Below are 457,753 nucleotides of genomic sequence, written 5' to 3' on the forward strand. Positions count from 1 at the left end.
TGCCCGGCACCCTGCGAGACGGCCTGCGTCGTCGGCATCAACCGCGAACCGGTGACCATCAAGAACGTCGAGGTCGCCATCATCGACCGGGCGTGGAGCGATCGCCGGGGGGGGGCGGGCCCCCCCCCCCCCCCCCCCGGCCCCCCCCCCCCACACCCCCCCCCCCCCCCGTGGGGGGCCGCGCCGGGTTTGGGGGGCCCCGCGGTGGGAGGGGGTGGCGGGTCAGCCGGTGACGTTCGCGTTCGTCACGGCCACCGCCACGTTGGCGCCGCCGAAACCGAAGGAGTTGTTGATCGCGGCCAGGTCGCCCTCGGGCAGGTCGCGCGCCACATTCGCGGCGATGTCGATGCCCAGGTCGGGTTCCGGATCCTCCAGGTTGATGGTCGGCGGAACCCTGCGGTCGCGCAACGCCAGCACGGTGGCCAGCGTCTCCAGAGCGCCCGCGCCGCCCAACAGGTGACCGGTCATCGACTTGGTCGACGTGACCACGCAGCCGTCCACCGCCTCGCCCAGGCCGTGCCGGATCGAACCGGCCTCGGTCAGGTCGCCCTGCGGGGTCGAGGTGCCGTGCGCATTCACGTGCCTGATGTCGGACGCCGCGAGGCCGGCATCCACCAGGGCCTTGTTCATCGCGCCGTACTGACCCGCCCCGGTCGGATCGGGCTGCACGATGTCGTGGCTGTCGGCGGTGATGCCGGCGCCCGCCAGCGTGCCGTAGATGGTCGTGACGCCCCGGGCCTTCGCGTGCTCCAGGGTCTCGATCACCAGCACCGCCGAGCCCTCGCCCATCACGAAGCCGTCGCGTCCCCTGTCCCACGGCCGGGACGCCCCCTGCGGGTCGTCGTTGCGGCGGGACAGGGCCTGCATCTGCCCGAACGCGGCGATCGGCAGCGGGTGGATGGTCGCCTCGGTACCGCCGACCAAGGCGATGTCGGCACGGCCCAGCCGCAGCTGGTCGAGCGCCAACGCGATCGCCTCGTTGGACGATGCGCAGGCCGATACCGGCGTGTGCACCCCGGCCTTGGCCGAGATGGCCATGCCGACGTTCGCGGCGGGCGCGTTCGCCATCAGCATCGGGATGGTGAACGGACTCACCCGGCGGTAGCCCTTGTCGCGGTGGGCGTCCCAGTTGTTCAACAGCGAGTGCAGCCCGCCGATGCCGCTGGCCAGGGACACGATCAGCCGATACGGGTCGACCTCGTTCTCCTTGTCCCAGGTCAGCCCGGCGTCCTGCCAGGCCTCCTGGGCGGCGATCAGCGCCAACTGGGTCGACCGGTCGAGGCGCCGCGCCCTGACCCGGTCGATCACCTCGGAGGGGTCGACCTTGACGTAGGCGGCGATCTTGACCGGCAGTTCCTCCGCCCACTCCTCGGTGATCCGGCTCACGCCGGACTGGCCGGCCAGCAGGCCTGCCCAGGTGCTCGGGGCGTCGCCGCCGAGCGGGGTGGTGGCGCCGATGCCGGTGATGACGATGTCAGTCATGGTTCTCCGAGGGTGGTGAAGGTACGGGGTGGGCGGCCGGACCCGCATCGGGTCCGGCCCGCCGTGTCGAGCGTGAGCTCAGCTGTGCGCCTCGATGTAGGCGACGGCGTCGCCGACGGTCTTGAGGTTCTTGGAGTCCTCGTCGGGGATGGTGACGCCGAACTTCTCCTCGCAGCCGACGATGATCTCGACCATGGCCAGCGAGTCGACATCGAGGTCGTCCACGAAGGACTTGTCCAGCTGGACGTCCTCGACCGGCACACCGGCGACGTCGTTGACGAGCTCAGCCAGCTGAGCGCGGATCTCTTCGGTGGTGGCCATCAGGTTTTCTCCTTGTGGTAGGGGCCTCTCCGGGCGGTTCCCGGCAGAATTGTGGGGGGTGGTCAGGGCAGCGTGACGACCTGGCCGGCGTAGACCAGCCCTGCGCCGAAGCCGATCAGCAGCGCGGTCTGACCCTTCTTCGCCTCACCGGTGCTGAGCAGCTGGTCCATCGCCATCGGCACCGAGGCGGCGGAGTTGTTGCCGAACTGCCTGATGGTGCGGGCGACCACGATGTGCTCGGGCAACTTCAGCGAGCGCAGCATGGCGTCGGTGATCCGGTTGTTGGCCTGATGCGGAATGAACACGTCGAGCTGGTCGGGCGTCAGGCCGGCCGCGTCCAGCACGTGACGCGCGGCGTCGGCGATGAAACCGGACGCCCACTTGAACACGGCGCGTCCGTCCATCGCGATGTAGGGGGTGGTGCCACCCTCGAGTGCCTCGCTCCACTCGACCGTCTGGGTGATCGCCGACGCCTGGCCGCCGTCGGAACCCCAGACCACCGGACCGATGCCGTTGACGTCGCTGGGGCCGACCACCGCGGCCCCGGCGCCGTCGGCGAACAGGAACGCGGTGCCGCGGTCGTGGATGTCGGTGAACCGGCTCAGCTCCTCGACGCCGATCACCAGCACATACTTCGCAGCACCGGAGCGGACCAGCGACTCGGCCTGACCGATGCCGTAGCAGAAGCCGGCACAGGCCGCGGAGATGTCGAAGGCGGCCCCGGTGCTACCCAGCTGGAAGGCGAGCTTGGCGGCCAGGCTGGGGGTCTGGTGGTAGTAGGTGACTGTCGAGACGATCACGGCCCCCAGCTCTGAACCGTCGATCCCAGCCCGCTCGACGGCGGTGCGGGCGGCGTCCAGCGCCATCGTCTCGACGTTCTCGCCCTCGCCGACCCAGCGGCGCTCGGCGATGCCGGTGCGTTGCTGGATCCACTCGTCGGAGGAGTCGATGTAGGTGCACATCTCGGCGTTGTCGACGACTCGGGAGGGCACGAACGAAGCGACCGAGAGCAGCTTGGCGAAGGGTGAACCCGTCCGGGCGGTGAGTGCGGTCATGCCGTCACCCCCGCATGCTCGGCGACGAACGCACGGGCGTCGGCCAACTGGTCGGGGGTGTTGAGGTTGAACAACGCGACTCCCTTGAGGTTGCGTTTGGCGATGCCGGTGAGGGTGCCGGCCGGGGGTAGCTCGAGGACGCCGGTGACGCCGAGGTCGGCGAGGGTGGTGAGGCACAGGTCCCAGCGGACCGGGTTGCCGACCTGGGCGACCAGTCGGCGAAGGAACTCGGCACCGTCGGCGACCACCGTTCCGTCCGCGTTGCTCAGCAGCCTGGTCGTGGGCGCCGCGGTGGCGAGCGAACCGGCCAGGGCGTCCAGTTGGGCGACCGCGGGCTGCATGTGCACGGTGTGGAAGGCGCCAGCGACGCTGAGCGGGATGAGCCTCGCCCGAGCGGGTGGGTTCTCGCTCAGCACGGCGAGTTCCTCGACCGTGCCCGCGGCGACGATCTGGCCGGGACCGTTGTTGTTGGCCGGCGTGAGGCCGGCGGCCTCGATGGCTGCGAGCACCTCGTCGGGCTTGCCGCCGACGACCGCCATCATCGAGGTGGGCCGGGCCGCGGAAGCCTCGGCCATCCCGCGGCCGCGGACGGCGACGAAGGCCATCGCATCAGTGGGGGACAGCACGCCGACCAGTCCGGCCGCGGTGATCTCGCCGACGCTGTGGCCGGCCACGACGTCCGGCGCCGGGGCGTCCGCCAGCAGCGCCCGGCCGGCGACCAGGCCGGCGGCCACCAGCAGCGGCTGGGCGATGTCGGTGGATCGGATCGTCTCGGCGTCGGCCTCGGTGCCGTAGTGGGCGAGGTCGATGCCGGCCACCTCGGACAGTTCGCTCAACTGGTCACGTGCGGCGGGGTCGTCCAGCCACGGCCCGAGGAATCCCGGGGTCTGGGCACCCTGACCGGGTGCGAGGATTGCAAGCACGGTCATACTCTTGCGCGAAACCCGGCGTGAGTAACAGCAGGACATGACGAAAATGTCACAGACCTTCTTGTGGGAACCCCACAACACCGGTTCAGTGGGAGCGGCGTGCCGCACCGTCTGTGTTGGTGGATTACGTCATCAACCGACCGAGGGTCACCGCCAGCCGCAGCACGTAGGCACTGCGCGCGTCCGCCGGGTGGTAGCCCGACACCTCCGCGATCCTGCGCAGCCGATAGCGCACCGTGTTGGGGTGGACGAACAACGCCCGGGCGGTCGCCTCGACCGATCCGCTGTTGTCCAGGTAGGCGACCAGGCTCTCGAGCAGGTCGGAACCGGCGTCGCGCAGCGGTGTGTAGATCTCCCGGGCCAGCATCCGGCGGGCGTGGCCGTCGCCGGCCAGCGCCCGCTCGGGCAGCAGGTCCTCCGCGGCCACCGGACGCGGCGCGCTGGGCCACGCGTTGGCGGCGCGGACGCCGGACAGCGCTCCGCGCGCCGAGGCGGCGGCGTCCACCAGGTCACCCACCTCGGGGCCGACCACGATCTGGCCGGGACCGAAATGGTCGGCGATCTCGGTGATCACCGCGAGCGCCGTGCCGGCCGTGCCCGAGTGGCCGCCGAGCACCACCACCAGTCGGTCGCCCTGGGTCGAGGCGAGCAGGTCGAAGCCCTTGTCGGCGACCGCTCGCCGCATCGCCTCGACGGAGGAGTCGCGGGCCGGCGCCGGCCCGATCGTGACGGTGATCGCGGCGGGGGAGCGCCAGCCCAGCGCCGAGGCGCGGGAGAGCACGGTCTCGTCGGCCTCGCCGCGGATGACGGCGTCCACCACCAGCGCCTCGAGCCGGGCGTCCCAGCCGCCGCGTTCCTCGGCGGCCCGGGCGTACACCTCGGCGACGCCGAAGGCGATCTCGCGGGAGTACTGCACGATGGCCAGGTACACCCCGGAGCGGTCGCCGCGCGGAACCAGTCGCTCCAGGTGCCCTTCGACGGTGTCGATCGTGGTGCGGATCAGGTCGACGCTCTGGTTGAGGGTGATCTTGCGCATCAGGGCGCGCGGGGCGGCGTCGAACACATCCCGCGGATTGGCGTCGCGGCCTTCGTCGGCGAACCAGGAGACGAAACCGTCGATGCCGGCCCGTGCCACCAGCGTCACCCACGAGCGGTGCTCGGCGTCCAGTTCGCCGAACCAGAAGTGGCGGGCCTCGATCTCGGCCAGGGCACTGGTGGTCAGGTCGCCGGCAGACTGCGCCAGCTTGCGGACCAGAGTGGCGCGCTGCCGCGCGGACGGCTGCCACCCGCGGCCGATCTGCACTATGGCTGGCACCGCTCTCCCTCCGTCGGGGCCCCACCTTAGCGAGCCGTGCCACAGTGGTGGCGGGGAGGTGGACGATGGATCCGGTGGTGGCGTTGAGGGAGATCGCGTATCTGATGGAGCGCGAGCGGGCCGACACCTACCGGGTGCGCGCCTTCCGCCGGGCCGCCGACCTGCTGGATGCGATGAGCGCAGCGGAGCGGTCCGAGCACGCCCGGGCCGGGGACTGGAAGAAGCTGCCCGGGCTGGGGAGCACGTCGGTGGCCGTCGTCGAACAGGCGCTCGCGGGCCGGGTGCCCGATTACCTGCAGGCGAAGCGGGCGAAGGCGAAGCCGCTGGTCGAGCCGCCGCCGGCGCTGCTGGACAGGATCAGGGGCGACCTGCACACGCATTCGACCTGGTCCGACGGCGGCAGCCCGGTGGAGGAGATGATGGTGGCCGCGCGGGCGCTCGGCCACGAGTACGCGGCCGTGACCGACCATTCGCCGCGGCTGACGGTCGCCCGCGGGCTGAGCGCGGAACGACTGGCCGAGCAACTCGATCTCGTCGACGACCTGAACGAGGCGATGGCGCCGTTCCGGGTGCTGAAGGGGATCGAGGTGGACATCCTCGACGACGGCTCGCTCGACCAGTCGCCGTTCATGCTCAACAGGCTGGACGTCGTGGTCGCCTCGGTGCACTCGAAGCTGGCGATGGATTCGGAGTCGATGACGCACCGCATGGTGGCTGCGATCGCGAACCCGCGCACGAACGTCCTCGGCCACTGCACGGGGAGGTTGATCGAGGGCGGACGCGGTACTCGCGGTGAGAGCGCCTTCGACGCCGAGGTGGTCTTCGAGGCCTGCCGCAGCTTCGACGTGGCCGTCGAGATCAACAGTCGGCCCGAGCGTTGCGACCCGCCGGACCGCCTGCTGGCGCTGGCGCACGAGATGGGCTGCCTGTTCAGCATCGACACCGACGCCCACGCCCCGGGACAACTGGAGTTCCTGGCCTACGGCGCGGCCCGGGCCGAGTCGGCAGGCATCGAAGACGACCGGATCATCACCACCTGGCCGCTCGAGCGGCTGCTGGCGTGGGCGAAGCGCTGACACGCCACACGCACCCATGGCTGGACAACCCTTCGTCCTGGCTCGCCGGATGGGGCAGGATGGAGGGCGACCCACCCGGGCAACGCTGCCGTGCACGCCGCGGACCGGGTAGCCAAGAAGAAAGGACGCCCTGTGGCCAAGACCGAGAACGTCGGCCCGATCCTGAACGGACTCCCCAGCAGCCTGCCCGACATCGACTCGGAGGAGACCGCCGAATGGCTGGAGTCGCTGGACGGCGTCATCGACGAGGGCGGACGCAATCGTGCCCGTTACATCATGCTCAAGCTGCTGGAACGATCGCGTGAACGCCATCTGGGTGTTCCGTCGCTGACCGTCACCGACCACATCAACACGATTCCTCCCGAGCGCGAACCGTGGTATCCCGGCGACGTCGACCTGGAGCGCAAGTTCCGGCGGCTGGTCCGTTGGAACGCAGCGATCATGGTGCACCGGGCGCAGCGCCCGGGTATCGGCGTCGGTGGCCACATCTCGTCGTTCGCCTCGTCGGCGACCCTGTACGAGGTGGGCTTCAACCACTTCTTCCGCGGCAAGGACCATGCCGGCGGCGGAGACCAGATCTTCTACCAGGGCCATGCCAGCCCCGGCATGTACTCGCGCGCCTTCCTCGAGGGACGACTGGACGAGATCGACCTCGACGGTTTCCGGCAGGAGCACAGCCACGTGGTCGACGGCCGGATCAGGGCGCTGCCGTCCTACCCGCACCCGCGCCAGATGCCGTGGTTCTGGGAGTTCCCGACGGTGTCGATGGGCATCGGTCCGATCAGTGCCATCTACCAGGCCCAGTTCAACAAGTACCTGCACAACCGGGGCATCAAGGACACCTCGCAGCAGCGGGTATGGGCGTTCCTGGGCGACGGCGAGATGGACGAGGTCGAGAGCCGCGGCGCCCTGCAACTGGCGTCCTACGAGGAACTGGACAACCTGACCTTCGTGGTCAACTGCAACCTCCAGCGGCTCGACGGCCCGGTGCGCGGCAACGGCAAGATCATGCAGGAGCTGGAGGGCTTCTTCCGGGGTGCCGGCTGGAACGTGATCAAGGTGGTCTGGGGCAGCGGCTGGGATCCGCTGCTGGCCGCGGACCGCGACGGCGCCCTGGTCAACCTGATGAACGCCACTCCCGACGGCGACTACCAGACCTTCAAGGCCAACGACGGCGACTACGTCAAGGAGCACTTCTTCGGGCGCGACCCCCGGGTGGCGAAGATGGTCGAGGACTGGACGGCCGACAAGGTCTGGACGCTGACCCGCGGCGGTCACGACTACCACAAGGTGTACGCGGCCTACAAGGCGGCCACCGAGTTCACCGGTGCCCCGACGGTCATCCTGGCGCACACCATCAAGGGCTACTTCCTGGGCTCTCACTTCGCCGGCCGCAACGCCACCCACCAGATGAAGAAGCTGGCCCTGGACGACCTCAAGCAGTTCCGCGACCGGCTCGACATGCCGATCACCGACGCGGTGCTGGAGGAGAATCCGTACCAGCCGCCCTACATCAACCCCGGGCCCGGCGACGACCGGATCCAGTACGCGCTGGAGCGCCGTCGCGCCCTGGGCGGCTCGCTGCCCGAACGGCGCAACGATCCGGCGCCGATCAAGCTGCCCGACGACGCGGCCTACAAGTCGGTGAAGAAGGGCTCCGGCCAGCAGCAGATCGCCACCACGATGGCCTGGGTGCGGCTGCTCAAGGACCTTATGCGCGACAAGGAGTTCGCTCCGCACGTGGTGCCGATCATCCCCGACGAGGCACGCACCTTCGGCATGGACTCGTTCTTCCCGACGATCAAGATCTACAGCCCGCACGGCCAGACCTACACCCCGGTCGACCACGAGTTGATGCTCGCCTACCGCGAGGCGAAGAACGGCCAGATCCTGCACCTGGGCATCAACGAGGCCGGGTCGGTGGCCTCGTTCGCGGCGGTCGGCAGCGCCTACGCCACGCACGGCGTCCAGATGGTGCCGATCTACGTCTTCTACTCGATGTTCGGCTTCCAGCGCACGGCCGACAGCATCTGGGCCGCCACCGACCAGCTGTCCCGCGGCTTCCTCATCGGGGCGACCGCCGGACGCACCACGCTGGCCGGTGAGGGCACCCAGCACATGGACGGCCACAGCCACGTGCTGGCCGCCACCAACCCGGCGGTGCGCGCCTACGACCCGGCCTACGCCTACGAGATCGCGCACATCATGCAGCACGGCCTGGAGACCATGTACGGCGCCGACCCGCAGAACGTGATCTTCTACCTGACCGTCTACAACGAGCCGATCGTGATGCCGGCCGAGCCCGAGAACGTCGACGTCGAGGGCATCAAGAAGGGCATCTACCTGCTCAAGGAGGGTTCCTTCGACGGTGTCGGCGAGAACGCTCCGCGTGCGCAGTTGCTGGCGTCCGGGGTGGGCGTGCCGTGGGCGCTGGAGGCCCAGGAGCTGCTCAAGAAGGACTGGGGCGTGGTGGCCGACGTATGGAGCGTCACCTCGTGGAACGAGCTGCGCAGGGACGGGGTGGAGTGCGACGAGCACAACTTCCTGCACCCCGGCGAGGAGAAGCGGGTGCCGTTCGTCACCCGGCAGCTCCAGGGGCGTCCGGGCCCGTTCATCGCGACCTCCGACCACATGCGGCTGCAGCAGGACCAGATCGCCCAGTGGGTGCCCGGCGACTATCACTCGCTGGGCGCGGACGGCTTCGGCTTCTCCGACACCCGGGCCGCGGCGCGGCGCTTCTTCCACATCGACGGGCCGTCGATGGTGGTGCGTGCGCTGCAGGAGTTGGCCGCCGCGGGATCGGTGGACGCCGAGGCGCCGAACCAGGCCGCGGAGAAGTACCGGCTGCTCGATGTGACCGCCGGGGCGTCCGGAAACGCGGGCGGCGAGTCCTGAGGCTCGCACCCGATCGATCCCGATGATGGGCCGGGGTCCGCCGCGGCGGACCCCGGCCCTCTGCCGTTGGCCCGCTTTCGGTACCCGGCGATGTCTGGCAGGCTAAGCGAAACGCAGGATTTTTCACGGGACGGGAAGGACGGACGGTGCCCACCACGGACGGCTCTGGGAAGGCCACGGGTGCGGCAGCCCTTGGCCTCACTCCTGGCATGGCAGTGCAGGAACTCGGTTGGGACGACGACGTCGACCAGGCGTTGCGCGAGGCGATCATGGACGTCATCGACGCCGATCTGCTCTACGAGGCGACCGAGGCGGTCGACGTCGTGCTGCTGTGGTGGCGCAACAGCGACGGCGACGTCGTCGACGGTCTGGTCGATGCGCTGACCGACCTGTCGCCGACCGGCTATCTGTGGCTGCTCACCCCGAAGGTCGGCCGCGCCGACTACGTCGATCCCACCGACCTGGCCGAGGGCGCACTGACAGCCGGTCTCGCGTTGGCGAACCCGGCCACAGTCTCGCCCAACTGGCAGGCCCAGAAACTGGTGCGGCCCAAGGGCACCCGCCGCTGAACGCCTGCCGCACCAGTCATCCTTGCCGATGGCTCGCACGCACGCCGGGGCGCGGCCGACACGTCTCCGCAGCCGCCGTCGCGGCACCGGAGATCAAGGGACCGCACCGGGTGCTCGCGAAGGGACTCGAACCCCTGGCCTGCTGCTTGTAAGGCAGCTGCTCTAACCAACTGAGCTACGCGAGCGCACCATCCCGACCCGATCGAACGATCGAGCCCTGCCCGACAGTGGGCGTGTCATCTTACCGCGGACGTGCAGCGGCCATGTGCGTCCGGCCCTGCTGCGTGTTGACCGGCCTGACTCGGCAGGTGCGGCAGCCTGCAATGGCGGCCCATCCGGGTTTCGAGCGTGGCGACCCGGCCGGCCGGGGATCTCCGACCGAAGATCGAATCCCGGTCGCGGACTCCATCTGGGTTCGAGTGGACTGTCAGCGTCTATCTTCTACAATGAGCCTGAGTCCGCCATCGAGGCTGGCCAGGCGATGGTTCCGGCGTACCGCTAAACGTCCAGCTCATGAGCAATCCCCGGCCGCGCGGCGGCGACCTTCGCGTGCTCCAGGTCATCGTGCAACCCCGCGAGAACCCTGACTGGCCGCAGGCCCGCATCCTGGTCGACGGCCTGGACATCTTCGAGGCGGTCGCCCCCGGATGGGTGGGCTTCGACCCTGATCAGCTTCTCGGTGGGGACTCCTCGCCGTTGGTGCCAGGTCATCAGGGGCGACGCGTTGCCGTCTGTAGGTGCTCGTGCGGCGAGGCCGGGTGCGGCGTCATCGCGCCGATCATCGGCCTGTCCGCCAATGGGAAGCAGGTGTTGTGGCGGGACTTCCGTGACTTCACAGGCGTGTTCGTCGACCCGATCAGCCGCTACCCGCAGGTTGAGCAGATCCCCAGCCGGCGCTGGGACGTCCCCGACCTGCGGTTCGACCGCGACCAGTATCGCGACACTATCGCCGGAGCCGCCCAGGATCGATCGTGGGAGACGCCGCAGCGGCAGACCGCGCGGCTTCTGACTGAACGGCTGGCGCCGCTCGGACTCGTCCTGCCTCCCGACCTGCCCCTGGATCGGGCATATCCCGAGTGGGACGGCGACGGTGTCATGGTCAGGTTCGGCGTCGAGTTCGAGGATGGCACCGTGCATTACGAGGAGTTGCGGGTGGTCAGCACCGAGCACGACCCGGACCAGGCGGCGCGATCCATGGCGAGCGGCCTGCTCGACACCCCCAGCGGGGATTGGTCGAAGACCTTCGGCGTCTGAGGTCCACATGTCCGGTGCCAAGTGCGGCCGTTCCCGGATGACGTGATCGGACGGTCGTGGTCACGGGCGGGCGCGACCAGTTGTTCGTTCGCAGCAGCGGCAGCAGCTGTCGAGACGTAGCCGAGTGAGTGCGCGTCGCCGCTGCCGGCCCGCCACACTGACATAGGTCGTCGCGCAGTTCTTGGTCGTCTGGCCACAGGCTGTTCGCAACAATCTCGATCACTGACGTCAGCTTGAACTGGGCGTGCGGGCTGCGTTGGAGGTCTATGACCTGTTGGCGGCGGCGTTCAACGTGGGCGGTCGCGGCTGAGTGGTCGGTCGTTGATGTCGGCCTCCTGCGGACACGGAGTGTTCCATTACCGACTGCTCAGGCCAGTGCGGCCAGCCGCCGGCGCAAGTAGCGCTCCTCGGGTCCGGTCCGGACCAACGCCAGTGCTATCCGGTAGGCGTGCGCGGCGTCGTCGAGGCGTCCGGCCCGGCGCAACAGGTCGGCCCTGGCGGCCGGCAGCAGATGGTGGCCGGCCGGCGCGCCGCCGGCGGCCAACCGGTCCAGTTCGGCCAAGCCGGCGTCCGGCCCCGCGGCCATGCCCAGCGCGACCGCTCGATTCAGGTCTATCACCGGGGTGGACGGCAGCTGCTCGTACAGCAGCACGATCGCGTCCCAGTCGGACCCGCACGTTCCGGGACGCCGTCCCGCGGCCAGGTGACGGCCGCCACCTCCTCGGCGAGATCCCAGTCGCCGGTGACCCGGATGGTGGTGGCCACGATCCGGGCCCACTCGTCACGGTGGGCGCACGTCAGCGCCTCCGCGACCACCGCGGCGCGGGTCACGTGCTGGACGCCGCCGGCGCCGGTTCGCTCCGCACCAGCCATTCAGGCTCCTCACGAGCGGCCCGGGCCACGTGGTCCTCGTGCGGGTCGAAGCGCCACAGCGGGGTCAACACCACTAGGCCGCTGCTCGCCAGCGGGTGCGCCGCCGCGACCTCGACGGCCGAAGCCAATCCGTCGGTTTCGATCAGCTCCAACCCAACGTTCGTGACCGCCGTGTCGCTCGACGGGGCGCCTCCACCACGGTGGCGCCCTGGCGTGATCGGACCAGGGTCGTGAACTCGGCCGGTTGCAGCCGCTCGCCCCACAACCGCACCCCGGTGGCGTCCTGGGCGCCCATCCCTTCTCGACGGGTCGTCGTTCCTACGACGAACGGGGTGGCCACCGATCGACACCGGTCACGGTACGCGGGTCGTTCGACGAGCTGAATGAACTGCGCAAGCGCCACGGTCACGGCGATCTCCTGTCCTCACCTACCCGACGAACGGGAGAACGCGGATCGACAGGGGCCCGGTGACGGAGACGGCGACGCGGGAGAGGCAATCGGCCCGATTCGACTAAGCTTGCCCCTCGTGGCTGCCGCTGATCTGTTGACCGATCTGTCCGAACTCGACAAGACCCTCTCGTCGATCGAGACGGTTCTCGACCCCGCGAGCAAGAAGCAGCAGATCGAGGAGTTGCAGCAGCAGGCCTCGGCGCCCGACCTGTGGAACGACCAGGAGAACGCACAGCGCGTCACCTCGAAGCTGTCCGCACTGCAGGCCGAGGTGGATCGGCTGGCCGCGCTGAGGCAGCGGGTCGATGACGCCGCCGTGCTGATCGAGCTGGCCCAGGAGGAATCCGACGCCGACACCCTGGCAGAGGCCGAGCGTGAACTGGCCAAGCTGGCCACCGACATCCAGGGCCTCGAGGTGCGCACGCTGCTGAACGGCGAGTACGACGAGCGGGACGCCGTGGTCACCATCCGTTCCGAGGCCGGGGGAGTGGACGCCGCCGACTTCGCCGAGATGCTGCTGCGGATGTACCTGCGCTGGTCCGAGCGGCACGGCTACTCGGCCGAGGTCTATGACACCTCCTACGCCGAGGAGGCGGGCATCAAGTCGGCGACCTTCACCGTCAAGGCCCCGTTCGCCTACGGCACGTTGAGCGTCGAGCAGGGCACCCACCGGCTGGTCCGGATCAGCCCGTTCGACAACCAGGGCCGGCGCCAGACGTCCTTCGCCGGGGTCGAGGTGCTCCCGGTGACCGAAGAGGCCGACCACATCGACATTCCCGAGGCCGACATCCGGGTGGACGTGTTTCGCAGTTCGGGGCCCGGTGGGCAGAGCGTCAACACCACCGACTCGGCCGTCCGGCTCACCCACCTGCCGACCGGCATCGTGGTGAGCTGCCAGAACGAGAAGAGCCAGTTGCAGAACAAGGTGGCCGCGATGAAGGTGCTGCAGTCGCGGCTGCTCGAGAAGGCGCGCCGCGACCGCGAAGCCGAGCTGAACGCGCTGAAGAGCGACGGTGGCAATTCGTGGGGGTCGCAGATGCGCTCCTACGTGCTGCACCCCTACCAGATGGTCAAGGACCTGCGCACCGAGTACGAGGTGGGCAGCCCGGACGCCGTGTTCGACGGCGACCTTGACGGCTTCATCGACGCCGGCATCCGGTGGCGCCGCCAGCAGGGCGAGCGCTGATCGCGACCTGGGCCCGGCGGGCCGGGGGAGTCCCGACCCAGGCCAGGACGGGCGTGGCGCACCGGCAGCCAGGCGCCCCTCACCTAGACTCCACAGTGGTCGGCTGAGCTTTTCTCAGGAACCTCCCCCATCGCCGTCACCGGCCGGAGTGCACAACGTGATCACGTTCGAAGACGTCACCAAGATCTACGACGGGCAGCGCCGCGCCGCCCTGTCCGATGTGAATGTCACCATCGACAAGGGCGAGTTCGTCTTCCTGGTGGGAAGTTCGGGCTCGGGCAAGTCGACCTTCATCAGGCTCGTGCTGCGCGAGTACCGGGTCACCAAGGGCCGGATCTTCATCGCCGGCAAGGACCTCAGCCGCCTGCACAGCTGGAACGTGCCGAGCCTGCGCCGCAAGATCGGGGTGGTGTTCCAGGACTTCCGGCTGCTGCCCGGCAAGACGGTCGCCGAGAACGTCGCCTTCGCGCTTCAGGTGATCGGCAAGCCCCAGTCGCAGATCAAGCGGCTGGTGCCAGAGACGCTCGAGCTGGTGGGGCTGGCCGGCAAGGAGAACCGGCCGACCGAGGAGCTGTCAGGTGGCGAACAGCAGCGGGTGGCGATCGCCCGCGCATTCGTGAACCGTCCCGCCATCCTGCTGGCCGACGAGCCGACCGGCAATCTCGACCCGACGACGTCCATCGGCATCATGAAGCTGCTGGACCAGATCAACCGCACCGGCACCACCGTGGTGATGGCGACCCACGATTCGGCGATCGTGGACCAGATGCGCAAGCGGGTCATCGAACTGGTGGACGGCGAACTCGTCCGCGACCAGAGCAAGGGCGTGTACGGCTACCAGTGAGCGTGATGCGAATGCCCCACTCCCGTTTGTCGATAGCAGTCGAAGGAGCCCGCCATGCGGCACACCCTGCGTGAGGCCTGGTCAGGCCTGCGCCGAAACCTGTCCATGACCCTGGCGGTGATCGTCACCATGTGGGTCTCGCTCACCCTGTTCGGCGGCGGCCTGCTGGGGGCCCAGCAGGTCGAGCTGGCGAAGGGGCGCTGGTACGACAAGATCGAGATCAGCGTCTTCCTGTGCGTCAAGGACTCCAAGGGCAGCAACTGCGAACCCGGCCAGGACGCCACCCAGGCCCAGAAGGACACCATTCGCAACACCCTGGAGAGCAACCCCGAGGTGCAGACGGTGTTCTACGACAGCAAGGAGGACACCTGGGCCGACTTCCAGCGTGTCTACAAGGATTCCCCGGTGCTGGCCGACATGAACGCCGACCTGATGCAGGACTCCTTCCGGATCAAGTTGAAGGATCCCGAGCAGTACCAGGGTGTGGTCTCGGCGGTCGCGGGGCTGCCCGGCGTCCAGGCGGTCCAGGATCTGCGGCAATACCTCAATCCGCTGTTCGAATGGCTCAACGTGGCCAAGTGGACGACGATCGGGCTGAGCCTGTTACTGCTTCTCGCAGCCGCGTTGCAGATCGCGACGACAATCCGGATGGCGGCCTTCTCGAGACGTCGAGAGTTGGGAATCATGCGTTTGGTGGGCGCCTCGAATTGGTACATCATGCTGCCATTCTTGATTGAATCTCTCGTTGCCGCCTTGATCGGCGCGATTCTTGCCTGCGGATCCCTCGCTGCGGTGCAGAAGTTCCTGATTATCGATAGGGCTCAACCCTCACTTAAGAGTGTCGAGTGGATTGGCTGGCCGCACGTCGGTTTGGCAATGCTCGGCGTTGTCGCCGTTGGAGTCGTGCTTTCCATCGTCCCCACGGTGATCGCCACACGAAAGTACTTGAGGGTCTAGCTGTACCGTCACGAGAGGCCCTCATCCGACCTGATTGGGGCCTCATCGTGACCCAGGTGCCTTCCCCCACCTGCCACACCAACGAGCCATCGAGCCCGGCCGTGCAGCGGCTGCTGCGCCCGCTGATCGCCGCCCTGGCGCTCAGCCTGACCGTCAGCCTCGGCAGCCCCGCGACCGCCGACGACCTCAAGGACAGGCGCAAGGACGTCCGCAAGGCCATCGTGTCGTCCAAGTCGGACGTCTCGGAGTCCAAGGCCGAGGTGTCCACGGCCATCGCCAACCTGGCGAAGGCGCAGGCCGCCCTGGCCAAGGCGCAGCGCAATCTGGACGCCGCCGACGATGCGGTCGCCGAGGCGAAGGCGCTGGACGCCGAGATCGGACGCCGGCTCGACGAGGCCAGGCGCAAGCTGGCCGCAGCCAAGAAGGCGGTCGCCAAGGCCAAGGCCGAGGTGGAGGCCCAGTTGCGGCTGATGGGCCAGGCGGCCCGGGAGTCCTACCAGCAGCAGACCGACCTGGTCGGGCTGACCGTGGTCTTCGACTCCGCAGACACCGGCGATCTGTCCCAGCGCATCCAGTGGTCGACGACGATCTTCGACGCGACCAGCGCCCAGATGGCCCGGCTGCGCACCCTGCAGGCCAAGCTGGAGGCCGCCGAGAAGGCTCAGGCCGCCATCGAGAAGCAGATCGCGGCCGACAAGGCCGAGGCCGAGGCCAACCTCGCCCAGATGAAGGTGCTGCAGGTCAAGGCCGCCCAGGCCCGCAACGTGGTCGCCTCCAGTGTCGAGAAGCTCGCGAAGGCACGCAAGGCGGCCGAATCCGACCTGCGCGCCGAACGCGCCGAGTACAACCGGCTGCAGGCCCAGGAGGCCTCCATCAGCGCCCAGATCCGGCGCCGGGCCGAGATCGCCCGCAAGAAGGCGGCGGCGGCCGAGGCGAAGCGCCGGGCAGCGGCCAAGAAGGCGGGCAAGAAGTACACCCCGTCGCCCTCCAACTCAGGCGTGTCCGCCAAGGGCTTCATCCGTCCGATCAACGCCTCTCCGGGCTCTCCGTTCGGGCTGCGCTTCCACCCGATCCTGCACGTGTGGCGGATGCATCGGGGCCAGGACTTCGGCGCGGCCTGCGGCACGCCCATCCGGGCGGCGGCCAGCGGCCGGGTCGCGAGCGCCGGCTGGAACGGTGGCTTCGGCAACTACGTCGTGATCGATCACGGCTTCATCCGGGGCAAGTACGTCTCCACCGGGTACGCACACCAGCGCACGATGGTCGTCCATGCCGGCCAGCGAGTGAAGCAGGGCCAGCTGATCGGCTACGTCGGCACCACGGGTCTCTCGACCGGCTGCCATCTGCACCTGCAGGTCTACGTCAACGGCGGCGTGGTCAACCCGATGAACTGGGTGCCCTGATCGGCCGGGCTCCCTTGGTAGTCTGATCAGCCGACCGGTCGATCGACTACCGAGGGAGTGTGACGATGCCACGTGAGAAGGGGCGGGTCATGGTCGCCCAGAACCGTCGGGCCCGTCACGACTACGAACTGGGTGAGCACTTCGAGGCCGGCATCGTGCTGACCGGCACCGAGGTCAAGTCGCTGCGCTCGGGCCGGGCGTCACTGGCGGATGCCTTCGCCACCGTCGACGACGGCGAGGTGTGGCTTCGCAACGCCCACATCCCCGAGTACGCGTTCGGCACCTGGACCAACCATGCGACCCGCCGCAACCGCAAGCTGTTGCTGCACCGGCGGGAGATCGAGAAGCTCGACCGGGCCACGAACGCGTCCGGTCGTACGATCGTGCCGCTGGCCCTCTACTTCTCCGACGGCTACGCCAAGGTCGAGTTGGCCGTCGGCACCGGTAAGAAGGCGTGGGACAAGCGCCAGTCGATCGCCGCCCGTGAGGCCGACCGGGACGCCCAGCGCGAACTGGCTGCGAGGAATCGGGGCGTCTGATGGGTGGCGGCCGGCGCTGGTGGTCCCTGCCTGCCCTGGCCGTCCTCACGTTCATCCTGCTGGCGGTGCCGGCTGCGCCCGGTATCGCGGCGGCCGAGGACCGCGTGGAGAGCCTCGTGGTCGACTACGTCGTCGGCGAGGACGGCACGGTCACGGTCATGGAGACGATCGTGCTCCGCTTCAGCGCTTCCTCGACCCGGCACGGACTGGACCGCTGGCTGCTGACGCGGCGTCCCTACGACGAGGCGACCGACCAGCTGTATCAGATCAGCGACCCGGTGGTGACCAGCCCCAGCGGGGCGCCCACCCACGTGCAGATCGACCGCGACCAGGGCACCGGCCGCGAACGCTGGATGCGGGTCCGGATCGACCCTGGCAAGGTCATCGACGAGCCGTCGGTCGGTTACCGGCTCAGCTACACGATCAAGGGTGCGCTGGCCGAGGACGCCGCCGGCTACGGGTTCAGTTGGGATGTCACCGGCAGCCGCTTCAAGCAGGTGAGGGACGCCGAGGTCACCCTCGAGGTGCCCGGTCGGGCTCGTGACCCCGCCTGCTACAGCGGCCAGCAGACCTCGTCGAACCGCTGCTCGACGGCCGCCGCCAAGAACGACGGCCCGACCCGATTCCGCGCCTCCGACCTGGCGGCCGGGCAATCCCTCACCGTGTCGGTGCGGCTGCAGCCGGGTGCGGTCGACGGGGGCGGTCCGGTCCGGGTCGAGAGCGCCCAGCGGGCCGAGCGTAGGCAGGGCCTGATCACCCTGGCGGTGTCGGCCGCACTTGGAGCGCTGGTGCCGCTGGCCGGCTGGTGGTTCTACCGCCTGAACGGACGCGACCGCCGGTTCACCGCTCTGCCGCAGGGAGAGCTGCCGCCCGAGGGCAAGGACGCCGGCGAGGCACCGGCCGCCGCCGTGCCGGTCGGCGTCCGCACCACCCCGCCGGAACTCAGCCTCGCCGAGGCGGGCCTGTTGCTCACCGGTCAGCCCGATGTGCGGCAGACCGCGGCGACGCTGATCGGCCTGGCTGTCGATGGCGCCGTGAAGCTGCGCGGCGGTGCGCGGCCCGAGGTACGGCTGGTGGACGCCCGTCGCGCCCGCGACCGTCCGTCGGCGGTGCTGCTGGAGGACCTGTTCGACAGCGGCGAGACCATCGTCGACCCGAGCGCGAACGGCGTCCTGGCGGAGGGGCACGAACGGATCAGCGGGTGGGCCGCCGGCCGGGCCGCCGAGCAGGAGTGGTTCGTCCGCAGATGGACGGGCCGCGGCCCGGGCGCCGCGATCATCGCCGTCCTCGGGCTGGCTTACGTCGTGTACCTGCTCGTCGGCGCCTCCAGCCTGTACGCGCTGCCGCTGTTGGTGTCGCTGGTGGTCACCGGCTGGATCCTGCAGCGCAAACTGCGTCACGGGGCGCGGACCGGGCGTGGGCGGGCGCTGACCGACCGGGTCGAGAGTTTCCGGAACTGGCTGGCCGGCGTGGACGCCGACGAGCTGGTCGTCGAGGCGGGCGACGACGTGTTCTCGCGGCTGCTGCCGTGGGCGGTGTTGTTCGATCTGACCGAGCGTTGGACGCGGGTGTGCGCCGAGCTGGTGGCGTCGGGGCAGCTGAGCGGGGCGCCCCCGGCCTGGTACGGCGGCACTGCCTGGAGCCTGTCCAGCGTTCCCGCAGAGATCGCCGCCCTGACCGCCGACATCACCGCCGCGATGACCGCCCCGGACTTCTCCGGCGGTGCGGGCTCCGCCGGCCACGGTGCCCGACCGGAACGCTCGGGGACACGTTCGGCCTAGTCAGGCACCATTGGCGCCGCGTGCGACGGATACAGCGTCAGCACAGTTTCTAGTTACTGAGACCAATATTTTGCTTTTGGCCCCGGTCGTGCCTATTGTGGTGGACAACTCCTGGCGAGGAACGAATCCCGAACTCCCCGGAGCCGGCTTCACCGGCCGGTGAACCAAGCCCCCGCGGCTACCCGCGGACGAGGCTGCTATTCCACTCGAAGATGCGCTCCCAAGGGAGAGTTATGTCCACACCCATCATCACCAACGACTTCGCCCCGGTCGACGGTCTCGCACCAGAGGCCCGTCGAGCCCGGACGAAGAACCCGTACACGCCCGTCATGGTCGCCGTGTCCATCGCGGCCACGCTGGGCATCATCGCCTACGCCTGGTTCCTGCTGAACCCGGACAACCGCGGCGACATCCTGCCCTGGGCGATGGTCATCGTCGCCGAGGTCATCCTCATCTTCCACGCACTGATGGCGATGTGGGCCATCCTGGCGGGCCACAAGGACCCGCGGACGTTCGCCTTCCACGATGCGCAGCGCACCCTCTACGACCCCGCGGTCAACGAGGAACTGACGGTCACCTACGACCCCACCCAGTGGCCGCTGCACCTGGACGGCGAGCAGGCGACGGTCGACATCCTGATCACCGTCTACGGCGAGCCGATCGACGTGATCCGGCGCACCGCCGAGGCCGCCAAGGCCGTCCGCGGGGCGCACAACACCTGGATCCTCGACGACGGGAAGTCCGACGAGGTCCGCGACATGGCCGCCGGCCTGCAGATCGGCTACATCCGCCGGCTCACCAATCACGGCGCCAAGGCGGGCAACGTCAACAACGCTCTCACCGTGGCCAAGGGTGACTACTTCGTCATCCTGGACGCCGACTTCGTGCCGCGTCCGGAGTTCCTCGAGGAGACCCTGCCGTTCATGGTCGACTCCAACGTCGCGTTCGTGCAGACGCCGCAGACCTACGGCAACATGCACAACATCATCTCCCGGGGCGCCGGCTACATGCAGTCGATGTTCTACCGGTTCATCCAGCCCGGCCGGACCGAGTTCAACGCGGCGTTCTGCGTCGGCACCAACGTGATGTTCCGCCGGGCGGCCGTGCTCGACATCGGCGGCATGTACACCCAGTCGAAGTCCGAGGACGTGTGGACCTCGCTGATGCTGCACGAGCGGGGTTGGAAGTCGATCTACATCGCGAAGACGCTGGCGGTGGGTGACGCGCCCGACACGATCGAGGCCTACACCAAGCAGCAGCTGCGCTGGGCGACCGGCGGCTTCGAGATCCTGTTCACGCACAACCCGTTCAACCCCAAGCGCAAGCTCACGCTCGACCAGCGCTTCATGTACTTCGTCACCGCGACTTTCTACCTGACCGGCATCGCACCCGGCATCCTGCTGTTCGTGCCGGCCCTGGAGGTCTTCTTCGACCTGCACCCGGTGAACCTTCAGGTCGATGTGCTCACCTGGTTCATGTTCTATGCGGGCTTCTACATCCTGCAGATCCTGCTGGCGGCGCTCACTCTGGGCACCTTCCGCTGGGAGGTGCTGCTGCTGGCCGCCAACTCGTTCCCGATCTACATCCAGGCGTTCCGCAACGCGTTCGTCGGGGTGGACACCAAGTGGCACGTGACCGGCACGACCAAGAAGTCCTCCGCGTTCAACTTCATGATCCCGCAGGTGCTGACCTTCGTCTTCCTGCTGGGCACGTCGATCGTGTCGATCTGGCGAGACGTCAACCTCGGCCAGCTCAACGTCGCGACCTTCTGGAGCGTCGTCAACACGCTGGCGATCGGCGCCTTCATCGGCGTCGGCTTCCACGAGGCCCGCGAGGTGCAGGGCATCGCCGACCCGACCGATGTCGACCTGGAGGACGCCGTGCTCACCGACGGTACCCCGACGACGCTGGGCCGCGACGAGATCGCCAAGGCCCGGCACAAGGTGGAACTGCTGGCGACGGCCCCGGCCGAGGTGGCGTCCGACCTGCTGGAGTCTTCTCCGGCGGAACTCGCCGCAGCCCCCGTGGCCACGAGTCCGGCCGACCATTCCCCCGAGCGTGCGGTCCAGACCGCAGGCATCAACTGACCACCCACCCCAACCCGATCACCAGAAAGTTCTGAGGCAAGCAATCATGACCTGGATCAATCGACTCAAACTGTGGGGCGGCATCCTGGGCATCGCCGCACTCGTCTTCGCGCTCACCGTGCTGTTCAACCAGCGCCAGTCCCAGGTGGCCAGCACCAGCGCGTCCGTCGAAGCGCCGACCTCGATCATCGGCTCCTCCTACGGCGGCGTCGTGACAGACGTCTACGTCAAGCAGGGCGACACCGTCCGGGCGGGCCAAGAGCTGTTCACCCTGACCAGCGTCCAGCTGCAGCAGGACGTGGGCAACGGCCTGAAGCCGTCGTCGACCGAGGCCTACGACATCGACACCAAGAACGGCACCATCACCTACAAGGCGGTCGCCGACGGCTACGTCGCCTCCATCGAGGCGGTCAACGGCAGCTACCTGAACAGCGGCTCGGAGATGGCTGTGGTGGTCTCCGACGGCCAGCGCACCGTGTCCGCCCAGTTCGAACTGGAGCCGACCGACTACGGACGGGTGGAGATCGGCGCGCCCGCCCGGATCGTGCTGCCCAACAACCAGCTGCTGGTGGGCACCGTCGCCGGCGTGGACGTCAAGACCGACGACCAGGGCACGGCCATCACCTACGTCAGCGTCGAGAGCTCGTCGCTGACGGACGCCTCGCTCAGCACCCTGACCCGGCTCGACACGCCGGTGACGGTGATCATGGACCTGCGCGACGACGGCTGGCTCGCCGGGCCGTCGGAGGCCATGCTCGCCTTCTTCACCAAGATCGGACTGAGGTGATCGCCATCGATACCACCAGAAGGACCTTCCTCAGCGCCGTCGCGGGCGGCCTGATCACGACCCTGGTGGCCTGCTCGTCGCCGTCCCCGACGGCGACGAGCGGGGCCACCGCCCCGCAGACCGAGGCGGCCGGGACGTCCGCCACCGTGCTCGGCACCGACGAGGTGGCGCCCCTGGTGTCCGACATCGTCCAGGCCGCCGGCAAGGACCTCAAGCCCGAACGGCTGGGCGAGGGACTCATCCCGCCCACCAACAAGTGGTTCTCGGGGCTGGTCTTCGGCGACACCGCCCAGCCGGTGTTCCCGCTGCCGTTGAGCTTCGGGGTCGACGGCAAGGGGTTTTCGTTCGGGCTGCCCACCGTCACCACCACGGCCAAGACGATCATGGGCGGGTACGCCCCGATCATCAGCGTCGGCACCGGCTCGCAAACGACCTGGTCGGTGACCGGCTACGACGAACTGTCGGTCACGCTGACCGGTACGTCGGGCGGCACGACGGTCGGCACGGTGACGATCGCGGAGGGTTCGCCCTTCGTCACGTTCACCGCGGCGGCCGGCACGACGCTCACCACGAACCTGCCGTTCGCCGCCCACGGCGACGCCTGGTCGGTTCAGGGCGGTGCCGCCGAGTACGGCCTGGTCACCGGCGGTGAGGTGTCGGGCACCTCGGTGAAGCTGGCCGAGGGGCAGACCGCCACCTGGTTCCCCGTCCCCGACGGGGGCAGCCTGGACGCCGTGGCGGCCCTGGCCGCCGACCCGCTGAAGGCGACGTCGGCGTCCTACGAGGTGGCCGACAAGGTCACCACCACCCTGCGCTACGACACGGTCAAGGGTGGCTCGACGGCGTTCGCGGCGATGCCGCACCAGGCCGGCACCCTGCAGGGCGCGGGGGAGGCGCTGGGTACCTACGCCAGTTCGTACGGCACCCTGACCCTCTACGCCGGCAACGAGCTGACCTGGACCGACCCGACCTACACGGCCCGAACCGGCCTCGACCTGTCCGGGTTGAGCGCGGACGAGAAGTCCGAGCTGGCCGACTCGATCAAGACCGATGTCGCTGCGCTGGGCGCGTACCCGGCCGACACCTACTTCGGTGGCAAGGCGCTCTACCGTGACGCCCAGCTGTGGCAGATCGCACGGCAGGTGGGCGCGGACGCCGAGGCCGACAAGCTGAAGGAACGGGTCACCACCCAGTTGCTGCAGTGGGCCGAGCCAAAGGGTTGTGACACCCGCGCCGCGTTCTGCTTCTTCTACGACACCACCAACTCCGGCATCGTCGGCAACACGCCGTCGTTCGGCTCCGACGAGTACAACGACCACCACTTCCACTACGGCTACTTCCTGTACGCCGCGGGGGTGCTGGCCGCCGACGATCCCGAGCTGGCCACCAAGCTGGCGCCGGTGATGAACCTGCTGGCCGCCGACATCGCCACATCGCCGAGCAACGAATACTTCGGGTCCCGGCGCAACTTCGACAGCTACGCGTCGCATTCGTGGGCCTCGGGCACCTCGCCCTTCGCCGACGGAAACAACCAGGAGTCGGCCTCCGAGGCGGTCACCGCCTACGCCGGGCTGACCCTGTGGGCGCGGGCGTCCGGGAACAAGAACCTGGAGGTCGAGGCGCGGTGGATGCAGTCCCTGGAGTCGTCCGCGGCGCGGGCCTACTGGACCGACTTCGACCTGTCCGACCCGGTCTACTCCGGGTTCGGCCACAAGGTGTTGCCGCTGAACTTCGGCGGCAAGCGCGACTACGCCACCTGGTTCTCGGCCGAGCCGGCCGCGGCCCTGGCGATCCTGCTGATCCCGGTCAGCCCGTCCTCGGACCAGCTGAAGACCGACGCCGAACGGATCAACGCCAACGTCACCGAGGGCATCGGCAGCAAGGGCTTCGACCAGCAGTACGGGGACTACATCCTGATGTACTCCGCGCTGGCCGGTGAGGACGCCCGGGTGAAGGCCCTGGACGCCCTGCGCGGCTTCGACCGCAAGCTGATCGACGACGGCAACACCTACAGCTACACGCTGGCCTGGCTGCTCAGCCTGAAGTCCTGAGCACAGGCCGCTGGTCGAGTGTGGCCGGACCCCTGGGTCCAGCCGCGCTCGACCGGCGAGCCCTCACCACGTCACCGTGAGTTGTCCCAGCAGGGCATCGACCGGCTCGGCATCACCCTCGACGGTGAAGTGCCGGCCACGGTTCCACAAGCCGGTGTAGAGGGCGCGGGCGCTGCCCGTCACGACGGTGTCGGCGTCCGGATCGCTGCCGGTGGTGGCCGAGTACCCCTGCGGCCCGAGGCTGATCGTCCAGTTGCCCAGGCCGTCATCGGTGCGCACCGCGACCTGCCGCTCCTCGTGGTGGGTCGGGTTGTACGTGCGACGCGGCGCGAAGCCCAGCAGCAGTTCGTCGATCCCGTCCCTGGCCAGGGCGGGGGTGAACCACACCTCGTCCGGACGCGGTGGCCGGCCCAGCCGGGCGGCCATCGCGTCGACACCGTGGATGGTCGTCTCGTGGCACTGCCGGCGCGCCCAGCCCTGGCGGGGTGGGGGAGCGTCCAGCAGGAAGAACGGCACCTCGAGGTCCTCCGGCGCCCCAGCGAGGGCGTTGAGCAGCCCCACCATGCCGTCGTCCAACCACTCCAGCAGGTCGGGCGCCGCCTCTGCCTCGGCCTCAGCCTCCGGGCCGGGATGCTCCAGCATGCCGGTCATCAGCGCCGCCGTCGCCCAGCGGTGCACGATGCCCTGGTGGGTGACGAGGTCGCGGACCGTCCAGCCCGGGCAGGTCGGCACCATGGCGTCCAACCCGGCACTGGTGGCGTTCCCGCGGATGACCGCGGTCGCGTTGCCGATTCCCTCGCCCAGGTCGGCGAACTCGAGCGTGTTGGGCATGGCCCAACCGTAGTGAGTCCCGGCGCACCCTGAGGTGCCGTTCGGGGGACGGGCAGGGCGCCGCCCGATTGGCTGCCCGCGGGGCCGCGAGAAGGCTGTGCCCATGACCAACGATTTCTTCGCCCCCGTGGACCACGTGTCCGCCGCCGACCGGCTTCAGGCCGAACAAAAGCTCCGGGACGCGCACCAGCGGGGTCTGCTGGGCGCCGACGAGTTCGAGGCCCGGATGTCGGCGGTGATCATGGCCGAGCGGCTGCCCGAACTGACCGCAGCGGTCGAGGGCCAGGCGCCGATGCCACCGGCGGGGTCCTGGCAGGGGTACCGGACGCCGTCCGAGCCGGTCAACGCCGCTCTCGTCGCTCCGGCGTCCCGATCGGCACGGGGGAGCACCACGATGGCGGTGGCGGCCCACCTGTCGCCGCTGCTCACCTGGCTGTTGGGGCCGCTGGTGATCTGGGCGGTGAGCCCGGTCGGGTCGCCGGCCCGGCGCGAGGCCGCGAAGGCGTTCAACTGGCAGCTGGTGGCGTCCGCGATCGGTCTGGCGGCGTCCATGATCGGCTGGATCCTGCCCGGCGACGCCAACCCGGTGGCGCGGATCTGGATGGTCATCTGGCTGGTGCTGACCGTCATCGGGGCGGTGGCGGCCGCGAAGGGCCGTGACTGGAGCAACCCAGTGCGGCGCCTCGTCGGTTGGGAAGTTTTGTCCGAGCGTGGACGTTGATATACTGATGTGCTCGCCGATGTCCGGTTCGTCCGGGTCGGTGAGCGCGACACAACTCAACAGGGGGTGACTGGTTTCGACTCGGGACGGTAGTCCCAGGAGAAGCGGGCCGAGGATGCAGGACATCTCGTTAACGATTCTGCACAACCAATAACTGCCGACAACAATCGCGCAGACTTCGCTCTCGCTGCCTGAGCAGTGACCGAAGGGTCAGCCCGGACGTAGCCTTCCGTCCGGTTCCTGGCCTCGTTTAGAAGGCTTGCTGAGCCGCCTGGGTTCCAGGGGCGGCTCGGGACTTCACTGGAACTGGGCTCGGCTACCACGGGTTGACACGAGGGTAGGAGCCGAGAAAACCGACTGGTCAACTGCGCCCGGAGAAGTCCTGGTTCACCTTCTGAGGACGGGGGTTCGACTCCCCCCACCTCCACCCTGTGATGCCCACCCCGACCGGGGTGGGCATCGTTGCATCCGGACCCCGCCCGGTCTGGGGGCGTTCCTGCGGCCCGGTGGCGGGCCCCGGGTGGACGTCGCTCGGAACTCGCAGCCGCTTTCGTGCCGAGGGGCGTCGCGGGGTCCTGTCGTTCTCTGCAACACCGACTGCTTTCAGGAACCGTGACTGTTCTCGTGTTGTGACCCGAAAGTAGTGGGCGTTCCTGCGACTACTGGGCGTTGCTGAGAACGGCCGGCCTCCGGGCCAGCGGCGGGCCGGCCCAAGCGGGCAGCCCTTCCGGACGGAGTGGTTGGTGCAGGGGAGACGGTTCGGGTCCGAAAGCGGACCGGAAGAACCGTCCTGTCCATCCGGAGGGGGTCCCGCCGGCCACCCCCTTGGGCGCTGCGGGCCGTCCGGCCTCGGTGGCATGCTTGGGCTGGTGAGAGGGCGAGAACGATGAACGTCGATGCCACGCCCGGCGTGCTGCTGGTGGCGAGCACCGAACTCAGCGACGGCGTGTTCGACCAGAGCGTCGTGCTGGTCCTGGACGCCGACGACTCCGGCTCCCTCGGGGTGGTGCTCAACCGCGAGGCGACCATCGACCTGCGCGGCGCGTTGCCTACCTGGGCGCCGCTGGTGAGCGAGCCGCAGGTGCTGTTCGAAGGCGGCCCGGTGTCCCAGGAGGGTGCCATCTGCCTCGCGTCGCCGCAGCGTCCGGACGAGGAACCGCCGGGCTGGCGGTCCCTGTTCGACGCGGTCGGGCTGTTGCACCTGGACACCCCGGTCGAGATCGCCGAGGGCGCCTACCGGGACCTGCGGATCTTCGCCGGGTACGCGGGCTGGGCGCCGGGCCAGCTCGAGCACGAACTCGAGCAGGGCTGGTGGCACGTCGTCCGGGCCACCTACGCCGACGTCTACGATCGCGATCCGGACACGCTGTGGCGGCGCGTGCTGCGGCGTCAGGGGGGCGACCTGGCCCTGCTGGCGAGTTGGACGGCCACCCCCGAGCGCAACTGACCCCAACGGCAGCCCCGCCCGAGCGCCCTGAGCGCCGGGCGGGTGCATCGTTGCTGCAACCCTGCTGCCGGGGTGCGTGCCCGGACTAGCCTCAGGGCGTCCAACCAGCAGCCGCGAGGGAGGCGCCGCCATGACAGAGTCGTCAGACTTCAGCCGAGGCCAGGTGCGGGCCAACGGCCTCACCTTCGAGTACGTGGAGGCCGGGGAGGGGCCCCTGACCCTGTGCATGCACGGCTTCCCCGACACCCCGTTCACCTATCGACACCTGCTACGGGAGCTGGCGGACGCCGGCTTCCACGCGGTCGCCCCGTTCGGGCGCGGGTTCGCGGCGACCCAACTGCCGCCCCTGCGGCACCACGTGCACACCAGTGTGATGGTGGCCGATCAGATCGCGCTCGCCCAGGCCCTCGGAGGGGGTCCGGACGCCGTGCTGCTGGCCCAAGAGTGAGGTGCCGTGGGGGCCTGGGGAGCGCTGGGTCGCGCCCCCGAACTGTGGGGCAGGGCGGTCATCATGAGCATTCCGCCGTTCGACATCTTCGGAGAGAACCTCTGGCACCTATTCGCAGATCAAGAAGAGCTTCTACTTCTGGTACTTCCAGATGCAGCAGGTCATCCAGAGTTGGCCGAGTTGCTGATGGTGGTTACCGATGCCGACGGCATCGTCCTGTGGCGGGCGGGCAGCCGGGTTGTCCGCCGGCGCGCCGACGGGGTCGGCTTCTCCGATGGCGCGCTGTGGACCGAACAGGTCGTCGGCACCAACGCCATCGGCACCGCCCTCGTCGAGGAGGCTCCGGTTCAACTGTTCTCGGCCGAGCACTACGCGCGCACCCTGCACAGCTGGACGTGCACCGCCGATCCCGTGCACGACCCCCGCACCGGGGAGCTGCTCGGCGTTGTGAACCTGAGCGGCGATGCCCGCACCGCGCACCCCCAGACCGTTGCCCTGGTGCGTACGGCGGTCCGGCTCGCACAGGCCGACCTGTGGCGGCAGCGGGAGGTGTCGTTGGCCGGCCTGCGAGCGCAATCGGGCCTTGCTCTCGACGCTGCGGGGCGCGGCGGTGCTGATCGACGTCGACGGGTGGGTGGCCGCCACTCAGGGCATCGCGCTGCAGGGCAGGCTGGCGGTGCCCGGCGACGGCGTCCCGATGGTCGTGCCGGGGCTGGGCGCCTGCACCGCCGAGCCGGTGCAGGGCGGTTATCTGCTGCGCAGCCGTGGGCGAATGGGGTCAGCGCCGGCCAGCTGTCGCAGGCCCGGTTCGGCGACGACCAGCACCACGTGAGCGTGCGGGCGGAGATCTCGCGGCTGCGGCGCAGCCTGGGTGGCGTGCTGCTCGCCCGCCCCGATCGGATCGCACCCAACGTCACGATCGAACCAACCCCGCCGGCCGAGGTGTTGCGGCGCCGCGGGAACACCCGCTGACACTCGGACGCCGCCGCTGCACGCTCGACGTCCACGCCGACGCGGCGGCGGCGACTACACTCGCTGGCATTCCACAACCGAGCACCGCGGACGGGGGGATGCAGTGTCGGAGGGCACGCAGCGCTTGCAACGCGTCCTGGTGGTCGACGACGACGTCGCGCTGTCGGAGATGCTGCAGCTCGTGCTGCGCGCCGACGGGTTCGACGCCGCCTGGTGCAGTTCCGGCGACCGGGCCTTCCAGACCTTCGAGAAGTACCGTCCCGACCTGGTGCTGCTCGACCTGATGCTGCCGGGCCGCGACGGGGTGGACGTCTGCCGCGACATCCGTGCGGTCTCGGGCGTCCCGATCGTGATGCTCACCGCGAAGTCCGACACCCGCAACGTGGTCGAGGGGCTCGAGGCCGGCGCCGACGACTATGTGGCCAAGCCGTTCAAGGTCAAGGAACTGCTCGCCCGCATCCGCACCCGGCTGCGCCGGCACGTGCCGACCGAGAACTCCGGCCTGTTGAGCATCGGTGACCTGACCATCAACGTCCTGGAGCACACCGTACGCCGGGGCGCCGAGCTCATCGCGCTGACGCCGCTGGAGTTCGACCTGCTGCTGGCGCTGGCCAGGCGTCCGCGGCACGCGTTCAGCCGTGAACTGCTGCTCGAGGAGGTCTGGGGGTATCGGCACGCCTCGGACACCCGCCTGGTCAACGTCCATGTGCAGCGCCTGCGCAGCAAGATCGAACACGATCCCGAGCGCCCGGAGATTATCGTCACCGTGCGCGGCGTCGGCTATCGGGCCGGGGATCCCCGCGGGGAGTCATGAGTGACGAGGCGGCCGAGCGCACCGGCCGCACCCCCTGGTCGCGGTCGCTTCCGTTCCGGGTGGTCGTCACCACGCTCGTGGCCGCCCTCACGATTCTGGCGGCCACCGGCTGGTTCCTGATGGACCAGTCCTCCCGCGGCATCCTGGACGGCCGCAAGCAGGCGAGCCTGGCCGAGGCGTCCGTGGTGTTGGACGGGATGCAGCGCGAACTGCGCACCATCAACCAGCGCACCGCCTCGATCAACGAGCGACTGACCCAGCTCGCCCGGGACGCCGCCTACCGCGGGTCGGTCGGCAACCAGTACTACGTGGTGGTCGCCGGCCCGGTCTCCGACATCGGATCGGCGGGCCTGGACTACTCCAGCGTGCCCGAGTCGCTGCGGCTGGCCGTGCTCGGCCCGGACGGGGTGTACTCCACCCCCACCGAGATCCGCTTCGCCGACGCCAGGCAGGCGGTGCCCGGGTTGGCGATCGGGGCCGCGCTCACCGACACCGCCGGCATCCGCTACCCGGTGTACTTCCTGTTCACCCAGCAGCCTGAGGCGGAAACCCTGGCGGTGGTGCAGCGGGCAACCCTGGTCGCCGGGGCGATCGTGCTGGTCGGGCTGGTGGTGATGGTGTACCTGATCGCTCTGCAGGTGCTGCGGCCGATCCGTGCAGCGCGACTGGCCGCGGAGCGGTTGGCGGCGGGCCACCTGGACGACCGGATGGCCGTGGTCGGCACCGAGGACCTGGCCGGCCTGGCCCGGTCGATGAACCACATGGCCACCGAGCTGGACCGCAAGATCACCGAACTGGAGGATCTTTCGCTGGTGCAGCAGCAGTTCGTCTCCGACGTCTCCCACGAGCTGCGGACGCCGCTGACGACAGTCCGGATGGCCGCAGACGTCCTCTACCAGCACCGCGACACCTTCGAACCGTTGGCGGCCCGCAGCACCGAGCTGCTCTCGGAGGAGCTGGACCGGTTCGAGATGCTGCTCACCGACCTGCTCGAGATCAGCCGGTTCGACGCCGGCGCCGCCGAACTCAGCGTCGACGAGGTGGACCTCAGTCAGCTGGCGTCCGACGAGCTCGCCGCCCAACGCCGGCTTGCGCAGCGGTACGGCACCCCGCTCGTGTTGGACGCCCCCGAGCCCTGCCTGGCCGAGGTGGACGTCCGTCGCATCCAGCGCATCCTGCGCAATCTCATCACCAACGCCATCGAACACGGGGAGGGCCGCCCGGTCAGCGTGCACGTCCGCGCCGACGACGCCGCCGTCGCCGTCGCCGTTCGCGACCACGGGGTCGGGTTCAGCGCGGCCCAGGCCCACCAGGTGTTCAACCGCTTCTGGCGCGCCGACCCGGCCCGGCGTCGCACCGTCGGCGGCAGCGGGCTGGGGTTGTCGATCGCGCTGGGGGACGCCCGGCTGCACGGCGGCTGGCTGAATGCGTGGGGGCGTCCGGGCCAGGGGGCGCAATTCCGGCTCACCGTCCCCAAGCACTCCGGTGGCGGCTTCGTATCATCGCCATGGCCGGTGGTGCCCTCCGACGCCCGGGTGAACGCATGAGGCGGGTGCTCGTGCCGCTGCTGGCGCTGTTGGTGCTGGCCGGCTGCGTGACGGTCCCGACCAGCGGCCCGGTCGAGCGGCACAGCCCGGCTGTCCAGCCCGCCAACCCCGGCGTCGACATCGCGCCGGTCCCGCCGGCGCAGGGGGCGTCGCCCGGCCTGATCGTGGAGGGGTTCCTGCACGCGATGGCCACCTACCAGCCCGGCTACTCGGTCGCCCGGCAGTTCCTCACCCCGCAGGCCAGCGGCGAGTGGAATCCGGAGACCGGGGTGGAGGTGTATTCGGGGGGATACCCGCCGCAGGTCAGCGGGACGGGCGTGGTGCTGACCGCGCCGTTGATCGGCACGGTGGACACCCAGGGCAGTTTCACGCCGGCCAGCACCCAGTACCACCACGACTTCGGGCTCGTCAGGGACGCCGACGGGCAGTGGCGGATCTCCCGGCCGCCGGCCGGGCTGCTGATCTCGCAGTCGCTGTTCGCCAGCACCTGGGTGCGCTCCGACGTGTGCCTGTGGGACGACTCGGGTTCCTGGCTGGTGCCGGACCCCCGGTTCGTGCCCAGCGGCACGATCGGTCTGGTGCAGACCGTGCGCGCCATCCTGGCCGGTCCTTCGCGCGGGCTCGAGGAAGCCCTGCGCGCGGGGCCCGCAGCCGACGGCTCGATCGACGTGCCGAGCGTCGCCCTCGCGGCGGATGGCGCCGCCACCGTCGACCTGACCGGCGGCGTGGACCTCCTCGACGCCGAGGCGCGCCGGTCACTGGCCGCCGAGCTCGTCTGGTCGCTCACCTCTTTGGAGGGCGTCAGCGAGGTGCGCATCCGGGGCAACGGTGCGGTGTGGGAGCTGGGGACCGCGGGCGGTGTGCTGACCACCGCCGACTTCGGTGACGGCGCCCCTCAACCGGCAAGCACCGGCGAGGGGGTGTTCCTGATCCGGGACGGCTCGATGCAGCGGGCCAGCTGGGTCGACCCGTCCGCGGACCCTTTGTCGCTGGCCCAGTCGATCGGCGGGGCGAGCGCGATCGACGCCCGCTACGACGGCGGCAGTGTCGCTGTGATCACCGACCAGGGCACCCGGGTGCGCAGCGTCGGCGTCCGCGACGGGGTGGTGCGCTCCGAGATGTCCGGTTCGCGGCTGGCGGACGTCCGCTGGGACCGTCAGGGGGAGCTATGGGTGGTGCTCGATCGTGGGCGCGGCCAGCGGATGCGGATGGTCCGCGACGGCCAGGAGATCGCGGTGGACGCGGCCGGGCTCCCGGTGGGCACGATCCGCGCGTTCTCGCCCGCCCCGGACGGCGTCCGGGTGGCACTCGTGGTGGAGAACCAGGGTCGCAGCACGTTGGGCACCGCCGCCGTCGTGCGCAGCGCCGACGGCGTGCGGTTCGTCGGCTGGCGCGAGCTGACCGGGGCGACCTGGGCGCCGAGCGGCCAGCCCGCCCTGGACGTGGGGTGGGCCGGCCCGGCCGATCTGCTGGTGCTGCTCGGCGCCGGCGGGGGAGGCGGGGCGCCGCGCGTGGTGAGCGTGGACAGTGCCGGCGCGGTGGCCACCGACGTCGGTCCGAGCGATGCCGCCGGCGCGGCGCAACTGGCCGTGTCGGCGTCGGGCCGGGCGGTCCTGCGGGGGCCGGACGGCCAGACCTGGCGCTTCGTGGACGACTTCACCTGGGAGCCGTGGCTGCAGGACGTGGACGCCGTTTCACTGCCCTGAGTGCGGTCCGCCAGTGCTGGGCCTTGTGGACAACCTCCCACCGGGGGGCGCGGCGGGGCACAGTGGGACGATGGTCTGGAGCCGGCTGCTGGCGGCGACCGCCGATCTGGCCTGGGGCGGCAGTTGCTGCGGTTGCGGACGCCCCGGCCCGGTCACCTGCCCGTCGTGTGTGGAGACGATTCGCGCCGGTGTGCCGAGACGGGTGACGGGAGCCCCCGGTCAGCCGCCGACCTGGGCGCGGGGCGCCTACGCCGACGAGCTGAGGGCGACGATCCTGGCCTGCAAGGAACGCCAGGGTCTCGGCCTGGTGCCGCTGCTGGCCGAGCTGTGCCTGGGCAGCGCCGCCGCCGCACTGAACGACACCTGGCCGGGCGGTGCCGTGCTGCTGGTGCCGGTGCCCTCCAGCCGGCGGACGGTGGCCGAGCGGGGCTTCGACCTGACCGGGCAACTCGCCCGTCGGGTGGCCCGCGGGCTGCGTCCGCTGGGCCTGGAGGTCTCCGCCGGCCGGTTGCTTCGGCTGTCCGCCGGCCGTGACCAGGTGGGGCTGTCGGCGACCGACCGGACGGCCAACCGCGCACACAGCATGCGGGTGGTGCCGGGACCGCCCGGGGCGGTGCTGGTGCTGGACGACATCGTCACCTCGGGCGCAACCCTTGCCGAGGCGTCCCGGGTTCTGCGCGCGAACAGCCGGGAGGTGCTGGGCGCGGCTGTGGTGGCAGCGACGCCCCGCCGCCGTCCGCCGCACCCGCCCTGACGTCCCGGCCGGTCATCCCGGCGGGATTTCGAGTCGCGCGTTACTCGTGCGGCAGCCCTCGTCAGTCGTTGCGGCCCAGCCCCTCGTCATTCGTGCCGCCCAGCCCTCGTCATCCCGGCGGACGCCGGGATCTCAGCGGCCCTCCATGCGCCTCAGGCGCTCTGCTCGCCCGCGGCCTCCACGTCGAGGTGGATGACGCCGTAGTCGTAGGCCTTGCGCCGGTACACCACGCTCGGGGCGCCACTGTCGGCGTCCACGTAGAGGAAGAAGTCGTGGCCGACGAGCTCCATCTCGTCCAGGGCCTGGGCCAGGGTCAGCGGGGTCGCCTTGAACAGCTTCTCGCGGACCACCAGCGGGCCGTCACCGTGCACCTCGAGGCCGGCGATCTTGCGGATCTCGGGCCGGTCCTGCTCGGGTTGGGACGCGGGGGCCAGCGGGGGGGCGCCGAACTGCTGCCCGGCGCGCAGCCCGCGGTGCACCTTGCGCCGGTCGGCGGCACGTCGCAACTGCGACTTCAGCCGGTCCAGGGCGTGCTCGAAGGCGACCGTCTTCTCGTCGGCGTTGGCCTCGGCCCGAACCACCGGTCCGCGGCTGCGCAGGGTGATCTCGACGGTGGTGGCCTGGTCGGGTTGTCGCGCGTGCGGGTTGGCCGAGACCTGCACCTCGACGCGGATCACTCGGTCCTTGAGCTTCTCGATCCCGCTGAGCCGCTCGCTGACGCGGGCACGGAAGTCGTCGCTGATCTGGCAATGCCGGCCGGTGACGAGAACGTCCACTGCTACCTCCTGGAGATCGGGCCCTGCTCGCGCAGGGATTAGGGCAAAGGCGCCCGGCTCACCCGTGTCAGCGGGTGGAGCAGCCGAGGCGCCATGTGTCCAACCTACTGATGCAACCTGAGGTTTGCCAGAGAGACGCCTGTGAGCCCGGGGGCGAGTCGCAACACAGCTGTAACACCACGCAATCTGCGTGTAACCGGGCGTGAACGCCGGGGAAACACCGAACAGCGATTGTTCTGCCATGACACTACTTGAACTGAACTCGGGCGACACCGCCTGGATTCTCACGAGCGCCGCCCTGGTGCTCCTGATGACTCCCGGTCTCGCCTTCTTCTACGGGGGCATGGTCCGCGCCAAGGGCGTGTTGAACATGATGATGATGAGCTTCATCTCGATGGGCGTCATCGGTGTGCTGTGGGTGCTGTTCGGCTACTCCATGGCTTTCGGCAACTCTGTCGGCGGGCTCGGCATCATCGGCAACCCGTTCGAGTACGCGGGCCTGGAGTCTCTCCTGACCCTCGACCCTGAGGCGAGCTACCCGGCCCTGGCCTTCGTCGCCTTCCAGGCCTGTTTCGCCATCATCACCGTCGCCCTGGTCTCCGGCGCGATCGCCGACCGCGCCTCCTTCGGCGGCTGGACCTTGTTCGCCGTCCTGTGGGGCACCTTCGTCTACTTCCCGGCCGCCCACTGGGTGTTCGCCTTCAGCAATGACGACGGCTCGGTGGTCGGCGGCTGGATCGCCAACCAGGTGCAGGCGATCGACTTCGCCGGCGGCACCGCCATCCACATCAACGCCGGTACCGCCGCACTGGCCCTGGCGTTGGTCGTCGGCCCCCGCATCGGCTTCGGCACCAAGCCGATGCGTCCGCACAACATGACCCTCGTCATGCTGGGTGCGGCCCTGCTGTGGTTCGGCTGGTTCGGCTTCAACGCCGGCTCGGCCGTGGCCGCCAACGGCCTCGCCTCGCTCGCCTGGGTGAACACCCTGGCCGCCACGGCCGCCGCCATGCTCGGCTGGCTGGTCGTGGAGAAGCTGCGTGACGGGCATGCGACGTCGCTGGGCGCCGCGTCCGGCATCGTGGCGGGCCTGGTCGGCATCACACCCGCCGCGGGTGCGGTCAGCCCGCTGGGCGCCCTGCTGCTTGGCCTGCTGGCTGGTGTGGCCTGCGCCTACGCGGTCGGCCTGAAGTTCAAGTTCGGCTTCGACGACTCGCTCGATGTGGTGGGCGTGCACCTCGTCGGCGGCCTGGTCGGCACCCTGCTGATCGGCCTGCTTGCCGATCCCGCGACCTCCGGCGATCCGGCCGAGCCGGCTGTGGCCGGGCTCTTCTACGGCGGCGGGTTCGAACAGCTGTGGCGTCAGGCTGTCGGCGCCTTCTCGCTGATGATCTTCTCGTTCGTCATGAGCTACCTGATCGCTCTCATCGTGAAGCACACCGTCGGGTGGCGGATCTCCACCGCCGACGAACTGGGCGGCGTCGACCTCGCCGAGCACAGTGAGTCCGGTTACGACCTCAGCCCGGTCTACTACTCCAGCCGGGTGCACCGCACCCTGGTGCTCAGCAAGGACGACTTCCCCGAAACCGACAAGACGGGAGCTTCGAAGTGAAGCTGGTAACTGCCATCATCCAGCCCGAGATGCTGGACCAGACCATGAAGGCCCTGGTTCGGCACGGCGTCGGCGGAATGACCATCAGCGAGGTCTCCGGCTACGGCCGGCAGCAGGGCCACGTCGAGGTCTACCGCGGCGAGGAATACACGATCGACTTCATCGTCAAGGTGCGGCTCGAGATCCTGGTCGACGACCCCGAGGTCGAGGAGGTCGTGCAGGTCATCGCCGGCGCGGCCCGCACCGGCTCGGTCGGCGACGGCAAGGTCTGGGTCCTCCCGGTCGAGAACGTCGTCCGTGTCCGTACCGGCGAGAGCGGTCTCGCCGCCGTCTGACAGGCTCCGCGGAGGCATCCTGTGGGGGACGGGACGCGGCCACGGTCACCAGCGAAGGGGTTCCGAGACGACTCGGAACCCCTTCGTCATGCTCCGGTCCGTGGGAACAGTTCCGACGGTGCAGATCTGTCGGAGGCGGTGGCTAGCATGCCGCTCATGCTCACGCCGACCTTGTCCGTGCCGCAGGCCCGACGCGTCGCGCTGGCGGCACAGGGGTTCGGACGCCCCCGGCCGCCAGGGCCGGTGACGATGCGGCATGTCCAACAGGTGATCGACACCGTCGGCCAGTTCCAGATCGACTCGGTGAACGTGGCGGTGCGGGCGCATTACATGCCGTTGTTCAGCAGGCTGGGCAGCTACGACGTCGCACTGCTCGACCGGGCGTCCGGGCGGGCCCCGCGTCGGCTCTTCGAGTACTGGGCGCACGCCGCGTGCCTGATCGACGTCACCCTTCAGCCCGCGTTCCGGATGGCGATGCGTCGGCGGAATGCCCGCGAGCGTGGTGAGGTGCGGCGAATCCTCGCCGACAAACCCGATCTGCACGATCGGGTGCTCGCCGACGTCGGCCGAGCCGGTCCGCTCACCGCCAGGCAGATCGAGAACGAAGAGACGCGCACCAGGCAGGAGTGGGGCTGGAATTGGTCCGAGGCGAAGCACCTGCTCGAGTACCTGTTCGACAGCGGCATCGTCGGCGTCGCCGCTCGCAACTCGGCCTTCGAACGGCTCTACGATCTCAATGGCCGGGTGCTGCCCAAGCCGGTACTCACGGCACCCGATCCGAGCGATGAGGAGTCCTACGACACCCTGGTCGGCCGGGCCGCCAGGGCTCTGGGTGTCGCCGACCTGAAGTCGCTGGCCGACTACTTCTACCTGCGCGCAGAGGCGGTCAAGGCGGCGGTCGCACGGCTCGAAGCCGCAGGCATCCTCGAGCCCGTCCGCGTGGCGGGGCTGCGGCAGCCGTTCTGGTTGGCGTCCGGCGTCCGTCGCCCGCGACGCCTCGCTGGGCAGGCGCTGATCGCGCCGTTCGACACGCTGGTGCATCATCGCCCGCGGGTGCTGCAGCTGTTCGACGTGCATTACCGGATCGGCATCTACACCCCGGCCGCAGCCCGCGAGTACGGGTACTACGTCTACCTGTTCCTCGCCGACGACGAGATCGTCGCCCGGGTCGACCTGAAGGCCGACCGCGCCGCCGGCGTCCTGCAGGTGCAGTCGTCGTGGATCGAGCCGTTCGCCGAGCGGCGCGGACTTCAGGTGGCGTCCAGATTGCTGGCCGAGCTACGACTGATGGCGGACTGGCTCGGACTGGAATCGGTTCGGGTCTCGGAGGCCGGCACGCTGGCAGCGCAACTCACCGCCGCCGTACGCCACTGACACGGTCAGGAGAACCCACCCCCGGTTCGGATATCGACCGTTGAGAACCGTCCCGTGGACTCAGCCTCGAACAGACCGTCAACCATCTCACCGGACGTCCGGCCGCCCGGCTGAAGCTCGTCGACCGTGGACTGGTCCGCGAGGGATATGCCGCGGACATGGTGCTGTTCGATCCCGCAACGATCGCCGACACGGCGACCTTCGAGCAGCCGCGCCAAGCCGCGGCCGGCATCGCCTGGGTGTTCGTCAACGGCACCCCCGCGATCGCCGACGGCCGGCCCATCGGGGCCAGAGCCGGACGGGCCCTGCGCCGCACGACGCAGGGCGCCCGGCCCGTCGGTTGACCCGATCTCCGGTCCGACGACACGATGCCGCGGCCCGGTCCACCACCCCAACCCTTCGAAGGAGAACGATGGACGGCTTCCTCAACTGGCTGCGGCACGACACCGCCGGCCCGCTCACACTCGCCGCGGTCGGCATCGCACTGTTGCTGTTCCTGATCATCAAGGTCAAGGTCGAGCCGTTCATCGCACTGGTCGGCACCGGCGTCCTGGTCGCGCTGGCCGGCGGTGTGACGATCGAGGCCCTGTTCGGCACGCCGATCAAGTCCTCCGACGCGCTGATCGAGAAGGGCTTCGCCGGCATCCTCGGCCACATCACCCTGATCATCGGTCTGGGCACCGTGCTGGGAGCCATCCTGGAACGTTCGGGCGGCGCCGAGGTGCTGCTCGGCAAGCTCGTCCAACTGTTCGGTGAGAAGGGGACGCCCCTGGCCATGGGATCACCGGCTTCGTGCTGGGCATCCCGGTGTTCTTCGACATCGGCATCTTCGTCCTCGCCCCGCTGATCTACGTTCCCTGGTGCGGGGCGGTCGTTCCCTGGTGCTGTGCGCGCTGCCGCTGCTGGCCGGTCTGTCGATCACCCACGCCTTCCTGCCACCCCACCCGGGACCCGTCGCGGCGGCGGGCCTGTTCCACGTCGAACTCGGCTGGATCATCGTGATGGGTCTCGCCTGCGGCATTCCCGCCTGATTCGTGGGCGGCATCCTGTGGGGAACCTGGATCGGCACGCGCATCCACATCGAGGTGCCCGAGGACCGCATCGTCGCCGAATCCGACGAGGTCAAGACCCACGAGCAGAGCCTCGGCGTTCGTCGGGGCGGTTCTTGCGGCGACCGGAGTTGGCACGGCGGTGGCGAACACCCTGTCCGCGGCGGGGCTGCCGCTGATCGTGTCGGCCTACGTAATCTCGTGCGGCATGCGGATCGCACAGGGATCGGCGACGGTGGCGATCGTCCACCGTCGGCATCCTGGCCCCGAGCCTGACCTCGGGCGAGTACACCCAGCCGCAACTGGCGCTGCTGGTGATGGCGATCTCGGCGGGTTCGATCATCGCCAGCTACGTCAACGACGGCGGCTTCTGGATCATCTCGAAGTACTTCAACATGAGCGTCAAGGAGACCCTGCAGACCTGGACGGTGCTCGAGACCGTGCTGTCGGTCGTCGGCTTCGCGATGGCGCCGCCGTTGTTCACCGTCATTCACTAGTGCGCACGCCCCGTCATCGCGGCGGGGGAGATCCCGGCGGACGCCGGGATCTTCGAGCGCGACCTACTCGGCCCGCTCGACCTGCTCGCGGGTGAGGCTGTCCGGGTCGAAGTCACGGTGCTCGACCAGCACCATCCAGTTGCCGGAGTTGTCCCTGAGCAGGGCTTCGACGCCGTAGGGACGGTCGGCGGGTTCCTGCAGGAACACCACGCCCTTGGCCTTGAGTTGCTCGTAGGTGGCGCGACAGTCGTCGACGGTGAGACCGACACCGGGCATGGCCCCGGCGTCCAGGGCTCGACGGATCGAATCCTGCAGCTCGTCGGACAGCGGCGGCCCCGGCGTGGTGAGGTGCAGGTGCAACTCGGGCTGGTTCGGGTGGACGACGGTCAACCAGCGGAAGTCCTCGCCGAGCTGGATGTCGTCGCCGACCTCGAAGCCGAGGACGTCGGTGTAGAAGGCGAGTGAGGCGTCCTGGTCCTTGACCCACACACTGATGAGGGAAACGTTGGTGATCATGCGGGGAACGCTAGCCAGCCGACCCCGGCTGGGGCTTCTCCTGCCTTGCGGTCCACTCCGGTGCGGTCTCGACCAGCCCGCGCATGAACACCTGGCAGCCGGGGATGCGCGGCGCCCCGGTCGCGGCGTAGCGGGCCTGGAACGCGCTCGGCGTCTCGCCGACGATCTCGCGGAAGCGCGAGCTGAACGAGCCCAGGCTGGTGAACCCGACGGCGTGGCACACCTCGGTGACGGTCAGATTCGTGGCCCGCAGCAGGTCCTGGGCGCGTTCGACCCGTCGCTGCGAGAGGTAGGCGGCCGGGCTGAGCCCGTAGGTGGCCGTGAACAGCCGCTGGAAGTGGAACCGGCTCAGCCGAGCGACCGCGGCCAGCTGCGCAAGGTCGATCGGCTCGGCGAAGTACCGGTCGGCGTGCTCGCGTGCTGCCCTGAGATGGACCAGGACGTCGTCGTGCGCGCGGGCGGCCGGCATCGGCCCAGTCTAGGGATCCCGCGCCGGACCACGATGACGCGGGGCGAGGGGCCTTGCGCGAGCGCCGCCCGCGACCTTCCGTGGTGGCGACTGGTCGGCGGCGTCCCGTCGGCCCACTACGATAGGCGGGAATGTCATCGACCAGGAAGTGTTGATACCGCCGTGGGTGTACTGGACAAGCTGCTGAACATGGGCGATGGGCGCAAGCTCAAGGAACTGCGCCGGGTCGCCGATCAGGTGGCGATGATCGAACCCGACTACGAGGCGATGTCCGACGAGGAGCTGCGCGCGCAGACCGACGAGTTCCGCAAGCGGCTGGACGACGGCGAAAGCCTCGATGACATCCTGCCCGAGGCATTCGCCACGGTGCGCGAAGCCACCCGGCGGGTGCTGGGCAAGCGCCCCTACGACGTCCAGGTGATGGGTGGCGTGGCGCTGCACCGGGCCAACATCGCCGAGATGAAGACCGGTGAGGGCAAGACGATCGTCGCGCTGATGCCCTCGTACCTGAATGCGCTGAGCGGCGAGGGCGTCCACATCGTCACGGTCAACGACTACCTGGCCAAGTACCAGTCCGAGCAGATGGGCCGGGTGCACCACTTCCTCGGGCTCGAGACAGGCGTGATCCTGTCCCAGATGACCCCCGCCGAGCGGCGCAAGCAGTACGCCGCCGACATCACCTACGGCACCAACAACGAGTTCGGCTTCGACTACCTGCGCGACAACATGGCGCTGTCGATCGACGACTGCGTGCAGCGCGGCCACCACTTCGCCATCGTCGACGAGGTCGACTCCATCCTGGTCGACGAGGCCCGGACGCCGTTGATCATCTCCGGCCCGGCCGAGGACAACCACGACTGGTACCCCGAGTTCGCCAAGATCGCCGCCAAGCTGGTCAAGGACACCCACTACGAGGTGGACGAGAAGAAGCGGACCGTGTCGATCCTCGAGGGTGGCATCACCGAGGTCGAGAACCGACTCGGCATCGAGAACCTGTACGAGAGCGCCAACACCCCGCTGATCAGCTACCTGAACAACGCCATCAAGGCCAAGGAGCTGTTCAAGAAGGACAAGGACTACGTCATCCTCGACGGCGAGGTGCTGATCGTCGACGAGCACACCGGCCGCACCCTGATCGGACGCCGCTACAACGAGGGCCTGCACCAGGCGCTGGAGGCGAAGGAGGGCGTCGAGATCAAGGACGAGTACCAGACGCTCGCCACGATCACCCTGCAGAACTACTTCCGGATGTACGACAAGCTCGCGGGCATGACCGGCACGGCCAAGACCGAGGAGAGCGAGTTCCAGAAGATCTACGGCCTGGGCGTGCTGCCGATCGAAACCAACAAGCCGATGATCCGGGTCGACCAGAAGGATCTGATCTACCGCACCGAGGCGGCCAAGTTCGCCGCTGTGGTCGAGGACGTCGCCGAGCGGCACGAGAAGGGCCAGCCGATCCTGATCGGCACCGCCTCGGTGGCCAAGTCGGAGATCCTGTCCAAGCTGCTCAAGAAGGCCGGCGTCAAGCACGAGGTGCTGAACGCGAAGAACCACGCGCGTGAGGCCGCGATCATCGCGCTCGCCGGACGCAAGGGCGCGGTGACCGTGGCCACCAACATGGCCGGTCGTGGCACCGACATCATCCTCGGCGGCAACTCGGAGTTCATGGCCGACGCGCAGCTGCGCGCCAAGGGCATCGATCCGGTGGCCAACCCCGAGGAGTACGAGGCGGCCTGGCCGACGGTGATCGAGGAGATCGAGGAGCAGGTCGCGGCCGAGCACGACGAGGTCGTCGAGCTTGGCGGCCTGTACGTGGTCGGCTCCGAACGACACGAGTCGCGGCGCATCGACAACCAGTTGCGCGGTCGTTCCGGACGCCAGGGCGACCCCGGCGAGAGCCGCTTCTACCTCAGCCTCGAGGACGACCTGATGCGGCTGTTCAAGTCCGACATCATCAACTGGGTGATGGTGGCGCTCAAGGTGCCCGACGACGTGCCGATCGAGAACAAGCGGGTCAGCAGCTCGATCCAGCAGGCGCAGGAGCAGGTCGAGGCGCAGAACTTCGAAATGCGTAAGAACGTGCTCAAGTACGACGACGTGATGAACCGCCAGCGGCACGCCATCTACGGCGATCGCCGGGCCGTGCTCGAGGGCGCGGACGTCGAAACCCAGCTGCGCGGCACCGTCGACTCGGTCGTCGAGCAGTACGTGCGCGGCGCGACCGAGGGCTTCGTGGAGGAGTGGGACCTGGAGCGGCTGTGGACCCAGATGGGGACGCTGTACCCGGTCGGCCTGAAGATCGAGGACTACGAGGGCGTCGACATGACCGCCGACGAGCTCGTCGAGGACTTCAAGGCCGACGCCCAGGCCGCCTACGACAAGCGTGAGGAGCAGCTCGGCAAGGACACCATGCGCGAGCTGGAGCGACAGGTGTTGCTGACCGTGCTGGACCGCAAGTGGCGCGAGCACCTGTACGAGATGGACTACCTGCGCGAGGGCATCGGCCTGCGGGCGATGGCCCAGCGCGACCCGCTGGTGGAGTACCAGCGCGAGGGCGGCACCATGTTCAACGCCATGATGGAGGCGTTCATGGAGGAGGTCGTCGGCTTCCTGTTCAACCTCGAGGTGAACGTGCAGCAGCAGCCGCAGGTCGGCCTGCAGACCGACGCGGCCGGCGTCCCGATGTCGGCCGAGGTGCTCGACGAGTTGATCGGCTCGACCGAGACCGAGACCGAGGACGAGGTCACGGCCAAGGCGGTCGCCGCCCGGGCCGAGGAGGCCGCGAAGGCACGCCCAGTGGTCAAGGCCAAGGGCCTGGGTGAGCGCAAGCAGCGGCCGGTGGCGTACTCGGCGCCGTCCGAGACCGGCGAGCCGGAGAACGTGGGCGGCGTCGACGAGGATCCCTACGCCGGGGCGTCCCGCAACGCCCCCTGCCCGTGTGGCTCGGGCAAGAAGTACAAGTTCTGCCACGGCCGCAAGAACTGATCGCAGCGGCACCTGGGATCGGGGGGACGCGTCTCCCCGATCCAGGCCTGGTCAACGGAGCCCCGGGCTGCCACTGCCTGCACGGACGACCCGTTCCCCCCACGCGATCTCCAGGACCGTGACGCGCCAGCGTCCACGCCGGCGCTCCAGCCGCATCGCCAGGGCGCGGGATTGTTCCTGCAGCGTGAGCCGGACGGCGGCCTCGGCCACGTCGTCGGTGGGCAGCTGGACGTGGACGCTGGCCACCCGCAGGTCCGGTCGGGGCTGTTCGGCGAACTCACGCACCTTCTCGAGCACGGGCCGGGTCACGTGCGGCACCAGGTGGAAGGGTGGGCGGCGTCCGCGTAGCACCTCGATCATCGCCCCCGCGAGCCGGGTCGCCGTCATCCGGGCCGCCGCGTCGACGGTTGCGGTCGGCACGACCTCGGGTTCGGGAGCGGACCAGGGCAGCAGGGGCTGCTGCACCGGTTCGAGGTAGCGCGGCTGAAGCAGCTTCAGCGCGGGTGCGACGGCAACGGGAGCGAGGTGCAGCTGCACCTGATCGGTGTCGCGACGGGCGGCCATGGCCAACTGTCTCCCGCGCGGCGCGGTTCGAACGGAACGTTCCCGCCGGCCTGTGGACAACTCCGTCAGGGCGAGAACAGCAGCACCAGCCCGGCCACCGTGTAGCCCACCATCAGGACCAGCATCGGCATCTGGCCGCGCACCGTGCGGCGTCCACCCAGCGCCACGAGCGATCGGTCGTGGGCGATCAGGACGCCCAGCAGGTGCCCGATCACGATGGCGCCGAGTTGGATCAGCGCCACCGCCTCGGGATGGTCGAAGATGCCGGTGTCGACCCCCCACTCGGCGGTGCCGAACACGTTCCAGCCGAGCCCCAGCGGGTCGGACGCCAGGATCGCCGTCCGCTGCCCCTCGAGCACCAGCAGGCTGAGGTAGTGGGCGGTGCTGTAGCCGACCACGATCGGCACCAGGCTGGCCGCCAGCCGGTCGGACCACCCTCGTCTCGTCGCGGCCGCGGCGAGCGCGAACGGCGCTCCGACCAGCAGCACCATGCCGAGCAGGCCGAGGGTGCCCCACAACTCCCGCGGCAGGCTCGAGGTTTGCACCCAACCGACCCAGCCGGTGGTGTTGGTGAAGCTGTCGTAGGCGGTGATGCCGAGCAGCGTGCAGCACACCCAGGCCGCCCCGCGGGGAACGGACGCCGTGGCGGCGTGCCGCAGCGGGTTGACCAGGTGCACGGTGCCGTCGATGCGCTGCCACGGCGACAGGATCGCCACCCGTTCGGCGAACACCTCGAACGGGTCGGACGCGGCGATCCAGCGCTCGCCGAAGACAACCGCGCCGCCGAGCACCGTCACCACCCAGCCGATCGTCCACCAGCGCACGACGCCCAGGGTGTCGTTGTCCGGCTGGACGAGTTCCAGCCAGGCGAAGCCCAGCAGGGCCCCCACTCCGGGCAGGACGCCGATCCGGCGCCAGGCGTCCTGGCTGAGGGGCCGCAGCGGTGCTCCGGCGGCTCGCGCCAGCCTGGCCAGCGTCCGCAACGGATTGGTCAGCCGCCACACCGTCCCGAACAGCACCGAGACCGGCACCAGGCCCACCCACAGCCACACGAAGACGAAGCCGAAGATCGGGTTGGTGACCCGGTCCTGCCCGAACCAGAGCGCGAGTGCCATCCAGGCGTAGAGCCCGAGCGCCAGCAGCCGCAGCAGCGCGCGGGTCGGTCCGGCGTCCACCAGCCTGGTGAGCCTCGGCAGCGGCAGCCCGCCCGCCGTGCTCCAGCGCGGACGTCGCCAGGCCAGGACCAGGGCGGCGAACGACACCACCAGCGCCAGCGCGGCGCCCAGTACGACGAACTCGAACGGCAGTGGAAGATCCTGGCGGGAGCCGAGACCGTGCAGCGGCAGCCTCACCGGACGAGCAGCATCACGATCAGCAACTCCGGATGGTGCGACTCGACCTCGTAACGACCGCTGGTGTCGATCGACAACTCCACCCGCTGGTGCTCACCGGCGCCGATCTCGATCTCACGGTCGATGCCGTGGACGTGCACCTCGTCGTCGCGGTCTGAGGTGATGTCGAGCACGAACGGCTCGCCCCTGGCCAGCTCGACCCGGTCGCCGTTGGGGGATGCCTTGCCGTCGGCGAGCTCGATGGTGATCGTCGTCACCCCTCGGCTGGGCGCCTCGCTCGGCGTGGCGAGCGGGGTCCCGCCTGCGCTGGCGACCGGTGTGACCGGCGCGGTCGATCCGGGATCGGTCGGGCTGTCGGTGGACGGTGGCGTGGCCGGTGAGCCGGCGCAGCCCACGAGGGCCAGCAACGACGTCGCCACGACCAGGAAGCTGCGCACCGCCCGATTCTTGCACGCTCGGCAGCCCGTTCCGGGTGCGGTTCGGGCGGCCAGTAGGCTGGCCCCGTCCGAAATCGCTCGCCCAATCAGGTGCCGCTCGTCCAGCTGCGCGAGCGGAACCTGGTTCGGCGAGCGATTACGAGGGGAGAGGTCGTCGTGGCGGAACCGGTGAGCATGGCCGAGTCGCTCCTGCTGGCCCGCGACCAGGCCGCCCAGCCGTGGCACCAGGTCGGTGTGCTGATCGTCGAGGGTTCGGCGCCCACTCCCGCCACGCTGGCGCGCCTGGTCGGGCAGCGGATCGGGTACGCGCCGAGGTTCCGGCGCAAGATCGCCGGCACCGGGCTGCAGTCCTGGATCGACGACCGCGGCTTCAAGGTCTCCGGACACCTGCGGGCCGCGAACCGGCCGCCGGGGACGGGCATCTCCGATTGGCTCGACAACCAGTTCGACTCGCCGCTCGACCGGTTGCACCCGCTGTGGGACGCCCAGGTGCTGGCCGACGTGGCACCGGGTCGGTGGGGGCTGGTGGTGCGCGCCCATCCGGCCCTGGTCGACGGCTCGGACAACGTGCACCTGGTGCACGAACTGCTCGACGAGCAACCCACGCCGATCAGCGGCGACGTGCCCGCCTGGGAACCTGCGGTCGACCAGCCGCCCGGTTTCGGTGCCCTGTTCAAGAACCTGACCGACCCCCTGCAGGCGCTGCGGGACGCCGCGGCCGGCCTGGGCGGTATGGCCGAGAACGGCGTCCGCCAGGCGACGGCGACCCCGGTGCAGCGGCACCAGAACACCGTGGAGTGCGCACTGGCCGACCTCAAACGGGTGGCCCGGGGCGCCGGCTGCACGGTGCACGACGTGATCGTCGCGCTCGCCACCGCCGGCGTCCGGGGCTGGCAGATCGCCAATGTGGGCCGGCTCAGCGACCCGGTCGCCCTCGTCCCGCTCGCGGTGGACGACGCCGGAGCCAGCGCGATCGGCTGCGCGGTGGCACCCCAGTACATCCAGTTGCCGGTCACCACGACCACCGCCGCGGACCGGCTGACCGCCATCGCCACGCTGACCCAGGCCCGGATCGACTCCGACGCACTGGTGCCGGCCGCCGAGCTCGTCGACCAGGCCGGGTTCACCCCGGCCACCACCCACGCCGTGGCCGCCCGGACGGTCGCCGGAGGGCGTCCGCACCAGGTGTTCATCAGCAACGTGCCCGGCCCGGCCACCCCGCGCTGGCTGGGCGAGCAACGGGTCCGGATGCTGCACGCGTTCGCGTCCACCGTCGACGAGCAGGTGATCAGCGTCGGCGTGACCAGCCTGGACGGCCGGATCAGTTTCGCCGCCACCGGGCAGGGGCTGCTGCACTCGTTCGCCCGGGATATCGGCGACGAACTCGGCGTGCTGCTGCGGGCGGTGGCGTGATGCTGGTGTTCGTGCCGCTCAGCGCGGCCGAACTGGCCGCCTGGGCCGATTCGGGCGCTCGCGCAGCCGGCATCGGTCACGCGGTCACTCCCGCGCTGCGCGACGCCTTCGGCTTCGCCGCCACCGACGACGAGGACGCCGAACACACCGCCCTGCACGTGGCCGGCCTGGCCGGACTGCTGGCGCACGGCGTCCGTCTGGTGGCGGTCGCCGAGGCGTCCGGGAGGCCGGTGCCGGACTCGGACTTCGGCGAGGTTCTGCTGGGAGAGCTGCCCTGGGCGGCGGTGACCGCCCTGTTCAGCGATGACGCGCCCGAGCAGGCCGCCGCGCTGGCCGGGGCGGTCGGTGCAGCCGATCTCACCGGGGCCTGGGACGATACGCGGGTCGCCGACTTCCTCGCCGAGCACGAGCTGCTGTGGCACGGTCCGGGGGAGTGGGCCGCGCTGGTCTGACGTCCGCCCGATGAGCGGAGGTTGATCCACTTCGGGCACCGAACACGGTGCCCGAAGTGGATCAACACTCGAAGTCCGGTCGAGGGCCGGCAGGGCACCCACCCGCCCGGTGCTGGCACGACGAGGGGTGATGGGGCAGGCTGGGGGCACCCGCGGTAAAGGAGGCGGCAATGCCACGATCCATCTGGAAGGGTGCGATCTCGTTCGGGCTGATCACGATCCCGATCAAGGTGTACGGGGCGACCGAGACCAAGGACCTGTCGTTCCGCCAGGTCCATCCCGAGGACGGTGGCCGGATCAAGTACAAGCGGGTCTGCGAGGTGTGCGGCAAGGAGATTCCCTACACCGAGATCGCCAAGGGCTACGAGACCGGCGACGGCCGCATGGTGATCCTCGAGCCGGAGGACTTCGAGAACCTGCCGCTGGCCAGCTCCAAGGCGGTCGAGGTGGTGCAGTTCGTGACGACCGACGAGGTCGACCCCACCTACTTCGAACGCACCTACTTCCTCGAGGCGGACGGCCCCGGCGCCAAGCCGTACGTGCTGCTGCGCCGCGCTCTGGCGGACGCCGGCAAGGCCGCGGTGGTGAAGGTGGCCCTGCGCTCACGCGAATCCCTGGCGCTGATCCGGGCCAAGGACGATCTGCTGCTGATGCACACCATGCTCTGGCCAGACGAGCTCCGCGACGGCTCGTTCGCCGAGCCCGGTGACGACGTGAAGGTGTCGGACGCCGAGGTCGAGATGGCGCGCCTGTTCATCGACCAGCTGAGCGGCGAGTTCGACCCGACCCAGTTCACCGACGCCTACCGGGAGGCCCTGGAAGAGGTCGTGCAGGCGAAGCTGGCCGGCACGCCGGTACCGACCGAGACCGAGGAGGCGCCGAAGGAGGCCGAGGTCGTCGACCTGGTGGCCGCCCTGCGGGCCAGTGTGGAAGCGGCCAAGAAGCGACGGGAAGAAGCGGCGAAGGCAGGCTGACGCACGATAACTACTTCGGTTCACCCATCGATCGAGCGGAGAAATTGTGGTCGCAACTGGGGTGGTCTCAGGTAATCTGTAGCCGTGGATGCTATCACTCGTGTGCCCGTGCCGGTCAACGAACCGGTCAAGACCTACGCGCCAGGCAGCCCCGAGCGCGCCGAGCTCGAATCGGCCCTGAAGGAACTCGCCGACGCCGAGCCTCTGGAACTGACCGGCACCTTCGGTGCCGAGCGGCGTCCCGGCAGGGGCGAGGACCGCTACGAGGTGCGGATGCCGTCCGACACCGCACACGTGCTCGGCTACGTCCAGCAGGCCAATCACGCCGACGCCGAGCAGGCCGTCGCCGCTGCGGTCGCCGTGAGCCGCGAGTGGGGTGAGCTGCCCTACGACCAGCGGGCGGCGATCTTCCTGCGGGCGGCCGACCTGATCGCCGGGCCGTTCCGGGCCTGGATCAACGCCGCGACCATGCTGGGCCAGGGCAAGACCGTGCAGCAGGCCGAGATCGACTCCGCCTGCGAGCTGGCGGACTTCCTCCGCTTCAACGCACATTTCGCCCAGGAGATCTACGCCAACCAGCCGCAGAACAGCGCCGGGGTCTGGAACCGGATGGACTACCGCCCGCTCGAGGGCTTCGTCTACGCGATCACGCCGTTCAACTTCACCGCCATCGCCGGCAACCTGCCCACCTCGGCCGCGTTGATGGGCAACCCGGTGCTCTGGAAGCCGGCGCTGACTCAGATGTTCGCCGCCGAGGTGATCGTGGACGTGCTGCGCGCCGCCGGACTGCCCGACGGCGTGATCAACCTGGTGCCAGGGCACGGCAAGGAGGTCTCGGACGTCGCGCTGGCCCACTCCGACCTGGCCGGCATCCACTTCACCGGGTCGACCCGGGTGTTCCAGGGGCTGTGGTCGCAGGTGGGCGCGAACATCGCCAACTACCGCAGCTATCCGAGGATCGTCGGCGAGACCGGCGGCAAGGACTTCGTGCTGGCCCATCCCAGCGCCGATCCCGAGATGGTCACCACCGCCCTGATCCGGGGCGCGTTCGAGTACTCGGGCCAGAAGTGCTCGGCCGCCTCGCGCGCCTACCTGCCGCGCTCGCTGTGGAACGCGATCTCCGACGACCTGATCGCCCAGACCGAGGCGCTGAAGGTCGGCGACGTGCGCGACTTCAGCAACTTCACCTCGGCGGTGATCGACGAGCGTGCCTTCGACAAGCTCTCCGGCGCCATCGAGACGGCCCGCAGCAGCTCCGACGCCCAGATCGTCGCCGGCGGCAGCTACGACCGCAGCGAGGGCTGGTACGTCAGGCCCACCCTGATCACCTCGGACAATCCCAAGCAGGACATCTTCGTCACCGAGTACTTCGGCCCGATCCTGGGCATCCACGTGTACGAGGACGCCGACTTCGACTCGGTGCTCGATGCCGTCGACACCGCCTCGGCCTACGCGCTGACCGGATCGATCCTGGCGACCGACCGGAAGGCGGTCGAACTGGCCCAGCAGCGGCTGCGGTTCACCGCCGGCAACTTCTACATCAACGACAAGCCCACCGGCGCCGTCGTCGGCCAGCAGCCGTTCGGTGGCGCGCGGGCGTCCGGCACGAACGACAAGGCCGGGTCGATGTGGAACCTGATGCGCTGGGTCAGCCCCCGCGCCATCAAGGAGACGCTGGTGCCGCCCACCGCCACTGGTTACCCGCACATGGACTGAGGTCGTTCCTCCCGGTCTGCCGACCAGATCCCGGCGTGCGCCGGGATGACGGGGTTGCGCGCCGGGGGACGTTCTGCCCGATGGGTGGGACGAGGTTTCTCGTCCTCCCGGGCTTGCCACGGGATCACCGGTGCGCCCGGTCGGTGCGTGATAGACCGTTACTACAGCCTGTAGTTCAGCAGGTCGCACGCGGCACACAGGGGACAACGGTTATGGGCATGGCAGGTCATCCGCACGGAATCGGCTCGGTGCGTCCGGTCGGCTGGGCCTACGACCGGGCCCCGATGATCATCTACTGGGAACTCACCAACGCGTGCGGGTTGGCCTGCCGGCATTGCCGGGCCACCGCCATGCCGCTGCCGGCGCCCGGGGAACTCACCACCACCGAATCGGTGGACCTGCTCGACGACATCCTCGGCTTCGACGATCCGCTGCCGCACGTGGTCTTCACCGGAGGCGACCCACTGCGCCGGCCCGATCTCGACCTGCTGCTGCGCGAGGCGCGGGACCGCGGCATCGGCGTCTCGCTGGCCCCCGCCGTCACGCCCCTGCTGACCCGCGAGCGGCTCGCCGAGGTGGCGCAGGCCGGAGTCCAGGCCATCTCGCTGAGCCTGGACGGCTCGAACGCGGCCCTGCACGACGGCGTCCGGGGAGTCGAGGGCACGTTCGACTCGACGCTGGAGGCGCTGCAGTGGGCCAACGAACTCGACGTGCCGGTGCAGATCAATACGCTGGTCACCGACACGACCGCCGCCGACCTGCCCGCTATCTACGAACTGCTCTCCACCCGTACGCTGCTGCGCTGGAGCCTGTTCTTCCTGATCAGCATCGGGCGCGGCAGCCAGCTCACCGAACTGTCCGCCGGTGAGGCCGAGAGGCTGATCGTCTGGCTGAACGGCCTGGCGCGCACGGCGCCGTTCCAGGTGAAGACCACCGAGGCCATGCAGTACCGCCGGATCGCTGCCCGGGCGGCCCGCCGCCGCGGCCTGTCGGACGCCGAGATCGAGGCATCGCCGATGGCGCGGGGCTTCGGCATCCGCGACGGCAACGGCATCGTGTTCGTCTCCCACGACGGCAACGTGACGCCGTCGGGATTCCTGCCCCTGCCGGTCGGCAACGTGAAGCAGGAGTCGCTGGTCAGCCTGTATCGCGACGAACCGACCATGCGTTCGCTACGGCGTCCGGAACTGTTCAAGGGGCGCTGCGGCCGGTGCGAGTTCAACCTGTGGTGCGGCGGATCGCGGGCCCGCGCCTACGCCTGGACCGGGGATGTGCTGGAATCCGATCCGCTGTGTCCCTACGTCCCCGAGGCGGACCGGGCCATGGCGCACGCCTGAGGTCGCTCAGGAAGGCTCGCCGGCCCGGGCGGCCAGCCATCGATCGCCGACCCGTTGCTGCATCGAGAAGCCTTCGGTGAGCGCGGGAGCGGCCTTGGCCTCGAGCGACTTGCCGACGAGCGGCACCTTGATGGTGAACTCGCCGTCGAAGTCGATCAACGTGCCGCGACCACCCGGCCGCAGGTTCACCTCGACCTCGGCGCGGGCCGGCATCCCCTTGACCGTCAGCTCCAGCCGACCGGTGCGGGCGCCGTCGGCGTCCGGCGCGTTCCAGCGCAACGCCTGCAGCAGCGTCAACGACTCGCCCAACAGGCCACTGACCGCCGACGGCGTCCGCATGGTGCGCTCGACGGCCGACAGGTGAGGGGTCGCGTCCACCCGGTGCTCCAGGTCGCCGGAGGCGACGCAGACCTCGCCCAGGAAGACGGGATCGCTGAGCATGGCGTGGGTGGTGGCGGGGTCCGCGGCGAAATCGTTGCGGGCATGGATGTGCATGGGGGCCATTGTGCCGCAGCACTTCCCGCCGATGCTGGCTAGAGTGTCCAGGCAGGTGGTGTGGTCCGGGCGAGGAGGCATTGTGGCCGCAACAAATCCGTCGAGAGTTGACTGGATCAGTAAGTTGACCGCTGATCTGGGTGAGTTGGTGAAGGATTCCCAGGTCGGCGACGTGCCGACGGGGTTTGCCGAGCAGTACCTGCGGCACCTTCCCGACGGCGAGTTGGTGGTGCTGGATCCGCAGCACGTGGCCCGGCTGATCGAGGCGCACCTGGCGGTCGGGATGGTGCGCCGGCCGGGTGAGTCCGAGGTGGGTGTGCGTGTCGCGGACGCCAACCATCCCGGCGACTCCACACTGATCCTGATCGTCACCGACGACCGGCCGTTCCTGGTCGACACCGTCAGCATGAACATCACCCGGCGCGGCTGGAGCATCCGGGGACTGTTCCACCCGCAGGTCACGGTCCGCCGCGACGGCGACGGCACGGTGACCGCCCTGGTCGAACCCGGCCACGGCGTCGAGGAATCGTGGATCTGCGTCGAGGTCTTCCCGCCGCTGGGCACCGCCGCCGACGAGCTGGCGGGCGACCTGCAGGCCGGCATCGTCGAGGGCCTGGCCGCGGTCGAGGCGGCCGTGGACGACTGGCGGCCGATGCAGCGCCGGCTCGCCGAGACGATCGACTGGCTCAACGACCACCCGCAGCCGGTGAGCCCGCACGACGTCCGTTCGGTGACCGATCTGCTCGACTGGCTGTCATCGGGCAACTTCGTCCTGCTCGGCTACCGCGAGTCGCGGGTCACCCCCGCCGGCGCTTTCGAGCCGGTGCCGGGTGAGGGCCTGGGCATTCTGCGTGACGAGTCGGGCACCGACGACTTCTCGGCGGTGCCCGCCGACGGCGACCGTGCGCTGCTGGTGCTCACCAAGGATTCCCGGCGTTCCCCGGTGCACCGTCCGGCCTACCTCGACTACATCGGCATCCGGCTCTACGACTCCCGCGGCGAGCTGACCGGCGAGCGGCGCTTCCTCGGCCTGTTCTCGGCGACCGCATACGGCGAGACCGTCTGGAAGATCCCGACGCTCGCACAAAAGGCGCAGTGGCTGATCGACCGCTCCGGCTTCGACCCGCAGAGTCACGGCGGTTCGGCGATCCGGCAGGCGATCGACACCTACCCGCGCGACGAGCTGTTCCAGGCCAGCGCCGAGGAGTTGTTCCCGGTGATCTCCCAGGAGGCCCAGTTCAAGGACCGCCGCATCGTGCGGGTGTTCGTCCGGCGCGGCACCTACGGCCGGTTCATCTCGGTGCTGGTGTACCTGCCCCGCGACCGCTACACCACCGACGTGCGCGAGGCGATCCAGGACATGCTGCTGGAGGAGCTGGGCGGAGAGTCGCTCGAGCACCAGGCCCGGGTGTCGGAGTCTGTGCTGGCGCGGCTGTTCTTCGTGGTGAAGCGTCCCGACGGCGACCCGTTGCTCGGCGACATCGACGAGGCGTCCCTCCAAGAGCGCATCGAGGCGATCACCCGCAGCTGGGAGGACGAGTTCGAGCTCGCCGCTCAGCATCTGGCCAGCGAGGCCCGCGGCGTCGAGTTCAGCGACGCCTACAAGGAGGAGTACGCCGCCGCTGCCGCGGTCGAGGACCTTCGGCTGGCCAACGGTCTGGACGCCGACGACGACCTGGCCTACCAGGTGTATGCGCCGGTATGGGAGAACGACGAGGCCGACGTCCGGTTCAAGGTGCTCGGCTACCGGCACATGTCGCTGGCCGAGGCCATGCCGCACCTGTCGGTGCTGGGCGTCGAGGTGGTCGACGAGCGGCCCTTCGAACTCAAGCTGCGCGGCCGGGTCGTCTACCTGTACGACTTCGGGCTCAAACTGACCGGCGACATGGACGCCGGCGAGGACTGGGGCCCCGAGCTGCAGGACCGTTTCATCGACGCGTTCGACGCGAGCTACCGGGGCCGGGCCGAATCGGGCAAGTTCAACCGGCTGGTGATGACCGGGGGACTGACCTGGCGCGAGATCGCCTGGCTGCGCGCGATCTCGCGCTACCTGGTGCAGGCCGGGATTCCCTACAGTCAGCCGTACGTGGCGGCCGCCCTGAACGACAACCCGGAGATCGCGGCGGCTCTGGTCTCCGCGTTCCGGACGAAGTTCGACCCGGCCGCCGCCTTCAGCGACGACGAGCCGCGCGCCGCGGCCGTCGACGCCGCGTTCGCCGGCATCGAACAGCAGCTCGCAGACGTCGCCAGCCTCGATGCCGACCGCATCCTGCGGATGTTCCTTTCGGTGCTGCGGGCGATGGTGCGCACCAACGCCTTCCAGCCCGACGCCCCCGCGCACGCGTTCAAGCTGCGACCCCGCGAACTGTCGCTGCTGCCCGAGCCGCGACCGATGTTCGAGGTGTTCGTGTACTCGCCGCGGGTGCAGGGCGTCCACCTGCGCTTCGGCACCGTCGCCCGCGGCGGGTTGCGCTGGTCGGACCGCCGGGAGGACTTCCGCACCGAGGTGTTGGGCCTGGTCAAGGCCCAGATGGTCAAGAACACGGTGATCGTGCCCACCGGCGCCAAGGGCGGCTTCGTGCCGCAGCAGCTACCCGACCCGAGCGTCGACCGGCAGGCGTGGCTGGCCGAGGGGGTGGGCAGCTACCAGGTGTTCATCACCTCGCTGCTCACGCTTACCGACAACATCGTCGCCGGCGAGGTGGTGCCGCCGCCCGACGTGGTCCGCTGGGACCCCGACGACCCCTACCTGGTGGTGGCCGCTGACAAGGGCACCGCCACCTTCTCCGACATCGCCAACCGGATCTCGCTGGAGCGAGGTTTCTGGCTGGGTGACGCGTTCGCGTCCGGCGGTTCGGCCGGCTACGACCACAAGGGGATGGGGATCACCGCCCGCGGGGCGTGGGAGTCGGTCAAGCGTCACTTCGTCGAGTTGGGCCGCGATTGCCAAGGTGAGGACTTCACCTGCGTCGGTATCGGCGACATGGCCGGCGACGTGTTCGGCAACGGCATGCTGCTCAGCCGGCACACCCGGCTGGTGGCGGCGTTCAACCACCTGCACGTCTTCCTCGACCCGGACCCGGACGCCGCAACGAGCTACGCCGAACGGCAGCGGCTGTTCGACCTGCCCCGCTCGTCGTGGGCCGACTACGACTCGTCGCTGATCTCCGCCGGAGGCGGGGTGTACCCGCGGACGCTGAAGTCCATTCCGATCAGTGCCCAGGTGCGTGCCGCGCTGGGCCTGCCCCACGAGGTCGCCGCGATGACCCCGGCCGAACTGATCCACGCGATCCTGAAGGCGCCGGTCGACCTGCTCTGGAACGGCGGCATCGGAACCTACGTGAAGGCGTCCGGCGAGACCAACGCCGAGGTCGGCGACAAGGCCAACGACGCCGTGCGGGTGAACGGCGAGGAGGTGCGCGCCAGGTGCGCCGGCGAGGGCGGCAACCTGGGCTGGACGCAGCTGGGCCGGGTCGAGTACGCCCTGGCCGGGGGCCGGATCAACACCGACTTCATCGACAACTCGGCGGGGGTGGACACCTCCGACCACGAGGTCAATATCAAGATCCTGCTCGCCGATCGGGTCGCGGCCGGCGAGTTGAGCATCGAGCAGCGCAACGAGCTGCTGGCGTCCATGACCGACGAGGTGGCCCACCTGGTGCTCGCCCACAACTTCGACCAGAACATCGCCCTGGCCAACAGCGCCAGCCGCAGCGCAGAACTGGCCAGCGGGCACGAGGTGTGGATGCGTGCGCTCGAGGACGCCGGCTACCTCGACCGGGAGATCGAGTTCCTGCCGAACTCGCGGGCGATGAAGGCGCGACAGGAGGCCGGGCAGGGACTGACCCGGCCCGAACTGGCGACCCTGTTGGCCTACACGAAGATCTATCTGTCCGAGCAGGTGCTGGCCACGAACCTCCCCGACGACCCCTACCTGGCCGACCGGCTGATCCAGTACTTCCCGAAGGAACTGCAGCGCCGCTACACCGAGCAGATTCCGAAACACAGGCTGGCAAGGGAGATCATCACCACGGTCGCGGTCAACCGGTTCGTCAACAGCCAGGGCATCACCGCCTTCCACCGCCTGTCGAGCGAGACGAGTGCCCCCGTCACCGAGGTGATCCGGGCACAGCTGGCGGCCCGGTCGATCTTCGCGGTCGGCCGCTCCGAGGTGGCGCTGGCCAGGCGGACCGAACTGGACGCCGCCGTCGGCACCGAGCTGCGGATGGCGTTGCGCCGGATGGTCGAACGGGGCACCCGCTGGCTGCTGGCCAGCCGCCGTTCCGGCATCGACATCGTCGCCGCCACCGGCCAGTTCACCGACGGCGTCCAGCAGGTGCGGGAGTGGCTCGGTGACCTGTTGACGCCGCGGCAGCAGGCTCGCGTCGAGGCGAACCGGGAGCGGTTGACCGGGGTGGGCGTGCCGGAGGAGCTGGCCACCGAGATCGCTCACGACGCCTACGCCCACTTCGCGCTCACCATCGTCGACATCGCCGACCGGCTCGGCGTCGACCTGCGTCGGGTCGCCGAGGTGTACTTCGCGCTCGCCGCGCAGGTCGGTCTGGACGCACTGGAGGCCTCCATCGTCGGTCTGCCGCAGGAGGACAAGTGGGGCACCCTGGCCAGGGCCGCGTTGCGCGAGGACGTCCACAGCGTCCACGGCGAGTTGACCGCCGCGGTGCTCTCCGGTGGCGGCGACTCCGAGCCGGCGGCACTGGTGTCGGACTGGCTGGCGTCGGTGCCGGGGGCGCGCGAGAAGGTGACCACGCTGCGCCAGGTCTGCGACGAGCCCGACGTCGCGCGGATGAACGTCGGCGTCCGCACGGCGCGGTCGCTGCTGCCCGCCTGACCCTGTCCGTGGTCCCGGGCTCGTCCCGGGAGCTGGTTGACCGGCCTCGCCGAGAACCCGTCGTTCCGGTCGTGCACGGGAGAGGCCGTGAAAACGCTGCACCCGCTGATTCGTCGACAGCGGTGATCCAGATGCCCACCCGAGCGTCGGCGTCCGGGCCGTCGGGCCACCTGCGGCAGGATGGGGGCATGCGGATCGACCTGCACACCCACTCCAGCGTCTCCGACGGCACGGACACCCCCAGCCAGCTGATGCGCAAGGCCGCCCAGGTCGGCCTAGACGTGATCGGCCTGACCGACCATGACACGTTCGACGGGTTGCGCGAGGCGCGGCTGGCCGCGAGCGAGGCCGGGGTGACGCTGCTGCCGGGCCTGGAGATGTCGTGCAGGCTGGAGGGCGCGAGCGTCCACCTGCTCGGCTACGGCTGCGATCCGCACGCGGAGGTGTTGCTCGACGAACTGGCGAAGATCCGGGTCGGACGCTCGGGCCGGCTGCCCGACATGCTGGCGCGGCTGGCGTCCCTCGGAATGCCGCTGACCGAGACCGAGATCGCCGCGCAGGTGGGCGCCAGCCCGTCGCTGGGGCGTCCGCACGTCGCGGACGCGATGGTCGCCAAGGGCTATGTGGCCGACCGCCAGGAGGCCTTCGACCGCTACCTGGGAGAGGGCTGCCCGGCCTACGTGCACCGCTATTCGTGCGACCTGCGGCGCGGGATCGCGCTGGTCAGGCAGGCCAGGGGAGTGCCGGTGATCGCCCACCCGTGGGGCCGCGGCCGCGACCAGCAGCTCACGCCGGCGGTGTTGTCCGAGCTGACCATGGAGTACCGGCTCGAAGGGGTCGAGGTGAACCATCCCGACCACGACGCCGACACCCGGCAGCGCCTCGGCGCACTCGCCACCCGGCTGGGCCTGCTGCAACTCGGGTCGTCGGACCACCACGGGCTCGGTAAGGTCAACAACGACCTGGGCTGCGAGACGACCGCGCCCGAGGTGTACGAGGAGCTCGTGCGCCGCATCAGGTCCCGCGGCGGGCGCCTGTAGCCGGCGCAGCATTCTTTCGTTACGGCCACGACGAGCAGGAATCACGGCGGTCCGCGACAGGACACGCCGACCAGATCGGCCACGCCCCGGACGGACGGATCCGCGCTGCTTCCCGCGTTCGTCGGTGCCGCAGTGGTGGCAGGACCAGATCGCCCTGACCTGACGGAGACGAACCCCCGGGCGGACCTTTCGCAGGGGGCGGGTGACCCGGCGCGCCGGTGCCGTAATACTGGCCCCATGGCGACAACCACTAGCCACGAAGCGAACCCCGGTCCCGACGACGACCGATCGGCCGTCCCCGAGGGGGCCGCGACGGCCGGCGACGCCGCCGCCGACATCGAGTCGGGCCCCGCCCCCGGGTCGGCGGTGGACAGCCCGGACCAACCCGGGGCTCAGCCGGAACCGCAGGCCGACCCCGACGAGGAGCCCCTCGCGCTGCAGGCGGTGGCCCTGACCGCGGGCGACAGCGATCCGCTCGAGGTGTCGGCACGCTCGGGCGAGTTGACCCTGTGGCGCGGCGACGACGGGCTCGGCACCGCCGAACTCACCCTCGCCCTCAGTGGACGCTTCCGGCCGGTCACCGGGCAGGTGCGACTGCTGACCCGCGACGCCGATCCGGCTCTGCTGCGCCGCGAGGTGGTGGTCGCCCGGGTGCTGGACGCCGTCGAGGCCGAGCCCCGCCTCCGGGTGAAGGAGTACCTGCACTCGTGCCTGGTGCTGCACGGACGCCGGCACAACCGGCTCTCACCCCGGCAGGCGCTGGCCGAGGTCGGCTACGACGGTGACGACCACACTGCGATGGAAGACCTGCCGCCCGCCGACGCCGTCCGCGTCGCGGTGGCCGGGGCCCTGTTGGCTCGACCGGTCGCGGTCACCGTCGACCGGGTCGACCGGGGCATCGCCGACGACGACTGGGCGGCGCTGAGGGCCGACCTACGCCGTGCCGCAGAACTGAGCGGGGTGGCCATCGTCGCCTCCGCCGTCCGCGATTCACAGGAGCAGCGATGAGACAGTTGTGGAACCTCACCCTCACCGAACTGCGCCGCTTCCGGGGACCCCTGCCGATGCTGTCGGCGATCTTCCTGGTTCTCGTGCCGTTGCTGTACGGGGCGATCTACCTGTGGTCGAACTGGGACCCGTACGGTCGGCTCGACCGGCTGCAGGTCGCCGTCGTCGACCTCGACGAGCCTGTCACCGTCGAGGGCAAGAAGGTGTCCGGCGGTGCCGACCTGGTCGAGCAGCTCACCAAGGACACCTCGTCGTTCACCTGGGTGGTGACTGACGCCGCTACCGCGGCTGACGGCGTCGCCGACGGCAGCTTCGCGTTCAGCATCACGGTGCCGAAGGATTTCTCGGCCGATCTGACCTCGATCGCCACCTCGGACACGCCGACGCGCGCCCGCGTCGATGTGGCCTTCGACAACTCCCAGGGCTACATCCTCGGCATCATGGCCGAGACCGCCGAGAAGGAGCTGCAGACCCAGCTGAACGCGGCCGCGGTGAAGGCGTACGCGGACACCGCGCTGGGGTCGGTGGGCACGATCCGCAGAGGGCTCGCCGAGGCGACCGAGGCGTCCGGTGAGCTGGCGAAGGGCGGTCAGCAGGTCGCCGACGGGGTCAAGACCATGGAGAACAAGGTCGTTCCGGTGGTGAACAGAGTCTCGGACGTGCTGCGCAGGTCCGCCAAGGAGGCCGCCGGGGTGAGTCGCGACGTGGCGAGCACCACCAAGACCATCGCCGCGCTCGCCAAGGACGCCGACGGTAAGCAGGACGACGTCGCCGACGCACTGGACGCCCTGCTGGAGGCGCACCCGGACCTGGCCGACGACCAGGTCTTCAAGGACCTGAAGCGGGCGGTGGGACGGGTCAGCGAGGTCACCGGATCGGTGAAATCCACCACATCGCGGGTGGCCACCGACGCCGGCAAGGTGGCCGATGCCGCGGCAACGGTGAACCGCCGGGTCCCCGAGATCATCGGCGCAGCCGAGACCGCCGTCGAGCAGATCGACAAGCTGGCCAAGGGCGCGCAGCGGGTTGCCGACGGCCAGAAGAAGTTGACCGCCGGACTGAAGAAGGCCACCAACGCGCTGCCCAAACTGACCGCCGCCGAGCGGGCCAAGGACGCCGACGCGGTCTCCAACCCTGTCCACATCGCCTCGCACGTCGCAAATCCGGCCACCTACTACGGACGCGGCCTCGCCCCGTTCTTCTTCGGGGTGTCGCTGTGGGTATTCGGCCTGGTCGCGTTCGTGCTGATGCGTCCGATCTCGAAGCGGGCCATCGCAGCAGGTACCAGTCCGGCGCTGGTGGCACTGGGTGGCTGGTTGCCGCCCGCGCTGCTGGGCTCGGCCGGTGCCCTGGTGCTGCTCGCGGTCACCGACCTGGCGCTGGGCCTGGACCCGCTCGACCTGGCGGGTACGGCGGGGATCTCGGTGCTGGCCGTCTGCGCGTTCACCGCCCTGGCGCAGACCCTGCGCACCTGGCTCGGCCTGGTGGGCAGCGCGATCATGCTGGTGATCCTGATCGTCCAGTTGGGCGCGGCCGGCGGGCTGTATCCCGTCGAAGTGATGCCCGCGTTCTTCCAGGTGGTGCACCCGTGGATGCCGATGACCTACCTGGTGGAGGGGCTTCGGGTGACGATCAGCGGCGGGCCGGCCGGCCAGCTCGCCATGGCGTGGTGGGTGCTGGGCGGTCTGCTGGTCGCGTCCGTCATCTCGACGGCTGTTGCGGCCTGGACGCAACGGCGCTGGACGCCGACGCGCCTGCGCCCGCCCCTGGAATGACACGGGTCGAGACCCGGAACCGTCATCCCGGGCTTGCCCGGGGATCGTCATTGGTCGGCTGTGGAGACCCGTCGTCCGTCATCCCGGCTTGCCGTGGGATCTCACCCCGGGCCGGATCGGTCGGCTCGGCCCCAGCCGCGGCGGTGATAGGCTCGCGACATGCAGCGATCCACCGACTGGCGTAGCCGCTGACGGCTCGCTGCACCGCCCCCTGGGCCGTCGAGATCGACGGCCCTTTCGCATGTCCGGACGACGAACGAACGAGTGACACGATGACTGAAACGCCCCTGGACGACGCCGGCGACGAGCTTGCCGCGTCCACCTCAGACGCCTCGCTGCGGCGAACCGAGGCACGCAGCGCCGAGATCGAGCAGCAGATCGCGACCGACCCGTCCAGGTTCCGGATCATGACCGGCGACCGGCCCACCGGCGCCCTGCACATCGGCCACTACTTCGGCTCGCTGGCCAACCGCGTCCGGCTGCAGGACGCCGGGGTCGAGACCATCATCCTGATCGCCGACTACCAGGTGATCACCGACCGCGACGGCACCGGACCCATCCGCGAGCGGGCGATCAACATGGTCGCCGACTACCTGGCCATCGGCATCGACCCCGCCCGCAGCACCATCTACGCCCACTCGGCCGTGCCGGCGTTGAACCAACTCATGCTGCCCTTCCTGTCCCTGGTGACCGACGCAGAACTGCGCCGCAACCCGACGGTGAAGGCCGAGCTCGAGGCGACCGGCGACCGTCCCATGTCGGGGCTGCTGCTGACCTATCCGGTGCATCAGGCCGCCGACATCCTGTTCTGCAAGGCGAACCTGGTGCCGGTCGGCAAGGACCAGTTGCCGCACCTGGAGCAGACCCGCGTCGTCGCGCGCCGCTTCGACGAGCGCTACGGCCGGGCCAACCCGGCTCAGCCGGTGTTTCCGCAGGCCGAGGCGCTGTTGTCCAAGGCGCCGACGGTGCTGGGCCTGGACGGCACCAAGATGAGCAAGTCCAAGGGCAACGTGATCGAGCTCGGAATGGACGCCGACACCACCGCCCGGCTGATCAGGAAGGCCGTCACCGACTCCGACCGGCACATCACCTACGACCCGGCGAACCGGCCCGAGGTGTCGAACCTGCTGATGCTGGCCGCGCTGTGCACCGGCGGCGACCCGGTCACGATCGCCGAGGAGATCGGCGACGGCGGCGGCGGTGGGCTGAAGAAGGTCGTCACCGCCGCGGTCAACGACTTCTTCGCCCCGATCCGGGCCCGGCGCGCCGAACTGGTCGCCGACCAGGCCCACCTGCTCGGGGTGCTGCGTGAGGGCAACGCCCGCGCCAACGCGATCGCCGACGCCACCCTCGACGAGGTGCGTGCGGCGATGGGGATGGTCTACTGACGGACGCCGTCGGCCCCCGCGTCCCTTCGGTTCGCCCGGGCGCGCACCCGGGTATCGAACCCTTCCGGGTCGTCGGGGGAACGGGCGGGCCAGCACGTCACCCGTGCAGGGGACGCGGTACGGTCGATGCCGCGGCATTTGCTGTGAAAGCATGGCCCTGCCGCGGCCTCGCCGCGCGCCACACACTTCGGGGGAATCACTCATGTCACTGACGTCTGCGCGGGCACTGACCCGCAGCGCGGCGCTCCTTCTCAGCACAGTTCTGCTCGGCCTGGTCGGCCTTGGCGCTTCGACGCCGGCGCAGGCCGTGTCGGAGGTCGCGGTCGACGGGGTGGGCTCCGGACCGTCGCAGACCTTCACCCTGAACGGCGGCTACTACCGCTTCGACCTGGCCTACGCGGGCAACTCCGAGAACGGTGACGTGCCGCAGTTCTACGCCCAGCTCGAGGGCCGCGGCCGCGTCTCGTGGCTGCTCGCCTGGGACTACGAGACCGGCAGCACCATCACCCGCTTCATCGAGGTCCCCGAGCAGATGAAGATGTGGATCGTCGTGAAGGACGCCGCCGACGACGCCTCCTGGTCCGTCGACGTCAGCCCGGTCGCCGAACCCACGTCGACGGTGACGTCGCTCAAGGTGTCCGGCACCGGACCCGACGCCACCACGCTGAGCCGGGTCAAGACGGGCACCTACTACGTCACCTACACGTACTCGAACAACTACGACGCCTACGGCGCCACTGACTTCTACCTCGGTCTGAACGAATCCGGCAACGGCTGGCAGGACATCACCCATCGCGAGCTCTCCGCCTCGGGCTCGGGCTCCGCGACCGTGAAGATCGGAACCACGGGCACCTACTGGTTCGAGACCCTGTACGCCGGCAAGAACTCCTCCTGGTCCGTCACCCTGGCGCCGTTCAAGAAGCTGACCGCCGCGACGCCCAAGATCTCGGGCACCGCCAAGGTCGGCAAGACCCTCACCGCGAAGGCGGGCACCTGGACGTCCGGGGCGAAGCTCACCTATCAGTGGTACCGCGGCAGCTCCAAGATCTCGGGTGCCACGAAGTCGACCTACAAGCTGACGTCGGCGTCGAAGGGCAAGAACCTCAAGGTCAAGGTGACCGGCAAGAAGGCCGGCTACACCACCGTGACCAAGACGTCGGCAGCGACCGCCACGGTCAAGAAGTAACCGCCCGGGCGTCCCGGCTGCACTGGTTCACCGCTGCCCGCCGTGGCACAGTGGCCCGATGGCGAAGGGCGCACCGAAGGAGAGTCGGCACGGCGTCGAGCTGAGCAACCTCGACCAGCCCTTGTTCACCGGCGCCGGGGCGACCAAGCGTGACCTGATCGACTACCTCGAGGCCGTCGCGCCGTTCATGCTTCCCGGGCTGCGCGACCGGCCGCTGTCGGTGGTTCGTGTGCGACCCGGACAGCAGCCGTTCATGCAGAAGAATCTGCCCGACTACGCTCCTGACTACGTGCAATGGACCCCGGTGTGGTCGGACGCCGGGCATCGTGAGATCCACTACCCGCTGTGCAACGACCTGCGGACCCTGCTCTGGTTCGGTAACCAGCGCGCGGTGGAGTTCCACCCGACCCTGATGGTGCCGGAGTACGGCGACACCACCGACGTGCTCGGCGGCACGGTCACGCACCTGGTACTCGACCTCGATCCGCCCGAGGGCAGCGGTTTCAACGTGGTGGTAGCTGTCGCACACCAGGTGCGGGCGGCCCTCGACGCCGTCGGGTTGCAGGGGGCGGTGAAGACGTCCGGCTCGAAGGGGCTGCACGTCATGGTGCCCGTGCGCGACCTCGACCTTCCGGACGCCGCCGCCGCGACCCGGGCGCTCGCGGCACGCACCGAAGCCCTCGACCCGGGCGTCGCCACCACCGCGTTCCTCAAGGCCGATCGCGGCGGCCGGGTCTTCGTCGACTCGACGCGTGCCGGTGGCGGATCGCTGGCGTGCGCGTTCAGCCCACGCGTCCGGCCCGGGACGACGGTGTCCTATCCGGTGTCGTGGGGCGATCTGGACGCTGTGAAGCCCGCCGACTTCACTGTGCGATCGGTGTTGCCGCTGCCGACGGACGATCCCTGGGCGGCGCTGTTGCCTGAGCCGCAGCAGGTATCCGGTGAGGTTGTCGAGCAGGGGCACGGCATTCCCATCGCCCGGGTGGCGGCGATGCACGAGGGCAAGCGCCGCAAGCGGGCGAGCCAGGCCCGCGCAGAGTAGTAACTCCCCGCCATCCCACTGGTCGACCGGGAGAACCCGGCGTCCGCCGCGACGAGGGGCGGAGGACTGACGACGCTGCGACTACTCGGTACCGAGCGCTTCCTTCTCGGCGCCGATCGTGGTGTCGTCGCCGTGGCCGGTCTTCACCACCGTGTCGTCGGGCAGCTCGAACAGCTTGGCCCGGATCGACGCCACGAGGGTGTCCCGATCGCTGAAGCTGCGGCCGGTGGCGCCGGGGCCGCCGTTGAACAGCGTGTCCCCGCTGAAGAGCGTGTTCAGCGCGGGCAGGTGGAAGCACACAGCACCCGGGGCGTGGCCCGGGGTGTGCAGCACCCGCAACGTCTGGCCCGCGATGGTGATCTCCTGCCCGTCGCTGAGCTCGCCGTCGGGCGGGGTGTCGTGGGTGAGCGCCCACACCGGCGCGTCGTCGGGGTGCAGCAGCACCGGCGCCTTGGTGATGCGGCCCAGCGCTGGTGCCCAGCGGACGTGGTCGTCGTGGGCGTGGGTGCACAGCACAGCCTGCACCCGGCGTCCGTCGATCAGTGTCACGATGGCGGGCAGGTCATGGGGAGCGTCGATCACGACGCAGTCCCGGTCGTCGCCGATCACCCACACGTTGTTGTCGACGTCGAAGGTCTCGCCGTCGAGCGAAAAGGTGCCGGAGGTCACCGCGTGGTCGATGCGGACCGCCATCAGAAGACCACCACCGAACGCAGCACGTCGCCGCCGTGCATCTTGTCGAACGCCGCCTCGACCCCGTCGATGCCGATCTCCTCGGTGACGAACGCGTCCAGCGGCAGCCGGCCCTGCAGGTACAGGTCGATCAGCATCGGGAAGTCCCGGCTCGGCAGGCAGTCGCCGTACCACGACGACTTCAGCGAACCGCCCCGGCCGAACACGTCGAGCAGCGGCAGTTCGAGTTGCATCTCGGGGGTGGGGACGCCGACCAGCACGACCGTGCCCGCCAGGTCCCGGCCGTAGAACGCCTGCTTCCAGGTTTCGGGACGACCGACCGCGTCGATCACCACGTCGGCACCGAAGCCGTCAGTCAGCTGCTGGATCGCTTCGACGGGATCGGACTGCTTGGAGTTGACGGTGTGCGTGGCGCCGAGTTCCTTGGCCTTGTTCAGCTTGCGGTCGTCCAGGTCGACGGCGATGATCCGGTTCGCGCCTGCCAGCCGGGCTCCGGCGATCGCGGCGGAACCGACCCCGCCGCAGCCGATCACCGCGACGGAGTCGCCGCGCCCGACGTTTCCCGTGTTCAAGGCGGCCCCCAGGCCGGCCATCACACCGCAGCCGAGCAGCCCCGCGGCGGCTGGGCGGGCGGCCGGATCGACCTTGGTGCACTGCCCGGCGGCGACCAGCGTCTTGTCGATGAACGCGCCGATGCCGAGCGCCGGAGAGAGTTCGGTGCCGTCGGTCAGGGTCATCTTCTGTTTGGCGTTGTGCGTGGCGAAGCAGTACCACGGACGCCCGCGGCGGCAAGCCCGGCAGGCGCCGCACACCGCACGCCAGTTGAGGACGACGAAGTCACCGGGCGCCAGGTCGTGCACCTCAGGGCCCACCGATTCGACGATGCCGGCCGCCTCGTGCCCGAGCAGGTAGGGGTAGTCGTCGCCGATGCCGCCCTCGCGGTAGTGCAGGTCGGTGTGGCACACGCCGCAGGCCTGGATCGCGACCACCGCCTCGCCGGGGCCTGGGTCGGGCACGTTCACCGTGACCAGTTCGACCGGAGCCCCCTTGCCGCGGGCGATGACGCCCTTCACCTGCTGCATATGTGTCGTGCCTCCCGTTGGATGGTTGTGTTCCGATCCTGTAGGGCCGAGCCTGACAGGTCAACCACCGGCCCGCGCTGGCGAGGCTTTCACAGTGCACTCGCCGCTGGCGCACAGCCAGCCGTCCCGGACGGGCCCGACGGCCGGCCGGTGAGGGGTCGGCGGTTCTCAGCAACGCCCAATACTGACAACAACGGTGGCTGCTTTCGTGTCACAACACGAAAGCAGCCACCGTTGGTGAAACCAGTGGGCGTTGCAGAGAACGGACGCCCCCGGGTGACCCCGGACGACCTGGATGTCCCGGACGGCCCGCCGCGAGGCGTCCGATACCGGGCGGTCGTGCCGGCTGAGCCTGGGAGCCCTACTCGGCCGCGCCGGCCTGCTGCGAGAGGCCCGAGGAGGAGCGCCGGCGGCGCCGGCGACGGGGCTTGTCGGACGCCGGATCTCCGGCCTGATCCGCAGTGGCCTCGCTCGTGGTGGTGTCGGGCTGCACCGGCTTGTCGGCGCCGCCGGAACGACGCCGCTTGCGCCGCACCCGGCCGTCATTGGTCTCGACCCGCTCGGCCTTCGGGCCACGCTCACGCGGCTGGCGCGGTTCGCGCGGCTCGGGCGGCTTGGGTGGGGCGATCCGGCCCTTGGTGCCGGGCTCGATGCCCAACTCGGTGAACAGGTGCTTCGAGGTCGAGTAGGTCTCGGCCGGGTCGGGATGACCGAGATCGAGGGTCTTGTTGATCACCTTCCACCGGGTCAGGTCGGCCCAGTCGACGAGGGTGACCGCGACGCCCTTCGCGCCGGCGCGTCCGGTGCGGCCGATCCGGTGCACATAGGTCTTGTCGTCATCGGGGCACTCGTAGTTGACCACGTGCGACACCCCGGTCACGTCGATGCCGCGGGCGGCGACGTCGGTGGCGACCAGCACCTTGACCTTGTCCTCATGGAACCGCTTCAGCGACTTCTCGCGGAGCGCCTGGTTGAGGTCGCCGTGCAGCGAGGTGACGCTGAAACCGCGGTCGGTCAGTTCGTCGCTGAGCCGCTGCGCGGACCGCTTGGTGCGGGTGAAGATGATCGTCTTGGTGCAGCCCTCGGCCTGCAGGAGGCGTCCGATCACCTCGGGCTTGTCGAGGTCGTGCGCCTGGTAGACGAACTGGTCGACCTCGGGCACGGTGACCGAGGCGTCCTGGGTCTCGGCGCGCACGTTGACCGGCTGGTTGAGGTACATCCGGGCCAGGCCCACCACCGCCGAGGGCATGGTGGCGCTGAACAGCATCGTCTGCCGGGTCGGCGGGGTCTTGGAGATCAGCCGCTCCACGTCGGGCAGGAAGCCCATGTCGAGCATCTCGTCGGCCTCGTCGAGCACCAGCACCTTCACCGCGGACAGGTCCAGCGAGCGGCGGGTGACCAGGTCGAGCAACCGGCCGGGGGTGCCGACCACGACGTCCACGCCACTGGTCAGGCTGCCGATCTGGTTGTCGTAGCCGACGCCGCCGTAGACGGTCAGGACGCGGGCCTTACGTACCGACGAGGCGACCTCGATGTCCTCGGCGACCTGCAGTGCGAGTTCCCGGGTCGGGCACATGACCAGCGCCTGCGGCTTGCCCTTGGGGGTCAGGTCGGCGTAGCCCTCGTCCGACTTCAGCACGATGCGCTGCAGCAGACTAACGCCGAAGGCGAGCGTCTTGCCGGTGCCCGTGCGCGCCTGGCCGATCATGTCGGTGCCGTTGATGGCGATCGGGATGGCGAGGGACTGGATGGGGAACGGGTGCTCGATCCCGACGGCGGCGAGCGCCTCGGAGATGGCGGGGATGACGCCGAGATCGGCGAAGGTGGTTGCGGGAGGAGCCTGGTCGATGTCCAGTTCCTCGATGGCGATGTCGCTCAGTGTGGTGGCCTAACGTGCACCGGCCGTCAGGCCGGTAAATGTGACACCCACGTCGGCGGCGCAACGTCGGCCGCGCAGACCGTGGGGACGCACATCCTGTGCGTTCGCCCGCCAGTCTACCCCGAACGCCTCAGACTGCGCCGAAGCCCACCCGGCGCACCGCTTCCTGGCCGATTTCGAGGTAGGCGATCTTGGCTGCGGGCACCAGCACCTTGCGGCCGCGCTCGTCGGTCAGGGTCAGCACCGAGTCGTTCTTGATCGCTTCGGTGAACGCGGTCTCGACGTCGCTGGACGACTCCTCCGACTCCAGCACGATCTCGCGCGGGGCGTGAATGACTCCGACCTTGATCTCCATTGCATCTCCTCACAGCTGGTTCGTCGCCAATCTAGTTGGGCGGGACGCCGCGGCGCAGCGCCGTACGCTGGCAGCGCAATTCGTCATGCCACGATCCTTCGGCGGCGCGAGAGCGGTGGAGAGGGGACAGTCCCCGCAGTCGGTGTCACTCGGCACGGCGGGTGTCGAGGCGGGCGGCCACGTCGGCGATCGCGGACCCGGTCAGCGCGAGATCGTAACCCGGGGGTGTCGACGACCAACGCCGGGACGGATAATCGGACCCGGCTCAACCACAGAACCAGGACGGCTTCATGACTCAACCGCGGATCACCGTGACCCCCATCCTCGTCGGCGACCTGCTGGTGGGGGAGGACGAACGGCTGCCGATCTACGTGCACCTGATCGACCATCCCGACGGCCGGGTGCTGGTCGACACCGGGCTGACCGAGTTGCATCCGGCGGTGGCGGACATGGACCCGCGGCTACGTCCACTCGACCAGCAGGACTTCGACCTCGCCCAGGTCGACTTCGTGGTGAACACACACCTTCACTTCGACCATTGCGGGGGCAACCACCTCTTCGCCGGCCGGCCGATCCACGTGCAACGCCAGGAGCTCACCGACGCCCGCACCCTGGCGGACTACACCATCCCCGAGTGGGTGGACGCACGCGGGGTGACCTACGTGCCCGTCGACGGCGAGACCGAGTTGCTGCCCGGCGTCCGGCTGCTGCCGTCACCGGGTCACACCAACGGCAGTCAGGTGGTGGTGGTCGAGGGCGGGGACCGTCCGATTGTGATCGCCGGCGACACCGCGGTCTGGCACGGCGAGCTGGATGACCCCCGGACCGAGGGTCAGCGGCTGATCCGGGCACTCGAACCGGCGGAGGTCTGGTTGGCCCACGCAGCCGAGCCGTGGGTGCCGACGGCCGGCTGAGGAATCAGCGGTGGCGGCCCGCCCGCGTTCCACGGCGCCTCATTCGGCGGAACGGGTGTAGATGCGGGCGACCAGGTCCTCGATCGCGGGCTCGGTCAGGGTGAGGTCGTCGACCCGGGCCTGGCCGGCGACGCTGGCGAACAGGGCCGCGGCGCTCACCTCGCCGGGGCGGAACGAGAGACGGACGCGGTGGCCGGCCGCTTCGACGGCGTCCAGCCGGGCGCCGGGCGGCAGGTCGAGGGAGTCGACCGGCTCGGCCAGGTCGGCGACCAGCACGCGTTCGGCGCCGGTGACTCGGGCCAGGTCGGCGGCGGTGCCGTCGAAGGCGGCCCTGCCGTGGTCGATGATCACCATCCGCTCGCACAGCCGTTGCACGTCGCCCAGGTCGTGCGTGGTGAGGAACAGGGTCGTGCCCCGTTCGTTCCGTTCGCGCTGCAGGAACTCGCGGAGGGCGTTCTTGCTGAGCACGTCGAGGCCGATCGTCGGCTCGTCGAGGACGAGCAGCTCGGGCGCGTGGACGAGGGCCGCGGCGATCTCGCCGCGCATCCGCTGGCCGAGTGACAGCTCCCGTACCGGCTGGGCCAGGAACTCTCCCAGGGCCAACTCCTCGACCAGCATCGCCACCCGCGGCCGCCACACCCCCTCCGGCAGCCGGTGCATCGCGGCGAGGATGGCGAAGCTGTCCCACAGCGGCAGGTCCCACCACAGCACGCTGCGCTGACCGAACACCACTCCGATCCTGCGGGCCAGCCGGCGCCGGGCCGGCACGGGATCCAGACCGCAAGTCCGCACGGTGCCGGCGGTCGGGGTGAGAATGCCGGTCAGCAGCTTGATGGTGGTCGACTTGCCCGAGCCGTTCGCCCCGAGGTAGCCGATCGCCTCGCCCGCCCGGACGCTCAGGTCGAGGGCGTCCAGTGCGCGCAGCGTGCCCCGCCTGCGCCGGTAGTCGCGGGTCAGCGCGGAGGTCTCGATGATCGCCATCTCAGCCCCCCGCCCCGGTGTAGCGACGGACGCCCGCCCGCCACAGCAATCCCACCACGGCCCACAGCAGGACGGCGACCGGCAGGCCGAGCCAGGCCATCGCCGGCTGGAACGGCCAGACCAGCTCGGCCCCGGTCAGGACGGCCGCCGGCACGTAGGCGACCAGGGTGGCGGGCACCACGAAGGTGAAGAACACCCGCACCGGCAGCAGCAGCGCACCGGCCGGCATGCTGGCCACGTAGCGGCCACCGTAGGTGATGGTGTTGCCGGCCTGGGCGCCGTCGATCAGCCAGAACTGTAGGCTGCCGGCCGCCACGAACAGTGCCCCGAAGATCAGCATCCCGGCGAGCGGGGCGCTGACGATGAGCGCCAGGCCTGCCCCGTCGAGCGGCACCTGGGCGTAGCACAGCGACCAGACGTAGATCAGCAGGCCGGTCGAGACCCGCCCCAGCCGGCGCAGCTGGACGTCGGCGGTGATCAGTTGCAGCAGCAGCGGCACCGGCCGCACCAGCAAGGTCTCCAACTGTCCGGTGCGGATCGCGACGTTGACCGTGTCGAGCTGGCCGAACACCATGTCGGCCAGCCCGAACGCCATCGACGACAATCCGTAGACCACGCAGGCCTGCACCAGCGTCATGCCGCCGAAGACCGGTGCGTTGTGCAGCAGCACGTACACCTCCACGAACTCGGTGACACTCAGCAGGGCCTGGGCCAGCAGGTCGCCGGCGAAGCTGCCCCGGTAGACGACCTGGGAGCGCAGCCGCGCGGAGAGCATCACCCGGAGCATCCGCAGTGCACCGATGCGGGAGTGCCGCGGATCGGCAGGTGCGGTGATGTGGTCAGCCACCCTGCACCACCATCCGGGTCAGCCCCCGCCGCAGCACGACCTGCGTCGCCAGCCCCAGGCCGGCCACCCACGCCAGCTGGACGCCGAGCGCCAGCCAGGGCGACCCAGTGCCCAGCACGACGTTGATCGGGGCCTGGAACATGCTCGGGAACGGGGTGGCGAGGGTGATCGCATAGAGCCAGTCGGGAAACCAGGACACCGGTACGAACAGCCCGCAGAGCAGGTTCATCACGATCATGTACAGGTTCAGGTAGCCGCGCACCTCGAGCACCCACAGCGCGGCGAGGTTGACCAGTAGCCAGCCCTGGAAGGCCAGGGTCACCGCAAGGGCGACCGACAGTAGTCCGAGCAGCCAGTCGCCGGCATGACCCGGGATCGCGAGGCCGGTGGTGATCGCCCCCAGCGCCAGCATCGGCGCCACCCGGACGAGCAGGGCGCTGGCGGCGCGTCCGAGTTCGGCGGCCAGCCAGCCGCCCGCCGGGGGGACCGGACGGAGAAGGTCGACGGCGATGTCGCCGGCCTTGATCCGCTGGGCCAGCTCAGAGCTGGCCCACATCGGGATCACGCCGACCAGGCATTGGCCCAGCCACACGTAGGTGGACGCCTGCAGGGCGTCGTAGCCGGCGATCATGCCGCCCGCGCCCGCCACCGCGGCCAGCAGCAGCGACGCCCTGACCAGCCCGAACACCACGTTGGTGACCATCGTCGCGACGATCGCGACCCGGTAGCGCAACTGCCGCCGGAAGCTCGCGGCGGCAAGCTCCCACAGCGCACGCACCCGCGACAGCCTAGACGGCTCGGTGTTCGTCATCCCGGGTCTGCCTCGGGATCCTGGGATGACGGGGGCCAACGAAGGTCACGACCCGGCCGAGGAAGAGGCCGGACGCCGTCGCGGCAATCTCCCGGCCGAAACGGACGGGCCGTTCGCGGCAGTGGCCCGGGCGCCGAAGGTCAGGCCGGGTTGTAGGCCTGGCGCTCGTCCTCGGTGGCGCGACGGATGACGATCCGCGTCCAGGCGCCCAGGTAGATGCGCTGGTCGGGGGCGAACTCGACCCGGCCTCGTCCGATCGGGTCCTTGGGCAGCGGACCCGCCGACTCTCCGACGAAGGTGCCGTTGCTGGATTCCAGGTCCTCGATCCACCAACGGGTGCCGTCGGTGGTGACCTGGGCGTGCCGCCGGCTCACGCCCGAATCGATCTCGCAGTCGATGTCGGGATGGATGTTGCGGCTCAGCGACCTGCGGCCGATCAGCGCCGTCGACGAGCGCAGCGGCACCACCTCGGGCAGGCCGGGGGAGGGCAACGCCTCGGTCGAACCCTGGGTGGCGTACCAGTCGGGGTCGATCCACACTTCGGCGACCCAGTCGACGGTGGTGTTCCTGGGTTGCAGCGGACGCCGTGAAGGCGGGGTCGGCGCCGGCGCCTTGGCCGTCGGCTCGGCTGGGCGCTCCTCAGTGGCCTCGGCGGGGACGGGCGCCTCACCCGGCGCGCCGGTGGCGGCCGGCGGATCACCGGCCGCCGGATCGCCGGCGGTGTCGGCACCTGCGCCGTCGGCAGCCTGGACGTCGCCCGCCGGCGTCGCTCCCGGCCCGCGCTGCGCGTCCGGGACCTGCGGGTCCGACGGCTTCTCGTCCGACGGCTGTGAGTCCGAGGGCTGCGTTTCCGAGGGCTGTTGCTCGGCCGGCTCCGCGGATTCGTCCGACCCGGGAACCTCGGCGGGCCCGTCCGGCCCGGGCTCGGAACTGACGAACGCGCCTACCCCGTCCGGAACGGGCTCGGGTGCCGGGCTCACGGGCTGCGGCGAGGTCGGGACCGCGCTGCGCGGCAGGGTGCCGGTGGTGAAGTCGTAGCCGCACGCCTCACAGAACAGGGCGTCGGCGGCGTTGCGGGCGCCGCAGTTGGGGCACACAGCCGCCTGCGGTTGCTGGGTGGGCGCCGCCGGCGGCGGGGCAGCGTCCGGGGTGACCGGCAGCCCGCAGATGTCGCAGTAGTCCTCGGCGGCCGAGGTGTGCCCGGCCGGACAGATCGCCATGTCAGCCCCTGATTCGCGTCGTCTTGGTGGAGGCGGTGTCCAGGGCCATCTCGTCGGCCTTGGCGACGCCGCGCTTCAACCGCACCGTACCGGTCTCGGCGTCGTCGATGTCGACGACCTTGCGCAGCTTCGCGGTCGCCTCGGCGTTGCCCGTCTCGGCGGCGAGCTGTGCGGCCCGGCCCAGCTTGGTGGTCGCCGTCCGCTCGTCACCGGTCGCCTTCGCCTGGAGCCCCTCCTGGATGGCCCGGGCCAGCTCGGTCTGACCGGTGTAGTGCGCCACCTCCGGGTTGATCTGCGCGGTCAGGTTCGTGTCCGAGGACCACTTCGCCTTGACCAGGCCTTGGGTGAGCACCTCGTTGCCGACGGCGAGCTGCACCCGGGCGGCCAGCTGTTCCTGGCCGACCGACTTGGCGGGCAGCCGGATCTGCAGGTGATAGTCGCGCTCCTCGTCACCCCACGAACCGGTCGGGTACGCCGCCGTCAACGGATTGATCCCGACGCCGCGCCCGGTCAGGTCCTCCACCGTGGGCGACACCTGCCGGACGAACAGCACCTGCGCACCCTGCGGGATCCACACGCGCAGGTCGGCCGCAGCGACCCCGCGGGCCATCGAGGCCTGCATCAGCTCTGCGAAGGCCTGGCCCAGCTGTGACGGGTTGGGAATGATGTCGACGGTGCCCAGCAGCGCCTGGGCGATCTTGCGGATCTCGGCGACCTTCCAGTCCACCCCGACGCCACGGCAGTCCACCTGGAACTGCCCCACACAGTTGCGGATGGCCAGGTCGAGCTGCTGTTGGGTCTCGTTGTGGTTCTCGCCGTCGGTGAGCAGGATGGCGTGTTTCTGGGCGAGGTGCCCGATCGAGTCGAACAGGGCCCGGGCGAGGTTCAGCCAGTTGCCCATCGCCGTGCCGCCGTCGGCACGGAAGTAGCCGATCGCCCGGCGCGCCTCGGCCCGGGTACGGGCGTCCATCCGGACCATGCCGGCCCCCGACTGCACCATCGGATAGGCGAGGTAGGCCTTGTGGTTGCCGGCGACCACCGCGAAGTAGGTGCCGTCGAGAATGTGGTCGAGGGCCACCATCGCCGCCTGCTTGGCGGCCGCCATGTTCGCGTTGCCCATCGAGCCCGACGTGTCGACGATGATGATCTCGCCGGCGTCCCCGCTGCCGGTCTGACCCGCGGCGCCGGCACCGCTGCAGGCGATCGTGACGATCGCATTGACGTCGGTGCCACCGTCGGGCAGGAACTCGTTCTGGTACACCGCGGAGGTGAACAGGGCCATCTCAGATCTTCTCTTCCACACTCGTCCCGGGCGCGTCCGTCGATTCCGCGGCGATCGCCGTCGGTGCTTGTGACGCACCGTTCAGGTTAGCCTCCAGCCGAGCCAGGGCCACCGTGACGTTGTCCTTGCCGCCCTGGGCGTTGGCCCACTTGACGAGCCTGGACGCCACCGCGACCGGGTCTGCGCCGTCGCTGCCGGCGGCGAGCAGTTGTTCGGCCAGCGCACCGGGCGCCGAGGCGTAGTTCCACAAACCGTCGGTGCAGACCAGTAGCCAGCCGGTACCGGTGACGGGGTGGACGCCGGTGTCGGGCACCACGTCCTCGGCGTCGCGGCCGAGCCAGCGGGTGATCGCGTGGGCGTGCAGGCCCGTCTCGGCCTGCTCCCGCGGGACGCCGGCGCGGATCAGTTCCTCGGCGCCGGAATGATCGGTACTGAGCTGCACCTGGGCGGTATCGGTCAGCAGGTAGACCCGGGAGTCGCCCAGCCCCGCCCAGTGCACCCGGTCGCCGACGACCACGGCGGCGGCGAACGTGCACGAGGCCGCATTCTCACTGTCGGGCGCGGTGTGCGCGACGACGGCATCGTTGGCGCGTGCGGCGGCCTCGACCAGGGCCCGGTGCAGCGGGCCGGTCCCGGGGTCGGTGTCGCCCCCATCGGGCGAGCCGGCCAGGCCGCGCACGGCGTCCGCCAGCACGTCGCGGGCCGTCTCGGCGGCCGCCATGGCCGCGACGTCGGAATCCTGCGAGCTCGACACGCCGTCGCAGACCACCAGCACCGCGGAACGGTCCGGTTCGGCCGCCGTCCACAACGCCATCGCGTCCTCGTTGCGGGCGTGCACCACGCCGCGGTCGCACACCCCGCCCAGCCACGACGCCGGCGCGGCCTCGAAATGGTCGCGGGGCGAGGGTGCCTTGGCGCCGCAGGTCTGGCAGTAGCCGTCGGCGTCCACCTCGCCGCCACACTCCAGACAGGCACGGCGAGCGGGGCGGGGCCGGTTCAGCTTGACCGTGGCCTCCGACGCCGCCCCACCCGAAGCGCCGAATGCCAGGTCGGGATGCACGTCGGCCCCGCAGTTCTCGCAGTACCGCTGGTCGGGGCGGACGGGCATCCCGCACTCGGGGCAGGGCGCCGCCAGTCCCAGGGTCGACGCCTCCTGGGGCGCGGCCGGCCCGGCGGCGTCGTGATCGGTCGCCCACAGGGGCCAGGCGGGGGTGTCCTCAGTGCTCACAGCAAGCTCCAGGCTCGGATCTGATTGGCCTTGTCGACCAGGTCGGCTCGGTCGTGGGCGTCGGCGCTCAATTGGGCGAGTTGCCGATAGGTGGATTCCAGCCGGTCGCGCAGGTGGCCGATCGTGTAGGCGGTCGAGCCGAGCGTCACCGAGCCGTTGCCGGCCAGGGCCAGCGCCTTGCCGAAGATGGACGCCTCGTAGCTCAGCTGGCTGCGCGCATCGAGCCGGGCATGCTGCAGCACCTTCAACGCCTCACCCAGGTGGCTGGCGTCATTGCCCAGCGCGATCAACGCCTCGGTCTTCAGCTTCTGCGACTCCAGATAGCCGCGGGAGGTCTGCGGAATCAGTTCCAGTGCCGCGAGCGACCCGATCAGGTCACCCTGTGCGGCACGCAGCCGGGCCAGCCCGAACCCGGCCGGGGTGACGTAATTGGCGTCGGTGGAGGCGCAGATCCGGTACAGGCTCTCGGCCACCTCGGACTGACCGGCCAGCTCACAGGCCACCGCGAGCGCGAGTTTCGGCGCCAGCTCGCCGGGCAGCTGGCCGTAGACGGCGTTGAACGACGACAGCGCCGTGGTGTTGTCGCCGCGCAGCAGCGCACCGAGTCCGGCCATCCATACCGCCCGCCACTCCCACGGATCGTCGGTGAGCAGCGTGTGCACCGAGGCGTCCAGCACTCGCTGATTGCCGGTCTCGAGTGCTGCGACGCAGCGGGCCAGCAGCACCTCGGAGGTCACCGCCGGGGGGCGTAGCAGTTGCCCGAGCCGGTCGACCGGGTCGCTCAGGTCGAGGCTGCCCAGCCAGGCCGCCTGGGGGTCGCCCGGGTCACGGCGAAGCTGCGGCAGCTGCTGCCAGTCGAACCGGTTGCCCGACACCGTCGGTGCCTCGAACAACGGCGAGCTGACCGAGGTGGACGCCGTCCCGCCCGCGGTCGTGGCGACCACCTCGCGCAGCACGCCGAGCATCTGCAGCCGCAGTTCCTCGGCGGAGTTGAACCGGTCGCCCGGGTCGCGGGCGCAGCACTTCAGCAGCAACCGGTAGAGCGAGTCGTAGCGGGCGAAGGCGGGCAGCTGGTCGGCCGGCGGAATGGTGAACTCGTACTCGCCCTGATAGCCGGGCACCTCGGCGCACAGCACCATCAGGGTGCGGCCGATGGTGAAGATGTCGGACGCCACGCTCGCCCCGGCCTGCGCGACCTCGGGTGCCTGGTAGCCGACCGTGCCGTAGATCGCCGAGTCGTCGTCATTGGCGCGCCGGACGCCGCCGAGGTCGATCAGCTTGAGCGAGTCGCCGACCTGAATGACGTTGTCGGGCTTGAAGTCGCAGTACAGCAGGCCCAGGTCGTGCAAGTAGCTGAAGGCGGGCAGGATCTCGATCAGGAAGGCGAGCGCCTGGTCGACCGGCAGCGGGTCGTAGCGCCCCCCGTTGGCCTCCATCCGCTGCTTCAGCAACTGCTTCAGCGAACGGCCGCCGACGTACTCCATCACGATGTAGCCGTTGTCGGCGTGGCTGACGAAGTTGTAGATCTCCACGATCAGCGGGTGCTCGACCTGGGCCAGGAACTGCTGCTCGGACAGGGTCGCCTTGAGGGTGTCGGCGTCGCCGGTGTTCAGCAGGCCCTTGAGCACGACCCAGCGGTCGGACACGTTCTTGTCGCGGGCCAGGTAGATCCAGCCCATGCCGCCGTGGGCCAGCGGGCCCACCACCTCGTACTGGTTGGCCACCAGGTCGCCGTGGGCGAGCTTGGGGCTGAACGAGTAGGCGGCGCCGCAGTTGGGACAGAAGCCGTCGGAACGGCCGGCGGCGTCGTCGCGGGAGCGTCCGACCTTCGCCCCGCAGTTGGGGCAGACCCGTTTGTCCTCGGGCAGCTCGGCGTCGACCATGACGGCCTTGGCCGGGTCGACCGCCGGTGCGGGCGGGACGATCGTCAGGCCCTGGCCGATCCGGCCCATCCGCAGCCGTGACGTGCTGGGCGGACGCCGCACCGGCCGCGCGCCGAACGAGGTGGCGCGGGCCGAGCCCAACGCCGTCGAGCCCAGCTGCACCGAGGCCCGGGTGACCGACGACACCGTCGGCGCCAGCACCGAATCCGGCGGCATGCCGCAGGTGTCGCAATAGCCGTCGACGATCGAGCCGCTGCAGCCGGGCTGCCGGCACGGCCCGCTGGGTGCGGCGGACGGCCGGCTGCCGGGCACTCCGCGTCCGACCGGCATGGTGGCGGCGTTGCCCGGCATGCCGCACACGTCGCAGTAGCCGTCGACGATGGTGCCGGTGCAGCCCGGCTGCCGGCATCTCACCGGGGCACCTCCTCGGCGAGGGCGTCCAGCAGCGCCTGCGCGGCCGGCAGCAGTTGCCTGACCACCGCCAGCGGAGCCGGACGCCGCGCCAGCAGCCGCCCGGTGATGTCCATCAGCGCCGCGAAGTCGGGATCGCCGGCGTGTCCAAGAGCCTGCGCCTTCACCCGCAGGGCACCGACCAGCGCGGTCTGCGCGTCGCGTTCGGCGAGCACTCCCGAATAGGCCTCCTGAACCACCTGAAGCGCTTTGCCGACCTGACCCAGTCGGGCCAGATGTTTGTCGATCGCGGCCCGCGTGTTGGGCACCGGGCCGAGGGCGGCGACGTCCGGCACCGCGTACTTGGGGGCCGGGGTCACTTCGGCGACCGTCTTGGCGACCAGCTGGCGGGTGGCCTCCTCCTGCGCGGTCAGCTCGTCGGTGAGTTCGCGGGCGCGAGCCAGCGCGTCGCGGTTCTCGCGGCGTCGGGCGCCGCCCACGATCAGGTCGCGTTCGTAGCGGGCCGCATCGATCTCCAGCGGCCCGAGCAGCCCGCCGATGTCACCGCCGCGCTCGCGCTTACCCTCCAGCTCCGTCAGCCGGACGGCGAGTTGCTGCAGCTGCGCGGACGCCGCCGGGGCCGAGGCCGGCGGCTCGAGCGCGATCTGTTCGCGGATCCGTTCCAGCTGGGCCCGCAGGTCGCGCAGCCGGCGGGCCAGCTGCTCGGCGTTGGGATCCAGGTTCAGCTTCTGCCGCAGCTGGGCGACCAGGGCGTCCGACAGCCGGCAGGCCTCGGGCAGCGACACGGCCATGCCGGCGAGCTGGGCCGACGGGCTGGCGCCGGTGTCGAGGCGTCCCCAGATCAGCGACGACAGCCGGGCGCATTCCGCGGGCCCGACCCGTCCCGAATCCCAGGTGACCAGCAGCAGGTCGTACCGGTTCTTCACCGCCTGCCACAGGGCCAGCGACAGTTGCATGTCGGGGGTCAGTGCCGACAGCTTGCGGCCGAGGATCTCGGCGTCCAGCGCAGCCAGTTCGCTGCGCCGGGCGGCCGTCCAGGCGTCCAGCTCGGACAGGTAGCCGACCATCTGCTGGGGCTGAACCGGCTCGTTCAGCCGGCCGGGCGCGGCCGGCGCGCTGACCGCGCTCACCGGTACTCCTCGATCCGCCGCGCCACGCCCCAGACGGCCAGCGCGGCGCCGGCCAGGGTGAGCAGAACGACGCCGGCGATCGCCACCACGACACCCTCGCCCACCGACCCCACGGACTCCGCGGCGGGCTCGCCGGCGTCGGAGGCCAGCGCGGCGAGCGATGATGCGGCCTCGTCGAACGCCGTGGCCGCGGCACCGTCGCCGAGCAACAGGCTTCGTGCGCCGGCCCAGTCGGCGTGGTCGGCGGCCTCGACCACCTCGCCGTGCGCCTCGGCGTAGGCGGTGAGCTCGCTGAGTGCCTTGGCGCGGGTGCTGATGGTCTGCACCGCCTTGCGTGCCTCGGAGTAGGCGTCGTTCCACCGAGTGCGGTAGCTGGCGCCGCCGCCTTGCAGGGCGATCATCAGCAACTCGTCGGCGCGGGCCTGGTTGAGCTGGGTGCGTGCGGTCGCGGCGGCGTCCAGTTCGGCGCGGGTGGTGGAACTAAAGCTGGTGGCGGCAGTGGTCGCCGACCCCGCGGTGACCGCCAGCACGGTCACCGAGGCCAGCGCGGCGACCAGGCCGAGTGCGACCCCCGGGTTCAGGTAGCGGTGGGACGCGCGGGCCAGCGCCACCTGCACCGCGATCAGTCCGCCGCCGGCCAGCACGAAGCCGCCGATCACCCAGTACAGCCAGTTCGCGGTGAGGTCGCTCGAGACCCGGTCGCCGGCTGCGGCCGCGGCCTCGCCCAGCGGCTTCAGCAGGTCGGCGGACAGCGCGGTGTCGGCCTTGGCCAGCAGCGCGGCCGAGTCGGTGCCCTTGGCGTTCAGGGCGTCCTGCAGGGTCATCGAATAGTTGACCAGTGCGGCGGTCAGCGGCGCCATCGTGTCGCGGTCCTCGCTGACGGCGGACGCGTCGGCGAGGCTGGTGGCCAGCGTGGTCAGGTTGCTGGTCACCTCGGCCCTGACGGCCGCGGTCGGGGTGAGCGCCCACGTGTTGGCCGCCTGCTGGACCTGCAGTGCCTGTACCCGGGCCTCGGTCAACCGGTTGTACTGGGCGAGGCTCGCGCTGGCGTGGCCGGCGGCCGAGGACTGGACGGCGAGGCCGGCGACGACCAGCGCGCCGAACGCCACCACCAGGGCAACGGCCATCACCTGCAGCCTGCGCAGCCGGCGCACCGATCGCGGCGTGCCCCGACGGGGTGTCGGGGTGGCCTGCGCCGGGGCTGGGGGAGGCGTCTGCGCGCTGGGCTGGATGCCGGTCGGCGCACCACCGGAGCCGCCGGCCACGGTGCCGGTGCCGGGGCGGGTGAGGGCCGTCATGCCCCGGCTCCGGGTGCGGCGGAGGGGTCGGACGGTGCGGGAGCGTGCGGGGCGCTCGGGTCGGCGTCCGGCGGCTGCAGGCGCCCGGGTTCGGCGGGCTGCCAGTCCACCACCGGCGCGGCGTCCATCTCGAGATCGGCGGGCAGCAGGGTGCGAAGCTGCTCGAGGGTCGGGTCGGCGGCGTCCCGCAACCGCCAGGCGTGCTTGCCGATCGCGGCTTCGAGCACGTTGCGGGCGAAGCGGCCGTTGCCGAAGGTCTGGTCGCGGACCTCCCGGCCGAGCAGGCCGCGGAAGGTCTCGACGCAACCCTCGCCCAGGTCGTAGTCGGCGCCGGACACCATGCCGGTGAAGATCTTTTCCAGTTCGGCGTCGGTGTAGTCGTCGAAGCCGATCGTGGTGCGGAAGCGGCTCGCCAGCCCCGGGTTCTGCGCGATGAAGACACTCATCGGCAGCGGGTAGCCGGCGACGATGACCACCAGGTCGTTGCGCTTGTCCTCCATCTCCTTGACCAGGGTGTTGATCGCCTCCTCGCCGTACTGGTCGCCGTTGAGGCTGTACGCCTCGTCGATGAACAGAACGCCGCCCTCGGCCTTGGCGACCACCTCGGCGGTCTTCATCGCGGTCTGGCCGAGGTAGCCGGCGACCAGCTCGGAGCGGTCGACCTCGACCAGTTGGCCCTTGGACAGCAACCCCACCGCGCGGTAGATGCCGGCCACCAGCCGCGCCACGGTCGTCTTGCCGGTGCCCGGGTTGCCGACGAAGACGAGGTGCCGGGTGATGGTGGGGCTCTTCAGCCCGGCCTTCGCGCGCAGGGCGTCCACCTTGAGCACGGCGGTCTGCCGGTGGATCTCGGCCTTCACCCGCTCGAGCCCGACCAGGGCGTCCAGCTCGGCGAGCAGTTCGTCCAGCGACTTCTCGGGTTCGGCCGGCTCCTCGGGCTCGGGCGGTTCGGCCGGCTCGGGCGACGGGGCGGCCTGGACCGGCGGCTGCTCGGTGGCCGGGGCCCCGGTCGGGCCCTGGAAGGGTGCGCTGGGGGCGTCGACCGTCGGGTTGGCCGGGACGCCGGGGTTGCCGGAGTTGCCCAGCCCCGGGAAGGCGCCCGGCGCGAACGGGTCGAGTTGGCGCAGGTCGAGCAGCCTGGACTGCGACTCGTGCATGCGGCCCAGCACGCTGGACAGGATCTGCGGCGCCTGCCGGACGAAGGCGGCGTCGGTGGCCGGCGGCACTCCTGGCCCGGACTGCGCGGCGGGGGACGGCGCGGCCAGTCCCTGGGCGGCGTTGAGCTGGGCGCTGGCCGTTCCCTGCGCCGCCCCGATGCTGCCCGGGCCGGGCTTGCCGAGCAGCGCGGCGGCCGCCGCGACCTCGGCGAGTGCCTTGGCGTAGGGCACGGCCTGGGCCGAGTGTGAGTTGTGCAGCTGGGCGACCAGGGGGGTCGCCGAGGTGCGGAAACGGCGGCCCTTCAAGGCGGCGTCCATGAAGACCTGGGCATTGATCGCACGGCCCGTCGCGGTGCACCAGTCGACGAAGGACCCCACCGACGACTCGGCGACTGTTGCCGCGATCTGCTCGCCCTCGGTGCGGGCGGCGTCGACGTCGACCCCGGCGGTACGGGCGGCCGCCGCCACGGCGTCCAGGGTGCTGGGCAGGTCAGGGGTGCTCACGGGCGCTCCAGGTCGAAGGGGTCGGAGGGATCGGCTGCCGGCGGTGGCTGCAGGTTCAGGTCGGTGCCGGAGGCGTGACCGAACCGTTCCTGCAGGAACTTGCCGTGGGTGATCAGGGCGGCCGCATCGGTGGAGTTGGCGGCGTCGTAGATCTTCTCCATCGTGGCTCCCAGCAGGTCCAGTTGGTCGACCAGCAGCAGCAGGGGAGTCTTGCCGTTCTCGACCGGACGCGAATCGGCCCAGTCCCGCGGCAGCCGCAGATAGGCGCCGACCGCCTCGGGCAGGTAGTCGGTGGCGGTGGCCACCACCGAATAGCTGTCGTAACTGCCCAGGCCGAGCGAACCCAGCCGGGGCAACGTCTGCCGCACCAGCCGCGTGACCCGGGCCGCCCGGGACCGGACCACCGCCGGCAGGGCGCCGGAGCCGATCAGCTGTTCCACACCGTCCAGCGAGGCGAGGATGTCGGCCTCGGTCGGGGCGGGGTCGACCTCGGGGACCGGCGGCGCGGACGGCGTCGAGTCCCGGCCGGTCAGCCAGTCCCAGAACCCCATCTGTCGTCCATCCACCTTCTGCTTGCGTCGGCGCCGTGGCTCGGGCCTCTCGCGGTTCCGGACGCGTGCGGCGTCCGGAACGTCGTCAAATGCTGATCTGCGGCATGGTCTGCGAGCGGGAGTCCTGCTGGGCGACCCGATCCAGGTACTCCTTCGACTTCACCACCTCGCCCTCGAGCACGCCGATGGTCTGCGCCATGGTGTCCAGCGCGCGCAGCTTGAACTCGTCGATCGAGTCCATCGTCGAGTAGATGTTCGCGAACGCCGCCTGCAACTGCTCGAGCCCGATCGTCGAGGACGCCGCCTGCTCCTGGATCGCCGCGGAGTTCTCCTTCAGCATCTCGGAGGTGCGTTGGATCATCTGCGATGTCGTCGAGTTCAGGGCGGTGATCTGGTCGAGCACCAGCTTCTGGTTGCCCAGCGCCTGGGCGACGATGACCGCGGTGCGCAGCGCCGAGATGGTAGTGGTCGAGGCCCGATCGACGCCCTTGATCAGCTCGATGTTGTTCTTGATGATGATGTCGATCGCGAGGTAGCTCTGAATCGACACCGCCAGTTGGGTGAGCAGGTCCTGGTGCTTCTGCCGGACGTAGAACAGGACGTCCTGGCTGAGCGCCTTGGCCTTCTCAGGATCGGAGATCTGCAACTCCGCGACCTGGGCCGACAGTCGGGCGTCCAACCGTTCGGCGATGTAGACGTACTGGTTGAGCCGGCCCATCACCGTCCACAGGTTCTGCTTCTCCATGTTGAGCGCCACGTTGTCCTTGGTCAGCTCGTCCTGGCCCGAACGCAGGGCGTGCAGGATGCCGTTGAGCTGCTGCTGCGAACTCTGATAGCGGCGGAAGTAGTCGGTGACCTGGTCGCCGAACGGGATCATCCCGAGGAACTTCTTCGGACCCCGCGCCTTGCCGGGGTCGAGGTCCTCGACGGTGCGGCGCAGCTGGACCAGCGTCTGGCCGACCTTGGAGCCCTCGGACAGGCCGCCCTCCTTGAGTGCCCGCACGGGGGTGTTGAGGAGACGGTTGGACGTCTCTGCCGCCTTCCGGATGTCGGCGTCGCCCATGCTGCGGACGGCGTCGGCCTGGGCGGCGAAGGTGGGCGACTTCTCCTCGGCCGAGTTGAGTGCGGTCAGGAACTCGTCCACCTTCTGGTCGAGCACCGGGACCTGGGCCGCCTCGACCTGGGGCGCCATCGCCGGCGCCTGGGTCTCGGTGACGGCCGGCGGGGCCTCGGGAGCGGTCAGGGTCAGCGTGGCCGGCGGCTGCAGCGGCATCGCGGCGGCGGCGCCGGGAGGCGTGGTGGAACTCATGACTCCCTCTCGGGCTCTTGGCAGTGGTCGCCGTCCAATCTAGCGGGCGTCGGGCTGGGGGACAGTGGGGACGGCGTCCGGGACATCCCTGGAAGACCGGGCCGTCGAGTGGGTAACGAAACGGGCCCCGTCACCAGGACGGAGCCCGTTTCGTCGCTCGAAGCCGAGCCGTCGATCACAGTGGCCGGACGTGGTCCGCCTGAGGGCCCTTGGGGCCGGAGGTGATCTCGAACTCGACCTTCTGCCCCTCGTTGAGGGTCCGGAAGCCCTGGGTGTCGATGGCCGTGTGGTGGACGAAGACGTCCTGGGTGCCACCCTCGACCTCGATGAAGCCGTAGCCCTTCTCGGCACTGAACCACTTGACGGTTCCCTGCGCCATGTACCTACTCCTTACACAGATTGCGCCCGCCCTGGTTGGGGCGGACACTGCCGAACGAGCTGTCCCAGACGACCTTCGGTCGCCCTCGCGGCAGCGCCAGCAACCCTGTCACATCGGGTGTCGGCTGTCACTCGTGGGGGTGACATCGGCGACGGCGTGTCGTCGTTCCGGTTTTGTCGTCGGCACCTGATTCGATGGACGCCATGGACTCCCGCACCGCGCTCGCCGGCTGGCCGCTGAGCGACGACCAACGTGCAGCCGTCGAGGATCACCGCGACGGCCCCGCGCTGGTCGTCGGTCCGCCCGGCTCGGGCAAGACGACGGTGATCGCCGCCGCGGCGGCGTTCGAGCTGGGGCAGCGGACGCCCGAGGGTCCCCAACCGCTGGTGTTCACGTTCAGCCGCCGCGCGGCCAGCCGGCTGCGCAACCGGGTCGCCCGGGCGCTGGACCGCACCATCAGCCCGCCCTGGGTGACCACCGTGCACGCCTTCTGCCTGTGGCTGTTGCGGCGGGCCGCCGGGCCCGGCCAGGCCGAGCCGCGGCTGCTCACCGCTCCTGAGCAGGAGTTCCGGGTCCGTGAGCTGCTGGTCGGCCGGGGCACCTCGCTGTGGCCCACCGAGGTGCACCAAGCGGTGGGCACCCGCGCCTTCGCCCGCCAGGTGCGCGCGGCGATGGCGCGGGTGCGGCAGCTCGGCCTCGACCCCGAGGACGTGGTGGCGGCAGGCGTCCAGGCACAGCGCCCCGAATGGGTGAGCGTCGGGCACTTCTTCGCCGAATACCTCGACGTGCTCGACCACGAGGGCAGCCTCGACTACGCCGAGCTGGTGCATCGAGCCCGGATCGCGCTCACCGACGACCAGCTCGTCGCCTCGGTCCGTGCCCAGGTGTCGCGGGTGCTGGTCGACGAATACGCCGAACTCGACCCTTCCCAGGTCGGGCTGCTGCGGGCGCTGGTGCCCACCGGTGGCGCGATCCTGGCCGTCGGCGACCCCGACCAGGTGGTGTTCCGGTTCCGGGGCGCCCATCCCCGGGGACTCAGCGACTTTCCGGCCACCTTCCGCACCGTCGCGGGGACGCCGGCACCGGTCATCGCGCTGCGCCAGAGCCACCGCGGATCGCCCGCCCTAGCCGCCGCCTGGCGTCGGGTGGCCCGTCGGGTGCCGCTGCCGGTGCTCGGTGACGAGCCGGCGCGCGTGCTGCGGCCCGAACCCGCGGCGGCGGCCGAGCCGGGCGAGGGGGCCGACGTGCGCAGCTACGTGTGCAGTTCCGAGGCCGAGCAGGCGCAGCTGATCGCGGACGAGTTGCGTCGCGCCCACCTCGACGAGGGTTTCGCCCACGCCGATCTGGCCGTGGTGGTGCGCTCCGGCAGCCGGCAGATCGCCCCGATCGCACGGGCTCTGGTGGCGGCCGGCCTGCCGGTCGAGGTGGCGGGCGACGAGATCCCGCTGATGGCCGAGCAGGCGGTCCGGCCACTGCTGCTCGCGCTCGAGGTGGTGCTGCGCGACGGCCAGCTCGACGCCGACGAGGCGAAGCGCCTGCTCACCTCGCCCCTCGTCGGGCTCGATGCCGTCGGTCTGCGCACCTTGGGACGCCGGCTGCTCGAACTGGAACGTGACGAGACCGGGTCGGGGCTGCTCTCCCGGCCGCCGTCGCTGCTGATCGCCGACGCCCTGCGCGAACCGGAGCGACTGGCCCCGCTCGACGGCAGCCCCGAGGCGTCGGCGGTGCAGGGTCTGGCCGCGCTGCTGCGGCGGGCCGGTGACGTGCTCCTCACTCCGGGCGCCGGTGCCGGTGATGTGCTGTGGGCGCTGTGGTCGGGCACCGACTGGCCCTCCCGGCTGCAGGCGTCCAGCCGGGCGGGTGGTGAGAGCGGACGCCGGGCCGACCGCGACCTCGACGCGGTGATCGCCCTGTTCGCCGCCGCCGAGGCCAGCGAGCAGCCCGCGGGAACCGGCGGTGTCCGGGGCTTCCTGGCCGAGGTCGCGGCGCAGGAGATCCCGGCAGACACCACCCGGGAGGCCGAGGTGCGCGGCCGCGGCGTCCGGCTGCTCACCGCGCACCGGGCGAAGGGGCTGCAGTGGCCGGTGGTGGTGGTCGCCGGCGTCCAGGAGGGGCTATGGCCGGCCCCCGGCCCGGGGGCGGCGATCCTCGAACCGGCCGAACTGGTCAGTGACGGCCTCACGGGCCGGACCGATCCACGCGAGGCGCTGGCCGATGAACGTCGGCTGTTCCACGTCGCCTGCAGCCGGGCGTCCGCTCGGCTGATCGTCACCGCCGTGCAGGGCTCCGACGGCGAGGCCAATCAGCCCTCGCGGTTCCTGGCCGAGCTCGGGGTCGAGCCGCGCGAGTTCGTCGCGCCGCAGCGTCCGCTGACGCTGCCCGCGCTCGTGGCGCAACTCCGGCGGCGAGCGGCCGACCCGGCCAGTTCACCGGCGCTGCGTGAAGCGGCCGGCGCCAGGCTGGCGCGGCTGGCGGCACTCACCGACGACCGCGGGCGGCCGCTGGCACCGCAGGCCCGGCCGGCGTCCTGGTGGGGGGTGCTGGACCCGACCACCGCGGCGACGCCCGCAGCGTTGCCGCTGCGGATCAGCCCGTCGACCCTGACCGGCCTGCTGACCTGCCCCCGTCAGCACTACCTGAGTCGCGAGGTCAACGCCGAACCGGCGCGCACCTCGAGTGCCAGCCTGGGCTCGGTCATCCACGTGCTCGCCGAGCACGCCCGAACCGCTGATCTACGCCTGGACGAGCTGTTGGCGCGACTCGACCAGGTCTGGGACGAGCTACCCTTCGCGACGGCCTGGCTGTCGGTCGCCGAACGCGACCAGGCGGAGGCGGCTCTCACCCGGTTCCTGAACTGGCAGGATGCCAACGCCGGCACCGAGGTTCTGGGTGTGGAGGAACGGTTCGAGGTCGACCTCGAGGTCGAGGGCACGCCGGTGCGGCTGGTGGGCGCCGTCGACCGGCTCGAGCGCGGCTCGGACGGCAGGCTGCGGGTGGTCGACTTCAAGACCGGCAAGCGGGCACCCACCAGCGAGGCGACCGCCTCGCACGAGCAGCTGGGCGTCTACCAACTGGCCATCGAGGCCGGCGGTTTCGCCCACCTGGCCGGCGAGGGGGCAACCAGCGCCGGCGGCAGCCTGGTCTACCTGCGGATCCCGGGCGGCAGTGACCTCGACGACTACCCCAAGGAGTTGCGGCAGGCGGCACTGACCGAGCGGCCACACCTGGCCGACGACGACCAGGCCCATCCGACCTGGGTGCACGAGCGGCTGGGGCGGGCTGTGCGCCTGCTCCGCACCGGGCACTACCCGGCGACCCCCGGCCCCGGTTGCACGTGGTGCCCGTTCGCGGCGAGCTGCCCGGCCAAGTCCGCCGGGGCCCAGGTGGTGGCATGACGGCCGTCCTCACGAACCCACAGGAGCTGTCCGACGTACTGGGGCTGCCGTTCTCCGACCAGCAACTCGAGGCGATCACCGCACCGCTGCAGCCCGGGGTGATCATCGCCGGCGCCGGGTCGGGCAAGACCACCGTGATGGCGGCCCGCGTGGTGTGGCTGGTCGGCAGCGGGCAACTCGCTCCCGAGGAGGTGCTGGGTCTCACCTTCACCCGCAAGGCTGCGGCCGAACTGTCCGCTCGGGTGCGAGGGGCGCTCGAACGGGCCGGGGTGGTCGACGCCGACGGGGTCGACGAGGCCGGCGAGCAGCTGATCCTGACCTACGACGCTTTTGCTGCGCGGCTGGTCGCCGAGCACGGGCTGCGGATCGGAGTCGAGAGCGACCCGGTGATGATCACCGGCGCGTCGCGCTACCGGCTCGCGGCGCGGGTGGTGACCAACGCCGCCGGCCCGTTCGAGCAGTTGGGCGGCTACACTCCGGCGACCCTCACCGACCGGCTGCTGAAGCTCGACTCCGACCTGACGTCGCACCTGGTCGGAGCCGATCAGGTCGGCGCCCACGCCCGCGACTTCCTCACCGCGCTCGACGAGGCGCCGCTGAACCGGTACCGGCGCGAGTACGCGTCGGTGCGCAGCGCCCGGGCCGTCACCGAGCAGCGCCTCGAACTTCTCGGTCTGACGGCCGCGTACGCGCAGCTCAAGCGCAGGCTCGGCTACGTCGAGTTCGCCGACCAGATGGCGGTGGCGGCCGAGCTGGCGCGGCGGGTGCCGAGCGTGTCCGCCCTGCTGCGGCGGCGGTTCAAGGTGGTCCTGCTCGACGAGTATCAGGACACCTCCTCGGCGCAGGCGGCGATGCTGCGGGCATTGTTCTCCGGAGCCGATCCCGAATCCGGCCGGGGCCATCCGGTCACGGCGGTCGGCGACCCGCACCAGGCGATCTACGGCTGGCGCGGCGCCGCGGCCAGCAACATCCTGCAGTTCGCTGCGGACTTCCCGACCAGCGACGGGCTGCCCGCCCAGTCGTTCGCGCTGACCGTGAACCGGCGTTCCGGGCCGGCCATCCTGGCGGTCGCCAACGGGCTCGCCGCCGGCCTGCACACCGACCCCGCCGTCGGCGACGACGTGCGAGTGGTGACACTGACCGCTCCGCCGGGAACGCCGGCCGGCCAGGTCGAGGTGGCCTCGTTCGACACCTGGCCGGACGAGGTCGGCTTCATCGGCGACAGGGTGGTTGCGCTGCACGAGTCGGGGCGCGTGCCGCTGTGGTCGGACGTGGCGGTGCTGGTGCGCCGCAACGTCCAGATCCCGGGGCTGTACGCCGACCTGACGGCACGTGACGTCCCGGTCGAGATCGTCGGCCTCGGCGGTCTGCTGGAACTGCCCGAGATCGTCGAGGTGTGCTCGGTGCTGGCGCTGCTGGACGACGTCAGCGCCAACCCGGCCGCGGTCCGGCTGCTCACCTCGGCGCGCTGGGCGATCGGCGTGGGCGACCTGGCGCTGCTGGGCCGGCGGGCCGCCGAGCTCGCCAAGCTGACCGGTCCCCGCGACAGCGACCTTGTCGATGACCTCGGCCGGGCACTGGCCCGCACGGAATCGGTCACCGTCCCGAGCCTGCTCGAGGCGTTGCACGATCCGGGTGACCTGCGGTACAGCGCGGCGGCCCGGCGGCGGTTCGGGCAACTGGCGGCCGAGTTCGCCACGCTGCGGCAGCACGCCGGCGAGCCGGTGCTCGACCTCGTCCGCCGGGTGATCGGCACGCTGGGGCTCGAGGCCGAGCTGGCGGCGTCCGGTTCGTCGGGGCGGCAGCTGGGCGCCTTCACCGACGCGGTGGCCGCCTACTGCGACGTCGACGGTGAGGCGTCGCTGGGGGGACTGCTCGCCTACCTGGACGCCGAGCGCGAACACGGCGTCGGGCTCGACCAGGCGGTGGCCACCGACGCCGATTCGGTCAAGCTGCTCACCGTGCACAAGGCCAAGGGCCTGGAGTGGGAGGTCGTCTTCCTGCCCGGCATGGCCGACAACGTGTTCCCCAACGATCGGGTCACGGAGAATTGGGTGACCAACGCGGCGGTGCTGCCGGCCGAACTGCGGGGGGACGCGGTCGCAGTCCCGCAATTGTCCGACGCTTCCGATGCGGCCTTCAAGGAGTACGCCGCGGCGTTGAAGCGGCAGGCCCGGCACGCCGAGGACCGCCTCGCCTACGTGGCGGTCACCCGGGCCAAGCAGCTGCTGATCGCCAGCACCCATTCTTGGGAGGGTGAACTGGTCAAGCCCCGGGTGCCGTCGCCGTACCTGCGCACGATCGCCGAGCACGGTGCGGTGGTCCGCGAGGCCGCACCCGCCGGGGCGGTCAATCCGCTGGCCGGATCGGGGGCCGTGCTGGAGTGGCCGGTGCTCGGCGATCCGGAGGCACGCGAGCGGCGGCAGCGCCTGGCCGAGCAGGTCGAGCGGGCCGGCGACGTGCTGGTTCCGGTCGATCCGCCGGGGCTGAGCGCCGACGAACGTGCCGAGGTCGAGGGCTGGGACGCCGACCTCGAGCTTCTGGCCAGAGCCGCGATCGAGGTCACGGCGCCGGGGCGTCCCGAGTACCTCTCCGCGACCGGGCTGGTGCGGCTGACCCGCGACGCCGAGGCGTTCACCGCCGAGGTGGCGCGCCCGATGCCGCGGCGTCCGGTCGCGGCGCAACGGCTGGGCACCCGCTTCCACCGCTGGCTCGAGGACCGCTTCTCGCTCGCACCGACCTTCGACGTCGACCCCGGCCAGGAGCCGCCCGACGACCCGCACTTCGCGGCGCTGAGTGCCGCCTTCGAGCGGGGGCGGTTCGCGACCCGGCGTCCGGTGGCGGTCGAGGTGCCGTTCTCGATGCTGGTCGCCGGCACCATCGTGCGCGGCAGGATCGACGCGGTGTTCCGCACCGACGAGGGCTTTCTGGTGGTCGACTGGAAGACCGGCGACGTCGCCCACGCCGACGCGGGCCAGCTCGCCATCTATCGGCAGGCCTGGGCCGACCTCGCCGGGGTGCCGCTCGACCAGGTCCAGGCGGCCTTCTTCGACATTCTCGACGACGAACTGGTGGTGCCGGAGCGGCTACCACCCGCTTCGGAGTGGACGTCGGCGATCGAGTCACTGCGCACGCTCTAGTTTGGTGAGCATGCAGACCGCCGCCAGCCACCTGGACCGCTGCGAGTACGAGCGTAAGGACGACGCCTGGGTCGAGGAGCAGTGGAGTGCCGCCGGCAGCCTGCTGCTGTCGGTGGACGAGACCGGCCACGTCGCCTGCACCGACGACCGCCGTGGCGTTGCCGACCGGCGGCCCAGCGGGGACTACGACCCGCAACGGCACTATCTGCTGGGCCGGTGGCGGGGCGCCGCGGTGTTCGCCGTGCTGGCCGCCGCGGAGCCGAGCGCCGGCCTGCGCACGCTGCTGCCGGTGTTGGACGACGCGGGCCGCGAGCTGGTGCTTGCCGCGGTGGCGCTGGTGAACTGGCACCGGACCTCACCGCACTGCGGCTCCTGCGGGGCGCTGACCCGGGTGACCACCGGCGGCATCGTCCGGCACTGCGACAACTGCAACCGCGACCGCTTCCCGCGCAGCGACCCGGCCATCATCGTGGCCGTGCTGGACGCCAACGACCGGCTGCTGCTGGGTCATCAGGTGGTGTGGCCGACGGGCCGGATGTCGATCCTGGCCGGCTTCGTGTCGGCGGGGGAGTCGCTGGAGCAGGCGGTCCGGCGCGAGGTCGCCGAGGAGACCGGCGTCCGGGTCGCAGCGGTGCGCTACCTGAGCAGCCAGCCGTGGCCGTTCCCACGTTCGCTGATGCTCGGATTCATCGCCCGGGCCGCCGGCGACGAACTGAACGTCGACGGGGTGGAGATCGAGCACGCCCGCTGGTTCAGCCGCGACGAGCTGGCCGAGGCGACATCCAACGGCGAGGTCGCGCTGCCCGGCTCCGGCTCGATCGCGCAGGGCATCATCGACGACTGGCGAACCGGATCGCTGCCTCGACCGGAGGGCTGAGCGCCGCCGGCGTCCCGCACCGGTGTCCGGGTCTTCCTACGGTCCAGTAGGTTGGGTCCGAAGGGGAGGACGACGGATGGATCCGAGCAACGTTGCTGTGGTGTTCGCCAAGGCGGTCACGAGGCATGGGCAGCGTCCCGCCACCCGAATCCGATCAGGGGACGGCTGGACGACCCGCAGCTACGCCGAACTGGGCGCCGACGTGCGCCGGCTGGCGGCACGGCTGCTCGCCGACGGGCTGGAGCGCGGGGACCGGGTGGCGATCTTCGCCCCCAACCTGCCCGAGTGGAGCCTGGTCGACCTGGCCTGCCTGAGCGCCGGGTTGGTGGTCGTGCCGCTGTACCCGACCAGCACGCCCGAGGAGATCCGTCACATCCTCGGCGACTCCCGCTGCCGGCTCGCGTTCATCGCGGGTGAATCCGAATGGGTCCGGCTGCAGCCGCTGATGGCCGGGCTGCCCGAGTTGAGGCGGGTGGTGTCGTTCACCGCCGTCGGAGACCCCGCGGTGACCACCCTTGCCGACGAAGTCGCCGCTGCGCCCCCCGACGGCGGCGCCGTGGACGCCGCGCTGGCCCGGGCGTCCGGCGACGATCTGGCGACCATCATCTACACCTCCGGCACGACCGGGCCGCCCAAGGGGGCGATGCTCACCCACCGCGGCTTCACCCACCAGCTGGCGGTGCTGACCGCGCAGCTGTCGATCGGGCCCGACGACTCGTCGCTGTCGTTCCTGCCGCTGAGCCACGCTCTGGAACGCGCCTGGACATTCGTGGTGCTGGCGTCCGGCTGCCTCAACACGTACGTGCCCGACCCGCGCACCGTCGCCGAACAGCTGGTGCTGGCCCGTCCGACGATGCTGGTCAGCGTGCCCAGGCTGTACGAGAAGGTCGTCAGCACCGCCCACCAGAAGGTGGCCGGCTCGGCGCTGAAACAGCGACTCATGGCGTGGGCCCTGCGGGTCGGCGGTCAGTACCACAGCGCCGCCGAGGCCGGGGCGAAGCCGTCGCCGCTGCTGAGGGTGCAGTTCCGGGTTGCGGACGCCCTGGTGCTGAACAGCATCCGGAACGCGCTGGGCGGTGCCAAGTCGGTGCTGGCCTGTGGCGGCGCGCCGCTGCGGCAGGAGATCGAGGAGTTCTTCTTCGCCTGCGGCCTGCCGGTGCTGCAGGGCTACGGCCTCACCGAGGCGTCCCCGCTGGTCAGCTTCCCTTCACCGGCCGCGCACCGGTTCGGCACCGTCGGCCGGGTGATCGACGGTTCGCAGGTGCGGCTCACCGACGCGGGCGAGATCTGCTATCGCGGGCCGAACCTGATGCTGGGCTACTGGGGTCAGCCAGAAGCCTCCGCCGCAGTGCTGGTCGACGGGTGGTTGCACACCGGCGACGTGGGCGAGGTGGACGCCGACGGGTACCTGCGGATCACCGACCGGATCAAGGACCTGATCGTCACCAGCAACGGCAAGAACATCGCCCCCGGGCCGATCGAAGGCCTGCTGGCCACCGATCCTCTGCTCGAACACGCCCTGGTGCTCGGGGACAACCGCCCCTACCTGACCCTGCTGGTCGCCCCGTCGCTGCCCGCGCTGGAAGACGTCGGACGCCGCCTGCAACTCACCTGGGAGCGCCGCGACGAACTGCTGAGTCACCCGGCCGTCCTGCACGAGATCAGGGAGCGGGTGACGGCCCTGACCAGCCAGCTCGCCAAGCACGAGCAGATCCGTGACCTGCGGATGGCGGTGGAGGAGTTCACCCAGGAGAACGGCCTGCTCACTCCGACGTTGAAGATCAAGCGGCGCGAGGTCGAACGACGGTTCGCTCACCTGATCGACGAGATGTACGCGAAGGTGATCAAACCTCGGGGGAGGTGAGCGGATCGTCCGGCTGCTCAGCCACCACGCGCAACGTGTGCCTGGTGTCCCCAGCCGTGACCTCCAGCACCGAACCGACGGGCACCTGACGCCCCCGGCGGGTCTCCGGTTCACCATCGACGTGGACGGCACCGGCCGCGATCAGAGCCTTCGCCTCGCCACCGTCGGCGACCAGGCCCGCGTACTTGAGCAGTTGGCCGAGCCTGATGCTGTCGGTGCCGATCGCGATCTCCATGCGCCCAGTCTGGCCCCTACAGCCGCTCGCGCAGGCCGGACGCGCGCCGCGCCGCGCGTTTCACCGCCTCGGCCAGCGCCTGGGGCGTGCCGATCAGGTGGACGGCGTCGGTGGCCCTGGTGACCGCGGTGTACAGCAGTTCACGGGTGAGCAGCGGCGACTCGACCGGGGGAACCACGAGGGTGACCTCGGCGAACTGGCTGCCCTGCGACTTGTGCACGGTCAGGGCGTCCACCGACTGGGTGCCGCCCAGCAGGTCGGGCGCCAAGGCCCGCCGCTCGGTGCCGGCGAAGTGCACGACCGGCCGGCCGTCGGACACCAGCACGACGCCGGTGTCGCCGTTCCACAGCCCCCAGTCGGCCTGGTTCGACGTGACCAGCACCGCCCGGCCCGCGAACCACTCACCCTCGGCGCCGTAGCCGGGCACCGATGCGCGCAACCAGAACTCGGCCTGGCGGGCCCAGCTGGTCGCACCGAACGGCCCCTGCCGGTGCGCGCACAACAGTCGGTGGCGGTCCAGCAGCGCCAATGCCGCGTCGGCGTCGCCGCGTACCGCGGCAGCGTGGATCGCCCGTCCGGCATGCACCACGCGGGCCCGCAGCGCGTCCTGCGGATCGTCGGGTGGAGTCAGGGTCAGCCGGGAATCGCCGGCCGCTGCCAGGTCGAGGACGCGGTCGGCGTCCCCGTGGCGCACCGCTGACGCCAGATCGCCGAGCAGACCCGTGAAGCGGTAGTTGCGGTGCAGCGTGACCACCGGGCTGGAGCCGCCGGTACCGCGCCAGCCGGCCCGGGTGAGGTCGGCGAGTACGGCGCCTGCCGAGACGGAACTGAGCTGGTCGGGATCACCCACCAGCACGAGCCGCGCGGCAGGTGCCACCGCGTCGACCAGTTGGGCCATCTGGGTGAGCGACACCATGGACAGTTCGTCAACGATGACGGCGTCGTGCGGCAGCGGATTGTCGGCGTGGTAGCGCGGGGTGGAGCGGCTGCGGAACGTGAGACCGATCAGCCGGTGCACGGTGGACGCGCTCAGCCCGGACGCCCAAGCGGCCACCTCGGGCGGCAGCTGGGCCGCCGCGCCGCGCAGCGCCTCGTCCATCCGAGCCGCTGCCTTGCCGGTCGGGGCGGCCAGCGCCACCCGCCGCACACCCTGGGCGAACAGCATCGCGAGCATCCGCGCGATCGTCGTGGTCTTGCCGGTGCCGGGGCCGCCGGCCAGCACCGTCAGCCCGGCGGTGGCGGCATGCTCGACCGCCCGCCGCTGGTCGGGGTCGCTGTCGGCGCCGAACAGCTCGTCCAGTCGAGGCTGCAGCAGGGATTGTTCGACAGCCGCCGACCTGGCCAGGGTGCGCTCGACCAGGGCGGCGCGGACCTGCTCCTCCTGCTCCCAGTAGCGGGTCAGGTAGAGCCGGTCTCCGACCAGGCGCACCGGCAGCCGCAGGTCGCCGTCGGGTTCGAGCGCCACCAGCGGACTCGCGACCAGCGCCGCCCGCCATGCATCCTCGTCGGGCCACAGCTCGTCGGGCACCTCGACGAGTTCGTCATCGCGGCCGGTCACGCTGAACCGCACCCGGTCGAGTTCCAGACACACCGAGCCGGCCCGCAGGGCACGGACCGCCAGCGCGACGGCCAGCTTCACCGTCGGGTCGTTCTCGCCGTAGAGCAGGCACAGGTGTCGCGCCGGGTGCAGATCGGCCCAGTCGAGCACCCCCAGTTGGTGGAACTCACCGACCAGGTCGTCGGCCACCACGGACAGTTCCGGGTCACGCATGGACACCTCCAGCCCCCAGCAGCGCGGACAGTTCGGTCACCAGGCCGGTCGGCGGGCTCCACTCGAACACGCCGGTGGCCGGGCCGGCCTCGGGTCCGCCCATGCCGCGCACGAACAGGTACAGCACTCCGCCCAGGTGCGCCGCAGGGTCGTAACCCGCCAGGCGTCCGGCGAGGAACCGGTGCAGGGCCACGCAGTACAGCAGGGCCTGCAGCGGGTAGTGGCTGGCGCACATGGCGCTGACCATCGGGCCCAGGCCGTAGTGTCCCAGGGTGAGATCGTCGCCGCCGAGTCGGTTCGTCTTGTAGTCGACCACTACGAAGCGGGGCCGATCAGCGGTTCCGACCCGCAGCACGGCGTCGATGCTGCCGGTCAGAAACCCCTTCAACGGCTGAGCGGCGAGCGTGGGATCGGCCAGCAGGTGCGGGTAGCCGACCAACGGATCGTCGGTGCCCAGGTGCCGCCGAAGCAGCCCGGCGACATCGCCGAGCGTGAACCCCGACGCAGGTTCGAGCGGCAGGTCGAAGGTGAGCTCGGCCAGCCGGTCGGCGATCGGCAGCTCGGCGAGGCTGCGATCGTCGGCCAGCGGTCCCAACGGTGTGCCGAAGGCCGGCAGCAGTGCGTCGACCAGCGCCTCGGCGTCCACGCCGGGCAGCGGGAAGCGGGGCAGCCATTCGGCCACGGCCCGGGCCAGGTTGGCCCGCAGCTCCACGTGGCCGCTGCCCGGGTCAACCTGCTCGAACAGGGCGTGCACGAGGCTGCCGAACTGGGTGCCGCCGGGCAGGTCACGCATCGGCGAGGGTGCCGACCCGGTGACTGGCGGGGTGACGCCCTCCGGCTCCTCCGGCTCGTCGAGCAGCAGCGGCGCCTCGTGATGCACGCCCGCGGTCAGGCCCGAGTACGACGTCCGGCGCCAGTCGGCGTCGATGGTGCGGGTGAAGGTTCGTGCGCGCAACCCGGGCGGGGCCTCGGACGCCGAAACCTGCGGCACCCGGGTGGTCACCCGCACCGGATGCACCTCGATGCCGGGGGTGGCGCGCAGCCACTCGAGTTGGGCGGGGGCGAGGCTGCCGGGCGGAACGTCGAGCGGGTAGGACCGCTCGGGCGCGGCCGCCTCGGCCCGGCGCTCGCGGTACAGCACCCGGTGCAGCGACGAGCCGGTCGCCTCCTCGGTGCGTGCCCACCAGGCGATGACGTGCGAGCGGGCCCGGGTGAACGCCACGTACAGCAGGCGCAGCTCCTCCTCGTCGTCCTCGGCGCGGGCCCTGGCCAGCCGTTCGGCCCGCCCGGTGCCGCTCACCCCGCCCAGGTCGACCAGTGCGCGGCCGTCGTCGTCGTGGAACAGCAACGCCCCACCCGAATCACCGGACCGGGCCCCGCCGAACGGACGCCACAGGTCGGGCAGCAGCACGATCGGGTACTGCAGGCCCTTGGCCCGGTGGACGGTCTTCACCTGGACGGCGCGGGCGTCGGTCTCGAGCCGACGGGTGCGTTCGCCTTCGGAGGACGGCCGGGTGAGCTGTTCGGCCAGCCACTCGGCCAGCCAGGCCGCGGTCGGCCGCTCATGGCCGGACGCCTCGTGCAGCAGCTCGGCGACGTGCCGGAAGTCGGTCATCAACCGCTCACCGTCGGGCCGCGCCAGCACCCGGTCGATGAAGTCGGTCTCGGCGCCGATCGCGGCGAACAGGGCCGCCACGCCGGAGCGGGACAGGATGCGGTCCCACTGCCGGACGGTCGCCGTCCAATCGGCGAGCTGCTGCTCGTCGGCGGTCGCCAGGTCGGCCAGCGAGGCCTCGAAGAACAGCGTGCGCAGCGCCTTGCGGACGTCGCCGCGCCAACCCGACGCCAGCGCGCGGAGCAGCGCCAGCCAGTCGGCGGCGGCCGGTGAGTCGTAGATGCTCTCGGCGCCGCTGAGGGCCACCGTGACCCCCCCGGCCCGCAACCCGTCGGCGATCCGCTGGGCGAGGGAGTTGGTGCGCACCAGGATGGCGATGTCGCCGGCATCGACAGGGCGCCAGCCGGTGCCGTCGGCGTCGGCCAGCTCGTGGTCGTCGAGCAGCTGCCGGACCCGCCGGACCACGTCGGCGATGACGGCCTCGACCGCCCGCCAGTGCTTCTGCTCCTCATCGAGGGTGGCCAGCAGCACCGGCGGAACACGCCTGCCGCCCTGCCGCAGCCCGGAACCGGCGCGGTGCGCGGTCACCGGGTGCACGTCGATGCCGTCGCCGAGCCGCAGGCCCGCGAACAGCGAGCCCAGCGCGTCGACCAGGTCGGCGTCACTGCGGTAGTTGGTGCTCAGCCCGTACCGGCGCTCGGCGCTGTCGGCCGCCTTGAGGTAGGCCTGCACGTCGGCGCCGCGGAAGGTGTAGATCGCCTGCTTCGGGTCGCCGATCAGCACCACGGGGCGTTGGTCGCCGAACAACCGGTGCAGGATCTCCCACTGCACCGGGTCGGTGTCCTGGAACTCGTCGACCAGCACGAAATCGACCCCGCCGAGCAGCCGCGCGCAGGCCTCGCGCCCGTTGTCCGGATCGGCCAGGGCGTCGCGCAACCGGGCCAGCTGATCGTCGAAGGTGAGCAGTCCGAGCCTGCTGCGACGGCGGGCGGCCTCGTCGCGCGCCGCGGTCGCGAATCGGACCCGCTCACCCGGCGACCCGTCGTCGCCCTGGGGCACGATCGCGCGCAACGCGTGCTGCAGGGCATCGAGGGTGAGCCGCTCGGCGCCGTCCTGCGTCAGCCAGCCGTCGGTGTCGGTGAGGGGCATCGGTGGAAGCCGCTGGTCGAAGGCGTACCGCTTCAGGTACTCATCGACCGCCACCTCGCGCGCCAGCGGGCGCAGGTCGGGCAGCATCGTGCCCGACGGGTCACCGGCGGCCAGCACGCCGAGCCGGCTGTACATCGCCTGGCAGAACTCGTGAATGGTCATCACCGCCGCCGCGTCGAAGCCGGCGACGGCGTTGGCGAGCCTCGCCGCGGCCTTGGCGTCGGACGTCCGCCGGGCTGCTGAGATCAGGTGGTCACGGACCCGGGAACGCAGCTCGCGGGTGGCGTCCCGGCCGAAGGTGACCATCAGCAGCCGGTCGATGGTGGCGCGGCCCTCGCCGATCAGCCGGGCGGCCAGGTCGGCGATCCGATGCGTCTTGCCGGTGCCGGCGGACGCCTCGAGCACCGTGATGCCGGTACCCAGCCCGCCGGCCGGGTCGAACTCGTCGAAGGCCTGCATCAGCGCACCTCATGATCGGTCAGCGGACCCCACAGCACGCGGGCGGCGGCGCAGGCGAGTGAGGTCTCGTCGGGTTGGTCGAGGTCGTCGGCGCCGACGGCGACCGCCAGCAGGTCCTCGACCCCGGGGTAGAACGTCGCCCACCCGTCCATGCCGGGGCCGCGGCGTGGGCGGTACGCCTTGTGCAGGTCGCGCAGTTGCGTCATCGGGTCGGCGCCGTCGGCGATCACCCGCCCGAGCTGCTGGCCGAAGAAGGCGGGCAGCGGCAGCGGGGCGTCCAGGCCGATGCGGTAGAGGCGCAGCCACCGATCGAGTACCGCGACGGCGACCTCGACCTCGGGGCCGCGCAGCTTCAGCGTCCAGTTGCGGCCGACGGACGCCGCCCGCCAGCCGCGTCCGGTCGCGGCGGTCAGCGCCAGCAGCTTCAGCCAGGTGCCGAGGCGGTGCCGGGGCTGGAGCTTGGAGTAGGTGGTGTCGAGGATCACGTCGTCGCGGGTCGATACCCGGCCGGTGAGCCGGACCGGGCCGCAGTCGAACGCCAGATCGTGATGCGCCACCGGCTCGTCGAGGCCGATCGGCAGGTGGCGCACGATGGATTCGACGGTGCGCCGGACGTCGTCGAGCATCCGGTTGCCGAGCTGGCCGGGAGGCAGCTGGCCGCGCAACCATTCGGCCCCCACCGCGTCGTCGACGGGCCGGCCCGCGGCGACCAGCCCGAGCAACCGGTCACCCACCGCCCAGCTCTGCAACCCGTCGAGCTCGATGGGGATCTCCTCGACGGGTTCGGGCGCGTCACCCAGGTTGAGACCGCAGCGAACCCGCAGGAACTGCTTCACGGGGTCGGCGACCAGGCCGCTCACCTCATCGAGGGTCACTTCGCGCAGCGGCCCGGCCGGCGGAACGGCGAGGTCGGCGGCGAGGACACGGCGGGGCCCGACCAGGGCACGGGCCCCCCGCAGCCCGGCCGGGTCGTAGCTGCGCGGAGCGGACGCCTCGAACAGCTCCGGACTGAACGGCTGGAGCGGGTGCTGCTGTGGCTCGACCCCGGCCTCGGCGAGCACGTCGAGCAGGTCGGCCAGCGCCGCCGGCGGCGGCACCTTCTCGTTGGTCAGCGCCGAGCGGCCCTGGTGCACCAGCACTAGCGCCTGCCGGGCGGACGCCGCGGCGTCGGCCAGCACCTGCCGGCCCTGCGCCGGTGGGTCGGGCTCTCCCGGCCGCGGATCGTGCAGCATGAGATTGTCGCCGTCGCGCTCGGCACGGTGCGGGAAGACGCCGTCGTCGAGGCCGAGCACACACACCACGCGGTACGGGACACCGCGCAGGGACGCCAGCGAGCACACCGTCAGCGCCCCGTTGCCGTACGTCGACCGGGCCCGGCCACGCTCGAACTCGTCGGCCAGCAACGCCATCACCTCGGTGAGGCTCAGTTCGGCCTCGCCGGCGCCGCGCTCGGCCAGGTCGGCGAGCCGCAGCTGCGCGTCGGTGCGCTGCCAGGCGTCGTCGCCGGCGGCGAGGGTGAAGTCGTCGACCGCCTGCTGCAGCCGCTGCACCCAGCCGGCGAGGGTGGTCGGGGTGTCGGCGAGGTTCGCCAGCAGGCCCAGCCGGGCCAGCAGCTCGGCCAGCCCGCCCAGCCCCGCCAGGTCGCCGTCCTGCACGTCGTGCAGCGGCAGCGTGGTGCCCACGATCGGCAGCCGCTCCTCGCTCAGGGCGACACCCAGCAGCATCCGCTGCAGGCCGGCCAGCCACGTGTTCTGCCGCACCTCGCCGAGCCCGTAGCGGGCGCGGTGCCGCGCGTTCAGCCCCCACCGGACCCCGGCGGCAGCGGCCAGCTGTACCAACCGCTCGAGGGTGTCGTCGTCGAAGCCGAATCGGGCCGCCACGGCCGGCCTGGCGCACAGGTCGATCACGTCGGCGGCCGTGGCGCGCGACTCGATGAGTCCCAGCACCTGGACCAGCGCGCCGAGCACCGGGTTCGACTCGGCGGAGCTCCGGTCGGCCACCTGCACCCGGAAGTCGTTGGCGGGGTGACGCCCGGGCACCTCGGGAGGCAGCCGGAACGACGCGGTGATCAGCGGGCCGGCCTCGGACAGGTCGGCGCAGCCGACCACGATGTGCCGAGGCTCCAGGGTGGGATCGGCTGCCAACAGTCCGGTGATGACGTCGCGGAGGATCTCGACCTGTCGCTCGGGCCCGTGCCCGGCGTGCACCTGCACGCTGCCGTCGGCGACCGGCGGGTCCGGCCGCTCACCGGCGAGGCGCCGTTGCAGCCAGCCGAGGGTGCCGCCGGGTGAACCAGCCGGAACCAGCACGGTGTCGCTGGCCGCGCGGTTCAGCAGCGCCGTGCTCACGCCCGCCTCGAACGCGCTCAGCCGGCTCGCCGGGTCGTCCTCGCCGGCGCGGGGCCAGGACGGCGCGGTCACCTGGCGCAGCGACACGTGCACGGCGCGGTGCTCGGCCAGCGCGGCGAACACCTCGACCCACCACGGCGACAGCGGGTCGGGCTCGACGACCGAGACCTGCGCCGGCAGGGACAGGGAGCCGGGATCGGAGCGCAACCGGGTCAGGAAGCTGCGCTGCGCGGCGACCGGGCTGGCATCGGCTGCCGCCAGCCGCCACAGGGCCGGCTGCCAGGCATCGAAACCGAGCGGGTCGCCGTTCTCGTCGGTATCGGAGCCGTTCTCCCACCCCTCGACCAGGGCGGGACGCCAGTGCAGGTAGCGATGGAACAGGCCGGCGATGCGGCGTCCGACCCGATAGCTGTCGCGCGAGTTGGCCAGGTGCCGGCGCAGTTGGGCGAAGCCCGGCTGGTCGGTCGAGCCGATCAGCTCGAGCAGCCGCCAGGTGAGGCGCTGCGGGCTCCAGAACGCGGCCGGGTCGCCCAGGTCGCGCAGCAGGCCCGGCGGCGTGACGAAGGTGACCCCGGCGCACACCCCCTCGCCCGGGCGTCCGAGCCTGCGGGCCAGCTCGTTGGTGAGCCAGCGGCGCAGGTGCGGGTGCGGCGTGACGACCAGGTCGAGGGCGAACGGGTCGTCACGCGGGACGCCCAGCCGGGACGCCAGCTCGGCGGCCAGTGCCGTGGCGTCGGAGGAACGGTGAAGGAAGATGCCGGTCATGCTGGGCAACACCCTAGGGGCGGCCGCCGACGTTCTGGTCCAGCTCGGGCGCGGGGGCGAGCACAGACGAGCGCTGTCGGGCCCGGCGTTTACAGTGTCAGACGTGCCCGATTCCGACGCCCTGCTGGCCGCCCTCGATCCCGAGCAGCGCGAGGTCGCGAGCACCTTCGGGGTGCCGGTATGTGTCATCGCGGGTGCCGGAACCGGCAAGACCAGGGCCATCACGCACCGGATCGCCTACGGCTGCGCGACCGGGGCCTACGACCCGGCGGCGGTGCTGGCCGTCACCTTCACCACCCGGGCCGCCGGCGAGTTGCGCGGACGCCTGCGCGGCCTGGGGTTCCCGCGGGTGCAGGCCCGCACGTTCCACTCCGCGGCGCTGCGCCAGGCGCAGTACTTCTGGCCGACGGCGATGGGCCACGAGTTGCCCCGGGTCAGCGACGCCCGGGCCGCGATGATGGCCGAGGCCGCCGGACGCCTGCTCGGCCACCGCGCCGAGCCCGGCACCCTGCGCGACCTGCTCACCGAGGTGAGCTGGGCCAAGGTGAGCAACGTGCCACCCGCCGACTATGCCGAACTGGCCTCCGGGCAGGGCCGAGAGGTGGCCGCCGTCGACCCGGCGGGGGTCGCCCGCATCTATGCCCGGTACGAGAAGGTGAAGGCTGACCGGGGCGTGATCGACTTCGACGACGTACTGCTGTGCACGGTGGCCCTGCTGTCGGACCATGACGACGTCCGGGCCCAGGTGCGCCGCACCTACCGGCACGTGGTGGTCGACGAGTACCAGGACGTCAGCCCCCTGCAGCAGTCGCTGCTGGAACTGTGGCTGGGCGAGCAACGCCCGGACCTGTGCGTGGTGGGCGACCCGGCCCAGACCATCCACTCCTTCGCCGGTGCCCGGGCCTCATACCTGACCGGCTTCGCCCGCCGCCACCCGGACGCCGCCGTGATCCGGCTGGTCCGCGACTACCGCTCCACCCAGCAGGTCGTCGACGTCGCCAACCGGGTGCTGCACTCGCGCGGGCGCGCCGAGGGCGTCCGGCTGGTCGCCCAGGGCGGTTCGGGCCCGCAGCCGCGCTACACCCAGTGCGCCACCGAGGCCGACGAGGCCGCCCACGTCGCGACCTGGCTGTCGGGGCTGATCACCGACGGCGTCCCGCCCGGAGAACTGGCGGTGCTGTACCGCATCCACGCCCAGTCGCCCGCCTACGAGGCTGCCCTGAGCAGTGCCGGGGTGCCCTTCACCCTGCGGTCGGCCGAGGGCTTCTTCGCCCGTCCCGAGGTGCGCAATGCCGTGATCGCGCTGCGGGGCCAGCAGCAGGCCGACACCGGGGGGCCGCTCGAGGCGGTCCGCGGCGTGCTGGCGGGCCAGGGCTGGACGACCGAGCCGCCCACCGGCCAGGGCCAGGCCCGCGAACGGTGGGAGTCGCTGGCCGCCCTGGTGGCGCTCGCGGAACAGTTCGTGGCCGACCGCCCGCACGCGTCGTTGGCCGACCTGCTCACCGAACTCGACGAGCGTGCCCGGGTCGAGCACGCCCCGGCCGGCGCCGGCGTGACGCTGTCCACGCTGCACGCCGCCAAGGGACTCGAGTGGGAGGGCGTGGCATTGGTCGGCGCCCAGGAGGGCACGTTGCCGTTCTCGCTGGCCCAGTCGCCCGAGCAGGTCGCAGAGGAACAGCGGCTGTTCTACGTCGGGATCACCCGCGCCAAGCGGCACCTGTCGATCTCATGGGCCTCATCCCGCAACGGCGGTGGCGGTCGGCGCAAGCCCTCCCGTTTCCTCGACGGGATCCGTCCCGACATCGGTGCGTCCCAGCCGGCCCGAGGTTCCAGGAAGTCGCGGGCCAGGGCCAAGCCGAACTGCCGGGTGTGCGGCGGCGCCCTGCAACCCGGCGCCGAGCTGAAACTCGGCCGGCACCTCGACTGCCCGTCCAGCTACGACGAACGCACCTGGGAGCTGCTGCGTGAATGGCGGCGCCAAGAGGCGGCAGCCGCCAATCTGCCGGCGTTTTGCGTGTTCACCGACGCGACCCTGATGGCGATCGCCGAGCGGCGTCCGGCCGACACCGGCCAGCTGCTGGGCATCGCCGGCGTGGGACGCTCCAAGGTCGACAAGTACGGCGACGCCGTGTTCGCCATCCTCGGCGAGGAGTCGTCAGTCGCTCCACCCGGGTAGGAACTCGGCGAGCACGTCGCGGAACCCGGCCGTGACGTCCAGCTGGGCGAGCACCGCGATGCCGCCCAGCCAGACCCGGTGGATCAGCGCATACAGCGGCGGGATGGTGAGTTTCATGCCGACGCCGTCGCGGGTCGAGCTGCTGCGCACGTGCAAAAACTGGGCCCGCATCCACTCACGGTCGAAGTGGAACTGCTCCGACCGGGCCGGCTCGACGAACGGGTCCAGGTAGCCGAGGAGTTCGTGGGCGTCCACTTCGCGGGCGATGAAGCCCTCCTCGGCGAGTCCGCGGGCCATCGCCGCGGCATCGTCGTCCATGGCCAGCCGGATCAGCCGGCCCATCGCCGGCGGCAGCCCCTGCGGGAGCCTGGCCACCAGGCCGAAGTCGACCACACCCAGCCGCCCGTCGGGAAGCACCAGGTAGTTGCCGGGATGCGGGTCCGCGTGCAGCAGTCCCGCACGGGCCGGCCCGGCGAACAGGAAACGCGCGTAGGACAGGCCGATGCGGTTGCGTTCCGACTCGGGCTCGGACGCCGCGGCGGAGAGCTTGCGCCCGTCCAGCCAGTCGCTGATCAGTACCCGGCTGGTCGCGTCGTGCACCCGCGGCACGACGAACTCCGGATCGCCGGCGAAGGCGTCCGCGGCCCGGGACTGGTTGTCGGCCTCCAGGGTGTAGTCGACCTCCTCGGAGATCCGCTCGGCGAGTTCGCGGCTGAGCGTCACCACGTCGACGCCGCCGGCCAGCGGCGCCACCACCCCGGCCAGCCGTTCGATCTGCCGCAGGTCCGAGCGCAGCGCCCGGTCGGCCCCCGGGTACTGGATCTTCACCGCGACCGGCGTGCCGTCGGCGAGCACGCCGCGATGCACCTGGCCGATGGACGCCGCGGCTGCCGGCCGCAGGTCGATCGAGGCGAACCAGTCACGCCATCGAGGCCCGAGTTCGCTGCGCAGCACCGCCTGCACCCGCGAGGAGGGAAGTGGGGGAGCGGAGTCCTGAAGCTTGCCGAGCTGTTCCCGGTAGGGCTTGGCGATCTCCTCGGGCAGGAAGGCCTCGAACATGCTGAGCGCCTGGCCGAACTTCATCGCCCCGCCCTTCAGTTCGCCCAGCACGCTGAACAACTGTTCGGCGGCCGCGGCCCGCAGCTGGGTGTCGACCTGGTCGGCGTCGGCGCCGAGCAGACGGCGTCCGAACCCGACGGCCTGCCGCCCGGCAGCTCCCAGGGGGAGTGACAGCATCCGTGAGGCGCGGGCGAACGACGAGGTGGGCACGGACCGGTCCTGCTCGGGCCCTTCCTCGCCGGACTGGTTCGGTTCAGGCTGGTCGGCGGTCACCGCCCCATTGTGCCAACCGTTCCCAGCGGACCGGATCGGCCCCCGTGCAGCCGCAGCCCGGGTGGGCCCTCAGCGGGCGGGCCCGCAGCGAGCCCTCTGCGTCGAGCTCCAGGGCGGTGCCCAGGGTGTCGGGGACGGCGCCGGCCAGCCAGGAGCGCACCTGCACCGCGGCGGTCGCCACCAGCCAGTGCAGCTCCGCGCCCTGCGGGGTGCGCGGCCGGGGCAGGCACAGCTGGGCGAGCAGTTGCGGCCACGCGGGGTCGCGCGCACTGCGATGCAGGTCCTCGCAGCGCAGGCATGCGGTCGCCCCGGGCACCACCAGTGGGCCGACCGCGACTCCCAGGTCGCTGCCCCGGACCACCAGATGCGGTGCGCCGCCGAGTTGGTGCAGCACGGAGCGGTCGGGTTCTGCCGCCTCGGTGGCGACCACGATGAGAGCCGGTGCCCGGCCGGCACCGGCGAGCTGAGCGGCGTGGCTGAGCCGGCCCGGATGGCCGCTGCTCAACCGGTGCAGCTCCCGGGGCGGCGGGCCGGGCCAGACGAGCCGGATCGGGCCGGGCACGGCACCGAGCAGCACCCGGACCAGCATCAGGGTGAGGCGTCCACTGCCCACGACGCTCACCTCGGCCGGGTCGGACGCCGGCGCGGCCAGCAGCCCGGCCGCGTCCAGTCGTCGCAGCAGCCGGCGCAACCAGGCCTGCGCACCCGGTCCGGCCAGTTGCCGCAGCCGCTCGGTGGAGCTGCCCCGACGCAGGGCGCTCAGCACCTCGGGGGCGGTGCGCGGCGGGTCGGCCAGCACCAGCCCGGCGGGGGGTTCGAGCCCGAGTTGCAGGGCGCCGTCGGGCCTGGACAGCACGGGCAACGGTTGGCGCAGCCGCAGCAGTCGCTCAGTGCCTGGTTCGGACGGGCTGGCCACCACGCCATCGTGCCCGCCGCCGGTGGGTGCGGCCACGGTCATCGGCGACGGGACAACACCCGGCCGGGACCGGACAACACCCCCAGGACAGCGAAAACGCCGCACCCGACGGGTGCGGCGCTCCGGTGTGGGTCAGGCCTTGGGCAGGAAGCGGGTCAGGTTCGTCCCACAAACGGGGCACTTGGCCTTGGCGATCCGGGTTCCCTTTGCGTTGACCGTCACGTCGCCGGTGGCGTCGCGGTGATCCTTGCACTTCACGCAGTAGAACGAACCGCTGTAGGTGTCGTCGGCCACGTCATTCCTCCTATAGATATGTGAGCGCTGGAGACAACCACAGCGCGTCTTGCCGGTTCAGCATACGGTACCGATCCCGGTGTCCTGCCCGTGGTCGCTGGCGTGCCGCCACGGCATGGAAGCGGGGCCCCCACGGCGTCGTCCGCTTGCCTTCCCCTGCGAGCGGTGTGACCGGAGGGCCCCGTCGCTCAGACGGTAGTGGGGCCGCGGCCAGCCGGTCAACCAGTGCCCGGATTCTGTCACCGCCCGCGGTTAGTCTCATGGCCATGGCAACGGAGGAGTACGTGGTGCGGCGTAGCGCGCGGCGACGCACCACGATGGGTATCACGCGCGAAGCGGGCATGCTGGTGGTGCTTGTCCCCGAGCGGCTCACCCGCGCCCAGGAGCGCGAGCTCGTCCCGGGTTTCGTGTCGCGCTACCTCGAGCGCGAGGCGTCCCGTCGCCCCCCGGCCGCGGACGCCGAGTTGACCGTTCGCGGACGGAGGCTGTTCGCCCGCTATCTGGCCGAGCCGGGGCGGGAGGTGCCCCGGCTGCAGGTCAGTTGGTCGTCGCGGCAGCGGCAACGCTGGGGCTCCTGCACGATCGCCACCGGCGAGATCCGGCTCTCCGATCGGCTGCGCTCCATGCCCGACTGGGTGGCCGACTACGTGCTGGTGCACGAGCTCACCCACCTGATCGAGACCGACCACACCACCAGGTTCCACGAGCTGGTGGCGCGATACCCCCAGGCCGAGCGGGCCAAGGGGTTCCTCGAGGGCTGGCTCAGCGCGCAGGGGCTGCAGCCCATGGAGTACTGAACCGCCGCCCCACGGGGTAGTGCCGGCGCGCTAGGACTGGTCCTGGCCGCGCTCCTCGTCGAGCAGCTTGGCCAGTTCGGCGTCCAGGTCGTCGAGAGGTGCCGCGGCGTGGCCCTGCTCCGCGTAGCCGAGCGGGTCGTTGAGGTCGTCGGCGGTCGGGATCAGGTCCGGGTGGCTCCACGAGGCGTCCCGGGCCTCGGCGTCGCGGGCCGAGCGGACGGCGGCCCACAGGTTGGCGGCGTCGCGCGTCCGTCGCGGACGCAGTTCCAGACCGACGAGGGCCTTCAGGGCGCTCTCGGCGGGGCCACCGGCCGCGCGCCGCCGCCTGACGATCTCGGTCAGTGCGCCGCCGTTGGGCATCCAGCGGCCAATCGTGTGCCCGACCACGTCGTCCACCCAGCCCTCGACCAGCGCGAGCAGGGTTTCGAGCCTCTCCAACACCTCGGTCTGCTCGGGGGTGACCGCAGGCTCGAACAGCCGGCCGGCCAGGGCCTGGCCGGCCCGCTCGAGATCCTCGGCGCTCATCGCGGCGCTGAGCTGCTGCTCGATCGCCTGCTCGAGCGCACCGGTGTCGATGGTGATGTCCCGGGCGTAGTGCTCGACGAGCGCGTGCAGCTGCGGGCCGAGCCAGCCGACCGCGGCGAACAGCCGCTGCCGAGCCGCCTCGCGCAGCGCAAGGAACAGCAACACGTCGTCGCCGGTCAGGTTGTCCAGCTCGGCCCCGAACTGCTCGATGTTGGTCGGCAGCAACGCGACCTGTGGCCGTTGCCCCAGCGGCAGGCCGATGTCGCTGACGCTCAGCACCTCGGCGGAGAGGTTGCCCACCGACTGCCCGACCTGCGCGGCGAACATGCCGGACGCCGCGGCGCGCACCATCGGCTTCATGAACTCTTCGCCCGGCCCGGTCTCGCGGGCCATCAGCGAGCCGAGCGCGGCGGCCAGGCTGGTGACGATGGGATTGGCCAGCTTGCGCCAGGTCTCGAAGGTCCCCTCCACCCATTCGGCGCGGCTCCAGGCGACCGCCGGAGTACTCAGCCGGGGGAAGCTGATCTCCTCGTCCAGCCACAGGTCGGCCAGTGCGGTGACGTCGCGGACCCGCGCCGACTCCTCCTGCGAGGGTGCATGATCGGGCCCCAGCGAGGCGGTCACCTTGCGGGCGATGTCGCGGGTGAACGTCCAGTTCATGCCGCTGTCGGCGTCGCTCGGGCCGAAACCAGCCATCTGGGTCTGGAACTGCGCCATCACCGACTGCAGCCGCTGGGTGAGGGCGGCCAGATCGAACTCGCCGTCCGGACCGGGGGTGATGCCGAACTGGGCAAGGAATTGGGCCAGCGGGTTCTCCTCCGACGGCTTGCCGTCGTCGGGGAGGTCCGGGTCGGTGGCCATTGCAGCTCCTGGGTCGGGGAAATCAGCCGGCCGGGTCGGCTCGGCAGGTGTCCATTGTCCCGCACCCGGCAAGTGCGGCCCGTCACGGGCCGCCGCGGTCCTTCGGGTAGGGTCTGGACGTGACCAAGCAGACCTGGACGGCGGCCGTCTCTGCCCTGCTGTTCGTGGCACTGGCCGCCGTCGTGTCGCTGGTTCCGGTGCCGTTCGTCAGCTGGTCCGCGGGCAGCACGGTCAATCTGTTCGAGCCGGTCGACGGGGAGCCGCGCGTCGACATCCAGGGCGTCACGACGTACCCGACGACGGGACAGCTGCGTCTCACCACCGTGTCGGTGACCCGCGCCGACAGCCAGTTGACCCTGCCCGAGGCGCTGCTGTCGTACTGGCTCTCGGCCCGCGAGGTGCTGCCCCGCGACGCGGTCTACCAGGCCGGCGTCGACGTCGACGAGATCCGCGCCCGCGAGGTGCAGATGATGGACAACTCGCAGTCCTCGGCGGTGGCCGCGGCGTTGCGGGCCGCCGGCGAGAAGGTCGTCGAATACCCCATGGTGGCGGGGGTGTCGAACGGCAGCCCGGCGGACGGCAAGCTGAAACCCGGTGACTTCATCCTCAAGATCGACGACAAGACGGTCGCCACCGCCGATGCGATCCGGGCCAGGGTCAACGAGCATCAGGTGGGCGAGGCCATCCTGTTCACGATCCTGCGCGATCACGAGCAGCTGACCGAGACCATCACCACCGTCGCCTCCAACGCCAACGCCTCCCAGCCCGTGGTCGGGATCAACCTCACCGTCGGCTACTCCTACACCCCCCGGGTCATCTTCCGGATCGACCCCGACATCGGCGGGCCGAGTGCCGGGCTGATGTTCGCGCTGGCCGTCTACGACCAGGTCTCGCCCGACGACCTGACCGCCGGCCGGTCGATAGCCGGCACCGGCACCATTTCCGGCGACGGTAAGGTCGGCGCGATCGGCGGCATCCAGGAGAAGATCGCCGGGGCCGAGGGCGCCGGTGCGACCATCTTCCTGGTGCCGGCGGCGAACTGTCCCGACGTGGTCGGGGTCTCGACCTCGGTCCGGCTGGTCAAGGTGCAGACGCTGCAGGAGGCCATCGCCGCCCTCACCGCGCTGAAGGATCCGGCCACGGCGGCCTCGGTCGAGGGATGCCCGACGTGAGCGTTCCCGACGCGCTGGTGGCGGGCCTGATGGAGATCGAGCGCCACGTCGCGGGCCTCGGTTGGGACCAGCCGGCCCGGCTGTTCGCGCTGGTGCCCACCGAGGAGCTGATCAGCGCCGAGCCACAGCTCGCCGAGCACCTGACCGGTGGCCGCGAACCCCAGCCCGGTCAGTTGTCGGCCATCGAGCAGGACGCCTTCAACGCAGGAGCCGAACTGGCCGAGACCCTGGCCAGGATCGCCTGGCCGGACACGGTCGCCGGGGTCGCGTTGAGCCTGGAGAGGTTCTTCCTGCCCGGCTCCGCGGACGCCGAACTGCGCTCGGACGCCACCGGGACCGACACCGTCCGGAACCACCCCGACCGTCAGGAGATCAGGGTGGTCGTCGGCGTGCTGCGCGACGGCGGGGCGCACGGCGTGGCGCGCATCCGCAGCCATCCGGACGAGTTGCTGGCCGGCGCCGACCTGGTCCCGGGTCTGGCCGCGGCGCTGGCACGTACATTGGACTGACCGCCCGATCGAGGAGAACTCCGCGTGAGCCTGTCTGCAAGCGTCAACCGCCGATCCCCGTTGTTGCTGACCTTCGGGATCGCGGCCGTCGCCGTGATCCTGTTCGCCATCTTCACCCAGATCTGGACCGACAAGCTGTGGTTCGACTCCATCAGCTTCGGCGTGGTGTTCTCCACCGAGTTGTGGGTGCGGGTCGGCCTGTTCGTCGGCGTCGGGGCCGTGATGGCGCTGCTGATCGGCGGCAACATGTGGCTGGCCATCCGGCTGCGGCCACCGGCCAGGCGGGGCGGTGAGAGCGCCGTGCTCGAGGCGTACCGGCGCATGCTCGAGCACAACGTGAAGTTCGCGGTGGGCGTGCCGGCCGTGGCCATGGGCGTGCTGGCCGGCATGTCGGCGACCGGTGAGGTGCTGCCCGTGCTGGCCTGGCTGAACCGCGTCCCGTTCGGTCAGACCGATCCCTACTTCGGCCTGGACTACGGCTTCTACGTGTTCGAGTTGCCGGTGTGGCAGTCGTTGCTGTCGTTCCTGCTGACGGCGGTCACCTTCAGCCTGATCGCCGCGGCGGTCGTGCACTTCGCCACCGGCGGCGTCCGGGCGGTGCGGAACCTGGGCCGCCCGCAGCTCACCCAGGGGGCCCTGGTGCACCTGTCGGTGCTGGCCGGCGTCCTGCTGGTGCTGTACGGCCTGCAGTCGCTGCTGGACCGCTACGGGCTGCTGCTCACCCAGGGCACCCTGTTCACCGGCATGCACTACACCGACGATCAGGCCCGGGCCGGCGCCAAGCTGGTGATGGCGGTGATCGCCTTCCTGGTGGCGGCGCTGTTCTTCGCCAACCCGATCCTCAAGCGGGCAATCTATCCGGCAGCCGCCGTGGTGCTGATGGTGATCTCGGGACTGATCCTCACCCTCATCTACCCGGCCGTCGTGCAGTCCTTCGTCGTGGCGCCCAACCAGCCCGACAAAGAGAACCCGTACATGCAGCGGCACATCGACATGACCCGCCAGGCGTTCGGCATCGCCGATACCGAGATCACCGAGTACGAGGCGGTCACCCAGGTGCGGGCAGGGCAGCTCAAGGCGGACGCCGAGGCGCTGCCCGGCATCCGGCTGATGGATCCCGCGGTGATCGGCCCGACCTACGAGCAGCTGCAGCAGGTGCGCGGCTACTACACCTTCCCCGACGTCCTCGACGTCGACCGCTACAAGATCGACGGCGCGGAGACCGATGTCGTGGTCGCTGCGCGGGAGATGAACCTCGCCGGGCTGCCGGACCAGAACTGGAACAACATCCACACCGTCTACACCCACGGCTACGGCCTGGTGATGGCCTACGGCAACCGCCGGCAGACGGGCGGCGAGCCCGAGTGGATCGTCCGTGACATCCCGCCGGAGGGCGTCCTGGGCGACTTCGAATCGCGGATCTACTTCGGCGAGCAGTCCACCCAGTACGCCATCGTCGGACGCGAGGAGGGCCAGGACCCGATCGAGCTCGACACCCCCAACGGCAAGTTCAACGTCTACTCCGGCAAGGGCGGCGTCCCGATCGGCGACGCGTTCAGCCGGGCGCTGCACTCGGCCCGGTTCATGGACATCAACCTGCTGTTGTCCGACCGGGTGAACAGCCAGTCGAGGATCCTGTACAACCGGACGCCGAAGGAGCGCGTCGAAGAGGTCGCGCCCTGGCTGACGCTCGATTCCAACATCTACCCGGCCGTCGTCGACGGCCGGACGGTCTGGATCGTCGACGGCTACACCACCAGTGGCGACTACCCGAACAGCCAATTGGTGAACCTGCGGAACTCGGCCGCCGACACCCAGTCCCGGGCGATCGGCGCGCAGATCGACGAGAACATCAACTACATCCGCAACTCGGTGAAGGCGGTGGTGGACGCCTACGACGGCACGGTCACCCTGTACGCATGGGACGAGTCGGACCCGCTGCTGCAGGCCTATTCGAAGGCCTTCCCCGGCACCGTCCAGCCGAAGAGTGCGATCAGTGCCGACCTGTTGAGCCACCTGCGCTACCCCGAGGACCTGTTCAAGGTGCAGCGGGAGATCCTCGGCCGTTACCACATGACCAACCCGTACACCTGGTACGCCCAGTCCGACCTGTGGCAGGTGCCGAACGACCCGGTCCAGGCCGACGCCAACGCCGCCGAACCGCCCTACTACCTGAGCATCAAGTGGCCGACCGACGACGATCCGGTGTTCAGCCAGACCAGCGTTTTCGTGCCGCGCGGACGGTCCAACCTGGCCAGCTACCTGTCGGTGATCGCCGAGGCGACCAGCCCCGACTACGGCAAGCTCCGGGTGCTGCGCATGTCGGACACCCACCAGATCGACGGCCCGGGGCAGACCTTCAACGCGATCAACACGGACCCGACGGTCGCCGAGACGCTGCGTCCCTTCCTCAACCAGGGCGCGGCCTCGGCCACCTACGGCAACCTGCTGACGCTGCCGATGGGCAACGGGCTGCTGTACGTGGCGCCGATCTACACCCAGCGGCAGGGCAACACCGGTTCGTACCCGGCACTGGCCTTCGTCGTGGTGCGGTTCGGTTCGCACGTCGGTATCGGCACCACACTGCAGGAGGCTCTGGACAAGGTGTTCGCCGGCGACGCCGGCGCCGACACCGGCGAGAAGCCGGTCGACAATCCGTCGCCGTCACCCTCGCCGTCCCCGACCGGCACCTCGTCACCGTCACCGACGACGTCCCCGACGGGCACGTCGACCGCCAGCCCCGAGGCCGTCGCGCAGCTCGAGAAGGCCCAGGCGGCGTTCACCGCGGCGGACGAGGCCCTGCGCAAGGGAGACCTCGCCACCTACCAGGCGAAGGTCGACGAGGCGAAGGCTGCGCTCGCGGCTGCGCTGAAGCTGATGGGCCGTTGAGCCGGCTCTCGGCGTCCTGACGACAGCTAGTCGTCGACGACGACCTGCGGGTCGAACCCCTGGGCACGCAGCGGTTCGGCCAGCACGTCGGCGTCGCCGACCACCACCAGGGTGAGCGCGCCGAGCGGCAGCAGCCGCTGGACGGCGTCCGTGGCCTGGTCGGGACTGATCCGCAGCAGTTCGGCCGTGTGCCGGTTCACGAACGACTGGTCCAGCCCCACCTCGACCAGGGCGGACGCCTGGTCGACGATGCCGGCGGCGGTGGCGCAGCGCAGTGGGGCCACCCCGACGAGGTAGTTGACCGCGTCGGTCAGCTCGGGCCGGGTGATCCCCCGGTCCCCGTCGGTGACCAGAAGGTCGGTCGCCTCGCTGATCGCGGCTGCCGCGACCTCGGTACGGAACGAGGCGTGCAGCGACAACAGGCCCCCGTGGCGGGCCGGCACGTTGGTCAACTGGACGCCGTAGGTGTACCCGCGCTCCTCGCGCAGTACCCGATTGAGCCGGCTGAGGAAGCCGCCGCCCAGGACGAACGTGCCCAGCCGCAGCGCGGGCCAGTCCGGGTGGCTGCGGTCAACGCCGAAGCTGCCGAGTCGCACATCGGCCTGCACGGCCCCGGACCGGTGGACGAGCAGGCAACGCGGTGGCGCGGCCAGGGGGCTCTCGTGCTGTACCGCGCCGGAACCGGTGCTGCGCCACCCGGCGAACGCGCGGTCGACGCGGCCGAGGAGGTCTGCCGGCAGGTCGCCGGCGAGCACCAGGGTGCTGGCGTCGGGGCGGTACTGGTCGGCGTGGGCGGTGCGGACGGCCTCGCCGCTGATCGCCGCGACCGTGTCCGCCTCACCCGCGGCCGACCGCGAGGCCCGGAAGGCGCCGTCGATGACGGCCGCACGGAACTCCTGGCCGCCCCGGTGGGCCGGGTGGGCCCGGTGCTGTGCGATCTCGGCCAGCCGCAGCTCGACCTGGCGCCGTACGTCGTCATCGCTCAACTGCGGCTCGCGCACGACCTCGGCCAGCAGCGGCAGTGCGGCGTCCAGTCGAGTGACGGGGACCTCGATGCTGAGGTGCGCCGCCGACTGGCTGGTGCCTCCGTGCAGGACCGCGCCGCACCCTTCGACAGCGTCGGCGAAGTCGGTTCCCGGGTGGCTGCGGGTGCCCTCGTCGAGCACCCGCAGGATCATCGATGACACCCCCTCCAGCGCCCTCGGTTCGGAGACCAGCGGCTGGTCGACGACGAGCGTGGCGTTCAGCAGGTGCTGTCCCGGCCGATGGAAGGCGAGCAGCCGCAGGCCGTTGTCAAGGGTCCTCCGCTCCGGTTCGGGGAACTGCCACACGCGCGGGGCGCCGACGACCGGACGGCTCATCACCGCTCCTTCCGATACGTGAGGACGGCCCGCTGTTCGGGCCGCAGGTACATCCGTGCGGCGGCGGCCACGGCGTCCGGTTCAATGGAGCGCACCTGGTCGAGCCGCTCGTTGACCTCGCCGGGGTCGCCGTGCAGTGTGGCGTAGCAGCCGAACAGGTCGGCGCGTGAGTCGAGCCGGGCGAGATCGGACAACCATTCGCGTTCGAACTGCGCCTTGGCGCGGTCCACCTCGGCCGGCTCCGGCCCTTCGTCGACCAGCCGGGTCACCTCGGCGAGCATGGCCTCCTCGAGCGCTTCGGCGGCCACGCCCGGCAGTGCCCTGGCGTGCGCGAAGCCGGTGCTGGTGCCGGCGATCAGCCCGGTCGCCGATGCCCCCGCGCCTTCGGCCACCTCGTCGGTGCGGACGAGCCGGCGGTGCAGCCGTGAGGTCTGCCCGCCCCCCAGCACCGCCAGGGCGAGCTCGGCGGCGTCGAAGTGGCGACTGTCCCTGGCCGGCAGCCGCCAGGCGAGGTAGGCGGCGTCGCTGGGCACTCGCGCCGCGACCTCACGCCGTGGCACCCCGGCCAGCGGGGGGAGTCCTGGGGTGGGGGAGCGGCGCGGCCGGCCGGCGGCCGGAAGTCTCCCCAGGGTCCGCTCGACCCTCGCCACCGCATCGGCCGGGTCGACGTCGCCGACCAGGGTGAGCACGGCGTTGTCCGGGGCGTAGTGCGTGGCGAAGAAGGAGCGGACGTCGGCGAGGTCGGCGGCGACGAGGTCGGCCATCGAGCCGATCGTCGGGTGGCCGTAGGGATGGTCGGCGGGAAACGTCAGTTCGACCAGGTGGATCAGCACGTCCCCGTAGGGCACGTTGTCGTAGCGCTGGCGTTTCTCCTCCATCACCACGTCGCGCTGGTTGTCGAGGGTCTCCTGGGTCAGCCGCAGGCTGCCGAGACGCTCGGCCTCCAGCCACAGGGCCAGGTCGAGGGCTCCCGTGGGGACGGTCTCGAAGTAGTTGGTGCGGTCGAACCAGGTGGTGGCGTTGGCCGAGCCGCCGACCGCTTGCACGGCCGCCAGATGCTCGCCGGCAGCCACCTGTGCCGAGCCCTCGAACATCAGGTGCTCGAACAGGTGGGCCAGGCCGGTGCGACCCGGTTGTTCGTCGCGCGAGCCGACGTCGAACCACAGATTGACGGCCACGACCGGCACGGACGGGTCAGGGCTGACGACCACCTGCAGTCCGTTGGCGAGCGTGGTCCGGTGCAGCGGGTAGCGCACGACGTCGGGGGGCATGCTGGCCATGGAACCACACCGAGCGGCACCGGCGGCGCCGGTTCGCCGGTGGTGAACGCGGCGGTTGTCAGACAGGGCGCCGTGGCGGCCGCAGCAGCAGCGTCAGGCCCATCACCACGATGGCGCCGGCCAGGATCGGCAGCATGGCGGTCAGCCCGCGTTCGAGCGCCAACGAATCGGTGACCGTCGACGGCCAGTAACCGCTCCCGCCGCCAGGTTGCTGCGGACCGGGCAGCGGTGAGTCGCTGGACGTCGGCTGCGGCAGGCTGGTCGACGAGGAGGACGCGGTGGGCTGCGACGCGGAGGCGGTCGCCACGGGCGTCGTGTCCTGGGTGGGCGCCACGGTGGTGTCGTCGCCGGGCTGCGCCTGGGTCGTCGGCTGCTGGACCACGACGGGCCGGGTGGCCGTGGGTCGGCTCGCCTGGGACGCCGAGCGGGTCGGAGTCCGGGTCGGCGTGGGCGACGCGGACGGCCGCTTGGTGGGCGTGGGCGTCGGGGTCGTCGTCGGCCGCACCGTCGGAGTGGGGGTCGGCCAGGAAGGCGTCGGCGTGGGCCTGACGGTCGGCGTCAACGTGGGCGTGGGTGTCGGAGTCACCGGCGGCCTGACGACCCCCGGCGGCCGCGGCTTCCCCGTGAAGGTCGGGGTCGGCCTCGGAACGAAGGACGCGCTCGGATCGACCGTCGGGAACGGCGTGGGCGAGATCGTCGGGCTGGGTTCGTCGGTGGGGCTGACGGTGGGGCTGGGGTCGTCGGTGGGGCTGACGGTGGGGCTGACGGTGGGGCTGGGGTCGTCGGTGGGGCTGACGGTGGGGCTGGGGTCGTCGGTGGGGCTGACGGTGGGGCTGGGGTCGTCGGTGGGGCTGACGGTGGGGCTGGGGTCGTCGGTGGGGCTGACGGTGGGGCTGACGGTGGGGCTGGGGTCGTCGGTGGGGCTGGGGTCGTCGGTGGGGCTCGGCACATCAGTCGGTGTCTCGGTCGGGTGCGCGGTGGGACTGGCCGTCGCACTTCCCGGCGGGGTGCTGCTGGGCGTGGGCGTGACGCTCGGGGTGGGCGTGACACTCGGGGTCGGCGTTGCGCTCGGTGAGGGCGTCCAGGTCCGGGTCGGCGTGGGATGCGGCGTCCTGCTGGGGCGCGGGTCGCGCGGGGGGAACGTGATCCGGCCGTCGCCGGCCAGGGGCGTCCCGGTGACCCAGGTGCGGATCGTGACCGACGAGACGGGCGTGGGTGCCGCGCTGGCTTCACGGCAGTCGTGCTCACCGCGGCAGGTGTCGTTGCCGGGGTGGGCCAGGGCTGGGCCGGCGGCGAGCAGGGCAGCACCCAGTGCGGCTACGGCACCCATCGCGGCGACGCGCAACCGCATGCGGAGATACCCGCTCATCCACCCCCCAGTGCTCACCACGGCTCAGCGTACCCAGCGGCTACTCGGCTTGTCTCTACGCGTTGTCAAGGGTCGCCACCGAGTGTCGAGACTTTGGGGTGCCCGATCGGGCTGCCTGGTGCTGTGCCTGCCGAGACGGCGCGCCCGTTCCCCTTACGGGCGCCGCAGCAGTCTAGTGGAAGGGGCTCGTCAGGTCGCCGCCGCCGGGTCCCCCGGGCGGGGGACAGTCCCTGACGGCCCAGGCCGCTCCCAGGGGCAGACGAAAAGGGCCCTGGCCGGTTGGCCAGGGCCCTTGTTGGTAGCTGGGGACAGGATTTGAACCTGTGACCTCTGGGACATGGGCAGGGGGGTCTCGATACCCCTAGTCAGACGGCATATACCACCTAGTCAGAGCGCTATACGAGGGTCTCAGTCAGGCTATGGAAGTTACCTGTGGGAGCTCATTGGTGCTGACATTGTCAGGGATTTTGTCAGGGTCTGGAACGACCCTCAGGCCGGCTGCCCGCGCCTGCTCCGAGTTCCGGGCGGGCGTCAACAGCCTCCACTCCGGTGACAGGACAGAACTCGAGATCGCAATGATGGTGGCGGTACACGGTGGGCCGCGACACCCTGAACATCTCGGCGATCTGGCTCACCGTGAGCTCGCCCTCGTCGTAGCGCCGCCGGATCTCGGCATCGACCTTCGCTGACAGCACCGCACGGCGTCCGCCCTTGCGTCCGCGAGCCCGGGCCGCGGCGAGCCCGTCACGGGTCCTGGCCACGATCAGATCGTGCTCGAACTCCGCGATTGCGCCGAGCAGGTTGAACAGCAGCCGGCCCTCGATCGTGGCGGTGTCGATGTTCTGCTCGGTGACTCGCAGGTTCACCCCACGGTCCCTGAGCAGGAAGCTTATCTCGACGAGATCCTTCATCGACCGTGCCAAACGGTCGAGCCGCGTGATGACCAGCGTGTCGCCGTCGCGGAGCAGGTCGAGGACATGGTCCCAGACCGGCCGGCTGGCCTTGGTGCCGGTGAACTTCTTCAGGTGGATGTCGGCCCGGTCGACTCCGGCGCTGAGCAGAGCATCGAGCTGGGAGTCGAGGCTCTGCAGGTGGGTCGAGACCCGGCCGTAGCCGAACGTCTTGTTCATAAACGCACCTTGCTTGTCATAGATAGCGGACACGCCAACCGTACGAAGTGCCCCCGACATCCGGCTGTGGTCTGCACCGTTAGCTGGCGGGGTTCTGTGGGTGGTATGTGGCGGTCAGTTAGCTGACGCCGATGACCAGGGTGCTGGCGGCGGCTTCGATGACGTCGTCGGTGATGGTGTCGAGCTCGTTGATCTTCAGGATGCGCTCGACCTGGGGGAAGAGGCGTTCCAGGAGCCGGAAGTTCCCGCGAGTGATGCGGGCGATGGCGGCGATGGCTTGGGCGTCGGTGAAGTCCGCGGGGTCGAGCGTCTTGCCGAGGGTGACCCAGTGCCGTTGCAGGACGAAGAGCAGTTCGTCATTGCCGAGCGGTCGGTATTGGTGGGCGAATCCGACGCGGCTGTAGAACTGTGGGTAGTGGCTGAACTGTTTCTCCAGGCCGGGCATGCCGATGAGGATGAGGGCGATGTTGTCGCGGTCGTAGCGGTCGCGCAGGAGTTCCAGAGCCGTGGCGCGGAGTCGTTCGGACTCATCGACGATGATCAGTTGCACGTAGTTCTCGAAGTGTCGCTTGCGTGACGTCACTATCGGGCCCTGCCCGACGGGGTGCAGGTGCTGCTCGATGCAGATGTTGGTGCGGGTGACGACCTCGTGGAGCTCCTCCTGCAAGGTCCGTGGGGTGGTCAGGACGCTGGGGGTGTAGAGCACGGTTCGGCTCTTGGCCAGCGCGGCGTAGACATTCGCGTCATCCTCGGTGCGAGGGCCCCAATCGGTCAGCAGGTCGTTGGTTTGGTCCCAGCGGGCGTAGCGGCGCGCGGACAGGGTCTTGCCCACGCCGGCGGGCCCGAAGCACAGGCCGATGGTGTGGCCGCGGCGTACGGCGTTGGCGAACTCGGTGAAGCGGCGGTGTTCCTTGGTCACGATGAAGCGCTGGTTCACCTCAGGTCCTCCTTGTAGACCTTCAACTTCCGTCGCGGCGCCGGCGGCGCCTTGGCCGGTGGGGTCGGGGAGGTGTGGGTGGCCACGACGGCGATGCGTTCGTTGATTCCTTCGCGGAGGGCGCGGCGGCGGGCGTTGCGGGCGGCTTGAATCTCTTTGAGGCTGACCTTCTGGCCGTGGTGGTCCTGGTTGACGGCCTTGCAGATGAACTCCTCGTGGTCGAAGACGCGGATCTCGGTGATGTCCCTGGGGTCGTAGCGGATGAGGACCGATCGGCCGACGTAGCCGGCCAGGGTCGGGGAGATGTAGCGCAGGCCCTGGAAGCGGATGCCGTCGCGGCGCACGATCCTGGTCTTGGCCACGGTCAGCAGCAGCCCGTCGAGGTCCTCGAGGCTCTCGGGCATGCGCGGCAGCCAACCGTCCCCGATCCACGCAGCGCGTGGTGAGGTGCCGATCTCGCTGTGGGGCCGGTCGTTGTAAGTGGTGACGAACGATTCCAGGGCGGTGTCGAGCTCTGCCAGTGACAGCTTCGGCGTGGGCCAGGGGTGCCCCCTGGTGATGTGTCCGGCGAGATCTGCCAGGAGCTCGGTGTTGACGGTGCCGAAGAACCTCTCGACCTTCCCGCGGCCCTGCGGGCGAGCGACGGTGGAGTGGACCAGCCGGATGTGCAGATCTACGGCGGTGGCGGTGAGCTGGTGGCTGATGAAGTCGCTGCCGTGGTCGACGTAGAGCACGTCGGGGATGCCGCACATCGGCCAGGCGAGGTCGGTCTTGTGCCAGATCGCCTGCCGCAGCGCCAAGGCCGTGTTCATCGCTGAGGGTGCGCCGAGGAAGACGGTGTAGCCGCAGATCGCCCGGGAGTGGTCATCGATGATCGCGGTCAGCCACGGCCGGGCAGGTTTTCCGTCGGTGCCCACCACGAGGATGTCGAGCATGGTGTGGTCGGCCTGCCACATCGCGTTGGGGTGCTCGGCACGCCGGCGCAGCGCCAGCTCGTACTTGTCGCGATATGACGCCGGCCCTTCCAGGGCGAGGGTGACCATGCCCGGGTCGAGGTCGGCGACGATCGCGCGCACCACGCCATAGGAGGGCACCGGCCACCCCTGCTCCTCGCAGATGGCACTGACCTTGCGGTGGATCGTGATGATCGCCGGGCGCGGCTTGCTCAACGCCAGCCCTTCGACCAACGACACGAGCTCGGCGGGCAGGCGATGGCTACCGGCATCAGCGCGCCTCCGCGTTCCGAGACCCGTATACCCCTCGGTGCGGAAGCGGGCGTGCCAGCGCTCCAGCGTGCGCAGCCCGACACCGGTGTCCCGGGCCAGCGCGGCGAGCGGGATCTGGTCCTCGACATGAAGCCTGAGGATTTGCCAGCGCTCGGCCGCGTCCATGACCTACACGGCGCTTCTCGACTGCCTTGGTTGCACCATTGGGGCGCTGTTGCGGTTCAGAGCACGGTAGATGGTGGCGCGGCTGACGCCCAGCACCGCACCGATCTGCGCCACCGTCATCTCGTTCTGCTCATACATCCGCCTCGCCGCCTTGACCTGATCCGGCGACAGGGCGGGCGGTCGCCCGCCTTTGCGGCCACGGGCCCGGGCGGCGGCCAGTCCTGCGTGGGTGCGCTCACGGATCAGGTCGCGCTCGAACTCGGCCAACGCGGCGAAGACATGGAACACCAGCCGCCCACCCGAGGAGGTGGTGTCGATCGTCTCCTGCAGGGAGCGGAACCCCACGCCGCGCTCGGACAGGATCTGCAGCTGGTCGATGAGGTGCCGGATTGAGCGACCCAGCCGGTCCAGCCGCCACACCACCAGCGTGTCCCCCGGGCGCAGCTGGTCCATCAGCTTCTCCAGCTCGGGCCGGTGGTCCAGGGAGCCCGAGATCGTGTCGACGAAGACCCGGCAGCACCCGGCGGCGGTGAGCGCATCGATCTGCAGTGCGGCGTCTTGATCGGTCGTCGACACACGCGCATAGCCCAGCAGAGGCCCCATGGCGTTGACTGTAGCGATACTCATCCAGCACGGGAAGTATCGAGCCATAGAATCCGGCACTGAGTTTCGTTACAAACGCTATGGATCGAGAACCGCGAAGTGTCAAGCATCCTGAGGAGTACGGCAGCCCTCGTCGTCGTTGTAGCGGAATCGTTCGTTTACGGGACGACAGGCCGTCCCATATGACGCACCGTCACCGGACAACCCTTCTCGGGCGGTCTTGCGAACATTCGGGCGTGGGTTTCCGCCGATGACCTGCACCGCCTCCGCAACGGGTTCCTCCTACGGGACGGACAACTGGACCGACCGCAACCGCTGCGAGGGCGGACCACTGAGCGTTAGGGGGTCCCGTCCGGCTCCGATGCCCTCTCCAGGCTTCGGACCGCTGCCAGGCGGTGGAGCTCAGACCGTCGGATGAGGAGTGCGGCAACGGGCGCCCGCGATCGCGCTGGCGGCGTGATGATTGGTCGTCATTCGCGCCCTTTGGTTCCTTCGCGCACCATCCGACGATGTTCGCCGCGGCCGGCGGCGTGCCCGCGTTGCGGGCGGAGTCGTTCAGTCGCGAGCGATGCGAAGGGCGACCCAGAGCGCGCACCTTCGGCAGATGTAGGCCGGTTCGCTCCCGAGTGCGTGGAGCGACCTTCGTGGCCGCTGGCGGCCGCAGCACGAGCATCGTTGCTGGGTGTCATCGGCCATGTCGCGATGGTGCCACGGGCCGGTGACCTTCGCGGGTCACAGGTAGCGGCAGACGTCCTCGGGGGAGCATGTGGCCGGGTCGCCGGTGGTGGCGTGCTCGCGCAGGATGGCGATCGTGGTGCGTAGCTGCGCGAGCTCGGCGAGCTGCCGGTCGATGACCGCGAGGCGGGTGTCGAGCAGGTCGGTGACGTGCTGGCAGGGGGCCTGGCCCCGGTCTCGGATGGCCAGCACCTGGCCGATCTGGGCCAGGGTCAGCCCGGCGGCTTGGCCCCGGCGGATGAAGTGCAGCCGGTCGAGCACCTCGGGGCCGTAGTCCCGGTACCCCGCCGGGCTGCGGTCGGGGTCGGGGAGGAGTCCGACGTCCTCGTAGTACCGCAGGGTCTTAGCTGTCGTGCCCGACGCCTGAGCCACCTCACCGATCCGCATGCCACTCATTCTGCCTTGACCTTCCAGTGCACTGGAAGGTCGATCCTGGTCCTGAGGCGCGGCAACAAGGGAGGACTTATGACGGCAACGGACAAGGGCAGGTCGTATGACCTGGCAGTGATCGGGTCCGGTGGGGCGGCGTTCGCGGCCGCGATCCGCGCCACCACCCTGGGCAAGCGGGTGGTGATGATCGAGCGCGGCACCATCGGCGGTACCTGCGTGAACACCGGGTGTGTGCCCTCCAAAGCCCTGCTCGCGGCCGCCGAGGCCCGCCACGTCACACTCGACGCCGCCCGGTTCCCCGGTCTGCCACTCCCCGACGCCCCACCGGTCGACATGCCCGCCATGGTCGCCGGCAAGGACAAGCTCGTCGGATCGCTGCGCAGCGAGAAGTACGCGGCCCTGGCCGCCGAGTACGGGTGGGCCCTCCACCCCGGCGAGGCCACCTTCGTCGGCACACCGACTGAGCCGGCACTCCGCGTGACCGGCCCGGACGGCACGGCGGAAACCGTCCGGGCCGCGCACCACCTCATCGCTACCGGCTCCACGCCCTGGGCGCCGCCGGTCCCCGGCCTGCAGGAGGCCGGTTATCTGACCTCGACGACCGCGATGGAGCTGGACCACGTCCCGGAGTCGCTGCTGGTCATCGGCGGCGGCTACGTCGCCATGGAGCAGGCCCAGCTCTTCTCCCGCCTCGGTGCCCAGGTCACCATGCTCGTCCGCTCACGGCTGGCCTCCCACGAGGAACCCGAGGCCGCCACCGCCCTGGAAGAAATCCTCGCCGACGAAGGCATCGAGATCATCCGCGGCGCGGTGCCCACCGCGGTGCGCCGCGACCCGGCCACCGGCGAGGTCACGGTCACCGCCACCACCGCCGACGGCTCACACGAGCTCCGCGCGGCCGAGCTCCTCGTTGCCACCGGCCGCCGCCCGGTCACCGGCACGCTCGGCCTCGACACCATCGGCGTGCGCGCCGGCAAGCGCGGCGAGGTCATCATCGACAGCCACCTGCGCACCACGAACCCGCGGATCTGGGCCGCGGGTGACGTCACCGCCCACCCGCAGTTCGTGTACGTCGCCGCGGCCCACGGCGCCCTGGTCGCCGACAACGCCCTCACCGGAGCCGGCCGGGAGGTCGACTACCGCCACCTGCCCCGGGTCGTGTTCACCAGCCCCGCCCTGGCCTCCGTCGGAATGACCGACCAGCAGGCCCGCACTGCCGGGATCCGCTGCGACAGCCGCGTCCTGCCCCTGGCGCACGTCCCGCGCGCCATCGTCAACCGTGACACCCGCGGGCTCATCAAGATCGTCACCGACGCCGACACCGGCCGCATCATCGGCATCACCGCCCTCGCCCAGGACGCCGGTGACCTCGCCGCCGCCGGCGTCTACATCCTCGAGGCCGGCATGACCACCGACCAGGTCGCCAACCTCTGGAGCCCCTACCTGACCATGGCCGAAGGCCTCAAACTCACCGCCCAAACCTTCACCACCGACATCACCAAACTCTCCTGCTGCGCAGCATGAACCCGCACAGGGATCCCTATACCGGAGCGTCGAGCCTGGCGACCTCTCTCGTTCGCTTTGGCTCCGTCAGAGACCGAACGCTCCTCCGCTGACGAGGATGACGATGCCGAGGCCGATCAGGACGATGGGGAACAGGATGTGTTCCCAGCGCTCGAGGACTTCAGCGATCGGCGGCCGGGTGGCAACGAACTTGGCGACTACGACCAGGACCGCGACGAGCGCGAGGAAGACGAGGCAGTAGGCGACCACTGCGATGGGTTCCACGCTGAGGAAGACGGGGACATAGACGCCGATGTTGTCTCCGCCGTTGGCGAAGGTGACTCCTGCGACGGTCCACGCGCTGACCTTCGTGCCCGTGACCTTGGCGTCATCGTCGTCATCGTCTCCGCGCCAGGCTTGCCATGCAGCCCAGAGACCGAGGGCCAGGGGGATGAGCCCGAAGTACGGGATAGCTGCTGAGGGCAGGAATGCTCCGGCTCCGATAGTCACCAGCACAGCGGCACCGAGGATGCAGGTGAACCCCACGTACTGGCCGACCAAGATGCGGGTGGTCGTCCCGCGTTGGCCCGCGCCGCGGGCGAAGAACAAGGAGAGCACGATGATGTCGTCGATGTTGGTCGCGATGAACAGGCCGATTGCCTGCAGGACCGCAGCCAGGATCACGCGCCCGCCTCTGCTGCGTCGCATCCGTGCACCGAGCAGGCAGGATCGATGCACGGGGCGTTCTCGTCAACCGCGAGGGTGACGTCAACCAGGGCGGTCAGCGCCTGCGTCAGGTGGGGATCGGCGATCTCGTAGCGCGTCTTGCGGCCCTCGGGTTCGGCAGCAACGATGCCGCAGTCGCGCAGGCACGCCAGATGATTGGACACGTTGGAGCGTGTGAGGTCCAGATCGCGGGCCAGCTCTGCCGGGTAGGCCGGCCGGTCGAGCAGCGTCAGGATGATCCGGGACCTGGTCGGGTCGGCCAGCGCGCGGCCCAACCGGTTCATCACGTCCAGGCGAGAAGCAATGGTCAGCATGCGCTGAACTATACAGCGAGGACTGAAGTGGTTTTACGCAGCCCGGAGTCGCTAAGCGTGCGAACGAGGCTGTGTCAGTTGGGGATCGACCCACGGGACGATTCGCCCGATCATCAGGGAACTCACGAAGCGGCGACAGAACCCCGCCACATAACGGCCAAGGCCACAATCCGGCCGGGCCCGAACGACCGCGTCCATAGACATTCGTTTGCGGACGTGGTCCTACAAGCGGTGATGGAGCAACGGGGTTCGGCTCGGCTACAAACGGAACGTTCGATTACCTCTGGCAGTTACAGGGGTACTTGACGCGACGAGCCGGCTACTCCTTTCAGACGCCCTGACTTGGCGCTAACTTGCGACAGCCACCCGGTCGAAAACGAAGCCGCTCAGAGCCTGCTGTGATCCGTTGGCCGGGTCCACGATCCACAGGTGTCGGTCAGATACGGCCAGCAGCCGCGGGGTCTTGCCCTCCAACCATCCGTACTGATCGTTGGCGTTGACGTCGTGAAGGGTGCCTGGAACCTGCATGGTCCGTCCTGTTGCGAGGTCGACCAGCATGATCCGGGTGTGATCGTCGCCCTTGGCGGTCATCGTGATGGCCAGGTAGCGGCCGTTGGCCGAGATCAATCCGTCGTCGCCCGAGTTGTACTGCGAGGTGAGCCGGTCGACGGCCTTCAACCCTTGCGGTGTCGCTGGTGCCTTCGTGCCGGTACGGCTGCGCTGAGTGACGCCGCACCGTGGGCATGTCCTCACCAGGACCGCGGTGGGCCCGAGCCCGATCTTCTGCCACTGTGGACGCCAGCCGCGCAGCCTCTTCGTCGAGCGTGGGGTGACGATGTACAGGGTGTTCGCCTTGCTCGTGAGCAGGTGGCCAGCCCCATCGGTATCGGGCAGGTCGTAGACAGCGGAGAGTGCGCGGCGACTCAGCACACGCGGGGTCTCGCCGCTGGTGCTCAGCCGAGTCACGAGTCGTCGACCGTCTGTGGGTTGCTCCGGGACGACCCACAGGGTCTCGCCCTCACCCGAATAGAGCCGACCGGATCCTCCGAACTCGCTCGGTAGCGGCCGGAGTTCCCCCTGGGCGGTGACGAGGAAACCCTGGGGATCGTCCACCTGCTTGACCACCAACAGGCCTGGCACTGCGACGAAGTTCTTGAAGGCGTCCAGTTGCGGCGCGGCGATCAGTTCAACTGTCCGGTGGGCGATATCGATGCTCAGCACCCCTCCGTCGGTTTCGGCGTAGACGTGGCCACTGCCGGCGACCTTCAACGCCTCGGGGAACGCGACCCGAACTGGCGGCACCGAAGCGTCCGCGGTTGAGGGCGCGGCGGAGGAACCCGTCGATGACCCGGTGGGACGGCTCGCCGTCGATGCCGCCGGGGCGCTTGGTGTCGCTGCTTGCGGATCGGTGCACCCGAGCAGGAGAAGAAGCGCGGCCGCTGCAGCCACCATCGTGCGACGCATCACACTTTCTCCCTTTGCCACCGGCCCGATCGCGGAAATGAGGTGCCTGCGGTGGACCCAAGTCACCATAGTGGGCCCCGAACGATCTTCCACGACAGGGTTCTGATGACATTCGCGAGGCCGAGCTGGCGCGCGCCGGGGCTGCTTCGACGGTCTGCTTGGTCGTATTGGCTGGGTCTCCAGCATCACCCGCCTTTGCTGCCACATACACCGTTTACTGGAACACCTCGAGCTCCCCCTACGCGTATGGCTACGCCTACACCGATGTGAACTGCAATGGTCCACACGGATCGAGGATCGCAATTTCGGAGCAGGAAGTTCGTCGGCGCACTCAACCGGCACCACATGGTCGGCTCCATGGGCAGGGTCGGCGCCTGCGGCGACAACGCCGCCATGGAATCCTTCTTCTCCCTGCTCCAGAAGAACGTCCTCAACCGAGGCACCTGGGCCACCCGCGAGGAACTCCGGATCGCGATCGTCACCTGGATCGAACGCACCTACCACCGCCGCCGACGCCAACACGGCCTGGGCCGATAGACCCCCATCGAGTACGAGACCATCATGACCACGACAGCCAATCAGGCTGCGTGACCAAACACTGTCACCTGATCGTGCAGCAGACCCAAGAAGTGCTCGATGAACGGCACCAAGCCGCAGATCCAGGTCTACGTCTCCGACCTTGACTCGGTCGGCTACACCCTCACCATGCGAGTGGGCAACGGCAGCACCTCCGACAGCGGCAGGGGCAGCCAGTGGCACACCTACCTGACCGGCCGCGGTGGCGACACCTCGACCTGCTCGGCGAGCTTGTCCTGACCCTGGCTTCAACCTCGTTCAACAACACCACCCGGACGCCTCACCGCGTCCGGGTAGTGTTGTCTGTTCTGGCCTAACCGCCAACCCCAAACCGCCGGGACCGATGCGTGCCTGCCGCCAGGTGCTCGACGGATTTTCCGATCACTGTCAGGGATTTTGTCAGGGTCTTGGATTTGCCATGGGCAAGAAAGGAGGCCCGCTGACCGGGTGTTTCACCTAGTCAGCGGGCCTTTCTGGTAGCGGGGACAGGATTTGAACCTGTGACCTCTGGGTTATGAGCCCAGCGAGCTACCGAGCTGCTCCACCCCGCGTCGCTTCAACGACTATAGGTGACGGTCACGGAACCTTCAAATCGGGGCCGCGCCGCAGCCCCGACGTGCCTTTGCAGTCTCGACTAGGCCCTCGGCTAGACTTTCCGCGCGATCCGGCCCCGCGGCCAGCCACGAGGAGGACAGATGGTCTCCAGCCCCACCGCAGCAGTTGCGCCACGACGAAGGCTGCGCTGGGCGGCTCTGGTTGCCGCCACCATGGCTGTGCTCACCGCGTGCGTGGGGCAGTCGCCGACGGCCCCCACCCAGGAGGCCCGCACCCTCGTGGTCGGCGCCAGCCTCGAGCCGCCCACCCTCGACCCGAGTGCGTCGCCGGCCGCGTCGATCCCGCAGCTGTTGCTGTACAACGTCTACCAGACGCTGGTTCGGATGAACGAGCAGGGCGAGCTCGAACCACTGTTGGCGCAGACCTGGAACGTCAGCTCCGATCGCACCGTCTACACGTTCAAACTGAACCCGGCCGCGAGGTTCGCCAGCGGGACGCCGGTGACGGCCGAGGCGGTGGTCACCAGCTTCGACCGGATCAAGACCGAGAACATCTCGGCGCCGTTGGTCGAACAGATGACCGTGGTGAAGTCGACCGAGGCCGTCGACGAACACACCGTCAAGGTGACGCTCAGCCACCCGTCCAACCTGTGGCTGTACGACATCAGCTCGACCGCGGGTATCGTCTACGACCCGGCCGGCCTGGCCAACCTGGGCACCGCGCCGGCGGGCTCCGGACCCTTCGTGCTGCAGCGGTGGAACAAGGGCCAGAGCGTGGTGCTGGCCGCCAACCCCGACTACTGGGGCACCCCGTCCCGGCTCGACCTGGTCACCTTCCGCTACTTCGCCGACCCCAACGCCATGAACACCGCCATGCTCGCCGGCGACCTCGACGTCATCTCGAACCTGCAGGCACCGGACGCCCTGGACCAGTTCGGCGACACCAGCCGGTTCACCGTCATGGACGGCACCACGACCGGCGAGGTGGTGCTGGCCCTCAACAACGCCCGCAGCGCGTTCAAGGACGTCCGGGTACGGCGGGCCATCTCGATGGCCATCGACAAGAAGGCGCTGCTCGACACCGTCTGGAACGGGCAAGGCAGCCTGATCGGGTCGATGGCGGTGCCCACGGACCCGTGGTACGAGGATCTCACCGCGATCAACGGCTATGACCGGGCCGAGGCGAAGAAGCTGCTCGCGGCCGCGAAGGCCACCGACCTGTCGCTGAAGCTGCGGGTGCCGACGACGGCGTATGCGACCAAGAGCGCCCAGTTCGTCGAGAGCGCCCTGCGCGAGGTGGGCGTCAAGGTCACCGTCGAAGAACTCGACTTCGCCACCTGGCTCAACGACGTCCACAACGGCGGCAACTACGACATGTCGATCGTCGCGCACGTCGAGGCGCGCGACATCCGCAGGTTCACCGATCCCGACTACTACTTCCACTTCGACAACGCCGACTTCGACAAGGAGTTCGAGGCGGCCGACGAGGCCCCGGTCGACGACTTCGTGCCGCTGATGAAGAAGGCGACGCGCACGCTGGCCACCGATGCGGCCGCCGTCTGGCTGTTCGCCCTGCCGAACCTGGTGATCACCAAGAACACCATCACCGGCGTGCCGCAGAACGCCGCCACCCTCAGCTTCGACCTGAGCGCCATCGCGAAGCGATAGGACGCCACCCGTGCCGGTCCTGGCCTTCCTCGGACGACGGCTGGCGATCTTCGCGATCAGCCTGGTCGGTGCATCGATGCTGATCTTCGCCGTGTGTTCGGCCCTGCCCGGCGAGGTCGCCGAGATCATCCTCGGCGAGGGTGCCAGCCAGGCCCAGATCGAGGCGCTCACCGCCGAACTCGGCCTGGACCGGCCGCCGGTGGTGCGCTACCTGGAGTGGGTGGGCGGCATGCTGCACGGAGACTTCGGGGTCTCCTACTTCACCGGCCAGAGCGTGTCGGGGCTGATGGCCCCGCGGATCGCCGTCACGCTGTGGCTGGTCCTCTTCGCCCTGCTGCTGTCGGTGGCCGTCGCCCTCCCGGTCGGCATGCTGGCGGCGATGAAGCGGCGGTCGTGGCAGGGGTTCGCCGCGACGGCCGTCGCCCAGCTGGGCATGGCCGTTCCCGCGTTCTGGGCGGCCATCGTGCTGGTGCTGGTGTTCGCGGTGGGACTGCGCTGGTTGCCCGCCAACGGCTACATCCCGCTCACCACCGACCCGGTCAGCTGGGCGGCGCACCTGGTGCTGCCCGTGACGTCGCTGGCCATCGTGCAGTCGGCGGTGCTGGTGCGCTACGTCCGCTCGGCGTTCATCGAGGTGCTCAGCGAGGACTACTACCGCACCGCGCGGGCGGTGGGCTGGCGTCCGTTCCCGGCGTTGCTGCGGCACGGCCTGCGCAACGCGGCCCTCTCGCTGGTGACGGTGGTGGGCCTGCAGCTGGCTTCGGTGCTGGTCGGCGCGATCGTGATCGAACAGGTGTTCGCGCTGCCCGGGCTGGGCAGCCAGCTGCTCAGTGCCGTGTCCCAGCGCGACCTGATGATCGTCCAGGGCGTGGTGATGTTCCTGGCCGCCTCGGTGCTGTTGATCAACTTCCTGGTCGACCTGTCGTACGCGTGGATCGACCCGCGGCTACGGACGGAGGCGGAGCGGTGAGGCGGCTCGGCCTGTACGTCGGCGCCGCGCTGGTGACGCTGGTGGTCGCGATGGCGCTGGTCTCGCTGTTCTGGACGCCGTACGACCCGACCCTGGTGGTCGCCGGGCAGCGTCTTCAGGGCCCCAGCGCGGCGCACTGGCTCGGCACCGACGCGATGGGCATCGACAACTTCAGCCGCATCCTGGTCGGCGCCCAGACCACGATCGTGGTCGGCGTGGTCTCGGTCGGCATCGCAGCCGTGATCGGCGTCCCGCTGGGCATGCTGGCCGGCCAGGCGCGGGGGTGGGTCGACGAGGTGGTCATGCGGATCACCGACATCGCCTACGCGTTCCCGGCCCTGCTGCTGGCGATCCTGCTGGCCGCCCGGTTCGGCGCCTCGCCGGTGACGGCGATGACCGCCATCGGGCTGGCAACCATTCCGAGTTTCGCCCGGATCACCCGGGCCGGCACCCTGCAGGTGATGCGGACCGACTTCGTGCTGGCCGCCCGGGCCTCGGGCATCCGCTGGCCGGGCATCTCGCTGCGGCACGTCCTGCCCAACATCGCCCCGCTGATCGGCGTCCAGGCGTCGGTCACGTTCGCGCTGGCGATCCTCGCCGAGGCGGCGTTGAGCTTCCTGGGGCTGTCGACGGCGGCGATCGTGCCCACCTGGGGCAAGATGCTGCGCGACGCGCAGACGGTGATGTTCAACGCCCCGCTGCAGGCGGTCTGGCCGGGACTGGCGATCGCTGCGGCGGTGCTCGGCTTCAACCTGCTCGGCGACGGGCTGCGCGACCTGCTCGACCCCCGGTTGCGGGAGGTGTCGTGAGCCTGCTCGAGGTGAGCGACCTCACCGTCTCGTTCGGACGCCGGCGCCGCGTCGCCGTCGACCACGCGTCGTTCAGCCTGGAGGCCGGCCAGCGGTTGGGCATCATCGGCGAATCCGGCTCGGGCAAGACCGTGACGGCCCTGTCGGTGATGGGGCTGCTGCCCGAGACGGCGCAGGTGGCCGGCTCGGTACGGCTCGCCGGACGCGAGCTCGTCGGCCTGCCCGAGTCGCAGCACGCCCGGTTGCGCGGCGACCTGGTGTCGATGGTGTTCCAGGAGCCGATGACGGCGCTGGACCCGACGATGCAGGTGGGCCGCCAAGTCGCCGAAGTGCTGCGGCTGCACGCCCCCGAACGTTCGGGACGGGCCCGGCAGCACGTGCTGGAGATGCTGGGCCGGGTCGGGTTGACGGACGCCGAACGGGTCGCGGACAGCTTCCCGCACCAGCTCTCGGGCGGACAGCGACAGCGGTGCCTGCTGGCGATGGCGTTGATCAACTCTCCCGACCTGGTGATCTGCGACGAACCCACGACCGCGCTCGACGTCACCGTGCAGGCCAGGGTGCTGGCGCTGCTGGACGAGGTGCTCTCGGCCGAAGGGGCGGCGTGCCTGTTCATCAGCCACGATCTCGCCGTGGTCTCGCAGGTGTGCAGCGACGTGCTGGTGATGCTCGACGGGGACATCGTCGAGGCCGGCCCGGTGGCGAAGCTGTTCACCGCCCCGGAGCACCCCTACACCCGCGGCCTGGTGGCCACGGCCCGGATCGACCAGGTGCGGCCGGGGGAGCGGCTGCCGACCGTGGAGGACTTCTACCCGCGAGCGGAGGCACGATGAGCGCGCCGACCCTGCCCCCGGACGCGGCGGCGTCCACCCCGCTGTACCGGGTGCGGGGCCTGACCCGCACCTTCGGCCGGGCCGGCCGGGTGAAGGCGCTCGATGGCGTGGACCTCGACGTCTCGGCCGGCCAGCGGCTCGGCATAGTCGGAGAGTCGGGGTCCGGCAAGTCGACGCTGATCCGGCTGATGGCCGCCCTGGACCGGCCCACCACCGGCAGCATCAGCTTCGAGGGCCAGGAGATCACCCGGCTGCCCGAACCCAGGCTCGGTTTCCTGCGCGCGTCGGTGCAGCTGGTGTTCCAGGACCCCCGCTCCTCGCTCGACCCGCGGATGACGGTTGGATCGATCGTCACCGAGCCGCTGCGGTCGCGGCATCTGCGCGGCGCCCTCGGGCCGGTGCAGGCCGGCGTCCGGCTGCGTGAGGTGCTGGACGCCGTCGACCTGCCCCCGGACGCCGCCGGCCGGTACCCGCACGAGTTCTCCGGCGGTCAGCGGCAACGGATCGCGATCGCCCGGGCCCTGGCACCCGGACCGCGGGTGCTGATCGCCGACGAGCCGGTCTCGGCACTGGACGTCAGCGTGCGGGCCCAGGTGCTGAACCTGCTTGCCGGACTGGTCGCCGCCAACGACCTCACCCTGATCTTCGTCAGCCACGACCTGGCGGTGGTGCGACACCTGTGCGACACCGTGGTGGTGCTGCGGGCTGGGCGGATCGATGAACAGGGCCCGGCCGAGCAGGTCTTCGGCGAGCCCCGCTCCGAGTACACCAGGGCGCTCGTCTCGGCCATTCCCCGCATTCGGGTCTAGCCGTCACCCCGGCGGACGCCGGACCTCGTCAGTCCGCGTCGGCCAGCTGTGCGACGACGGCGTCGTGCAGCCGGCCGTTGCTGGCGATGGCGCCGGGGCCGTCGACCCCGTCGACCCCGTCGAGGTTGGTGAACCGCCCACCGGCCTCACGGACGATCACGTCGAGCGCGGCCATGTCGTGCAGGGCCAACTCGGGTTCGGCGGCGAGGTCGACCGCACCCTCGGCCACCAGCATGTAGCTCCAGAAGTCGCCGTAGGCGCGGGTGCGCCAGCACCCCCGCATCAGGTCGACGAACTGCTGGCCCCGGCTGCCCTCGACCCAGCCGTGCAGCGAGCTGTAGGAGAGCGAGGCGTCCGACAGTTCGGCCACCTGCGACACCCCGATCGGGTGCCCCTGCAGCAGGGTCTTGCCGCTGAAGGCGCCGCCGCCCACGCTGGCCCACCAGCGGCGTCCCAGGGCCGGTGCCGACACCACACCCACCACGACCTTGCCGTCGACCATCAGGCCGATCAGCGTCGCCCAGACCGGCACGCCGCGGACGAAGTTCTTGGTGCCGTCGATCGGGTCGATGACCCAGCGACGCGGACCCCACCCGGTGTCCTCGCGCTCCTCGCCGTGCACGGCGTCGCGCGGCCGGGCGGTCTTCAACGTGCGGCGGATGGCGTCCTCGACGGCCACGTCGGCATCGCTGACCGGGGTCAGGTCGGGCTTCGAATCGACCTTCAGGTCGAGCGCCTTGAACCTGTTCATCGTGATGGAGTCGGCGTTGTCGGCCATCACGTGGGCAAGTCTCAGGTCGTCCAGGAAGCTCTGCTCAGCCATATGGTTCAACCTAGCGGTTCACCGGTGCCGCCGCCTGCGCCGCCGCTCCCGCGGTCAGGACGAACGCTCCCGCCAGGCGCCCTCCATCCGGCGGAACGACTCGAGCCGCTCGGCCGCCAGGCGTCCGTCGGCGACCGCCTCGTCCAGGGCGCACTCGGGGGCGCCGGCGCCGTGGGTGCAGCCGCGCGGGCAGTCGACGGTCAGCTCGGCGAGATCGGGGAACGCCGCGATGATCGAGTCGCGGGTGACGTGACTCAGCCCGAACGAGCGGACGCCGGGGGTGTCGATCACCCAGCCGGCGTGCTCGGGCAGCTCGAGAGCGATGGCTGAGGTGGACGTGTGCCGGCCACGTCCGGTGACCTCGTTGACCTCACCGGTGGCGCGCTCGACGCCCGGGATCAGGGCGTTGACCAGGGTCGACTTGCCGACCCCGGAGTGGCCGACCAGCACGCTGGTGCGGTCGGCCAGCAGGTCGCGCAGCTCGCTCAGGTCGGCGCCGGGCTGCACGGCGATCACCGGCAGGCCGAGCGGTTCGTAGGCCGCCAGCAGCTCGTCGGCCGGGGCCAGATCCTCCTTGGTCAGGCAGAGCACCGGGTCGAGACCGGCGTCGTAGGCGGCCACCAGGATGCGGTCGATCATGCCCGTCCGGGGCGGCGGGTCGGCCAGCGCCGTGACGATCACCAACTGGTCGGCGTTGGCGACGATGGGGCGCTCGTAGGGGTCGGTGTCGTCGGCCGTGCGGCGCAGCACCGTCTCGCGGGGGAGCACGTCGACGATCCGGGCCAGGGTGCCCTCCGCGCCGGACAGGTCCCCCACCAGCCGGACGCGGTCGCCGACGATCACCCCTTTGCGGCCCAGTGCGCGGGCCTTGGTGGCGGTGAGCGTCACGTCCCCCAGCAGGCAGCGGTAGCGTCCCCGGTCGATGGTGGTGACCATCCCCTGCAGCGCCTCGGAGTAGTCGGGCCGGTCCTTGGTGCGCGGCCGGGTGCGGCGCGGTGGGCGTCCGAAGCCGGCGTGATCGTCCTCGGTGATCGCACCGCGGCCCCGGGTGCTCACGCCACGCCCACCAGCGTGGCCCACAGGCCGGGGAAGTCGGGCAGCGTCTTGGTGGTGCAGTTCAGGTCGTCGAGGCTGAGCCCGTCGACCGCGAGGCTCAGCAGGGCGCCGGCGTGTGCCATCCGGTGATCGGCGCAGGTGTGGAAGACGCCGGCGCCCAAGGTGGCGGGCGCGATCCGCAACCCGTCGGCGGTCTGGGCGAGGCGTCCGCCCAACGCGTTGAGCTCGGTCTCGAGGGCGGCGAGCCGATCGGTCTCGTGGCCACGGACGTGCCCGACCCCGCGGATGCTGCCCGGTGCGTCGGCCAGGGCCAGCAGGGCAGCGGCGATGCAGGTCAGCTCGCTCGCCTCGGACAGGTCGAGCTCCGCGGCACTGACCCGGCCGGTTCCGGTGACGGTGACCTCGCCGGGTGAGCGGGTCACCTCGCCGCCCAACGCGGTCAGCACCGACAGCACGGTGTCGGCGGCCTGCACGGTGTGTTCGGGCCAGGCGGTGGTGACGCTGCCGCCGGCGACCAGCGGCGCGGCCAGGAAGGTCGCGGCGTTGATCAGGTCGGGCTCGATGGTGACGTCGCGGGCGCCGATCGGCCCGGGGGCGACGTGCCAGCGGTCCTGTCCCGGGGTGTTCTCGATCGTGACGCCACGTTCGCGCAGCATCGCCACGGTGAGCGCGATGTGCGGACGCGACGGCAGGGTGGCGCCGGTGTGTGCCAGGTCGAGACCCTCGGCGAACCGCGCGCCGGACAGCAGCAGCCCCGAGATGAACTGGCTCGACGCCGACGCGTCGATGCGCACGGTTCCCCCGCGCACGGCGCCTGCGCCGTGCACGATGAACGGCAGCGCCTCCGGGTGCTCGATCCGGACGCCGGCCTGCCGCAGTCCGTCCAGCAGCGGCGCGACCGGACGGAGCCGGGCCTCGGCGTCCCCGTCGAAGCGTGAGGGCCCCTGCGCCAGCGCCGCCAGCGGTGGCAGGAACCGCATCAGGGTGCCGGCCAGGCCGACTTCGATGTCGCCGGCGGTGAACGTGACCGGGGGAGTGACCCGGACCGTGTCGGGACCCAGGTCGGTGAACTGCGCGCCGAGGGTCTGCAGCGCGGCGCGCATCAGTCGGGTGTCGCGGGCGTCCAGCACACCGGTGAGGACGCTGGGCGCGTCGGCGAGCGCGGCCAGCAGGTAGCCGCGAGCGGTGGCCGACTTGGAGCCTGGCACCACCAGGGTGGCGCGCAGCGGTCCCGAGCGTGCCGGGGCCGCCGGCAGGGTCACTTCAGCGCGCCTTCTACGGACTTGGCAGCACGGTTGGCGACCTTCTTGGCCTCCTTGGCGGCCCGCTTGGTCTCCTTGGCGATGGTGGCCTGGGTGCGCCGTGCCTCACGGCCGAGGGCGGCCTTGGTGTGCTCGGCCTCGCGGCCCAGCGCGTCCGCCTTATACCTGGCCTTCCAGGCGAGGTTCGGCTGTCCCTCGGTGTCCTGCGCGGCCAGCAGCACACCGCCGGTCAGCGCGAGGTCGCGCAGGAAGGCGTCCTTGCCCGGGCCGTCGGAATCGTTGCCGCCGCCGAACGGGTTGCTGGCGAGCAGCTGCGGAACCATGCTGACCGCCAGGGCGGCCGCGCCGAACCGGCGGAAGATGCCGGTGGCCAGGCTCACCCCCCCGACGATCTGGGCGAGGCCGGTCAGCTTGACCAGGCCCTTGGCGTCCTCGGGCAGGTAGGCGGCCGCCTGGGGCGGCAGCGCGCTCTCGGCCAGCGGCAGGAACGTCTTGGCGAGCGGCTCGGTGGCCCCCACCAGGGGCTCGGGATCGCGCAGCGCCTTGACGCCGTTGACGACGAAGAAACTTGCCAGCATGGTGCGGGCGGCGAAACGCAGCAGACTCATGCTCTATGTCTAGCGCCTGGGGGGCTATTGTCCAAGCTGACCGGGGCTACTCTCACCCCTATGTGCGGACGCTACGCCGCCTCGGCGGACGCTGAACTGCTGGAGGAGATCTTCGTCATCGACGAGGTCGCCGGCCCGCTGCCGCCACCGCGCTGGAACATCGCCCCCACCGATGGGGTCGTCGCGGTGGTCGAACGGACGGCCCGGGACGCCCCCGATCAGGTCACCCGCAAGCTGGTCGAACTGCGGTGGGGACTGGTGCCGTCGTGGTCGAAGGACGCCCGTGGTGCGGCCCGGATGATCAACGCCCGCTTCGAGACCGTGGCCACCAAGCCGGCCTTTCGCAAGGCGCTCGCCGCCCGGCGCTGCCTGCTGCCGGCCGACGGCTACTACGAGTGGTACGAGCAGGTCGTCGACGAGGCACTGCCGAAGAGCCGGCGTCCGCCCAAACAGCCGTTCTTCATCCACCCGACCGACTCGTCTCTGCTGGCGATGGCCGGACTGTACGAGTTCTGGAAGAGCCCCGAGGGGGAATGGCTGTCCAGTTGCACGATCATCACCACCTCCGCGGCGGACGCGGTGGGCCATATCCACGACCGGATGCCGATGACCGTCCGCCCCGACCGTTGGGACGCCTGGCTCGACCCCTCGCTCGACCAGGGCGAGGCGGCGCTCGCTCTGCTGGACGTCCCGGGCGCCCAGCTCGAGGCCTACGCGGTCTCGCGGCTGGTCAGCACCGTCGGCAACGACGGGCCCGAGCTGGTGCTGCCGCTCGCCGAGGACTGACCTCGAATGGGGACGGTTCCTTTTCAGGCCACGCCTTCGCCGCCTTGCGGAGCCGACCGCCACCCCTTCCACCAGGGGCTTCACCGACCCTGAAGTTGGCCTGAAAAGGAACCGTCCCCATTTCAGGCCGGAGGCCCCCGGGAATAGCGGACGCCGCCGGTGGCGTTCTCCAGGCGTGATGAGCTCAGTCGGCACCACCGAGGTCCTGGTTCGTCCGGCTGCCCGGCTGGCCGACCCGCTACTCTCGTATGCGATGACCATCCCTGCAGCTGACGAGGAAGCCGCGGTCGACCCCGCCACCGAGACCGAGGCCGAGCGCAGCGCGCGCTTCGAACGCGACGCGATGCAGTACCTGGACCAGCTCTACGGGGCCGCGCTGCGGATGACCCGCAACCCGGCCGACGCCGAAGACCTGGTGCAGGACACCTACGTCAAGGCCTTCGCCTCGTTCCACCAGTTCACGCCCGGCACCAACCTCAAGGCGTGGCTGTATCGCATCCTGACCAACAGCTACATCAACACCTACCGCAAGAGGCAGCGGCAGCCGCAGACGTCGGGCGGCGACCAGCTCGAGGACTGGCAGTTGGCGCGTGCCGAGGCGCACACGTCGGACGGGCTGCGCACCGCCGAGATGGACGCCCTGGACCGGATGCCCGACTCGGCCGTCACCGAGGCGATGAACAACCTGTCGCCGGACTTCCGGCTGGCCGTCTATCTCGCCGACGTGGAGGGTTTCTCCTACAAGGAGATCGCCGAGATCATGGGCACGCCGATCGGCACTGTGATGTCGAGGCTCAACCGCGGCCGCAACCAGTTGCGGGCGGCGCTGGCCGACTTCGCCCGTGAGAACGGCCTGGGCAGGCGGGGAGGTGACGAGCGGTGAGCGGACCCGACTGCCGGACCGCCCTGGCCAAGCTCTACCAGTTCCTCGACCACGAGTTGGCCGATGCCGACGCCGACACCATTCGCGCCCACCTGGACGCCTGCGAGCCATGCCTGGAGGAGTTCGGGGTGGAGGAGCACATCCGGGCGCTGGTCAAGCGCTGCTGCGGCGCGCCGCGCGCGCCGGAGACGCTGCGCGTCCGGATCACCCAGGTGACGACCACCACGGTGATCGTCCGCAAGGCCGACTGACCCACTCGGCTCGGACGCCTCGGGCGTCCGGACAGCACAGGGCCCCGGTCACCGCAAGGTGCCGGGGCCGTTTCGTCGCAGGTCAGGCGTTGGGGCGCTTGCCGTGATTCGCCTTGTTCCTCCTGCGGGAGCGGCGCTTGCGTCCACCCTTACCCATGTCGTCTCCTGTCGTCGTCCTGCTCGCTGGCGCGCGTCGGCGCGGTTGTCCATTCTGCCATAGGGTGGCTGCCATGCTGACGATGGCCGAGGTGGTCGCCGCGCACACCGAGCTGCACGCCGCCGAGGTCGCCTGGCTGGAGCATCTGGTGGCCGAGTGGCACCTGCTGGCGGACCTGGCGTTCTCCGACCTCATCCTGTGGGTGCCCGACGTCGACGACAACGTGTTCTGGGCGTGCGCCCAGGTGCGTCCCACCACGGGGCCCACCGCGCTCGAGGACGACGTGGTCGGCGAGGACGTCTCCTACGACCCCGAGCACCTCGTCACCGAGGCATACCTGTCGCGGCAGATCACCCAGACCAGCAACAACCAGTTGAACTCGGGCATCCCGGTGGACGTGCACGCCATCCCGGTCGTGCTGCAGGGCCGGGTGATCGGCATCGTCGAGGCGCACACCAACCAGATGGGGGTGCGGGCGCCGGGCGCGCTCGAGGACGCCTACCTCGAGGCCGCGAACGTGCTGGCCGGCATGGTGCACCGGGCGGAGTTCCCGACCGGGGGCGACAAGTCCGTGCCCTGGGTGTCGCCGCGGGTGGGCGACGGGGCGATCCGGGTGAAGCCGTCCGGCTTGGTCAGCTACGCCAGCCCCAACGCGGTGAGCGCCTACCGGCGCCTCGGTCTGGTCTTCGACCTCGAGGGCGAAGACCTCGCCGCGGTGACCATGAACCTGCTGCGCGACCGGGCGCCGGTGGAGATGTCGCTCACTAACGTGCTGCGCGGACGCGGTCCGCGCGAGGTGGAGGTCGAGACGCCCGAGGTGCAACTGCGGTTGCGGATCATCAACCTCAACGATGAGTCCGGGCCGAGCGGGCAACTGGTGCTGTGCCGCGACACCACCGAGTTGCGCAGCCGGGAACGCCAACTGGTCACCAAGGACGCGACGATCCGGGAGATCCACCACCGCGTCAAGAACAACCTGCAGACGGTCGCCGCCCTGCTGCGGCTGCAGGCCCGGCGCATCTCGTCCCCCGAGGCGAAGGGTGCCCTGACCGACGCGATGAAACGGGTCGGTGCAATCGCCGTGGTCCACGAGATCCTGTCCCAGGCGTTCGACGCGTCGGTGAAGTTCGACGACGTGGCCGACCGGCTGCTGCGCATGGTCGTGGACGTCGCGGCCACCGGAAGCCCGGTCCAGCTGCGTCGTGAGGGGACCTTCGGGTTCGTTCCCGCCGATGTGGCGACCAGCCTGTCGCTGGTGCTCACCGAACTGTGCCAGAACGCCATCGAGCACGGCCTGGGCCTGGCGGGGGGCGTGGTCTGGGTCATTCCGAAGCAGTCGGAGGGCCGGCTGGTCACCGAGGTGACCAACGCGGGCGCGCCGCTGCCGCCGGGGTTCACGCTGGGGACGTCCAACAGCCTCGGGCTGTCGATCGTGACCACCCTGGTCGACGACCTGGGCGGCGAGTTCTCGCTGACCACCTCCGACTCGGGGGTCGGGACGGTGGCGCGGGTACTGATCCCGCTGGCCTGAGCGGACCGTCCGGTGATCGGACGGGGAGTGGCCTGAAAAGGAACCGTCCCCATTTCAGGCCGGCTCGGGCCGGACCGTGCGGAGGGAACCGGCTCAGCCGGCGCGAACCCGGGAGCGGGCAGCGCGACGCTTGAGCGCGCGGCGCTCGTCCTCACTCAGGCCGCCCCAGACGCCGTGATCCTGGCCGGCGTCCAGTGCCCACTGCAGGCAGGCCTCCCGGACGTCGCAGCGTTTGCACACCTTCTTGGCCTCCTGAATCTGCATCAGGGCCGGGCCGGTGTTGCCCACCGGAAAGAACAACTCCGGGTCCTCGGTGAGGCAGGCAGCGCGATGGCGCCAATCCATGCGGTTTCCAACTCCTTCTTGGGGAAGATCTAGGGTCGTGCCATGCAGGGCGGGGGCGCCACGAGTTTCATCCGGCACGTGAGTCTACGTCACAAGCCTGCCCATCCTAGGTGCTGAGAACAAGGCTTTCGCCATCAGATGAACTCATTCCCACGACGACGTGGCCACAACGCCCATTCGCCTACCGGTGGTTTACCGTGGTCGGATGCTACAGAACCGCCCCCCGTGGCTCGTGGTGGCGGTCGCCGCCACCGGTGCGCTCGGACTGGTGTTCCTGACCTTCGCGGGCATCAGCGCGGCGGGCGGGCACGGCCTGTTCAGTCTGCAGATCGGCTTTCTGCTGGCCCTGTACGGGCTGCTGCTGATCGGCTCGGCGGTGGGCGTGTGGCTGCTGCGGATGTGGGCGAGGGGACCGTTGGTCGCGCTCACCCTGATGGCGGGCTTCGGCTTCGGTGAGTACCTGCTCGACCAGCCGTGGATGTGGCTGCTGGTGCTGCTGTGCCTGGCGGCGGTGGTGGGGGCGGTGCTGCCCAGCACCACCCGGGCGCTGCAGCAGGTCAGGTCAGCCGACCGGCACCGGCGGCAGGCCGGGCGACGAACAGCGGCGGAGCCTTCCGACCCGAATCGGTGAACGCCGCCGTCACCTCCGTGCCGATCGCGTCCAGCTGCCCGGTCTCGGCCAGCACGAGCACGCAGCCGCCGAAGCCGCCACCGGTCATCCGGGCACCAGCGGCACCCTGGGCGAGGGCGACCTCGACCGTAAGGTCCACCGACGCCTCGGTGATCTCGTAGTCGGCGCGCATCGACGCGTGGGACGCCGTCATCAGCTCGCCGAGGGCGCGGAAGTCGTCCTCGCGCAGCGCCGTACAGGCCTCGAGCACCCGGGCGTCCTCGGTCACCACGTGGCGCGCCCGCCGCACCAGCCGTTCATCGCCGAGGGCCTCCAGTCGCTCGTCGAGCCCTTCGACGGACACGTCCCGCAGGGCCGGGACGCCGAGCAGTTCGGCCGCCCGTTCGCAGTCCGCCCGGCGGGTGGCGTACTCGCCGTCGGCGTGACTGTGCCTGGTGAGGGTGTCGACCACCAGCACGGCGTAGCCGTGGGCGGCGGGGTCGAACGGCACCTGCTCCACCTCCAGCGAGCGGCAGTCGAGGAACAGCGCGCGTCCCTCCTCGCACAGCGTGGAGGCGGCTTGGTCCATCAGACCCGTCGGGGCGCCGACGTAGGCGTTCTCGGTCACCCGGGCGAGTTTGGCGCGCTGCATCGGTTCGATGCCCAGGTCGTACAGGTCGTTCAGCGCCGAGACCAACACGCACTCGATCGCCGCCGAAGACGACAACCCGGCCCCGATCGGGACATCGGAGGCCAGCGCCAGGTCGGCGCCGCCCACCGTGTGCCCCGCCTCACGCATTGCCCAGAACACCCCGGCCAGGTAGGAGTGCCAACCGGCGTTGCCGGGAGACAGCTCGGCCAGCGCGTACTCGACGGTCTCGCCCAGATCGACCGACACGATCCGGATGCGGCCGTCGCCGCGGCGTCCGGCGGCCAGATAGGCGGCCTGCGGCAGCGCGAAGGGCAGTACGAACCCGTCGTTGTAGTCGGTGTGCTCGCCGATCAGGTTGATCCGGCCGGGTGCCCGCCAGATCCCTTCGGGCTCGGTGCCGGTCAGGCCTCGATAGGCGTCGAGGACGGCCAGGTCCAGGTTCACCAGGAACTCCTTGTCGGTGAGGGTCGATGAGGGCCGGCGGCACACCGCGGTCGCCGGCTCAGTCGGCCAGCGCACGCTCGAGCAGTTCGTCCTGTTGCATGCGATGGATCTTCAGCGAACCCACCGACGGCGCGGACGCCGCGGGCCTGGTCACCGGAGTCATCCGCAGCTGGTAGCCGGGCAGGAAGGCCGCCACCGCCTGCGGGAGGTGGGCCTCCATGAACCACCACGGACCCTGGTTCTCCGGCTCGTCCTGGACGAAGCGGACGTCGGCGTCCCGCGGGTACTCGGCCAGTTGCGCGGCCAGCTCCTTGGCGGGCAGGGGATAGAGCCGCTCCAGCGACAGGATCGCCACCGACCCCTCCAGGCCCGCCTCGGCACGCGCCGTGACCAGATCCCAGCGGATCTTGCCGGAGCAGATCAGGATCTTCGTCACCTTCGACCGGTCGGTGATCGTCGGATCACCCGTCGCCGGCTCCCAGCGACCGTGCGTGAAGTCGCTGGGCTGGGACGCCGCCTGCTTGCTGCGCAGCATCGACTTCGGCGTGGCGATGACCACCGGCCGGTGCCAGTTGACGTAGGCGTGGGTGCGCAACAGGTGGAAGTAGCTGGCCGGGGTGGACGGCTGGCACACCGCCAACGCCCCCTCGTGGCACAACTGCAGCCAGCGCTCGATCCGGGCCGACGAGTGGTCGGGGCCCTGGCCCTCGTAGCCGTGCGGCAGCATCAGCACCACCCCCGACTTCTGCGTCCACTTGGCGTTGCCCGAGGCGATGAACTCGTCAGTCACGACCTGCGCGCCGTTGGCGAAGTCACCGAACTGGGCCTCCCAGCACACCAGCGCGTCCGGGGCGGCCACCGAGTAGCCGTACTCGAAGCCCATCGCCGCGTACTCGCTGAGCAACGAGTCGTAGACGTAGAAGGTGCCCTGGTCGGGGCCGAGGTGGTTCAGCGGCACATAGGCCTCGGCGGTGTTGCGGTCGATCACGGTCGCGAACCGCTGCACGAAGGTGCCGCGTCGGGTGTCCTGGCCGACCAGTCGCACGGGGCGTCCCTCGAGCAGCAGCGAGCCGAACGCGAGCAACTCGCCGGTCGCCCAGTCGATCGGACCGTTGCGGATGCCGTCGGCGCGTCGCTGCAGCTGCGGACGCACCTTGGGGTGCACGGTGAAGCCGTCCGGGGTGGTCTCGTGCGCGCGGGCCACCTTCTCGAGCACCTCGGCGGTGATGGCGGTGCCCTGCGTCTTGCCGAGCTTGGGCGGGTAGTAGGGCACCTTGCGGTAGCTCTCGTCCTCTTCGGCGTCCTCACGGGCCTTCTTGAACACCCTCTCCAAGCCGTCACGGAACCGGGTGAGCACCGCCTCGGCGTCCTCGGTGCTGATGTCGCCGCGGCCGATGAGGGCCTCGGTGTACAGCTTGCGGACGCTGCGCTTCTGCTCGATCAGGTCGTACATGCGCGGCTGGGTGAAGCTGGGGTCGTCGCCCTCGTTGTGGCCGCGCCGCCGGTAGCAGATCACGTCCAGGACGACGTCCTTGTTGAACCGCTGGCGGTACTCGAAGGCGAGCTGCGCGACCCGGGCGACCGCCTCGGGGTCGTCGCCGTTGACGTGGAAGATCGGCGCCTGGATGGTCTTGGCCACGTCGGTGCAGTACACCGAGGTGCGCGAATCCAGCGGGGCGGTGGTGAAACCGACCTGGTTGTTGACCACCACGTGCACGGTGCCGCCGGTGCGGTAGGGCCGCAGTTGGCTCATCTGCAGCGTCTCGTAGACGACGCCCTGGCCGGCGAACGAGGCGTCGCCGTGCAGCAGGATGGGCAGCACCGGGTAGCCCTGCGGGGCGCCGAGCTGGTCGAGCTTGGCACGGGCGATGCCCTCGACCACCGGGTCGACCGCCTCGAGATGACTCGGGTTGGCGGCCACCGACGTCTTGATCGTCTTGCCGGACAGGGCGGTGAACTGGCCCTCGGCGCCCAGGTGGTACTTCACGTCGCCGGTGCCCTGGGCCAGCCGCGGGTCGACGTTGCCCTCGAACTCCTTGAAGATCTGGCCGTAGCTCTTGCCTACGATGTTGGCCAGCACGTTGAGCCGGCCGCGGTGCGGCATGCCGATCACGACCTCGTCGAGGTCGGAGTTGGCGGCGGCGTCACACAGCTCGTCCAGCAGCACGATGGTGGATTCGCCACCCTCGAGGCTGAACCGCTTCTGGCCGACGAACTTCGTCTGCAGGAAGGTCTCGAAGATCTCCGCCTCGTTGAGCCGGTCGAGGATGCGCAGGTGCTCCTCGCGCGGCCACGGGGCGTGCGCCACCTCGACCCGCTTCTGGATCCAGGCGCGCTGTTCGTTGTCCTGGATGTGCATGTACTCAATGCCGACGCTGCGGCAGTACGACCCGCGCAGGGTGCTGAGGATGTCGCGCAGCGGCATCACCTCGCCGTCGTGGCCGCCGAAGTTGCCGACGGGGAACTCCCGGTCCAGATCCCACAGGGTGAGCCCGTGGTACTCCAGCGTCAGTTCGGGGTGCGAACGCTGCCGGTACTCCAGCGGGTCGATGTCGGCCATCAGGTGGCCCCACTGCCGGTAGGCGGCGATCAGCGAGAACACCCGGGCCGACTTCGGGATCTGGCCGGGACGCTCGGCGCTGACGTCCTGCGCCCAGCGGATCGGGGCGTAGGGGATGCGGAGCGAGGCGAAGATGTCGTCGTAGAACCCGTGCTTGCCGAGCAGCAGCTCGTGGATGACCTTGAGGAACTCGCCCGATTGGGCGCCCTGGATGATCCGGTGATCGTAGGTCGAGGTGAGAGTGGTCACCTTCGACACCCCCGCCTCGTTGATCCGCCGCATCGAGGCGCCCTGGAACTCCGGCGGGTAGTCGATCGAGCCGACGCCGAGGATCAGGCCCTGTCCGGCCATCAGGCGCGGCACCGAGTGGCTGGTGCCGATGCCGCCGGGGTTGGTGAGGGTCGCGGTGGTGCCCTGGAAGTCGGACACCTCGAGCTTGCCGGCCCGCGCCTTGCGCACCACGGCCTCGTAGGCCGCCCAGAACTGCCCGAAGTTGAGATCCTCGCAGCCCTTGATGTTGGGAACGAGCAGCTGCCGGCCGCCGTCGGGCCGCGGCAGGTCGATGGCCAGGCCCAGGTTGATCGTGTTGGGCTCGACCAGGAAGGGCTTGCCGTCGGCCTCCTCGTAGGCGTTGTTCATCGCCGGCACCTGCTTCAGCGCCTGGATCATGGCGAAGCCGATCAGGTGCGTGAACGAGATCTTTCCGCCGGTGGTGCGGGCGAGGTGCGAGTTGACCATCTGGCGCTGGTCGATGGCCAGTTTCATCGGCACGTTGCGCACCGAGGTGGCCGTCGGCATCGCCAGCGAGGCGTCCATGTTGCGGGCGGTGCGCATCGGCGCACCCTTGAGCTGGGTCCGCGTGGGCTCGCTGGCCGCCTCGCGCCGCACCCTGAGGCTCGGCCGGTTGGCCGACAGCCCCATGCCCGAACCGGGGGACTCCGGGGCCAGGTCGTGCCGGGCGCCCGCGCTCGACTCGACCCGGGCGGGCTTGCCGGCAGCCTCGTCGCCGGCCGGTTTGGCGGCCGGGGCGGCCGGACGGCTCGTCGTCGAACGCGGCTTGGTGTCGGCCACCACCGAGTAGGAATCCCGCGCGTTGTCCCGCTTCGGCGTAGTGGCCCCGTTCTTGGACTGTTCGGCCTTGGACTGTTCGGCCTTCACCGGCCCTGCCTTGGCGTCGGGCTTGGCAGCCGGCTTGGCGACGTCGGGCTCGGTGTCCGGCGCAGTCTTCGCCGGGGCGTCGGAAGCTGACAGCGACGCTCCGGACGCCGTGGGCGCAGCGGCACCCTCGGCGCCGCCTTCGCGTTCTGCGAAGAACTCCTGCCAGCGTCCGTCCACCGACGCGGGATCGTCGCGGTAGGCCTGGTACATCTCTTCGATCAACCAGTCGTTGGCACCGAATTCATCAGATTGGTTGTCCGCCGTCAGATTCTCGGGCGCGAGGACCACGATCGCCTTCTTCCGTGTTCGTGGCAGGCGGCAACGCCTGCTGGTGTTCGATGCTACTAACACTCGGCGGGGCGTGGTACCGGACCATGCCGTGGGACTGACAGGTCACGGAATCTCACCGCACGGCGTAGCCGCCGCCCTCGACCTGTTCCGGTAGGACGCCGGCGGCACCCCCACCAGGGCGGTGAAGTCGCGGGCGAACTGGCTCTGGTCGTACCAGCCGAGCCGGGCGGCCAGCGCGGCGATGGTGTCGGTCGTGCCGGCGTCCAGCGCCTCGACGGCGTCGTGCATGCGGTGCCGGCGGATGAGCCACTTGGGGCTGACGCCCACATAGTGCCGCACGAGTCGCTGCAGCGCCCGGACCGAGCAGTCGCAGCGCTCGGCCAGGTCGTCCACCCGGGTGACGTCGACGGCCAGCGCAGTCGCCAGCACCGTCCGCAGGGCCGCGGGGATCGGCTCGGCCGATCCGGCGTGGCCCTCCAGGTAGCCGCACAGTGCGGCGGCGGACGCCTCGGCGTCCAGTTCGAGACGAGACAGCGTGGTGGTGCCGGGCAGCAACTCCGCCGCGGGCAGCACCCGATCGGTGAGCCGATCGGATCCCACCCCGGACCAGGCGGTGAAGCCACCCGGCCGGAACTTCACCCCGACCGTGCCACCCGTGCCCGTCAGGGTGACGTCGAAGCGGCCGGTCACCACCCCGGTCAGCCGGACGCCGTCGCCCCGGACGCCGCTACGTGCCAACCCGCCGCGCTCGAAGGTCAGCGACACGCTGGGGTGGGGGATGAGTTGGGTGGTCTGCGACGTCTCGTCGGGCAGTGCCCAGTTGGTCGACCAGAGCCGCTCGACCCAGGCGGCCGCGGCCCCGGTCGGCGCCACCTCGGCGAACCGGACGTGGCGTGAGAACTCCTCCGGACGCAGCAGGCCGGGACTGGCCGGAAGCCGTGCTGTCGTGTTTGTCCTAGGCGGCATGGCGCAAGCGTACGAAGCTCGACCGACAACGACAGCCGGCGCGGCGAACGCTCGCCGGCGGGGGCAAGGAGGAATGACATGACGACGAACCCGGCCACCTTGGCCATGGTCACCGTCGACTGCGCCGACCCGGGCCGCGAAGCCGAGTTCTGGGCGGCCGTGCTGGGCGGCGAGGTCGGTTACTCCGACGAGAACTACGGTCTGGTCACCCATGGCGGCGGTCAGCGGCTCGGCTTCGGCCGGGTCGAGGGGTGGACGCCGCCGGGCTGGCCGAACGAGGGCGGCAGCAAGCAGTTCCACCTCGACCTGGCGGTGGACGACCTAGCGGAGGCCGAGGCAACGATGCTCGGCCTGGGCGCCACCCGACCCGACGACCAGCCGGACGAGGGCTGGACGGTGCTACTCGATCCGGACGGGCATCCGTTCTGCCTGACCAAGGCGGCCAACTGGAACTGACACAATGAGAAACGCCTGGAAACCGCATGGTTTCCAGGCGTTTCGCCGTGGGCGCCCCCGGCAGGATTCGAACCTGCGCACCCGCCTCCGGAGGGCGGCGCTCTATCCCCTGAGCTACGGGGGCCCGGGTCATCGGACCGGCCTCGACTGTAGCGCATCGGCGGCGTGGGGATCGAATCGCGCACGGCGTCCAGCCCACGGAGGAGGCGCACCGGTACGGCGCCGTTCTGGCACAGTGGTCGGCCATGACCCACATGCACGTCGCCGGCTCGATCCACGCCGACGCGACCTCGCCTGCACCGCAGTGGCTGAAGCGTCCCGAGGACGTGAACGCCCTGACCAGGCAGCTGTGGAGCGAGCATGCCGGCCGCGACGCGCAAGGCAGGCTGGCGATCGCCGGGCTGACCGCGCAGGAGATCGTCGAGCAGGCGGGCAGCCCGGTCTACGTGATCGACGAGGCCGACTTCCGCGGCCGTGCGCGGCGGTGGAAGGAGGCGTTCGGCGACTGGCAGGTGTTCTACGCCGGCAAGTCCTTCCTCTGCACGACCGTGGCCCGGTGGATCGCCGAGGAGGGGCTGGGTCTGGACGTCTGCACCGGCGGTGAACTCGCGGTCGCGCTGCGCGGCGGCATGGACCCGGCCCGGATCGGCCTGCACGGCAACAACAAGAGCGAGGATGAGCTGCGGGCCGCGCTGCAGGCCGGTGTCGGCCGGATCATCGTGGACTCCTCTCACGAGATCGGTCTGCTGGAGCGGCTCTGCGCCGAACTCGGCACGGTCGCCCGGGTGATGATCCGGGTGACCACCGGGGTCGAGGCGCACACTCACGAGTACATCGCGACCGCCCACGAGGACCAGAAGTTCGGCTTCTCGATCAACGGCGGTGCCGCTTTGGTGGCCCTGGTGCGCAGCGCCCACAGCCCGCATCTCAACTTGGTCGGGGTGCACAGCCACATCGGCTCGCAGATCTTCGACACCAACGGCTTCGAGGTGGCGGCCCGGCGCACGCTCAAGCTGATCGCCCAGTTCAAGGAGGCGACCGGCACCGAACTCAGCGAACTGGACCTGGGCGGCGGCTTCGGCATCTCCTACATCAAGGAGGACACCCCGGCCACGCCGGAGGACCTGGCCGCCGGACTGCGCGCCATCGTCGAGCACGAGTGCCGCGGCTTCGGGCTGAGCGTGCCGCTGATGTCGGTCGAGCCGGGTCGCGCGATCTGCGGCCCCGCCGGCACCGCCATCTACACCGTCGGCACCGTCAAGACCGTCGAGCTGGGCGGGGGTCAGTCCCGGCGCTACATCTCGGTCGACGGCGGGATGAGCGACAACATCCGTCCCGCCCTGTACGCGGCCGAGTACTCGGCGGCGATGGCGAACCGCACCAGCGCTGCCGAACCCGTGCTGTCGCGGGTGGTCGGCAAGCACTGCGAGGGCGGCGACATCCTGGTCCGCGACGAGTTCCTGCCCGGCGACCTCACCGCCGGCGACCTGATCGCCGTGCCCGCCTCCGGCGCCTACAGCCGCTCGATGGCCAGCAACTACAATCACGTTCCGCGTCCGCCGGTAGTGGCCGTCTCCGACGGCCGGCTCACCACCCTGCTGCGGCGCGAGACACTGGACGACCTGCTGGCCCTGGACGCCGGCGCGTGAGCACGAAGAACGTCAGAAGGGGACTGTGATGACACCAGCCAAGCCGCTCAAGGTGGCCCTGCTGGGCTGCGGCGTGGTGGGATCGGAGGTCGCCCGGCTGCTGCTCGACAACGCCGACGAGTTCCAGGCCAGGGTCGGACGCCGGCTCGAACTGGTCGGCATCGCGGTGCGCAACCTCGCCAAGCCGCGTCCGGGCCTGGACGCCGCCCTGTTCACCGACGACGCGGCGGCCCTGGTCCGCCGGCCGGGAGTCGATCTGGTGATCGAGGTGATGGGCGGTGTCGAGCCCGCCCGCAGCCTGATCCTGGCGGCGATCTACAACGGTGCCTCGGTCATCACGGCGAACAAGCAACTGCTCGCCCAGGACGGGGCGACGCTCTACACGGCGGCGGCGCAGACCGGCGTCGACCTGTACTTCGAGGCGGCCGTCGCCGGCGCCATCCCGATCATCCGGCCGCTGCGCGAGTCGCTGGTCGGCGACGAGGTGACCGCGGTGAAGGGCATCGTCAACGGCACCACCAACTTCATCCTGGACAAGATGACGACCGAAGGGTCCTCCTTCGACGAGGTGCTGGCCGAGGCCCAGCGCCTCGGCTTCGCCGAGGAGGATCCGACCGCCGACGTCGAGGGGCTGGACGCCGCGGCCAAGGCCGCCATCCTGGCCAGCCTCGCCTTCCACAGCCGGGTGAAGCTCGACGACGTCGACTGCGAGGGGATCACCGGAGTGACCCCGGCCGACGTGGCGACGGCGTCCGAACTCGGCTACGTGATCAAGCTGCTGGCGCGCTGCTCGCTGGCCCCGGACGGCTCGATCTCGGTCGGCGTGCACCCGACGATGGTGCCGGCGTCGCACCCGCTGGCGAATGTGTCGGGGGCGTTCAACGCGGTGTACATCGAGTCCAGGCACGCGGGCCAGCTGATGTTCATGGGTCCCGGGGCGGGCGGTTCGCCGACCGCGTCGGCGGTGCTGGGCGACGTGGTGACGGCAGCCCGGAACCGGGTGCGCGGGGCGTCCGGGCCGGGGGAGTCGTCGTACTCGGCGCGGCCGATCACGCCGCGGGCGATGGTGCCGTCGCGGTTCTACGTGTCGCTGAGCGTCGAGGACGAGCCCGGTGTGCTGGCCCGGATCGCGGCCGCCTTCGCCCGCTACCAGGTGTCGATCCAGGCCGTCCGGCAGGAGAGCGAGCCCGGACGACCCGAGGGCCAGGGCGCGAAACTCGCGATCCTCACCCACGTCGCCCGGGTCGGCGACCTGCGGGCCGCGGTCGAGGAGTTGCAGGCCCTGCCGGATGTGCGCAGCGGCATCGCCCTGATGCGGGTCGAGGGCTGAACCGTGCTGCTGGCCTGCCTCGACCTCGAGGGCGTACTCATCCCGGAGGTGTGGATCGCGGTCGCCGAGGCCACCGGCATCGACGGGTTGCGCCGGACGACTCGCGACGAACCCGACTACGACGCTCTGATGCGTTACCGCCTCGACCTGCTGGCCCGCAACGGCCTCACCCTGCCGGAGATCCAAGGGGTGATCGGCACCCTCGACCCCCTGCCGGGCGCGGTCGAGATGGTCGGCTGGCTGCGTGAACGATTCCAATTGGTCATCCTGTCCGACACGTTCTACGAGTTCGGGATGCCCTTCATGGCCAAGCTCGGCCACCCGACGCTGCTGTGTCACAAGCTGATCGTCGAAGGGGACCGGATCGTCGACTACGCGCTGCGGCTGCCCGACCAGAAGCGGGCGGCGGTGCGGGCCTTCCACGCGCTGAACTTCCGGGTGATCGCAGCGGGCGACTCCTACAACGACACCGCGATGCTCACCGAGGCGGACGCCGGGGTGCTGTTCCGCCCGCCGGCCAACGTGATCGCCGAGTTCCCACAGTTCCCGGTGACCACCGACTACGACGGCCTGCGCGCGCAGTTCGAGCGCGCCGCCGCCGTGCTGGGCTGAACCCGCAAGGTTGGTCCACATCGGGCACCGAACTCGGTGCCCGATGTGGAACAACCCGCACGCCGCGACCGCGGCCGGCCGTGGCGGTCGGTGGCCGCACCGACTCCGAGTGGTTAACTTGCGCCCGTGAAACTGGCGGGTCGGGTCGGCTACGTGCTGCTGCTGGCGGTGGCACCCGTTTTGGCGGCCCTGTACGCGGGCGGCACCACGATTCCGGGCGGCACGTTCGAGCCGTGGACGCCGGCGATGATCGACCTCGACGTCTACCGCCGCACCGGCGAGCTGGTGCTCGCCGGCCAGGACTTCTACAACGTCGAGGCGTGGCTGCCATGGATCTACCCACCGTTCCCGGCGCTGCTGTCGGTGCCCTTCTCTCTGGTCGCCCTCGACGTGGCCCAGATCGCCTGGCTGCTGCTCAACGTGGCCTGCGTGATGGCGATCTGCTATCGGATGGGCCTGTCCCGCTGGAACCTGAGCCTGGCCAGCACGGCGATCGTCTGGCTAGTCGAACCGGTGCGGGAGACCCTCGGCTTCGGACAGCTCGGCGTCTTCCTGGTCACCGCGGCGGTGATGGATTCGATGCCCGGGGCGAGGGTGTTCGGCCGGCGGCTGCTGCCGGAGGGGTGGCTGACCGGCGTGGCCACCGCCGTCAAGCTGACGCCCGCGGTGATCGCGGTCTACAACTTCTTCGCGGGCAAGCGCCGTGAGGGCATCGTGAGTTTCATCTCGTTCCTGGCCTGCACCGCCATCGGCTTCGTGTTGCTGTGGGGTCCGTCGCTGACCTACTGGGGGCGGCTGCTCTCGGGCGATTCGGGCCTCAACACCGGCATCGTGTTCAAGACCAACCAGTCCGTGCTCGGGGTGTGGACGCGGCTGATGGGCGAGGCGAGCCGCGGCGGGCTGGTGCTGTCGGCCCTGGTGCTGGTCGTCGGGGTGGCCGCCGCGGTGCTGATGCACCGGGCCGGGGAGGTTCCGCTGGCGCTGTGCCTGGCCGGCCTGACCAGCCTGCTCGCCTCGCCGATCTCGTGGTCGCACCACTACGTGTGGATCGTCCCCTTCGGCCTCGAACTGCTGCGCAACAAGCGGCTGCCGGGCTATCTCACCGTGGCCGGCCTGTTCTACTCGATCTGGACGGCCTTCGCCCCCTTCAAGCTGCTGCCCGGGGACAACAACGTCGAGCTGACCTACGCGCCGCTGCACATGCTGGTGGACAACTTCGGGGTCTACCTCGGGGTCGGGTTCCTGGTGGCCTGCATCGTCGCGGTGCTGTTCACCCCGTGGGGACGGGACCGACGGCACGGGCAGCAGCTGCTGCGCCGGCCGGCGCAACCGGTCGCGGCGTCCTGACCCCGCCGGGGCGTCAGGAAGCCGGCGCGCGGGAATACGCGACCCGCGCGGGCCGTTTGGAGGGTTTGGATCGCACGGTGCTACAGTTGCGGTGCGCTGTACTTCAGCCATCGCCCCCGACAGGTCGGGCGTGACGATTCAGCATTCGTCGAGGACTCCTTTCATCATTGGCCTTTCGGCAGATGGACGCGTCCACGATCTGTAACCGGAGTTCTTCGACCTCCTCCCGATGTCTATCCGAGTGATGACGCACACCCTCTCGGATGTCCCGAAAGGACCCACGTGACCGACACCATCGAAGCCACCACCGCCCCCAGCCGGGGCAAGGGGCTGAATGGAATGCTGCTCCCCGAGCTCAAGCAGCTGGGCGCCTCGCTCGGCCTGAAGGGCACCGGCGCGATGCGCAAGAGTCAGTTGATCGACGCCATCCGAGCCGCCCAGGGCGGCCAACCGGCGCCGAGGGCCGACGCGCCCACCGAGCAGCCCCAGCAGCAGGAGAAGCGACGCAGCCGCGGTGGCGAGCGCAACGAGGCGCCCGCCGCGAGCGAGGCGCCCGCCGCGCCGCAGCCGGCCCTCACCGACGCGACCGGCGCCGGCACCAACGACGCGCCCGCCAACGGCGACTCCGCCGATGACGTGGCCGCCCGGCTGCAGGCGCTCGAGGGCGAGCGCGGCCGGCGGCGCCGCAACCGCAACGGCTCGGACGCCGCGGAGAGCGGCAACGACAACGACGCTGCCGGCGAACGCAACTCCGAGAACCGCGCCAACGACCAAAGCGCCAAGCAGCAAAACACGAGCGAGCCGACCCTGGACTCGCGTCCGCAACAGGATCGCCAGTCGAACCGCGACGACGACGACTACGGCAACTCGCGCCGCTCGCGCCGGCGTCGCAACCGCGACCGGCAGAACCGTCGCAACAATCGGGGCGGTTCTTCCGGCGGCGGGATGGCCGGCCTCGAGGTCGATACCCAGGTGACCGACGACGACGTGCTGGTCAACGTCAACGGCATCCTCGACGTGCTCGACAACTACGCCTTCGTGCGCACCTCCGGTTACCTGCCCGGGCCCAACGACGCCTACGTGTCGCTGTCGATGGTGCGCAAGTTCGGGCTGCGCAAGGGCGACATCGTCACCGGCGCGATCAGGCAGCCGCGCGAGGGTGAGCGCAAGGAGAAGTTCAACCCACTGGTCCGGCTCGACACCGTCAACCTGGACGCCCCCGAGAAGGCGAAGGACCGCCCGGAGTTCGGCAAGCTGACCCCGCTGTACCCCCAGGAGCGGCTCAAGCTGGAGACCTCGGCGGTCGGCATGACCGGCCGGATCATCGACCTGGTGTCGCCGGTCGGCAAGGGCCAGCGTGGCCTGATCGTCTCGCCGCCCAAGGCGGGCAAGACGCTGATCATGCAGGCGATCGCCAACGCCATCACCACCAACAACCCCGAGGTGCACCTGATGGTGGTGCTGGTCGACGAGCGCCCCGAGGAGGTCACCGACTTCCAGCGCTCGGTGAACGGCGAGGTCATCGCCTCGACTTTCGATCGGCCAGCGGACGACCACACCACGATCGCCGAACTCGCCATCGAGCGGGCGAAGCGCCTGGTCGAACTGGGCCGTGACGTGGTGCTGCTCCTCGACGGCATCACCCGGCTGGGCCGCGCCTACAACCTGGCCGCGCCGGCGTCCGGCCGGATCCTGTCCGGTGGTGTCGACTCCGCCGCGCTGTACCCGCCGAAGAAGTTCTTCGGCGCCGCCCGCAACATCGAGGACGGCGGCTCGCTGACCATCCTGGCCACCGCCCTGATCGATACCGGCTCGAAGATGGACGAGGTGATCTTCGAGGAGTTCAAGGGCACCGGCAACATGGAGCTGAGGCTGCGCCGCGACCTGGCCGACAAGCGGATCTTCCCCGCCATCGACGTGGACGCCTCGGGCACCCGCCGCGAGGAGATGCTGTTCACCCGCGAGGAGCTGCAGATCATCTGGAAGCTGCGCCGGGTGCTGTCCAGCCTCGAGCCGCAGGCCGCGCTGGAGACCCTGCTCGGCCGGATGCGCAAGACCGAGTCGAACCGCGAGTTCCTGATCCAGGTCACCCGCACCACGCCGTCGCAGAACTAACGCCCGCTTCAGCGCCGCCCCGATCCTGTCGGTCGGGGCGGCGCTGTCGAGTGCGGAGGTCGTCGGTCGAGCGGTCGGGAGCACCTGCCGCGATCGCTTTGGCCCGAGCGGACGCCGGGGTTAAGCTGATCGGCCGTCCACGACCCTCCGGAGGTTCCGCCATGCCCGCGTCCGATGCCCTGACCGAGGCCCGCACGCATCTGGTGGAGGCGCGAGCGGCCCTGCGCGACATGCGCGAACACACCGCCTCGCTCGAGGCGCTGGCCGGCGACCGGCTCAGTGGTGAGTTCCTCAAGCAGACCCTGTACCGGCGGATGATGTCGCTGCGCGACGACCCGTCCACACCGCTGTTCTTCGGACGCATCGACTACCGCGCCGCGACCGGGGCCGACGAGGACGAGGACTGCTGGATCGGACGCCTGCACGTCACCCGGGAGATGGGCAGCGAGCCGATGGTGTACGACTGGCGGGCGCCGGTCGCGCTACCGTTCTACCGCGCCAGCCGCACCGAACCGATGGGGGTCGCCTTGCGCCGCCGCTTCGGCTTCTCGCAGGGTGCGATCACCGCCTTCGAGGACGAGCAGCTCACCGGCTCGGGACCCGGGGACGACTCATTCGGGCACTCCGAGATCCTCGAGGCCGAGATCGAGCGGCCGCGTACGGGCCCCATGCGGGACATCGTGGCCACCATCCAGCCCGAGCAGGACCTGATCGTCCGCGCCCCGCTGGACACCTCGGTGGTGGTGCAGGGTGCCCCCGGGACGGGCAAGACCGCGGTCGGCCTGCACCGGGCCGCCTATCTGCTCTACGCCTACCGCGACCAGCTCAGTCGCAGCGGCGTGATGGTGGTGGGGCCCAACGCGTCCTTCCTGTCCTACATCGGTGACGTGTTGCCGGCGCTCGGCGAGATCGACGCCGTCCAGGAGACGCTGGAGTCCCTGGTCGCCCGCACCGCGGGGCGGCCGGTGGCCGCCACCGACGAGGCGCACTCGGCGGTACTGAAGGGGGATGCCCGGATGGCAACGGTGCTGCACCGGGCGGTCTGGGAGTCGATCGTCGAGCCCGCCGAGACCCTCGTCGTGCCACGCGGCTCGGCACAGTGGCGCGTGCCGGCACACCGCTGCGGCGCCGTGATCGACGAGCTCCGCGGCCGCGGTGTGCGCTACAGCGCCGGACGCGACATGCTCGCCCAGCGGCTGGCCCACCAGGTGCTGCTGCGGATGGAGGCGTCCGGAGACTCACCCGACGACCGGGTGCAGAATGCGGTGGCGCGGTCGGCGCCGGTCAAGGCATTCGTCAACGCGCACTGGCCGGCACTGGACGCCGTCAAGCTGGTCCACCGGCTGCTCACCGACGCCGACTTTCTGGCCCGCAACGCCGATGGGGTACTGGACGGCGCCGAACAGGAGCTGTTGCTGATCCGTCCCGGTCGCGGGGTGCGGGTGCCGCGCAGCGCGACCGCCTGGGAGCCGACCCTGGCAGACCTGGTGCTGGTCGACGAGGCGTCCGACCTCCTGAATCGGACGCCCAGCCTGGGCCACGTGATCATCGACGAGGCCCAGGACCTGTCGCCGATGGGGCTGCGGGCGCTCGGTCGCCGCGCCAGCACCGGTTCGATCACCGTGCTCGGCGACCTGGCCCAGGCGACCACCGCCTACGCCACCACGAGCTGGGCGGACGCGCTGGGCCACCTCGGCAAACCGGCCAGCTCGATCACCGAACTCGTCGCCGGATTCCGGGTGCCACGCTCGGTGATCGCCTACGCGGCGCGGCTGTTGCCGAGCATCGCGCCGAGTCTGACCCCGCCGCATTCGGTCCGCCGCTCGGCCGGCGATTTCCGCATCGTCAGCGGCGCGGCCGGGCTGGTGGACGCGGTGGGTGCGGCGCTGGCCCGCGAGGGCACGGTCGGCGTCATCGTCGCCGACGCGGCGGTTGCGGACGCCGCGGGCGCGCTGACCGCAGCCGGGGTGCCGTTCGCGCACCTGGCGGACGAACGCGGCGCCGACGAGTTCCGCCGGCTCGAAGTCGTCCCGGCGACCCTCGCCAAGGGCCTGGAGTTCGACCACGTCGTGCTGATCGAACCGGCGGCCATCGTCGCCGCCGAACCCGACCGGGTGACCGGCCTGCGCCGCCTCTACGTCTGCCTGACCCGGGCCGTGTCGAGCCTGGCCATCGTCCACGGGAACCCGCTGCCGGCCGAACTGGACGCGGCCTGACTCCTACGAGATCCCGGCGTCCGCCGGGATGACGGAAGGGGAGAGGCGACACCCCGTCATCCCGGGCTTGCCCCGGGATCTCCCGCGGGCGACGAGGTGGGCACCGCAGCCCCTACCGCGATCGCACCACGCGGCCCTCGTCCCAGACCGGTTCGTCGCTCTCGTAGACCGCGCCGTCGGCGCCGAAGACCAGGAACCGGTCGAAGCCGCGGGCGAACCAACGGTCGTGCGTGACCGCGATCACGGTGCCCTCGAAGGCCGCCAGACCCGTCTCGAGGGCCTCTGCGGACTCCAGGTCGAGGTTGTCGGTGGGCTCGTCGAGCAGCAGCAGGGTCGCCCCGGCCAGCTGCAGCAACAGGATCTGCAACCGCGCCTGTTGGCCGCCCGACAAGGACTCGTAGCGTTGCTCGGACGCCCGGGCGAGCTCGTAGCGGTCCAGCGCGCGAGCGGCCGCCTCGCGACCCATCCCGTCGCGGTGGTCGTCACCGCGGTGCAGTATCTCCAGCAGGGTGCGCCCCACCAGTTCGGGGTGGGCGTGGGTCTGCGCGAACCAGCCGGGCCGGACGCGGGCGCCCAGCCGCGCCGTCCCGGTGAACCGCACAGGTTCGATCCGGGGCGCGTCCACCGAGGTGTTGCCGGCGTCGGGGGAGGAGCCGCCCAGGGCCAGCAGGCGTAGGAAGTGCGACTTGCCCGAGCCGTTCGAACCGAGCACGGCGACCCGGTCGCCGTACCAGATCTCGGCGTCGAACGGCCTCATCAGGCCGGTCAGTTCGAGCTGCTCGACGACGACCGCCCGGCGTCCGGTGCGGCCGCCGGACAACCGCATGGTGAGCTGCTGGCGCAGCGGCACGGCCTGCGGCGGCCCGGCCTTCTCGAACCGCTCCAGGCGCGTCTGCGCCGCCGAGTAGCGCGAGGCCATGTCGGAGTTGATGGCGGCCTTCTGCTTGTACAGCAGCACCAGCGCCTTCAGCTTGCCGTGCTCCTCGTCCCATCGGCGGCGCAACTCCTCGAACCGGGCGAACCGCTCCGCCCGGGCCTTTGCGAAGGTGCGGAAGCCGCGTCCGTGCACCCACACGGTGTTGCCGGCCGCGCCCAGTTCGACAGCCGCCACCTGGGTGGCGGCCCGGGCGAGCAGCTCGCGGTCGTGGCTGACCAGCAGCACCGTCTTGGCGGTGGCCCGCAGAGCCTCCTCCAGCCACTGCTTGCCCGGAACGTCGAGATAATTGTCCGGCTCGTCGAGCAGCAGCACCTCGTCCGGGCCGCGCAACAGGACCTCCAGCGCCAGCCGCTTCTGCTCGCCGCCCGAGAGTGTGCCCACCTCGCGCCACTTGGCGGCGTCGAAGCCGACCCCGAGCGCGGCGGTGCAGCAGGCGTCGAAGACGACCTCCTGGTCGTAGCCGCCGGCGTCGGCGTATTCGGCCAGCGCGTCCGCGTACGCCAGCTGAACCGGCTCGGCGTCGTCCTCCATCAGCCGCAGTTCCAGGACGTCGACCGCGGCGGCCGCTTCCCGGATGCGGGTGGGGGAGAGCGAGTAGAGCAGGTCGCGGACGGTGCTGTGGTCGCGGATGCCGCCGATGAACTGGCGCATCACGCCCAGCCCGCCCGAGCGCGACACCGACCCGGCGTGCGGGGCGAGGTCGCCGGCGACGATCCTGAGCAGCGTGGTCTTGCCCGATCCGTTGGCGCCGACCAGCGCCACCACGGCGCCGTCACCGACGCGGAACGACACCTCGGTCAGCAGCGGCCGCCCGTCCGGCAGGTCGTAGCCGACCCCCGACAGTTCCACGTGACCCATGGCGGGCAGCCTAGTGACCCCGGCGAGGCCCACCCGCACCGGGGCCGCCGGTGGCCGCGGGGTCGAGGGCGGAATACGGCAGGGCCGTGCCGCGTTTTGCTGAAGTCCCTGCCGATCAGGCAGAATGGACGGTCGTTGCCGGTTCACGCCCGGGGCCCATCCAGCCCCCTTCCCAGTGAGGCGACCCGGCATCAGAACAAGGAGCGCACGATGAAGCAGGGAATCCATCCCGACTACCACGACACCCAGGTGACCTGCACCTGCGGCAACACCTTCACCACTCGCAGCACCGCGGCCAACGGCGTCATCCACGCCGAGGTCTGCGCCGCCTGCCACCCGTTCTACACCGGCAAGCAGAAGATCCTCGACACCGGCGGCCGCGTGGCCCGGTTCGAGCGTCGCTACGCCAAGAAGCCGGCCGGCAAGAAGTAACCCGCGACAGCGCCGGGGCCCCGCCGGGCCCCGGCGCTTCGTCGTTCCCGCCGGTTGCGCACCGGCGTCCAGCCAGTGACCAGGAGGTCCGATGTTCGAGGCGGCCGAGAGCCTGCGCGCGGAGTTCGCCGAGCTCGAGCACCGGCTGGCCGACCCGGCCACGCACGCCGATCTGGCACTGGCCCGACGCACCGGACGCCGCTACGCGGAGCTCACCCCGATCGTGAAGAACCTGGACGCCTACGACCGGCTCACCGACGACCTCGCCGCGGCCCGCGAACTGGCCGCCGACGACCCGTCGTTCGCCGAGGAGGCCGACACGCTGGCCGCGCGGATCGAGGAGGTCACCGACCGGTTGACGGCGCTCCTGGCCCCCCGCGACCCGCACGACTCCGACGACGCGCTGCTCGAGATCAAGTCCGGTGAGGGTGGCGAGGAGTCGGCGCTGTTCGCCGCCGACCTGTTCCGGATGTACTCCCGCTACGCCGAGGCCAGGGGGTGGAGCGTCGAGGTGCTGGACAGCCAGGAGACCGACCTGGGCGGGTTCAAGTCCATCACGCTCGCCATCAAGGCCCGCGGCACCGACCCGGACGCCTTCCCCTACGGCGTGCTGAAGTTCGAGGGCGGCGTCCACCGGGTGCAGCGGGTACCGGTCACCGAGACCCAGGGCCGCGTGCACACCTCCGCCGCCGGCGTCCTGGTGATGCCGGACTCGGAGGAGGCCGAGGTCGAGGTCGACCCCGACGACCTGCGGATCGACGTCTACCGAAGCTCGGGTCCGGGCGGCCAGGGCGTCAACACCACCGACTCGGCGGTGCGGATCACCCACCTGCCGACCGGCATCGTGGTCAGTTGCCAGAACGAGCGCTCCCAGTTGCAGAACAAGGAGTCCGCGCTGCGGATGTTGCGGGCCCGGCTGGTCGCCGCGGCGGCGGAGGCGGCTGCCGCCGAGGCGTCCGCGGCCCGCCGCTCGCAGGTGCGCACCGTCGACCGGTCCGAGCGGATCCGCACCTACAACTTCGGCGAGAACCGGATCGCCGACCACCGCATCGGGTACAAGGCCTACAACCTCGACCAGGTGCTGGCCGGCAACCTCGGCGGCGTCCTGGAGGCCCTGCAGGCCGCCGACCTGGCCGAACGACTCGAGGGCATCGGGTGAACGCGGTCGGGTCGTTGCTGCGTTCCGCCGCCCGCCGGGTGCCGGACGCCGACGCCCGGCTGCTGCTCGCCCACGCCCTCGGCGTCCCGGTGTCCCGACTGCTCACCCTCGACAGTCCCGACCCGGCCGCGCTCGACACCTTCGACGACCTGCTCACCCGGCGCGAGGCGGGAGTTCCCGTTCAGTACCTCACCGGCACCGCACCCTTCCGGCACGTCGAGGTGGCCGTCGGCCCCGGCGTGTTCATCCCCCGTCCCGAGACGGAGGTGATGACCGGCTGGGCCCTGCAGCGGCTCGCCGAGGCCGACGGCGCCGACGACGGACCGCCGGTGGTGGTCGAGCTGTGCGCCGGCTCGGGCGCCATCTCATTCGCCATCGCCGCCGAGCATCCAGGTGCCCGGCAGTACGCCGTCGAGCTCAGCGAGGAGGCCCTCGGTTACGCCGCCCGCAACCTCGCCGGCACCGGCGTGGACCTGCGCCACGGCGACATGGCCACCGCCTTTCCCGAGCTGGACGGCACCGTCGACCTGGTGATCGCGAACCCGCCCTACGTGCCACTGGAGGCCTATGACGGCATCCCCGCCGAGGTCCGCGAGCACGAACCCGGCCTGGCCCTGTTCGCCGGCGCCGACGGCCTCGACGCCATTCGGGTGCTGGCCGGGGTCGCCGCGCGTCTGCTCCGCCCCGGCGGCTGGGTGTGCGTCGAGCACGCCGAGGTGCAGCACGACTCGGCGCCCGCGGTGTTCGTCGCCCACGGCGGCTTCGACCGCGTCCGCGACCGCACCGACTACAACGACCGCCCGCGGTTCGTGACCGCGCGCCGGGTGGCCTCGGTGGCAGAATGGCCCACGTGAGCGACGCGGCACCGCAGCGATACGACTGTGCGACGCAGGCCGAGGACGCCCTGGCCGCCGCCGAGGCGGCGGTGGCGTCCGGGCGGTGCATCGTGCTGCCCACCGACACCGTCTACGGCATCGGTGCGGCCGCCTTCGACGCGGCGGCGGTGCAGGGCCTGCTCGACGCCAAGCAGCGGGGGCGGGACATGCCACCCCCGGTGCTGATCGCCGAGCCGTCCATGCTGCGTTCGCTGGCGACCGGCCTGACCCGTGAAGGGTTGGAGGTCGCGAAGGCCTTCTGGCCCGGGCCGCTCACGGTGGTGGTCAACGCCCAGCCCGACCTCAAGCTCGACCTCGGCGACCGGGGCGACACGATCGCGGTGCGGGTGCCCGACCACGACTTCACCCGAACGCTGCTGCGTCGCACCGGGCCGTTGGCGGTGTCCAGCGCGAACGTGAGCGGCCGCCCTGCCGCGCGCACCGTCGACGAGGCCATCGAGCAGCTCGGCGACAGCGTCGCGGTCTATCTGGACGCCGGAGAGGCCGGCGAGCCGGTGCCGTCCACGATCATCGACCTGACCGGACCGCCGCGGATCCTGCGCGAGGGACGGCTCGGTCGCGACGAACTCGACGGTGCCGTCCCGGGGCTGTTCGGCGACGATGCGTGAGTACATCCTCATCCTGCTGATCGCGGCGGGGGTCACCTATCTGCTGGCCAACTTGTTCCGTCGGCTCGCCTTCCGCCACAACGCGGTCGCCATCGTGCGCGATCGCGACGTGCACACCCGGCCGATCCCGTACTTCGGCGGCGCGGCGATGCTGGCCGGGGTGGCGTGCTCGTTCATGGTGGCCAGCCAGCTGCCGTGGCTGGGTCGATTCGACCTGGTCGAGCACGACAGCCGGGCGGTGTTCATCGGCAGCCTGGTGATCTGCCTGGTGGGCATCGTCGACGACATGGTCGACCTCAACGCGCTGGCCAAGATCGCCGGCCAGATCCTCGCCGCGGGCATCGTCGTGCTGAACGGCGTCAAGGTGTACTGGATCCCTTTGCCGGGCACCATCGTCAGCCTCGACGACGCCACCTCGATCGTGCTGACGGTGGTGCTGATCTTCCTGTGCGTCAACGCGATCAACCTCATCGACGGACTGGACGGCCTGGCCGCCGGCGTGGTCGCCATCGGCTCACTCGCCTTCTTCATCTACGCCTACCAGCTCAGCTACGAGCAGGAACTGGTCCGGGCCACCACCGGCAGCCTGGTCACCGTGGTGACGGTGGGGGTCTGTCTCGGCTTCCTGCCCTACAACGTGCACCCGGCCCGGATGTTCATGGGTGATTCGGGCTCGATGCTGCTGGGCTTCCTGATGGCCACCTCGGTGATCAGCCTGACCGGGCAGCTCGACCCCTCCCAGATAGCCGTCGAGGGGTCCGGCCTGGCGATCAACGCCTACCTGCCGCTGATCCTGCCGCTGGCGGTGATGGCGCTGCCGCTGGGCGACCTGATCCTCGCCTACGTCCGGCGCACCATCGCCGGCCGGCTGTGGTTCCAGGCCGACAAGCAGCACCTGCACCACCGGATGCTGCAACTGGGACACAGCCACCGCCGGGCGGTGGCGTTGCTGTGGCTGTGGACGGCCCTGCTCGCCTTCGGGGCGGTGCTGATCGGCATCACCTCCTCGCCGTGGGCGGTCGCCGCCCTGGTGGCGGGGCTCGCCGTCGCAGCCTGGCTGACCTGGAAGCCGGTGCGTCATGACCCGGCCTGAGCGGCGCGAGGCGAGCGCCAACGTCCGCCGGGCCAGGCAGTTGCTGGCCGGGGGAGCCACCCTGGGGCATGCCGCGGCGTTGATCGTGGTCGGCGTGCTGTTCTTCGTCCGTGGCCCCGCGGGGGCGCTGTCGGGCGCGATCTCCGCGCTGGCGGTACTGGCCTTCTTCGGGCTCGGCCAACTCGTCCAGATCCTGGTGGCCGACTCCTCGCCACAGGTCGTGATGGCGGCCGCCCTCGGCTCCTACGCCTTCCGGGTGGGCCTGCCGGCCATCGCTCTGATCGCGATCGGCAGCAATCCCGAACGGCTGGCCGGGATGGACCGCGTGTCGGTCGCAGTCGCCGCGATCAGCGTGGTATTGGCCTGGCTGGCAGGGGAGATCTGGGCGTTCTCCAGGCTGCGCATACCGGTCTTCGACCCGCCCGAATCCGACCCCCGCTAGGCCTTGGGCGCATTCGCTCTGAGCGTCGCCTAACTGCTAGAGTCACCGAAAGTTATGGAGGGGCGAGACGGCATCGATCAGGGCCTACGGGTGCTGAGCTACCTGCTCGCTGGACCGCTCTTCTACGGCTTCCTCGGGTGGCTCGCCGACAACTGGTTGCACACCTATCCGTTGTGGATGGTGATCGGCATCGTCGTCGGCATGGCGCTCGGGGTGTACATGGTGGTGAAGAGGTACGGACGACCGTGATGTCGAACCAGGAGGTGCGATGGGCCGGCTAGGCCTGATCATCCCGATGGAGGGCGGTGGCGAAGGCGACGCCCACCACTGGCCCCCCGGAGTGCACAGCTTCGACCCCAAGCCGTTGTTCCCCGACGCCGGCATGGATTGGTTGAACACCTATCTGCTGCAGGCCGTCATCGGTGCGCTGATCGTCATCCTGCTGTGGCTGTGGTTCGCCAAGGATCAGAAGATCGTGCCCGGCTTCAAGCAGTGGATCGGCGAGCAGCTGTACAACCTGATCCGCAACGGCATCGGACGCGACGCGCTCGGCCCCGACTACCACAAGTACACCCCGTACCTGGTAGCGCTGTTCTCGTTCATCCTGGTCAACAACCTGTTCGGCCAGTTCTTCCTGAGCATGTTCCCGACATTCTCGCGGGTCGGCTACGCCTACGGCCTGGCGCTGTTGAGCTTCATCCTCTACAACGCCGCCGGCATCGCCAAGCACGGCCTCGGCAGCTACCTGAAGCTGATGACGATGCCCAAGGGCGTGCCGCCGCTGCTGTACATCATCATCATTCCGCTCGAGATCCTGTCGAACTTCATCGTCCGGCCGATCACGCTGGCGCTGCGACTCTTCGCCAACCTCTTCGCCGGTCACCTCGTGGTGATCGTGTTCGTCGTCGGCGGCTCGATGCTGCTCGAGAGCGCGAGCGTGCTGTACAAGGTCGCCGGCGGCGCGTCGCTGCTGATGGCCTTCCCGATCTTCGGCCTGGAGCTGTTCATCGGCGCCCTGCAGGCCTACATCTTCACGGTGCTGACGGCGCAGTATGTGGCGTCCTCCATCGCCGACGACCACTGACCCATCTGCAACACAACCGACCTGGACAACCCTCCGAAAGGAAACGCAATGCTCCCCATCATGGAGATCACCGGCTCGCTCAACATGGTCGGCTACGGCCTGGCCACGATCGGCCCAGGCATCGGCGTCGCCATGGTGTTCGCGGCCGTGATCAACGGCACCGCCCGCCAGCCCGAGGCCCGTGGCGCCCTGATGAGCACCGCCTGGATCGGCTTCGCCGTGGTTGAGGCGCTGGCCATCATCGGTATCGCGCTCGCCTTCGCCATTCAGTGATCGGAACAGTCGCGATGACCACGATTCTGGAGATCGACCTGGGGCCGCTGCTCCCGGCGTTCCCCGAGTTCGTCGCCGGCATCGTCCTGTTCGGCATCATCTGGTTCGTCCTGGCCAAGAAGGTCGTTCCCGCCTTCGAGAAGACCTACGAGGAGCGGGCGGCGGCCATTCAGGGCGGCATCGAGAAGGCCGAGCACGCCCAGGCCGAGGCCGCCGCTGCGCTCGAGGAGTACCGCGAGCAGCTCGCCGGTGCGCGCGACGAGGCCAGTAGCATCCGTGAGGAGGCCAAGGCGCAGGGTGCCCAGATCATCGCCGAGATGCGCGCCAAGGCCCAGGAGGAGTCCGACCGGCTGATCGCCCAGGCCAAAGCCCAGATCGAGGCCGAACGCGCCCAGGCGGTGCAGCAGTTGCGCGGCGAGGTCGGCGGTCTGGCCACCACGTTGGCCGGCAAGATCGTCGGTGAGTCGCTGGACGACGATGAGCGTGCCCGACGCACGGTCGACCGGTTCATCGCCGACCTCGAGGCGAACGACACGGAGCGGGTATGAGCAGCACGCACGAGGCCCGGCTGGGTGAACTGGATGGGGTGCTGACGCAGCAGCAGATCACCCCGGAACTGGGCGAGGAACTGTTCGCCCTGGTCGACCTGCTCGACTCCAACCCGGCCCTGCGTCGTGCCCTGACCGACACCGGGGCGGAGACCTCCGCCCGCGAGGCTCTGGTCGACGCACTGTTCGGCCAGCGGATCTCTGCCGGTTCCCGCGCCGTGTTCGCCGCCGCCGTGGCGCAGCGGTGGGGGAGTACCTCGGCGCTGTCCGCGGCGCTCGAGCGGCAGGGCGTCCGGGCGGTGCTGGCCACCGCGCAGCAGGCCGGCACCCTCGACAACGTGCAGGACGAGCTGTTCCGTTTCGAGCGGCTGGTGGCGGCCGACCGTGGGCTGCAGGCGGCGCTGAGCGACCGCACCGCACCACTGGAGACCCGGCGCCAACTCGTCGACGACCTGCTCGCGACGCGTGCGGACGCCGCGACCACCTACCTGGCCAAGCGGGCGGTGGCGGCGCGGCGGCGCAGTTTCGAGCTGACGATCGACGAGTACCTCACCCTGGCGGCCGCGCTGCGGCAGCGGGCGGTCGCGCACGTGGTGGTGGCCCGGCCATTGACCGACGAGCAGGCCCAGCGGCTGGTCGAGGTGCTCGGCCGACAGGTGGGTCGCGAGGTGACCCTGCAGGTCGAGGTCGATCCCCACGTGGTCGGCGGCGTCCGGGTGACCGTCGGCGACGAAATCATCGACGGCACCGTTGCCGGCCGGCTCGAGCACGCCCGCCGTCAGCTCAGCTGACCGACATCCACAGCAACGAAGAACAGGACTAAGGACCAACAATGGCGGAACTGACTATTCGTCCCGACGAGATCCGGGAAGCCCTGGAGAAGTTCGTGGCGACCTTCTCCAGCGACACCGCCGGCCGCGAGGAGCTCGGCACCGTGGTGGTATCGGGTGACGGCATCGCCAAGGTGGAGGGCCTGCCCTCCTGCATGGCCAACGAGCTGCTCGAGTTCGAGAACGGCACCCAGGGCATCGCGCTGAACCTCGACGTGCGCGAGATCGGCGTCGTGGTGCTGGGTGACTCCGAGGGCATCGAAGAGGGCCAGACGGTCAAGCGCACCGGCGAGATCCTGTCGGTGCCGGTCGGCGACGGCTACCTGGGTCGCGTGGTCGACGCAATGGGCCAGCCCATTGACGGGCTGGGCGAGATCAGCGGGCTCGGCGAGCGTCGCCCGCTGGAGTTGCAGGCTGCGGGCGTGATGGACCGGCAGAGCGTCAAGGAGCCGCTGCAGACCGGCATCAAGGCCATCGACTCAATGACTCCGATCGGCCGCGGGCAGCGCCAGTTGATCATCGGCGACCGCAAGACCGGCAAGACCGCGATCGCCATCGACACGATCATCAACCAGAAGGCGTTCTGGGAGACCGGCGACCCCAGCAAGCAGGTGCGCTGCATCTACGTGGCGATCGGCCAGAAGGGCTCCACGATCGCCTCGCTGAAGAGTGTGCTGGAAGAGGCCGGCGCGATGGAGTACACGACGATCGTGCACTCCCCGGCGTCCGACCCGGCGGGCTTCAAGTACATCGCCCCCTACACCGGCTCGGCCATCGGCCAGCACTGGATGTACGGCGGCAAGCACGTGCTGATCGTGTTCGACGACCTGACCAAGCAGGCCGAGGCGTACCGCGCGATGTCGCTGCTGCTGCGCCGGCCGCCGGGCCGTGAGGCCTACCCGGGCGACGTGTTCTACCTGCACAGCCGCCTGCTGGAGCGCTGCGCGAAGCTCTCCGACGAGCTGGGTGGCGGGTCGATGACCGGCCTGCCGGTGATCGAGACCAAGGCCAACGACGTGTCGGCCTACATTCCTACCAACGTGATCTCGATCACCGACGGCCAGATCTTCCTGCAGTCCGACCTGTTCAACGCCAACCAGCGGCCGGCCATCGACGTCGGCATCTCGGTCTCCCGAGTCGGTGGCGACGCGCAGATCAAGGCGATGAAGAAGGTGGCCGGCACGTTGAAGATCGGACTGGCGCAGTACCGCGACATGCAGGCCTTCGCGATGTTCGCCTCCGACCTGGACGCCACCTCGCGCCGTCAGCTCGAGCGTGGCGCGCGGCTCACCGAGTTGCTGCGCCAGCCCCAGTACTCGCCGTTCCCGGTCGCCGACCAGGTGATCAGCGTCTGGGCGGGTACGAACGGCTACTTCGACGACGTGCCGGTCAGTGACGTGCTGCGCTTCGAGAGCGAGCTGCTCGACCACCTGCGGCGGCACACCGACATCCTCAGCACGATCGCCGAGACGGGCGCCTGGGACGACGACACCGCCAACGCCGTGGGCAAGGCGATCGACGACTTCAAGAGGCAGTTCCGCACCTCGGACGGCGACGACCTCGGGGCCGACGAGAAGGGGCACCGGCCGTTGGAGGACGAGGAGATCGGCGTCGAGACGATCGAGACCAAGAAGGACTGATCGATGCCTGCCAGCTTGCGTGAGCTGCGACAACGACGAAAGTCCGTCGCCGCCACCCAGAAGATCACCCGCGCGATGGAGTTGATCGCCGCGTCGCGGATCATCAAGGCGCAACGGGCCGCCCAGGCGGGAGAGCCCTACATCACCGAGATGATCCGGGCCGTATCGGCGGTCGCCACCTATTCGCGCGACCCGCACCCGTTGACCGAGGGCCCCGAAAGGGTGCGACGGGCGGCGATGCTGGTGATCACCTCCGACCGCGGCATGAACGGCGCCTACTCGGCCAACGCGATCAAGACCGCCGCGCGATTGCGCGAGCGGCTCGAACGCGAGGGCGTCGAGGTGGTGCGGTACGCGATCGGCCGCAAGGGCATCGCGTACATGAAGTTCCGCAACCAGCCGATCCGCCGCGAATGGGACGGGTTCTCCGACGCCCCGACCTTCGCCCACGCCCAGGAGATCGCCGACGCGCTGATCGCCGACTTCCTCACCCCCTACGAGGACGGCGGGGTGGACGCCATCTACGGCGTCTACACCCGGATGGAGTCGATGCTGACCCAGACTCCGCGGGCCCGCCGGCTGTTGCCGCTCGAAGTGGTCGAGGGCGTCCACGACCCGGCGGCGGGCGAACTGCTGCCGCTGTACGAGTTCGAACCCGACCCCGACACGGTGCTGGACGCGCTGCTGCCCATGTACGTGCGCAGCCGGGTGTGGTTCTACCTGCTGCAGTCCGCGGCGTCCCAGTTGGCCAGCCAGCAGCGGGCGATGAAGTCGGCCACCGACAACGCCAAGCAGTTGATCGAGCGTCTGACCCGCGAGGCCAACCAGGCCCGCCAGGCGGAGATCACCCAGGAAATCAGTGAAATCGTCGGCGGCGCTGGTGCGCTGGCCGACGCGGCCGCCCAGGACTAGGGCACGAAACGAGAGTGGACCAATGACCGTGACACTGGACAGCAACACCGCCACCGGCGGGGCCGAGGGCGCCGCCGGCCGGGTGGCCCGGGTGATCGGCCCGGTGGTCGACGTGGAGTTCCCCGCCGACGCGATGCCCGACATCTACAACGCCCTGCTGATCGACATCGAGGCGGCTGAGGAGACCCGGACGATCTACGCCGAGGTCGCCCTGCACATCGGCGACAACATGGTCCGGGCCATCTCGCTGAAGCCGACCGACGGCATGCGCCGGGGTTCGACGGTGGTCGACACCGGCGGGCCGATCTCGGTGCCGGTGGGCGACGTGACCAAGGGCCGAGTGTGGAACGTGACCGGCGAGTGCCTCAACGAGGACTCCGCGAGCATCGAGATCGACGAGCGCTGGCCGATCCACCGGGCGGCGCCGAAGTTCGACGAACTCGAACCCAAGACCGAGATGCTGGAGACCGGCATCAAGGTCCTCGACCTGCTGACCCCCTACGTCAAGGGCGGCAAGATCGGCCTGTTCGGCGGCGCGGGCGTCGGTAAGACGGTGCTCATCCAGGAGATGATCTACCGCATCGCCCACAACTTCGGCGGCACCTCGGTGTTCGCCGGCGTGGGCGAGCGGACCCGTGAGGGCAACGACCTCATCCACGAGATGATCGAGGCCGGCGTCATGAAGGACACCGCCCTGGTCTTCGGCCAGATGGACGAACCGCCCGGCACCCGGCTGCGGGTGGCACTGTCGGCGCTGACGATGGCGGAGTACTTCCGCGACGTGCAGAACCAGGACGTGCTGCTGTTCATCGACAACATCTTCCGGTTCACCCAGGCCGGTTCCGAGGTCTCCACGCTGCTGGGCCGGATGCCCTCCGCCGTGGGCTACCAGCCGAACCTGGCCGACGAGATGGGCCAGCTGCAGGAGCGGATCACCTCGACCCGCGGCCACTCGATCACCTCGATGCAGGCGATCTACGTGCCCGCCGACGACTACACCGACCCGGCGCCGGCCACCACCTTCGCCCACCTGGACGCCACCACCGAGCTGAGCCGTGAGATCGCCTCGCGCGGCCTCTACCCGGCGGTCGACCCGCTGGCCAGCTCGTCGCGGATCATGGACCCGCAGTTCATCGGCGAGGACCACTACGCGACCGCCACCCAGGTGAAGCAGATCCTGCAGCGCAACAAGGAACTGCAGGACATCATCGCCATCCTGGGTGTGGAGGAGCTGCCCGAGGAGGACAAGATCCTCGTCGCCCGGGCCCGTCGTATCCAGCAGTTCCTCAGCCAGAACACCTACATGGCGACGAAGTTCACCAATGTCGAGGGCTCCACCGTCCCGCTGGCCGACACCATCGAGTCGTTCAAGATGATCTGCGACGGCGAGGTCGACCACGTCGCCGAGCAGGCGTTCTTCAACGTCGGCGGCATGGACATGGTCATGGAGAACTGGGACCGGATGCAGAAGGAAGGCTGATCGTGGCCGAAGGCGACGTCCTGTTCGTCGATGTGGTGGCCGCCGACCGCCGGGTGTGGGAAGGCGACGCCCTGTCCTTCATCGCCCGCACCACCGAGGGCGACATCGGCATCATGGCCAACCATGAGCCGTTCCTGGCCGTGCTCGTCCCGTGCGCGGCGGAGGTGCTCACGCCCGACGGCAAACGTGAGGTGATCGCGATCGACGGCGGCTTCCTGTCGGTGGCCGACAACCGCGTCTCGGTGCTGAGCCAGTACGGCAGGCTGGCGCACGAGATCTCCCTGGACGAGGCGGAGCATGAGTTCCGCGAGGCCGAGAAGAAGCTCGAGCAGGGCGACACCAGCGAGACCAACCGACACCATCATGATCGGGCCCAGGCGCAACTCGCCGCGGCTCGGAAGGCCCATCAGGTCGACTGAGCGCCGCGGCGGACGGGGAGTAGAGCATGGACGTGATCGGCACCGTCGAGGCGGTGCTGATCGTCCTTTTCGTCCTCGCCCTGGTAGCAGTTGGCTGGCTGTGGCTGCGCCGCCGCTGGCTCTCCCGCGCGGGTGGCGCGTTCGCGTGTAGCCTGCGCCGGACCCGCCGGACTCCGGGCGCCCGTTGGGTGCTCGGAGTCGCTCGTTATCGCTACCAGGAACTGCAGTGGTTTCCGGCCTTCTCGCTGTCGCTGTGGCCGACGCTGCGCTTCGATCGGGGCGCGGTGCGCGCCGGCAGCCAGCGGACGCCCGACCCCGATGAGGCCGTCGACCTGCTGCAGGGCCAACGCATCCTCGGGCTGCACGGCACCGCCGACGGCGTCGAACTCGCCATGTCCCCGGACTCGCTGACGGGCCTGCTCAGCTGGCTCGAGGCGTCCCCGCCGGGGATGCGCTACCGGCTCTCACCGACCTCCCCGGACTAGCCCGTTCGGGGCCGCCGGCCTGAAATGGGGACGGTTCCTTTTCAGGCCGCCCCGCGGCGGGTCGCTCGGCGACCGCGCCCGTCACTCCCGCGGGGGCGCTCAGTCGGCGTCCGACTCCTCGTTGACCTGCTCGGCGCGCCGCCGGCGCTTGGCCGCCTTCGGCTCGGCCGGGGCACGGTCGGTGCCCGGCACCCAGAGCACGTCGCCGACCTCGGTGTTGGCGACCCTGGCGGCCAGGAACAACAGGTCGGACAGCCGGTTGAGATACGTGATCGCCAGCGGGTTCAGCCCGCCCTCGACGTCGAGGCCGTGCGCCTCCGCCGCGCGCCACGCCGTCCGCTCGGCACGCCGCACGATCGTGCGCGCCACGTGCAGCTGGGCCGCGGTCTGGGTGCCGCCTGGCAGGATAAACGAATCCAGCTTGCCCACCTGTGACGAGTACTCGTCGCACCAGCCCTCGAGCCGGTCGATGGAGGCCTGGATGATCCGCAGCGGCTCCCAGGGCGGGTTCTCGGCGAGGGGGGTGGACAGGTCGGCCCCCAGGTCGAACAGCTCGTTCTGGATCAGCCGCAGGGCGTCCTGCAGGTCGGTCGGGAGGTCGCCGCGGGCGGTCGCCACGCCCAGCACCGCGTTCGCCTCGTCCACCTGCCCGTAGGCCTCGACCCGCAGGTCGGTCTTGGCGGCCAGTGACATGTCCGACAGCCGGGTCTTGCCGTGGTCTCCGGTGCGCGTGTAGATCTTCGTCAGGTGGACCATGCGGCCAGCCTATCGACTGCGGCAGGCGCCCGCCGGGCCGGACGGCGACGGCTCAGCCGTCCAGGAACGCCGTCAGTTCGGCGGTGAGTTCCCGTGGCGAATCGGCGTGCACCCAATGGCCGGCGCCGGGGATCCACACCTGCTTCGTCGCCGGGAACAGCCGCAGCATGGCGGCACGATGCTCCTCGCGCAGATAGGGCGAGTTCTCGCCGCCCACCCACAGCACCGGCCCCGGGTAGCTCACCTCGCCCACATCGGGCCAGCCCGCCACGGCGTCCAACTCGGCGCCCAGCAGGTCCAGGTTCAGTTCCCACCGCCACTCGTTGCGCTGGCCCGGCGCCCGGGTCAGCTTCAGGTTCTGCAGCAGGAACTGTCGCACCGCCGCGTCGGGGACGTCGGCGGCCAGGATGCGGTCGGCGTCCGAGCGACGCTCCAGGGCGGTCAGGTCGAGGGCCCGCATCGCCGCCACCAGCGGCACATTGGCCTCGACACCGGCCGAGAAGTCCGGGGCGATGTCGACCACGACCAGCGAGCGGACCAGCTCGGGATGCTGCAACGCCAGCAGCATCGCCACCTTGCCGCCCATGGAGTGCCCGATGACACAGACCCTGGCGGCGCTGCCCAGCCGCAGCCGCAGCTCGCTCGCCACCTCGTCGGCCATCGCTGCGTAGTCGAAGCGGTCCGTCCAGGGTGAGCGGCCGTGGTCGGGCAGGTCGAACAGCACGCTGGTGTGGCCGTCGTCGGCGAGCGCGCGGGCGATGCCCGCCCAGTTCTTGCCCCGCCCGAACAGTCCGTGCAGGAAGACGACATCGGGACGCCCGTCGCCGATCAGCTGGGTGAACAGGCCCATCAGCGCCTCCTGTTCCAGCACGAGGTGTGCCAATGGCGGCGCTCGTCGACGGCACGGGCCGAGCCGAGCGACGGGACGTGCGGCCACACCACCACGTGCGGGGTGCCGACCGCGATCACCCGCTGGCAGCCCGGGCAGCGGTACTCCTTGACGGCGGACTGGCCCGGCATCGACTGGGTCATCCAACGGCCGTCGATCTTGTCCACCGCGGCAGCGTGCGACGACGACAGCGGGCGCGGTGGGCGCAGGTGTTTGCTGGGTCGTTTGGGCACGTCCCAGAGCCTATCGCCCGAGCCCGGGTCGGTTCCGCATCGGCTACGGTGGCCGGGTGCGTCTGCTCGTTGCCCGCTGCCAGGTCGACTACGCCGGACGGCTCACCGCCCACCTGCCGCTGGCCACCCGGCTGATCCTGGCCAAGGCGGACGGCTCGGTGTCGATCCATGCCGACGACCGGGCCTACAAACCCCTGAACTGGATGAATCCGCCGTGCACGCTGACCGTGACCGTGCCCGAGGACTCCGACTTCACCGAACTGTGGGAACTGCGCAACAAGGACGACGACACGTTGCTGATCTCGATCGCCGAAGTGCTGCACGACTCGTCCCATGAGCTCGGCGTCGACCCCGGCCTGGTCAAGGACGGTGTGGAGGCGCACCTGCAGGCACTGCTGGCCGAGCACCCGGAGACCTTCGGCCAGGGCTGGTCGCTCGTTCAGCGGGAGTACTTCACCCCGATCGGCCCGGTCGACCTGCTGTTCCGCGACGACCGGGGCTCCTACGTGGCCGTCGAGGTGAAGCGACGCGGCGAGATCGACGGTGTCGAGCAGCTGACCCGCTACCTGAGCCTGATGAACGCCGACCCGCTGCTGGCGCCGGTGCGTGGCGTGTTCGCCGCCCAACTGATCAAGCCGCAGGCCCGGACCCTTGCCGGCACCCGCGACATCTCGTGCGTGACCGTCGACTACGACCTGCTGCGCGGCTTGGACAACGCCGAGGACCGGCTGTTCTGAGGCTGGACGGCGCTGTAGCCGACCGGGGCAGTGCTGCATGGAGAAGCGGTGGGCACGAGGGCGCGTTGCGCAACCCGACACCGCCTCAGCGGCGGTTGAGCGCCGGGACCAGCACCTCGCGGTAGAGCAGCATCAGCGCGGCCATGGAGGGGATCGCCAGCAGCGCGCCCAGCAGCCCGTACAGCACGCCACCGGCCAGCGCCGCCAGGATCACCAGCGGCCCCGGCACGTTCACCGAGCGCTGGAAGACACGCGGCTGGATGAAGTAGTTGTCGATCTGCTGGTAGATCAGGAACCAGGCCAGGGTGATGAAGCCCTGGGTGGGCGAGAAGGTGAACGCGACGATCGAGACGATCACCATCGACACCGTCGAGCCGATCAGCGGGATGATCGCGCACAGCGCCACCACCACGGCCAGCGCCAGCGCGTACTGGCCCATCCCGACGATGTTCAAGAACAGGTAGGCGGCCGTCGTCGAACAGGTGATCACGATGAACAGCCCCGTGACGTAGCCGCCGATGCGGCTGAACATCTCGTTGGCCAGATATCGGACCCTCGGACGCCGCGACGCGGGCGCCAGTTCGAACAGGGCGTCCTTGAAGGTGGGCATGGACGCCAGCAGGTAGATCACCAGCACGATCGTCACGATCGTGCTGAGGACGATGTTGACCACCACCTGCCCGGCGCCCCACAGACCGCCGAAAAGGGTGGTGAGCAACTCGCCCGAGGTGAGGAACGAACTCACGCGTTGGATGATCCCGTAGCGGGCGTCCAGGTCGGCGATCTGCGGGTTGTCGCGCAGTTCGTCGAGCAGGGCGGGCGCGTTCAGCAGCAGGCGGTTGATCTGTTCGGTCGCCACCGGCAGGATCGCCCAGATCGCCAGCGCCAGCAGGGCCAACCCGGCCAGGGCGACCAGCAGGACGGCCAGCCCCCGGCGCAGCCCCCGCTTGGCCAGGCCGTCGACCAGCGGGTTGAGGCCGAGAGCGAGATAGAGCGCCAACAGCACCAGCACCACGACCGACGCGATGCGGTACAGCCCGAACACCAGTCCGGCCGCGGTGAGTGCGCCCAGCGTGATGAAGAAGCCGATCGCGAACGGGCTGCGCCGGCCCAGGGTGATCTCATGCCGCGGGCCGGCCCGGGTGGCCTCCGGATCGAGGTCGGCCGGTGTGGGCTGGGTGACCCGCCGCAGCCGATGCAGCCAGCCTCGCGGCCGGCCGGCCGGCGTCGGTGAGGATGCCGGCGGCCGTGCCGCATCGGGCGTCGCCGACGGCTGATCCGGAACCGCCGGGACGCCGCCCGCCTCGTCCGGTTGCGCGGTCATCGGCTAGCGACGCTTACCCCCACCGGAGGCAGCGGGCTGCACCCGGGTGGCGTCGTCGTCGGTGTCGACGGGCGGGAGCGGCGCCTCGACCGCCGTGTCGTCGAGGTCGGTGGCGGACGGCTGCTCGTCGGTGGACGCCTCCTCGGGACGCACGGCGTCGTCGGCGGCCTGCGCCACGGCCTTCACCTCGTCCTCGAGATCATCGGGGAACTCCGCCACGCTGCCCTTGGCCAGCGAGGACAGGCTCTCCAACTGGGCGACGATGGCCTGCTTGCGCTGGTTGAGCCGCTCGGTCTCACGCTTGAGCTTCTCGGCCCGCCCGGACGCCGCGATCTCGGCGTCAGCGACCAGCTTGGCGGCCCTGGCCCGTGCCTCGGACAGCGTCGCGCGCGCCTGGTCGTTCGCGGCCACGACGATCTGGTCGGCCTCGGCCAGGGCCTTCTGCCGCCGCTCGTCCATCAGCGCCGAATCGTTGGCGAGCTGGACGCCGAACCGCTCGGACTGCAGGCGGGCGTTGTCGGCCAGTTCGCCGAGCTGGGCGCTCACCTCGTCCTGTCGCTGCTGCAGGGCGGCGAGCGCCTCGTCATGTTCGCGGGCCAGGCTCGCGCGGACGTCGGCCGCCTCGCGCTGGGCGCTCTGCCGGATCCGTTCGGCCTCCAGCGCCGCCTGGTCGCGCAGCGCGGACGCGGTGCGCTCGGCGTCGGCCAGGACCATGGCGCGGTGGCTCTCGGCGGCCTCACGCAGGGTGCGGGCCTGCTCCTGCGCGACGGCGAGTTCGGCACTGGTCTGACCGGCCAGTTCGTCACGCAGCCGGTTCAGGTCGTCCAGGCCACTGGTGCGTGCCTTGGCGACACCCTCCTGGGCGTCGTGCTTGAGCTGCCCGGCTTCGGTGCTGGCGTCGTCGACGATGCGTTGCGCCTCGACCTGCGCGGCCTTGACCAACTCGGCGGCCTGAGCCTCGGCGGCCCGCAGCAGGTCACCGGTGTGGGTGCCCAGCCGCGAGTAGTCGGTCTCTTCGGCCTTGGTCGACAACTGGCGCTGCAGCGAGCGCACCTTGCGCTTCGCGGAACTGAGTTGCCGTTCGATGTCGCGGATGTAGGCGTCGACGGCCTGCCGTTCGTAACCGAGCATCGAATGCGGGAAGCTGCCGGCAGCACTCGCGGTCTCGTCGAACAGATCGAGGCCCACTGTCTCTTCAGGCTGTTGGCTCACCCGGGGGTCCTTTCGTAGCTGTGCCCACGATGCTACTCACTCCGGTCGTCGCAACAGCGGCGACTCACCCCTTCGGCGGTTCAACCAATTCGAGCAGCACGCCGCCGGTGTCCTTGGGGTGCGCGAAGTTGATCCGCGAGCCGGCGGTGCCGCGCTTGGGCTCCGGGTAGAGCAGCCGGACGCCCCGCTCGCGCAGGGTGGCGCACACGGCGTCCACGTCGGCGACGCGGTAGGCGAGCTGCTGCATGCCGGGGCCGTTGCGGTCGATGAACTTGGCGATCGTCGAGTTCTCGTTGAGGGGGGCCAGCAGCTGGATCTGGGCGTTCTGGGGGCCCTGGTCGCCGGTGCCGATCATCGCTTCGGCGACACCCTGCTCCTCGTTCTCCTCACGATGCAGCACCCGCCAACCCATGACTTCGGTGTGGAACTTGATCGCCTCGTCCAGGTCGGGGACGGCGAGACCAACATGGTCGATACAGATGAAGAGATCGTCGCTCATGACTCAAGCGTGGCACATCCTTGAAGTCACGGTTGAGGGTTTGACAATGTGCCGGGGGGAAACGGCGTGGCGGGCGCAACGGTTCCCCAATGGCGCTCAAGATGGCACAGTACGTGTGTTGAGCCGTCTTCCCCGGAGGCTGAGATGAGCAAGTGGATCAAGACCATCCTGATCGTGCTCGCGGTCGGCTTCTGCCTGTACTACCTGTTCACCCGGCCAGAGGCCGCGGCGTCCGCGGTGAAGAGCTTCTTCGGCGCCTTCGACGCCATCGGCCGGTTCTTCGTCGCGCTGTCCGAGTGAGGCCGCGGTGGCCGTAGGAACGACCCCCTCGAGCGAACAGCTGAAACTGGGCTGGTCACGCTTCCTCGACCCGCACGTCGATGACCGGCTGATCCACGAAGAGGGCGAGGTCATCCTCGATGAGATCCGCCGGCACTGGGTGACCAGGCTGTGGCCGGGGACGCGGGTGCTGCTGGGGATGGCGGCGTTCGGCGTGATGCCCTGGCTGGGTCACTTCTGGTGGCTCGCGCTCGCCGCCGGCCTCGTGCTGGGGTTGAACGGATTCTGGCGCATGCACACCGAGTACATGGATCGCTTCGTGGTCACCAACCTGCGCGTCTACCGGGTGCACGGCGTCTTCGACCAGCGCTGCGCCTCGATGCCGCTGGCCCGGGTGCTCGACATCTCGATGCAGCGCCCGTTGTGGGGCCAGGTCTTCGGCTACGCCAACTTCGTCTTCGAGAATGCCGCCCAGGACCAGGGCCTGCGTGAGATCGACTTCGTCGGCGACCCCGACGCGCGGTTGCACCTGTTCCAGAAGGTCGTGATCAGCGCCGGGCTGACCGGACGCGTACAGTCCTCCGACATCGCCAGCGGCGGGTAGGCCGGCACCGGCATCGCGCGCCGAGGGGCACTGTCGTCCCTTGCTCGCCACGGGATCCGCTTCGGGGGCACCTGAGATCCCGGCGTTCGCCGGGATGACGTGGGGGAGTCATGCCGGGATCCGGGGCCGACGACCGGCCGGGCCGCCGGGACCGTGGTCCAGGCGCACCCGACCGGTGGGTCGTGCGAGGAGTGCTCAGCCCAGGGCGGCGCTGACCACGTCCCTGGCCGCGGCCTGCACCTCGGCGAGGTGTTCGGCGCCCTTGAGGGACTCGGCGTAGATCTTGTAGACGTCCTCGGTGCCCGAGGGCCGGGCGGCGAACCACGCGTGTTCGGTCGTCACCTTGAGCCCGCCGATCGGGGCGTCGTTGCCGGGTGCGCGGGTGAGCTTGTCGACGATGGGCTCGCCGGCCAGTTCGGTCGCGGTGACGTCCTCGGGAGACAGCTTGGCGAGCTTCGCCTTCTGCTCACGGTTGGCCGGGGCGTCCACCCGGGCATAGGCGCTGTGACCGTACTTGGCCTCCATCTCGGCGTAGATCTGCGAGGGCGACTTCCCGGTCACGGCGCGGATCTCCGAGGCGAGCAGGCACAGCAGGATGCCGTCCTTGTCCGTGGTCCAGGTCTGGCCGTCGAGGGTCAGGAAGGACGCCCCCGCGGATTCCTCGCCGCCGAAGCCGATGTCGCCGGTCATCAGGCCGGGCACGAACCACTTGAATCCCACCGGCACCTCGACCAGGGTGCGGCCGAGGTCGGCGGCCACCTTGTCGATGAAGGACGAACTGACCAGCGTCTTGCCGACGCCGGCGTCCGGCTTCCACCCGGGCCGGTTGTTGTACAGGTACCAGATCGCCACCGCCAAGTAGTGGTTCGGGTTGAGCAGGCCGCCGTCCGGGGTGACGACGCCGTGCCGGTCGGCGTCGGCGTCGTTGCCCGTCGAGATGTCGAAGCGGTCCTTGTTCTCGATCAGCGAGGCCATCGCGTACGGGCTGGAGCAGTCCATCCGGATCTTGCCGTCCCAGTCCAGCGTCATGAAGCGCCAGGTGGGGTCGACGGTGTCGTCGATCACCTCCAGGCCGATGTCGAGATGCTCGGCGATGTACTGCCAGTACTGCACCGACGCGCCGCCCAGCGGATGCGCACCGATCTTCAGACCGGCCTCGCGGATGGCGTCGAGGTTGATGGCGTTCTTCAGATCCTCGCAGTAGGCGGTGCGGTAGTCGTGCCGCTCCACCTCGCCGGCGATCTCGTCGTAGGAGCGGCCGCGCCGGATCTGTTCGGGGGCCGCCATCAACTCGTTGGCGCGGGCGGCGATCGCCGAGGTGGCGTCGGTGTCGGCCGGGCCGCCGTGCGGCGGGTTGTACTTGAAGCCGCCGTCGGTGGGCGGGTTGTGCGACGGAGTGACCACGATGCCGTCGGCCCGGGGGCCGTCGTTGTCGCGGTTGTAGACGATGATGGCCCGGGACACCGCGGGTGTCGGGGTGTACTCGTCCTCGCGTTCGGCCAGCACGTCGACGCCGTTGGCGATCAGCACCTCGAGCGCGGTCTTCCACGCCGGCAGGGACAGGCCATGGGTGTCCTTGCCGATGAACAGCGGACCCTCCACCCCCTGTGACGCCCGGTACTCGACGATCGCCTGAGTGGTCGCGGCGATGTGCAGGTCGTTGAAGGACGTCTTCAGGCTGGAGCCGCGATGCCCCGAGGTGCCGAAGACGACCCGCTGATCGACGTTGTCGGGGTCGGGTACCAGGTCGTAGTAGGCCGCGATCATCGCGTCGACGTCAACCAGGTCTTCGGGCAGTGCGACCTGCCCAGCGCGTTCATGAACCATGTCCGCCATCATGCCAAGCCGGGACCTGCTGGGCGAGGGGTTGCCGCGGTTGGTCCATCCTGCGATTCCGCGGCCGGGGTTCAATCGGCGCGGGCGGCGCCGGCACCGCACAGTGCCGTGAAGCGCCGGGCGAGCGGCTGCCAGGCCGCCGCCAGCTCGGCACTCGCGCCGGCGACCTCCGCGACCAGTTCGCGGGCCGCCTCCTCGCTCTCGGGCGGCTCGAGCTCGCACCAGGTCGCGAACACCTCGTCATCCACTTCGGGATGCCACTGGACACCCCACGCCGCGGGCGCGAACCGCACCGCCTGGGGCTCGCCTCCGGGTGCCACTGCGAGCACGGTCGCGCCGGCCGGGAGGTCGGCGACGACGTCGTTGTTGGAGTGCACCCCGCGCACGGTGGGGTCTGGTGAGAACAACGGGTCGCCGTCCGCGGCGGGCGTCCAGCCGATCGGGAGCAGCCCCCGCTGCTTGCCGTTGGGATTGCGATGCACCCGTCCGCCGAGCGCGGCGGCCATCAACTGGTGTCCCAGGCACACGCCCAGGGTCGGCAGCCCGGCGTCCCTGGCGGCCACGATGAGGGTGCGCACCTCAGGCAGCCAGGGCGCCTCGGCGTCGTCGGTGGCACCCATCACCCCGCCGAGCACGACCAGTCCGTCCAGCTCGCCGGGCGAGGGCAGCCGGGCGCCGAGGTCTGGCCGGATCGTCACCATCCGGGCCCCGGCGTCGGCCAGCCAGTCACCGAACCGGGCGATCGGACACTCGGCCTGGTGCTGGATGATCGCGATGAGCGGCGAGGCGTGGACCACCCGCCAACTTTGACACAATGGCCACCATGACCTTGCCGAAGTTCACTTCCCGCGCCATGGACCTCTCCGGGATCGCCGCCGCCGCCAAGGCGCCGCCCGTTCCCCCCGGCGCCTCGTTCGTGATCGACGTCGACGAGCAGAACTTCGAAGCGGTGATGCAACTGTCGACGCGGCACCCCGTGGTGGTCGAGTTGTACTCGCCCCGGGCGAACGCTCAGGCCCTGTCGGACGACCTCATCGCGCTGGCGAATGCCGCCGGCGGCGCGTACCTGCTCGCTCGGGTGAACGTCGACGCGGCCGGCCAGATCGCCCAGGCGCTCGGCATCCAGGCGGTGCCGACGGTAATCGGCGTCGTCGCCGGGCAGTTGGCGCCGTTGTTCCAGGGCACCCGGTCGAAGGCCGAGGCCGAGTCGGTCATCGGCCAGTTGCTGCAGGTCGCGGCGAGCAACGGTCTGGTCGGACGGGCCGAGCCGGTCGCCGGCGGCGCGGGCGAGACCGACGAGGCCGATCCCCGCTTCGCCGCCGCCGATGCCGCACTCGAGCGGGGTGACTTCGCCGCGGCCGTGGTCGAGTACGACAAGATCCTGGCGCAGACCCCCAACGATCCCGAGGCGAAGGCCGGCCGGGCCCAGGTGGCGCTGCTGGCCCGCTCCACGGGCAGCGACCCGGCAGCCGTCCTGGCCGCGGCGCAGGCCGAGCCCGATTCGGTGGACGCCCAGCTGGCGGCGGCCGATCTGGAGGTGTTGACCGGCCAGCCCGACCAGGCGTTCGGCAGGCTGATCGCCCTGATCCGGACGTCGGCGGGCCCCGACCGCGAGACCGTGCGGGTGCGCCTGCTGGAGTTGTTCGAGGTCGTCGGCGCCGCCGAGCCCGCCGTGCTCAAGGCCCGTCGCGACCTGATGAGCGCCCTGTTCTGAAACTCCCGCACCCGGGCTGCCGAGCAGAACTCGCGGGACGCTAGCCTGCGGCTGTGAACCAGCCCTGGCCGCCGCCACAACAGCCGCTCTCCGGCGGCTGGAACCAGGGCACGGGCTGGGGCTGGCCCCAGTCGTCCTCGGCGGGGCAACGGCTCGCAGCGGGTTGGCAGCAGCAGGCGGTGGGGGGATGGCAGCAGCAGCCCGGCGGTCCGCAGCCACAGTTTCCCTCGCAGCAGGTGGGCGCGCAGCAGTCGCCCACCGGGTGGCAGCAGGCTCCGGTCGGTGGTCCGCCGTCGACCGGGTGGCAGGCGCCGCCCCCCACCCGGCAGCCGTGGGGCTACCCTCCGCCCGGGCAGGGCTTCGTCGGGCCGTACCGGTCCGGCCCGGCGTCCGGACGCGGTGGTGGCGGCTGCCTCAGGGCCGCGGTGATCTCGGCGGCGCTGGGGGTGGCGGTCCTGGTGGTGCTGCTGGCGCTGTTCGGCCTGTTCCTCAGTGCCGTCACCGGGCCCTCGACGGCGTCCACCTCGGCCACCGCCCGGGTGCCGAGCCCAGCCTCATCCCGGACGCCGACCCCCACCCCACGCGTGAGTTCGACGAGCCCCACCGCCCGCGCGACGGCGACCGCGAGCGGCACCGCCCCGACGACCCCGACGACCACCAGCGCCGCGCCGATACCCGGCCCGAGTGGCGTGGGCAAGGCCGACAAGGACCCCTCGGCGTTGCCCGAACCGACCAGCTGGAGCCGGGCCAGCACGTGGACGAAGAACAATGCCCTCTACGGGCGCAGCGTGAAGGTGCCCACCCGTTGCGGCGTCGGCCTGATCGACCCGGCCACGATTTCGTCGTCGGCACTGAAGGCCCACCTCAACAGGCTGGCCGGGTGCCTGACGATGGTGTGGCGGCCGCAGGTGCGGGCGGCCGGCTTCACCATGCCCTATCCGCCGGTGACGGTGTACACCGGCGACTCCACCAGTCCGTGCGGACGGATGAACGCGCACAACGCGTTCTACTGCTCGGGCTCGCAGCAGATCTACTTCGGGACGCGGTTGCACGAGATCTTGCCCGAGCGCGACTACGCCTACGACCTGATCATGGCCCACGAGTTCGGGCACGCGGTGCAGGCGCGGACCGGCATCTTCACCTCGGCCTTCGCCTACTACTACTCCGAGACCGGTGCGGAGCGCACCCGGATGATGCGCCGGCTGGAGCTGCAGGCCGACTGCTTCGCCGGCGCGGGGATGAACGCCCTGTCCCGCTATACCGGCTTGACCGCGTCCGACCGTGAGGGCTTCGTCGAGATCGCCCGCGCCATCGCCGACGACACCCTGACCGGCAAGGTGCTGGAGCACGGCTCGGCGAAGGCCCGGGCCCGCTGGCTGGACCGCGGCCTGGGCAGTGCCGCGCTGAAGGTCTGCAACACGTTCACGGCGTCCAACGCCACCGTGCGCTGACCCGGGTTGCCGCCACCGTCCGCACCGTCTCCGGCCCTCGCCCAACTACCGAGCGCCGCCAGGCTTCGCGAGCCCTCGGTAGTTAGGCGAGTGCCGGCGGAGGGGGGACGTCGCGGCGCGGAAGCCCGCGCTCGAGGTACTGGGAGCCACCGCCGAGCCGGCAGGCCACCGCGGCCAGCATCCGGCCCCGGGCGAACGGTGCCATCTTGTCGGCGGCCTTGTCCGGTGCCAGCCAGTGCACGGCCCGGATCTCACCGGGATCGGGCACGATCGCGTCGATCTGCTCCTGGGACAGCGCGCCGCCGTCGAAGATCAGCTCCACGGCGTCCTCCCAGCCCAGGTAGGGGGCGAGCCAGTCGACGACCAGCACCCGGCCGACGGGATGCTGCAGCGCCAACTCTTCGTCGATCTCGCGCACCGCGCCGTCCCAGGGCGACTCCAGCGGGTTCACGATCCCGCCGGGCAGCTCCCAATCGGGCTTGAACGTCGTCTCCAGCAGGCACACCCGATCCCACGGGTCGGTGATCAGCGCGTGCGCGATCAACCTCTTGCGGGGCAGGACGGCGTTCATCACCCCGGTGAAGCCGCCCGGCCCGTACACCAGGTCATCGGCCAGCCGGGCGTAGAGCACCACGTCACCATGACTGCCGTCGGGCAGGGTGATCGCCTGCCGCCGGGTGCCCTCCAAGCGGAACCCGGCCCGGTGCAATGCGCGCCGGCCCACGGCGTCCGTGCTGGGCAATGAGACCTCGATGCGACGCAGGCCGCGGCCGATCAGCCCGTCGTCGGCCGCCAGGCTGACCGCACGGTCGACGACCTCCTGGGACGCGCGCCCCGACCATTCCAGGACGCCGACATCCCCACTCGCCTTGAGCTGGACCTGGAACTCCTCAGGCGTCGACGTCACCCTCGCCGGCCTCGCCGTCACCGTCGTAACGGAAGAACACCGCTCCCAGCGGCGGCACGTTGACCGTCGCGGCGGCGTCCCAGCCGTTGTACTGCTCGTCGTGAGCTTCGACCTGACCCAGGTTGCCGTGCGAGTCGGTGCCGTCGTAGACCCCGGCGTCGGAGTTCAGCACCTCCTTCCACACCCCAGCCTTCGGCAGGCCCAGCTTGTACTGATGCCACGGCTCGGAGGAGAAGTTGACCGCCACCGCGACGTGCTCGCCCTCACCGTCGGAGCGCACCCAGCTGAAGGTGTTGCCGCCGGCGTCGTCGGCGTTGATCCAGCGGAAGCCGGCCGGGTCGCTGTCCAGCTTCCACAGCGCCGGATTGGCCACGTACAGCTCGTTGAGGTCCTTGATCAGGCGCTGCAGGCCGTGGTGGCCCCACAGGTCGGAGACCCACCATTCCAGCGAGGTGGCCTCGTTGAACTCAGTGCGCTGGCCGAACTCACACCCCATGAACAGCAGTTGCTTGCCCGGGAAGCCCCACATGAACGAGTAGAACGCACGCAGCGTGGCGAACTGCCGCCAGGAATCCTGCGGCACCTTGTTGATCATCGAACCCTTGCCGTGCACGACCTCGTCGTGGCTGATCGGCAGCACGAAGTTCTCCGAGTACTGGTAGACCATCGCGAAGGTCATCTCGTGATGGTGGTACTGCCGGTAGATCGGCTCGAGCGCCAGGTAGCGCAGGGAGTCGTTCATCCAGCCCATGTTCCACTTGAACCCGAAACCCAGGCCGCCGGCGTCGACGGGCTTGGTGACTCCGCCGAACGAGGTCGACTCCTCGGCGATCATGCACACGCCCGGTACCCGCTCGTACAGGTGCTTGTTGACGTAGCGCAGGAAGTCGATGGCCTCCAGGTTCTCGTTGCCGCCGTACTGGTTCGGCACCCACTCGCCCTCGTTGCGCGAGTAGTCGAGGTAGAGCATGGACGCCACCGCGTCGACCCGCAGCGCGTCGATGTGGAACTCGCTCACCCAGTACAGGGCGTTGGAGACCAGGAAGCTCTTCACCTCGTTGCGGCCGTAGTTGAAGATGTAGGTGCCCCAGTCCTTGTGCTCGCCCTGACGGGGATCGGCGTGCTCGTACAGGGCGCTGCCGTCGAACCGGCCCAACGCCCATTCGTCCTTGGGGAAGTGGCCGGGCACCCAGTCGAGGATGACCCCGATGCCGGCTTGGTGCAGTGCGTCGACCAAGTGCCGGAACTCGTCGGGACGCCCCAGCCGCGACTGCGGCGCGAAGTAGTTGGTGACCTGGTACCCCCACGAGGGCTCGAACGGGTGCTCGGTGACCGGCATCAACTCCACGTGGGTGAAACCCTGCCACTTCACGTACTCGACGAGTTCCTCGGCCAGCTCGAGGTAGGTCTTGCCCTTGCGCCATGAGCCCAGATGCACCTCGTAGATCGACATCGGAGACTCGTGCGGCCGGGTCTGCGCGCGCTGCGTCATCCATTCGTCGTCGCCCCAGACGAACTGGCTGGTGTAGACGATGGAGGAGTTGGCCGGGGCCTGCTCGGCGAACGTCGCCATCGGGTCGACCTTCTCGCGCCACACACCGTCGGCGCCGAGGATGTTGTACTTGTACAGCGCGCCGTCGCCGACGCCCTCGACGAACAGGCCCCACACCCCGGAACCTGGGATCAGGGTCATCGTGTCACCGGTCCACCAGTTGAAGTCGGCGTTCAGCCGCACCGCCTGCGCGTTGGGGGCCCAGACCGCGAACCTGGTGCCGCTGATCTCGCCGCGCTCGTCGTCGTGCAAGGTGACCTGGTGGGCCCCGAGCCGGCGCCACAACTCCGTGTCGCCACCGCTGTGGAAGCCTTCCAGATCCCAGCCCGTGAGCCCGCCGTGTGGGTCGTGTGCCATCAGTTCTCCTTGGGGTTGTACATGGGGGACAGCGCCGTCCGTTGTGCCACATCATGGACCGCACCAAGTGGGATGTGAACCCAGTCGGGGCGGTTGCGCGATTCATAGACGACCTCGTAAATCGCCTTGTCAAGCTCGTAGGCGTCGAGGACGGCGTGGTCGGGTTCGACGCCCTCGCAGTACCCGTCGAGGAACCCCTTCCGGGCCGCGGCGCACCACGAACGGGCGGCCGCCGAGTCCGGGTCGGGGTGGGCGCTGCGCACGTAGTCGAACGAGCGCAGCATGCCCGCCACGTCGCGCCAGACACTGTCGGGCTCGCGCCGTTCCGCCAGCGTCTTCAGCGGCTCGCCCTCGAAGTCGATGATCGTCCAGGCGCCGGCGGCGTGCAGCACCTGTCCGAGGTGGAAGTCGCCGTGCACCCGCTGGGTGACCAGGTCGGCGTGCGCCAGCGAGCGCAGCGCCAACTCGACAGAGGCTCGGATGCCGGCGAGCTCACTCACCTGGGCGGCGGCGGCGTCCAGCCGGGCGGCCATCGCCTCGGCGACCGCCGCCCCCGAGGTGGTGGAGGTGCCGAAGGCGTCGGCCAACCCACGATGCACCTCGCGCAGGGCGCTGCCCAGCCAGGACGCCTCGACACTGATGTCGGTGCCCTCGACGCAGCGCGCGCAGGCCCATTCCCAGCCGTCGGTCACGCCCTGCACCCGTTCGACGAACATGCCCAGGTCGGCCCGGCCACCGTCGGTGCCCGGCAGGTCGCCGACCAGCGTGCCGTACAGCTCGGGGGTGATCCCCGAGGAGTTCAGCGCGGCCAGCACCTCGACGTCGAGGTTGCGGCCGCCCTCGAGCTTGCGGAACACCTTGAACATCCGGTCGGCGCCCAGGGTGATGGTGGTGTTGCTCTGCTCACCCGCCCACACCTTCGTGGCGACGGCGGGGCTGATCGACTCCGCGGTGATCCATTCCATGGCGGGGTGGGCCGGGTCGACGAGCGCGGTGAGCAGCGCGGCCATGCAGTCGGCGTCCGACGGCGCCTCGACGATCTGCAGGTCGCCGTGGGTCGGATCGGCCACGGTGCCCACTACGGGGGCGGACGGCTCGGCCGTGTAGCCGACCAGCAACTGGTAGCGCTCCCGGCGTCCGTCGGGGTAGTCGACGGTGGCGATCTCGGGGCGCACGGCCGGCAACTCGCCGGCGCGGGTCAGCCAGGGCAGCGCCTCGAGCGACGTCAACGACGCCGCGAGCCCCTTGCCGGCGAACCAGCGTGCACTCCTGATGACCTCCCACCAGGCAGCGAGCACTCGATCGGTCATCTGGCCATCCTGTCAGCAATGCGCAGGGGGCGACACCACCAGTGCGGCATGCCGGTCACCCGTTGTTGAGCACGTACAGGATGTGCGCCGGGGTGCCCGGGCTGAGCCGCACGTAGTTGCGCGCCCCCCACGTGAAGGTGGCCGCGGTCAGCTCGTCGCGCACCTCGACGCTATCGCCGCGCACGCCCAGCGCGTCGAGGTCGAGCCAGACGTCCGACTCGACGGTGTTGTCGGGGTCGAGACTGACCACCACCACAACCACGTCGTCGCCGTCGCGCTTGCTGAAGGCCATCACCCCGTCGTGGCTGGCGTGATGGAAATGCAGCTGGCGGAGCTGCTGCAACGCCGGGTGTGTCTGGCGGATCGAGTTCAAGGTGCCGAGCAGCAGGTTGAGGTTGGGCTGGGCGCTGTAGTCGCGCGGCCGGTACTCGTACTTCTCGGAGTCGAGGTACTCCTCGCGTCCGGCGGCCAGTGGCAGGTGCTCGAACAGCTCGAAGCCGGAGTACACCCCCCAGGTCGGCGACAGCGTGGCGGCGAGGATCGCCCGGATGGCGAACTGGGCCGGGTTGCCCGACTGCAGGTGGAACGGGTTGATGTCAGGGGTGTTCACGAAGAAGTTGGGCCGGTAGTACGGCGCCATCTCGGCCGACAGCTCGCGGGCGTACTCCTCGAGCTCGTACTTGGACGTCCGCCAGGTGAAGTAGGTGTACGACTGGTGATAGCCGACCTTGCCCAGCGCCGCCATCATCTGCGGCTTGGTGAACGCCTCGGCGAGGAACAGCACATCGGGATCGGTCCTGCGCAGCTGGGTGAGGATCCAGGCCCAGAACTGGACCGGCTTGGTGTGCGGGTTGTCGATGCGGAAGATCCGGACGCCGTGGCTCATCCAGAGCTTGAACAGCCGCAGCACCTCGTTGTAGATGCCCTGCGGGTCGTTGTCGAAGTTGATCGGGTAGATGTCCTGGTACTTCTTCGGCGGGTTCTCCGCGTAGGCGATGGTGCCGTCCAGCCGGGTGGTGAACCATTCGGGGTGCTCGGTGACCCAGGGGTGGTCAGGGGACGCCTGCAGCGCGAAGTCGAGCGCGACCTCGACTCCGAGCTCGGTGGCGTGCGCGACGAACCGGTCGAAGGCGTCCCAGTCGCCGAGGTCGGCATGGATGGCGTCATGACCACCGGCGGCGCTGCCGATCGCCCACGGCGAGCCCGGATCGTCGTCGGTGGCGTCCAGGGTGTTGTTCTTGCCCTTCTTGTACGCGGCGCCGATGGGGTGGATCGGGGGCAGGTAGATGACGTCGAAGCCCATCGCCGCCGCTGCCTCGAGTCGTTCGTGGGAGGAGTCGAACGTGCCGGAGGTCCAGTGCCCGGTGGTCTCGTCGTAGTGGGCGCCCTGCGAGCGCGGGAAGAACTCGTACCAGGAGGAGAACAGGGCGCGCTTGCGGTCGACCCACAACGGGAAGTCGGCGGTGGGCGAGATCAGCTCGCGCGGCCCGAAGGTGTGCATCGCCTCGGCCAGTCCCTGCCCGTTGACGACCTCCAGCAGGTCGGCCGGCCTGCGCTGCGGGATCAGCAGTTGGGCCGTGGCGCGCAGGATGGACGCCTCGACCGGCTCGCCTGCAGCGTCGGCGATCACGGCGGTCTTCTCCATCAGGTCGCGGCCTTCCAGGCAGACCAGCTCGACGTCCATCCCGGCGGCAAGTTTGGCTTCGGCGTTGTGGTGCCAGGTTCCCCACGGGTCGGACCAGCCCTCGACACGGAACGTCCAGGCGCCCTCGGCGTCCGGACGCACCCAGGCCTCCCAGCGGTCCAGCCCGGCCGGCTCGAGCTGGTGCATGTCGGTGCGGGTCTCGGTGCCGTCGGGCGCGGTCAGGATCACCGAGGCGTTGACGGCGTCATGACCCTCGCGGAACACGTTGGCCCGCACCGGGACCAGCTCGCCGACCGTGGCCTTGGCGGCGTACGCGCCGCCCTCGATCACCGGCCACACGTCGGCGACCGGGATGCGACCGAAGCCGAACGGGCCGGTCATCGTGGGGGACAGGTCGACTTCCAGGGGGGCGGCCTCGCCCGCGTGCGTCTGTTCGCTCACATTCCCCAACCTAGCGGCTGGGACCGCCGCACGGGGAGGCCCCGGCCGCGCCCCACGAGCGATCGCCGGACATACTCGGCTCCGCGCGGGCGCGCCGGTCAGGCGTGGCCCGGGGCCGCTGGTCAGGACCGACCGGCAGCGGTGTCGTCGCCGGCGGCGCCGGCGTCGGGGGTGGTGGCGTCATCGGAGCCGTCGGCACCGGTTGCGTCGTCCTGCGACGATGAACCGTGGGCCGGTGCGTTGGCGGGACCGACCGTGACGGCAGGCTGGTCGACGCCCTCCGCAGGGGCGACCGGCGCGTCGCCGGCGGGGTCGTCGTCGCCCTCGTCGGGGCTGGGCGGTGTCGCGGTGACCGGCTGCGGATGGTTGAGCACCGTCGCCCGCAGCAGCACCACGGTTGCGCCGGGCACGGTGACCGTTGCTCCGCAACCCAGCGGCTTGTGCGGCAGCTCGCTGTCCAGCCCGGTGTGCGCCACGATGGTCCAGCCGGTCGACCAGGGCTGACCTGGCAGGGTGAGTTCGATCGGGTCGGGGCCGCCGTGGACGAAGATCAGGAACGCGTCCTCGCAGTCCGAGACGTACTGGCCCAGGGTGCGCCGTCCGCCGTCGTGCCAGTTGTCGAGGGTCATCTCGGTGCCGTGCTCGGAGAACCACGCCACCTCGGAGCGGCCAAGGTCGAGCCCCTTGTCGTCGCGCAGTTCGCGGTGGGTGCGGAACTCGGGATTGCGCAGCACCGGGTGTTCCGCCCGCAGCTTCAGCAGGGTGCGGGTCAGCTCGGTCTGCGCGGACCACTCCTCGGCGGTGTGCCAGTCCACCCACGACACCGGCGAATCCTGGCAGTAGGCGTTGTTGTTGCCCTGCTGGGTGCGGCCCATCTCGTCGCCGGCGGTGATCATCGGGACGCCCGCGGACAGCAGCAGCATCGCCAGCATGTTGCGGGCCGTGCGTTGCCGGGCGGCATTGATGGCGGCGTCGTCGGTCTCGCCCTCGTAGCCGTGGTTCCACGATCGGTTGTCGTCGGTGCCGTCGCGGTTGCGCTCCGAGTTGGCTTCGTTGTGTTTGAGGTCGTAGGTGACCACGTCGCGCAGTGTGAAGCCGTCATGGGCGGTCACGAAGTTGATCGAACTGGTGGCGGGGCGTCCGTTGTGGTCGAAGGTGTCCGACGACCCCGACAGCCGGGTGGCCAGCTCCTGGACACCGTTGATCGCCCCCCGCCAGAAGTCACGGGTGTAGCCGCGGAAGTGGTCGTTCCATTCCGACCAACCCTTCCCCCAGCGTCCGACCTGATAGCCGTAGGGGCCCAGATCCCATGGCTCGGCGATCATCACCTTGGTGGACAGCACCTCGTCGGCGGCGATCGCGCGCTTGAACTCGTGGTCCTGGGTGACGTGGTGCGCCTGATCGCGGATCAGGGTGGTGCACAGGTCGAAGCGGAAACCGTCCACCCCCATCTCGGTCGCCCAGTACCGCAACGAGTCGAGCACCAGTTGCAGCACCCGGGGGTTGGAGGTGTCGACCGCGTTGCCGCAGCCGGTGACGTCGTAGTCGTTGCGGTTGTCGCTGGTGAGCCGGTAGTAGCCGCCGTGGTCGATGCCCCGGAACGACATCGTCGGCCCCTCGTGGCCGCCCTCGCCGGTGTGGTTGTAGACCACGTCGAGGATGACCGCGATGCCCGCCTCGTGCAGCTTGCCGACCATGTGTTTGAACTCGGTCACCTGACCGCCCAGCGTTCCGGACGTGGCGCTGGTATAGGGCGCGTGCGGGGCGAAGAAGCCCATGGTGTTGTAGCCCCAGTAGTTGACCAGGCCGCGGCCGACGATGAACGGCTCGGAGACGAAGTGCTGCAACGGCAGGAACTCCACCGCGTTGATGCCGGTGTCGACCAGATGCCTGATCACCGCGTCGTCGGCGAAGCCGGAGTAGGTGCCGCGCAGCCCCTCGGGCACCTCGGGGTGGCGCTGGGTGTACCCCTTGAGGTGGGTCTCGTAGATGACCATCCTGTCCAGCGGCAGCGGCTCGGCCAACGGCGTGGGCGGCGGGCTCGGCGCCACCACGACGCTGAGCGGCACGGCGCCGAAGGAGTCGGTGGTGTCGGACTCGAAGTTGGACTCGGTGGTGTGGTCGCTGATCGGGCCGCGGTAGTCGACGAAGCCGGTGATCGCCCGGGCGTAGGGGTCGAGCAGCAGCTTGGCAGGATTGAACCGTTGGCCGTCCTCGGGCCGCCACTGGCCGTGCACCCGGTAGCCGTAGCGCTGACCGTCGCCGACGCCGGGTACGAAGACGCTCCAGATGCCCTCGGCCTCGTTCAGCTGCAGGTCGTAGTTGGTCTGGTGCTGTTCGTCGTCGACGAGCGCGAGTTCGACACGCTCGGCGCGCGGCGCCCACAGTGCGAACTGGGTGCCGTCCTCGAACAGATGCGCACCGAGGGGAACGGACGTGGCCGGTGCGCTGGACCTGGTCTCGGACATGTGCTGCCTTCGGCTGGACGACTCGAGCTCCGGCGGTGCTGGCCGCCGGGTGGCACCGGCTACGGCTAGCGGGTACCGGCTACATATAGTGCCGTACGGATGTGACGAACAAGAATTCTGCGACCGTCAATCGAGGTCTGGCACGGTGGAACAGGCGGCAACAGCCGCATTCGCAGGTGGCAACGGCCGCATTCGCAGGTGGCGTCGGGAGGTGAGCAGTGGCAGTGAGGGTGTACCTGGACCATGCCGCCGGCGCACCGGTGCTGGCCCAGGCGCGTGCGGCGATGGATGCCGTGTGGTCGGTTCCGGGCAATCCATCTTCGCTGCACACCGCAGGTCGGACGGCGCGTCGGCTGCTCGAGGAGAGCCGCGAGTCGCTGGCCGCCTGCCTCGGGGCGCATCCCACCGAGGTGGTCTTCACGTCGGGTGGGACCGAGGCCAACAACCTGGTGCTGCTCGGGGCGGCCCGCGCGCGCGAGGGCCGCGACCGGCTGGCGATCGGTGGCGCCGAGCATCCGTCGGTCGCCGGCGTGGTGGGACAGCTTCCGGGCCGGGTCGACGTTCTCGCAGTTGGTGGCGAGGGTCGGATCGTGCCCGGCGCCGAGGCGATGATCAGCTCGAGGACCGCGCTGGCGTCCACCATGCTGGTGAACAACGAGACCGGGGTGGTGCAACCCTTGGAGGCCGTGCATGCCGCCGCCGAGGCGTCCGGGGCCTGGTTGCACACCGACGCGGTGCAGGCCTTCGGTCACCTTCCGCTCGACTTCGCCGCCCTGGGCGTGGACGCGATGACCGTCACGGCGCACAAACTGGGCGGACCGGTCGGTATCGGGGCGCTGGTGGCCCGGCGCGATCGGGCGCTCGCCTCCATCGGGTTCGGCGGCGGACAGGAGCGTAAGCTCCGCTCCGGCACCGCGATGACGGCGCTCGCGGCCGGGTTCGCCGCCGCGGCCCGGGTGGCGGTGGGTGACCTGGCCGCCGAGTCGGGGCGGCTCGCGGCGCTGCGCTCGGCGCTCGCCTCGGGTATCGCGAGCAGCATCGACGCCGTGGTCGTGAACGGAACCGAGCCGGTCAGTCCCGCCATCCTGAACGTCACCTTCGACGGCTGTCGGGCCGACGACCTGCTCCTGATGCTGGACGCCGCGGGCATCGACTGTTCGACCGGTTCGGCGTGCACGGCCGGCGTCCACCAGCCCAGCGAGGTGCTGCTGGCGATGGGTCGCAGCGCCGCGGCGGCGTCCGGGTCGTTGAGGTTCTCGCTGGGACGAGGCACCGATGCCGCGGCGGTCGGACGGGTGCTGGCGGTGTTGCCGGACGCCGTGGCGAGGGCCAGGGCCGCGTACTGAGCTCGTCTCGACGTGGTCGGGTCACTGTTGGTGAAGCTAGTCGAGACTTGTGTCGTGGGTCGCCGGTGTCGCCTTACCGGCCTTGCCCCGGGTCCCCCGTTCGTCATCCCGGGCTTGCCCCGGGATCTCGTTGGTCGAGCCCATCGGGCCAGAGGGACTTGTCCGATTTGTCAAGAGGCGGACGGCAATCTGTGGATAACTAATAGCTGCTTGTGGTGCTTGTGGATAACTTTTTGGGCGTTCGAAAACTGTCAGGGGAGGTGTTTAGCGTGTGAGGTATGAAGAACTCGTTCGGGCATCACAGCGACCAGGATCTGGTCGCGGTGCTCGATGGTGTTCTGGACGCCCTGACCGATGAGCGGCTCCGGCTGGAGTCTCCGCAGCAGCGGTTGGGGTTGGCGGTGGCGGCGGTGCGGGTCGCTTCCCGGGTCGATGCGTGGGTGCAGCAGGTGCTGGCCGGTGTTGAGGCCGATGAGGTGGCGGTTCGGGTGCACGGCACGTCGACCACGACCTGGTTGGCGGATGCGGCCCGGCTCACCCCGCGCGAGGCACGCCGGCTGATCCGTGCCGGTGAAGGCCTGACAAAGTTCGGGTTGGTCGGTGAGGCGGCCCGCACCGGGGAGGTGTCGGCTACCCAGGCCGAAGCGATCACGAGTGTGCTGGCCGAACTGCCCGACGAGTTCGATTCCGCGCAGGTGGCGCAGGGTGAGGCGATGATGATCGCGTTCGCCCACACCCACAACAGTGCCGAGCTGCGCCGATTGACTCATCATCTGGTCGAGGTGCTGTCACCGGAGACGGTCGAGGCCCGGGAGGCCGGCCGGCTCGAAAGGGAAGCAAGGCTGGCCCACGCCCGCCGGTTCCTCACCCTCACCGATGACGGGCACGGGTCGGTGCTGATCCGCGGCAGTCTCCCGGTGGTCGATGCCGACCCGTTTAGGAAACTCATCGACAGCTACGCCGCGCAGATCACACGCGGCCTCGAAGCAGCCGACCCGCTGCAAGCCACCCCGAGCGCAAGTCAGCGCCGAGCCGATGCGCTGTGCCGGCTCGTCGAGCGGCACCAGCAGGCGTCCCTCGCCCCCTGCCTGGGCGGGGACCGGCCCCGGCTGGTGGTCACCCTGTCCTACGACTCCCTGCTGCGACAGGCCCGCGACGCCCGCGCGGAGCGCGGCCCGAACAGGATCGGCGGTCCGGAAGCTGCGGGAACCGTCGCCGGAAGCGATGGTGGTGCAGTGGGCACGACCGGCACCGGGCAGGGCATCGCGCCCAGCGTGCTACGCAGGTTGCTGTGTGACGCCGACATCCTGCCCATCATCCTCGGCGGTCCCTCCGAGGTCCTCGACGTCGGCCGCACCCAGCGCCTCGTCACCGCGCCGATCCGGGCAGCCCTCAATCACCGCGACCAGGGCTGTGTGTTCCCCGGCTGCAACAACCCACCAGAAACCTGCCACGCCCACCACATCGTGCCGTGGTGGAACGGCGGCACCACCGCCCTGCACAATCTGGTGCTGCTGTGCCCCCACCACCACGCCATCATCGAACCCAGCCACAACCCCACCACCGACCGCTGGACCCTTACCTTGCGCCCCGACGGCATCAGCGAAATCCGGCCACCCCGCAGAGTCGACCCCCACCAGAAACCCCGCATCCACGCCCGCTTCCTCACCCGCAGACGCAACTGACAGACACCCCGCTTGAACGAGATCCCGGGGCAAGCCCGGGACGACGAGGACCGCCGACGACCGAGGGTCCGAGTCCGCCCGCGCGCGGGGTCTTGAGCTCGTTCGACCGGTTGCGACACGGCCGGGTTCGGTTCAGCGCGGGTGGGTCGATAAACTCAGTCGGTGCGTGTTCTGGCTGCTATGTCCGGCGGCGTCGACTCCGCGGTGGCCGCGGCTCGGATGGTCGACGCCGGCCACGACGTGACCGGCGTGCACCTGGCGCTGTCGAAGAACCCGCAGACCTACCGTTCCGGTGCGCGCGGCTGCTGCTCGCTCGAGGACTCCCACGACGCCCGCCGCGCTGCCGACGTACTCGGCATCCCGTTCTACGTGTGGGACTTCTCCGACCGTTTCGCTGCCGACGTGGTGGATGACTTCATCGCCGAGTACTCCGCCGGCCGCACCCCCAATCCGTGCCTGCGCTGCAACGAGAAGATCAAGTTCGAGGCGGTCCTCGACCGCGGCGTCGCGCTCGGCTTCGAGGCCATCGCCACCGGGCACTACGCCGTCCTGCGCCAGCAGCAGGGCCGGACCCAGCTGTGGCGGTCGGCCGAGCAGGCCAAGGACCAGAGCTACGTGCTGGGCGTGCTCAACCAGGCCCAGCTCAGCCGCTGCCTGTTCCCGCTGGGCCACGACACCGCCAAGGCCGACGTCCGTGCCGAGGCGGCCGCTCGCGGTCTCTACCTGGCCAAGAAGCCGGACAGCCACGACATCTGCTTCATCCCCTCCGGCGACACGGCGGGCTTCCTGGCCCGCCACCTCGGCGAGTCCGCGGGCGACTTCGTCGACGAGCAGGGGGTGGTGGTCGGTTCGCACGCCGGCAGCCACTCGTTCACCGTCGGCCAGCGCCGGGGATTGCACCTGGGCGTCCCCGCCGCGGACGGGCGCGCGCGCTACGTCCTCGGCATCGAACCGGTCACCAACACGGTCACGGTCGGGCCGCACGAATCGCTGGCGGTCAGTCGGATCGACGCGATCCGGCCGACTTGGGCAGAGACGGCGGTGCTCGGCCATTGGCGCGGTCTGGTGCAGGTGCGGGCGCACGGGGCCCCGCTGCCGGCACTGATCGAGGGGCGCCCCGACTCGGTCACGGTCGAGCTCGACGAGGCCACCCACGGCATCGCCCCTGGTCAGGCCGTGGTCTGCTACGACGGTGACCGGGTCGTCGGCTCGGCCACCATCGCAGCGACGGCGCGTTGATGACCGGCGTCAGCGGGGTCGGGTCGCTGCCCGGCACCGACTTCCCGGCTGCGCTGCGGCTTGTCCTGGACGCCCTGGGCGGCGCCGACGGTGGCCTGCCGCACCTGCCCGAGCTACCCGCTCGGGGCCCCTGGGCGGGCATGATAGGCCGCGCCGCCGGCCTGCTGGTCGACCTGCCGGTGAGCCTGGACGCCGGCACCTGGCGCCTCTCCGACACCGCCGGCATCGACGGTCGCCGGGCTCGCACGACGCTGCGCGACGACCTCGACATGCTGCAGGAACAGGCGCACGAGTGGCGCGGGCCGTTCAAGGTGCAGGTGACGGGTCCCTGGACCCTGGCGGCCAGTGTCCTGCGCCCGCTCGGTGGACTGGTGCTGGCCGATCGCGGCGCCCGCCGCGACCTGGCCCAGTCGCTGGCCCAGGGCACCGCCGACCTGCTGGCCGAGCTGGCGGCGAGGCTGCCCCAGGCGGACCTGGTGCTGCAGGTCGACGAGCCGGCGCTGCCGTCGGTGCTGGCCGGCGCCGTGCCCACCGAGGGCGGCTACTTCCGGCACCGCAGCATCGATCGCCCGGAGGCGGCCGAGGCGCTCGGCCTGCTGGCCGTGATCACCCCCGGCTCGGTTCTGCACTGCTGCGCCGGCGGGCTGGAGCCGGTGCTGGTCGCTCAGGCCGGCTTCGGTGGCGTGTCGCTCGACCAGGCGACGGTCCTCGACTGGGACGGGGTCGCCGAGTTCGTCGACGGCGGCCGCACTCTGCACCTGGGGTGCCTGCCGACGACGTCCGAACGGTTGTGGAGCCCGGACGAGCTGGTCGACCGGGTGCTGCGGGTGCTGCGTCCGCTCGAACTGGCCGACCTTCCGGACCGGCTGGTGCTGACCCCGGCCTGCGGCCTGGCGGGCTTCTCGCCTCGCGGGGCGGCGGCCGCGCTGAACACCCTGGTCCGGGCTGCGCCCCTGGTGGACGAGGCCCTGCGGTCGTAGCGACCGCAGGGCCCGTCGGACTCGTCCAGCCGTCAGGGCCGGGTGCCCGGCTTCACCTCGACGGGTGCGACCCCGTCGCTGCCGTTGCCGCGCGGGAACAGCGAATCGATGTCGACGGTGCCGTGCAGGTGGGCGGTGAACTCGCCCCGGCCGGCGCCCTCGGCGACGTAGCTGAACCGCACCTCACGCACTTCGTTCGGCTCCAGGACGTCGTTGGCTCGGCCTCCACGCCCTGCAGGAAGAAGGCGAACAGCTCAGCATGGGTCGAGTCGGGCGGCATCGTCGCCGCGTCACGGTCACCCCGACGGGTAGTGGGTAAGGATGGGGCGAGGGCGCGGTGGTGCGGCGCCCGTTGACTCGAAATGACGGCCGTAGAAGGTGAGCCGGGTCGCCGACCGGCGCTCGGTGACCGGCATCCCGAAGAGCCGCTGAAGCGAGCCCGGCACCGGGCTGCGGCGTCCGCCGGCGTCCACCACCACGGCAGGCAGCGTTCCGTGCTCGGTGCGCAGTCCGCGCACACCCGTGGCGTCGGTAGCGGGCAACAGCCCGGTCACGCTTGTCGCTCGGCACAACTCCAGACCCGGCTGGTCAGCGGCCAGCCCGCCGAGAACCTGTTCGAGCAGCACACGGCTGATCGCCACGGTGTCGAACTGCTCGTCGCCCGGCTGCCGGCCGCCGGTGACGCGGTCGCCCTGGCAGTGCAGCAGGTTGAACGGCGAGGCGCCCGCTGCGCGCAGGGCGGGGATCAGGTCGGGCAGCGCGACTGCCATCTCGTGGTGCCACCGAGGCAGCACGACGTGCGGCAACCGGAACTGGCTGACCCCGGGCCGGGTGCCGGCCTCCTGCGGGTCCTCCGCCTCGCAGATCACCGCGCGGTGGCCGTCGCGGGCCAGCAGCAGGGCTGCGGTCAGCCCGGTCGGGCCGGCGCCGATCACGGCGATGTCGAGGGTTCGGTGGGTCATGGTGGGCCTCCTTGCGGCTGCCCGTACCGTCCCTCGGCCCGGTGCTCACTCTCCAGGCCGGTCGCTGCTCACTTTCTGCCCACTATCGGGTGTGAGGGCACCGATCTCCACGGCCCACAGCACGTCGCAGAGCCGCTCCACCGCCTGGGCGAGGTGCCGGCGGTAGGTACTGAACGGCAGATCGAGCAGGTCGGCCGCCCACCTCCTGCGAAGGGGCACCGTGCAGGTAGGTGCGCTCCAGCACCCGCCGACGCTCCGCCCCCTTGGGTTCGTCCGCGAGCCGCACGATGGTGCGGCTCAGCACGGCCGCCAGCTCGCCGGCGTCCAGACGCCGCACCAGCGCCGAGCCGAGCAACGGGGACTCCGCCAGCCGGTCGGGCCGACACAGATGGACGAGCGCAGCGCCACCGCCCGGTCGAACGCGTCCCGGCCCAGCGGCGCAGGCCGGAGCAGTCCCGCGGGCGGAGGACCGATCTCACCGGTCACTTCGCGCGTGGCCATCATGTCGTCGAAGGCCGGGACGTCCAGCCGACGCCGGTCCCAACCCCACCCGCCGCCCGGTCGTTCCGCTAGGTCCATGGTGAACATGTGCTCCATGCCGAGGTACTCGAAGTAGGGTCCATAGCGCTGCAGCGTCGGGCGTGACGATGAAGCTCCACGCCGAGGCGCGCAGCCGCCATTCGAGAACGCAGGCGGCACCGTTGGCCAGCAGCAGCGGATCCCGCCAGCCACCCGTGGCGGCACCGAACCGGGAGACGTCGATGCGTTCCCCCTGCCGCAACGGCCCGTGCCGCGCCACCAGGCTCCAGATGGTCGTGGCCACGGGATCCTCCAGGTCGTCGGGGGGGGTTCGGTCAGGTAGCCGTGTAGGACCAATGCCGCCGCGCCGCCCTCCACGCTGATCCGGTAGGGCCTGCTGCTCGGCAGGGTCAGCCAACGTCGGGCGATCCGGGCCTCGCGGGCGCCGTAGTCGCGCTCGATCAGCTTCAGCATCCAGCCGTGGTCGGAGGGTGTCGCCCGGACAGTAATGGCAGGGTCGCGGCGGGGACGCCCGCCGTCCGTGCGGTCAGTGGGCCTGCCCGGTGCAGCAGCAGCAGCTCGTTTGCGGCCCGCTCAGGGTGAGCTTCGCGAGGATCGTCGACGCGCTCCAGGAAGTAGCCACCGACCGCCCGGTGCAAGGCCATGTAGCCCTTGGGTGAGCGGTGCCGGAACTCGGCCTCGAAGAGCTCGCTGACCACGTCGTGCAGGTACAGCCCGCTGGGCCCGTCGCACGTAGGGACGGCCGGCCAGCCAGTCCCAGACCTCGTCGGCCCGGTCGCCGACGGTGCGCGCCAACAGGTCCTGGCTGGCCTGGGCCGCATGGGCGCAGGTGGCGAGCCCCAGCCGATGGGCGGGGCTGGGCACGTCGTCCATGATCCGGGCGCACAACCGGGCGACCACGTCGGGTGCATCGTCGAGCCCGGCCAGACGCGGGCGCCGGCGGCTCGCCTCCGCGAGCAGCGCCAGCACCAGCGGGTGGCCACCCGCCAGCCGGGTCAGGTGTTCGCGTCGGACGTCGGGGACGCCCAGCCGCTCCAGCAACTGGTCACTCTCGCGGTCGTCGAACGGGTCGAGCTCGTGGGTGGCGGACAGGGCCCGCCAGCCGGCGTCCAGCCACAGTCGTCGGACGGCGCCGTCCGCCCGGCCAGCACGGTCACGGTGCCGTCCGGAAGGTCAGGCAGAAAGGCGGTGCGGAACCACTCGTCCAGCGGAGCCAGCAACTCGTAGCCATCGATCAACAGCAGCCCGGGTGCGGTGGGGTCGGCCACCGAGCCGTACCACTCGCTGACGGCGCTGGGCGAACCCACCACGTCGCGCCCGTCCAGCCGGTGGACGGGGCGGGCCGCCGCTTGGCCGGCCCGATCCACGGCGTCCAGCAGCGTCGTCTTGCCGATGCCACCGGGGCCGTGCACCAGGTGGACCCATTGCGGAGCCGCACCCAACAGGAACGCCGTGATTGCGGCCAGCGGAGTGGTTCGGCCGACGAACGCCTTCGCCCTCAGCAGGTCGAGGCTGGGTGCAACGGGCAGCGCATCGTCACTCATGTCCGTGGGCACAGCGCGACAGGAGGGGAGCACAGGGGCGTGTGCATCAACCCACGCTAGGCCGTGGGATCACGCCTGTCGATGGTCGGCAGGTGGGCCGGCAGCAGGGGAGTGCTGCCCATGCGTGGACGCCGGTGCGCCGGCGCGGAACTTCTATAGTCGGACTCATGATCATCTGGCGCGGCTGGGGCGTTCTCGCCCTGCTCATCGTCGGTGCCTCGATGGGGCTGGGCATCCTCATCTCGCCCAATCCGGGGCTGCGCGGCATCTTCGCCGGACTGACCGTGATCGGCGGAGCGGTGGGCACCTGGTTCCTCGGCCAGCACCTGAACAAGACCAAGCCGGTGCAGGAGTTCGAGCAGTGGTACGCGCGGCGCAGCAACGAGGTGGGCGCGCTGGTGCGTGGCGGCGCCTACGACAACGTGCGCGACCCGCAGAACCCCAACCGCCCGGCCGACCCCAACGCCGTCGGCAACTACGTGCTGCAGCAGGAGGCCGCCCGGGTCCGCTCCGGCCTGACCAACCGGCACTCGCTGTTCTTCGTGCCGATGCAGTATTGGGCCTACCTGTTCGGTGCGATCGGCGTGGTCTTCATGGTCACCAACCCCTTCAGCTGAGCCTGCGGCCCGGACCACCCCGAGACCTGGCCCGTGTGTCGGACCAGCGCCGGCCCGCAAGCGCCGACCGCAACCACGCGGGCACTGTCGGTACCGGCAGCTAGTCTCACTGCCGTGACGATCGAGGACATCCGCGCCCGGCACGCCGAGCTGGCGCAGCAGATCGAGGAGCACCGGTTCCGTTACTACATCACCGATGCGCCGACGATCAGTGACGGCGACTTCGACGCCCTGATGCGCGAGTTGCAGGCCATCGAGGACGCCAACCCCGAGTTGCGGACCCCCGACTCGCCGACCCAGAAGGTGGGCGGCGCACCGTCGGCGACGTTCGCTCCGGTCACCCACCTGCAGCCGCTGATGAGCCTCGACAACGTGTTCAGCCGCGAGGAGTTCGAACGCTGGGCGGCCCGGGCGACCCGCGAGACCGAGGTGACGGCCTGGCTGTGCGAGCTGAAGATCGACGGGTTGGCGCTCGACCTGGTCTACCGGGACCGGCGGTTGGTCAGCGCCGCCACCCGCGGCGACGGCCGGGTGGGTGAGGACGTGACCGCCAACGTCCGCACCATCGCGGCGATCCCGGCGCGGCTGAGCGACGAGGCCCCCGATCTGGTCGAGGCCCGTGGCGAGGTGTTCATGCAGCCCGAGGACTTCGCGGCGCTCAACGAAGGACTGGTCGCCGCAGGCAAGGCGCCCTTCGCCAACCCTCGCAACTCCGCAGCCGGCTCGCTGCGACAGAAGGACCCGCGGGTCACCGCTTCACGTCACCTGCGGTTCCTGTGCCATGGTCTCGGTGAGGTGTCGGGGGTGTCGATCGACAGCCAGTCACACGGCTACGAGTTGCTGAAGGCCTGGGGCCTGCCGGTGTCCAGCCACTACCGGGTGGTCGCCACGCTCACCGAGGCGTGGGAGTTCATCGACGGCTACGCCGAGCACCGGCACGGCCTGGAACACGAGATGGACGGGGTGGTCATCAAGGTCGACGACCGGGTGCAGCAACAACGACTCGGCAACACCTCGCGGGCCCCGCGCTGGGCGATCGCGTTCAAGTACCCGCCAGAGGAGGTCACGACCAAGCTGCTCGACATCCGGGTGAACACCGGCCGCACCGGCCGGGTGACGCCGTACGGGGTGATGGAGCCGGTGTTCGTGTCGGGCTCGACGGTCGAGAACGCGACCCTGCACAACGCGTCGGAGGTGAAGCGCAAGGGCGTGCTGATCGGCGACTCGGTGGTGCTGCGCAAGGCCGGCGACGTCATCCCCGAGATCGTCGGCCCGGTGGTGGCGCTGCGCGACGGCACCGAGACCGAGTGGGTGATGCCCACCCACTGCCCCTCGTGCGGCACCGAACTCGCCCCCGAGAAAGAGGGCGACGCGGACCTGCGCTGCCCCAACACCCGTTCGTGTCCGGCGCAGTTGCGCGAACGGCTGTTCCACCTGGCCTCCCGGCAGGCCCTCGACATCGAGAACCTGGGCTGGCAGGCGGCCGATGCGCTGCTGTCGGCGGGGCTGCTGACCGACGAGGGTGACCTGTTCGACCTGACCGCCGACAAGCTGGTCACGGTCCCCATGTTCACCCGCGGTCCCCGCAAGGGCGAGGACGCCGACGGCCGTTATCTGAGCGCCAACGGTGAGAAGCTGCTGGCCAACCTCGACGAGGCCAAGCAGCGCCCCTTCGCCCGTTTCCTGGTGGCGCTGTCGATCAGGCACATCGGCAAGGGGGTGGCGCCGGACGTCGCCGCCGCCTTCCCCGGCATCGACAAGCTGCGTAACGCCTCCGAAGAGGAACTGGCTGCCGTCGAGGGCATCGGCCCCACGCTGGTGACCGCCATACGGGACTGGTTCACCGTCGACTGGCACAACGAGATCGTCCGCAAGTGGCGCTCGGCCGGCTGCCGGCTCGCCGACGAGGTGCCCGAGGCGTCAGGCGATCAACTGCCACAGACGCTGGCCGGGTTGACGGTGGTGGTGACCGGCTCGCTGCCCGGCTACACCCGCGACGGCGCCGCCGAGGCGATCACGTCAAGGGGCGGCAAGTCGTCGGGGTCGGTGTCGGGCAAGACCGACTTCGTGGTGGTCGGCGACAACGCCGGCAGCAAGTACGACAAGGCGGTGGCGTTGAAGCGTCCGATCCTGGACGCCGATGGCTTCGAGGTGCTGCTCGACCAGGGCCCCGAGGCGGCCGCGGAGGTCGCGAAGGAATCCTGACCGGGTCGCAGCTGGGCTGTCGATTCCGCCGCGGGCCGGGCGACACCATGATGACGGGAACCTCCCGTCGCAGCCGAGAGGAGTCACGATGAAGTATCTGGTGTTGTTGATCGGCGACGGCGAACTGCCGCCCTGGAACTCGCTCACCGAGGAGGAGCAGGCGGCCGGCATGAAGAAGTTCGAGGATTTCGACGCCGCGTGCGCCGCACGCGACGGAGTGGAGATCCTGTCCGGCGAGGCCCTGGCCGGGCCCTCCAGCGCAACCACGTTGCGCACCCGCGGCGGCACGCTGTCGGTGACCGAGGGACCGTATGCCGAGGTGATCGAGGGACTGGGCGGCTACTACCTGATCGAGACCCCCGACCTGGACACGTTGATCGAGCTGCTGCAGGTGCTGCCGGCCTACGACATGCAGTTGCAGCCGGCGGTCGACCCCTACGAGTGAGCGCCGGCGACGTCCTCGGCCGGGTTCACGCCGAGTCGTGGGGACGGCTGCTGGGCGGGTTGATCCGGTCCAGCCGTCGCCCCGACCTGGCCGAGGACGCCGTGGCGGAAGCCTTCGCCCACGCCGCCCGGCAATGGCCGGCCGAGGGCGTCCCGGCGAATCCGGCCGGGTGGCTGGCGACCGTCGCCCAGCGCCGGCTGCTCGATGCGTGGCGCGCCGAACAGCGCCGTGCCGCTCCGGAATTCAGGGCCGCGGTGGCCGCCCGGGCGCACCCACCGCCCCTCCCGCCACCCGGCGCCGAGGCCGACGAGCGGATTCCGCTGCTGTTCATGGCCACCCATCCGGCGTTGACCGAGGACGTCCGGCCCGCCCTGGCGCTGCGGTTCGTCCTGGGCGTCCCCACGCAGCGGATCGCCCGGCTGTTTCTGGTGCCGCTACCCACCATGGCGGCGCGGCTCACCCGGGCCAAGAAGCGGCTGGCCGATATCGGTGCGGCTTTCGGCGTGCCGGACCCGGCCCGGTGGCCGGAGCGTGCGGACGACGTGGCGCGGGCCGTCTATCTGGCCTTCACGGCCGGGTACGCACCGGGTGACGACGAGGTCGAGCGGGTGGCGGAGGCCGGCGACGCCGTCCGTCTCGCGGTGCTGGCCGCGGACCTGCTGCCGGACCATGAGGTGGTCCAGGCATTGGCGGCCCTGCTGGAGCTGCACCACGCCCGGCGGGCCGCGCGCGCCCGGCCGGACGGGTCGCTGGTGCTGCTCACCGACCAGGACCGGTCGCTGTGGGACGCCGCGGCCATCGCCCGGGGTCTGCATCGGCTCACCGGCCTGACGCCTACTGACGGGTACGCGGAGCAGTTGCGGCTGCAGGCCCTGATCGCCGGTTTCCACGCGACGGCCGCCACGGTGTCCGACACCGACTGGGTGGGCATCGCCCGGGCCTACCGGCGGCTCGAGCAGCTCACCGGCTCACCGATCGTGCGGCTGAACCGGGCCGTCGCAGTCGGCGAGGCCTACGGCGCCCCGGCGGGGCTGACGCTGCTGCGGGCGGCGGGGGAGCGGCTGCCCGGGCACCATCGGGTCGCGCTGGTGCGCGCCGAGCTGCTGGCCCGCGACGGGCGTGAGGCGGAGGCTGCCGAGGCCTTCCGGGCCGCGTTGTCGCTGATGCCCGACGGCGCCGAGCGGCGGCACGTCGAGGGCCGGCTGCGTGCCCTTCGCCCCGGCGTCTGACGGCGCCGGGCCGGAACATCCTGGGGCAACCGGGTCCGCCGCCTCTGCCTCCCGGGACGCGGCGACTGTGACGGTGGCCTCATCGTCCACGTTCAGGAGGTTCCGATGGCCACCCCGTCGCCCACCACAACCGCAGCTCGCGCCGTCTCCCGCTCAGGCACGGCCCGGTTCCGCCCGGCCCCGCTGCTGCTGATCACCTCGCCCGCCGGCCGCACCCAGGCGGTCATTCTCGCCGGCGAGGCAGGTTTCCCGTAGCCCTGCGGGCGGGGGTGTGAGCGCGTGCTGGCTAGACTGGCCGGCGTGGAGGGCCTGAACAGCAAGCTGAACCTGAACGCCGGGGCGCCGCCCCGGGTGTGGCCGAAGCTCGGCGAGTGGGGTCCCGCCGAGGTGCCCTCGACCAGGCAGAAGAAGCGGATGCGTTGGTGGGTGGCGCTGGGTTTCGTCGGCGCCGCGGTGGTGGTGTTCCTCTACGGCTGGTACATCTTCACGATGATGCAGGCCGCTGCCTGAGCGAGCCTCCCGGTGGCTGTGCCGGGTGACCGACGGCGGCTGTGCCGGCATCCCTCACAGCGCCGACACAGCCGCATCACCGATGGCCCCCCGACCCGTCGGTCGACGTGCGGACGTCGCGCGTTTCGCGGGACAGTTGCGCGCATTCGACGGCCGCAGTCGGCGTCCAGCAGCAAAGGCGCCGGACGACCTGCTGAACTTTAGCATACCTAAGTAAGAGCGTTCGCCGTGCTCAGCCGGCGGTTCCGGTCAGCCGCTGAGTGAGGTGAGGTGGCGCAACCGAGCCAGTTCGGACTTGATGAACGCCGGCCCGCCCTTGCGGGCCAGGAGCAGCGCGGTGCCGTCGCGGAACGGCGCTGCCGCCACCAGCATCTCGGGCCAGCCGGGCAGCCACTCGTCGGCGAGTTCGATGCTGCGGGCCGTGTCGAGTCGGCCCAGCGCCGCCACCGGCAGCGTCTCGGCGTCCGGGGCCATGGGGGTGCGGGCGACGACCCGGCCGTCGGCCCGATCGACCTGGGCGGCCCAGTGGACCCGGAAGACCGTCGGGGCGGCCTGGGTCAGGATCGTGGCGGATTCCTGCGGGTTCTCGGTCATCTTGTCGAGGACGGCGACGTCCGCCTGGAGTCCCCAACCCTCCGGATAGTGCGAGAACCACAGCACGGTGACGCCGGCGATGCTGGTGCAACTGGTGATCAGAGCATCGGGCAGGGTGCCCAGCGGCACCTCGACCATGAAGTCGTCGACGGCGAAGCCCTCGTATTTCTCGACGATCTCGACCGCCTGGATGTCGGCGCCGACGGTGCCCATGGCGGTGGCCACGGCTCCCAGCGATCCTGGTCGGTCGGGCAGGGCCACGCGCAGCAGGAACATCGCCCCAGTGTCCCGCACATTTGTTACAGCCGTTCGCGTTCCGGTGCGGAGGCGTCCGAGCGGCGGGCGGTGAGCCGGGCGGCGCCGCACCACTAGCATGGTGGGCCGGACGAGAGCGAGGAGCAACGGTGGCCCTGACCACAGCCGAGGTGGCGCGCCTTGCGGCGTTGGCCCGGATCGAGTTGTCCGAGGACGAACTGGCCCGGCTGGCGCCGCAGCTGGAGGTGATCCTCGAATCGGTCGCGCAGGTCACCGAAGTGGCCGGCGACGACGTCGCGCCGATGTCCCATCCGCTGCCGCTGACCAACGTGTTCCGCGCCGACGAGGTACGCCCGTCGTTGGCCGCCGAGCAGGTCCTGGCCGCGGCCCCGGCCGTCGAGGACGAACGCTTCCGGGTGCCACGGATCCTGGGGGAGGGGCAGTGAGCGCGCTGCTGCAGTCTTCCGCCGCCGAACTGGGCCGGGCGATGGCGTCGGGCCAGGTCAGTTCCCGCGAGGTCACGCAGGCCCATCTGGACCGCATCCATGCGGTGGACGGCGACGTCCGCGCATTCCTGCACGTGGACGCCGAGCGCGCGCTGGCCGCCGCCGACGCGGTGGACGCCCGGCGCGCCGCCGGCGCCGAGCTGGGCCCGCTGGCCGGAGTCCCGATCGCGATCAAGGACATCTTCTGCATGACGGGCGCACCGACGACCGTCGGCTCGCGCATTCTCGAGGGCTGGCAGCCGCCCTACAACGCCACCGTCACCCAGCGCGTCCTGGACGCCGGGCTGGTGGTGCTCGGCAAGACCAACCTCGACGAGTTCGCGATGGGCTCCTCGACCGAGAACTCCGGCTACTTCACCACGCACAACCCGTGGGACCGGGACCGCATCCCAGGGGGTTCCGGTGGCGGTTCCGCCGCCGCCCTGGCAGCCTTCGAGGCCCCCCTCGCCCTGGGCACCGACACCGGCGGGTCGATCCGGCAGCCGGCGTCCGTCACCGGAACGGTAGGGGTCAAGCCCACCTACGGCGGCACCTCGCGCTACGGCGTGGTCGCGATGGCGTCCAGCCTCGACCAGCCCGGACCGTGCGGCCGCACGGTGCTGGACACCGCACTGCTGCACCAGGTGATCGCCGGTTGGGACCCGATGGACTCCACCTCCATCAACGCGCCGGTCCCGGACGTGGTGGGCGCCGCCCGCCGCGCGGACGTCTCCGGGCTGCGGCTGGGGGTCGTCCGGGAGCTCGGCGGCGAGGGCTACGAGCCCGGGGTCGAGCAGCGCTTCCGCGAAGCCGTGGACGCCCTGGCCGCGGCCGGTGCCGAGATCGTTGAGGTGTCCTGCCCCAACTTCCGCTACGCCCTGGGCGCCTACTACCTGATCATGCCCAGCGAGGTGAGTTCGAACCTGGCCCGCTTCGACGCGATGCGGTACGGCCTGCGCGTCGGCGACGACGGCAGCCACAGCGCCGAGGAGGTGATGGCGTTGACCCGTGGCGCCGGCTTCGGCGCCGAGGTGAAGCGGCGCATCATCATCGGCACCTACGCCCTGAGTTCGGGCTACTACGACGCCTACTACGGTTCGGCGCAGAAGGCGCGCACGCTGATCGCCGGCGATTTCGAGGCGGCCTTCGAGACCTGCGACGCGTTGCTGTCGCCGTCGACGCCGACCACCGCGTTCCGGATCGGCGAGCGAACCGACGATCCGCTGGCCATGTACGCCGCCGACCTGTGCACGATCCCGTCCAACATGGCGGGCAACGCGGCAGGGTCGTTCCCGTGCGGGCTGGCCGACGGGCTGCCGGTCGGGCTGCAGGTGATGGCGCCGGTGCTGGCCGACGACCGGGTGTACGCCGTCGGTGCCGCGCTGGAGCGTGAGCTCGCAGCGCGTTGGGGCGGGGTGCTCACCGACCGGCTGTGGGCGCGGCAGAACGGGGGAGAGCAGTGAGCCTGAAGCCCTACGAGGAGGTGCTGGAGGCCTACGACCCGGCGCTGGGTCTTGAGGTGCACGTGGAGCTGAACACGGCGTCCAAGATGTTCTGCGGTTGCTCGACCGAGTTCGGCGCGGCCCCCAACACCCACACCTGCCCGGTGTGCCTGGGCCTGCCCGGGGCGCTGCCCGTGGTGAACGCCAAGGCGGTCGAGTCGGTGATCCGGATCGGCCTGGCCCTGAACTGCTCGATCGCCACCTGGTGCAGGTTCGCGCGCAAGAACTACTTCTACCCCGATATGCCGAAGAACTTCCAGACCTCGCAGTACGACGAGCCGATCTGCTTCGACGGTTGGACCGAGGTCGAGGTGGACGGGGTCACGTACCGGGTCGAGATCGAGCGCGTTCACATGGAGGAGGACGCCGGCAAGCTCACGCATATCGGCGGCTCGACCGGCCGCATCCAGGGCGCGGACCACTCGCTGCTGGACTACAACCGGGCGGGCGTGCCGCTGATGGAGATCGTCACCAAACCCGTGTTGGGCACCGGTGCGGCGGCGCCGAAGGTGGCGCGCGCCTACATGACCCAACTGCGGGAACTGCTGCGTGCCCTGGGCGTCTCCGACGTGCGGATGGAGCAGGGCTCGCTGCGCTGCGACGCCAACGTGTCGCTGGCTCCGAAGGGTTCCGACGTGCTGGGCACCCGTACCGAGACCAAGAACGTGAACTCGCTGCGCTCGGTCGAGCGGGCGTTGACGTACGAGATTCAGCGTCAGGGGGAGGTGCTCGCCGCGGGCGGTCGGGTGCTGCAGGAGACCCGGCACTGGCACGAGGACGCCGGGCACACCTCGCCGGGGCGGTCCAAGGAGCAGGCCGAGGACTATCGCTACTTCCCCGAGCCGGACCTCGTGCCGATCGCGCCTGCGGCTGAATGGGTGGAGGAGCTGCGAGGCACGCTGCCCGAACCGCCGGCGCAGCGCCGCCGCCGGCTGGTCGCCGAGTGGGGCTTCACCGAGCTGGAGCTGCGCGACGTGATCGGGAGCGGCTCGCTGGACCTGATCGCCGACACCGTGGACGCCGGCGCGTCCCCGGCGGCGGCACGGAAGTGGTGGTCGGGCGACCTGGCCCGGCGCGCCAACGCCGCCGGCGTCGAACTCGAGGAGATCGGCATCACACCCGCCCAAGTGGCCGAACTCCAGAGCCTCATCGAAGATGGCACCATCAACGACAAGCTGGCCCGCCAGGTGATCGATGGGGTGCTGGCCGGCGAGGGATCGCCGGCAGAGGTGGTCGAGGCGCGCGGTCTCGCGGTGGTGTCCGACGACGGCGCCCTGGCCGAAGCGGTCGACGCGGCGATCGCCGCCAACCCCGAGGTCGCGGACCGCATCCGCGGCGGCAAGGTGCAGGCCGCCGGTGCCCTGATCGGCCAGGTGATGAAGGCGATGCGCGGCCAGGCGGACGCCGCCCGGGTGCGTGAGCTGATCATGGAACGGCTCGGCTGAGACCCTCGACGCAGCCTTTGGGACGCCCGTCGTCCCTCGCGAGGGTTGGGAGATCCCGGGGCAAGCCCGGGATGACGCACTTCCCGTCATCCCGGCGGCCGCCGGGATCTGCCTCGCGTCTGCTTTCGCTCCTCGTCGGCGCTACCAGTCTGGCTGGCACTGACGGCGGTACGAGGTGCGGTGGCTGCTGCGTCCGTTGACCCAGTAGCTGGCGTGTGCCCAGGCGGAGACCTCCTCGATCGAGTGCGGTGAGGCACGCACCGCGCGCATCGCCCGACGCTCGATCAGTTCGTCGACGAGTCGGCGCTCGCGCAGCAGCGGCTCGAGGTCGGTCAGCACGTCATGTTCCTCGGCGCCGCACGAGGCCATCAGGGCGTAGGCGATGGTGACGAGCTGGTCGTCGGAGAGTCCGTCGAGCCCGGTACGGATCACCTCCTGATGGACGATCGGGGCCGGGGGAGGGGTGAGCAGCATCTCGGCCGCCCAGTCGTAGGCGGGATCGGCCAGAGCGTCGCGCAGCGCGGGCAGCACCCGGTCGGCGAGACACTCACGCTGTGCCAGCGGCAGGAGCCGCCCTAGCCGGGTGGCCACGGTGTTCAGCGGCCGGCCACGGTCACACGATCCCGTTGCCGGCCGACGGACGCGGTGAGGCGCGAACCCCGAGGGATGTCGGCGCGCTCGTCGGCGTCCGGGTCGAGGATCGTCGAGCGGGCCGGGCCATGCCGGTAAGACGCTGGCCGGTGTGATCGGCGACGCCCCCGTTCAGATCACCCGGGCGTGCAGCACCCCGTCGATGCCCTTGATCCGGTCGAGCACCTCGGTCGGGACCGTCCCCTCGACGTCGACCAGGGTGTAGGCCAGCTCGCCGCGCGACTTGTTCAGCAGGTCGGAGATGTTCAGCCCGGCCTCGGCCAGCATGGTCGAGATCTGGCCGACCATGTTCGGCACGTTGCTGTTGCTGATCGCGAGCCGCTGGGTGCCCTCGGCGCGGGGCAGCCGGGCATCGGGGAAGTTCACCGAGTTCTGGATGGTGCCGTCCTCGAGGTACCAGCGCAGCTCGTCGGCGGCCATCCGGGCGCAGTTCTCCTCGGCCTCGTTGGTGGAGGCCCCGAGGTGCGGCAGGGTCACCACGCGCGGCCGCTTGTTCAGCGTGGGGGTCGGGAAGTCGCACACGTAGCCGCGCAGCTGGTTGTTCTCCAAGGCGGCCAGCAGGCTCGGTTCGTCGACGATCGGGCCGCGGGCGAAGTTGAGCAGCACCGCCGACGACTTCATGGCGGCGAACTCCTTCGCGCCGATCAGCCCCTTGGTGGCTGCGATCAGCGGGACATGCAGGGTGATGATGTCGGAGCGCTTCAGCACCTCGTCGATGGAGGTGACGTGCTCGACCTGAGAGGACAGCGCCCAGGCGTGCTGCACGGTGATGCCGGGGTCGTATCCCAGCACGTTCATGCCCAGCGAGATCGCCACGTTGGCCACCTCGACGCCGATCGCGCCCAGGCCGATCACGCCAAGGGTCCGGCCCGGCAGCTCGAAGCCGACGTAGTTCTTCTTGCCCGCCTCGACCAGCTTGTCCATGGTGGCGTGGTCGCCGTCGAGCCGGTGGGCGAAGGCGGCGGCATCCACGATGTTGCGGGCGGCCAGGAACAGCCCGGCCACCACCAGCTCCTTCACCGCGTTGGCGTTGGCGCCAGGGGTGTTGAAGACCGGGATGCCGCGCTGGGAGAACTCCGGGATCGGGATGTTGTTGGTGCCGGCCCCGGCGCGGGCCACGGCCAGCACCGACGGCTCGATCGGCTGGTTGTGCAGGCTGGCCGAACGCACGAGCAGGGCGTCCGGGGCGGAGACGTCGTGGCCGACGGTGTACTTGTCGGCGGGCAGCCGGGAGAGCCCGACCTGGCTGATGGCGTTCAGGGTGCGGATGCGAAAGGGCATGGTCGTCTCAGCGTCAGCCGTGGCTGCGCTCGAACTCCTTCATGAAGTCGATCAGGGCATGGACGCCCTCCAGGGGCATCGCGTTGTAGATGCTAGCCCGCATGCCGCCGACGCTGCGGTGGCCCCCCAGGTTCGTGAGACCGGCCGCGGCCGCCTCGGCCACGAACGTCTTGTCCAGCTCGGGCCTGGCGATCAGGAACGGCACGTTCATCCACGAGCGGCTGTCGGGCTGGACGGGATTGGAGTAGAAGTCCGAGGAGTCGATGAAGCCGTACAGGGCGTCCGCCTTGGCCTTGTTGCGCTCGCCCATGGCTGCGAGACCGCCCTGGTCCTTGACCCACTGGTAGACCAGCCCCAGCAGGTACCAGCCGAACGTCGGCGGCGTGTTCAGCATCGAGTCGGCGGCGGCCATCTGGGCGTAGTCCCAGGGCGAGGGAGTGATGGCCCGGGCCCGGCCGAGCAGGTCGTCGCGCACGATCACGACACACATGCCGGACGGCCCCATGTTCTTCTGTGCGCCGGCGAAGATCACGCCGAACTTCGACACGTCGATCGGTCGGCTCAGGATGGTCGAGCTGAGGTCGGCGACCAGCGGGACGTCACCGGCGTCCGGGACGTAGCCGAACTCGACGCCCCGGATGGTCTCGTTGGGGGTGTAGTGCAGGTAGGCGGCGTTGGGGTTCACCTGGTAGCTGCCCGGCGCGGGCACCCTGGTGTAGTTACCGGGCTTCTCGTCGACGAGCGCCACCGGGTTCACGTACTTGGCGGCCTCCTTGATGCCCTTGGCCGACCAGTCGCCGGTGAGCAGGAAGTCGACCTCGTCGCCCTCGGCGGACAGGTTCATCGGCACCCCGGCGAACTGCCCGAAGGCGCCGCCCTGAAGGAACAGCACCTTGTAGTTGTCGGGGATCGCCATGATCTCGCGCAGCGTCGCCTCGGCCTGCGCCGCGCACGCGACGAACTCCTTGCTGCGGTGCGACACCTCCATCACCGACATGCCGGAGCCGTTCCAGTCGAGCAGTTCGGCCTGCGCCTGGGCGAGGACGGGCTCGGGGAGCATGGCGGGGCCGGCGGAGAAGTTGTAGACGCGCATGCCCCGATTCTTCCAGCGAACGGGCACTGCTTGTGTCAGAGGCGGATTTTCGGGCACTCCGCTGAGCCGGCCGGCCACCGGACTGGAACGCGGGGACGGTTCTCGCGGACGGGGAGCGGACCGGAAGAACCGTCTCCGTGGACCGCGGGGGCCGCTGGCAGACTGGGTAGATGCCGACCCGCTGGACGCCCCTGCTCGGGATCGCCTTGGCCGTCGCGGTAGTGGCGCACCTGTGGGGCCTGTACAGCCCGGTCGATGAGGGCGCGGGGACCCTGTTTCCGTTCTCCGACAAGGTCTTCCATGCGCTCGGGTTCGCGGTGCCGGCGTCCCTCGCCGTGCTCCTGGTGCGGCACTGGTGGCCGATCGTGGCGTTCGCGGCGAACGCGGTGTTGAGTGAGGTCGTCCAGCACTACCTGCTGCCGCACCGGCAGGGTGACGTGCTCGACGTGGCCGCCGACCTGGCCGGTCTGCTTGTGGCGGTGGCGCTCTGGTGGCGGCTTCAGCGAACGGCGGCGACGGCGTCCGGCAGCCCGACGAGCTCGACGTCGGCGTCCGCGGACCGGCCGAAGGCGTAGAGCAGCAGCTCGGACGGACGGCCGATCACGGTGACGATCCGGTCACCCTTGGTGGCACGGACGACGTGGTCGGGCCGATCCGCCCACTCCAGCACCAGTCCGACCGGCGCGGTGCGCAGCATCAGCGGGGCGGCCTTGGCGACCTTGCCCCAGGCCCATCCTTCGAAGTCGGCGTCGCGGGCCGGCTCGGGCAGGTCGTTGGCGCGCCGCACGTCCATGCCGTGGATGAGGTACTCGACATTGTTGCCGGCCTCGTCGGCGCCCGGCAGGCCGAACGGTGACCACCGCGGCGGCCCGGCCCGCAGCAGGTCGACCAGCTCGACGAACTGGAGCTGCCGTTGCAGCTGCTCCATGCGCACCTTCGTCCTGGCCTCGAGCGCGGGGATGAAGAAACCCAGGGCGCTGATCGGTTCGTTCTCGCGCAACCACAGGTGGGCGGCCAGATCGTGGGCGGTCCACCCTTCACACAGCGTCGGCGCACCGGGGCCGACCTCGAGCAGGGAGTCGCAGGTGAATGCTCGTTCGGTCTGGGCGCGGCGCATGGGGCCAGGGTAGCCCTGCAAGAATGACCGGGTGAGTCTCGACCCCGCCATCGCCGCCCGGCTCAAGCGCAACCCCGACGCGCTGGTGCCGGCGATCGTCCAGGACGCCACCTCGCGTGAGGTGCTGATGATGGCGTGGATGGACGACGAGGCGCTGGCCCGCACCCTGGCCACCAGGCGCGGCACCTACTGGTCGCGCAGCCGCCGCGAGTACTGGGTCAAGGGGGAGACGTCAGGCAACACCCAGCACGTCCGCGAGGTGCGGCTCGACTGCGACGGCGACACGCTGCTGGTGCTGGTCGATCAGCGCGGCCCGGCCTGCCACACCGGCGCCCGGACCTGCTTCGTGGCCGACACCCTGCTGGCCGATGACGCCGCCCCCGGCCCCGACGTGCGGAGGCAGCGCTGATGGCCGAGTTGCCGATCACTCCCAGCCTGGAGGAGTTCCTCACCCGCGCCGATCACCGGGTGATCTCGGTGTACACCCGGCTGGTCGCCGACGACCTGACCGCGGTGGGTCTTTACCACCGGTTGTGCGGCGAACGCGAGAACACGTTCCTGCTCGAGTCGGCCGACAACGGCATGTGGTCGCGCTGGTCGTTCGTCGGGGTGAACGCGGTCGCGACGCTCGTGGAGTCCGGCGGTGAGGCCGTCTGGCACGGACGCCCGCTCGCCGGCCTGCCCACCGGCGGGGATCCGCTGCGGGTGCTGGCCGAGACCCTCGACCTGCTGCACACCCCCACCGACGACACCCTGCCGCCGCTGACCTCCGGCATGGTGGGTTACCTGGCCTACGACGTCGTGCGTCGGTTGGAGAAGCTGCCCGATTCCAACCCCGACGACCTGGGGCTGCCCGAGCTGGTGATGATGATGGTCAGCGACATGGCCGTTCTCGACCACCACAGCGGTGAGGTCTGGCTGGTCGCGAACGCGTTCAACTTCGACGACACCGCCGAACGGGCGGACGCCGCCTGGGCCGACGCCCGCGACCGCGTCCTGGCGATGGCGGCCACGCTGGCGGTGCCTGCCGCCCCCGCGCTGGCCGTGGCGGACGCCGGGCTGGCGGATCCACCGCTGACCCGCCAGCGCACCCCCGAGGAGTACGAGGCGGCGGTGCGGGCCGCCGTGGAGGAGATCAAGGCCGGCGAGGCGTTCCAGATCGTTCCCTCCCAGCGCTTCGACCTGGCCACCGACGCCGATCCGCTCGACGTGTACCGCATCCTGCGCCGCACCAACCCCAGCCCCTACCTGTACCTGCTGCGGCTGCCCGGGCTGGCGGTGGTCGGCTCCAGCCCCGAGGCCCTGGTCACGGTGCAGAACGGGCGCGCCGAGACCCACCCGATCGCCGGGTCGCGGCCGCGCGGCCGCACGGCCGCGGAGGACGCCGCCCTCGAGGCCGAACTGCTCGCCGACCCCAAGGAGCGCGCCGAGCACCTGATGCTGGTCGACCTGGGTCGCAACGACCTGGGCCGGGTCTGCGCGCCGGGCACCGTCGAGGTGGTGGAGTTCATGAAGGTGCGCCGCTACAGCCACATCATGCATCTGGAGGCTGCGGTGATCGGCGAGCTGGCGCCGGGCCGCACCGCGCTGGACGTGACCCTCTCGTGCTTCCCGGCCGGCACCTTGTCGGGGGCGCCCAAGGTGCGGGCGATGGAGATCATCGACGAGTTGGAGGTCTCCCGCCGCGGCCTGTATGGCGGCGGGGTCGGCTACTTCGACTTCGCCGGCGACTCCGACGTGGCGATCGCCATCCGCACCGCGGTGATCGCCGACGGCGTCGCCCACGTCCAGGCGGGGGCGGGCATCGTGGCCGACTCGGTGCCGCACAACGAGGAACTCGAGGTGCGCAGCAAGGCGGCGGCGGTGATCCGGGCCATCGAGGGTGCGCACCGGCTGCGCCGTCTCGATCGGGACTGATCGATGCGGACGACCGCCACCCTGCTGCTGTGGCTCGGCTGCGGCGCCGCCCTGCTGGCCGCGACCCAGCCCTGGTGGAACGCGGGGGGGCGCACGGCTGTGACAGGAGCCCAGGCGTCCGGCGGGGTGCTGGCCCTGGTGCTGGCCGCGGCGGCGGGGGCGTTCCTGGCGTTGTTCCTGCCCCGGATCGGACGCCGCATCGTCCTGGGCCTGGTGGCGGCGCTGGCCGCCGGCGGCGTCCCGGCCGCGTACGCCGCCTCGCCGGCCACCGTGCCTGTCGCCGGCGCCGGCGACTCCTTCGTCGCAACGGCATGGCCGTGGGTCTACACGGTCGCCGTGGTCCTGACCGCGTTGGGGGCAGTAGGGTCGGCGATCCTGCCGCCACCGCAACGGCGGCCCCCGAAGGCCACCCCCGACCCCGCCCTGGACGCCTGGAAGGCACTGGACGCCGGCGACGACCCGACGCAGGATCCGACCGACGACCGCGGGCGTGGCCCTGCTGGCGATGCGTCGGCGGAGCGGCAAGAATAGGCACTCAGCCGCCGCCGAGCGTGTTCGGCGCCCAGCAGACTTCGAGGAGCGCACCATGGCGACCAGTCACAAGCACTACCACCACGGCCGGACCCCTGCGGCCTGGGCCGGCAGCGTGATCGCCGCGGTCGGCTTCCTGCTCGGCACCGTCGCCTTCCTGATGGGCCCCAACTGGCTGCTGTTCTGGATCGCGCTCGCGATCGTCCTGATCGCCCCCGTCGTGGGTGGCGTGATGAGCCGGATGGGCCTGGGGCAGGGCGCCTGAGCATGGGAGTGCTCGACGCGATCGTCGCCGGAGTCCGCGAGGATCTCGAGGATCGGCGTGCGCGCTGCAGCCTGGACGAACTGGCGGCCCGGGTCGCGACCATGCCCCCGACCCGCGACCCGATGCCCGCCTTCCGGGCACCGCAGCTCGCCGTCATCGCCGAGGTCAAGCGGTCGAGTCCGAGCAAGGGTGCGCTGGCCGAGATCCCTGACCCCGCGGCGCTGGCCGCCCGCTACGCCGCTGGTGGGGCGTCCGCGATCTCGGTGCTCACCGAGCGGCGGCGCTTCGGCGGCTCGCTCGCCGATCTCGAGGCGGTGCGGGCCCGGGTCGAGGTGCCGGTGCTGCGCAAGGACTTCGTCGTCACCGACTACCAGTTGTGGGAGGCACGTGCCGCCGGGGCAGACCTGGCCCTGCTGATCGTCGCGTCGCTGACCGACCGCCAGCTCGCCGACCTGTTCGACCTGGCCGGACGCCTGGGGCTGACCGCCCTGGTCGAGGCGCACACCGCCGACGAAGTGCGCCGGGCACTCGCCGTGGGGGCGTCACTGATCGGGGTCAACAACCGCAACCTGCAGACCCTCGAGGTCGACCTGGCCCAGTTCGAGACGATGGCCGGGCTGATCCCGGCCGATGTCGTCAAGGTGGCCGAGTCGGGCATCGTCACCCGCGACGACGTCCGCCGGGTCGCCCAAGCCGGCGCCGACGTGATCCTGGTCGGCGAGGCGCTGGTTCGGCACGGCGACCCGACCACCGCCATCGCCGAGTTCATCGCCGCCGGCGGCTGAGGCGCTCCGATGGGCCACGGCAACGCCACGGCGCGGGCCATCCAGCTGCGTGAGGGGGACCGGATCGACGACGCCGCCCTGGTCGCGCTGTTCCGGGCCGTCATCGCCAACAACCGCGCCGGCGGTTGGCGTGTCGTCCAGCCGACGCAGTAGGGGGTCGCACCCCGGCGACCGAAGGGTGGTGGTCACGATGGCGGAGGCGTCCGGATGCTCCGGGCCGACGCTGTACCTGATCGAGCGCGGCGGGCCGGGGCGCCTGGCCACGATGGCCGCACCACGGGGCGGCGACGACCTGGCGGCCGACCTGGCCGCCCTGCGCGAGGCCGGCGTCGACACCCTGGTCAGCGTGCTCGGCCGGCTGGACGAACACGTGCTGCGCCTGCGACACGAACGCGCCGAGGCGTCCAGGGCCGGGCTGCGCTTCCGGCGGCTGCCGACCGGCGACTTCGGTACCCCCGACACCGACACCGCCCTCGGCGTGGCCCGAGAACTGCGCGCCGACCTGCTGGCCGGACGCACGGTCGCCATCCACTGCCGGGCCGGGATCGGCCGCTCGTCGGTGCTGGCGGCGACCGTGCTGCGACTCGAAGGCGTCCGGCCCGACGAGGCGTGGGCCCTGATCGGCCGCGCCCGCGGCGTCCGGGTGCCCGAGACGCGGGCCCAGCGCGACTTCGTCGACGGGCTCGACAGCGCGCTGTGAACCCGCTCCGGGGTACCGGCACCGAGTGCGTAGAGTGGGGCGGTCACCACCCACCGAACCGAGGATCGATCGTGTCATTACCCGATGCCGCGGGGCATTACGACATCTTCGGGGGCAAGTACGTCCCCGAGGCCCTGTACGCCGCACTGACCCAGTTGGAGGCCGAGTTCGACAAGGCGATGGGCGATGCGGAGTTCTGGCGCGAGCTCGACGACCTGCGGCGCAACTACTCGGGGCGTCCCACCCCGCTGACCGAGGCGAAGCGCTTCGCGCAGCACTGCGGCAACGCGATCGTGCTGCTCAAGCGCGAGGATCTCAACCACACCGGTTCGCACAAGATCAACAACGTGCTGGGCCAGGCGCTGCTCACCAAGCGGATGGGCAAGACCCGGGTGATCGCCGAGACCGGAGCGGGCCAGCACGGCGTGGCCACGGCGACCGCCGCCGCCCTGCTCGGCCTGGAGTGCCGGGTGTACATGGGCAAGGTCGACACCGACCGGCAGGCGCTCAACGTCGCCCGCATGCAGCTGCTCGGGGCCGAGGTGATCGCCGTCGAATCCGGCAGCCAGACGCTCAAGGACGCGATGAACGACGCGATGCGCGACTGGGTGGCCAGCGTCGACGACACGCACTACCTGATCGGTACCGTGGCCGGCCCGCACCCGTTCCCGAAGATGGTCCGCGAGTTCCAGAGGGTCATCTCGACCGAGGCCAAGGCGCAGGTGCAGGAGCGGTTCGGCCGGCTGCCGGACGCCGTCACCGCCTGCGTCGGCGGCGGCTCGAACGCGATGGGCATGTTCGCCGACTTCCTCGACGACCCGTCGGTCGCCCTGTACGGATTCGAGGCGGGCGGCGACGGCGTGGAGACGGGTCGGCACGCGTCGGCGATCTTCGGCGGCTCGGTCGGCGTGCTGCACGGCATGCGCACCTACATCCTCCAGGACGCCGACGGCCAGACCCTGGAGTCGCACTCGATCTCGGCCGGCCTGGACTATCCCGGGGTGGGGCCCGAGCACTCCTGGCTGGCCGCCACCGGGCGCGCCCACTACGAGCCGGTCACCGACGCCGAGGCGATGGAGGCCTTCGGCCTGCTCACCCGCACCGAGGGGATCATGCCCGCCATCGAGTCCGCCCATGCGGCGGCCGGGGCGATCCGGCTCGGCAAGCGACTGGCGCAGGACGACCCGGACGCCCGGCCGATCATCGTGATCTGCCTGTCGGGCCGCGGCGACAAGGACGTCGACACCGCCATCAGATGGTTCGGCATCGACGGCTCCGTGGACGACACCGTGGGTGGCGAGCAGTGAACGAGGGCATCTCCGGAAAGGTCCTGCACCGGGCCGCCGACGAGGGGCGCAAGGCGCTGGTCGCCTACTACCCGGTCGGCTTCCCGACCGTGCCCGGCTCGCTGGACGTGCTGCGTACCCTGTGCGGCGAGGGCGATGCGCCGGGAGCGGACCTGATCGAGATCGGCCTGCCGTACTCCGACCCAGTGATGGACGGGGTGGTGATCCAGCGCGCCGGCACCCGGGCGCTGGAGCGCGGCGTCCGGACCAGGGACGTGTTCACCGCCGTGGAGGCGGTCGCCGCCACCGGGACCGTTCCGGTGGTGATGACCTACTGGAACCTGGTCGACCGGTACGGAGTGGAAGCCTTCGCCCGTGATCTCGCCGCCGCCGGGGGAGCGGGCCTGATCACCCCCGACCTGGTGCCGGACGAGGCGTCGGACTGGTTCGCGGCGTCCGACGCGCACGGTCTGGACCGGATCTTCCTGGTCTCGCCCTCGTCGTCGGACGAACGGATCGAACAGACCGCGGCCGCCTGCCGGGGCTGGCTGTACGCCACCGCGGTGATGGGCGTCACGGGTACCCGCAGCGCCGCATCCTCGGCCGCGCCCGAGTTGCTGCGACGCATCCGGTCGCTCGCCCCGGACACCCTGGTGGGCGTCGGGCTGGGAATCTCCAACGGCGACCAGGCGGCACAGGTGGCGCAGTACGCCGACGCCGCCATCGTCGGCTCGGCGTTCGTCAAGGCGATGCTGGCCGCAGACGACGCCGGCACGCCGGGCGATCGAGGTGGGGTCGCCGCCGTGCTGGACGACCTGGTCGAGGGCGTCCGGCGATGAACGGACGCCGGTGACCCAGGCGCTGCGGGCGGCGCTGACCGGGCTGGTGGCGGCGCTGACCGCCCTGGTCCTCGCCGCCTGCGCGGGACCGGCAGCCCGGGTGAGCCCTGTGGGCCAGCCCAGCGCGCAGACCTACGGCGGGGCCGAACTGACCCAGCCGTACACCATGCCGGACGCCACCTTCACCGACTCGGCGGGCCGGCCGTTCAACCTGCGCACCGGCACCGACAAGCCGGTGCTGGTGGTGTTCTTCGGCTACACGTTCTGCCCCGACATCTGCAAGGCGACGATGTCCGACCGGGCCAGCGCCATGAACCGGGTCACACCCGAGACCCGTGCCGAGGTGCAGGTGCTGCTGATCACCGTCGACCCCGAGCGCGACACGCCCGAGGTGCTGCAGAAGTACCTGGCGCGGATGGATCCGAGCTTCATCGGCCTGACCGCGCCGCTCGAACAGACCGAGCGGGTCGCCCGCAGCATGGGGGTCGCGATCGAGGGCACCACGAAGACCGCCGACGGCGGCTACGAGGTGACCCATTCCACCCAGGTGATCGCCTTCGGCGCCGACCGCAAGGGACGGCTGGTCTGGACGCAGGGCACGGCCATCGGCACCTACGCCGACGACCTGGACACCTTCGCGGCCGCTCAGGGCTGACCGCCGCCCGGGGAGTCCTTCGCCGATGCGGCAGGATGGGCGGGTGCTGTTGTCCATTCCCTCGCCGCCGATCAGCGGCTGGCAGATCGGCCCGTTCTACCTGCACATCTACGCGCTGTGCCTGATCGCCGGCATGATCGCCGCCTGGACGATCGGCAGCCGTCGCTGGCGGGCCCGCGGCGGTGGCGCCGAGCAGTTTGAGACGATCGTGCTGGTCGCCATTCCGGTCGGGATCGTCGGGGCCCGGATCTACCACGTCCTGACCCACTGGGGCGACTACTTCGCCCCCGGCATCGACCCATGGAGCGCGCTGCGCATCTGGGAGGGCGGGATCGCCATCTACGGGGCCATCGGCGCGGGCGCCCTGGCGGCCTGGCTGATGTGCCGCCGCTTCGGGGTGCGATTCTCGTCGCTGGCCGACTCGTTGGCACCGGGCATCGCGGTCGGTCAGGCGCTGGGACGGTTCGGCAACTGGTTCAACCAGGAGCTCTACGGACTGCCCACCGACCTGCCCTGGGCGCTTGAGATCGACCCCGCCCACCGCGTCGCAGGCTTCGAGCAGTACTCCACCTTCCACCCGACCTTCGCCTACGAATCGTTGTGGAACGTCCTGGTTGCCCTGACCCTGATCTGGGCGGACCGGCGCTTCCGGCTCGGCCGGGGCAAGGTGTTCGCCCTCTACATCGCGCTGTACGGCTTCGGCCGGTTCTTCACCGAGGGCATCCGCCTGGACTTCTCCTACGACACGTTCGGCCCGATCCGCTTCAACCAGGCCGTCGCGGCCCTGATCTGCCTGGTCGGGGTGGCGCTGCTGATCTGGCTGGTCAGGAACAGGCCCGGACGTGAGCCGAGCGTCAACCTGAGCGTCGGTGACGCGGCACTCGCCGACCAGCCGGACGCCGACGACGACACGGAGGTCGCTTCGGACGATCAGGACGCCACCCCCGACGAGCAGGACGCCTCGTCCGACGAGCCGGAGGCCCAGCAGGACGCCGCCTTCAACGATGGCGACCGGGTCGCTACCGGGTCGATCGGCACCCCCGACCCGGAGGCGCCCTCGACCGACGCGCCGGAGTCGGAGCGGCCGCACTGATCCCTCGGCCTGGCCGGCCCGGCCCGGCGACAGCGCCGAGGTGCCACCACCCGATCCGTCAGCGGCGGATCTGACCCTCCTGGTAGTCGTCGGGGTCGAGCCCCGCGGCCCGGAAGTCGTTGGCGTCCACGTTGCCCTGGGCGCCGACCCACTGCCGGTTGTGTTCGTCGATGAAGTAGCGATCGGCGCCGGCCTCGACCTGCACGTCCTCTCCGGACGCCGTCCGCACCGTCTCCTCCTCACGGATCGAGTTGATCAGCGAATGCTGCTGGTCCAGTCCCGGGCCGTCCCCGCTCCCCACACCGGAGGGGACCCCCTGGAACGGCTGGTTGAGCTGGTTCAGGTAGGCCGCGGTGCTTGCCTCGCCCATCGCGACCCGCTGGTTGTGGATCGCGGTGTTCGCCGCTCCCGCGGCGGCGATGTCACCCATTCGCTGGTTGTGCATCGCCTGGCTGGCATTCATCCACAGCGCGTTCTGCTGGGCGTTGGCGGCCTGCTGGTTGGCGAAGTTGGCGTTCTGGACGCCCTGCCACTGCTGGTTGGTCCGCTCCGAGGACATCGCGTGCAGCAGCAGGTCGCGATCAGGTTGCCCCCCGCCCACGGCGTAGACGGCGCACACATCGGCAACCCAACCGGGACCGAAGGAGTTGGTGGTGCAGACCGCGAGCGCCTCGACCTGGGCGCCCTGATCGGTGAACCGGAACGGGGCGGACGCCGCGGTCACCCGCAGCTGGACGCCCTGCGCGGCCGCCTTGCGCATGGTCTCCTCGACCAGCGCCTGCTCGGCCTGCGCCCCGCCGGCGGCGAAGCCCGGCAGGGTGCCGAACCGCTGCTGCAGGTACTGCGGCAGGAAGTTCGTCGCGTCGGTGAACGGGGCGAGCTGGTGCACCCCCGGGGTGGGGAAGAAGCCACTGGACGGTTCGAAGAAGTCCGGCATATCCGGGTCGTGCAGGCTCAGCCTCACCGACCCGTCGGGGGAGGCCGCCCGGACGGCTCGGCGGGCCGCCGGCCCGACCCGCACCAGCCGCGCGTCGTGCTGCCAGCCGGCCGGTAGCTCGATCACGAAGGCGCCCTCGTTGGCGTCCACGACGGGCTGCCATTGCGTGTTGGTCATGGCGGACAGGTTAGGTTGGGCCGCCGGTTGCGTCGAGAGCAGGGGACGAACCTCGTCCATCATGCAAACAGTCGTAACCCTCACGAAATACGCACCCTTGTATGCTGCCAGCGCGTGCTGTGAAGCCGCCGGACGGCGGGCGCTTCGGCACCCTCCGGCCCCAGACCTCCCACACGCCGGAAGATGAGGAGAACCGCCCATGGCTCTGACGCCTCTGCCCGCGAGGCCCGCGCAAGGACTGTACGACCCCGCCTTCGAGCACGACGCCTGTGGTGTCGCGTTCATCGCCCAGTTGAGCGGCGAGGCCAGCCACGACATCGTCGCCAAGGGCCTGACCGCGCTGGAGAACCTCGACCACCGCGGCGCCACCGGCGCCGACGCCGCCGCCGGTGACGGTGCCGGCATGCTGCTGCAGGTGCCGGACGCCTTCCTGCGCCAGGTCGTCGACTTCGATCTTCCCGAGGCGGGCGGCTACGCGATGGGCATGGCCTTCCTGCCCACCTCGCCGGTGAAGCGGGCCGGGGCCAAGCGGACCATCGAGTACATCGCCATCGAGGAGGGCCTCGACGTCCTCGGCTGGCGCGAGGTCCCCACCGAGTCCAGCACCCTCAGCCCGGTCTCTCGTGAGGTGATGCCGGTCTTCGAGCAACTGTTCCTGGCCTCTCCCGGCGGCGAGACCGGCATCGACCTCGACCGGCTCGCCTACCCGCTGCGGCAGCGGGCGCGCAACGAGACCGGGGTCTACTTCGCCTCCCTCTCGGCCCGGACCACCGTCTACAAGGGCATGTTGACCACCCAGCAGCTGGCGGAGGTCTTCCCCGACCTGTCCGACGAGCGCATCGCGTCTGCGCTCGCCCTGGTGCATTCGCGCTTCTCGACCAACACCTTCCCGGCCTGGGAGCTGTCCCACCCGTACCGGCTGATCGCCCACAACGGCGAGATCAACACGGTCAAGGGCAACCGCAACTGGATGCGGGCCCGCGAGGCGCTGCTCGCCTCCGACACGCTGCCCGGCGACCTCGAGCGGCTGTTCCCGATCTGCACCCCGGGCGGCTCGGACTCGGCGTCCTTCGACGAGGTCCTCGAGCTGCTGCACCTGGGTGGCCGGTCCCTGCCCCACGCGGTGATGATGATGATCCCGGAGCCGTGGGAGAACAACGCCGAGATGGATCCGGACCGGAAGGCGTTCTACTCCTTCCACGCCTCGCTGATGGAGCCCTGGGACGGCCCGGCGGCCGTCTGCTTCACCGACGGCAGCCTGATCGGCGCCACCCTCGACCGCAACGGGCTGCGCCCGGGCCGCTACTGGGTCAGCGACGACGGCCTGGTGGTGTTCGCCTCCGAGGCCGGCGTCATCGACATGCCGCAGAGCAGGGTCATCGCCAAGGGCCGGCTGCAGCCGGGCCGGATGCTGCTCGTCGACCTGACCGAGCACCGGCTGATCGACGACGACGAGATCAAGTCCTCGCTGGCCGCCGAGCATCCCTACGGCGAGTGGCTGGCCGAGGGCCGCGTCGACCTGGACGACCTGCCCGACCGGCAGCACGTGGTGCACAGCGCGGCCTCGGTGCTGCGCCGCCAGCAGGTCTTCGGCTACACCCACGAGGAGCTCAAGCTGCTGCTGGCGCCGATGGCGAACAGCGGCGCCGAGCCGATCGGCTCGATGGGTACCGACACGCCGCTGGCCGTGCTCAGCGAACGCCCGCGGCTGCTGTTCGACTACTTCGCCCAGCTGTTCGCCCAGGTCACCAATCCGCCGCTGGACGCCATTCGCGAAGAGCTGGTCACCTCGCTGAGTTCGACCTTCGGACCCGAGGGGAACCTGCTTCAGCCCGGGCCCGACTCGTGCAAGCACATCGTGATCGGCTACCCGGTGCTCGACTCCGACCAGTTGGCCAAGCTGGTGCGGATCAACCGTGACGGGTCGATGCCGGCCTACGACACCCACGTGGTGCGTGGCCTGTACCCGGTCGAGGAGGGTGCGGCGGGTCTGAAGGCCACGCTCGACGAACTGTGCGCCGAGGTCACCGCGTCCATCGAACGGGGCTGCCGGACGATCATCCTGTCCGACCGGCACTCCAACGCCGACCTGGCGCCGATCCCGTCGCTGCTGCTCACCGCGGCCATCCACCACCACCTGGTGCGTGAGAAGACCCGCAGCAAGGTGGGCCTGATCGTCGAGGCCGGCGACGTCCGCGAAGTGCATCACGTGGCGCTCCTGGTCGGCTACGGCGCGGCCGCGGTCAACCCCTACCTGGCGTTCGAGTCGGCCGAGGACCTGGCCCGCCGCGAATGGCTGGTGAAGGTCGAGCCCGAGCAGGCCGTCGCCAACGTCCGCAAGGCGCTGGGCAAGGGCGTGCTGAAGGTGATGTCCAAGATGGGTGTCTCGACGATCGCGTCCTACACCGGGGCGCAGATCTTCGAGGCCCTGGGGCTCAGCACCGAGTTCGTGGACGCCTACTTCACCGGCACCACCAGCCGGGTCGAGGGCATCGGCCTGGAGGAGATTGCCCGCGGCATCGCCGCCCGGCACGCTATGGCCTACCCGCCGGACCGGATCACGCTGCCGCACCGCACCCTCAACGTGGGCGGTGAGTACCAGTGGCGTCGCGAAGGCGAGCCGCACCTGTTCGACCCCGAGACCGTCTTCCGGCTGCAGCACGCCACCCGCAGCAAGCGCTACGACATCTTCAAGGCCTACACCGACCGGGTGAACGACCAGGCGAAGCGGCTGATGACGCTCCGTGGCCTGCTCGAGTTCAGTTCCGATCGCAAGCCGGTGCCGATCGACGAGGTCGAGCCGATCAGCGAGATCGTCAAGCGGTTCTCCACCGGCGCCATGTCCTACGGCTCGATCTCGCTCGAGGCGCATCAGACCCTGGCAATCGCGATGAATCGGCTCGGCGGCAAGTCGAACACCGGTGAGGGCGGTGAGGACGTCGACCGGCTGTACGACCCGGAACGCCGCTCGGCGATCAAGCAGGTGGCCTCGGGACGCTTCGGCGTCACCTCCGACTACCTGACCAACGCCGCCGACATCCAGATCAAGATGGCGCAGGGCGCCAAGCCCGGCGAGGGCGGCCAGCTGCCCGGCCAGAAGGTGTACCCGTGGGTGGCGAAGACCCGGCACTCGACGCCGGGCGTCGGCCTGATCAGCCCGCCGCCGCACCACGACATCTACTCCATCGAGGATCTCAAGCAGCTGATCCACGACCTCAAGTGCGCCAACCCGAGCGCCCGGGTGCACGTCAAGCTGGTGGCCGAGGTCGGCGTCGGCACGGTCGCCGCCGGCGTCTCCAAGGCCAAGGCCGACGTGGTGCTGATCTCCGGCCACGACGGCGGCACCGGCGCGGCGCCGCTGACCTCGCTCAAGCACGCCGGCGGACCGTGGGAGCTCGGCCTGGCCGAGACCCAGCAGACGCTGCTGCTCAACGGCCTGCGCGACCGCATCGTCGTGCAGGTCGACGGCCAGCTGAAGACCGGCCGCGACGTGGTGATCGGCGCCCTGCTGGGGGCTGAGGAGTTCGGCTTCGCCACCGCGCCGCTGGTGGTGTCGGGCTGCATCATGATGCGGGTCTGTCACCTCGACACCTGCCCGGTCGGCGTCGCCACGCAGAACCCCGAGTTGCGCGCCAAGTACTCCGGGCACGCCGACTACGTGGTGAACTTCTTCGAGTTCATCGCTCAGGAGGTGCGCGAGATCCTGGCCTCGCTCGGCTTCCGCACCATCGAGGAGGCCGTCGGCCACGTCGAGGTGCTGCAGGCGCGCAGGGCGGTCGACCACTGGAAGGCCAGCGGGCTCGACCTGGAGCCGATCCTGCACTGGGTCGACACCGACGGCCCGCTGCACGCCATCACCGGACAGGACCACGGCCTGGACGCCAAACTCGACGTCAAGCTGATCGAGCTGGCCCAGCCGGCCCTGAAGTCCGGCGAGTTGGTGCGCGCCGACCTGGCGGTGCGCAACGTCGACCGCACGGTCGGGACCATCCTGGGCCACGAGGTCACGAAGGCCACCAGGGGCAAGGGCCTGCCGGAGAACACCATCGACCTGACGCTGCGCGGCACCGCCGGGCAGAGCTTCGGAGCGTTCCTGCCGGCCGGCATCACGCTGCGGCTGGTCGGCGACACCAACGACTACTTCGGCAAGGGCCTGTCCGGCGGCCGGCTGACCGTGCGGCCCGCCGAGGACGCCGCGTTCGTCGCCGAGGAGCACATCATCGCCGGCAACGTGATCGCCTACGGCGCCACCTCCGGCGAGCTGTTCATCCGGGGCAAGGTGGGGGAACGGTTCTGCGTCCGCAACTCGGGCGCGACCGCGGTCGTCGAGGGTGTCGGCGACCACGGCTGCGAGTACATGACGGGCGGTGAGGCCCTCGTCCTGGGCGCGACCGGCCGCAACTTCGCCGCCGGCATGTCCGGCGGTCTGGCCTACGTGCTCGACCTGGACACCAGCCGGCTGAACACCGAGATGGTCGACGCGCTCGATCCCACCGAGGCCGACCTGGCCCGCATCCGCGAGTTGCTGGTCAAGCACGCCGAGGAGACCGGCTCGGCGGTCGCGACACGACTGCTCGAGGGCGGCAGCCTGTCCGCCCGGTTCACCGTCGTCACCCCGCGCGACTACGCCCGGGTGCTGGCCGCCAGGAATGAGGCCGAGCGGGCCGGACTGGATGAACAGGCAACCACCACGATGATGATGGAGGCCGCGCATGGCTGACCCGAAGGGCTTCATGACCACTCCCCGCGAGGTCGCCTCGCGGCGTCCGGTCGCGGAGCGCATCCACGACTGGCACGAGGTCTACCCCGAATCGCCCGGCAAGGCCGTGCTGCCGATCATCACCAAGCAGGCGGGGCGCTGCATGGACTGCGGCATTCCGTTCTGCCATCAGGGCTGCCCGCTGGGCAACCTCATCCCCGAGTGGAACGACCTGGTCTGGCGCGACGACTGGCGGGGTGCGACCGAGCGGCTGCACGCCACCAACAACTTCCCGGAGTTCACCGGACGGCTGTGCCCGGCACCCTGCGAGACGGCCTGCGTCGTCGGCATCAACCGCGAACCGGTGACCATCAAGAACGTCGAGGTCGCCATCATCGACCGGGCGTGGAGCGATCGCCGGGTGACCGCGGTCACCCCCGAATGGCACACCGGCAAGACCGTCGCAGTGGTGGGCTCCGGTCCGGCAGGGCTGGCCGCCGCCCAGCAACTCACCCGGGCCGGGCACACCGTCGTGGTCTACGAGCGGGCGGACGCCATCGGCGGCCTGCTGCGCTACGGCATCCCCGAGTTCAAGATGGAGAAGGCGGTGCTCGACCGCAGGCTGCGGCAGATGCGGCTGGAGGGCACGGTGTTCAAGACCGGGCGCCCCATCGGCACCCCCGACGATCTCTCCGGCGACGACCTCAAGGAGCGCTTCGACGCGATCGTGCTGGCCATCGGCTCGACCGTCGCTCGCGACCTGCCGGTGCCGGGCCGTGAACTGAACGGCATCCACCAGGCCATGGAGTTCCTGCCGCAGGCCAACCGGGCCGCGCTCGGCGAGGAGGTCGCCGACCAGATCGTCGCCACCGGCAAGCACGTGGTCATCATCGGCGGCGGTGACACCGGCGCGGACTGCCTGGGCACCTCGATCAGGCAGGGCGCCGCCTCGGTCACCCAGCTCGAGATCCTGCCGATGCCGCCCGTGCAGCGGCCGGCGCACCAGCCCTGGCCGACCTACCCGATGACCTTCCGGGTGTCGTCGGCCCACGAGGAGTCCGGTGACCGGGTGTACGCGGTGTCGACCAGCGAGTTCATCGGCGACGCCGACGGCTCGGTGAAGGAGTTGCGGCTGTCCGAGGTCGAGTTCGTCAACGGCCGCTTCGAGCCGGTCCCCGGCACCGAGCGGGTGCTGCCGGCCGAGCTGGTGCTGCTGGCGATGGGCTTCACCGGTCCCGAGAAGGGCGGCCTGGTCGACCAGCTCGGGGTCGATCTCGACCCGCGCGGCAACATCGCCCGGGACGAGAACTACGCCACCTCGGAGCCGGGCGTGTTCGTCTGCGGCGACGCCGGCCGCGGCCAGTCGCTGATCGTGTGGGCGATCGCCGAGGGCCGCTCCTGCGCCAACGGGGTGGACGCCTACCTGCAGGGGCGATCGCGGCTGCCGAAGCCGATCCTGCCCACCGAGCGCCCGATGATGGTCTGATCCGGCCGATCGGGGGCGGGCGGCGCTCGGCGTCCGCCCGACGTGGAGGGGTGGACGCTGTTGACCCGCGGACCGCGCAGCGCAACGCTGGCGTCCTGACTAGAAGGAGTGCCGGTGGCCAAGCTGAAGAAGCTGCTCAGGCGGGCGGCCGAGATCGTCCACCTGCCCCTGCCCGCGTCCTCACCCGCGGTGCGGCCGCTGGTCGCGCCGACCGACCTGGTCGAGGAGTACATCAGGGCGTGGGACGCCAAGGACGCCGACGCGATCGGCCGGCTGTTCGTCGAGGACGCCGATTTCGTCAATGTCGTGGGGCTGTGGTGGACGGGCCGCCGCTCGATCGTGAAGGCGCAGCGTTTCGGCTTCCAGAACGCCTTCGCCAACGCCACCATCCGGCTCAGCAAGGTGAGCCAGCGGTTGCTCGGTGACGACGCCGCGGTGGTGATGGCGCAGTGGCAGATCTCCGGCCAGGTCGATCCCGACCGACAACCTGTCGAGCCGCGCCGCGGCGTGATCCAGGCCACCCTGGTCAAGCTCGACGACGGCACCTGGCTCGGGGTCAGCTGCACCAACACCGACATGGCCATGGCGGCGGACACCTTCGTCTCCCGCGAGGGCCGATTGACCGCGACCAGCTACATCAAAGGCCCCACCGCCCAGGAGCTGGCCGCCGCCGAGGACGGCCCCACCTTCTAGCAGCGGTTCGCGACCGGCAGTGTCCGGGCCACCCTGCTGGCGCTACTGGCGTTGATGCCGTTCGCCCGGTCGCTGAAGATCGGCGCCGTCGAACTGCAACGGCCCGAGACGGTGCGGCCGGCCTTCGGACGGTGCAAGGCGTTGCGCACCAGTTCGCTGATGCAACGCGGCTACCATCTCGCCTCGTTCGCCCTCCCCGTCACCCCCGACTCGGGGCGCAGCCGGCGCGACGTCGTCGAGGCCGACCTGTTCCGGACGTCCCGACCAGACCGAGCGGGCGTCCTGATCCGGCGCCTGCGGCGCTGGCGGCACGGCGTCCGGCGGGGCACGATGGGCCGATGGCGACCAAGCGTTGGGCGGGACTACTACGGGCGGTCAACGTGGGCGGCCGGACGCTGCCCATGGCGACCCTGCGTGAGGTGGCCGAGGAGGCCGGATTCGAGCAGGTGCGCACCCTGTTGGCATCGGGCAACGTCGTGTTCACCGGTTCCGGATCGGCGGCCGCGGTGCGCGGCAGGCTCGAGCGGGCCATCGCCGAGCACACCGGATTCCGGGTGGAGGTGCTGCTGCGTTCCAAGCAGCAGCTCGATCGTTTGCTGGCGGACAACCCCTTCCCGCAGGGCAAGGGTTCGCAGGTGCTGGTCGGCTTCCTGGACGGCCCGGCCCCGGCCGGCCTCGCTGCTGCGCTCGTCGACGTCGCGGTGAACGAGGAGGTCGTGGTGGCCGGCAAGCACGTCTGGGTGCACTTCCCCGACGGGATGGGCCGCTCGGCACTGGCGGCACGACTCCCCACGCTGGCCCGGCCCCGGATCGTGACCGGGCGCAACGTGAACACCGTCACCCGGCTGGCCGGAATGATCGATCCTGACTAGCCGATGAACCGGACGGGTCCTGTCCGGAACCCTGGTTACAGTGACGCCATGACCGAACCTGACGTTCCCGTCGAGTGGCTGTTGGCGACCGATCCGGCACTGCGCTGGCAGGTCGAACGTGACCTGCTCGGCGCCCCCGAAGCAGTCTGGCGAGCCACCCGGGCGCGCATCGCCACCGAGGGCATGGGTGCACGGCTGCTCGCCCAGCAGGACGCCGACGGGCAGTGGGCCCAGGGCGCCTACTTCCCCGGCGAGGGCCACTGGTCGGCGTGGCTGAAGCACCAGCCGGGCCAGCCCTGGACGGCCACCACCTGGTCGCTGTTCACGCTGTGCCGGTGGGGGCTGGACGCGGCCGCGCTGGCCGGCACCGCCGAGAAGCTCGCCGCCAACAGCCACTGGGAGTACGACGACCTGCCCTACTGGGGCGGCGAGGTCGACGTCTGCATCAACGGCTTCACCCTGACCAGCGGTACCTGGCTGGGCGCCGACGTGGCCGGCCTGGTCGACTGGTTCGCCGAGCACCGGCTGGCCGACGGCGGCTGGAACTGCGAATGGGAGACCGGCTCGACCCGGTCGTCCTACCACTCGACGCTGAATGCGCTGGAGGCGTTGCTGTTCCGTGAGGTCTACGGGCCCGACCGTGCATCCCTGGCCTCGCTGCGCCGCGGGGGAGAGGAGTACCTGCTGTCGCGCGGGCTGCGCAGGCGGGCCTCGACCGGCGAACAGGTGGCCCCGTGGGCGACCCTGCTGGCGTACCCGCCGCGGTACCGCTACGACGTGCTCCGCGCCCTGGACTATTTCCGCCGGGCGGCGGCGGTCGACGGCGTCCGACCCGATCCGCGGCTGGCCGAGGCGGTCGAGATCGTCAGGGCCAAGCGACAGCCCGACGGTCGCTGGCTGCAGGAGGCGAACCTGCCCGGCCAGGAGTGGTTCCCGATCGACGTCGCCGTGGGCAAACCGTCGCCGTGGCTGACCCTCTACGCCACCCGCGTGCTGCGCTGGTGGGACGACGAACAGGAGAAGGCATGAGCGACCCGGCTCGTTGGAGCCCGGCCACCCGCGCCGTCGTCGCCGGCCGCCCTGCTCGCGAGGCGGGAGCACCGGTCGGCCCGAGCGTGGAGCTGACGTCGACCTACGTTTCGTGGGAGCCGTTCGGGGCCACCGATCCGGGCATCTACACCCGGATGAACAACGCGAACTGGCGTGACCTGGAGCAGGCCGTCGGTGTGCTCGAGGGCGGCACCGCCGTGGTGTTCGGCGCCGGCATGGCCGCCGCCGCCGCCCTGTTCGACCTCGTGCCGGCGGGTGGTCGGGTGGTGATGGCCGACGCCTGCTACGGCTCGATGCTGTCCCTGGCGGGCAAGCTGGCCGCCGCCGGCCGGTTCAGCCTCGAGCTGGTCGACGTCAGCGACACCGGCGCGGTGCTGGCGGCCCTGCAGGGCACGGACTGGCTGATCATCGAGTCCCCGACCAACCCATTGCTCCAGGTGGCCGACCTGGCCGCGATCGGCGAGGCGGCGAATCGGCTCGGCGTCCGCTGGGCGGTGGACAACACCTTCGCCACCCCGCTGCTGCAGAACCCGCTCGACTTCGGCGCCTCGGTGGTGCTGCATTCGGGCACCAAGTACCTGGCCGGGCACTCCGACGTGGTGCTCGGCGTGCTGGTGGCCCGCGATCCGAGTCTGCTCGATGCGATCGTCGCCTACCGCGGCCTGCACGGCGGCATCCTGGGCCCGATGGAGGCCTGGCTGGCGCTGCGCGGGCTGCGGACGCTCGCCGTTCGGGTCGAGCGGCAGCAGGCCAGCGCCGGGGTGCTGGCGCGGCGGCTGGCCGCGCATCCGGCGGTCGAACGGGTGCGCTACCCGGGCCTGGCGTCCGACCCGGGGCACGTCCTGGCGGCCCGACAGATGCGGGGCTTCGGCGGCATGCTGTCGATCGAACTGGCCGGCGGACGCGAGGCCGCCGACGCCCTGGTCGCGGCGGTCAGGCTGTGGGTGCCGGCCACCAGCCTGGGCGGGGTCGAGTCGCTGCTCGAGCGACGCCGTCGCATCCCTGCCGAGCCGCCCACCGTGCCGGAGAACCTGGTCCGGCTCTCCGTGGGGCTCGAGGACGTGGAGGATCTGTGGGCCGACCTGGAACAGGCGCTCGGGGCGTGACCGCGGCGGCCGGGCGAGCGGCCACCGGCGCCGGAGGGGAGGCTGCCGGGAACTGGCGGGTGCTGCCGGCCGCCGAGGCCGGAGCGGACGCTGTCGCCGCGGTGTTCGGTGCACGTGGGCCGGCCGCGACCTGTCACTGCCAGCGTTACAAGCTCGCGCCACGGGAGTCGTTCGCCGCGCTGGGCCGCGAGGAGCTGACCTTCCGGCTGCAGCTGCAGGCGGCCGACCCGCCTGGACCCGGCCTGGTCGGCTTCGAGGACGACCAACCGGTGGCCTGGTGCGCCGTCGAGTCCCGCGCCGACTACGCCGGGCTGCTTCGGGCGTTCAAGGTTCCCTGGGAGGGCCGCGACGAGAACCGCGCCGACCGGGGCGTCTGGGCCGTCACCTGCTTCACCACCCGGTCCGGGCACCGGCGCCGAGGGTACGGCTCACGGCTGGCGGTGGCGGCGGTCGAGCACGCCCGGCTGCACGGTGCCCGGGCGATCGAGGGGTACCCGATCCTGACCACCGCGGTGATCACCGAGGAACTCCACGTCGGCACTCTGGGCATGTTCACCCGCGCCGGCTTCACCGAGGTGCACCGGCCCACCCCGCGCCGCGCGGTCGTCCGGCTGGAGCTGTGACGCGAACCGAACCCTACGATGAGTCGGTGGACGCCCCGTTCTGCCTGCCGCTGCAACGACTCGGTCGCCACGACCTCGAGTTGGCCGGTGGCAAGGGAGCCAACCTGGGCGAGCTGATCGCCGCCGGCTTCGACGTGCCGGAAGGCTTCGTGGTGACCACCGCCGCCTACTACTCGGCGGTGGGTCCCGGCCCGCACAGCTTTGCGGCGGTGGGGCGGCTGGCAGTGCCCGGGGCGCTCGCGCAGGCGATCGCCGACGGCTACGCGTCGCTGGGTGCCGGGCCGGTCGCGGTGCGTTCCAGCGCCACCGCCGAAGACCTGCCCGGCGCGGCCTTCGCCGGACAGCAGGAGACCTACCTCAACGTGCAGGGCGAGGCGGCGGTGATCACCGCCGTGCGCGACTGCTGGGCGTCGCTGTGGGGCGAGCGGGCGATCGCCTACCGCGCCAGACTCGGCCTCGATGAGAGCACCGTCGCCATCGCGGTCGTGGTGCAGCGCATGGTCGACGCCGATCTCGCCGGCGTGATGTTCACCGCCGACCCGGTCACGGGGCGCCGCGACCACGTGGTGATCGATGCCAGCCCCGGCCTGGGCGAGGCGGTCGTCTCGGGCCTGGTCACCCCCGATCATGCGGTGCTGGACGCCGACAACCGGGTGATCAGCCAGCGGGCGGGCGGTCGCGAGGTGACGATCCGCGCGGCCTGGGGCGGTGGCACGGTCACCGACGAGAACGCCGGTGGAGCGGGAGGTGCGCCGAGCGATGGGCAACTCGCCCGGCTGGCTGATCTCGGACGCCGCATCGCGACCCATTTCGGCGGCCCGCAGGACGTGGAGTGGGCGATCGAGGGGGAGCGGATCGCGATCGTGCAGGCACGGCCGATGACCGCCCTGCCGCCCGCGCCGGTGCCACTGAACGCCGTGCAGCGCTTCGTCGGGCCCGTCATTCTCGAGCTTCTGCCGCGCCGTCCCCACCCGTTGGAGCTTTCGGCCTGGAGCCGCAGCATCGGCCGCCACGTGGAGGGGCTCGTCGACGGACTGGTCGGTGGCCACGTCGACTTCAACGACGTGGCGGTCACCACCGACGAGGTGATGGCCAGCTATGTGCCGCCCGACCCGCACCCGACCGCACGAACCCCGTTGCGGCTGCTGCGCACCCTGTGGCGCACCCGCCGCGACCCGCGCGCCTGGCGCGACGACCCCGCCTATCGGCGCTTCGACGCCGACGCAGGCACCCTGGCCGCACTCGACGTCGCCGGCGCCGAGTGGGCCGAGTTGCTCGCCGTGCCGGCCCGGGCGTCCGCCCTGGTGGACCTGATGACCGAGCTACGGGTGGGCTACCTGCCGGGTGCGGTCGGCGCGATGCTGCGGCTACGGCTGCTGCTGGCGGTGCTGCGTCGCAGTGAGCTGTTCGGCGCCCTGATCCTGGAACTGCCCACCATGACCGACCGGGCGAACGGCACGCTGGCGCTGATCGCCGATCAGCTCCGCGGGCTGCCCGACCTCGCCGAAAGGCTGGCCGGCCTGAGCCCGGCCGCCGCCCTCGAGGCGATCCGCCGCGACCCCGACGCCGTGGACGTCCGGGAGCGGCTCGAGGCGTTCCTCCTCCGCTATGGGCACCGCGAGACCGGTAGCGTGCTGCTGCTGCGCGACCCGAGCTGGGCCGACGAGCCGACCACGGTGATGGCCCTCATCCAGCTGCTGCTGGCGAGTCCCGACAAGACCGGGACGCCGCCGTTCGCACCGGCGCTGGCTCGACTGCTCCATGACCCGGTGCTCACCGCGACCCGCAGCGCCGACTGGGTCGGACGGCTGGTTACCAGGGCGTCCGCCGGGGTGCAGGTGCGTGAGGACACCCACTTCGAGGTCACCCGGGCGATGCCGCCGGTGCGGCACGCCTGCGTCGAGGCCGGACGCCGGCTGGCCGCAGCCGGGGCGATCGACCAGGCCGATGACGTGTGGTTCCTCACCCTCGAGGAGTTGCGCTCGGTGCCCGACCCCGACCGCGCCGGCGGCGCCCGGCTGCGCGAGGCGATCGGACGCCGCCGCGCACTCTGGCAGGAGCTCGCCGGGGCGCCGCTGATCGCCACCGCCACGCTGTACCCGGAGCGCGACGACTCCGACGCGCTGGTCACCGGGGTGGCCGGCGGGGGAGGAGTGGCGGAGGGTCCGGTACGGGTGATCCACTCCCCGGCCGGTTTCGGTGCGCTGCGGCCCGGCGAGGTGCTGGTCTGTCCGGCCACCAACCCGTCGTGGACCCCGCTGTTCTCCCGTGCGGGCGCCGTGGTGGTCGACCACGGCGGTATCGCCTCCCATGCCGCGATCGTGGCGCGCGAATACGGCATTCCGGCCGTGATGGGGACCGGCACCGGCACCGGCGTGTTGCGCGATGGCGTCCGGGTCAGGGTCGACGGCGACCGGGGCCGGGTGACCCCGGCCTGATCGTGCTCGTGGGACGCCGCGCGGCTTTCCCCCCGGACAACTGACAGATCACTAGAGTCGGGAGACGAAGACCCCGGCCGTGCCGGCTCACACAGCCGTGAGCGCCTCCCGGCGGCCGGGACCCGATGAGAGGACTGGTTGTGAGTTCAGAGTTGATCACCCAGGCGGAGCCCGAAGAGGTTGGCGTCTCCAGCGCGTACCTGGCCAACATCGACGCCCTGCAGAAGCGCTACCTGGCCGAGAACGCCTACCAGGGCTCGGTGGTGCTTGTCGCCCGGCACGGCAAGGTCTGCTATTTCAAGGCCTTCGGCGATGCCGACGACGACGTGCCGATGGCCACCGACTCGGTCTTCCGGCTCGCGTCCATGTCGAAGGTGGTCGCCGCCGTCGCGGTGCTGCAGCAGTTCGAGCGCGGCCTGATCGCGCTGCACGAGCCGATCTCGACCTACCTGCCGGAGTTCGCCGACACCAAGGTCGCGGTCGTGAAGGACTGGGCGGTCACCCAGCTGCGGACGGCGTCGCGGGAGATCACCGTGCACGACCTGCTCACTATGACTGCCGGGATGACCAACACCTGGTGGCACGGACTGTTCGAGCCGCCGATCTACCACGTGGTGCCGAAGCTGTACCACGAGGCCGGGCTGGTCGACGACCTGAACACCCCGCCGACCACGCTGGAGGAGAACACCAAGCTGATCGCCTCCTTACCGCTGATCGCCGACCCGGGGACGATGTTCGACTACTCGAACAACTCCGTCGACGTGCTCTGCCGGCTGGTCGAGGTCGTCTCCGGGCTCGACTTCAACAGCTACCTGCAGCAGAACATCTTCACGCCGCTGCAGATGAACGAGACGTGGTTCTTCCCGCCCGAGGAGGTCTGGGGCCGGATCGCCGCGGTGTACTGGGCCGGACGCCGCGAGAAGCAGACCGAGGCGTCCCCGCTCGGGTTGGGCATGCTCGGCCCGCAGTACACCTTCAGCGAGCACAAGACCCTGTTCAGCGGTGCGGGCGGCCTGCACGGCACCACCGCCGACTATTTCCGATTCGCCCAAATGCTGCTCAACAACGGCGAACTCGAGGGCGTCCGCGTGCTCAGCCCGGCCTCGGTGCGGCTGATGACCACCAACCAGATCGGCGACCTGAGCAACTGGCAGCTGACCCAGAACAAGTGGGGCTACATGGTCGACATCCAGGAGGGCGAGAACGCGCCGGCCGGATCGATCCACTACCTGGGAGGTCCCGGCGCCTACTCGTGGCAGGGATTCTTCTCCACCAAGTTCGTCAACAACCCACGCTTGGACACCACGATCCTGACCATGTCCACCCCGGGCTTCGACGGGGCCCTACCGCACAACCTCCGACTGGTCGCGGCAGCCACGGCGGCGGTGGTCGGCGACTGACCCCAGCCCCGCCCCGACTTCTGACAGCTCGCCCAACTACCGAGCGCACCGCCAAGGTTGGCGAGCCCTCGGTAGTTGGGCGAGCGCCATGTTCGGGGGGCGGACGCCGCGACACGCCGGGGCCGCAACCACGTCCCGTCGTGTCGCCGGGAAGCACCGGCGCGGAGGGTTAGGGTGGGTCCTCTCCGCTGGACTTCCCCCTGGCGAATCCGCCCGCTGACACGCGACGCATGGAGGTCGAAACCGCCGATGGCCGATGGGTTCGTGCATCTGCACTGCCACTCCGAGTACTCGATGCTCGATGGCGCGGCGCGACTCAAGGATCTCGTCAGCGGGTGCGAGCAGATGGGCATGCCGGCGCTGGCCGTCACCGACCACGGCAATCTGTTCGGCGCCTACGAGTGGTACAAGGTCGCCAAGGGCAGTGCGGTGAAGCCGATCATCGGCCTCGAGGCGTACCTCACCCCCAAGACGCACCGCAGCGAGCGCAAGCGCGTCCAGTTCGGCGACGGCACCGGTGACGATGTGGCGTCCAAGGGCGCGTACACGCACATGACGATGTGGGCAGAGAACGCCGACGGGATGCACAACCTGTTCCGGCTCAGCTCGATGAGCTCGCTGGAGGGCTTCTTCTACAAGCCCCGCGCCGACCGCGAACTGCTGCACCGCTACGGCAAGGGCATTCTTGCCACCACCGGCTGCCCGTCCGGTGAGGTGCAGACCTACCTGCGGCTGGGTCAGTACCAGCAGGCGCTGGAGTCGGCGGCCGAGTTCCGCGACATCTTCGGCGCCGGCAACTTCTACTGCGAGCTGATGGACCACGGCCTCGACATCGAACGCCGCGTCCGCCACGACCTGCTCCGCATCGCCAAGGACCTCAAGCTGCCGCTGGTGGCCACCAACGACCTGCACTACGTGCACGCCGAGGACGCCGAGGCGCACGACACCCTGCTGTGCGTGTCGTCAGGCTCCAACCGCGACACCCCCAACCGGTTCAAGTTCGACGGCAACGGCTACTACCTCAAGAGCCCCGCCGAGATGCGCAGGATCTGGGCCGAACTGCCCGAGGCGTGCGACAACACCCTCGCCATCGCCGAGCGCTGCAGCACCCACTTCGACGAGGGCACCGGCACGTTCATGGCGCAGTTCCCGGTGCCGGCCGGCGAAACCGAGCAGTCCTGGTTCGCCAAGGAGGTGCGCCGCGGGCTCGAGGTACGGTTCCCCGAGGGGGTGCCCAGCTACGCCACCGAGCAGGCCGAGTTCGAGACCCGGGTCATCACCGACAAGGGTTACTGCGGGTACTTCCTGGTCGTGGCCGACTTCATCAACTGGGCCAAGAACAACGGCATCCGGGTGGGCCCGGGTCGCGGATCGGGCGCCGGCTCGATGTGCGCCTATGCGCTGCGGATCACCGACCTCGACCCGGTACCGCACGGGCTGATCTTCGAACGGTTCCTCAACCCCGAACGCCCCTCGATGCCCGACTTCGACATCGACTTCGACGAGCGCCGCCGGGGCGAGGTGATCCGCTACGTCACCGAGAAGTACGGCGACGACCACGTCTGCCAGATCGTCACCTACGGCACCATCAAGGCCAAGCAGGCGATCAAGGACGCCGGCCGCGTCCTGGGCAAGCCGTTCGGGCTGGGCGAGAAGATCACCAAGGCCTACACCCCGCCGGTGATGGGCAAGGACGTCCCGCTGCCGGAGGTGTTCAATCCCGAGCACGCCCGCTACGCCGAGGGCGGCGAGTTCCGTGCACTCTACGAGTCCGACCCCGAGGTGCAGGAGGTGGTCGACACCGCCCGTGGCATCGAGGGGCTGAAGCGCCAGTGGGGCGTCCACGCCGCCGGCGTCATCATGAGCTCGGCGCCACTGCTCGACGTCGTCCCGATCATGAAGCGGGAATCCGACGGCCAGATCATCACCCAGTTCGACTACCCGAGCTGCGAGGCGCTCGGCCTGGTCAAGATGGACTTCCTGGGCCTGCGCAACTTGACCATCCTCGACGATGCGATCGCCAACGTGAAGGCCAATCGGGGCATCGACATCGACCTCGACGAACTCAGCAAGGATCCGACCGATCCGGACACCTACCGGCTGCTGGCCACCGGCGACACCCTCGGCATCTTCCAGCTCGATGGGGGCGGCATGCGGGTGCTGCTGCGGCAGATGCAGCCGGATAACTTCGAGGACATCTCGGCGGCACTTGCGCTGTACCGGCCCGGCCCGATGGGCGCCAACAGCCACACCAACTACGCGCTGCGCAAGACCGGCAAGCAGCCGATCACCGCGATCCACCCCGAGCTGGCCGAGCCGCTGGCCGAGATCCTCGACCTGACCTACGGCCTGATCGTCTACCAGGAGCAGGTACAGCAGATCGCGGTGAAGGTGGCCAACTACACCCTGGGCGCCGCCGACCAGCTGCGCCGGGCGATGGGCAAGAAGAAGAAGGAGGTGCTGGACGCCGAATTCGTCAACTTCGAGGGCGGCATGCAGGCCAACGGATTCTCCGCCGGTGCGATCAAGTCCCTGTGGGACATCCTGGTCCCCTTCTCCGACTACGCCTTCAACAAGGCGCACACCGCCGCCTACGGGCTGATCTCGTACTGGACGGCCTACCTCAAGGCGAACTATCCGGCCGAGTACATGGCCGCGCTGCTCGAGTCGGTGAAGAACGACAAGGACAAGTCCGCGGTCTACCTGGCGGAGTGTCGGCGGATGGGCATCAAGGTCCTGCCGCCCGACGTGAACTCCTCGGAGGGGCGGTTCACCCCGGTCGGAACCGACATCCGTTACGGGCTCGCCGCCATCCGCAACGTCGGCGACAACGTGGTGAACGGCATCGTCGGGGGCCGCGAGACGAACGGGCCGGCGTCCGACTTCAACGAGTTCCTGTCCAACGTGCCGCTCGTGGTGTGCAACAAGCGGGTCATCGAGTCGCTGATCAAGGCCGGCGCGTTCGACTCGCTGGGGCACACCCGCCGTTCGTTGATGGAGTGCTACGAGCAGAAGGTCGACGAGGTGATCGACCTCAAGCGCAACCAGGCGAACGGCCAGGACGACCTGTTCGGCGACTTCGGTGAGGGGGAGGCGCTGGTCAGCTCGCCGATCCCCGAGGTGGAGGAGTGGGAGAAGCGCGTCCGGCTGGCGTTCGAGCGCGAGATGCTGGGCCTGTACGTGTCCGATCACCCCCTGCTCGGGTTGGAGCACGTGCTGCTCGCCAACCGGGAGCACTCCATCGGCCAGATCGTCGCCGAGGACGGGCCGCGCGACATGCCGACCAGCATCGCCGGCATGATCACCCAGGTCACCCGCAAGCAGACCAGGAACGGCGACCTGTGGGCGATCGTCTCGGTCGAGGATCTTGAGGCCTCCATCGAGGTGCTGCTGTTCCCGAAGGTGTACCAGCAGGTTGCGCTCTCGCTCGCCACCGACACCATCGTGCGGATCAAGGGCCGGATCGTCGACAAGGACGAAGGCGTCGAGGTGCGCGGCTCGGACGTCACGTTCCCCGACGTGTCCGAAGGCCCGTCCGGGCCGGTGGTGATCTCACTGCCCGCCGCCCGCTGCACCCCGGCGGTGGTGCAACAGCTGCGCACCGTACTGACCAACCACCCGGGGGCTACGGAGGTTCGGGTGCGGCTCACCACCTCGAGCAACCGGACGACCGTGTGGAAGCTCGAGGAGACCCTGCGGGTGCTGCCGTCCCCGCCGCTGATGGCCGACCTGAAGGCTCTGCTGGGTCCGTCGTGCGTCAGCGTCTAGCCACTACTGTGGGGGCGTGACCAGCGCCCCGACCCCTGCGACCGACGACATCGAGACGATGCCGAGCCGCAGTACCGACCTGGTTTCGGCGGCCATCTTCGCCGGCGCCGCGCTGATCGCCGGCATGGCCGCGGCGGTGTTGTGGCGGCTGGTGGTGCGGCTGCCCAGCTACGAGGTGCAGGCCGACGGCTCGGCGAGTGTCACCGAACGGGCCCTGACGGAGTTCTTCGCCGGGGACGCCTGGTACGTCGTGATCGGCGTGGTGGTGGGCGCCGGCCTGGGCGTCGCGACCTGGCGGCGGTTCAAGTCGATCGGCTGGCCGTCGGCGTTCCTGGCCGCCGGCCTGGGGGTGATCGCCGGGCTGGTGTGCTGGCAGCTGGGACAGCTGCTCGACGGCGCCCCGTTCGACGAGCGGCTGGCCGCCGCGCAGCCCGGGGACTCGGTGCCGATCGCCCTGGCCCTTCGGTCGCCGTCCGCGCTGGCGGTGTGGGCGTTCGCGGCGGTCACCCCGATCCTGCTCGGCTCGGCCCTCGGTCCGGACGAGGAGGCCGTGGCCCGGCAACCACGCTCGCGGCACCGCGCCGTGCCAAGCGAACCCGTCCAGCCCGACGAGGTCGTGGACGAGCGCGGCGTCGTCCGCACCGACGAAAGGGCGGGCAGCCAGTGAGCGCCGGTTCCGTGCCGCCTGCGGCGTCGGTCGTGCTCGACTATCTGCGGGCGCAGGCCGAGGTGATGGCCGAACGGGCCGACGACGTCCGCACCGACACACCGGACGCCGTGCACCGCAGCCGCGTTGCCACCCGCCGCGCACGCAGCGCGTTGCGCACCTTCGCGTCGCTGTTCTCCGCCAAGCGGGTCCGGCTGCTGCGTACCGAACTGGCCTGGCACGCCGACCAACTGGGGGCCCCCCGCGACGCCGAGGTGCTGGCCGAGCGGCTCCAGGGCCTGCTCGATCAACTGCCGGCCGGCCAGGTGACGCTGCCGGCCAGGGCGCGGCTGACGGACAACCTGACGCAGGTGCACGCCACCGGGCACCGGGCGTTGGTGGCGTCCATGGATTCCCCGCGCTACACCGATCTACGCGAACAGTTCGACCGATTCCTCGCCGAGCCGCCGATCCGGTCGTCGCAGGCGGACGCCGGCCTCGACGTCCTCGCGTCGCTGCTCGCCCGCTGCGTGACCCGCGTGCGCCGCAAGGAGGCCAGAGCAGCGGCCTCGGGGGACGACCCGCACCGCTGGCACGAGGTTCGGAAGGCCGCCAAGGCGGCCCGCTACTGCTCGGAGGCGCTGCTGCCCGCGTTCGGGCAACCGGCGCGACAGCTCGCCCAGGCCTGGGAGCAGGTCACCGAGGCGTTGGGCGAACTGCAGGACACGGTGGTCGCCGAGGCGTACCTGGGCACCGAAGCCGCCCGGGCCCGTGAGGCCCGCGAGTCGGCCGACACCTTCCTGGCGATGATCTCGGCCGAGCTGCGGCTGCGCGACGATGCGCTCGAACGCGGACGCACCGCGCTGCAGCAAGCGCTGGCGCTGCCACCACTGAGCTGATCGCCGCTACCGCAGCATCCCTCGACCGACGTCGCGCGCGTCCGGACACGTTGCGTGCGGCACAACAGCCGCAATGTGTCCGGCGGCGCGCAACCTCGGTAGCAGCGTTCCGGCCTCAGCCCAGGCCGATGGATCCCCGCGACGTGCCGGGCGCCATCGGCGAGGGCAGGGCATCGGCGTCGGGGGTGTAGCCCGGGGGTGCCAGCACCGGCTTGGCGGCTCCGGTGAGGAAGTCGTCGTATCCCTCGGGGAACCGGGCGCGGCCCTGCACCAGGCAGTCATGGTTGCCGTAGACGCTCAGCCAGGGCACCCCCACACCGGGGCTGGTGAACGGCCCGGCGGCCCGCTGGACCACGCCCGAGACGGCCGGGAAGCCCTTCGCCGACCACGCGTCTGCCGAGCCTGGTTGGGGGTGCCAGTACGCCGGGTCGGGGCCGCCGGTGGGGCTGGCGGGATGTCCGACGCCGAGGTCGGTGGGGTCGATGGTGCCGCCGTCCGGGGCCCGCAGGTAGGCGTCCAGCTCGTTGGCCTGGGCGCTGTCGACGTTGTCGCCGGTGGTCACCAGCACGTCGACGGGGGGTACGCCCGCTGAGATCCCGTGCCGTCTGGGCGACCATCGCGAGCGCCTGCCACTGCAGGAACTCTGAGGCCGGTAGGCGGGCAGCATCCGCTGCCACGCCGGATCGCCGTCGAACCGCTGCAAAAATTCGGTGGGCTGGGGGGGAGCAGGTCGGCCAGTTGGAAGTCGGTGATCTGCACCAGCCCCAGCAGTCCGGTGACCGCGGCGTCCGGGCCATCGGTGGCGACCGGGCCGGCCAGGTCGGGACGCCGCAGGTGCGGTCGCTGCAGCACGCACGGAGCACGGACGCGACGGACGTGGGACGAGCGCCGGCCGCGCCGGGCCGGACCTCAGTGCCCGGCCGGCGCCCGGCCGGACCTCAGTGCTCGGCCGGCGGGGCGGCGACCGGGGCCGGCTGGCCGATGTCGGCGAGCAGGTCGAGATACCACTGCTGGGTGATATCGAACGGCTTGCCGCCCTTGATCCGGTCGAACGCGATCGCGGTCAGCACGTCGCCGTTCTCCTCGTCGTGGCCGATCACACCGGACTCGCCGCGCAGCGCGGTGTCGACGGCGAGATCGGTCATCGAATGAATCAGGTCCAGGTCGTACTGGTTGGACGCCGCCGACCGCGAGTAGTAGCCGGACTTCTGCACCAGGGTCTTCTCGGCGTCCAACATCTCGGCGAACTGCTGGCCGAACCAGGCGCCGGGGTTGACCTTGTCGAGCCGGATGTGGCCGAAGGCGTCACGCGGCACCTCCTGGCCGGCCTTCTCCATCTCGGCGACGATGCTCTCCACGCCCGCACCCTCGGAGACGAAGATGTTCACGTTGCCGACGGTGTCCATCACCTCGTGCAGCCGGGCCGCCTCGGCCTCCAGGTCGATCACCGCTTCGGGGACGAAGACCGCGTGCACGTCCCACGCCTTGGCGTCCAGGCCGATCTCGGGCAGCCACTCGGTCTGCGTCAGCCATTGGCGGTACTTGCGCGCGGTGGCGGCGGTGAGCCAGCCACAGTTGCGTCCCATCACCTCATGGACGATCAGCAGCCGCGACCCGGCGTTGTGCTCGGCCAGCACGTTGCGGCTGAACCGCGCCCCCATCTCGGCGGCGGTATCGGCGCCGAGCGACTGCCGGATCGGGATCACGTCGTTGTCGATCGTCTTGGGCAGCCCGACCACGGTCAGGCCGTAGTCGTTGCCGGCCAGGTAGGCGGCCAGGTCGGCGGCGGTGGTGTTGGTGTCGTCGCCGCCGATGGTGTGCAGCACGTCCACGCCGTCGGCGACCAGCCGGTCGGCGGCCACCTTCAACGGGTCGTCGCCCTCGGCCACCAGTCCGCGCTTGACCAGGTCCTTGGCGTTGGTCAGCTTCACCCGCGAGTTGCCGATCGGCGAGCCGCCGAACAGCTCCAGCAGGTGCGCCTTCTCGCGCACCGCAGGGCCCACCTCGAGAAAGTCCCCGCTGAGCAGGCCCTGGTAGCCGTGCCGGTACGCGATGATCTCGATCTCGGGCGCGACCGCGGTGTAGCGCTGGATGAGACCGCCGATCGCGGTGGATAGGCAGGGAGCGAAACCGCCGGCGGTGAGCAGCGCGACCTTGTGAACCATGGACTGTGGCCTTTCTGGCGGGGGAGGACGTCGTTCGTCAGCCTAGTGCGGCAGCCGTTGCCTCGCACGCTCGGACCTGTGGACAACCCCCCACTAGGGCACCGGGTTGGGCACACTGGTGGCGTGGATGCCAAGCGACACCGTGACGAGCGTGGCCAGGCGCTGTCGGCCTTCGTCGTGGTGGTCGTCCTGGCGCTGCTGCTGGTCGCCGGCCTGGTGATCGACGGCGGTCGCAAGAGCGCCGCCGACCGTCGCGCCGAACTCACCGCCGCGGCAGCCGCCCGCTCGGCGGCCGACGCGACCGCCGCGCAGCGTCAGGCCGGACGCCGTCCCGACACCGCCTCCGCGGTGGCGGCCGCCCGCGAGGTGCTGGCCGCCGAGCCCGGCGTACGGGGCAGTGTGACCGTGGCGGCCGACGGCACGGTCCGCGTGATCACCTCGACCAGCGTCGACACCCTGCTGCTCAGCCTGATCGGCATCAACCGGCTCGAGGGTCACGGGGACGCCTCGGCACAGCTCTTCGACTGAGCGGTCGGGCGGGCCCGGGCCACGTTGTCGCCGCGACCGAGCGCCGGCACCGGAATCCGCTGACGGGTTTCGAACGGTCGTGCCGGCGGGCTCAGGCCGCCTGGCGGCGCAACGAGGACGCCATCCGCTCCACGGCCCGGGTGATCAGCGCCGGCGAGGCCGCCAGGTTGATCCGGACGAACTGCGCATGCGCGGGGGAGAAGTCCCGGCCAGGTGAGAACGCCACCCTGCCGGTCTCGAGGAAGTGCCGCACCGGCAGCGCCAACCCGAGTTCGGTGCAGTCCACCCAGGCCAGGTAGGTGCCCGGCTGCGGGGTGTAGCGGGCGCCGGGCACCAGGTTGTGCAGCAGGTCGCTCAGCAGTTGCTTGTTCGCAGCCACCTCGACGCAGACCTGGTCGACCCACTCCTGCCCGTGCCGCAGGGCGGCGGTGTGTGCGATCGACCCCAGGTGCCCGGTGGACTGGCCCGCCAGCGGGGGCAGGGCATCGAGGACGTCGACCGCATCACGTCCGGCGACGTAGAGGCCGGCCTTGAACGCCGCCAGGTTCCACGCCTTGCCGGCCGAGACGACCACGACCGCCCGCTGCGCGGCCGGCACGCTCAGGGTCGGCACGAAGGTGGTGCCCGGGTCGACCAGCCAGGCGTGGATCTCGTCCACGATCAGCCGGACGCCGTTGGCGTCGCACAGCTCGGCGACGGCCGCCAGCTCCTCGGCGGTGTGCACCGTTCCGGTCGGGTTGTGCGGCGAGCAGAGCAGGAAGGCGGTCACGTCGTCGGCCGCGAAGGCCTCGGCCAGGGCGTCCAGGTCGAGGCGTCCGGCCGGGCTCAGCGGCACCGGCACCGTCCGCCGCCGGTAGCCCCCGGTCACCTGCCAGAAGGGTCGGTAGACGGGCGCGGTGATCACCACTCCCTCGCCGGGGTTGGTGACGGCCTCGAGCACGCACAGCACCGCGTTCATCACGTCGCCGCCTCGTCGCACCTGGTCGGACGCCAGTTCCAGGCCCCAGCGCGAGGACGCCGTTGCGCGGTAGGCGTCGGCGTACCCGGTGCCGTGGGGGTAGCCGGTGTCGCCGTTGTCGAGGGCCTCCTCCAGCGCCCGGCGGACGGCCGGGATGACCGCGGTGTCCATCTCGGCCACCCACAACGGCAGCACGTCGGGGTCGTAGGTGCGCCACTTCAGGCTTTGTCGCTGTCGCAATTCGTCCTCGGTCAGCGAAAAGATCGTCATGGTGGCATTCTGGCCGCTCCGGCCGGCGCACCGCGCCGGGTCTCGACAGGAGGCGATACACCGTGGCCCGCTACTTCGACGTCCATCCCGACAATCCGCAGCCCCGCGCCCTCGGCCAGGTCGCCGCCATCCTGCGCGACGGCGGGCTGGTGGCCTATCCGACCGATTCGGGTTACGCGCTCGGCTGCATGCTCGGCAACCGTTCGGGGCTGGACCGCATCCGCGAGCTGCGCCACCTGGACGCCCGGCACAACTTCACCCTGGTGTGCAGCGAGTTCGCCCAACTGGGCCACTACGTGCAGATGAGCAACGACGTGTTCCGGGCGATCAAGGCGGCCACGCCCGGCGGCTACACGTTCATCCTGCGGGCCACCCGGGAGGCGCCCAAGGTGATGCTGCAGCCCAAGAAGAAGACCGTCGGCGTCCGGTTGCCGCCGCACGTCACCGCACTGGCGCTGTTGCACGAGCTCGGCGAGCCGTTGATGTCGAGCACGCTGCTGCTGCCGGGCGAGACCGAACCGATGTCCGACGGCTGGACGGTGAACGACCAGGTGGGGCACGCGCTGGACGCCGTGCTCGACTCGGGCGACTGCGGCACCGAGCCGACCACCGTCATCGATCTCACCGGCGACGAGGTCGAGATCGTCAGGCGCGGCTCGGGCGATCCGGAGCTGTTCGAGTAGCCGCGGCGCGGCTCAGGCCGACACGTCGGCGGGATCGAGGCGGACGTAGTCGGCCGAGAAGCCGTGCCGCATCCCCCACGACACCGCCTGGGAGCGGCGCATCACGCCGATCTTGCGGTACGCCGAGCGGATGTAGCTCTTCACCGAGTTCGGCGACAGGTACATGCCCTGGGCGATCTCGGCGTTCGACAGGCCCTGCGTGATCAGCGCGACCACTTCGCTCTCGCGGTAGGACAGGCCCTCCTCGCGGCCCGGCCAGTTGCCACCGGCGGGGTTCGCGGTCTTCGGCGAGGGGCTGACCACCACCTTGCCGGCGTGCACCTGCTCGATCGCCTCGACCAGCTGCCGGGCGGGCAGGGTCTTGGACAGGTAGCCCGACGCGCCCTCCTGGGTGGCGCGCTCGATCAGGGCGGGCTGGAAGTTCCAGGTGTAGATGACGGTTCGGCCGATCAACGGATTGTGGATGACGCGCTCCACCCGCGGCACGTCGCCGGAGTGGGTGCCGAAGCTGTCGAACAGGGCCACGTCGACCCGTTCGCGGACCTCACGCCCCGCGACCAGCTTCACCACCTCGATGCGCTCGGAGTAGTTGGCGAACATGTGGAGCAGCCCGGCCACGACCACCTCGTAGTCGTTCACCAGCGCCACCCTGATGGGACGTCTCTGCACGGGGCCAGTATTTCACCCTCGACACCCCTTTTCGTTTGAGTGCCTACACCCCATTCGGTCGGGCTGTGCACCCGCCCGTTCAGGAGTCGTCGTCCTCGGGGTCGACGTAGGTGTAGCCTCCGGAGCCGTCCTCGAGCTCCGAGGCGTGATCAGGCACCTCCAACTGCAGGCTGCGGTCGGTGCGCCGGTAGCCGGTGGACGCGGGGCGCTTGGGCAGCTTGAGTTCCTCGCGTTCGACGTGCTGGTAGGGCACCGACGACAACAGGTGGGCGATCATGTTGATCCGCGCGCGCTTCTTGTCCTCAGACTCGACGACGTGCCAGCGCGCCTCCGGTATGTCGGTGTGCACGAACATCTCGTCCTTGGCCCGCGAGTAGTCCTCCCAGCGGGTCAGCGACTCCAGATCGGTGGGGGAGAGCTTCCAGCGCCGCATCGGGTCGGTGAGCCGCGACTTGAACCGCTTCTCCTGCTGCTTGTCCGAGACCGAGAACCAGTACTTGCGCAGGATGATGCCGTCCTCGATCAGCATCCGCTCGAAGATCGGGCACTGCCGCAGGAAGCGTCGGTGCTCTTCGGTGCTGCAGTAGCCCATCACCCGCTCGACGCCGGCACGGTTGTACCAGGAACGATCGAACAGCTTGATCTGGCCGGCCGAGGGCAGGTGCTGGATGTAGCGCTGGAAGTACCACTGGCTCTGCTGCCGCTCGGTGGGGGCCGGCAGGGCCACCACCTGCGCGATGCGGGGGTTGAGGTACTCGGTGATCCGCTTGATCGCGCCACCCTTGCCGGCGGCGTCCCGGCCCTCGAAGATCACCACCAGCCGCTGGCCCTGCTGCTTGATCCATTCCTGCATCTCGACCAGTTCGGACTGCAGCCGGTGCAGTTCCGACTCGTACAGATCCTTGTCGAGCTTGGACGCCTTCGTCATGGACGTATCGTGCCGTACCCCGCGTCGGCCCACCAGAGGGTCAGTGCGCGGCAAGAGGCACCTCGTCGGACGGCTGCGGCGCGCGCAGCAGGGCGATGGCGACGATGGCCAGCACCCACACCGCCCCCGCGCCCAGGAAGGCGGGGTGCGAACCGGCGAGCAGCGCCGCCTCGGGGGACGCGCCGGCGTCCAGCTGAGCGTGGGACTGGGCGGCGAACACCGTGACGAACACCGCGGTGCCGAGCGCGCCGGCGAGCTGCTGCACGGTGCCCACGATGGCCGACCCGTGGGTGTAGAGCGGCTTGGGCAGCGAACCGAGGGCGATGGTGAACAGGGGGGTGAAGATGAACGCGAAGGACGCGCTCATCGCCATGTGGCAGACGAGCACCACCCACCAGGGGGTCTGCGGCTGCAACGTCGACAGCATCCAGAACACCGCGGCGATGACGACCGAGGCGGGCAGCATCAACGGCTTGGCACCGATCCGGTCGTACAACCGGCCCACCACGGGTCCCAGTACGCCCATCAGCAGGCCGCCGGGCAGCAGCATCAGCCCGACTCCCAGCGCCTCCAGGTGCAGTGCCCGCTGCAGCAGCAACGGCAACAGGATGATCGTGCCGAACAGCGCCATCATCGCCAGCGCCATCACCACCAGGCTCATCGTGAACGAGCCGTGGCGGAAGGCCCGCAGGTCGAGCAGCGCCCGCTCGCGCAGCCGGAGCTGCCGCCAGACGAAGGCCACCAACGCGACGCCGGCCAGCCCGAAGGCGAGGGCAGCCTCGGTGAGGGGTGCGCCGGCGTCCCCGATCAGGCTGAGCCCGTAGACCAGACCGCCGAAACCGATCACGGTCAGCGGGATCGACCACACGTCGAGGGGGATCGCGGCGGGCTCGTTGACGTCGGCGATCCGACGGACACCCAGCACCAGCATGGTGAGCGCGATCGGCACCATCAACGCGAACACTCCGCGCCAGTTGGTGAAGTGGAGCACCAGGCCGGACAGGGTCGGGCCGAGAGCCGGTGCCACCGAGATGACCATCGACACATTGCCCATCACGGCGCCGCGATGCGCCGGCGGCACCACCTGCATGATGGTGGTCATCAGCAGTGGCAGCATCACCGCTGTTCCACTGGCCTGGACCACCCGGCCGGCCACCACCAGCGCGAAGCTCGGAGCCACCGCGCAGGCCAGCGTGCCGGCCAGGAACAGGCTGATGGCGAGCAGGAACGCCGATCGGGTCGGGATGCGCTCCAGCAGCCAGCCGGTGACCGGGATCACCACGGCCATGGTTAGCAGGAAGGCGGTGGTGAGCCACTGCACCGTGCGCTCGTCGACACCCAGGTCGGTCATCACCGAGGTGAGCGCGACGTTCAGCGCGGTCTCGTTCAGGATCACCACGAACGTGGCGACCAGCAGGATCGTGATCACCGAGCGATCCCGCGCGGTGAGCCAGTGGCTGTCGGTCATGCGTCGCCGTCCCGTCGTCGTGCCGCCCCATCTCCGAGCCGGGCAACGCTACGGCGCCTTTGGGCACCGATCAAATCGGAGGCCGGGCCCGGCCACATCCTGGTCGCGCCGCCCGCCGATGCGTCTAGCCTGATCGCCATGTCGATCGCCATCTCCCGTTGCTTCGTGGTCGTGCACGATGTCGAACTCGCCCTGGGGTTCTACGGTGATCTGCTGGGCCTGCAACTCCTCAACGACGTCGCCCAGGACACCTATCGCTGGGTGACCCTCGCCGCACCCGGCCAGGAGGGGGTCGCTGTGGTGCTGAGCAACTACCTGGACGGTTCGCCCGCCGACATCGAGTCGGTGCGCGACCTGCTGGCCAAGGGGGCATTGAACGGGGTGCACTTCCGCGCCGACGATCTGGACGCGCTGTTCGACCGGCTGGTGGCGGGTGGCGCCGAGGCGCTCGAGCCGCCCACCGACCAGTTCTGGGGAGTCCGGGACTGCGCCCTGCGCGACCCGTCGGGCAACGTGGTCAGGATCGACCAGGGCTGAGCGATTCGAGCTCGGCGGTCAGGTTCCGCCGTGCGGCCGCCTCGCGTGCCGCCACCTCGGCGCCGTGGTAGATCGGCCGCGCCAGTCGCTGCAGCAGCCGCACCCGGCGCCAGGGGCGCCAGTCGGCGACGGCCGGGCCCAGCTCGGCCCGCAGGTCGCGCACCGATTCGGTGTAGCGGACGGGGTCGGCGCCGAGCACCCACAGGTCGGCGTCACACACCACCGCCCCGGCCCGATCGTCGGGGGACACCCGATGGTCGCGGGTGAGCAGCACCAGCCGCTCGACCTCGGCCACGTCGCCCTCGGGCAGGACGCCGGAGAGCAGGTCGCGGGCGAGCGCGGCCGAAGCAGCCTCGTCGATGCCGGGGCGGTTGCGATGGATCGCGTCGTGGAACCACAGCGCCAGCAACTCCGCACGCCCGGCATCGCGGTCGGCCGCCGCCGCCAGGCACTCGAACAGGTGCCTGCGGTCGTGGTAGCGCCGGTGCGGTTCGCTCCACGCCGCTAGCAGTCGCTCGGCGATGGCGCGGTGGCCGGACAGCGGCCAGCGACTCAGAACAGCCTGATCAGCCATGCCGCCAACCCCGCGCAGGCACAGGCGAACAGCACACTGACGAAGGTGCCGATGATGAACCGCTCTGCAGCGCCGGTCGAGGTCGCCTTCAGCTCGGGGTAGCGCGCGAAGCCCTTCAGCACCATCGCCACCGCCAGGCTCTCGGGCGAGCCGGCCAGCACCGCGGCGAACACGGCGAGCCGCTCGAGCATGCCGATCCACTCGCCGCCGCGAAGGGTGGCGGCCGCCCGGGTGAGCGGCGCGACGGTCTGCTCGGCCGCTTCGGGGTCGTGCGGCAGTTCGGCCGCCCGGGAACGTTCTGCGCGGCGGAACACGGCGAGTACCACCCGGCCGCCGGTCAGCACCGCGACCGCTGCCAGGGCGGCCACGACAACGACCTTCGCAACCACCAGCCAGGCCGTCACGACTCGACGCCCATCGCCTCGGCCAGCAACGAGCGGGCGAGTTCGGCACCGAGGCTCGACTCGGCCCGGCCGGCGCGGGCGAGCCGCTGGGACACCGCGGAGGGGCTGATGCCCAGACTGTGCGCGGCGGCCCGGCCGGTGCCCGCCTCGTCGAGGACGTCCATGATCTCCCAACCCTCCGGGGTACGTCTGCTGACCAGCGCACGCAGCATCACCAGGGCAGCCTCGGCTCGCTGCGTGACCCGTTCACCATAGGGGCCGGTTCCGACAGAACCGGGGGAGGCGGGGCCGGACGGCCCGGGGCCCGGTTCGGCGCCGGCGATCAGCCGCAGGTTCGCGGGGGAGGTGCGGGCCTCCTCGACGGCGCGGCGGGCGGCCAGGTAGGCGGCACCGCGGGCCTCCCGGGTGGACCCGGGCAGCGGCTGTTCGACGGTGCCCAGGCCGATGCCGAGGTGCCAGTCCGGCAGTCGGGTGAGGGTCAGGACCGTGGCCACCACGGCGTCCGGGTCGTCGGTGAGTCCCTGGATCTCGTCGCCGGCGGTGCGCTCGAAGGGCAGGGTGAAGGCGTGGCCCACCTCCTCGGCGAGCGCCGCCAGGGCGTCCGGCACCCGATCGGTTGAGCGGCGGCTGTTGCGCTGGTCCGCCGTCACCACGGCCCAGATAGTTAACGATCCATCCTTCATCTGCACATATTCAGTGTGAAGGCTGAACTATCGGGAGTCCAGTGAGTTGATAGGTCTTCACCCCAAGGGGTTGAGTGGCCGACCCAGGGCATCCCTGAGGGTGTCGCGGCGGTAGCTCGGCCTACAGTGGTTGAGGTACTGACTACCACGAGACAAGGAGCGATACTCATGATCGGTTGGGGATTCTTCGGTTGGATCATCCTCGGCGGCCTCGCCGGGTGGATCGCAAGCAAGATCATGAAGACCGATGCCCAGATGGGCATCCTGATGAACATCATCGTCGGCATCGTCGGCGGTCTGCTGGGCGGCTGGATCCTCAGCGCGTTCGGCGTCGATGTGGCCGGGGGTGGTCTCATCTTCAGCATGCTGACCGCGATCGGCGGCGCGGTGCTGCTGTTGTGGATCGTCGGCCTGGTCACCGGACGCAAGTCCTGACCCGAACACACGGCGAAAGGGCCGGCACCCGTCACGGGTGCCGGCCCTTCGTCATCAATGCGACGACGACCGTCGAACGGGTGTTGCCCGCGCCGCCGATGCGGACGAGAGTGGGCCGGTGACTGATACCTACGATTTCCTTGTCATCGGCGCCGGGCCCGTGGGCGAGAACGCCGCCCAGTACGCCGTTCAGGGCACGGACCTGACGGTGGCACTGGTGGAGTCCCACCTGATCGGTGGAGAGTGTTCCTACTACGCCTGCATGCCGAGCAAGGCCCTGCTGCGGCCGGCCGCGGTCGCGGCCACCAGTCGGGACCTGCGCGGCGTCCGGCCCACCGAGGTGGACGCCGAAGCCCTGCTCGCGCGCCGCGACTACTGGGTGAGCGACTACGACGATTCGGGACAGCAGTCCTGGGCCGAATCGGCGGGGATCGACATCGTCCGGGGCGAGGGCCGGGTCACCGGTCCTCGGCAGGTCACCGTCGGCGACCGGACGCTGACCGCCCGACACGCCGTCGTGGTCGCCACCGGCAGCCGCGCCAGCATTCCGCCGAACCTCGCCGGGGTGGCCCCGTGGGACAACCGGGACGCCACCGGCGTCCGTGAGATCCCCGAGACGCTGGCGATCGTCGGCGGCGGCGTGGTCGCCTGCGAGGCCGCGACGTGGATGGCCGCGCTCGGCACCAGGGTGACGATGATCGTGCGCAGCAGGCTGCTGGACAGGATCGAACCCTTCGCGGCCGACCTGATCCGCGAGTCGCTCGAAAGGTCGGGCGTCGAGGTGTTGCTCGAGGTGAGCGTCGAGGAGGCGCAACGCCCGGGCGCACTCTCCGCCGACCTCGGACGCCGGCACGGCGGACCGGTGTTCCTCACCTTGGCCGGTGAGGTGCGGGAGTTCGACGAGGTGCTGGTCGCCGCGGGCCGGACACTGAACACCGACGCCCTGCCCGATGGCGACACGGCCGAGACGCGGCCCGACTGGCTGCACCTGGTCGGCGACGTGTCCGGCGAACCGCAACTCACCCACTGGGGCAAGTACCGGGCCCGCGTCCTCGGCAACCGGCTCAAGGCCGAGGCGCTCGACCGCCCCGCGCCGGCGGTCCCCGACGGCGTCCCGGTGCCGCAGGTGATCTTCACCGACCCCGAAGTGGCCGCAGTGGGGCCCACGCTCGCCCAGGCCCAGGCGGCGGACCCGGGTGCGCGTGCGCTGGACGTGCCGATCACGGCGGCGTCCGGGGTCGGCCTGCTGATCGACCACCCGCACGGACAGGCCCGGCTGGTGGTCGGCACGGACGACCGCGTGCTCGGGGCCACCTTCGTCGGTCCCGAGGTCGCCGAGCTCCTGCACGCGGCGACGGTGGCGATCGTGGGCAGGATGACGCTGGACCAGCTCTGGCACGCGGTGCCGAGCTACCCCACCGCTTCCGAACTCTGGCTGCGGCTGCTGGAGGCCTCCTGACCCGAGCCCTCGGTGGGAACGGAAGATTCCGGCGTGCCCCGCCATGACGAGGAGGCTGAAGGAGGGGACCCACCCGCGGCATCCCGAGCTTGCCCCGGGATCCCGGACGGATCAGAGATTCCGGCGGCCCCCGGAATGACGAGGGCCGCCGGAATGACGGGAAGGGCGGCTCAGGCCAGGGCGGTGTGGTTGGCGGCGTGCCGTTCGTCGCCGGTCAGCGCCACCAGCACCCGGCGCATCCCGGCCGCCTCGTCGTGCCGGCTCTGCCGTTCGAGCACCCGCGCCAGCAGCAGGGTGATGTACTCGTTGGTCGGATCGCTCTCGAGGATGAGGCGCGCCTCGCGCTCGGCCAGCGGCAGGGACGCCCGCAGGTAGTGGGCGCGGGCCAGGTACTCGCGGGCATCGGTGTGCCCCGGCTGTGTCCGCAGCACCTTCTCGAACCCGTCGATCGCGGAGCGGTAGTCACGGGTGTTGAAGGCGAGCACGGCCGCCTGGAAGTCGTCCAGCGTGGTGGTCATGGGTTTCACTCCTTCCATCCCAGGTCGCGGGCGACCGCGGCCAGGTTCTCGAACAGGTGGGCGTTGTATTCCACGCCCAGCATCGACGGCAGCGCGAACAGCACGTAGTCCGCCTCCTGCACCGCCTCGTCGGCGGCCAGTTGGGCGGCCACCCGCTCGGGGCTGCCGGCGAACGTGGGGCCCGAACGGGCCGTGGTGCCGTCCAGGAAGCCGACGCCGTCACCGGTGCCGCCCTCCAGGCCGAAGTACTGCCGGTCCTCGTCGGTGGTGATCGGGAACACGCTGCGGGTGACCGCGGCCTGCCCGCCGGTCCCACCGGCGGCGGCGAACGCCGCACGATAGTCGCGGACCTGGTCGGCCTGCTGGATGTGGAACGGACGCCCGTCGTCGGCCAGCAGCAGCGTGGACGACAGCAGGTTGTAGCCCTCCTGTCCGGCCCACACCCCGGTGGCGTGCGATCCGGCGCCCCACCAGATCCGGTGCGCAAGGCCGGGGGAGACCGGCGAGATCGGCAGGTCCGGCCCACGGCCGGAGCTGACGGCGCGCTGGGACCGGGCCACCGGCCCGCCCCCGATCGCGCGGCGGAACAGCTCCGCCCGCCGGCGCGTCACGCGTCCCCAGTCCTCACCCTCGGCGAGGGTGTAGCCGAACGCGGCCTGCCCGTCGGCGGCAGGCTCGGGCGATCCGCGACTGATCCCCAGCTGCAGGCGTCCGGCACTGATCAGGTCCGTGGCCGCGGCCTCCTCGGCCAGGTACAGCGGGTTCTCGTAGCGCAGGTCGACCACGCCGGTGCCCACCTCGATCCTGGACGTCCGCGCGGCCATCGCCGCCAGCAGCGGGAACGGTGCGGACAGGCTGTGGTCGAAGTGGTGCACCCGCAGCCAGGCGCCGTCCAGGCCCGCCGCCTCGGCGGCCTCGGCCAGGCCGATGTGGTCGCGCAGCGCTGCCCCGGGCGTCCGGACCCGCGAACCGGGAACGTCGCGGTGGTGCCCGAAGGACAGGAAGCCGATCTTCTTGGTCACGATGAGGTTCCTTCGTCGAGTGGTATCGTCACTATGAACACCATAGTTGCTTGGTTATTCCAAGGGGAGTCATGGACGACGAGTGCGCCGCCATCGAGACGGCGTTGGCGGTGCTGGGCCGGGCCTGGGCCGCAGCCACGCTCAAGGCGATGCTGTCCGGGGCGGAGCGGTTCTCGGAGATCCGGCGCGGACTGCCCGGGATCACCGACGCCGTGCTCTCCACCCGGCTCAAGGAGCTGTGCGAGGCGGGCATGGCACAGCGGCTCGTGGAGCCAGGCCCGCCGGTGGTCGTCCGCTACCGGCTGACCGCCGCCGGGCGGGACGTCGAGCCGGTGCTGGCCGCCCTGGTGTCGTTCGGGCGCCGGCACGGTGGCCACCCGGCGCCGACCGGCTGAGCGAGCCTGGACAGCGGCCGTCAGGCGACGTCGTGACCGCCGCTCGGGTCCGGCCGGGCGGGCAACTCGACGGGCCCGTACCGGGCCGCTCGGGCCCCGGTGCCGAACGCCCAGTACCGCTCGCCGTAGGACCAGTGCCACCACTCGGTCGGATAGTTGACCAACCCGACGTCGGTCAGCGCGCCGACCAGGACGGCCCGGTTGGCCGCGCCGGGCTGGGGAACGGCGGCAGCGGTGAAACAGCCGCCCGAACTCTGCTCGGGGGTTGCGTCGAGGGCGGTGCCGAGATCCAGTTCGACCCCGGCGGCGTCGCACAGGGTCAGGTCGACCGCGCCGCCGGTGCAGTGCGGCGCCACGTCGGGCGGGGCAACCCAGCGACTCGCCAGGCGGTAAAGCCGGTCGGCGGACAGGTCGGGGTGGTGCGCCAGGAGCTCGGATCGATAGCCCTCCCAGTAGCGGCGTTGCCGAGTGGGGGAGCGGAAGCCCTCGACGACCAGCAGGTCGATGCCCGCCGGCAGGGACGCCGCCGCCGCGGCCAGCCGGTCGGCGAGCGCCGCGCGGACGAAGCGCCAGGCACCACCGGGGGACGCCTTGCGGGGGTCGATCCGGACGCGATCGACCCCGGCCAGGTCGACCAGCGGCTCACCGGTCTCGAGCACGGGGACGGCCACCACCCGCGGGTCGCTGATCAGCACGATGTGCGAGTCCACGCCGCGATTGTCTCAGTCGCCGACGGTCGCCGTCACAGCGGGCGTCGCGCCGGCACGCCCGGCGCGAAGGATTCCGCCGGGCTCAGCAGTAGGTGGCGCCCCCGAGTTCCTCGTCCTCGGATGATAAGCAGCATGCCGATCAGGGCGAGGAAGAACGGCATCAACGGTGTGATGACGTCCTCGACCTTGAGCCCAGCCGTCCTGGCACCGACGTACAGCACCGGTGCCGACGGCGGGGAGATCACCGCGATGCACATGGTGAAGACCATCAGCACGCCGAAGTGGATCGGACTGATCCCGTACTGGATGGCGATCGGACTGAAGCGGTACCCGGTGCAGGCGCCGCGCTGGAGGGCGTCGGGCGGGTCAGGCCTTCCAGAAGCCCGAAAAGGTGATCCGGTCCTTGGCCAGCCCGGCCCGGCACAACGCCCGCCGGCCACGGGTGGCCAGGCTCGATTCACCCACGACGAACGCGTAGGCGTCGTCGCGGGGCGCGTCCAGTTCGGCCAGCGCCTGCAACGCGCAGGCGCCGACGCAGTCAGTGCTGTCGTTGCGGGCCAGCACGCACACCCGGACGCCGGGCGGCGCCTGCACCGGCGCAGCGTCCTCGGGGGCAGGCACCTCGATGATGGCGGTGCCCACGGCGTCCGGCGGCAGGTCACGCAGGATGCCCCGCACGGCGGGCAGGCCGCTCTCGTCGGCCACCAGCAGGTACGACGAGGTGCCCGCCGGCGGATCGAACAGCACCCCCTGGTCGAGGATGCCCACCGGGCTGCCGGGCCGCGCGGACGACGCCCAGCCGGCGACCCCGCCCAGGCGTCCGTCGTTCCAGTGCAGCACGACGTCGATGTCCAGCTCGGCGTGATCGTCGAAGCGCCGGTAGCCGGCCACGGTGTAGTTGCTGCAGTGCGGTCGCTTGTCGTCGGGGATCGCCAGGTACGACTTCCACCACAGCCGGCCGGACACGTCGGGCAGCTGCAGGTCGGTGGTGTCGCCCAGCGGGAAGAAGAGCCGGAACCAGTGGTCGAGGCCGCGCCAGTCGAAGCCGGCCAGTTCGGCCGACGCGATCGTCACCCGCTGGAAAGAAGGGGAGAGCCGGGTCGATCTCACGACCTCGGCGGTGAACATCCGCGGGTCGCTGGGCATCAGGCGTGGGTAGGTGGCCATGCATCGTCCTTCGAAGCGTTAGGTTAGGCTAACCATAAGTCATCGCCGGTGTTCGCTGCCACGCATCCGGCGAGACTCAACACCCTGGCCCTGCTGGGCGTTGCACTGCTGGCGGCCGTCCTGGCCAGCCTGGCCCTGGGCAGCAATCCGATCTCCGTGGCGCAGGTGCTGCAGGCGCTGCTCGACCCGGCGTCCGACCCTGACGCGGTGGTGTGGGGTTCGCGGGTTCCGCGCACGCTGGTCGGGTTGCTGGTCGGCGCCTGCCTCGGGGTCGCGGGCACGATCATGCAGGGCCAGACCGGCAACCCGCTGGCCGATCCGGGCCTGTTCGGGGTATCCAGCGGCGCGAGCCTCGCGGTGGTGCTCGGCGCCTACCTGCTGGGTCACGACTCGATGAGCGTGTCGCTGCTGCTCGCGATGGCCGGGGCGCTGGTGGCCAGCGTGCTGGTCTTCGGGGTGGCGTCGTTGAGCCGCGACCTCGCCAATCCGGTGCCGTTGGCGATCGCCGGGACGGCGGTGAGCGCCCTGTTGAACGCGGTCATCTCGTTCCTGGTGCTGACCAATGCTAGCTCACTGGAGGCGTACCGGGTGTGGGTGGTCGGCTCGCTGGGTGGCCGTGGGCTCGAGGGCCTGTCACTGGTGCTGGTGCCGGCACTGGCCGGGCTGGTGCTGGCACTGGTCAACGCCCGGTCGCTGAACAGCCTGACACTGGGCCTCGACCTGGCCCGCGGCCTGGGCGAGACGGTGTGGCGGGCACGGCTGGTCGGGCTCGGCGCCATCACCCTGACCACCGCCAGCGCGGTGGCGGTCGCCGGACCGTTGGGGTTCATCGGGCTGACCGCGCCGCACGTTGGGCGTGCACTGGTCGGCGGCAACCACTATCGGCTGCTGCCGGCGTCCGCTCTGGTGGGGGCGGTGACCCTGCTCGCCTGCGACGTGATCGGCCGGCTGATCGGCGGCGGGCAGGCCGAGGTGCCGGTCGGCGTCGTGCTGGCCGTGCTCGGCGGCGTCGCCTTCGTCGCCATCGTCCGCCGCGCCAAACTGGCGGCGATGTGACGGGGCAGGGCGAGGCGGCGCTGGACCGCGAACAGGGCACCCGCGCGACAGCCGAACCGGGGGAGCGGACCCCGGCCGGGCCCGTGGGGACGGCGGCGCTGCCGTCCACCGGTGGCCGACCCCCGACGTCCGGGATCGACCTCGGAGTGATCGCGCTGCCGTGGCGGTGGCGCGTGCTGGCCGTCACCTTGGGCTGCGGCGTGCTGGTGCTGGCCGCGTTCACCGTCGGCATCGCCGCCGGGTCGTCACGGATGGGCGTGCTGGACGTATGGAGCACCCTGCTGGGCGGCGGCACCCAGACCCTGCAGTTCATCGTGTTCGAGCTGCGGCTGCCGCGGGCCTGCGTCGCGGTCGGGGTGGGCCTGTGCCTGGGCTTGGCCGGTGCGCTGACCCAGACCTTCTCCCGCAACCCGCTGGCCACCCCCGACATCCTCGGCGTCACCTCGGGGGCGTCCGCCGGGGCGGTGGTCGCCATCGTGCTGGGTGGTGGCGGCTACTCGGTAGGCGCCTCGCTGCTCGGCGTGGGCATTCCCGCGGTCGCGATCATCGGCGGCCTGCTCGCCGCGGCGGCCGTGTACGGACTGTCCTGGCGGCAGGGGGTGGACAGCTTCCGGCTGATCCTGATCGGCATCGGCCTGACCGCGATCCTCGGCGGGCTGACCAGCTTCCTGCTGGTGCGCGCCCAGCTCACCCAGGTCACCGCCGCCACCCAGTGGATGGTGGGCAGCCTCAACGGCGTGTCGTGGGCGAGCCTGTGGCCGATGGTGGTTGTGCTGGCCGTCCTGCTGCCCTTCGCGCTCACCCAGTCGGCGCCGCTGGAGATCAACCAGCTGGGCGACGACTTCTCGACCGGCCTGGGGGTGGCGGTGCAGCGGCACCGAATGCTGGTCATCGCCACCTCGGCGGTGCTGGCCGGGGTGGCCGTCTCCGCCGCGGGCCCGGTCGAGTTCGTGGCCTTCGTGGCACCCCAGGTGGCGTGCCGGCTGGCCCGCACCGCGCGTCCGCCGCTGATCGCCTCGGCGTTGGTCGGGGCCGCTCTGGTGCAGCTGTCCGACGTGGCGGCACGGGTCGCGTTCGGCACCGAGGTGCCGGTCGGCATCGTCACCGCCATCGTCGGCGCCCCGTACCTGATCTGGCTGATCACCCGTCACAACCGCAAGGAGCGTCGATGACCGATTCCGCGTTGCTGGCCGACCGGGTCACCCTCGGCTACGACCAGGTGGAGGTCTTCCGTGACCTGACCGTCGAGGTCCGGCAGGGCAGCGTCACCGCCCTGATCGGCGCCAACGGCTGCGGGAAGTCGACCCTGTTGAAGGCGTTCGGACGCCTGCTGCAGCCCACTCGGGGCAGCGTCGGATTGGCGGGGACGCCGATCCGCAGCCTGTCGGCACGCGAGGTGGCGAGGCGGCTGGCGATCCTGCCGCAGAAACCCCTGACGCCCGCCGCCACCACCGTGCGCGACCTGGTGATGCGTGGCCGCCACCCCCACCAGACGCTGCTGCGACCGTGGACGGCCACCGACGCCGCCGCCGTCGAGCGCGCGATCGCCGCCACCGGGATGACCGAACTGGCCGACCGTGAGGTCGACGCGTTGTCCGGCGGGCAGCTGCAGCGGGCCTGGATCGCGCTGGTGCTGGCCCAGCAGACCCCGGTGATCCTGCTCGACGAACCCACCACGTTCCTCGACCTGAGTCACCAGCTCGAGGTGCTGCGGCTGGTCCGCCGGATCAACGCCGAGCAGGGCAGCACGATCGTGATGGTGCTGCACGATCTCAGCCTGGCCGCCCGGTTCTCCGACCGGCTGATCGTGCTGCACGAGGGCCGGGTGTTCGCCGACGGCGAGCCGTGGGAGGTGATCACCCCCGAGGTGCTCGCGACGGCCTTCGGGCTCGAGGCGCTGGTCATTCCCGATCCGGCGTCCGGACGGCCGCTGGTGGTGCCGCTCGACCCCACCGACGTGCCTTCCTGACGTCCGCCGAGACGAGTGCGCACGACGAGTTAGGTTAGGCTAGCCTTCCTGCATGATCATGAAGTCTCGACTGCTGGTGGCGGCCGTGCTGGCGCTGCTCACCCTGGCCGCCTGCAGTTCCACCGGAACCCCCGCCGCTTCGTCGTCCGCCACCCAGTCGGCCGTTGCCGACACCGGCTGGAGCTACACCGACGACACCGGCAAGACCGTCACCCTCGCGGCGCGTCCCGAGCGCATCGCCGGCTTCGCCGACCAGATGCTGACCCTGCTCAGCTACGGCATCCGCCCGGTCGCAATCTTCGGCCGGGTCGATGTGGCGTCGGATCCCCGTTTCGCCGACTACGACCTGACCGGGATCGAGATCGTCGGCAACGCCTACGGCGAGATCGACCTCGAGGCGTTGGCCGAGGCGCAGCCCGACCTGATCGTGTCGGCGGTCTACCCGTCCGACCGCGAGGGCACCGTCGATTCCACCTCGCCCTACTACGGCATGAAGGATCTCGAGCAGCAGGGCAAGATCGAAGCGATCGCCAAGGTGATCGCGGTCAAGGTCGGCGGAACCGGACTCGGTCTGATCGAGAGCAACGCCAAGGTTGCGCTCGCGCTCGGCGCCGAGCAGGCCACCGTCGACGCCGCGAAGGCGACCTTCGACACCGCGGCGGCCAACCTCACCAAGGTGGCCGCCGAGCACCCGCTCGAGGTGACCGTGATGTACGCCGACGCCGACGGCATCTACCTGGTGAAGCCCGAAGACGAGCCGCAGACCGAGCTGTACAAGAGTCTCGGCGTCAAGCTGACCGAGCTCGACCCCGACGGCGCGTACTACTGGGACATCTACAGCTGGGAGAACGCCGGCAAGGTGATGGGCGGCGACATCATCCTGCTGTCCAACGAGGGCTACCAGATCGAGGACCTGAAGAAGCAGGCCACGTTCGCCACGCATCCGGCGCTGGTCGCCGGGCAGGTGCACTCCAACCCCTACGTCGCCATGGATTACGCCGCCCAGGCCAAGACCATGGATCAACTCGCCGCCTGGCTGTCCGAGTCGCAGGACGTCTAGGGTCCAGCACCCGGCGACCAGGCCCCGGGGGCGTCCGTTTCGTTCGGACGCCCCCTACGCTGTGCCGCGTGGCGATCGAACTGCTCAATCCCCGGCAACTGGACGAGATGCGGCCCGCCGGCCGCTTCGTCGCCGAGGTGCTGTCCGCGCTGGCCGAGGCGGCCAAGGTCGGGGTCGACCTGCTCGACCTGGACGCCCTGGCGCACCGGATGATCCGCGAGCGCGGCGCGACGTCGTGCTACATCGACTACGCACCGTCGTTCGGTCGCGGACCGTTCGGCAAGGTGCTGTGCACCAGCGTCAACGAGGCCGTCCTGCATGGCCTGCCGCATCACTACCGGCTGGCCGACGGCGACCTGCTGAGCCTCGATTTCGCGTGCAGTGTGGACGGCTGGGTCTGCGACTCGGCGCTGAGCCTGAACGTGGGGACGCCGCGGGCCGAGGACCAGAAGCTGATCGAGGCCACCCAGGTGGCGCTCTCCAGGGCCATCGAGGTGGCCAGGCCCGGCAACCGGGTCGGCGACCTGAGCGCGGCCATCGGTGCGACGGCCCGCGAGTACGGCTACCTGGTGAACACCCAGTTCGGTGGCCACGGCGTGGGCCGCACCATGCACGGCGACCCGCACATCTCCAACGACGGACGCGCCGGCCGCGGCTTCCCCCTTCGCCCCGGCCTGGTGATCGCCATCGAACCGTGGTTCCTGGCCGGCACCGACGAGATCAAAATGGCCGACGACGGCTGGACGATCGTCTCGGCCGACGGCTCCCGAGGTGCACACAGCGAGCACACCATCGCCATCACCGAGGGCGACCCGATCGTCATGACTGCCCGCTGACCGCCGGCCTGAAATGGGGACGGTTCCTTTTCAGGCCATCCTCAGGATTGCCTGAAAGCCCTGGTGGGCAGGGTGTTCGCCCGACCCCTCAGGCGGACGGAGGGGCGGCCTGAAATGGAACCGTCCCCATGTGCTGCGGCTGCTGGGCAGCCTGCAGACCGCGGACCGGTTCGGCTACGCCGCCGTGCGCCGGGCGCTGGCCGGCTTCGACGCCCGCGACGCTGGCCGGTGTGGGTCACCAGGCACCCGCCGAGGCCCCCGCGCGGGTGGCGGCCCCGCTGCGCGGGTTCGTGAACGGAGGGATGGACGGGTGAACGGCTATGACGAGGGCATGAGGGGCCGTGAGGTGCTGGGTGACGCGCACGCCGACCGGGCGCAGGCCGGCCGCAGGCGACGCTGCGCGAGGAGGGCCTGCTCGAGGACTGACCCGCGGGGCCGCTCACCACTCGGTGCCCTGGCAGGCGCCCGAACCGGACGGCTCGACCTGCAGGGTCGCGTGGTCGATGCCGAACTCGTCGCGCATCACCGCGCTGGCGTCCTTCAGCACCCCGGCCGGGTCGGCGCCGGTCGCACTGACCAGATGGGCGGTCGCTACGTTCATTCCCGAGGTCAGCGTCCACAGGTGCAGGTCGTGCACCTCGACCACACCGCGCACCCCGGCCAGCCGCTCCCTGGCGTGGGCCGGGTCGATGCCATTGGGCGCGGCCTGGCCCAGCACCCGCAGCACCTCACGACCCAGCAGCACCGCCCGGACGCCGACGAACACCGCCAGCGCCGCCGCCACCACGGCGTCCCACAGCGACGCGCCGGTCCACCAGGTGAGCAGGCCGGCGAGCAGGACGCCGACGGAGCCGAGGGCGTCGGCCAGCACCTCGAGGTAGGCGCCCTTGACGTTGAGATTCTCCTGCGACCCACCTCGCAGCAGCAGCAGCGCGACGACGTTGACGGCCAGGCCGACGACGCCGATGACCAGCATCACGCCGGCATGCACCTCGACCGCGGTGCCCAACCGCTGGACGGCGCTGACCAGCACGTAGCCGCACACCGCGATCATCAGCAGCACGCTGAGCCCGGCGGCGAAGATCTCGACCCGGTAGCGGCCGTAGGTGCGGCGGCCGGTCGGGTCGGGTCTGGTCGCCCAGTGGGACGCCGACAACGCCACCACCAGTCCGACGGTGTCCGCGGCCATGTGACCGGCGTCGGACAGGACGCTCAGGGAGCTCGACCAGAGTCCCGCGACGAGCTCGACCACGAAGAAGGACCCGACCAGGGCGAGCGCGACCTGCAGCCGCCAGCGGTGCACGGTGCCGCTGTGGCCGTGGTGGTCGTGCGTGTGCGCCATCGGACAGGGTCACCTCCACTCCCGAGCCTAGGACGCCGCGGCGCGCGTGTCCGATCGTGTCCAGCCGACTCGGGCGGCTCATGTATCCGGCGAGCGCGTGGATGTATCTGGCGGGCGCAGTCGTGACTCCTGCGGGTGAACCCCCTACCGAGGAGCTGCGCCATGATCGCGATCCAGAACACCATCCTTGTGCGTGCCGGCATCCTGCTGGCTGCGGTGACGGTGCTGGGCGTCCTTCTGGCCGGCGCGCTCGGCTAGTCGCCGGCGTCCAGCATCAGCTGCCAGAACTGGACGTCGCGCCAGGCGCCCAGCTTGTGCCCCACTTCGGCGAATGTACCGACCGGCTCGAAACCGGACGCTCGGTGCAGTGCCGCGCTGGCGGGGTTGGGCAGCGCCACGACCGCCAGCACGGTGTGCATCCCGTCGGCCCGCACACGCTCCAGCAGCTCGGCGTACAGCGCCCGGCCCGCTCCCTGGCCCTGGGCGGCCGGGGTGAGGTACACCGTGGACTCCCGCGTGCGCGCATAGGCGCCGCGGGGCCGGTAGATGCTGCTGCAGGCGAAGCCGGCGATGCCCTCGGCGTCCTCGGCGACGAGGAAGTGCAGGCCCGCCCCGGCCTCGGTGATGCGCCCGCGCCAGTACCCGGCGTCCGGTGCCGCAGTGTCGAAGGTGGCGTAACCGGTTTCGACCTCGCGCGCGTAAATGGCGGCGACCGCCGGGGCGTCGGCCGCGGTGGCGGTCCTGAACAGCATCAGCACACCCTAGACACTCGATGACCCGGCTGCGCCCAGGAGTTTCTGCCGCGACGTCCGCGGGTGGGCGACTCACGACCGGCCACCGTGGGGGCGCCGCAGCCGCGTTCGTCGAGACCGTCCCGCCCAGCGGCCAGGCTTGTGACTTTTGCTGTGGAAATTCACAGCCGGGATGGGTACCTGGGCCGACCGGATGCGATAGCTTGAACACAGGCACGACCCGGCACCGACGTCGGGATCGAATGCCACGAGCAAGGTTCACCGGCCCGCAGACGTGGCCTTTGCCGCGGTCACGTCCCGGCCGGACGACGGTGCGGCACACGCACGGACAGGAGAGGAACCACACATGAAGCGCCTACTCAACGACGGTTACGACGCGGTGGAGGAGATGCTGGACGGCTACGTCAAGGCCCACGGCGACGTGGTGAAGCTGGCCGAGAACGAACGCGTCGTCGTGCGCACCGAACTGAGCACCGAGCCGAAGGTGGGCATCATCTTCGGCGGTGGCAGCGGGCACGAGCCGCTGTTCCTGGGCTACGTCGGCGAGGGTGTCGCGGACGCCGCCGTGATCGGCAATGTGAACACCTCACCCGACCCGATGGCCTGCTACGACGCGGTCACCGCGGCCGATCAGGGCAAGGGCTGCCTGTTCCTGTACGGCAACTACCAGGGCGACGTGCTGAACTTCGACATGGGCGCCGAGATGGCCGCCGATGACGGCATCCGGGTCGAGACCGTGCTGATCACCGACGACGTCTACTCGGCCAAGGACAAGGCCGACCGCCGGGGTGTGGCCGGCGACGTCATCGTGCTGATGGCCGCCTGCGCCGTGGCCAACACCGGCGCCGATCTGGACGCTGTGAAGGCCGCCGCCGAGAAGGCCAACGACAACACCTACTCGATGGGCGTGGCGCTGTCGTCGTCCACCCTGCCGGTCACGGGCGAACCGATCTTCGAGATCGGCCCTGACGACATGGAGGTCGGCATGGGCATCCACGGCGAGCCCGGCATCGAACGCAAGAAGCTCGAGCCGGCCGACGCCGTGATGGACGAGATCCTCGACATCGTGCTGCCCGACATGGACCTGAAGTCGGGCGAGGAGGTCGCGGTGATGATCAACGGCCTCGGCGGGCTGCCGCTGATGGACCAGTACATCTGCTACCGCCGGGTCCACGACGTGCTCACCGACAAGGGCGTCACGATCGCCAAGTCGATGGTCGGCAACTACGCCACCAGCATGGACATGATCGGCATGGGCGTCACCCTGGTGCGGCTCGACGACGAGCTCAAGGGCTGGCTGAACGCGCCGTTCAACGCTCCCTACCTGGTGCAGTGAGGGCCGCCTCGGATGGCTGACTTCGACCGCGACTACTTCATCGCAGTCTTTCGCCGGATGGCGGAGACCGCCGAGACCAACCGCGACGAGTGGACGAGACTCGACGGCGACATCGGCGACGGCGACCACGGGATCAACATGAGCATCGGCTTCCGCGAGGTGGTCAAGCAGCTCGACGCGATCCCCGACGACACCGACATCGCCGGCACCTTCAAGCTGGTCGGCATGACCCTGCTGCGCAAGGTGGGCGGGGCGTCCGGCCCGCTGTACGGCAGCTTCTTCATGAAGGCCGGCGCCGAGGTGGCCGACCAGACCGAGGTGAGCTTCGACGACCTGCGGCGGATGCTCCGGGCCGGAGTCGATTCGATCCAGGCCCGCGGCAAGGCCCAGCTCGGCGACAAGACGATGCTGGACAGCTACCTGCCCGGCCTCGACGTGCTCGAAGCCGCGGACGCCGCCGACCCGGGCGCCGCGCTCACGGAGTTCGTCGCCCGGATGAAGCAGGGCTCCGACGACACCATCCCGCTGGTCGCCAAGAAGGGACGCGCGATGCGCCTGGGCGAGCGGTCGGTCGGCCACCGCGATCCCGGTTCGCAGAGTTCCTGGCAGCTGATGAACTGCTTCGTGGAGGAACTCGCGCGCTAGCTGTATCCGAGAGGGGATGACCAACCGGCTCACACGCTGGCGCTCAGGTCTGTGTGCCTCCACTGGCCCTGGTACCAGAGTTGGTGCACGTGGTTGTCTGCGGCCACGTAGAACACCTGTTGCGGCTGCGGGGTGTTCAGTGCCACCAGGTCGCTGCCGGCCACCGGTGGCGGGGCGTTGGTGGTCACGGTCAGGTCGGTGCAGCGCCAGTGATCCTGGAACCACAGCTGGGTGACGTGGCCGGAGTCGGCCAGGTAGAAGAGCTGGGCCTGCGGGTCGCTCAGGCTCGCCAGGGGCGTCCCCTCACCTGCCGGGGGCGCTCCGGCGGCGGCGGTCAGGTCGACCAGTTTGGGCCCCGGTACCGCCACCCGGATCCAGATGTGGCCGTCGCCGCCGACCAGGAGCACCGCCCGGTAGCTCGCGGACAGCGCCGTGCCTGCCCGTGGGCGCATCGCCGGGGCGGTGGCGCTCAGATCGATGTGATGCCAGCCCTGCGGATCGCAGTACAGGCAGTGCAGATGAGCGTCGACGCCGAAGTAGTAGACGAACTGACCGGGTCCGCCTGCCGCGATCGCCGTCCCGGGAGCCGGCCCTGGCGCACCGGTCAACCCGCTCAGGTCGGTGTCCTGCCAGCCGTTCTGGTACCACAGACAGTGCAGGGCGCCATCGGTGGCGGCGTAGTACAGCTGCCGCTGTGGGCTGGTCAGTGTCGCGAAACGGGAATCGCCGCGGCACCCGGGCGCCTTCGCCGCCGCGGTGAGATCGGTGCAGTGCACCACGCCTTGCTCGCGCCACAGCTGGATGATCGCTCCGTCGGCGCTACGGTACAGATGCTGGTCGCCGGACCAGCCCGCCACCGCCGTGACTGGGTCCTCCGCAGGGGCGGGGAAGGAAGCGTCGGCGCTCAGGTCGGTCAGCGTCCAGCCGTTCGAGTAGCGCAACAGCATCAGGCCCCCGTCGCTGTCGCTGAGGTGGGCGACCTGCTGTGGGCCGCCCATGGCGAGCAGCGGCGCCGGAAACGCCGTGCGGGGCTGATTCACGTTCATGATCCAGGCCATCAGGTACTGGGCGGTCGCGGTCACCGCCTCGGACAGGATCTGGCCCATTGCGGGGCGGGAGAGCTTCGACAGGTCCCACACCGGCCTCAGCGACCACGGCATCCACGGATTGATCGCGATCGCCACGTCACGCCGGTAGTGCGGCTTCGACCGGGTAACGGAGAGGACCGATGGGGACGGCCCGGCCGAGCGGCATCGCCGCACGACCGGGCCGTTGCTGCTCCGTGCAGCGGCGCGGCTCACGACACGCCGCCGGCTACGGGCCTCCCCCCGGCCGAGCCGGACTTCCGGGACCGGCTCGACTTCGACGCTACGGTGCCGCGGTCCGGGCGTCGTTGCCCGCGAGCACGCTCGGTGTGTCGCGAGCGCTACACAGCCGGGCGGCGTCGCGAGACCGTCGTGGCGATCGGCCTGGTCGCACGCACGTGATCCGGGGCGAGGCTCGACCGCTGCCTCAGATGTTGCCGCTGAGCCGCCACTGGGCCGAGTCGCCGGTGCTGTTCATGTAGCGGACGCCGGAGAGTTGCGACCCGTTCGGCACGTCGAACACGATCCAGCCCTTGGCGCACTGGCCGGGTTTGTACAGCCGGCCGTTGCCGTTGGGGTAGACCGGCGCCGGCTCGTTGGTGCCCTTGACCGTGCTGGCCGGGTACTCCTCGGAGTCGGGGCCCAGCAGCACCCAGGTGTCCCAGGTGAGTTCGATGCCGGCTTGAGCGTTGGTGTTGCACGTCTTCGCCATCACCAGCACCTGGCTGTTGCGATGCCCCGACACCTTGGCGCGCTTGCTGTCCAGCACGGTGATGGTGACCTCGCCGGACAGGTCGAGCACCTCGCCGGGGGAGCGGAACTCCCCGGCCGAACCGGACGTCGAAGCGCTGGGCGACACCGAATCGGTCGGCTGCATCGAGCCGCTGGCCGAGGGCGACCCGGAGTCGCTCGGGTAGCCGCTGGCGCCGTCGGTCGCGCTCGGCGTCGGGCTGGCCTCGCCGCTCTCGTCGGAACTGGCCGTGGGCGAGGTGCTGGTTTCGCTGCTGGGCGAGGTACTGGACGCCGGGGTCGAGGCCGGCGTCCCACCGATCGTGCAGCCGGTCAGCAGCAGCGCCGCCAGCGTCAGTGCGGGGATCACGCGCTTCATGGCCAGACCCTACGGCGCCGCAGGTTCCGGCGGAACCCCGGGGCGGGTGGGGCCGCGGCAGGGGCTCGGCCGTGGATCGCCCGCGCCGGCCCCGCTTGGCGGCTCGGTCGCAGCTGTGGCGTCCAGGTCGGCGTCAGCCCAGGGCGCTCTTGACCAGCGCCGCCGCCGTCCGGCCGTCGCCACGTCCGGCGATGCGCGGGGTGACGCCCTTCATGACCTGGCCCATCTGCCGCATGGTGGGCTTCTCGCCGAGAGCCGACGCCACCGCGGCGACCTCCTCCTCCACGATCGCGGCGATCTCGGCCTCGGTGAGCGGCTGGGGCAGGAACTCGGCCAGGATGCCCGCCTCGGCCAGCTCCTTCTCGGCCAGTTCGGGGCGGTGTCCGTCGGTGTAGGCCTGGGCGGAGTCCTTGCGCTTGGAGACCTCGCGGGCCAGCACCTGCTGCTCCTCGCCCTCGCTGAGCTCGCGCGCCGCCTTGCCGGCCACCTCCTCGTTGGCGATGGCGGCCAGCGCCATCCGCACCGTCGACTTGCGCGCCTCGTCGTGGGCCTTCATCGCCGCCACCAACTCGGTCTTCAGGCGGTCCTTGATCGCTGCCATGGGTGATCGTGTCCTTTCGTAACGGTTCATTGTCTCACCCACCGCCGACGGCCCCGCGCCTACACTTCCCGCGATGACCACACGCCTGTTCGCCGCCGTCGTTCTGCCCGCCTCCGTGCTCGACGCGCTGGACGCCTTCGTCGAGCCACGCCGCGACGCCGACCCCGACCTGCGCTGGACGCCGCGCGACAACTGGCACCTGACGCTGGCGTTCTTCGGCGACGTCGCCGACGAGCGTGTCGAGCCGTTGCAGGAGGCCCTCGACGGCGTCCGGCTGGAGACCTTCCGGCTCACCCTGGACGGGTCCGGCGCCTTCCCCGACCCGGCGGCAGCCCGCGTCCTGTTCCACGCCGTCACCGACGGTGCGAGCGAACTGAGCAGGCTGGCCCGCCGGGTGCGGACGGCGGCCGATCGCGTGGGGGTGCCCTCCGACAACGCCAAGCACCGCCCCCACCTGACCCTGGCCCGGCGCCGTCGTCCGGGCCAACTGACCCGCTGGCTGCGCATCGTGGAGAGCTTCCCGGCCCAGGACTTCGACGTCTCCGGCTTCGCCCTGCTGGCCTCCGACCTGCGACCGGCCAGCCCGGTCCACCGGGTCGTCCACACCGTCCCCGCCCGCCCCCTGCCGCTCGCCTGACGATTCGCCGAGCGTCCGGAGTGCGGGTGCTCACCGACCACCGCAACGCCGTCGCTAGGCTGGCCGGGTTGTCCAACGAGGGGTGAGCCACCGATGACCTACCAGCCCGAAACGCTGGCCGTCCACGCCGGCCAGGAGGACGCCGATCCGGCGACCAATGCCCGCGCCGTGCCGATCTACCAGACCACGTCGTACGTGTTCGACGACACCCAGCACGCGGCGGACCTGTTCGCGCTGAAGGTGCCCGGCAACATCTACACCCGCATCATGAACCCGACCCAAAACGTCTTCGAGGCCCGGATGACGGCGCTCGAGGGCGGCGTCGGCGCGCTCGCCACCAGCTCGGGAGCGGCGGCGATCACCTACGCGGTGCTCAACCTGACCTACGCCGGCGACAACATCGTCGCGCTGTCCACCCTGTACGGCGGCACCTACGCCTTGTTCGCCCACACCCTGCCGCAGTTCGGCATCGAGGTGCGCTTCGTCGACCCGGAGAAGCCCGACGAACTCGCGCAGCACGTCGACGACAAGACCAAACTGGTGTTCGGCGAGACCGTCGGCAACCCGCTGGTCAACGTGGTCGACCTGGACGCCTGGTCGGCCGCCGCGCACAGCCTCGGCCTGCCGTTCATCGTCGACAACACCGTCCCCACCCCGTACCTGTGCCGGGTCTTCGACCACGGCGTCGACGTCGCGGTGCACTCGGCGACCAAGTACATCGGCGGTCACGGCACCTCGGTCGGCGGCATCATCGTCGATTCCGGCACCTTCGACTGGACGGCACACGCCGACCGGTTCCCGGGCCTCACTCAGCCCGACCACGCCTATCACGAGGTGGTCTGGACCGAGGCGGTCGGCAACCTGGCCTACATCATCCGGGCCCGCACCGTGCTGCTGCGCAACACCGGGGCCGCGGTGACGCCGATGAACTCCTGGCTCTTCCTGCAGGGACTGGAGACACTGCACCTGCGGATGGAGCGGCACAGCAGCAACGCCCTGGAGGTGGCCCGCTACCTGGAGCAGCATCCGGCGGTGGCCTGGGTGAACTATCCGGGGCTGGAGTCCTCCCAGTGGCACGAGGCGGCGCAGCGCATCCTGCCCAAGGGTGCCGCCGGCATCGTGTCGTTCGGCCTGAAGGCGGGTCGCGAGGGCGGTTCGAAGCTGGTCGAGTCGTTGCAGTTGTTCAGCCACCTGGCCAACATCGGCGACGCCAAGTCGCTGGTCATCCACAACGCCTCGACCACCCACAGCCAGCTGACCGAGGACGAATTGAAGGCGGCCGGGGTGGCTCCCGAGATGGTCCGGCTCAGTGTCGGCATCGAGAACGTCGCCGACCTGATCGCCGACCTGGACCAGGCGCTGGCCCAGTTCTGACCCGGACGCCGCACCCGCATGGCTGACACCACCCCGCTTGGCCTGGTCGAGACCCAGGTCGCGCGCCTGTTCACCGCGGACGACCCGCTGCGGCTGACCGGCGGCGCGACGCTGGGCCCGGTCGACGTGGCCTACGAGACCTACGGCACCTTGTCGCCCGACCGGGACAACGCCGTATTCATCTGCCACGCGCTGACCGGGGACGCCCACGCCGCCGGCTTCCACGAGGGCGCGAAGCGACCGGGCTGGTGGGACAACCTGATCGGGCCGGGGCGTCCGCTCGACACCGACCGGTTCTTTGTGATCTGCGCGAACCTGATCGGGGGCTGCCAGGGCAGCACCGGGCCGTCGTCGATCGACCCGGCCACCGGACGGGCCTACGGGCTCGACTTCCCGTTGCTCGACATGGCCGACTTCGTCGCCGTGCACCGCGCGCTGCTCGCCCATCTCGGCATCGACCGGTTGTTGGCAGCGCTGGGCGGGTCGCTGGGCGGCATGCAGGTGCTGGAGTGGGCGCTACGATACCCCGAGCAGCTGACCAGCGCGGCGGTGGTGGCGGCGTCGTCGCGGCTGACCGCGCAGAACATCGCCTTCTCGGCGGTGGCCAGGCGGGCCATCATGGACGACCCGGATTTCCGCGACGGACGCTACCTCGAGGCGGGCGTGGTGCCTCGGCTCGGGCTGCGGACCGCGCGGATGATGGCACACATCACCTACCTGTCCGAGGACGCCTTCAGCGAGAAGTTCGGCCGCACGCCGCACCCGGACCGGGACAAGCCCGGTTTCGGCATCGATTTCGCGGTGGAGAGCTACCTGGATCACCAGGGCAGGGTGTTCCTGGAGCGCTTCGACGCCCTGTCGTACCTGTACCTGTCACGGGTGATGGACTACTTCGACCCGTTCAGCAGGCCGGACGCCGTGGCCGGCATCGCGGCGGACCCGGTGCGCTTCCTGGTGATGTCGTTCGACACCGACTGGCGGTTCAGCACCGACCATTCGCGGCGCATCGTCAAACACCTGGAGCACGCGCGACAGCCGGTCAGCTTCCGCGACATTCCGTCGCATTGGGGGCACGACTCGTTCCTGTTGCCCGTACCGCGCTACCACGACACGCTGCGCGCCTGGTTCGACCGGGCCTTGCGGGAGGGGCTGTGATGAGCGGCGTTGCACCACCTGCCACCCCGGCGAACGCCGGGATCTCTTCACGCACCCGCGCGGCGGGGGAGCCGGTCCGGTGAGCCTGCGTCCCGACCTCGCCCTGATCGCCCACCTGGTGCCCAACGACACCCGGGTGCTCGACCTAGGCTGCGGCGACGGCACCCTGCTGGCGCACCTGATCGCCGAGCACGGCTGCGCCGGCACCGGGGTCGAGATCGATCCCCAGAAGGTGTTGGCCGCGGTCGCGGCCGGCGTGCCGGTGATGGAGCTCGACCTGGATTCCGACCTGGAGCTGTTCGCGTCGGAGTCCTACGAGACGGTGGTGCTGTCGCGGACGGTGCAGACGCTGTTGCGGCCCAAGGTCGTGCTGCGCGAGATGGCGCGGATCAGCGGGCGGCTGATCGTGTCGGTGCCGAACTTCGGCCTGCTGCAGCACCGGCTGAGGCTGCTGCGCGGCCGGATGCCGATGTCGAAGGAGCTGCCGCACTACTGGTACGAGACTCCGAACCTCCGGTTCACCACCCTCGTCGAGGTCGAGCAGCTGTTCGCCGAGCTCGGCCTGGTGATCGACCAGCGGATCAACCTGTCGCTGGCCGGCGAACCCCTCGGCAAGCGCTTCCGGGCCGCGAACCTGCGCGCGGGGGCCGCGGTGTACGTGCTCAGCCGCTGACCGCCGCCCCGAGCTGCGACGCCACTCGTCACCGGGGGTCTCCGACCAACTGCGGGGAAGGGATCCCGGCGTTCGCCGGGAGGACGGGCGCCGGCCGTCAGGCCACCATCAACTGCGACCTCGTCGGCGCGTACGCCTTGAGTCGCAGCGGCATGCCGGCCTCGACCGGCGTCCGGTTCGCCTTGCGCGCATTGCAGACGTGACAAGCGGCGACGGTGTTCGTCCAGGTGTTGTTGCCGCCGCGCGAGATCGGCATGATGTGGTCGACCGTCGCGGCCCGTTCGCCGCAGTAGCCGCACGTGTGGGCGTCCCGCTTCAGCACTCCACGCTTGGTCCAGCCCGGCGTCCGGCTGTACAGGAACGTGGTCTTGACGTAGCGGACCAGCCGCAGCACCTCCGGCTGCGGAAAGGGTCCGAACAACAGGTCGGGGTGGGCGCTTTCGACCACGGCGACCTTGCGCAGCAGCATGCCGACCGCATGCTGCAACGACACCGTGTGCAGGGCTGTGTTGTCGGTGTTCAGGACGAGGACGGCCATTCAACGACTCCTTCTGGTGACAGCTGGCTGCTGCCGGCAAAAAGAAACCGCCCCGCACGAGCGCGGGACGGTGCCAACTCCTCCGACTGGTAGAGGGTTCTCAACCACGCTCACTATCCGCACGCCGGCGAGCGGCGCGACGTGGGTGCTCGTGCTGCTCATCGGAACTCCTTGGCTGAGGACGTTGCCAAGACTAACCCCGCAATCGGCCTTTCCGGTTGCGACACGATGTCGGACACGTGTCACCGGCCCCGTGGGCGGGGGAGGGCCGCAGCCTATGCGTTGAGCGACAGCGCCTTCAGCAGGCGGTCGGCGGCCCCGCCGAGGTTGAGCAGTTCGGCGAGCTCGGCGAACATCTCGGGCTGGACGGGCTCGGTCGGCAGCCGCAGGTCGTCGAGGCTGACGCCCAGATCGAGGTCACGACGCACCGCCACCACCTCCCGGGCGGCGGCGAGGTAGTCGATGCCTGCGGTGAGCTTCGCGGTCAGCCCGGGGGAAAGCTTCCTCGCCGACGCCGCGGCGAGCACGCCTTCCAGGTCGCCGTGGTCGGCGATCAGCTTCGCCGCGGTCTTCTCGCCGATCCCCGCGACGCCGGGCAGGCCGTCGGAGGCGTCCCCCCGCAGCGTGGCGAAGTCGGCGTACCCGGCTCCGGTGATGCCGTACTTGGCCAGCAGCCAGTCGTCGGTCACCCGTTCGTGGTTGCGGACGCCCTTGACCACCGACAGCACCCGGACGCCGCGGGCGTCGTCGACCAGCTGGAACAGGTCGCGGTCGCCGGTGATCACGTCCACGGGTCCGGCCGCGGTGCTGGCCAGAGTGCCGATCACGTCGTCGGCCTCGTGGTCGGCGGCACCGACGATGGCGATGCCGACGGCGTCCAGCACGGCCCGGATCAGCGGCACCTGCGGCACCAGCTCGTCGGGCACCTGTTCGACGGCACCGTGCAGCACCCGGTGCGCCTTGTAGCTGGGCACCAGCTGCACCCGCCACGTGGGCCGCCAGTTGTCGTCCCAGCAGGCGGCGACGTGCGTGGGCCGGTACTCGGTCACGAACCGGGCGATGAAGTCGAGCAGCCCCCGCACGGCGTTGACGGGGCGTCCGTCAGCCCCGGTCAGCGAGGTCGGCAAACCGTAGAAAGCACGGAAGTAGAGCGATGCCGTGTCATAAAGTTGCAGAAACGGCCGGTTCATCCGCACATAGTGACACGATTGAGCCATGGAGAGTACGGATCGCCAGATTCTCACCCTGCTGTCCCGCGACGGTCGGATGTCCTACACCGACATCGGTCGGGAGACCGGACTGTCGACGTCAGCGGCGCAGCAGCGGGTCCGGCGGCTCGAGCAGCGGGGCCTGATCACCGGGTATCGCGCCGAGATCAGTTCCGACGCCCTGGGACTGCTGCTGACCGCGTTCATCTCCCTCAAGGCCTCCGATCCGGCCGTCGACGAACTCATCCCCGACAAGCTCGCGCAGATCCCGAACGTGGTCTCCTGCTACTCGGTGGCCGGCGAGGCCAGCCACCTGTGCATCGTGCAGGTCGAGAACCCGGGCGAACTGGAGGCGCTGCTGTCGCAGCTGCGGGTCGGTGTGGGGGTCCAGACCCTGACCACGCTGGTGCTGTCGGTCCCGTTCAAGGATCGCCCGGTCCTTTGAGGCGGACCGCGGCGGGCCGGTCTCCGGCGGGGACGACCTCGAGCGCTGGGTAGCATCCCTTCGTGATCGACCGCGTGCGTGCCGTGCCCTGGTGGGCCCGGGCCCTGCTGGGGCTGGCGGTCGGCGCCGCCGGCGGAATGGCCTTCATGGTGGGGTCGTGGGCGCTGACGATCGGCTGCGTCGCCGCGCTCAGCATGCTGGTCCTGCCCGCCCCGAGTTGGTGGCAGGCGGCGCTCACCGGGTTCTGCTTCGGTCTCACCCAGTACCTGCTGGGCGTCACCTGGCTGAGCGTCATCTTCGTCGAGGCGCTGTTCGGACTGGCCGCACTCGAGGCCTGCTTCAGCGCGCTGCTGGCGGTGCTGCTGCGCTGGTCGGGCCGGACGCCGTGGTGGCCGCCCCTGGCGGCCGGCTGCTGGCTGGCCGTGGAGTACGCCTTCTCCCACTTTCCCTTCGAAGGCTTCCCCTGGCTGCGGTTGGGCTACTTGAGCGTCGACTCCCCACTGGCCGGCCTGTTGCCGCTCGTGGGCGTCCCCGGTGCGACGTTCGCCCTCGCCCTGGCCGGACAGTTCGTGGCCTGGGCCGTGCTGGTCGGCGACGGTCCCACACAGTGGGTGCGCGGGTTGGCGGGCGTGGTGGCGGTGCTGTGCACCGGCCTGCTGGGCCTGCTGGTGCCGGCCGGGGCCGAGACGGGCAGCGTCAGCGTGGGCTACGTGCAGGGCAACGCACCGGGCGGCGGCATCTACGGGCTGGGGGAGGCTCGCACCATCACCCGCAACCACGTCGCCGAGACCCAACGCCTCGCCGGACGGATCGAGTCCGGTGAGCTGCCGCGGCCAGACTTCGTGGTGTGGCCGGAGAACGGCACCGACATGGACCCGTTCGCCGACGCCCAGACCAACGCCCTGGTGAAGCAGGCGGTGGCCGCGGTCGGCGTCCCGGTGCTGATCGGCACCATCACCGACGGTCCGGGGGTCGACGAGCGGCAGACCGCGGCGATCGTGTGGGATCCTGCCACCGGCGCCCAGGCCCGCTACGACAAGCGCAACCTGGTGCCGTTCGGCGAGTGGGTGCCGCTGCGCAGCATCCTGGAGCCACTGTTCCCGGTGGTGCGCTACGTCGGCGCCCAGTCCGTCCCGGGCACCGGCCCGGGCGTGCTGCCGATCGACCTGGGCGAGCGAGTGGTCACCGTCGGGGACCTGATCTGCTACGAGGTGGCCTACGACGCCACCGTGCACGACACCGTCCGCGCGGGCGCCCAACTCAGCGTGGTGCAGAGCAGCAACGCGATGTACGTGGGGACGGGACAGGTGGCGCAACAGTTCCGGATCACCCGGGCCAGGGCCGCCGAACTGCGCCGCGACATCCTGGTGGTCACCACCACCGGCACCTCGGGCCTGATCCGCCCCGACGGCAGTGTCGCCTTCACCCTGCCGGAGTTCGAAGCGGCGTCCGGGGTGGTGGAGTTGCCGCTGCGCAGCGGCCTGACGCCCGCGGTGCTCGTCTCGGGCTGGCTGGAACTCGCCGGCATCGCCGTCACCGTGCTGGGGCTCGCCGTGGTGTTGTGGCGACGCCGGGGAGACACAGCCGGCGCACAACCGGCGCAGGGCCACCACTCCGGGCGGGTGCGGCAGAATGGACAATCGGAAGCGAACCAGGAGACCCAGTGACCACTCCAGAGCTCGGTAAGGTGCTCGTCATCATCCCGACCTACAACGAGGCCGACAACATCACCCCGATCGTGCAGCGGTTGCGGGTGGCGGTTCCGGACGCCGACGTGTTGATCGCCGACGACAACTCGCCGGACGGCACCGGCCGGATCGCCGACGAACTGGCCGCGGACGACGACCAGGTGCACGTCATGCACCGGGAGGCCAAGCAGGGCCTGGGCGCGACCTACGTGGCCGGCTTCCGCTGGGGTCTCGAACGCGGCTACGGCGTCCTGGTCGAGCACGACGCGGACGGCTCGCACCAACCCGAGCAGTTGCCCAGCATGCTGGCCGCGCTCGAGAACGCGGACATGGTCAAGGGCTCGCGGTGGGTCAAGGGCGGCTCGGTGGTGAACTGGCCGTGGCATCGCAAGCTGCTGTCGCAGGGCGGCTCGCTGTGGTCGCGGACGATCCTCGGCCTGCCGATCAAGGACGTCACCGGCGGCTTCACCGCCTTCCGTGCCGACACCCTGCGCGGCATCGGCCTGGACGACATCGAGTCCGCCGGCTACGCCTTCCAGGTCGACCTGGCGCGGCGGGCCATCGCCAAGGGCTACCGGGTGGCCGAGGTGCCGATCGAGTTCATCGAGCGTGAGCGGGGCGACTCCAAGATGAGCGGCAACATCGTGGCCGAGGCCATGCTGTTGACCACCCGCTGGGGCGTCACGCACCGCGTCGACCAGGTCAAGCAGTGGCTGGGCATGGACCGCGGCCGGGCGCCCGAACCGGCCGCCGTCCGAACCGACCAGGACGCCGCGAAGTGACCACGCCGCAGCGCCCCTACCAGGCCTCGGGAGCCCAGCCGGGCTCGCCGGCGACGCGGGGCCGCCGGCCGTGGCTGGCGCCGCTGGTGCTGCTCACCTTTCTGCTGGTGCCCATCGTGGAGGTGTGGCTGATCGTCAGCGTCGGCAACTGGATCGGCGCGCTGCCCACCATCGCCATCCTGGTCGGCGAGGCCGTTCTCGGCGCCTGGCTGATGCGTCGCGAGGGCGCCAAGGCGTGGCGGGCGCTGAACCAGTCGGTCGCCTCGGGCAAACTGCCCGGCGGAGAGCTGCTCGACCCCGTGCTGATCGTGGTCGGCGGCATCCTGGTGATGCTGCCCGGCTTCTTCACCGACATCTTCGGCCTGGTCTTCCTGCTGCCGTTCACCCGGCCGCTGGCCCGCGGTCTGCTGCAGTTGTTCATCACCCGCCGCGCCGCCCGGTCGGGCATCAACATCGACGTGATGCGGGCCCGGGTCGACCGCGAGAACATCGTCGAGGGCGACACCGTGCCCGATCCCGCGCCGAAGGCCGCGGACCAGCCGCGCCAGCGGCCGTCCGACCCGATGGTGATCAAGGGCGAAATCGAACCCTGACGTGGCGGAGATCCGGGCGTCCTCCGGGATGACGAGAGACGGGGCTCAGTCTGTACCGCGGATCTCGTCCAGGCGTTCGGCCAGCAGATCCTCGAGCTCCTCGATGGAGCGGCGCTCGCGCAGCATGTCCCAGTGGGTGCGCGGCGGCTTGACCTCTTTGGCCTCGGGTTCGACGCCGTCCGAACGGCGCGCCACGGCGCCGCAGCGCGGGCACTCCCACTCGGTCGGCAGGTCCGCCTCCTCGGCGAACGTGACGCTGAAATGGTGTCCCTTGGGGCAGTCGAAGCCGACGTCCTGACGGGCCGCGAACTCGACTCCGGAACCGTCGGCGAAGCTCTTCGAACCCAGTCCGGAACCTCGCAGCGATCGCTCAGCCATGTCGTCTCCCTCCACCGGACGCCCCGTGCGAGGGGGGCCGCTCCGGTACCACGCTACTCCGTGAGCCCAAGCGGCTCACAGGACTTTGGGCAACGCATTTCCGGCGTCGGTGATTCCCTTCCGCAGGTCGACCCGGGCCAGCAACAGACCGCCGACAAGGAAAAAGACCACCAAAGTGAGGATCGCCCAGCGATAGGACTGGCTGAACTGGAACACCAGCGCGAAGCTCAGCGTGCCCAGCCAGCTCGTGCCGCGCTCCATCGCCTGGTAGAAGCTGAAGTACTCCGATTCGCGACCCCTCGGGACCAGCTGCGAGTAGATCGACCGGCTCAGTGCCTGGGTGCCGCCCATCACCAGGCCGATCGCCGCGCCCAGTGCCAGCAGGGCGCCGAACACGCCGGCAGGCAGGAAGAACGCCACCGACACCACCGCGAACCAGATCGTGATGCCGATCAGCACGGTGCGCTTCGCGCCGAGACGTCCGGCGATGCGGCCGAACAGCAGCGCCCCACCGAAGGCGACGAACTGGGTGAGCAGGAAGGTGATCATCACGTTCGTCGTCGACATGCCCAGTTCGAGCTGCGCATACAGCGACGACTGGCCGATGACCGTCTGGATGCCGTCGTTGAAGAACAGGTAGGCGACCAGGAACAGCAGGGTCTGCGGGTAGCGGCGCAGGTCGATGAACGTGTCGGCCAGTTGGCGCAGCGGGTTGCGGCGGGCGGCGGGGGAGTGCACCACCTCGTCCAGGGCCCGCTCGGGCAGGTTCCGCAGCCCCAGCACCGGGATCAGCGTGAAGATGCCCCACCACAGCCCCGCCGACAGCAGGCTCAGCCGGATCGCGAGCCCGTAGCTGATCCCCAACGACTCGTAGGCCGTCATCAGGCCCAGGTTGCCGGCCAGCAGCAGGCCGCCGCCGAGGTAGCCCAGCGCCCAGCCGCGGCTGGACACCCGGTCGCGGTCGTCGGGCGGGGCGATCCGGACCAGGATGCCGTCGTAGATCACCTGGGACGACCCGACGCACAGGTTGGCGACGATCATCAGCACCGCACCGAGCTGCCAGTTGTCACCGGCGAGCAGGAACATCGCCGACGCCGCCGCGGCCCCCACCCAGGCCAGGCCGCCGAGCCACCACTGCGGATGCCTCGACCGGTCGGCGATCACCCCGACCAGCAGGAGCGCGACGGTGGTGATGATGGTCGAGATGGTGACCAGGAACGGGTGCACCGCCCCCGGCAGCACCTGCAATCCGAGCAGCGACACAGGAGTGCTGCAGAGCTGACCCTCGGCCAGATCGGGACAGGCGGCGTTGTTCGCCAGGCTGGTCAGGTACGGCCCGAGGATCACCGTCGCGGTGGTCGTCACGTAGGCCGAGTTGGCCCAGTCGTAGAAGTACCAGGCGCGCTGCTTGGGCGTGCTCCGCATCAGTTCCCTTCCCACAGCTCCCGTTCGACCAGCACCTGCTTGAGCAGACCGATGTCGTCACTGACCAGGCCGTCGACGCCGATATCGATCAGCCGCTCCAGCTCTGCACGCTCGTTGATCGTCCACACGTGGACGGCGCGCCCAGCCCGGTGGGCTGCACGGACGAGACCCCGGGAGACCACCGGCACCCGATCGTGCCAGGTGCGTGGCGGGATCTGTAGCACCACACCGGGGGAGCGGACGATCCGCCTGGCCAGCGGCGCGTAGGCGTACCAGGCCACCCCCCGCGCTCCGACGGCGGTCGGCACCCGGCGTCCGACCAGCCGGCGGAAGGCGGCGATCGTCGACGGCCGGAACGAGCCGACACAGACGCGGTCGTGGGCGTTGTGCGCGGCGATGGTCCGGGCGAGCGGTTCGACCGCGGCCGGCACCTTGAGGTCGATGTTGAACCGGGCCTCGGGCAACGCGTCGAACAGTTCGTCGAAGCTCGGGATCGGATCGACCCCGGACACCCGGACCCGCTGCAGTTCCGCCCAGGGCAGCAGCTCGGGGACGCCGGTGGCGTCGGTGACCCGGTCGAGGGTGTCGTCGTGGAAGGAGAACAGCACCCCGTCGGTGGACACGTGGGCGTCGGTCTCCAGGTAGCGGTAGCCGAGACCGACCGCACGGCGGAACGCGTACAGGGTGTTCTCGCGCGCGGCGTCGGACGCGCTCAGGAAGCCGCCCCGGTGCGCCAGCGCAGCGAAACGTGTGTCGAAGTATCGGTAGTCGCCGGCTCGCACGGGCTCAGTATGGGTGACCGGGGACCATAATCGGAGGCATGAACGACTCCACCGTGCCGCTGCGGCAGGCGCTGCGCGACGCCTTGCCGGGGGCGATGAAGGCCAGGGACACCCCGGCCCGGACGGCGATCCGCTCGGCGCTGGCCGCGATCGAGAACGCCGAGGCGGTCACCGTCGAGACCTCCGGACCGAATCTCGCCACCAGCGAGCACGTCGCCGGGGGGACCGTCGGCGTGGGTGCCGCCGAGGCGTCCAGGCTGGAGCTCGACGACGAACGCATCCTCGAGATCGTCAGCGCCGAGCGCGACGAGCGCCTGGCCGCCGCCGCCGAATACCGGACGGCCGGTCGCGAGGCAGAGGCGGCCACGTTGGAGGCCGAGGCCGCGGCCCTCGACGCCTTCCTGTGCTGACCTCGCCCAGACCCCTCGAACGGCACTGGGAGCCGGCCGGCGACCAGACCCGGTGCCGACGTTTCCCAGGCGCCCGCGCAGTGGGCCACAATAGGCCCTCGTGACAACCATCCTGTCGATCCAGTCCTCCGTCGCCTACGGCCACGTCGGGAACAGTGCGGCCACCTTCCCGCTGATGCGCTCCGGGGTCGAGGTCTGGCCGGTGCTGACGGTGCACTTCTCGAACCACACCGGCTACGGCGAGTGGCGCGGGCCGCTGCTGGCGGCGTCCGACGTGGCCGACGTCATCCGTGGCATCGACGAGCGGGGCGTGCTGGGCAGGGTGGACGCCGTGCTCTCCGGCTACCAGGGGGCCGAGGAGGTGGGCGCCGTCGTGCTGGACGCCGTGGCGCTGGTCAAGCAGCGCAGCCCCCGGGCCGTCTACTGCTGCGACCCGGTGATGGGCGACGTGGGCCGGGGCTTCTTCGTCCGGCCCGGCATTCCCGAGTTCATGCGTGACCAGGTGGTGCCGCAGGCGCAGATCGTCACCCCCAACCACTTCGAACTGGACTTCCTCACCGGCCGCGAGACGCACACGCTCGACGAGGTGATCGACGCCGCCCACGCCCTGCGCGCGGTGGGCCCCGAGACGGTGCTGGTCACCTCCGTGGTCACCGCCGCCACGGCCGAGGACGAACTGACGATGCTGGCCGTGACCGGTGACGGCGCCTGGCAAGTGACCACGCCCCGGCTGGACCGCACCTTCACCGGCTCGGGCGACCTGACCGCAGCCATGTTCCTGAGCCATTGGCTGGCGACGGAGTCGGCCGAGAAGGCCGTCGGCGCCACCGCCGACGTCGTTTATTCGGTGCTCAAGCAGACCGCCGATTCGGGGCTGCCGGAGTTGCAGCTGGTGGCGGCCCAGGACGAGATCGTCGCACCCACGTACCACTTCGACGTGAGCCGGGTCCGCTGAGCGGCGACGACGCCTCGTCCTGCCGGGGCTGAGGCCCGGGGGCTCAGTCGCGGAACACCTCGATCTGGGCGCCCAGCGCGTTCAGCCGGTTGGGCAGGTCCTCGTAGCCGCGGTTGATCACATACACGTCGCGCAGCACGCTGGTGCCGCGGGCGGCCAGCGCCGCGAGCAGCAGACAGACGGCGGGCCGCAGCGCCGGGGGAGAGATGATCTCCTGGCCACGCCAGCGGGTCGGGCCGGTGACGATGATCCGGTGCGGGTCGAGCAGCTGCACGTTCGCGCCCAGCTTGGTCAGTTCGACCAGATGGATGGCGCGGTTCTCGTAGACCCAGTCGTGGATCATCGTGCGCCCCTGCGCGACCGCCGCGATGACGGCGAAGAACGGCAGGTTGTCGATGTTCAGCCCCGGGAACGGCATGGGGTGGATCTTGTCGGCGTTGGCGTGCAGCTCGGAGGGGTGGATCGTGATGTCGACCAGCCGCGTCCGGCCGTTCTCGGCCGGGTACTCCGGGGTCAGGTCGTAGGCCTGGCCCATCTCGCCCAGCAGCGCGAGTTCGATCTCGAGGAACTCGATGGGGCAGCGCCGCACGGTCAGTTCCGAACCGGTGACGATGGCGGCGGTGAGCAGGCTCATCGCCTCGATCGGGTCCTCCGAGGGGGCGAACGACACGTCGGTGTCGATCACCGGCAGCCCGCGCACCCGCAGGGTGGTCGAGCCGATTCCGTCGATCTGGACGCCGAGCTGCTGCAGGAAGAAGCACACGTCCTGGACCATGTAGTTGCTGCTGGCGTTGCGGATCACGGTCTCGCCCGGGTGCCGGGCAGCAGCCATCAGCACGTTCTCGGTAACGGTGTCGCCGCGCTCGGTGAGCGTGATGGACCGCGACGACTGCGGGTCGATCGGGGTCACCGTGGCGTGGTAGGAGCCCTCGGTGGCAACGATGTCGAGGCCGAATTGGCGTAGTGCGTGCAGGTGCGGCGTGACCGTCCGAGTGCCCAGGTTGCAGCCGCCGGCGTAGGGCAGTTCGAAGGCCATCTCGTCGTGCAGCAGCGGCCCAAGGAACATGATGATCGAACGGGTCCGGCGCGCGGCCACCACGTCCATACTGGCCAGGTCGAGCCGGGCCGGGCGATCCAGCTCGAGTTCGGTGCGGTCCGGCGACCAGGTGGCCCGCACCCCGATGCTGGTGAGCACCTCGAGGATGCGGTTCACCTCCTCGATCTGGGCGATGCCCTTCAGCACCGTCCGTCCGCGGTTGAGCAGGGACGCGCACAGCAGCGCGACCGCCGCGTTCTTCGACGAGCGGACGTCGATCGAGCCGGACAGGTGTGTCTCGCCGCGGATCCTGAGATGCAGGGCGCCGCCGGTGGTCAGGGGTTGTTCGAGAGCCTCGGCGACCCGGTTGACCAGTTCGACCGACAGGGCCCGGTTGCCGGCCTCAAGGTCGTCGACGACATCGGCGGAGGTACCCAGTTCGTCGGCCAGTTCCTGCTGGCTCAACCCGCGCTGCTTGCGGGCATCGCGGATCAGGAAGCCGATACTGGTGGGGGAGAGCTCTGCCACCCGGGCAGCATAGGCCATGGGCCGCACCGATGATCGCTACCGGCGGACCACAAGGGTGATCGCTCCGCGGCCACGGGGCGGCAACACGCCGTCCGGTCCACTAGTCTGCTGTTCCATGAGCGCACATTTCGACGTTGTTGTCCTTGGCGCCGGCCCTGGCGGCTACGTGGCCGCGATCCGGGCCGCGCAACTCGGCCAGAAGGTGGCCATCATCGAGAAGCAGTGGTGGGGCGGTGTCTGCCTCAACGTGGGCTGCATCCCCACCAAATCGCTGCTGCGCAACGCCGAGCTGGCTCACATCTTCACCCACGAGAAGGACCTGTTCGGCATCGAGGGTGACGTCACGTTCAACTTCGGCAAGGCGTTCACCCGCAGCCGCGACGTGTCCAATCGGATGGTCGGCGGCATCCACTACCTGATGAAGAAGAACAAGGTCACCGAGATCAACGGCTGGGGGACGTTCACCGACGCCAAGACGATCGAGGTCAAAACCGACAAGGGCACCGAGGTCGTCACCTTCGACAATGTGATCATCGCGGCCGGTTCGACCACCCGCCTCATCCCGGGCACGACGCGCAGCGCTCGCGTGTTCACCTACGAGGAGCAGATCCTCTCCGACAACCTGCCCGAGTCGATCATCATCTGCGGGTCGGGAGCCATCGGCACCGAGTTCGCCTACGTGCTGGCCAACTACGGGGTCAAGGTCACGATCGTCGAGTTCCTGGACCGGATGGTGCCGCTGGAGGATCCGGAGATCTCCCGCGAGCTGGCCAAGGCGTACAAGAAGCTCGGCGTCGAGGTGCTGACCTCCACCAAGGTCGAGGCCATCGAAGAGACCGATTCGGGGGTCAAGGTGACCGTCAGCCCGGCCAAGGGCGGCGATACCAAGGTGCTCGAGGCCGACCGCGTGCTGCAGTCGATCGGCTTCGCCCCGCGCACCGAGGGCTACGGCCTGGACAAGCTCGGGGTCGAGCTCACCGAACGCGGTGCGATCAAGATCGACGACTACATGCGCACCAACGTGCCCGGGGTGTACGCGATCGGCGACGTGACGATGAAGCTGGCCCTGGCGCACACCGCCGAGGCCCAGGGCGTGGTGGCGGCCGAGACGATCGCCGGCGCCGAGACGATGCCGATCGACTACGACATGATCCCGCGCGCCACCTACTGCCAGCCGCAGATCGGCTCCTTCGGGTACACCGAGGAGCAGGCCAAGGAGCGCGGCTACGACGTGAAGGTGTCGAAGTTCCCGTTCAGCGCCAACGGCAAGGCGTGGGGGCTGGGTGACGCGTCCGGCTTCATCAAGATCGTGGCGGACGCCGAACACAACGAGATCCTGGGCGCCCACATGATCGGCCCCGACGTCACCGAGCTGCTGCCGGAACTGACGCTGGCGCAGCAGTGGGACCTCACCGCCGACGAGGTCGGCCGCAACATTCACGCGCACCCGACCCTGTCGGAGGCCCTGAAGGAGACCGTCGAGGGCATCGCGGGCCACATGATCAACTTCTGAGCCGTTCTGGCGCCGAGAGGCACGAACGGTTCGCGCAGGTTTCGAACCGTGGGTCGGCGCGGGATTGTTGGCCGCGGTTGCCATGATGGCGGCATGCGTTCTGCCCCTGCCCGCGCCGCCATCGCCCTGGCCGTCGCGCTGACTCTTGCCGGCTGCGGTACCGCCGCTCCGGTCACCTCGGCTCCCACCGACGAGTCCCCGCCGACGGCCAGCCAGTCGTCCTCGACCGCCGGCCCGACCGGGACGACCTCGGCCACTGCGTCCGCATCGACACCGGCGTCGCCCAGCCAGCCTGCGACGCAGGAGTTGCCGCGCGGCGGCACCGAGTTGTTCCCCCGGTACCGGCTGTTCGGCTACTCGGGCTACCCGGGGGCGCCCGGGCAGGGACGGCTGGGCATCGGCAGCCTGGACGAGCGGATGAAGGAGATCGAGAAGCGCGGCCAGCAGTGGCTGGGCGGCCGGGAGCTGATGCCGGTGATGGAGCTCATCGCCGTCACCGTGCACGGTTCGCCGGGCTCTGACGGAATGTTCCGCAGCCGCACCGATGAAGCGATCATCAAGAAGTGGTACGACGCGGCCGTCGCCCACAAGGCGCTGCTGCTGCTCAACATCCAGCCGGGGCGCGCCGACTTCATCGATGAGGTGAAGTACTTCGAGAAGTGGCTCAAGCACCCCAACGTCGGGGTCGCGCTCGACCCGGAGTGGGCGGTCAACAAGGGTCAGATTCCGGGACGGGTGTACGGCAGCACGAGCGGCAAGGAGTTGGACGGGGTCGCCCGCTACCTGTCCGACCTGACCGAGGCGAACAACCTGCCGCAGAAGGTGATGCTGTTCCACCAGCTGCACGTGAACATCATCGCCAAACCCAAGGCACTCAAGGAGCACCCCGGAGTCGTCTACATCAACTCCGTCGACGGCATCGGGTCGCCGGGCGCCAAGATCGCCACCTACAAGCGGGTGATCAAGACCCGCCCGTCCTACGTGCACGCCGGCTTCAAGCTCTTCTATGAAGAGGACGTCGCGACCGGCGGTCGATTGATGACCCCCAAGGAAGTGCTCAAACTCAAGCCGCAACCGGAGTACATCCTGTTCGAGTGACCCCGGCCCAACGCCGGGGGGGTCGGTGAACCCGTCATCCCGGGCTTGCCCGGGGATCCCGACAGCGGGGGAGCGGTACCCGCGGTTCGAGCCCCGACACTCCGTCATCCCGGGCTAGCCTCGGGATCTCGACAGAGCGCGACGTCACCCGCACTATGGCGGTATTCGAAACTATGTTCTAGGGTACCGTCATGGCTCTCGAGTTCCAGGTGACGTTCGACTGTGCCGACCCGCGCACCCTCTCCACCTTCTGGCGCGACGTGCTCGGCTACATCCATCCGGCCCCGCCAGGCATGCAACTGGGTGAGGGCGACGACCCTCTCGAGGCCTGGGACGTGTTCCTCGAGAAGGCGGGCGTGCCGGCCGAGGAGCGGAACTCCAGCTCGGCACTGGTCGATCCCGACGGTCGCGGTCCGCGGATCTTCTTCCAGCAGGTCCCCGAGGGCAAGAAGGTCAAGAACCGCCTGCATCTCGACCTGCGAGCCGCTGCCGGTTTGACGGGCGAGGAGCGGATGGCCGCGCTCGAGGCCGCCTGCGAGCGAGTCGTCGGGCTGGGCGCCACCCGGGTGCAGCGCTTCGAGGCCGACGCGATCGACCAGGGTTTCATCGTGATGCAGGATCCCGAGGGCAACGAGTTCTGTCTCGATTGACGCCTCAGCCGGGCGCCCGGTCGGCCGTCCCGCGCCAGGTCGTCACCGCCACTCGCGTCGCGTCATCGATTCGGGCCCGGCTGAACCAGGCGTCGAGGTCGAGGTTGCGATAGGCGTCGCGGAACGCCGACTCGGCGGTGTGGCCGAAGCGGGCGAGGATGGCGTGGCGGGCGTCGACGTCGAACGAGCGACCGTGCAGTGTCGCCATCGCCTCGGCGTTGTCGAACGACGCCAGATAGTCGGCGGCAGCAGCGTCCTCGGTCACGTCGATCGCGCGCAGCAGGACGGCGGCGATCAGGCCGGTGCGGTCCCAACCGGCCCCGCAATGGAACAGGATCGCGCCGTCGCCGGCCGAGGCGATCGCCCGTAGGACGGCCGCGAGTCGATCGGGCAGCCGCGCCAGATGATCGGCGTAGTACAGCGGCGTACCCCAACGCCCGTCCGCTTCGAACGGTTCCCAGAACTCCGGATCGGCGCCGTCCAGATCGATCCGGACAGATCGGACGTCGCCGGGGACCTCACCGCTGTGTTCGTCGGGTCGCCGCAGGTCGAGCACGGTCCGCACCCCATAGCCGGCCAGGAACTCCCAGCCCGCCGGCGTGACCCGGTCGAGCAACTCGGCACGTAGGAAGACCCGCGACGGCGTCAGCGAACCGTCACAGCGCCGCAGCCCACCCAGATCGCGAACGTTGGCGAGCCCGGCGACGGTCAGATCAGGCATCCGTTCAGGCTAGGCCAGCAGGACGAGTTCCGGATCGATTCCGTTCGGGCCAACCAATTGCCAGTCGACGGTGGGCAAGGGAGCAGGCCCGGGCCTGTTCGATCGTGTCGCCACCCATCCAGCCTCTGTCCGATAAGCAGCATTATGTCATTACGGGGCGAAAGGACTGCCTCCTCGCCAGGCACCGGTTCCGACCCGGTTGGAGCAGGGTCCACGGCTCAAACCTAACCCGCGCGTCGGCCAGTTCTGGTCGCGTGACGGGGAGCAGTCCCCATGCCGGGGCAAGGGCCTGCGCCCCGAAGACTGGCAGACTGTCGGGCGAGCTTGACCATGCTCGCGCAGAAAGGACACCGATGAGCGCGAACCAACCGCCCGGCAGCAACGACCCGCAGGCCCAGAACCCGGATCCGGCCGCCGGGTACCCCGGACCGATTCCGCAGGGTGACCCCAACCAGCCCCAGGGGTACCCGACCGGGCCGCAGGGCCAAGGTCAGCCGCAGGGTCAGGGCCAGCCGCAGGGCTATCCCCCGGCGGCGGGCGGCTTCGTCCCGCCCCAGGAGCCCGCCAAGAAGAGCAACGGCATCGGCAAGCGGCTGATCAGCGCCGTGATCGCGATCGTGGTCGCTCTGGGCATCGGCTTCCTGGTCCGCAGCGGCATCTTCGACTCGAAGATGGCGGTCGGCCAGTGCGTCCAGCAGACCGGCGACGACAGCGTCAAGGTCGTCGACTGCGGCTCGGCGGACGCCGAGTACAAGATCCTCGGCATCGTCGAGAGGCAGAGCCGGGTGATGGCCACGATGGCCTGCGGCGACTGGCCCGACACCACCAGCGTCTACTGGGAGGGTCGCAGCGACAGCAGCGGCACCGTCTACTGCCTGCAGGAGGTCTGACCCGCACGGGTCCGCACCACCGAAACCATCGACGGGTCCCGGCGCCACGCCGGGGCCCGTCGGCGCGTCCTGGGCCGGCCACGGCACCCACGCCCGGGTCGACGCTTGACCGACCCCGCCACCATGACCCGGCAGGTCGAGAGCCTGACGTCGGCGCTGCCCCGTGCTGTTGCTGTGGTTGTGGCTGACCAGCTACGCCGTCCGGCTCGGCGCCGAGATCAACACAGAGGCCGAGGACGAGACCGTGCGCGACACCACCCCCGGCCCTGAGCAGCCCTTGGGCACCCGGGGTGCGGGGTATGCCGACTCGGTGCCGTCGGGCGAGCAGACCTGATCGGGGCGGTGACGGCCCGGGTCAGCCGGCCAGCAGGGACTGGGCGCCGTCCACCCAGACCTCGGTGCCGGTGATGTGCGAGGCCGCCGGCGAGGCCAGGAAGGCGATCAGCTCGGCGACCTGGTCGGCGCGTCCGGGGGTCGTGCCGGTGAGCGGGATCTGACCCTGCGGGAACTCCACCGGCAGCCGCAGGCCGCCGGTGTTGCGTTGCTCGGTGTTGTCGTCGATCTCGGTCTCGATCGCGCCCGGGCAGACGACATTGACCCGGACGCGGTCCCGGGCCAGTTCAACGGCGATCATCTTGGCGAAGGCGACCTGTCCGGCCTTGCTGGTGGCGTAGGCGGAGGCGCCGGTGTTGCTGAACATCCTTGTGCCGTTGACCGACGACACCACGACCACGGCGCTCTCCCCCGCCGCACGAAGCAACGGAAGAGCGTGCTTGACGGTCAGGAACGTGCCGGTGAGGTTGACGGCGAGGGTGTGGCTCCACTCCTCGGCGCTCAGGTCGTCCAGCGACGCCCACACACCGTTGATGCCGGCGTTGGCGACCACGGCGTCCAGCCTGTCCCACCGCTGCCCCACCTGCGCGAAGAGCTCCTCGACCTCGGACGGCTCGGCCAGTTCGGCCGCGAAGGGCTCCGCGACCCCGCCGGCGGCGCGGATCTCGGCCACCGTGTCGTCGGCGGTGCCGCGGCTGTGCGCCACCACGGCCACCTCGGCACCTCGGGCGGCGAACATGATCGCGCTGGCGCGGCCGATGCCGGACCCGGCGCCGGTGACCAGAACGGTGCGTGCGGTGTCGGTCATGGTGGTGCTCCCGGGTGTGTGGCGGTGGCATGGAAGCCGGCCACGCTACCCGGTCCGCACGCCGCAGGTCAGCCACCCCGCAGGGTGTCCCCCGTGGCCCGTTGGGGGCCGACGGGAACGTTTGTCGGTGCCGCGTGGTTATGTGGTGCCGTGAGCAACGGCTGGCAGGTCATGAACTCGATGACCCGCGACGCGTCCGTCCGCAGTCACCAGTTGGCTCCGGGGACGCGCCGGCGGGTGATGTCGTACGCGGCCGCCTACAAGGGCTACATCGCGATCTTCCTGGGCCTCACCGTGCTCGACTCGTTGCTGGTGGTCGCCTCGCCGCTGCTTCTGCAACGGCTGGTCGACGACGGGGTGATTCCCGGTGACGCGGGCCTGGTCGTCCAGTTGGCGATCCTCGTCGCGCTGCTCGCCCTGGCCGATGCCGCGTTGACCCTGGTCGAACGGTGGTTCTCCAGCCGGATCGGTGAAGGCCTCATCTACGACCTGCGCACCGAGGTGTTCAGCCACGTGCTGCGCCAGCCGATCGCGTTCTTCACCCGCGCCCAGACCGGCGCCCTGGTCACCCGGCTGAACAGTGACGTCATCGGCGCGCAACAGGCGTTCACGTCGGTGCTGCAGAACCTCGTCGGCAACGCGATCAGCCTGGTCGTCATCGTCGTGGCGATGGCGTCGCTGTCGTGGCAACTGACGGTCGGCGCCTTCCTGCTCGTCCCGCTCTTCCTGATCCCCGCCCGGGTCATCGGCCGCAGACTCGCCGGCCTGACCCGCGACCAGATGGTGCTGAACGCCGACATGGGCGCCCAGATGAGCGAACGATTCAACGTGGCTGGAGCCCTGCTCGTGAAGCTGTTCGGTGACCCCGGGCGCGAAGATGCCGAGTACGCCACCCATGCGAGGGGCGTCCGCGATGTCGGGGTACAGCTGGCCGTGAACCGGTCGGTCTTCTTCGTCGCCCTGGGCCTGGTGGCCTCACTGGCGACCGCCATGATCTACGGCTTCGGTGGCGTGATGGCGGTCAACGGCACCCTCACGGTGGGCACCCTGCTGGCCCTCGCCGCGCTGCTGGCCCGGTTGTACGCCCCGCTGACCGCACTGTCCAACGTCAGGGTCGACGTGATGACCGCCCTGGTCTCGTTCGAACGCGTGTTCGAAGTGCTCGACCTGCAGCCGCTGGTTTCCGAGAAGCCCGACGCCGTGACGATCCCCGACCGCCCGGTGGGTCTCGAGGTCGATCACGTCAGCTTCCGCTACCCGTCGGCCGACGAGATCTCGCTGGCCTCGCTCGAGGGCAACGCCACCGGTGACCGGCTCGGCAGCGGCGACATCCTGCACGACCTGTCGTTCCGGGTACCCCCCGGCACGATGCTGGCCCTGGTCGGCCCGAGCGGGGCCGGGAAGACCACCATCACGTCGCTGGTGGCCCGGTTGTACGACCCGACCTCGGGTTCGATCCGGGTGAACGGCCTCGACCTGCGTGATGCCACCCTGGCGTCGCTGCGCGACCGGATCGGCGTGGTCACCCAGGAGGCGCATCTCTTCCACGACACGCTCCGGGCGAATCTGCTGTACGCCAAGCCAGACGCGAGCGAGGCAGAACTCGAGGCGGTGCTGCGGGCAGCCCAGGTCTGGAATCTGGTGGAGTCGCTGCCCGAGCGTCTCGACACGGTGGTCGGCGACCGGGGTCATCGGCTGTCCGGCGGCGAGAAGCAGCGGTTCGCCATCGCCCGGTTGCTGCTGAAGTCGCCCGGCCTGCTGGTGCTCGACGAGGCCACCGCGCACCTCGACAGCGAGAGCGAGGCGGCCGTGCAGCGCGCCCTGGAGGCCGCTCTGGCCGACCGGACGTCGATCGTCATCGCGCACCGCCTCTCAACGGTGCGCGGCGCCGACCAGATCCTGGTGATCGAGGGCGGCCGGGTCGCCGAACGCGGTACTCACGTCGAGCTGCTCGCCCGCGGCGGCCTGTACGCCGACCTCTACCACACCCAGTTCGCCGACCAGGCCGGCAGCGACTCGCACCCTGCCTGACCCGCGGGCCACCGGCGTCCCCGGGTGGAGAACCCCTAGCGGGCGGCCGGTTCGCTGCGCAGGATGTTCTCCAGCTTCTTGCCGCGGGCGAGCTCGTCGACGAGCTTGTCGAGGTACCGCAGCTTCCGCATCAGCGGATCCTCGATCTCTTCGACCCGGTGGCCGCAGATCACCCCCTTGATCAGTGCGGCGTTCGGGTTGAAAGCGGGCGCCTGCTCGAGGAAGGTCCCCAGGTCGACCTGCCTGGACAGCGCCCGCTGCAGTCCGTCGTCGTCATAGCCGGTCAGCCACCCGATGATGGCGTCGACCTCGGATCTGGTGCGACCCTTGCGCTCGGCCTTGGTGACGTAGTTGGGGTACAGGTCGGCGAAACGCATGTCGAACACGCGGTGTCGTGCCATGGGTCCTCCTCGGTGGTGCTGTCTCCCAGTGTCGCCCACAGGCCCCGGCGGCGGCCACGCGGCCCGGCGCGGCTGTGGCGCTCAGCTGCGGAAGGCGGCCACGGCCTGCCAGGACGGGTCCGGCTCGCCGCGGACGCCGACCGTCCCCTGCTGCCAGCCCGTGCTGGCCACCCGCAGTTGATCGGCCGCGGGGGTGGTCGAGTCGACGTAGAAGTGGAACGTCCGGACGCCGGCGCTCGACTCGACGGCCACCAGCCGACCCGACCGCCCGACGATCTCGCTGAGGTGGTCTTCAAGCCCCTGCAACAGCGCCAACGAGCCGCGACCGGGCCAGCCGTCCGGGGTGCGGTCACTGAACGGTACCGACACCGCCACATGTTGGTCGTAGTCAGGGGCTTGCACCGACGACAGCCGATTGAGGCAGGCGACCAGCACCGGGCCGTTCGGTCCGGCGCCGCGCAGCAGCGTCCAGCCCATCTCTCCGTCGGGTGCCCCCTGCGCCGCCACCTCGGCGAGCAGCCCCGGCAGGTCTGCCAGTGGCCGGGCACCCTCGGGCCGGTCGACCGCGGTGGCGATCTCCCCCAGCCACAACTCCACCGCCTCCTCACCGACCGCGCTGTCGAGTCCCAGGAAACTGATCTGGGTCCGCAGGCCCTCCGGCATACGGGCGAACGCCGGGTGGTGGACCAGCACGTCCAGGCCCGTGCCCCGAGGGGTGGCCGCAACGTTCAGGTCATCCAGGTGCAGCTCCACCCCACCGATCTCGAGGGTGTCGGACAGCCCTGACGCCGGGCGCAGGTCGCCGTACTCCCAGGTGGCGTCCGGCGCGGGCGCGCCGCGCAACCAGCGCCTGGCCACCTGGCGCAGGGACGGATCGCCGCCGGCGGTGACGGTCAGCCGGTGCATGCTGGTGGTGCCGGGCCCGAACTCCCAGGCCAACCCCGGATCGATGCCGCCCACGTTGCTGCTCATCCCGTCCACCCATTGGCGGATGCTCCCGTCGCCGATCGCCAGGGCCAGTTCGTCGCAATGGTCGGCCCACCACGTCCAGAACGCCTCGATCGCCCGGGCCTTGCCGCGGGCGGACGTCCGGTGCCCGAACAGGTTCACCATGGGCGTCAGCCGAAGTTCTGCAGGGTGTAGCCGTGCGTCGCGCACCCGTCCCTGAGGAACTGTTTGTCGGCTTCGCTCACCTTGTCGGGATCGCCCAGGAAGGTGATGGATCGCTCCACCCACACCTTGGCCTCACCACTCACCTGACCCGAGTCGCGCAACTTCTCCAGCCCGACCAAAGCGACCTTGCCGACGGTTTCGCCCGAGGCGGCCACCGCGTCAAGGGCTGGGCAACCTACTCGGTAGGCGTCCTCGGCGGTTAGACCGGCCTCGGCGCAACCGGCGAAGGTGAGCACGCCGACGGCTGCGGCGGCGGCAAGGCGGCGGTAGGACATGCGCCCCAGTCTAGGAAGCACGGCAACGTGACCGCCGCAATCCCGGGGGCCGCGCGACGATGTCGCGGGGCGAGCGCGGAGAGGGTCGTGCCCGCACTACCCTCGCTGTCGCGCTGCCGCCCTTGGCTGCCCGGTTCGCCCCTGGTGTGCTGGACACACCAGAACCTCCACCGGACGGACTCCCATGAACCTCGACGCACTACTCGCCCAGCCCCTACTCGCTATCGGAATGGTTCTGTTCGGCCTCGGGTCGTGCTGGCCGCTGCGGCCTCGATCAGTTTCCGCTGGCGGGCCATCGCCAATGAACGCGCCTGGGGGCGGTATCGCCGTGCCCGCGTGTGAGCGGCACAGTTCTGCTGATCGTCGGCGTCGCGTTGATCGGGCTGCACCCGGCCGGCCGCTGAGCCGGTGCGGCAGCAGACGTATCGGGGCCCGGCCCGCGCTGCTCCTGTGAGCACGGCCCATCGCGTCAGAGCCGACGCGTGGGTGGACCACGGATCCTGGGAGGACTTCATGCGAGCACGTACAGCCCTGGCCATCGCCGGCCTGGTCGCCGGCGTCGGCGTCGCGGTGCCGGTCGCGCCGGCGTGGGCGGACGCCGACGGCTGCGAACCGGGGATGCTGTCCGACTTCAACGGGGACGGATACAGCGACGCCGTCGTGGCCGACCCGCGCGCCACCGTCTCAGGCCATCCCGACGCGGGCCGGATCGTGGTGCTCTACGGGGACAACGACGGCCGGATCGGCGAAGGCAGCCGGCAGACCCTCTTCGAAGGGGCCGCCGGCGTCGGCGGAACGGCAGAAACCGGTGACCGGTTCGGCAGTTCGGTGACCGCGTTCGACGCCGACTGTGACGGCTACACCGACGTGGCGGTCGGCATTCCGCTCGAGGACGTCGGCGCAGTCGCCGACGCCGGCCAGGTCAGGCTGCTGTGGGGCGGGCCGGGCGGGCTCGGCAGCGGCGGCGCGGCGACGTTGTACCAGTCGACGACCTTCGGCATCCCGTTGCAGGCCGCCGCGCGCTTCGGTGCCGTGGTGGACGGGGTCGAGGACGTCGGTCAGGGCGGCACCCCGGAGCCGGATGCCCACGTGCTCGCCATCGGTGTGCCCGGCGCCACCGTGGAGGGCCACCCCAACGCCGGGGCCGTCGCGGTGCGCGCCGCCTATGACGGGGGCTGGGAGTACCACTGGATCACCGAGGCGTCACCCGGCATCCCCGGCAACCCCGAGACCGGTGACGGCTTCGGCTCGGCCGTGTCGTGCAACTGGCTGCTCGGCGGCAGCGACATCGACTGCGTGGTGGGGGTGCCCGGTGAGAACGTCGGCAGTGTCGTGGACGCGGGCAACGCCGTGCTGATCCGCGACCTGTACTTCTCCGACGAGTACACCGCCACCTCGATCGGGCAGAACAGTGCGGGGGTGCCCAACTCGGCGGAGACCGGCGACCGGTACGGCTTCTCCGTCGACACCGTCCGGGTCGGTTCGACCGGCCGGGTCGCGATCGGGGCTCCGGGCGAGGGCGTCGGCAGCCGCCGCAACGCCGGCCTGGTGCAGCTGTTCGCCACCTCGGGCGGATCGCTGGTGGCGCAGACCGCGCTGCACCAGAACACGCCGGGGGTCGACCAGACCGCCGAGGCGGGCGACCGGTTCGGCTGGTCGCTGGCCTGGATCGCGCCCGGGCTGGGTGGCAGCCGGACGAGGCTCGCGGTAGGGGTGCCCGACGAGAACACCTCGGCCGGCGTCAATGCCGGCCTGGTGCAGGTCTTCCCGATGGGTGCGCTGACCAGTGACCGGACGTGGACCCAGGACAGCGCGGGAGTGCCCGGCGCGGCCGCCGAGGGCGACCGGTTCGGCGCCAGCCTGGCCGCCGTCCACGGCGTCACCGAACGGGCCTTCCTGGTGGGCGTCCCGGACGACGCGGGCAACGGTGACGGCATGGTCGACGTGATCCCGCTGGGCGGCGGCAGCCCGCGCGCCTGGATCCCCGGGCAGGGCGGCGTCCCGGGTTCGGCCACCCGCTTCGGCACGGCGATGGCCGCCGTGCACGGCGGCGGCTCGGCCGGCTGATCGCCGGCCCGGGACGGCCGGTGCGGCGTCCGAGGTCGCCAGGCACTACCGTCGGGGGGTGACCTCCACCGATTCAGCGGCCGACGCGGTCGACTTCGACGACCTCGGCCTCGACGAGCGACTGCTGTCGACGCTGCGCGGGCTGGGCTATGAGCACCCGACCCCCATTCAGGCCGAGACGATCCCGACCCTGCTCGAGGGTCGCGACGTCGTCGGCCTGGCCCAGACCGGCACCGGCAAGACCGCGGCCTTCGCCCTGCCCGCACTGCAGCTGCTCGACGCCCACAGCCGCCACCCGCAGGTGCTGGTGCTGGCCCCGACCCGCGAGCTCGCGCTGCAGGTGTGCGAGGCGTTCCAGAGCTACGCGGCCAAGCTGGCCGGCGTCCATGTGCTGCCGGTGTACGGCGGGCAGGGCTACGGCGTCCAGCTGAGTGCGCTGGCCCGCGGCGTCCAGGTGGTGGTCGGCACCCCCGGCCGGATCATGGACCACCTCGAGAAGGGCACGCTCGACCTGTCCCGGCTGCGCTTCCTGGCGCTCGACGAGGCCGACGAGATGCTCAACATGGGCTTCGTCGACGACATCGAGACGATCCTGGCCGCCACCCCGGCCGAGAAGCAGGTGGCTCTGTTCTCGGCGACCATGCCCCCGGCGATCCGGCGGCTGTCGAAGAAGTACCTGACCGACCCGGTCGAGGTGAGCGTCAAGGGCAGCACCGCGACCGCGCCGAACGTCCGGCACCGGTACCTGTTGGTGCCCTACCCGCAGAAGGTGGACGCCCTCACCCGGCTGCTCGAGACCGAGAACTTCGAGGGCATGATCGTCTTCGTCCGGACCAAGAACGAGACCGAGACGCTCGCCGAGAAGCTGCAGGCCCGCGGCTTCTCGGCGTCCGCGATCAACGGCGACGTGGCTCAGGCCCAACGCGAGCGCACCATCAACCAGCTGAAGTCGGGCCGGCTCGACGTGCTGGTGGCCACCGATGTGGCCGCGCGCGGCCTCGACGTCGACCGGATCAGCCATGTGGTCAACTTCGACATTCCGACCGACACCGAGTCGTACGTGCACCGGATCGGCCGCACCGGCCGGGCCGGTCGCAGCGGTGAGGCGATCTCGTTCGTGACGCCCCGCGAGCGGCGGCTGCTGCGCGACATCGAACGCGCGACCGGGCAATCTCTGGAGCTGGTGCCGGTGCCGAGCGCCGAGGACGTGAACGCCACCCGGCTGAGCCGGTTCGACGGCGAGATCACCCAGGCGCTCGCCTCCGACCGGCTGGCCTTCTTCCGCGCCGTCGTCGGGCACTACGTCGAGGAGTTCGACGTGCCCGCGCTGGACGTCGCCGCCGCCCTGGCGCTGCGCGGCCAGGGCGAGCAGCCGCTGCTGCTCGAACCCGATCCGGAACCCTCGGAGCGCCGAGGGCGGGACCGCGACCGCGCCGACCAGGACGAACGCGGCGGCGCGGGGCAACGCACGCCACGGGGCGACACCCCGGCGCTGGCCGCGTACCGGATCGCCGTCGGCAAGCGGCACCGGATCACGCCGCGACACATCGTTGGAGCGCTGGCCAACGAGGGCGGGCTGCGCCGAGAGGACTTCGGTCACATCGACATCCGGCTCGACCACTCGATCGTCGAACTGCCGGCCGCCCTCTCCCAGGACGCCTGGGACGCCCTGCGGACGACCCGCATCTCGGGCCGGCTGATCGACCTGACCCCGGCGTCCGCCCGCGACCGGGAGGGGGGCCATCCCGGGCAAAGGTCCGGACCCAACCGCGACAAGGGGTTCCACAAGCGGGACAGGTTCAGCAGGTACGACCGGCCGAAGAAGCCCCGCCGCAAGGGCTGAGCGGTGTCGTGGACCGTGTGGGCGGTCCTCATCGGCCCACTCCCGCTCGCCGGTCTCACGCCCGCCGGTCCCCCGCGAGCGCTGGAGGTCAGGTGATGGGTTGCTCCGCAACCAGGGGCGGCACCAGCACTCCCCCGGCCGCCGGATCGCCCAGCCCTAGACAGGCCGACAGGATCGCCGTCACCTGCTCGGTGCTCCCCGCACCCGGTGACCAGGGGTCGACGAAGTCGTGGGCCCAGCTCAGCCCGGGATCGATGACCGCCTCGCCGTAGTAGTCGGCCGAGGGTCCGAAGACGCTGGCGCCGAAGGCGCGGGCGGCGTCCTGCCTGACGGCCAGGTCGTTGCTGTTGCTGACCAGCACCGCCCGTTCGAGCCGGTGCCGGACCCGGACGCTGCCGTCGAACAGTGACTCGGACAGATGCAGGAATGGCACCACGCCGGGCAGCGGGAAGCCCGGGTAGGCGTACGGGCTGTGGCCCAGGTCGGCCTTCACCCGCGGATCCCACCACATGTACATTCCGGGCACGATGCGCGGGTACTTCACGCACAGCCGTACCGCCGGCATCGGGAACCCCTTGGGTGCGATGAGCGGCGCCGCGATCACCACCCGGCTCACCTCGGGCCGGGTCGCGGCGGCCCAGCCGGCCATCGTCCCGCCCGCCGACAGTCCGACCACCCAGACCCGCCGCCCCAGCCCCGCCGCGATGTCGGTGCAGGTGTTCACGTGCGCGACCAGTTCGGCCTCGGTCAGGTTCTTCAGGTCACGGTTCAGCAGGTCGGCCTGCCCGTGGTGCGGCATCCGGGGCAGCAGGACGCGGTAGCCGGCGTCCTGTAGCCGCTCGCCGACGGCGAGAAACTGGGAGGGCGCGTTGGTGAAGCCGTGCCAGATGACGACCGTGGTCGGCGTGTCCACCTCGGGTTCCAGCAGGCGCGTGCGGGTCATCTCGGGAATGTCGGCCCCGTCATCGAGCGCGAAGAGCTCGTCGAGGCGGCGCAGCGCGGCGTCCCGCTCATGCGGGGGGTCCGGCGCCGGCACCCTCGGCGCCGGCACAGAAAGACGGCGGCGGAACCACGCCGTGCGGGTGGCCGGGAAGGGAGCTGTCACCATGCTGTTCCGGTCTGGGTTGAGGACGCGCGCCAGCCGCGCCGGTGGAATCGCTGCCGTTCTATCACGTCCACGCCCATGCTGACGCCCAGCAGCCGAAATGGCAGCGAATCACCTAGTGGGAGTGCAAATAATGGCTGAATTCCGGTTCAATCTGGGCAACATCATCTGCTACACGTTGACCATCATCCGTTCGGTTGCGGGTAGCCCGGCCGACAAGAGTGCGCGCGAAGGCCCTGCTGGACGCCGGCACGATCGACGCCGGCGAGTACGAGGCGCTGAAGGCCAAGGCCCCCGCCTGATCCCGCCGCGTCACGCGAGGCCCCGTCCGGAACGTCCGGGCCGGGCCCGAGCCCTCCCCCACCGGTAGTTCGGCGAAGTCGACCGCGACCAGCGCGGCGGCGTTCTGGCCCAGAGTCGTGGTCAGGAAGTCGCCCAGCCAGCTGACCAACCACGAGGCCAGCAGGGGGATCACCAGCGCCACGCCCACCGCCCAGACCGGAGCGACCTCGACCCGCATCGGCGTCCACCTCCTCGGCTTGGGACTCTAGCGGTCGGGAGCGGACCGGGCGCGCCACGGGCAGGATGGGGGCATGGACGACGACCTGGGCGGCGAGGTCCCGCTCCCCCGCCCGCCGCGGCGGGTGGTCTCGTTGGTACCGTCGCTCACCGAGGCGATCGCCGCCACCGCGCCCGGGCTGTTGGTCGGCGCGACCGACTGGTGCACCCATCCCGCAGACCTGGCCGTGACGCGCGTCCGCGGCACCAAGAATCCCGACCTGGCCGCGATCAGGGGGCTGGCCCCCGACCTGGTGGTCGCCAACCGTGAGGAGAACCGCAAGCTCGACGTCGAGCGGCTGCGGGCAGCGGACGTCGCGGTGTGGGTCACCAGCATCGACACCGTGGGCCAGGCACTGACCAGCCTGGACCGGCTGTTCGACCGGGCGCTGGGGCTGGGCCGGCCCGGCTGGCTGGACGCCGCCGCGGCGACCTGGGCGGCGCCGCCCACCCTGCCGCCGCTACGGGTCGCAGTGGCGATCTGGCGCGACCCGTGGATGTGGATCGGTCCGCTGACCTACGGCCACGACGTCCTGCAGCGGCTGGGCCTGGTCAATGCCGTCACCGAACCGCGCTACCCGCACGCCGACCCGGACTCGGCCGCCCTCGCCGACCTGGTGCTGCTGCCCGACGAGCCCTACCCGTTCACCGACGACGACGGGCCGGAGGCCCTGCCGGTGCCGAGCCGGCTGATCTCGGGCCGTTCGCTCAGCTGGTACGGGCCGGCGATGGTCGACGGCCGTGGCGACCTGGAGCGGGCCCTCGCCTAGCCCGCCCGCAGCAGCGCACACGGAAATGTTCGGGCCCGCGTCGCGGTTGTGCTGTGGGAGCACACGTTGAGGAGAACAGTGACCGATAAGCACACCGACCCCGTCGTCATCGAGTTGTGGACCGACCTGGGCTGCCCGTGGTGTTACCTGGGCAAGCACCGGCTCGACACGGCCATCGCGCAGCGGCCCGACGCCGACCGCTTCGAACTGCGCCTGCGCTCGTTCGAGCTCGATCCCAGTGCGTCCGAAACCCCCGAGCCGGTGCACGAGCACCTGGCCGGCAAGTACGGTGCCAGCGCTGCTCAGGTGCAGGCCATGGAGGCGCGGATCCGTGACCTGGCCGTCGCCGACGGGCTCGAATGGTCCGAGCTGCGCAGCACGGCGAACAGCTTCGCGGTGCATCGGCTGCTGAAGTACGCCGACACCCAGGGGGTGGGCACGACCTTCTTCACCGCCCTCCAAGACGGCTACTTCGCCGGCACCCTCGACCCGTTCGACCCTGACCAGCTCGTGACGGCCGCGACAGCGTCCGGCCTGGACGCCGCGGCCGTCCGGGCCGTGCTGGCCGGCGACGACCACGCCGACGAGGTGCGGGCCGACGAGGCCGAGGCGCAGGCGCTGGGCGCGACCGGCGTCCCGTTCACCGTGTACGGACGCCGCTTCGCCACCGCGGGCGCCCAGAGCGTCGAAGGGTACGGCCAGGTGCTCGAGCAGACCGTCGCAGCGCTGGCCGAGGGTGGTGTGGCGTGACGACCCCCAGGCTTGTCGACACCGGGGTCGTGGGCTGGTGCGACCCGGCCACCGGGGTCTGCGCGGTACCGGAACCCGATCCTCAGCCCGCCCAGGCAGTGCCCGGCGACGCCTCGATCCGCCCGCGGGTTCGCTCGGCTGTGCCCGCGGCCCAGACACCGGTGGAGACGATGGCCAACGCGGTCACCAGCACACCGCAGCCGGCCATGATCCACCACGCCGGCCGGGCGGCGGCCGCCAGCCCGTCGGCGATCGTTCCCGACAACCCGGCGAACGCCACCGTCCCGAACACGGCGACCCCCAGCGAGGTGCCCACCTGACGCCCGGTGGAGGTCATCGCGGCGGCCAGCCCGGCCTGGGCGCGGGGCAGGCCTGAGACTGCACCGACATCATTCCGCTGCCCAGCGCGACAACTAGCCGCCCGCCCACGTCGCGCGCCGCCGGACACGTTGCGCGCGTTGCTGCACCCGCAATGTGTCCGGACGCGCGCAACGTCCACCCCTGACCTCGGCGGCACCGGCTTGGGTAGCCTCAGCTATCAACCTGGGAAAGGACGGCATGCCCGAGCAGCAGGTTGCGGCCCGCGCGGACGGCGCCGACGAGGTGGCCGAGAACCGGCTGGCCGGCCGGCTGGACGCCTGGTTGTTCGCCGCCGGCGGAGTGCTGTCGGTGTACCTGTCGTACCTCACCTTGCTGGAGGGGATTCAGCCGGGCTGGCCCGCCCTGCTGCTGCTCGCCTTCTGGGCCCTGGTCGCCTACCTGGTACTGCCGCGCATCCACCGCCTGTTGACCCGCATCTACGTGCCGGACTACTTCATCGGGCGCTCCCGGACCGCCGACGGCCTACTGGGCGACCCGGTGAACCTGGCGCTGCTCGGGACCGCGGACCAGGTTCATACCGCGATGCGCAACGCCGGCTGGGTCAGGGCCGACGAGGTCACCCTGCGCACCGGTTGGCGGATCGTGGTGTCCTCGGTGCTGGGTCACACCTACGCCAATGCCCCGGTCAGCCCGCTGTTCCTGTTCCAGCGCCGCCAGGATTTCGCCTACCAGCAGGAGGTCGACGGCAGCCCGAGCCAACGCCACCACGTCCGGTTCTGGCGCTGCCCCGACGGCTGGCTGCTGCCCGGCGGCAGCCGGGTGGACTGGCTCGCCGCCGGAACCTTCGACCGCCGGGTCGGGCTGTCGCTGTTCACCCTGCAGGTGACGCACAAGATCGGCCAGGACATCGACGAGGAGCGCGACCACATCGTCAGCACGGTGCGGGCAGCGGACGCCGCCGTCCGGGTGCGGGTGATCGAGAACTTCGCCACCGGGTACCACGCCCGCAACGGCGGCGGGGACCGGATCGAGACCGACGGGGACCTGCCCGTGCTCGACCTGACCGCGGTGGCGCCGTCCGGTACCGGCACCGCCGCCGTGGTCACCCGGGACACCCCCGAGCCGCCCGCACCACTCGCCCCGGTCCGCCGCGAACACGCCATCGCCCCTGCTCAGGTGCTGTTCGCGAGCGTCATCACCGGGCTGCGCGGGCTGGCCAACCTGGTGCTGGCCGTGACCGCACTGCTCGGGCTGTACGGACCCCTCGGCATCGACCCGGCGGATGCGCCGGGCATCGTGCTGACGGTGGTGGGCGTCACGGTGGGGGCGGCGGCCCTGACCGATCTGGCGCTGATCGCCCTGCTGCTCGTCCGGCAGAACTGGGCGCGGCTGGTGCTGTGCACGGTCAGCCTGATCAGCGCCTCGGCGGTCTACCTCACCCGCGTGCTGAACCGGGAATCCGGACGGCTGGGCGGCGACCTGGTCAACCTGGCGTTCAGCGTGCTGGTGCTGCTGGCCCTGTCCAGCGAGGCGGCCCGGGCCTACACCCACCCGAAGCACCGCCGGCTGCCCTGAGGCGATCCGTCATCCCGGCGAACGCCGGGATCTCCGCGCGGCACCGACAGATCCCTCAGGGCAGGCCCGGGATGACGAACACCCCGGGACGACCGGGACAGGCCGTCAGGCGATGCCGCGGAAGGCGAACCGGAAGGTCAGCGGCTCGGTGGCGCCCACCAGGTACTCGGGGTGGGTGCGGGCGCCCCACGAGTCGTCGCCGCCGACGCCCCGACGCTTCAGTGCCGGACGCAGGATGGTCCGCTGGATCGGCGGTAGGTCGACCGGGTGCAGGGCGTTCTCGATCTCGAACGGCGTCCAGGGCAGGGCAGAGAACTCCATCGGGCCGGACGCCTCGAAGCGCAGCCCGCGCCCCGCTTCATCGGTCACCTCGGCCCAGCGGACGCCGGTGTGGCTGCCCGCCTCCTGCGGGCGGACGTACGGCGTCAGCTGGGTGCTCACGTCGCCCTCCCAAACCCCCAGCCGTGCCCCCAGGCGACGGTCCGCGTAGCACTCGTGCGGTCCCTCGCCGTACCAGCGCAGCCGGTGCAGGGCGGCGTCGGCCGCGAACAGCATGCCGAACTCCGGCAGGTCCGGCAGTCCCGCGCCGGCGTCCAGGCTCAGGGTCACCTCGACCCGCCCGTCGCCGTCGACCAGGTAGGCGACCTCGCATGCGCTCGCCGGTTCGGTGGGCAGCAGGTAGCGGTAGCGGATCTCGACACCGTCGTCCCCGACGCTGACCGATGGCCCGGACTGGTCGGCCGGTTTGGCGTACCGGCTGGCCAGCTGCCATTGCCCGTCGCGGAACGGCATCCCCCAGCCGCGCTCGTTGGACGTCGGCGCGTGCCAGAAGTTGGGGTGCGGGACGCCGCGCAGCAAGTCGATGCCCCCGTCACGGCCGCCGATCCGGTAGGACAGCAGCCCGCCGTGGATGCGTGAGAACAGGGCTTGGAAGTGCCGCCCGCGGACGCCGACGTTGTGGATGCCGTCCACGTACTCGGGCCTGGGACGCGCCGCCGATCTGCCGCCGGCCGCCGAATCGGGGGCCCCGGCCACGGGGAACACGGCCTGCTGGTGGGCGACCACGTGCCCGGCCGCAGCCCACGCCGTGGCCTCGGGCAGCGCGAACGTCACCTCGACCACGTACTCGCCGGCGGCGTCCGGCACCGTGAACGGCAGGGCGAACCGACCGCTCTGACCCGGTGCGACGTCGGTGGCGACCTCCGCGGCGGCGAGCACCTCGCCCTCACGGACGAGTTCGGCGCGGCAGCACAGAGCCGAGCTCGCGGTGAACAGGTACCGGTTGTCGACCTCGAAGCCGTCGGCGTCCACCCGGATCGCCAGCGGCTGGTAGAGGTACTTCATCTCGGCGACGGCCGGCTTGGGCGTGTGGTCGGCGAACAGCATGCCGTTGGCGCTGAAGTCGCCGTCGTGCGGGGCCTCGCCGCAGTCGCCGCCGTAGCCGAAGTACTGCTGGCCGTGCCGGTCGGTGAGCCGGATCGCCTGGTCGGCGAAGTCCCAGATGAACCCGCCCTGGAACAGCGGCTCGCGGTAGGCCAGCTCGAAGTACCGATCGACGGCGCCGAACGAGTTGCCCATCGCGTGGGCGTACTCGCACAGGATGTACGGCTTGTCCCGGTGCTCGGTCAGGAACTGTTCGATCTCGGACGCCGGGGCGTACATCCGGCTGACGATGTCGGTCGTGCCCGGATGGCGGGGATCCCAGTGCACCCCCTCGTAGTGCACCGGCCGGGTCGGGTCGTTGGCCCGGAACCAGTCGCTGACGGCCAGGATGTTGCTGCCGCCGAACGACTCGTTGCCGCACGACCAGATCACCACGCTGGGGTGATTCTTGTCTCGTTCCAGCAGGTTCGCAGCCCGGTCCAGCAGGGCGTCGCGCCACTCCGGCCGGTCACCTGGGACGACCTGGTCGAGGCCGATCCGGCCCCGGCCGTGCGCGTCCCACAGTCCGTGCGACTCCAGATTCATCTCGTCGATCAGGTAGAACCCGTAGCGGTCGCACAGTTCGTAGAAGAACGAGTTGTTCGGGTAGTGGCTGGTGCGGATCGCGTTGACGTTGTTGGCCTTCAACAGCCGCAGGTCGGCCTCGGTCTGCTCGACCGACATCACCCTGCCGTGCAGCCCGAACTCGTGGCGGTTCACGCCCTTGAACACCACCCGGCGCCCGTTGACGCACAGCACGCCGCCTTCGATGCCGAAGCGGCGGACGCCGACCTTCAGCGGCACCACCTCGCTGACCGCACCGGCGGCGTCCAGCACCTCGAGGGTCAGGTCGTACAGGTGCGGATCCTCCGCGCTCCACAGGCGCGGCTGCTCGATCGTGACGCACAGCTCACCGGCACCGCCGGTCAGCTCGCCGACCCCGGCCAGCACGGCCCGGACGCCGCCGGCGCCGGTCAGCGTCGTGCGCAGCGTGACGACGGCGCTGGCCAGGTCGTCGGCCACCTCGGTGACGACCCGGACGTCCTGCGCGTGCACCGCGGGGCGCCGGTACAGCACGACGTCGCGGAACAGTCCGGAGAAACGGTAGAAGTCCTGGTCCTCGATCCACGACCCGGCGCTCCACTTGAACACCTGCGCGGCCAGCCGGTTCTCGCCCTCGACCAGCGCATCGGTGAGGTCGAACTCCGACGGGGTGAACGAGTCGGTGCCGTATCCGACGAAGGCACCGTTCAGCCACACCGCGATCGCGCTCTCGGCGCCCTTGAACGACACGCTGAGCCGCTCACCGTCGGCGAGCGGGTGCTCGAGGGTGAACCAGGTGACGTAGCTGCCGACCGGGTTGAACCGGGCCGGAACCTGCGGCGGCTCGACCTGCTCGTGACCGTCCCAGGGGTACTGCACGTTGGTGTACTGCGGGCGGTCGTAGCCCTGCAGCTGAAGATGCCCCGGCACAGTGATGGTGTCCCAGCCGGAGCAGTCGAAACCGGGCTGCTCGAAGCCGGGCACCAGTTGGCCGGGATTGACGGCGAAGTGGAACTTCCACAGGCCGTTCAGCGACTGCTCGAAGGCGCTGACCCCGGACGCCGCCTCGTCCGCACAGGTGAACCAGCGGTGGTCGGAATGGGCGGCGATCCGGTTCGCCGCCAGCCTGGTCGGGTCCGCGATCCACGACGGGTCGAAGCCGGCGGGCGTACCGGCCCCGGCGGCCGGTTCAGCACGCCCGTTCGGGCGCGCGTCGATCGGGGTGCGAATATCAGAACTCACTTGACTGCTCCTGTGATGCCGTCTGCGAAAGCGCGTTGGAGAACGAGGAAGATGACCATCGTCGGCAGTGAGGCCAGCAAGACAGCCAGCATCAGCATGCCGTAGTCGGTGACGTACCCGGCACGAAGGTTCGAGATCAGCATCGGCATGGTCTGGTAGGCGCTGTTGACGAGGATCACCTTCGGCCACAGGAAGTTGTTCCACGCGGTCATAAAGGTGATCACGGCGGCGGCCGCGTAGGTCGACCGCATGGTCGGCAGGAAGATGCGGGCGAAGATCTGCAGCTACGTGAGTGTCGCGGGCGCGACCGGCGGCGTCCTGTGGGCGTGGCTGGCTGCCGGCGCCGCGTTCGCTCTGGTCACCGTCCTATGGGGATTGTTGCTCGCGCCGAGGGCACCGGTGACGCTGCCGGGCTGGGCCACCTGGACGATCGAGGCGGTGCTGTTCGTGGCCGCAGGCGCCTGGCTGGCGGGCCTGGGGCATCCCTGGACGGGTGCCGCCATGGTGGTCGTCTGGGCGCTCAACCGCGTCGCTCTTCGCTGGCTGCGACCCGATTTGGTGCCGCCGCCGAGTTGAGCCATCGCCCGTCGTGACCCGGTCCGGTCGTGGCCCGAGCCTGCCGGTCAGCGGGCGCGGGCCCGGTGCCGCCGCACCGCGGCCCGGTTGGCGCACCGCACCGAGCAGTACTGCTGGCGTCCGTTGCGGGTCACGTCGACGACCACCGCGTCACAGTCGGCCGCGCAACGGTGCAACCGGTGCATGCCGCGGGTGGTGAGGTGCAGGGCGGTGCCGACGCCGATCACGGCGGCCAGCACCTCCGCCACACTCTTCTCGTCGTCGCGGTAGTGCAGGTGCCAGCCCTCCCCGTCGTGATCGGTGAGCCGGGGGTACGCGGTCGCCGCCGCCATCTGGCCGTTGAGCAGCGCCGCTCGCAGCCGCGGGTCGCCCTCGTCGACCACCAGCAGCCAGTCGTCGATCACCGTCCTGACCTGTGGGTGGTCGTCGCCGGAGCGCGGAAACTCCATCGTCATGCCCAGTTCGTGGGCCCTTTCCACGATTCCGTCGGCGTCCGGCGGCCAGTCGTTGGCCAGGGACGCCGCCAGCAACACCGCATACTCGCCGTAAGGGTTGAGATGCATAAGGCCATTACATCACAGTGGAGTCATGACCTCCCTTGCACCCGATCTCGACCCGATCACGACCGCCACCGACCAGCCCACGCACGAGCACGCCTGGAGCGTTGAATCCCGGCACCGCACCTCCATCGGCCACCTGTTGTACGTGCGCTGCGCCGAGTGCGGCACCCGTCGCGTCGACGTCCAGAGCCACGTCTATGAGCCGCCCATCGCGCTCAGCCGCCACCTGGGCAGCGCGGACGCCGCCGCCGTCCGCGGCTGAAGAACCCGGCCCGCCCTTTTCGTGGGCGCGTGCACCGGGTAAGAGTGGTGGACAGCAGCAGCGCACCGAGAGTGAGCACATGGCCCGCATCCCCAATGAGTTGACCATTCCCGACCTGTCCGGACGCCGTGCCGTCGTCACCGGGGGCAGCGACGGCATCGGGCTGGGCATCGCCACCCGGCTGGCCGGAGCGGGCGCCGAAGTGGTCCTGCCGGTCCGCAACCAGGCCAAGGGCGAGCGTGCGATCAGCACCGTTCTCGGCCGGCACCCGGACGCCGCGGTGTCGTTGCGCGAGCTGGACCTGTCCTCGCTCGCGTCGGTGGCCGCCCTGGGCGAGACGCTTCGCCAGGAGCGCGCGCCGATCAGCATCCTGATCAACAACGCCGGAGTGATGACGCCCCCGCAGCGCCAAACCACGGCCGACGGTTTCGAGTTGCAGTACGGCTCGAATCACCTGGGCCACGTCGCACTGGTGTGGCACCTGCTGCCGCTGCTGCAGCAGGGCCGTGCCCGGGTCACCTCCCAGATCAGCATCGCCGCCAACCAGGGCGCCATCAACTGGGACGACCTGAACTGGCAGCACGGCTATCGCGGCATGGGCGCGTACAGCCAGTCCAAGATCGCACTGGGACTGTTCGGCCTCGAACTCGACCGCCGCAGCCGATCGCACGGCTGGGGAATCAGCAGCAATCTCTCCCACCCGGGCGTGGCTGCCACCAGCCTGCTCGCGGCCCGCCCCGAACTGGGACGGTCCGGCGACACGCTGGGCCACCGGCTGATCGCGGGACTGTCGCGGCGGGGCGTCCTGTTCGGCACACCCGACAGCGCGGGACTGCCGGCCCTGCTGGCCGCGACCGGACCCGACTCGCGCGGCGGCGCGCTGTACGGGCCGCAGGGCCTGGGCCACCTCGGCGGACCACCCGGTGAGCAGAAGCTGTACTCCCGACTGTGCAGCACCGAGGACGCCGCGCGCAGTTGGGCGGCGTCGGAGGAGTTGCTGGACCTGGAGTTCCCGACGGCCTGAGGCCGGCGAGCCACGTGCGCGCCGAGGGGCGGGGGCGTTACCCGGCGTCCGCCCGGTAGGGGACGCGGAAGATCTCGACGAACTCCGCCAGCAGGGCCGGGTCTCCGGTGACCTCGACGGCACCGCTGGCCACGGCGTCCGCCGGATCGAGCACGCCGGCCAGCAGGTCGCGGAATCCTGGGCCGCCCTCGACGATCAGGTCGGACGGCTGGGCGGGGCCCGGCCCCACCACCACGGCCCGATCGGCGACGATCGCGTGCGCCACGGCCTGCCCGACTCGGACGGTGAACGCGCGCCGGCGTCCGCGCGGCGGCGTCCGGTGCTGCGACGCGACCCGCAGCGCGGAGACCAGCGACGCCTCTGTGACGATCTCCCCCTCGCGCGGCTCGCGCAGCTCGGCCGCACCCCAACGGGAGAGCGCATCCAGCGCGGGCTGCAGCTCTTCACCGCGGGGCGTCAGTGCGTACACCACCGAACGATCGGCACCGGCTCGCGCCTGGCGCACCACCAGCCCGTCCTGCTCGAGCTCCTTGAGGCGGGTCGCCAGCAGGTTGGACGGGATGCCCGGCAAGCCGGCGGCGAGGTCGGAGTAGCGGCGCGGCCCGACGAGCAGGTCGCGCAGGATCAGCAACGTCCAGCGCTGGCCGAGAATCTCGGCGGCGCGCGACAACCCGCAGTACTGGCCGTAGGCACGCGTTGGCATGGTCACACGATAACCCGTGACTTGAGGAAGTGATGCATGCTTCATTTAATGAAGTCATTCTGCGCGATGGAGCGAGGAGGAGCCATGGAACTACTGGTCGACTACATCACCTCTCTGGACGGCTACGGCGCCGCGGAGGGCTGGCCGGGCTGGTGGGGCCTGGAGGGTCCGGAGTACCTCGGCTGGCTGGCCGAGGATTCGGAGAAACCGCGCACGCTGTTGATGGGCGCCAACACCTACCGGCTGATGTCGGGCTTCGCCGCCTCGGAGTCCGAGGGCGTCGGCGCGCTCGACACCGTGCCCAAACTGGTCTTCTCGAACACCCTCGACGAGCCGCTGACCTGGCACAACTCGACGTTGGTGCGCGGCGACGCGGTCGAGGCGGTGCGGCGACTCAAGGAGCAGGGTGCGGGTCTGCTGTCGACGATCGGCAGCGTGTCCCTCGCGCGCTCCCTGCTGGTCGCGGGCCTGGTCGACCGCTTCCGTGTCGTGGTGTTCCCGGTGATCACCGGCCGGACCGGGCAGGAGCGCATCTACGACGGCTACCCGGACGTCGTGCTCGAACTGATCGAGGCCCGTACCTTCGACGCGGGCCTGCAACTGCTGGACTACCGGCCGCGCCTGCTGGACGCCCCGCTTCCCCCGGGACCGGGCAGCGCCTGAGTCAAGAAAAGGCCCCGAGATCTCGACACGTGCACCCGACTGTTCAAGACCACGTTCCATTCAGCGATATTGAACGTCCGGGACTCGTGAACACCGAGAGACGACCTGGCGCGACACGTCCAGCAGACCTTGGTGCGCGGGAAATGAGGGATGCCACTGCCTTTCGGTGCAGCCCTGATGGCCGCAGCCCGTCCTCAGCCAGACAAATCGGCGGCTCCGCCTGAGTCACGGACTCCGAAGTGCGCCGAGTGCGGGTCATGGCATCAGTGACGACGAGGTAATGGCGGCGATCGTTCGAGGGATCGTGCACCTGGTCGCTGACCAGCCCGGCGGTGACCTCGTGCGTGAGGTCCGACCGGGGATCACCCGTCAGCCGGAGCCCTCATGCACGACCCTCACGACCGAACTCGCCCGCTCAGGGTCGGGTCGCTGTTCTCGGGCTATGGTGGGCTCGACCTCGCCGTCGAGCACGCTTGTAGACCTCGCAGTTCGACCTCTCCGGGCAGCCGGCGCCGTACTCGGCGACCTGGCCGACCTGCGGTATGACGCGGAATGGGTCGGCCTACCAGCGTCCCTTGTCGGCGCTCCTCATCCCAGGCTCCGCATCTTCATCGCCGCCCGCAACCAAGGCACTGTTCAGGACGCCGCTCGCCACGGACTCGACGCGCGGCGGAGAGTCACTGGAACAGGTGAGGGCACGGCGGGGAACGATCGCGCTCTCGCATCAGATCATCGACCTCGCTCTCAACGGGCCGGCTGGCTCGCAGAGCAGGGGCAGCGAAGCGGAGATGCTGTGGTCGCTGGTCGAAGACATCTTCATCGCTGGGAACGCCACGCCGGCGCGATCGCCCAGTGGGAGCACATCTCGGGAAGATCGGCTCCCGCACCAGCACTCCTGACTGGCGATTCGGGGACACGTCCGGCGCCGGAGTTCGTGGAGTGGCGGATGGGTCTCGAAGCCGGATGGGTCACCGACGTTCGTCACGGGCTTAGCCCGAACCAGCAGCTAACGGCCCTCGGCAACGGGGTGCTCCCGCTCCAGGCCGTCGCCGCCCTCACCGAGCTCAAGCTGTCTTGGGAGCCGACACGACCGGCTTCGGTGCTCGGCAGTCTCGACGCCGGATACACATCTGTGCTGAGCGTTGATTGAGGGTTTTCGTGATCCATGTGAACTGCTAACTGCACAGAGTCTCAACCTAATGTGCAGTGATAGGATTGATGTCTGTGGCGCACCGAGTCACTGCTCGCGACGGCCACAGGCGTTTCCGTCCTTCCTCCTGAGCTGTGCCATCTGCGTGGTCAGCGTCACCGCCGGCGTCGCCTCAGACACCGCCGAAGAACGTGGAAGAGGAATGTGAATGACAGCAGATGCGACCGACTGGCTCGACCAAACGAGGTCGAAGCTGAAGCGTGGAAATGTGGTTCTGTTCCCCAAGAACAGTCCGCTGTTCGGTGAGCTGAGCCACATCATCGACCGCGAGAGCCACAAGGTGATGGTTCTCTGGGCGTTCGACTTCGCCTCGCAGGCCGTCGAAACACTGAGGCGACGTTACCCAGAAGAGACGCGCCCACAAGTTGCTCTCGACACGACTCGTGCATGGGCGGCTGGCGAGGTCAAGATGCCAGTTGCAAAGCGGGCTATCCTGGCCTGTCACGCGTTCGCGAAGGAGTTGGACTCCCCGATCGATATTGCCCTGTGTCATGCCGTCGGGCAAGCTTGCGGAGTCGTCCACGCGAATGGGCATGCACTTGGGTTTCCGGTTTACGACCTCACTGCGATCGTGCTGGGTAGCGGAGTCGACAACTGTCGAGAACCTGTCGAGCGGCGTGTCAGCGAGTACATCGATCGCATCACGTACTGGCGGGAACACCAGGCGGACTACAAGGGTCCATGGGCGCAGTTCATGACGCGATAGCGACCTGCCACAGGGTGCTCGCAGCTCAGGTAGGCGGATATCGATGCTCTTCTGGCGCATTGAGCGGACCGAAGATCGGTCCGTCAAAGGCATTGATGTACGCGAAGAGTCGGGCAGCACCGTTCATCTGGGCGAGTCCGCGTAGTCTGAGCTGACTCCGCCATTCGGCCAACATCCCTTTGAGTGCCTGGATGCTGCCAGCGTCTCGAAGCTCGACCAAGACGGTTCTGATGGTGCTGAGCGGTTGGCCTCCCCGGCGGAGCAGGTGCGCCAGCTCGGCGTCACGAACATCCTGAGCGTGGTACTGGCGGTGTCCGGTGTGTGCGTCGCGCTGCGGATTGAGCACTCCGGCGCGTTCCCAGGCCCTTAGCGTGGCTGGGCTGATCCTGAGGTGGCCGGCAAGTTCGCCGATGCTGTACCTGACCCGTGTTCCGCGCACTTCTGGCGGGATGTCCGCCCCGAGATGTTTCAACGCCGTCTCGACTGTTCTGAGCGTGTCGCGGTCACGAGCCAAGAGGGCATGGCCCTGATCGACGAGTTCTAGCGCCTCGTCTAGGGCGCCACGGGTTACGGCAAGCATGATGCGACGGCTGAACGGATAGCCGCAGGCGGGGATGAGGGCCATATAGGCTGCCACGCCCGCCGCATGAGCGGCGGTGTAGTCCCGGTAGCCGCTTGGGCTGCGCTGAGCCCGAGGGATGAGGCCGGCTTCCTCGTAGTTGCGGATCGCCTGCGTGGAGAGGCCGTGCTCGCGGGCGATGTCGATGGACCTCACCTTGACCTCCATTTGAGGGTTGGAGTGGCACCTGGCTGGCTTCTTGGCGACAAGTGCCAACGGTTATTCAGGGATACTATTGATGAACATGGCACAGCACAGCGGCACCGTACCAGGAGACTTCGATCTGACGATGGGCGAGCTCCGCACCGTCGTGCGTTACGTGGTGATGCATGCCGAGGACGTGCTCGATGTGTTCGAGCAGGCCGTGCCCGATGATCCGCGTCCCCGTGCCGCGATCGAGGCGGCCTGGACGTTCGTCAACGGGGCGAACCGAACCAAGCTGCAGCGCGTCGCGTCGCTCGACGCTCACCGGGCCGCTCGCTCTGCTCCCTCCGAAGCTGCACGGCTCGCCGCACAGTCAGCCGGGGATGCGGCGTCCGCGGCGTACCTGCATCCGATCGCTCAGGCGAGCCAGGTCGGTCACATCCTGCGTGCTGCTGCAAATGCGGCCCACATCGCGGAGCTGACAGCCGGAGGCGACCCCACCCTCGGCGATGCGTTGCTGAACAGGTCTCGACAGCGAGCGACAGCGGTGCTCAGTGATGTCCTCCGCCGGTAGCCGCACCCCCCGTGTGGGCGAAGTCGCGTCAGCCAGTTGATGCACTCACTCGATCAGTCCCTACGCAAGTCTGAGGGTGCCAACTCAGGTCGAGCGCAGCTCGCGAAGGACCGGCCAAGAACCAAGACACCGGGCGCACTCACTCTCAGTGAGAACGACCGCCGAATCCTCGCCTTGTGGGCCGCTGACTGTGCCGAGCGTACGTTGCCGCTGTTCTTGGCCGAGGCGCCCGATGACCCGAGGCCACGCGAAGCTATCGAAGGAGCGCGGGCTTTCGCGCGCGATGAGATACGCATCGGGGTAGCACGCGCGTTGGCTGCCAGCGCCCACGCTGCGGCGCGTGAGGTCTCTAGCCCCGCGGCTATCGCGGCGGCCAGGGCAACAGGCCACGCTGTCGCGACCGCTCATATGGCGTCCCATGCTCCAGGGGTTGCATACGGTGCTCTCGCACTTTCCCACGTCGAACCGGAAGGAGAGAAGGCCGCCCACGACGAGATTTTGTGGCAGCTCGACCATGCCTCTGCCGAGGTTAAGGCAGTTATGCGGAAGCTGCCTCCTCGGAAAGAAGGGAAGGGACTGCTCGCGAGGCTTGTCCAACAGCTCCAGTCGGGTTTGACCAGCGCACCTGAACACGACTACTTCACCCAAGACTCGATGGAGCGCCGTAGTGGAAAGCGACCTCCGAACACCAGCCGAACTCTCTCCTAACGGGCGCTCCTGCCTATAGGTCCTAGTGGCTGAGGTGTCGAGGCCGGGTTCGACATGGAGGCGGAGCACGCGACCGGATGGAGTCAGTTCCAGCCGTTGATGGCTCGCACACACACGGCGCATCGCCCGGTAAGTCCAGCGGCATACGACTGCGTGAGGGTCATGGTCATATGGGATGGCTCCGCGATTATTTTCAGCGAGTTCGGGCAGCAGGCGGTCAAACTCGGTGACGTGATTGTGCTTGGCGCAAATACGCTATTCGGAGGTGAACCAGAAGATCGAGTCACTTTGACTACGATTTACGCGGATACCGACTATGTAATCGACCAAGTGTTCTGGCAACACGTCGGCATCCTGCACGATCGGCTCGATGCGCAGGATTTCGCGGCGACGAACTACACCGAGCCGGCGCAGATCCTCCGGCTTGGCGAGGATCGGGCCGGCATGCTCATGCCGTGGCTGGACGAGCTGGTTGCGTAGTTGAGTCCCCGATCGTGGTGTAGCGCGGTCGTCGAGATCGTCACCGGCGTGTACGTCGGACGAAGACGCGGCCGAACCCACTACGCAGCGAACCTGATGTCCACCACCCCGAAGTCGTCCTGGCCGTGGGTCAAAGCCTCCTGCTCCCTCGCGCACCTTCAACACGAGCGCGTCCGCGGGTTGCTGCTCTCGGTTGAGTGCAGCGTAGCCGCAGACCAGCGGCAACGGATGGTCGATGACTTCTCAAAGGCCGGCCGCGGCGCCGTCCTGGTCGCCCAGGTCGTCGCCGGCGGTACCGGCCTCAACATCCAGGCAGCATCCGTGATCATCATCTGCGAACCGCAACTCAAACCCACGATCGAAGCCCAAGCCATCGCCCGCGCCGACCGCATGGGACAAGTTCAATCCGTCCAGGTCCACCGACTGCTCTCTGAAGAAGGCGTCGACCAACGCATCACCGAGATCCTCGCCACCAAGAGGCAACTGTTCGACGAATACGCCCGCCTCAGCGAAACCAAGGACAGCTCACCAGAGGCAGTCGACATCTCCGAAGCCGAACTCGCCCGCGAGGTCGTGGCGGCCGAACGCCAGCGCCTGTTCCAAGGTCTCCCTACCGCGTCCTCGCCGAGCGATGAACGCCACGGGTTGGCCACGGTCACACCATCTGAGTCGACCGACCGGTGATCGAACAAGTGGACCCCGCTGACAGCAGGATGGCGGAGTGCCGTGTCTTCGACCCGGAGGGCCGGACCGATCGCTATGCTCCCGATTGGGCGTTCCGGTTCGCCCATCTCTGAGCCCGAAGGCCCGCGCGCCAAGGGCTGCGAGGACAAGGCTCCCCAGGGGTCACCGGATCTGCGTTGGCACCATGCAACTCGACTGACAGGTGCCCCGGCGCGGCGGGTGCACCGTTTCTTAGGAGTGGCATCGATGTCCAATCAGAATCGGAAACGTCGCGTCCGCGCACGCATGAAGGCGACAGGCCAGAAGTACACCTCAGCCTTCCGCGACCAAGAGACCCGCGAGTCGCTACGGGCACCCAACCAGCACCCAGACCCGGTGGCGCTGCTCGGTCGGCAAGTCTGCGACAACTGCGGAGGACCCGTCCGGTGGGTCAGCCCTGACGAACTCAGGAAGGTGAACCCCACGGCCTACGCTGAGGCCGCTGAGGTCTTCGGCCAGGCTGCCCTGATGCGCGGGAACGCATGGATCTGCCTGAACTGCGACAGCATCGGCTTCACCAGCGAACCAGAGGGCGACTTCGCCGACGTCGCACAACTCCCGGGCATGTTGAGCATCCCGGACGTGGATCACTGCGAGATGTGTGGCATCCCAGTCGAATGGGTCGACCCGGCGTCAGCTGCATCGCTCGACCGAAGGGCCTTCGTCGAGGCGAGGAAGCGGCATGGCCTCCCGGCGCTGCTCGACGGCCACGCGTCAATATGTCCCGAGTGCAAGCTCATTCGCTTCTACGCACACGAACACCGCTCCTACCCCGATTTCGAGACTCCGTCCTTCTAGCGCGGGCGAGTCGGCTGCGTCGGTGTGCTTCGTGCGGCGTGGCGGTTCGGGTCGGTCAGCCCACCCCGGCCGACCGGGCTCTACGCTTCCGACCGTGGACGAGTCGAGCTATTCGGGGCTGAGCCTGGTCGTGGCCATCGTGGCTGTTCTGCTATCGGCGGGTGCCCTCATCGTCGCACTGCTTGCACGGTCAGACTCACGCCGATCCGCGCTCGCGTCCGAGGCTGCCGCGGCCGAAGCCCAGCGGGAGAACGACCGCAACGACACTCTCGACCGACGCGATCGCAATGACCGGATACGAGGAGCACTCTCCGCCCACGAGGAAACCCACCGCGACCACACCTTCCGCATCCACAATGAAGGCACCGATCGGGTGACTGGGCTAAGGGTGGTCGATCCTCCGGACCTGTCCGGATTGCCTGACGTCTTCGACCTTGACCCTCAGGGCGGGAAGTCGGAGCGGTTCGAGTTCAGATCGCCGACCAAGGAGAACAATCAACTCACCGTGATCTGGCGGGGACTCGACGAGCCCGCGAAGATCATCGTTCGGAAGCGTTCTCGCATGTGGGTAATTTGACCAGACGCTGAGCTGCGGCCCTGGCTATCGGCCGATTGACGGTGCTGGTCCCGAGGAGCCCGGCCCGCCGGTTCCCATGCCGAACGGAGGCTCCTGGGTCATCCGCTGGGCAGGTGCGCTGGGGCTCGTGGTTCGGGGGGCGATGATGCGTCCCTGCCTGAAGTCGACGGCGGTCGGTGGCGACGGCAACGACGGCGCTGGCCGGGCGGTCGCGACGGAGAGTAGACGGGCCGCTGTGGTGACGTTGGCGGCGTTGGTGGCGGCCCGGTAGGCCTCGACCCCGGTGGGTTCGTAGCGGGGCATCGGTATCCAGGTGCCACGCCGGCGGGCCGTGAAGACGGCCTTGCTCATGTCGGTCGCGCCTTCCAGCGACCGGGAGGCCATCATGACCTGGTCCCTGCCGAAGAACAGGTTCGTGACCGCGGCCTGGTGGAGTTGGGCAGCCTCGGCCGCGATGTGCATGGCCCGCCGGCCGACCGAGCCCAGATCCTGGCCCTTCCTGCGCGCAGCGATCACCGCGGGATCGGCCCACAACTTGCCGCCTGCGCGGTGTCGACGACGGCCTGGCGAAGGTGGATGGACGCGTCGAGGTCCGCGGCAGCCTGCAGTGCCGCACCCGCAGCCTCGACTGACGCCGACGGATCACGCCCGCGTCCTCGTAGACCTCGTAGTGGTCGAGCGACTGGGCGAGCCCGCGGCCGAGTTGCTCAAGCGCCTGCTGGGCGCTGTACCCGAGGCCGACTTGAGTTCGGCCACCACCCAGGTTCCGCTGCGGCATCGAGCGTCAGGAACTCCCCGGAACGGGCGGCTGCGATGCTGGACATCGGGCTCTCCTCACATGCGTTGGTGCACATGAAGAAGGCAGCCAGAGGCTCCTGTCGGCCACGAAGGCCACGACAATCCTGGTGTCTTGTGACTACATCAGGAGGCCGGATCGGGCGCACGGTCTTGGGCTGAGATCGTGCAAGAAGACTGGGCTGACTGAACGCGTGGGCCATCTACTAGGCCCCCAGAAGGGAATTCATCACCTGAATTGTGCCCCTCACAAGGGCATACACCAGTCGGGCTGACAGGATTTGAACCTGCGACCCCTTGACCCCCAGTCAAGTGCGCTACCAAGCTGCGCCACAGCCCGCCTCGGGGCGTGAACCCCGACTCGTCACCCTACACGGTCCGTGCCGGGGCCTTCAAAACGGCGTCCGTTGGTGAGGGGCGTCCGGGCGCTCGCTCCTTGGTCACCTGCGGCAAGACTCTCACCCGCCCGATCGAACGATGCCGGCGACACGAGCCCGGGCGCCTCACGGCGCCGGACCATCGGCTCTCTAGACTGCTGCGCGTGACTGCACCCACTCCCCTGCTCCGGCCGAGTCCACTTGACGTGTCGGCCCTGTTCTCCGCCTCGTTCGAGGCACTCAAGCGCCGCCTGGGGCTGTTCCTCATGCTCGTGCTCGCACCGACGCTGCTCACGCTAATCGTGATCCTGGTCGCGTTCCTGATCGGTGGCGGCGGCGCCGTCAGCCGCAACACCGGTGCGGTCGCCACGGCCGTGATCGTGGCCGGGCTGGTGGCTGCCGTCGGCACTCTGGCCGCCGCCCTGCTGCAGCTCAAGACCTACGGAATGATGGCGCTGGGCGCCTACGAGATCGCCCAGGGTCAGCGACCCGACTTTCAGGGCCTGCTCGCCCGCACCAAGGGCTACCTGCCCCGCATGGTGTCGCTCATCCTGATGTTCGTCGGCCTGGTGATCGCGTTCTACCTGATCTTCTTCGGCGTCCTCTTCGCGGCCTTCAGGAACGGGTCGGACACCGCCGCCGGCGTCGTGGTCGGTCTGATGTTCCTGGTCTTCCTGATCGGCGTTCCGCTCTCGGTGTTCCTGTGGACCAGACTGCTCTACCTCGTGCCGATCGTCGCCATCGAACGCGTCAGTGGCATCGATGCGATGAAGCGGTCCTTCGAGTTGACCAAGGGTGAGTTCTGGCGGACCCTCGGGTATGCGCTGCTGCCCGCCCTCGCCATCTGGGCGATCAGCTTCGTGATCAACATGATCACCAACGCCTTCTCGCCGTCGCTGGCCAGCCAGTTCCCGAGCGGGTCGGGCACCTCCCCAGCCGAGATGTTCACCCTGCTGCTCGCGACGTTGCCCGTGATGCTGCTCTCGATCGTCCTGCAGCTGGCCGTGTCGCTGTTCACGACGCCGTTCATCCAGATCTACAAGACCTACATGTACGTCGATCAGGTGCGCCGCAAGACGCTGCCCCAGTACGGTTACGCGCCGGGCGGGTACGGCGGCCAGGGCTTCCCGCAGCCGTACCCCGGTCAGGCTCAGCCGTACCCCGGTCAGGCTCAGCAGTACCCCGGTCATGGCCAGCAGCAGTACCCCGGACAGGCTCAGCAATACCCGGGTCAGGGCCAGCAATACCCGGGTCAGCAGCAGTACCCGGGTCAGCAGCCGAACCCGGGCCAGGGTCAGAACCAATGGCCCGGGCAGAACTGACAGCTGCCTCGGAGCTGCCACGAGAGCGTCGTTGAGATCCCGGCGTTCGCCGGGATGACGGATCGTCGTTGGGCGCTGCGCCGTGGCGTCTTGATCCCGGCGCTCGCCGGGATGACGGACACCTTCGCCGGTATGGCGGAGGGTGGGCGCGCTACTTCTTTCGCTTCTCGCGGGCGCGGACCTCGATGTGCACCGGCGTCCCGGCGAAGCCGAACTCTTCCCGGAGCCGACGCTTGAGGAAGCGGACGTAGCCGGGGTCGAGTTGACCCGAGGTGAACAGTGCGAACGTGGGCGGGCAGTTGTGCGCCTGGGTGCCGAACAGGATGCGGGACTGCTTACCGCCCCGGACCGGGTGCGGATGGGCGGCGGTGACGCGTCCGAGGAAGGCGTTCAGCTTGCCCGTCGACACTCGCGTCTCCCAGCCCTCCAGGGCGGCCTCGATCGCCTTGCTCAAGCGGTCGACGCCGCGTCCGGTGAGCGCGGAAATGTTCACCGACGGCGCCCACCCGAACGCCTGAATGTCCTGCTCGATCTCCCGGTTCAGGTAGCGGCGGCGCTCCTCGTCGGTCAGGTCCCACTTGTTGTAGGCGATCACCAGCGCCTTGCCGGCCTCCTCGACCATGGTCAGCACCCGCAGGTCCTGGTCGGCGATCGGGTCGGAGGAATCGATCACCACCACGCACACCTCCGCACGCTCGATGGCGGACGCCGTGCGCAGCGAGGCGTAGTACTCGTGGCCGGACGCCTCCTTCACCCGGCGTCGGATGCCCGCGGTGTCGATGAAGCGGTACACCACCCCACCGACCTCCACCAGCTCGTCGACCGGGTCGACGGTGGTGCCGGCGACGTTGTCGACCACGGAACGCTGCTGTCGTGCGAGCTTGTTCAGCAGCGACGACTTGCCCACGTTGGGACGCCCCACGATCGCCACCCGGCGCGGACCGCCGATCAGCTCGTCGGTCTCCCGCGGGGCCTCGGGCAGGGCGTCCATCAGGGCGTCCAGCAGGTCACCGGAGCCGCGGCCGTGCAGCGCCGAAACCGGGTGCGGCTCGCCCAGCCCCAGGTTCCACATCATCGCCGCCTCGGCCTCGTTGCGGGCGTCGTCGACCTTGTTGGCGGCCAGCACCACCGGCTTGCGGCTGCGCCGAAGCACCTGCACGACGGCCTCGTCGACGTCCTGGATGCCGACCGAGGCGTCCACCACGAACAGCACGGCGTCGGCGGCCGCGATGGCGAGTTCGGCCTGCTCCGCGATCTGTGCCGCCAGGCCCTTCGCGTCCGGCGCCCAGCCGCCGGTGTCGACGATGACGAACTCGCGACCGTTCCAGGTGGCGTCGTAGGAGACCCGGTCGCGGGTCACACCGGGCACGTCCTGGACGACGGCCTCACGGCGTCCGATGATCCGGTTGACGAGCATCGACTTGCCGACGTTGGGGCGGCCGACGACGGCCACCACCGGCTTGATGGCGTCGGACTCGGTCTGCTCGGTCTGTTCAGTCATCCGTACTCTCCTCGGCGGCGTGCTCGGCGAGCGCCACCACGGTGTCGATGACCTGCTCCAGGGTGAGCAGGCTACCGTCCAGGCTGACCACGCCGTCGGCGGCGGTAGTGAAGTCGACCAGCGTGGAGTCGTCGGCGTCCCGGCGCAGGATCTGGTCGCGCAGCGCCGCGTCGTCGATCTGACCGCCGTGGTCGAGCCGGCGACGGGCCATCCGGATCTCCGGATCGGCGCTCAGCAGCAGCCGCAGGTCGGCGTCCGGGGCGACGACGGTGGTGATGTCGCGGCCCTCGGCCACGATGCCCTGCGGCGCCGCCTCGATGATGGCCCGCTGCCGCTTCACCAGGTCGGCGCGGCAGGCCGGGATGACCGCCACGGTGGACACGTTGGTCGAGACTCGCTGGGTTCGGATCTCGTCGGTGACGTCGCGCCCGTTTACCCGCACCCACTGGTGGGCCGGGTCGGTGGAGAGCTGCACGTCGGCGGCCATCACCGCCCGGGTGACCGCCTCGGGGTCCCCGCCGTCGACGCCGGAGTCGAGGTAGGCCACCGTCACGGCCCGGTACATGGCGCCGGTGTCCAGGTAGGCGAGGCCGAGCCTCGTCGCCACCCCGCGGGCGGTGCTCGACTTGCCGGAACCGCTGGTTCCGTCGATGGCGATCACGAGTGGCTTCGACATGGTCCTCCTCAGATCGACTCGGTGTAGCGCACGGTCCAACCGGCGGCCGACATGGCGTCCTCGAGCGAGGCGCGGGCCGCCCTGGCGATCTGCACGGCCAGGTAACCGACCTCGCGATCGGGGTCGTGCTCGATGCGGACGTCCTCGACGTTGACGCCGGCGGCCTCGATGTCGGCGAACAGCCTGGCCAGCGCGCCGGGGGTGTCCGGGATGGCGACCACGACCTGGCCGTAGTCGCCGCCGGCCGTCCCGTGCTTGCCGGGCAGCGCCCTGGTGCCCCGCCTGCCCTCGGTCAGGAACCGGCGCAGGGCGTCCTGCTCGCCCCAGTGTTCGAGCAGGTCGTGCAGCGATTCGGCGACGGCCTCGAGCTCGACCCGAACCGCCTCGGAGTTGGCCTCGATGATCTGCGTCCACATCCGCGGGTCCGACTCGGCGATCCGGGTGACGTCGCGCAGCCCCTGTCCGGCCAGCTTGAGATGCTCGCCGGGCACCTCGTTGAGCCGGGTCGCGGTCAGCGTGCTCATCAGCTGCGGCAGGTGCGACACCTGGGCGACCGCCTCGTCGTGGTGGGTGGCACCCATGGTGACGATGCGCGCCCCGCACAGCCCGGCGAGGTGCTGGACGGCCAGCACGGCCTTGGCCTTCACGGTGTCGTGCTCGGTGATCACCCACGTGCGGTCGACGAAGAGGTCGGGACGCGAGGTCAGCGGCCCCACGCGCTGCGAGCCGGCCATCGGGTGCGAGCCGACGTAGCGGGCCAGGTTGATGCCCCGTGCGCGGAGGTCGGCCAGCACCGTTCCCTTCACCGAGCCGACGTCGGTCACGGTGGCCTTCGGGTAGGTATCCAGCGCGTCGGCGATGACGTCGGCGAGCCTGGCCGGCGGCACCGCCACCACCACCAGGCGCACGGACGCCGGATCGGCCGGATCGGTCGTCCCACACCCGCGCGACGCCGCCACCCTGGCGTGCGACGACACGACGTCGATGAGGTGGACGTCGACGCCGGCCTTCACCAAGGCGGCACCGACCGACGCCCCGACCAGCCCGGCTCCGATCACCACCGCTGGGGTCAGGGTTGGATCCTTCACTGGCCGCCCTTCTGCACGAACGAGCGGACGTACTCCTCGGCGTCGGTCTCGAGCACCGAGTCGATCTCGTCGAGGATCGCGTCGTAGTCGACGGCGGGACGGGTGCCGGACGCGAAGCCGGCAGGGTTCGGGTCGGACGGCAGTTCGTCCGCACGCTGGGTGCGCTGCCGCTGTATCCGTTCCGTCATGACCTCTCCCGTCCGAACGCCCAGCCTAACGGCTCAGCCGCCGCAGCACCCACCGGCACCGGCTGGGACGCCTTCGGCGGCTCCCGGCGCTACGCAGTTCTACCCTGTTACCCGCGGGACGACCCGGAGGTACGGTGCCAGAGGTTTGACCACCTGAGGCGGGCGAGATGGAGCTTCCACTGCTGCTGGCGGGTCCGATCCTGCGCAGGGTGGACCCGGGACTGGTCAGCGTCTGGACGGCCTTCAGTTCGCCGGCCGAGGTCACCCTGGAGGTGTTCGAGGGAACGGTGGCCCACGACACCACCAACCCCGTCTTCTGCTCCAGCGCCGACCCGCCCGACCCCAACGCTCCCCCGCCCTTCCCGGGCGCCGAGGCGATCCGGATCGGCGAACACCTCTACCTCAGCATGGTCTCGGCCCGGCTGCCACCGGCCTCCGGCAAGGTGTTCGAGCCCGACCGGCTGTACAGCTACAACCTGTGGATCGAGGCCGACGGCGGCACCAACAACCTGCACTCGCTGAAGCTGCTGGAGACCCACCAGGTCAGCGGCACCACCGCAGGCCCGCTCGGCTACGCCGACCGCATGCTGCCGAGCTTCGCGCTGCCGCCGAGCAGTCTCGACGACCTGCAGATCGCCTACGGGTCGTGCCGCCGGCCCGGCTACGACGACGGCGACGCCTTCGCCTGGATGGACCAGTACCTCGCCGAGCGGGTCGGCGACCCGCGAGCCCGGCTGCACCAACTGTTCCTGGGCGGCGACCAGATCTACGCCGACGACGTCGAGGACGTGCTGATGCTGCGGGTGGTCGAGCTCGGCGTCGAGCTGATCGGCAGCGCGCCCGCCGCCAACCCGCGTCCGGGAGAGCCGGCCCGGACGCCGGTGGAACGCGTCGCAGTCGACACGGTGCGACTGCTCAAGCGCACCGTCGACCCGGCGAACCCGGACGCCGCCTACGACGACGAACCGGCCGCCGACACCGCCGCGGACCCGTTGCCCGCCGGACCGCCCTGGTTCGGGGTCGGCAACCGGCTGTACCTCACCAACTGCAGTGCCCAGCTGACCAGCGAGGACGGCAAGAACCACCTGATCAGCCTCGGCGAGTTCGCCGCCGCCTACCTGCTCTACTGGTCGCCGGCGTGCTGGGGCGTCGAGATTCCGGGCGCGCAGCTGCGCACCGGCACGGCGAACCCGTCCGGCCCGGTGCGCTGGCTGGACGTGCTCACCGACGACCAGTCCGTCGCGCTGCCGCAGCCCGGCAACCCGATCCGGCTGCCGCAGTACACCTTCACCGACGCCACCGTCCGGGCCGAGGAGATCGCGAAGGAAGCAGCCAGGCGGGCCAAGCTGAGCCAGGCCGAGCGGGACCAGGAGGACCGGGACCGCGCCAAGGACGAGGCGAAGAAGCAGGCCAAGAAGCCCAAGGTCAGCCGCCGCAACCACCGGGTGCACCGCGAGTTCCTGAGCAACCTGTGGCGGGCGCAGCGGCTGCTGGCCAACGTGCCGACCTACATGATCCTCGACGACCATGACGTCACCGACGACTACTTCCTCACCCCGATGTGGCGGCACCGAGTGCTGGGCACCGGGCTGGGCCAGACCATCCTGACCAACGCGATGACCGCCTACGCGCTCTTCCAGGACTGGGGCAACGACCCGCGGCGCTACGACGTGACCTCGGTGACCCGTCCCGAACTCGGCGGCCAGCAGCCCGGCGACCTGCTGCTGGCGGCGCAGAAGCTGTTCCCGGAAGGGGCGACGAAGGGACCGGACGCCGCCACCGTCACCACGCTGGCGACGATGTTCGGCCACGATCTGGACAACCAGCCGCTGCCCAACGGCGAGTTCCTGTCGGTCAAGCCGCCGATCACCTGGCACTTCACCATCGACGGGCCCAGGCACCGGGTGGTGGCTCTCGACAACCGCACCCGGCGCAGCTACGTCAGTGAGATCGGACCGCCCGGCAACGTGTCCAAGGAGGCGCTGGACGAGCAGATCCCCAAGCCGCCGCTGCCCGCCGGGGTCGAGGTGCTGGTGGTGATCGCTCCGCTGCAGGTGATCGGCCCGCCGGTACTGGACGAGATCGTGAACCGGGCCATCTACCGGATCTTCGACGCCGTCCACCACAACGAGGTGGCCGAGGAGAAGAAGTCCGGCACCCGGCTGATGCCCGGAACCAACCCCGACGCGCTGGAGACCTGGGCGTTGGACGAGAACACCTTCGAGTACCTGATGTCGCGGCTGGCGGACTACGGCCGGGTGGTGCTGCTCTCCGGCGACGTGCACAACGCCGCCTCCAACTTGATGAGCTACTGGCGGGGTACCAGCAACGCGCCGGCGCGAATCGCCCAGTTCACCTCCAGCGGCTTCAAGAACGTGATGCCGGTCTACCTGCAGGCCCTCGACGCCAAGGTGATGCTGTTGCAGCAGTTGCTCCGGGCCAAGCTGGGCGTCGAACGGCTGGGCTGGACGCAGCCCGAGCAGGACCTGGTGCTGCTGCCGCCCGGACGCACCGAGGACGACCTGGTGGCGATCACCCGCGCCAAGCTGCTACGCAGCCCGGTGCTGCTGCCCACCCACGGCTGGATCGACGACAACGCAGCCGGCGAGGACGACGACGCGAAGCGGTCCCGGCTGAACCCGGCCAGGCCGCCGGAGTGGCGTTGGCGGGTCACGCCGCTGCTGGACGTCCGCCCCGACGTGGTGCCCGACCCGCCGCCGGAGGATCCGAACGCGGCGCGTCCGACCCCGATCCGCGCGTTCCCGCTGGACGAGGCGACGATCGAAACCCAGGCCGCCGACCCGGCCACCACGTTCGACGCGCTGCGCCAGGTGGCGGTGCGGCACCAGCACGCGTTGGAACGGATGCGCAACACCCGCCAGATGCTGTTCCGCTCGAACTTCGGCATCTGCCGCTTCGAGAGCACCGGCAGCCTGATCACCGCCGTCGGCGAGGTGTACACCGAGGCGGTCGACCCCGACAGCCAGCTGCCGGTGATGGCGCCGTACCTGGTGCACCGGGCGCCGCTGGGCCCGCTGTTCGAGGATCCGCCCGAGCGGCTGCGCCGGTTCGCGATCGAGCCGGCGCCGATCCCGGAGCCGACGACATGAGCGCCTCGTCCGTGCTGCGCGCCCTGGCCGGCGAGGTGGTCGACTTCATCGTCTTCGTCGGCAAGCTGCTCACCGACCCCACCGCTCGCCAGGCCCGCGAGGCCATCCTGCGCGATCTCGGCGCCCAGGGCGAGGCCGGAAACCTGGTGCTGCCCACGGCCCCGCTGGCGTCGGTCCAGGCCTATCGCGACGCCGTCGACAGCGACCTGCAGGCCGACATCGCCGCGGCGGGCGACATCGCCGTGCTGCTCGGCGCGATCATCGACCAGATCGAGTCGTGGGGCGGCAGCGACTGGTCCGGGCGCACCGACACGTTCGTCAACAGCCTGTTCGACGTGCTCGGCAGCACCTACGTGCGGCAGCGCTGGCCCAAACTCTTCCTGATCATCGAGGCGATGGCGGTCGCCTCGGACCTGACCGGCTCGTACGGCCCCGGCGACCAGGCGCTGCCGCACCGGGCCGGCGGCTATCACGCCGGCCGGTTCTTCCAGTCCTTCGCCACCATCGTGTCGTTCGTCTGGAACCCGGGACGCACCCTGGACGACCTCGACGACACCCACGAGGGGGCGTCCGGTTCGAGCCTGCAGACCGCGCGCGACTCCGGCTTCCTGTTCGTCGACGGGTTGATCCGCGGCATCCTCGCCGCCATCGCCGTGATCGACCAGACCAAGGACGAGTTCGACGAGAACATGCTCAGCGACGTGATCGTCGGCTGGGACGCCCCCGGGCTCGACATCGACTCCGACCAGCGGCCCGCGGCCGCCGACGTGCTCGCCAGCCGGATGGTCTCGCTGGCCCTGCGCCACGACGGCGACTCGGCCACCGAGGAACTGAAGCTGAGCTGGCTCTACCTGCCCCGCCGGATCGGCACCCCGGCCCGTCCGCACCAGGTGTTCCTGGCCCTTGGCGGCTCGCTCGGCATCGACCAGGTGCTCAACCCGCAGCACGTCAGTGCCGCGCCCGAGTGGCGGTTCCGGGCGGCGGTGAAGGGCGACGCCGGCGCGGCCCTGCTGATCGGCGGCGCCGACGGCATCCAGGCCAGCCCCGAGGCGTCCGGGCTGGAGGCGACGATCGGCTACGTCGCCAAGCCTTCCGAGAGCGGCATCAGCTACGCGCTGCCCCGAGCCACCGGCATGCGGGTGGAACTCGGCGGCATGTCGTTCCTGCTCACCCTGTCTGCCACCGGCGCGCGGGTGGTGGCCCAGTTCGACGACTGCGCCCTGGTGGTGGACGGCTCCAGCGCCGACAGCTTCGTCCGCAAGCTGCTCGGCGGCAAGCCCTACCGCACCATGTTCGGCTTCTCGCTGGGCTACGACTCCAACCTCGGGTTCATCAAGGAGCTGCACCGGGTCAAGGGCAAGGACGCCACCACCACCCAGCCGGTGCCGTTCGACTCCACGGGACCCGCGGGGCCGTCCACTCTCGACCTGACGCTGCCGCTGGGCGGCGGCAACCTGTTGGGCAGCGGCATCAACCTGCTCGAGCTGGTGGTCCGGCTGGCCGGCCGACGGGCCGACGCCCCCGCCACCGGCTGGGCGGTGGCCGCCGGCGCGCTGGTCACGTTCAGCGCCACCTGGGGGCCGGTCTACCTCAAGGTCGACCAGCTCGGCCTGCTCGCCGAAATCGGCACGACCAAGCTGCAGAAGGACCGCAACCTGAAGCTGGTCGACGCCCACGTGGACGCCGCGCTGCCCACCGGGGTCGCGATCAACATCGACACCGGTGCGTTCAGCGGCGGTGGGGCCGTGCACCGCGATCCGGCCAGCGGTGACTACTACGGCGCCGTCGTGCTGCGGGTCGGCAAGCGGGTGACGCTCACCTGCCTGGGCCTGGTCTCCACCCGCGACGGGCAGGGCAACCCGCTCACCTCGTTCATCCTGATCGGCACCCTTGAGCACCTGGGGCTGACCGCCGGCTTCATCACCCTGGACGGCCTGGGCCTGCTGTACGCCGCGGACCGCACCCTGGACGTACCCGCGGTACGCACCGCACTGCCCTCCGGCAAGCTGAAATACCTGCTGTTCCCGGCCGACCCGATCAAGACGCTGCCCGAGATGGTGGCCGGCCTGCGCACGTTCTTCCCGCCCCGGGAAGGCACCCACATCTACGGGTTGCTGGTCAAGCTCACCTTCGGCCCCGCCGCCAACCCGCTGCTGCGCGCCGACCTGGCGCTGATGCTCGAACGTGACGGCACCACCGACAGCTCCCGGCTGCTGGTGCTCGGCCGGGTGAGTTCGGTGCTGCCGCAGGAGAAGGCGCCGCTGCTGACCCTGAACCTCGACGTGGTGGGCGAGTTCGACTTCGACTCCGGCTTCGCCGCCCTGGACGCGGTGCTGTACGAGTCGAAACTGTTCGGCCGGTTCGCCCTGACCGGGGCGGCCGCGTTCCGGCGCGCCCGGGGTCAGGGATTCGCGCTGGCCATCGGCGGGTTCAACCCGCGCTTCACCGCGCCGGTCGGCTTCCCGGTGGTGCCCCGGGTCACGGTGGCGCTGACCAGCGGCGACAACCCGAAGCTGATCATCGAGGCCTATCTCGCGATCACCCCCAACACGCTGCAGTTCGGCGCCACCGCCTCGCTGTACGCGGCCGCCTTCGGCTTCTCGATCGAGGGCTACATCGGCTTCGACGTGCTGGTGAACTTCTGGCCGCCGCACTTCATCGCCGACTTCAAGGCCGGGATGCAGCTCAAGCGCGGCAGCCGCAGCCTGTTCAAGGTGGACGTCAGCGGCACCCTCGAGGGGCCGCTGCCGCTGCGGGTGGCCGGCAAGGCCAGCTTCGGCATCCTGTGGTGGGACTACACCGTCGGCTTCGACAAGGTGCTGATCGGCGGCAGCGATTCGCTGGTCAGCGAAGCCCTGGACGTGCTGCTCGAACTGGTCGGCCGGCTCAACGACCCGCTCAGCTGGCGCACCGAACTGCCGACCACCGCCGGGCAGCTGGTCGGGGTCCGCACCGACCCGGCGGCCGGCGGCCTGACCTTGCACCCGTTGGGCCGGCTGGTCGTGCAGCAGGGATTCGTGCCGCTGAACCTCGATCGCGACATCGACCGGGTCGGCGCCTTCGTGCCCGCCCGCGAGCGCCGCTTCGCGATCACCTCGGCCCAGCTCGGCGACCGGGTGATCACCGAGCTGGACAAGGTGCACGACGAGTTCCCCGACAGCCAGTTCTTCGAACTGACCGAGGCGCAGCGGCTGTCGGCGCCGGGAATGACGGTGCGCGAGGCCGGGGTGAGCTTCGGCAACGACGACTACGCCACGGACGCCGGCGCCGGCGTGGCCGCCCCGTTCGCCTACACCGAGATCGTGGTCGGCCCGGACGGCGTGCCGGTGCTGCAGCCGCAACCGCAGCCGGCGCCGTCCACCCACGTGCTGGCCGGGCTGCGGATCAGCGCGTCCGCGCGGGCCCTGACCCGCACCTCGGCCACCGAGCGGTTCAGCGGTGTGCCGCGTCCGGACGCGCCGCGGCTGGCCACGCTGGGACTGGCCCGGACCGCAGGGGTGTCATGACCGAGACGAGCCTGCTGTTCCTGCCCTGGGTGCGCCGGGGCGGCACGGTCGCCCTGCCGCCGGACGACCGGGCCGGGCATCCGGCGAACCAGGTCGGCACGACGGTCGGGGTGAGCGTGAACGGCAGCCCCGGCGCGGCGGTGCCGGTGCAGCTGCTCGGCCCGGGCGCGGTCACCGGGGTGGCGCCGCAGCAGGTGATCCGGACCGACCCGGCGCCCAACGCCCAGAACTTCGAATCGAACTACCTCGCCCTGGTCGAGTTCGACGACCCCGGCCTGCCGTGGCTGTTCACCCCGGCCTCCGCCAGCGGCGGCAGGCTGCGCCCCTGGCTGTGCCTGGTGGTGGTGCGCGAGCAGCCGGGTGTGCAACTGCAGCCTGCCGGCACGAGTGCGCTGCCGGTGTTGCGGATCGGCGCGCCCGCCCGTCCGGAACTGGAGCTGCCCGACCTGGCCGACTCGTGGGCGTGGGCGCACGCGCAGGTGGTCATGACCGGGGGCTCCGGCGGCGCGGACGTGGCGGCGGCGCTGGCCGGCGACCCGGCCCGCAACCTGTCCCGGCTGGTCTGCGGCCGGCTGCTGGCCGAACAGACCGGCTACCTCGCCTGCGTGGTGCCGACCTTCGAGGCCGGCCGCCGCACCGGCCTGGGCGACGAGGTCGGCGACGCGCAAGGCCCGGCCTGGACGCGGGCCGACGGCATGGGCACCGTCGAGTTGCCGGTCTACCACCACTGGCGCTTCGCCACCGGGCCGAAGGGCGACTTCCAGTCGCTGGCGCTGGCGATCCGTGGCCGCCCGGTCGAGGACGGCTTCGGGCTGCGGCCGCTCGACCTGTCGACCGCCGGCCTCGGCCTGAGCGGCACCGACGACGCCCAGGAACTGCTCGGCGGCGCCCTGCTGGCCCTGGACGCACCCACGCAACGCTGGTCGGACGCCGCCCTGCCCGGCCGTTTCGCCACCGCTCTGCGGTCGGTGCTGAACGCGCCGGACGCCGCTACTGCCGGTCAGCCGCTGCTCGCTCCACCGCGCTACGGTTCGGCCTACCGCTCACCCGCCGCGCTCGCGTCCGGCGCCGACCGGTGGTACGAGCAGCTGAACCTCGACCCGGCCGCCCGGGTCGCGGCCGCGCTGGGCACGCTGGTGGTGCAACGCCAGCAGGAGACCCTGGTCGGCGCGGCCTGGGACCAGTCGGTCGACCTGGGCGCTGGCACCCGGCTGGTCGGCCTGGCCGCCCTCGGGTTCGCGATGGCACAGAGCCTGCACCGCCGGCACATCGCGCCGTTGTCGCCGCAGGCCGGCCTGTTCGTGCTGGCTCCGCTGCGGGGCGCCCTGATGGCCGCGCCGGCCGCCACCGGCGGGCAGAGTTTCGCGGCGCAGTGGGCGCAGGCGGACCTGCCGGGGGCCACGCTCGGCTCGGCGGTCCGCCGGGTGACCCGGCTGCGAGGCCCAGCCGTCCGCACCGCCGAGCGGGACGGCACCATGCCGCCGCTGCTGGACTGGATCGGCAGCATGGTGCCCGGCGCGGTCGTGGCCCGCGGCTTCGGCGCTCCGGACGGTCCGCTCACCTTCGACGCGGTCGGCTCGACCCTGCCGCCGCCCGTCCCGCTGCCCTGGGCCGCGCTCACCGCAGCGGCGGTCACCGCCTCGGCGCAGCAGCCGACCTTCGGCGTGTCGGCGACCCCGGCACCCACTGCCCCCCGACCGTTCCCTCCGCTGGGCGAGGTGGCCGGCGACCTCGGCGGCGGCGCGCTCAGCCGGCCGGCGCTCCGAGCCGACGACGGGGGCGGACCCACCCCGGTGCGGCGGCGCCGACCCCGCGACACGCCGATCACGCCACCGACCCCTCCCACGCCGGCGACCCCCGAGGACCCGCCGCATCATCCGCCGCGCAGCGACTCGGCCGCGGCCGCACTGTTCCGCACGGTGGCCGCGAAGCAGCTGACCGGGTTCGTGGCGGCGCGGCCCGACCCGGGCGCCGTCACCGGCAGCGTCTCGCTGGACGCGTTGATGACCGAGGCGGTGGCGCTCACCGCGCCGGTGCGCACCTTCACCGCCGCCCTCGGCACGCTGTTCAGCGCTCCCCCGCCGCCGGCCACCGCCGATACTCCCCTGCCCGACCTGCGCTTCACGCCCCGCTTCGACACCCCGATGGCGCACTCGCTGGCCGAGCTGGGCCAGCACTGGCTGCTGCCCGGGCTGGCCGGAGTGCCGGCCGACACCGCACTGGCGTTACGCACCAACGGCGCCTTCGTCGAGGCCTTCATGGTGGGGCTCAACCACGAGTTCGGCCGGGAGTTGCTGTGGCGGGAGTTCCCGACCCCGCTGACCGCCACCTTCTTCGACCGGTTCTGGGACGCCGCGGTGGCACCGTCGGAGCCGCCCGACATCCCGCAGTTGGCCGACTGGGGCGAGCGCACCCTGGGTGCGCCGACGCTGCGTCCGGAGCGGTTCGTGCTGCTGCTGCGCAGCGAGCTGATGCGCCGCTTCCCCGACGCCGTCGTCAGCGCCCACCGGACGGGGTCCGATCCGGCGCAGGCGCTGCTGCCGGTGTTCCGGGGCTCGCTCGACCCCGACGTGACCTTCTTCGGCTTCACCATCGCCCTGGCCGAGGCGGACGGCTACGCGATCAGCATCGCCGAACAGCCCGGCGCCCCCCGGTTCGGCTTCGAGGTGGGGCAGGCGCCGGACGGGGTCAGCCATGCGCCGGCGACGGACGCCTCCGCGGCGGCGCTGGCGGGCCGGCTGCGCCAGCTGCCCGCCCGGATCACCATGCCGATCACGGTGCTGATGCGGGAGCCGGAATCATGACCACCGCGTTGAACCTCGCGCCGCTGACCGCCGACGCCCTGCTCGCCGATCCGCGGCTGAGCGCCCCGCTGGCACCCGCCAGCCACCCGCTGGCGCTGCTGCCGGTGCGACTGGAGACCCGCTACGCCGGCGACGAACTCCTGGTGCGCATCTACCCCGACCAGGTGCACGTCGACGCGCACGATCCACGACTGTCGGCGGCCGAGCAGCAGGCCGGGAAGGACTTCTGGCGCCTGCAATGGCGCACCGGCACGAACCTGGCCCGCCAGCAGCGGGCCTGGACGGCACTGGCCGGCCGGTACGGCGCGGGCCGGGCGGGCTGGGTGGTGCGCGCCACCCGTCCGACGAATCCGGACCGGCGGCCGACCACCGAGGTCGCCGACGACGCGCCGCTGCCTGCCGAACCGGCCTTTCCCGCCGTCGAGGTGTCCGACGACCGCCGCACCCCGGTCGCCCGGTTGCTGCCGCAACGCTGGACGGTGACCGCCTACGCCGGCGGGCAGGTCGTGGCGGTGGCCAGCGGCGCGCCGATCACCGCCGATCCCCCCGTCGGCCCGGACCTGTCCGCGCCGCTGGTGGCCGCCGAGGACGACCACGAGACCGCCGCCGTCGACGCCGGGATGCACTGGCTGGTCGACTTCGCCGAGGCGGAGCGGCTCGGCCTGGCCGTCCGGCTGCCGGTGAGCACGCCGGTCGACCTGTTGCTCGCCACCGGCGTCGGCGGGCAGGACGCGTCGGCCGGAGCCGACCGGCTGGCCGCACTGCTGGCCGCGCAGCGCTACTCGGCCGGCCTGGGCCTGCTGCTGCCGGAGACGCCGACCAACAACTCCGAGGCGTCCGGGTCGGGCTGGGCGAGCACCGGCGCGGGCGCCTGGAGTGCGGCGGACGTCACGCCCGCCCCCGACTCCGCCGGATCGGCCGCGGCGCGCGCCCTCGGCGTCGACCCGGAGCTGGTGGCCGACCTGCCGAACGCCGGCGACACCGACGCGTTGCTGGCCGCGGCGATGGGCCGGGCGCTGTGGCCCGCCACCTGGGGGTACTGGCTGACCCAGTTCGTCGGGGTGGACGCCGCCGGCCACGACTGGGCCCGCGACTTCGCCCGGCGCTTCCTGCGACCTGAGGGCCCGCTGCCGACGTTGCGGGTCGGCCGGCAGCCCTACGGCCTGCTGCCGGTCACCGCGCTGGGCCGGTACGCCGGCGACGAGCGCACCACCCGGCTGGCCCGGGTGCTGGCCGGTGTGCGGCAGGAGGGCTGGCGACCCGCGGTGGACCTGGCGCCACGGGTCGGGCGCAGCGACGTGGCGTCCGACCTGGTCGACGTGCTGCGGCTGGAAGGACGCTCCGACGACCTGCGGTTGCGCCGCAGCATGGGCGCCCGGTTCGCCGACAACCTGCAGCGCTTCCTGTTCCGCGAGGTGACCGGGGGCGGGTTCTGGGACGCCGCCCGCGACCGGGCGCTGCCGCTGGCCAGGGCGGCCGGCCTGGGCCTGCTGCCCGGCGCGCTCGCGGTGCACGAGCCGTCCGCTCACCCGGTCACCCTGCCGCTGGTGTCGTCCGGCGCCGAGGTGGGGTTCATCGACGCACTGCTGGCCGCCGACCTCGACGCCCTGGCGTTGGGCACGGACGCACCCGAGTCGGTGCTGGCCGCCCTGCTGCGCCACGGTCTGCTGCGCGAGCATGCCGACGCCGCCGCCCGGCTGCTGTCGCTGGGTGCGGCGGACGCCGAGCTGTACGGCTTCGGCGACGACGTCACCGGCTGGGCCGCCCGGCGCGCGACCACGCTGCCCGAGGGCGACACGGTGGCGGCCCGGCTGGCCGGCGGCACTGTCCCGGCGCTGGCCGACTTCCGCGCGGCCCTGGGCACGCTGGCGCAGGCGCCGGTGCCCGTCCTTGAGCGGCACCTGCTGGGCGCGCTGGACGCGACCTCGCACCGGCTGGACGCCTGGGTGACCGCACTGGCCACGGCCCGGTTGGGGCAGCTGCGCGCCGCGGCGCCCGACGGCGTGCTGGTCGGCGGGTACGGCTGGGTGGAGGGCGTGGCGCCGACCGCGGGCCCGGCCGCCACCGAGCTGCCCGCCGACGAGCCGGGGCCCCTGCTGGTCGCCGCGGACGACCCCGGGTTCATCCACGCGCCGTCGGTGCAGCAGGCCCAGGTGGCGGCGTTGGCCCGCAACGCGCACCTCGCCCACGGCGGCGCCCCGACCGACCCGTTCGCGGTCAGCCTGACCTCGCAGCGCGTCCGGTTGGCCCGGTGGATCTTCGACGGCGTGCGGGCCGGCCGCAGCCTGGGTGCGGTGCTGGGCTACCTGGTCGAGCGCGATCTGCACGAACGCGATCTCGACTTCGCGATCGGACCCGCCCGCGACGTCGCGCCGCTGCCGGGCCAGGAGTCGCTGCCGGCGGAGGCGCGCAGGCTGGACGGGCTGCGGCTGCACGAGCTGTGGGCGGCCGGCGAGGACCATGCGGTCGACCATCTGGTGGCGATGAACCACACGCCGAGCGACTCCGAGCGCAGCCGTGCGGTCGCCGTGCTGCGCGGCCTCAACGCGGCCGTGGACGCCGCCGCGGACGCGTTGCAGGCCGAGCAGGTGCACCAGTTCGCCCGCGGCGACCTGAGCCGCGCGGTCAGCAGCGTCGCCGATCTCGATCGCGGCCTGGCGCCGCCGCCCGACCTGGACTTCCTGGCCACGCCGCGCACGGGTGCGGCGGTCACCCACCGGGTGCTGGTGCTCGTCGATCCGGACGCCTCCCCCGCTGCGGGGTGGACCGGCCCGACCGCCGACCCCACCGCACCCGGCTCCACGGCAGAGCCGGCCGACCCGCTGCGGTTGCCGGCGCTTTCCGCCCGGGCCGCCGCCGAGCCGGCCCTGGACGCCTGGCTCGGCTCGCTGCTGGGCCACGCCTCCGGCCGCACGCTCACCCTGGCCGGCGACCCGTCGGTCGCGGTGCCGCTGCCCGACCTGCGGCTGGCGGCGGCCGACTTCGTCCAGCTGGCCGGTGGCGGCTCGGCACTGCGGGAACTGGCCGCCCGGGCGGCGGTGGCCGCGGGCCGGGACGTGGCCGGTGCGGAGCTGGTGCCGGACGCCGACCTTCTCGCCCTGCTCGAACTGGGCGGTTCGCTGGCCGCCCTGGTGTCGTCGGCGACCGCACTGGACGGCACCGGCCTACAGCCGCCGCACGCCGACCCGCTGCCGGGGGTCGACGTGGCCGACCTGGCCGCACGCGCCGCAGCGGCCCGGCGCGCGGTGACCGCGGCGTCCGACCGGCTGGCGGACGCCCTCGGGCGTCCCGACGACATCGCGGGGCTGCAGGCGGCGGTGGTGGCCACGTGGTCGCTGGCGGTCGGCGAGGCGGGGGTGCCGACGGCCGCGTCCGGGTGGCCGGCCGCGGCCGTCCGCGTGCTGGCCGACCTCAGCGCCCGGCTGGCCGCGCCGGTCGCGGCGAGTGATGACGCCAAGGCGCTGGGCCGTGAGCTCGCGACGCTGCAGGGGCCGGGCTTCCTCGCCGTGCCGCGCTTCGTGGTCACCGACCCCGCGGCCCTGATCGCGTCCCGCGACGACCCCGGGATGACCGGCGGCAACCCGCTGGCGGCCGAGGTGTGGCTGACCCGGATGGAACGGGTCCGCGAGCCGCTGGCGCGGCTCGGCATCGCCCTGCGCGAGGCCGACGCCCTTCGCGGTGGCCCCGACGCGGTGCTCGACCTGACGGTGGCGCAGGTGCCCCACCGTGCGGGCGACACCTGGAACGCGCTGCCCGCAGAACACTACGTGGACGCGGCGGCGTCCCTGTTGGTGGTCGGCGGGGCGACGCTGCGACCGGGTGCGGCGCTCGCCGGGCTGCTGATCGACGAGTGGGCCGAGGTGGTGCCTGCCGCGAGCGAGACCACCGGGGTGGCGTTCCGCTACGACCCGCCGGAGTCGATGGCGCCGCAGGCGATCCTGCTCGCGGTGCCGCCGGTGCTCGACGAGCCGTGGACCGTGGCCTCGCTCAACCAGGTGCTGGTGGAGACCCTGGAGTTGACGCACCTGCGGGTGGTGCCGCCCGAGGCGCTGGGTGCTGCCCGCCAGTACCTGCCGGCGGCGGTGCTCGCCTACAACGCCGAGGGCGACGCACCCTCCACCGACCCGAACGCGCTGACCCCGGCGGGAGGCTGAGATGGCGTCGATCACCACCTTCTTCCGGCTCGAACCGGACCCGCTGCGCCCTGACGTGACGCTCGGCGCCACCGCTCCGGTGCACGACCCGCTGTGGCTGCTGGGCCGGCAATGGCAGACCGGCGAGTTCGCCGGTCAGGACGGCGGCAGCCCGGTGCTGGCCCGGTGGCGCGGCGTGGCCGCCGCCCCGACCCGGTTCGTCCCCGGCGCGGTACCGCCCGAGACACAGACCCAGGCGCCGCGGTTCGAGGCGTCCGCGGCGCCGCTGGAAACCCTGATCGAACGGGTCGGCGCCCCGCTGCCGGCCACCGCGGACGGCCTCGCCGGCCTCAGACTCGGAGTGGACACCGGTCGGCTGTTCCTGCGGGTGTTGGCCGGCCAGAGCGTCTCCCGCGACTACGCGCCCGCACTGGTGGCCGCCTTCGCCGTCCCGGTCTACCCCGACGAGGTGCTGGCCGCGACCGATCCAGCGAGCGCCGGCTTCGCCCGGCTGCACGGTGGCCGCAGCCTGGACGGCCGCCGGTTGCGCGGCGAGCTGGCCGGACGTCCGCTGCCCCGGTTCGGCGAGCAGGTGGCGCCCGCCGACCTGGCCGAGGTGCGGGCGGCCTGCGCGGACTGGCTCGCCCTGGTCGCCGACCTGTTCGCCGACGCCGACCCGGCCGCCGCCAGCTGGCAGCCGACCCGGTTCGAATACACCGCGTCGATGGCGGCCCGGCTCGGGACCGGCCCGTTCGACGAGACCACGCTGACCGCACAGCGCTACGACAGCGATGTGCTCGACTGGTACGAGTTCGACGTCAACGGCGAGGTGAACCTCGGCACCACCCCGGCCGAGGCGGGCGAGCAGCTGGTCCGCACCGTGATGCCCGCGCCGGTCACCGCGCCGGGGCTGCCGGCGCGCCGCTTCTGGGAGTTCGAGGACGCCGCGGTCAACCTGTCCGCGCTGGCACCGGCCGAGACCGACCTGGCCCAGGTGCTGCTCATCGAAACCCTGTCCGGCTACGGCAACGACTGGTTCGTGATCGGGGTGGACCTGCCGGTCGGACGGCTGGTGCGCACCGCGTCGCTGGTCGTCACCGACACCTTCGGGGTACGCACCCTGTTGCGTCCGGTCGGCACCGGCTCGGCGCAGGCGGAGGGCTGGAGCATGTTCCAGCAGGCGCTGCCCTACGACGCCGCGGCGCCCGAGGGCGCCACCGTCCGCAACCTGCTCTACCTGGCGCCCCGGCTCGCCCGTCCGGTGGTGGGGCCGGTGGTCGAGGAGGTGCTGCTGGCCCGCGACGAGCAGGCCAACCTCGGCTGGGCGATCGAGCGGATCGTCGAGTCGCCGCTGCAGTCGGCGGTGCCGCTCAGCCAGACCAGGCCGGCCGACCCACCCGGCGACCCGGACGTCGCCCCCGACTACCACCTGGCCCAGGCGCCGCCGCCGCACTGGATTCCGCTGCTGCCGGTGCGCGCCGGGGCCGGCGAACAGATCGTGCTCGCCCGCGGCTCGGTGCTCGACGTGGCGGGCGGCCGCCTGGTGCACAGCGTCACGGACCTGCTCGGCGGCGGCCCGGACGGGGCGCTGCTGATTCCCGAGGAGGAGGTGCCGGTCGGCGGGCTGATCGTGCAGCGCAGCTACCAGGCCGCCCGCTGGACCGACGGCACCCTGCACGTCTGGGCGGCACATCGCACCAGGGTGGCCGAGTCGGTGCCGCCCAGCGGCGTCCGGTACGACTTCCTGGTGGAGTAACGCCACCCGGGATCCCGGGGCACGCCCGGGATGACGCAGATCCACGCCGTCATCCCGCACCCGCCGGGTCAGCCGCCCAGGTCGGACGGCATGGTGTGCCGGTACGGGTCGTCCAGGCGCAGTCGACGGCTCCCCTGGCGGGTGCTCAGCAGCACCCACGACCAATCCAACGCCAGCACCGCGTCCGGGTTCTCCCGGACCAGCCCGCCGCGCACCCGGGCGCGGGTGTCGGGCGGCGGCTCGTCGATCGCCCGCTCCACCTCGGCGTCGGTGCACAGCAGCGGCATCCGTCCGGCCCGCACCAGGGCGGCGTAGGGGCTGACCCCGTCGTCCAGGTCGGCCCAGGCCAGGTCGAGCTGGGCGAGGCGTGGGTGGTCCCAGCCCAGGACGTCACGGGCCCTGAACCTCTCCAACAGGTTGAGCTTCGCGACCCAGTCCAGTTCGACGCAGCCGCTCGGGTCGGACGCCAGCCGGTCGAGGGTCTCCGACCACAGCGTCATGACGTCGGGGTCGCCAAGACCCGAAGCCTGTAGTTGAGCGTGACAGTCCCGCTGCACCTCGATCGCTGTCACCCGGCGTCCGTCGGCCAACTCGAGTCTCGCCGTGCAGCTCAGGTCGCGACTCACCGTCTGCACCGCCCCCAGCGGGTCGGCCAGCCGTACCGGTCGCAGCACGCCCTGCTCGATGCCGGCCAGCACCGCGGCGGCCGTGCCCAGCTTGAGCAGGGTGGCGGTCTGGGAACGATTGGCGTCCCCGGCGATCAGATGCAGCCGCCGCCAGCGCGAGCGGTCGGCATGCGGCTCGTCGCGGGTGTTCACCAGGGGGCGCCGGATCGTGGTCTCCAGCCCGGTGATCGCCTCGAAGAAGTCGGCACGCTGGGACAGCTGGAAGCCGGGCCGCTGGCTCGCCTGGCCCAGGCCGACCCGCCCTGCCCCGGTGAACACCGGGCGGGTCACCAGGTAGGGCAGCAGACCCTCGACGATCCGCTCCCAGGGCGTGGCCCGGCCGAGCAGGTGGTTCTCGTGGTAGCCGTAGGACGCGCCCTTGCCGTCGGTGTTGTTCTTGAACAGCCGGACCGGGGTGCCGAGCCGCTGCCCCGCCCTGGACGCGGCGCGGGCCACGATCGCATCGCCCGCGAGATCGGCCAGCAGGGCGGCCCGCGGCGACGTGGTCTCCGGTGTGGAGTACTCCGGGTGGGCGTGGTCGACGTAGAGCCGGGCGCCGTTGCCGAGGAAGCGGTTGTGCGCGTCCTCGAACGGGATCGGGTCGCCGGAGTCGCGCCGGGCCAGGGTCGCGGGGCCGTCGTGGGCCTCCACCACCGCCGCCGACAGCACGGTCGGGTGCAGGTCGCCACGGCCGGGCGCCAGAATGCCGTACTCGGTTTCGGTCCCCAGCAGCGGCATGCCCCTCATGGTAGGGAGGTTGCCCCTAGGGTGGCGCCATGACGTGGTGGAAAGCGTTCGGAATCGACCTGTTGGTCGTGCTGCTATTCGCGACGATCGGACGCCTCTCGCACGGCGAGGCGGCCGACCCCGCCGGCATCGCGCTGACCGCCTGGCCGTTCCTGATCGCACTGCTCGGCCTGACCGTCGCGATGATCGGCATGAAGCGCCCGACCGACTCCCTGCTGAACGGGGCCCTGATCTGGGCCGGCACGTTGGCCTTCGGCATGTGGATCAGGCACGAGTCCGGCGGCGGCGTCGAGGTCGGCTTCGTCATCGTCGCCGGTGCGTTCCTCGCCCTCGGCATGCTCGGCTGGCGGCTGATCGCGGGTCGCCGCCGTCGTGCCTCCGCCTGACCCGACCAACCCAGGGGTTGGCGGTCAGGGTTGCACCTGGCGGCCGCCGCGCAGGGTGCGCATGAACGTGATCCGCTCACCCTTGCGGCCCGAGATCCGGGCCCAATCGTCGGGGTTCGTGGTGTTCGGCAGGTCCTCGTTCTCGGCCACCTCGTCGGCACAGGCCTGCAGCAGGTGGTCGAGCAGCAGCCCGTCGGGTCGGCCCGCCAGCACGTCCTTGATCGCGGCCTTCTTGGCCCGGCCGACCACGTTGGCCAGCATTGCACCGGAGACGAAGTCGCTCACGTAGAGCACCTCACGGTCCCCGGAGGCGTAGGTGACCTCCAGGAAGCGGTTGGTGTCGCTGCGTCGGTACAGCTGGTCGACGGTGGCGTCGATCAGCGCCCGTCGAGTCCCGTCCGGGTCGCCACCGGAGGCTCCCAGCGCCATCGGCACCGTTGCGGTGAGGTACTTGGCCAGGATCTCGGCCGCCGCCGCGGCGTCCGGTCGATCGAGCTTGATCTTCACGTCGAGCCGGCCGGGACGCAGGATGGCGGGGTCGATCAGGTCCTCGCGGTTGGTGGCGCCGATGATGATCACGTTGCTCAACGATTCGACGCCGTCGATCTCGCTGAGCAGCTGCGGCACCACCGTCGACTCCATGTCGGAGCTGACCCCGCTGCCACGGGTGCGGAACAGCGAGTCCATCTCGTCGAAGAAGACGATCACCGGACGCCCGTCGGCGGCATGCTCGCGGGCGGTGGCGAAGATCACCCGGATCTGCCGTTCGGTCTCGCCCACGTACTTGTTCAGCAGCTCGGGTCCCTTGATGTTCAGGAAGTGACTGCCCACCCCGCCCAGCTGGGCGCCCAGCGAGTTGGCGACCGCCTTGGCGATCATCGTCTTGCCGCACCCCGGCGGCCCGTACAGCAGGACGCCCTTGGGTGCCGGCAGCTGGTAGCGGGCGTACAGGTCGCGGTGCAGGAAGGGCAGCTCGACGGCGTCGCGGATCTGTTCGATCTGCCGTGCCAGCCCGCCGATGTCGGCGTAGTCCACGTCGGGCACCTCGTCGAGCAGCAGGTCGTTCACCTCGGTGCGCTCCACCACCGACAGCGCCACCCCGGCGCGCCGGTCGGCGGCAACGGTCTGGCCCGCCTTGATGCCGGTCAGGGCCGGCGCGGCCACCAGCAGGCTCTCCTCTCCCGCCGAGCCGGTCACCAGCAGCCGGCCGTCGGCGAGTACGTCGGAGACCACCACGAGTTCCTGCTGGGCCGGGGCCGGGGCGAGCCCGACCAGCATCATCGCCTCGTTGAGCAGCACCGGCGTACCGATTGGAACCGCGCCGGCGTCCACCTCGGGGCCGAGCGCGACCCGCAGCACCCGGCCTCCGACCGTCACGTCGGCCAACCCGGCACCGGGCTCACCCACCACCAGGCCGTGCGCCTGCGGCGGATTGGCCAGCGCCTCCAGTTGCGCCCGCAGCGACAGCAGGGTCTCGCGCGCCTCGCGCAGGGTGGCGTTCAGCTTCTCGTTCTGCTGCGCCAGCGACCGGGTGTCGGCCCGGGCATCCGCGAGCCGCCGCTCGGCGAGCTCGGCGGCGCGCCCGCGGGCCTCGGCCAGCGCCCGGGCCTGCGCCAGTTCGTCCAGCGGCGGGGTCACTCCGGCGCCTCCTCGACGCCGACCCCCGGTGGCCGCGGACCGGTGTAGTCGGGCCCGTACGCCCCCGGAGCCGGACGCCGCCGCCGGCGCGGGGCGGTCACCCCCGGGGCGAGCCGGCGGGTGAAGACGAGGAAGCCGGTGTGGCCGGTGGTGTTGTGTCCGGGCCGGATGGCCAGCCCCTCGGCATGCCATTGCCGGATCGACAGTTCCGAGCCGGTCGGCTCGGTGAAGCCGCCGTGGGCGCGCAGTGTGTCCATGGTCCGGCCGAGCTGGGTGGCGGTCGCGACGTAGCAGCACAGCAGCCCACCCGGCACCAGCACCTCGCCGACGGCGTCCACGCACTCCCACGGCGCGAGCATGTCGAGAACGGCGCGATCGACCGGCTCGGGACCGATGTCGACGGCCAGGTCGCCGACCCGCACCTCCCAGGCCGGGTGCCGCGCGCCGAAGAAGGCGTCGACGTTGCGCGTGGCGATGTCGGCGAAGTCGGGACGCCGCTCGTAGGAGTACAGCCGGCCCGCCGACCCGATGGCGCGCAGCAGGTGCATGCTCAGCGACCCGGAGCCGACGCCCGCCTCGAGGACCCGCGCGCCGGGAAAGATGTCGGTCTGCACCAGGATCTGCGCGGCGTCCTTGGGGTAGATCACCGCCGCGCCGCGGGGCATGGTGACGGTGAACTCCTCCAGCAACGGCCGGAACGCCACGTAGTCCACGCCGCCGGCCGACCGCACCACGTTGCCGTCCGGGCCGCCGATCAGCGCGTCGTGGCTGATGGCCCCCTTCGTGGTGTGGAACGTGCCGCCGGGCGCCAGCAGCACCGAGTGCCGACGACCCTTGGGATCGGTCAGGGTGACCCGCTCACCCGGCTGCAGCGCGCCGGTGCGGACCCCGTTCAACTCTTCCATCGTGCCCCCCACAAGGCCAGTTGCCAGCCAGGACCGAACGCTTCGCCGACCAGGTCGGCCCGCTGGCTGAGGAACAGCACACCGTCGGCCTCGGCGACCGGGACGACGGTCGCGTCGGCGGCGGCCTGCTTCTGGATCTCGCCCAACGCCGGCTCCTGAACCTCGGACTTGCTCGACGAGCGGATCAACTCCTCCAGGTCAGCGAGTTTGTCGGCGCTGCCCGGCAACGGGTTCTGCAGGTAGTCCTGCAGCCAGCCCAGGGCGGTGTTCGTGGTCGGCGCGCTGTCCCGCAGCTCGAGGTCGGCGTCCTCGGTCTCGGTGACGAGCTGGACGGTGATACCGAGCCGCTCCTCGAACCGGTCGCGTACCTGGTGGGCCAGATCCTCCATCCCGGGTGAGCTGTCGGTGAACCTCAACCGCAGGGAGATGCCCTTGTCGACGGTCGGCATCTTCGGGTCGCCACCGACGTCGAAGGCGTCGATGTGACCCTCGATCTGCGTCGGCAGGATCGAGGTGGCGGTGCGGTCCTGCTGCAGCGCCTTGCTGAGTGCCTGGCGCAGGGCGGCGTTGCTGCGATACCTGCTCTCGGGCAACCACACCATTTGTTGCAGCACGACCCTGGGCAGTTGCCACCGGTAGAAGGCGGCTTGCCGGTTCTCCTCCTGCGCCTCGCTGATCCGGCCCTCGAGCCGGGCGACGGCCGCCGGACTCAGCGTGCGCCAGACGATCTCGGCGCTCGCGTCGACCAGTGCCGTCTCGGCCGTGGCCGAATCGGCCCAGGTGATCCGGATTCGGTCCATGTCGGTGCCCAGCGGGCCCCGGTAGCCGGCGAACCTGGTCAGCGTCAGGCCCTTGTTGTCCCAGGAGTCGAGTTGGTACGGCCCGCTGCCGATCGGCGCCTGGTCGACCGGACGCAGCTTGTCGGCGTCGTAGGCGTCCTCGTCGACGATGGACGCCGCCGGCCCGGCCAGGCCGAAGCCGAACTGGTTGTCGGGGTACTTCAGCCGGAAACGCACCGTCCACGCGTCGGGGGTTTCGATGCTGCGCAGCGCGCCCAGCATCGACATCTGCTCGGGGGCGAGGCGCAGCGCGCGCTGAATGCTGAACTTCACGTCCGAACTGGTCAGCTGGTGTCCGCTCGAGAAGGTCAGCCCCTTCGGCAGCGTGCAGTCGAACACCGTCTCTGCGGTGTAGAGGCACTCCTTGGCCAGGTCGGGCCTCAGCAGCTGGGTGGACGGCTGCACCAGCATCAGCCTCTGGTAGAGGTCGAGAGCCACCATCGCCTCGGAGTCGTTGCGCACCCCCGCCGGGTCGGTCGTGGTCGCCCGCTGCTCGGTCAACACCGTGAACGGGCGCCCCGCCGTCGAGGAGGGCGACGTGGACGCGGTAGGCAGCGGTTCCGGCGTCCGGACGCACCCCGACAGTGCGAGTGCCCCGCAACTCAGTAGGGCGACCAACGGCCGCAGGAAGGTGGACACGGTGCCAAGGTTAGGGCCTTCCCGACCACCAGCCGACGGGCCGACGCCGGGCGGTGCGCGCTCGCGTACAGTTGGCCAGTCTCCACGAAAGGGAATCCCGCACCGTGAGCAGCCGCTCCGACACCCTCGCCGCCCCGCGTCCGGACGCCGCGGCCGGCGAGCTGCGCCCGGACGCGACCGAGACCCTGCGGCAGGCGCTGGCCACCCGGCTGCATTTCCTCGACGGTGCGATGGGCACCGTCATCCAGCGCTTCAAGCTCAGCGAGGCCGACTACCGGGGCGAGCGGTTCGCGGCGTGGCCGCAGGACGTGAAGGGCAACAACGACCTGCTGTCGCTGACGCAGCCGGAGATCATCGCCTCCATCCATCGCGACTACCTGGCCGCCGGCGCCGACTTCGTCGAGACCAACACCTTCAACGCGCAGCGCATCTCCATGACCGACTACGGCATGCAGGCGCTGGCCTACGAGTTGAACCTGGCCTCGGCCCGGCTGGCCCGGGCGGCCTGCGACGCCGCCACGGCGTCCGACCCGTCGCGGCCGCGCTACGTCGTGGGGGCGCTGGGCCCGACCAACCGCACGGCGTCCATCTCGCACGAGGTGAACGATCCCGGCGCCCGCAATGTCAGCTACACCGAACTGGTGGAGGCCTACCTCGAGCAGGCCCACGGGCTGGTCGACGGCGGCGCCGACGTGCTGCTGATCGAGACCATCTTCGACACCCTCAACGCCAAGGCGGCGATCTTCGCGCTGGAGACGCTGTTCGAGCAGCAGGGACGCCGTTGGCCGGTCATCCTGTCCGGCACCATCACCGACGCGTCCGGCCGCACCCTGTCCGGGCAGGTGACCGAGGCTTTCTACAACTCGATCAGGCACGTCAGGCCGCTTGCGGTCGGACTGAACTGCGCGCTCGGCGCCGAGGAGATGCGGCCCTACGTCGCCGAGCTTTCCCGGGTCGCCGACTGCTTCGTCTCGTGCTACCCCAACGCCGGGCTGCCGAACGCGTTCGGTGAGTACGACCAGACCCCCGAGCAGATGGCGTCCATCGTGGCCGGCTTCGCCGCCGACGGCCTGGTGAACGTGCTGGGTGGCTGCTGCGGCACCACCCCTGAACACATCGAGGCGATCGTCGCGGCGGCCCGCGACTCGGCACCCCGGACGCCGGCCGAGCCGGCCCCCGCCATGCGGCTGGCCGGGCTGGAGCCGCTCACCATCGACGCCGACTCGCTGTTCGTCAACGTCGGCGAACGGACCAACATCACCGGCTCGGCCCGCTTCCGCCGGCTGATCACCGAGGGCGACTACCCCACCGCTCTCGAGGTTGCCCGGCAGCAGGTCGAGAGCGGCGCCCAGGTCATCGACATCAACATGGACGAGGGGATGATCGACGGCGTCGCCGCCATGGACCGGTTCTGCAAGCTGATCAGCTCCGAACCCGACATCTGCCGCGTGCCGGTGATGGTCGACTCGTCGAAGTGGGACGTGATCGAGGCCGGCCTGCGCTGCCTGCAGGGCAAGCCGATCGTCAACTCGATCTCGATGAAGGAAGGCGTCGAGCCGTTCGTCGAGCACGCCCGGCTGTGCCGCAAGTACGGCGCTGCGATCGTGGTGATGGCGTTCGACGCGACCGGCCAGGCCGACACCCTGCAACGCCGCAAGGACGTCTGCGCCGAGGCGTACCGCATCCTGCGTGACGAGGTGGGCTTCCCCGTCGAGGACATCATCTTCGACCCCAACATCTTCGCCGTCGGCACCGGCATCGACGAGCACGCCAACTACGGGGTCGACTTCATCGAGGCGACCCGCTGGATCAAGGCCAACCTGCCCGGCGCTTTGGTGTCGGGCGGGGTGTCGAACGTGTCGTTCTCGTTCCGCGGCAACAATCCGGTGCGCGAGGCCATCCACGCGGTGTTCCTGTTCCACGCCATCGCGGCCGGGATGGACATGGGCATCGTCAACGCCGGGGCGCTGGCCGTCTACGACGAGATCGACCCGGGACTGCGCGAGCGGATCGAGGACGTGGTGCTGAACCGGCGTCCGGACGCCACCGAGCGGCTGCTCGAGATCGCGGCCGACTTCAACAGCTCCGGTCGCCCCGCCGAGGAGACGGTGGCCGAGTGGCGCTCGCTGCCGGTGCGGGAACGGATCACCCACGCCCTGGTGAAGGGCATCGACGAGCACATCGTGGCCGACACCGAGGAACTGCGGGTCGAGCTCGCCGCGTCCGGGCGGCGTCCGCTCGAGGTGATCGAGGGCCCGCTGATGGACGGCATGGGGGTGGTCGGCGACCTGTTCGGGGCCGGCCGGATGTTCCTGCCGCAGGTGGTGAAGTCGGCACGGGTGATGAAGAAGGCGGTCGCCCACCTGGTGCCGTTCATCGAGGCCGAGAAGCAGCCCGGCGACGCCGCCTACTCCAAGGGCCGGATCGTGATGGCCACGGTCAAGGGCGACGTGCACGACATCGGCAAGAACATCGTCGGCGTGGTGCTGCAGTGCAACAACTACGAAGTGTTCGACCTCGGCGTGATGGTGCCGGCGCAGAAGATCCTGGCCAAGGCCGCCGAGGTCAACGCCGACATCATCGGTCTGTCCGGGCTGATCACGCCGTCGCTGGACGAGATGGTCGGCTTCGCGTCCGAGATGCAGCGGTTGGGGCTGTCCATCCCGCTGCTGCTGGGCGGCGCGACCACGTCCCGGGCGCACACCGCGGTGAAGGTGGCGCCGAAGTACTCCGGTCCGGTGGTGTGGGTGAAGGACGCGTCGCGCTCGGTGCCGACGGCGGCGTCCCTGCTGTCGGACGAGCGCCGAGCCGGATTCATGGCCGAGGTGACCCGCGACTACGACTCGATCCGTGACCGGCACGCAGCCAAGCGCAACGAACGGCCGCTGATCCCCTACGCCGAGGCTTTGGCCGACCGGACGCCGATCGACTGGACGGGGTACGTTCCGCCGAAGCCGGCGCTGCTGGCCGAGGCTCCAGTGAAGGAGCTGCTGGACTACCCGCTTGCCGAGTTGCGCGACTACATCGACTGGCAGCCGTTCCTGAACGCGTGGGAGCTGAAGGGCCGCTACCCGGACATTCTGAACAACCCGGCGCAGGGCGAGGCTGCGCGCAAGCTGTTCGCCGACGCGCAGACGATGCTGGACCGGGTGGTCGAGGAGAACTGGCTGACCGCCAACGGCGTGATCGGCTTCTTCCCGGCGGCGTCCACCGATGACGAGCTCAGCGTGTTCACCGATGAAACCCGCAGCGAGGTGCGGATGCGGCTGCAGCATCTACGCCAGCAGGGCCATCACCGCGAGGGCGTTCCGAACCGGTCGCTGGCCGACTATGTGGCGCCCCGGGCGTCCGGCCTGGCGGACTGGGTGGGCGGCTTCGCCGTCACCGCCGGCCTGGGCTCGGCCGAACGCGTACAGGGGTTCAAGGAGCAACTCGACGACTACTCGGCGATCCTGCTGGAGTCACTGGCCGACCGGCTGGCCGAGGCGTTCGCCGAACGGCTGCACGAACGGGTCCGGCGCGAGTTCTGGGGTTACGCCGCCGACGAGGCGCTCGACAACGAGGCACTGATCGCCGAACGGTACCGGGGCATCCGCCCCGCCCCGGGCTACCCCGCCTGCCCCGACCACACCGAGAAGTGGTCGTTGTGGGAGCTGCTCGACGTCGAGCGCCGCACCGGCATCCAACTCACCGAATCGCTGGCGATGTGGCCCGGTGCGGCCGTGTCGGGCTGGTACTTCGCGCACCCCGACAGCCGCTACTTCGTGGTCGGACGCCTCGGCCGCGACCAGGTCGAGAGCTACGCGGCCCGCAAGGGCTGGAGCCTGGCAGAGGCCGAGAAGTGGCTGTCGCCCAATCTCGGCTACGACCCTGAGGACTGACCCGCTCGTCACACGAGATCCCGGCGTCCGCCGGGATGACGACGTCCCGCCGGGACGACGAGCACCCATCATCCCGGGCTTGCCCCGGGACCCCCATCGCGCACACGCCGAACAGTCGCGACCCAGCGCGTCGAGCAGCCGCGAGATCGCCACGTGCAGGGCGTTGCGCCAACTGGCGGGCGGGTCGTCCCAGATCGCCTCGGCCAGTTGCTCGAGGCTCAGCAATCGTCCGGCGGCGGCCGCGAGCGCCGCCATGGCCCCCTGGGCCACCGCTCCCGGCGCGGCGCGGAGCGAGGCCTGGTCGGTTCCGGCACTGACCACCCCGGACAATCTGACGAACACCGCCGCCCCCTCCCCGGCTCGGCCGGGCACAGCGTAACCGCCAAGCCGCGCCGATCGGCGGCAGTTCTCCGAAACCTGGATGCCAGTGGCTCGACGCACCAGTGGTCGACTGCACGGCTGGTGACCTGGTACGCAGTTTTCCGAATCGCCGGGCGGTGGAGCGGTCCGGGCGGCCGAGAGACCGTGAGTAGCATGGCCGCCATGGCAGAGGTGAAGTCGCTGAAGAACCTGCGCCGGCCGGCCGTGGTGGCCGCGTTCGGTGGCTGGAACGACGCCGGGGACGCCGCGAGCGGGGTGATCGATCACCTGGCTGCACTCACCTCGGCGAAGCTGGCGTTCGCGATCGACCCCGACGACTACTACGACTTCCAGGTCAACAGACCGACGATGGCGACCACCTCGGGCGGTGAGCGGACGCTGCAGTGGCCGACCACCGAGGTTTTGGTGGCGCCGCTGGCGGATCGGGATCTCGTGCTGATCGGTGGACCGGAACCCAACTTCCACTGGCGTGGCTTCAGCTCGGCGTTGGTGTCGGCGATGCGCACGGTGAAGCCCGAGATCGTGGTGCTGCTGGGCGCGATGCTGACCGATTCGCCGCACTCCCGGCCCGTCCCGGTGCACGGCTCGGCCGCCACCCAGGAGGTCGCCACCTCGCTCAGCCTGGAGCTGTCGAGCTACGAGGGACCGACCGGCATCCTGGGCGTGCTGGCGTCGGACTGTGCGGTGGTGGGCCTGCCCACCGCGTCCCTGTGGGCCTCCGTCCCGCACTACGTGGCCGAACCGCCCAACCCGAAGGCGAGCCTGGCGCTGCTCGACCGGCTGGAGGACCTGCTGGACACGCCGCTCGACCCGGGCGACCTGCCCGAGAAGGCGCAGGACTGGGAGACCCAGGTGAACGACCTGGCCGCCGAGGACAGCGACATCTCGGCCTACATCACCGCGCTCGAGGAACGCCGCGACGAGAACCAGCCCGAACCCCAGGGCGACGCGATCGCGGCCGAGATCCAGCGCTACCTGCGCCGGCGCAATCAGCCACCGGGGCACGCGTCGCGCTGAGCCGCGACCTCACCAGCCGAGAAAGCCACCCAGCTGCTCGTTGACGAAGCCGGGGGCATCGAGGTTGGCGATGTGGCCTGCAACGGGCACCAGTGCGAACCGCACGCTCGGGTCGCGCCGCGGCCAGGCGGTGATCTGTTCACGGATCCGGCCCGCTCGGTCGTGGTCGCCGAGCAGCGCCAGCGTCGGGACCGGCATCCGGTAGTCGGGGTCGGGCCGCAGCGCCTCCGCCCCGAAGGACATGATCTGGGCGAAGCGGCGCTTCCCGGTGCGGTCGAGCGCCTCGGTGAGGTAGCGGCGCCCCTCGTCGGTCAAGCTGGAGACGCGCGCCGACTGGCGCAGCATCGTCCGCCAGGGGTAGACCGCGATCATCGAAGGCGCCGGCCAACCTGGATCGGCCGTGACCGCGGGCGTCCGACGCGCACACCCCCCAGTCGGCGGGAACGGCTGCGATCTGCGGGGCGAACATGTCGCCGTCCGCGCCCGCTCCGTGCAGCAGCACCACCCAGTCACCGCTGCGGGAATCCCGCCGACGGACGAGCACCCGGCTGCCGGGTCTATCCAGCCAGGAGTCGTCGAGCACGCTCAGAAGCCTCCCCAGGCGGCGATTCGGGCCGAGTAGTCGGCGTCGGTGGCCAGCTCGCGCCCGTCGAGCTCGACCACGGGACACACCCCGCGGATCGAGGATGCGAGCCACACGCCGTCGGCGGTGAGCAGCTCCGCGGTGGGGATCAGCGCGTAGCCGCCCTGGACGCCGTCGACGGCGGCCCGTTCGAACAGGCTGCGGACGGTGATCGAGTCGAGGATGCCGGTGGCGCCCGGGGGTGTGGTCATCAGCTCCTCGCCGCGGCGCACGATCACCGCCGCGGTCGGCGCCTCGAGCACGTAGCCGTCGGTGGTGGTGAAGACGGCGTCATCGGCGCCGTGCCGGGCCGCCTCGCGCTTCGCCGCGGCATTGACCGCGTAGGAGAGCAGTTTCACCCCGCCCAGCAGCCACGGGGCGTCGGCGAACGCGTCGCTGGCGTAGCCGCGGCCCAGCAGCCGCACCCGCAGGCCGGCGCGGGCCGCGTGCATGGCGTCCAGGTCGAGTTCGGTGAGGGTGAGAAAGCCGGTCGGGGCCCCCGGCTTCGACTCGGGTCCGCGGGTGAGCACCAGCTTGAGCACCGCTTCGGGCACCGGCTCCCAGCCGGCCACGGCGTCGGCGATCAACTCGCGCCAGGCGTCCTCGTCGAACGCCAGGCCCAGCGTGGCCGCCGAGCGGGCGAACCGGGCAAGGTGGGCATCCAGGTTCTCGACCACCGGGTCCGGGCCGCCGCAGAGCACCCGCATCGCGTCGAAGCAGCCGTCACCCCGGACCAGACCCACATCGTCGGCGGTCGCGACCGGCTGCTCGGTGGGCACGACGCCGCGGCCCAGCACGGCGACCAGCTGGCGGGTCAATGCGCGCACACCGCGACGGCCTGCTCACGCAGTGCGATCACCATGGCGTCGGCGTCCTGCGCGCCGTACACGGCCGACCCGGCCACGAACGTGTCGGCGCCCGCCTCGGCGCAGCGTTCGATGGTGTCGACGGAGACTCCCCCGTCGACCTGCAGCCAGATGTCGCCGCCGGTCTTCGCGATCAGTTCGCGGGTGCGGCGGATCTTGGGCAGCACCAGGTCGAGGAACTTCTGCCCGCCGAAGCCGGGTTCGACGGTCATCAGCAACACCATGTCGAGTTCGCCGAGCATGTCCGCATACGGCTCGATCGGCGTCGCCGGCCGCAGCGCCATGGAAGCGCGGGCACCCAGCGACCGCAGTTCGCGCGCGGTCTTGATGGGGGCGTCCGAGGCCTCGACGTGGAAGGTGACCGATTCGCAGCCGGCGTCGGCGAAGGCGGGTGCCCAGCGGTCGACCTCGGCGATCATCAGGTGGATGTCGAGGAACATGTCGGTGCCGGACCGGATGCTCTCGACGACGGGCAGCCCGATGGTCAGGTTCGGCACGAAATGGTTGTCCATCACGTCGATGTGGACCCCGTCGGCACTGGGGATCCGGGCGATCTCACCGGTGAGATTCGCGAGGTCGGCGTTCAGGATGCTCGGAGTGATCCGCATCGTCATGGTTCCGACCCTAATGGGTCGGCCCGGTCTTGCGTAGCAGGGCAAGGAACATGGCGTCGGTGCCGTGCCGGTGCGGCCACAGCTGCAGGTAGGGCCCGCGCGCGGCGTCCGGCACCTCGGGCAGCGCGGACGCCGCGTCGAGAATCCGGACGCCGGACGCGGCCTCGACGACCTCGACGGTTTCGCGCCGGTGCGGTGAGCAGGTGACGTAGGCGATCAGCCCGCCCGGCCTCGCCGCTGCGATCGCGCTGGCGAGCAGGGCGTGCTGCAGCGGCACCAGGTCGTCGACGTCGGCCGGACGACGCCGCCAACGGGCCTCGGGACGCCGCCTCAGCGCACCCAGTCCGCTGCACGGAGCGTCGAGCATGACGCGGGCGAACCTTTTCGCGGGCCAGGCCGCGCGGGTGCCGTCGGCGGCGATGACAACCGGTTTCGGCTCCGGGTAGGCGTCCAGGGCCCTGGCGACCAGGGCGGCGCGATGTGGCTGCAGTTCGCTCGCCAGCAGCCTGGTGCCGACCTGAGCGGCGATGCCGGCCAGCAGCGCAGCCTTGCCGCCGGGGCCGGCACACAGGTCCAGCCAGGGCCCCACGGGCGCGTCCGGGCGGGTGAGTGCCCAGGCGACCAGTTGCGACCCCTCGTCCTGGACGCCGGCGCGGCCCTCGCGCACGGCGTCCAGCTCGGCGGGGTTGCCGTCGGCGACGGCGCCGAACGGGGACCAGCGCAGCGGGGTGCCGCCCAACTCGGAGACCTCCGCCAGGCCCGGCCGGACCACCAGGTGCGGGGTGGGCGGGGCGTTGTCGGCCTCCAGAAGGGCGGGTAGTTCGGCTGCGGGCAGCACCTCGGCGAAGGCGTCGATGATCCATTGGGGATGCCGGGTGAGCAACGCCTCCGCGTCGGGCCGCTCGTCACGAAGCCGCCCGGCCCAGCCGTCGGCGTCCAGCGCGGCAACCTTGCGCAGGATCGCGTTGACGACGCCGGTCACCCGTTGCCCGACCGCACCGCGCGCCAGGTTCACCGTGGCGGCGACGGCGGCATGGGCAGGGACCCGCAGGTCGAGCAACTGGTGGGCCCCGAGCCTCAGCAGGTCGACGACGGCCGGTTGCAGCGAGCTGAGCGGGCGCCCGCCCGCGCTGGCGATGATCGCGTCGTAGAGGCCGAGGGCCCGGCAGGTGCCGGCCACCAACGTCGTGGCGAAGGCGGCGTCGCGGGCGTCCAAGCGGTCGGTGTGCTCGGCGAGGGCCAGGTTGGCGTAGGCGTCCTCGGCGCTGATGGCTCGCAGGGTCCGGAATGCGGCCAGTCGGGCCGGGTCGCTCCCCTCGCCGTTCCTGACCCGGTGGTCACCCTTGGCCCGACCGCCGACTCGGCGCGGCCCCCCGCCCCGGCCCGACCCATCACCCCGACCCGAACCGTCATCCCGGCGAACGCCGGGATCTCTCCCCCGCTCGCCGGACCCTCCCCGCTGGCCGGACCCGCCCCGCCCGGGCCGCGCACCCCGGCTGCCGGACCCGCTCACTCGAACGACCCGGCCTCGGCACCCAGCCCCCGGCCCCAATCGGCGGCCGCCATCGCCTTCTTCCCGGCCGGCTGCACCTGCAGCAGTTCCAGGACGCCGCGTCCGGTGCCGACATGGACGCTGCGCTTGTCGACGGCGAGCACCCCCGGGGCGAGCACCGTGCCGGCCCGCGCCCGGCCGAGCCACACCTTGACCCGCTCGCCGCGGTGGGTGGTCCAGGCGACCGGGTTGGGGTTGCAGGCCCGGATCTGCCGATCGATCGCCAGCGCCGAGGCGGTCCAATCGATGCGGGCATCGTCGACGGTCAGCTTGGGCGCCAGCGTGACGCCGTCCTCAGGTTGCGGTGTGGCGGTGGCCGTCCCGGCGGCGAGGGCGTCCAGCACCTCCACGAGCACACCGGCACCCTGCTCGGCGAGCCGCGCCAGCACGTCGCCGGCGGTTTCGGTGTCGCCGAGCGGTGAGGCGTCCCGTCGGTACACCGGTCCGGCGTCCAGCGCCGGCACCAGGTCGAACACCGAGATACCGGTCTGTAGGTCGCCGGCCAGAATCGCGCGTTGCACGGGCGCGGCGCCGCGCCAGGCCGGCAGCAGCGAGAAGTGGACGTTCACCCAGCCGTGCTTTGGGATCGCCAGGACGTCGGCCGGGATCAGCGCCCCGTAGGCGACCACCGGGCACACCTCCGGCGCCAGGTCGCGCAGCCGGGCGACGAAGTCGGGGTCGCGGGGCCGCTGCGGCTTGAGCGTGACGACGCCGTGGTCGGCCGCCCAGGCGGCCACCGGGCTGGGCACCAACCGCTTCGACCGGCCCTGCGGGGCGTCCGGTCGGGTGACGACGGCGACCAGTTCATGATCGGACGCGGCGATCGCCGCCAGCGCCGGCAGGGCGACTTCGGGGGTTCCGGCGAACACGACACGCATCCGGTCAGCCTAAACGGCACCACGCACCGACGTTGCGCGCGTTCGGACACGTTGCGGCTGTTGGAACGCGCGCGACGTGTCCGGCGGCGCGCGATGTGAGACGCCGCGGGCCGCCCGCAGGCCGTGGCTACAGCACTGCAGGGTCGATCCGGACCCGCAGCGCCCCGTCCTGCTTGTGAGCGGTGCGGTGGGCCTGCACCTGCTTGGCGGCCGCCACCAGGCCCGCGCCTCCCGAGATCGGCAGCCGCAGCAGCATCCGGACGCCGTCGTCGCCGACCGGCACCGGACCGAGCGGGGCCGCGCCGACCTCGGCCTCGATGCCGGCCACCGCGTCGTCCACCGCCTGGGCGTCGCCCTCGAGGCTGACCAGCCGGGTCACCGGCGGGAAGCCGGTCTCGGCCCGATCGGCCAGTTCGCGTTCGGCGAAGCCCACCGGGTCGAGCCGGACGAGGGCCTGCACCGCCCGGGCGGACGCGTCGCCGACGATCACCACGCTGCCGTCGTCGGACGCCCCGCGCACCAACGCCACCGCGGCCAGCCAGCGCCGCAGCGCCTCCTCACCGGCCCGCAGGTCGGGCCGAGCGAGCAGCAGCTCGGCGTCGAGCAGCACCGCGGCCGCGTAGCCGCCCTCGGCGACCGGCTCGACCCCCGGGGTGGCCAGCACCAGCGCCGGCTCGTCAGGCACCTCGGCGACCCGGTGCTCGCCGGAGGACTGCACCACCAGCGTGTTCGGAAACGCCCGGCCGAGCTCCTCCGCCGTTCGCTGCACCCCCACCCGAGGCGCCCGCAACTCGGCGGAGCCGCACTCGCCGCATCGCCACCCGTCGGGCCGGGAGCCGCACGCCCGGCACACCGGCGCCGCACCCCGCTCGGCCCGTTCACCAGCCAACGGATGGCCGCAGTGCTGGCAGCGGGCCACCGTGCGGCACCGCCCGCAGGCCAGCCCGGCCAGGTAGCCGGCCCGCGGCACCTGCACCAGCACCGGCCCCCGCGCCAGCGCGGCCCGGATCGTCGTGAACACCTCGTGCGGCAGGCGGGAGTGCGCCGCCGGGTCGCGCCCGGCCAGCGGGCTCGCGTCGTCGGTGGCCCGGACGACGGCGCACTCCTCACGACGCACGGCGGCCGGTGCCTCGACCGGGACGAGCCAGTTGCGCGCGACCATCGCCTGGGTCTCGGCGCTGCGGGCGTACCCCACATAGAGCAAGCCGGACTGCTCCAGGCCCGCCCGGAGCGCGGCGACCACCCGCGCATGCGGATACGGGGCGCGCGGCTCGACCCAGGAGTCGTCCCCGTCGTCGTACAGCGCCACCAGCCCGAGCTCCGCGACCGGCGCGAAGGCCGCCGCCCGGGTGCCGAGCACCAGCCGCACCCCACCCCTGGACGCCGCCAGGAACGCCCGGTAGCGCGCCGCCGGGCCCTTCTCGGCGGTCAGCGTGACGAAACTGCCCTTGCCGAACACGGCGGCGCAGCGCGCCTCGAGTCTGGCCAGGTCGGCGGCGTCCGGCACCAGAAGCAGCGCGCCGCGCCCGCCCGCCAGCGTGGCCGCCGCGGCCTCGACCAGCGCGTCCACCCAGTTGCCGACCGGCCGCGCCACCGGCGCAAGGGTGAGGGCGGCGCGGGGCGCGCGTCCATCACCCAGGGCAGCCAGGAGATGCGTGCCCTGCGGATAGTGCTCGACCACCCCCAACGGGTGCTGCGGCCGGGCCGGCGCCGGGTAGTCGATGGGGTCGGCCTTCTCGGTCAACGCGTGCCGCGGCGGCACCGCCAGCCGCACCACGTCGGAGAAGGTGCCTGCGTAGTGGTCGGCGACCGCCCGCACCACGGCCACGATCTGCGGGGCCAGCACCGGCTCGGGCGAGACGACCTTGAGCAGCGGCGACAGTTCACGATCGGCGTCGGAGGAACCCACCACTGCGATCACGAAGCCGTCGCGCTGGCGTCCGGCGAAACGGACCTTCACCCGGCAGCCCGCCACCACCTCACCGGCCATCGCCTCGGGGATGGAGTAATCGAAGAACCTGTCCAGGTGCGGCAACGGCACGTCGACCGCCACCCGGGCAACCCTGGACTCGACCACGCCTGCGATCGTAGAGGGCGATACCGACAGCACCGTCACCGCAACCGGTCACCACGCAGCACCGGCCACGTGCCCCGGGGGCCGGCCCTCCCCCGGATGTTGAAGCCGGGAAGGTACAGGCACCGACCACATGCCCGGGGTCCGGCCGTTCTCAGCAACGCCTACTGCTATCACCAACGGTGACTACTTTCGCGTCACAACACGAAAGCAGTCACCGGACCCGAAAACACTGGGCGTTGCTGAGAACCGCTGGGCGCACGGAGTCCCCGCCGGCATGACGGCCACACCACCGGACCAGTCCGTGACTTCGCCGACACAAGGACCTACGCTCGCACTACCCCTGAGGCCGGGAGGCTCCGATGTCACTGTTCGACCAGCAGCCGATGGGGCCCGTACCGGCCCGTCGTCCGACCCTGATCCCGCACGATCCCGAGCTCGAGGGGCTCGCCGACTACCCCGACCTGCACCTGCAGGTGGTTGACCCGGTTCCGGCGGAGTTGGCCGACGCCGCGCCCTCCCCCGCACCGCGGCCCCGGCTGTGGATCAGGGTGGTCGCCTGGGCGGTGCTGGTGCCGCTGCTGCTGCAACTCGTCCTGGGGGTCCTGACGATGGCCGACCCGCAGTGGGCCCAGGGCGGACTGCAGGCGCCGTTCCTGATCAGCATCGTTCTGGTGCTCGCCGCCATTGCCGGCGCGTGGGCGCTCTTCGTCCGTTCCCGGCGCTGACCCGCCCAGCACGACTGCCGGGTTGCGCCGCCAGTGCCGCTCTGCAGAGCGGCAGCGGCACGGCAACGCGGCACCCGCGCCGTCCGACGGGCCGAACCCTTCGGCCCGTCAGCCCTTGACCGCGGACGCCAGGGCGTCCGCACGGTCGGTGCGTTCCCAGGTGAACTCGGGCAGCTCGCGTCCGAAGTGACCGTAGTTGGTAGTCAGCGAGTAGATCGGACGCAACAGGTCGAGGTCGCGGATCAGGGCCGCGGGGCGCAGGTCGAACACCTGCAGCACCGCCGCGGTGATCTGCTCGAGCGGCACCTGCTCGGTGCCGAAGCAGTCGGCGTAGAAGCCGACGGGGTGGGCGCGTCCGATCGCGTAGGCGACCTGCACCTCGCAGCGGGACGCCAGCCCCGCCGCCACCACGTTCTTGGCGACCCAGCGCATCGCGTAGGCGGCCGACCGGTCCACCTTGGAGGGATCCTTGCCGGAGAAGGCGCCGCCGCCGTGCCGGGACATGCCGCCGTAGGTGTCGACGATGATCTTGCGTCCGGTCAGTCCCGCGTCGCCCATCGGGCCACCGATCACGAACTTGCCCGTCGGGTTGATGTGCACCTTCAACCCGTCGGTCGAGACCGGGTACTGCGCCAGCACCGGCTCGACCACCTCGTGCAGGATGCCCGGCCTGATGTCGCGCTCGTACGAGGCGGCACCGGTGTGCTGCGACGACACCACGATGGTGTCCACCGCGACCGGCACGTCACCGTCGTAGCGGATCGTCACCTGCGTCTTGCCGTCGGGCAGCAGGAACGGCAGGACCCGGTCGCGGCGCACCGCGGTCAGTCGCTGTGCGAGCCGGTGGGCGATGTCGATGGGCAGCGGCATCAACGAGTCGGTGTCGCTGCAGGCGTAGCCGAACATCAGCCCCTGGTCGCCGGCGCCCTGGGCGTCCAGCGCGTCCCCCGAGCCACCCTCGCGGTGCTCGCCGGCGTCGTCCACGCCTTGGGCGATGTCGGGCGACTGGGCGCCGAGCGAGACCAGGACGCCGCACGAGTCGCCGTCGAACGACTTGTCCGACGAGTCGTAGCCGATCTGCAGGATGCGGTCGCGGGCCAGCCGGGCGATGTCGACGTAGCCGGTGGTGCTCACCTCGCCGGCCACGTGCACGGTGCCGGTGGTGACCAGGGTCTCGACCGCGACCCGGCTGTCCACGTCCTGCGTCAACAGGGCGTCGAGGACGGCGTCCGAGATCGAGTCGGCCACCTTGTCGGGGTGGCCCTCGGTGACGGACTCCGAGGTGAACAGGCGGCTCATCAGTGGGACTTCCTCACATTCACTACGGCATCGAGGATGCGATGCGCGACGAGATTCTTGTCGGCGGCGAGGCTGTCGACCACGCCGCCGCGGTCGATGATGGTGACGGCGTTGTCGGCGGACCCGAACACGGCTCCCCCGCTGACGTCGTTGAGCACCAGCAGGTCGCAGCCCTTGCGAGCCAGCTTGGCCCGACCCAGCTCCATCAACTGCTCCGGGTCGGCGGCCGTCTCGGCGGCGAACCCCACGATCACCTGCCCGTCGCAACGGCCCGCAACGAGCGACTTCAGCACGTCCGTGGTTTGCACGAACCGCACCGTCAGGCCCTCGTCGCCGGACTTCTTCAGCTTACCGTCGCTGCGCCGCTCGGGGGTGAAGTCGGCGGGGGCGGCGGCCATGATCAGCACGTCCGAATCGGACGCCGCCGCGGCCATCGCCTCGGCCAGGTCACCGGTGGACACCACCCGGACCAGCTCGGCGGCGCCGGGCACGGGCGCCGTGATCGCCGCGGCCACCACCCGCACCTGCGCACCGCGCAGCAGGGCGGCGCGGGCGATCGCCATGCCCATCCGGCCCGAGGACGAGTTGCCGATGAAGCGGACCGGGTCGAGCGCCTCATGGGTGCCGCCGGCGCTGACGGTGAGCCGGACGCCGACCAGGTCGCGCTCCCGGGCCGAGGCCGCGACCCGCTCGTGCAGCAGCGACAACGCCACCGCCTCGATCTGCTCGGGTTCGGGCAAGCGCCCAGGTCCGGTGTCGGCGCCGGTGAGGCGCCCGGAGTCGGGGTCCAGGACGACGACGCCCCGTTCGCGCAGGGTGGCCACGTTGGCGACGGTGGCCGGGTGCTGCCACATCTCGGTGTGCATTGCGGGCGCCATCAGCACCGGGCAGTGCGCGGTCAACAGCACGTTGGTGAGCAGATCGTCGGCCCGCCCGGACGCCGCCCGCGCCATCAGGTCGGCGGTCGCCGGCGCCACCACGACCAGGTCGGCCTCGCGGCCGAGCCGGACGTGCGGCACCTGGTCGGCGTCGCTCCACACCTGGGTGTGCACCGGGTTGCCTGACAGGGCGGCCCAGGTGGCCTCACCGACGAAGTTCAGGGCACTCGGGGTGGGCACGACGGTGACGTGATGCCCGGCCTCGGTGAAAAGCCGCAACAGCAGGCAGGCCTTGTAGGCGGCGATCCCGCCGGCCACGCCGAGCACGATGCGGCTCATCGGCGGCTCAGGCCAGGTCGTCGTTGAACGGGTTGATGTCGGTGAAGTCGGGGTCGGCCTCGGCCTCGGCGCGGGCGGCGGCCTCGGCCTCCGGGTCGATCTCGGTGCACTCCAGCACCCCGGCGTTCACCTCGCGCAGCGCGATCGACAGCGGCTTCTCCTGGACGCCGGTGTCGACCAGCGGGCCCACGTTCTCCAGCAGGCCCTCGCCGAGCTGGCTGTAGTAGGCGTTGATCTGCCGGGCGCGCTTGGCGGCGAACAGCACCAGGCGGTACTTGGAGTCGACCTGGGTCAGCAGTTCGTCGATCGGCGGGTTGGTGATGCCCTCGGGGATCTGGGTAGTCAAAGGTTCGACCTCACGGTTGGTGCGGCGCGCAGCGTCTGCGCACCTGCGGTTGTGGCGGATGTGCCCCTGCCCGACGGCACGCGCCCGACGACACGAGCACAGGCAGAAATCACAAGCCCAATAAGTCTACCAACTCATCGACGGCCCTGCCCACTTCGTCGTTCACGACGACGTGGTCGAACTCGTCCGCGGCGGCCAGTTCGGCCCGCGCGGTGACCAGCCGGCGCTCGCGCTGCTCGGCTGTCTCGGTGCCGCGACCGACCAGCCTGGCAACCAGTTCGTCCCAGTCGGGCGGCGCGATGAAGACCAGTCGTGCCTGCGGCAGCTTCGCCTTCACCTGCCTCGCGCCCTGCAGGTCGATCTCGAGAATCACCCGCTCGCCGCGGGCCAGGGCGTCCAGCACCGGCGCGGACGGCGTCCCGTAGCGGTCCCGGCCGTGGACCACCGCCCACTCCAGCAGTCCGTCGGAGGTTTCGAGTTCGTCGAAGGCGGCCGACGAGACGAACCAGTAGTGTTCGCCGTCTACCTCACCCGGACGCGGTGGCCGGGTCGTCGCCGATACCGACACCCACACCGCCGGGTGCCGCGCCTTCAACGCCCGGACGACGGTGCCCTTCCCGACGGCCGTAGGGCCGGAGATGACTGTGACGTCACCGCTCACCGAACTCGGCCTTCAGGCCGGCAAGCTGGTGCCGCCCCAGTCCGCGGATGCGCCGGTTGGCGGCGATGTCGTAGCGCTCCATGACCAGGCCCGCCCGCTTGTCGCCGACCCGGGGCAACGCCTTCAACAGGTCGATCACCTTGACGTGTGCCAGAACCTCGTCGTCGCCGGCCTGGTCGAGCGCCTGGGCCAGCGTCAACTCTCCCGAGCGCACCCGGGCCTTGAGTGCGGCCCGCGCCCGACGCGCCTCGGTGGCCGCGGCCCGAGCGGCCTGCAGTTGCTCCGTCGTCAGTTGGGGTATCGCCACGGTGACCTCCGGACCGCTCGTCCTGCGTTGGATTGCCACAATTTACAAGGCGAACGGGGTGCTGAAAACCCTTGCGAAGGGGCAGTTCGGTGGCTTTCACCGGGTGGCGAGCAGAGTGTCGACCCGGCCGTGCAAGGCCGCGGCGTCCGGCCCGGCGGCGAGCACCTCACGGCTGGCTGCGGGCAGCACGTGCGCCACCGCGTCCCTGAACAGTCCCGGCAGGTTGGCCACCCGGCCGCCCTGGGCGCCGATGCCCGGCACCAGGATGGAGCCGTTGAACTCGCTCGGGTCGCAGCCCAGGTCGGCGTGGGTCGCCCCGATCACGAGACCGATGGCGTGCTGCCCCGACTCGTCGTTGGCGCGCCGCGCTGCGTCGATGATTTGCTGTGCCACCGCTGCCGCGTCTTCGCCACCGGACGCCAGCTGCACCTGCCCGCCCTCGGGGTTCGACGTTCGGGCCAGCACGTAGACGCCGCGGCCGTAGCGGTGGGCACGGTCGAAGGCCGGCTGCAGCGAGCCGAAGCCCAGGTAGGGCGAGACGGTGATCGCGTCCGCCGCCAGCGGCGCCCCGTCGACCAGGTAGGCGTCGGCATAGGCCTGCATCGTCGAGCCGATGTCGCCGCGCTTCACGTCGAGCAGGCTGAGCGCCCCCACCGCGGCGATGTCGCCGAGCACCCGTTCGAGCACGGCGATGCCCGCCGACCCGAACGCCTCGAAGAAGGCCGACTGCGGCTTGAACACTGCCACCCGTTCACCGAGCACCTCGACCACCCGACGGGTCAGCGTCTCGGCGCCGGCGGCATCCACGCTCAGACCCCAGGCCGTCAGCAGGGACGGGTGCGGATCGAGGCCGACGCAGAACGCCCCCCGCGCCTGCGTCACCCGCCGCAACCGTTCCGCGTAGCCGTCGATCATGCGGTCCTCCTGGTCAGGGCGTTGATCCGGGCCGCGAGCGCGGGGCCAGAGTAGACGAATCCGGTGTAGAGCTGCACCAGCGCTGCGCCGAGGTCGAACATCGCCTCGGCGTCCGCCGAGGTCATGATCCCACCGGCGCCGATGACCGGCAGGTCGACGTGCCGGGTCAGGTAGCCGACGACCTCGCGGGCGCGCCGGGTCAGCGGCGCGCCGGACAGTCCGCCGGCCTGTTCGGCCAGCACCAGGTCGGCCGGGTCGACGCCGTCCCGGGCAAGCGTCGTGTTGGTCGCGATCAGCCCGGCGGCGCCCGCGTCCACGGCGGCGCCGACCACCTCGTCCAGTTGCGGATCGGTCAGATCGGGGGCGATCTTGACGAACAGCGGCGCACGGCCCGCCGCCCTGGCGACCAGTGCGGTCAGCAGCTCGACGAGCGCGCCGCCGTCCTGCAGGCTGCGCAGCCCGGGGGTGTTGGGGCTGGACACGTTGACCGCCACATAGTCGGCGTGCGGCAGCACCACGGACAGCGAGGTGAGGTAGTCGTCCACGGCGTCCTGCACCGGTACCACCTTGGTCTTGCCGATCGAGATGCCGATCGGGATGCCCGCCCCGTCGCCGCCGCGGTAGACCCCCAGCAGCGACAGTTCGTGGTGCAGCCGGGCCGCGCCGGCGTTGTTGAAACCCATCCGGTTGACCAGCGCGCCCGAGCGCCGCAGCCGGAACACCCGCGGCTTATCGTTGCCGGGCTGGGCCTGGGCGGTGACGGTGCCGAGTTCGGCGAAGCCGAAACCGAGTGCCTGCCAGGCCAGTGCGGCACGGCCGTCCTTGTCCATGCCGGCGGCCAGCCCGACCCGTCCCGGGAACGGTATGCCGGCGACGGTGACCGGGGCGCCACGACTGCCGGCCAGCAGCCGGGTGGCCGCGACCACCCCCGGCGAGCGGCTGAACCGGGCCAGGTTGGCGATCATCGCCTCGTGCACGGCCTCGGGATCGCCGTGGTACGAACCGAACAGCAGCGGGCGAAGGATCGCCCGGTAGCCGGCGTCGACCAGGCCCACCCGCGGGTTCATCGGCCGGCGGCCTCCAGTTCGGCGCGGACGCCCTCGCTCCACTCCTGCAGCGGCTTCACGCCCAGGTTGCCCCTCCGCAGCGCCTCGATGCCCTGGACGGCCGCCGACAGCCCGGCGACCGTGGTCACGCAGGGCACGTCGCACAGGATCGCGGCCGAACGGATCTGCCAGCCGTCCCGGCGCGGGTCGCCACCCTCGGACACACCGAGCGGGGTGTTGAAGATCAGGCTGATCTCGCCGTCCATGATCGCCTGCACGACGGTCTTGGTGCCGTCGGCGCCGGGACCCTGGGTCTCCTTGCGCAGCACCCTCACCTCGACGTCGTTGCGGCGCAGCACCTGCGCGGTGCCCTCGGTGGCGTACACGGTGAAGCCGAGGTCGGCGAGCCGCTTCACCGGGAAGATCGCGTGCCGCTTGTCCCGGTTCGCCACCGAGACGAACACCGAACCCTCGGTCGGCACGTCGCCGTACGAGGCGGTCTGGCTCTTCGCGAACGCCACCCCGAAGGTCTTGTCCAGCCCCATCACCTCGCCGGTCGACTTCATCTCCGGGCCGAGCAGGCTGTCCACCCAGGCGCCGTCGGCGGTGCGGAACCGGTTGAACGGCATCACAGCCTCCTTCACCGCGAGCGGGGCGGCCTCCAGGTTGGCGGTGCCGTCGACGCCGCGGCGCAGCGTCCCGTCGGCGCGCAACTGGGCGATGCTGGCGCCCATCATGATCCGGGCGCAGGCCTTCGCCAGCTGCGTGTCGGTCGCCTTGGACACGAACGGCACGGTCCGGGACGCCCTCGGGTTCGCCTCCAGCACGTAGAGCACGTCGCCGAGCAGCGCGAACTGGATGTTGATCAAGCCCCGGACGCCGACCCCCCGGGCGATCGCCTCGGTGGCGTGCCGGATGCGGTGGATGGTCTCCTCGCCCAGCGTGATCGGCGGCAGCGCACAGGCCGAGTCTCCGGAGTGAATGCCGGCCTCCTCGATATGCTCCATCACCCCGCCCAGGTACAGCTCGTCGCCGTCGAAGAGGGCGTCGACGTCGATCTCGATGGCGTCGTCGAGGAAACGGTCGACCAGCACCGGCGAGTTGGGGGTGATGTGGGTGGCGCGCTCGATGTAGCCGACCAGCGAGTGGTCGTCGTAGACGATCTCCATGCCGCGTCCGCCCAGCACGTAGGAGGGCCGGACCAGCACCGGGTAGCCGATCTCGTGGGCGATCTCGAGCGCGTCGGCCGCCGACGTCGCCATGCCGTAGGCGGGTGCGGTGAGCTTCGCCTCGGCCAGGATCCGGCCGAACGCGCCGCGCTCCTCGGCCAGGTGGATCGCCTCGGGCGAGGTTCCCACGATCGGCACCCCGGCGTCCTTCAGCGCCTGGGCCAGCTTGAGCGGAGTCTGCCCGCCGAGTTGGACGATGACCCCGGCCACCGGCCCGGCGGCCGCCTCGGCGTGGTAGACCTCGAGCACGTCCTCCAGGGTGAGCGGCTCGAAGTAGAGCCGGTCGGAGGTGTCGTAGTCGGTGGAGACCGTCTCGGGGTTGCAGTTGACCATCACGGTCTCGTAGCCGAACTCCGACAGGGTGAGCGCGGCATGCACGCAGGAGTAGTCGAACTCGATGCCTTGGCCGATCCGGTTGGGGCCGGAGCCGAGGATCAGCACCGCCGCCTTCGTGCGCGGCGCCACCTCGGTCTCGGCGTCGTAGGAGGAGTAGTGGTACGGCGTCCGGGCGGCGAACTCGGCGGCGCAGGTGTCGACGGTCTTGTACACCGGCCGCACCCCCAGCGCCCAGCGCACGCCGCGCACCACGTCGGTGCTCAGCCCGCGCAGCGCCGCGATCTGCTCGTCGGAGATGCCGTGCCGCTTGGCCAGCCGCAGCACGTCGGCGGTCAGTTCGGGGACGTCCCGGACGTGGTCGGCGACCTCGGCGACCAGGCGCAGCTGGTCGAGGAACCAGGGGTCGATCTTGGTGGCGGCGAACAGCTGTTCGGCGGTCGCACCGAGCCGCAACGCCTTCATCACCAGGCCGAGGCGCCCGTCGTGCGGGCGGGACGCGTGGTCGAGCAGCTCGTCGAGGGTCTCGGTGATCTCGCCGGAGAAGTCGAAGGTGGCCTTGGGATCCTCCAGCGACCGCAGCGCCTTGCCGAGCGCCTCGGTGAAGTTGCGGCCGATCGCCATCGCCTCGCCGACGCTCTTCATGTGCGTGGTCAGCGTGTTCTCGGCGGTCGGGAACTTCTCGAAGGCGAACCGCGGCGCCTTCACCACGACGTAGTCCAGCGTGGGTTCGAAGGACGCCGGGGTCTCGGCGGTGATGTCGTTGGGGATCTCGTCCAGGGTGTAGCCGACGGCGACCTTCGCGGCGATCTTGGCGATCGGGAAGCCGGTCGCCTTGGACGCCAGCGCGCTGGAGCGGGAGACCCGCGGGTTCATCTCGATCACGATCATCCGGCCGTCGTCGGGGTTGATCGCGAACTGGATGTTGCACCCGCCGGTGTCGACGCCGACGGCCCGGATCACCCCGATGCCGACGTCGCGCATCGCCTGGTACTCGCGGTCGGTGAGGGTCATCGCCGGCGCGACGGTGATCGAGTCGCCGGTGTGCACGCCCATCGGATCGAGGTTCTCGATGGAGCACACGATGACGACGTTGTCGGCCTTGTCGCGCATCACCTCGAGTTCGTACTCCTTCCAGCCCAGGATCGACTCCTCGATCAGCACCTCGGTGACCGGGGACGCCGACAGGCCGGTGCCGGCGATCCGGCGCAGCTCGTCGGGGGTGTGGGCGAAGCCGGAGCCGACCCCGCCCATGGTGAAGCTGGGCCGCACCACCAGCGGGTAGCCGAGGTCGTCGGCCGCGGCGAACACCTCGTCCAGCGAGTGGCAGATCCGGCTGCGGGCCACCTCGGGGGTGGTGCCGGGGATGTCCAGCGCCTCGACGATCTCCTTGAACTTCTCCCGGTCCTCACCGGACTGGATCGCCTCGAACGAGGCACCGATCAGCTCCACCTCGTACCTGGCCAGCACGCCGCGCTCGTGCAGGGCGACGGCTGCGTTGAGGGCGGTCTGTCCGCCCAGGGTGGCGAGCAGCGCGTCCGGACGCTCGGCGGCGATCACCTTCTCGAGGAACTCGGGCTGGATCGGCTCGATGTAGGTGGCGTCGGCGAACTCGGGGTCGGTCATGATCGTGGCCGGGTTGGAGTTGACCAGGATCACCCGGTAGCCCTCCTCGCGCAGCACCCGGCAGGCCTGGGTGCCCGAGTAGTCGAACTCGCACGCCTGGCCGATCACGATCGGCCCGGAGCCGACCACCAGGATCGAGGAGATGTCGGTCCGCTTCGGCATCAGTTCTCCTGCTCGGGGCTGGGGTGGACGTCGTCGACCGGCGCGGCGCGCCCCTCGCGGCGGCGCTGCATGACCTCGACGAACCTGTCGAACAGGTACGCCGAGTCGTGCGGGCCGGCGGCCGCCTCGGGGTGGTACTGCACCGAGAACGCGAGCAGGTTGTCCTCGTCGTCGGTCAGTTCCAGCCCCTCCACGACGTCGTCGTTGAGGCAGATGTGGCTCACCCGCGCATTGCCCCAGCGGGTGGCCGTGGCGGCGTCCAGCGGGGCGTCGACGGCGAAGCCGTGGTTCTGGGCGGTGATCTCGACCCTGCCGGTGCGCAGGTCCTTGACCGGCTGGTTGATGCCCCGGTGGCCGTACTTCAGCTTGTAGGTGCCGAAGCCGAGGGCGCGGCCGAACAGCTGGTTGCCGAAGCAGATGCCGAAGTACGGGATGCCCTCGTCGAGGACGCCCTGCAGCAGCTGCACCGGGGCGTCCGCCGTGGCGGGATCGCCGGGACCGTTGGAGAAGAACACCCCGTCGGGGGCCAGTTCGCGGACCTGGTCGATGCCGGCCGTTGCAGGCAGCACGTGCACCTCGATGCCGCGCTGGGCCATCCGGGTCGGTGTCATGTCCTTGATGCCGAGGTCGATGGCGGCGACGGTGAAGCGCTTCTCCCCCACAGGCTCGACGACCTCCTCGACCTCGACGGTGACGTCGGCGATCAAGTCGGAGCCTGCCATCACCGGGGCCTGCAGCACCTTGGCCAGCAGCTTGCCCGGGTCGAGTTCCTCGGTGGAGATGCCGACCCGCATCGCACCCCGCTCACGCAGGTGCCTGGTCAGCGCCCGGGTGTCCAGCTCGGCGATGCCGACCACGCCCTGGTTACGCAATTCGTCGTCCAGCGAGCGGTTCGAGCGCCAGTTGGAGCGGACCCGGGACAGGTCCCGCACGACGTAGCCGGCGACCCAGATGCGGGCCGACTCGTCGTCCTCGTCGTTCCAGCCGGTGTTGCCGATGTGCGGGGCGGTGGCGACGACGACCTGGCGGTGGTAGCTGGGGTCGGTGAGCGTCTCCTGGTAGCCGGACATGCCGGTGGAGAAGACCGCTTCGCCGAAGGTCTCGCCGGTGGCCCCGAAGGACACGCCGCGGAAGGATCGCCCATCTTCGAGGACCAACAACGCCGGAGTCTGTTCGTGATCGAAGAAGCCTGAGGGCATGGGCGTCCTTTCCCCACCTGGGCGGGATCAAACTTCGCCGAGACTATCAAGGACGCCGGACTGCTCCGACCACCGACAGGTTGTGGACGACCCCCTCCGGGCGCTCGCCCAACTACCGAGCGCTCGCGAAGGTTGGCGGTGGGCTCTAGGGCACAAGCCCGATCAGCTACCGGCGTTATGGCCCACCAACAGCCAGCACAGACGGGCCGGGCATCGCTGTCGCTCAGGCCGCAAGCAGTGTGGAGGAACCCATAGATCGAGGTAGTGCGACATAGTTATCCGCCACCGACCGAAAGCGCAACAGCGTTATCCGGCAGAACGCCCCTCGGTGGATTCCAGCGGCGTGAGCAAGTCGAGCACGGTTCGCGTTCTCTATTGCTGTCGGGCTTCGGGAGCGACCTTCGTTCAAGCTCGTCTACTCGATAGTCTCGGTGTCGGCATCGGGCAAGCCGTCGTCGTTCATGTCGCGGCGTCGGGTCTTGCGCGCATCCCATCGAAGCAGGGTCGCGGCGAGGATCGCGGCCAGGGCGGTGGCGATGAGGATCGCGATCTTCGCCCCGTCGGTGTGCTCGGTGTCGGGGAAGGACAGTTCCGCGATGAGGAGGGAGACAGTGAACCCGATCCCGGCGAGGAACCCGACCGGGAGCAGGTCACGCAGTCCGGTCGCGTCGGGCAACCGCAGCGGAGTGAGCTTTGTCACCAGCGCGGTCGTTCCGAGCACCCCGACGAGTTTGCCCAGAACCAGGGCGATCACGATCGCGAGAACGACAGGCTGGGCAAGTATCCCTTCCGGGCCATCACCGTCCAGGAGGGATACCCCAGAGGAGAAGAACGCGAAGACCGGAAGCGCGACCCCGCTGGAGAAGGGGCGGATCGTCTCATCGAAGCGATGAGTGCGCGGTCCCTCATCCAGGTGGATGGGGCGGGCAGGGACGGTGAATCCGAGGAGCACCCCGGCGATGGTGGCGTGGACACCGGAGGCGTGCATGAACCCCCACGCGATGACCGCGACCGGAACGAGAAGCCACCACCGGGTGCGCCGCATCCGTACCAGCACCGCATACACCGCCACTGCCGCAAGCGAAGCGGCCAGGGCGAGAGCGTCGATGGTGCCGGTGTAGAACACGGCGATCACGATGATCGCGAGCAGGTCATCGACGACGGCGAGCGTGAGCAGGAACGTCCGCAACGCCTTCGGCAGGCCCCGCCCGAAGATCGCCAGCACCGCCAACGCGAATGCGATATCCGTCGCCGTGGGGATCGCCCACCCGTGCAGGGCCTCGGTATCGCCGGTGGTGAGGATCACCACGGTGAACAAGATCGCGGGGGTCGCCATGCCGCCCACTGCCGCGAACACCGGGACGGCAGCCTCACGCGGGTTGCGCAGGCTCCCGGCAACGATCTCGTGCTTCAGCTCGACCCCGACGACGAAAAAGAACACGGCCAACAGCCCATCCGCTGCCCACGCCGACACGCTCAGATTCAGGTGCAGGGCTTCGGGGCCGAACGTGAGGCCCGACAGGGCGGTATAGCTTTCATGCCAGGGCGAGTTCGCCGATGCGAGCGCGAGAGCTGCGGCGACCAGCAGCAGCATGCCGCTGACGGTTTCGGTGGTCACCCACCGCCGGTAGCGGGCACGAGCGGAACGGACGCGGTCCAGGCGAGTCATCGGTCTCCTTCGGTCGTTCCCCGAGGGCTGGATATGCCAACGAGGGTGTCGCCCAGGCTTCCCGACGCGCCACACCTGAGTTCACCCGCCCCGTTCTCACAGCGCTGTGAGAACGGGGCGGTGAGGACGGCCGCGAGTGTGGCGTTACTCTGCCGTCTTCTCGGGCGGTGTGTCATGGTGGTTGTCGCGGTGGCCGCGCCGGTTCTCTCCCACGGTGAGCGAGGCATCTCCGGATGCGGTGTGGTCCGGGTTGTCTGGACCCTTGGGCTGGATGCGGCCTGGTTCGAGGGTGCGGGTCACGTCCTCGGCCGAGACGATTGGCATCTGACCGGTGGCTGTCTCGTACCATTCCGTCAAGGCGGGGTCTTCGCTGTCGATCCCGGCGCCCGCTCCTTCGTCGGCGGCTACCTCGGTGGCTCCGAACACGAAATCGTCTCCGTGGTCGGTAATGCCTCGGCGGACGCCCTGGGCGATCGCGGCTCGCGCATACCGGTGGCGGAGCATGTAAGGGTCGGTGCGGAGTTCTTTCGCCCAGGAGATCATGATCCCGACAACGACGATCGCGAACGGCAGTGCGGAGACGACCATGATCGATTGCAGACCCGACAGTGCCGTTTCCCCACCGGCAAGGAGCAGCGCGAGGGCTGCCGCTCCGAGCAGGATGCCCCAGGTGATCGTGACCCAGGTGGTCGGTTCGGGCTTGCCGCGCTGACTCATCGAGCCCATCACGATCGCCGCGGAGTCCGCGGAGGTCACGAAGAACAGCACGATCGAGATCATCGCGAACACTGACAGGATCGCCCCGAACGGGAGGTGCTCGAATACGGCGAACAGAATCGCTTCGGATGACCCGGCATCGCTGATCCCGAGTCCTTGGGACTCGAAGAGCATTGTGGTGCCGCCCATGATCCCGAACCAGATGATGCACACCACTGACGGGACCACGATCACGACGGTGACGAACTCCCGTAGTGTCCGGCCGCGTGAGATCTTCGCGATGAACATCCCCACGAAGGGTGTCCAGGAGATCCACCACGCCCAGTAGTAGTTCGTCCACGACGACATGAATGCTGCCGCATCCTCACCCTGTCCCGGGTTGCGCATCAGCATCGTCCACAAGTCCCCGAAGAACGCCGCCACGCTTGCGGGAATCATGTCGAGCAGGAACAGGGTGGGACCGGCGATGAAGATGAACAGGCCGATGACCGCGGCGATGACCATGTTGATGTTCGACAGGGCGCGGATGCCGCGCTTGATCCCTGACACCGCAGACAGTACGAACGCGACCGTCAGAACGGTCACGATGACGATCAGTCCCGTGTTGCCGAGCGGTCCGATGCCGGAGACGTATTCCACGCCGCTGGCGATCTGCAACGCTCCCATGCCGAGGGTCACCCCGGTGCCGAACAGGGTCACGATGATCGCGAACACGTCGATCACCGCGCCGATCCACCCTTCGGTGCGTTCACCGAAGATGGGGCGGAAGATTGCCGAGATCAGTGGGGCACGGCCCCGCCGGTACGCGGCATACGCGATGGCACCGCCGACGAGGGCGTAGAACGCCCACGCCATCGGCCCCCAATGCAGGATCGATTGCGCCAATGCATCGAGCATCGCATCGTTCGACCCGGCCTCGGAGGTGAACCCGTAGGGTACGTCGTTGAAGTACGCCAACGGTTCCGCTGGCCCCCAGAACAGGAGCCCTATCCCCATACCCGCGGAGAACAGCATCGCGATCCACGACACGGTCGAGAACTCCGGCGTCTCGTTATCGGCCCCGAGGCGGATGCCGCCCGTTCTGCCGTAACCGACGACGAACATGAACACGATCGTGAGGACCGCGAGTAACGAGAACAACCAGCCGAAGTTTTCCGTCACCCACCCCAGCGATGCTGTCCCGGCTGCGCTGATGCTGTCGGGAGCGAGGAACCCCCACAGCACCACCGCGAGGACCGCGACTCCGGCGATGCCGAACACCGCCCAGTTCGTCCCGAACTTGCGGGGCGTGTCCTCCACACCGATCCCGGGGATCAACGCAGGGTGCGTCACTTCCCGCAGAATCTTCCTCGGTGTCGCACGGTTCACAGAGCCCTGCTTCGCGCCGCTGGATCGTTCATCACTGATCGTCATCGTCGGCCTTTCCGCAGCACACCCAGTCGCAGAAGCGCCGCTCGCGTAAAGAATCGGTCTTCTACGCTATCGGGTTCGGCGCGGTTCGCGCCTTAATGCTCGACACCGGGCACGTAGTTGGGCGAGTGGGGTGAGGCGGATGTGCCGATTGGGACGCCCGGGCGGGCCTCGCTACGCTCGTTCGATGACTTCTGACGGCACGACTGTTGTGACTATCCCCGAGCCGGACCCGTTGCCCGCCGGGGTGACGGCCCGGGAGGCGACCCGCGCCGACGTCCCGGCCCTGCTCGCCCTGCTGCAGGCAGAGGACCTGGCGGGCACCGGTGAGACGTCCATGGTCGCCTCCGAGGTCGAGCACTGGTTCGACAGCGCCCGCTCCCGAGAGCGCGGCTTCACCCGGGTGTTCGAGCGCGACGGCGTCGGGGTGGGCGTGGCCCGGGTGTACCGCCACCTCGACGACAAGTACTGGGTGCAGGTGGCCGTCGACCGGACGCTGCCGGACGAGACGGTGGATGCCCTGTGGCGTTGCGGCCAGACCTGGACCGAGGCCACGGCACTGGCGATCGCGGACTCGTTCGACGTCGCGCGGCCCCGGCTCGATGCGTGGGTCAACGAGGGCGACGCGCTCGGGCGCCGGCACCGCGAGGACGCCGGTTTCGAGCAGGTCCGTTCCTTCATCGAGATGCAGATCGACCTCGACGGCTATCAGGCTCCGGAGCCGAACCCGCTGGTGACGGTGCGTCCCCTGCGGATCGACTTCCCGGACAGCCCGGACCTGCGGTTGATGCACGAGCTGATCACCGAGTCGTTCCGGGACCATTTCGACTTCCACGAGCGCACCTTCGAGGAGTGGGCGAAGGGCCGGGCCGACGACCCGCTCGGCGACGCGACGCACTGGTACGTCGCCGAGGCGGACGGCGAGGTGGTCGGCGCGCTGATCGGCCACAACGCCTATACCGAGTCCGACAACGCCGGGTACATCGCGAACCTGGGAGTGCTGCGCGCCGGACGCGGCAAGGGTGTGGCCAAGGCGCTGCTGCACGCCAGTTTCGCGCGCTACGCGGCCGAGGGGCGGGACGCCGTCAAGCTGCACGTGGACGCCGACAGCCCCACCGGGGCCACCCACCTCTATGAGGGCGTCGGGATGTACCGCCGGCTGGTGGGCTTCGACTTCTTCAAGTGGCCGCGAGGCAAGGGCGAAGAGGACTGACGCGCAGGGGCCGCCACGGCGTCCGTTCCTCAGGGAGTTCGTGACTGGCGCGGTGTTTGGGCGGCGTTCTGGGGCGGTGTCTGGCCGACCCCGGGGGGCGCGTCCTGGGGCGTCCTGGGGTCGGGCGTTCTCATCAACGCCGACCATTGGCGGGAACGCCGACTGTTCTCGTGTTGCAACGCGAGAGTAGGCGGGTTTGTGGCGAGTAGTCGGCGTTGCAGAGAAGGGACGACCCCCGCGGCAGGCTCAGGCCGAGGGTGCCAGCCGGTCCCTGGCCCGGGCCAGCAGGCCGTTGAGGAAGCCCGCCGAATCGTCGGTGGAGAGTTCCTGCGCCAACTGCACCGCCTGCTGCAGGACCACCTCGGCGGAGGTGCTGCCCTCCAGCAGCTCGTAGACGGCGATCCGGGCCAGCACCCGGTCGACCCGCGGCATCCGCTCCAACGTCCAGTCGGCTGCCAGGCACTCGCTGATCACCGGGTCGATCTCGGCCTGCCTGTCGGCGACCCCGATGACCAGGTCGGCGGTGAACGGCCGCACCGGCGGATCGGCCTCGGCGCTGTGCACCGCCAACGACTCCCGCGCCGGGACGCCGCGCAGGTCGGCCTCGAACAGGATGTCGAGGGCGCGCTTGCGGGCCTTGGTCCGCACCGAGCCGCGTGCCGGGGCGTCGGCCGGACGGGTCTCGACCAGTTCGGCGATGGTGCCGTCTGGGGTGGTGATCCGCTTGCGCGGCGTGGGCGCCGCAGCAGGAGAGGTCATCGGGCGGTCAGACCCGACCGAGGTAGCTGCCGTCGCGGGTGTCGACCTTGACCCGCTCACCGGTGGTGATGAACAGCGGCACCTGCACCTGCAGGCCGGTCTCGACGGTGGCCGGCTTGGTGCCGCCCGTCGACCGGTCACCCTGCAGGCCCGGCTCGGTGTAGGTCACTTCGAGCTCGACCGAGGCCGGCAGGTCGATGTAGAGCGGGTTGCCCTCGTGCATGGCGACCGTGGCCGTCTGGTTCTCCAGCAGGTAGTCCTTGGCGTCGCCGACCGTGTCGTCGGGCACCGTCAACTGGTCGTAGGTGGTGGTGTCCATGAACACGTAGCCGTCACCGTCGTGGTACAGGTACTGCATCTCGCGACGGTCGACGTTCGCGGTGTCCACCTTGGTGTCGGAGTTGAACGTGCGGTCGACCACCTTGCCGCTCAGCACGTGCTTGAGCTTGGTGCGGACGACGGTGTTGCCCTTGCCGGGCTTGTGGTGCTGGAACCACAGCACCTGCCACAGCTGACCGTCGAGGTCGAGCACCATGCCGTTCTTGAGATCGTTGGTGGAAGCCACGTGAAAACCCTTCGTTCACCGAGTGTGAGCCGACCGCTCAGTCTAGCCGTGGGGCCGCTGCGGGACGAAACCGAGATCCCGGGCGGGTTCCCGGTGCCGGGCCGCGACGTCGGCGATCAACGCGGCCCGGCGCTCCGCCGCCGGCAGCGCGAACTCCTCGACGAGACCCGCGGTCTTGCCGGCGCCGGCGGCGCTCAGGCCGTCGACCACGCCGCGGACGTCGGCCGGCGTCCGGTTCTGGCTCAGCTTCGCCTTGCCCTCGATCCGGGTCACCTCCAGTTGCAGCCCGACGATCGCCCGCAACTGCCCCGCCCGGTAGGCGGGCGGCATGTCGTCCGGCCCGACCGTGGTCTCATGCGCCGCCATCAGCCGTTCGGCGGCCATCGTCGTCCAGGCCAGGTCGTCGTGCACCACCAGCCGGCCGTAGAGCTGAACGGTCACGTAGTCCCAGGTCGGCACGTACTTGCCCGACTCGGCGGCGCTCGGGTACCACAGCGACGACACGTAGTCGGTGGCCGGGGTGATCAGGAACAGCGACTCCCCGATCGCTTCGCTGCGCCACTGCTCGTTCGGACGCGCCACGTGCAGCAGCAGGCTGCCGTGCTGGCCCAGGTCGGGGTCGTAGACGTACGGCAGGTGGGTGGCCAGCAGGCCGGCGCTGGTCTGCGTGATCAGGTCGCCCACTCCCGGGGCGGCCAGGATGCGTTGCTGAAGCTCGGGCGGCATGGCGAAGTGCCGGGGCGTGTACATCGCGCCCCCTACGCCAGCGACTCGAACGCGTTGCGCAGCACGCCCTCGTCCGGGTTGTCGAGGATCGCGCCGTGCCCCAGCTCCTCCAGGATGACGAACCGCAGCCCGTCGCCGCGGGTCTTCTTGTCGAGGTTCATCGCTTCGCGCAGTTGCGGCCAGGCCTTGGCCGGGTAGCTGGTCGGCAGCTTGAGTGCGGCCAGGATGCGGCGGTGCCGCTCTGCGGTGTCGTCGTCGAGCCTGCCCAGCCGCCGGCTCAGCTCGGCGACGAACGTCATGCCGACACTGATCGCCTCACCGTGCCGCCAGCGGAAGCCCTCGTGTCGTTCGATGGCGTGGCCCAGCGTGTGGCCGTAGTTCAGCAGTTCTCGGCCGACGTCGCGCCCCACCGAGGTGCGCTCGCGCAGGTCCGCGCCGACCACTGCGGCCTTCACCGAGATGGCCCGCTTGACCAACGCGCAGATCTCGTCGCCGCCCGGGTCGAGCGCCCTGGCCGGGTCGTCCTCGATGATGCTGAGGATGGCCGGGTCCGCGATGAAGCCGGCCTTGACCACTTCGGCCATCCCTGAACGCATCTCACGCTCGGGCAGGCTCTCCAGCAGGGCCAGGTCGCACAGCACGGTGTACGGCTCGTAGAACGAGCCGACCAGGTTCTTCCCGGCAGCCAGGTTGATGCCCGTCTTGCCGCCGACGGCGGCGTCCACCATGCCGAGCACGGTGGTCGGCACCGACACGTAGCGGACGCCGCGCAGCCACGTGGCCGCCACGAATCCCGCCAGATCGGTGGTGGCGCCCCCACCCAGGCCGACGATGGCGTCCGAACGGGTGAAACCGGCGCCGGCCAGAGCATCCCAGCAGGCCTGCAGGGTGGCGCCCGTCTTGGCCTGCTCGGCGTTCGGCACCTCGATCAGCAGCAGTTCGCACTCGCACGAGGCGCCGAGCCTCGCCGCCTGGTCACGCAGCAGCGGTGGATGGATGACCGCCACCCGACGCTGGTCGGCGAGGTACTGCGGGAGAAACTCCAGGGCTCCGTGGCCGACCACCACCTGGTACGGGCTCTCGGCGGTCACGTCGATGGTCGAGATCCTCACCGGTCCACCCCTTCCCACTGCGCCACGATCTGCTCCACGACCCCCCGGACGCCCGACCGATCGGTGTCGACGGTGATCGTGGCCAGATTTTCGTACACCGGCGTCCGCTCCGCCAGCAATTTGATCAGCGTCGCCCGCAGGTTGCCCAGCAGCAACGGCCTGGCCTGGTTCAGCCCCACCCGGCGACTGGCCTGGGTGACCGACACCTGCAGCCACACGGTGAACACGCCGGCCACCGCCTCGGCGATCCCCGGGGTCATCACCGCGCCGCCGCCCAACGACACGACGCCTGGCTCGCTCAGCGCGGCCAGGGTGGCGACCCGCTCCAACTCGCGGAAGTGCGCCTCGCCGGAGTCGGCGAAGATCTCCCGGACCAGCTTGCCCTGCTCGGCCTCGATGCGGGCGTCCACGTCGACGAACGGCAGTTCGAGCCGCGCGGCGAGTTGGCGTCCGACGCTGGTCTTGCCCGCGCCCGGCGCCCCGATCAGCGCGATGGTGGCCCCTGTCACCTCAGTCCCCGCTCGGCGAGTCGTGCCGAGTACGACGCCAGGTTTCGGGCCGTCTCGGCGACCGAGTCGCCGCCGAACTTCTCCAGCACTGCCTCGGCCAGCACCAGGGCCACCATCGCCTCGGCCACCACCCCGGCCGCCGGTACCGCGCACACGTCGGAGCGCTGGTGGTGGGCCACGGCCGCCTCACCGGTGCTGACGTCGACAGTGCGCAGCGCCCGCGGAATGGTGGCGATCGGCTTCATCGCCGCCTTGACCCGCAACGGCTCGCCGTTGCTCATCCCGCCCTCGGTGCCCCCCGAACGGTTGGCCAGCCGGGACACGCCGCCCTCGACCGGCGCGATCTCGTCGTGGGCCAGGCTGCCGCGGCTGCGGGCGAGTTCGAAGCCGTCGCCCACCTCGACGCCCTTGATCGCCTGGATGCCCATCAGCGCGCCGGCCAGCCGGGCGTCCAGTCGCCGGTCGCCCTGGCTGTGCGAGCCGAGTCCGGCCGGCACCCCGTGCGCGACCACCTCGACCACTCCGCCGAGGGTGTCACCCTCCTTCTGGCAGGCGGCGATCTCGGCCTGCATGGCGGCGCTGGCGTCGGCGTCGAGGCAGCGCACCGGGTCGGCATCGATCGCGTCACGGTCGTCGAAGCCGGGGACGCGCCCGCCCAGCGACCGGACCGAGCCGAGCTCGACCACGTGGCTCACCACGGTGATGCCGCAGGCCTGCTGCAGGAAGTTGGAGGCCACCCGGCCCAGCGCGACGCGGGCGGCGGTCTCGCGGGCCGAGGCTCGCTCGAGGATCGGCCGGGCCTCGTCCCAGTCGTACTTCTGCATGCCGGCCAGGTCGGCGTGACCAGGCCTGGGCCTGGTCAGCGGGGCGTTGCGGGCCTGCGAATCGAGCAGGGCGGCGTCCACCTCGTCGGGGGCCATCACCGACTCCCACTTGGGCCACTCGGTGTTGCCGATCATGATCGCGATCGGCGAGCCGAGCGTCTCGCCGTGCCGGACGCCGGCCAGCAGGGTCACCTCGTCGGCCTCGAACTTCATCCGGGCACCCCGACCGGCGCCCAGCCGTCGCCGCGCCAACGCCTCGGCGATGTGACCGGTGCCGACCCGAACGTGGGCGGGGATCCCTTCGATGGTGGCCACCAGGGCGCGCCCATGGGACTCCCCGGCAGTCAGGTAGCGCAGCATGATTGCGAGTCTGTCACGACGCGTCGCGCGCGTTGAGCTCTTCCCGCACGGCAGACAGCAGCACCCCGGCCGGCACGTCGTGCCCCGTCATCAGCCGCACCTGGTGACGCGCCTGGTGCACCAGCAGGTCGAGCCCGTTCACGACGGTCAGCCCGGCGGACGCCGCGCGGGCGGCCAGCGGGGTCGGCCACGGGTCGTAGATGACGTCGCACACGGCCCGCAGCGCCGGGCACAGCTCGATGTCGAGCACGTCGAGGCGTCCCTCCAGCGCGGCCGAGGGCACGGTGGAGACCAACAGTTCGGACGCGGGGTCGAGCGGGGCACCCAGGCTGCGCGGCTGCACCTCGACCGGCAGGCGCTGCTCGGCCCAGTCGTGCAGGGCGCGGACCCGGCCGACGTCGCGTCCCTGAACCTCCACCAGTCCGGCGCCGAACCGCACGGCCGCCACCAGCGCCGAGCGGGCGGTGGCGCCGTTGCCGATGATAGTCGCCACCCTGACCCGCTCGACCCCGGCCGAGGCCAAGGCATCGATCAGGCCGGGGATGTCGGTGTTGTGGACGTGCGGTTCATCGCCCAGCACGACGGTGTTCGCCGCCCCGGTGAGCAGGACGTCGTCGTCGGGGACGCCGGCGCCGGCGGCGACCTCCTTCAGCGGCATGGTCACGCTCAGCCCCCGCCAGGAATCGTCCAGGCCGGCGACGAAGCCCGCGAACCGGTCGGGTTGCAACTCGACCCGGTCGTAGTTCCAGTCCAGGCCGAGGTGGGCGTAGGCGGCGCGGTGGATGACCGGGGACAGCGAGTGGTCGATCGGCGAGCCCAGCACCGCGGCGCGTGGGTTCATCGCGCTGGAACCAGGTGCCGATACGGTGACGGCCTCACGAGCACTTCTTCTTGTTCTCCTCGCTCTGCAGGCACCAGGAATGCAGCTGCTCGAGCGCCTTCTGATGGTCCTCGTAGGTCTCGGAGAAGACCGTCTCGCCGGTGTCCAGGTTGACCGGGACGAAGTACAACCACTTGCCCTCCTCGGGGTTCACCGCGGCGTCCAGCGCCTTGCGGGCCGGCGCCGTGATGGGTCCGGGCGGGAGGCCCTTGTGCTTGTAGGTGTTGTAGGGCGAGTCGCTCGCCCGCTCCTTGTCGGTGGTCCAGATGGTGCCGGTCTTCTTCACCGCGTAGGCGACGGTGGCGTCCGACTGCAGGCGCATGCCCTCTTCGAGGCGGTTGTAGAACACCCGTGCGACCTTGGCCCGGTCCTCGTCGCGGAACACCTCACGCTCGATGATGCTGGCCACGATCAGCACCTCGTACGGCTTGTAGCCCAACGCGTCGGCCCGCTCTTCGAAGGCCAGGTCGCTGAGCGTCTTGTTGAACTGGGCGATCGGCAGTTCGAGCACGTTCACCGCGTTCGGCTTCAACGGCAGGTTGTAGGTGTCGGGGAAGATGAAGCCCTCGTTGCTCTTGCCGATCCAGCTCGGCAGGTCGAACTGACTGCGCTTCTTGAGCGCCTTCTGGAAGCTCTTCACCGAGACGTTCGTCGCCTTCGCCAGCGTGCTGAGCACCTGTGACAGCCGCAGCCCCTCGGGGATCTGGAACTGGTTCTTGATCTGGTTCGCCGGATCCAGCAGCATCTCCAGCGCGGTCTTGGCCGGAATCTGGGTGCGCAGCTTGTACAGGCCGTACTGGATCTTCTTGGCACCCTCGGGGTCGGCTGCGGCGGCCTTGGTGAAGGCGTCCGCGGTCTTGATCACGTCGGAGGCGAGCAGGATGTCGGCGATCTTGCTGGCCGTCGAGCCCTGCGGGATCTCGACCACCACGTCGGCCGCGCCCTCGGCGTCGATGTAGTCGTCGGTGGTGCGGTAGGCCAGCCAGGCGTCGTGCACCTTGCCGTAAACGAACCAGCCGCCGCCGACCAGGACGGCCAGCGACAGCAGCACCGCGACGGCGCCGCGCACCCGGTACCAGACCTCCTTGGGCAGCCAACGGCCGGTCTCCGGATCCCGCAACTCGCGGAACAGCTTGGGCATGATCACAGTCCTTCGGTCATCGGGCCGGTTCTCCGGGCGCCGCCCCGGTGGCCTTCTCCACGGCGAGCGCCTGCTCCAAGATTGCCACGGCGGCCGCCTGGTCGATGACGGCGCGCTGGCGGCGTGTGTTACGGCCGGCGCTGTGCAGCCGCCGGGACGCCTCGACGGTGGTCAGTCGTTCGTCGCTGAAGCGCCAGCCGACGCCGGGGTGGGACGACACCAGCGGAGCCAGCTGGGCCCGCACCTGCTCGGCCGCCAGCGCTTCGCCCCCGGCGAGGGTGCGCGGCAACCCGACGATCACCTCGATCGGGTCGTATTCGGCCAGCAGCTGGGGCAGCCGGTGGGACGCCTGCGGCGTCGGGACGGTCTCGACCGGGTAGGCCAGGGTGCCGTCCGGGTCGCAGGCGGCGACCCCGACCCTGGCCCTGCCCCAGTCGAGGGCCAGCCGGACGCCGCGGCGAAAGCCGCCGCCGGCGCCGGGCAGCCCGTCCTGAGCCGACCCGCCGGTCAAAGGGCGGCCACCGCCTCGCGGACCGCGGCCAGCGCCTGGGCGATTGCCGGCCCGCCCTGCTTGCCGCCGCCCTGGGCGAAGTCGTCGCGGCCGCCGCCTCGTCCACCCAGCTGCGCCGCGCCGACACCGACCAGCGCGCCGGCCCGGGCACCGAGCGCCCGGGACGCCTCGTTGGTCGCCACCGCGATCAGCGGCTTGTCGTCGGTGCCGCCGACCAGGGCGACCACCGACGCCTCGGCGCCGAGCGCCGAGCGGACGTCGATCGCCACCTGCCGCAGGTCTCCCCCGCCGACGCCGGGCACTTGCTCGGCGACCAGCCGGACCCGTCCGGCGTCGACCGCCTTGCCGGCCAGCGCGGACGCCCCCGCCAGCAACTCCCTGGACCGGTACGCGTCGATGGTCTTCTCGGCCGCCTTCAACTGAGCGAGCAGCTTCTCGACGCGGTCGGTGAGCTGATCGGGCTGGGTCTTGAGCGTGTCGGACAGGGTCGCCACCAGGGCCCGCTCGGCCGCGAAGCGCTGGAAGGCGTCCGCGCTGACCAGCGCCTCGACCCGGCGGATGCCGGAGCCGACGGACTGCTCGCCGATCAGGTTGACCAGGCCGATCTGTGACGTGCGGGCAACATGGGTGCCGCCGCACAGCTCGCGCGACCACGGCCCGGCCAGTTCGACCATCCGCACCACGTTGCCGTACTTCTCGCCGAACATCGCCTGCGCGCCGAGCGCCTTGGCCTCGTCCAGCGGCAGTTCGCGGTCGGTGACCTCGAAGTCGTCGCGGATGGCGGCGTTGACGATGCCCTCCAGCTCGCTGCGCATGGCGGGCGACAGCGCTTGGCTCGCGTTGAAGTCGAACCGCAGGTAGCCGGGCTTGTTGTACGAACCCGCCTGGTGCGTGCCGTGCCCGAGCAGTTGCCGCAGGCCGGCGTTGACGATGTGGGTGGAGGTGTGCGCCTGGCAGGCCGCGAACCGGGCCGGGGCGTCCACCTGGGCCAGCACCGGCGTCCCCACCGACAGCTCGCCCTCGTTGACCAGCACCTTGTGCACGACCAGCCCCTGGATGGGCCGCTGCACGTCGATCACGTCCAGCTCCAGGCCGGTTCCGGTCAGCACGCCGTGGTCGGCGTCCTGGCCGCCCGCCTCGGCGTAGAACGGCGTCTCGTCGAGCACCACCTCGACCACGTCGCCGGGCCGGGCCGACTGCACCAGTCGGCCGTCGGCGACGATGCCGCGCACCTTCGACTCGACGCTCAAGTCGTTGAAGCCCAGGAACGGGGTCTCTCCCCGCGCACGCAGGCTGCGGTAGGCCTCGGTGTTGACCGCGCCGCCCTTCTTGGCCCGGGCGTCCGCCTTGGCCCGGTCCTTCTGCTGCTGCATCAGGGTGCGGAAAGTGTCCGAATCGACCTCGAGGCCGGCCTCGGAGGCCATCTCGAGAGTCAGGTCGATCGGGAAGCCGTAGGTGTCGTGCAGCTGGAACGCCTTGTCGCCGCCCAGCACGCCGGCGTGGCCCTGCTTGGCTTCGGACGCCGCCAGGTCGAAGATCCGGGTGCCCGCCTCGAGGGTGCGGCGGAACGCCTCTTCTTCGCCGAAGGCGACCTGGGAGACCCGCTGCCACTCACTGCCGACCTCGGGGTAGGACGCCTCCATCAGCGACTTCGACAGCGGCAACAGCTCGGGCAGCACCGGGTCGTGGACGCCGAGCAGCCGCATCGACCGGATCGAGCGGCGCAGCAGCCGGCGCAGCACATAGCCGCGCGCCTCGTTGCCGGGGGTCACCCCGTCGGTCATCAGCATCAGGGCCGAGCGGACGTGGTCTCCGACCACCCGCAACCGGACGTCGGATTCATGGTCGGCGCCGTAGCGGGTGCCGGCCAGCTCGGCCGCGGCGGTGATCACCGGGAAGATCTCGTCGATCTCGTACATGTTCGCGACGCCCTGCAGCAGGTACGCGGTGCGCTCCAGGCCCATGCCGGTGTCGATGTTCTTGCTGGGCAGCGGTCCGAGCACGTCGAAGTCGTCCTTGGCACGGACCGCGGACAGTTCCTCGGTCTGGAAGACCAGGTTCCAGATCTCCAGGAAGCGGTCCTCGTCGACGATCGGGCCACCGTCGGGCCCGAACTCCGGCCCCCGGTCGATGTAGATCTCACTGCACGGACCGCCCGGGCCGGGAACGCCCATGTGCCAGTAGTTGTCCTTCAGCCCGCGGCGCTGGATGCGTTCGTCGGGGACGCCGACACCGCGCCACAGCGCCGCGGCCTCGTCGTCGTCGAGGTAGACCGTGACCCACACCTTCTCGGGGTCGAAGCCGTAGTTGCCGTCCTCGACGCTGCCGGTGACCAGCTCCCAGGCGTACTCGATGGCACCGGCCTTGAAGTAGTCGCCGAAGGAGAAGTTTCCGTTCATCTGGAAGAAGGTGCCATGCCGGGTGGTCTTGCCCACCTCCTCGATGTCGAGGGTGCGGACGCACTTCTGGACGCTCACCGCCCGGGCGAACGGGGCGTCCTCGGCGCCGGTGAAGTACGGCTTGAAGGGCACCATGCCGGCGTTGACGAACAGCAGGGTGGGGTCGTTGTAGACCAGGGACGCCGACGGCACCTCGGTGTGGCCGTTGCGCACGAAGAAGTCGAGGTAGCGACGCCGGATCTCGGCGGTTTTCATGGTTGAGTCCGATCGGATGTGCCGGCGGTTGGCGTCGGCGGGTTGGTCAGGTGCGAGGGGCCTCCTGGTCGGGGAGGGTTTCCCCGACCAGGCCGAGAGCCTCGCGCAGTTCGTGCTCGCGCTCGTCCATCGAACTGCTGAACGTCTGGACGAAGTCCTCGACCCAGCCGCGCGCGCTGGCGGCGGTCTTCTCGACCTGCTCGGTGACGCTCTTGGGCGTGAATCGCCGGTAGTACTCGCGGCCCTTGATCACCAGCACGGCGGTGACCCCGACGCCGACCGCGAACCACAGCAGCCGGCGTCCCATTACTTCGCGACCTTCCGCTTGCCCTTGATGGCCTGCCGGACGCCGTGGGTGAACGCGGCGGTCTTGACCAGCGGGCCGCCGAGCGTCGCCGAGAACAGCGTGGTCAGTTGCGCGGCGTTCTCGCTCACCACCACCGCCTGGCGGCTGACCTTGGAGACGTCCTCGGTGACCAGGCTGAGCTTGCCGAGCTCGTCGTTGGTGGCGGTCACGGTGCTCTTCAGCTCGTGCAGGATCGGCACCGACGAATGCCCGAGGTCGCGCACGGTCAGCCGGAGTTCCTCGAGCACCCGGCCCAGCTTGAGCAGCGGGACGGCGCAGAAGGCGACCAGTGCGACGGCGGCGATGGCCGCGATCAGGCCGGCGATCTCTCCAACGGACATGCGGGTTCCTCACGTGCTGACAGTGTCTGATGCAGCCTAACGCACCCGCTGCGGCCGTTTCCCACCCTGGCGGGCGGTGTCAGCGATCGCGCGCGGCCTCGAGGCGCTGCAACGCCACCGCCCGCTGCTCGGCGTGGTCGACGATCCGCTCGGGGTAGCCGTGGGCGTAGCCGTCGGGGGCGTCCCACGGCTCGTGGACGGCGCTCCCGGCCAGGTGCCGCAGCTCGGGCACCCAGCGCCGCACGTAGTGCCCGTCGGGGTCGAACCGCTGTCCCTGGCCGACCGGGTTGAACACCCGGAAATAGGGCGCGGCGTCGGCGCCCGTGCCGGCCACCCACTGCCAGTTGTGGTTGTTGGAGGCCAGGTCGCCGTCGATCAGGTGGGCCAGGAAGTGCCGGGCCCCGGCCGGCCACCACACGTGCAGGTCCTTGGCCAGGAAGCTGGCGGTGACCATCCGGATCCGGTTGTGCATCCAGCCGGTGGCCAGCAGCTGGCGCATGCCGGCGTCCACCAACGGGTACCCGGTGCGGCCCTCGCGCCAGGCCCGCAGGCCGGCGGCGTCGTCGCTGTACTCCATCGCCTTCAGCTCGGGTCGCAGGTCGTGCCACAGCGAGTCGGGGTTGTGGTGCAGGACGTCGGCGTAGAACTCGCGCCAGGCCAGTTCGGTGCCGAATCGGTCGGCGGCCCGGGGCCGGCGTCCGGGCAGGCCGGCGAGCAGGGTGCGGGGGTGCAGCACCCCGAACTTGAGATACGGCGACAGCCGCGAGGTGGTGTCGAGGTCGGGCCGGTCGCGGTCGGTGTCGTAGTCGTCGAGGTCGTCCTCGACGAAGGCGTGCCAGCGATCGAGGGCGGCCCGCTCGCCGGCGGGCGGCAGCTCGGGCAGTCCATCGGCGGACGCCGCGGCGTCGAGCGTCCGCCACACCGCGGCGTCCGCTTCGCCGTGACGGAACCGCAGCCCGGCGGGCTCGCCGGAGGGGCCGCGCCAGCCGTGCTCGCGCCAGGCGCGCGAGAAGGGCGTGAACACCCGGTACGGGTTGCCCTGCTTGTTGAGGATCCGGCCGGGGGTGACCGCGTAGGGACTGCCGGTGGCGACCAGCTCGATGTCGTGCTCGGCCAGCGCGGCCCTGACACGTTCGTCGCGGGCGGCACCGGCCGGCTCGGTCTCGGCGGAGATGTGCACGCTGCGGGCACCGAACTCCTGCGCGACTTCGGGCAGCACCTGCTCGGGCCGGCCGCTGCGCAGGCACAGCCTGCCCTCGTACGACTCGTCCAGGGCGCGCAGGGTCCGGGCCAGCCAGGCCTGCCGGACGGGGCCGGCGTCGTCGAAGAACTCGGGGTCGAGCACGAACAACGGCAGCACCGGCCCGTCCGCTGCGGCAGCGGCGAGGGCCGGGTGGTCGCCTCGACGAAGGTCGCGGCGCAGCCACAGGATGCTGGTCATGCGACGATCCTGACACGGCCGTCCAGGCGACCGCCTGCCCGCAAGGGGTGGGACTGGGTGTCGTCAGCCACCGGGGATCCCTGGGCAAGCCCGGGATGACGAAACCGCCACCGGGGATCCCGAGGCAAGCCCGGGATGACGGAACCACCGTCATCCAGCCACGAACACCGTTTTCCCGGCGAACGCCGGGATCTCTCACCCCGCCCAACCACGGCGATCCCGGGCCCCGGGGTGACCGAACCACCCCCCACCGCACCTCGACGCTCGACCAGCGACAGGGACGGCGAGCCCGGTCGCCTCGTTCTCCCTAGGCTGGCGGGGTGAAACTCACCATTGTCGGGGGCGGCGGATTCCGGGTGCCCCTGGTGCATGCTGCGCTGCTGGCCGACGACCTCATCGACCACGTCGCGCTGTTCGACGTGGACGCCGACCGGCTGGCGGTGATCGAACGGGTCACCGCCGCGCAGGCGTCCGGCCGGCGTCCGCTGCGCCGAACCGTGCACACCGACCCCGCCGAGGCGCTGGCCGATGCCGACTTCGTGTTCTCCGCGCTGCGTGCGGGCGGCACCGCCGCCCGGGTGATCGACGAACGCGTTCCGGCGTCCCACGGGCTGATCGGACAGGAGACGGTCGGCGCCGGCGGCATCGCCTACGCGCTGCGCAGCATCCCCGCCTCGCTCGAACTGGCCCGGCTGGTGGCGCGGCTGGCGCCGCAGGCGTGGCTGATCAACTTCACCAACCCGGCCGGCATGGTCACCGAGGCGCTGTCCGCCGTGCATCCCCGGGTGGTCGGCATCTGCGACTCGCCGGTGGCGCTGGCCCGCCGGGCCGCCGCCGCCCTCGGTGTGGACGCCGTCGGTCCGGTCGCCGACTACGTCGGCCTCAACCACCTCGGTTGGCTGCGCGGACTGCTCGTGGAGGGGGTCGACCGGCTGCCGGACCTGATAGCGGACCCGGCCGCGCTGGCGTCCTTCGAGGAGGGCCGGCTGTTCGGCCCGCAGGTGATCGGCGACCTGGGCGCGCTCCCCAACGAGTACCTGCACTGGTTCTACTTCCGCCGCGAGGCCGGCACCGGCGGAGGCCGGGGCGACTTCCTGGCCAAGCAGCAGGACGCGTTCTACCGCGACTGCCCCACCTCACCGGACGCCGCCCTGGCGGCCTGGGAGGCTGCCAGGGCCGAGCGGGAACGCACCTACGGCGAGGCGAACAGGAACGCGGCCGGCGGCTTCGAACGTGACCCGCTCGACCTGGTCTCGGGCGGCTACGAGGGGGTGGCTCTGGCCATCATGCGGGCGATCGGACGCGACGAGCCGGCCCGCCTCATCCTCAACACCCCCAACGCGGGCCGACTGGCCGAACTGGCCGACGACGCGGTCATCGAGGCCCCCTGCTCGGTCGACGGCCGGGGCGTCCACCCGACCCCGATCGCGGCCCTGCCCGACTACGCCAAGGGCCTGGTCGGCACCGTGAAACAGGTGGAGCGCTGGACGATCGAGGCCGCCACCACGGGCTCCGCCCGGGCGGCGCGGCTGGCGCTGATGCACCACCCGCTGGTCGACTCGGCCAGCCTCGCCGGCCGGCTGCTCACCGACTACCGGGCCGCCCTCCCCCAGCTCGGCTACCTGCGCTGAGCCCCTCGGGGACACACGGGCGGGACGAACCGGCCGGCTCCTCGCCGACGTCCACCCCGGTGGCGGCTCGTGGCCGGACGCTGCTCAGTGGACGGTTCCCTGGTCGGTCGGCTCGGCGTCCCAGCCGTTCCAGACCTGGGGCGGCAACTCGGCCTCGCCGGGCAGCCAGGGCTGAGCCAGCACCGGCCAGCCCTCGGCGTTGGCCAGCGCGGCCAGGCACGCGCGGCCGAACGTGTGGCTGCTTTCGTAGTCCTGGCTCCAGAAGGCGAAGCCGAGCCTGACGTTGCGGTAGTACTCCTCACGGCTGGCGAAGATGGTGCGCACCATGGCCGACGCCGCGGCCATGTCGCGCCACGCCTCGTCCGCCTCGATCAGGCCCGCACCGTAGGCGCCGCGCGCGATGATCGAGATCCGGCCCAGGTCCCAACCCCACAATCGGGCCGGCGGCCGCCGGCCGCGTTCACCCACCGAACCGTGGATGCACTGGTCGATGTACTCGTGCGGCAGCTCCGAGAGCCCCGCCAGGTGGTCGATGAGGATCGCGGCGTCCGCACTGGCCAGGTACTCCTGATCGAGGTTGCGGCTGTGCAGGCCTTCGAAGAGCCTGCGCGCCATGGCCCGGTACGAGGTGGCGGTACCGATGCCCCACCACTCCATCAGGGCGGCGCGGTGGTCGGTGATGGTGCCCGGCTCAAGCATCGCGAAGCGGCGCCCCCAGTCCGGCAGGTGGCCCACCTCGCGTTCGCACGGGAACCGGGCCAGCGAGTGCCCCCACGTCTTGTCGGCGTAGTCCCACGGGGTGGCCAGCTGCAGGGCCTGAAGTTCCTGCGGGGTGGGCTCGCGGCGTCCGACCGCCTCGTTGTAGTCGCGCTGCGCTCGCCACAGCCCGCTGCGGGCCGCCTCCCAGCGCACGAACGCCCACACCCACAGGCCGGCGGTCGGCACGGCCACCGCCGCCATGAACGTCAGCAGGTTCCCGCGGCCCCTGTCGGGAACGTCGCCGTATTGGCTGAAGCACAGCATCAGCACCAGGGTCCCCAGCATGGCCGCGAGCAGCAGCCAGGTGGTGGCCGCCTTGGTGCGGGCAGGGATCCGCTTCTGCGCCCACACCGGGTTGAAGTGACGTGGCGCGGGGTATGCCAGGTCGCCGATGTGGTTCTGCAGGTAGGTCACGGCACGAATCTCCAGGTCGGTGGCTGTCAGCTCATCCAACCCGCCGGCGGGGGCAGCCTGCCAGTCCGGCTCACCGCTTACGGCCGGAACCCTTGCGGGGCTTGTCCCGACCCAGCAGGTCGTCGATGGTGGCCAATCGTTCGGCCATCCCGGCCTCGTTGCCGTGGTCGGTGGGTTGGTAGTAGCGCGCGTCGAGAAGTTCGTCGGGCAGGTACTGCTGAGCCGCGACCCCGTGCGGGAAGTCGTGGGCGTACTGGTAGCCCTTGCCGTGGCCGAGCGACTTCGCACCCGGATAGTGGGCGTCGCGCAGGTGCGGCGGCACCTGGCCGCTCCGTCCGGCCCGGACGTCGGCGATCGCCGCGTCCACCGCGACGACCACCGCGTTCGACTTCGGTGCCGTGGCGCAGGCGATCACCGCCTGGGCGAGGTTGATCCGGGCTTCGGGCAGGCCGATCAACTGGACGGCCTGCGCGGCGGCCACGCAGGTCTGCAGCACCGACGGAGCGGCCATGCCGATGTCCTCGCTCGCGGCGATCACCAGCCGGCGGGCGATGAAGCGGGGATCCTCGCCGGCTTCGAGCATCCGGGCCAGGTAGTGCAGCGCAGCCTGCACGTCGGAGCCCCGCATCGACTTGATGAACGCACTGATCACGTCGTAGTGCTGGTCGCCGTCCTTGTCGTAGCGGACCGCGGCCTTGTCGACCGCTCGGCTGATGGCCGCCGCGGTGATGCTGTCGGACCCCTCGGACGCCGCCCCTGCCGCCGACTCCTCGAGATAGGTCAACGCGCGCCGGGCGTCCCCGCCGGCCAGCCGCAACAGGTCGGAGCGGGCCTCGTCGGTGAGGGTGAAGTCGCCGCGCAGGCCGCGCTCGTCGGCCAGCGCCCGGTCGATCAGGGTGCCGAGATCGTCGTCGGTGAGCGGCTTGAGGGTGAGCAGCAGCGACCGCGACAGCAGCGGGGCGATCACCGAGAAGGACGGGTTCTCGGTGGTGGCGGCGATGAGGGTGACCAGCCGGTTCTCGACGGCGGGCAGCAGCACATCCTGCTGGGCCTTCGAGAAGCGGTGCACCTCGTCGACGAACAGCACCGTGGCGCGGCCCCTGGCAAGCTCGCGCCGGGCGGTCTCGAGTTCGGCCCTGACTTCGCGGACGCCGGCCGTCACCGCGCTGAGTTCGACGAACCGGCGCTTGGCGGACTGGGAGACGACCGAGGCGATGGTGGTCTTGCCGACCCCCGGCGGCCCCCACAGGAAGACCGACATGGCGGCATCGCCCTCGGCGAGCCGGCGCAGCGGCGACCCGGCACCCAGCAGGTGCTGCTGCCCGACGATCTCGTCGACGGTTCGTGGCCGCATCCGCACGGCGAGCGGGGCGTCCGCCGAGGGGGTGCTCAGGGAGCCGCCCGGTGTCGGCGTCGCGGGGTCTGGGTTGCCGAACAGGTCCTCCACCGCGCCGAGTCTACGAGTGCGCGCCGACGGATCTCCGCACCCGGGTCGAGTTGGTCGTGGTCGGTCGGTGTTTTGAGGATGTCGCCGAGCTGACTTGCGTTCTGAACAGTCTCGATATATCTTTAATACATCGAGACACAACGAAAGGAGTTCCGATGAGGAACCAGAACTTCGATCCGCGACACGAACGCGGCAATGACTACAGCGACCGTCGCCCCCGTCGCGGGGGCCACGGCGAAGGCCACCGGCGCGGTGGCCCCTTCGAGGCGATGTTCGGCGCGAACACGCCCTTCGGCCCGGGGATGCCCTTCGGCCCGGGCGGACCCTTCGGCGGTCCGCGCGGCTTCGGCGGTCCGGGCGGACGCCGTGGGCGGGCCCGGCGCGGCGACGTCCGGCAGGCCGTCCTGGCGCTGCTGGCCGAAGAGCCGATGAACGGCTACCAGATGATTCAGACGATGGCCGAGAGGACCGGCGGCGGGTGGAAGCCGTCCCCGGGCGCCATCTACCCGGCACTGTCCCAACTCGAGGACGAGGGCCTGATCGAGCAGTTCGACAACAACGGCGCCAAGGCCTACCGGCTCACCGAGCCGGGGCGGAGCGCCGCCGAGCAGATCGACCCCAAGCCCTGGGAGTCGTTCAACGCCGAGAACGCCCCGGAGCATCCGGAGGCCCTGCGCAGCCTGTGGAAGGAGTTCGGCTCGCTGGCCAAGGCGGCGCAGGAGCTCACCCGCTCCGGCAGCGGCGTCCAGCAGGAGCAGGCGGCCCGCGTCCTGGCCGAGGCCAAGCGCAGCCTGTACGGCCTGCTGGCGAGCGATCCCGACGACGACGAGCAGGACGACCTGGCGAACGCCGACGACCTGCGCTGAGAGACTGAGCCGACAGTCCGCGTCGAGGCCTGCGCTGACGAACCGGCCCGAGGGGCCGTCCGAGCGATCGGACGGCCCCTCGCGGCATGTCTGACAGCGGGTGCACCCGCGCGCCCGAACGAACCTGCGTCATTGACTATAGTGTGTGACACACACTATAGTGTCAGCCATGTCAGACAGCGTCCACGAGACCCACCTGCAGGAGCTGCGTCGCGGCACCGTGGTGCTGGCCTGCCTGCGGTTGCTGACTCGTCCGGACTACGGCTACGCCCTGCTGGAGGAGTTGAACGGACGCGGCTTCGACACCGACGCCAACACCCTGTATCCGCTGCTGCGCCGGCTCGAGAAGCAGGGGCACCTGGTCAGCGAGTGGAACACCGACGAGGTGCGGCCGCGCAAGTTCTACCGCACCAGCCCGGCCGGCACACGCCTGGCCGCCACGCTCACCGACGACTTCCACACGATCGCCCAGGCGATCGACCTGCTGCCGACCACCGAACCGAAAGGGCGCCGTCCATGATCGCCACCCTCACCGACCGGTACCTCGACGCCGCGATGCGCGGCGTGCCCGAGGCTCAACGCGGCGACCTGGCCGCCGAACTGCGGGCGTCCATCGACGACCAGATCGAGGCCCGGGTCGAGGCAGGCGACACCCCCGCGGCGGCCGAACACGCCGTGCTGACCGCGCTGGGCGATCCCGATCGCCTGGCCGCCCGCTACGTCGACCGCCCGCTGCAGCTGATCGGTCCGCGCCACTTCCTGGACTGGTGGCGACTGCTGCGCCTGCTCTGGGCGATGTTGGTGCCGCTGTCGGCGCTCGGCGTGGCGATCGGCCAGCTGCTGATCGGCGCCTCACCCGGCGCGGTCATCGGCAACGCGGTCTCCGTGGCGCTCAGCGTCGCCGTGCACACGGCCTTCTGGGTCACGCTGGCTTTCGCCTTCATCGAGCGCAGCACCCCCGCGGACGCGACGCCGACCGCCTGGGACCCGGACAGCCTCCCCGAGCAGCGCCAGCCCTCGACGACCACCCGCGACCTCGTCGCCAGCCTGGTGATGCTCGCCCTGTTCGCGGGCGTGGTGGTGTGGGACGCCACCGTCGGCCTGGTGCCCGGCCTGGACGTGTCCTTCCTGCACCCGGCGCTCACCCCGTGGTGGCTGGCCGGCCTGTTCGTCGTGCTGGCCGCCGAGGCCCTGGTGCGCATCCTGGCCCACCGCGCCGGACGCTGGACGATGCGCCTGGCGGTCGCGAACGCCCTGGTCGATCTGGGCTTCGCCGGCGGGGTCGTGTGGCTGGCGAGCCAGGGCTCGCTGATCAACCCTGCGTTCTTCACCGCACTGGTCCCCAGCGGAGGTCCGGCGGTGTCGCAGGTGGTCGGCACGATCGTGGTCATCAGCGTGGTCGTGGTGTCGGCCTGGGACGTCATCGACGTCCTGGTCAAGGCGCGCCGCCGGACCGGCGAATAGGCCGCGCCACCTCAAGCGAGCGCCCGGGCGGCGCGGCCACCCGGGCGCTCGCTCGGCTCCGGGGTCAGCCGGCCGCCGCAGCAGGCGCAGGCTTGGCGTCGGCCGGCTTGGCGTCCACACCGGCCTCCTTGCGCTGAGCCGGGCTGATCGGAGCCGGAGCCCCGGTGAGCGGGTCGAAACCGCCGCCGCTCTTGGGGAAGGCGATCACGTCGCGGATCGAGTCCGAGTTCGACAGCAGGGCGACGATCCGGTCCCAGCCGAACGCGATGCCGCCGTGCGGCGGTGCGCCGTACTTGAAGGCGTCCAGCAGGAAGCCGAACTTCTCCTGCGCCTCCTCCTCGCCCAGGCCCATCACCGCGAACACCCGCTCCTGGATGTCGCGGCGGTGAATACGGATCGAGCCACCGCCGATCTCGTTGCCGTTGCACACCATGTCGTAGGCCCAGGCCAGCGCGTTGCCGGGGTCGGTGTCGAAGGCGTCCAGGTCCTGCGGCGACGTGAAGGCGTGATGCACCGCCGTCCAGGCACCGGCGCCGACCGCCACGTCACCCTCGGCGACCGCCTCGCCCGCCGGCTTGAACAGCGGGGCGTCGACCACCCACAGGAACGACCATGCGCCGGGCTCGATCAGGTCGCAGCGCCTCGCGATCTCGTTGCGGGCGGCACCCAGCAGTGCCTGCGACGACGACCTGGCCCCGGCGGCGAAGAACACGCAGTCCCCCGGGTTGGCGCCGACCGCGGCTGCCAGACCGGCGCGTTCGGCGTCCGAGATGTTCTTGCTGACCGGTCCACCGAGGGTGCCGTCGTCGGCGATCGTCACGTAGGCCAGGCCGCGCGCGCCGCGCTGCTTGGCCCACTCCTGCCAGGCGTCGAACGTGCGGCGCGGCTGGGACGCCCCACCGGGCATCACCACGGCGCCGACGTAGTCGGCCTGGAAGACCCGGAACGGCGTGTCGGCGAAGAACGCGGTCAGGTCGGTCAGCGGCACCTCGAAGCGCAGGTCGGGTTTGTCGGAGCCGTAGCGGTCCATGGCCTCGCGATAGGTGAGCCGCGGGAACGGGGTGATCAGCTCGGCACCGATCAGCGACCAGATCTCCTTGGCGAGCGACTCGCCGAGCTCGATCACGTCCTCCTGCTCGACGAAGCTCATCTCGATGTCGAGCTGGGTGAACTCGGGCTGCCGGTCGGCCCGGAAGTCCTCGTCGCGGTAGCAGCGCGCGATCTGGTAGTAGCGCTCCATGCCGGCCACCATCAGCAACTGCTTGAACAGCTGCGGCGACTGCGGCAGCGCGTACCAGGAGCCGGGCGCCAGCCGGGCCGGGACGATGAAGTCGCGGGCGCCCTCGGGCGTCGAGCGGGTCATCGTCGGGGTCTCGATCTCGACGAAGTCGCGCGCGTCCAGCACCCGGCGGGCCGCCGCGTTGACCTTGGAGCGCAGCCGAAGGGCGTGGGCCTGGGCCGGCCGCCGCAGGTCGAGGTAGCGGTACTTGAGCCGGGCCTCCTCACCCACGTTGACCCGCTCGTCGATCTGGAACGGCAGCGGCGCGGACGGGTTGAGCACCTCGAGTTCGCTGATCGCCACCTCGATCTCGCCGGTCGGGAGGTCGGGGTTGGCGTTGCCGTCGGGCCGCGCCTCGACGACACCGATCACCTTGATGCAGTACTCGTTGCGCAGTTCGTGGGCACCGGACGCCGCCAGCACCTCGTCGCGGACGACGACCTGCACGACGCCCGAGGCGTCCCGGAGATCGATGAAGGCGACACCGCCGTGATCTCGCCGCCGGCCCACCCATCCGGTGAGAGTGACGGTGGCTCCGATGTCGGAGGCGCGCAGGGTCCCGGCCTGATGGGTCCGCAGCATGGCGATGTTCCTTTCTCTGCCCCGCATAGACGGTGCGGGAGCGCTCCGACGATTCTAGGTGGGGACGCCGCGGCGCGTCGAAACGAGGTGCCGGCTTTGGTTGGTCGTGGTCGCAGCTGTGGGGGGTTCGTGCTGTCGCCGATCCACACGCTTCCGCCGGGCGATCTCGTCGGGATCCCGCGAGGTGTCGCTGGTGTCGTCTTACCGGGCTTGCCCCGGGACCCTGTTCGTCTTCCCGGGCTTGCCCCGGGATCTCGGTTGTCGAGCCAGTCGGGCGGAGCGTCTTGTCCGATTTATCAAGGGGTCAACGGTGATCTGTGGATAAATAAAAACTGGTTCTGATACTTGTGGATAACTTGCTGGGTGTTCGAAAACTGTCAGGGGCGGTGTTTAGCGTGTGAGGTATGGAGAACTCGTTCGGGCATCACAGCGACCCGGATCTGGTCGCGCTGCTCGATGGCGTTCTGGACGCCCTGACCGATGACCGGCTCCGGCTGGAGTCTCCGCAGCAGCGGTTGGGGTTGGGGGTGGCGGCGGTGCGGGTCGCCTCCCGAGTAAGCATCTGGGTGCAGGGACTGATGGCCGGTGTCGAGGCCGACGAGGTGGCGGTGCAGGTGCACGGCACCTCCACCACGACCTGGCTGGCCGACGCGGCCCGGCTCACCCCGCGCGAAGCACGCCGGCTGATCCGTGCCGGTGAAGGCCTGACAAAGTTCGGGTTGGTGGGTGAAGCCGCCCGCACCGGTGAGGTGTCGGCTACCCAGGCCGAAGCGATCACGAGTGTGCTGGCCGAACTGCCCGACGACTTCGACACCGACCAGATCATCGAGGGTGAATCCACCATGATCGGGTTCGCCCAGACACATAACAGTGCCGAGCTGCGCCGATTGACTCATCACCTGGTGGAGGTGCTGTCACCGGAGACGGTCGAGGCCCGGGAGGCCGGCCGGCTCGAAAGGGAAGCAAGGCTGGCCCACGCCCGCCGGTTCCTCAACATTGTTGATGACGGGCACGGGTCGGTGCTGATCCGCGGCAGTCTCCCGGTGGTCGATGCCGACCCGTTTAGGAAACTCATCGACAGCTACACCGCGCAGATCACACGCGGCCTCGAAGCCCTCGACCCGCTGCAAGCCACCCCGAGCGCAAGTCAGCGCCGGGCCGATGCACTGTGCCGGCTCGTCGAGCGGCACCAGCACCAAGCACTCGCACCCTGCCTGGGCGGGGACCGGCCCCGGCTCGTGGTCACCCTGTCCTACGACACCCTGCTGCGACAGGCCCGCGACGTCGGCACGACCGGCACGACCGGCACGGGGCAGGGCATCGCGCCCAGCGTGCTACGGCGGTTCCTGTGCGACGCCGACATCCTGCCCATCGTGCTCGGCGGTCCCTCCGAGGTCCTCGACGTCGGCCGACAACAACGCCTCGTCACCGCGCCGATCCGGGCAGCCCTCAATCACCGAGACAAGGGCTGTGTGTTCCCCGGCTGCGACAACCCACCAGAAACCTGCCACGCCCACCACATCGTGCCGTGGTGGAACGGCGGCACCACCGCCCTGCACAACCTGGCACTGCTGTGCCCCCACCACCACGCCATCATCGAACCCAGCCACAACCCCACCACCGACCGCTGGACCCTAACCCTGCGTGACGACGGCACCAGCGAAATCCGGCCACCCCGCAGAATCGACCCCCACCAGAAACCCCGCATCCACGCCCGCTTCCTCACCCGACTGCGAACATGACAGCAAGGAGCCCACCCCCGAAATCCCGAGACCAGACCCGAAACGACAACCGCCACCCGCCTCCGGCCGGGAGTCGCGACAGGCTCGCCCAGCGACATCCGCACTTTGGCCTCCGGCCGGGGCGTCGCGACAGGCTCGACCGGCGGAGGTCTCGACAAGCGCCACCAACGGGAGGCCGGCGCGCCAACGGGAGCCGGGTGGACGCTCGACAACGTCATGTCGGACTGGCTCGACCGCCTGGGCGTGCCGGTACTGGGCGGACTGCCGTTGGGTCATGGCCGAAACCCCGCAACACTCCCCCTCGGGACTATGACCACCATCGACCCCTCCGCAGGGACAATGTCGCGTTGCGACAGGTGTGCACTGAGGCCGAGAATCCGCCATCCCTACGGATCCGCCATCCCGATGACGAACCCTCAGAACACGTTCCGGGGACGGAACTGGACACTGATCCGCGGGCCGACCGGCTTGGCGGTCTTGAGGATCGCGTGCTCCCAGGTGCGCTGGCAGGAGCCGCCCATCACGATCAGGTCACCGTGACCGAGCGGGTACGAACCGTGCAGCCGTCCACCCGCGGGCCGCAGCGACAGGTGCCGCGGCGCACCGAACGAGACGATCGCGACCATGGTGTCCTCGCGGCGGCTGCGGCCGACACGGTCGCCGTGCCAGGCCACCGAGTCGCGGCCGTCGCGGTAGTAGCAGCAGCCGGCGGTGACGAACTCTTCGCCCAGTTCGTCGGCGTAGTGCCGGTTCAGCTCTGCCCTCGCCTGGGTGAGCACCGGGTCGGGCAACTGCTCGCCCTCGGCGTACATGCACAGCAGCCGCGGGACGTCGACGGTGCGGTCGTACATCTCGCGACGCTCGGCGCGCCACGGGATGCCCTCGACAAGCCGTGGGAAGACCTCGTCGGCGCCCGCCACCCAGCCGGGCACCAGGTCCACCCACGCTCCCCTGCTCAACGAAACCCGCTCGACTCGGCCGACCAACGGCGGCACCTCCACCGCGACGTCGGAGAACAGGCCCGCCTGAAAGCCGATGGTCATGTGGCGATCGTACTGCTAATCGTTCGTTTGTTCGAGTGCTGCCCGAGCTTGCGGTTGACATATTAGTAACCATACAGTTACCTATCACCCATGGACGTCTTCGCGGCACTCGCCGATCCCACGCGACGGGTCCTGTTGCGCAGGCTCGCCGGCGGACCGCGGCGGGTGGTCGACCTGGCCGCCGAGGTACCGATCTCGCGTCCGGGGGTCAGCAAGCACCTACGTCTGCTCGGCGAAGCGGGCCTGGTGACCCCGCTCCCGAGCGGACGCGAAACGCACTACTGCCTGAACCCCGAAGCGCTGGCCCCGGTGGAGGCGTTCGTGGCAGCCCTGCGACCACACCCACCGGTCGCCGAACGGGCCCTGGACGCCCTCGAGCTCGAGGTACGCCGCACCGTCCGGGAGCGCTCGTCCGAGCGTTCCGACACCCACCACAGCACTGAGGAGACAGCATGACCATCGGATTCCCCGAACGCCGCGATGACGGCACCTACCTGGTCTTCGAGCGCAGTTACCGGGCCCCGATCCGTGACGTGTGGGACTGCTGCACCGATCAGGTCCGGCTGAACCGCTGGTTTGGCACCTGGACCGGCGACCCCACGGCGGGACGCATCACCCTGCACTGGACTCACGAGGACGACGCGCCCGACGAGGACTACGTGCTCGAGCGCTGCGACCCACCCCGGCAGCTACGGCTGCGCAACGACAACCCGGACCCGACGCAGCTGTGGACCCTCCAACTCGATCTGACCGAGGACCTCGGCCTCACCACCCTGCGGTTCGCCCAACTCGTCGAGCCGCAGGTGAACGTCGCCGACGTCGGGCCGGGCTGGCAGTACTGGCTCGACAGGTTGGACGCCGCAGTCGCCGACCGTGACCCGGACACCGTCACCTGGGGCGAGCAGTACACCGGCCTGGGCGAGCAGTACGCGCGCACGTTCGCGGCCGGGCCTGCCTAGCCGCCAGACGCGCCGCGCCGCCGGTGCCCGGCACGCCGATCTTTCTGTGCATGACGGAACGGACGCCGCTGTAGACCCTGCAGGGACAGCTGGTGGTCGCCCACACCATCGAGCTCGACAACCTGTTCGAGAAACGGATGCCGCACACGACGACTCTGCAGCAGAAGGCCGGACGCCGCGGCGAAGAGCCGTAGCTGGTGTCGTATGCGATGTGGGGCAAAATCCTGCGCCACGTCGAGCCGGCAGGAACGAGTGTTGCCGAACTGCAGACGCGTGCCGCCCACCATCCGATGGTGTTGCACCGCGGCGGGTACCCCGACGGCACTTGATGGGTGCCGTTGTGCCGGCTGAGGCAGGGCGCGGTGGGTGTTCGGCGGTGGCTTGAGATCCCGGCGTTCGCCGGGATGACGGGGCGTTTCGTCGTCCGCAACCTCAGTGCAGCTCAGAGATCCGGCGTTCGCCGGAATGACGGTGTTCGTCCTCCCAGACCCGATCGGTGCGCCGCGGCAACTCAGGCACGCCGAACCGTCGGACGCAGGTCGTCCGCGGGTGGCGTCCAGGAGTCCGGGTCGGCGGGCCCTTGGTCGCCGGAGCGGATGTCCTTCACCTCGCCGGAGGAGAACCACACGTACGGGATGCCGCGGCGGTCGGCGTAGCGGATCTGCTTGCCGAACCGGTCCGCCTTGGGGGCCACCTCGGTCGGGATGCCGCGGGCGCGCAGCCGTGCTGCCGTCGCCTCGGCCTCGGCGCGGGTCTCCTCGGCGTCCACGGCGACCAGCACGCAGGTCGGCACCGACCGGGTCGCGGCCAGCGTGCCCCTGGCCAGCAGCGGCACCAGAACGCGCGACACGCCGATCGACAGCCCGACCCCGGGGTAGCTGGTGCGGCCGTCGGAGGCCAGCGAGTCGTAGCGCCCGCCGGAACAGATCGAGCCGAGGTGCTCCAACCCCTGCATCTCGGTCTCGTAGACGGTGCCGGTGTAGTAGTCGAGGCCGCGGGCGATCTTCAGGTCGGCCACGATTCGACCCGGCGCGGCTGCGGCGCCGGCGCGCACCACGGCCGCCAACTGTTCCAGGCCGTCGTCCAGCAACTCGTTGCGGACGCCGAGCGCCTGCACCCGGTCGACGAACGAGTCGTCCGGGGCCGAGATGGTGGCCAGCCGCAGGCACTGCGCCGCCACCTCGGCGCTGAGCCCGAGCTCGTCGGTGAGCAGCTGCTGCACGGCCGCCGGGCCGATCTTGTCGAGCTTGTCGACCCGCTGCAGGACGGCGAGGTGGTCGTCGATGCCGAGCCCCCGGTAGAAGCCCTCGGCCAGCCGCCGGTTGTTCACCCGCATCAGCACCGGCGGCACCCCGAACTCGGTGTGCAGCCGCTCCAGCGCCTCGAGGATCACCCGGGCCACCTCGACGTCGTGGTGGGCGGCCAGCACGTCCTGGCCGACGATGTCGATGTCGGCCTGCAGGAACTCGCGGTAGCGCCCCTCTTGCGGACGTTCCCCCCGCCACACTTTCTGGATCTGGTACCGCCGGAACGGGAAGGTCAGGTGCCCGGAGTTCTCCAGCACGTAGCGCGCGAACGGCACGGTCAGGTCGAAGTGCAGCCCCAGTTCGTCGCGGTCCCCGCCCCCGCCGTGCCGCTCGGCCTGCAGCCGGCGCACCACGTAGATCTCCTTGTCGATCTCACCCTTGCGGGCCAGGTGCTCCATCGGCTCCAGCGCCCGGGTCTCGATCGAGCCGAAGCCGTGCAGTTCGAACGTCGTGGCGAGGGACGCCAGCACGCGCTGTTCGACGATGCGCTCGGACGGCAGGAACTCGGGAAAGCCGCTCAACGGCTTGGGACGACTCATCGGGTCGTGGCACCACCTAGATAATTCGGTTGCAGGTACGGGTTGGTGGCCCGCTCCCGGTCCATCCGGGTCTGCGGACCGTGCCCGGGCAGGATCGCGGCCGTGTCGCTCAGCTCGAGCACCGGCCCGCGCAGCGTGTCCAGCATGACGGTGTGGTCGCCTCCGGGCAGGTCGGTCCGGCCGATGGACCCGGCGAACAGCACGTCGCCGGAGAACACCACCGTGTCCAGGTCGCCGCGCGGGTCGCCGACCAGCCGGGTGCTCAACATCACGCAACCGGGCCGGTGGCCGGGCGCGTGGATCACCTCGAAGGTGAGCCCCGCCACCTCCACCCCGGTCTCGAACAGCCTCAGGTCCGCCGGCTCGCTGAGCGTCTCGTCGCCGAGAACCTGGCCGAGCAGCCCGCGGCCCGCCGGGCCGAGCCCGGCGGCGGGGTCGGTGAGCAGTTCCCGGTCGGCCTGATGGATCCACGCCGGGACGCCCCAGGCGTCCGCCACCGCCGTCGCGGAGGCGACGTGATCGATGTGGCCGTGGGTCAGCAGCACGCCGACCGGGGTCAGACCGTGCTGCTCGACGGTGATCCGAACCGGGTCGAAGGCGTCCACGCCGGGGTCGACGACGACGCACTCGCGGCCGGCATCGACGGCTGCCAGATAGCAGTTCGCCTGCCACGGGCCGGCGGGAAAGGAGGCCAGGAACACGACCGCCAGCCTATCGGCCGGCCGAGTGGTCAACGTCCCCAAACGTTCGGGCATGCGGCAAGATGGACCCCATGACTTCATCCAGCCCGGCCGACTTCGGCCGCGTCGACCCCGACGGGACGGTCTACGTCCGCACCGCCGAGGGCGAACGCAGCGTCGGCCAGATACCGGACGTGTCCGCTGAGGAAGCACTCGCCTTCTACACCAGGCGGTTCGAGTCACTCGAGCTCGAGGTCAGTCTGCTGGAGCGCCGGATCGCCTCCGGCGCGCTGTCCCCCGACGAGGCCCGCGGCAGCATCAACACGGTGAAGGGCAACGTGGCCGGCGCGAACGCGGTCGGCGACCTCGATTCGCTGGCCACTCGGCTCGAGGCTCTGGCGCCCGTCCTGGCCCAGGCTTCCGAAGCCCGCAAGGCCGAGCGCGCCAAGCAGGCCGAGGAGACGAAGGCGACCAAGGAGCGGATGGTCGCCGAGGCCGAGCAACTCGCCGAGAGCAACGATTGGCGGGGCGGCGTGAACCGCTTCCGCTCCCTGCTCGACGAGTGGAAGGCGCTGCCCCGCATCGACCGCGCCACCGACGACTCGCTGTGGCACCGGTTCTCCACCGCCCGCACCACCTACACGCGGCGCCGCAAGGCGCAGTTCGCCGAGCAGGCCGAGAGGCGCGAGGGTGCGAAGCGGATCAAGGAGCAGATCATTGCCGAGGCCAGGACGCTGGCCGACAGCACCGAGTGGGGACCCACCTCGGGCGCCTTCCGCGACCTGATGGCGCGGTGGAAGGCCGCCGGAGCCGCCCCGCGCGAGGTCGACGACGCCCTGTGGGCGGAGTTCCGCGGCCTGCAGGATCAGTTCTTCAACGCCCGCCAGGCGACCCTTTCCGAGCAGGACGCGGAGTTCAAGGCCAACCTCGAGGCCAAGGAGGAGTTGCTCGGCAAGGCCGAGGCCGAAATCGTCCCGGTCGGCGACGTGGCCGAGGCCCGGGCCGCCTTCCGCACCTTCCTCGAGGGTTACAACGCGCTGGGCAAGGTGCCGCGCGAGTCGATCCGGGGACTGGACAACCGCGTCCGGGCACTCGAGTCGGCCATCCGCGAGGCCGAGGACGCCGAGTGGAAGCGCACCGATCCCGAGGCGCGTTCGCGCGCCGAGGAGACGGTGGCGATGCTCAGCACCGAGATCGACAAGCTGAACGAGAAGATCACCAAGGCCGAGGCCCGCGGCGACCGCAAGGCCGCCGACAAGGCCCGGGACTCGATCAACACCTACCAGACCTGGCTCGACCAGACCCGGGAGACGCTGGCCGACTTCTCGCGCTGAGCAGAGCTCCGACAGCCCCGCCGGCGCCGGGTTCGCGCGGTCGCGGGGCTCAGCCCATGGCGGCCAGCACCGCGTCGTGGACGTCGGTGTTGCGGATGAAACCCGCCAGCCGTTCCGCTCCCGGCCCGGACGCCGTGATCGGTGTCGCGGCGCCGGTGTGACCGTCGGTGGTCCAGTCGACGCTCACCTTCAGCGTGGAGCCGTCGATGGTGACCGTGTCCTCGGCCTGTTCCCCCTTGCCGCTCTCGTCGCCGGAGTCGATGTTCTCGATGGCCAGTCCACCCGTGTCGTGGTCGCCCATCACGACGACCAGCGTCCCCGGCGTCCGGGCGGCGAAGTCGAGCGCCAGGGTGACCGTCCGCTCCAGCGCGGCGCCGGCGCGGATCATCAGCTTGGTGTTGCCGTGGTGGGCCATCTCGTCGGTGGCCTCCTCCTCGATGAACAGGAAGAACCCGTCGGGATCCTGCGCCAGCACGTCCAGCGCCCGACCGGTCATCGTGCGCAGGCTGACCGCCGGCTGGTACAGGTCGCCGTCACCTTCACCGGCGTGCTCGAACATCTCCTCGTTGGCGAACAACCCCAGCACCTTGCCGCCGGTGATGTCGGCCAGTTCGTCGGCGTTGCGCACGTAGTGGTAGCCGAGTTCCTTGGCCCGTGTGACCAGGTTGCCCTTGGTTCCCCGGCTCTTCTCCGAGCGGTCCTTGGCCGGCTTGTCGGGCCACGCCCCGGGGTTGCCGGCGGGATACCACCAGTCCTCGCCGCCGCCCAGCACGACGTCCACCGTGGAGTGTTCGAGGATCTGCCGGGCGATCTCGCTGTGCTGACCGCGGTCCTTGACGTGGGCACTGAACGCCGCCGGTGAGGCGTCGGTCACCTGCGCGGTGGTGACCAGTCCGGTCGAGCGTCCCGACGTCCGGGCCCGCTCCAGCAGGGTGCGCAGCGGCTTGCCGGCGGGGTCGACGGCGACCGCACCGTTGACGGTGCGCAGCCCGGTCGAGTAGGCCGTCGCCGCCGCGGCCGAATCGGTGACGCCCTGCTTGGCGTCGGCGGGGTCGGTGTGCACCAGGCCGGTGACCTCCATCCGGTTCATGCGCAGTTCGCCGTCGCGGCCCTTCAAAGCGAGCCGCAGCAACTCCCGGTGGGCGACCCCCAGTCCGTCGCCCTGGATCAGGATGACGTTGCGGGCCCGGGTCTCGGCGGCGGACGCCGGGGCGGGTCCGGCGTCGGCGGCGACCGGCTGCGCCGGCGTCCGTTCGGCCGGGGTGGCGGGCGCGCAGCCGGCCAGGGCCGCGACGACGGCGACGCTGCCGACCGTCAGGGCCCGGACGCGGGCGTGCTGGGCGAGGGAGCGGAACATGGCGTACCTCCTGGCCGTCGGCGTCCCGGTTCCGATGGAGTCTAGGAGACGAACCCGGACGCCGGCACGCCTGCGCGGATGGTCAGGACTTGACCCGGGTGGCCTCGTACACCCCGGGGATGCGCTTGAGCGCGTTGGTCAGCGACGCCAGGTGGGTCGGGTCGGGGGTCTCGAACTGCAACCGCATGGTGAACACCCGGTCCTTGCTGGTGTTGGCCGACATGGAAATGATGTTCGAGTGGTGCTCGGTCATCACCCGGCTGACGTCGGACAGCAGCCCGGAGCGGTCCAGGCCCTCGACGTGCACGGCGACCAGGAAGCTCGAATCGGCCGACGGCGTGGCCCAGCTCACCTCGACCAGCCGGTCGGGCTTGGCGCGCAGGTTGTCGGCGTTGGTGCAGTCCGAGCGGTGCACCGAGACGCCCTCCTCGCGGGTGATGAAGCCGATGATGTCGTCCCCCGGCACCGGCATGCAGCACTTGGCGAGCTTCACCCACATGTCGTTGTGGCCCTCGACCACCACGCCGATGTCGTTGGTCCGGCGGGACGGACGCCGGCGCTTGCTGGCGCTGGTGCCGATGATCGCCGAATGGTCCTCGACGCTGGCCTCCGCGGCCTCCTCGGCGCCACCCTCGGCGGCGATCAGCCGCTCGACGACATTCTGCGCACTGACGGTGCCCTCGCCGATCGCGGCGTACAGCGCGTTGGTGTCGGCGACCCGGAAATGCCGGGCGAGGGCGGCCAGATGCTCGGCGGACAGCAACCGGTGCACGGGAAGGCCGGTGCGGCGCAACTGCTTGGCCAGCGCCTCCTTGCCCTGCTCGATCGACTCCTCACGCCTCTCGCGCATGAAGTACTGACGGATCTTGGTGCGCGCCCGGGGGCTGGCGACGAAGTTCACCCAGTCGCGACTCGGGCCGGCGTTGGGCGACTTCGAGGTGAGTACCTCCACCTGGTCGCCGTTGTTGAGCTGGTACTCCAGCGGCACCAGCCGCTGGTTGACCCGGGCGCCGATGGTGCGGTGACCGACCTCGGTGTGCACGGCGTAGGCGAAGTCGACCGGAGTGGAGCCGGCAGGGAGCGAGATCACGTCGCCCTTGGGCGTGAACACGAACACCTCGGTGGTGTTGATCTCGAACCGCAGGGTGTCGAGGAACTCCCCCGGGTCCTCCGTCTCGCGCTGCCATTCGGTGATCTGCCGCACCCAGGCCAGGTCGTTGGCGGGGGTGACCTTGCCGCCCTCCTTGTACTTCCAGTGCGCAGCGACGCCGTACTCGGCGTGCCGGTGCATCTCCTGGGTGCGGATCTGGAACTCAACGGGTTTGCTGTCGGGCCCGAGCACGGTGGTGTGCAGCGACTGGTACAGGTTGAACTTCGGCATCGCGATGTAGTCCTTGAACCTGCCGGGCAGCGGGTTCCACCGGGCGTGCAGGACGCCGAGCGCCGCGTAGCAGTCGCGTTGGGTCTCGACCAGGATGCGCAGGCCCACCAGGTCGTAGATCTCGAAGAAGTCGCGGCCCCGGACGACCATCTTCTGGTAGATCGAGTAGTAGTGCTTGGGGCGTCCGTACACGGTCGCCTTGATCTTGGCCTCGTTGAGGTCGTCGCGCACCTGGTCGATGACCTGGCGCAGGTAGTTCTCGCGCAGCGGGGCCCGGGCGGCGACCATCCGGACGATCTCGTCGTAGATCTTCGGGTGCAGGGTGGCGAACGCGAGGTCCTCCAGTTCCCACTTGATCGCGTTCATGCCCAGTCGGTGGGCCAGCGGGGCGAAAATCTCCAGGGTTTCGTTGGCGATCACGACCTGCTTGTCCTGGCGCAGGAAGCCCAGGGTGCGCATGTTGTGCAGGCGGTCGGCCAGTTTGATCACCAGCACCCGGATGTCGCGGCTCATCGCCAGCACCATCTTGCGCAACGTCTCGGCCTTGGCCGACTCGCCGTAGGTGACCTTGTCGAGCTTGGTCACCCCGTCGACCATGGTGGCGACCTCGGAGCCGAAGTCGGCGGTCAGCTGCGCCATCGTGTACGAGGTGTCCTCGACGGTGTCGTGCAGCAGCGCCGCGCACAGCGTGGTCTCGGTCATGCCCAGCTCGGCCAGGATCGTGGCCACGGCGAGCGGGTGCGTGATGTAGGGGTCGCCGCTCTTGCGGGACTGTCCGGCGTGGTAGTGCTCGGCTGTGCGGTAGGCGCGCTCGATGACCGCGATGTCTGCCTTGGGGTGGGTGGCCCGCAGCGTCTTGACCAGCGGGTCGAGGACGGCCGCCTGGCTGTTTTTCGGTGCGCCGAGCCGGGCCAGCGCGTGCCGCATGCGCATCCGCGGCTGGTCAGGGGCGTTGCCCGGATGGGTCAGGGCGCGGGGCTCTCCCGGCAGGCCGTTTCCGGCCCCGTACGGACCATGGACGCTGTCGCTCACCCGGTTCCCCTTCGGCAGGTCTGCATCATACTGCGGAGGCCAGGGCCGACCGGCGTCCGTGGACCGGAAGAACCGTCCCCACGGTCCAGGTCACTCAGACGGTGACGACCGCCGAGTACTGATCGATGCCGAGCTCGGCGAGCTTCTCCCGGCCGGGCAGGAAACCCAACTCCATCAGGACGGCGACGTGGACCAGTTCGGCGCCCAGGCGGCTGACCAAGGCGGCGGTGGCGCCGACGGTGCCGCCGGTGGCGAGCACGTCGTCGACGACCAGCACCCGCGCACCGGGCAGGATCGCGTCGGTCTTCACCGTCAACGTCTCGTGGCCGTACTCGAGCGCGAATTGCTCCGAGTACAGGTCACCGGGCAGCTTGCCGGGCTTGCGGACAGGCACGAACCCGGCCCCCAGCTCGAGGGCGACCGGCGCGGCCAGAATGAACCCCCGCGCCTCCATGCCGACCACCACGTCGATGCTCTCCGGCGCCAGCTCGACCAGGGCCGAGATGGCCGCCCGCAACCCCTTGGGCGACGCCAGCAGCGGCGTGATGTCCTTGAACACCACACCCGGCTTGGGGAAGTCGGGAATGTCTTCGATCAGGTCGAGGATCAACCGGCGGTCGGCGTCGCTCACGTCACTTCCTCCGTTTGGCTCGCGTGTTCCGCTGCGGCTGGACGCGGTGCTGCCGGGCCAACTCGTTGGCGCTCACCAGCCCCAGCCGTTCGGGCTCGACGCCCTCGTCCACCTCGGCCAGCGGCCCGCTGCCGTCGGTCACCAGGACCCGCTTGGACCGCTCGGTGGCGACGTCCTTCTCGCTGTGCCGCTTGGCCCGCCGCTCCAGCCGCTCGCGATGCTCGCGCATCTCGGGCTCGGCCTCCTTGAGCTGCGCCAGCAGCGGCGCGGCGATGAAGATCGACGAGTAGGCGCCGGCGATCATGCCGACGAGCAACGCCAGGCCCAGGTCCTTCAGCGGACCGGTGCCGACGATGAAGGCGCCGGTGAAGGTGAGTGCCGCGACGGGCAGGACGCCGATGATCGTCGTGTTGATCGACCGGATCAGCACCTGGTTGACCGCGGCGTTCGCAGCATCGGTGTAGGTCTGCCGGCTGTTCTTCAGGTCGGCGACGTTCTCGCGCACCTTGTCGAACACGACCACCGTGTCGTACAGCGAGTACCCGAGGATCGTCAGGACGCCGATCAGGGTGGCCGGGGTGACGGTGAAGCCGACCAGGGCGTAGACGCCGACGGTGATGACCAGGTCGTGCAGCAGCGCGACGATGGCCGCGATCGCCATCTTGTAGTTGCGGAAGTACGCCCAGATCAGCAGCGACACCAGCACCAGGAACACGACCAGGGCGATGATCGCCTGCTGGGTGATCATCGACCCCCAGGAGGCGCCGATCAGGCTGTAGCCGACCTGGTCGACCTCGATGCCGCCGACCGCCGTCGCGATCGCCTGCTTGACCTGGGTGACCTCGTCGACGCTCAGCGAACGGGTCTGTACCCGCACCTGGTCCTCGCCGACGGTGGTGACGCTCACGTCGTCGTTGTCGGGCAGGTTCAGCGCCTGCACCGCCGAGCGCACCTGGTCGGTGGTGTCCGCGGTGACGCTCACCGGTGCGGTGAAATCGGCACCGCCCTTGAACTCGATGCCCAGGTTCAGGCCGAGCACGATCATGGCCAGGGCCGAGATCGCCAGCAGCGCGGCGGACACGATGTACCAGCGCTTGCGGTTGCCGACGAAGTCGTAGCTGACCTCGCCGGTGTACAGCTTGTGGGCGAAGCTCGCCTTCTTGGCCGGCGTCGCCGGCTTCTCGACCGGGGTCTCCGGGGTTTCGGTGGCGGTGCTCATCAGTTCTCCTCCGCCTGCTTCGTCGAGGGCGCCTCGGCACCGGACGCCGTCTCGTCGCTCGCGACCTCGGCGTCGGCCACCTCGGTCTCGACCTCGGCGACCTGCACCGCCGGGCCCGCGCCGGACGCCTTCGCCCCGGCCTTGCCGGAAGCAACCTTGTTGCCGGCGGCGGCGGCCGCCGTCACCCTGGGACGCCGACGGTGGAGCGGCGGCTGGTGCTTGGCACCGAGATGCTCGGCTTCGAAGCCGGAGAACCTGCGGCCCTCGCCGAAGTACTTCGTCCGGCCGAGCAGCGACACCAGCGGCTTGGTGAACCAGAACACGCAGGCGATGTCGATCAGTGTGGTCAGGCCGAGCGTGAAGGCGAAGCCCTTGACGGCTCCGATGGCGAGGATGAACAGCACCACGGCCGACAGCAGCGACACGCCGTCGGCGACCAGGATGGTCTGCCGCGAGCGCACCCAGCCGACCTCGATCGCGGTGCGCAGGGTGCGTCCGTCGCGCACCTCGTCGCGTATTCGCTCGAAGTAGATGATGAACGAGTCAGCCGTGACGCCGATGGCCACGATCAGGCCGGCCACACCGGGCAGGTTGAGCGCGAACCCCATCGCCTGGCCGAGCAGCACCACCATGGCGTAGGTGATGCCGAAGGCGACCACCAGGCTGCTGACCACGACGATCGACAGCGCCCGGTAGTACACGATGCTGTAGGCGACCACCAGGATCAGGCCGATGATGCCCGCGATGATGCCCGCCTCGAGCTGCTCGCCGCCCAGCTTGGCCGAGACGTTGTCGACGCTGGAGACGTCGAACGCCAGCGGCAGCGCGCCGTACTTGAGCACGTTGGCGAGCTGTGTGGCCGACTGCTGGTTGAACGAGCCGGAGATCTGCGCCCGGCCGCCGGCGATCGACTCGCTGACGTAGGGAGCGCTGATCACGGTGCCGTCCAGCACGATGGCGAACTGGTTCTGCGGGCTGGTCTTGGTCGAGATCGCCTTGGTCACGGTCTCGAAGGTGGCCGCGGCGGTGCTGTTGAACTCGAGGCTGACGACCCAGCTGACCTGGTTCGTCGGGATGCCCGCCGACGCGGTGACCAGATCCTTGCCGGAGATGACCGCCGGCGACAGCAGGAACTTGGTCGTGCCGGCCTCGTCGCAGGTGATCAGCGGTTGGTCGGAAACGTCGGGGAAGTCGTCGCCGCACTGGAAGTTGGTGTAGTCGCTCTGGTCCCGCTCCGACGGCGTCCAATCGAGCACTTCCTGGGTGGTCGGCTGGACGGCGGCGGGGGTGCTGGGCCGCGGGCTCGGCACCGGCGTGGGCAGGTTCGGCAGCGGACGCTGGTTGACCGTCGGCGAGGCCGAAGGTTCGGTCGTCGCCACAGTGGTGGGTTCGGTGGACGCCTCGGTGGTCGGCTCCGTGGACGCCTCGGTCGTGGGCTGTGCCGACGGGTCCGTCGTGGTGCCGCCGCTCACCGACTCCTGCGCGTAGACGAGCCGGAAGTACAGCTGTGCGGTCTGGCCGACCATGCGGACCAACTCGTCCTGCTGAACGTTGGGCACGCTGACCACGATCTGCCGGTCGCCCGAGGTGGTCACCTCGGTCTCGCCGACGCCGATCGAATCGACGCGCTGCTGGATGATCGTCCGGGCCAGCTCCAGGCTTTCGGCGCTGACTGCTCCCTCGCCGGTGGTGTTGCTGGCCGTCAGGGTGATGGTGGTGCCGCCGCGCAGGTCGAGGCCGAGCTTCGGCGTCCAGGTGTTGCCCAGCGCCATCAAACCGACCAGGGCCGCACAGAACAGCCCGAAGACGATCAGGGTGCGCAGCGGATGGCTGTGATGCCTACTTGTGGTTGCCACGTCGTGCTAGCCCCCGAGGATCACTTCTGGGTGTTGCTGGACGGATTGCTCGGGTCGTCGTCGGAGCTGGTGGACGGCTTCGGCTCGGCGAAGTCCGAGGGTTCGATGGTGTCGAACGGCGACGCGGCGAACTCGTCGTCGGCCACCTGGTCAGGGTCCACATCGTCGCTGACCACATCATCGTCGTCGGCGTACTCGAACTCGTCGTCCTCGGGGGTGAGCGTCTTCACGATCGCCTGCTTCACCACGGTCATCTCGATGCCGGGCGCGATCTCGATGATCGCCTGCCGCTCGCCCAGGTGCCGGACGGTACCGAACACGCCGGAGGACAGCATCACGCGGGCGCCGGGGGCAAGGGAGTTGGTCATCTCCGTCTGCTGCTTGGCGCGCTTCTGCTGCGGCCTGATCAGCAGGAAGTAGAAGGCGGCGCCCATCAGCACAAGCATCAGGACGGTGCTACCCATGTCACCCATGTGGATTACTTTCGTGTAGACAACACAACGGTGGCCCGGCCACCGACGCACAACTGTAGCCGAGGCGACTGTAAAGCCCGATTCCGACGCTCGCTGTAGTCAGCCGTCACCGAACAGATCCGGTTCGGACGCCTGCGGCGCCACCAGCCCCAGATGCGCCCAGCCGCGCGGGGTCGCAACCCGCCCCCGCGGCGTCCGCATCAGGAAGCCCTGGCGGACGAGGAACGGTTCGGCAACCTCCTCGACGGTCTCGGCCTCTTCGCCGACGGCCATCGCCAGCGTCGACAGACCGACCGGGCCACCGCCGAAGCGCTCGCACAGGGCCGACAGGACACCCCGGTCGAGCCGGTCCAAACCAAGTTCGTCGACCTCGTACAGTTCCAGGGCCGCGATCGCGGTGCGTGGATCGAGGCGTCCATCGGCCCGCACCTGCGCATAGTCGCGGACCCGCCGCAGCAGCCGGTTCGCGATCCGCGGGGTGCCGCGCGACCGCGAGGCGATCACTTCGTCGGTCCCCCCTTCCAGCCTGATGCCCAGCAACGACGCCGAGCGGCGCACGATCGAACGCAACGCCTCGGTGTCGTAGAAGTCGAGTTGGGCGGTGAACCCGAAGCGGTCCCGCAACGGACCGGGCAGCAGGCCGGCCCGGGTGGTGGCGCCGACCAGGGTGAACGGCGGTATCTCGAGCGGGATGGCGGTCGCCCCGGGACCCTTGCCGACCACCACGTCGACCCGGAAGTCCTCCATCGCCAGGTACAGCATCTCTTCGGCCGGACGCGACATGCGATGGATCTCGTCGAGGAAGAACACCTCACCCTCGGTCAGCCCCGAAAGGATGGCGGCCAGGTCGCCGGCGTGCTGGATGGCCGGCCCCGACGAGATCCGGATCGGCGAACCGAGCTCGGCCGCGATGATCATCGCCAGGGTCGTCTTGCCCAGTCCCGGCGGGCCGGACAGCAACACGTGGTCGGGCACCGAGCCGCGGTGTCGGGCGGCGTCCAGCACCAGTGAGAGCTGGTCGCTGACCCGCGGCTGACCGGCGAACTCGCCCAGGGTCGAGGGCCGCAGCGCCGACTCGGCCAGCAGCTCGCCGTCCTGGGCGTGCGGATCCATCACTTCGGCGCCGTCGTGCCGGTCAGCCATCGCGTCCCGTTCGCTCACTTGGCCAGGCTACGGAGCGCGGCGCGCATCAGCACGGCGACGGGCGTGGCGGGGTCGGACTCGACGAGATGGGCGACGCCGTCGCACGCCCGGTCCGCGTCGCGCGCCGACCAGCCGAGGCCCTCCAGCCCGCCCTTGACCTGGTCGCGCCACTGCTGCCCGGACGCCGTGGCCGGCGCGGCTGCCGAGGTGGCGGCGAGGGTGTTGATCTTGTCCTTCAACTCGATGACCAGCCGCTGGGCGCCCTTCACCCCGATGCCGGGCACCTTGGTCAGGGCCGGAATGTTCTCGGCTGCGACGGCGGCGCGCAGGGCGTCCGGGCTGAGCACAGAGACGACCGCCTGGGCGATCTTCGGACCGATCCCGGAGGCTGACTGGACCAGTTCGAAGCAGTCCCGCTCGTCGGCGTCCGCGAAGCCGTACAGGGTCAGCGAGTCCTCGCGCACCACCAGCGAGGTGGCCAGGGTGGTGGGCTGACCGATCCGAACCGCGGAGGCCGTGGCCGGGGTGCACAGGGCGCGGACGCCGAACCCGTTCAGGTCGACCACCACCCAGGTGGTGCCGGCGGCCACGACGGTGCCGGTGAGCTGGGCGATCATGCTCTCCTCCTGCGGTCGGGGCGGGTGTGGGTGGTGGCGCGCCGTTGCAGGTCGACCGCGGCGGCCAGCCTGGCCTGACCGGCGCCCCGCCACAGTTGGCAGACGGCGAGCGCCACGGCGTCCGCGGCGTCGGCGGGCCTGGGCGCCTCGGCGAGTTTCAGCACCCGGGTGACCATCGCGGCGATCTGGGCCTTGTCGGCGCGACCCGAGCCGGTGATCGCGGCCTTGACCTCGCTGGGCGTGTGCTGGTGCACGGGCAGCCGGTGCCGCGCGGCCAGCAACAGCGCGACGCCGGCGGCCTGGGCGGTGCCGATCACCGTCATCGTGTTGTGCTGGCTGAACACCCGCTCGACCGCGATGACGTCGGGGCGGTGCCGGCCGATCCACTCATCCAGGCCGGTCTCGATGGCGAGCAGCCGGCTGGACAGTTCGGCGTCCGCGGGGGTGCGGATCACGCCCGCCTCGACCAGCGTCGGCGTCCGGCCGGGGACGCCGTCAACGACCCCCACCCCACAGCGGGTCAGGCCCGGGTCGACCCCCAGCACACGCATGTGGTTAGAACTCCCATCGGCCGAACAGATGTTCGGATACTAACCGACGGCGCGGCTCCGGCGCGGGAACGACCCGCGCGGCGGGGGGGTCACTCGAGCTCGGCGAGCACCTCATCGGGGACGTCCTCGTTGGAGTACACCGTCTGCACGTCGTCGACGTCCTCGATCGCGTCGAGCAGCCGGAACAACTTCTCGGCGGCATCCTTGGCGTCGATCGCCTGGGTGTACTGCGGCACGAACTGCACCTCGGCCGAGTCGTAGTCGAGGCCGGCCTCCTGCACGGCCTTGCGGACGTCGACGACCACACTCGGGTCGGAGATCACCTTGAGCGTCTCGCCCTCGTCGGAGACGTCCTCGGGATCGGCGTCCAGGGTGGCCTCGAGCAGGTCGTCCTCGCCGACCTCCCGGCCGTTCTGTGCCTTGCTGACCTCGACGACGCCCTTGCGGTCGAAGATCCGCGACACCGACCCGACGTCGGCCATGGTGCCGCCGTTGCGGGTGACCGCCACCTTCACGTCGGACGCCGACCGGTTGCGGTTGTCGGTCAGGCACTCGATCAGGATCGCCACGCCGCCGGGGCCGTAGGCCTCGTACATGATCTCGGTGTAGTCGACCGCCTCGCCGCCGACACCGGAGCCGCGCTTGACCGCGCGGTCGATGTTGTCGTTGGGGACGGAGTTCTTCTTGGCCTTCTGGATGGCGTCGTACAGGGTGGGGTTTCCGCCGGGGTCACCGCCGCCGACCCGCGCCGCCACCTCGATCTTCTTGATCAGGTTGGCGAACAGCTTGCCGCGCTTGGCATCGATCGCGGCCTTCTTGTGCTTGGTGGTGGCCCACTTGGAGTGTCCGCTCATGTACGTCCCATCTGCTGCTCGTCCGTTTTCGCGGCCTCGATTCTATCGGTCGCCGGATGGCTCACGTACCAGACCATCGAGTCGATGCTGGTGTAGCCCAGGGCCTCGTAGGGCCGGGCGCCCTGATCGGAGTCGGTCTCGACGCCGATGCCGGCGATCGCCAGGCCGGCCGCGCAGAACGCCTCGTTGCTGCGGGCGAGCAGCGCGGTGAACAGTCCCCGGTTGCGCCAGGCGGGCTGCGCGCCCAGGTACTCGGTCCAGCCGGCGCGGTCACCGGCCAGGTTCGTCTCGCAGTTCAGCGCCCAGCCGACCGGAGCGTCGCCGTCCAGCGCCACCCACGACCAGTCGTCGCGGATGTCGGCGCTCGCCAGGCCCCAGCGCCAGGCGTCGGCGTCCAGGACGTCGGCCGGGTGGCTCACCGCGGAGTTGTACAGCCTGCGCACCGCCTCACTCCAGCCCGGACCGAACTGTTCGAGGGTGATGCCCGGCACCGACGCCGCGAACGTTCGTTCGCTGAGGCTGCGCTGCAACGCGTGGTACCACTTCTGGGCCCGGAAACCGGAGGCCGGCAGCGTCTCGGCCAGGAACAGGTTGCTGCCCGAGGCCAGCATCACCAGTTCGAGCGGGCCCCGGCCCTCGCCGTGCGCCCGGTACCACTCGACCGACCGGTCCACCTGCCAGCGCAGCAGCGTGTCCTGGACGCCCTCGTCGCGCCAGGCCGGGTGGCACCCGCCGTGCAGGTGCAGCCGGTTCGGCGGCTCCCCCTGTTCGGGCAGGCGCACCCAGGCATAGGCGATCAGGGTGCCGCTGGGCTTGCGCAGCACCACCCCGGTGCGGGTGTCGCGGACGGTCTCGCGGGCCACCGCGGCCTGGAGTGCGTTCAGGTCGTGATGATGGGTGGCGTCGCCGAAGTGTTCCTCGGCGGCCACCAGCCCGGCGATCTCGGACAGGTCCTGCTGGGACAGCCAGTGCCAGGTGCAGCCGTGACTCTTTGCCGGTGTGGGCATCGTCGCCTCCTTCGGCCAATCTAGCCGGGTTGCCCGGACGCCACGGCCAGAGCGTCGGGCAGGGTGAAGTTGCCGACGTACAGGGCGGTGCCGATGATCGCGCCGGTGACGCCCGCAGGGACCAGTTCGCGCAGGGCCGAGAGGTCGTCGAGGCGGGCGATTCCGCCGGAGGCGATGACCTCGGCATCGGTGCGGCCCGCCACGTCGCGCAGCAGGTCGAGGTTGGGTCCGGTCAGCATGCCGTCGGATTTCACGTCGGTGACCACGAACGTGGCGCAGCCGGCGGCCGACAGCCGCTCGACCGCTTCGGCCCAGTCGCCGCCCTCGCGGACCCAGCCGCGAGCGGCCAGCCGGGTGCCCTTGACGTCGATGGCGATGCCGATCCGGTCACCGTGCTCGCCGATCACCTTCTCGCACCAGGCCGGATCCTCCAGCGCGGCGGTGCCGATGTTGACCCGGCGGCAGCCGGTGGCGAGCGCGCGCTCCAAGGACGCGTCGTCCCGGATCCCGCCCGACAGCTCCACGTTGAGGCTCAGCCGGTCGGTGATCGCCGCGATCACCACGGCGTTCGAGCCCCGTCCGAAGGCGGCGTCCAGGTCGACCAGGTGCAGCCACTGCGCGCCGGCGTCCTGCCAGCGCAGCGCAGCCGCGAGCGGGTCGCCGAACACCTTCTCGGAGCCAGCCACCCCCTGGGTGAGCTGGACGGCCTGGCCGTTCTGGACGTCGACGGCGGGCAACAGGGTGAGTGCGGTCACGCTGAAAGACCATAGCCGGGCTGCGGGGTCGGGGCCGATTCGGGTTGGCCGGTAGGACGCCTCAGCCGGCAGCGGGCCCAGCGGAGCAACGGCCACCACCGTGTACCGGTGAAGTGCCGCAGGGGTTTCACAGCGGCTGCATGCTGGCGCGCTGCGGCTCGAGCATCGCCTCGACGGCGTCCGCCAGGTCGCCGACCGGACGCCGCGCGTCGAGTTCGAGGGTGGCCCCGCGGCGCAGTAGCGGCTCCACGGTCTCGTGGTACCCGGCGATCTCGTAGAACCGGCCCTGGTTCTCGGCGGTGCCACTCACCACCAGTTCGGCGTGGGCGTCGAGCAGCGCAGCCATCCGCGGCTCGTCCCACCACCCCTGGCGCACCCCCAGCCGTCGTAGTCGGTGTCGACGCAGCGGTGTCCGCGGCGGCCGAGCTCGGCGAGCAGGGTCGACTTGCCCGCCCCCGACATTCCCGTCACCAGTACCCGTGCCACGGCGTCCAGGCTAGTGGAGGGCCTATTCGTAGGTGGCCCGGACCCAGTCGCGGATGAACTTTCCCGGCGGCCAGGTTGTCGTCGAGGTTGGCGACCGAGGTGAACGACACCCGGGCGGCGGGCAGGTACTCACTCCAGAACGACACCCCGGAGTCCTCGCCGGTGAGCTGCCAAGCGCCGGGTCGCGGCAGCCACAGCCCGAACCCGTAGTCGTCGTCCGGGTCGCGGCCGTCGGGCGGCGTGGTCATCTCGCGCACCAGGGCGTCCGGCACGATGGCACCGGACTCGAGGGCCCGCCAGAACCGGTGGCAGTCGGGCAGGGAGATGTAGGCGCCGCCGTCGGGCGCCCCTTCGATCGGCAGGTGGAAGATGTTGCTGCGCAGGCCCTCGGGGTACAGGTAGCCGATGGCGACGTCGCCGGGCAGCGCGTCGGAGCGCAGGAAGTCGGTGCCCTGCAGCCCGGCCGGGGCGAACACGCGATCGCGGATGAGTTGCTGGAACCGCACCCCCGAGGCGCGCTCGGCCAGCACGCCTAGCAGCACATAGCCGGCATTGCTGTACTCGAAGTCCGTGCCGGGGGCGAACATCATCGGCTGGTCGAGCAGCGGCAGGAAGTCCTCGGCGCAGTTGTAGTCCTGCATGCCGCCCGGGGTCAGGTACTCGTCCTTCTCGGCGTCGTCGTCGAGGTACTCCCCCACCCCCGAGGTGTGGGTCAGCAGTAGGCGCAGCGTGACCGCGTCGTCCACCTGCGGCAGGTCGTCGCCGAGCCAGCGGCGCGCAGGGTCGTCCAGGCTCATCGTCGCGTCGGCCACCAGCGACAGCACCGCCAGCGCCATGAACGTCTTCGAGCCGCTTGCGATCGCGAACCGGGTCTGTGGCGTGTTCGGGACGCCGTGCGCGCGGTCGGCCAGCCCGAACGCGCCCTCGTAGATGACGCCGTCGTCGGTCTCCAGCCGCACCGCGCCGGTGAAGCCGTTCTCGGTGGCGACGGCGACCAGGCCGTCGGAGTCGAAGTCCATCCGGCCAGTCTGGACCGCTCAGCGCAGGGTGCCCACCCAGTTGCGTAGTAGTACCGCCCCGGCCTGCCCAGACTTCTCGGGGTGGAACTGCGTCGATGACAGCACTCCGATCTCGACACCCGCCACGAACCGATCGCCGTCGTGCTCGGCCCAGGTGACAGTCGCGTCGGTGGGCAGGCCCTCGGCCGACCGAACCGCGTAGGAGTGCACGAAGTAGAACCGCTGCTCGCCCACCGACCCGAACAGGGTCGAGGTGTCCGGGGCGTCGACGGTGTTCCAGCCCATGTGCGGCAGCCGCTCGCTGTGCAGCCGTTCGACCACGCCCGACAGGACGCCGACGCCCGCGGCGTCGTGGCCGTGCTCGACACCCAGCTCGAACATCACCTGGTGACCGACGCAGATGCCGAGCACCGGACGCCCGGCGTCCAGTCGGGCCCGGATCAGCTCCGGTCCGCCGACGGCCTCCAGTCCCGCCATGCAGGCGGCGAAGGCGCCGACGCCCGGCACCACCAGGCCGTCGGCAGCCAGCGCGCGTTCGGGGTCGGCGGTCAGGGTGACGTCGGCCCCGGCGGCGGTCAACGCCCTGGTCGCCGAATGCAGGTTGCCCGACCCGTAGTCGAGCACCACCACCCGGGCAGCGCTCACAACGAACCCTTGGTGGACGGGATCGCGTCGGCCACCCGCGGATCGATCGCGACCGCGATCCGCAGGGCCCGCGCGACCGCCTTGAACTGGGCCTCGACGATGTGGTGCGGGTCGCGCCCGGCCAGCAGCCGCAGGTGCAGGCAGATGCCGGCGTTGATCGCGAAGGACTGCATCAAGTGATACGTCATCGAACCGGCGTAGGGAACGCCGGAGCCGCCGATCAGCGCGTACACCTGGCCCTCGGGTTCGCCCTCACACACCACGAACGGTCGGCCCGCGACGTCGACGACGGCATGGGCGAGCGCCTCGTCCAGCGGCACCGTGGCGTCGCCGAAGCGGACGATGCCGCGCTTGTCGCCCAGGGCCTGCTTGAGCGCCTGGCCGAGCACGATCGCGGTGTCCTCGATCGAGTGGTGGCCGTCGATGTGCAGGTCACCGGTGGTGGTCACGTCCAGGTCGATCAGCGAGTGCTTGGCCAGCGCGGTGAGCATATGGTCGTAGAAGCCGACGCCGGTGCTGATCGTGGACGCGCCCGTGCCGTCCAGATTCAGCGACACCCGGACGGTCGATTCGCTGGTCGACCGCTCGATCACCGCGGTGCGTGCCGTCATCGGATCTCCTCCAGTACCTCGGCCAGGGCCGTGTAGAACGTCTCGGTCTCCTCCGGCGTTCCGGCCGAAACCCGTAGCCAGCCGGCCGGGCCGGTCTCGCGAATCAGGACGCCGCGGTCGAGCAGCCGCTGCCACACATCATGCCGGTCGGTGAACGGGCCGAACAGGCAGAAGTTGGCGTCGGAGTCGATCACGTCGACGCCGAGCCGCGGCAGCCGCACCAGCATCTCGTCGCGGGTGCGGCGCAGTTGGTCCACCTGGCCGAGCAGGAAGGCGGCATGCCGCAGGGCCACCTCGGCGACCAGTTGGGTCTGCGCCGACAGGTGGTAGGGCAGCCGGACGATGCGGCAGGCGTCCACGATGGCGGGGGCTGCGGCCAGGTAGCCGACCCGGCCGCCGGCCAGGGCGAACGCCTTGCTCATGGTGCGGCTCACGATCAGGTTGCCGAACCGCGGCAGCAGGGTGAGCGCGGTGTCCTCGGGATGCTTGGAGAACTCCTGGTAGGCCTCGTCGACCACCACGATCGCGTCGGTGCCGGCCAGCACGGCCTCGGTCACGGCGAGCGGCGTCCGGGTACCGGTCGGGTTGTTCGGGGTGGTGATGATGACCACGTCGGCGTCGTGCTCGTCGATCGCGGACAGCACGAGCTCGGCGGTCAACGTGAAGTCTTCGCGTCGCGGGGCGGTGACGTAGCCGGTGTGGGTGTTGCGCGCGTACTCGGGATACATCGAGTAGGTCGGAGTGAACGACAGCACGGTCCTACCGGGCCCACCGAAGGCGCCCAGCACGTGGGTCATCACCTCGTTGGAACCGTTGGCGGCCCAGATGTTGTCGATGGTCAGCCCGTGGCCCAGATACTCGGCCAGCGCGGCGCGCAGCGCGGTCGCCTCACGGTCGGGGTACCGGTTGAACCCGGTCGCGGCCGCGGTCAGGGTGGCCGCCATGTCGGCGGCGATCTCCGCACTCGGCGGGAACGGGTTCTCGTTGACGTTCAGGCACACCGGCACGTCGAGCTGCGGTGCGCCGTAGGGCTCCTCACCGACCAGTTCCGGTCGCAGCGGCAGGTCGGCCAGGGTCGGCCCCGGCCTCACCGCAGGTCCCCCGCCGTCGTCATCCCGGCGGACGACCCCGTCATCCCGGCCGCCGATTTCGTCATCCCGGCCGACGCCGGGATCTCGTCCGCCGCCCCGCCGCCGGCCGCCCCCGCCGTCCGACCCCCGCCACGGCGCACCGTGACCGCGGCCCCGTGCGCGGGCAGGTTCTCGGCCCCGGCGAAGGTCTCCACCACCCCGGCCACCTGCAGCAGGGCGTCGCGGGAGTAGTCGATGACGTGCACGTTCTTCAAAAAGCTGTTCACGTTCAACCCCGAGGAGTGGCAGGCGCAGCCGGCGGTGGGCAGTACGTGGGTGCTGCCCGCGCTGTAGTCGCCCAGCGACACCGGCGACCACGACCCGACGAAAATCGCACCGGCGTTGCGGACGCGGCCCGCCACCGCGTAGGCGTCGCGGGTCTGCACCTCGAGGTGCTCGGCGGCGTAGGCGTTCACCACGGCCAACCCCTGCTCGAGGTCGTCGACCAGCACGATCGCGGACTGCTCACCGCCCAGCGCCGTGCGCACCCGCTCTGCGTGCCGGGTGGCCGCCACCTGCGGCTCGAGTTCGGCCCGGACTGCGTCGGCCAGCCCGGTCGAGTCGGTGACCAGCACCGCCCCGGCGAGCGGATCGTGTTCGGCCTGCGAGATCAGGTCGGCGGCCACGAAGGCCGGCTCGGCGGAATCGTCGGCCAGGATCGCGATCTCGGTCGGACCGGCCTCGGCGTCGATGCCGACGACGCCGCGCAGCAGCCGCTTGGCCGCCACCACGTAGATGTTGCCCGGTCCGGTGACCATCTCGACCCGCTCGCACAGGCCGGGAACGCCGTGGGCGAACATGGCGATCGCCTGCGCACCGCCCACCGCGTACACCTCCTCGACGCCGAGCAGGGCGCACACCGCCAGGATCGTCGGATGCGGCAGGGCGCCGAACTCGGCCTGCGGAGGGGACGCCACCGCGATCGACGACACCCCGGCCACCTGGGCGGGCACCACGTTCATCAGCACCGAGGACGCCAGCGGCGCCAGCCCGCCCGGCACGTACAACCCGACCCGGTCGACCGCGACGGTGCGCGCCTCGACCACCGCCCCGGGCGCGGGTTCGACCCGGACGGTGCCGGCGCGGCCCTCCCGCTCGGCGACTGCCCGGCGGCGCCGGATGGACTCCACCAGCGCGGCCCGCAGGTCGGCGCTGAGGTTCCGCTCGGCGTCCGCAATGGCTGCGGCCGGCACCCGGAAACTCTCCGGCAGGCAGCGGTCGAACCGCTGCGAGAACTCGCGCAGGGCGTCCTCGCCACGCTCGGCGACGGCGTCACAGATCGGCCGCACCGACTCGACCGCATGCTCGACGTCCATCGGGGCCCGAGGCACGACGGTGCGGTAGTCGACGGCCTGCCCGCGCAGGTCAAGGGTGCGGATCACCCTGCGATTCTACGGACGCCGCCGCCCGCCCCGCCGCCTGCCCGGTTGGTGAGTGGCGGGAGCACTCGGGCGCCCGGCCACACGAAGGATCCCGACCGGCTCGTTCGGCGAGACCCCGGGACGCGGTGCCCGGGAGTTGCCGGGCGTGCAAGGGTGGAGGCATGACTAGTGAGAAGCCCGAGATCGACTTTCCCGGCGAAGCCCCTGACGACCTGGTGGTCGAGGACATCGTCGTCGGTACCGGTGAGGAGGCGGTGGCCGGCAGCACGGTGATCGCGCACTACGTGGGGGTGTCGCACTCCAGCGGCGAGGAGTTCGACGCCTCGTACAACCGCGGTGAGCCGCTGCAGTTCAAGGTCGGCATCGGCCAGGTCATCGCAGGCTGGGACCGCGGGCTGCTCGGCATGAAGGTCGGTGGCCGCCGCCAGTTGGTGATCCCGCCGCATCTCGGCTACGGCGACCGTGGCGCCGGCGGCGTGATCAAGCCGGGCGAGACCCTGATCTTCGTCGTCGACCTGCTCGGCGTCCGCTGAGCCCACGCCGGGCGGCGATGACCGCGGCACTGCTGATCGCCGCCATGGTGGCGGCGATCGGCGGGCTGGTCTCCTGCCGGCTGTGGCGTCCGGCCCATGGCCACGCACTGTGGCGCGCCGTCGCGACGTGGCTGCTGGTGGCGCTGATGGCCGCCCGCGCCGTGCTGCCGCACCGCCGCCTCAACCCGTTGCTGATCGTGCTACCGGTGCTCGGCGTCGTCCTGGCCGTCCTCGGCGACAACCACGGTCCGGCGATCCTGCTCGGTTTCGTCGCCGGACTGCTGCCCGGGCCGTGGTGGCGCGAGCCGTTGGAGCAGTTCCCAACCGGCCCGGACGTCGGCCAGCCGGGTGTTGCGGGCGCCGACGGAGAACCGTAGGGCCGTCCTGCCGTCGAGCACGGTGCGGGTGACCATCATCCGGCCGGAGGCGTTGGCCTGCTCCACCAGCTCCGCCGTCGCCGCGTCGCCGGCCGTCAGCGCCAGGCACAGCAGGTTCAGCGGATGCGGCGCCACTATCTCGAAGCGGTCGTCGGCAACCACCCAGCCGGCCAGTTCCTGGGTCCAGGCGACATGGTCGCGGATCATCTGCTGCGCCGGGGCGACGCCGTCGGTGCGCAGCGTGAACCAGAGCTTCAGCGCCCGGAACCGGCGGCCCAGCGGCACCTGCCAGTCGCGGTAGTCGATCACGGCCCCCGACTCGGCCGCCGCCGTGCGCAGGTACTCGGGCAGGATGCTCAACGCCCCCAGCAGGCTCGCCCGGTCAGCGGTGTAGAACAGGTTGCAGTCGAAGGTGACACCCATCCACTTGTGCGGGTTCGTGCCGTAGCTGTCGGCCAGTTCGAGCCCTTCGTTGAGCCACCGCAGTTCGGGGCACAGGGTGGCGATGCCGGCCATCGCAGCGTCCACGTGCAGCCACAGGTTCTCCCGCTTGGCGATCTCGCCCACGGTGCGCACCGGGTCGATCGCCAACGTGTTGGTGGTGCCGATCGTGGCGCACACCCAGAACGGCACCAGGCCGGCGGCCCGGTCGGCGGCGATCAGCTCGGCCAGCGCGTCCGGCCGCATCGCGAAGTCCTCGTCGTGCGGCACGACCCGCAGGTTGGCGGTGCCGACGCCGGCGATCCGCAGGCCCTTCTCGATCGACGAATGGGCTTGCGAGGTGGCATATGCCACCAGCTTGGTGGTGTCGCCGTCGGCGTTCACCGCTCCCTGTGTGGCCCGCCACCGCGCGGCCAGGATCGAGGTCAGGGTGGCTTCGCTGGCCGAGCCCTGGATGACGCCGCCGCCGGTGGCGCTGGTGGAGCGGACGGCGTCCGGCAGGCCGAGCAGGTCGGCCATCCAGTCCATCATCCGGGTCTCCACCTCGGTGACCGCTGGGCTGCTGGCCCAGCTCATGCCCTGCACGCCCAGGCCGGCCGACACCAGTTCGGCGAGGATCGCCGGATAGCCGGTGTTGGCCGGGAACCAGGCGAAGAAGCCGGGGTGTTGCCAGTTGGTGAGGCCCGGGACGACGACGTCGTCGAGGTCGGCGAGCAGCGCGTCGAAACCGTCCGGTTCGCCGGGGTGCTCGGGCAGTTTCGCCGCGACCTCGCCCGGGGCGACCTGCGCCTGCACCGGAAGATCGCCGAGCCTGCCGTGGTAGTCGATGATCCAGTCGATCAGTCGGTGGCCGTACTCGCGGAACTCCTCAGCCTGCACGAGATCAACCTAGTCCCCCGGCTACGGTGGAGCCGTGGCCAAGCATGCGGGCGGGACGCCCGCCACCGAAGCGCTGGACGCCGCGGGCATCGCGTTCACCCTGCACCCCTACACCCATCACGACGACACCCGCGACTTCGGCGCCGAAGCCGCCAGGGAGCTGGGCGTCGACGAGCTGCGCATCTTCAAGACTCTGGTGGTCGACGTCGGCCACGGACGCCAGGAGCTGGCCGTCGGCGTCGTGCCAGTCGCCGGCCAGCTCGACCTGAAGGCCTTCGCCGCGGCGCTGGGCGCCAAACGGGCCGCCATGGCCAAGCCGACCGACGCGGCGCGATCGTCGGGCTACGTGATCGGCGGCATCTCGCCGATCGCCCAGCGGACTCCCCTGCCCACGGTAGTCGACGAGACCGCGCAGCTTTTCGACACGATCTACGTGTCGGCCGGCAAGCGCGGGCTGCAGGCCGAGCTGTCCCCCGCCGACCTGGTCGCCGTCACCGGCGGCACCTGGGCAGACATCGCGCGCTGACGGCGTCCACGCCCGGGACGCCGCCGGCGTCCGCCCCCGCCGGCCTACTGGTCAGCCCAGGTGCGCCACCAGCCGGTTGATGCCCTCGGTGATCTCGGCACCGGTGCCGCAGAACGACAGCCGCATGAAGCGGTGCCCCTCGATCGGGTCGAAATCGATGCCGGGGGTGAGCGCCACGCCGGTCGCGGCCAGCACGTCGGCGCACCATTGCTGCGAGTCGTCGGTCAGGTGGCCGATGTCGCACCAGGCGTAGAAGGCGCCGTCGGGCGGGGCGAAGCTGGTGATGCCCAGTTCGGGCAGCCGGGCCAGCAGAATGTCACGGTTGGCGGCGTAGCGCCGGACGTGGCCGTCGAGTTCGGCCCTGGCGTCCGGCCCGAAGGCCGCCACCCCGGCGGCCTGCGAGATCGCCGGGGCGCAGATCGCCAGGTTGCCCTGCAGCAACTCGACCGGACGCCGCAACGCCTCGGGCAGCAGCAGCCAGCCCACTCGCCAGCCGGTCATCGACTGGTACTTCGACAGCGAACCCACCACGACCGAATCCCGATTGAACCCCCAGGCCGACGGGGTCGATCGCTCGACACTGATCCCGTGATAGATCTCGTCGCTGATCAGCAGGACGCCGTTGTCAGCGCACCAGGCGCTGATCGCGCCGAGTTCGTCGGACCCGATGATGGTGCCGGTCGGGTTGGCCGGGCTGGCGATCACCAGGCCGGCGGGTTTCTCGTCCAGGGCCTCGAGCATGGCGACGGTGGGCTGGTAGCGGGTAGCCGGGCCGCAGTCGAGTTCGAGCAGCCGGCAGCCGGTGGCGACGATGTCGTTGCGGTAGGCCGGGTAGCCGGGCCGGGTGATGGCGACCAGGTCACCGGGGTCGAAGGCGGCGAGCAGGGCGAGCAGGAAGCCGCCGGAGGACCCGGTGGTCACCACGATCTCGTCGGGCGTGACCCGCAGGTCGTACTGGTCGCGGTAGTGCCCGGCGATCGCGGTGCGGAACGCCAGGGTGCCCACCGCCTCGGTGTAGCCGAGCACGTCACTGCGCAGCGCCTGCTCCGCCGCCGCCAGCACCGGGGACGGGGCGGGCGTCGCCGGCTGGCCGACGCACAGCAGGATCACGTCGTCGTGGCTGCGCCGCCGGGCGGCGACGGCCTTGAGCACCTCCATCACGTGGAAGGGTTCGACCCCGCCACGTGCCGACGGCCTCCGCCCGGTCACGGCCGGCGCAGCAGGCGTCCGAGCCAGGACGTGACGCCCGCGATGATCGCGCCCAGCCCCACCCCCGTGGCGGCTCCCAGCACCCAACCGGCACCCAGGCCCGCCTTCATGGCCTTCTCGGCGACCGCCTGCCGCACCATCGGCACCGGCTCGTCCAGTTCGGCGGGGGCGTCGGGGACGTCCCGGACCAACGGCGAGCGGTAGACCGGCTCGGTCTGCGCGGTCGCCATCCAGGCGGCGATCATCAGGATCAGGGTGGCGAACAGATTGAAGAACAGCAGCAGCACGATGACCGGGCCGAACACCCGCGCGGCGGCGTTGCCGGAGAACAGACCGGTGATGTAGGAAGCCAGGTACTGCAGTAGTCCGAGGCCCAGCGAACCCATGGCGGCGCCGGTGATCCACACCCGACGCTGCAACCGCTGCTCGGCGAACATCTTGAACAGGAACGAGAACAGGCAGAAGCCGACCAGCCAGGACACCGGGATCGGCGCAAGGCTGATCAGCAGGCTGGTGCCCAAACTTTCGGGCCACTGCAGCCAGGACAGCACCGCGCTGGAGAGATAGGTGGCCACCGACGAGAGCATGAAGATCACCAGGATGGAGACCAGCATCACGATCAGGGTGCCCAGGTTGATAAGCGTCTCTACGACGATGTTGGATTTCTTCTCGGTGACGTCCAGGTCGGCGCGCATCACCGTCCGGACGGCGCTCTTCAGGTTCGCCACCCAGGCAGCGCCCGACCAGGTGAAGATCAGCAGCGAGATGATGCCCAGGGTCGCCCACGAGTTCAGTGCCTGCTCGACGATCACGTTGATCTGGTCGCCCAGGTTGTTGCCCTTGAACTGCGACGTGATCAGTTGGCGCACCCACTCGAGCAGGTCCGGACGGAGCACGGTCAGAGTCAGGCCGAGCATCGAGAACCCGAACATCAGGATCGGCACCAGCGACAGCACCGAGAAGTACGACATGGCGGCCGCGAACTGGTTGCCGAGCCGTGCGGTGAACCGCTCCTGCATCCGCAGCAGGTGAGCGATCCACGGCTTGTCCTTCAGCTTCTCGAGCCACTGCGGCATGGGCCGTCCCTTCGTCAAGCGGGCGCGTTCAGCCTAGCCGGACGGACTCCCGGCGTCGCACACCTGAACGTGTGGCACCCGATCACGTCCGGTGGCCTGAAATGGGGACGATTCCTTTTCAGGCCAGACCTCGTGGTTCGTGATCCCTGAGAATGGCCTGAAAAGGAACCGTCCCCATTTCAGGTCAGTCGGCGTAGCTCTCCACCGGTGGGCACGAGCAGACCAGGTTGCGGTCGCCGAACACGCCGTCGATGCGGGCGCTGGCGGGCCAGTACTTGTCCGTGGCGCCGGTCCCGAGGCTGCCCAGGCGTTGCCCGCCGGGACGTGCGGCCAGGCTGCGCGGGTAGGGGTGTGCCCACTCGTCGGCCAGCACCCGCGCCGGGGTGTGCGGGGCGTTGTGCAGCGGATTGTCGTCGGCCGGCCACTCACCGGAGGCGACGGCGTCCGCCTCGGCCCGGATCGCGATCATCGCGTCGCAGAACCGGTCCAGCTCGGCCTTCGACTCCGATTCGGTGGGCTCGATCATCAGCGTGCCGGAGACCGGGAAGCTCATCGTCGGGGCGTGGAAGCCGTAGTCGATCAGGCGTTTCGCGACGTCGTCCACGGTCACCCCGGTCGCCTTGGTCAGCGGGCGCAGGTCCACGATGCATTCGTGGGCGACCAGCCCGTTGGCGCCGGTGTAGAGGATCGGATAGTGCTCCGCCAAGCGCCTGGCGACGTAGTTTGCGGCCAGCACCGCCGCCTGCCCGGACTCGCGCAGGCCGTCCGCCCCCAGCATCGCGATGAAGGCGTAGCTGATCGGCAGCACACCGGCCGAGCCGAATGGTGCCGCGCTGACCGGGCCGTAGGACGTCGCCGGGCCGGCCTCGGCCAGCAGCGGATGCGAGGGCAGGTAGGGCGCCAGGTGCTCGCGCACGGCGACCGGCCCGACCCCCGGGCCGCCGCCGCCGTGTGGGATTGCGAACGTCTTGTGCAGGTTGAGGTGGCTGACGTCGGCGCCGAACCTGCCCGGCCTGGCCAGACCGAGCAGAGCGTTCAGGTTCGCACCGTCGACGTACACCTGGCCTCCGGCGTCGTGCACCAGCGCGCACAGGTCGGTGATGGTGTCCTCGTAGACGCCGTGCGTGGAGGGATAGGTGACCATGATCGCGGCCAGGGTGTCGGCGTTGGCGGCGATCTTCGCCCGCAGGTCGGCCAGGTCAACCGAGCCGTCGTCGGCGGTCTTCACCACCACGACCTTCATGCCGGCCATCACCGCCGAGGCCGCATTCGTGCCGTGCGCCGAGGCCGGGATGAGACAGACCGTGCGCTGCTCGTCGCCGTTGGCCAGGTGGTACGACCTGATCGCCATCAGGCCGGCGAACTCGCCCTGGCTGCCGGCGTTGGGCTGCACCGAGACCCGGTCATAGCCGGTGATCTCGGCCAGCGCGTCGCACAACCGGGTGATCATCGCCAGGTAGCCCTGCGCGTCGGCGGCCGGCGCGAACGGGTGCAGGTTGGCGAACCCGGGCAGGCTGATCGCCTCCATCGACGTGGTCGGGTTCAGCTTCATCGTGCACGAGCCGAGCGGGATCATGCCGCGGTCGAGCGCGAAATCCCGGTCGGCCAGGCCCCTGAGGTAGCGCAGCATCTCGGTCTCGCTGTGCCGACTGTTGAAGACCGGGTGCGTCAGGTAGTCGACCTCGCGGACGTGGCCGGCCAGGTCGCCGGCGCCGGCGTCGGTGGGCGGGGCCGCGCCGAACGCCTCGGCGACCGCGGCCAGGTCGGTCTCGGTGGCGTCCTCGCCCACACTGACCCCCACGGTGTCGTCATCGACCAGGCGCAGCTGGACGCCGCCGGCCGCCGCGGCGTCCACGACGTCCGTGGCCCGGCCGGGCACCCGCACGGTGAGCGTGTCGAAGAACGAGCCGCTGGTGAGTTCCCCGTGCCCCTCGAGCGCGGCGGCGAGGCGGCGCGCCTTGTCGTGGACGCCATCGGCGATCGCCCGCAGGCCCTGCGGGCCGTGGTAGACCGCGTACATGGACGCCACCACGGCCAGCAGCACCTGGGCGGTGCAGATGTTCGAGGTGGCCCGGTCACGGCGGATGTGCTGCTCACGGGTCTGCAGGGCCAGTCGCAGCGCCGGGGTGCCGTCGGCGTCCACCGACAGGCCGACCAGCCGTCCGGGCAGCTGTCGTTCCATGCCGTCGCGCACCGCGATGTAGGCGGCGTGCGGGCCGCCGTAGAACAGCGGGACGCCGAACCGCTGGGTGCTGCCCACCGCCACGTCCGCGCCCCACTCCCCCGGCGCGGTGAGCAGGGTCAGCGCCAGCAGGTCGGCGGCGGCGATCACGGTGGCGTTGTTGTCGTGGGCGGTAGCAGCCAGGGCGCGCAGTTCGTCGGGTGTCCGCAGGCCGCCGTCGACGCCCGGCACCTGCACGACGATCGCGAAGGCCTCGTGCGTCTGCAGCGCCTCGACCAGGTCGCCGTCCACCACGACCACGTCGACACCGGTGGCCAGCGCGCGGGTGCGCACCACGGCCAGCGTCTGGGGCAGCACCTGGGCGTCGACCAGGAAGACCGACCCCTTGCGGGTCACCCGGCGGGCCAGCGCCATCGCCTCGGCGACGGCAGTGCCCTCATCGAGCAGGCTGGCCCCGGCGGTGGGTAGTCCGGTGAGGTCGCTGACCATCGTCTGGAAGTTGAGCAGCGCCTCCAGCCGGCCCTGGCTGATCTCGGGCTGGTAGGGCGTGTAGGCGGTGTACCAGGCAGGATTCTCCAGCACGTTGCGGCGGATCACCGCGGGGGTGATGGTGCCGTGGTAGCCGAGTCCGATCATCGCCCGGCGCGGATTGTTGGCGGCGGCGAAGGCGGCCAGCTCGGCGGCCGCGGCCGCCTCGTCCAGTGCCGGCGGCAGGTCCAGCGCGGCTCGTTGCAGGATGCCGGCGGGCACGGCCGCGGCGCTCAAGGCGTCCAGACTGTCGTAACCGACCGCCCTCAGCAGGGCCTCCCGATCCCCGCCGACTGCACCGATATGACGAAGGGTGAAGGAACCCATGCGCTCGCTCTCCTGTGGCTCACTGCGGGCGTCCGAATCGCCCGGGGCCACGCTATCCCAGCGCCCGTTGCGGTTCACCTTCGGCGGGCCCGGGCGACGCGCAGGTGCCGGCGGCCCGATGTCAGCGAGCGGGGCGTCCGGTGCGACGATCGCGGGCGGCCGGAGGGCCGGTCAGCCGGCGGCGCGGGCCCGGCGACGCTTGGAGAGTTCGTCGTCGGTCAGCAGGGGCTGCTGCTCCTCGTGGGCCCGTTCGCTGGGGAGTGCGGACAGGCTGCCCTCGATGTCGCGCCACACCCCGCCCAGTGCGATGCCGAACATGCCCTGGCCGCCGCGCAGCAGGTCGATCACCTCGTCGTCGGAGGTGCACTCGTAGACCGACACCCCGTCGCTCATCAGCGTGACCTGGGTGAGGTCCTGGACGCCGCGGGCGCGGAGGTGGTCGATGGCGGTGCGGATCTGCTGCAGCGAGATGCCGGCGTCGATCAGCCGCTTGATGACCTTCAGCAGCAGGATGTCGCGGAAACTGTAGAGCCGCTGGGTGCCCGAGCCGCCGGCGGGACGGATCTCCGGCACCACCAGGCCGGTCCGGGCCCAGTAGTCGAGCTGGCGGTAGGTGATCTCTGCGGCGCCGCAGGCCACCGGGCCGCGGAACCCCAGGTCTTCGGGCATCGGCGAGAAGTCACCGTCGAAGAGCAGGCCCTGGGTATCCGCAGGATGTTCCGCCGCCTCGTCCGGTCCGTTCACGTCATCCGCCTTCGCTGCTGTGGTGCGGCCGGCCGCGAGCACCGGACGCCTGACCCCCACGACGCTAGGCGCGCTGGAGCCAGACGGTCAACGACACGCCGCGGCGGATCGCCCCAGCCTACCAACCCTCCACCTGAACCTCAGGGTTGTCATTCGCTCTCAGGGCTCGAAGTCGTCGGGGTTCACCGAGTCGAGGAACTGCCGGAACTGCTCCACCTGGTCCTCGTTGGGAGCCTCCGCCTCCTCCTGGTCCGCGGTCGGGACGACCCCCACCGCGTCCAGTACCCCCTGGGCGATCTTGATCGGCACACCCGCCCGCAGCGCGACGGCGATCGCGTCCGAGGGCCGGGCGGCGACCGGACGCCCGTCGATGATCAACTCGGCGTAGAACACGCCCTCCTGGTGCCCGACGATGTGCGCCACGGAGACCTCGCCGCCCAGATGCCGCACGATCGACAGGATCAACTCGTGGCTCGACGGGTGGTCCTCATCGGCGTCCTGCAGCGCCCCCAGAATGGCGGACGCCCCGGCGGCGGTCATCCAGATCGCCACCTGACGTTCTCCCCCGGTCTCCTTGAGGATCAGCACCGGCGAGCCCTGCTCGGCATCCAGCCGCACTTCGACCACCGTCAACTCACGCACCGCTCACCTCCTGGGCACTACTGGGGCATCGTCGACCGCATGATGGCGGCGTGGGCGTGCATGACGATCTGGGTGACCTCCTGCGCCAGTTGATGCGGCGACTGGCTGCGCCGCAGATGCGGTGCGATCGCCTGCTCGATCAGCCCGACCTCGCGCTCGGCGGCCTGCTTCACCACGCGCAGATGCCGGGCGTCCATGCCGTAGGCGGCGAGCTTGCGCGCCGCGACGGCCACCGTCAACGCATCCCGGCCGTAGTAGACGGTGCCCCGGCGGGGGTTGACCAGCGCGTGCCGCTCGAGCTCGGCGAGGCTTCCCTCGGACAGCCCGCTGAGTTCGAGCAGCTCACGCCGGGTGATGCGGATCGGGCGCTTCGAACTGCGCGGCTGCGGGCCGTTGCCGTTGCCCGCGGTCACCGAGGGCACCTCGGTGACGGCGGCCGCACCGGTCAGCGGCTCGAGCCGCGGCGGTTCCTCGCCCCGGTCCATCGCCTCCAGATGTTCGCGGATGACCTTCAGCGGCAGGTAGTGCGACTTCTGCACGGTGAGGATGTAGCGCAGCCGCGCGATATCGGACTCGGCATAACGGCGGTAGCCCGACGGGGCCCGCTCGGGCGAGATCAGCCCCTCACTCTCCAGGAAGCGGATCTTCGAGATGGAGACGTCGGGGAAGTCTCCCTTCAGGACCGAGAGGACCTGACCGATGCTGCGCAGTCCGTAAGCCATTCAGCTCATCCCGGGTGGTTGAAGAAGAGCATCCGGAACTTGCCGATCTGCACCTCGTCCCCGCGCCGCAGCGCCACCGGTCCATCGATCAGGGCCTTGTTCACGTACGTGCCGTTGAGGCTGTTCTCGTCCTCGACCCAGATGTGCCCGTCGCGCCTGGTCAGCCGGGCGTGGTTGCGCGACACCGTGATGTCGTCGAGGAAGATGTCGCAGCGCGGGTGCCGTCCGGCGGTGGTCACGTCGGAGTTGACCAGGAAACGGGCACCGGCAGCCGGCCCCTGACGCACGATCAGCAGCGCCGAGTTGGGCGGGAGTTGCGAGATCGCGCTCTGGTCCTCGGCGCTCAGGTCGTCGATCAGCGAGTCCTCGGGGCTGGTAGCATCGACCGGCAGGCCCACCCGCGTGGTGTCCCCGGTCACCTTCGCCAGCGACGTCCCGCAGTTGGCACAGAAATTGTTCGTGTCAGCGTTGTCGTGTCCACAGGCGGGGCACTTGATCATCGTCCAGGCCTTTCTGCACGAACGCGGTGATGGCTAGGGGAAGGGTGGAGGGCTTCAGGCTAAGCCAGAGGTTGACGGTTGGCTACTGCTCGGCCACTTCGGCGTACGCGTCGGCGTCCATCGCCTCGTCGAGCTCGGAGGGATCGTTGATCTCCAACTCGAACATCCACCCGTCCCCGTACGGATCGGAGTTGATCACCTCGGGAGTGCTGGTGAGCATCTCGTTGACCGACGTGATCACCCCGGAGGCGGGCGAGAAGACGTCCGAGACGCTCTTGGTCGACTCGACCTCGACGCAGGCATCGTCCTTGGCGACCTCTTCGCCGACCTGGGGCAAGGACACGTAGACGACGTCGCCCAGCGCGTCGGCCGCATACGACGTGATCCCGACGCGAACGGTCGAACCGTTCCCGGTGCGTACCCACTCGTGCTTGTCGGTGTACTTCAGATCCTCGGGATACACAGCGTGACTCCTTGGCCGTGAAACGGGTTGGTCGGATGCCGCGGCATCCTGCGCACACACTACCCACATCGCCATCCCCTCACGACCGGGAACAAAACCGGGCGGCAGTCGGTCAGGCGGGTTTGGCGTAGCGATTGTCGGGCGCCGCGACCACGGCGGTGATCGTCACCTTGTCGTCGCTGACGACGGTGACGGTGCCGCCGATCCGGTCGTCCTCGACCTCGCTGACCAGCCCTCCACTGAACCTGACCGCCTCGGTGAGGGCGTGCGGGTCACCGATCACCTCGATGATGATCGGGCGGCTGATCCGCTGCCCCGCGGCCAGCAGCCCCTGCGCGTCGGAGCTGAACCAGGTGGAGGCGACGACCCGCACGGTGCCGTTGATCGCCATCACCTCGGCCCCCGCGTCGCGCAGCTCCTCGATGGTGTTCAGCAGCAACTCGGCGGTGACCTTGCGCTGCGGGTCGTTGATGGTGATCCGCACCCCCTGGCCCTGGGCGGGCGCCGTGCCGCCCAGGATGGCCAGCACGTCGAGCCGCCGCTGGGCCTCTTCACGGGCCACCCGCTCGGAGTCGACGCCGCTCTGCAGCCGGGTCCGGGTCGCCTCGAGGTCGGCGATCTCGGCCTCGAGCCGCCGGCTCTCGGCGGTCAGGTCGTCGAGCATCTGCACCAGGTCGTCGTGCCTCAGGGTCGAGTAGTCGGTCTCGGAGGCCAGCGTGCGGACCTGCATGGCCACCGCCAGCCCCAGCACCAGCAGGATGGCGGCGAAGACCACCTGGGCCCGGCCGGGCTTGACGAAGTCGCGGACCAGCTCCCGCCAGCCGATCGTGCCGGGATCGGACGCCTCGTCCACGATCGCCCGGCGGGGGGCGTCCGGCTGCTCGGCCTGATCCGTCACTCCCCCGCCGTCGGACGCCGTCCCGGCATCGGCCGGTTGGCCGTCGCGGCGCTCGCCCTCGTCCGGCGCGTCCAGTGGCTCAGGCATGGAACAGTGCCCGTCGGATCGCGGCCGCGTTGGTGAAGATGCGGATGCCCAGCACCACCACCACCGCTGTGGAGAGCTGCGAGCCCACCCCGATCTGGTCGCCGATCCAGACGATCACGGCAGCGATCAGCACGTTGGACGAGAAGGACACGACGAACACCTTGTCGTCGAAGGTGCGCTCCAGGTAGGCCCGGAAGCCCCCGAACAAGGCGTCGAGGGCGGCGACGATCGCGATCGGCAGGTAGGGCTGTAGGCCGGCCGGCAGTGTCGGCTCGAGGTAGATGCCCAGGGCGATCCCGATGATCAGCCCGACGATGGCGAACACGGACTCACCCCCTTCACGGCATCCGCTCGGCGTAGCGGAGGCCCAGGCCGGGATCGGCATCGAGCCGCAGACTACCCGCCGACGAGAGCTCGTAGGCAATGCCGTAGTTCTGCTTGAGGTAGGCCCACCAGGCGCCGCCGGCCGTGGCGGGGAAGCGTTGCAGCAACCCGTCCGGGTCGCCGATCGCCTCGATGCGGTAGGGCCGGGTGAGCGACCGGTAGTCAACCGTGATCGCGTCGCCGGCGCCACGGATGGCCGTGCGCGACGACAGCCGGTGGCCGTTCACCGCGATCGCCTCGGCCCCGGCCAGCCATAGTCCGTTGACGGCCTGGCGGACGTCGACGTCGACCACCTTGCTGCCCCTGGCCACGGTCTCGGCGTCGTCGGCGGTCAGCACCACGCCGGGGCCCGTGACCGCCTGCATGCCCGTGGCGGGAGCCAGCAGGTCGAGCTGTCGTTGGACCAGCCGGGCCTCGGGGTCGTCGCCCAGCTCGGCGTCGGAGAGCCGCGCGTTCTCCCGCTGCAGCGCGCCGATCCTGGTGCGCAGCGCGTCCACGTTGCGGGAGGCGTCCTCGATCCGGGTGACGAGTTGATCGCGTTCGACCTGCTCGGCCGGCGCCGTCCGGAGCGTGTCGCCGATCGAGGTGCCGAGCATCAGCCCGATCAACAGGGTCGCCGGCACCACCAGCCACCAGCGCCGGTGCCGTGTCGTGGCAGCCGAGTAGTCCGGGTCGACGGCGTCGCGGTACAGGTCGGTGAGCAGGTCCATGCTGGCGTCCGGACGCCGGGCACCGACGGCGGTGCGGGGGCTCATCCGGACCGGGTGACGGCAGCGGTGGTGGAGGGCCGGTCACCGCGGCCGACCCGCGGGAACCTGCGCAGGACGTCGAGGGTCTGGCCGAGGTACATCAGGCCGGCACACCAGTACAGCGCCGCCCCCCACAGCGCGAACGCCCAGCCGACCACCCGGAAGGCCAGCCCCCACGGTTCGGCGCTGGCGCCCAGCAGCACCATCGGGAAGGCGTACAGCAGGCAGAAGGTAGCCGTCTTGCCGAGGAAATGCACCGGCAGGGTGATGAACCCACGGGTGCGCAGCAACGGCAGCACCACGGCGGCCATCAGCACGTCACGCGAGACCAGCAGCAGCACCATCCACCAGGGGATGATCTCGCGCATCGCCAGCCCGATCAGGGTCGCGAGGATGTAGAGCCGGTCGGCCAGCGGGTCGAGGACCTGACCCAGCTTGGAACGCTGGTTCCACTTGCGGGCCAGGTAGCCGTCCACCCAGTCGGTGGCGCCAAGGAAGGCCAGGGCCGCCACGGCGAGCAGGTCGTACTGCCGGGCCAGCAGCAACCACAGGAACAACGGCACACCCAGCAGCCGAACGAAGCTCAGCACGTTGGGGAGGGTGAGGATGCGCTCGGTGTCGTAGGGCTCGCCGGTTGACACGCTCCCAGACTAGTGCTGAGGGTCGCGGACGGCCCGGCGGCCGGACCGCCCCGGGTGCGATCCGTCTGAAAACTGCCGGCCGGTCACCCCGAGCACCCGGTCTGCCGCCGCGAAACCGAGGCACGGCCGGGCACTTCGGAACTCAGGCGGAGTCCCACGCCTGCGCCAGCAGCGCGCGGGTGTCGTCGAGCAGCTGCGGGACCGCCTTGGTCTGCGCCACCACCGGCAGGAAGTTCGCGTCACCGGGCCAGCGCGGCACGACGTGCTGGTGCAGGTGGGCGGCGATGCCGGCCCCGGCCACGTCGCCCTGGTTGATGCCCAGGTTGAACCCGGCCGGGTGACTGACCGACCTGACCACCCGCATCGCGCGACGGGTCAGTCCGGCGATCTCCGCGACCTCGGCCGGGGTGGCGTCGGTGTAGTCGGAGACGTGCCGGTAGGGGCACACGAGCAGGTGTCCGGGCGAGTACGGGTACAGGTTCATCACCACGTAGGCCGCCACGCCGCGATGGACGATCAGGCCGTCGGCGTCGTCTCGCTGCGGAGCCCGGCAGAACGGGCACTGCTTGGCGGTGCTGTCGGTGGGCTTGTTCTCGCCCCCGATGTAGACCATCCGGTGCGGCGTCCAGAGCCGCTGGAAGCCGTCGGGGTCCCCCGGGCGCTCCCCGGGAGACTCCACCACCGGCTCGGACGCCACCGCGGTCAGTTCCCGGCGGTCGGGTCGGCGTTGCTGCGGCCGGCGATGTGGCCCACGATCAGCCGCAGGGCCTCGTCCACCGGGACGCCGTTGCGCTGCGAACCGTCCCGGTAGCGGAACGACACCGCACCGGCGTCGCGATCGGCCTCGCCGGCGATCAGCACGAACGGCGCCTTGGCCTTGGACGCGTTGCGGATCTTCTTGCCGAACCGGTCGGCCGAGGCGTCCAGTTCGACCCGGACGCCGCGCGCCCGCAGCCGGTCGAGCACGCCGGCCAGGTAGTCGTTGAACTCCTCGGCGACCGGCAGGCCGATCACCTGGACGGGGGCCAGCCACGCAGGGAAGGCGCCGGCGTAGTGCTCGAGCAGCACGCCGAAGAACCGCTCGATCGAGCCGAACAGGGCCCGGTGGATCATCACCGGCCGCTGCCGGCTGCCGTCCGCGGCGGTGTACTCGAGTTCGAACAGCTCGGGTTCGAAGAAGTCGAGCTGGATCGTTGACAGCTGCCAGGTGCGGCCGATCGCGTCCTTGGCCTGGACGGAGATCTTGGGGCCGTAGAAGGCGGCACCGCCCGGGTCGGGCACCAGTTCCAGTCCGGACGCCTCGGCCACCTCGGCCAGCACCCGGGTGGCGTCCTCCCAGGTCTGCTCGTCGCCGACGGACTTGTCCGGGTTGCGGGTGGACAACTCCAGGTAGAAGTCGTCCAACCCGTAGTCGCGCAGCAGTTCGAGGACAAAGGTGAGCAGCCGGGCCAGCTCGTCCTTCATCTGCTCACGGGTGCAGTAGATGTGCGCGTCGTCCTGGGTGAAGCCGCGGGCGCGGGTCAGCCCGTGCACCACGCCCGACTTCTCGTAGCGGTAGACGTGGCCGAACTCGAACAGTCGCAGCGGCAGCTCGCGATACGACCGTCCCCTGCTCTGGAAGACCAGGTTGTGCATCGGGCAGTTCATCGGCTTGAGGTAGTAGTCGGCGCCCTGCCTGGTCACGTGACCCTGCTCGTCGCGCTCCTCGTCGACCCGCATCGGAGGGTACATGCCGTCGGCGTACCACTCCAGGTGCTTCGAGGTCTCGAACAGGTGCCCCTTGGTGATGTGCGGGGTGTTGACGAACGAGTAGCCCGCCTCGACGTGCCGGCGCCTGGAGTAGTCCTCCATCTCCATCCGGATCATCGCGCCCTTGGGGTGGAAGACCGGCAGGCCCGAACCGATCTCGTCGGGGAAGCTGAACAGGTCCAGTTCCGCACCGAGCTTGCGGTGGTCGCGCTTGGCGGCCTCCTCGAGGCGGAACTTGTACGCCTTCAGGTCGTCCCGGGTCGGCCACGACGTGCCGTAGACGCGTTGCAGTTGCGCGTTGCGCTGGTCGCCGCGCCAGTAGGCCGCGGAGGTGCGCATCAGCGCGTAGGCGTTCAGGTAGCCGGTGTGCGGCACGTGCGGGCCGCGGCACAGGTCCTTCCAGGCGACGCTGCCGTCGCGGCGGACGTTGTCGTAGATGGTCAGCTCGGCGCCGCCCACCTCGACGCTGGCGCCTTCGGTCTCGCCGGAGTCGCCCTTGATGCCGATCAGCTCGAGCTTGTACGGCTCGGACGCCAGCTCTGCGCGGGCTTCTTCGTCGCTGACCACGCGGCGGACGAACCGCTGCCGCTCGCGCACGATCTGGCCCATCTGCTTCTCGATCGCGGCGACGTCCTCGGGCGTGAACGGACGTGCGGTGTCGAAGTCGTAGTAGTAGCCGTCGGCGATGAACGGGCCGATGCCCAGCCTGGTGTCGGGGTAGAGCGCCTGGACGGCCTGCGCCGTGACGTGCCCGGTGGAGTGCCGCAGGATGTTCAGCCCGTCGGGGCTGTCGATGGCGACCGGCTCGACCTCGTCGCCGGCGTCGAGCGCACGGCTGAGGTCACGCAGATCCCCGTTGACCCGCATCGCGACGACGGTGCGGTCGGCGCCGAACAGGTCGAGCCCGGTGGTCTCGGTCTCGACCACCCGGGCTTCGCGCGAATCGGGGCGCACCACGGTGATGGAGACAGACACGACGAGACTTCCTTCCACGGATGAGAGTGTCCCCGCTGGACACCCGGCCCATTGTGCCGCAACCGAGCCGCCCTGCCGTGCCGGGGCCGAGTGCCGACACCCGTCGACGATCTGGCTCGGCGGCACCACGAATTCCTCACTCGGGTCCCACCGGCAACGAGGGTCTGCCGCTCTGCGGCCACGCGACGGCGTCCGTCACACGCCTGGACCTGGTTGGCTGCAGGCCGTGCAGACACCACTGAGGCCGGACTCCGATCCCCCCGGTCGGAATCCGGCCTCAGCCAGAATCAGGAAAGTTGAGCCCCTTGTCAGAGCAGCTTTCTCCCGTTGTAAGCCAGTGCCGCCCGGCTTCGTTTCCCCCCTGCCGGTGGCCGCTGGCCTTCCCCCTTCCAGGCACTCTATGGAATCGCCATGAGGAAGGCCAGCGCGAGCTGTCCCCCGCGGGGGTGACTTTCATCGACGTGATTCCCACCAGCGCGGGTGACCCGTTTCACGGGGTTGAGCCGGATCGACGGTCGCCTTTGCGGTGAGCGTCTCCACTCCGGGAGCCTGAGCCGACTGCGGTGATCGGTCGGCACGTTCACTGCGGCATCGACGGCGCTGAAGGGTCTCGCTGACCGGGCCGTACCCGGCGCGGCGCTGATGTCGCCGGGCGACCAGACTCGCTGTCGTCGGGTCGGCGTACGGACTGGCCGACGATCAGTGGCTGGAGGATTCGTGGCATGCCGCACCATTGTTCGGCTCGGAGGGTGGCGCTGGTGAACCCGGCTTGGGTGATGGCCTCGGCGGTGTCTCGGTTGCAGTGGCAGCCGTAGCCGATCGCGTGCCAGGGCCGGGACAGCCGGTCCTGCCAGCGGCTTTGTCGAGCGTCGGTCGCACGCACGTGTTCGATGAACAGAATCTGGCCGTCGGGGGCAAGCACCCTGTCGACCTCCCGAAGAGTCGCGGCCATCTCTGGGACCGTGCACATCACCAGCGTGCAGACGACCGTGTCGAAGGAGTCGTCGGCGAAGGGAAGCCTGTCTGCGGGTGCTTGGACGATCCGGAGCCAACCCTCGCCGCCCCGCGCTCGCCGCTGCAGGGCCCGGATCATCGCCGCTTCGGGATCGGTGAGGGTCAAACTCGTCACGGTGGACGGATAGAACGGCAGGTTGAGGCCGGTCCCGGCGCCGATCTCGAGCGTGCGGCCGTCTGCGTCCGCCAGCACCTCGTGGCGGATCGCGCGCATCCCGGCGGCCTCGCCCCGCGAAAGGAACGGGTCGTAGCAGCGGGTGAACAGGCGACTGTAGAGCGACATGTGGTCAGGTCCTTCTGCGATCTCGGGGCACGGGGTGGTCCACACTGCTCATCCTGGGCGCAGCGGGCTGGGCGGGGCAGTCGTGGAAGTACCGCTATTCGGCGTGCGAGGTGACGTACCAGGCAGCGATCTGGGCTCGGTTGCGGAACCCGAGCCGATAGCGGATGCGTTCGACATGCGTCTCCGCGGAGCGCTCGGTGATCACCAGACGTTCGGCGATCTGGCGGTTGGACATGCCTTCGGCGACAAGGGCAGCAACCTCAAGCTGCCGACGAGTGAGTGTCGGACGGAAGCGTGCCGGCGATCGTGGCAATCCCATCCCGGATCGCATGGAGTCGATCAAGGCGTGGCTGTCACCGGCGAACGGGATGTGCGAGCGCCCCGGTAGCTGGACGAAGGCGGCGGATTGGATGGCGGCGGCAACTTGTCGTCCCTCGGCGACCGGCACGGCCCGGTCGTCCTCGCGGTGGATGACCGTCGTGGGAGCGACCACCTTCGCGGCGTCGGCCGTGACGTCGAGGTCGTAGCCGAGAGCGAGCAGCCGGCGCGCCGTTGCGGCGTCGCAGGATCTGCGTTGATACAGGGCGAACGCGGCCCGGAACCCCGCGTCGGCATCGGGAGCGAAGATGTCGGTGAGCACGTCGGACCCCAAGCCCCAGTGCTGCTCCACGAGGCCGAGAATGTGCTCGCGCACGCCGCGCGGGCCGAGGTTGTCGCCGCGGAGCCAGCCTCCGTACAGGACCAGACGACGAACGGTCTCTGGCCGAGCACCGGCCCAGATCAGGGCGAACGGCACGGACAAAGAAGTGGCGATGAGGTCGAATGACTCGGCGCCCACGGCCGCAGCGACGGCACTGATCACCTCCATCTCGAGTGCGATCGGATCGGCGCTGGGACATGGATCGGACAGGCCGCACCCCGGTCGGTCGTAGCGGATCAACGTCCGCTCCACGGCGATCGCTTCGTAGAAGCGGCGTTCCTGGGTGAACGCCCAGCCGAGCTCGAGATGCGACACCCAGCCCGGCAGCCACATCAGCGGTGGTCCCGATCCGGCGACCGCGAAGCCGACTCGGGTACCGTCCGCGAGTCGCACCTGGTCGATCTGCTGCTCCACGCAGTGATTGTCGCTCTCGGGCACGACCTGAGCAGACCCTATGAGGATCGGCTCAGGCGAGCACTAGGGGCAGCGGCGTGAAGGCGGTGTCGTTCCAGATCTCGCGTGACACCTGCTCCGGATACGGCTGGATCGCGGGCTCGCTGTCGAACACCGGTCAAGGACGAGCGTCCCCTGCGGTTCGTCACTGTGTCAGGAGCCGGCCAGGACCGGGCTTGCTCCCCGGCGGCGGACGGTAGGGCCGGGTGTGTCAGATTGCCGGCAGCCAAGAAGTGGATCCCTGGCCAGGGACGGTGCCCTGACCAGGGGTGCTGCTGGTGGGCGGTACCAGACTTGAACTGATGACCTCTTCCGTGTCAGGGAAGCGCGCTACCAACTGCGCCAACCGCCCGAGGTGGAGACGGGATTCGAACCCGTGTACACGGATTTGCAGTCCGTTGCCTCGCCTCTCGGCCACTCCACCGGTGGGAACCGGCCTCGTCGCGGCAAGGTACGAGACCCTCTCCGAGCGGACGACGGGATTCGAACCCGCGACCCTCACCTTGGCAAGGTGATGCTCTACCAACTGAGCCACGTCCGCGTGCTTCCTCGAACCCTGCCGGGCTCTCGGTGCGCATGCAACCATAACAACCCCCACTCCGGGCAGGCAAACCGAGCATTCGGCTGGACGCCCACGCCCGCCGATGTGCGAAGCACCCTGCAGATCGGGTATCGTGATCAGCCGCGGGCGATTGGCGCAGTGGTAGCGCGCTTCGTTCACACCGAAGAGGTCACTGGTTCGAACCCAGTATCGCCCACCCGCAAATCCCGCTCTGACTAGGTGCGAAACCATCGATCAGGGCGGGATTCGGCATATGCCGGCCTTGATGGACCTGCACCCGGCCCGACGTCGAGCTACACCCCCTCCTCTATCCGCCTGACTCCCTTGTTGCCGACCGCCATCTCCACTGACCGCCTTGTGGCTGTACCTAGAGGTATGCACATTCGAGGCGTGGACTCAAGAGAGCGCCTGGTGCAGGCGATGGGCGAACTCATGTGGCAGCGCGGCTATGCGGCGACGAGTCCGCGCGCGGTCCGTGAACAGTCCGGGGTCGGCCAGGGCAGCACGTACCACCACTTCCCCAGTAAGCGCGATCTGGCGTTGGCAGCACTGGAGCGCAACTGCGTCGACCTGCTGCCGGCCACCGAGCAACTGTTGAGCGCTCCCGGCGACCCGCTGCACAGACTGGAGGCCTACCTGACCCGCCCCCTGCCCGTGTTGAAGGGCTGCAAAGTGGGGCGGATGACGCAGGATCCCTTGGTGGCCGGCGATCCGGGGCTGCTGAAGCCGATCGCCGACGCCTTCGCCGCCGTCCACGATGCGCTCGTCATGGTGATCCGTGAGGCTGTCGCCCTGGGCGAACTCAGCGACACCCTTGATCCCGACCGCCTGGCACACCTGCTGGCCGCGACCATCCAGGGCGGCTACGTGCTGTCCATCGCGGCGCAGGATCCTCGCCCTTCCGAGGACGCCCGAGCCGGCGCCCTCGAACTGCTGCGCGCGTCCGCGCCGGCGTCCCCACCCGCCGCGACCTCAGCCGCGACACCGCACGAGAGGAATCCACAATGACTGTTCGGATCGGCATCAACGGCTTCGGTCGGATCGGCCGCAGCTACCTGCGCGCCGCGCTGGCCAACGACGACGTCCAGGTCGTGGCGGTGAACGATCTCACCGACGCCGCCACTCTCGCCACCCTGTTGGAGTGGGACTCCGTCTCGGGACACCTGGACGGGGTGTCGCGCGACGGGGACACGATCAGCGTCGGGGCCGACACCTTCACCGTGCTCTCGCAGCGCGACCCGGCCCAAATTCCGTGGGGTGACTTCGGCGCCGACGTGGTGATCGAGTCGACCGGCTTCTTCACCGACCAGACGAAGGCTCGCGCCCATCTGGACGGCGGCGCACGCAAGGTGATCGTCTCCGCTCCCGCCAAGGGCGACGTCCCCACCTTCGTGCTCGGCGTCAACGACGACCACCTCGACCCGGCGGCGGCCGACGTGTTCTCCAACGGCTCGTGCACGACCAACTCGCTGGCGCCGCTGGCCAAGGTCTTGAACGACGCGTTCGGCATCGAGAGCGGCCTGATGACCACCATCCACGCCTACACCGGCGACCAGAGGCTGCACGACGCACCGCATTCCGACCTGCGCCGGGCCAGGGCCGCCGCGGTGTCGACCATTCCCACCTCGTCCGGTGCGGCCAAGGCCATCGGCAAGGTCATCCCGGAGCTGGACGGGCGGCTCACCGGGTTCGCGCTGCGCGTACCGGTACCGGTCGGCTCGATCACCGACCTCACCGCCGTGCTGCGACAGCCGGCGAGCGTGGCCGCGATCAATGAGTCCTTCGCCCGGGCCGCCGCAGAAGGTCCCCTGCGGGGTTACCTGCAGTACTCCGAAGCCCCGCTGGTATCGGCAGACATCGTCGGCAACCCCCATTCGTCGATCTTCGATGCACCGCTGACCGAGGTGGTCGGCAACCAGGTCAAGGTGCTCGGCTGGTACGACAACGAATGGGGCTTCTCCAACCGGCTCGTGGAGTTCTCCGAGCGCATCGGCGCCGCCCTGTAGAACGTGCTGGGAACGGCTCCGGCGGTCGCCCCGGGTGATCGGCGGGAGTCATCCCCGGGCACGGCGTGGTGAGCGTAGCCTGCTGCTGAGGGCCGTTCGGCCTTGATCGGCCCAGAGAGGAGCACGGCATGATCAAGTCGATCGTGATCAACCGCGAGTTCGGCAGCGGTGGCCGCGAGATCGGCCGGCTGATCAGCGAACGCACCGGTCTCGACTTCTTGGACACCGGCATCATGGCGGCCGCCGCGCAGCGACGCGGGCTGCCCGCCAACCAGCTCGAGGCGTTCGACGAACACGTGTCGGCGGGTCAGTACCTGAACCTCTCGATCATCGGCGTGACCGACCCCGACGCCGCCGCGCTGCCCTACAAGATGTTCGGCGCGATCGCCCAGGTGATCACCGAGTCGGCACAGACCCGACCTGCCGTGTTCATCGGACGCTGCGCGGACAGCATCCTGCGGGAGGCGAAGGTGCCCTTCCTCAGCGCCTTCGTCTACAGCACCGATCTCGCCGCCAAGATCGAGCGCGCCGTGGGCGTTGACGGGGTTCCCCGGGACGAGGCCGAGAAGTACATCGCCCGGATGGACAAGGCCCGCAGTCGCTACCAGCAGTTCTTCACCGGCACCCATTTCGGTGACCGGCGCCAGTACGACCTGTGCCTCAACAGCGGACGGCTCGGCTACCCGTTGTGCGCCGATCTGATCGTGGCCGCGGCGACCTCCGGCACCGACGCGGGCGCCGCCGACGCCGACCCCGATCCCGCCGATCGGGCGGCCACTCCGCCGGACGCCGAGCCGTCCGTCGGTTGAACGCTCTGCAATACTTCCGTTGCGCAACTGAATCATTGCACTTAGGGTGGACGTCATGCCCACCGAGCTGGACGCCCTGTTCGCGGCCCTCGCCGACCCGACCCGCCGAGCCATGGTGGCGCGGCTCGCACACGGGGACGCCACCGTCAATCAGCTGGCCGCGCCGTTCGATCTCACCCATCAGGCCGTCTCCCGGCATGTAGGAGTGCTACGGCGTTGCGGCCTCATCAGCCAACGGGTCGAGGGGCAGCGCCGACCCTGCCGGCTCAACGTCGACCGGCTGGCGCAGGCCGAGAGCTGGATCGCCGAGCAGCGCCGCGACTGGGGCGACCGGCTCGACGGCCTGGACGCCCACCTGGCCAAGCCGACCAACGCCCAGCAGGGCGACGCGGTATGACCGACAGCACCCTGACCGGCGACGTCCTGATCGCCACCCGGCGGGTCGCCGCCCCGATCGAGCGGGTCTGGACGGCCTTCACCACGCCGGCCGACCTTGCCGCCTTCTGGGGCGGCAGCCACGCCCACGTGCCGGCCGATTGCGTCCGGATCGAGCTGCGCGTCGGCGGCGGCTTCGAACTGGTCTCCCTGCCTCGCAGCGACGCCTCACCCGGCACCGTCCTGCGCTTCGCTACGACATCGTCGAGCCACCGGGCCGGCTGGTGTTCACCGAGGCGTCCACGGGTCTGGTGACCACGATCAGCCTGACCGCGGACGGCGACACAACCACCGTCACCGTCCGCCAGCACCGGGTGCCCGTGGCGCTGCGGACAGAGCAGGCGAGGCGGGGCCTGGCCGCCATCCTCGACGCCCTCCATCGCGACCCGGCAGGCGCATCCATGGGCAGCCACACCGACCTGATCGACACCTATCTCGACGGTTTCCGGCGGTCACGCCGCGATCCTGAACTGCCTCACCGACGACGTCGTCTGGCACGTGCACGGCGTCCGCACCACCCACGGCCGGGCCGAGTTCGACACCGAGATCGAGAACCCGGCCTTCGAGGGGGGTCCCGAACGCACCGTCGACCGCACCGTCGAGACCGACGAGGTGGCCGCGGTGACCGGTCAGGGCAACGGCCGGCATCGCCGGGCGGGCGAGTTCCGCTTCGCCTACAGCGACCTGTTCACCTTTCGCGGCGAACTGATCGCGCAGGTGGGCTCCTACATCGTGCCGCTGCGCTGACGGCCTGGGCCGCTGGGGCGGGATCAGGTGAAGATGCTGACTCCACCGGGGCCGACCAGCAGGCCGACCACGATCAGCACGATCCCCCAGACCAACTGCTTGCGGATGATCGCCAGCACACCGGAGATCACCAGAATCGCCGCCAGAATCCACAACACCGTCGCCATGCCGAACCTCCTGAGTAGGACTTTCGCAGCACCGTCACAGCGCTGTGACGGCCATCATTGGGGCGCGGGTTTGCGTCCCTCCAGCCATGCCTACGCCTTGGGGCGGCGCCGACACCACCCTGCAAAGGGTGAAGCCGCGGCCGGCCGGGCCGTGCCTTGATGAGCGCGCGACGCCGACGTCGGGTGCCGGCCACGGTGGCCAACAACGTGTTCCCGATCCTGCGAACCACCGACGTCGCGCGCCTCGCCGCGTACTACCGCGACGCCGTGGGCGCCACCGTCCACTACCGGTTCGAGGACGCCTACGTCGGCCTCACCGTGGGCTCCGGCTCGTTGGGCGTGACCCGGGTCGACGCGGCCACTCCGGGCGACAACGTCTTGCTGTGGTGCTACGTCGACGACGTGGACGCCGCCCATGCGGCCGCACTGGCAGCGGGCGGCACGCAGGTCTCGGCCCCCGCGGACATGCCGTGGGGGAACGGGTGGCCGAGATCCGCGATCCGGACGGCAACCTGGTCGCGCTCGGCGCCCCGACGAGTGGACCGGCCGCCGGCGCCGGTGCAACCTGACCCTGTTCTTCGCGGCTGTCACAAGGTCTTCCGATCGGCGGGATTCCTGAACCGCCCGGTCGTCAGATTCTTGGTGCATCCTCAGGAAAGCCGGGGTCACCAGTCGCTCTGCGAGCCGATTTGTCTCGGGATATGGATTTCCGTACCATCATATGGGCGGTGAACTTGCGTCTGGTACAAGCAACGCGAGAAGTTGGTAGCACGAAAGCGCTGGCAATGGAGCCGCCGGATATGTGACGCATGAGAGGGCACATCATGACCGCTCCAGCCTTGGTGATGGTGGGAATGGGCAGCACCGACTCCCAGGTCTCGCAGGTGGCGCACTCCTTGAGGCAGGGCCTGCAGGGCATGCGCGCCGGCCTCTCGGTTCACTGCGCATTTCTGGAGCACTGCTCCCCCAGCCCGAGTCAGGTTGTCTCCCAGCTGATCAAGCAGGGCATCACCGAGATCGTGCTGGTGCCGCTGCAGCTCACCCACGCCATCGACGCCGACGAGCGAGTGCTCGCCCAGGCCACCAAACTGCGCGGCCTGCACGGCGACCTGCGCGTCAGCGTGTCGCGTCCGATCGGCCCGGAGGTGAGCCTGCTGACCGTGCTCGACCAGCGGCTCCGTGCCTCCCTGTCAGCCCACCGCGTGCTCGAGTTGGACGGTCTGGTGCTGTCCGCGGCCCGCACCGGCGACGTCCGCGGCAACGCGCTGCTGGCCCGCCGGGCCCGGCAATGGTCGACCCACCACCGCCTGCCCTGCCTGACCGCGGTGGCCGACGGTTCCGGCCCGTCGGTGTCGCAAGCCGTCCAGGGGCTGCGGGCGCAGGGTCGCCGGCACATCGCCGTCGGGTCGTTCTTCCTCACCGCAACTGAGCTGTTCCACGCCCAGGCCGACCTGGCCGAACGCTGCGGCGTGGTGTCGGTCAGCGAGCCCCTCGGCTCGGCCCACGAGGTGATGGACCTGATCCTGGCCCGCTACGCCTTCGCGGCGATGGACCTGCTCGACTTCGGTTTCGAGGAGATCGAGGAGGAGCCGGCCCGGCACCTCACCATCGCCTGAACCCGCCGCCGTTCGCCGGCGTCAGACAGCGCCACTCCCCCGCCGGAGCTCCGGTCGGGGGAGTCGCACGTCAACGACCTCAGGCCTTGGCCACCCGGGTCTTCTCGGCGGCCACGTCGAACGTCGCCTCGGGCCACGAGAGGTCGAGTCCGATCAGGTGCTCGCGCAGCAACTGCGCCACCGCCCAGTTGCGGTACCACTTGCGGTCGGACGGAATGATGAACCAGGGCGCGTACCCGGTGTTGCAGCGCTCGAGGGCGTCGGCGTACGCCTGCTGGTAGGCGGGCCACTTCGCGCGGGCGTCCAGATCGCCCGGGTTGTACTTCCAGTACTTCTCCGGGCTGTCCAGCCGTGCCGCGAGCCTCGCCTTCTGCTCCTCGAAGGACACGTGCAGGAAGCACTTGATGATGGTGGTTCCCGACTCCACGGCCTTCTTCTCGAACGCGTTGATCTCGTCGTAGCGGCCGTTCCACTCGCTGACCGGGACCAGCTGGTCGACCCGCACCACGAGGACGTCCTCGTATTGCGAGCGGTCGAAGATGCCGATCATGCCGGGATCGGGCAGGGCCCGGCGGATGCGCCACAGGTAGTGGTGCCGCAACTCCTCCTTGCTCGGCTGCTTGAACGAGGTCAACTGGATGCCCTGGGGATCGACCATGCCCATCGCATGCCGGATCACCCCGCCCTTGCCCGAGGTGTCCATGCCCTGCAACAGAACCAACACGCTCGGCGCCTGTTCGGGATCGGAGCGCCCGTTGGCGTAGAGCCGCTCCTGCAGGTCGGACAGTTCCGGCTCGAGTGCCGCCGTGAGTGCCGGAGCGTCCTCCTTGCCCGTGCCCGGGTAGCCGGCGGTGGAACGGGTGTCGATGCTCGACAGGTCGACGGGTCCTTCAGGAAGGCGCAGCAGCCGGCTGAGCGGCTCGACCTGCCGGGCCTTCGACCCCGACGACTTCGACTTCTTCGTGCTCTTCTTCTTGGCTGCCATTCCCGTAGTGTGTCGCACCCCGTCGCCGGGCGGGAGTGGCCGCGCGGGGAAACCACCCCACCGGGTCAGTGGGACGCCGCTTCGCCGGGGCCGGACGAGCGGTCACGCGGGCGGAGCGAGAATGTCGGCCAGGTCGTAGCCGACCGGCTCCTCCAACTGCTGGTACGTGCACGAGCGGGGATCCCGGTCGGGACGCCACCGGTTGAACTGAGCGGTGTGCCGGAACCGGACGCCCTCCATGTGCTCGTAGCGCACCTCGACGACCAGGTCGGGGCGCAGCGGGACGAAGGAGAGGTCCTTGCCGACGTTCCACCGGCTGTACTCGGAGTTGCGCGGCGTCCGAGCGCCGTCCTGCTGCTTCGCCCACGCCCAGGGGTGATCGTCGAAGCTGGTGACCAGAGGCTGCAGCTCGGCGAACAGCGACTTACGGGTGGCGAGCGGGAACGCGCCGATCACACCCACCGAGGCGAGCTCCCCGGCGTCGTTGTAGAGACCCAGCAGCAGCGACCCGATCGCGTCGTCGCTGCCCTTGTGCAGCCGATACCCCGCCACCACGCAGTCGGCGGTGCGCTGGTGCTTGATCTTGAACATCACCCGCTTGTCCGGCTGGTAGGCGCCGGCCAGCGGCTTGGCGACCACGCCGTCCAGCCCGGCACCCTCGAACTGGTCGAACCACTGCCCGGCGAGGGCGTGATCGCGAGTGCAGGGCGTCAGATGGACCGGCTCGCCCGCCCCGGCCAGCGCCTTCTCGAGCAGCGCGCGGCGCTGCTCGAACGGCCGGCCGGTGAGGTCGTCGTCACCCAGCGCGAGCAGGTCGAAGGCGATGAACCTGGCCGGCGTCTGCTCCGAGAGCAACGCCACCCGGCTGGCCGCGGGATGGATCCGCTGCTGAAGCACCTCGAACTCGAGCCGATCACCCACCACCACCACGATCTCGCCGTCGACCACGCACCGCTGCGGCAGGTTTGCCCGCACCGCCTCGACGACCTCGGGGAAGTAGCGCGTCATCGGGCGCTCGTTGCGCGAACCGATCTCGACCTCGTCGCCGTCGCGGAAGATGATCGAGCGAAAGCCGTCCCACTTCGGTTCGTAGGAGAACTCGCCGATCGGGATGGACGGTACGGACTTGGCCAGCATCGGCTTGACCGGCGGCATCACGGGCAGCTGCATGGGACCCCATTGAACACCCGGCCCGCACCCGTGCGGGCCGGCCCCGTCCGGGCGACGTCGCACAGGGTGGGCGATGTGGGCCGGGCGCCCGGCGTCCGATCTCTGCCGGCCCGGTGCAACCCCCTCCGGCGGCAGCGGGGGCGTGGTTCGATTGGACTGCTATCGGAGCACTCAACGAGGAGGAGAACCAGATGTCCGACGATGCCCTGACCCTCGACCCGACGCGCACCGCCCTGGTGTTGATCGAGTTCCAGAACGAGTTCACCACCGAGGGTGGCGTCCTGCACGGCGCGGTGGCCGGCGTGATGGAGACGACCGGCATGCTCGACAACACCAAAGTGTTCGTCGACAAGGCCCGTGCGGCCGGGGTGACGATCATGCACGCCCCGATCACCTTCGCACCCGGCTACCTCGAGCTGACCAGGCATCCCTACGGCATCCTCGCCGGCGTCGTCGGCGGCAACGCCTTCGTCAAGGACACCTGGGGCGCAGCCATCGTGGACGACCTGGCTCCGGCAGAGGGCGACATCCTGATCGAGGGCAAGCGCGGGCTGGACACCTTCGCCAGCACCAATCTCGACTTCATCCTGCGCAGCAAGGGCATCGACACCGTCATCCTCGGCGGGTTCCTGACCAACTGCTGCGTCGAGTCGACGATGCGCAGCGCCTACGAGAACGGCTACCGGGTCATCACGCTGACCGACTGCGTCGCAGCCACCTCCCAGGAGGAACACGCCAACGCGATCCGGTTCGACTACCCGATGTTCAGCCACCCGCTCACCTCGGACGAGGTGGCTGCCGCGCTCTGAGGCCGCCTGACGGGCGGGCGGGATCCCGGCGTCCGCCGGGATGACGGGAATGGCAGGCCGATCTCGACATCGGCGTCCGCGGGGATGGCGGGACTGGCCAGCCGATCTCGACATCGGCGTCCGATCAAGGGAAACCTGGCCGCTGGTGGGCTGTAACCCTCCAGCCGGGCAGCGATCCGCCCACCCGTCAGCCGTCTCGACATCGGTGGCCTGGACGACGGTGGGCTTCGGCACGGGCCTACCGGCCCACTTCCGGCTTCGGCACGGGCCTACCGGCCCACTTCCGACTTCGGCACGGGCCTACCGGCCCACTTCCGGCTCCGCCTGAATGAAGGGAACCCGTCCGTCCCGACCAGCGAGCCGGTTCACTCCCAGTTCGCCGGGTTCTTCTTGGACGGCTGCACCCGGGGCGGCTCGCCCGGCATCTTCGGGTACTCCGGCGGGTAGGGCATCTCCGCACCCCCGTCGGCGTCGTCCGCGGCGTACCACTCCAGCGCCGTGCCGATCGGCGCCGGGTCCGTCGCATAGAAGGGCGCCCAGACGTCCCCGAGTTCGGCGAACCGGGCCGGCATCGTGAGCAGCGTGAAGTCGTCCGGCGACACCTGATCGAGCTCATCCCAGGTCACCGGCGCCGACACCCGCCCCGCGGGCGTGGGCCGGATCGAGTACGCCGACGTCATCAGCCGGTCACGGGCCATCTGGTTGAAGTCGACGAAGATGCGCTCGCCGCGCTCCTCCTTCCACCAGTTGACTGTCACCCGCTCGGGCAGCCGGCGGGCCAGCGCCCGTCCGATCGCGATCGTCGCGTGCCGGGCATCGATGAAGTCGGCGGGTTCGATGGGCGCGAACACGTGCACCCCGCGACCACCCGACGTCTTGGCGAAGCCGGTCAGCCCCGCCTCGGCGAGCACCGTGCGCAGTTCCAGCGCGGCGACCACGGCGTCGGCGAAGTCGGTTCCGGGCTGCGGGTCCAGGTCGATCCGCAACTGGTCGACCAGGTCCGGTTCGGGGACCCGCACCGGCCAGGGGTGGAACCGCACCGTGCCCAGGTTCACCATCCACACGATGGTCGCCAGGTCGGCCGGCGCAACAGCCTGGGCCGTCCGGCCCGACGGGAAGGTGATCGTCGCCTGCTGCACCCAGTCGGGGACGCCCTTGGGCGTCCGCTTGGCGTAGAACGCGTCGCCGTCGGGATTCTTCGGGCCGACCAGCGAGGACGCCTCGGTGACGCCGTTGGGCCAGCGCTCCATGGTCGTGGGTCGGTCCTTCAGGGCGGCCAGGATGCCCGGACCGACCGCCAGGAAATATTCGGCGACCTGCAACTTGTTGAGTCCCATGTCGGGGAAGTACGGCTTGGAGGGGCTGGAGATCCGGACGGCCCGGCCGTCCAGCTCGAGTTCCACGGGCGGCTCGGCCATGCCGGTCAGCGTACGTGACTACCCTTGACCTTCAACGAAGGAGACCCTGATGAAGCTCGATCCGACCCAGTTCCGGACGCCCGAGCAGTGGCGCGCCATGCTCACCCCGGCGGAGTTCCACGTGCTGCGCGAGGCCGGCACCGAGCGTCCCTTCACCGGTGAGTACACCGACACCACCACCCCGGGCACCTACCACTGCCGCGGCTGCGGCGCCAAGCTGTTCACCTCCGACACCAAGTTCGAGTCGCACTGCGGTTGGCCCTCGTTCTTCGCCCCCGAACTCGAGAGCGTCCGCTACATCGAGGATCGGTCAATGTGGCAGGTCCGCACCGAGGTGCGCTGCGCCACCTGTGACTCGCACCTGGGTCACGTCTTCACCGGCGAGGGTTACGACACCCCCACCGACAAGCGCTACTGCATCAATTCCATCAGCCTCGTGCTGGAGCCCGATTCGACCCAGTGAGCCGGACGCCGCCCGGCGAGTCACCCATGTGGGGGACGAACCCGCGGCTACTGTCTCCACCGTGGGAGGTGCGCGCAGAACCATGGCCGGCGGTATCGGGTTGTTCGATGACGCGGTGGCCGCGCTGCAGGCCATGCACTGGCGTCCGGAGTTGGTGATCGAAGAGATCCCGGCACCGCAACGGATCGCTCCGCACGCCGTGGCTGTCGCGGCCGAGGTGGTGGTCGGCGGTGACGACCTGGGCAACGGACGCCTCGTGCTGCTGCACGACCCCGACGGCAACCCGTCCTGGGACGGCGACTTCCGCTGCGTCACCTACGCCCGGGCCGAAGTGGACGCGGAAATGGTCGCCGACCCGCTGCTCACCGAGGTCGGCTGGTCGTGGCTGACCGACGCGTTGGAGCGCTACGACGCCGACTACACCGCCCCCAGCGGCACCGTGACCGCCGTGTCGTCGCGGGCGTTCGGGGCGATGTCGGCGGACCCGCCCCGCGCCGAGATCGAGATCCGGGCGTCCTGGACGGCGCTGGTCGGCTCGGCCGACGACGTCACCCGGCACCTGATGAGCTGGTCGGAACTGTTGTGCACGACGGCCGGGCTGCCCCCGCTGCCGGAGGGCGTCGTCGTGATGTCCCCCCGCCGACGCCGGTGAGCGATCCGGCCGAGGCGGAGCCACTCGTCCTCGAAGCCCCGGCCGACGGTGTTCCGGACGTCATCGACACGCCCGACACCCTCGCCGCCGCCCGGTCCGCACTCGCGGGCGGCACCGGCCCGATGGGCATCGACACCGAACGCGCGCAGGGGTTCCGCTACACCGCGAAGGCGTACCTGATCCAGCTGCGCCGCGAGGGTGCGGGCACCTTCCTGATCGATCCGACCGCCTTCGCCGACAAGGGCGACCTCGCCGATTTCAGCGACCTCGCCGCCGCGGTGGCTGACGCCGAATGGGTGCTGCACGCAGCCAGCCAGGACCTGCCCTGCCTGGCCGAGGTGAAGCTGCTGCCGGCCAGGTTGTTCGACACCGAGCTGGCGGCCAGGCTGCTGGGCATGCCGCGGGTCGCCCTGGGCACCCTGGTCGAGGAGGCGTTCGGCCTGGTGCTGCGCAAGGAGCATTCCGCGGCGGACTGGTCACGGCGTCCGCTGCCGCCGGAGTGGCTCAACTACGCCGCACTCGACGTGGAGAAGCTGGCCGACCTGCGCGAATGGCTGGCCGAACGCCTGGAGGCCGCCGGCAAGACCGAATGGGCCCAGCAGGAGTTCGCCTTCCTCGTCGAACGGGCGTCGGTGCCCGTTGCGCCGCGGGTCGACCCGTGGCGGCGCACCTCGGGACTGCACGCCGTCCGGACGCCGCGGGCGCTGGCCGTGGTCCGCGAGCTGTGGCAGACGCGCGACGAGGTGGCGGCCGGCCTGGACCGGGCGCCTGGCAAGGTGCTGCCCGACCGTGCGATCAGTGCCCTGGCGGCGCGGCAGAACTCGCCGGACGTGAAGCGACTGGGCGGCACCGACCTGGCCGCCGTACCCGAGTTCGCCTGGCGGTTCCCCGCCCGCTACCGGGCCCGCTGGCTGGCGGCCCTCGACCGGGTCGCGGCGCTGACCCGGGACCAGTTGCCGCCCCGCACCCTGGCCCCCGAGGGCCCACCGCCGCCGCGCACCTGGGAGCTGCGCAACCCCGAGGCCGCGCACCGCTGGGACGCCGTCCGGCCCGCCGTGGTCGAGTTGGCCGAGAAGCTCGAGCTGCCGGTGGAGAACCTGGTGAGCCCGGACGCCCTGCGCCGGGTGCTGTGGAAGCCGCCGACCGCGGCCACCTCAGAGGCCCTGGACGCCGCGCTGGCCGCCGAGCTGGTCCGGCCCTGGCAACGGGAGTTGCTGGTGCCGGTGATCACGAAGCGGCTGGCGCACCAGTAGCGATCGCCCCGGCCTTGCCTATAGTGAGCGCGTGTCTGATCCGGGTCACCTGCCGCACGGCAGCTTCGGCAGCCCGGAACCGACGCCCGCACCGAGCCCGCCGCTGCCCCAGCCGCCCCCGCCGCAGGCTCCCGGCCCCTGGGCGGCCCCGAGTTCCTTCGGCCTCCCTGACACCTCCTATCCGCACCCGCACCCGGCCGGCGCTGCTCCCGGCCCGTGGAGCCACCACCCTCAACCGTCCTGGCCTGCGCCGGCCCCGGCGCCGCGCCGTTCCCGCGGGGTGCTGGCCACCGTCCTCGTGATAGCCGTGATCGCCGCCCTGATGACGGCGGCCGCCGTCACCGGCCGGCCGACCGAGGCGCGCGAGGCGTCCGCGGCGACGCGGTACCTGCCGGCCTCCGGCGCCCGGGTGGTCCTGGAGCACTCCGCGGGCGGCGACCAGGTCGACGAATACCTCGTCGGGCCCGGTCTGGGGGCGTTGCAGAGTGGGCCGTCGACGCTGGGGTACGCCGCCACCGAGAACGACGAGTTCCAGCGCACCACCTGGGTGCGGATCAGCAGCCTCACCGCCGACGCCGACGTCCAGGTCAAGGAGCGGGGCACCCAGCTCTTCGCCGCCCTCACGACCGGGCTCGAGCTGAGGGTGGCGACCTGGCCGGACCGGTTTCTGGCCTTCCGGCCCGGATTGCTGATGCTGCCCTCCGGCGTCCGCGACGGCCAGGAGTGGTCGGTCGCCGGCACCGCCTACGGCGGCACCCCCACCACCCTGGACGACCAGTCGCCCTACTCGGCCGAGTTCCGAGCCTCCGCGGCCGGGGACGGCTGCGTCGCCGTCACCGGCACGATCCGGCTGGGCGGCGGCACGGACCCGGCGAGTTCGTCCTCGACGACCACCTGGTGCGCGGGTCGCGGGATCACCGCCACCACCCTCGGCGACGACACCGCCTCGGCGGTGAACCGATGGCCGGTGTGGTCGGGCCGGACGCCGATCGCCGACCCGGTACCGCTCACCATCACTGCTCGGGGCGGGCTGGAGCGTCGCGACCTCACCGGCCTGCCCCCGATGGCGCTCAGCCCGCGGGTCGCACCGGTCGTGCTGCCGGGCGAGCTGGTGGTCTTCGCCAACAACATCGGCGGAGACCTGGTGGCCCGCGGCTGGGACGACGGGCAGGTGGACGCCCGCTGGGCCGCCCATCCCGGTGGGGCGATCACCGGGATGCTCGCGGTGGACCGGGTGGTGCTCGCCGCCACTGCCGAACGCCGCCTGGTCGCCTACGGCAGCGAGGGCGAGTTCCTGTGGCAGGCCGACCTGCCGGACGCCACCGGCGCCCCGCCCGTCCGGCTCTCGAACCTCGCGGTGGTGACCACGCTCGACGGCGGCGTCTCGGCCTACGACGCCGCCACGGGGGCGCTGGTGTGGCGGCACCAGGTGCCCAACGAGATCCGCCAACCGCCGAGCGTGAGCGGCGATGTCGTGACGGTGATGGATCAGGCCGGGAACCTGCGCAGCTACCGCGCCGACGGCGCCGAGGTGCACTCGCTCGAACTCGACCAGCCCGAGTCGTTCACCGTCGCCGCAGGGCTGGCGGTGGTCGCGTCGCGGACCGACGGCTTCGTCCGGGGCTACCGCCTCGACGACGGCTCGCTGGCCTGGCGCACCTCCGTCCCGGGTGCCCGCAACTCGATCCACGCGCTGGCCCACGTGGTGGTAGTCCGGCAGGGCGATGGCTTGCTGGCGCTGCACAGCGGCGACGGGACCCGAGCCTGGGAGGCGGGCCTGCGCCCCACCTCCATCGCCGCCGTGGGCGACCAGCTGCTGGTCAGCGACCGCACCAACCTGCTGCTGTTCGATGCGACGGGGGCGCAGCGGGCGTCCTGGCCCACCCAGGAGAGCGACCTGGACTCGGGGACGCAGACCTTCCTCACCACCAACGCCGGCCTGGCGATGCTCTCGTACGGCTCGGTGGGCTATCGGTGGCGGGCGTCGTGAGGGCCCTGCGCGCCGGCTGGGCCGTGCTGGTGGATCTGGTCCGGCTCACCGTCGTCCGGCCGGTGGTGGAGGGACGCCCCCGCACGGCCGGGTGGCCGACCGGGCTGCGGGCCATCGTGTTCGCCTCGTTGACCGTCTACGCGGCACTCACCCTCACCGTGGTTGTCGCCGGGCCGCTGCGCCGATGGGACGACCTGGTGGTGACCGGCACCGGGGCGACCGTGCCCGAGGTCGGTGTGGTGTTGTGCAGCGGTGCGAGCGTGCTGGCCCTGGCGCTGTTCCAGGCCGCGGCCATGCATCTGCCCTGGTGGGTGCGCATCCTGTCGGTGCTGCTGACCGGCTCGGTGGTGGTCATCTTCGTGCTGCAGGCCAGCCTGAACCCGCTGAACCTCGTCCCCGCGGCTCTGGGACTGCTGGTGATCGTCGTGCTGGTGGCGGTGCGCTGGCGCTCCGACTTCGCCTGGGGCGAGTTCGTCGTGGTCGCCGCCGCGCTGGGCACGGCACTGTTCGTTCCGACCCAGCTGGCGGCGAACGCGTCCATGGTTCCCGTCGACTGGCGCGGCACCTCGTTGGAGGGTGCCCTCCAGACGCTGTCGCAGCTGGCCCTGCCGGCACTGCTGGTCGCCGGCGCCGCGCTGGCCCAGATCGCGGTCACGGCGTCGTTCTCGGCGGTGGCGGCCGGCACCAGGGAGTTGGGCGGCGGGACCCTGCGCGTACTGGCCGTGGTGCTGGTCGGCGTCGCCGCCTGGAGCCTGGTCAGGGCGTTGGTCGACCACGAGAACAGCGTGCAGGGCTGGGTCGCCTCGTTGAGCCAGCTGCTGGTGCTGGCGCTGCTGCTGGTCCCGATCCTGTGGGTCGCGGGACGTCCGCCCGCCTGGTCCGACCTGGACGAGGATTCCACCCGGCTCAACTACCTGGTCGCGGTGTGCACCACCGGCTACCTGCTCGTCTCACCGGTCCTCACCCTGTTGCGCGAGGTCGTCCGGCTGACCGGGCCGGCGTGGCTGTTCGCACTGCTCGACGGCTACACGGTGGTGACCCGGCAGGACTGGATGCCTTCGGCGATGCGGGCGGGTGTCGGGATCATCGGTGTGCTGCTGGCGCTGCCGGCGGCGCGGCGGGGGCGGCCCTGGACGGCCATGTTCCTGACGGCGCTGGCGGTGCTGGCGAGCTTCGACCTGCTGCGGCAGACCCCACTGCGGGACTGGATCGCCGACACGGTCCCACAGTTCGCCGGGATGCTCACCGTCGCCCTGCTGCTGGCCGGCGGCTGGCTGGCACTGACCGGACGTCTGAGCACCCAGCGAGCCGCGGCGCTGGGCTGCGGGCTGCTGCTGTGCCTGGTGTTCCCGCACCGGGCAATCCTCGACGACCCGATCAGCGCGGCGCTCGGTTTCAGCGGCATCGGTGCGGTGCTGTTCGGGCTGGTCTGGCGGCTGCTCACCGAGGGCGACATCACCCGGGAGGGCTCGCCGTCGTGGCCGGTCCCGGCCCGGGTGCTGCTGTATTGCGCGAACGCCCTGCTCGCGGTGGCCTCGACCGCCTACGTGGCCCTCACCCGGCAGTCCGGCACCGTGCTCGACATCACGCTGTACACCGAGGCGGGCGACTGGTTGCTTGGCACGCCGCTGTTCCTGACCGCCACCCTGGGCTGCCTGGCGATCGCGGTGGTCCCGCGTCGTCCGGCACCCGTGCCGATGGACCAACCCGCCGGATTCGTCACCCGCTGATATACCGATTTTCGACCTCGATCGCCAGAATGAGCCACTGAAACGTTTCGATCGGCATCGACGTCGAAAATCGGTATATCCCTGCGCGGTGATTTCCTAGGGGCGTGCGGCCGCGGCGGTGGTCGCCGGGTCGGCGGCGAGCACCACCTCGGTTGCGTACCGGGCCACCTGCTGCGCGGTCAACCCCAGGGCGGCGAGGATGCCGCTGCGCGAACCCTGGTCGATGAAGGCCTGGGGGACGCCGAACTCGCGGACGGCGGCGGCGACTCCCGCCAGCCGGCACTCCTGCGCCAGCCGGGAGCCGAGTCCGCCGGCCAGCCCGCCGTCCTCGATCGTGATCGTCAGGTCGTGCTCGCCGGCCAACCGGATCAGGTCGGCGCTGACCGGCAGCGCCCACACCGGATCGACGACCCGGACGCCGATGCCCTGCCGGGCGAGCCGCCTGCCCACCTCGACGGCAAGCGTGGCGAACTGCCCCCAGCCCACGACGAGCACCGAGGGTCCGCCGTCCTCGAACAGCACGTCGACGTCGCCGTCGGTGCGCACCGCCGGTAGCGGGTCCGGCAGCGGGTCCTTGGAGTAGCGGATCATGCTCGGCGCGTCCGAGATGCCGACCGCCACGTCGAGCGCACGGGTCAGCCGCTGCTCATCGCGGGGCGCGGCCAGGTGCAGCCCCGGCACCAGGCCGGCCAGGGCCAGGTCCCACATGCCGTGGTGGCTGGGCCCGTCGGGACCGGTGATGCCGGCCCGGTCGAGCACGAAGGTGACGCCCTCGCCGTGCAGCGCGACGTCCATCAGCAACTGGTCGAAGGCGCGGTTGAGGAAGGTGGCGTACAACGCCACGACCGGGTGCAGTCCGGCGCGAGCCAGCCCCGCCGCCGACGCGACCGCGTGCTGCTCGGCGATGCCGACGTCGAAGGTGCGGTGCGGGAAGTGCCGGGCGAAACGGGCCAGGCCCGTCGGGTGCAGCATCGCCGCGGTGATCGCCACTACCCGGTCGTCGGTGGCGCCGATCCTGGCCAGATGCTCGCCGAAGGCGTCCGTCCAGGTGCGCCGGGTGGAGGCCGCAAGCGGCTCGCCGGTGATCTCGTCGATGGGTCCCACCGCGTGGAAGCGGTCCTCCTCGTTGTTCTCAGCTGCCGCGAAGCCGCGTCCCTTCTGGGTGACGCAGTGCACGATGACCGGCCCTCCGGTGAACTGCCGGGCCTGTTCGAGCGCGAACTCGAGCGCGGTCAGGTCGTGACCGTCGATCGGCCCCAGGTACTTGATGCCCAGGTCGGAGTACATGCCCTGCGGCGCGAAGACGTCCTTGACGCCCGCCTTCACCCCGTGCAGGACGTCGTAGGCCGATTCTCCGACCACCGGGGCCCGGCTGACCCAGCGCTTGATCGCAGCCAGCGAGCGTTCGTAGCGCCGGTCGGTGCGAATCGAGGAGAGTTGCTGGCCCAGGCCCTTCAGCCGGCTGGCGATGCCGCCGATGGTGGGCGTGTACGAGCGGCCGTTGTCGTTGACGACGATGACCAGCCGCAGGTCTGGCTCGACGGCGATGTTGTTCAGTGCCTCCCAGGTCATGCCGCCGGTGAGGGAGCCGTCGCCGACCACGGCCACGACGGTGCGCTCCTCGTCGCGCAGCGCGAATCCCCTGGCCAGGCCCTCTGCCCAGGACAGCGACGACGACGCGTGTGAACTCTCCACCCAGTCGTGCTCGGATTCGGCCCGGCTCGGGTAACCGGACAGCCCGCCCGGCTGGCGCAGCGTGTCGAAGCGGTCGCGGCGTCCGGTCAGGATCTTGTGCACGTAGCTCTGGTGGCCGGTGTCGAAGATGATCGGATCCCGCGGCGAGTCGAACACCCGGTGCAGCGCGATGGTCAGTTCGACCGCGCCCAGATTCGGGCCGAGGTGCCCGCCGGTGCGGGACACGTGGGCGACCAGGAAACCGCGGATCTCGGCGGCGAGGCCGACGAGCTCGTCGTCGGTCAGGTCGTGCAGGTCGCGGGGGTGGTTGATGCGGTCCAGCAACGGCATGGCGTGCAGTCTACGTGCGGATTCGCGACTGGACGCCCGCTGCGCCGCACGGGCAGGGTGGCACCCATGGACAGCGAACCGGAGGTCGGGATCGTCATCGTGCTCGATTCGATCGATCCCGCACGGCTGGCGGGGTTCTGGGCCGAAGCGCTGCGCTACCGCCGCCTCGACGACGTCGAGCAGTACGCGGTGCTGCTGCCGCGGCAGGGGGCGTCCGGCCCGATGCTGCTGATCCAGGGCGTCGGCGAACCCAAGCAGGGCAAGAACCGGATGCACCTCGACCTGCACGTGCCGGACGTCGCCGCCGAGGTCGACCGGCTCGTCGCCCTGGGCGCCTCGCGGGTCGGCGAAGGTGTGATCGGCGATACGATCAGCTGGGTCCGGATGCTCGACCCCGAGGGCAACGAGTTCGACCTCGCCCCGATCTGACGACCGGGGCCGGTCCGCTCAGAGCCGGCGCACCCAGTTCTTCCCGCGCAACGCCTCTTCGACCAACCCCACCTCGCGGTGCAGCCTGGCCAGCGCCGCCTGTTGCTGCGACCACACCTCGACCGCGTCGCTGACCACCTCGGGCGGCACCTGTTCGGTCAGGCTGACCCGGACGCCGGCCAGCCCCTCGCGGCTGGCCTGCACCTGCGCATCGACGAACACCGCCGCGAACCGCGCCAGCACCACCGGGTGCCGGCGCAGCAACGGGTAGCGGCGATAGTCGGCCGGGCAGCAGTCGAGCAGGAACTCGGTCGCGGTCAGTTCCCAGTCGGGCGCCCCCGGTGGCCGCACCCGCTCGGGCCACCCGGGCGGCACGTAGATGCTGGACTGTCGCTCCTGCATCGCCCTGCGACGATCCGCCAGTGACGCCATCCCTACCCCCTTGGATCGAACGTTTGTTCGATTCTAGGCCATAGCCGGACGCCGGTCCAGACCGGTCCGAATCTCCGCCCCACCCACCCGGCGCCCCGACACGGTCAGCCGCAGGTCGAGGTTTGCGGGACCGGCCGGGGTGGGTCGTGATAGACACTGTGCACCCCACACGAAGGAGTGTTCGATGGACGACTGGGTACAGACTCTCGGCGCCGGCCCCCTGCTCGGTATCGCAGCCGGCGCGATCGCCGTCCTGCTCGTGCTGGTCATCACCCTGAAGATGCACGCTTTTCTGGCATTGATCCTGGTCAGCCTGCTGACCGCGCTGGCCACCGGCATACCGACCAACCAGATCGTGCCGACCATGGTCAGTTCCTTCGGCAGCACACTCGGCTCGGTCGCCCTGCTGGTCGGTCTGGGCGCGATGCTCGGCAAGCTGGTCGAATACTCGGGCGGCGCCCAGGTGATGGCTGAACGACTCGTCTCCATCTTCGGTGAGAAGCGGGCCCCGTTCGCGCTCGGCATCGCCTCGCTGATCATGGGCTTCCCGATGTTCTTCGACGCCGGCCTGGTCGTCATGCTGCCGATCATCTTCGCGATCGCGAAGCGGCTGAACGGGCCGGTGCTGCTCTACGGCATCCCGGCCGCCGCCGCGTTCTCGGTGATGCACGTCTTCCTGCCGCCCCACCCCGGACCGGTCACCGCCACCGAGCTGTACGGCGCCAACCTCGGGCTGGTGCTGCTGATCGGCCTGCTGGTCGCGCTGCCCACCTGGTACGTGTCCGGCTACCTGTGGGGCATCCAGGTCGCCAAGCGGCACAGCTTCACCCTGACCGAGGGCCTGTTCGGCGACGCCGATCCCGACGAGGTCAAGGAACCGCCGTCGGTCGGCACCGTGATCGGCATCCTGCTGATCCCGCTGCTGCTGATCTTCCTCAACACGGGACTGGACTTCGTCCGGGCCAGCGGCTGGGCCGACAAGTCCGCGACCTGGTTCCAGGTGCTCAGCATGCTGGGCACCGCGCCCGTCGCCCTGCTGGTGGCGGTGCTGGTCGCCTCCTTCGTGCTCGGCCTGCGCCGCGGCGAGAAGGGCACCGCGCTGGAGAAGATCGTCGACAGCGCCCTGGGCCCGATCTGCTCGGTGGTGCTGATCACCGGCGCCGGCGGCATGTTCGGCGGCGTGCTGCGCACCTCCGGCATCGGTGACGCGCTGAAGGATTCGATGTCCGACCTGGGACTGCCCGTGATCGTGGCCGCCTACCTCGTGTCGGTGGTGCTGCGACTCGCCCAGGGCTCGGCGACCGTCGCGCTGGTCACCACCGCCGGCCTGATGGCTCCGGCCGTGGCCGCCGGCGGCTACTCCGCGGTCGACATCGTCTGCATCACCCTGGCCACCGCTGCCGGTTCGGTGTTCGCCAGCCACGTCAACGACTCGGGATTCTGGCTTGTCGGACGCCTGATGGGCATGGACGTCGCCACCACCTTGAAGACCTGGACGATCCAGCAGGCCATCGAGTCGGTGATGGCCTTCCTGATCGTGCTGGCGGTCTTCGTCGTCCTCTAGCGGACGCCGGTCGCCGGTCTCAGCCGAGCCCGGTGACCAGCCAGGCGTCCCCGCGTTCGCGCCACCACAACATCGCCGAACGGATCAGCATGAACGCCGTGAAGCCCAGCCACAGCGCGACCGTGGCAGCAACCGCGCCCTGGCCGGCCAGGGCGTCCGCGTTGAGCCGCAGCACGGCCACCACGGGCAGGTAGCCGACCAGCACCGCGATCATCCCGCCGGCCAGCCAGCGGCCGTCGCCGGCCCCGATCAGCACGCCGTCCACCACGAACACGTAGCCTGCGACCGGCTGTCCGATGCCGACCACGATCAGCGAGGCGACCAACGCGGAGCGCACCGCCGGGTCGGTGGTGAACAGCGGCGCGATGAACGGCCCCGCCACCGCGACCACCGCCCCCACCACGGCCCCACCGATCACGCCCCAGCGGACCATCACCGCCGTCGCCTGCCGCACCC

The 457,753-nt window shown here is 70.5% G+C and carries 417 protein-coding genes, 8 tRNA genes, 1 other RNA gene and 8 pseudogenes (1 of these 434 cut by a window edge); 215 read left to right on the forward strand and 219 right to left on the reverse strand.

The window, feature by feature from the left end; all coding sequences use genetic code 11:
- Positions 1-222: 222 nt before the first annotated feature.
- From OIE40_RS05130 to OIE40_RS05150, 5 genes are all read right to left on the reverse strand, one after another.
- Positions 223-1,482, reverse strand: coding sequence for a beta-ketoacyl-[acyl-carrier-protein] synthase family protein (locus OIE40_RS05130; protein ID WP_264700702.1), 1,260 nt, complete (start codon positions 1,480-1,482; stop codon positions 223-225).
- A 78-nt stretch (positions 1,483-1,560) separates the two neighbouring features.
- Positions 1,561-1,803 (reverse strand): acyl carrier protein, encoded by a 243-nt coding sequence (locus OIE40_RS05135; protein ID WP_264700703.1) that lies wholly within the window; start codon positions 1,801-1,803, stop codon positions 1,561-1,563.
- A gap of 62 nt (positions 1,804-1,865) precedes the next feature.
- A complete protein-coding gene (locus tag OIE40_RS05140; RefSeq protein WP_264700705.1) occupies positions 1,866-2,858 on the reverse strand; it encodes a beta-ketoacyl-ACP synthase III in 993 nt (330 codons plus the stop codon).
- Positions 2,855-3,781, reverse strand: a complete 927-nt coding sequence (locus OIE40_RS05145; RefSeq protein ID WP_264700708.1) for an ACP S-malonyltransferase — start codon at positions 3,779-3,781, stop codon at positions 2,855-2,857. Before OIE40_RS05145 ends, OIE40_RS05140 begins: the two co-directional genes overlap by 4 nt.
- A gap of 130 nt (positions 3,782-3,911) precedes the next feature.
- Positions 3,912-5,009: a PucR family transcriptional regulator gene (locus tag OIE40_RS05150; RefSeq protein WP_413774473.1), complete on the reverse strand. Its 1,098-nt coding sequence runs from the start codon at positions 5,007-5,009 to the stop codon at positions 3,912-3,914.
- 158 nt (positions 5,010-5,167) lie between these two features.
- Here OIE40_RS05150 and OIE40_RS05155 point away from each other — a divergent pair, with 158 nt between their 5' ends.
- The 3 genes from OIE40_RS05155 (at position 5,168) to OIE40_RS05165 (ending at position 9,642) form a co-directional block, all read left to right on the forward strand.
- Positions 5,168-6,178 carry a PHP domain-containing protein gene (locus OIE40_RS05155; protein WP_264700713.1) on the forward strand — a complete coding sequence of 337 codons (1,011 nt, stop codon included), beginning with the start codon at positions 5,168-5,170 and terminating at the stop codon, positions 6,176-6,178.
- 132 nt (positions 6,179-6,310) lie between these two features.
- The gene (gene aceE, locus OIE40_RS05160; RefSeq protein WP_264700715.1) at positions 6,311-9,073 is read left to right on the forward strand and encodes a pyruvate dehydrogenase (acetyl-transferring), homodimeric type; all 2,763 of its coding nucleotides are present in this window, start codon (positions 6,311-6,313) and stop codon (positions 9,071-9,073) included.
- A 146-nt stretch (positions 9,074-9,219) separates the two neighbouring features.
- The gene (locus OIE40_RS05165; protein ID WP_264700716.1) at positions 9,220-9,642 is read left to right on the forward strand and encodes a DUF3052 domain-containing protein; all 423 of its coding nucleotides are present in this window, start codon (positions 9,220-9,222) and stop codon (positions 9,640-9,642) included.
- A 111-nt stretch (positions 9,643-9,753) separates the two neighbouring features.
- On the opposite strand, the gene OIE40_RS05170 is transcribed toward OIE40_RS05165, so the two are convergent.
- Positions 9,754-9,827: transfer RNA gene (locus tag OIE40_RS05170), tRNA-Val, on the reverse strand.
- 328 nt (positions 9,828-10,155) lie between these two features.
- On the opposite strand from OIE40_RS05170, the gene OIE40_RS05175 reads away from it, so the two are divergent.
- The gene (locus tag OIE40_RS05175; RefSeq protein ID WP_264700718.1) at positions 10,156-10,896 is read left to right on the forward strand and encodes a hypothetical protein; all 741 of its coding nucleotides are present in this window, start codon (positions 10,156-10,158) and stop codon (positions 10,894-10,896) included.
- A 367-nt stretch (positions 10,897-11,263) separates the two neighbouring features.
- Here OIE40_RS05175 and OIE40_RS05180 read toward each other — a convergent pair whose 3' ends face one another.
- From OIE40_RS05180 to OIE40_RS05190, 3 genes are read right to left on the reverse strand one after another with little or no spacing between them, the layout of a single operon-like run.
- Positions 11,264-11,548 carry an RNA polymerase sigma factor gene (locus OIE40_RS05180; protein ID WP_264700720.1) on the reverse strand — a complete coding sequence of 95 codons (285 nt, stop codon included), beginning with the start codon at positions 11,546-11,548 and terminating at the stop codon, positions 11,264-11,266.
- Positions 11,512-11,769, reverse strand: coding sequence for a hypothetical protein (locus tag OIE40_RS05185; RefSeq protein ID WP_264700722.1), 258 nt, complete (start codon positions 11,767-11,769; stop codon positions 11,512-11,514). The genes OIE40_RS05180 and OIE40_RS05185 overlap by 37 nt, the downstream gene beginning before the upstream one ends.
- On the reverse strand, positions 11,724-11,921 hold the full coding sequence (locus OIE40_RS05190; RefSeq protein ID WP_264700724.1) for a hypothetical protein: 198 nt from the start codon (positions 11,919-11,921) through the stop codon (positions 11,724-11,726). Before OIE40_RS05190 ends, OIE40_RS05185 begins: the two co-directional genes overlap by 46 nt.
- Before the next feature lie 375 nt (positions 11,922-12,296).
- On the opposite strand from OIE40_RS05190, the gene prfB reads away from it, so the two are divergent.
- The 9 genes from prfB to OIE40_RS05235 all read left to right on the forward strand — a co-directional run bounded on the left by prfB (position 12,297) and on the right by OIE40_RS05235 (position 23,855).
- On the forward strand, positions 12,297-13,406 hold the full coding sequence (gene prfB, locus OIE40_RS05195) for a peptide chain release factor 2 (protein ID WP_264700726.1): 1,110 nt from the start codon (positions 12,297-12,299) through the stop codon (positions 13,404-13,406).
- Positions 13,407-13,563: 157 nt separating this feature from the next.
- Positions 13,564-14,250 (forward strand): cell division ATP-binding protein FtsE, encoded by a 687-nt coding sequence (gene ftsE / locus OIE40_RS05200; protein WP_264700728.1) that lies wholly within the window; start codon positions 13,564-13,566, stop codon positions 14,248-14,250.
- Positions 14,251-14,304: 54 nt separating this feature from the next.
- Entirely contained in the window at positions 14,305-15,207 is a 903-nt protein-coding gene (gene ftsX, locus OIE40_RS05205) for a permease-like cell division protein FtsX (protein ID WP_264700730.1), read from the forward strand.
- 56 nt (positions 15,208-15,263) lie between these two features.
- On the forward strand, positions 15,264-16,610 hold the full coding sequence (locus OIE40_RS05210) for a M23 family metallopeptidase (protein WP_264700732.1): 1,347 nt from the start codon (positions 15,264-15,266) through the stop codon (positions 16,608-16,610).
- 65 nt (positions 16,611-16,675) lie between these two features.
- Complete coding sequence (smpB, locus tag OIE40_RS05215) at positions 16,676-17,149, forward strand: SsrA-binding protein SmpB (protein WP_264700734.1); 474 nt, start codon at positions 16,676-16,678, stop codon at positions 17,147-17,149.
- Positions 17,149-18,930, forward strand: coding sequence for a DUF2207 domain-containing protein (locus tag OIE40_RS05220; RefSeq protein ID WP_264700736.1), 1,782 nt, complete (start codon positions 17,149-17,151; stop codon positions 18,928-18,930). Before smpB ends, OIE40_RS05220 begins: the two co-directional genes overlap by 1 nt.
- Before the next feature lie 233 nt (positions 18,931-19,163).
- Positions 19,164-21,017: a glycosyltransferase family 2 protein gene (locus OIE40_RS05225; RefSeq protein WP_264700738.1), complete on the forward strand. Its 1,854-nt coding sequence runs from the start codon at positions 19,164-19,166 to the stop codon at positions 21,015-21,017.
- A 46-nt stretch (positions 21,018-21,063) separates the two neighbouring features.
- On the forward strand, positions 21,064-21,804 hold the full coding sequence (locus tag OIE40_RS05230; RefSeq protein WP_264700740.1) for an efflux RND transporter periplasmic adaptor subunit: 741 nt from the start codon (positions 21,064-21,066) through the stop codon (positions 21,802-21,804).
- Positions 21,801-23,855: a glycosyl hydrolase gene (locus tag OIE40_RS05235; protein ID WP_264700742.1), complete on the forward strand. Its 2,055-nt coding sequence runs from the start codon at positions 21,801-21,803 to the stop codon at positions 23,853-23,855. Before OIE40_RS05230 ends, OIE40_RS05235 begins: the two co-directional genes overlap by 4 nt.
- Before the next feature lie 63 nt (positions 23,856-23,918).
- Here the strand turns inward: OIE40_RS05235 and OIE40_RS05240 are convergent, their stop codons facing one another.
- The gene (locus OIE40_RS05240) at positions 23,919-24,686 is read right to left on the reverse strand and encodes a maleylpyruvate isomerase family mycothiol-dependent enzyme (RefSeq protein WP_264700743.1); all 768 of its coding nucleotides are present in this window, start codon (positions 24,684-24,686) and stop codon (positions 23,919-23,921) included.
- 103 nt (positions 24,687-24,789) lie between these two features.
- Between OIE40_RS05240 and OIE40_RS05245 the strand changes: the two genes are divergently transcribed.
- The 9 genes from OIE40_RS05245 (at position 24,790) to OIE40_RS05285 (ending at position 33,095) form a co-directional block, all read left to right on the forward strand.
- On the forward strand, positions 24,790-25,407 hold the full coding sequence (locus OIE40_RS05245) for a DUF1707 and DUF4870 domain-containing protein (protein WP_264700745.1): 618 nt from the start codon (positions 24,790-24,792) through the stop codon (positions 25,405-25,407).
- A 62-nt stretch (positions 25,408-25,469) separates the two neighbouring features.
- Positions 25,470-25,837: a transfer-messenger RNA gene (ssrA, locus tag OIE40_RS05250) on the forward strand.
- Between the two features lie 456 nt (positions 25,838-26,293).
- Positions 26,294-26,854 (forward strand): YqgE/AlgH family protein, encoded by a 561-nt coding sequence (locus OIE40_RS05255; protein WP_264700747.1) that lies wholly within the window; start codon positions 26,294-26,296, stop codon positions 26,852-26,854.
- 130 nt (positions 26,855-26,984) lie between these two features.
- Positions 26,985-27,302: an alpha/beta fold hydrolase gene (locus tag OIE40_RS05260; RefSeq protein WP_264700749.1), complete on the forward strand. Its 318-nt coding sequence runs from the start codon at positions 26,985-26,987 to the stop codon at positions 27,300-27,302.
- A gap of 63 nt (positions 27,303-27,365) precedes the next feature.
- Positions 27,366-28,274, forward strand: a complete 909-nt coding sequence (locus tag OIE40_RS05265) for a GAF domain-containing protein (RefSeq protein ID WP_264700751.1) — start codon at positions 27,366-27,368, stop codon at positions 28,272-28,274.
- Between the two features lie 103 nt (positions 28,275-28,377).
- Positions 28,378-29,088, forward strand: a complete 711-nt coding sequence (gene mtrA, locus OIE40_RS05270; protein ID WP_264700753.1) for an MtrAB system response regulator MtrA — start codon at positions 28,378-28,380, stop codon at positions 29,086-29,088.
- Positions 29,085-30,635: an MtrAB system histidine kinase MtrB gene (gene mtrB / locus OIE40_RS05275; protein ID WP_264700754.1), complete on the forward strand. Its 1,551-nt coding sequence runs from the start codon at positions 29,085-29,087 to the stop codon at positions 30,633-30,635. The genes mtrA and mtrB overlap by 4 nt, the downstream gene beginning before the upstream one ends.
- Positions 30,632-32,341, forward strand: a complete 1,710-nt coding sequence (locus tag OIE40_RS05280) for an LpqB family beta-propeller domain-containing protein (protein WP_264700756.1) — start codon at positions 30,632-30,634, stop codon at positions 32,339-32,341. Before mtrB ends, OIE40_RS05280 begins: the two co-directional genes overlap by 4 nt.
- A 70-nt stretch (positions 32,342-32,411) precedes the next feature.
- A complete protein-coding gene (locus tag OIE40_RS05285) occupies positions 32,412-33,095 on the forward strand; it encodes a ComF family protein (RefSeq protein WP_264700758.1) in 684 nt (227 codons plus the stop codon).
- A gap of 152 nt (positions 33,096-33,247) precedes the next feature.
- Here OIE40_RS05285 and hpf read toward each other — a convergent pair whose 3' ends face one another.
- Positions 33,248-33,871, reverse strand: a complete 624-nt coding sequence (hpf, locus tag OIE40_RS05290; RefSeq protein WP_264700761.1) for a ribosome hibernation-promoting factor, HPF/YfiA family — start codon at positions 33,869-33,871, stop codon at positions 33,248-33,250.
- A 241-nt stretch (positions 33,872-34,112) separates the two neighbouring features.
- Here hpf and OIE40_RS05295 point away from each other — a divergent pair, with 241 nt between their 5' ends.
- From OIE40_RS05295 to OIE40_RS05325, 7 genes and pseudogenes are all read left to right on the forward strand, one after another.
- Entirely contained in the window at positions 34,113-35,480 is a 1,368-nt protein-coding gene (locus OIE40_RS05295) for an ammonium transporter (RefSeq protein ID WP_264700763.1), read from the forward strand.
- Entirely contained in the window at positions 35,477-35,815 is a 339-nt protein-coding gene (locus tag OIE40_RS05300) for a P-II family nitrogen regulator (RefSeq protein ID WP_264700765.1), read from the forward strand. The genes OIE40_RS05295 and OIE40_RS05300 overlap by 4 nt, the downstream gene beginning before the upstream one ends.
- 156 nt (positions 35,816-35,971) lie before the next feature.
- Entirely contained in the window at positions 35,972-37,189 is a 1,218-nt protein-coding gene (locus OIE40_RS05305) for a winged helix-turn-helix domain-containing protein (protein ID WP_264700767.1), read from the forward strand.
- 59 nt (positions 37,190-37,248) lie between these two features.
- Positions 37,249-37,533 (forward strand): annotated as a pseudogene (locus OIE40_RS05310) (amidohydrolase family protein); the annotation flags it as partial.
- Positions 37,534-37,601: 68 nt separating this feature from the next.
- On the forward strand, positions 37,602-38,036 hold the full coding sequence (locus OIE40_RS05315) for a GntT/GntP/DsdX family permease (RefSeq protein WP_264700768.1): 435 nt from the start codon (positions 37,602-37,604) through the stop codon (positions 38,034-38,036).
- 13 nt (positions 38,037-38,049) lie between these two features.
- Positions 38,050-38,220, forward strand: a complete 171-nt coding sequence (locus OIE40_RS05320; RefSeq protein WP_264700770.1) for a GntP family permease — start codon at positions 38,050-38,052, stop codon at positions 38,218-38,220.
- A 160-nt stretch (positions 38,221-38,380) separates the two neighbouring features.
- Positions 38,381-38,735, forward strand: a pseudogene (locus OIE40_RS05325) (GntT/GntP/DsdX family permease).
- A gap of 63 nt (positions 38,736-38,798) precedes the next feature.
- Here OIE40_RS05325 and OIE40_RS05330 read toward each other — a convergent pair.
- The gene (locus tag OIE40_RS05330; RefSeq protein ID WP_264700771.1) at positions 38,799-39,251 is read right to left on the reverse strand and encodes a VOC family protein; all 453 of its coding nucleotides are present in this window, start codon (positions 39,249-39,251) and stop codon (positions 38,799-38,801) included.
- 10 nt (positions 39,252-39,261) lie between these two features.
- Entirely contained in the window at positions 39,262-39,720 is a 459-nt protein-coding gene (locus tag OIE40_RS05335) for a helix-turn-helix domain-containing protein (protein WP_264700773.1), read from the reverse strand.
- A 162-nt stretch (positions 39,721-39,882) separates the two neighbouring features.
- On the opposite strand from OIE40_RS05335, the gene secA reads away from it, so the two are divergent.
- Positions 39,883-42,705 (forward strand): preprotein translocase subunit SecA, encoded by a 2,823-nt coding sequence (secA, locus tag OIE40_RS05340; protein WP_483403791.1) that lies wholly within the window; start codon positions 39,883-39,885, stop codon positions 42,703-42,705.
- A 51-nt stretch (positions 42,706-42,756) separates the two neighbouring features.
- Here the strand turns inward: secA and OIE40_RS05345 are convergent, their stop codons facing one another.
- The 3 genes from OIE40_RS05345 to OIE40_RS05355 all read right to left on the reverse strand — a co-directional run bounded on the left by OIE40_RS05345 (position 42,757) and on the right by OIE40_RS05355 (position 45,058).
- On the reverse strand, positions 42,757-43,269 hold the full coding sequence (locus OIE40_RS05345) for an Rv3235 family protein (RefSeq protein ID WP_264700774.1): 513 nt from the start codon (positions 43,267-43,269) through the stop codon (positions 42,757-42,759).
- 65 nt (positions 43,270-43,334) lie between these two features.
- A complete protein-coding gene (locus tag OIE40_RS05350) occupies positions 43,335-44,621 on the reverse strand; it encodes a hypothetical protein (RefSeq protein ID WP_264700776.1) in 1,287 nt (428 codons plus the stop codon).
- Complete coding sequence (locus OIE40_RS05355) at positions 44,618-45,058, reverse strand: cupredoxin domain-containing protein (RefSeq protein WP_264700779.1); 441 nt, start codon at positions 45,056-45,058, stop codon at positions 44,618-44,620. Before OIE40_RS05355 ends, OIE40_RS05350 begins: the two co-directional genes overlap by 4 nt.
- Positions 45,059-45,232: 174 nt before the next feature.
- On the opposite strand from OIE40_RS05355, the gene OIE40_RS05360 reads away from it, so the two are divergent.
- The 5 genes from OIE40_RS05360 to OIE40_RS05380 all read left to right on the forward strand — a co-directional run bounded on the left by OIE40_RS05360 (position 45,233) and on the right by OIE40_RS05380 (position 50,950).
- Positions 45,233-46,471 (forward strand): wax ester/triacylglycerol synthase domain-containing protein, encoded by a 1,239-nt coding sequence (locus OIE40_RS05360; RefSeq protein WP_264700781.1) that lies wholly within the window; start codon positions 45,233-45,235, stop codon positions 46,469-46,471.
- A complete protein-coding gene (locus OIE40_RS05365) occupies positions 46,471-46,923 on the forward strand; it encodes a DUF6912 family protein (RefSeq protein ID WP_264700783.1) in 453 nt (150 codons plus the stop codon). Before OIE40_RS05360 ends, OIE40_RS05365 begins: the two co-directional genes overlap by 1 nt.
- Before the next feature lie 170 nt (positions 46,924-47,093).
- Positions 47,094-47,897 (forward strand): non-homologous end joining protein Ku, encoded by an 804-nt coding sequence (gene ku, locus OIE40_RS05370; protein ID WP_264700785.1) that lies wholly within the window; start codon positions 47,094-47,096, stop codon positions 47,895-47,897.
- Between the two features lie 102 nt (positions 47,898-47,999).
- Positions 48,000-49,613: an L-glutamate gamma-semialdehyde dehydrogenase gene (pruA, locus tag OIE40_RS05375; protein WP_264700787.1), complete on the forward strand. Its 1,614-nt coding sequence runs from the start codon at positions 48,000-48,002 to the stop codon at positions 49,611-49,613.
- Positions 49,614-49,831: 218 nt separating this feature from the next.
- On the forward strand, positions 49,832-50,950 hold the full coding sequence (locus tag OIE40_RS05380; protein WP_264700789.1) for a TIGR04053 family radical SAM/SPASM domain-containing protein: 1,119 nt from the start codon (positions 49,832-49,834) through the stop codon (positions 50,948-50,950).
- A 6-nt stretch (positions 50,951-50,956) separates the two neighbouring features.
- Here OIE40_RS05380 and OIE40_RS05385 read toward each other — a convergent pair whose 3' ends face one another.
- Positions 50,957-51,445 (reverse strand): DUF2505 domain-containing protein, encoded by a 489-nt coding sequence (locus tag OIE40_RS05385; RefSeq protein ID WP_264700791.1) that lies wholly within the window; start codon positions 51,443-51,445, stop codon positions 50,957-50,959.
- Positions 51,446-51,569: 124 nt separating this feature from the next.
- Here OIE40_RS05385 and OIE40_RS05390 point away from each other — a divergent pair, with 124 nt between their 5' ends.
- The 7 genes from OIE40_RS05390 (at position 51,570) to OIE40_RS05420 (ending at position 63,733) form a co-directional block, all read left to right on the forward strand.
- The gene (locus tag OIE40_RS05390; RefSeq protein ID WP_264700792.1) at positions 51,570-56,294 is read left to right on the forward strand and encodes an NAD-glutamate dehydrogenase; all 4,725 of its coding nucleotides are present in this window, start codon (positions 51,570-51,572) and stop codon (positions 56,292-56,294) included.
- Positions 56,295-56,482: 188 nt separating this feature from the next.
- Positions 56,483-57,334, forward strand: coding sequence for a PHP domain-containing protein (locus OIE40_RS05395; protein WP_264700794.1), 852 nt, complete (start codon positions 56,483-56,485; stop codon positions 57,332-57,334).
- Between the two features lie 237 nt (positions 57,335-57,571).
- Positions 57,572-58,342, forward strand: coding sequence for a hypothetical protein (locus OIE40_RS05400; RefSeq protein WP_264700796.1), 771 nt, complete (start codon positions 57,572-57,574; stop codon positions 58,340-58,342).
- On the forward strand, positions 58,339-60,117 hold the full coding sequence (locus OIE40_RS05405) for a YhgE/Pip domain-containing protein (RefSeq protein WP_264700798.1): 1,779 nt from the start codon (positions 58,339-58,341) through the stop codon (positions 60,115-60,117). Before OIE40_RS05400 ends, OIE40_RS05405 begins: the two co-directional genes overlap by 4 nt.
- Positions 60,118-60,389: 272 nt before the next feature.
- The gene (gene trpS / locus OIE40_RS05410; protein ID WP_264700801.1) at positions 60,390-61,505 is read left to right on the forward strand and encodes a tryptophan--tRNA ligase; all 1,116 of its coding nucleotides are present in this window, start codon (positions 60,390-60,392) and stop codon (positions 61,503-61,505) included.
- Positions 61,506-61,707: 202 nt separating this feature from the next.
- Positions 61,708-62,691: a hypothetical protein gene (locus OIE40_RS05415; RefSeq protein ID WP_264700803.1), complete on the forward strand. Its 984-nt coding sequence runs from the start codon at positions 61,708-61,710 to the stop codon at positions 62,689-62,691.
- A 58-nt stretch (positions 62,692-62,749) separates the two neighbouring features.
- A complete protein-coding gene (locus tag OIE40_RS05420) occupies positions 62,750-63,733 on the forward strand; it encodes a DNA polymerase domain-containing protein (RefSeq protein ID WP_264700805.1) in 984 nt (327 codons plus the stop codon).
- An 81-nt stretch (positions 63,734-63,814) separates the two neighbouring features.
- On the opposite strand, the gene OIE40_RS05425 is transcribed toward OIE40_RS05420, so the two are convergent.
- From OIE40_RS05425 to OIE40_RS05440, 4 genes are all read right to left on the reverse strand, one after another.
- Entirely contained in the window at positions 63,815-64,426 is a 612-nt protein-coding gene (locus tag OIE40_RS05425) for an MBL fold metallo-hydrolase (protein ID WP_264700806.1), read from the reverse strand.
- Positions 64,426-65,508, reverse strand: a complete 1,083-nt coding sequence (locus OIE40_RS05430) for an S-(hydroxymethyl)mycothiol dehydrogenase (RefSeq protein ID WP_264700808.1) — start codon at positions 65,506-65,508, stop codon at positions 64,426-64,428. Before OIE40_RS05430 ends, OIE40_RS05425 begins: the two co-directional genes overlap by 1 nt.
- A gap of 361 nt (positions 65,509-65,869) precedes the next feature.
- On the reverse strand, positions 65,870-67,378 hold the full coding sequence (locus tag OIE40_RS05435; protein ID WP_413774475.1) for a DEAD/DEAH box helicase: 1,509 nt from the start codon (positions 67,376-67,378) through the stop codon (positions 65,870-65,872).
- 139 nt (positions 67,379-67,517) lie between these two features.
- Positions 67,518-67,742: a DUF3107 domain-containing protein gene (locus OIE40_RS05440; RefSeq protein WP_264700810.1), complete on the reverse strand. Its 225-nt coding sequence runs from the start codon at positions 67,740-67,742 to the stop codon at positions 67,518-67,520.
- 290 nt (positions 67,743-68,032) lie between these two features.
- On the opposite strand from OIE40_RS05440, the gene OIE40_RS05445 reads away from it, so the two are divergent.
- Positions 68,033-68,656: an MBL fold metallo-hydrolase gene (locus OIE40_RS05445; protein ID WP_264700812.1), complete on the forward strand. Its 624-nt coding sequence runs from the start codon at positions 68,033-68,035 to the stop codon at positions 68,654-68,656.
- 39 nt (positions 68,657-68,695) lie between these two features.
- On the opposite strand, the gene OIE40_RS05450 is transcribed toward OIE40_RS05445, so the two are convergent.
- The 13 genes from OIE40_RS05450 to OIE40_RS05510 all read right to left on the reverse strand — a co-directional run bounded on the left by OIE40_RS05450 (position 68,696) and on the right by OIE40_RS05510 (position 83,647).
- Positions 68,696-69,637 carry an ABC transporter ATP-binding protein gene (locus OIE40_RS05450; RefSeq protein ID WP_264700814.1) on the reverse strand — a complete coding sequence of 314 codons (942 nt, stop codon included), beginning with the start codon at positions 69,635-69,637 and terminating at the stop codon, positions 68,696-68,698.
- A gap of 1 nt (position 69,638) precedes the next feature.
- Positions 69,639-70,484 carry an ABC transporter permease gene (locus OIE40_RS05455; RefSeq protein ID WP_264700817.1) on the reverse strand — a complete coding sequence of 282 codons (846 nt, stop codon included), beginning with the start codon at positions 70,482-70,484 and terminating at the stop codon, positions 69,639-69,641.
- Positions 70,477-71,262, reverse strand: coding sequence for an ABC transporter permease (locus tag OIE40_RS05460; protein WP_264700819.1), 786 nt, complete (start codon positions 71,260-71,262; stop codon positions 70,477-70,479). Before OIE40_RS05460 ends, OIE40_RS05455 begins: the two co-directional genes overlap by 8 nt.
- Positions 71,263-71,435: 173 nt before the next feature.
- Entirely contained in the window at positions 71,436-72,515 is a 1,080-nt protein-coding gene (locus OIE40_RS05465; RefSeq protein WP_264700821.1) for a double zinc ribbon and FHA domain-containing protein, read from the reverse strand.
- Position 72,516: 1 nt separating this feature from the next.
- Positions 72,517-73,797, reverse strand: a complete 1,281-nt coding sequence (locus OIE40_RS05470; RefSeq protein WP_264700823.1) for a vWA domain-containing protein — start codon at positions 73,795-73,797, stop codon at positions 72,517-72,519.
- 1 nt (position 73,798) lies between these two features.
- Positions 73,799-75,025 (reverse strand): PP2C family protein-serine/threonine phosphatase, encoded by a 1,227-nt coding sequence (locus OIE40_RS05475; protein ID WP_264700825.1) that lies wholly within the window; start codon positions 75,023-75,025, stop codon positions 73,799-73,801.
- Positions 75,022-77,322 carry a serine/threonine-protein kinase gene (locus tag OIE40_RS05480; RefSeq protein WP_264700827.1) on the reverse strand — a complete coding sequence of 767 codons (2,301 nt, stop codon included), beginning with the start codon at positions 77,320-77,322 and terminating at the stop codon, positions 75,022-75,024. Before OIE40_RS05480 ends, OIE40_RS05475 begins: the two co-directional genes overlap by 4 nt.
- Positions 77,319-78,449, reverse strand: coding sequence for a hypothetical protein (locus OIE40_RS05485; RefSeq protein ID WP_264700829.1), 1,131 nt, complete (start codon positions 78,447-78,449; stop codon positions 77,319-77,321). Before OIE40_RS05485 ends, OIE40_RS05480 begins: the two co-directional genes overlap by 4 nt.
- Positions 78,446-79,747 (reverse strand): hypothetical protein, encoded by a 1,302-nt coding sequence (locus OIE40_RS05490; protein WP_264700831.1) that lies wholly within the window; start codon positions 79,745-79,747, stop codon positions 78,446-78,448. Before OIE40_RS05490 ends, OIE40_RS05485 begins: the two co-directional genes overlap by 4 nt.
- Positions 79,744-81,408, reverse strand: a complete 1,665-nt coding sequence (locus OIE40_RS05495; RefSeq protein ID WP_264700833.1) for an AAA family ATPase — start codon at positions 81,406-81,408, stop codon at positions 79,744-79,746. The genes OIE40_RS05490 and OIE40_RS05495 overlap by 4 nt, the downstream gene beginning before the upstream one ends.
- Positions 81,405-81,974 (reverse strand): hypothetical protein, encoded by a 570-nt coding sequence (locus OIE40_RS05500; protein WP_264700835.1) that lies wholly within the window; start codon positions 81,972-81,974, stop codon positions 81,405-81,407. Before OIE40_RS05500 ends, OIE40_RS05495 begins: the two co-directional genes overlap by 4 nt.
- 70 nt (positions 81,975-82,044) lie before the next feature.
- Complete coding sequence (locus tag OIE40_RS05505) at positions 82,045-83,268, reverse strand: toxic anion resistance protein (protein ID WP_264700836.1); 1,224 nt, start codon at positions 83,266-83,268, stop codon at positions 82,045-82,047.
- Positions 83,269-83,443: 175 nt separating this feature from the next.
- Entirely contained in the window at positions 83,444-83,647 is a 204-nt protein-coding gene (locus OIE40_RS05510; RefSeq protein WP_264700837.1) for a cold-shock protein, read from the reverse strand.
- A 203-nt stretch (positions 83,648-83,850) separates the two neighbouring features.
- Here OIE40_RS05510 and OIE40_RS05515 point away from each other — a divergent pair, with 203 nt between their 5' ends.
- From OIE40_RS05515 to OIE40_RS05530, 4 genes are all read left to right on the forward strand, one after another.
- Positions 83,851-87,042 carry an ATP-dependent helicase gene (locus OIE40_RS05515; protein WP_264700838.1) on the forward strand — a complete coding sequence of 1,064 codons (3,192 nt, stop codon included), beginning with the start codon at positions 83,851-83,853 and terminating at the stop codon, positions 87,040-87,042.
- Positions 87,039-90,182 carry an ATP-dependent helicase gene (locus tag OIE40_RS05520; RefSeq protein ID WP_264700840.1) on the forward strand — a complete coding sequence of 1,048 codons (3,144 nt, stop codon included), beginning with the start codon at positions 87,039-87,041 and terminating at the stop codon, positions 90,180-90,182. The genes OIE40_RS05515 and OIE40_RS05520 overlap by 4 nt, the downstream gene beginning before the upstream one ends.
- Before the next feature lie 10 nt (positions 90,183-90,192).
- The gene (nudC, locus tag OIE40_RS05525; protein WP_264701700.1) at positions 90,193-91,059 is read left to right on the forward strand and encodes an NAD(+) diphosphatase; all 867 of its coding nucleotides are present in this window, start codon (positions 90,193-90,195) and stop codon (positions 91,057-91,059) included.
- Between the two features lie 76 nt (positions 91,060-91,135).
- Entirely contained in the window at positions 91,136-92,923 is a 1,788-nt protein-coding gene (locus tag OIE40_RS05530; RefSeq protein ID WP_264700841.1) for an AMP-dependent synthetase/ligase, read from the forward strand.
- Here the strand turns inward: OIE40_RS05530 and OIE40_RS05535 are convergent.
- Genes OIE40_RS05535 through OIE40_RS05550 form a run of 4 tightly spaced genes read right to left on the reverse strand, consistent with a single transcriptional unit; the run spans position 92,904 to position 101,265 of the window.
- Positions 92,904-93,158, reverse strand: coding sequence for an RNA-binding S4 domain-containing protein (locus OIE40_RS05535; RefSeq protein ID WP_264700842.1), 255 nt, complete (start codon positions 93,156-93,158; stop codon positions 92,904-92,906). The two genes, OIE40_RS05530 and OIE40_RS05535, sit on opposite strands and share 20 nt — an antisense overlap.
- Positions 93,159-93,174: 16 nt before the next feature.
- The gene (recD, locus tag OIE40_RS05540; RefSeq protein ID WP_264700844.1) at positions 93,175-94,929 is read right to left on the reverse strand and encodes an exodeoxyribonuclease V subunit alpha; all 1,755 of its coding nucleotides are present in this window, start codon (positions 94,927-94,929) and stop codon (positions 93,175-93,177) included.
- On the reverse strand, positions 94,922-98,152 hold the full coding sequence (locus OIE40_RS05545) for a UvrD-helicase domain-containing protein (RefSeq protein ID WP_264700845.1): 3,231 nt from the start codon (positions 98,150-98,152) through the stop codon (positions 94,922-94,924). Before OIE40_RS05545 ends, recD begins: the two co-directional genes overlap by 8 nt.
- A complete protein-coding gene (locus OIE40_RS05550; protein ID WP_264700846.1) occupies positions 98,152-101,265 on the reverse strand; it encodes an exodeoxyribonuclease V subunit gamma in 3,114 nt (1,037 codons plus the stop codon). Before OIE40_RS05550 ends, OIE40_RS05545 begins: the two co-directional genes overlap by 1 nt.
- Before the next feature lie 103 nt (positions 101,266-101,368).
- Here OIE40_RS05550 and OIE40_RS05555 point away from each other — a divergent pair, with 103 nt between their 5' ends.
- A complete protein-coding gene (locus OIE40_RS05555) occupies positions 101,369-103,441 on the forward strand; it encodes an ATP-dependent DNA helicase UvrD2 (RefSeq protein ID WP_264700847.1) in 2,073 nt (690 codons plus the stop codon).
- Here OIE40_RS05555 and OIE40_RS05560 read toward each other — a convergent pair.
- From OIE40_RS05560 to OIE40_RS05570, 3 genes are all read right to left on the reverse strand, one after another.
- A complete protein-coding gene (locus tag OIE40_RS05560) occupies positions 103,421-104,773 on the reverse strand; it encodes an ABC1 kinase family protein (RefSeq protein WP_264700848.1) in 1,353 nt (450 codons plus the stop codon). The two genes, OIE40_RS05555 and OIE40_RS05560, sit on opposite strands and share 21 nt — an antisense overlap.
- Entirely contained in the window at positions 104,754-105,689 is a 936-nt protein-coding gene (locus OIE40_RS05565) for a hypothetical protein (protein WP_264700850.1), read from the reverse strand. Before OIE40_RS05565 ends, OIE40_RS05560 begins: the two co-directional genes overlap by 20 nt.
- A gap of 132 nt (positions 105,690-105,821) precedes the next feature.
- Positions 105,822-105,983, reverse strand: coding sequence for a DUF5679 domain-containing protein (locus OIE40_RS05570; protein ID WP_264700852.1), 162 nt, complete (start codon positions 105,981-105,983; stop codon positions 105,822-105,824).
- 266 nt (positions 105,984-106,249) lie between these two features.
- Here OIE40_RS05570 and OIE40_RS05575 point away from each other — a divergent pair, with 266 nt between their 5' ends.
- Complete coding sequence (locus OIE40_RS05575) at positions 106,250-106,780, forward strand: M48 metallopeptidase family protein (protein WP_264700854.1); 531 nt, start codon at positions 106,250-106,252, stop codon at positions 106,778-106,780.
- 30 nt (positions 106,781-106,810) lie between these two features.
- On the opposite strand, the gene OIE40_RS05580 is transcribed toward OIE40_RS05575, so the two are convergent.
- Positions 106,811-108,166 (reverse strand): zinc-dependent metalloprotease, encoded by a 1,356-nt coding sequence (locus OIE40_RS05580; RefSeq protein WP_264700856.1) that lies wholly within the window; start codon positions 108,164-108,166, stop codon positions 106,811-106,813.
- A gap of 119 nt (positions 108,167-108,285) precedes the next feature.
- On the opposite strand from OIE40_RS05580, the gene OIE40_RS05585 reads away from it, so the two are divergent.
- Genes OIE40_RS05585 through OIE40_RS05595 form a run of 3 tightly spaced genes read left to right on the forward strand, consistent with a single transcriptional unit; the run spans position 108,286 to position 112,736 of the window.
- Positions 108,286-109,338: a YlbL family protein gene (locus OIE40_RS05585; RefSeq protein WP_264700858.1), complete on the forward strand. Its 1,053-nt coding sequence runs from the start codon at positions 108,286-108,288 to the stop codon at positions 109,336-109,338.
- A complete protein-coding gene (locus OIE40_RS05590; protein ID WP_264700860.1) occupies positions 109,326-109,847 on the forward strand; it encodes a PPA1309 family protein in 522 nt (173 codons plus the stop codon). The genes OIE40_RS05585 and OIE40_RS05590 overlap by 13 nt, the downstream gene beginning before the upstream one ends.
- Positions 109,848-109,871: 24 nt before the next feature.
- A complete protein-coding gene (locus tag OIE40_RS05595) occupies positions 109,872-112,736 on the forward strand; it encodes a UPF0182 family membrane protein (protein WP_264700863.1) in 2,865 nt (954 codons plus the stop codon).
- 26 nt (positions 112,737-112,762) lie between these two features.
- Here the strand turns inward: OIE40_RS05595 and OIE40_RS05600 are convergent, their stop codons facing one another.
- The 8 genes from OIE40_RS05600 to OIE40_RS05635 all read right to left on the reverse strand — a co-directional run bounded on the left by OIE40_RS05600 (position 112,763) and on the right by OIE40_RS05635 (position 121,929).
- Complete coding sequence (locus OIE40_RS05600; protein ID WP_264700864.1) at positions 112,763-114,097, reverse strand: M16 family metallopeptidase; 1,335 nt, start codon at positions 114,095-114,097, stop codon at positions 112,763-112,765.
- A complete protein-coding gene (locus tag OIE40_RS05605; protein WP_264700867.1) occupies positions 114,097-115,368 on the reverse strand; it encodes a M16 family metallopeptidase in 1,272 nt (423 codons plus the stop codon). The genes OIE40_RS05600 and OIE40_RS05605 overlap by 1 nt, the downstream gene beginning before the upstream one ends.
- Positions 115,369-115,435: 67 nt before the next feature.
- Positions 115,436-116,746: a hypothetical protein gene (locus OIE40_RS05610; RefSeq protein ID WP_264700869.1), complete on the reverse strand. Its 1,311-nt coding sequence runs from the start codon at positions 116,744-116,746 to the stop codon at positions 115,436-115,438.
- Between the two features lie 470 nt (positions 116,747-117,216).
- Positions 117,217-117,876 carry a recombinase family protein gene (locus tag OIE40_RS05615; RefSeq protein ID WP_264700871.1) on the reverse strand — a complete coding sequence of 220 codons (660 nt, stop codon included), beginning with the start codon at positions 117,874-117,876 and terminating at the stop codon, positions 117,217-117,219.
- A 118-nt stretch (positions 117,877-117,994) separates the two neighbouring features.
- Positions 117,995-118,813, reverse strand: coding sequence for an AAA family ATPase (locus OIE40_RS05620; protein WP_105185971.1), 819 nt, complete (start codon positions 118,811-118,813; stop codon positions 117,995-117,997).
- The gene (locus tag OIE40_RS05625; RefSeq protein WP_105185970.1) at positions 118,810-120,204 is read right to left on the reverse strand and encodes a Mu transposase C-terminal domain-containing protein; all 1,395 of its coding nucleotides are present in this window, start codon (positions 120,202-120,204) and stop codon (positions 118,810-118,812) included. The genes OIE40_RS05620 and OIE40_RS05625 overlap by 4 nt, the downstream gene beginning before the upstream one ends.
- A 3-nt stretch (positions 120,205-120,207) precedes the next feature.
- A complete protein-coding gene (locus OIE40_RS05630; RefSeq protein ID WP_264700876.1) occupies positions 120,208-120,807 on the reverse strand; it encodes a recombinase family protein in 600 nt (199 codons plus the stop codon).
- A gap of 732 nt (positions 120,808-121,539) precedes the next feature.
- Complete coding sequence (locus tag OIE40_RS05635) at positions 121,540-121,929, reverse strand: heavy metal-responsive transcriptional regulator (RefSeq protein ID WP_028708020.1); 390 nt, start codon at positions 121,927-121,929, stop codon at positions 121,540-121,542.
- 78 nt (positions 121,930-122,007) lie between these two features.
- On the opposite strand from OIE40_RS05635, the gene merA reads away from it, so the two are divergent.
- Positions 122,008-123,456 carry a mercury(II) reductase gene (gene merA, locus OIE40_RS05640; RefSeq protein WP_030153508.1) on the forward strand — a complete coding sequence of 483 codons (1,449 nt, stop codon included), beginning with the start codon at positions 122,008-122,010 and terminating at the stop codon, positions 123,454-123,456.
- A gap of 66 nt (positions 123,457-123,522) precedes the next feature.
- Here the strand turns inward: merA and OIE40_RS05645 are convergent, their stop codons facing one another.
- The 3 genes from OIE40_RS05645 to OIE40_RS05655 form a co-directional block, all read right to left on the reverse strand.
- On the reverse strand, positions 123,523-124,119 hold the full coding sequence (locus OIE40_RS05645; protein WP_264700890.1) for a cadmium resistance transporter: 597 nt from the start codon (positions 124,117-124,119) through the stop codon (positions 123,523-123,525).
- Positions 124,116-124,475, reverse strand: coding sequence for a Cd(II)/Pb(II)-sensing metalloregulatory transcriptional regulator CmtR (gene cmtR, locus OIE40_RS05650; protein WP_028708027.1), 360 nt, complete (start codon positions 124,473-124,475; stop codon positions 124,116-124,118). Before cmtR ends, OIE40_RS05645 begins: the two co-directional genes overlap by 4 nt.
- A 348-nt stretch (positions 124,476-124,823) precedes the next feature.
- Positions 124,824-126,032, reverse strand: coding sequence for a hypothetical protein (locus OIE40_RS05655; protein ID WP_264700897.1), 1,209 nt, complete (start codon positions 126,030-126,032; stop codon positions 124,824-124,826).
- Positions 126,033-126,215: 183 nt separating this feature from the next.
- Between OIE40_RS05655 and OIE40_RS05660 the strand changes: the two are divergent.
- Together OIE40_RS05660 and OIE40_RS05665 are read left to right on the forward strand one after the other, a co-directional pair.
- Positions 126,216-126,476: pseudogene (locus tag OIE40_RS05660) on the forward strand (integrase core domain-containing protein); the annotation flags it as partial.
- Positions 126,477-126,575: 99 nt separating this feature from the next.
- A complete protein-coding gene (locus tag OIE40_RS05665; RefSeq protein WP_264700899.1) occupies positions 126,576-126,755 on the forward strand; it encodes a hypothetical protein in 180 nt (59 codons plus the stop codon).
- 234 nt (positions 126,756-126,989) lie between these two features.
- On the opposite strand, the gene OIE40_RS05670 is transcribed toward OIE40_RS05665, so the two are convergent.
- Positions 126,990-127,066, reverse strand: a tRNA-Met gene (locus OIE40_RS05670).
- Positions 127,067-127,210: 144 nt separating this feature from the next.
- Between OIE40_RS05670 and OIE40_RS05675 the strand changes: the two genes are divergently transcribed.
- From OIE40_RS05675 to OIE40_RS05695, 5 genes are read left to right on the forward strand one after another with little or no spacing between them, the layout of a single operon-like run.
- On the forward strand, positions 127,211-128,737 hold the full coding sequence (locus OIE40_RS05675) for an ABC transporter substrate-binding protein (RefSeq protein ID WP_264700901.1): 1,527 nt from the start codon (positions 127,211-127,213) through the stop codon (positions 128,735-128,737).
- Positions 128,738-128,747: 10 nt separating this feature from the next.
- Positions 128,748-129,707 carry an ABC transporter permease gene (locus OIE40_RS05680; protein WP_264700903.1) on the forward strand — a complete coding sequence of 320 codons (960 nt, stop codon included), beginning with the start codon at positions 128,748-128,750 and terminating at the stop codon, positions 129,705-129,707.
- On the forward strand, positions 129,704-130,516 hold the full coding sequence (locus OIE40_RS05685) for an ABC transporter permease (protein WP_264700904.1): 813 nt from the start codon (positions 129,704-129,706) through the stop codon (positions 130,514-130,516). Before OIE40_RS05680 ends, OIE40_RS05685 begins: the two co-directional genes overlap by 4 nt.
- On the forward strand, positions 130,513-131,349 hold the full coding sequence (locus OIE40_RS05690; RefSeq protein WP_264700906.1) for an ABC transporter ATP-binding protein: 837 nt from the start codon (positions 130,513-130,515) through the stop codon (positions 131,347-131,349). The genes OIE40_RS05685 and OIE40_RS05690 overlap by 4 nt, the downstream gene beginning before the upstream one ends.
- Positions 131,346-132,158, forward strand: coding sequence for an ABC transporter ATP-binding protein (locus OIE40_RS05695; protein WP_264700908.1), 813 nt, complete (start codon positions 131,346-131,348; stop codon positions 132,156-132,158). Before OIE40_RS05690 ends, OIE40_RS05695 begins: the two co-directional genes overlap by 4 nt.
- Before the next feature lie 28 nt (positions 132,159-132,186).
- Here the strand turns inward: OIE40_RS05695 and OIE40_RS05700 are convergent, their stop codons facing one another.
- Genes OIE40_RS05700 through OIE40_RS05715 form a run of 4 tightly spaced genes read right to left on the reverse strand, consistent with a single transcriptional unit; the run spans position 132,187 to position 135,907 of the window.
- A complete protein-coding gene (locus tag OIE40_RS05700; protein ID WP_264700911.1) occupies positions 132,187-132,981 on the reverse strand; it encodes an inositol monophosphatase family protein in 795 nt (264 codons plus the stop codon).
- Between the two features lie 54 nt (positions 132,982-133,035).
- Positions 133,036-134,037 (reverse strand): ribosome small subunit-dependent GTPase A, encoded by a 1,002-nt coding sequence (rsgA, locus tag OIE40_RS05705; protein WP_264700913.1) that lies wholly within the window; start codon positions 134,035-134,037, stop codon positions 133,036-133,038.
- Positions 134,034-135,299, reverse strand: coding sequence for a 3-phosphoshikimate 1-carboxyvinyltransferase (gene aroA / locus OIE40_RS05710; RefSeq protein ID WP_264700915.1), 1,266 nt, complete (start codon positions 135,297-135,299; stop codon positions 134,034-134,036). The genes rsgA and aroA overlap by 4 nt, the downstream gene beginning before the upstream one ends.
- Positions 135,296-135,907, reverse strand: a complete 612-nt coding sequence (locus OIE40_RS05715; protein ID WP_264700917.1) for a DoxX family protein — start codon at positions 135,905-135,907, stop codon at positions 135,296-135,298. The genes aroA and OIE40_RS05715 overlap by 4 nt, the downstream gene beginning before the upstream one ends.
- Before the next feature lie 60 nt (positions 135,908-135,967).
- On the opposite strand from OIE40_RS05715, the gene OIE40_RS05720 reads away from it, so the two are divergent.
- The 3 genes from OIE40_RS05720 (at position 135,968) to rsrA (ending at position 137,827) form a co-directional block, all read left to right on the forward strand.
- The gene (locus tag OIE40_RS05720; RefSeq protein ID WP_264700919.1) at positions 135,968-136,693 is read left to right on the forward strand and encodes an SOS response-associated peptidase; all 726 of its coding nucleotides are present in this window, start codon (positions 135,968-135,970) and stop codon (positions 136,691-136,693) included.
- Between the two features lie 253 nt (positions 136,694-136,946).
- Positions 136,947-137,576, forward strand: coding sequence for a sigma-70 family RNA polymerase sigma factor (locus OIE40_RS05725; RefSeq protein ID WP_264700921.1), 630 nt, complete (start codon positions 136,947-136,949; stop codon positions 137,574-137,576).
- Complete coding sequence (rsrA, locus tag OIE40_RS05730; protein ID WP_264700923.1) at positions 137,573-137,827, forward strand: mycothiol system anti-sigma-R factor; 255 nt, start codon at positions 137,573-137,575, stop codon at positions 137,825-137,827. Before OIE40_RS05725 ends, rsrA begins: the two co-directional genes overlap by 4 nt.
- Positions 137,828-137,909: 82 nt before the next feature.
- Here rsrA and OIE40_RS17000 read toward each other — a convergent pair whose 3' ends face one another.
- Positions 137,910-137,984 (reverse strand): 50S ribosomal protein bL37, encoded by a 75-nt coding sequence (locus tag OIE40_RS17000; protein ID WP_413774476.1) that lies wholly within the window; start codon positions 137,982-137,984, stop codon positions 137,910-137,912.
- A gap of 73 nt (positions 137,985-138,057) precedes the next feature.
- Between OIE40_RS17000 and OIE40_RS05735 the strand changes: the two genes are divergently transcribed.
- Positions 138,058-139,515, forward strand: coding sequence for a sensor histidine kinase (locus tag OIE40_RS05735; RefSeq protein WP_264700925.1), 1,458 nt, complete (start codon positions 138,058-138,060; stop codon positions 139,513-139,515).
- A gap of 93 nt (positions 139,516-139,608) precedes the next feature.
- Here the strand turns inward: OIE40_RS05735 and OIE40_RS05740 are convergent, their stop codons facing one another.
- Positions 139,609-139,860, reverse strand: coding sequence for a WhiB family transcriptional regulator (locus tag OIE40_RS05740; protein WP_264700926.1), 252 nt, complete (start codon positions 139,858-139,860; stop codon positions 139,609-139,611).
- Between the two features lie 205 nt (positions 139,861-140,065).
- Between OIE40_RS05740 and OIE40_RS05745 the strand changes: the two genes are divergently transcribed.
- A complete protein-coding gene (locus OIE40_RS05745) occupies positions 140,066-140,491 on the forward strand; it encodes a hypothetical protein (protein ID WP_264700927.1) in 426 nt (141 codons plus the stop codon).
- Here the strand turns inward: OIE40_RS05745 and galK are convergent.
- The 3 genes from galK to OIE40_RS05760 all read right to left on the reverse strand — a co-directional run bounded on the left by galK (position 140,418) and on the right by OIE40_RS05760 (position 146,541).
- Complete coding sequence (gene galK, locus OIE40_RS05750) at positions 140,418-141,641, reverse strand: galactokinase (RefSeq protein WP_264700928.1); 1,224 nt, start codon at positions 141,639-141,641, stop codon at positions 140,418-140,420. The two genes, OIE40_RS05745 and galK, sit on opposite strands and share 74 nt — an antisense overlap.
- Positions 141,625-145,572: a multifunctional oxoglutarate decarboxylase/oxoglutarate dehydrogenase thiamine pyrophosphate-binding subunit/dihydrolipoyllysine-residue succinyltransferase subunit gene (locus OIE40_RS05755; protein ID WP_264700929.1), complete on the reverse strand. Its 3,948-nt coding sequence runs from the start codon at positions 145,570-145,572 to the stop codon at positions 141,625-141,627. The genes galK and OIE40_RS05755 overlap by 17 nt, the downstream gene beginning before the upstream one ends.
- Before the next feature lie 105 nt (positions 145,573-145,677).
- Positions 145,678-146,541 carry a helix-turn-helix domain-containing protein gene (locus OIE40_RS05760; protein WP_264700930.1) on the reverse strand — a complete coding sequence of 288 codons (864 nt, stop codon included), beginning with the start codon at positions 146,539-146,541 and terminating at the stop codon, positions 145,678-145,680.
- Between the two features lie 78 nt (positions 146,542-146,619).
- Between OIE40_RS05760 and OIE40_RS05765 the strand changes: the two genes are divergently transcribed.
- Positions 146,620-146,997, forward strand: a complete 378-nt coding sequence (locus OIE40_RS05765; protein ID WP_264700931.1) for a VOC family protein — start codon at positions 146,620-146,622, stop codon at positions 146,995-146,997.
- A 52-nt stretch (positions 146,998-147,049) separates the two neighbouring features.
- Here OIE40_RS05765 and OIE40_RS05770 read toward each other — a convergent pair.
- Positions 147,050-147,121 (reverse strand) — tRNA-Arg (locus OIE40_RS05770).
- A 121-nt stretch (positions 147,122-147,242) separates the two neighbouring features.
- Between OIE40_RS05770 and lysA the strand changes: the two genes are divergently transcribed.
- From lysA to OIE40_RS05800, 6 genes are all read left to right on the forward strand, one after another.
- Positions 147,243-148,646 carry a diaminopimelate decarboxylase gene (gene lysA, locus OIE40_RS05775; RefSeq protein ID WP_264700932.1) on the forward strand — a complete coding sequence of 468 codons (1,404 nt, stop codon included), beginning with the start codon at positions 147,243-147,245 and terminating at the stop codon, positions 148,644-148,646.
- Positions 148,647-148,674: 28 nt separating this feature from the next.
- Complete coding sequence (locus tag OIE40_RS05780) at positions 148,675-149,976, forward strand: homoserine dehydrogenase (protein ID WP_264700933.1); 1,302 nt, start codon at positions 148,675-148,677, stop codon at positions 149,974-149,976.
- A 3-nt stretch (positions 149,977-149,979) separates the two neighbouring features.
- Complete coding sequence (gene thrH / locus OIE40_RS05785; protein WP_264700934.1) at positions 149,980-150,588, forward strand: bifunctional phosphoserine phosphatase/homoserine phosphotransferase ThrH; 609 nt, start codon at positions 149,980-149,982, stop codon at positions 150,586-150,588.
- A 126-nt stretch (positions 150,589-150,714) separates the two neighbouring features.
- The gene (locus OIE40_RS05790) at positions 150,715-151,935 is read left to right on the forward strand and encodes a glycosyltransferase 87 family protein (protein ID WP_264700935.1); all 1,221 of its coding nucleotides are present in this window, start codon (positions 150,715-150,717) and stop codon (positions 151,933-151,935) included.
- A gap of 339 nt (positions 151,936-152,274) precedes the next feature.
- Positions 152,275-154,050, forward strand: a complete 1,776-nt coding sequence (gene rho, locus OIE40_RS05795) for a transcription termination factor Rho (protein WP_264701701.1) — start codon at positions 152,275-152,277, stop codon at positions 154,048-154,050.
- A gap of 161 nt (positions 154,051-154,211) precedes the next feature.
- Positions 154,212-156,266 (forward strand): HelD family protein, encoded by a 2,055-nt coding sequence (locus tag OIE40_RS05800; protein WP_264700936.1) that lies wholly within the window; start codon positions 154,212-154,214, stop codon positions 156,264-156,266.
- A gap of 112 nt (positions 156,267-156,378) precedes the next feature.
- Here OIE40_RS05800 and OIE40_RS05805 read toward each other — a convergent pair whose 3' ends face one another.
- Positions 156,379-158,061: an ABC-F family ATP-binding cassette domain-containing protein gene (locus tag OIE40_RS05805; RefSeq protein ID WP_264700938.1), complete on the reverse strand. Its 1,683-nt coding sequence runs from the start codon at positions 158,059-158,061 to the stop codon at positions 156,379-156,381.
- Between the two features lie 210 nt (positions 158,062-158,271).
- Here OIE40_RS05805 and rpmE point away from each other — a divergent pair, with 210 nt between their 5' ends.
- The 16 genes from rpmE (at position 158,272) to OIE40_RS05885 (ending at position 170,362) form a co-directional block, all read left to right on the forward strand.
- The gene (rpmE, locus tag OIE40_RS05810; protein ID WP_264700940.1) at positions 158,272-158,493 is read left to right on the forward strand and encodes a 50S ribosomal protein L31; all 222 of its coding nucleotides are present in this window, start codon (positions 158,272-158,274) and stop codon (positions 158,491-158,493) included.
- A 91-nt stretch (positions 158,494-158,584) separates the two neighbouring features.
- Positions 158,585-159,652, forward strand: coding sequence for a peptide chain release factor 1 (gene prfA, locus OIE40_RS05815; RefSeq protein WP_264700943.1), 1,068 nt, complete (start codon positions 158,585-158,587; stop codon positions 159,650-159,652).
- Positions 159,649-160,506 carry a peptide chain release factor N(5)-glutamine methyltransferase gene (prmC, locus tag OIE40_RS05820; protein ID WP_264700945.1) on the forward strand — a complete coding sequence of 286 codons (858 nt, stop codon included), beginning with the start codon at positions 159,649-159,651 and terminating at the stop codon, positions 160,504-160,506. Before prfA ends, prmC begins: the two co-directional genes overlap by 4 nt.
- Positions 160,503-161,156 carry an L-threonylcarbamoyladenylate synthase gene (locus OIE40_RS05825; RefSeq protein ID WP_264700946.1) on the forward strand — a complete coding sequence of 218 codons (654 nt, stop codon included), beginning with the start codon at positions 160,503-160,505 and terminating at the stop codon, positions 161,154-161,156. The genes prmC and OIE40_RS05825 overlap by 4 nt, the downstream gene beginning before the upstream one ends.
- Positions 161,149-162,249: an MraY family glycosyltransferase gene (locus OIE40_RS05830; RefSeq protein ID WP_264700948.1), complete on the forward strand. Its 1,101-nt coding sequence runs from the start codon at positions 161,149-161,151 to the stop codon at positions 162,247-162,249. Before OIE40_RS05825 ends, OIE40_RS05830 begins: the two co-directional genes overlap by 8 nt.
- The gene (locus OIE40_RS05835) at positions 162,236-162,691 is read left to right on the forward strand and encodes a Cg1360 family ATP-synthase-associated protein (protein WP_264700950.1); all 456 of its coding nucleotides are present in this window, start codon (positions 162,236-162,238) and stop codon (positions 162,689-162,691) included. The genes OIE40_RS05830 and OIE40_RS05835 overlap by 14 nt, the downstream gene beginning before the upstream one ends.
- Positions 162,692-162,745: 54 nt before the next feature.
- Positions 162,746-162,940: an AtpZ/AtpI family protein gene (locus OIE40_RS05840; protein ID WP_264700952.1), complete on the forward strand. Its 195-nt coding sequence runs from the start codon at positions 162,746-162,748 to the stop codon at positions 162,938-162,940.
- 46 nt (positions 162,941-162,986) lie between these two features.
- Entirely contained in the window at positions 162,987-163,775 is a 789-nt protein-coding gene (gene atpB / locus OIE40_RS05845; RefSeq protein ID WP_413774477.1) for a F0F1 ATP synthase subunit A, read from the forward strand.
- Between the two features lie 48 nt (positions 163,776-163,823).
- Positions 163,824-164,048, forward strand: coding sequence for an ATP synthase F0 subunit C (gene atpE / locus OIE40_RS05850; protein WP_264700956.1), 225 nt, complete (start codon positions 163,824-163,826; stop codon positions 164,046-164,048).
- Between the two features lie 14 nt (positions 164,049-164,062).
- Positions 164,063-164,596, forward strand: coding sequence for a F0F1 ATP synthase subunit B (locus OIE40_RS05855; RefSeq protein WP_264700958.1), 534 nt, complete (start codon positions 164,063-164,065; stop codon positions 164,594-164,596).
- Positions 164,593-165,387, forward strand: coding sequence for a F0F1 ATP synthase subunit delta (locus OIE40_RS05860; RefSeq protein ID WP_264700960.1), 795 nt, complete (start codon positions 164,593-164,595; stop codon positions 165,385-165,387). Before OIE40_RS05855 ends, OIE40_RS05860 begins: the two co-directional genes overlap by 4 nt.
- 41 nt (positions 165,388-165,428) lie before the next feature.
- A complete protein-coding gene (atpA, locus tag OIE40_RS05865; protein WP_264700962.1) occupies positions 165,429-167,066 on the forward strand; it encodes a F0F1 ATP synthase subunit alpha in 1,638 nt (545 codons plus the stop codon).
- 3 nt (positions 167,067-167,069) lie between these two features.
- Positions 167,070-167,978 (forward strand): F0F1 ATP synthase subunit gamma, encoded by a 909-nt coding sequence (locus OIE40_RS05870; protein WP_264700964.1) that lies wholly within the window; start codon positions 167,070-167,072, stop codon positions 167,976-167,978.
- A 22-nt stretch (positions 167,979-168,000) separates the two neighbouring features.
- A complete protein-coding gene (gene atpD, locus OIE40_RS05875; RefSeq protein WP_264700966.1) occupies positions 168,001-169,458 on the forward strand; it encodes a F0F1 ATP synthase subunit beta in 1,458 nt (485 codons plus the stop codon).
- A gap of 2 nt (positions 169,459-169,460) precedes the next feature.
- Positions 169,461-169,877 carry a F0F1 ATP synthase subunit epsilon gene (locus OIE40_RS05880; RefSeq protein WP_264700968.1) on the forward strand — a complete coding sequence of 139 codons (417 nt, stop codon included), beginning with the start codon at positions 169,461-169,463 and terminating at the stop codon, positions 169,875-169,877.
- A 26-nt stretch (positions 169,878-169,903) separates the two neighbouring features.
- On the forward strand, positions 169,904-170,362 hold the full coding sequence (locus OIE40_RS05885) for a DUF2550 domain-containing protein (RefSeq protein ID WP_264700970.1): 459 nt from the start codon (positions 169,904-169,906) through the stop codon (positions 170,360-170,362).
- A 99-nt stretch (positions 170,363-170,461) separates the two neighbouring features.
- Here the strand turns inward: OIE40_RS05885 and OIE40_RS05890 are convergent, their stop codons facing one another.
- The 3 genes from OIE40_RS05890 to OIE40_RS05900 are packed head-to-tail and all read right to left on the reverse strand — an operon-like array spanning position 170,462 to position 172,240.
- Positions 170,462-171,118: a cob(I)yrinic acid a,c-diamide adenosyltransferase gene (locus tag OIE40_RS05890; RefSeq protein ID WP_264700972.1), complete on the reverse strand. Its 657-nt coding sequence runs from the start codon at positions 171,116-171,118 to the stop codon at positions 170,462-170,464.
- Positions 171,119-171,170: 52 nt separating this feature from the next.
- Positions 171,171-171,968, reverse strand: coding sequence for an alpha/beta fold hydrolase (locus OIE40_RS05895; RefSeq protein WP_264700973.1), 798 nt, complete (start codon positions 171,966-171,968; stop codon positions 171,171-171,173).
- Positions 171,968-172,240, reverse strand: a complete 273-nt coding sequence (locus OIE40_RS05900) for a hypothetical protein (RefSeq protein WP_264700975.1) — start codon at positions 172,238-172,240, stop codon at positions 171,968-171,970. The genes OIE40_RS05895 and OIE40_RS05900 overlap by 1 nt, the downstream gene beginning before the upstream one ends.
- 56 nt (positions 172,241-172,296) lie before the next feature.
- Between OIE40_RS05900 and nucS the strand changes: the two genes are divergently transcribed.
- Complete coding sequence (gene nucS, locus OIE40_RS05905) at positions 172,297-172,977, forward strand: endonuclease NucS (protein WP_264700976.1); 681 nt, start codon at positions 172,297-172,299, stop codon at positions 172,975-172,977.
- Positions 172,978-173,062: 85 nt separating this feature from the next.
- On the opposite strand, the gene OIE40_RS05910 is transcribed toward nucS, so the two are convergent.
- The 3 genes from OIE40_RS05910 to mce form a co-directional block, all read right to left on the reverse strand.
- The gene (locus tag OIE40_RS05910; RefSeq protein ID WP_264700978.1) at positions 173,063-174,301 is read right to left on the reverse strand and encodes an AI-2E family transporter; all 1,239 of its coding nucleotides are present in this window, start codon (positions 174,299-174,301) and stop codon (positions 173,063-173,065) included.
- Between the two features lie 3 nt (positions 174,302-174,304).
- Positions 174,305-175,513, reverse strand: a complete 1,209-nt coding sequence (locus OIE40_RS05915) for a DivIVA domain-containing protein (RefSeq protein WP_264700980.1) — start codon at positions 175,511-175,513, stop codon at positions 174,305-174,307.
- A 64-nt stretch (positions 175,514-175,577) separates the two neighbouring features.
- Complete coding sequence (mce, locus tag OIE40_RS05920; RefSeq protein WP_264700982.1) at positions 175,578-176,012, reverse strand: methylmalonyl-CoA epimerase; 435 nt, start codon at positions 176,010-176,012, stop codon at positions 175,578-175,580.
- Between the two features lie 144 nt (positions 176,013-176,156).
- On the opposite strand from mce, the gene OIE40_RS05925 reads away from it, so the two are divergent.
- Positions 176,157-176,312, forward strand: a complete 156-nt coding sequence (locus tag OIE40_RS05925; protein WP_264700984.1) for a hypothetical protein — start codon at positions 176,157-176,159, stop codon at positions 176,310-176,312.
- A gap of 7 nt (positions 176,313-176,319) precedes the next feature.
- The gene (locus OIE40_RS05930) at positions 176,320-176,895 is read left to right on the forward strand and encodes a PH domain-containing protein (RefSeq protein ID WP_264700986.1); all 576 of its coding nucleotides are present in this window, start codon (positions 176,320-176,322) and stop codon (positions 176,893-176,895) included.
- Between the two features lie 195 nt (positions 176,896-177,090).
- Here OIE40_RS05930 and pgm read toward each other — a convergent pair whose 3' ends face one another.
- Together pgm and OIE40_RS05940 are read right to left on the reverse strand one after the other, a co-directional pair.
- Positions 177,091-178,722 carry a phosphoglucomutase (alpha-D-glucose-1,6-bisphosphate-dependent) gene (pgm, locus tag OIE40_RS05935; RefSeq protein ID WP_264700988.1) on the reverse strand — a complete coding sequence of 544 codons (1,632 nt, stop codon included), beginning with the start codon at positions 178,720-178,722 and terminating at the stop codon, positions 177,091-177,093.
- Between the two features lie 80 nt (positions 178,723-178,802).
- The gene (locus tag OIE40_RS05940) at positions 178,803-179,528 is read right to left on the reverse strand and encodes a type 1 glutamine amidotransferase (protein WP_264700991.1); all 726 of its coding nucleotides are present in this window, start codon (positions 179,526-179,528) and stop codon (positions 178,803-178,805) included.
- Between the two features lie 26 nt (positions 179,529-179,554).
- Here OIE40_RS05940 and OIE40_RS05945 point away from each other — a divergent pair, with 26 nt between their 5' ends.
- On the forward strand, positions 179,555-180,445 hold the full coding sequence (locus OIE40_RS05945) for a tetratricopeptide repeat protein (protein WP_264700993.1): 891 nt from the start codon (positions 179,555-179,557) through the stop codon (positions 180,443-180,445).
- A 53-nt stretch (positions 180,446-180,498) separates the two neighbouring features.
- On the forward strand, positions 180,499-181,896 hold the full coding sequence (locus tag OIE40_RS05950; protein WP_264700995.1) for a neutral zinc metallopeptidase: 1,398 nt from the start codon (positions 180,499-180,501) through the stop codon (positions 181,894-181,896).
- A gap of 82 nt (positions 181,897-181,978) precedes the next feature.
- Here the strand turns inward: OIE40_RS05950 and OIE40_RS05955 are convergent, their stop codons facing one another.
- The 5 genes and pseudogenes from OIE40_RS05955 to glgX form a co-directional block, all read right to left on the reverse strand.
- The gene (locus OIE40_RS05955) at positions 181,979-182,803 is read right to left on the reverse strand and encodes an NUDIX hydrolase (protein ID WP_264700996.1); all 825 of its coding nucleotides are present in this window, start codon (positions 182,801-182,803) and stop codon (positions 181,979-181,981) included.
- Entirely contained in the window at positions 182,787-184,712 is a 1,926-nt protein-coding gene (gene glgB, locus OIE40_RS05960) for a 1,4-alpha-glucan branching protein GlgB (protein ID WP_264700998.1), read from the reverse strand. Before glgB ends, OIE40_RS05955 begins: the two co-directional genes overlap by 17 nt.
- Positions 184,712-186,022, reverse strand: a complete 1,311-nt coding sequence (locus OIE40_RS05965; RefSeq protein WP_264700999.1) for a phosphotransferase — start codon at positions 186,020-186,022, stop codon at positions 184,712-184,714. Before OIE40_RS05965 ends, glgB begins: the two co-directional genes overlap by 1 nt.
- Before the next feature lie 55 nt (positions 186,023-186,077).
- Positions 186,078-188,108: a maltotransferase domain-containing protein gene (locus OIE40_RS05970; RefSeq protein WP_413774465.1), complete on the reverse strand. Its 2,031-nt coding sequence runs from the start codon at positions 188,106-188,108 to the stop codon at positions 186,078-186,080.
- Between the two features lie 344 nt (positions 188,109-188,452).
- Positions 188,453-190,576, reverse strand: a pseudogene (gene glgX / locus OIE40_RS05975) (glycogen debranching protein GlgX); the annotation flags it as partial.
- A 224-nt stretch (positions 190,577-190,800) separates the two neighbouring features.
- Between glgX and OIE40_RS05980 the strand changes: the two are divergent.
- The 4 genes from OIE40_RS05980 to OIE40_RS05995 all read left to right on the forward strand — a co-directional run bounded on the left by OIE40_RS05980 (position 190,801) and on the right by OIE40_RS05995 (position 195,826).
- Entirely contained in the window at positions 190,801-191,922 is a 1,122-nt protein-coding gene (locus OIE40_RS05980) for a cysteine desulfurase family protein (RefSeq protein WP_264701001.1), read from the forward strand.
- A 278-nt stretch (positions 191,923-192,200) separates the two neighbouring features.
- Complete coding sequence (locus OIE40_RS05985; protein ID WP_264701003.1) at positions 192,201-193,607, forward strand: HNH endonuclease signature motif containing protein; 1,407 nt, start codon at positions 192,201-192,203, stop codon at positions 193,605-193,607.
- A gap of 162 nt (positions 193,608-193,769) precedes the next feature.
- A complete protein-coding gene (mnmA, locus tag OIE40_RS05990) occupies positions 193,770-194,846 on the forward strand; it encodes a tRNA 2-thiouridine(34) synthase MnmA (RefSeq protein ID WP_264701006.1) in 1,077 nt (358 codons plus the stop codon).
- Positions 194,846-195,826: a uroporphyrinogen decarboxylase/cobalamine-independent methonine synthase family protein gene (locus tag OIE40_RS05995; protein ID WP_264701008.1), complete on the forward strand. Its 981-nt coding sequence runs from the start codon at positions 194,846-194,848 to the stop codon at positions 195,824-195,826. Before mnmA ends, OIE40_RS05995 begins: the two co-directional genes overlap by 1 nt.
- Before the next feature lie 32 nt (positions 195,827-195,858).
- Here the strand turns inward: OIE40_RS05995 and OIE40_RS06000 are convergent, their stop codons facing one another.
- The 5 genes from OIE40_RS06000 to OIE40_RS06020 form a co-directional block, all read right to left on the reverse strand.
- Positions 195,859-196,017, reverse strand: a complete 159-nt coding sequence (locus OIE40_RS06000) for a hypothetical protein (RefSeq protein ID WP_264701009.1) — start codon at positions 196,015-196,017, stop codon at positions 195,859-195,861.
- Positions 196,018-196,122: 105 nt separating this feature from the next.
- Complete coding sequence (locus OIE40_RS06005; RefSeq protein ID WP_264701011.1) at positions 196,123-196,788, reverse strand: FAD-dependent oxidoreductase; 666 nt, start codon at positions 196,786-196,788, stop codon at positions 196,123-196,125.
- A gap of 297 nt (positions 196,789-197,085) precedes the next feature.
- Positions 197,086-197,385 carry a hypothetical protein gene (locus OIE40_RS06010; protein ID WP_264701013.1) on the reverse strand — a complete coding sequence of 100 codons (300 nt, stop codon included), beginning with the start codon at positions 197,383-197,385 and terminating at the stop codon, positions 197,086-197,088.
- 389 nt (positions 197,386-197,774) lie between these two features.
- Positions 197,775-198,026: a hypothetical protein gene (locus OIE40_RS06015; RefSeq protein ID WP_264701015.1), complete on the reverse strand. Its 252-nt coding sequence runs from the start codon at positions 198,024-198,026 to the stop codon at positions 197,775-197,777.
- 297 nt (positions 198,027-198,323) lie between these two features.
- The gene (locus OIE40_RS06020) at positions 198,324-198,872 is read right to left on the reverse strand and encodes an ATP-binding protein (protein WP_264701017.1); all 549 of its coding nucleotides are present in this window, start codon (positions 198,870-198,872) and stop codon (positions 198,324-198,326) included.
- 167 nt (positions 198,873-199,039) lie between these two features.
- Here OIE40_RS06020 and OIE40_RS06025 point away from each other — a divergent pair, with 167 nt between their 5' ends.
- The 6 genes from OIE40_RS06025 (at position 199,040) to OIE40_RS06050 (ending at position 203,878) form a co-directional block, all read left to right on the forward strand.
- Positions 199,040-199,489: a hypothetical protein gene (locus tag OIE40_RS06025; RefSeq protein WP_264701019.1), complete on the forward strand. Its 450-nt coding sequence runs from the start codon at positions 199,040-199,042 to the stop codon at positions 199,487-199,489.
- 114 nt (positions 199,490-199,603) lie between these two features.
- Complete coding sequence (ligA, locus tag OIE40_RS06030) at positions 199,604-201,694, forward strand: NAD-dependent DNA ligase LigA (protein WP_264701021.1); 2,091 nt, start codon at positions 199,604-199,606, stop codon at positions 201,692-201,694.
- An 88-nt stretch (positions 201,695-201,782) separates the two neighbouring features.
- Complete coding sequence (locus tag OIE40_RS06035; RefSeq protein ID WP_264701023.1) at positions 201,783-202,139, forward strand: YciI family protein; 357 nt, start codon at positions 201,783-201,785, stop codon at positions 202,137-202,139.
- Complete coding sequence (locus OIE40_RS06040; RefSeq protein ID WP_264701025.1) at positions 202,136-203,368, forward strand: RNA polymerase sigma factor; 1,233 nt, start codon at positions 202,136-202,138, stop codon at positions 203,366-203,368. Before OIE40_RS06035 ends, OIE40_RS06040 begins: the two co-directional genes overlap by 4 nt.
- Before the next feature lie 105 nt (positions 203,369-203,473).
- On the forward strand, positions 203,474-203,623 hold the full coding sequence (locus OIE40_RS06045) for a hypothetical protein (RefSeq protein ID WP_264701027.1): 150 nt from the start codon (positions 203,474-203,476) through the stop codon (positions 203,621-203,623).
- A 45-nt stretch (positions 203,624-203,668) separates the two neighbouring features.
- A complete protein-coding gene (locus OIE40_RS06050; protein ID WP_264701029.1) occupies positions 203,669-203,878 on the forward strand; it encodes a hypothetical protein in 210 nt (69 codons plus the stop codon).
- Positions 203,879-204,127: 249 nt separating this feature from the next.
- Here OIE40_RS06050 and OIE40_RS06055 read toward each other — a convergent pair whose 3' ends face one another.
- Positions 204,128-204,748 carry an ACT domain-containing protein gene (locus OIE40_RS06055; RefSeq protein ID WP_264701030.1) on the reverse strand — a complete coding sequence of 207 codons (621 nt, stop codon included), beginning with the start codon at positions 204,746-204,748 and terminating at the stop codon, positions 204,128-204,130.
- 128 nt (positions 204,749-204,876) lie between these two features.
- On the opposite strand from OIE40_RS06055, the gene gatC reads away from it, so the two are divergent.
- The 3 genes from gatC to gatB are packed head-to-tail and all read left to right on the forward strand — an operon-like array spanning position 204,877 to position 208,159.
- Complete coding sequence (gene gatC, locus OIE40_RS06060; RefSeq protein WP_264701032.1) at positions 204,877-205,173, forward strand: Asp-tRNA(Asn)/Glu-tRNA(Gln) amidotransferase subunit GatC; 297 nt, start codon at positions 204,877-204,879, stop codon at positions 205,171-205,173.
- Positions 205,170-206,675, forward strand: a complete 1,506-nt coding sequence (gene gatA, locus OIE40_RS06065) for an Asp-tRNA(Asn)/Glu-tRNA(Gln) amidotransferase subunit GatA (RefSeq protein WP_264701034.1) — start codon at positions 205,170-205,172, stop codon at positions 206,673-206,675. Before gatC ends, gatA begins: the two co-directional genes overlap by 4 nt.
- Positions 206,672-208,159, forward strand: a complete 1,488-nt coding sequence (gene gatB, locus OIE40_RS06070) for an Asp-tRNA(Asn)/Glu-tRNA(Gln) amidotransferase subunit GatB (protein WP_264701036.1) — start codon at positions 206,672-206,674, stop codon at positions 208,157-208,159. The genes gatA and gatB overlap by 4 nt, the downstream gene beginning before the upstream one ends.
- A gap of 141 nt (positions 208,160-208,300) precedes the next feature.
- On the opposite strand, the gene OIE40_RS06075 is transcribed toward gatB, so the two are convergent.
- From OIE40_RS06075 to serC, 3 genes are all read right to left on the reverse strand, one after another.
- Positions 208,301-208,750: a hypothetical protein gene (locus OIE40_RS06075; RefSeq protein ID WP_264701038.1), complete on the reverse strand. Its 450-nt coding sequence runs from the start codon at positions 208,748-208,750 to the stop codon at positions 208,301-208,303.
- Positions 208,751-208,921: 171 nt separating this feature from the next.
- Entirely contained in the window at positions 208,922-210,091 is a 1,170-nt protein-coding gene (locus OIE40_RS06080; RefSeq protein WP_264701040.1) for a phosphoglycerate dehydrogenase, read from the reverse strand.
- 13 nt (positions 210,092-210,104) lie between these two features.
- A complete protein-coding gene (gene serC / locus OIE40_RS06085; protein ID WP_264701042.1) occupies positions 210,105-211,184 on the reverse strand; it encodes a 3-phosphoserine/phosphohydroxythreonine transaminase in 1,080 nt (359 codons plus the stop codon).
- A gap of 170 nt (positions 211,185-211,354) precedes the next feature.
- Here serC and OIE40_RS06090 point away from each other — a divergent pair, with 170 nt between their 5' ends.
- On the forward strand, positions 211,355-211,759 hold the full coding sequence (locus OIE40_RS06090) for a VanZ family protein (RefSeq protein WP_264701043.1): 405 nt from the start codon (positions 211,355-211,357) through the stop codon (positions 211,757-211,759).
- Here the strand turns inward: OIE40_RS06090 and OIE40_RS06095 are convergent.
- Positions 211,684-212,301 (reverse strand): TIGR03085 family metal-binding protein, encoded by a 618-nt coding sequence (locus tag OIE40_RS06095; RefSeq protein ID WP_264701045.1) that lies wholly within the window; start codon positions 212,299-212,301, stop codon positions 211,684-211,686. The two genes, OIE40_RS06090 and OIE40_RS06095, sit on opposite strands and share 76 nt — an antisense overlap.
- 31 nt (positions 212,302-212,332) lie before the next feature.
- Between OIE40_RS06095 and hisI the strand changes: the two genes are divergently transcribed.
- From hisI to lgt, 11 genes and pseudogenes are all read left to right on the forward strand, one after another.
- Complete coding sequence (gene hisI, locus OIE40_RS06100) at positions 212,333-212,710, forward strand: phosphoribosyl-AMP cyclohydrolase (RefSeq protein WP_264701046.1); 378 nt, start codon at positions 212,333-212,335, stop codon at positions 212,708-212,710.
- Positions 212,710-214,218, forward strand: coding sequence for an anthranilate synthase component I (locus tag OIE40_RS06105; protein ID WP_264701048.1), 1,509 nt, complete (start codon positions 212,710-212,712; stop codon positions 214,216-214,218). The genes hisI and OIE40_RS06105 overlap by 1 nt, the downstream gene beginning before the upstream one ends.
- 3 nt (positions 214,219-214,221) lie before the next feature.
- Positions 214,222-214,749, forward strand: a complete 528-nt coding sequence (locus tag OIE40_RS06110) for a Trp biosynthesis-associated membrane protein (RefSeq protein ID WP_264701050.1) — start codon at positions 214,222-214,224, stop codon at positions 214,747-214,749.
- A 55-nt stretch (positions 214,750-214,804) separates the two neighbouring features.
- Complete coding sequence (locus tag OIE40_RS06115; RefSeq protein WP_264701051.1) at positions 214,805-215,014, forward strand: HGxxPAAW family protein; 210 nt, start codon at positions 214,805-214,807, stop codon at positions 215,012-215,014.
- 2 nt (positions 215,015-215,016) lie between these two features.
- On the forward strand, positions 215,017-215,799 hold the full coding sequence (gene trpC / locus OIE40_RS06120) for an indole-3-glycerol phosphate synthase TrpC (protein WP_264701053.1): 783 nt from the start codon (positions 215,017-215,019) through the stop codon (positions 215,797-215,799).
- 9 nt (positions 215,800-215,808) lie between these two features.
- Positions 215,809-215,952, forward strand: coding sequence for a hypothetical protein (locus OIE40_RS06125; RefSeq protein WP_264701055.1), 144 nt, complete (start codon positions 215,809-215,811; stop codon positions 215,950-215,952).
- 37 nt (positions 215,953-215,989) lie between these two features.
- Positions 215,990-216,499, forward strand: a complete 510-nt coding sequence (locus OIE40_RS06130) for a protein-tyrosine phosphatase family protein (protein WP_264701057.1) — start codon at positions 215,990-215,992, stop codon at positions 216,497-216,499.
- A gap of 68 nt (positions 216,500-216,567) precedes the next feature.
- Positions 216,568-217,806, forward strand: coding sequence for a tryptophan synthase subunit beta (trpB, locus tag OIE40_RS06135; RefSeq protein ID WP_264701703.1), 1,239 nt, complete (start codon positions 216,568-216,570; stop codon positions 217,804-217,806).
- Entirely contained in the window at positions 217,803-218,624 is an 822-nt protein-coding gene (gene trpA / locus OIE40_RS06140) for a tryptophan synthase subunit alpha (protein ID WP_264701059.1), read from the forward strand. The genes trpB and trpA overlap by 4 nt, the downstream gene beginning before the upstream one ends.
- A 10-nt stretch (positions 218,625-218,634) precedes the next feature.
- Positions 218,635-219,279 (forward strand): SCO family protein, encoded by a 645-nt coding sequence (locus OIE40_RS06145; protein WP_264701060.1) that lies wholly within the window; start codon positions 218,635-218,637, stop codon positions 219,277-219,279.
- A gap of 25 nt (positions 219,280-219,304) precedes the next feature.
- A pseudogene (gene lgt / locus OIE40_RS06150) lies at positions 219,305-220,126 on the forward strand (prolipoprotein diacylglyceryl transferase); the annotation flags it as partial.
- A gap of 304 nt (positions 220,127-220,430) precedes the next feature.
- Here the strand turns inward: lgt and OIE40_RS06155 are convergent.
- Positions 220,431-221,486, reverse strand: coding sequence for a hypothetical protein (locus OIE40_RS06155; RefSeq protein ID WP_264701064.1), 1,056 nt, complete (start codon positions 221,484-221,486; stop codon positions 220,431-220,433).
- Between the two features lie 199 nt (positions 221,487-221,685).
- Between OIE40_RS06155 and gltB the strand changes: the two genes are divergently transcribed.
- From gltB to OIE40_RS06215, 12 genes are all read left to right on the forward strand, one after another.
- The gene (gene gltB / locus OIE40_RS06160; protein WP_264701066.1) at positions 221,686-226,206 is read left to right on the forward strand and encodes a glutamate synthase large subunit; all 4,521 of its coding nucleotides are present in this window, start codon (positions 221,686-221,688) and stop codon (positions 226,204-226,206) included.
- Entirely contained in the window at positions 226,199-227,671 is a 1,473-nt protein-coding gene (locus OIE40_RS06165) for a glutamate synthase subunit beta (protein ID WP_264701067.1), read from the forward strand. The genes gltB and OIE40_RS06165 overlap by 8 nt, the downstream gene beginning before the upstream one ends.
- A 114-nt stretch (positions 227,672-227,785) precedes the next feature.
- Complete coding sequence (locus tag OIE40_RS06170; protein ID WP_264701069.1) at positions 227,786-228,364, forward strand: SgcJ/EcaC family oxidoreductase; 579 nt, start codon at positions 227,786-227,788, stop codon at positions 228,362-228,364.
- 338 nt (positions 228,365-228,702) lie between these two features.
- Entirely contained in the window at positions 228,703-229,236 is a 534-nt protein-coding gene (locus OIE40_RS06175) for a DUF1697 domain-containing protein (protein ID WP_264701070.1), read from the forward strand.
- Positions 229,237-229,284: 48 nt separating this feature from the next.
- A complete protein-coding gene (locus tag OIE40_RS06180) occupies positions 229,285-230,265 on the forward strand; it encodes a squalene cyclase (protein ID WP_264701071.1) in 981 nt (326 codons plus the stop codon).
- Entirely contained in the window at positions 230,262-231,392 is a 1,131-nt protein-coding gene (locus tag OIE40_RS06185; RefSeq protein ID WP_264701072.1) for a trans-sulfuration enzyme family protein, read from the forward strand. The genes OIE40_RS06180 and OIE40_RS06185 overlap by 4 nt, the downstream gene beginning before the upstream one ends.
- Positions 231,389-232,015: a GNAT family N-acetyltransferase gene (locus OIE40_RS06190; protein WP_264701073.1), complete on the forward strand. Its 627-nt coding sequence runs from the start codon at positions 231,389-231,391 to the stop codon at positions 232,013-232,015. The genes OIE40_RS06185 and OIE40_RS06190 overlap by 4 nt, the downstream gene beginning before the upstream one ends.
- A 26-nt stretch (positions 232,016-232,041) precedes the next feature.
- Positions 232,042-234,453: a PEP/pyruvate-binding domain-containing protein gene (locus OIE40_RS06195; RefSeq protein WP_264701074.1), complete on the forward strand. Its 2,412-nt coding sequence runs from the start codon at positions 232,042-232,044 to the stop codon at positions 234,451-234,453.
- A gap of 140 nt (positions 234,454-234,593) precedes the next feature.
- Complete coding sequence (locus OIE40_RS06200) at positions 234,594-235,853, forward strand: serine hydrolase domain-containing protein (protein WP_264701075.1); 1,260 nt, start codon at positions 234,594-234,596, stop codon at positions 235,851-235,853.
- 249 nt (positions 235,854-236,102) lie between these two features.
- Positions 236,103-239,621 carry a DNA polymerase III subunit alpha gene (dnaE, locus tag OIE40_RS06205; RefSeq protein WP_264701077.1) on the forward strand — a complete coding sequence of 1,173 codons (3,519 nt, stop codon included), beginning with the start codon at positions 236,103-236,105 and terminating at the stop codon, positions 239,619-239,621.
- A gap of 16 nt (positions 239,622-239,637) precedes the next feature.
- Entirely contained in the window at positions 239,638-240,288 is a 651-nt protein-coding gene (locus OIE40_RS06210) for a hypothetical protein (RefSeq protein ID WP_264701079.1), read from the forward strand.
- Positions 240,285-241,166 carry a CHAD domain-containing protein gene (locus OIE40_RS06215; protein WP_264701081.1) on the forward strand — a complete coding sequence of 294 codons (882 nt, stop codon included), beginning with the start codon at positions 240,285-240,287 and terminating at the stop codon, positions 241,164-241,166. The genes OIE40_RS06210 and OIE40_RS06215 overlap by 4 nt, the downstream gene beginning before the upstream one ends.
- Positions 241,167-241,281: 115 nt before the next feature.
- Here OIE40_RS06215 and OIE40_RS06220 read toward each other — a convergent pair whose 3' ends face one another.
- Entirely contained in the window at positions 241,282-241,734 is a 453-nt protein-coding gene (locus tag OIE40_RS06220; RefSeq protein WP_264701082.1) for a metallophosphoesterase family protein, read from the reverse strand.
- 370 nt (positions 241,735-242,104) lie between these two features.
- Positions 242,105-243,331, reverse strand: coding sequence for a pyrophosphate--fructose-6-phosphate 1-phosphotransferase (locus OIE40_RS06225; protein WP_264701084.1), 1,227 nt, complete (start codon positions 243,329-243,331; stop codon positions 242,105-242,107).
- A 123-nt stretch (positions 243,332-243,454) separates the two neighbouring features.
- Between OIE40_RS06225 and OIE40_RS06230 the strand changes: the two genes are divergently transcribed.
- Complete coding sequence (locus OIE40_RS06230) at positions 243,455-243,859, forward strand: hypothetical protein (protein WP_264701105.1); 405 nt, start codon at positions 243,455-243,457, stop codon at positions 243,857-243,859.
- Positions 243,860-243,950: 91 nt separating this feature from the next.
- Here OIE40_RS06230 and OIE40_RS06235 read toward each other — a convergent pair whose 3' ends face one another.
- On the reverse strand, positions 243,951-245,087 hold the full coding sequence (locus OIE40_RS06235) for a MalY/PatB family protein (protein ID WP_264701106.1): 1,137 nt from the start codon (positions 245,085-245,087) through the stop codon (positions 243,951-243,953).
- Between the two features lie 62 nt (positions 245,088-245,149).
- Here OIE40_RS06235 and OIE40_RS06240 point away from each other — a divergent pair, with 62 nt between their 5' ends.
- The gene (locus OIE40_RS06240) at positions 245,150-245,770 is read left to right on the forward strand and encodes an L-threonylcarbamoyladenylate synthase (protein WP_264701108.1); all 621 of its coding nucleotides are present in this window, start codon (positions 245,150-245,152) and stop codon (positions 245,768-245,770) included.
- A 12-nt stretch (positions 245,771-245,782) separates the two neighbouring features.
- On the opposite strand, the gene OIE40_RS06245 is transcribed toward OIE40_RS06240, so the two are convergent.
- The 3 genes from OIE40_RS06245 to OIE40_RS06255 all read right to left on the reverse strand — a co-directional run bounded on the left by OIE40_RS06245 (position 245,783) and on the right by OIE40_RS06255 (position 248,835).
- Positions 245,783-246,439 (reverse strand): helix-turn-helix transcriptional regulator, encoded by a 657-nt coding sequence (locus tag OIE40_RS06245; protein WP_264701110.1) that lies wholly within the window; start codon positions 246,437-246,439, stop codon positions 245,783-245,785.
- Between the two features lie 79 nt (positions 246,440-246,518).
- A complete protein-coding gene (gene ppk2, locus OIE40_RS06250; RefSeq protein WP_264701112.1) occupies positions 246,519-247,367 on the reverse strand; it encodes a polyphosphate kinase 2 in 849 nt (282 codons plus the stop codon).
- 40 nt (positions 247,368-247,407) lie between these two features.
- Entirely contained in the window at positions 247,408-248,835 is a 1,428-nt protein-coding gene (locus OIE40_RS06255; RefSeq protein WP_264701114.1) for a DHA2 family efflux MFS transporter permease subunit, read from the reverse strand.
- A 138-nt stretch (positions 248,836-248,973) separates the two neighbouring features.
- Here OIE40_RS06255 and OIE40_RS06260 point away from each other — a divergent pair, with 138 nt between their 5' ends.
- Entirely contained in the window at positions 248,974-249,372 is a 399-nt protein-coding gene (locus OIE40_RS06260; RefSeq protein ID WP_264701116.1) for a VOC family protein, read from the forward strand.
- Here OIE40_RS06260 and OIE40_RS06265 read toward each other — a convergent pair.
- From OIE40_RS06265 to OIE40_RS06275, 3 genes are read right to left on the reverse strand one after another with little or no spacing between them, the layout of a single operon-like run.
- A complete protein-coding gene (locus OIE40_RS06265; RefSeq protein ID WP_264701118.1) occupies positions 249,353-249,946 on the reverse strand; it encodes an HD domain-containing protein in 594 nt (197 codons plus the stop codon). The two genes, OIE40_RS06260 and OIE40_RS06265, sit on opposite strands and share 20 nt — an antisense overlap.
- A complete protein-coding gene (locus OIE40_RS06270) occupies positions 249,925-250,314 on the reverse strand; it encodes a hypothetical protein (RefSeq protein ID WP_264701120.1) in 390 nt (129 codons plus the stop codon). Before OIE40_RS06270 ends, OIE40_RS06265 begins: the two co-directional genes overlap by 22 nt.
- A gap of 32 nt (positions 250,315-250,346) precedes the next feature.
- Complete coding sequence (locus OIE40_RS06275; protein ID WP_264701122.1) at positions 250,347-251,039, reverse strand: helix-turn-helix domain-containing protein; 693 nt, start codon at positions 251,037-251,039, stop codon at positions 250,347-250,349.
- Positions 251,040-251,201: 162 nt separating this feature from the next.
- Here OIE40_RS06275 and OIE40_RS06280 point away from each other — a divergent pair, with 162 nt between their 5' ends.
- Positions 251,202-251,468 (forward strand): GlsB/YeaQ/YmgE family stress response membrane protein, encoded by a 267-nt coding sequence (locus OIE40_RS06280; RefSeq protein WP_264701124.1) that lies wholly within the window; start codon positions 251,202-251,204, stop codon positions 251,466-251,468.
- 118 nt (positions 251,469-251,586) lie between these two features.
- The gene (locus OIE40_RS06285; RefSeq protein WP_264701126.1) at positions 251,587-252,927 is read left to right on the forward strand and encodes a dihydrolipoyl dehydrogenase family protein; all 1,341 of its coding nucleotides are present in this window, start codon (positions 251,587-251,589) and stop codon (positions 252,925-252,927) included.
- Between the two features lie 170 nt (positions 252,928-253,097).
- Here the strand turns inward: OIE40_RS06285 and OIE40_RS06290 are convergent, their stop codons facing one another.
- Together OIE40_RS06290 and OIE40_RS06295 are read right to left on the reverse strand one after the other, a co-directional pair.
- The gene (locus OIE40_RS06290; protein WP_264701128.1) at positions 253,098-253,445 is read right to left on the reverse strand and encodes a tetratricopeptide repeat protein; all 348 of its coding nucleotides are present in this window, start codon (positions 253,443-253,445) and stop codon (positions 253,098-253,100) included.
- A 5-nt stretch (positions 253,446-253,450) separates the two neighbouring features.
- On the reverse strand, positions 253,451-254,467 hold the full coding sequence (locus OIE40_RS06295; protein ID WP_264701129.1) for an LLM class flavin-dependent oxidoreductase: 1,017 nt from the start codon (positions 254,465-254,467) through the stop codon (positions 253,451-253,453).
- 71 nt (positions 254,468-254,538) lie between these two features.
- On the opposite strand from OIE40_RS06295, the gene OIE40_RS06300 reads away from it, so the two are divergent.
- Positions 254,539-254,862, forward strand: coding sequence for a winged helix-turn-helix transcriptional regulator (locus OIE40_RS06300; protein ID WP_264701130.1), 324 nt, complete (start codon positions 254,539-254,541; stop codon positions 254,860-254,862).
- Between the two features lie 20 nt (positions 254,863-254,882).
- On the opposite strand, the gene OIE40_RS06305 is transcribed toward OIE40_RS06300, so the two are convergent.
- Genes OIE40_RS06305 through OIE40_RS06315 form a run of 3 tightly spaced genes read right to left on the reverse strand, consistent with a single transcriptional unit; the run spans position 254,883 to position 256,739 of the window.
- Positions 254,883-255,572, reverse strand: coding sequence for a M15 family metallopeptidase (locus OIE40_RS06305; RefSeq protein ID WP_264701131.1), 690 nt, complete (start codon positions 255,570-255,572; stop codon positions 254,883-254,885).
- Positions 255,573-255,604: 32 nt separating this feature from the next.
- Positions 255,605-256,033 carry a TRAP transporter large permease subunit gene (locus tag OIE40_RS06310; protein ID WP_319805205.1) on the reverse strand — a complete coding sequence of 143 codons (429 nt, stop codon included), beginning with the start codon at positions 256,031-256,033 and terminating at the stop codon, positions 255,605-255,607.
- On the reverse strand, positions 255,939-256,739 hold the full coding sequence (locus OIE40_RS06315; protein ID WP_264701135.1) for a siderophore-interacting protein: 801 nt from the start codon (positions 256,737-256,739) through the stop codon (positions 255,939-255,941). Before OIE40_RS06315 ends, OIE40_RS06310 begins: the two co-directional genes overlap by 95 nt.
- A gap of 48 nt (positions 256,740-256,787) precedes the next feature.
- Between OIE40_RS06315 and OIE40_RS06320 the strand changes: the two genes are divergently transcribed.
- The 5 genes from OIE40_RS06320 (at position 256,788) to map (ending at position 261,660) form a co-directional block, all read left to right on the forward strand.
- Complete coding sequence (locus OIE40_RS06320) at positions 256,788-257,795, forward strand: FecCD family ABC transporter permease (protein ID WP_264701137.1); 1,008 nt, start codon at positions 256,788-256,790, stop codon at positions 257,793-257,795.
- The gene (locus tag OIE40_RS06325; RefSeq protein WP_264701138.1) at positions 257,792-258,967 is read left to right on the forward strand and encodes a FecCD family ABC transporter permease; all 1,176 of its coding nucleotides are present in this window, start codon (positions 257,792-257,794) and stop codon (positions 258,965-258,967) included. Before OIE40_RS06320 ends, OIE40_RS06325 begins: the two co-directional genes overlap by 4 nt.
- Positions 258,964-259,764: an ABC transporter ATP-binding protein gene (locus OIE40_RS06330; protein WP_264701140.1), complete on the forward strand. Its 801-nt coding sequence runs from the start codon at positions 258,964-258,966 to the stop codon at positions 259,762-259,764. The genes OIE40_RS06325 and OIE40_RS06330 overlap by 4 nt, the downstream gene beginning before the upstream one ends.
- 52 nt (positions 259,765-259,816) lie before the next feature.
- The gene (locus tag OIE40_RS06335; protein WP_264701142.1) at positions 259,817-260,824 is read left to right on the forward strand and encodes an ABC transporter substrate-binding protein; all 1,008 of its coding nucleotides are present in this window, start codon (positions 259,817-259,819) and stop codon (positions 260,822-260,824) included.
- A 68-nt stretch (positions 260,825-260,892) separates the two neighbouring features.
- Positions 260,893-261,660 carry a type I methionyl aminopeptidase gene (gene map / locus OIE40_RS06340; protein WP_264701144.1) on the forward strand — a complete coding sequence of 256 codons (768 nt, stop codon included), beginning with the start codon at positions 260,893-260,895 and terminating at the stop codon, positions 261,658-261,660.
- Between the two features lie 439 nt (positions 261,661-262,099).
- Here map and OIE40_RS06345 read toward each other — a convergent pair whose 3' ends face one another.
- Both OIE40_RS06345 and OIE40_RS06350 read right to left on the reverse strand, forming a co-directional pair.
- Positions 262,100-263,002: a cation diffusion facilitator family transporter gene (locus OIE40_RS06345; protein ID WP_264701145.1), complete on the reverse strand. Its 903-nt coding sequence runs from the start codon at positions 263,000-263,002 to the stop codon at positions 262,100-262,102.
- A 254-nt stretch (positions 263,003-263,256) separates the two neighbouring features.
- Entirely contained in the window at positions 263,257-263,754 is a 498-nt protein-coding gene (locus OIE40_RS06350) for a GNAT family N-acetyltransferase (RefSeq protein WP_264701147.1), read from the reverse strand.
- A 346-nt stretch (positions 263,755-264,100) separates the two neighbouring features.
- On the opposite strand from OIE40_RS06350, the gene OIE40_RS06355 reads away from it, so the two are divergent.
- Complete coding sequence (locus OIE40_RS06355; protein ID WP_264701149.1) at positions 264,101-265,090, forward strand: dihydroxyacetone kinase subunit DhaK; 990 nt, start codon at positions 264,101-264,103, stop codon at positions 265,088-265,090.
- A gap of 12 nt (positions 265,091-265,102) precedes the next feature.
- Complete coding sequence (dhaL, locus tag OIE40_RS06360) at positions 265,103-265,735, forward strand: dihydroxyacetone kinase subunit DhaL (RefSeq protein ID WP_319805206.1); 633 nt, start codon at positions 265,103-265,105, stop codon at positions 265,733-265,735.
- Positions 265,736-265,764: 29 nt separating this feature from the next.
- On the opposite strand, the gene OIE40_RS06365 is transcribed toward dhaL, so the two are convergent.
- From OIE40_RS06365 to OIE40_RS06375, 3 genes are all read right to left on the reverse strand, one after another.
- Entirely contained in the window at positions 265,765-266,919 is a 1,155-nt protein-coding gene (locus OIE40_RS06365) for a hypothetical protein (RefSeq protein ID WP_264701151.1), read from the reverse strand.
- 328 nt (positions 266,920-267,247) lie between these two features.
- On the reverse strand, positions 267,248-267,928 hold the full coding sequence (locus OIE40_RS06370) for a hypothetical protein (protein ID WP_264701153.1): 681 nt from the start codon (positions 267,926-267,928) through the stop codon (positions 267,248-267,250).
- A gap of 133 nt (positions 267,929-268,061) precedes the next feature.
- Entirely contained in the window at positions 268,062-268,529 is a 468-nt protein-coding gene (locus OIE40_RS06375) for a GatB/YqeY domain-containing protein (RefSeq protein ID WP_264701155.1), read from the reverse strand.
- Between the two features lie 73 nt (positions 268,530-268,602).
- Here OIE40_RS06375 and thpR point away from each other — a divergent pair, with 73 nt between their 5' ends.
- The 4 genes from thpR to metW all read left to right on the forward strand — a co-directional run bounded on the left by thpR (position 268,603) and on the right by metW (position 272,368).
- A complete protein-coding gene (thpR, locus tag OIE40_RS06380; RefSeq protein ID WP_264701156.1) occupies positions 268,603-269,166 on the forward strand; it encodes an RNA 2',3'-cyclic phosphodiesterase in 564 nt (187 codons plus the stop codon).
- 93 nt (positions 269,167-269,259) lie between these two features.
- A complete protein-coding gene (locus OIE40_RS06385) occupies positions 269,260-270,540 on the forward strand; it encodes an O-acetylhomoserine aminocarboxypropyltransferase/cysteine synthase family protein (protein ID WP_264701158.1) in 1,281 nt (426 codons plus the stop codon).
- A gap of 18 nt (positions 270,541-270,558) precedes the next feature.
- Positions 270,559-271,695, forward strand: a complete 1,137-nt coding sequence (gene metX / locus OIE40_RS06390) for a homoserine O-acetyltransferase MetX (RefSeq protein WP_264701160.1) — start codon at positions 270,559-270,561, stop codon at positions 271,693-271,695.
- 79 nt (positions 271,696-271,774) lie between these two features.
- Complete coding sequence (gene metW / locus OIE40_RS06395) at positions 271,775-272,368, forward strand: methionine biosynthesis protein MetW (protein WP_264701161.1); 594 nt, start codon at positions 271,775-271,777, stop codon at positions 272,366-272,368.
- Positions 272,369-272,465: 97 nt separating this feature from the next.
- On the opposite strand, the gene OIE40_RS06400 is transcribed toward metW, so the two are convergent.
- Both OIE40_RS06400 and OIE40_RS06405 read right to left on the reverse strand, forming a co-directional pair.
- A complete protein-coding gene (locus tag OIE40_RS06400; protein ID WP_264701163.1) occupies positions 272,466-272,906 on the reverse strand; it encodes an HNH endonuclease in 441 nt (146 codons plus the stop codon).
- A 275-nt stretch (positions 272,907-273,181) separates the two neighbouring features.
- A complete protein-coding gene (locus tag OIE40_RS06405) occupies positions 273,182-274,096 on the reverse strand; it encodes a 5'-3' exonuclease (protein WP_264701165.1) in 915 nt (304 codons plus the stop codon).
- A 25-nt stretch (positions 274,097-274,121) separates the two neighbouring features.
- Between OIE40_RS06405 and OIE40_RS06410 the strand changes: the two genes are divergently transcribed.
- The 4 genes from OIE40_RS06410 (at position 274,122) to OIE40_RS06425 (ending at position 277,622) form a co-directional block, all read left to right on the forward strand.
- Positions 274,122-274,559, forward strand: coding sequence for an Lrp/AsnC family transcriptional regulator (locus OIE40_RS06410; RefSeq protein WP_264701167.1), 438 nt, complete (start codon positions 274,122-274,124; stop codon positions 274,557-274,559).
- A 62-nt stretch (positions 274,560-274,621) separates the two neighbouring features.
- Complete coding sequence (lnt, locus tag OIE40_RS06415; protein ID WP_264701169.1) at positions 274,622-276,226, forward strand: apolipoprotein N-acyltransferase; 1,605 nt, start codon at positions 274,622-274,624, stop codon at positions 276,224-276,226.
- Complete coding sequence (locus OIE40_RS06420; RefSeq protein WP_319805207.1) at positions 276,223-277,029, forward strand: polyprenol monophosphomannose synthase; 807 nt, start codon at positions 276,223-276,225, stop codon at positions 277,027-277,029. Before lnt ends, OIE40_RS06420 begins: the two co-directional genes overlap by 4 nt.
- Positions 277,026-277,622 carry an FxsA family protein gene (locus OIE40_RS06425; RefSeq protein WP_264701171.1) on the forward strand — a complete coding sequence of 199 codons (597 nt, stop codon included), beginning with the start codon at positions 277,026-277,028 and terminating at the stop codon, positions 277,620-277,622. The genes OIE40_RS06420 and OIE40_RS06425 overlap by 4 nt, the downstream gene beginning before the upstream one ends.
- A 45-nt stretch (positions 277,623-277,667) precedes the next feature.
- Here the strand turns inward: OIE40_RS06425 and OIE40_RS06430 are convergent, their stop codons facing one another.
- From OIE40_RS06430 to OIE40_RS06440, 3 genes are all read right to left on the reverse strand, one after another.
- Complete coding sequence (locus OIE40_RS06430) at positions 277,668-278,000, reverse strand: RNA polymerase-binding protein RbpA (protein WP_264701173.1); 333 nt, start codon at positions 277,998-278,000, stop codon at positions 277,668-277,670.
- Positions 278,001-278,075: 75 nt separating this feature from the next.
- Positions 278,076-279,425 (reverse strand): MFS transporter, encoded by a 1,350-nt coding sequence (locus OIE40_RS06435; RefSeq protein WP_264701175.1) that lies wholly within the window; start codon positions 279,423-279,425, stop codon positions 278,076-278,078.
- Complete coding sequence (locus tag OIE40_RS06440; protein WP_264701177.1) at positions 279,425-280,207, reverse strand: glycerophosphodiester phosphodiesterase family protein; 783 nt, start codon at positions 280,205-280,207, stop codon at positions 279,425-279,427. The genes OIE40_RS06435 and OIE40_RS06440 overlap by 1 nt, the downstream gene beginning before the upstream one ends.
- Positions 280,208-280,245: 38 nt before the next feature.
- Between OIE40_RS06440 and OIE40_RS06445 the strand changes: the two genes are divergently transcribed.
- On the forward strand, positions 280,246-280,617 hold the full coding sequence (locus OIE40_RS06445; RefSeq protein ID WP_264701179.1) for a GatB/YqeY domain-containing protein: 372 nt from the start codon (positions 280,246-280,248) through the stop codon (positions 280,615-280,617).
- Positions 280,618-280,717: 100 nt separating this feature from the next.
- On the forward strand, positions 280,718-281,572 hold the full coding sequence (gene pdxY / locus OIE40_RS06450) for a pyridoxal kinase PdxY (RefSeq protein ID WP_264701180.1): 855 nt from the start codon (positions 280,718-280,720) through the stop codon (positions 281,570-281,572).
- A gap of 43 nt (positions 281,573-281,615) precedes the next feature.
- Here pdxY and OIE40_RS06455 read toward each other — a convergent pair whose 3' ends face one another.
- A complete protein-coding gene (locus OIE40_RS06455) occupies positions 281,616-283,154 on the reverse strand; it encodes a helix-turn-helix domain-containing protein (protein WP_413774466.1) in 1,539 nt (512 codons plus the stop codon).
- 97 nt (positions 283,155-283,251) lie between these two features.
- Between OIE40_RS06455 and lpdA the strand changes: the two genes are divergently transcribed.
- The 3 genes from lpdA (at position 283,252) to OIE40_RS06470 (ending at position 286,397) form a co-directional block, all read left to right on the forward strand.
- On the forward strand, positions 283,252-284,649 hold the full coding sequence (gene lpdA / locus OIE40_RS06460) for a dihydrolipoyl dehydrogenase (RefSeq protein ID WP_264701184.1): 1,398 nt from the start codon (positions 283,252-283,254) through the stop codon (positions 284,647-284,649).
- 93 nt (positions 284,650-284,742) lie between these two features.
- Positions 284,743-285,747 carry a hypothetical protein gene (locus OIE40_RS06465; RefSeq protein WP_264701186.1) on the forward strand — a complete coding sequence of 335 codons (1,005 nt, stop codon included), beginning with the start codon at positions 284,743-284,745 and terminating at the stop codon, positions 285,745-285,747.
- A gap of 191 nt (positions 285,748-285,938) precedes the next feature.
- On the forward strand, positions 285,939-286,397 hold the full coding sequence (locus tag OIE40_RS06470; RefSeq protein WP_264701188.1) for a VOC family protein: 459 nt from the start codon (positions 285,939-285,941) through the stop codon (positions 286,395-286,397).
- Positions 286,398-286,401: 4 nt separating this feature from the next.
- Here OIE40_RS06470 and OIE40_RS06475 read toward each other — a convergent pair whose 3' ends face one another.
- Positions 286,402-287,118, reverse strand: a complete 717-nt coding sequence (locus OIE40_RS06475; RefSeq protein ID WP_264701190.1) for a tyrosine-protein phosphatase — start codon at positions 287,116-287,118, stop codon at positions 286,402-286,404.
- Between the two features lie 353 nt (positions 287,119-287,471).
- Here OIE40_RS06475 and OIE40_RS06480 point away from each other — a divergent pair, with 353 nt between their 5' ends.
- Both OIE40_RS06480 and OIE40_RS06485 read left to right on the forward strand, forming a co-directional pair.
- Positions 287,472-288,008 (forward strand): LppU/SCO3897 family protein, encoded by a 537-nt coding sequence (locus OIE40_RS06480; protein WP_264701192.1) that lies wholly within the window; start codon positions 287,472-287,474, stop codon positions 288,006-288,008.
- 163 nt (positions 288,009-288,171) lie between these two features.
- Complete coding sequence (locus tag OIE40_RS06485; RefSeq protein WP_264701194.1) at positions 288,172-288,342, forward strand: hypothetical protein; 171 nt, start codon at positions 288,172-288,174, stop codon at positions 288,340-288,342.
- Positions 288,343-288,363: 21 nt separating this feature from the next.
- On the opposite strand, the gene OIE40_RS06490 is transcribed toward OIE40_RS06485, so the two are convergent.
- Entirely contained in the window at positions 288,364-289,149 is a 786-nt protein-coding gene (locus tag OIE40_RS06490; RefSeq protein WP_264701196.1) for an SDR family oxidoreductase, read from the reverse strand.
- Between the two features lie 150 nt (positions 289,150-289,299).
- Between OIE40_RS06490 and OIE40_RS06495 the strand changes: the two genes are divergently transcribed.
- Positions 289,300-291,180 carry an ABC transporter ATP-binding protein gene (locus OIE40_RS06495; RefSeq protein ID WP_319805208.1) on the forward strand — a complete coding sequence of 627 codons (1,881 nt, stop codon included), beginning with the start codon at positions 289,300-289,302 and terminating at the stop codon, positions 291,178-291,180.
- Positions 291,181-291,215: 35 nt separating this feature from the next.
- Here OIE40_RS06495 and OIE40_RS06500 read toward each other — a convergent pair whose 3' ends face one another.
- From OIE40_RS06500 to OIE40_RS06510, 3 genes are all read right to left on the reverse strand, one after another.
- The gene (locus OIE40_RS06500) at positions 291,216-291,581 is read right to left on the reverse strand and encodes a DUF2200 domain-containing protein (RefSeq protein WP_264701198.1); all 366 of its coding nucleotides are present in this window, start codon (positions 291,579-291,581) and stop codon (positions 291,216-291,218) included.
- An 81-nt stretch (positions 291,582-291,662) separates the two neighbouring features.
- Positions 291,663-292,694 carry a DUF695 domain-containing protein gene (locus OIE40_RS06505; RefSeq protein ID WP_264701200.1) on the reverse strand — a complete coding sequence of 344 codons (1,032 nt, stop codon included), beginning with the start codon at positions 292,692-292,694 and terminating at the stop codon, positions 291,663-291,665.
- Positions 292,695-292,699: 5 nt separating this feature from the next.
- Positions 292,700-293,029, reverse strand: coding sequence for a hypothetical protein (locus tag OIE40_RS06510; RefSeq protein WP_264701202.1), 330 nt, complete (start codon positions 293,027-293,029; stop codon positions 292,700-292,702).
- A 513-nt stretch (positions 293,030-293,542) separates the two neighbouring features.
- Between OIE40_RS06510 and OIE40_RS06515 the strand changes: the two genes are divergently transcribed.
- Positions 293,543-295,096: an FG-GAP repeat domain-containing protein gene (locus OIE40_RS06515; RefSeq protein ID WP_264701204.1), complete on the forward strand. Its 1,554-nt coding sequence runs from the start codon at positions 293,543-293,545 to the stop codon at positions 295,094-295,096.
- A gap of 58 nt (positions 295,097-295,154) precedes the next feature.
- Positions 295,155-296,939, forward strand: coding sequence for a DEAD/DEAH box helicase (locus OIE40_RS06520; RefSeq protein ID WP_264701206.1), 1,785 nt, complete (start codon positions 295,155-295,157; stop codon positions 296,937-296,939).
- A gap of 88 nt (positions 296,940-297,027) precedes the next feature.
- Here the strand turns inward: OIE40_RS06520 and OIE40_RS06525 are convergent, their stop codons facing one another.
- Both OIE40_RS06525 and OIE40_RS06530 read right to left on the reverse strand, forming a co-directional pair.
- Complete coding sequence (locus OIE40_RS06525; protein ID WP_264701208.1) at positions 297,028-298,047, reverse strand: alpha/beta hydrolase; 1,020 nt, start codon at positions 298,045-298,047, stop codon at positions 297,028-297,030.
- Between the two features lie 112 nt (positions 298,048-298,159).
- The gene (locus OIE40_RS06530; protein ID WP_264701209.1) at positions 298,160-298,564 is read right to left on the reverse strand and encodes a hypothetical protein; all 405 of its coding nucleotides are present in this window, start codon (positions 298,562-298,564) and stop codon (positions 298,160-298,162) included.
- A 73-nt stretch (positions 298,565-298,637) separates the two neighbouring features.
- Here OIE40_RS06530 and OIE40_RS06535 point away from each other — a divergent pair, with 73 nt between their 5' ends.
- Complete coding sequence (locus tag OIE40_RS06535) at positions 298,638-299,372, forward strand: helical backbone metal receptor (RefSeq protein WP_264701211.1); 735 nt, start codon at positions 298,638-298,640, stop codon at positions 299,370-299,372.
- A 78-nt stretch (positions 299,373-299,450) separates the two neighbouring features.
- Positions 299,451-300,122 carry a DsbA family oxidoreductase gene (locus OIE40_RS06540; RefSeq protein ID WP_264701213.1) on the forward strand — a complete coding sequence of 224 codons (672 nt, stop codon included), beginning with the start codon at positions 299,451-299,453 and terminating at the stop codon, positions 300,120-300,122.
- A gap of 82 nt (positions 300,123-300,204) precedes the next feature.
- Here the strand turns inward: OIE40_RS06540 and OIE40_RS06545 are convergent, their stop codons facing one another.
- Positions 300,205-300,459, reverse strand: a complete 255-nt coding sequence (locus tag OIE40_RS06545; protein ID WP_264701215.1) for a hypothetical protein — start codon at positions 300,457-300,459, stop codon at positions 300,205-300,207.
- A 221-nt stretch (positions 300,460-300,680) separates the two neighbouring features.
- On the opposite strand from OIE40_RS06545, the gene OIE40_RS06550 reads away from it, so the two are divergent.
- On the forward strand, positions 300,681-302,018 hold the full coding sequence (locus tag OIE40_RS06550; RefSeq protein WP_264701217.1) for an LssY C-terminal domain-containing protein: 1,338 nt from the start codon (positions 300,681-300,683) through the stop codon (positions 302,016-302,018).
- A 105-nt stretch (positions 302,019-302,123) separates the two neighbouring features.
- On the opposite strand, the gene lacZ is transcribed toward OIE40_RS06550, so the two are convergent.
- Together lacZ and OIE40_RS06560 are read right to left on the reverse strand one after the other, a co-directional pair.
- Positions 302,124-305,225: a beta-galactosidase, LacZ type gene (gene lacZ, locus OIE40_RS06555; RefSeq protein WP_264701218.1), complete on the reverse strand. Its 3,102-nt coding sequence runs from the start codon at positions 305,223-305,225 to the stop codon at positions 302,124-302,126.
- A complete protein-coding gene (locus tag OIE40_RS06560; protein WP_264701219.1) occupies positions 305,222-305,476 on the reverse strand; it encodes an ABC transporter permease family protein in 255 nt (84 codons plus the stop codon). The genes lacZ and OIE40_RS06560 overlap by 4 nt, the downstream gene beginning before the upstream one ends.
- Between OIE40_RS06560 and OIE40_RS06565 the strand changes: the two genes are divergently transcribed.
- Positions 305,475-305,801, forward strand: a complete 327-nt coding sequence (locus OIE40_RS06565; RefSeq protein WP_264701221.1) for a DUF2568 domain-containing protein — start codon at positions 305,475-305,477, stop codon at positions 305,799-305,801. The two genes, OIE40_RS06560 and OIE40_RS06565, sit on opposite strands and share 2 nt — an antisense overlap.
- A gap of 47 nt (positions 305,802-305,848) precedes the next feature.
- On the opposite strand, the gene OIE40_RS06570 is transcribed toward OIE40_RS06565, so the two are convergent.
- The gene (locus tag OIE40_RS06570) at positions 305,849-306,364 is read right to left on the reverse strand and encodes a CGNR zinc finger domain-containing protein (RefSeq protein ID WP_264701223.1); all 516 of its coding nucleotides are present in this window, start codon (positions 306,362-306,364) and stop codon (positions 305,849-305,851) included.
- A gap of 25 nt (positions 306,365-306,389) precedes the next feature.
- On the opposite strand from OIE40_RS06570, the gene OIE40_RS06575 reads away from it, so the two are divergent.
- Both OIE40_RS06575 and OIE40_RS06580 read left to right on the forward strand, forming a co-directional pair.
- Entirely contained in the window at positions 306,390-306,623 is a 234-nt protein-coding gene (locus tag OIE40_RS06575) for a hypothetical protein (protein WP_264701225.1), read from the forward strand.
- Between the two features lie 79 nt (positions 306,624-306,702).
- Positions 306,703-307,647 carry an SDR family oxidoreductase gene (locus tag OIE40_RS06580; protein ID WP_264701227.1) on the forward strand — a complete coding sequence of 315 codons (945 nt, stop codon included), beginning with the start codon at positions 306,703-306,705 and terminating at the stop codon, positions 307,645-307,647.
- Positions 307,648-307,684: 37 nt separating this feature from the next.
- Here OIE40_RS06580 and OIE40_RS06585 read toward each other — a convergent pair whose 3' ends face one another.
- The gene (locus OIE40_RS06585) at positions 307,685-308,350 is read right to left on the reverse strand and encodes a winged helix-turn-helix transcriptional regulator (RefSeq protein WP_264701229.1); all 666 of its coding nucleotides are present in this window, start codon (positions 308,348-308,350) and stop codon (positions 307,685-307,687) included.
- Between the two features lie 84 nt (positions 308,351-308,434).
- Between OIE40_RS06585 and OIE40_RS06590 the strand changes: the two genes are divergently transcribed.
- The 3 genes from OIE40_RS06590 to OIE40_RS06600 all read left to right on the forward strand — a co-directional run bounded on the left by OIE40_RS06590 (position 308,435) and on the right by OIE40_RS06600 (position 310,929).
- Positions 308,435-309,013 (forward strand): dihydrofolate reductase family protein, encoded by a 579-nt coding sequence (locus OIE40_RS06590; RefSeq protein WP_264701231.1) that lies wholly within the window; start codon positions 308,435-308,437, stop codon positions 309,011-309,013.
- Positions 309,014-309,959: 946 nt separating this feature from the next.
- The gene (locus tag OIE40_RS06595; protein WP_264701233.1) at positions 309,960-310,163 is read left to right on the forward strand and encodes a hypothetical protein; all 204 of its coding nucleotides are present in this window, start codon (positions 309,960-309,962) and stop codon (positions 310,161-310,163) included.
- 208 nt (positions 310,164-310,371) lie between these two features.
- Positions 310,372-310,929 carry a putative immunity protein gene (locus tag OIE40_RS06600; protein WP_264701235.1) on the forward strand — a complete coding sequence of 186 codons (558 nt, stop codon included), beginning with the start codon at positions 310,372-310,374 and terminating at the stop codon, positions 310,927-310,929.
- A gap of 25 nt (positions 310,930-310,954) precedes the next feature.
- On the opposite strand, the gene OIE40_RS06605 is transcribed toward OIE40_RS06600, so the two are convergent.
- Entirely contained in the window at positions 310,955-311,716 is a 762-nt protein-coding gene (locus OIE40_RS06605; RefSeq protein WP_264701236.1) for a MerR family DNA-binding transcriptional regulator, read from the reverse strand.
- Positions 311,717-311,786: 70 nt separating this feature from the next.
- Between OIE40_RS06605 and OIE40_RS06610 the strand changes: the two genes are divergently transcribed.
- The 6 genes from OIE40_RS06610 (at position 311,787) to OIE40_RS06635 (ending at position 315,552) form a co-directional block, all read left to right on the forward strand.
- The gene (locus tag OIE40_RS06610; protein ID WP_264701238.1) at positions 311,787-312,266 is read left to right on the forward strand and encodes a putative immunity protein; all 480 of its coding nucleotides are present in this window, start codon (positions 311,787-311,789) and stop codon (positions 312,264-312,266) included.
- Between the two features lie 39 nt (positions 312,267-312,305).
- Positions 312,306-312,974 (forward strand): putative immunity protein, encoded by a 669-nt coding sequence (locus tag OIE40_RS17005; RefSeq protein WP_413774467.1) that lies wholly within the window; start codon positions 312,306-312,308, stop codon positions 312,972-312,974.
- A gap of 153 nt (positions 312,975-313,127) precedes the next feature.
- Positions 313,128-313,454, forward strand: coding sequence for a hypothetical protein (locus tag OIE40_RS06615; RefSeq protein WP_264701240.1), 327 nt, complete (start codon positions 313,128-313,130; stop codon positions 313,452-313,454).
- Between the two features lie 96 nt (positions 313,455-313,550).
- Positions 313,551-314,138: a C-terminal helicase domain-containing protein gene (locus OIE40_RS06625; RefSeq protein ID WP_413774468.1), complete on the forward strand. Its 588-nt coding sequence runs from the start codon at positions 313,551-313,553 to the stop codon at positions 314,136-314,138.
- A 246-nt stretch (positions 314,139-314,384) separates the two neighbouring features.
- Complete coding sequence (locus OIE40_RS06630; RefSeq protein ID WP_264701242.1) at positions 314,385-314,975, forward strand: hypothetical protein; 591 nt, start codon at positions 314,385-314,387, stop codon at positions 314,973-314,975.
- Positions 314,976-315,069: 94 nt separating this feature from the next.
- Positions 315,070-315,552 carry a hypothetical protein gene (locus OIE40_RS06635; RefSeq protein ID WP_264701244.1) on the forward strand — a complete coding sequence of 161 codons (483 nt, stop codon included), beginning with the start codon at positions 315,070-315,072 and terminating at the stop codon, positions 315,550-315,552.
- Between the two features lie 24 nt (positions 315,553-315,576).
- Here OIE40_RS06635 and OIE40_RS06640 read toward each other — a convergent pair whose 3' ends face one another.
- Both OIE40_RS06640 and OIE40_RS06645 read right to left on the reverse strand, forming a co-directional pair.
- Positions 315,577-316,086, reverse strand: coding sequence for a hypothetical protein (locus tag OIE40_RS06640; protein WP_264701246.1), 510 nt, complete (start codon positions 316,084-316,086; stop codon positions 315,577-315,579).
- Between the two features lie 527 nt (positions 316,087-316,613).
- Positions 316,614-316,687: transfer RNA gene (locus OIE40_RS06645), tRNA-Pro, on the reverse strand.
- 201 nt (positions 316,688-316,888) lie between these two features.
- Here OIE40_RS06645 and OIE40_RS06650 point away from each other — a divergent pair.
- Positions 316,889-318,046: a glycerophosphoryl diester phosphodiesterase membrane domain-containing protein gene (locus OIE40_RS06650; protein WP_264701247.1), complete on the forward strand. Its 1,158-nt coding sequence runs from the start codon at positions 316,889-316,891 to the stop codon at positions 318,044-318,046.
- Positions 318,047-318,197: 151 nt separating this feature from the next.
- Here OIE40_RS06650 and der read toward each other — a convergent pair whose 3' ends face one another.
- From der to OIE40_RS06670, 4 genes are read right to left on the reverse strand one after another with little or no spacing between them, the layout of a single operon-like run.
- A complete protein-coding gene (gene der / locus OIE40_RS06655; RefSeq protein ID WP_264701249.1) occupies positions 318,198-319,547 on the reverse strand; it encodes a ribosome biogenesis GTPase Der in 1,350 nt (449 codons plus the stop codon).
- Entirely contained in the window at positions 319,540-320,223 is a 684-nt protein-coding gene (cmk, locus tag OIE40_RS06660; RefSeq protein ID WP_264701252.1) for a (d)CMP kinase, read from the reverse strand. The genes der and cmk overlap by 8 nt, the downstream gene beginning before the upstream one ends.
- 8 nt (positions 320,224-320,231) lie before the next feature.
- The gene (locus tag OIE40_RS06665) at positions 320,232-321,311 is read right to left on the reverse strand and encodes a prephenate dehydrogenase (protein ID WP_264701254.1); all 1,080 of its coding nucleotides are present in this window, start codon (positions 321,309-321,311) and stop codon (positions 320,232-320,234) included.
- Positions 321,308-321,499 carry a ubiquitin-like protein Pup gene (locus OIE40_RS06670; RefSeq protein WP_264701256.1) on the reverse strand — a complete coding sequence of 64 codons (192 nt, stop codon included), beginning with the start codon at positions 321,497-321,499 and terminating at the stop codon, positions 321,308-321,310. Before OIE40_RS06670 ends, OIE40_RS06665 begins: the two co-directional genes overlap by 4 nt.
- A 167-nt stretch (positions 321,500-321,666) precedes the next feature.
- On the opposite strand from OIE40_RS06670, the gene OIE40_RS06675 reads away from it, so the two are divergent.
- From OIE40_RS06675 to OIE40_RS06695, 5 genes are read left to right on the forward strand one after another with little or no spacing between them, the layout of a single operon-like run.
- The gene (locus OIE40_RS06675; RefSeq protein WP_264701258.1) at positions 321,667-324,609 is read left to right on the forward strand and encodes a metallophosphoesterase family protein; all 2,943 of its coding nucleotides are present in this window, start codon (positions 321,667-321,669) and stop codon (positions 324,607-324,609) included.
- Entirely contained in the window at positions 324,606-328,115 is a 3,510-nt protein-coding gene (locus OIE40_RS06680; RefSeq protein WP_264701260.1) for a DUF6603 domain-containing protein, read from the forward strand. The genes OIE40_RS06675 and OIE40_RS06680 overlap by 4 nt, the downstream gene beginning before the upstream one ends.
- Positions 328,112-330,919, forward strand: a complete 2,808-nt coding sequence (locus OIE40_RS06685) for a hypothetical protein (RefSeq protein ID WP_264701261.1) — start codon at positions 328,112-328,114, stop codon at positions 330,917-330,919. Before OIE40_RS06680 ends, OIE40_RS06685 begins: the two co-directional genes overlap by 4 nt.
- Positions 330,916-335,073 carry a hypothetical protein gene (locus tag OIE40_RS06690; protein ID WP_264701263.1) on the forward strand — a complete coding sequence of 1,386 codons (4,158 nt, stop codon included), beginning with the start codon at positions 330,916-330,918 and terminating at the stop codon, positions 335,071-335,073. The genes OIE40_RS06685 and OIE40_RS06690 overlap by 4 nt, the downstream gene beginning before the upstream one ends.
- Position 335,074: 1 nt before the next feature.
- Positions 335,075-336,808, forward strand: coding sequence for a hypothetical protein (locus OIE40_RS06695; protein ID WP_264701264.1), 1,734 nt, complete (start codon positions 335,075-335,077; stop codon positions 336,806-336,808).
- A 68-nt stretch (positions 336,809-336,876) separates the two neighbouring features.
- Here OIE40_RS06695 and OIE40_RS06700 read toward each other — a convergent pair whose 3' ends face one another.
- Positions 336,877-338,211: a proteasome accessory factor PafA2 family protein gene (locus OIE40_RS06700; RefSeq protein WP_264701266.1), complete on the reverse strand. Its 1,335-nt coding sequence runs from the start codon at positions 338,209-338,211 to the stop codon at positions 336,877-336,879.
- Between the two features lie 38 nt (positions 338,212-338,249).
- Between OIE40_RS06700 and OIE40_RS06705 the strand changes: the two genes are divergently transcribed.
- Positions 338,250-338,606 carry a DUF3054 domain-containing protein gene (locus OIE40_RS06705; RefSeq protein WP_264701268.1) on the forward strand — a complete coding sequence of 119 codons (357 nt, stop codon included), beginning with the start codon at positions 338,250-338,252 and terminating at the stop codon, positions 338,604-338,606.
- Between the two features lie 24 nt (positions 338,607-338,630).
- On the opposite strand, the gene arc is transcribed toward OIE40_RS06705, so the two are convergent.
- The 3 genes and pseudogenes from arc to OIE40_RS06720 all read right to left on the reverse strand — a co-directional run bounded on the left by arc (position 338,631) and on the right by OIE40_RS06720 (position 342,627).
- A complete protein-coding gene (gene arc / locus OIE40_RS06710) occupies positions 338,631-340,244 on the reverse strand; it encodes a proteasome ATPase (protein WP_264701270.1) in 1,614 nt (537 codons plus the stop codon).
- Positions 340,241-341,122, reverse strand: a pseudogene (locus tag OIE40_RS06715) (tRNA (adenine-N1)-methyltransferase); the annotation flags it as partial. The pseudogene OIE40_RS06715 and the gene arc, both read right to left, overlap by 4 nt.
- A gap of 14 nt (positions 341,123-341,136) precedes the next feature.
- On the reverse strand, positions 341,137-342,627 hold the full coding sequence (locus OIE40_RS06720; RefSeq protein WP_264701274.1) for an ABC transporter substrate-binding protein: 1,491 nt from the start codon (positions 342,625-342,627) through the stop codon (positions 341,137-341,139).
- 230 nt (positions 342,628-342,857) lie between these two features.
- Here OIE40_RS06720 and metH point away from each other — a divergent pair, with 230 nt between their 5' ends.
- Together metH and OIE40_RS06730 are read left to right on the forward strand one after the other, a co-directional pair.
- Entirely contained in the window at positions 342,858-346,508 is a 3,651-nt protein-coding gene (gene metH, locus OIE40_RS06725) for a methionine synthase (protein WP_413774478.1), read from the forward strand.
- Positions 346,509-347,051: 543 nt separating this feature from the next.
- On the forward strand, positions 347,052-347,906 hold the full coding sequence (locus OIE40_RS06730; RefSeq protein WP_264701278.1) for a PAC2 family protein: 855 nt from the start codon (positions 347,052-347,054) through the stop codon (positions 347,904-347,906).
- A gap of 9 nt (positions 347,907-347,915) precedes the next feature.
- Here the strand turns inward: OIE40_RS06730 and OIE40_RS06735 are convergent, their stop codons facing one another.
- The 6 genes from OIE40_RS06735 to OIE40_RS06760 form a co-directional block, all read right to left on the reverse strand.
- Positions 347,916-348,278: an alpha/beta fold hydrolase gene (locus OIE40_RS06735; RefSeq protein ID WP_264701280.1), complete on the reverse strand. Its 363-nt coding sequence runs from the start codon at positions 348,276-348,278 to the stop codon at positions 347,916-347,918.
- Positions 348,279-348,491: 213 nt separating this feature from the next.
- The gene (locus OIE40_RS06740) at positions 348,492-349,346 is read right to left on the reverse strand and encodes an aminodeoxychorismate lyase (RefSeq protein ID WP_413774479.1); all 855 of its coding nucleotides are present in this window, start codon (positions 349,344-349,346) and stop codon (positions 348,492-348,494) included.
- Positions 349,343-350,008: a ribulose-phosphate 3-epimerase gene (gene rpe, locus OIE40_RS06745; protein WP_264701282.1), complete on the reverse strand. Its 666-nt coding sequence runs from the start codon at positions 350,006-350,008 to the stop codon at positions 349,343-349,345. Before rpe ends, OIE40_RS06740 begins: the two co-directional genes overlap by 4 nt.
- 10 nt (positions 350,009-350,018) lie before the next feature.
- The gene (locus OIE40_RS06750) at positions 350,019-351,305 is read right to left on the reverse strand and encodes an RsmB/NOP family class I SAM-dependent RNA methyltransferase (protein WP_264701708.1); all 1,287 of its coding nucleotides are present in this window, start codon (positions 351,303-351,305) and stop codon (positions 350,019-350,021) included.
- 212 nt (positions 351,306-351,517) lie between these two features.
- Complete coding sequence (gene fmt / locus OIE40_RS06755; protein WP_264701283.1) at positions 351,518-352,438, reverse strand: methionyl-tRNA formyltransferase; 921 nt, start codon at positions 352,436-352,438, stop codon at positions 351,518-351,520.
- Positions 352,439-352,565: 127 nt separating this feature from the next.
- Positions 352,566-354,515, reverse strand: a complete 1,950-nt coding sequence (locus OIE40_RS06760; RefSeq protein WP_264701285.1) for a primosomal protein N' — start codon at positions 354,513-354,515, stop codon at positions 352,566-352,568.
- A 359-nt stretch (positions 354,516-354,874) separates the two neighbouring features.
- Here OIE40_RS06760 and OIE40_RS06765 point away from each other — a divergent pair, with 359 nt between their 5' ends.
- Entirely contained in the window at positions 354,875-355,240 is a 366-nt protein-coding gene (locus tag OIE40_RS06765) for a hypothetical protein (protein ID WP_264701287.1), read from the forward strand.
- Positions 355,241-355,348: 108 nt separating this feature from the next.
- Here OIE40_RS06765 and metK read toward each other — a convergent pair whose 3' ends face one another.
- The 11 genes from metK to OIE40_RS06820 form a co-directional block, all read right to left on the reverse strand.
- Complete coding sequence (gene metK / locus OIE40_RS06770; protein WP_413774469.1) at positions 355,349-356,539, reverse strand: methionine adenosyltransferase; 1,191 nt, start codon at positions 356,537-356,539, stop codon at positions 355,349-355,351.
- On the reverse strand, positions 356,539-357,756 hold the full coding sequence (coaBC, locus tag OIE40_RS06775) for a bifunctional phosphopantothenoylcysteine decarboxylase/phosphopantothenate--cysteine ligase CoaBC (RefSeq protein WP_264701289.1): 1,218 nt from the start codon (positions 357,754-357,756) through the stop codon (positions 356,539-356,541). The genes metK and coaBC overlap by 1 nt, the downstream gene beginning before the upstream one ends.
- A gap of 7 nt (positions 357,757-357,763) precedes the next feature.
- Positions 357,764-358,102: a DNA-directed RNA polymerase subunit omega gene (gene rpoZ, locus OIE40_RS06780; RefSeq protein ID WP_264701291.1), complete on the reverse strand. Its 339-nt coding sequence runs from the start codon at positions 358,100-358,102 to the stop codon at positions 357,764-357,766.
- A gap of 109 nt (positions 358,103-358,211) precedes the next feature.
- Positions 358,212-358,763, reverse strand: coding sequence for a guanylate kinase (gene gmk, locus OIE40_RS06785; RefSeq protein WP_264701293.1), 552 nt, complete (start codon positions 358,761-358,763; stop codon positions 358,212-358,214).
- A complete protein-coding gene (gene mihF / locus OIE40_RS06790) occupies positions 358,753-359,070 on the reverse strand; it encodes an integration host factor, actinobacterial type (protein WP_264701295.1) in 318 nt (105 codons plus the stop codon). Before mihF ends, gmk begins: the two co-directional genes overlap by 11 nt.
- A 96-nt stretch (positions 359,071-359,166) precedes the next feature.
- Positions 359,167-359,985 (reverse strand): orotidine-5'-phosphate decarboxylase, encoded by an 819-nt coding sequence (gene pyrF, locus OIE40_RS06795; protein WP_264701297.1) that lies wholly within the window; start codon positions 359,983-359,985, stop codon positions 359,167-359,169.
- A complete protein-coding gene (locus tag OIE40_RS06800; RefSeq protein ID WP_264701299.1) occupies positions 359,982-361,052 on the reverse strand; it encodes a quinone-dependent dihydroorotate dehydrogenase in 1,071 nt (356 codons plus the stop codon). The genes pyrF and OIE40_RS06800 overlap by 4 nt, the downstream gene beginning before the upstream one ends.
- Positions 361,049-364,381, reverse strand: coding sequence for a carbamoyl-phosphate synthase large subunit (carB, locus tag OIE40_RS06805; protein WP_264701300.1), 3,333 nt, complete (start codon positions 364,379-364,381; stop codon positions 361,049-361,051). Before carB ends, OIE40_RS06800 begins: the two co-directional genes overlap by 4 nt.
- Entirely contained in the window at positions 364,381-365,580 is a 1,200-nt protein-coding gene (carA, locus tag OIE40_RS06810) for a glutamine-hydrolyzing carbamoyl-phosphate synthase small subunit (protein ID WP_264701302.1), read from the reverse strand. Before carA ends, carB begins: the two co-directional genes overlap by 1 nt.
- Positions 365,581-365,995: 415 nt before the next feature.
- Positions 365,996-367,198 carry a Na+/H+ antiporter NhaA gene (gene nhaA, locus OIE40_RS06815; protein ID WP_264701304.1) on the reverse strand — a complete coding sequence of 401 codons (1,203 nt, stop codon included), beginning with the start codon at positions 367,196-367,198 and terminating at the stop codon, positions 365,996-365,998.
- A gap of 195 nt (positions 367,199-367,393) precedes the next feature.
- Positions 367,394-369,379, reverse strand: a complete 1,986-nt coding sequence (locus tag OIE40_RS06820) for a BCCT family transporter (RefSeq protein ID WP_264701306.1) — start codon at positions 369,377-369,379, stop codon at positions 367,394-367,396.
- A 184-nt stretch (positions 369,380-369,563) separates the two neighbouring features.
- On the opposite strand from OIE40_RS06820, the gene OIE40_RS06825 reads away from it, so the two are divergent.
- Complete coding sequence (locus OIE40_RS06825) at positions 369,564-370,589, forward strand: GNAT family N-acetyltransferase (protein WP_264701308.1); 1,026 nt, start codon at positions 369,564-369,566, stop codon at positions 370,587-370,589.
- Positions 370,590-370,835: 246 nt separating this feature from the next.
- On the opposite strand, the gene nusB is transcribed toward OIE40_RS06825, so the two are convergent.
- From nusB to OIE40_RS06890, 13 genes are all read right to left on the reverse strand, one after another.
- Positions 370,836-371,348 carry a transcription antitermination factor NusB gene (nusB, locus tag OIE40_RS06830; protein ID WP_264701310.1) on the reverse strand — a complete coding sequence of 171 codons (513 nt, stop codon included), beginning with the start codon at positions 371,346-371,348 and terminating at the stop codon, positions 370,836-370,838.
- Positions 371,349-371,355: 7 nt separating this feature from the next.
- A complete protein-coding gene (gene efp, locus OIE40_RS06835; protein WP_264701312.1) occupies positions 371,356-371,913 on the reverse strand; it encodes an elongation factor P in 558 nt (185 codons plus the stop codon).
- Positions 371,914-371,955: 42 nt separating this feature from the next.
- Positions 371,956-372,663, reverse strand: a complete 708-nt coding sequence (locus OIE40_RS06840) for an FMN-binding negative transcriptional regulator (protein WP_264701313.1) — start codon at positions 372,661-372,663, stop codon at positions 371,956-371,958.
- A gap of 8 nt (positions 372,664-372,671) precedes the next feature.
- Entirely contained in the window at positions 372,672-373,751 is a 1,080-nt protein-coding gene (gene aroB, locus OIE40_RS06845; protein WP_319805209.1) for a 3-dehydroquinate synthase, read from the reverse strand.
- Positions 373,748-374,260, reverse strand: coding sequence for a shikimate kinase (locus tag OIE40_RS06850; protein ID WP_264701315.1), 513 nt, complete (start codon positions 374,258-374,260; stop codon positions 373,748-373,750). The genes aroB and OIE40_RS06850 overlap by 4 nt, the downstream gene beginning before the upstream one ends.
- A complete protein-coding gene (gene aroC / locus OIE40_RS06855) occupies positions 374,257-375,444 on the reverse strand; it encodes a chorismate synthase (RefSeq protein WP_264701317.1) in 1,188 nt (395 codons plus the stop codon). Before aroC ends, OIE40_RS06850 begins: the two co-directional genes overlap by 4 nt.
- A 13-nt stretch (positions 375,445-375,457) precedes the next feature.
- Positions 375,458-376,285, reverse strand: a complete 828-nt coding sequence (locus OIE40_RS06860; RefSeq protein WP_264701319.1) for a shikimate dehydrogenase family protein — start codon at positions 376,283-376,285, stop codon at positions 375,458-375,460.
- A 34-nt stretch (positions 376,286-376,319) separates the two neighbouring features.
- Positions 376,320-377,465, reverse strand: coding sequence for an endolytic transglycosylase MltG (gene mltG / locus OIE40_RS06865; protein ID WP_264701321.1), 1,146 nt, complete (start codon positions 377,463-377,465; stop codon positions 376,320-376,322).
- Between the two features lie 16 nt (positions 377,466-377,481).
- Entirely contained in the window at positions 377,482-377,976 is a 495-nt protein-coding gene (gene ruvX / locus OIE40_RS06870) for a Holliday junction resolvase RuvX (RefSeq protein ID WP_264701323.1), read from the reverse strand.
- Positions 377,973-380,630: an alanine--tRNA ligase gene (gene alaS / locus OIE40_RS06875; RefSeq protein ID WP_264701324.1), complete on the reverse strand. Its 2,658-nt coding sequence runs from the start codon at positions 380,628-380,630 to the stop codon at positions 377,973-377,975. Before alaS ends, ruvX begins: the two co-directional genes overlap by 4 nt.
- 46 nt (positions 380,631-380,676) lie before the next feature.
- A complete protein-coding gene (locus tag OIE40_RS06880; protein WP_264701326.1) occupies positions 380,677-380,937 on the reverse strand; it encodes a hypothetical protein in 261 nt (86 codons plus the stop codon).
- Positions 380,937-381,317 (reverse strand): DUF948 domain-containing protein, encoded by a 381-nt coding sequence (locus tag OIE40_RS06885; protein WP_264701328.1) that lies wholly within the window; start codon positions 381,315-381,317, stop codon positions 380,937-380,939. The genes OIE40_RS06880 and OIE40_RS06885 overlap by 1 nt, the downstream gene beginning before the upstream one ends.
- A 79-nt stretch (positions 381,318-381,396) precedes the next feature.
- Positions 381,397-382,758, reverse strand: a complete 1,362-nt coding sequence (locus OIE40_RS06890; RefSeq protein ID WP_264701329.1) for a cryptochrome/photolyase family protein — start codon at positions 382,756-382,758, stop codon at positions 381,397-381,399.
- A 320-nt stretch (positions 382,759-383,078) separates the two neighbouring features.
- On the opposite strand from OIE40_RS06890, the gene OIE40_RS06895 reads away from it, so the two are divergent.
- Positions 383,079-384,389 carry a family 4 glycosyl hydrolase gene (locus OIE40_RS06895; protein WP_264701331.1) on the forward strand — a complete coding sequence of 437 codons (1,311 nt, stop codon included), beginning with the start codon at positions 383,079-383,081 and terminating at the stop codon, positions 384,387-384,389.
- An 84-nt stretch (positions 384,390-384,473) separates the two neighbouring features.
- Here OIE40_RS06895 and OIE40_RS06900 read toward each other — a convergent pair whose 3' ends face one another.
- Entirely contained in the window at positions 384,474-385,562 is a 1,089-nt protein-coding gene (locus OIE40_RS06900) for a DUF1266 domain-containing protein (RefSeq protein ID WP_264701333.1), read from the reverse strand.
- 70 nt (positions 385,563-385,632) lie between these two features.
- Positions 385,633-387,009: a replication-associated recombination protein A gene (locus OIE40_RS06905; protein ID WP_264701335.1), complete on the reverse strand. Its 1,377-nt coding sequence runs from the start codon at positions 387,007-387,009 to the stop codon at positions 385,633-385,635.
- 155 nt (positions 387,010-387,164) lie between these two features.
- Here OIE40_RS06905 and OIE40_RS06910 point away from each other — a divergent pair, with 155 nt between their 5' ends.
- From OIE40_RS06910 to OIE40_RS06920, 3 genes are all read left to right on the forward strand, one after another.
- A complete protein-coding gene (locus OIE40_RS06910) occupies positions 387,165-387,875 on the forward strand; it encodes a PadR family transcriptional regulator (protein ID WP_264701337.1) in 711 nt (236 codons plus the stop codon).
- Positions 387,876-388,044: 169 nt separating this feature from the next.
- Positions 388,045-388,395 (forward strand): PadR family transcriptional regulator, encoded by a 351-nt coding sequence (locus OIE40_RS06915; protein WP_264701340.1) that lies wholly within the window; start codon positions 388,045-388,047, stop codon positions 388,393-388,395.
- Entirely contained in the window at positions 388,392-389,339 is a 948-nt protein-coding gene (locus OIE40_RS06920; RefSeq protein ID WP_264701342.1) for a permease prefix domain 1-containing protein, read from the forward strand. The genes OIE40_RS06915 and OIE40_RS06920 overlap by 4 nt, the downstream gene beginning before the upstream one ends.
- 64 nt (positions 389,340-389,403) lie before the next feature.
- Here the strand turns inward: OIE40_RS06920 and aspS are convergent, their stop codons facing one another.
- Complete coding sequence (gene aspS / locus OIE40_RS06925; protein ID WP_264701344.1) at positions 389,404-391,200, reverse strand: aspartate--tRNA ligase; 1,797 nt, start codon at positions 391,198-391,200, stop codon at positions 389,404-389,406.
- Between the two features lie 404 nt (positions 391,201-391,604).
- On the opposite strand from aspS, the gene OIE40_RS06930 reads away from it, so the two are divergent.
- Both OIE40_RS06930 and OIE40_RS17010 read left to right on the forward strand, forming a co-directional pair.
- On the forward strand, positions 391,605-392,942 hold the full coding sequence (locus OIE40_RS06930; protein WP_264701346.1) for an HNH endonuclease signature motif containing protein: 1,338 nt from the start codon (positions 391,605-391,607) through the stop codon (positions 392,940-392,942).
- Between the two features lie 105 nt (positions 392,943-393,047).
- Positions 393,048-393,251: pseudogene (locus tag OIE40_RS17010) on the forward strand (LD-carboxypeptidase); the annotation flags it as partial.
- 107 nt (positions 393,252-393,358) lie between these two features.
- Here the strand turns inward: OIE40_RS17010 and OIE40_RS06935 are convergent.
- Positions 393,359-393,985, reverse strand: coding sequence for an alpha-ketoglutarate-dependent dioxygenase AlkB (locus tag OIE40_RS06935; protein WP_264701347.1), 627 nt, complete (start codon positions 393,983-393,985; stop codon positions 393,359-393,361).
- 90 nt (positions 393,986-394,075) lie between these two features.
- Here OIE40_RS06935 and OIE40_RS06940 point away from each other — a divergent pair, with 90 nt between their 5' ends.
- Both OIE40_RS06940 and OIE40_RS06945 read left to right on the forward strand, forming a co-directional pair.
- Positions 394,076-394,441: an ArsR/SmtB family transcription factor gene (locus tag OIE40_RS06940; protein WP_264701349.1), complete on the forward strand. Its 366-nt coding sequence runs from the start codon at positions 394,076-394,078 to the stop codon at positions 394,439-394,441.
- Positions 394,438-394,944: an SRPBCC domain-containing protein gene (locus tag OIE40_RS06945; RefSeq protein WP_264701351.1), complete on the forward strand. Its 507-nt coding sequence runs from the start codon at positions 394,438-394,440 to the stop codon at positions 394,942-394,944. The genes OIE40_RS06940 and OIE40_RS06945 overlap by 4 nt, the downstream gene beginning before the upstream one ends.
- 511 nt (positions 394,945-395,455) lie before the next feature.
- Here the strand turns inward: OIE40_RS06945 and hisS are convergent.
- Together hisS and OIE40_RS06955 are read right to left on the reverse strand one after the other, a co-directional pair.
- Entirely contained in the window at positions 395,456-396,790 is a 1,335-nt protein-coding gene (gene hisS, locus OIE40_RS06950; RefSeq protein ID WP_264701353.1) for a histidine--tRNA ligase, read from the reverse strand.
- Positions 396,787-397,491, reverse strand: coding sequence for an MBL fold metallo-hydrolase (locus tag OIE40_RS06955; RefSeq protein WP_264701354.1), 705 nt, complete (start codon positions 397,489-397,491; stop codon positions 396,787-396,789). The genes hisS and OIE40_RS06955 overlap by 4 nt, the downstream gene beginning before the upstream one ends.
- A gap of 71 nt (positions 397,492-397,562) precedes the next feature.
- Here OIE40_RS06955 and OIE40_RS06960 point away from each other — a divergent pair, with 71 nt between their 5' ends.
- A complete protein-coding gene (locus OIE40_RS06960; RefSeq protein WP_264701356.1) occupies positions 397,563-398,804 on the forward strand; it encodes a DUF349 domain-containing protein in 1,242 nt (413 codons plus the stop codon).
- 49 nt (positions 398,805-398,853) lie between these two features.
- On the opposite strand, the gene OIE40_RS06965 is transcribed toward OIE40_RS06960, so the two are convergent.
- The 19 genes and pseudogenes from OIE40_RS06965 to hisD form a co-directional block, all read right to left on the reverse strand.
- Positions 398,854-400,161 (reverse strand): alkaline phosphatase, encoded by a 1,308-nt coding sequence (locus OIE40_RS06965; protein WP_264701358.1) that lies wholly within the window; start codon positions 400,159-400,161, stop codon positions 398,854-398,856.
- Between the two features lie 82 nt (positions 400,162-400,243).
- Positions 400,244-402,574 carry a RelA/SpoT family protein gene (locus OIE40_RS06970; RefSeq protein ID WP_319805210.1) on the reverse strand — a complete coding sequence of 777 codons (2,331 nt, stop codon included), beginning with the start codon at positions 402,572-402,574 and terminating at the stop codon, positions 400,244-400,246.
- A gap of 94 nt (positions 402,575-402,668) precedes the next feature.
- Positions 402,669-403,205 (reverse strand): adenine phosphoribosyltransferase, encoded by a 537-nt coding sequence (locus OIE40_RS06975; RefSeq protein WP_264701360.1) that lies wholly within the window; start codon positions 403,203-403,205, stop codon positions 402,669-402,671.
- 1 nt (position 403,206) lies between these two features.
- Entirely contained in the window at positions 403,207-404,424 is a 1,218-nt protein-coding gene (secF, locus tag OIE40_RS06980; RefSeq protein ID WP_264701362.1) for a protein translocase subunit SecF, read from the reverse strand.
- Entirely contained in the window at positions 404,424-406,235 is a 1,812-nt protein-coding gene (secD, locus tag OIE40_RS06985) for a protein translocase subunit SecD (RefSeq protein ID WP_413774480.1), read from the reverse strand. Before secD ends, secF begins: the two co-directional genes overlap by 1 nt.
- Before the next feature lie 65 nt (positions 406,236-406,300).
- Positions 406,301-406,753 (reverse strand): preprotein translocase subunit YajC, encoded by a 453-nt coding sequence (gene yajC, locus OIE40_RS06990; protein WP_264701365.1) that lies wholly within the window; start codon positions 406,751-406,753, stop codon positions 406,301-406,303.
- A gap of 99 nt (positions 406,754-406,852) precedes the next feature.
- The gene (gene ruvB / locus OIE40_RS06995) at positions 406,853-407,866 is read right to left on the reverse strand and encodes a Holliday junction branch migration DNA helicase RuvB (RefSeq protein WP_264701712.1); all 1,014 of its coding nucleotides are present in this window, start codon (positions 407,864-407,866) and stop codon (positions 406,853-406,855) included.
- Positions 407,867-407,910: 44 nt separating this feature from the next.
- Complete coding sequence (ruvA, locus tag OIE40_RS07000; RefSeq protein WP_264701367.1) at positions 407,911-408,513, reverse strand: Holliday junction branch migration protein RuvA; 603 nt, start codon at positions 408,511-408,513, stop codon at positions 407,911-407,913.
- Positions 408,510-409,055 (reverse strand): crossover junction endodeoxyribonuclease RuvC, encoded by a 546-nt coding sequence (gene ruvC, locus OIE40_RS07005; RefSeq protein ID WP_264701713.1) that lies wholly within the window; start codon positions 409,053-409,055, stop codon positions 408,510-408,512. Before ruvC ends, ruvA begins: the two co-directional genes overlap by 4 nt.
- Positions 409,056-409,153: 98 nt before the next feature.
- Positions 409,154-409,918 (reverse strand): YebC/PmpR family DNA-binding transcriptional regulator, encoded by a 765-nt coding sequence (locus tag OIE40_RS07010; RefSeq protein ID WP_264701369.1) that lies wholly within the window; start codon positions 409,916-409,918, stop codon positions 409,154-409,156.
- A complete protein-coding gene (locus OIE40_RS07015) occupies positions 409,915-410,925 on the reverse strand; it encodes a GNAT family N-acetyltransferase (RefSeq protein WP_264701371.1) in 1,011 nt (336 codons plus the stop codon). Before OIE40_RS07015 ends, OIE40_RS07010 begins: the two co-directional genes overlap by 4 nt.
- Before the next feature lie 20 nt (positions 410,926-410,945).
- Positions 410,946-411,680, reverse strand: coding sequence for a bifunctional 1-(5-phosphoribosyl)-5-((5-phosphoribosylamino)methylideneamino)imidazole-4-carboxamide isomerase/phosphoribosylanthranilate isomerase PriA (priA, locus tag OIE40_RS07020; RefSeq protein WP_264701373.1), 735 nt, complete (start codon positions 411,678-411,680; stop codon positions 410,946-410,948).
- Positions 411,681-411,807: 127 nt separating this feature from the next.
- Complete coding sequence (locus OIE40_RS07025) at positions 411,808-412,026, reverse strand: hypothetical protein (RefSeq protein WP_264701375.1); 219 nt, start codon at positions 412,024-412,026, stop codon at positions 411,808-411,810.
- A complete protein-coding gene (locus tag OIE40_RS07030; RefSeq protein ID WP_264701377.1) occupies positions 411,987-412,166 on the reverse strand; it encodes a hypothetical protein in 180 nt (59 codons plus the stop codon). The genes OIE40_RS07025 and OIE40_RS07030 overlap by 40 nt, the downstream gene beginning before the upstream one ends.
- The gene (locus tag OIE40_RS07035) at positions 412,148-413,185 is read right to left on the reverse strand and encodes a serine hydrolase domain-containing protein (protein ID WP_264701379.1); all 1,038 of its coding nucleotides are present in this window, start codon (positions 413,183-413,185) and stop codon (positions 412,148-412,150) included. Before OIE40_RS07035 ends, OIE40_RS07030 begins: the two co-directional genes overlap by 19 nt.
- Before the next feature lie 18 nt (positions 413,186-413,203).
- The gene (hisH, locus tag OIE40_RS07040) at positions 413,204-413,830 is read right to left on the reverse strand and encodes an imidazole glycerol phosphate synthase subunit HisH (RefSeq protein WP_264701380.1); all 627 of its coding nucleotides are present in this window, start codon (positions 413,828-413,830) and stop codon (positions 413,204-413,206) included.
- Positions 413,827-414,441, reverse strand: coding sequence for an imidazoleglycerol-phosphate dehydratase HisB (gene hisB / locus OIE40_RS07045; protein WP_264701382.1), 615 nt, complete (start codon positions 414,439-414,441; stop codon positions 413,827-413,829). The genes hisH and hisB overlap by 4 nt, the downstream gene beginning before the upstream one ends.
- Positions 414,438-415,532, reverse strand: a complete 1,095-nt coding sequence (locus OIE40_RS07050; protein WP_264701384.1) for a histidinol-phosphate transaminase — start codon at positions 415,530-415,532, stop codon at positions 414,438-414,440. Before OIE40_RS07050 ends, hisB begins: the two co-directional genes overlap by 4 nt.
- Positions 415,533-415,663: 131 nt before the next feature.
- Positions 415,664-416,953 (reverse strand): annotated as a pseudogene (hisD, locus tag OIE40_RS07055) (histidinol dehydrogenase); the annotation flags it as partial.
- Between the two features lie 161 nt (positions 416,954-417,114).
- Between hisD and OIE40_RS07060 the strand changes: the two are divergent.
- On the forward strand, positions 417,115-417,486 hold the full coding sequence (locus OIE40_RS07060; protein ID WP_264701385.1) for an FKBP-type peptidyl-prolyl cis-trans isomerase: 372 nt from the start codon (positions 417,115-417,117) through the stop codon (positions 417,484-417,486).
- Positions 417,487-417,686: 200 nt separating this feature from the next.
- Here the strand turns inward: OIE40_RS07060 and OIE40_RS07065 are convergent, their stop codons facing one another.
- Positions 417,687-419,183, reverse strand: coding sequence for a pyridoxal phosphate-dependent decarboxylase family protein (locus OIE40_RS07065; protein WP_264701387.1), 1,497 nt, complete (start codon positions 419,181-419,183; stop codon positions 417,687-417,689).
- Positions 419,184-419,217: 34 nt separating this feature from the next.
- Between OIE40_RS07065 and ybaK the strand changes: the two genes are divergently transcribed.
- A complete protein-coding gene (ybaK, locus tag OIE40_RS07070; RefSeq protein ID WP_264701389.1) occupies positions 419,218-419,709 on the forward strand; it encodes a Cys-tRNA(Pro) deacylase in 492 nt (163 codons plus the stop codon).
- 51 nt (positions 419,710-419,760) lie between these two features.
- On the opposite strand, the gene OIE40_RS07075 is transcribed toward ybaK, so the two are convergent.
- The 19 genes from OIE40_RS07075 to OIE40_RS07165 all read right to left on the reverse strand — a co-directional run bounded on the left by OIE40_RS07075 (position 419,761) and on the right by OIE40_RS07165 (position 436,576).
- The gene (locus OIE40_RS07075; RefSeq protein WP_264701391.1) at positions 419,761-420,867 is read right to left on the reverse strand and encodes a pyridoxal phosphate-dependent aminotransferase; all 1,107 of its coding nucleotides are present in this window, start codon (positions 420,865-420,867) and stop codon (positions 419,761-419,763) included.
- A 47-nt stretch (positions 420,868-420,914) separates the two neighbouring features.
- The gene (locus tag OIE40_RS07080) at positions 420,915-421,994 is read right to left on the reverse strand and encodes a YihY/virulence factor BrkB family protein (RefSeq protein ID WP_264701393.1); all 1,080 of its coding nucleotides are present in this window, start codon (positions 421,992-421,994) and stop codon (positions 420,915-420,917) included.
- 184 nt (positions 421,995-422,178) lie between these two features.
- Positions 422,179-425,031 (reverse strand): aminomethyl-transferring glycine dehydrogenase, encoded by a 2,853-nt coding sequence (gcvP, locus tag OIE40_RS07085; RefSeq protein ID WP_264701395.1) that lies wholly within the window; start codon positions 425,029-425,031, stop codon positions 422,179-422,181.
- Between the two features lie 171 nt (positions 425,032-425,202).
- A complete protein-coding gene (locus tag OIE40_RS07090) occupies positions 425,203-425,775 on the reverse strand; it encodes a MerR family transcriptional regulator (protein ID WP_264701397.1) in 573 nt (190 codons plus the stop codon).
- A 159-nt stretch (positions 425,776-425,934) separates the two neighbouring features.
- Complete coding sequence (locus OIE40_RS07095; protein WP_264701399.1) at positions 425,935-426,417, reverse strand: bifunctional nuclease family protein; 483 nt, start codon at positions 426,415-426,417, stop codon at positions 425,935-425,937.
- Between the two features lie 17 nt (positions 426,418-426,434).
- Positions 426,435-427,139 carry a transcriptional regulator FtsR gene (gene ftsR, locus OIE40_RS07100; RefSeq protein WP_264701401.1) on the reverse strand — a complete coding sequence of 235 codons (705 nt, stop codon included), beginning with the start codon at positions 427,137-427,139 and terminating at the stop codon, positions 426,435-426,437.
- Positions 427,140-427,144: 5 nt separating this feature from the next.
- Positions 427,145-427,639, reverse strand: a complete 495-nt coding sequence (locus OIE40_RS07105; protein ID WP_264701404.1) for an FHA domain-containing protein — start codon at positions 427,637-427,639, stop codon at positions 427,145-427,147.
- Between the two features lie 82 nt (positions 427,640-427,721).
- Positions 427,722-428,102, reverse strand: a complete 381-nt coding sequence (gene gcvH / locus OIE40_RS07110) for a glycine cleavage system protein GcvH (RefSeq protein ID WP_264701405.1) — start codon at positions 428,100-428,102, stop codon at positions 427,722-427,724.
- Positions 428,103-428,214: 112 nt separating this feature from the next.
- Positions 428,215-429,087, reverse strand: a complete 873-nt coding sequence (locus OIE40_RS07115) for a DUF881 domain-containing protein (protein ID WP_264701406.1) — start codon at positions 429,085-429,087, stop codon at positions 428,215-428,217.
- Positions 429,080-429,412 carry a small basic family protein gene (locus OIE40_RS07120; protein ID WP_264701408.1) on the reverse strand — a complete coding sequence of 111 codons (333 nt, stop codon included), beginning with the start codon at positions 429,410-429,412 and terminating at the stop codon, positions 429,080-429,082. The genes OIE40_RS07115 and OIE40_RS07120 overlap by 8 nt, the downstream gene beginning before the upstream one ends.
- A 13-nt stretch (positions 429,413-429,425) precedes the next feature.
- Positions 429,426-430,226, reverse strand: coding sequence for a DUF881 domain-containing protein (locus tag OIE40_RS07125; protein ID WP_264701410.1), 801 nt, complete (start codon positions 430,224-430,226; stop codon positions 429,426-429,428).
- Positions 430,223-430,861, reverse strand: coding sequence for a cardiolipin synthase ClsA (gene clsA / locus OIE40_RS07130; RefSeq protein ID WP_264701412.1), 639 nt, complete (start codon positions 430,859-430,861; stop codon positions 430,223-430,225). The genes OIE40_RS07125 and clsA overlap by 4 nt, the downstream gene beginning before the upstream one ends.
- Positions 430,862-431,003: 142 nt before the next feature.
- Positions 431,004-431,558, reverse strand: a complete 555-nt coding sequence (locus OIE40_RS07135) for an HIT family protein (RefSeq protein WP_264701414.1) — start codon at positions 431,556-431,558, stop codon at positions 431,004-431,006.
- Between the two features lie 5 nt (positions 431,559-431,563).
- Positions 431,564-433,585: a threonine--tRNA ligase gene (gene thrS, locus OIE40_RS07140; RefSeq protein ID WP_264701416.1), complete on the reverse strand. Its 2,022-nt coding sequence runs from the start codon at positions 433,583-433,585 to the stop codon at positions 431,564-431,566.
- Between the two features lie 580 nt (positions 433,586-434,165).
- The gene (locus OIE40_RS07145) at positions 434,166-434,882 is read right to left on the reverse strand and encodes a class I SAM-dependent methyltransferase (protein WP_264701418.1); all 717 of its coding nucleotides are present in this window, start codon (positions 434,880-434,882) and stop codon (positions 434,166-434,168) included.
- 94 nt (positions 434,883-434,976) lie between these two features.
- Positions 434,977-435,915 (reverse strand): LuxR C-terminal-related transcriptional regulator, encoded by a 939-nt coding sequence (locus OIE40_RS07150; RefSeq protein WP_264701420.1) that lies wholly within the window; start codon positions 435,913-435,915, stop codon positions 434,977-434,979.
- Between the two features lie 396 nt (positions 435,916-436,311).
- Positions 436,312-436,387 (reverse strand) — tRNA-Val (locus tag OIE40_RS07155).
- 1 nt (position 436,388) lies between these two features.
- Positions 436,389-436,459, reverse strand: a tRNA-Cys gene (locus OIE40_RS07160).
- 44 nt (positions 436,460-436,503) lie between these two features.
- Positions 436,504-436,576: transfer RNA gene (locus OIE40_RS07165), tRNA-Gly, on the reverse strand.
- Positions 436,577-436,721: 145 nt separating this feature from the next.
- Here OIE40_RS07165 and OIE40_RS07170 point away from each other — a divergent pair.
- The 7 genes from OIE40_RS07170 to OIE40_RS07200 all read left to right on the forward strand — a co-directional run bounded on the left by OIE40_RS07170 (position 436,722) and on the right by OIE40_RS07200 (position 440,594).
- Positions 436,722-436,793 (forward strand) — tRNA-Val (locus OIE40_RS07170).
- A 194-nt stretch (positions 436,794-436,987) separates the two neighbouring features.
- Positions 436,988-437,605 (forward strand): TetR/AcrR family transcriptional regulator, encoded by a 618-nt coding sequence (locus OIE40_RS07175; RefSeq protein ID WP_264701421.1) that lies wholly within the window; start codon positions 436,988-436,990, stop codon positions 437,603-437,605.
- Positions 437,602-438,603, forward strand: a complete 1,002-nt coding sequence (gene gap, locus OIE40_RS07180) for a type I glyceraldehyde-3-phosphate dehydrogenase (RefSeq protein ID WP_264701422.1) — start codon at positions 437,602-437,604, stop codon at positions 438,601-438,603. Before OIE40_RS07175 ends, gap begins: the two co-directional genes overlap by 4 nt.
- Before the next feature lie 128 nt (positions 438,604-438,731).
- The gene (locus OIE40_RS07185) at positions 438,732-439,412 is read left to right on the forward strand and encodes a cytidylate kinase-like family protein (protein WP_264701424.1); all 681 of its coding nucleotides are present in this window, start codon (positions 438,732-438,734) and stop codon (positions 439,410-439,412) included.
- Between the two features lie 55 nt (positions 439,413-439,467).
- Positions 439,468-439,809 carry an ArsR/SmtB family transcription factor gene (locus OIE40_RS07190; RefSeq protein ID WP_264701426.1) on the forward strand — a complete coding sequence of 114 codons (342 nt, stop codon included), beginning with the start codon at positions 439,468-439,470 and terminating at the stop codon, positions 439,807-439,809.
- Positions 439,806-440,102 carry an SRPBCC family protein gene (locus tag OIE40_RS07195; RefSeq protein WP_264701428.1) on the forward strand — a complete coding sequence of 99 codons (297 nt, stop codon included), beginning with the start codon at positions 439,806-439,808 and terminating at the stop codon, positions 440,100-440,102. The genes OIE40_RS07190 and OIE40_RS07195 overlap by 4 nt, the downstream gene beginning before the upstream one ends.
- A 243-nt stretch (positions 440,103-440,345) precedes the next feature.
- The gene (locus OIE40_RS07200; protein WP_264701429.1) at positions 440,346-440,594 is read left to right on the forward strand and encodes a nuclear transport factor 2-like protein; all 249 of its coding nucleotides are present in this window, start codon (positions 440,346-440,348) and stop codon (positions 440,592-440,594) included.
- Between the two features lie 23 nt (positions 440,595-440,617).
- Here the strand turns inward: OIE40_RS07200 and OIE40_RS07205 are convergent, their stop codons facing one another.
- Entirely contained in the window at positions 440,618-440,761 is a 144-nt protein-coding gene (locus tag OIE40_RS07205; RefSeq protein WP_264701431.1) for a GPGG-motif small membrane protein, read from the reverse strand.
- A gap of 195 nt (positions 440,762-440,956) precedes the next feature.
- On the opposite strand from OIE40_RS07205, the gene OIE40_RS07210 reads away from it, so the two are divergent.
- Entirely contained in the window at positions 440,957-441,493 is a 537-nt protein-coding gene (locus tag OIE40_RS07210) for a VOC family protein (protein ID WP_264701433.1), read from the forward strand.
- Positions 441,494-441,585: 92 nt separating this feature from the next.
- Positions 441,586-442,377, forward strand: a complete 792-nt coding sequence (locus OIE40_RS07215; RefSeq protein WP_264701435.1) for a sirohydrochlorin chelatase — start codon at positions 441,586-441,588, stop codon at positions 442,375-442,377.
- 79 nt (positions 442,378-442,456) lie between these two features.
- Here the strand turns inward: OIE40_RS07215 and OIE40_RS07220 are convergent, their stop codons facing one another.
- Both OIE40_RS07220 and OIE40_RS07225 read right to left on the reverse strand, forming a co-directional pair.
- Positions 442,457-443,362 carry a polyphosphate kinase 2 family protein gene (locus OIE40_RS07220; protein ID WP_264701437.1) on the reverse strand — a complete coding sequence of 302 codons (906 nt, stop codon included), beginning with the start codon at positions 443,360-443,362 and terminating at the stop codon, positions 442,457-442,459.
- Positions 443,363-443,464: 102 nt separating this feature from the next.
- Complete coding sequence (locus tag OIE40_RS07225) at positions 443,465-444,532, reverse strand: ATP-dependent DNA ligase (RefSeq protein WP_264701438.1); 1,068 nt, start codon at positions 444,530-444,532, stop codon at positions 443,465-443,467.
- Between the two features lie 191 nt (positions 444,533-444,723).
- On the opposite strand from OIE40_RS07225, the gene OIE40_RS07230 reads away from it, so the two are divergent.
- Positions 444,724-445,341 carry a cysteine hydrolase family protein gene (locus tag OIE40_RS07230; RefSeq protein ID WP_264701440.1) on the forward strand — a complete coding sequence of 206 codons (618 nt, stop codon included), beginning with the start codon at positions 444,724-444,726 and terminating at the stop codon, positions 445,339-445,341.
- A 365-nt stretch (positions 445,342-445,706) separates the two neighbouring features.
- On the opposite strand, the gene OIE40_RS07235 is transcribed toward OIE40_RS07230, so the two are convergent.
- Positions 445,707-446,759 carry a DNA polymerase domain-containing protein gene (locus OIE40_RS07235; RefSeq protein WP_264701442.1) on the reverse strand — a complete coding sequence of 351 codons (1,053 nt, stop codon included), beginning with the start codon at positions 446,757-446,759 and terminating at the stop codon, positions 445,707-445,709.
- Positions 446,760-446,808: 49 nt separating this feature from the next.
- On the opposite strand from OIE40_RS07235, the gene msrB reads away from it, so the two are divergent.
- The 5 genes from msrB (at position 446,809) to OIE40_RS07260 (ending at position 452,847) form a co-directional block, all read left to right on the forward strand.
- Positions 446,809-447,222: a peptide-methionine (R)-S-oxide reductase MsrB gene (gene msrB, locus OIE40_RS07240; RefSeq protein ID WP_264701444.1), complete on the forward strand. Its 414-nt coding sequence runs from the start codon at positions 446,809-446,811 to the stop codon at positions 447,220-447,222.
- A 61-nt stretch (positions 447,223-447,283) separates the two neighbouring features.
- On the forward strand, positions 447,284-447,874 hold the full coding sequence (locus OIE40_RS07245; protein WP_319805211.1) for a DUF3000 domain-containing protein: 591 nt from the start codon (positions 447,284-447,286) through the stop codon (positions 447,872-447,874).
- On the forward strand, positions 447,871-449,127 hold the full coding sequence (locus tag OIE40_RS07250) for an HRDC domain-containing protein (RefSeq protein WP_264701446.1): 1,257 nt from the start codon (positions 447,871-447,873) through the stop codon (positions 449,125-449,127). Before OIE40_RS07245 ends, OIE40_RS07250 begins: the two co-directional genes overlap by 4 nt.
- A gap of 31 nt (positions 449,128-449,158) precedes the next feature.
- Positions 449,159-451,117 carry a PQQ-like beta-propeller repeat protein gene (locus OIE40_RS07255; RefSeq protein WP_264701449.1) on the forward strand — a complete coding sequence of 653 codons (1,959 nt, stop codon included), beginning with the start codon at positions 449,159-449,161 and terminating at the stop codon, positions 451,115-451,117.
- A complete protein-coding gene (locus tag OIE40_RS07260; protein WP_264701451.1) occupies positions 451,114-452,847 on the forward strand; it encodes a hypothetical protein in 1,734 nt (577 codons plus the stop codon). Before OIE40_RS07255 ends, OIE40_RS07260 begins: the two co-directional genes overlap by 4 nt.
- Before the next feature lie 96 nt (positions 452,848-452,943).
- Here the strand turns inward: OIE40_RS07260 and dxs are convergent, their stop codons facing one another.
- Positions 452,944-454,872, reverse strand: coding sequence for a 1-deoxy-D-xylulose-5-phosphate synthase (dxs, locus tag OIE40_RS07265; RefSeq protein WP_264701453.1), 1,929 nt, complete (start codon positions 454,870-454,872; stop codon positions 452,944-452,946).
- Positions 454,873-454,938: 66 nt separating this feature from the next.
- Between dxs and OIE40_RS07270 the strand changes: the two genes are divergently transcribed.
- A complete protein-coding gene (locus OIE40_RS07270; RefSeq protein WP_264701454.1) occupies positions 454,939-455,301 on the forward strand; it encodes a VOC family protein in 363 nt (120 codons plus the stop codon).
- Between the two features lie 18 nt (positions 455,302-455,319).
- Here the strand turns inward: OIE40_RS07270 and OIE40_RS07275 are convergent, their stop codons facing one another.
- Complete coding sequence (locus tag OIE40_RS07275; protein ID WP_264701456.1) at positions 455,320-455,733, reverse strand: hypothetical protein; 414 nt, start codon at positions 455,731-455,733, stop codon at positions 455,320-455,322.
- 184 nt (positions 455,734-455,917) lie between these two features.
- Between OIE40_RS07275 and OIE40_RS07280 the strand changes: the two genes are divergently transcribed.
- Positions 455,918-457,297: a GntP family permease gene (locus OIE40_RS07280; RefSeq protein ID WP_264701458.1), complete on the forward strand. Its 1,380-nt coding sequence runs from the start codon at positions 455,918-455,920 to the stop codon at positions 457,295-457,297.
- Between the two features lie 19 nt (positions 457,298-457,316).
- Here the strand turns inward: OIE40_RS07280 and OIE40_RS07285 are convergent, their stop codons facing one another.
- Positions 457,317-457,753: the final stretch of an MATE family efflux transporter gene (locus tag OIE40_RS07285; protein ID WP_264701460.1), read on the reverse strand. Its footprint extends 898 nt past the window's final position; only the last 437 of its 1,335 coding nucleotides appear in the window; its start codon lies beyond the right edge, outside the window; its stop codon occupies positions 457,317-457,319.

The sequence above is a fragment of the Micropruina sonneratiae genome (assembly GCF_025972045.1).
Classification (GTDB): Bacteria; Actinomycetota; Actinomycetes; order Propionibacteriales; family Propionibacteriaceae; genus Micropruina; species Micropruina sonneratiae.

What these genes read in the sequence shown, in the direction of transcription:
- OIE40_RS06235 (WP_264701106.1), bottom strand. Translation starts at nt 245,087, where the DNA reads ATGACGATCTTTTCGCTGACCGAGGACGAATTGCGACAGCGACAAAGC.
- OIE40_RS05545 (WP_264700845.1), bottom strand. Translation starts at nt 98,152, where the DNA reads ATGCAGGCCTTCGACGAGTTCGACCCGGCCGGCGGGCTGGGTACCGGC.
- OIE40_RS06185 (WP_264701072.1), top strand. Translation starts at nt 230,262, where the DNA reads ATGAGCGACCCGGCTCGTTGGAGCCCGGCCACCCGCGCCGTCGTCGCC.
- ftsR (WP_264701401.1), bottom strand. Translation starts at nt 427,139, where the DNA reads ATGGCTTACGGACTGCGCAGCATCGGTCAGGTCCTCTCGGTCCTGAAG.
- OIE40_RS07060 (WP_264701385.1), top strand. Translation starts at nt 417,115, where the DNA reads ATGACTAGTGAGAAGCCCGAGATCGACTTTCCCGGCGAAGCCCCTGAC.
- OIE40_RS06705 (WP_264701268.1), top strand. Translation starts at nt 338,250, where the DNA reads ATGACGTGGTGGAAAGCGTTCGGAATCGACCTGTTGGTCGTGCTGCTA.
- OIE40_RS05760 (WP_264700930.1), bottom strand. Translation starts at nt 146,541, where the DNA reads ATGCCGCCTAGGACAAACACGACAGCACGGCTTCCGGCCAGTCCCGGC.
- OIE40_RS06110 (WP_264701050.1), top strand. Translation starts at nt 214,222, where the DNA reads ATGCGGACGACCGCCACCCTGCTGCTGTGGCTCGGCTGCGGCGCCGCC.
- OIE40_RS06535 (WP_264701211.1), top strand. Translation starts at nt 298,638, where the DNA reads ATGGACGACGACCTGGGCGGCGAGGTCCCGCTCCCCCGCCCGCCGCGG.
- dnaE (WP_264701077.1), top strand. Translation starts at nt 236,103, where the DNA reads ATGGCCGATGGGTTCGTGCATCTGCACTGCCACTCCGAGTACTCGATG.
- OIE40_RS06370 (WP_264701153.1), bottom strand. Translation starts at nt 267,928, where the DNA reads ATGAAGCGCGTGATCCCCGCACTGACGCTGGCGGCGCTGCTGCTGACC.
- OIE40_RS06550 (WP_264701217.1), top strand. Translation starts at nt 300,681, where the DNA reads ATGCCCGAGCAGCAGGTTGCGGCCCGCGCGGACGGCGCCGACGAGGTG.
- OIE40_RS06580 (WP_264701227.1), top strand. Translation starts at nt 306,703, where the DNA reads ATGGCCCGCATCCCCAATGAGTTGACCATTCCCGACCTGTCCGGACGC.
- OIE40_RS05550 (WP_264700846.1), bottom strand. Translation starts at nt 101,265, where the DNA reads ATGACCGGCATCTTCCTTCACCGTTCCTCCGACGCCACGGCACTGGCC.
- OIE40_RS06430 (WP_264701173.1), bottom strand. Translation starts at nt 278,000, where the DNA reads ATGGCTGAGCGATCGCTGCGAGGTTCCGGACTGGGTTCGAAGAGCTTC.
- metX (WP_264701160.1), top strand. Translation starts at nt 270,559, where the DNA reads ATGGCTGACACCACCCCGCTTGGCCTGGTCGAGACCCAGGTCGCGCGC.
- OIE40_RS05445 (WP_264700812.1), top strand. Translation starts at nt 68,033, where the DNA reads ATGACTCAACCGCGGATCACCGTGACCCCCATCCTCGTCGGCGACCTG.
- cmk (WP_264701252.1), bottom strand. Translation starts at nt 320,223, where the DNA reads ATGTCGAAGCCACTCGTGATCGCCATCGACGGAACCAGCGGTTCCGGC.
- OIE40_RS06480 (WP_264701192.1), top strand. Translation starts at nt 287,472, where the DNA reads ATGAGCGCGAACCAACCGCCCGGCAGCAACGACCCGCAGGCCCAGAAC.
- OIE40_RS05995 (WP_264701008.1), top strand. Translation starts at nt 194,846, where the DNA reads ATGACCGGCGTCAGCGGGGTCGGGTCGCTGCCCGGCACCGACTTCCCG.
- OIE40_RS06515 (WP_264701204.1), top strand. Translation starts at nt 293,543, where the DNA reads ATGCGAGCACGTACAGCCCTGGCCATCGCCGGCCTGGTCGCCGGCGTC.
- OIE40_RS06595 (WP_264701233.1), top strand. Translation starts at nt 309,960, where the DNA reads ATGGGTCTCGAAGCCGGATGGGTCACCGACGTTCGTCACGGGCTTAGC.
- OIE40_RS06590 (WP_264701231.1), top strand. Translation starts at nt 308,435, where the DNA reads ATGGAACTACTGGTCGACTACATCACCTCTCTGGACGGCTACGGCGCC.
- thpR (WP_264701156.1), top strand. Translation starts at nt 268,603, where the DNA reads ATGACCACACGCCTGTTCGCCGCCGTCGTTCTGCCCGCCTCCGTGCTC.
- OIE40_RS06820 (WP_264701306.1), bottom strand. Translation starts at nt 369,379, where the DNA reads ATGACGATCAGTGATGAACGATCCAGCGGCGCGAAGCAGGGCTCTGTG.
- carB (WP_264701300.1), bottom strand. Translation starts at nt 364,381, where the DNA reads ATGCCGAAGCGGACCGACATCTCCTCGATCCTGGTGGTCGGCTCCGGG.
- ruvA (WP_264701367.1), bottom strand. Translation starts at nt 408,513, where the DNA reads ATGATCGCCCAGCTCACCGGCACCGTCGTGGCCGCCGGCACCACCTGG.
- OIE40_RS05830 (WP_264700948.1), top strand. Translation starts at nt 161,149, where the DNA reads ATGCGTGAGTACATCCTCATCCTGCTGATCGCGGCGGGGGTCACCTAT.
- OIE40_RS06025 (WP_264701019.1), top strand. Translation starts at nt 199,040, where the DNA reads ATGATCATCTGGCGCGGCTGGGGCGTTCTCGCCCTGCTCATCGTCGGT.
- OIE40_RS06690 (WP_264701263.1), top strand. Translation starts at nt 330,916, where the DNA reads ATGACCACCGCGTTGAACCTCGCGCCGCTGACCGCCGACGCCCTGCTC.
- OIE40_RS06405 (WP_264701165.1), bottom strand. Translation starts at nt 274,096, where the DNA reads ATGAACCGGCCGTTTCTGCAACTTTATGACACGGCATCGCTCTACTTC.
- OIE40_RS06625 (WP_413774468.1), top strand. Translation starts at nt 313,551, where the DNA reads ATGTCCACCACCCCGAAGTCGTCCTGGCCGTGGGTCAAAGCCTCCTGC.
- OIE40_RS06525 (WP_264701208.1), bottom strand. Translation starts at nt 298,047, where the DNA reads ATGGTGACAGCTCCCTTCCCGGCCACCCGCACGGCGTGGTTCCGCCGC.
- ftsX (WP_264700730.1), top strand. Translation starts at nt 14,305, where the DNA reads ATGCGGCACACCCTGCGTGAGGCCTGGTCAGGCCTGCGCCGAAACCTG.
- OIE40_RS05225 (WP_264700738.1), top strand. Translation starts at nt 19,164, where the DNA reads ATGTCCACACCCATCATCACCAACGACTTCGCCCCGGTCGACGGTCTC.
- OIE40_RS05885 (WP_264700970.1), top strand. Translation starts at nt 169,904, where the DNA reads ATGGACGTGATCGGCACCGTCGAGGCGGTGCTGATCGTCCTTTTCGTC.
- OIE40_RS05140 (WP_264700705.1), bottom strand. Translation starts at nt 2,858, where the DNA reads ATGACCGCACTCACCGCCCGGACGGGTTCACCCTTCGCCAAGCTGCTC.
- merA (WP_030153508.1), top strand. Translation starts at nt 122,008, where the DNA reads ATGACGGCAACGGACAAGGGCAGGTCGTATGACCTGGCAGTGATCGGG.
- OIE40_RS05740 (WP_264700926.1), bottom strand. Translation starts at nt 139,860, where the DNA reads ATGGATTGGCGCCATCGCGCTGCCTGCCTCACCGAGGACCCGGAGTTG.
- OIE40_RS06680 (WP_264701260.1), top strand. Translation starts at nt 324,606, where the DNA reads ATGAGCGCCTCGTCCGTGCTGCGCGCCCTGGCCGGCGAGGTGGTCGAC.
- OIE40_RS05400 (WP_264700796.1), top strand. Translation starts at nt 57,572, where the DNA reads ATGGCGACAACCACTAGCCACGAAGCGAACCCCGGTCCCGACGACGAC.
- OIE40_RS06670 (WP_264701256.1), bottom strand. Translation starts at nt 321,499, where the DNA reads ATGACGGAACGGATACAGCGGCAGCGCACCCAGCGTGCGGACGAACTG.
- OIE40_RS06605 (WP_264701236.1), bottom strand. Translation starts at nt 311,716, where the DNA reads ATGGAGGTCAAGGTGAGGTCCATCGACATCGCCCGCGAGCACGGCCTC.
- OIE40_RS06400 (WP_264701163.1), bottom strand. Translation starts at nt 272,906, where the DNA reads ATGGCCGTCCTCGTCCTGAACACCGACAACACAGCCCTGCACACGGTG.
- OIE40_RS05185 (WP_264700722.1), bottom strand. Translation starts at nt 11,769, where the DNA reads ATGGCTGGTGCGGAGCGAACCGGCGCCGGCGGCGTCCAGCACGTGACC.
- OIE40_RS06685 (WP_264701261.1), top strand. Translation starts at nt 328,112, where the DNA reads ATGACCGAGACGAGCCTGCTGTTCCTGCCCTGGGTGCGCCGGGGCGGC.
- OIE40_RS06920 (WP_264701342.1), top strand. Translation starts at nt 388,392, where the DNA reads ATGATCGCCACCCTCACCGACCGGTACCTCGACGCCGCGATGCGCGGC.
- yajC (WP_264701365.1), bottom strand. Translation starts at nt 406,753, where the DNA reads ATGGGTGACATGGGTAGCACCGTCCTGATGCTTGTGCTGATGGGCGCC.
- OIE40_RS06335 (WP_264701142.1), top strand. Translation starts at nt 259,817, where the DNA reads ATGATCATGAAGTCTCGACTGCTGGTGGCGGCCGTGCTGGCGCTGCTC.
- OIE40_RS05835 (WP_264700950.1), top strand. Translation starts at nt 162,236, where the DNA reads ATGACCCGGCCTGAGCGGCGCGAGGCGAGCGCCAACGTCCGCCGGGCC.
- carA (WP_264701302.1), bottom strand. Translation starts at nt 365,580, where the DNA reads ATGCCCTCAGGCTTCTTCGATCACGAACAGACTCCGGCGTTGTTGGTC.
- OIE40_RS07280 (WP_264701458.1), top strand. Translation starts at nt 455,918, where the DNA reads ATGGACGACTGGGTACAGACTCTCGGCGCCGGCCCCCTGCTCGGTATC.
- aspS (WP_264701344.1), bottom strand. Translation starts at nt 391,200, where the DNA reads ATGCTGCGGACCCATCAGGCCGGGACCCTGCGCGCCTCCGACATCGGA.
- OIE40_RS05715 (WP_264700917.1), bottom strand. Translation starts at nt 135,907, where the DNA reads ATGAGTCTGCTGCGTTTCGCCGCCCGCACCATGCTGGCAAGTTTCTTC.
- OIE40_RS05415 (WP_264700803.1), top strand. Translation starts at nt 61,708, where the DNA reads ATGTCACTGACGTCTGCGCGGGCACTGACCCGCAGCGCGGCGCTCCTT.
- OIE40_RS06880 (WP_264701326.1), bottom strand. Translation starts at nt 380,937, where the DNA reads ATGGGACGCCGGCTGCTGTGGTTCGCGGTCGGCGTCGGGGTCACCGCC.
- OIE40_RS06960 (WP_264701356.1), top strand. Translation starts at nt 397,563, where the DNA reads ATGACTTCATCCAGCCCGGCCGACTTCGGCCGCGTCGACCCCGACGGG.
- OIE40_RS05345 (WP_264700774.1), bottom strand. Translation starts at nt 43,269, where the DNA reads ATGGCCGCCCGTCGCGACACCGATCAGGTGCAGCTGCACCTCGCTCCC.
- OIE40_RS06435 (WP_264701175.1), bottom strand. Translation starts at nt 279,425, where the DNA reads ATGCGGAGCACGCCCAAGCAGCGCGCCTGGTACTTCTACGACTGGGCC.
- OIE40_RS05230 (WP_264700740.1), top strand. Translation starts at nt 21,064, where the DNA reads ATGACCTGGATCAATCGACTCAAACTGTGGGGCGGCATCCTGGGCATC.
- OIE40_RS05720 (WP_264700919.1), top strand. Translation starts at nt 135,968, where the DNA reads ATGTGCGGACGCTACGCCGCCTCGGCGGACGCTGAACTGCTGGAGGAG.
- OIE40_RS05135 (WP_264700703.1), bottom strand. Translation starts at nt 1,803, where the DNA reads ATGGCCACCACCGAAGAGATCCGCGCTCAGCTGGCTGAGCTCGTCAAC.
- hisB (WP_264701382.1), bottom strand. Translation starts at nt 414,441, where the DNA reads ATGACGGCACGCACCGCGGTGATCGAGCGGTCGACCAGCGAATCGACC.
- OIE40_RS06410 (WP_264701167.1), top strand. Translation starts at nt 274,122, where the DNA reads ATGGAGAGTACGGATCGCCAGATTCTCACCCTGCTGTCCCGCGACGGT.
- hisS (WP_264701353.1), bottom strand. Translation starts at nt 396,790, where the DNA reads ATGAGTCGTCCCAAGCCGTTGAGCGGCTTTCCCGAGTTCCTGCCGTCC.
- OIE40_RS06800 (WP_264701299.1), bottom strand. Translation starts at nt 361,052, where the DNA reads ATGAACCCGCGGGTGGGCCTGGTCGACGCCGGCTACCGGGCGATCCTT.
- OIE40_RS06265 (WP_264701118.1), bottom strand. Translation starts at nt 249,946, where the DNA reads ATGGCTGATCAGGCTGTTCTGAGTCGCTGGCCGCTGTCCGGCCACCGC.
- OIE40_RS06090 (WP_264701043.1), top strand. Translation starts at nt 211,355, where the DNA reads ATGCCGACCCGCTGGACGCCCCTGCTCGGGATCGCCTTGGCCGTCGCG.
- OIE40_RS06610 (WP_264701238.1), top strand. Translation starts at nt 311,787, where the DNA reads ATGAACATGGCACAGCACAGCGGCACCGTACCAGGAGACTTCGATCTG.
- OIE40_RS05600 (WP_264700864.1), bottom strand. Translation starts at nt 114,097, where the DNA reads ATGAGCCGTCCGGTCGTCGGCGCCCCGCGCGTGTGGCAGTTCCCCGAA.
- recD (WP_264700844.1), bottom strand. Translation starts at nt 94,929, where the DNA reads ATGCGTGACCCGGAACTGTCCGTGGTGGCCGACGACCTGGTCGGTGAG.
- OIE40_RS07105 (WP_264701404.1), bottom strand. Translation starts at nt 427,639, where the DNA reads ATGATCAAGTGCCCCGCCTGTGGACACGACAACGCTGACACGAACAAT.
- dxs (WP_264701453.1), bottom strand. Translation starts at nt 454,872, where the DNA reads ATGCCGTTGCTGGACCGCATCAACCACCCCCGCGACCTGCACGACCTG.
- OIE40_RS07235 (WP_264701442.1), bottom strand. Translation starts at nt 446,759, where the DNA reads ATGGCCGAGCCGCCCGTGGAACTCGAGCTGGACGGCCGGGCCGTCCGG.
- OIE40_RS06375 (WP_264701155.1), bottom strand. Translation starts at nt 268,529, where the DNA reads ATGGCAGCGATCAAGGACCGCCTGAAGACCGAGTTGGTGGCGGCGATG.
- OIE40_RS06055 (WP_264701030.1), bottom strand. Translation starts at nt 204,748, where the DNA reads ATGTTCCTGCTGCGCGTGGCCCTGCCCGACCGACCAGGATCGCTGGGA.
- gap (WP_264701422.1), top strand. Translation starts at nt 437,602, where the DNA reads ATGACTGTTCGGATCGGCATCAACGGCTTCGGTCGGATCGGCCGCAGC.
- OIE40_RS06010 (WP_264701013.1), bottom strand. Translation starts at nt 197,385, where the DNA reads ATGGAGCACATGTTCACCATGGACCTAGCGGAACGACCGGGCGGCGGG.
- OIE40_RS05635 (WP_028708020.1), bottom strand. Translation starts at nt 121,929, where the DNA reads ATGCGGATCGGTGAGGTGGCTCAGGCGTCGGGCACGACAGCTAAGACC.
- OIE40_RS06490 (WP_264701196.1), bottom strand. Translation starts at nt 289,149, where the DNA reads ATGACCGACACCGCACGCACCGTTCTGGTCACCGGCGCCGGGTCCGGC.
- pyrF (WP_264701297.1), bottom strand. Translation starts at nt 359,985, where the DNA reads ATGATCGACGGCTACGCGGAACGGTTGCGGCGGGTGACGCAGGCGCGG.
- OIE40_RS05910 (WP_264700978.1), bottom strand. Translation starts at nt 174,301, where the DNA reads ATGACCGCGCAACCGGACGAGGCGGGCGGCGTCCCGGCGGTTCCGGAT.
- OIE40_RS05305 (WP_264700767.1), top strand. Translation starts at nt 35,972, where the DNA reads ATGCTCACGCCGACCTTGTCCGTGCCGCAGGCCCGACGCGTCGCGCTG.
- OIE40_RS05380 (WP_264700789.1), top strand. Translation starts at nt 49,832, where the DNA reads ATGGCAGGTCATCCGCACGGAATCGGCTCGGTGCGTCCGGTCGGCTGG.
- gltB (WP_264701066.1), top strand. Translation starts at nt 221,686, where the DNA reads ATGGCTCTGACGCCTCTGCCCGCGAGGCCCGCGCAAGGACTGTACGAC.
- OIE40_RS06930 (WP_264701346.1), top strand. Translation starts at nt 391,605, where the DNA reads ATGGAGAACTCGTTCGGGCATCACAGCGACCCGGATCTGGTCGCGCTG.
- OIE40_RS05450 (WP_264700814.1), bottom strand. Translation starts at nt 69,637, where the DNA reads ATGGCGATCATCGAGACCTCCGCGCTGACCCGCGACTACCGGCGCAGG.
- OIE40_RS06005 (WP_264701011.1), bottom strand. Translation starts at nt 196,788, where the DNA reads ATGACCCACCGAACCCTCGACATCGCCGTGATCGGCGCCGGCCCGACC.
- OIE40_RS06045 (WP_264701027.1), top strand. Translation starts at nt 203,474, where the DNA reads ATGGCCACCCCGTCGCCCACCACAACCGCAGCTCGCGCCGTCTCCCGC.
- OIE40_RS05630 (WP_264700876.1), bottom strand. Translation starts at nt 120,807, where the DNA reads ATGGGGCCTCTGCTGGGCTATGCGCGTGTGTCGACGACCGATCAAGAC.
- fmt (WP_264701283.1), bottom strand. Translation starts at nt 352,438, where the DNA reads ATGCGTGTCGTGTTCGCCGGAACCCCCGAAGTCGCCCTGCCGGCGCTG.
- rpe (WP_264701282.1), bottom strand. Translation starts at nt 350,008, where the DNA reads ATGACGATGCGGATCACTCCGAGCATCCTGAACGCCGACCTCGCGAAT.
- OIE40_RS05220 (WP_264700736.1), top strand. Translation starts at nt 17,149, where the DNA reads ATGGGTGGCGGCCGGCGCTGGTGGTCCCTGCCTGCCCTGGCCGTCCTC.
- OIE40_RS05440 (WP_264700810.1), bottom strand. Translation starts at nt 67,742, where the DNA reads ATGGAGATCAAGGTCGGAGTCATTCACGCCCCGCGCGAGATCGTGCTG.
- OIE40_RS05465 (WP_264700821.1), bottom strand. Translation starts at nt 72,515, where the DNA reads ATGGCGATCTGTCCGGCCGGGCACACCTCGGCCGCCGAGGACTACTGC.
- OIE40_RS07230 (WP_264701440.1), top strand. Translation starts at nt 444,724, where the DNA reads ATGTCCGACGATGCCCTGACCCTCGACCCGACGCGCACCGCCCTGGTG.
- aroC (WP_264701317.1), bottom strand. Translation starts at nt 375,444, where the DNA reads ATGCTGCGCTACCTGACTGCCGGGGAGTCCCATGGGCGCGCCCTGGTG.
- OIE40_RS06765 (WP_264701287.1), top strand. Translation starts at nt 354,875, where the DNA reads ATGTCACTGTTCGACCAGCAGCCGATGGGGCCCGTACCGGCCCGTCGT.
- OIE40_RS07025 (WP_264701375.1), bottom strand. Translation starts at nt 412,026, where the DNA reads ATGGCTGCGCTGCTCGACGCCCACGCCGAACTGGTGGTGAGTGGCACC.
- OIE40_RS06675 (WP_264701258.1), top strand. Translation starts at nt 321,667, where the DNA reads ATGGAGCTTCCACTGCTGCTGGCGGGTCCGATCCTGCGCAGGGTGGAC.
- OIE40_RS06730 (WP_264701278.1), top strand. Translation starts at nt 347,052, where the DNA reads ATGGCAGAGGTGAAGTCGCTGAAGAACCTGCGCCGGCCGGCCGTGGTG.
- OIE40_RS06035 (WP_264701023.1), top strand. Translation starts at nt 201,783, where the DNA reads ATGAAGTATCTGGTGTTGTTGATCGGCGACGGCGAACTGCCGCCCTGG.
- OIE40_RS05520 (WP_264700840.1), top strand. Translation starts at nt 87,039, where the DNA reads ATGACGGCCGTCCTCACGAACCCACAGGAGCTGTCCGACGTACTGGGG.
- OIE40_RS05530 (WP_264700841.1), top strand. Translation starts at nt 91,136, where the DNA reads ATGGATCCGAGCAACGTTGCTGTGGTGTTCGCCAAGGCGGTCACGAGG.
- OIE40_RS05315 (WP_264700768.1), top strand. Translation starts at nt 37,602, where the DNA reads ATGGACGGCTTCCTCAACTGGCTGCGGCACGACACCGCCGGCCCGCTC.
- atpB (WP_413774477.1), top strand. Translation starts at nt 162,987, where the DNA reads ATGGAGGGCGGTGGCGAAGGCGACGCCCACCACTGGCCCCCCGGAGTG.
- OIE40_RS05675 (WP_264700901.1), top strand. Translation starts at nt 127,211, where the DNA reads ATGGTCTCCAGCCCCACCGCAGCAGTTGCGCCACGACGAAGGCTGCGC.
- OIE40_RS06385 (WP_264701158.1), top strand. Translation starts at nt 269,260, where the DNA reads ATGACCTACCAGCCCGAAACGCTGGCCGTCCACGCCGGCCAGGAGGAC.
- OIE40_RS06155 (WP_264701064.1), bottom strand. Translation starts at nt 221,486, where the DNA reads ATGACCAACACGCAATGGCAGCCCGTCGTGGACGCCAACGAGGGCGCC.
- OIE40_RS05395 (WP_264700794.1), top strand. Translation starts at nt 56,483, where the DNA reads ATGCGGATCGACCTGCACACCCACTCCAGCGTCTCCGACGGCACGGAC.
- OIE40_RS06105 (WP_264701048.1), top strand. Translation starts at nt 212,710, where the DNA reads ATGGCCGAGTTGCCGATCACTCCCAGCCTGGAGGAGTTCCTCACCCGC.
- OIE40_RS05430 (WP_264700808.1), bottom strand. Translation starts at nt 65,508, where the DNA reads ATGCAGCAGGTGAAGGGCGTCATCGCCCGCGGCAAGGGGGCTCCGGTC.
- OIE40_RS06020 (WP_264701017.1), bottom strand. Translation starts at nt 198,872, where the DNA reads ATGAGTGACGATGCGCTGCCCGTTGCACCCAGCCTCGACCTGCTGAGG.
- OIE40_RS05665 (WP_264700899.1), top strand. Translation starts at nt 126,576, where the DNA reads ATGAACGGCACCAAGCCGCAGATCCAGGTCTACGTCTCCGACCTTGAC.
- OIE40_RS06530 (WP_264701209.1), bottom strand. Translation starts at nt 298,564, where the DNA reads ATGCGGGTCGAGGTCGCTCCGGTCTGGGCGGTGGGCGTGGCGCTGGTG.
- OIE40_RS06910 (WP_264701337.1), top strand. Translation starts at nt 387,165, where the DNA reads ATGAGGAACCAGAACTTCGATCCGCGACACGAACGCGGCAATGACTAC.
- OIE40_RS06260 (WP_264701116.1), top strand. Translation starts at nt 248,974, where the DNA reads ATGTCGATCGCCATCTCCCGTTGCTTCGTGGTCGTGCACGATGTCGAA.
- OIE40_RS07195 (WP_264701428.1), top strand. Translation starts at nt 439,806, where the DNA reads ATGACCGACAGCACCCTGACCGGCGACGTCCTGATCGCCACCCGGCGG.
- OIE40_RS05695 (WP_264700908.1), top strand. Translation starts at nt 131,346, where the DNA reads ATGAGCGCGCCGACCCTGCCCCCGGACGCGGCGGCGTCCACCCCGCTG.
- OIE40_RS06545 (WP_264701215.1), bottom strand. Translation starts at nt 300,459, where the DNA reads ATGACCTCCACCGGGCGTCAGGTGGGCACCTCGCTGGGGGTCGCCGTG.
- OIE40_RS06465 (WP_264701186.1), top strand. Translation starts at nt 284,743, where the DNA reads ATGCGTTCTGCCCCTGCCCGCGCCGCCATCGCCCTGGCCGTCGCGCTG.
- OIE40_RS06940 (WP_264701349.1), top strand. Translation starts at nt 394,076, where the DNA reads ATGGACGTCTTCGCGGCACTCGCCGATCCCACGCGACGGGTCCTGTTG.
- OIE40_RS06565 (WP_264701221.1), top strand. Translation starts at nt 305,475, where the DNA reads ATGGTCGGCAGGAAGATGCGGGCGAAGATCTGCAGCTACGTGAGTGTC.
- OIE40_RS07205 (WP_264701431.1), bottom strand. Translation starts at nt 440,761, where the DNA reads ATGGCGACGGTGTTGTGGATTCTGGCGGCGATTCTGGTGATCTCCGGT.
- OIE40_RS05725 (WP_264700921.1), top strand. Translation starts at nt 136,947, where the DNA reads ATGACCATCCCTGCAGCTGACGAGGAAGCCGCGGTCGACCCCGCCACC.
- OIE40_RS05155 (WP_264700713.1), top strand. Translation starts at nt 5,168, where the DNA reads ATGGATCCGGTGGTGGCGTTGAGGGAGATCGCGTATCTGATGGAGCGC.
- OIE40_RS05870 (WP_264700964.1), top strand. Translation starts at nt 167,070, where the DNA reads ATGCCTGCCAGCTTGCGTGAGCTGCGACAACGACGAAAGTCCGTCGCC.
- OIE40_RS06350 (WP_264701147.1), bottom strand. Translation starts at nt 263,754, where the DNA reads ATGCTGTTCAGGACCGCCACCGCGGCCGACGCCCCGGCGGTCGCCGCC.
- OIE40_RS06165 (WP_264701067.1), top strand. Translation starts at nt 226,199, where the DNA reads ATGGCTGACCCGAAGGGCTTCATGACCACTCCCCGCGAGGTCGCCTCG.
- OIE40_RS07150 (WP_264701420.1), bottom strand. Translation starts at nt 435,915, where the DNA reads ATGTGGCTGCCGGGCTGGGTGTCGCATCTCGAGCTCGGCTGGGCGTTC.
- ku (WP_264700785.1), top strand. Translation starts at nt 47,094, where the DNA reads ATGCCACGATCCATCTGGAAGGGTGCGATCTCGTTCGGGCTGATCACG.
- OIE40_RS06280 (WP_264701124.1), top strand. Translation starts at nt 251,202, where the DNA reads ATGATCGGTTGGGGATTCTTCGGTTGGATCATCCTCGGCGGCCTCGCC.
- OIE40_RS07215 (WP_264701435.1), top strand. Translation starts at nt 441,586, where the DNA reads ATGACCGCTCCAGCCTTGGTGATGGTGGGAATGGGCAGCACCGACTCC.
- OIE40_RS05800 (WP_264700936.1), top strand. Translation starts at nt 154,212, where the DNA reads ATGCCCGCGTCCGATGCCCTGACCGAGGCCCGCACGCATCTGGTGGAG.
- OIE40_RS05580 (WP_264700856.1), bottom strand. Translation starts at nt 108,166, where the DNA reads ATGGCCACCGACCCGGACCTCCCCGACGACGGCAAGCCGTCGGAGGAG.
- OIE40_RS07185 (WP_264701424.1), top strand. Translation starts at nt 438,732, where the DNA reads ATGATCAAGTCGATCGTGATCAACCGCGAGTTCGGCAGCGGTGGCCGC.
- OIE40_RS06700 (WP_264701266.1), bottom strand. Translation starts at nt 338,211, where the DNA reads ATGCCGCTGCTGGGGACCGAAACCGAGTACGGCATTCTGGCGCCCGGC.
- OIE40_RS05745 (WP_264700927.1), top strand. Translation starts at nt 140,066, where the DNA reads ATGCTACAGAACCGCCCCCCGTGGCTCGTGGTGGCGGTCGCCGCCACC.
- OIE40_RS07225 (WP_264701438.1), bottom strand. Translation starts at nt 444,532, where the DNA reads ATGCAGCTGCCCGTGATGCCGCCGGTCAAGCCGATGCTGGCCAAGTCC.
- OIE40_RS06510 (WP_264701202.1), bottom strand. Translation starts at nt 293,029, where the DNA reads ATGTCCTACCGCCGCCTTGCCGCCGCCGCAGCCGTCGGCGTGCTCACC.
- mltG (WP_264701321.1), bottom strand. Translation starts at nt 377,465, where the DNA reads ATGCCCAAGCTGTTCCGCGAGTTGCGGGATCCGGAGACCGGCCGTTGG.
- OIE40_RS17005 (WP_413774467.1), top strand. Translation starts at nt 312,306, where the DNA reads ATGCACTCACTCGATCAGTCCCTACGCAAGTCTGAGGGTGCCAACTCA.
- ppk2 (WP_264701112.1), bottom strand. Translation starts at nt 247,367, where the DNA reads ATGACGAAGGCGTCCAAGCTCGACAAGGATCTGTACGAGTCGGAACTG.
- OIE40_RS05965 (WP_264700999.1), bottom strand. Translation starts at nt 186,022, where the DNA reads ATGACCGATCGAGTGCTCGCTGCCTGGTGGGAGGTCATCAGGAGTGCA.
- OIE40_RS06115 (WP_264701051.1), top strand. Translation starts at nt 214,805, where the DNA reads ATGGCGACCAGTCACAAGCACTACCACCACGGCCGGACCCCTGCGGCC.
- OIE40_RS06585 (WP_264701229.1), bottom strand. Translation starts at nt 308,350, where the DNA reads ATGCCAACGCGTGCCTACGGCCAGTACTGCGGGTTGTCGCGCGCCGCC.
- OIE40_RS06860 (WP_264701319.1), bottom strand. Translation starts at nt 376,285, where the DNA reads ATGAACCCACGCGCCGCGGTGCTGGGCTCGCCGATCGACCACTCGCTG.
- rpmE (WP_264700940.1), top strand. Translation starts at nt 158,272, where the DNA reads ATGAAGCAGGGAATCCATCCCGACTACCACGACACCCAGGTGACCTGC.
- atpD (WP_264700966.1), top strand. Translation starts at nt 168,001, where the DNA reads ATGACCGTGACACTGGACAGCAACACCGCCACCGGCGGGGCCGAGGGC.
- pgm (WP_264700988.1), bottom strand. Translation starts at nt 178,722, where the DNA reads ATGGTTCATGAACGCGCTGGGCAGGTCGCACTGCCCGAAGACCTGGTT.
- OIE40_RS05945 (WP_264700993.1), top strand. Translation starts at nt 179,555, where the DNA reads ATGACCTTGCCGAAGTTCACTTCCCGCGCCATGGACCTCTCCGGGATC.
- OIE40_RS06125 (WP_264701055.1), top strand. Translation starts at nt 215,809, where the DNA reads ATGGGCCACGGCAACGCCACGGCGCGGGCCATCCAGCTGCGTGAGGGG.
- OIE40_RS07220 (WP_264701437.1), bottom strand. Translation starts at nt 443,362, where the DNA reads ATGGCAGCCAAGAAGAAGAGCACGAAGAAGTCGAAGTCGTCGGGGTCG.
- serC (WP_264701042.1), bottom strand. Translation starts at nt 211,184, where the DNA reads ATGCGCGTCTACAACTTCTCCGCCGGCCCCGCCATGCTCCCCGAGCCC.
- OIE40_RS06315 (WP_264701135.1), bottom strand. Translation starts at nt 256,739, where the DNA reads ATGGCCACCTACCCACGCCTGATGCCCAGCGACCCGCGGATGTTCACC.
- OIE40_RS07035 (WP_264701379.1), bottom strand. Translation starts at nt 413,185, where the DNA reads ATGGACTTCGACTCCGACGGCCTGGTCGCCGTCGCCACCGAGAACGGC.
- alaS (WP_264701324.1), bottom strand. Translation starts at nt 380,630, where the DNA reads ATGAAAACCGCCGAGATCCGGCGTCGCTACCTCGACTTCTTCGTGCGC.
- lpdA (WP_264701184.1), top strand. Translation starts at nt 283,252, where the DNA reads ATGAGCGCACATTTCGACGTTGTTGTCCTTGGCGCCGGCCCTGGCGGC.
- msrB (WP_264701444.1), top strand. Translation starts at nt 446,809, where the DNA reads ATGAAGCTCGATCCGACCCAGTTCCGGACGCCCGAGCAGTGGCGCGCC.
- OIE40_RS06290 (WP_264701128.1), bottom strand. Translation starts at nt 253,445, where the DNA reads ATGACCACCACGCTGGACGACTTCCAGGCGGCCGTGCTCGCCTTCAAC.
- OIE40_RS05615 (WP_264700871.1), bottom strand. Translation starts at nt 117,876, where the DNA reads ATGAACAAGACGTTCGGCTACGGCCGGGTCTCGACCCACCTGCAGAGC.
- OIE40_RS06225 (WP_264701084.1), bottom strand. Translation starts at nt 243,331, where the DNA reads ATGGTTCACAAGGTCGCGCTGCTCACCGCCGGCGGTTTCGCTCCCTGC.
- dhaL (WP_319805206.1), top strand. Translation starts at nt 265,103, where the DNA reads ATGGCTGACTTCGACCGCGACTACTTCATCGCAGTCTTTCGCCGGATG.
- OIE40_RS07275 (WP_264701456.1), bottom strand. Translation starts at nt 455,733, where the DNA reads ATGGCGTCACTGGCGGATCGTCGCAGGGCGATGCAGGAGCGACAGTCC.
- OIE40_RS07080 (WP_264701393.1), bottom strand. Translation starts at nt 421,994, where the DNA reads ATGCCGCAGTGGCTCGAGAAGCTGAAGGACAAGCCGTGGATCGCTCAC.
- OIE40_RS05780 (WP_264700933.1), top strand. Translation starts at nt 148,675, where the DNA reads ATGACACCAGCCAAGCCGCTCAAGGTGGCCCTGCTGGGCTGCGGCGTG.
- nusB (WP_264701310.1), bottom strand. Translation starts at nt 371,348, where the DNA reads ATGACCTCTCCTGCTGCGGCGCCCACGCCGCGCAAGCGGATCACCACC.
- OIE40_RS06560 (WP_264701219.1), bottom strand. Translation starts at nt 305,476, where the DNA reads ATGCGGTCGACCTACGCGGCCGCCGCCGTGATCACCTTTATGACCGCG.
- OIE40_RS07270 (WP_264701454.1), top strand. Translation starts at nt 454,939, where the DNA reads ATGGACAGCGAACCGGAGGTCGGGATCGTCATCGTGCTCGATTCGATC.
- atpE (WP_264700956.1), top strand. Translation starts at nt 163,824, where the DNA reads ATGCTCCCCATCATGGAGATCACCGGCTCGCTCAACATGGTCGGCTAC.
- OIE40_RS05590 (WP_264700860.1), top strand. Translation starts at nt 109,326, where the DNA reads ATGCCCGACGTGAGCGTTCCCGACGCGCTGGTGGCGGGCCTGATGGAG.
- OIE40_RS06095 (WP_264701045.1), bottom strand. Translation starts at nt 212,301, where the DNA reads ATGCGCCGCGCCCAGACCGAACGAGCATTCACCTGCGACTCCCTGCTC.
- OIE40_RS05855 (WP_264700958.1), top strand. Translation starts at nt 164,063, where the DNA reads ATGACCACGATTCTGGAGATCGACCTGGGGCCGCTGCTCCCGGCGTTC.
- OIE40_RS05895 (WP_264700973.1), bottom strand. Translation starts at nt 171,968, where the DNA reads ATGGGCCTGTTCACCCAGCTGATCGGCGACGGGCGTCCCGATGTCGTC.
- OIE40_RS05365 (WP_264700783.1), top strand. Translation starts at nt 46,471, where the DNA reads ATGCTGGTGTTCGTGCCGCTCAGCGCGGCCGAACTGGCCGCCTGGGCC.
- cmtR (WP_028708027.1), bottom strand. Translation starts at nt 124,475, where the DNA reads ATGCTGACCATTGCTTCTCGCCTGGACGTGATGAACCGGTTGGGCCGC.
- OIE40_RS06840 (WP_264701313.1), bottom strand. Translation starts at nt 372,663, where the DNA reads ATGTACACGCCCCGGCACTTCGCCATGCCGCCCGAGCTTCAGCAACGC.
- OIE40_RS05175 (WP_264700718.1), top strand. Translation starts at nt 10,156, where the DNA reads ATGAGCAATCCCCGGCCGCGCGGCGGCGACCTTCGCGTGCTCCAGGTC.
- OIE40_RS06915 (WP_264701340.1), top strand. Translation starts at nt 388,045, where the DNA reads ATGTCAGACAGCGTCCACGAGACCCACCTGCAGGAGCTGCGTCGCGGC.
- OIE40_RS05285 (WP_264700758.1), top strand. Translation starts at nt 32,412, where the DNA reads ATGGTCTGGAGCCGGCTGCTGGCGGCGACCGCCGATCTGGCCTGGGGC.
- der (WP_264701249.1), bottom strand. Translation starts at nt 319,547, where the DNA reads ATGACTGAACAGACCGAGCAGACCGAGTCCGACGCCATCAAGCCGGTG.
- secF (WP_264701362.1), bottom strand. Translation starts at nt 404,424, where the DNA reads ATGAGCACCGCCACCGAAACCCCGGAGACCCCGGTCGAGAAGCCGGCG.
- OIE40_RS05335 (WP_264700773.1), bottom strand. Translation starts at nt 39,720, where the DNA reads ATGCCGGCCGCCCGCGCGCACGACGACGTCCTGGTCCATCTCAGGGCA.
- OIE40_RS05765 (WP_264700931.1), top strand. Translation starts at nt 146,620, where the DNA reads ATGACGACGAACCCGGCCACCTTGGCCATGGTCACCGTCGACTGCGCC.
- OIE40_RS05330 (WP_264700771.1), bottom strand. Translation starts at nt 39,251, where the DNA reads ATGATCACCAACGTTTCCCTCATCAGTGTGTGGGTCAAGGACCAGGAC.
- OIE40_RS05130 (WP_264700702.1), bottom strand. Translation starts at nt 1,482, where the DNA reads ATGACTGACATCGTCATCACCGGCATCGGCGCCACCACCCCGCTCGGC.
- OIE40_RS05260 (WP_264700749.1), top strand. Translation starts at nt 26,985, where the DNA reads ATGACAGAGTCGTCAGACTTCAGCCGAGGCCAGGTGCGGGCCAACGGC.
- OIE40_RS05240 (WP_264700743.1), bottom strand. Translation starts at nt 24,686, where the DNA reads ATGCCCAACACGCTCGAGTTCGCCGACCTGGGCGAGGGAATCGGCAAC.
- prfA (WP_264700943.1), top strand. Translation starts at nt 158,585, where the DNA reads ATGTTCGAGGCGGCCGAGAGCCTGCGCGCGGAGTTCGCCGAGCTCGAG.
- OIE40_RS06355 (WP_264701149.1), top strand. Translation starts at nt 264,101, where the DNA reads ATGAAGCGCCTACTCAACGACGGTTACGACGCGGTGGAGGAGATGCTG.
- rho (WP_264701701.1), top strand. Translation starts at nt 152,275, where the DNA reads ATGCTGCTCCCCGAGCTCAAGCAGCTGGGCGCCTCGCTCGGCCTGAAG.
- OIE40_RS05245 (WP_264700745.1), top strand. Translation starts at nt 24,790, where the DNA reads ATGACCAACGATTTCTTCGCCCCCGTGGACCACGTGTCCGCCGCCGAC.
- coaBC (WP_264701289.1), bottom strand. Translation starts at nt 357,756, where the DNA reads ATGAGCCGCATCGTGCTCGGCGTGGCCGGCGGGATCGCCGCCTACAAG.
- OIE40_RS05470 (WP_264700823.1), bottom strand. Translation starts at nt 73,797, where the DNA reads ATGGCCCTGTTCACCTCCGCGGTGTACCAGAACGAGTTCCTGCCCGAC.
- OIE40_RS05860 (WP_264700960.1), top strand. Translation starts at nt 164,593, where the DNA reads ATGAGCAGCACGCACGAGGCCCGGCTGGGTGAACTGGATGGGGTGCTG.
- OIE40_RS05735 (WP_264700925.1), top strand. Translation starts at nt 138,058, where the DNA reads ATGCTGACGATGGCCGAGGTGGTCGCCGCGCACACCGAGCTGCACGCC.
- OIE40_RS06885 (WP_264701328.1), bottom strand. Translation starts at nt 381,317, where the DNA reads ATGTCCGTTGGAGAGATCGCCGGCCTGATCGCGGCCATCGCCGCCGTC.
- metK (WP_413774469.1), bottom strand. Translation starts at nt 356,539, where the DNA reads ATGAGCCGCCTGTTCACCTCGGAGTCCGTCACCGAGGGCCACCCCGAC.
- OIE40_RS06695 (WP_264701264.1), top strand. Translation starts at nt 335,075, where the DNA reads ATGGCGTCGATCACCACCTTCTTCCGGCTCGAACCGGACCCGCTGCGC.
- OIE40_RS06935 (WP_264701347.1), bottom strand. Translation starts at nt 393,985, where the DNA reads ATGACCATCGGCTTTCAGGCGGGCCTGTTCTCCGACGTCGCGGTGGAG.
- OIE40_RS05360 (WP_264700781.1), top strand. Translation starts at nt 45,233, where the DNA reads ATGGCCGAGTCGCTCCTGCTGGCCCGCGACCAGGCCGCCCAGCCGTGG.
- OIE40_RS05535 (WP_264700842.1), bottom strand. Translation starts at nt 93,158, where the DNA reads ATGGAGATCGCGATCGGCACCGACAGCATCAGGCTCGGCCAACTGCTC.
- OIE40_RS05840 (WP_264700952.1), top strand. Translation starts at nt 162,746, where the DNA reads ATGGAGGGGCGAGACGGCATCGATCAGGGCCTACGGGTGCTGAGCTAC.
- smpB (WP_264700734.1), top strand. Translation starts at nt 16,676, where the DNA reads ATGCCACGTGAGAAGGGGCGGGTCATGGTCGCCCAGAACCGTCGGGCC.
- OIE40_RS06330 (WP_264701140.1), top strand. Translation starts at nt 258,964, where the DNA reads ATGACCGATTCCGCGTTGCTGGCCGACCGGGTCACCCTCGGCTACGAC.
- OIE40_RS05280 (WP_264700756.1), top strand. Translation starts at nt 30,632, where the DNA reads ATGAGGCGGGTGCTCGTGCCGCTGCTGGCGCTGTTGGTGCTGGCCGGC.
- OIE40_RS05510 (WP_264700837.1), bottom strand. Translation starts at nt 83,647, where the DNA reads ATGGCGCAGGGAACCGTCAAGTGGTTCAGTGCCGAGAAGGGCTACGGC.
- OIE40_RS06570 (WP_264701223.1), bottom strand. Translation starts at nt 306,364, where the DNA reads ATGCATCTCAACCCTTACGGCGAGTATGCGGTGTTGCTGGCGGCGTCC.
- metH (WP_413774478.1), top strand. Translation starts at nt 342,858, where the DNA reads ATGGGCACCGTCATCCAGCGCTTCAAGCTCAGCGAGGCCGACTACCGG.
- lysA (WP_264700932.1), top strand. Translation starts at nt 147,243, where the DNA reads ATGACCCACATGCACGTCGCCGGCTCGATCCACGCCGACGCGACCTCG.
- OIE40_RS05610 (WP_264700869.1), bottom strand. Translation starts at nt 116,746, where the DNA reads ATGAGCGGGTATCTCCGCATGCGGTTGCGCGTCGCCGCGATGGGTGCC.
- OIE40_RS06470 (WP_264701188.1), top strand. Translation starts at nt 285,939, where the DNA reads ATGGCTCTCGAGTTCCAGGTGACGTTCGACTGTGCCGACCCGCGCACC.
- trpS (WP_264700801.1), top strand. Translation starts at nt 60,390, where the DNA reads ATGACTGAAACGCCCCTGGACGACGCCGGCGACGAGCTTGCCGCGTCC.
- OIE40_RS07115 (WP_264701406.1), bottom strand. Translation starts at nt 429,087, where the DNA reads ATGCCTGAGCCACTGGACGCGCCGGACGAGGGCGAGCGCCGCGACGGC.
- OIE40_RS06945 (WP_264701351.1), top strand. Translation starts at nt 394,438, where the DNA reads ATGACCATCGGATTCCCCGAACGCCGCGATGACGGCACCTACCTGGTC.
- OIE40_RS07145 (WP_264701418.1), bottom strand. Translation starts at nt 434,882, where the DNA reads ATGTCGCTCTACAGTCGCCTGTTCACCCGCTGCTACGACCCGTTCCTT.
- OIE40_RS06130 (WP_264701057.1), top strand. Translation starts at nt 215,990, where the DNA reads ATGGCGGAGGCGTCCGGATGCTCCGGGCCGACGCTGTACCTGATCGAG.
- OIE40_RS05575 (WP_264700854.1), top strand. Translation starts at nt 106,250, where the DNA reads ATGGCAACGGAGGAGTACGTGGTGCGGCGTAGCGCGCGGCGACGCACC.
- OIE40_RS06630 (WP_264701242.1), top strand. Translation starts at nt 314,385, where the DNA reads ATGTCCAATCAGAATCGGAAACGTCGCGTCCGCGCACGCATGAAGGCG.
- gcvP (WP_264701395.1), bottom strand. Translation starts at nt 425,031, where the DNA reads ATGGGTTCCTTCACCCTTCGTCATATCGGTGCAGTCGGCGGGGATCGG.
- OIE40_RS05425 (WP_264700806.1), bottom strand. Translation starts at nt 64,426, where the DNA reads ATGGCGGTCCGCATCGACCACGCGGTGACCTCCGGCACCTTTTCGCTC.
- OIE40_RS05605 (WP_264700867.1), bottom strand. Translation starts at nt 115,368, where the DNA reads ATGCCCCCCGACGTCGTGCGCTACCCGCTGCACCGGACCACGCTCGCC.
- atpA (WP_264700962.1), top strand. Translation starts at nt 165,429, where the DNA reads ATGGCGGAACTGACTATTCGTCCCGACGAGATCCGGGAAGCCCTGGAG.
- OIE40_RS05385 (WP_264700791.1), bottom strand. Translation starts at nt 51,445, where the DNA reads ATGCACATCCATGCCCGCAACGATTTCGCCGCGGACCCCGCCACCACC.
- nudC (WP_264701700.1), top strand. Translation starts at nt 90,193, where the DNA reads ATGCAGACCGCCGCCAGCCACCTGGACCGCTGCGAGTACGAGCGTAAG.
- ruvB (WP_264701712.1), bottom strand. Translation starts at nt 407,866, where the DNA reads ATGGATCCGCACGCCCAGGACGGCGAGCTGCTGGCCGAGTCGGCGCTG.
- OIE40_RS07015 (WP_264701371.1), bottom strand. Translation starts at nt 410,925, where the DNA reads ATGCCCACACCGGCAAAGAGTCACGGCTGCACCTGGCACTGGCTGTCC.
- OIE40_RS06890 (WP_264701329.1), bottom strand. Translation starts at nt 382,758, where the DNA reads ATGACCAGCATCCTGTGGCTGCGCCGCGACCTTCGTCGAGGCGACCAC.
- OIE40_RS05255 (WP_264700747.1), top strand. Translation starts at nt 26,294, where the DNA reads ATGAACGTCGATGCCACGCCCGGCGTGCTGCTGGTGGCGAGCACCGAA.
- OIE40_RS05625 (WP_105185970.1), bottom strand. Translation starts at nt 120,204, where the DNA reads ATGGACGCGGCCGAGCGCTGGCAAATCCTCAGGCTTCATGTCGAGGAC.
- OIE40_RS07075 (WP_264701391.1), bottom strand. Translation starts at nt 420,867, where the DNA reads ATGGAGGTGCTCAAGGCCGTCGCCGCCCGGCGGCGCAGCCACGACGAC.
- OIE40_RS05420 (WP_264700805.1), top strand. Translation starts at nt 62,750, where the DNA reads ATGGCGAAGGGCGCACCGAAGGAGAGTCGGCACGGCGTCGAGCTGAGC.
- OIE40_RS05515 (WP_264700838.1), top strand. Translation starts at nt 83,851, where the DNA reads ATGGACTCCCGCACCGCGCTCGCCGGCTGGCCGCTGAGCGACGACCAA.
- OIE40_RS05985 (WP_264701003.1), top strand. Translation starts at nt 192,201, where the DNA reads ATGAAGAACTCGTTCGGGCATCACAGCGACCAGGATCTGGTCGCGGTG.
- OIE40_RS06475 (WP_264701190.1), bottom strand. Translation starts at nt 287,118, where the DNA reads ATGCCTGATCTGACCGTCGCCGGGCTCGCCAACGTTCGCGATCTGGGT.
- OIE40_RS06825 (WP_264701308.1), top strand. Translation starts at nt 369,564, where the DNA reads ATGACTTCTGACGGCACGACTGTTGTGACTATCCCCGAGCCGGACCCG.
- glgB (WP_264700998.1), bottom strand. Translation starts at nt 184,712, where the DNA reads ATGGCACACGACCCACACGGCGGGCTCACGGGCTGGGATCTGGAAGGC.
- OIE40_RS05490 (WP_264700831.1), bottom strand. Translation starts at nt 79,747, where the DNA reads ATGACGGCCCTCACCCGCCCCGGCACCGGCACCGTGGCCGGCGGCTCC.
- mce (WP_264700982.1), bottom strand. Translation starts at nt 176,012, where the DNA reads ATGAGCGACGATCTCTTCATCTGTATCGACCATGTTGGTCTCGCCGTC.
- OIE40_RS06500 (WP_264701198.1), bottom strand. Translation starts at nt 291,581, where the DNA reads ATGGCACGACACCGCGTGTTCGACATGCGTTTCGCCGACCTGTACCCC.
- OIE40_RS06180 (WP_264701071.1), top strand. Translation starts at nt 229,285, where the DNA reads ATGACCGAACCTGACGTTCCCGTCGAGTGGCTGTTGGCGACCGATCCG.
- OIE40_RS06735 (WP_264701280.1), bottom strand. Translation starts at nt 348,278, where the DNA reads ATGATCGCGGTCTACCCCTGGCGGACGATGCTGCGCCAGTCGGCGCGC.
- OIE40_RS06445 (WP_264701179.1), top strand. Translation starts at nt 280,246, where the DNA reads ATGAACGACTCCACCGTGCCGCTGCGGCAGGCGCTGCGCGACGCCTTG.
- trpC (WP_264701053.1), top strand. Translation starts at nt 215,017, where the DNA reads ATGGGAGTGCTCGACGCGATCGTCGCCGGAGTCCGCGAGGATCTCGAG.
- OIE40_RS05890 (WP_264700972.1), bottom strand. Translation starts at nt 171,118, where the DNA reads ATGGTCCACCTGACGAAGATCTACACGCGCACCGGAGACCACGGCAAG.
- OIE40_RS06575 (WP_264701225.1), top strand. Translation starts at nt 306,390, where the DNA reads ATGACCTCCCTTGCACCCGATCTCGACCCGATCACGACCGCCACCGAC.
- mtrB (WP_264700754.1), top strand. Translation starts at nt 29,085, where the DNA reads ATGAGTGACGAGGCGGCCGAGCGCACCGGCCGCACCCCCTGGTCGCGG.
- OIE40_RS05505 (WP_264700836.1), bottom strand. Translation starts at nt 83,268, where the DNA reads ATGAGTTCCACCACGCCTCCCGGCGCCGCCGCCGCGATGCCGCTGCAG.
- OIE40_RS06175 (WP_264701070.1), top strand. Translation starts at nt 228,703, where the DNA reads ATGGCGACCAAGCGTTGGGCGGGACTACTACGGGCGGTCAACGTGGGC.
- OIE40_RS06080 (WP_264701040.1), bottom strand. Translation starts at nt 210,091, where the DNA reads ATGCCCTTTCGCATCCGCACCCTGAACGCCATCAGCCAGGTCGGGCTC.
- OIE40_RS07190 (WP_264701426.1), top strand. Translation starts at nt 439,468, where the DNA reads ATGCCCACCGAGCTGGACGCCCTGTTCGCGGCCCTCGCCGACCCGACC.
- OIE40_RS07125 (WP_264701410.1), bottom strand. Translation starts at nt 430,226, where the DNA reads ATGAGCCCCCGCACCGCCGTCGGTGCCCGGCGTCCGGACGCCAGCATG.
- OIE40_RS06455 (WP_413774466.1), bottom strand. Translation starts at nt 283,154, where the DNA reads ATGGCCTATGCTGCCCGGGTGGCAGAGCTCTCCCCCACCAGTATCGGC.
- OIE40_RS06300 (WP_264701130.1), top strand. Translation starts at nt 254,539, where the DNA reads ATGGACGACGAGTGCGCCGCCATCGAGACGGCGTTGGCGGTGCTGGGC.
- OIE40_RS06505 (WP_264701200.1), bottom strand. Translation starts at nt 292,694, where the DNA reads ATGGTGAACCTGTTCGGGCACCGGACGTCCGCCCGCGGCAAGGCCCGG.
- OIE40_RS06345 (WP_264701145.1), bottom strand. Translation starts at nt 263,002, where the DNA reads ATGGCGCACACGCACGACCACCACGGCCACAGCGGCACCGTGCACCGC.
- OIE40_RS05295 (WP_264700763.1), top strand. Translation starts at nt 34,113, where the DNA reads ATGACACTACTTGAACTGAACTCGGGCGACACCGCCTGGATTCTCACG.
- OIE40_RS05925 (WP_264700984.1), top strand. Translation starts at nt 176,157, where the DNA reads ATGAGCAAGTGGATCAAGACCATCCTGATCGTGCTCGCGGTCGGCTTC.
- OIE40_RS06965 (WP_264701358.1), bottom strand. Translation starts at nt 400,161, where the DNA reads ATGTTCCGCTCCCTCGCCCAGCACGCCCGCGTCCGGGCCCTGACGGTC.
- OIE40_RS05265 (WP_264700751.1), top strand. Translation starts at nt 27,366, where the DNA reads ATGAGCATTCCGCCGTTCGACATCTTCGGAGAGAACCTCTGGCACCTA.
- OIE40_RS05405 (WP_264700798.1), top strand. Translation starts at nt 58,339, where the DNA reads ATGAGACAGTTGTGGAACCTCACCCTCACCGAACTGCGCCGCTTCCGG.
- OIE40_RS07010 (WP_264701369.1), bottom strand. Translation starts at nt 409,918, where the DNA reads ATGAGCGGACACTCCAAGTGGGCCACCACCAAGCACAAGAAGGCCGCG.
- OIE40_RS05700 (WP_264700911.1), bottom strand. Translation starts at nt 132,981, where the DNA reads ATGGCTGAGCAGAGCTTCCTGGACGACCTGAGACTTGCCCACGTGATG.
- OIE40_RS05805 (WP_264700938.1), bottom strand. Translation starts at nt 158,061, where the DNA reads ATGGGTCACGTGGAACTGTCGGGGGTCGGCTACGACCTGCCGGACGGG.
- OIE40_RS06255 (WP_264701114.1), bottom strand. Translation starts at nt 248,835, where the DNA reads ATGACCGACAGCCACTGGCTCACCGCGCGGGATCGCTCGGTGATCACG.
- OIE40_RS06600 (WP_264701235.1), top strand. Translation starts at nt 310,372, where the DNA reads ATGACAGCAGATGCGACCGACTGGCTCGACCAAACGAGGTCGAAGCTG.